The following is a 461,373-nucleotide window of genomic DNA, read 5'->3' as shown; positions in this document are numbered from 1 at the left end:
CATTTTCATCATATTCAACGGTCACCTGTGACTTAGCATCTGGACGCAGATAGGCAATCTCTCCTGATTTGCGCAATTCCGCCAATCGACGGACTAGCTTGTGACTGAGCGAGATAGGCAGCGGCATGAGTTCTGGCGTTTCATCCACAGCAAAGCCAAACATAAGCCCTTGGTCGCCAGCACCAATCAAGTCCAATGGATCTTGGTCCGCATTCCCACGAACCTCCAAAGCTTCATTGACTCCCTGAGCAATATCTGGTGACTGCTCTACCAAAGACGGATGCACACCGACTGTCTCGGCTGAAAATCCATACTCTGTATTGGTGTAGCCAATCTCTGCAATGGTATCACGAACCAAACGGTTAATGTCTACATAAGCTGTAGTTGAAATCTCACCAAAAACATGAACCGAGCCCGTATAAACTGCTGTTTCAGCAGCCACATGGGCATCTGGATCCTGACTCAAGACAGCATCCAAAATAGCATCGGAAATTTGGTCTGCAATCTTATCGGGATGTCCCTCCGATACAGACTCAGACGTGAAAAGTTTACGTTCTGACATAGAAATGTCCCCCCTTAAAAAATATTAAACAAATAAACAAACTCCAAAATGATGAAAATCTTGTCACCTGCGAGTTACGACGCGAAAGAAATAAAAACAATACCTTTTTATTTCTGAGGCTAGTAAGACGCATAGGTTGACCGCAGAATAGCGGCAACCGTAGAATGACGTGCGACTTTTGGAGCCGTCATTGTTTGCGAGTTACAAAGTACTGATAGAAGTTTCCTACCACCTTATCGGGACTATATAACTTTCTCATTATACCACTTTTCGCTAAAAAATTCAGAATTTTTTTAATAGAAAAAGTTATAGTCAGAAACTATAGCTATATTCAATGATAAACTAAGGGCAGCTTGCTAATAGCTCTTCTACTTCCGCCTTACCAATATCATCACCAGCTTGGTCAAAAAGTCTGATAGCAGCCGCAAAGTTGGATTTTGCTGCTTGTAGATTTCCCAAAGCTTGAGCAATTTCACCCAAGCCTCGGCAACTACATGCATGATTTACCACATCATCTGACTCCATAGAATAGATATGTGACTTTTGCATAAAATCCTGAGCTTGAGCCAATCGGCCTAATTTAAGATTTAGATAGCCTAGCTCATAGAGATTAACTGATTGACGATAATGGTCATCTGGGAAATACTTCGCTAGGAAAGCAGCTTCTTTTTCAATCCACTCTAAAGCTTGACAAAAATCTCCCGCAGATCTAGCAACATAAGCTAGCTGATGATAAGCGATATGCTCATTTTCTCTATCACTTCCTTTCTGAGCCTGAATCAGATAAGCCTCTAAATTTGCAAAAGCATTCTGATAATCCTGCCTTTCTACAGCTAGATAGGCCCGTAAATTTCAGCGGCTAAAGGAATCTTTTTCCAGCTGCTGCTCTAGTTCTTCGGCCTTATTTAACTGTCCTTCAAAGAAATACTGCCAAGCGGCTGCCAATTTATCATTCATCTGCCTTCTCCTTTTACCTCCAGAACTTCTCGCCTAAACCAAATCCGTCTGAGCGATGGCCTTCTTGACATCATCCAGCGGCAAATGAACCAATTCCACCTCTTTCTCCTTGTAGAGATACTGAGCATAGTCATCTATCCGATATTGGTTGATGTAGACCACCCGTTTGCAGCCGACCTGAAGCAGTTGCTTGGTACAATTGAGGCAGGGAAAATGGGTCACATAAGCCGTAAAGCCCTTGGGAATCCCCCGCTCAGCTCCTTGCAAGATGGCATTGACCTCAGCATGCAAGGTCCGTACGCAGTGACCGTCAATAACCAAACACTCGTGGTCAATACAGTGCTCAGTCCCTGAAACCGAGCCATTGTAACCAGTTGAAATAACCTTATTGTCCTTGACCAAGACAGCGCCAACCTTGGCCCGCTTGCAGGTTGAGCGATTAGCGATTAAGAGAGCCTGAGCCGCAAAATACTGATCCCAAGCTAAACGATTCTCTGACATAATTTCTCCATTCTACTGATTTTTTTCACATAAGTATCTGTTTTTTCTATTATATCGCAAATCCCTATTTTTAACTAGCTTTACCATGAAAGCTGTCTTATCAGTAACAAGCCTTTATCTATACTATAAGTGGCATGGCAGGCCATTTCTCTCTTCATACTTTTTTTCATTAAGAGTTATCGAAAAAGAACCAAGGAAATCCTCAGTTCTTATTTTAATTATTTACCAAGCTTAGCTTTAGCTGCATCTGCAAGAGCTGTGAAAGCTGCTGCATCGTTAACAGCCAAGTCGGCCAACATTTTACGGTTCACTTCAATCTCAGCCAATTTCAAACCATGCATTAATTGTGAGTATGAAAGTCCATTCAAACGAGCTGCCGCATTGATACGAGTGATCCAAAGTTTGCGGAAATCACGTTTTTTCTGACGACGGTCACGGTATGCATAGTAGTAAGAGTTCATTACTTGCTCTTTTGCAGTACGGAACAAGATATGTTTTGCTCCATAGTAACCTTTAGCTAATTTTAAAATACGTTTACGGCGTTTGCGTGATACAACGCCACCTTTAACACGTGCCATTTATATTTCCTCCAATATTTCCTAGATAATCGTTACAGTAGCTCTTATTTCAGACCTGTAAGCATTGCTTTGATACGCTTGAAATCTCCTGCATGCACCATTCCTGCTTTGCGAAGATGACGGCGTTGTTTCTTAGTCTTTCCGTGGAAACGGTGAGAAGTGTAAGCACGGAAACGTTTCAAGCCACCAGAACCTGTACGTTTGAAACGTTTAGCTGATGCGCGGTGTGTTTTTTGTTTTGGCATAATGTTTTCTCCTTTTTCTATCTTTCTGACAATCTATTTTTTGTCAGGAATTGGCGCCATCTGCATGAACATCTGACGTCCATCCATCTTAGGCTTTTGCTCAATGATAGCAACATCCTGAGTCGCTTCAGCAAAATCTGCTAAAACTTTAGCCCCGATTTCTTTGTGGGTAATCATCCGGCCTTTGAAACGGATAGATACCTTTATTTTATTTCCTTTTTCAAGGAACTTGCGTGCGTTGCGAAGTTTAGTGTCAAAGTCTCCCTTGTCGATGGTTGGACTAAGACGGACTTCCTTCACAGTAACAACACTTTGTTTCTTGCGTTGTTCTTTTTGTTTTTTCTGGTACTCAAATTTGAACTTACCGTAGTCCATAATTTTTGCAACAGGTGGTTTAGCTTGTGGCTGAATCAGGACCAAATCGACATTTGCTTCATCCGCAAGAGACTGCGCTTCGCTTAGCGGTTTAATACCTAATTGTTCGCCGTCAAGACCGATCAAGCGAACTTCACGCACACGAATTTCATCATTGATGAATAAGTCTTGTTTTGCTATGGTTTTCACCTCTTTTTTTATTTTTAGAGAAAAACAAGTGCGGACCTGCTAACGCAAACCCGCACTACACGATAGTATTTCATTACTGAAATTGAATCCTGTAGAGCCAGACAACGTTAGTCGCAAGGCGAGAAGCTCTCACTTCTGCTTTTCTCAACTCTACTATCATATCAAGTTTCATTTTATTTGTCAATGATTTTTTTCGCTTTTTCTTTGATAAATGCAACAACTTCAGAAATACCAACGCCCGTGGTATCAAAATGTACGGCATCTTCTGCCGGCTTCAGTGGCGAAACCTCGCGGTGACTATCCTTATAATCCCGCTCTGCAATTTCTTCTTTCAGTTTCTCCAAGTCAGCAGGAATGCCTTTAGATAGATTTTCCTTGTAACGGCGCTCAGCTCTTTCATCAACCGAAGCTACCAGATAAATCTTGAGCTCAGCCTGAGGCAAGACAACTGTTCCAATATCACGGCCATCCATGACAATCCCTCCCTGAGCTGCAATTTGCTGCTGCAAGGCCACCAGTTTCTCACGGACTTGAGGAATGGCAGATACCCAGGAAACATTATTGGTAACTTCATTTTCCCGAATTGGGTGAGTCACATCCACGTCGCCGACAAAGACTAGCTGCTCACCATCTTCCGCTCGACCAAAACTGACCGAATGATTATTGAGCAACTCGACAATTTCACTAGCATCCGCTTCTGTCAGTTGATGCCGCAGAGCCAGATAGGTTGCAGCCCGATACATGGCTCCTGTATCTAAATAAGTATAGCCAAAATCCTTGGCAATAATCTTGGCAACGGTCGATTTTCCACTGGAAGCTGGACCATCAATCGCAATTTGAATCTGTTTCATGCTTGGCTCCTACTCAATCTTCACAACATCACCTGGATTGGCATACCAAGATCCAGTTGACATATGAGAAGGGTTAAGCTGTTCCAGCTTGGCAATGGAAATACCTGCACGCGCCGCAATGGATGCCTCACCTTCACCAGGTTGGACAGTCAGAGTTCCCTCAGATGATTCTGTAGTATTAGCCTCTGTCTGCTCTGTTGCTGAAGAGGACGCTTCACTGCTGGAACTTGCTGCTGAAGTGCCGTAGAAACCTTCCATTTGGGTCTGTCTATTACTTCCTCCAGTAGACAGATAGGTCAAGAAGCACACCACCGCAACCACTAAAATACAGAAAATAATGGTTAATATGGTCAACAAGCGGTCTGCATTCAAAGCGCTAAACTTCTTAGTTCGTTTCAACTTATCTTCTCCGTTATCGTATACATCTTCTTCCCATGGTTCTTTTTCCATGACTTCCTCCTTGAGTTTTTCTTAAAATCTTATTACAATATGGGTATGAAAGTAACACTCATTCCCGAACGGTGCATTGCCTGTGGGCTTTGTCAAACCTACTCAGATCTTTTTGACTATCATGACAATGGCATCGTCAAATTTTACCAGGACGACCAGCTCCTAGAAAAGGAAATCGCTGAGGATCCCGATGTCGTGGAAGCCATCAAAAACTGCCCAACCCGAGCTCTTTTGAAAGACTAGGATTTTTTGGTCTGACTGCCATAGTAAGCTTCAAAATAGTCAATATGGGTAAAATTATCTACTAATTCTACCTCACCCTTAAAATGCTCATTAAGGGCCAGGGCATTGACAAAATATTTCTTAGGCCACTTGCGCATACAAAAACTCCGGCTACGGCTCTGACCTTTAAAATATAAGGTAATTGACGTCTTAGTCACTTCGACTTTTTCAATATCTGAAATCTTGACCTTTATCGGAGTAAAGGGATTGGCTGTGATGATTCGCAAGGTTCCATCGCCATAAATGGTAAAATAACGATGAACCCCCATTCCCAGCAAAACCATGAACAAGAAGAAAGAAAACAGAACAAGAGTCGGCACTCGTGAGCTTTCATACATCAAAGCCAGGCCAACAAAAATCGGAATGACCGATAAAGACCAATATATTATCAGGATAGCTACATCTGGCTGCCAGTGATAGCGAACCTTACCGAAAATCTTTATCATGCTCACACCCCCATATTACTAGTTTAGCATAAATTAAGAAAAAATAGAACAGGTAGACTTGCCTATTCTATTTTTTTATTTATGATTTTGCTGTCTTAAAGAAGCTATCAGACAAGTAGCCCTTTCCTTTGACCATATCATACTCAATCAGTTTCAAGTCATCTGCTATTTCTTGTGCTTCTTCGTCCAATTCCTTTTTATCCACGCTAGCCTTATGCAAGACTTCTGTCAGTAAAGCATAGTAAGGTGATACTTTGGAATTTGTCTGCTCCAGTAAGAGAGCGGAGAAATCACTAGAATTGACTCTTGGATAATCGAGTTTAGGAGTTTCATAATTGCTCCAAACGAAATAATCTGTCAGATATTGGCTTTCTGGATCTTCTTTAAAGGCTGACTGAGGATAGAGACTTGGCAGATGATCGCCATAAAAGACGACTGTTACTTTTTTATCTACCTTTGAAAGCTTCTCAAGAAAATCCTTGGTCGCCTGATCTGTATGGTAAAGCATTCTGACATAGCTAGAAAGAGATTCGTTCCCTTCCTTGCTAAAGTCAGGATAGCTGGCAGACATGTAGACAGGATTGGGCTCACTCCAAGGCATGTGGTTCTGCATGGTCATGACAGAGAAAAACTGTCCCTGCTTGCCATTCAAATGCTCCAAGACTTGATTATAAGTCGTTTGATCGCTGTAATTACCACCTATATTATCACCTTTCAGGCCTTTGGTACCATAGTGAATAAAGGTATCAAATCCCAAATCTTGGTAAATGACATTTCTTGCATAATTGCTAGGAGAAGCCAGATGGATTACTGTCCGATTCTTAGATGAATAAGCATCGCTAATGGAAGGGAATCTATTCATCTTCGGGACAATCTCAGTATAGAGAACCGAAATAGATGGAGACAGATTATAAAAAGGCAAACCAGTCAGGGTCTGAAATTCCATGTTGGCTGTTCCTCCACCATAACCATCTGACTTCATAAGTCCACTGGTGGTGCGAGTTTTAACTTCCTGAATATAAGGAATTGGATTCTCAGACATAGTAACGCCGTCAACCCGAGCAGGGTCAGAAAAACTTTCACTTAGGAGATAAATGACTGTTTGATCTTCGATTTTATTCTGGCGTTCTTTGTTAATAGCTTCCGCAACATTCTTATACTTTTTTTCTATCTCTTGAATCTTTTCCTTAGAATAGCCACGCGGTTCGATCATGGTTGTATCCGACATCTGTGAAAACCAGACAAAGGAAAGGGAGCGCAGCTGTGAATTGACAGTATTTCCCATCCAAGTCAGGTCATGGTAATTATTCAAGACCGAAATAACTGGAATATTCTCTACTATTTTGCCATTTTTTTTAGTGGCAAATATATCCATGACTCCCAAGAAAAAGACCAGGGGCAGGACTAGCAAGAGGAGCTGGTATTTAAGAACAGTAATGAGCTTTCCTGGCAAGATTTTCTTGCGCAAATACCAATAGAGAGCGCCTAGAGCAACTAGTCCCAAGATAGCATAAAATCCATAATTCCCTCCAAGAAAATCAAAGAGGGTCTTAGGATTTCTCAGCCAGACCATATCGCTAGGCAAAATTGGCTCTTGGCGATACTGGAATTTCAGACTGCTAGCTATGGTGGCAATCACCACTAAGGCTGTTATCAGCATGGTTGGCAGGAGAAAATGATTGAAAATTAGGTAAAGAGCCATAAAAATCATGAAAAAGACAATGATTTGAAAGAGACTGGCTCCAGTGAAAAGGTACTGATCCAAAACAATCACATCTCCTCGGATACTATTTTGGATAGTATAGTTAAATATAAGGGCAAATGATGCACTTAGCACCAAAGCAACAGAAACACTGGCCTTATTCTGAGCGAGATCGCGCAATCCCTTAACAGCTAGAAAGCTTGGAAAAGAAAGCAGGATAAAGATAAGTGCGATAAGGCAGAGGAAAGTTAGCATAAAGTTCTGCGTTATTTCCAACCTGCCTTCCTCAAGGAAATTCACTAAATAGCTTTGGTGATGCAGCAATTCCGGCATCTTATTGTCCATCAAAGCAAGAAATAGGAAGAGCTGAGATAGAAAAAGATTTTCCAGCACCTCTCTGTTTTTCTTAGTAACTTGCAGGAACTTACCTGGGAAGCGTTTTTTAAGCTTTGGAAAATGAATAAAACTATAAGCAAATAAGAAAATCAAAAGCAAGCCAGGTAGGGAGTTAAACTGCCAAAAATGATTGCTAAACACTCGATCTGCTTTGAACTCAAAATCATTGACATGCTGCGTTACTGTCAGTAAGTAAGAAAATCCTGTATAGAGAGCGTAAATAATAGCTGACCATATAAAGAATCTTTTGCTGAAGAGCTGAGACAAAAGCTTGCCCAAGCCAAACAAAAGAGGGAGCAGCATCAGAAAGGCCAGCCACAAGGCTGGATAATTCCGCAAATCTTCGCCTTCCTCCAATAGTAAGACTGTTGTAACAGCGACTGTATCTAAAAGTAAAAAACTAATTAGCAGGTATGAGAACTGCTTATAGTGTTTGAGTAAAAATTTCATTTTTCTTTCTGGTAAATAGTTATATTCTCTAGCGAGATTTTTGTGAATTAAGAATCTCACTTTTTCTTTAAAAGATTGAACAAACGATTTCGTATCTTTTGAGATAAATTTTTCTGACTTAATTTTTCTTTTTGCTCGGTCAACTCTTCCCTTTTCCTCTGCAAGTCCAGTAAAGAGGGGAGGGAAGATAAGGGCATAATCTTGAAGTCATAATGACTGTCCCAAGCTAGATAAACCAATAAATGCTCTAAAACATCAGAAAACTCCTGCTCAGAGGATGGCAAACTTTCTAAGCTCTTCATCTGGAACACACTAGCCCAAGCAGAATATTTGAACCATAAGAAGCCGCCATAGACTCTCGTCAGAGAAGGGGCAGTTATAAAGTCAAAAGACTTATGTAAACCAGCTTCCTGCCAGACAGCAGATAGCCTTGGACGCGGCGGCTCTGACTCAAACAAGCCATCTCTGACTAGGCGCGGCAAATCCGGAATAACCAGACCTACAGCAGACTCCTGCGCTAGCGCTTCTATACTTGCATCCGCATAATCCACCATCATATTTATCAAATCAGAGCGCATAGCTTGGTCAAAAACAGTCTGATTCTCCACCAATCTATGAGTAGATAGATGGCCGATATAAGCATATTTTTGCAGAATTTCATTCTGCTCTAGCATGGCAAGCAAGGGATGCGATTTCTGACTTAGGACAAGCTGAACTTTATTGTCCAGATGAGCCAGCGCTGTCTGCAGCTGTTTCAGCACTTCTGGCTGATCTGTTGTCACTAAGTACTGGTACTGAGACGATAGAGAGAATAGCTTGTTCTGATACTGCTGAAAAATAGAAAAATCCGTTACATGGATATGCAGGAGGACAGGCTGATCTGTCCGATAGTTCGAAGTTGCCTGAGACAAATACTTATCCTCTAGCAAACAAGGAAGGTCTGGACCAAAATGATAGAACAGGTGTTCCCTAATCAGGGAAGTCGGATAGGATGAGTTGGTTTCAAGATCTTCCAGCAAATACCTAGCCAAAAAAGGATTACCCGTGAGAGCCTTGACCTTTAGAAAAGGAAGCTTCGCTTCCAGAATCTTAAGTGGCTTATAGTAGGAAAAGTCTGGATGAACCAATTCTCCTGCTTCTTCCTGACGGGTATCAAGGAGAGCTTGATAACTGAATCCCGCCTCTACAAAGCGCTTGGTAAACTGGGTCTCGTAATGGTCTATCACATCTTGAACGTCAGTAAAATCTTCTACCTGAGACCAAAATTCATAGAAAACCTTGTCTTTAAGAACTGACTGCTTAAAGGTGACAAAGTAGCTCTGCAGGTGTTCTTCAAAATACTTAGTCTTGCGGAAATTAGTCATTCCCCAAAAATCGACTTGCGAATCCGCTTCAAAGCGCTTATAAATCGGCTCTAAATCCCATAGCGGACCAAAGCAAGTGTCGTTCATGAGAGTCAGAGAATCTGAGTTCTGCAAAGTGTCAAAACCCAGCCAGTCCATACCGTCACGCCAAGCCGCAAAGTCAAAGCCTCGGTTGTCTCGCTCAAGCAAGTCAGAAATGCCCAAGTCTTCTCTCAGCCGGCATTTGTCCTCATTGCTCAAAGGACTATTTGAAATAAAAATAATCTTAGAAAAAAGCGGCTTTAGCTGCTCCAATTGATAGAAGACATGACCGCTTATATGATTGCATTTATTGAAATGAACATAGAGTAATATTCGTTCCATGAAAATACCTTATTCTTTATGATTGAGAAATCTTCCAACTGCCATTACGCTGGATTAAGCCAGTGGCAGAATCCTTAGCAGAGACATCGTCATCCTTAATATCCTGACGATTGACTAAGATAACTGGGTTGTTCTGAGAGTCTGCAAAGGCTAAAATTTGTTCTTCTTGATCCCTCACCGAAACCTGCAGTTTTAACTTAGCGTTATTTATCTGTGACACATGACACTTGTAAGTCAAGCACTTCTGTCCAGGTCCTTCTGTTGGCTGATCCATGGAATTATCATTGTAAAGCCAGATAGTTCGATCGATATCTGTCAGAGAAAAGGAAACATAGGTCGGTAGGTCTTGATTTACCCGATAAGAAATTTCAAATTCAATCTCTTGTTCAGGTGAAATCTGAGGCGAATGCAAGAGCTTAACCTTCAAATCAGAAACTGCTGCATTCTCAACCTGGAATCCTTCATTCATGGCTTTTGTTTCAGTCGCATTGTCCAGACTGTACTGGTTGGCCACATCATCAGGATTACCGATAGCCTTGACCAAGCCATTTTCAATCAAGACAGCCTTATTACAATACTTTTTAACAGCTCCCATGTCATGGGTCACCAGAATGGTCGTCTTGCCCGACTCCTTACGATCTTTGAAGTAGTCATTACACTTACGCTGAAAGGCTTCGTCTCCAACAGCCAAGACCTCATCCAAAATCAGAATATCACCCTGAGCCTTGATGGCCACAGAAAAGGCCAGACGCACTTGCATACCGCTGGAGTAGTTCTTGAGCTTTTGGTTCATAAACTCGCCCAGCTCAGCAAACTCCACGATATCATCGTACATGGCATCTACTTCTTCTGTTGAGAATCCCAGCATGGCACCATTCATATAGACATTTTCGCGGCCAGTTAGTTCTGGATTAAAACCGACACCCAGCTCAATAAAAGAAACCAACTTACCGTCAATAGTTACCTTGCCCTTCTCCGGAATATAAATCTCAGAGATAATTTTCAGAAGGGTGGACTTACCAGAGCCATTGCGGCCGACAATTCCGTAGAAGTCCCCTTTTTCAACTTCAAAGGAAATATCTTTCAAAACATGCTGTTCTTTGTAGCCTTTGATCCCCTTAAAACGATTGACTAAACTGGTTCTCAAACTCTGAGTAGCCTCAGTAGGCAATCGAAAGAATTTACTTACATGGTCGACTTTTACTGCAATATTATTTGACATTATAAAATCTCCGCAAATCTCTTAGCATTTTTATTAAAGAAGAACAAACCTAGAGCCAATATCACAAAAGGAATCAAGTAGGGAATGAGGGCGATTAGTTTGTTATTCACGATGTCCCAGCCTCTGACATTGACAGGAGAAACGATGAAATGGCGCATGTCCTGCAGCATCTGGGCAATCGGATTGAGCATCATAATTTTAGCGACAAAAATGTTTTTACCTTTCAAAAGGAAGTTCAGAGAGTAGATAATGGGGCTGGCGTACATTCCAGCTTGAAGAGCCACTTCCCAAATCGGTCCAATATCGCGATACTTTACAAACAAGGAAGACAGCATGAGGGCGCAGCCCATTGCCAAGACCAATACCTCCAGAAAAAGAGGAATAATCACCAGCGTATGCAAGCCGAATTTCACCTGATTAATCAAGGCGAAGAGGAAAACAACGACCAGATTAATCAGAAAATTGATAGCTGCTCCAAGAACTGATGAAAAGACGATGGTATGCTTAGGAAAGTTTAATTTACGAAGCAAATCTCCCCGAGACACGATGGAAAGCATGCCCATGTTGGTGGCTTCGGTAAAGAAAGACCAGAAAACCATCCCCAGCAAAAGCCCTACTGTATAGTGGGGTGTCCCATCATCAAAGCGCAAAAAGCGGACAAAGACCAGATACATGATAGTAAACATCATCAATGGCTTCAAAATCGACCAGAGATAGCCGACCAAGGACCCTTGATAACGCAACTTAAAATCCGTCTTGATTAATTCTTTCAAAAGAATACGATTTTTTTTACTAAAAAAATCCATGAATATTACTCCTTATAAGCAAACTTTGTGAGAATGAGGCTCGTAAAAACAAGGGTATGGAAAGTGCGGTTTTTACGGTAGCCATACTGACGAATCCTGCGCCAGCGCTCCTTAAAAGGCACCTCCATAATAGTCACAAAGTTCTCAATTAACTCTCTATTTTCAGCAGTCAGCGGCAGTACCAGCAAATTTCTGGCCTGGGTCTGACTGTCTTTTATCAACTTCCAATATTTGGCAAAAAGAACATGGGGACGAACCCAGTTTTTTAAGCGTTTTTTGAGCGTTCGAGCTCCTAGCACATTATTCGAATGCTGGCGATAGAGCTCACCTGGCTTGTCAATATAGACTAGATTGCCAAAAGCCGCAGCCAGCAAGCCCAGATACCAATCGTGCATGAGCAGTTCATGCTCTTCCTTCCCAGTCCAAAGTTGGGCCAAGGCGCGATTTATCATAGAAACACCGCCCGTCACCGTATTCTCTGTCAACTCTTGGACCAGTTCTGTATTAGCGTGATCCGACTGAGTGCGAATCATACTTTCGTGAACAACTTGTAGCTCTTGATCCACGACTTTCAAGTCAGTATAAACCAGCAAGGGCTGACTGCTATCATATTTGTCTGCCTCAGCTAACTGAATGGCAATCTTGTCTGGCAGCCAAACGTCATCTTGGTCGCTAAAGAGATAGAAATCCGAATCTTGGTATTGAAGCAGGCTATGAAAACTCTGAATGACACCCAGATTTTGTGGATTTTCCCGATTGATAAAGGAAATGCGGTCATCCTTGCGACAAAAGTCTTCGATGACAGCCCGCGTTCCATCTGTAGAGCCATCATCACGAATCAGCAGCTGCCAGTCTCTATATGTCTGCTCTTGAATACTCTTAATCTGCTCGGCCAGAAACCGTTCCCCATTATAGGTGGACAAAAGAATGGTCACTATCATGATAAAAATAAATCCTCGTATTCACCCACAATTTTTTCCCATGTGTAGTTTTCTTTCATATTTTCTTTGGCGGCTTGACCTAGCTCCGTAAACTCTGTTTGAGCATCTACTCGGTCAATCAGCTGGGCCAGCTGGCCGGGTTCTTTTTTCCAGTACAGAGCCGTTTCTTTTGCTACCTTCCGATTGAAGTCCACATCCAGCACCAGATTGGCATCTGTCTGAGCCAGTGCTTCCAAGAGTCCCGGATTGGTACCGCCAACCTCGTGGCCATGTATGTATGCAAAAGCATGATTTCGGATATATTTGAGCAGATTCTGATCATAGACCGTTCCAACAAATTTAATGCGAGAATCACGGTCAAAGCCCGTTTTCTGCTTGAGTTCTTCAAAATAGGGATTTCCCTCATGATTGCAGATAATCATCAAGTCACGTTGGGTTTTGGATTTCATGAACTCTTGAATGATGGTTTCATAGTTGTTCTCCGGAACGAAGCGTCCGACAATGAGGTAATAGTCTTTTTCCTTACTGGCCCACTTTTCAAAGAAGACCCTGACCTTGCCTTCGTTTTCCGTCAGATTGGACATATAAACGTCGGTTCCATAAGCGATACAGGTCGTTTTAGACCAAGGATAAGCTTTTTGAATATAGCTTTCGATGCCTTGATTGTCCGCTATAACCAAGTCTGCATGCTTGGTCATGACCTTCTCAGAATACTTGAGATAGGCTTGGACTGGCTTAGACCACTTGGCCCGCTTCCACTCCAACCCGTCAGGATTGATAAAGAATTTACCGCCTGCCTGATGAATACGACGAGCAAAGGGAAGGATAAAAGCACCAATCGTATTTCCAAGAATGTAAAAAATTGGCTGCTCAATCTGCTCTTTCTTAGCAAACTTGAGGGCGTAGGAGACAGCCATCATATCATAGGCAATTACTCGGGCAGGACCAAGCTTAGGTGGCTTGACTGTAAAGCAGTCTACTCCCTTGTAGTCAAAATGATGAAAAGCTTCATCATCTGATAAGCAAGCCACATGATACTGGATTTGAGAAGAGATTTGATTCTCTGTCAATTTTTCGACAAAGGTTTCAAATCCTCCATATTTGGCAGGAAGTCCCCGACTCCCGATGATGAAGACATGTTTCATGATTTCCCTCAATTCAAGATTTTACAATCCATTCTATTATACCACTTTCTAGTGTGTTTGTATAATACAAAAAGGACAGGTAGAGCCGCGGCTGCACTTGTCCTTTTCTTTCTTTAACCTCTTCTGCCAGAAAGCAACTTATTTTTCACTTTTCGTAAGAAAGAGCCTGCTGGTTGAGAAGGTAAATTTGTATCCAATAAGCACTTGACATGACGCAAAGAGTTAGACTTGTATATTTCAGTGTTTTCAATCTTATCCAATAAGGTCTGGTAAACACTCTGAACTGTGTATCGCTCTTGGATTTTACCAAGATTGGCCACCGCCTGATCTTTTAATCTCTCAAAGTTTGCCAAGGCAATGTTTATCTTATCAGCCAACTCCTCGATATTGCCAGATGAATACAGCTGACCTTCTTCAAAGATTTCATAGGCGGATAGATGACCAGGATTGTCCGACAATATGGTCGGAAGGCCATTCATAATCGCTTCAATATAGACTAAGCCAAAGGTTTCCATTGCAGACGGAAATACCGCAAGATCTGCTTCCATCACCTCTGCCCAAGGATTGTCCTTGTGTCCCAGGAAGCTAATATTTTTGACATGGTGTTCGGAGATATAGGTATCGCATCTTTTTTTGTACTCATCATCCCAGGAACCGATAAAAACCAAGGCCGGTTTTGGCTGAGATAGCTGGTTATATGCTTTTATCAATTCTAATTGATTCTTACGCTCTGTCAAACGTCCAACTGACACAATACGCCTTTCGGCTCCATCCTTTTCTCCTGTGTCAGTAGGCTGAATTTTCGTAAAAGGGGCAAAAGACAAGACTTTTCTATTTGGCAGCAGCTCCTGTAACTGTCTTTGCAAGGCTCCTCTAACTGCAAATATTTCCTGCGAATAATCACTGATAAAATCTAGCTTTTCCTTATAGTAACCAAACTCTCCGTCAGGAAATTCATGAATCAGCCAGAAATGCGGAACATTCTCGCAGGCCGCTGCCACTGCACCTTGAAACATATTGACCGTGTTAGTAATAACCAAATCAATCTTTCGCTCCGTTAATATCTTTCTGAGCGCTGAGGTATTATCCTGATAAGACCGAGCTCTAGACTCAGGACTGTCCGGCAGGCCACCAGGCGCATCCTCCCACCACCATTTAACTGACGGCAAGGCTATAGTCTCAATAGCCAAGGCTGCCAAGCTGGATATATAGTCCTGCTGAACTGCTACATGATAATCCGGAATCGCATTGATAACCTGATGGCCCGTCTGGACCAAGTATTCCATCAAATTGACAATAGAGATTTCAGCTCCATTATCCAGCGTTCCAGTCGGCGAAATGAATAATATCTTTTTTTTCATAGCTTATCCTAATACATTCCAATAAAAGGGCACCATCAAGTAGAGGGAAACTAAGAAGTTAGCTACCAGAGTCCCAACCATCATTCGATTCACCACTCTGTCTTTAATGTCCAAGGTTCCTAGATTAGCAACAGTTGGTAGTAGTAAAATCAGGAAGGGTGTAAAATAACGTCCCTGAGCACCAACCGATATCATGGCCCCTTTACCTAAGACGATGGGCGTCCACTGCAGATACATAATTGACACAACAGCAATCACTTGAACCAGAAACAGATAACGCGACATGACTGTGTAGCCCTTGGTCATAAAATCTTTCTGCGACTGCAAGAAGATGATAGCTAAGACAGCCACATCGATAAAAATCAGCCATAGAGGCAGTTGAATGGTGAAATTGCCCAAAAAGCCAAACATACCAATTGTCAAAATCGTATTCAAGTCGCCATTGACACTTTGCTTAAAGAGCGTATTCAATAAGACTTGGCCATAGTGCAAGAGCCCACCCTGATTGCGAAAGGCTAGATGCAGGGCAAGAAAGAAAGTAGCAAAGCCAAGCACATAAAAGATAATGCGATAACGAGCTACAAAAGCTTTGGTTGCAAAAAAAGGCTTGTTCAGAACCGCAAGGAATCCTTCAAATTCAAAGTCAACAAAAGGCAGTAAGCCTAATAAAAGAACATTATTCGGCTTGGTGACAAAGAGGCCTATAGAAATCACCAAAAGCTCCAGTACATTTCTATTAGTGAATTTCTTATGATAGGCAATATTGGTCAAAAAGCCAACCGCCAACATAATTTCCAGGTAGTTCATCACATCGTAAGAGAGAGAAGCTGCCTGCTGGACCATAATAGGCAAAAGAGATAGGAAAAGCAGAGCTTTTTTGCCATATTTGAAGTATTTAATCAGCAGATAAACCCCGATGATATAGGCCAAGGCATTAAAGAGCCGCCCCATCATCACGATGAAGCCTACTGACGGATAAAGCATGCTTCCCAAGGTCATACCTAGGAGCTGAGGCAGGAAAGAGATAGCCTTGAGATTAAAGCCAAAGGTAAACTCTTCTTGCGCCAGATCTATCTTCTCTGAGAACAACTGCTTGTACTCTGCCGGCGAGACATTCGGAGTGGATGGGATTTTGTCCATCCATTTATATGTTCGATTGGTCGGTTTATGGAAGATTTCCCATGTCATACGAGCGTGATTGGTCTCATCAGGCACCCGATTAATCGGCTGTGCAATCATAAAAGTCAAAACAAAGATACTTGCCAATAATAAGAAAATATTCTCGACTTTTACTTCTTTATTTCTTTTCAAAATAAGTCACCATTTCATCTTTTTTATCTAAACTGCAATTTTCTATTACAAAAGCGTAGGCGTTCTCCGCTAGTTCTCTACGTAAATCCGCAGAAAGAATCAGGCTTTCCAGCTTTTCTTTCCATTCACTATCTTTAGCCAAAAGACCCGTCTGACCGTCAATCATCATGTCTGCAAAGGCCCCGATATGACTGGCAATCGTTGGTACCTTGACTAGAGCTGCTTCTATCCACTTGATTTCTGACTTAGCCCGATTAAAGACTGAGTCAACCAACGGAGCCAGATTAATATCAACCTGACTAATCAACTGAGGCAAGGCCTTCCAGTCCACATACTCATGGACGACAATACGCTGCGTATATTGTTTCATATCCTGCGGGATATCCAAGTGGCCTACAATATGAAGCTCCACGGTTGGGTAATTGTCCAGCACTTCTTTGATAGCCGGCTTGATGAGCTCAAAATTTTCATTGTGGCTGATGGAGCCAGAGAAATAACCGATTTTGATTTTGTCATCTGCAGCAAAATCTTCCTTCATGAACTGCGAGCTGACGGCAATCAATTCGCTGGACGCCAGATTACGATTCAGCAGGACGGAGTCCTTGTATTTGAGCAATTCCTCTTTTAACTGATTAGTGGAGGTAATCGCCCCATCACAAGCCGCCAGCATTTTCCCATAATTCTTCACTCCAGCATCGTAATTCCCCTTTTCCTTCTCAGATAAGCCTTGGGTATAACTCAGCTGGTCCGTATAAAGGGTATCAAATACCAAATCATCAATATCAAAATAGACTGGCTTATGCTCCTCCCGAGCCAAATCACATAAAAGCTGGAGCTGAGCAGACCAAGGAGCGCGGTAGATAATGATGTGGCTAGCATACTGGGCCTGAGCCAGACTAAATTCAGACGCATTAACCACTTTCACAGCAAAGCCATTCTTTCTAAGCTGCTCTGCCTTATTGAGCACACGGTAGCGCGTACACTGCGGAATGATGTTCTCTACACCGTCAATGATGAGAATATATTGATCACGAGGCACATCTTTGAATTTTTGAACTATATTCTCAAGAATTTCTACTGGATAATCTGTCTTCTCCCGAACATAGTCCAATACATCAGGAACCTCTGACTCTCTTTCCAGACCTTGCCATAAAAACTGCTGATCATCATAATTCTTCAAAGAAGTATACTTAATCAGAGGACTGCCCGCCTTTAACATCCTTAATGGATGAATGTACATGGCCGAATCCTGATTTTCGTGAACCAAGGCATCGTAGCGATAGCCCAAGTCAGCAAAGTACTTGGTAAAAGTCGTTTCATGCTTTCCGATAGCCTCTTCCCTTGAATCCGTATCAGTCAGCACTTGCCAATAGTCGTAGAATTCTTCGGACTGAAGCAGCAAAGGCTCAATCACCAAAAAATAAGACTGTAGGTGATTGGGAATGTAGCCATAGCGGTTAAAACCAGTGATATCTTCCTGGGTCTCACCATAGGAAATTCCCCAAAAGTCCAGATTTCTGCCAGCCATAGTTTGAAAGACAGCCGCCAAATCACTCATAGGTCCGATATTGGTGTCATTGACGAGCATCAGCTGAGAGCAATGCTGCAGCGTTTCCTTTCCTAAGGAAAGAATGCCTTCACGAAAAGCTGCCGTATCATAGCCACTATTATCCCGCACCAAGACTTGCCCATACTGCTCCAAGATTTCTGTATCTTCTGCTGCCAGACCGCCATTCACGACGATGAGAGTCTTATCAGCCAAAGCTGCTAACTTTTCTAAAAAGATAGTCTTATACTGCTGCAAGCGTGGCTCGGATTCAAAAATGACATAGACTAAGACTTTTTCGCCGCTTGAAACTGAAGCTAAAGCTTTTGCTCGTTGAGAATTCCGCAGCCTTTGATAGTAATAAACCTTAGGAGACTTAGCGTTACGTTTTAGACGAACCAGCTGTTTCTTAATCCGACTTAAAACAGCTTTGATACTGAGAGGATTCTTGATTATCTGAGCCAGACGTTTCAATGGCGTAATCATGCCATTCCCCAGTCGATAGGAAATAGAGCGGCGAATACGAAACTGCTCCTGAATAGCCTCATCTCGCTGTTCTTTTATCGTTCTCAGTCTGGATTTCAAGGAGTCTAGATTTTTATGTAACTGCCGCTGATCCTCCTGCAGTTCAAGAACATAGTCGTTCACTTTATCCATATGCTGAATCAACTCATCCAAACGACCTTCTAGTGTAAATATATTCTTGCCCAGAGCTTGGTAAATATCATCTGGTATCTGTCTCACATACTTACGCAGGATTTTCAGATACATTTCGTAATGATATCTCGTAGAATCCCGTTTAGAGATTGATTCCTTATCAAAGACCCGGTAATTCAGCTTTGTTTTTGCATCATAAACTGGTTTCGCGCCTTGATTGATAATTAAGTTTAAAAGAAAATCATAGTCCTCCAGTTTTTCACGATTCAGCGCTTCATCATAATAAATACCATCAGCTACCGAACGACGAATGAGGGAACAGTTGGAAATATAATTCTCCGTTAAGAAAGCTAGCTTGTCATAGGGCCGTGATTTAAGGTAAAACTCCTTTTTATCAGGGTCATACAAATCACCATAGACAATATCTGCCTCCTCTTGCACCATGCTTGTGTAGAAACTCTCAATATAGTCCGAATCCAGAAAATCGTCACTATCCACAAAAATAAAATAAGTGCCTTGAATTTGCTGCAAAGCCTTGTTTCTTGTCTTAACGACTCCCATATTTTCATGACTTTCAAACCGCGTTGGAAAAGGGGAAGCCGCCAAGACAGCCTCTATGATTTCAGCAGAATGGTCAGAGGAGCCATCATCCAATACCAGTAACTCAATATTTCGATAGGTCTGAGCAAAAATACTGCGCAAACACTGTTCAATGTAATCTTGATGGTTGTAACAAGTTACAACAACAGATATTAAATCTTTCATATACTTTCCTTGTAAATAACTCTATTAGTTTGAGTTAGCGTCTTGACTCTTCATGTATGCTTTATTTATCAGATTAGCCACCCACTTGGGCCAGAAAAGCTGATACATGAACAAGTCCTCTTTGGTTCGAGTGTTATCTGAAATAGTCTTGGTTGTTTCAGACTCTCCATGAATCCGGTGGCACATAAGCTTCTCGGAAATATAAGCAAAGCGACCCTTATAGGCGCTAATCTTGTACCAAGCATACCAATCCAGACTCACGCGCATTTCCTCATCAAATCGAAAATCGCTTAATGCCTCTAAGTTGTAAGTCACCGCCGGACAGGAAATGGGATTGCCAAAAGCCAGGACCCGATTTCTCCAAAAACGGTTGGCCGGCATCAGATTCAAGGTTTTAAGCATGAGAGTCTTGATTTTCAGATTGGTATTAGCCGGAATTTTGACTCCATTTTTCTCTTCAAAGTAGTCTGTATAGGCAATGAGAATATCCTTCGACTGCTCTATTTTTTGCATCACTGCTTCTAGATAAGTTGGCTCATAGTAGTCATCCTGGTGGGCAATGGTAGCATAAGAAGTCTCTACAAAGGAAAGGGCATTGTTCCAGTCCTTACCGATACCTCCGCCTTCTTTCGTATAAAAAGGAATACCGTACTTCTGGCACAATTGCTTGATTGAATCCAGCGGTGTTGAGCTATAGCAGATAATTTTTGAAGGCAAGGTTTGAGCATGCAAAGACAGGATACAATCTTCCAAAAATTCACTTTCGCCAAAGGCACAAATCACCCAGGTATGGTTATTTTTCATCTTTTTCACTCTCTAACTTAGACATTCTTTGCTTCATGATGGACAGTTCTTGCACCAACTGCTTGATTTGCTCCTTTTGCTTTGAAATAGAAATAGTATGTAAAAAAACAATAACCAGCAGGAAAAAGATGGCCAAGGACATGACAAAGTTTGAGGTCAGTTCAAAGCCTAACAATTTAGCAATCGAAACTGGAATCCAATCAAAAATAGAGATAACAATCAGTACAAAGCCAATAATAATCCACATAAAGGCTTGCTCAAACAAAATATTGTTTTGATTGATATTCCGAAAGACAAAATACAGGAATAGAACTGAAGCCACTAGCATAACAATAGACAAAATGGACATTATTCACTCTCTTTCATAAAAGCAGCAATCAAAATCGAAGAGCAAACTTCAATCATATAGCGAATGGACTTAATCGGAGTAATCGAAGAGACTCCTCCTGCACGTTCAAACATATTGGCTGGTGCTTCCACCACTTTATATTTCCGCTTCAAGATATGGACGATTGATTCCGGCTCAGGGTACTTGATAGGATAGCGCGCAGCGAATTGTCGAATAATGTCTCGATTAGCCAAACGATAGCCTGATGTGGTATCCAAAATCCTTGTACCAGTTGTTAATTTAATAAAAGCTGAAATAATGGTAATACCAAAACGCCGCATAAAAGTCGTCTGAAACTCCGAAGCCTTGTCACCGATAAAACGAGAACCAACAACCAAATCCGCCTGCTGTCGACGAATAGGCTCCAGCAAAGCACCAAGCGACTCAATATCATGCTGACCATCTCCATCAAACTGTACGGCCACATCATAATCCTTCTCAAGAGCATACTTATAGCCCGTCTGAACAGCTCCGCCAATCCCCAAGTTCATCACCAAATGGATAGCATTCAGATGATGACTATCCAAAATCTCTTTGGTTCTGTCAATTGACCCATCATTGATAACTACGTAGTCTAAGTCAAAATCAACTTTCTTCCGATATTCTACAATGCTCATAACTGTATTTAAAATACTTTCTTCCTCATTATAAGCAGGAATTATCATTAAAACTTTCAATTATCTTTCTTCCCTTTACAATAAATTTTAGCAAATAATGGAACTAACCTTAACTTCTCTAAGCTCAAAAAAACAATAAGTGAAATTTTAGTCTGAAACCTTTCGCCCTGAACCTTCTTAGACAACGGAGAGATAGTACTGATGAGTTTATTCTCTTTTAACCATTCCTTAATCCTAATATACTGATGAATAAACTCCTGATCTGATGAGGATCTCCCAGAAAAAAGCAAATACCAAACATAATATCTTTTCAAATAGTATACTACTAGCTCAGATGGCTTACCCAGCTCTAATATTTTTGAAAAAAGAACTAAAATATCAATTTTAGGAGAAAAACCTCTCTGAGAAGTGTTAGAAATACTCTGATTATTGTAATACCAATTATATCCTTTATAGTCTAATAATCCTATTTTATCTGTTGTCTTATAGGCAGCTAGGTTAAAAACGATATCTTCTCCTATACCATAGTCAAAAAATTCTAGATTGTTCGTTTTCAAGAACTCCGTGCGGTAAACTTTGGCCCAAGGAGCCATTATAATATACTTGGACCACTCTGACTGCTGTATATCTTGACTAAAGATAATCTGATTATCCTTATTAACACGTTTGTACCCACCAATAACCAAGTCTAGCTTTTTCTCATGGATAGCCTGATAAAAAGTTTCAATGTAATCACTATCAACAAAATCATCATTATCCATGAACATAGTATATTCTCCCTCAGCTAGAAGAATCCCCTTATTTCTAGTTACTGCAACTCCTTCATTTTGTTTGTCAATTACTCTTACAAAACTATACTTCAATTCATATTCTTTTAAAATATTTAAAGAGTTATCTTTCGAACCATCATTCAGAAGAATAATTTCAAAATTCTTAAATGATTGATTCAAAAGAGAATCTACACAGCGTTTAATCCCGTCTTGTGCATTATAAACTGGAATAATAACTGAAATAGCTGGTTTAGACATATTTTTCCTTTCATAACTAATCCACTCTATTTATAAAACTTCAATAAAACAGGAAATAGTTTTATTGAAAATTTTATCCCCAATAAATTGGCTAATAGACCTGTTAATTTAAATGCTCGGTTCTCTATACATTTTGCATACTGGAGCAAATACTTATACTGATAAAGCAACTCTTTAATTTTAAAATTATCAATGTATTGATTTACATAAGGTAATATAGAGATATATGAGATTGCAAAATAGATATTTAAAGCTTTTTGAATTTCAACTGAATAGTTCTTCAAGTCAGAAAGTCCCGTCCTGATTCCTTCAAGAGTATCTTGAACATTTTTTTCTTTCACGACATTAGTCAAACTTCCTTTGCGGTTCTGTCGATACATGTATTGAGTACTATTAAGAATTGAAAATTTCTTTGTCATTTTTAAGATCCGAGAACAATATAAACTATCCTCAGATACCATTCCCTCTGGAAATTTCAGGCCGTTTTGAAATAATTTTTTCGATACACACTTATTCCAATTTGGACCATTAAATATTCCAAAGCAAGTAGCTTTTAAAATATTTTCCTCAAACATAGATATAGGGAAATCTAAAATTCTATCATCATAAAAATAACTGTAGCCAAAAACGATAACATCATCAATACATTCTGTAGTTATTTCATCAAGTTGATTCAAAAAGTGCTGATCACTCCAAAAGTCATCACCATCTAAAAACAATAAGTACTCTCCCCGAGCAGACTCAATACCTGTATTTCTTGCTTTTGAAGCTCCGCCATTTGTTTGATTTAACACCCTTACTTTATTGGTATTCTCCACAGACAATTTGTCAGCGACTATTGCAGTAGCGTCAGTTGACCCATCATTTATGATCAAAATTTCATAATCTTTAAATTCTTGAATTAAGACACTCTTAACACATTTTTCTAAATAATCCGCTACATTATAGGCAGGTATAATAATTGAAAATTTCATATGTTCCTTATTTTTTCCTTCTCAAAAAAGTATATGGATTCGTCATAAAATAAATAATCAGCGAGACACTCAACCAAGCAATCATAGAGATAAGGAAAGACAACGAGGCTCCAAAAATTCCGTATTGGGATACTAGTGGTTCAGCTGTAAGAATGGATACAAGATACCCCGCTAAGAATGAAATGACTAAATAATGATGTTTTCTAAAAACAGTTAAAATATTATCACAGACTGTAGAAAATGTACTAGCAATACCACCTAACAAAAGAATGACGAAACTAATTTGATATTGATCCAATCTTGTCCCATAAATGATATTTAAAATAGGTATGGCAGCAATCGCCCCACCAAGACAAATCAAAACACTTGTTCCCCATAAAATCTTAAACAAGTTATTTTTATACGTAATAAAATGAGAAATTTTTTTCTCTTCCTTGAAAATTGCTAGTTGTGTAACCATAGGACGTAAAAAAACAATCATTAGATTCATTGCAAAAATTGGAGTGAATAGAATACTAAAGTCTCTCTGTACTCCCGCTTCAATCAATCCCCTATTAAAAATATCGTTTAATGCATACTTAGGTTGGTTATAGATTGAAACTAATAAAAAAGCATTTATAAATAAAGGTAAGCAGTCCTTTAAAATACTATAAATATCTTTTAGCTTTACTGTAGAGATATTAATACGATGAAACAACTTAGATTTCGGAAAATCAAAAAAAAGAACTACTATGAAAGAGATGATTGTTTGAAAAACAATAGATAAAAGAAGATTTTTAGAAAATAATAACAGAACAGCGAATATTATTGTTGAAATTATATTTCTAAAAAATAATGATTGACCAGCTATATCTAATCGTTCTTTCTGCTGAAACAAACCTTGAAATACATCAGACAGTGCTTCACTAACTCTGAAAAAAGATACCCAAAATATAATCCAAAAATTTTCATGAGTAGAAAAATTTAAAATTAAATAACCTAATAAAATTAATATCATTAAAATATTAGTTAGAAATCTAGTAGTCAAATATGCATCAAAAGAATATTTTTCTTTAATATCTGTTGCTTGAAAATCTCGAACTTGAAACCCCGCAACAATAACTAGTAAATTCGCAATTGCATAAGAAAAACTATATAAGTCAGCTGACTCACTAGATAAAGTACGAGTCACTATAAATAATAAAATAACAGATACAGCTGCTGAAGACAGGCTACCAAGAATATTCCAAAAGAAAATCTTTTGTGGCGATACCACTTTCAATATAATCAAACTCTCTTTCATTATAAATAAAACTTTATCCAATTATACCATAAATTCCTTTAAAAAAAGTAACCTTAGGGTACTAGATACTTATTTCTTCCCCCAACCTAACATCAAGCTTATATACACTTCTTCCCTTCCCGTCTCCTAAATCATCTTCAAGGTGCTTCTGCAAAATCAAGCTATCTACTCCGGAGATTACCGACTGCTTTCTATTCTTCCTTATTTTTAAAAACAATTACAATATATACTAAAAAACCCCATTTTCACGGGGTTTAGTGTCTGACTATAATTGTTATCTGGGAACGGAATCGAATTAAGCTTCGATTTCTGTAACCATACCTGAACCAACGGTACGTCCACCTTCACGGATAGAGAAAGTAGTACCTTGTTCAACGGCGATTGGGTGGATCAACTCAACGTCGATTGTTACGTTATCACCAGGCATTACCATTTCAGTACCTGCTGGAAGTTCGATTGAACCTGTAACGTCAGTTGTACGGAAGTAGAACTGTGGACGGTAGTTGTTGAAGAATGGAGTGTGACGTCCGCCTTCTTCTTTAGTAAGGATATAAACTTCACCCTTGAATTTAGTGTGTGGGTTGATTGAACCTGGTTTAGCGATAACTTGTCCACGTTCGATTTCATCACGTTGGATACCACGGAGAAGCACACCTACGTTGTCCCCTGCAAGACCTTCGTCAAGCTGTTTACGGAACATTTCAACACCAGTAACAACTGCTTTTTGGATTTCTTCTTTGATACCAACGATTTCGATTTCGTCGTTGACTTTAACGATACCACGGTCGATACGTCCTGAAGCAACTGTACCACGACCAGTGATAGAGAATACGTCTTCGACTGGAAGAAGCAATGGCTTGTCTGTATCGCGTTCTGGTTCTGGGATGTACTCATCAACAGTGTCCATCAATTCCATGATGATGTCTTCAAATTTAGAGTCACCTTCAAGAGCTTTAAGAGCTGAACCTTGGATAACTGGAAGATCGTCACCTGGGAAATCGTATTCTGACAAGAGGTCACGGATTTCCATTTCAACCAATTCAAGCAATTCTTCATCGTCAACCAAGTCAACTTTGTTCATGAAGACGATCAAGTGCTTAACACCAACCTGACGTGAAAGCAAGATGTGCTCACGAGTTTGTGGCATTGGTCCGTCAGTTGAAGCTACTACAAGGATAGCTCCGTCCATTTGAGCGGCACCAGTGATCATGTTTTTAACGTAGTCCGCGTGTCCTGGAGCGTCAATGTGAGCGTAGTGACGCTTAGCAGTTTCATACTCAACGTGCGCAGTGTTGATGGTGATTCCGCGTTCGCGTTCTTCTGGAGCAGCATCGATAGACGCATAGTCTTTAGGTTGGTTAACTGCTGAAGGCAAGCGACGTGCCAATACAGTTGTGATAGCTGCAGTCAAAGTAGTTTTACCGTGGTCAACGTGTCCGATAGTACCAATGTTAACGTGTGGTTTACTACGATCGTATTTTTCTTTTGCCATTTGAGTAAAAGCCTCCAATAAAATATATTTTATAGATAGACAGTAGGCAATACAGTCTAACTTTCCTTACTATTTTATCAAATTTAAATGAAAATGCAAGTCTTTTAGCATTTTTTTGTGAATTATTCCTTGTCTGATTTATAGTAAGGTTAATACAAAGAAAAGCGGTTGAACTGTCACAAGTATAACGAATTAAGAAGCTCTTTGGTTGCAAAAATAGAAAAACCGGAAAAATTCCGATTTTCTCTTTGTATTAGCCAGAGTTTCTCAGACCAGTCGCAATACCGTTGATAGTAATGTGAATCAGCTTTTCTTGATCTGGTGTAAGCTGGCCATTTCGCTGACGCTTGATTAGCTCTAGCTGGATATAGTTCAAAACATTGAAATAAGGCATGCGGTAGTCCAAGCTGTCTCTTAGATAAGTGTTTTCTGCTAGGAGCTCATCATGACCTTCAATCTCTAAAATGACATCCTTAGTCAACTGCCACTCATCCAAGATAATATTGAAAATATCACGCACATTCTGATCTTCGCAAAGCTGCGCATACTCAAAAGCGATATTCATATTTGACTTAGACAGAACCATATCTACATTTGACAAGAGTGACTTGAAGAAAGGCCATCTCTTATACATAAATTGCAGAAAGGCTAAGTTATTTTCTGGGTCTTCATCAATGAATTCTTTAAAGCTAGACCCAACACCATACCATCCTGGGAACATAACTCGACTTTGAGACCATGAGAAGACCCATGGAATAGCTCTGAGGCCGCCGATTTCAGTGATGGTTTTACGGGCAGCTGGACGAGAACCGATATTAAAGCTAGAGATAGCCTTGATCGGACTGGATTCGAAGAAGTAATCGTAAAAACGCTCGTCGCCAAAGACCAAATCACGGTAAATCTGATAACTGCGATTAACTACTTGGTCCATGATCCGCTCATATTTATCAGACGTATGACTATCGCTCTTCTTATGAGTTACCATACGGTTAATGGCAGCAGACACCAGCATTTCCAAGTTATAGTAGGCTGCATCTTTGTTTCCATATTTATTGCCAATGACTTCCCCTTGCTCGGTCAGACGGATCCGGTCATTGATACTGCGAAGTGGCTGAGAAGTGATGGCTTCGTAGGTTGGGCCGCCACCACGTCCCACTGTACCTCCACGGCCATGGAAGAAGGTGATTTTCACGCCAAATTGATCACCGATAGCTGTCAACTGCTGCTGAGCCTTATAGAGAGTCCAGCAAGAAGAAAGGTAGCCACCGTCCTTATTACTGTCTGAATAGCCCAGCATGATTTCTTGATAATTGTCTTTAGAGGCTATCCACTTCTGTGCAATCGGAAGAGACAGGTATTTCTCCATGGTATCGCAGGAATTGTCCAAGTCCTCAATGGTCTCAAAGAGCGGAACAATCTGAACACGAGCACCATTTTCATCAATCAGCCCCACTTCCTTGAGCATAATGGCCAACTCAAGTAAATCTGATACACTGGTCGAGTGAGAGATAATATTCTGCTTAATCACTTCCTCACCAATAGCATCTTTTAGCTGACGAGCTGTTTTGAAAATCTCCAGTTCTTTTTGCAGGAGTTCGGATTTAGGCTCATGGGTAGCTGATAAAATACGAGGATCTTCAAGCAGCTGTTTGAGGAGAACCTGGCATTTTTCTTCTTCCGACAGACTGCTATAATCCTGAACAATATTAGCCGAAGCCAAGAGTTCAGCCACACAGGCTTCATGAACGCTGGAATCCTGCCGCATATCAATGCTGGCCAAGAAGAAGCCAAAAACATCAACCGCTTGAAGAAGTTCAGTCAAGTCGCCACTTACCAAGGCTTCCCCATGATGTTCGATAAGAGAATCATAAATGACCTGCAAGTCTTCTTTAAATTCCTGAGCTGTTTTGTAAGAAGGTGTCTCCTCCTTCTTTAGCTCAGTCAGGGTCTCGCTGATACGAGACTGGATATAATTAGGGATGATTTCTCTTCCTTTATTGCTGACAGAAAGGTTGGCCTTTGCAGACAATCTTTCCTCAGCTCGGTCAGTCAATCGCTGACCGTCAGTTGAAAAGTTGCCTTCTTTAAGGTAAAGCAAGGTCTGAATCAACTTAGACTGGATATAGTGGAAAGCTCGACGGTAAGGCTCGTTTTCCCGATAAACAGACTTGTCTGTAGACAGAGCTGCCATTTCTGCTACTGCCTGGCTAGTTTCTGATAGGTTGGTCGAGAGCGAGAAGGTGCGATAGAGTGTATAAACCTTGTCAATATAATAGTTGAGGATGACTTCACTCTGGAGGGTGGCTGATAGTTTCAAGGTTTCTGCTGTTACAAAAGGATTGCCATCCCGGTCACCGCCAATCCACATTCCCATGGTAATAGGCTTAGGATTATCCAGCTTGATACCTCGCTCTTCTGCCAAGCGTCTGTATTCAACCATAAAGTTGGTGATAGCTTGCAGGAAAGAGCTGTTATAGTACTCCATGACGTTGGTAATCTCATTGGTTACTTTCAGCTTCTTCTCACGGATCATATCTGTCTGCATCATAAGCTCAATATAGCGGCGGAGATTTCCTAGCCACTTCTTCTCGTTGACGAGGCCAGCCTTAACATCACGATGCTGGCGCAGTAGACTATGGATATGATTGGTTAAGTCTAGAATGGTCTTGCGCTGAACCTGAGTCGGGTGAGCTGTCAGTACTGGCACAACATTCAGGTTTTCCAGAATTTCCTGAGCATTTTCCCGCGTTGAAATCAGGTCAATGGTTGTTGACAGCTTCCCAAGATAATCTTGATTAATATTGTTATGATGATTGATTTCATAAGCCAGGTCAACGTCTTCTGAGATATTAATCAAGAGCGGCAAAATAGAGAAATAGCGGGAGATATAGACCATTTCATCTGTTGTTAGTTCTTCTACAATTGCTTTTAACTCATGATATTTGGAGTTGACAGCCAGCTCTTCCATGAGGGAGATTTTTTCAAAGGTCTCAGGGCTGAGAAGATTCCGAGTAATATCGGCAAGTAAGTCTGTCAAAATAGCGACTTCTTCTCGAATTACTTCTTTATTGCTGTAGCTTTCTAATTTATTAAATGACATAATCTGCACCTTTCATTTTTGCAACAACTGTTCACACGAACTGCGATTAAACTTCCTCAGACCGGCCTTGCGCCTCCGCTTCCATTTGCTCATACAGGGCATCACGGCGCTCGTTGGCATCAATATTGAGTACCAAGGCGATGGCTACTGACAAGACCAGAAGACTGTTCCCTCCTTGCGATAGGAAGGGGAAGGTTACTCCTGTAGAAGGAATGAGACCTGAAATTCCACCGATATTGATGAAGGTCTGCATGAGTATCATACCGCCAATTCCCAAAGCCATCATGGAGTTAAATGGATTCTTGGCCCGAATCCCTACCAAGATAATTCTCAGAATCAGGAAAAAGAGTAAGGCCAGAATCAGACTGGCACCAAAGAAACCAAACTCTTCTATCACGATAGAAAATACAAAGTCCGTATGAGCTTCTGGCAAATAGCCACGCTTTTCAATAGAGTTACCCAAGCCTAGACCAAACCAGCCGCCATTACTCATAGCATAGTAGGAATTAGCCAATTGGTGGCCTGAACCAGACAGATCCTTGAAGGGATTGAAGAAAGCGCTGAAACGCTTAGCCACATACCCAAAGACTGGAATCTTGGCCACGCGCTCAACCCCAATCAACCAAATGCTAGCTAGAACCAAGCCGGAAACACTAACAATGGCTCCCAGCATCGTAGAAAACCATCGATAGCCAATCCCGCTAACAGCTATCATTATCACGACGGTCAAAAATAGAATAGTTGCATTTCCAAGGTCTGGCATAATAGCTACAATCCCAATCAGAATAGCCACCATGGTCCGCCAGTCGTTAAAGGCTTTAGGAAACCAATGGTTGTGAGTCAGGGCTTGATAGTCATAGACCTTTATCTCCTCCTGCCTCTTTGTGAAGCGAAAAGCTAGATACCAGACCAGAATAATCTTCAAATACTCAGCAGGCTGAATACTGAAAGCTCCAATCTTGAGCCAACCATGAGCGCCGTTGATCGTCCCTGTTATAAAACGAGATAAAAGCAAGAGGATAATCTCAGCAAAGATAACTATAGTCAGGATACTTCCTTTTTTTAAGAAACCCAAGCGGATTCTATATAGGAGCGCAATTATAAAGAGACTTATTATCCAAAAAATCCCCTGATTCAAGACCATCCCAAAACCATTTCCTCCGGCCTGAATCAAGGTAGGGCTCGTCGTTGAATAGACCACAATCAATCCCAAAACAGATAAAATCAAATAGGGAATCAAGATGGAATAATTCAACAAGTGCTTCTTGTCAATTTTCATATTTCACCATTAAATTTCTAAAAATTCAATTCTCATTATACCACCTTTTTGATTGAAAAAAAAGCATTAGTGCAGAGACTAGAATAATATGACCTTGCTTTCTCTCCTTTGCATGAAAATGTGTTAAGATAGAGGTCAGATAAAGGAGGAGAACATGACAGACATTTATGATATCGAAATCCAAAAACAAGACGGAAGTCCGCAAAAAATGAGTGATTATAAAGGAAAGATTCTGCTGATTGTCAATACAGCGACCGGCTGCGGCTTCACTCCTCAGTATCAAGAACTGCAGGAACTCTATGAGCGCTATCAGAAAGACGGATTTGAAATCCTGGATTTCCCCTGCAATCAGTTTGGCCAGCAGGCCCCTGGAGACGCTGCAGAAATCAACAGCTTTTGCAGCTTCAACTACGGAACGACCTTTCCTCGATTTGCTAAGATTGATGTCAACGGTCCTCATACCGCTCCTCTCTTTGACTGGCTCAAAAAAGAAAAGGGCGGTCTTCTGGGCGAAAACATCAAGTGGAATTTCACAAAGTTTCTGATCAACCGAGATGGCAAAGTTGTCAAACGCTTCTCCCCACAAACTTCTCCTCAAAAGATTGAAGAGTTCATTCAAAAGCTATTATAAAAGGTAAGAAAAAGCAAAACGATTTAGCCAAAGGCAACTCATCTTCCACAGCCTGACTAACCTCTTTAAAAAAACAAGGCATTTTGAACTTTCAAAACGTCTTGTTTTTGCTTTATAATATTTCAATTATATTACATTTTATTCATTTTCCAGCAATTCTGGGGATATTTTTTGCTTTTTTATTTGTTTTAAGTTAAAATAAACCAGTATGAGGAAGAGGATTAAACCGCTTGCAATCCTAATTTTCTTTGCTTCTTTTATCGCTTTTATTTTGATAAGCAAGCAAATTACTGACTCTCAGGAAAAGCAAGCACAGGCAAAAATTTCACAAACTAAACAAACTCCAAGTTCCTCAAAAAAAGAGGAAACATCTGACGATTCGTCCTTGGATGAAGAGTTTATTTCCAGACCAATCATTGACATTTCTGGCTGGCAGCTGCCAAGTGAGATTAATTACGACTTACTCGCACAGAATGTTTCGGGAGTCATTGTCCGTGTTCATAGTGGAGCGCAGGCAAAAAAAGAAAACGCAGCAACCCATCTGAATGGTCTGGACAAGTCTTATGAAAGACATATCAAAGAATTTCAAAAGCGCAACATCCCTGTTGCTGTCTATGCCTACGTGGCCGCTAATAGCAAAAAGGAAATGGAAAAAGAAGCTGAAAGTTTCTACAAGGCTTCTGCCAAGTACCATCCAACCTATTATTGGCTAGACGTCGAAGAAAAGACCATGTCTGACATGAATGCTGGAGTTGAAGCTTTCCGAGCCAAGCTAGAGTCACTTGGTGTTAAAAATATTGGTATCTATATTGGAACTTATTTTATGGAGGAACACAGTATCTCTACTGATAAGTTCACAGCAATTTGGATTCCGACTTATGGTAATGACGACGGCTACTACAATGCCGCACCAAATACTGAACTAGATTACGACTTGCATCAGTACACATCACAAGGTCAGCTGACTGGTTTCTCTCATTATCTTGATTTGAACCAGCTGTCAACCTTGAAAGACCAGACAGCTACTTATCAAAAGCTATTTACAGTTCCTAAAGAAAGCCAATAGCTCAGAGCGACAGCTCAAGTCTCAAAGACTGCTGTCGTTTTTTATTGTCACAAAATAGGAAATTTTCAGCCGTTTCCTCTTAATAAAGACTATATTTTATGATATAATGATTTGATAAATGAAATTAGAAAAGGAAAATACAATGATTTCTTGGTTGAATAGAATTTTCAAAGGAATGGTCATTGCACTTGGCTTTATTTTGCCGGGAGTTTCAGGCGGTGTTTTAGCAGCTATCCTAGGTATTTACGAGCGCCTGATTCATTTTTTAGCACATTTAAAGGAAAACTTCGTCGAAAACGTTCTCTATTTCATACCAGTTGGAATCGGAATGATTTTAGGCATAGCTGCCTTCTCCTATCCTGTCAATCTGCTGCTGGACAACTACAAAGTGATTGTCCTTTGGGGATTTGCCGGAGCTATCATCGGAACTGTTCCCAGCCTTATTAAAGAGTCTGTCGCTAAAAGTGAGCGTGATCGGATTGATATTCTCGTTTTCTGGGTCAGCCTCATCCTTTCAGGAATCTTTCTTTATTCCTTAAATGGGATGATCGGCACCTTGCCAGCTAACTTTCTCTCTTTTGTCTTGGCAGGAGCCTTGATTGCGCTGGGCATTTTAATTCCTGGACTCAGTCCGTCCAACCTTCTCCTGATTTTAGGTCTCTATGCCCCTATGCTGAACGGCTTCCGCAAACTGGATCTCTTGGGCACCTTTCTTCCTATCGGAATCGGAGGCGCCTTGGCTCTGATTCTCTTCTCTAAGCTGATGGATTATATTTTGAAAAACTACTACTCTCGTGTCTATCACTTTATCATTGGCATCGTCCTATCCAGTACACTTCTCATTCTAGTGCCTCAAGCAGGAAACAGCGAAAGCATTAGCTATAATGGAGTTTCTATATTGACACTTGTCCTTGCAGCCTTTTTCTTCGGTCTGGGAACCTGGCTGGGACTCTGGATGTCACAATTAGAAGAGAGATATACTAATGGCTAAAAAACAAAAATCAAAAAAACACTGGTCGAGCAAATTTTAAGCAAGGCTAAGATTGAACATCGAGGTCTACAGCTAAATGCCTTAGCAGAACAGCCAGTCGATGGTTTGGACCGTTCGCAGATTTATAAAACCTTGGCCTTGACAGGAGACAAGACTGGCACACTGATTGGTATCCTGCCAATCACAGAGCATCTGTCCGAAAAGAAAATGGCCAAGATTTCCGGCAATAAAAAAGTCAGCATGATTCCCCAGAAAGACTTGGAAAAGACAACGGGCTATATCCACGGAGCCAATAATCCTGTCGGTATCCGGCAAAAGCATAGCTTTCCAATCTATATCGACCAGTCAGCTCTAGAGCGAGATAGTATCATCGTGTCTGCTGGCGAAGTCGGCCGCAGTATTGAAATCAGGGCTCAAGATTTGGCGGATTTTGTTCAAGCTGACTTTGCAGATCTCAAGGAAAATCCTAGCTCATAATTCTTCAATACTGCACCTAATATTCTCAATAAACCCTAATAAGAAAGAAACAATCCACCACTATGAAATTATACTTTGTCCGACACGGAAGAACGGAATGGAATCAGGAAGGCCGATTCCAGGGAGCTAGCGGTGATTCGCCACTGCTGCCAACCGCCGTTGAAGAACTGCATAGCCTAGGAAAACATCTGGCTCAGACACAATTTGGTAAGATTTACAGCAGCGATCTCCCTCGTGCCGTTCGCTCTGCTGAGATTATTCAAGAAGAAAGCCAGTTTCCGACTGAAATTGTATCAGTACCTGAACTGCGAGAATGGCAGTTAGGAAAACTAGAAGGCGCAAAAATTTCTACCATAGAAGCCATCTATCCGCACCAGATGATTGCCTTCCGCCACAATCTCTCACAATTTAATCATACTTTTTTTGACGCTGAGTCGGTCTACCATACGACCCACCGGACCATTTCCTTTATCAAGACCTTAAAGGGCAAGGACTATGAACAAGTGCTCATTGTCGGACATGGTGCTAATTTAACCGCTAGCATTCGGACTATGCTGGGCTATGACACACCTCTCCTGCGCAAGAATGGCGGTCTGACCAATGCTAGTATCACCATCCTTGAAACAGAAGACTTTGAGAATTTTGAGCTGATCACTTGGAATAATACGGATTACTTAGTTGAAAAGGCAGAAAATTAAAGCTGGATTCCTAGCTTTTTTTCTTACTTTATAGCCAAATATAGATGAATTTCCCTATCTTTGTGATAAAATAGGTAGGAAAACTTTTGGAGGAAAAACATGACTACTGAACATATCGAGGAATTAAACGACCAGCAGATTATCCGCCGTGAAAAAATGGCTGCGCTGGCTGAGCAGGGAATTGACCCTTTTGGCAAACGCTTTGAGCGAACTGCTAACTCTGCTCAACTGAAAGAAAAATACAACGATAAAGATAAAGAAGAATTAAACGAACTCAATGAAACAGCTATTATCGCTGGCCGTCTCATGACCAAGCGCGGCAAAGGAAAAGTTGGCTTTGCCCACATCCAAGACCGTGAAGGCCAAATCCAGATTTATGTGCGTAAGGATGCTGTTGGTGAAGAAAATTATGAAATCTTCAAAAAGGCTGACTTAGGAGATTTCCTCGGTATCGAAGGTGAGATTATGCGGACGGATATGGAGAGCTTTCTATCAAGGCGACCCACCTTACTCATTTGTCTAAGGCTCTGCGTCCCCTACCTGAAAAATTCCACGGCTTGACAGATGTCGAAACCATCTACCGTAAACGTTATTTGGATTTGATTTCCAACCGCGAAAGCTTTGAACGCTTTGTAACTCGCTCAAAAATCATCTCAGAAATCCGCCGTTACTTGGATGGACAAGGCTTCCTTGAAGTAGAAACTCCTGTTCTCCACAACGAAGCAGGCGGTGCTGCTGCCCGTCCATTTATCACCCACCACAATGCCCAAAACATTGATATGGTGCTTCGGATTGCAACCGAGCTTCACCTTAAACGTCTCATCGTCGGTGGTATGGAGCGAGTTTATGAAATTGGCCGTATCTTCCGTAACGAAGGAATGGATGCGACTCACAATCCAGAGTTCACTTCCATCGAGGTTTACCAAGCCTATGCAGACTTCCAAGACATCATGGACTTGACTGAAGGCATTATCCAACATGCAGCTGTCTCTGTAAATGGAGATGGACCGGTCAACTACCAAGGAACTGAAATCAAGATTAACGAACCATTTAAACGGGTTCACATGGTTGACGCCATCAAGGAAATTACTGGTGTGGACTTCTGGCAAGATATGAGTTTTGAAGAAGCTGCTGCCTTAGCCAAGGAAAAGAAAGTTCCGCTTGAAAAGCACTTCACCGAAGTTGGCCATGTTATCAATGCTTTCTTTGAAGAATTTGTGGAAGAAACCTTGATTCAGCCAACCTTTGTCTACGGTCATCCCGTTGCAGTATCACCTCTGGCTAAGAAAAATCCAGAAGACCCACGCTTCACAGACCGTTTCGAGCTCTTCATCATGACCAAAGAATATGCCAATGCCTTCACCGAGTTGAACGATCCAATCGATCAGCTATCTCGTTTTGAAGCCCAGGCCAAAGCCAAAGAACTGGGCGATGACGAAGCAACTGGCATCGACTATGACTTTGTCGAAGCACTGGAATACGGTATGCCACCAACTGGAGGTCTGGGAATCGGTATCGACCGTCTGGTTATGTTGTTGACCGATGTGACCACTATTCGCGACGTTCTGCTCTTCCCAACGATGAAATAATCTGTATTTTATACAATATTAAGAAAACAAATCCTGCTGGAATTCCAGTGGGATTTTTTACATCACAAAAAAGCCTGGTTCTCCAGACTTTTATTTATGTTATTCATATCTCAGTGCTTCAATTGGATCCAGTTTAGAGGCTTTATTGGCCGGCAAGATTCCGAAGAGAACACCGATGGTTGCTGAAAAGAGAAGGCTGACGATGCTGACTGGTAGGGATACCGTTACTGGTGTTCCTTCCAGCATTTGACTCATGGCTGAGCCTAGCACAGACGCAAGTCCTGCAGCTAGAAGCAGGCCAATCAAACCACCAATCAGTGTCAAAATCATAGACTCAATCAAAAATTGCATCAAAATATTGCCACGTGTCGCTCCCAGAGCCTTCCGAAGTCCGATTTCACGAGTCCGCTCAGTGACCGATACCAGCATGATATTCATAACGCCAATACCACCAACAAAGAGTGAGATTCCGGCGATGGCACCGATAACTCCTGTCATGGCACCATAAATATTTTGCACTTCCTGATACAGGGCACTATCATCTGTCACTTGATATTCTCCCTGTTGGAGACCAGCAATTTCTGTTAATTTCTTGGCAACCTTAGGACCAAGTTCTGGAACCAAGCTAGTATCATTCACTCGAAGAACAATCTCTGAAATTTCATCGACTCCAAAGTTGGCAGCTATGAGAGTATTAGTTGTAATGGCATTACCACCATAGACCTGCATGGAGCCAGATGCAGCAGCAGTTTCAGGATCTCTATAAACCCCAATCACCCGATAGTTACTGGCACCCACTGTCACAATTTTATTGATTGCCTCTTCAGCGGAAGAAAAGAGGTTCGCAGCCAGATCTTCGTCCAGCAGCACTACACTGGCAAAGCCTTGATAGTCTTGCTGCCTCAAAGCACGACCAGCAATGATTTTGTATTTTTTCACCTGAATATAGGTCATGTTTGCACCGACAAAGTTGACGCGCTCAGCCTGCTTATTTTCGTAGCTAAAGGTTTCCATAGCTGAGTTGGTCACATAGTAGCCGTCCACTCCCTTGATATGGGTCAATTCCTTAACCCAGGCTTCCTGGGCCTTGGGTGGTTCCACCACTTCTTCGCTTTCATCTTCCACATTTACTGAATAGAGGTCAGCCGTTTGTGTGTAGGAGCCATCCTTGCTCTTTTTAGGAGAAAAGACGAGACGCATGTTTTTCTGACTTTTGGTAAAACTCTCATTGACCCGTCGGGTAATGGAATCTCCTAAGGCCATGATAACCACAACCGAAGCCACTCCGATAATAATCCCAATCATGGTCAGGAAAGACCGCATCTTGTGTCCAAGAATGGAGCCAATGGCAAATTTCCAGTTTTGCATTAGACTAGTCCTCCTTCCTTAGCGCTATCAGATGAGATGACACCGTCACGAATGACGATCTGTCGTTTGGCATAGGCAGCAATCTCAGGCTCGTGGGTTACCATGATAATGGTTTTCCCTTCTCGATTGAGCTCAGTTAAGAGCTCCATAATCTGCTCGCCAGTCTTGGTATCCAGGGCCCCCGTCGGTTCGTCAGCCAGAATCAGCGAAGGATTATTGACCAAAGCACGCGCAATGGCTACCCGCTGCTTCTGTCCTCCAGAAAGCTCTGAAGGCAGATGATGCATCCGCGTGTCCAGCTCCACCTTGGTCAGAAACTGCTCGGCCAAGGACTTGCGTTTAGACTGACCGACACCTGCATAAATCAAGGGCAACTCCACATTTTGCAAGGCATTAAGCTTAGACAAGAGAAAGAACTGCTGGAAGACAAAGCCGATTTGCTTATTTCGGACCTTGGCCAGCTTCTTATCACCTAGCTTAGCTACTTCTTCGCTTCCCAGATGGTATTCACCAGTGGTCGGACGATCCAGCATCCCAATGATATTCATCAGAGTAGACTTACCAGATCCAGACGGTCCCATGATGGCAACAAACTCGCCCTCTTCAACCTCCAGACTGATGTCTTTTAATACCTGCAGTTCCTGGTCTCCATTGCGATAGCTCTTATTAATATTTTTTAACTCAATTAGCTTCTTCATAAGATTTCACCTCTTGACCGTCTTTCAAGCTATCTGTCGGGTTGATGATAACTTTACTATCCTTTGTCAAACCAGATGAGATTTCTTGATTTTCAGCATCAGCATTTCCGAGCGTCACTTCTGTCTTCTTGGCAACTCCTTTTTCCAGGACCCAAACATAGTTCTTGTCTCCGTCCATTACCACACTGCTGACTGGCACAATGAGTCCCTGAGTATTATTTTTAACTTCAATATTGACAGAGAATCCTTGCTTGAGCTCACCAATCTCGCTGGTAATGTCAATTGTAAATGGATATTTAGAACCTGAAGCTGTTCCGCTGCCACCAGTTCCAGATGTCTGAGCTGCTGCCTGCTGGCCGTCTTTCGGATAGTTGGAAATGTAGCTGATTTTACCAGTCCATTTCTTGTCTGGGTAAACCTTTGATGTAATGGTCACTTCTTGGCCGACAGACAAGTTAGCCAAATTGTATTCGGATAATTCACCCTTAATCTGCAGATTACCATTGCTGACGATATGAACCAAGGTTTGAGTGGCACCTGTTGTTGATTTTGAAACATCGCGGTTGACTTCTACGACCGTACCATCTGCTGTGCTGGTCACTGTCAAGGCATTGAGAGTAGCTTGAGCTTTATTCATATTATCAACTGCATCAGCTCGAGCATCGCGCAGGTCAGCTGCCTGAGACTCCACAGAACGCTGAGCCTGAGCTTCAGACGCCCCATCTGCTTCTTCGTCGCCAGTCGTATTTACAGTCACACCGTTGGTTTGCAAGTCATGCAATTGACGATCGGCTTTGCTAACCGCCCGAGCAGCTGCATCATAAGCTGCCTGAGCCTCTGCGCTTTTATAAGTTACCAACGCTTGACCGGCAGTCACTTGGTCACCGACATTGACCAGTACATTTTCCAAGTCACCCTTAGTGCTGTCATAGTAGATGTACTGCTCGTTGCTGGCTGTGACATTTCCTGTCAGTAAGACTGAAGAAGCCACTGAGCCTTCCTTGGCCTTTTGAACCAGCGGAGTCGTATCGACAGGCATCTCAGAAGGATTCCCTCCGTTTAGAAACATGAAGAGAATTGCTCCTGCAACAACTGCAATCGTAGCTCCAATAATGCTAAATAATTGCCATTTCTTTAACTTTTTCATCTTTTTTCCTCCTCTTGATGAAAACGATTATCTTTTGTTATATTATATCACAAGGCTATCATAATTCTTCTAAAAAAAAATTACAGTTTTTCACAAATGGTGCTATTTTATCTCAGATAGTCACTCCGCTCAAATCCGTAGCAGATTTTTGCATTCACCTGCTAAAAAAGGTACAATTAAATCATATAATAGAAGGAGATTCTAACAAGATGAAAGAATTTGATATGATTGCTATTGGCGGTGGCAGCGGGGGAATTGCTACCATGAATCGGGCCGGCGAATACGGTGCCAAGGTTGCCGTTATTGAAGAAAAGAAACTGGGTGGCACCTGTGTCAATGTCGGCTGTGTCCCAAAGAAGATTATGTGGTACGGAGCCCAAATAGCTGAAGCTATCCATCATTATGGACCAGACTACGGATTTACCTCTGATAATCATGCTTTTGATTTTGCTACTCTTCGGAAAAATCGCGAAGCTTATATTGACCGAGCACGTTCATCTTACGATGGTAGCTTCAAGCGTAATGGTGTCGAGCTGATCGAAGGCCGTGCCCGTTTTGTGGATGCAAATACTGTCCAAGTCAACGGTGAGCTTATTCGCGCCAAGCATATTGTCATCGCAACGGGTGCTCATGCTGCTATTCCAAATATCCCTGGCGCAGGCTACGGAGAGAATTCCGATGATGTCTTTGCTTGGGAAGAGTTACCTGAATCTGTTGCCATTGTCGGAGCAGGCTATATAGCAGTTGAGCTAGCCGGAGTGCTCCATGCTCTGGGAGTTGAAACAGATCTTTTTGTCCGTAAGGACCGACCACTGCGCAACTTCGACAGCTATCTGATTGACGGTCTGCTCCAAGAAATGGAGAACTCTGGACTACAGCTTCATACCCATAAGATTCCGCAAAAGCTGGAAAAACTTCCTGATGGTCAGCTCAAGCTCTATTTTGAAGATGGCAGCAGCCACACAGCCCAGCATGTTATTTGGGCTATCGGCCGTAAGCCAAATGTTCAAGACCTCAATCTGGAAGCAACTGGCGTCACTCTCAATGAACGCGGCTTCATCGCTGTAGATGAGTACCAAAACACTGTGGTTCCAGGCATCTATGCTCTAGGCGATGTAACAGGTGAAAAAGAATTAACTCCTGTTGCTATCAAGGCTGGACGAACTCTGTCTGAGCGTCTTTTCAATGGTAAAACAAATGCTAAAATGGACTACTCAACTATTCCAACTGTCGTCTTCTCCCATCCCGCTATTGGGACAGTCGGCCTGACTGAGGTTGAGGCTATCAAGACTTACGGAGCAGAAAATATTCACGTTTACACATCAAGCTTCACATCCATGTATTCAGCTGTTACCCAGCACCGCCAACAAGCCAAGTTCAAGCTCATCACTGCCGGTGAGGATGAAAAGGTCGTTGGCCTGCATGGCATTGGTTACGGAGTAGACGAGATGATTCAAGGCTTTGCTGTTGCTGTCAAGATGGGCGCTACCAAAGCTGACTTTGATGCTACAGTTGCTATTCACCCAACTGGCTCCGAAGAGTTCGTGACTATGCGATAAAAATTCAAAATCAGAAGAGGTTTGGTATTCCAGCCTCTTTATGACTTCTGCTACCATTTTATAATAAAGATGATGACCGTTCCATAACCTAATCTTTCATTTTACAGACAATTCTTACATTTTTGTAAGATTGTAAATTTTAGCTATTTCAGATTCATTTGACATTTCCTTCAAATATCAGTCTAATGAAAGAAAGTCAGATTTTTTTCAGACCATAGACTACTGCATCACTATTTTAAAAGGTAAATTGCCAAATGCCCATCAAGAGATTCCAAAGATTATGAAAAGCGATCTATTTATTAGTTATTATATGAGACGAGAGGCTAGGACAAAAGTCCTAGCCTCTCAATTGTCTTTGGATTGTCGAGCAAGACGCAGTGGTTGAGTGGGCTCTACTACGCTGATTTCATCAGCTTTTACAGCCCTACTCAACTGTGCGGAGGTGGGACGACGAAATCGAATTCTAACGAATTACCGATTTCTGTCCCACTCTCTTTTTCATTATGGTAAAATAGCTACAGCCCTCACTGGTGAACCGCTGGCTTGATGCCAGTTGGGAAAGCTAATCGAGATGAGAGCACCTTTAGCCGGCAATTGATCCAGATTGGTCATAACTTCTAACTGATAAATGTCCTGCTCCAAAAGATAGTATTCATTGAGCAGTCCATGCTCCGCCGTGGGGATACCCGCATCAGTGTCAAACGTCTCATGACCCACAGCTTTGACACCACGCTCCTTTATTAGAAACTCAAGAGCATCTTGTCCCCACCCAGGAGTATGCTGAATCTCCTGAGCATCCAGATTGCGCATGGCAGATTGACTTGGCCAACGCTTGGACCAGTCTGAGCGAAAGGCAACAAAGGTTCCTGGATCAATTTGTCCGTGCTCCGCTTCAAAGTCCAAAATATCCTGCTTGCCCAGAATAAAATCTGGATTCTCTTCTACTGCTTTTGATTTGTCAATAACCACCAAAGGCAGGAAAAGATCTTTTAGCTCAATCTCTTCCAACCAGCGACCACCCTCCACAAAGTGAATCGGAGCATCAATATGAGTCCCGTACTGGCCAACTACAGAAAACTGCTGAACATGAAAACCGTCTTTCAAAGTGAAAATATCCTTTTTCTCCAAGGCAGGCAGAGCTGGAAAATGCGGACTGTCTTCCTTAATCTGATGGGACAAGTTGACCCACTTTTTCGCCTGTAGTTCCTGATAAATTTTTAGTAAATCTGTCATATGCTTCTCCAATCTAGTCTATCTTGCTTTGGAAAGATGTTGATTACGCACCCACACCTCTAGCAAAAAATCTTATTTACTTTTGCATTATTATATCAATCAAAGTGTGCTGCTGCAATTCTTTATAGCTCTTTTAGATAATCCTTTTTTATTGATAATAGTATAGTTTGAAGCTATAGCTAATTTTTCTAATGAAACCTATTCAAACATTGAAAATTTTGATATGATAGTACAAAGCAATCCAGAAACGAGGAAAACAGATGAGTAAAACGAAAAAGCTTCTTGCAGCCTTAGGCATCCTTTTCTTTAATATTTTTGGCCTCATCGCCTTCATCGTCTTGCTTATCAGAAGCAAGAAACGAAAATAAAAATCTGTCTGAATAATTGTCTCGTCCGATTAAGAAGGGCTTGACTTTTTTTTATTTAGCTTTTAAAATAGTTACCATAAAAATAAAAAGAGGTTTACTGTTTATGAACAAGAACAAAGCTTTTCTTCTTGCCCTCCCAGCTATCGGAGCTGCCTTCCTAGCCGTCCTATCCCAATTAACTATTTCCATTGGCCCCGTTCCCATCACGCTGCAGACTTTTGCTGTCGGTTTGATTGCAACGATTTTCAAACCTCGCGAAGCGGTTTTGTCAGTCTTTATTTATCTGCTTCTGGGAGCTATTGGCCTGCCGGTCTTTGCTGGAGGAAGTGGTGGTTTTCAGGCTCTCTTTGGTCCAAGCGCCGGATATCTCTGGTTCTACTTACTCTTTGCACTTGTGACATCCAGTCTGACCCATAAGGACAGTCCTTTCTATATGATTTTTATAGCCAATGTATTGGGTGACGCTCTCGTCTTTGTCGGCGGTATCCTAGGACTGCATTTCTTAGGAGGACTTGATTTCTCTAAATCAATCGCGGTTGGCCTTACTCCTTTTATCCTGCCAGACTTGCTAAAAATTGTTGCCATCACCATTATCAGTATCCCTATTTTTAAGAGTCTGAAATTCCATTCCTACTTTTCAGAGAAATAGAAAAAACTGATAGAGCTTTCTCTGTCAGTTTTTAAATGCATCCACGAGAATTTGAAATTCTTCATTAGAAAGTGTAATTCCCTTGCCCATCTTGCTGTGGTCTGGGCTCCAAGTCCGAATATCATACTTAGCTGGTGCTCCGTTAAAGCTAACTCGGTTGAGTTCCTTGGTCCAGCCCTTGTCATTTTCAGACAGGACCAGAAGTTTTTCTTCGATTTCGAATGTAAATTCAGCCATATTTCACCTCTTGTTTTATTTTCCAACTAATAATTCGTAAAAGAATTTACAATTTAGGGAATTTTGTTATATAATATATTGTAACAAGTTATGGAGATTTTAGCTATGAAAAAATATCTCGAAATGATTTTACAAAGAGCCAACGAATTTATCAGTGGCAAAAAGAATGAGCAAGGACCAGAGGACAGCGGCCGCATTCTGCGTACCATTGAACTAGCTCTGAGAAAACAATCTGGTGTCCACGTTATCTTTCTGGATAAAAGCTTCACCGGCGATATTGTCAAATACGATCGCGAGCGCCTGCAGCTGATTATCAAGAATTTCAAGAAAAGTATGACCACTATTATCCGCGTGCAGGACATCAAGCGAATCAGTCTCGTACCCAATAATATCCGTGAAGCCCAAAAGAAAGACATTCGCATCACCAACCGTCGTTTCAAAAGATAACTCTTCCATCCAGCTGGGTGGAAGAGTTATTTGTTTGTCTGAAAATAAATCGATCGATGCTTCTTGCATCCTGGATTAAAAGGATGAGTACAGATAGGACAGGCATCCTCACAGCCAAAATACTGAGAAATAGTCAGCTCCGTCCTGCAATGGCCGCAAAGAACCATTCGATCTTCAGACCGGCTCATGGGATAGCCCAGAAAAGCATGGTCTTCGTAGCGGTCATGGCAGAGAAAGCAAGGATAGTATTTCTGACAAGCAAAGCACTTAAGGGCTATGATATCTCTCTCACTGTGATAATGCTGGCAGCGAGTCTCCTCATCAAGAATATCTCCGTAAACCTGAATCATGCTATTTCCTCTCTGAAAACCTCTATTCATAAAAATGGCTTTTAGATTAAAAAGCCACCTATGAAAATAAGATTAAGCTCGGACGGTCACGCTAGTGCCATCTTCCTTATAAAGATTAATCAAACCTTCCTTGCGAGCCCTCACCATATCGCCAGCCTCTACGGGCTGCTCCAAGTGAATGGTCAGGAGTTCCATCGGATTAGGAGCCCGATCAATTTTGTTCCCATCAGCATCTCGAAGGTCTGTGATAAAGGTTTCAAAATGACGGAAGCCTGGTCCGTAAAATTCAACCTGATCTCCTTCATGGATAACATTTCGCTGACGAATAGTCGCTGTCTGACTGTCTGCGTCATAGGCTACTACTTCTGCTACAAATTTGTATTCTGGAATCTTGCGTCGCGCTCCAAACAGCTGCTCATTCTCAGTTGGAGTATGATAGTAGAATCCTGTGGCCAATTCTCGTTGAGCAACTTTCCACATCTCATCGACCAAATCCTGCTTGATAGCTTCGAACTTTTCAGGACTTTCTAGATAAGCGTTCACTGCTGCTTTATAGCAGTTAGTCACCGTAGAAACGTAATGAATAGACTTCATCCGTCCCTCAATCTTCAAGCTATCCACTCCATTTTCAATCATGTCTGGTATGCGGTCAATCATGGACATATCAACTGCGGACATGGAAAATTCTTCTGGAACTTCCCCCTTCAAGCTCTTACGTTCTTGACCAAAAGGCATGTCGTAGAGATCATATTTCCAACGGCAGGATTGCGAGCAGCCTCCACGATTGGCATCGCGCATACTCATGTGATTGGATAACGTACAGCGGCCGGAGTAGGAAATACACATGGCTCCATGAACAAAGGCTTCTATTTCAACGTCAGTCCGTCGGCGAATTTCAGCCAGCTCAGCCATAGAAACTTCGCGAGCTAGGACAACACGAGTCAATCCTAGATTTTTCCAGAATTCCAGCGTTTCATAGTTGGTCGCACTAGCCTGAGTTGACAGGTGGATTTCCAGACCAGGTGCTTCTGATGCTGCAATAGCAATCAAAGCCGGATCTGAAACAATGACAGCCGCAATCCTGATATCCCGCAAACGGCGGAACCACTCACCAGCTCCCTCTTCATTGCCCTCGTGCATGACCATATTGGCCGCGACATAGACCTTAGCCCCATAACGAGCCGCAAACTGAACCCCTTCTTCCATCTGTTCAAAGGTAAAGTTCCCAGCCCGACTGCGCAGACCATAGGCCTGTCCGCCAATAAAAACAGCATCTGCTCCATATCGAACAGCTACTTTTAGCTTTTCCAAAGTACCAGCAGGTGATAACACCTCTGGTCGTTTCATCTTTCTTGCCATCATTTTCTCCTATTTGCAATATAAAAGTGTTGATGTCTAATCCTTATTATTTTATAGTAATTTGCCCCTAAAAGCAAGGTTCTTTGAATTATTTTCACAATTCTAATTTTTAGATTATTCGAATTAATTCAAAAAACCAAACATCTATTTTTTATCCTAATTTATCAATGTTATTTTTGTTCTCAAAAAAGAACTCCTAAAAGGAGTCCCAGCCTCGATATTTATTTTACCATATCGGGATCATAGTCATAAAATCCTGTATCGAGAAAACGATTTTTCGGATGCAGTTTGTGAATCATTTCATCCAGCACAAAGGCTTGATTTGAGCTAAACTTGCCTGCTTCAATCAAATCCCTTGCCTCTACAAAAATCTTAGCAATCTCAACAAAGTTATGACCAGGTGTGTAGAGACCTTCTAGCTTCCAGTGGCAGAATCCATGGTCAACCAACTCTATTAGCTTGGTTATCAAATCCAAGTCATTATTGGCAAAAATATGAGTACCATGATTGTCCTCAAAAATCGAGTAATGGCTCTGCGGGTCACTAGGTTCCGCCAAAAAGAGATCCCGCTCCCGCGTCTTTTCATCATCGATATGAGTAAAGTTGTAGTAATTTTGCAAGAGAGGACGCTTGGAGTGATGGATAACACTGGCCCCGTAAACCAAGACTTCAGCAGGAATTTCCAAAATCTCTGGCATCTTAAAAAGCTCAGCAGAAGGAATCTCACGCGCCAAGACAGCTTCTGACACACCAGCGTTCTTAGCCCAAAAGTTAATCTGACGGCTGCTGGTAACCATGGTCGAAGCGTCGTAAATGGTTTTTAATTTGTAGCCATCGCGTTGCAACACATAGAAAACACCAGCGTCTCCAACGGTAATATAATCTGCCCCAATTTCCTGGAGGAAATCAAGATAGGGCTTGATCTTATCCATCATTTCTTGATGCATGAGAGCATTCACCGCAACGGTTAACTCTTTTCCTGATTGATGAACTAATTCAGAAATTCGAGTTAATTCGTCTAAACTAAAATTATGAGGTAAACGAAGGCCATAATTTTTCTCGCCAACATAAATTCGATCGACATTTGCCTCCAAAAGTTCCTCAACTTGCTCTATACTTTCAGCTGTTGCTGTAATAATTATCTTTTTCATAAAACCATTATAGCAAAAAAATATAAAGGAGTGGTTTTTCATTCGAATTTATTCGTTTTGTAATGTTTTTGTAATATTTTGACCTGCAAAAAAATGGTAGAATTAGAGGGTACTGTAAGGAGAGAGAATTATGCACGTAAGAAAATACCAACAATATGATGACCCAACTGACTACTACTACCAAGAAATTGAATCTGAACAAACACCACTCTATCAAGAGTACTTGCCTGAAGCGGAAACATCACCAAGATTAAGCGAACTCTTTTTCTTCTTGAATATTGCTGTTTTCTGTGTCTTGACAGTTTTGTTTAGCTTTATATTTTTGAGCTTGAAAATGAATACATTTATGTCCTTCGCTTTGGCCATCGCTTCCAGCTTGATTAGCATCCAGTCTTATCGCTTGTTCGCAAAGAAACGCCAAACTAGCAAATAAACCAACCTTGTGATTCTACGATTTTAAAATATAAGAAAAAACCGAAGATGCCTTATGTCCTCGGTTTTTTCATTCTAGCAAACAAAGAAGCCTGGCAATTTTGCTAGGCTTCTTTGTTTTATTTCTCTTCTTGATTATCAGTTTCAGCAGTCTTTTCTTCTTGACCTTCTGTCGCTTCTGCTCCGAAGTCAATGATGATTTCTTCTGAAGGTTCCTCTTCTTCCTCTTGGAAGATTACAGGCTCTTCCTCTGCAAAGTTGCTTTCTTCTTTATCAAATTTTTCTTTGATTTCGTTAAACTTATCTTGTGAGTAGTCTACGACTGATTTTGTCGTTTCTTTGACAGATTCGATGACTGTTTCAGTTGTAATCTCGCCTTTCTCAACCTTTTCTTTGGTTTGTTGAATAGCACTGACAGCTTGATTTGAAAAGTCTTTAGCAGACTGAACCACAGATTCATGGATATCGTCAGGATTTTCTTGGTAATCCTTAACAAACTCCCGAACCTTGTCTGTCGTTTCCTTTCCTTTCTTACTGGTCAGGAAATAGGCAGCAGCAGCACCCGTAATGGCACCCAATAACAGTGATGAAAATTTTCCCATGGTAAACCTTCTTTCTTATTTTTTAAACAATTTTGAAGCAAAACGCAAAGCAGATAAGCCAGCTGTAGTTTTGACGGTTCCCTTACCAGCAGACACCGCTTTTTTACTCAGCGTACGCGCTTGAACGTTTAAATCTGAAACGGACTCAGACAGGTCCGCAACAGCTGTAAACAAAGGATCAATGGTTGCGACTTTTTGATTGATGTCGTCAGTTAAGACATTGACCTTGGCCAGTAAATCATTGGTTTGGTGAAGGGTCACATTGACATCAGAAGTCAAGACCTTGATGGTATTTTCTGTTTCATCTAGCATCTTACCAGCTTTCTCGCCCAGATTTTTGACAGTAATCGTCAAGTAAATCACGAAGATAATGAGGGCTATCGCCAGTAAAGCATAAGCAATTTCAATTATCATATTTCTCTCCTTTCATTGCAGACATCTCTTACAAGAGTCAGCGGCTCTAAGCATTTCTTATTCTTGATAATAAGGGGCTTGCTTTTTTCTTTGGTAAATGATGATGCCAATTCCGACAAAAATAAGAATCAGCGACAGCCATTGGGAAACACGCAGACCAGCAAACATGAGACTGTCCGTCCGCATACCCTCAATAATCATCCGGCCAAATCCATACCAGATTAGATAGAAGGCGGCGATTTCTCCCTGCCTCAGCAACTTAGGCCGACGGCGGAGAACAATAATCAAGATAAAACCAAGTAGGTTCCATAGAGATTCATAGAGGAAAGTTGGCTGTCTGTAACTGCCTTCGATATACATATTCTCACGAATAAAGCTAGGCAGATAGTCCAAACTCTTAACTGCCGCACCATAGGCCTCATGGTTGGCAAAATTTCCCCAGCGCCCAATACTCTGGGCAATCATGACACTTGGTGCTGCAATATCTAGAAAATCAACTGGATGAATCAGCCTTCTCCGACAGAAAAAGTAGAGAACGATAGCACCAGCTATCAGCCCACCATAAATAGCAATACCTGCTATTCCGCCATTCCAAAAATCAATGATTTTTATCAGATTCTTACCGTAATAATCCCATTCGAAGGCAACGTAATAAAGTCGGGCACCCACGATGGCTACGGGAAAAGCCACTAGGATAAAATCCAAAATATCATCAGGAATAATCTTTCGACGCGGAGCCTCTTTCATGGCAAGATAGACAGCCAAGACTAAGCCTGTGACAATACAGATGGCATACCAGCGAATACTGATAGGTCCAAGTTGAATAGCTACTGGATCAATCATGTTTCACCTCATTTCGTCTAATTAAATCAGTGAGGCGTTCTTCAAAGATCTTGGTAGCATCATAGCCCATTTCCTTAGCCCTATATTTCATTGCTGCAGCCTCAATCACAACCGAGATATTTCGACCAGTTTTCACAGGAATCCGAATACGCGGAATTCTGACACCGGCAACTTCTAGCTCTTCTGTATCATTGCCCAGACGGTCAAAGGTCTTATGGACATCAAAGTTTTCCAGATAGACAGCTATTTGAACCTGAGAAGAATCTTTGACAGCAATAGCTCCGTATAGGCTCATGACATCAATGATACCAACACCACGAATTTCCAATAAGTGGCGCAGGATTTCAGCCGGCTCTCCCCAAAGTGTCATTTCATCCTTGGCATAGATATCCACTCGGTCATCCGCAACCAACCGATGGCCACGCTTAACCAACTCAAGCCCTGTTTCACTTTTACCGATTCCGCTGTCCCCTTGGATGAGAACCCCCATGCCATAGATATCCATCAGAACACCATGAACACTGGTTCTCTCAGCCAGCCGAGAATCAAGGTAGCTGGAAATTTTTCCAGACAAGCGACTGGTAGAGGTTTTGCTTCTAAGAATAGCAATCTGCTTCTCATCAGCAGCACTAATCATTTCTTCAGGAATCTCTAAATTCCGAGCAATGATAATCACCGGCGTCTCAGGCTGGAACATTTTCAGCAGCACCTGATGGCGGTTATGAGAGCTCATCTTCATCAGATAAGACCACTCTTTCATCCCAATCAGCTGTATCCGATCAGGTTTATAAAAATCAAAATATCCTGTCAGTTCAAGTCCTGGCCGAGAAATATCTGAAGTCTTTATTTCCTTCTCCAGTAAAACGTTATCTCCGTACTCCTGAGACAGGCGGGATATTTTTAAGAGGTCTTTGACCTTTACCGACATTGTCTTCTCCCTTCAAATTTGTCTTCCTCTATTATAGCAAATTTTTACCTCAAAAGAACCCTTAAGATTAATTTTAGGTCGAAAAAATATTTTGATTTAAATCAACTTTTTAGTAAAAATAGAAAAACAGCCAGAACATCAATCAATCAGGCTGCTGAGAATTTTCTTTTGGTTCTTAAAACAAGGATGGTTTTCTACAAAGGCCGAGACCTCTTTCAGAGGCAACCAGACATGAGCATCTGTTTCACCTACCTGATAGCGGACTTGACTCTTATCGCCAGACACAAGCACTTCATAATAGTCGAAATGGCACTGATCTTTGACAGAGCACACCTGCTCCAAAAGCCTGATGCTATCAGGAACCAGGCCAGTTTCCTCCTTTAACTCACGCAGGGCGGCTGTCTGACTATCCTCTCCTGCCAGCACACTGCCTCCCGCTCCGAACTCATAGTAGCCAGGATAAAGACTTTTATTTGCTGACCGTCGCATAAAGAGAATATCGCCATCCTGATGGCGAACCAAGACATTGACACAGAGATGAAACTGTCCTTCAGGAATTTTTTCTCCTCGAACCAGGAGATGAGGGAGTTGATTTCGATTTAAGTCATAAGCATTCCAAACTTCTGTCATATTTCCTCCTTGGATGAATTACTAATATTTTGGTGGAGTTTTTAAGTATAGATTTATCTGGTTTTCTAGCCTGCTTTTTTTTGAGAGTTTATCTAAAAGAAGCAAGCAGAAAATTAATCACGGCATAGAAATGTCTTACTAAAACATTCCCTACGTCAAGTAAAAAATCGGGAGTGCATCCCGAAATTTTCTATCTTATTAAGAATTACCAAAACCAGCCGTCTTTATCGTCTTTGATAGCTTCCGCTTCTTTTCGTTTGCGTGGGCCAGTTCCATACATTTCCTCTTCTATATCTTCTTTATAGGGCATAACCATAGCCAGCAGGATATAGATGAGAATTCCCAAGCCGAAATTGACCACAGTAAAGATAATAAAGAGGAAGCGCACTAGGCTCAGATCAAAATCAAATTTATCAGACAGACCGGACAAGACACCGGAAATCAGCCGATTTTTTTTCAACTTATAGAATTTCACGTTCATGATAGAGACCTCAATAATCATATTTACTTTATTCTACCATAATTTATGCGAAAACAATCGGGCCAAAGGCTGATTATAGTTTAGAAAATTCATTCTTTTAAAAAAGAGAGTGGGACAGAAATCGGTAATTCGTTAGAATTCGATTTCGTCGTCCCACCTCCGCACAGTTGAGTAGGGCTGTAAAAGCTGATGAAATCAGCGTAGTAGAGCCCACTCAACCACTGCGTCTTGCTCGACAATCCAAAGACAATTGAGAGGCTAGGACTTTTGTCCCAGCCTCTTGCTGGTTTATCAAGCGTTCTCCGACAAACGGAGCTTGCCCATACAGCGTCCGCACCGGTATTTTTGAAGATTGACTCTGCGTCTGCGACGGATAAGTGCTCCGCAGCTCAGGCATTCATAGATGAGAAAGGTTTGCGAATCTGACAATGAGGGGGCGTAACGCAGACCATCAACTCGCTTGAGCAGGTCTTTAAAATCTCTATCCCCATGACGGTAATCTTTGCCCTGATAATAGAGGTGATAGTGAGCTAACTCATGGCGGACAATTTTTCGAAAGGTCTCCAGCCCAAAAGTTTCATAGATTTTTGGGTTGAAATCCAGATGTCCGTCTTTAGGAAAGAAGCGTCCCCCTGTAGTGCGGAGACGCTTGTTCCAATAAGCTTGGTGGCGGAATTCCCAGCCAAAATCCTCAAGCGAAACCCGCTTGACGTAATCAGTTAGATTCATTTGGTGCTATCAGAGAGAGGTTAACCTTCTCCCGCTCCACATCCAGTTTGTCTACCCAGACTGTGACTAAATCGCCAACAGATAGGACCTGACTAGGATGCTTGATATAGTCTGTGCTCAGCTTGGAGATATGAATAAGACCGTCTTCGTGGATACCGATATCCACAAAGGCTCCGAAATCAACGACATTGCGGACGACCCCTTCCAGCTTTTGACCGATGCGCAGATCCTTGATATCCAAGACATCTTGCCGCAGAACTGGTGCGTCAAAGGAATCTCGCAAATCTCTGCCAGGCTTGAGCAAATCAGCAATAATATCTTTGAGGGTTTCTTCTCCCAAGCCTAACTCTGCAGCCAAACTAGCAGTCTGCACTGCTTTTAATTTGGCTTGGGCTGCTTCATCCAAACTGCTAATTTCAAGACGCTTAAAGAGCTCCTCCACTGCCTTATAAGACTCTGGGTGAACACCTGTATTGTCTAGCAGGTTATCACTTTCAGGAATACGCAGGAAGCCGGCCGCCTGTTCAAAAGCCTTTGCGCCTAGACGCGGCACTTTCTTGATAGCCTCGCGAGACCGAATCAAGCCTCCCGTTTCCCGGTACTTGACAATATTTTCTGAGATAGTTTTATTAAGACCAGCTACATGGGCCAGCAGAGCAGGACTGGCGGTGTTGATATTGACCCCGACTTGGTTAACCACGGTATCAACGACAAAGTCCAGACTTTCAGACAGCTTTTTCTGGCTGACATCATGCTGGTACTGACCAACTCCGATGGACTTAGGATCAATCTTAACCAGCTCTGCCAAAGGATCTTGCAGACGGCGAGCAATGGAAATAGCTGAGCGCTTTTCAACAGTCAAATCTGGAAACTCATGACGAGCCAGTTCACTAGCAGAGTAGACAGATGCTCCGCTCTCATTGACGATAACATAGCTGACATTTGGATGGGATTTCAAAACTTCAGCTACAAAGGCTTCGCTTTCTCGACTGGCCGTTCCGTTTCCGATGGCGATGATTTCCACGCCAAACTGCTCAATCAGCTCTGACAGTTCCTTCTTAGCAGCTTCAATCTGAGCTGGCTTTGCTGGTGGAACGGGATAGATGACATGAGTCGTCAGCATCTTGCCTGTCGCATCAACAACAGCCAGCTTGGCTCCTGTCCGAAAGGCTGGGTCAAAGCCCAGTACTACGCGACCTTTGAGAGGAGCAATTAGGAGGAGCTGGCGGAGGTTATCTGAGAAGAGCTGAATCGCACCATCCTCAGCAGCCTCAGTCAGCTCGGTCCGAATACGGCGCTCCATAGCTGGAATGATTTTCTTTTTAACCGCTTGCTGAACTGCTTCAATAATATAGGCATTTTTCACCTTGAAGCGTACTTCAAAGAAGCGCAGAATTTTCTCAAGATTGTGCTCAAAACCCACCTTGAGAATACCTAGCTTCTCACCACGGTTAAGAGCCAAGGTGCGGTAGCCTTGCATGGTCGCTACTTTTTCTGAAAAATCATAATAAATCTGGAAGACCTGCTTTTCATCCAAATCCCCGTCTTTGAGACTGGATACGATAGAAGAATTGGTCTGCATCTCATGGTAGGTCCAAGCCCGCAGCTTGGTATCTTCAGAAATTGCTTCAGTCAGAATATCCACTGCTCCAGCTAGAGCATCCTCTGCTGCCGGAAAGGCTTCACTAGTAAGTTTCTCAGCTTCTTCCAGCAGATTAGCCGCATCCTGTAGGATTAAGCGGGCCAAAGGAAAGAGACCTGCTTCACGGGCAATAGTTGCCTTGGTACGGCGCTTCTCCTTGTAAGGAAGATAAAGTTCTTCCACATCTGCTAGCTTTTCAGCAGCCTCAATCTCAGAGCGCAGCGCATCCGTAAGTTTGCCCTGCTCCTCAATCTTAGCTAAAACCGTTGCTTTACGCTCTGCCAAAGCAGTCATGCTCTTATCTAAGTCAATGATTGCCTTAATCTCTACCTCATCCAGATTTCCTGTCATTTCCTTACGGTAACGAGCAATAAAAGGAATTGTATTTCCTTCAGCAGTCAGATCTAGGACCTGTGATACTTGGCTTTCTTTAAGGCCCAATTTCTGGGCAATTTTTTCAATATTTATATTTTCCATAACAATCCTATTATATCACAAGTGCTTTGAAAGATAGGCAGTTTTAGAACTATTTAGTAATATTTGTACAAAAAAATTTAGGGTAAATCAGCGACAAAGAGTCTCCTATGTTTCAAAATTTCATTTTTTGATAATTGGTAGTATAATAGAATTATTATTTTAGAAATGAGGTGCCTTTATGGCTGTTAAATTTACTAGATCAGACGATTTGGATAAGATGTTCGAGGAGTTTGCGACCCTGCCCAAGATTGAAAAGGTAGAGTTCCCTGAGGAAGACAAGAAAAAATCTAAAAATGAGAAGGATAAGAAAGAATGAGCTTCTTCTCTCAGCTGCCGGCCAGTGTCCTGCAAGCAGGCGCCATCTTTCTCTCCATTATCATTGAGGCCCTGCCTTTTGTCTTGATTGGAAGTATTATTTCTGGCTTTATCGAGGTTTATGTCACGCCAGACAAGGTTTATCGTTTCCTGCCCAAGAACAAATGGGCCCGGATTTTCTTTGGAAGCTTGATTGGTTTTGTCTTCCCCTCTTGCGAGTGCGGAATTGTTCCCATTATAAATCGGTTTCTTGAAAAGAAAGTTCCCAGTTACACGGCTGTGCCTTTTCTGGTAACGGCTCCAGTCATCAACCCTATCGTACTCTTTGCGACCTACTCAGCCTTCGGTAATTCCTTCCGAATGGCTCTGCTTCGTACTTTAGGTTCTATGGTCGTGGCTATTCTTTTAGGGATTTTTCTGGGCTTCTTTGCAGATAGCAATATTCAAAAAGAAAATCGCAAAGCAGTCCATGAGCATGACTTTTCACATCTCAGCAAAGGACAAAAGCTATTTCAGGTATTTGTGCAAGCCATTGACGAATTTTTCGATACAGGCCGCTATCTGGTCTTTGGCTGTCTCTTTGCCAGCCTGGTCCAAGTCTATGTGCCAACCAGAATCCTGACCTCTATCAGCTCGACACCAGCTGTTGCTATTCTTCTCCTCATGCTGCTGTCCTTCCTGCTCTCACTTTGCAGTGAAGCTGATGCTTTCATCGGGAGCTCCTTGATTTCTAGCTTCGGCTTATCGCCAGTCTTAGCTTTCTTGGTCATTGGGCCTATGCTAGATGTCAAGAATCTGCTGATGATGAAAAACTACTTTAAGACACGCTTTATCTGGCAATTTATCAGCCTGGTTACCGTCGTCGTCTTTCTTTACTCTTGGCTTGTGGGGGTGGTGCTATGATTCGTTTTCTAATATTAGTCGGCTACTTTGAGCTTACCATGTATCTGCAGCTGACGGGCAAGCTTAATCAATATATCAATCTCCACTATTCCTATCTGGCATACTTGTCTATGATTCTGTCTTTTGTCTTGGCAGTTGTGCAGCTTATCATCTGGATGAAGAAGATGGAGGTTCACAGTCATTTAAGTACTCGCTGGGCCAAGTTAGGCAGCGTGCTGCTCCTTGTCATTCCGCTTTTTGTAGGAATTTTCTTTCCAACTGTAACCTTGGATTCGACAACAGTTTCAGCTAAAGGATTTCATTTCCCGCTGGCTGAGGGAACTTCAACTGCTATTCAGCAGGACGAAGGCACAACCAGCCAATACCTAAAGCCGGATACCAGCACCTACTTTACCAAAGGGGCTTACGAAAAAGAAATGCGGGCAGCCGCTAAGAAATATGTTAAGCAAGATACCATTCAGGTCACAACTGAGAACTACATGGAGGTCATGGAGGTCATCTATGATTATCCCGACGAGTTTGTGGGCAAGACGCTGGAGTTCACCGGCTTTGTCTACAATGACCCCAGCGATCAGAAGAGTCAATTTCTCTTTCGCTTTGGTATTATCCATTGTATCGCCGACTCAGGTGTCTATGGCCTCTTGACGACTGGAAATACCCAGCATTTCGAGAATAACACCTGGATTCATGCCAAGGGAAAAATTACCATGCACTACCATAAAAGTCTGGGACAAAGCCTTCCAACTCTAGAAGTTGAAAGCTTTGGTAAGGTAGAAAAACCAGAAAATCCTTACGTTTATCGGGTATTTGAATAAAGAAAACGAGGCTAGCACAATTGTGTCTTAGCCTCATTTTTTATATTTGAATATGTTTCAAGCAGCGGTCAATTTCTTTCCATTTGTCTCCCTTTTCAGAAAGCGAATTTCTGAATACAATCTTTAGAAAAATTGTGATAAAATAGAGACATCATTTAGAAAATAGGTATCAGGATGTCTTCAAAAGTTATTGTAACAATTTTCGGAGCCAGCGGTGACTTGGCCAAAAGAAAACTCTATCCATCCCTCTTCAGGCTCTATAAATCTGGCAATCTTTCCAAGCATTTTGCAGTTATTGGAACAGCCCGCCGGCCTTGGAGCAAGGAGTATTTTGAGTCTGTCGTTGTCGAAGCAATCGCTGATTTAGCTGACAGTCCAGAGCAAGCCCAAGAGTTTGCCAGTCACTTCTACTATCAAAGTCATGATGTGCAGGATACCGAGCACTACATTGAGCTGCGCAAGCTTCAAAACCGACTCAATGAGCAGTACCAAGCCGAGCACAATAAACTCTTCTTCCTGTCCATGGCTCCGCAATTTTTCGGCACCATTGCCAAACACCTCAAGTCTGAAAACATCGTAGATGGCAAAGGATTTGAACGTCTGATTGTCGAAAAACCTTTCGGGACAGATTTGGCAACTGCCAGCCAACTTAACGAAGAACTCTTGGCTGCCTTTGATGAAGAGCAGATTTTCCGTATTGACCATTACCTAGGCAAGGAAATGATTCAGAGCATCTTCGCTATCCGCTTTGCAAATCTTCTCTTTGAAAACATCTGGAATCGTGACTACATTGACAATGTCCAGATTACCTTTGCAGAAAAGCTAGGTGTTGAAGAACGCGGCGGTTACTATGACCAGTCCGGTGCTCTGCGGGACATGGTTCAAAATCATACTCTGCAGCTGCTCTCCCTCTTAGCTATGGATAAGCCGAAAAGCTTCAGTAAAGAGGACATTCGGGCAGAGAAAGTCAAAGTTTTTGAGCGCTTGGTAAAGCCGAATAAAGAAGACCTAAAACGCTTCTTTATCCGCGGTCAGTATAAGTCTGGCACGGTCAGAGGTAAGAAATACATCTCCTACCGGAGCGAACCTAATGTTAATCCTGACTCCATGACCGAGACCTTTGCTTCAGGAGCTTTCTTCGTAAATAGCAATCGTTTCCGTGATGTTCCATTTTTCTTCCGAACTGGTAAACGTCTCACTGAAAAAGGCACTCTTGTTAATATTGTCTTCAAGCAGATGGAGTCTATCTTTGGTGAGGAATTAGCACCAAATGTTCTGACCATTCATATCCAGCCGACTGAGGGCTTCTCACTTAGCATGAATGGCAAAGAGGTCGGCGAGCGCTTCAGCTTAGCTCCTCTCTCTCTAGACTATCGAACAGACGCAACAGCTAGCGGTGCTTCCCTTGATCCTTACGAAAAATTAATTTTTGACGTCCTTAACAATGACTCAACTAACTTCAGCCACTGGGATGAAGTCCGCTCCAGTTGGGAGCTGATTGATCAGATTGAAGAGCTCTGGCATAGCAATGAAGTGCCTCTCCATGAGTATCCTGTCGGTTCTATGGGACCAGATGCTTCCTTTGAACTCCTTAGAGAATTTGGAGCTGACTGGCAGTGGTCTCCAAAAAAATAAGATTTAAAAAATATTCATAAAAAACCAGTACTCGTACTGGTTTCAGACCGTAGACAAACATTCCAAATAGTGTTTGTCTTTTTCTGTTTGTCAGGCTAAAATTTCATCTTTTGATTTCATCTTTTGATAGCATAATGGTCATTTGAACAAAATAAAAAGGCTTCCCCACCCTCATTTTTACTAGTTTTTTGAGATTCAAACACGCCAAAGTAAGCCCAACCTTATCTTCCATCTTGGACTTGCCTTTCTCTCTTGTATAACGGAGGTTGTGGTATTCTTTAGCTGTCCCAAAGAGCCGCTCAATGGTTTCTTTGCGCTTCTTATAGAGCTCCTTCATCCCTCTTTGGTGTCGAATCTCTTCACAACATTCAAGCGCATCTTTCCATACATGTCTTGTGATGACTTTCTGCTGATTCTGGCTCTGGGTACAAACAGATAATAGGGGACAGGCGACACATACTGTTGAATCACTCTTATACTCACGGTAGCCTGCTCGGGTCGTCGTGCGATAGGTTAACACTTGGTTCTCTGGACAGAGGTAACAGTCATAATAGGAATCATAAACAAAATCATTGGGCCTTAAGTTCCCTTTTACACCCTTGGGGCGGGTATAAGGGAAGACAGGGGTAATCTCTCTGTCTAACAAAAATTTTGCAATACTTGGGGTTTTATAACCTGCATCTGCGATGAGATAGGTTGGATGAAAAGGCTCAATCTTGGCAAAAAGGGCAGGGAAAGCCTGACTATCATGAACATTTCCTGCTTCAACCGTATAAGCCAAGGCCCAACCATGCTTATCACACGCTACTTGGGCAGAATAGGCAAAGACTTCCTTGTGTTCCCCCTTGTGGAACCAACCACTCTCAGGATCTGTCCTTGAGATTTTCTTTTCCTTAGCCTCGCTTTCTTTTGCGGGCTTTAAGGGCTTTTTTTCGTGTTTTCTCCTATCTAAATCAATCTCAACTTCCAATTGCTCACTCATAAATGTAGCTTGTTGGGCAACCATTTCCTTATGATACTTGTGGCTGTTGGCTGCCGCTTTAATATGGGTTCCATCCACAAATATCTCAGAAGGATCAATCAAACCAGCACATAAAGCTTGATGGAGTACGTGTGAAAATATCTCAGTAATCAGTGCTTTATCTTGAAAACGACGGCTGTAATTCTTTCCATATGTGGTAAAATGAGGCACCTTGTCATCCAAGCTTAGTCCAAGAAACCAACGATAAGCTACGTTTACTTCTATGTCTTTAATGGTTTGGCGCATGGAGCGAATGCCATAAAAACATTGAATCAAAGGAATTTTGACCAACATGACGGGATCTAGACTGGGACGACCCTGATCTGGGCTATAGGTTTCTTCAACCAAGTCATAGATAAAGTCAAAATCAACCTCCGCTTCCAATTGGCGAAGAAAGTGATCTTCTGGGACCAATTCGTCTATCGTATAGAAGCCATATTGGCAGCGATTATAATCAGATTTTTCTTTGTGAAACATAGGGAGCACCTCACAACTGTTCTTACCTCTATTATACGACTTTACAAAAAGAAAAGCCCTTAGAAACTTCTGTTCTTAGGACTTTGTCTTCAATCTGAAACCAGTACTCGTACTGGTTTTTTGTTTTATACTAAGCCTTCAAGCAGGCCTTTCATAAAGTTCTCTGAGTTGAACTCACCGATATCATCAATCTTTTCTCCAAAGCCAATCAGCTTGACCGGAATATCCAATTCCTGACGAATAGCTAACACAACCCCGCCTCTAGCTGTTCCATCAATCTTCGTCAGTACAATTCCTGTGACTGGGGTGATTTTAGAAAATTCCTTGGCCTGAACTAGAGCATTCTGACCAGTTGAAGCATCGAGAGCTAGGAAAGTTTCATGCGGTGCTTCTGGATCCACCCGTTTAATAATACGGCCAATTTTCTCCAGCTCTGCCATGAGGTTGTCCTTATTTTGCAGGCGGCCAGCCGTGTCAATCATAAGAACATCAACCTGCTCCGCCTGAGCACGCTCCATTCCGTCATATACCACGCTGGCAGGATCGCTCTTCTCAGGCCCCGTCACTACAGGAACACCCACGCGTCGACCCCATTCAGCCAACTGAGCCACCGCTCCAGCTCGGAATGTATCTGCTGCTACCAACATGACTTTCTTGCCTTGTTGTTTGTACTTATAGGCTAGTTTACCGATAGAGGTGGTCTTACCGACTCCGTTGACCCCAACAAAGAGCATGACAGTCAGACCGTTTTGGAAATTGATTTTTTCATTAAAGTGGCCATCTTTCTCATAAATGTCCACCAATTTTTCAATAATCAGCTGGCGCAGAGCAGCTGGTTTTTTAGCATTTTCCAGACGGGCCTCATAGCGTAGTTCCTCAGTCAGACTGGAAGCCACTTGAACCCCTACATCACTAGTAATGAGCAGCTCTTCCAAGTCTTCGAAGAACTCTTCATCTACTGAGCGGAAATTAGCAAAGAAGGCATTGAGCCGTGCTCCAAATCCTGTCCGAGTCTTCTTTAGGCTGCGGTCATATTTTTCCTGAGTGGATTCCTCTTGAGGAAGTTCAGCAGGCTCTTCTGTAGCTGCTGCTTCTGATTCTTCAGCAATATCAGCTTCTTGGTTGACCTGTTCTGATTCTGTTAGTGGCACAGCTTCTGTTGCTGGTTCAATCTCATTATTTGAATCAGTTGCCACCTCGTCATAAGAAGCAGCTTCATGTTCAGTATGAGATGATGCTTCATCCGAAAGATCCGCTTGTTCAACAAGTTCTTCTACCGTTTCGTCACTGCTTTCAGACTGGTGCTCTTCTAGAGTTTCTTCAGTCTGAGTTGCTCCTTGAGCCACTTCTTGATTTTCTGCAATAATTTCTTTTTCATGCTCTGGCTCCTTGCTTTCTTCTTGGATAGCTTGAGATGCAAGCTCTTCTGTTACTAACTGCTCTTCAACATCGGCCAAACTATCTTTTGTATCCGAAATTTGGTCATCAAGTTGCTGCTCGTCCTGATAGGGCTGAACAGCTTCCGCTTCAAGATTTTCTCCTGCTTCTGGAACAGGCGCTGTTTCTTCTTCAAGCTCGCCAATGTTTTCCAATGCTTCCTTGACAACTTCTTCAATCGGCGGTTCTTGTTTTTTTCGGCCGAAAAGGCGGTCAAATAATCCCATCGGCTAATCCTCCTTTAGTACATACTCTTCAATAGCCCAAGCCACTGCATTCTCATCATTGGTCATAGGTGTCACCACATTGGCTGCTTCTTTGACGATGGCTACTGCATTCTGCATGGCCACTCCCAAACCAGCCCACTCAATCATAGACAGATCGTTGGCTTCATCACCACAGGCCATGACCTGACTTCTCTCAATGCCTAAATGGGCAATCAGTTTCTCCAGGCCATTAGCCTTATGGACATTTTTAGGGGACCACTCCAGCAGCATTTCTCTAGATTTGAAAATCTCATAGCGCTCAAATAATTCTGGTGAGATTTGCTCAATAGCCGCATCCAGTGGTTCTTGAGCATAAGCGGTGACACATTTATTATAAGTCTGCTGGCTGGACAAATCACTGAAATCAATAGACTCAAAAGTTAGAGCAGGATTGAACTGAGCATAAAGCGAGTCTTGATCGGACTGAATCTGATAGACAAGTCCTTCGCAGATAGCATCAAGAGGGATATGGAGCTTGTCTGTCTCCTCGTAAATCCGAGCTACATCATCATAAGAAAAGACTGTTTTATTGAGGATTTCTCCAGTATTGCGCTGAACGAGACCGCCATTAAAAGTAATGGTGTACTCATCCTCTCGACCGTCTGTTCCCAGCTCATGGAGGAAAAAGTCCATGGCCTTAAGGGGGCGGCCAGTAGTCAGAACTACCTTAACTCCCTTATCCTGAGCTTCTTTTAGAGCTGCTAAATTGCGGTCAGAAATCTTCTTGTCTGAATTCAGAAGAGTTCCATCCAAGTCCAGAGCAATCAGTTTTATATCTGCCATTATAATCCCTCCATGTAAGTGATAACCGACTGAGCATCATGGTGACCGATGACTTCCTTGGCCACTTCCAGAATCTCAGGGCGAGCATTTTCAGTCGCAATCGGATAGCCAGCCACCTGCATCATGTGCAAATCATTGAGATTATCACCAAAAACCATAACCTGAGAAAGATCTATGTCAAGCTTCTTGGCCAGCTCGACAATGGCAACACCCTTATCCACATAATCCAGAACGATGTCAATGGACTTATAGCCAGTCGTCATAGCTTTTACACCCTCGATATTCTCATTGACCCAAGCTTCACCAGCTGCGACTTGGTCCTCAGCAAAATTGGTCGTAAACTTGAAAATATCATCGTCAATATCAGCCAAGCTAGCTACTTTTTGAATGTTTTCATTATAATGAGCACTGAAAGAAAGATAGGTCGGATCCACAGTCTCCAAGACATAACAGGCGCGTTTGCCCGTCAAAAGCAACTCATTGACATTGACATAGGGAGATTCCTGTAGCTTATCAAAAACCTTGAGATAAAAATCCCGTGGCATGGTTGCTTCATAGAGATCCTCGCCATGAAACTCAACTAAACTACCGTTTTCAGCAATAAAAATAATCTCATTGCGTACTTCCTCAAACAGCTTTTCCAGCGACAAGAGGCCGCGCCCGCTGGCTACAGCAAAATACATGCCTTTTTCTTTGAAGCGAGTCAAAACTTGCTTGAGACGGTCCATATCAAACTGACCTTTACTGTCTAAAAAGGTGCCATCCATATCCGTTGCTACTAATTTTATCCTCATTTTACATACTTTCTAAATCTTTTAACTTGACCGAGACAATCTTGGAAACACCAGACTCCTGCATGGTAACGCCATAAATAGAGTCTGCAGCTGACATGGTTCCCTTACGGTGAGTGACCACGATGAACTGGCTGTCCTTGTCAAAGCGATTGAGATAATCCCCAAAGCGTTTAACATTGGCCTCGTCCAGCGCTGCTTCCACCTCGTCCAAGATGACAAAAGGAATGGTCTTAACGCGGATGATAGAGAAGAGCAGAGCCAAAGCTGACAAGGCCTTCTCGCCACCGCTCATCAGATTAAGCGACTGGATCTTCTTGCCCGGTGGCTGCACGGAGATTTCTACACCAGCCGTCAGCAAGTCACCCTCCGTCAATATCAGGTCTGCCGAACCGCCGCCAAACATCTGGCGGAAAGTCACCTTGAAGCTTTCACGAATAGCTTCAAAGGTTGATTTAAAGCGTTCCTTGACTTCGTCATTCATCTCTTCAATCGTCTCTAAGAGCAAATTTTTGGCTGATAAGACATCGTCTCGCTGCTCGTTGAGGAAGTTCAGACGGTTGCTGACTTCTTCAAACTGCTCAACTGCTTCCAGATTGACTGGGCCTAAAGCTCGAATGGCTTTTTCCAAATCCTTCACCTGGCTTTCAGCAGCTGGCAAACTTTCTAACGGACGAGCCTGCCTGCTTGCTTCTTCGAAACTCATCTGAAAGTCATCTGTCAGATTGCTTGCCAGACGGCGCATGACATCCATGAGCTTATCCTTTTCTGCCTCTGCTTTAGCCTGCCGGCGAATCAATTCTTCATTTTGATGGCGGGCTTGCTCCAAACGACTGGCAATATCGTCAGACTGACCTTCTAGATCTTCAAGCTCAAATTTCAGACGAATCAGTCTTTGATCCAGCTCAATCTTTTCTTGCTTGGCGGTCTCTAATTGCTCTTCCAGAATCGTAATATCCACCTTCTGCAGGCTGGACTGCTCCTTTTGCTCCATCAAAAGCTCCAAGGTTGCCTGCTCTTTTTCAAGGCTAGCTTTTTCCTCGGACAGTCGTTCCAAGTCATTCTTTTCAAAGCGTTGGTTGGAGGTCAACTCTGTCCGCTGGAGTTTGAGTTCAGCCAGACGAGAGGAAAGCTTTTCAAAGCGAGCCTGAACTGCATCTTTGTTCGACTTAACCTGCTCTATTTCTGCAGTGATGTCCGTTTTTTCTTGCTCAATCTCAGTCAAGCGGGTCTGCAGTCGGTCTTTCTCTTCTGAAATATCCAAAGCAGATTGACCAGCTAACTCCTGTTCCTGTAGATTTTTCAGACTTGTGAGCTCTTCTACGCGCTTGGTCAACTGTTCATAGGCCAGATTAGCCTTTTGCTCAGCCAAGCGAGCCTGCTCACCGTCTGTCTTGATTTGTTCCAATACCTGCTTAGCCTGACTCAGTTGGTTTTGCAGAATTTGCACTGCTTCTTCCTGCTCTTTCAAGCTGACATTTTTCTGCTTAATCTCCTCAAGCAAAGCATCTAGCTCCGGTTTGATAAAGATAGTATTGTTATTGCGGTTGGCACCACCAGCATAAGAACCACCAGTCCGAAGCTCTGTTCCATCCAAAGTCACCATACGAACCTGATAGCGTACTTGGCGAGCTGCTGCTCGGGCATGCTCCACTGTATCAAAAATAGCGGTCGTTCCCAGCAGATTTTGAAAAATGCTGTCTAACGATGACTCGTAGCTGACCAAGGAAGAAGCCAGTCCCAGAAAACCAGCACTTTTTTCAATCGTAGCACGGTTATGGTCAGGCAGCTGACGCGGCTTAATGGTTGTTAAAGGCAGGAAGGTTGCCCGACCAGCCCGATTTTTCTTCAGAAATTCGATAGCCCGAGTCGCAGCAGCCTCATCTTCCACGATGATATTCTGACTGCTGGCTCCTAGCGCAATTTCCAGCGCAGTCTGATAGTGGGGGTCGAAGCTAAGTTTTTCACTGACTGCTCCTACAATACCACCCAGTCGACCTGCTTCCTGCAGCACACTCTTGACCCCTGCATAGAAATTACTGTGATTTTTGAGAATGGCTTCCAAACTATTGGAACGTGCCTGCTTGTTTTTGAGGTCGTCCAAAAGCTCAAACATCTTAGTCTGCTGATGCTTATAGTCAGCCTCTAGCTTCTCTACTAACTGGATCTGACTCTGGTAGTCTGCTAGTAGATTCTTGAGGGCTTGGCGAGCAATTTCCAACTCCTCCAAACCAGCTTGCTCCTGAGTCTGACTAGCCTCCAAATCTGCTTGCAATTTAGCATAGTCTGCCTTCTTGCTCTCAGCCAATTTAAGCTCGCTAGCCAGCTGGCTCTCCAGAGAAGTCAAGTCATTAGAAAGATTTGCCTCTTCCTGCATGAGCTTGACATACTGCTCACGCAGATGTTCAATCAGCTGGTCCGGATCATCTGAAAAGTCTGCTAATTCTGCTTCCAAAGCAGCGATAGACTGCTCATTGTCACTCAGTTTGGCAGCTATTTGGCTCAATTCTGCTTGCTTGGCTTCTATGTTGCTTTCTATCTGAGCCAGTTTTTCTGACAGAGTGGCCAAACGTTCTTCATTTTCCCGACGGCTCGTCGCTGCTTGGCTGGACTCCAACTTAGAAAGATCAATCTGACGCTCCAAATCACTGATTAAGCGGGTCAATTCCAGCAAACTAGCCTGATCATCAGACAAAGTTTGATTGAGCTCATGGCGCTTGGCCTTCAAGGTTTGATTTTCATCTTCCAGCTCATCGCGCTTGCTGTAGTAGGCTGCTAGCTCCTGCTGGATATTCGTTAAATCTTCTTCAGCCTTGGTCAGTCTTTCCTTGTTAGCTGTCAGCTGAGCGACCAAAACATCCAAGTAAAGCTCTCGGCGCTGGCCATCCAGACTCAAGAAGCGCTTAGCAGTTTCAGCCTGCTTCTCCAAGGGCTTGACCTGGCTCTCCAGCTCGTAGATAATGTCTTCCAGACGGTCCAGATTATCCTGGGTCTGACTAAGCTTGCTTTCCGTTTCTTTGCGGCGTGTCTTATACTTAAGCACTCCAGCCGCTTCTTCAAAAATTGCCCGGCGTTCCTCCGGCTTGCTGTTGAAGATTTCTTCTACTTTCCCTTGGGAAATGATGGAGAAGGAATCTCGTCCCAGTCCAGTATCCATGAAAAGATCATGGACATCGCGCAGACGGACTTTTTTGCCATCAATCTTATACTCACTGTCACCGCTGCGGTAAATGTGACGCTCCACCCGAATCTCATTGGCAGCATCCTTGATAAATTGATCACTGTTGTCCAGAACCACTACCACTGATGCATAATTAAGTGGCTTGCGGGTTTCTGTTCCCGCAAAAATCACATCGGGCATCTTGCCGCCCCGCAGACTTTTCACACTGGACTCTCCCAAGGCCCAGCGCAGGCTCTCCGTAATATTGGATTTGCCGGAACCATTTGGCCCAACAACCGCTGTCACTCCCTGATCAAAGACAACTTTAGTCTTATCAGCAAATGACTTAAAGCCCTGAATTTCAATTTCCTTTAAAAACATGAAGAACTTTCCTTTTCAAATGCGTTTTTAGCAGCTTCCTGCTCGGCCAGCTTTTTAGAACGCCCCTGGCCTTGACCGGACTTGCGGCCATTGATGAGAACAGCTACCTCGAAATTTTTGGAATGAGCCGGCCCTGTTTCAGAGACGACCTGATAGGCAATTTCCACATCGCCATTAATCTGCAGCAACTCCTGCAGCTTGGTCTTATAGTCCGTCACCCGCTCAAAATCTCCCGCTTCCACCTTGGGAATCATGACTTGATAGAGAAAGCTTTTGACTGCTTCCACACCCTTATCCAAGAGCAAGGCGCCTAAAAAGGCCTCGAACAAATCACCTAAAATCGTATCCCGATTCCGGCCGCCAGACTTCTCCTCACCGCGTCCCAGCTTGATAAAATGATCAAACTGACAATCACGGGCAAAGCCTGCCAAGCTCTCTTCTCTAACAATCATGGAACGCAGCTTGGACAGGTCGCCCTCTGGTCTCTTAGGATATTTGGTATAAAGATACTCCGAAATAATCAGTTGCAGAACAGCGTCTCCTAAAAATTCCAATCGTTCATTGTGTGAAATTTTTAAGAGGCGGTGCTCATTGGCATAGCTCGTATGGGTAAAAGCTGTTTCCAACAAGGTCTCATCAGAGAAGACCAAGTCAAACTGCTCCAGCAATGCTTTTTTCAAATTTTCCATTACTATTTTACATCATGCTGACTTCAGTCAGATAAGCAGCATGATGCCTTTTCCTTTCCAAAGATATACAGTCTCTATTATAACAAAAAACAGGCGCAAACGCACCTGCTGACAGCGATTTCTATTCCTTATCCGGAATTACTTTAAACAAATAATAGGTGATAAAAACAGTCAGACCAAACAGTCCAATCTTAACCCAAATAATAGGCGCTAGCAAAATGGAAATCCCCATCAAGATATAGATGGAAACGATAATCTTTTTCTTACGTTCCTTAGCAATCGTCCCTGTCTCTCGAAAATCTGCCACATAGGTCTGGTACATCTTTGTATGATAGAGCCAATTTTCAAAACGCTTGGAACTGCGCGAAAAGCAGGCAATGGACAAGAGAAGAAATGGCGTAGTCGGCAGGAGAGGCAGAAAAATCCCCAAAACTCCCAACCCTAAAGATAATAGACCTACCACAAAGTAAATTGGCCGCATACAAGCTCCTTTGCAAAATAAAACCGTTGTTTTTTAAATATTTAATGGATACCGCACTAGAGCCAGAAAACCAAACCTTTCGGTCTAGTGTTTAAATACTCGTCAAAGGCGTTGCGGTATCAGGCGAGGTATCATAGACTTGAAAGTCGTGACCAACTGCCATGTCGGCTTGAGCCAGTTGATTGACCATGGTCATATGAGCCAATTCCTTGATATTATTTTCCTTACTGAGATGTCCCAGATAGATTCGCTTGGTGCGATTGCCCAAAGTCCGAATCATGGTCTCTGCTCCATCTTCATTGGACAGGTGGCCCATATCCGACAAAATCCGCTGCTTGAGACTCCAAGGATAGGCACCGCTGCGAAGAATTTCAATATCATGGTTGCTCTCAATCAGGTACCCGTCAGCATTTTCGATAATTCCAGCCATCCGGTCACTGACATAGCCCGTATCCGTCAGCATGACAAAACTCTTGTCATCCTTCATAAAGCGGTAAAATTGTGGACAGGCTGCGTCATGACTGACACCAAAGCTCTCCACATCCAAGTCTCCAAAGGTCTTGGTCTTGCCTAACTCAAAGATATGCTTTTGACTAGCATCCAGCTTGCCCAAGTCCTTTTCCATAGCCTTCCAAGTGGCCTCATTGGCATAAATGTCCAAATGATACTTACGAGCCAGAACGCCGACACCATGAATGTGATCCTTGTGCTCATGGGTCACTAAAATGGCATCCAAATCCTCAGGCTTGCGCCCAATTTCGCCCAGCAAGCTAGTAATTTTCTTGCCTGATAAGCCAGCGTCAACCAGAATCCGCTTTTGATCTGTTTCCAGATAGAAACAGTTACCGCTTGATCCTGACGCCAGAATACTGTATTGAAATCCTTTAGTCATGTTTACTTTCTATATATCTTCATTATCCCAGTCGTCATCGCGGACGCCATCATTCTCATAAGGCAAGACAATGGTAAAGGTTGATCCCACACCATACTCACTCTTAGCCCAGATAAAGCCCTGATGTTGCTTGATAATTTCCTTGGCAATAGCCAGTCCCAGACCCGTTCCGCCCTGAGCACGGCTGCGCGCCTTGTCCACTCGATAAAAGCGGTCAAAAATCTTAGGCAGGTCCTGCTTGGGAATTCCCAGACCTTCATCCGCAATCGAGAGAATCAACTGCTCATCTGTTGTCTTGATGGAAACAGTAATGGTTCCACCATCCGGTGAATACTTGATGGCATTGTTCATGATATTATCAATGACCTGGGTCAACTTATCTGTATCAATCTCCACCCAAATCGGTGTTATAGGATAATCACGGATAATCTCGTATTTCTTGGTCTCGTCTTGATTTTTTATCTTGTCAAAGCGATTGAGGATAAAGGTGATAAAGGCTGTGAAATTCGTCAGCTCTACTTCCAAATGACTGGTCTCGTTGTCAATTCGGGACAGACTGAGCAGGTCCGTCACCATCCGCATCATGCGGTTGGTTTCATTGAGTGATACCTTGACAAAGTCCGGTGCTACTGGCTCAGACAAAGCTCCCTCATCTAGGGCTTCCAGATAGGACTTGACACTGGTCAACGGAGTCCGCAGCTCATGACTGACATTGGATACAAAGAGGCGACGTTCCCGCTCTTCCTTGTCTTGTTCTGTTGTATCATGCAGGACAGCCACCAAACCTGAAATAAAGCCCGACTCCCGTCTTACCAAGGCAAAGCGAACCCGCAAGCTCAAGTACTCACCATTTTCATCCTGAGAATCTATCGTCAGCTCAGGAACATTGGTAATCAGGTCACGCAAATCATACTCGTCTGAAATCGAAAGCAGATCCAAAATACTCATATTTTGGACCTCATCTCTCTTAACTCCCAACTGCTTGGTAGCCATATCGTTGATAGTGATAATCTGCCCCCGGCGGTTGGTCGCAAGCACGCCATCTGTCATATAGGACAGGATACTGGAAAGGCGTTTTGTTTCTTGCTCAAGGTTTTCATGCGTCAGTCGAATGACCTCTGAAAGATCATTGATACTGTTGGTCATATCTGTGATTTCCGGACTTCCCTGCATGTCCAGCACTTCAGAATAGTCACCTGCAATCAAATCTTTAACCTTTTGATTAAGCTGTACAAGCTTTTGGTTATCACGGCGATTTTCCAATAAAAGCAGGGCAACAACTACAATGAAGCCGATAATAATGATTGCAAAGACAAAATCCGCAGAAACCACAAATTGTTTAATTGATTCAATCATTATTTCTCATATAGTAGCCAACTCCGCGGCGAGTCAAGATATACTCAGGCCGGCTTGGCGTATCTTCAATCTTTTCACGCAGGCGGCGGATAGTCACATCCACTGTACGGACATCACCAAAATAGTCATAGCCCCATACTGTTTCCAGCAAGTGCTCACGTGTCATCACCTGACCGATATGTGTCGCCAAATGGTGAAGCAACTCAAACTCGCGGTGGGTCAGCTCCAGCTCCTTGCCATGCTTCTTAGCTACAAAAGCATCTGGCAAAATCTGCAGTTCCCCAATGGTCAGCTCGTTCGGACCACTTTCTTCTACTTGATTTTCAACAACAAGGTCAGCCCGACGAAGAAGTGCCTTGACACGCGCCTGCAGCTCACGATTTGAGAAAGGCTTAGTCACATAGTCATCTGCACCGATTTCAAGACCGATAACCTTGTCAAACTCACTGTCCTTAGCAGACAATACAATAATCGGAACATTGCTGGTCTTACGAATAGTCCTAGCAACTTCCAGTCCGTCCACTTCTGGCAGCATCAAGTCCAGAATCAAGATGTCTGGCTGTTCTGCTTCAAACATTTCCAAGGCTTCCTTACCATCAAAAGCAGTCAAAACCTCATAGCCTTCCTTGGCCATATTAAACTTAATAATATCTGAGATTGGCTTCTCATCATCTACAACTAATATTTTCTTCATATATTCACCTTAACATAAGATTGGGATTGAATCAACTCCATGATAGAAAAGTTGTGACATAGTCAGCTAAGTCGTCCTGCATCAAAACGTGCAAAAGGCAATCTAGTTTGCCTAGCTAGACTCCCAATCCAATTTTATTCATTTATCTAGTCTTATTATACCAAAGTTTTCTTAAAAAACACTAATTCAAGCCATTTTTATTCCACATTTGTAGAAAATGGACGATTCTCATCTAAAAAATTTTTCTCTGAACGAAAATAGTCATTTTTATTCAATTTGACAGTTTATTTATTCTGTGGTAAAATCTATGTTATATTATCTAACACGAAGGAGAAAGATATGGCTTTAGTTGAATTTAAAAATGTCGAAAAGTATTACGGAGATTACCATGCTCTGCGCAATATCAATCTCAGTTTTGAAAAAGGGCAAGTGGTTGTACTGCTGGGACCATCTGGTTCAGGAAAATCTACTCTTATCCGTACAATCAACGCTTTAGAAGGCATTGATCAGGGAAGCTTGATCGTCAATGGCCACGAGGTCGCGAACACTGCTGCCAAAGATCTGGTCAACTTACGTAAAGAAGTCGGAATGGTCTTTCAACATTTTAATCTTTACCCCCACAAAACGGTGTTAGAAAATGTTACCATGGCGCCTATTAAAGTTCTAGGAATGGATAAACAAGAAGCTAACAAAATCGCTCAAAAATATCTAGAATTTGTCAACATGTGGGACAAGAAAGACTCCTACCCAGGCATGCTATCTGGTGGACAAAAGCAAAGGATTGCCATTGCCCGAGGTTTAGCCATGCATCCTGAGCTCCTGCTCTTTGATGAACCGACTTCTGCCCTGGATCCTGAGACAATCGGGGATGTTCTGGCTGTTATGCAAAAACTAGCCAAAGACGGCATGAATATGATTGTGGTCACACACGAAATGGGCTTTGCCCGTGAGGTAGCTGACCGCATTATCTTCATGGCAGACGGTGAGGTGCTGGTGGATACTACTGATGTTGATGCTTTCTTTGACAATCCTACCGAACCTCGTGCTAAGCAGTTTCTCAGTAAAATTATCAACCATGAGAGCGATAATGTGCTTTCTTAGAAAGGAGAAGATCTATGAAACTAAAGAAAATAATCATCAGCCTACTCATACTCCTTCTGACTCTAGGCTTGATTCACGCCGCTCCTGCACAAGCCGATTCCAGTACCAGCCAACAGGTCAAGGACATCCAGAAACGCGGAGTCCTTAATGTCGGTGTCAAGCAGGATGTACCTAACTTTGGTTACCTCAATCCTGATAGCAATACATATAGCGGTCTAGAAATCGATATTGCAAAAAAGATTGCTAAGGAACTAGGCGTCAAAATCAACTACGTCCCAGTTACCGCACAAACACGCGGACCACTTCTGGACAATGGGCAAGTTGATATGGTAATTGCGACCTTTACCATCACAGATGAGCGTAAGGAAATCTATAATTTCACAACCCCTTACTACACAGATGCTTCTGGTTTTTTGGTTAATAAATCCAGCAAAATTACAGATGTCAAGGACTTGAATAATAAGACTATCGGCGTCGTCCAAGGTTCTATTACCCAAACCTTGTTGGAAGAAATCGCTCAAGAGAAAAAACTCAACTTCAAATATGTGGAGTTAGGCTCCTACCCTGAACTTGCTGTTTCCTTGCAGGCTCACCGTATTGATGCCATTTCTGTTGACAAGTCCATCCTGACCGGCTATGTAAGCTCCAAATCAAACATTCTGGATTACAGCTTCAAAAAAGCCGATTACGGTGTGGTAACAAAAAAATCCAATACTCAATTGAATGACTATGTAGATGGCCTAATCTCTAAATGGAAGGAAAACGGCAGTCTTCAGAAACTTTATGACAAATATAATTTAAAACCATCTGCTTCAACAGATGATTAAAAAGGAGATCCCATGAGTTTTAGTATTTCTTCTTGGCAGGCCTACTTTGCGGACTTTGGCAAGTTTTTCCAAGGATTTCTCTTTACCTTAGCCATTTCTATCGGTGCTCTGACCTTGGCTCTTCTACTAGGGATTTTCTTCGGAGCTATCAGCACAGGTAAGCATAAAGTTCTACGTGGTCTAGCTCGTGTTTTTGTTGAGTTTTATCAGAACACACCACTCTTAGTGCAATTTGTGATTATCTTTTACGGTCTTCCGCTAGTCAGCAATTACACCATCATGCCCTCAATCTATTGGACTGCGGTGCTCTGTGTGGGACTCTACCACGGTGCTTATATCGCCGAAGTCATCCGCTCAGGTATCCAGTCTATTCCTCGCGGGCAGACCGAAGCTGCACTATCTCAGGGCTTTACCTATGTAGAAACCATGCGATACATTATCCTGCCCCAAGCTTTTCGGATTATCCTGCCACCGCTAATCAATCAAATTGTCAATCTGATAAAAAATACATCTACCGTCGCTATTATCTCTGGTGTGGATCTGATGTTCGTGACCAAGTCTTGGTCTGCCCTGAATTCCAACTACATCCCAGCCTTTGCCGGAGCAGCTCTGCTCTACTTCCTCCTTTGCTTCCCAATTGCTAGCTGGGGACGTAGGGTAGAGGAAGCCAATAAACAAGCTTACAGCATCTAAGGAGGTCTCTATGGAAAACATTTTAAAAGTCTTAACCGCAAACAACCTCCTCTTTATCCTTAAGGGGCTCTGGCTGACGCTGCAAATTTCTTTCATTTCCATTGTCCTATCAACCATTTTTGGAACTATTCTAGCAGTCATGAGAAACGGAAAAAATAAACTGCTCAAGCTAATTGCCAGCATTTATATCGAATTTGTCCGTAATGTACCCAATCTGCTCTGGATTTTCACCATCTTTTTAGTCTTTCAGATTAAGTCAACGCCAGCCGGTATCATCAGCTTCACCGTCTTTACTTCTGCTGCTTTGGCAGAAATTATCCGGGGCGGCCTCAATGCCATCGATCCAGGCCAGACTGAAGCTGGCTTATCTCAAGGATTTACTCAGTTTCAGATTTTGCGTTATATCATCCTACCTCAGGCTATTCGAAAAATGCTGCCAGCAATCATTTCTCAGTTTGTTACAGTGATAAAGGATACCAGCCTGCTCTATTCTGTTATTGCGCTCCAAGAACTCTTTGGTTCTGCTCAAATTCTAATGGGACGCTATTTTGAAGCTGAACAGGTCTTCGCACTCTACCTATTAGTAGCAGCCATCTATTTCCTGATTAACTTCGCCATTTCCAGCTTCTCGCGCAAGCTATCTCAACGCTGGGCTCAAGCTGCAGAATAAGTAGCTCAGATACAGACCTACTGTGCAAAAGTTGAGTTTTTCCAACTCAGCTTTTTTATTTTTAATATTTGTGGTAGAATAATATCAAAGGATAGATAAGGAGAACGATATGAAAAAACTAACATGGCTTTTCATCACTGTCTTAACACTAATCTTTCTCAGCGCCTGCGGTCAGCACGCTAGCTTCCAAGGAAAATGGAAGGCTCAGAAAGCAAACGGAGAGGACATTGACATTGTCTTCAATGACAAAACAGGCAAACTAGGCGATAAAGAATTTCACTATAAGATAGACGATTCGGGCTATCAAGATAACACTAAATATTACAGTATCACTGTCAGCGATACCTATCACTACACCATCCTTTTCCCAGATGATGATATGAAAATAGCTACTCTTATAGAACCTGAAGACCCATCAAGTGATCCTCTCTATGGGGAAATGCTCTATGCCATGAACCGAAATGAGTATCCTGATTTTGATGATTATGTGGATAAATACTTGAATTAAGATCAAATTTGCTAACATAATTAGTAAAGAAATTTTTACTTACAGATAGAAAATAATTAAGAGTTTGGGACAAAAAGATTTCAATTTTTAAAAATCTTAATTATTAAGCCCTTCAAATCTATAATTAAATGCGAAAAGCGAACAAAGCAGAATTCTGATTACCAGAAAACTAGTTTTGTTCGCTTTTTATATTTGAGGCTGGACTTTTGTCCCAGACTCTTAATCGTTATCCAATGAATTCTACTCTTCAACACGTGATTTGCTGGCAATGTCTGCTAAGATCTGCTCTACAAATTCGTCTACTGGTATTGTATGTGTTTCTTTTTGACCATAGCGGCGTACATTAACAGTGCCATCTTCTACTTCCTTGTCACCAACGATGAGCTGATAAGGAATTTTGCTAGTTTGCGAAGCACGAATCTTGTACTGCATCTTTTCATTGCGCTCATCCACATCAGCACGCACACCCTTGTCGCGCAGCTTTTTAGCCACTTGCCAAGCATAGTCAATATGGGCTTCGTTAGAAACAGGAATCAAGGTCACTTGATGCGGAGCCAGCCAAGTCGGGAAGGCACCCTTATAATTTTCAATCAAGATGGCTGTGAAGCGCTCCATGGTTGAGATAACTCCACGGTGAATCATAACTGGGCGATGCTCTTCACCGTCAGCTCCGACATACTTGAGGTCAAAACGCTCTGGCAAGAGGAAGTCCAGCTGGATAGTTGACAGAGTTTCTTCATTTCCTAGGGCTGTTTTAACCTGGATATCAAGTTTCGGACCGTAGAAGGCTGCTTCTCCTTCTGCTTCAAAGTAGTCCACACCCATTTCGTCCAAGGCTGCTCGCAGCATGGTTTGGGCATTTTCCCACATCTCATCGTTATCAAAATACTTATGCGTATCCTGAGGGTCTCGAAGAGACAGACGGAAACGATATTCTGTCAAGTTGAAGTCGGCGTAAACGTCGATAATCAACTGCAGCGCACGCTGAAATTCTTCTTGAATCTGTTCTGGCGTTACAAAAAGGTGACCATCATTCAAGGACATTTCACGTACACGTTGAAGACCAGTTAGGGCACCAGATTTCTCATAACGGTGCATCATGCCAATCTCAGCAATACGGATTGGCAGTTCACGGTAAGAATGAACATGGTGTTTGTAGACCTGGATGTGGTGAGGGCAGTTCATGGGACGAAGAACAAACTCTTCTCCATCACCCATATCCATGGTTGGGAACATATCCTCTTGGTAGTGCTCCCAGTGGCCAGAGGTCTTATAGAGCTCCACAGAAGCCAAAGGCGGAGTGTAAACGTGTTGGTAGCCTGAAGCCAACTCTTTGTCAACGATGTAGCGCTCCAACTCACGACGGACAGTCGCACCATTTGGCAGCCAGAAAGGCAAACCTTGACCCACTTCTTGAGAAATCATGAATAGATCCAGCTCTTTCCCTAACTTACGGTGGTCACGTTCTTTGGCTTCTTCCCGCATTTGCAGATATTTCTTCAGGTCTTTCTTGTCAAACCAAGCGGTACCATAGACCCGCTGCATCATAGCATTGTCGCTGTTCCCGCGCCAGTATGCACCGGCTACGTTCAAGAGGTGGAAGATTTGGATACGACCTGTAGATGGAACGTGAGGCCCACGGCAGAGATCCACGTATTCACCCTGACGGTAGATGGTCAAACCGCCCTCATCTTCTGAGTGCTCTTCAATCAATTCCAACTTGTATGGATCGTTTTTGAAAATTTCACGCGCCTCATCTTTAGTCACTTCCTCACGGATAGATGGGAAGTTTTCTTTGACGATTTTCTTCATTTCTTCTTCGATACGAGGCAGGTCTTCATTTGAAATTTGCCCTGTTTCATTGTCCGTATCGTAGTAGAAACCATCCTGAATGGCAGGACCAACACCCAAGTGAATATCTGGGAAAAGGCGGCGAGCTGCTTGCGCAAACAAGTGAGCCGCAGAGTGACGCAGGATATCTAAAGCATCTTCGTGTTCAGGTGTCACGATTTCAATGGCACCATCTTTCGTGATGGCACGAGTCGTATCAATCAATTTGCCGTTGAATTTACCAGCCAAAGCTTTTTTAGCTAGGGAATTGCTGATAGATTGAGCAATTTCAAAAGTTGTCACGCCAGATTCGAATTCACACACAGCGCCATCTGGGAAAGTAATCTTAATCATGAGTTTTCTCCTTATCTATCATCCAAATATTTTAAGAATCTATTCTTTTATTGTAATAGTTTGTTTCTAGAATCTTTTGTAGCTCAGTTTTATGCCAGCCTGCACCAATCATTACCTTATTAACATTAAATTCAAAACTCTGTTTATCATTCATCGAAAATTTAAGTTTATATCCTATGAACAAGCGCTTCTTAAATTGATATGCTTTGATATCTTCTGCTGAAAATTCTCCTACAACCTCTCCTAATTTCCCCATAGGGGTAATAGAAATGATGTATATTCCTGTCTCGGTAAAAACAATTAAAAAGTAGGCATTTGCAGTGCCTCCCAAGCGCTGAGTTCCATAAACCGCATGCAGCGACTCAGCTATGCTAGAATCTAAGCCATGTTTCATTAAATAAGCCTTAATTTCTTCAAATTTGAATCCCATACAGATCTCCTTTATTCATTTTATTTTTTTAATATTGTAGCAAAGGAAAAGTCCTCTCTCGCCACCCCAAAAGTAACAAAAGAAAAATGAAAACAAAAAAACGACATCCAAAAAGGACGTCGCAACGTGGTTCCACCTTCATTTATGCAAGTCAAAAGACTTACACCTCGAATCGGCTCTAACGTAGCCACCGTTTTATGTTTGCATAAAAGCTAATAGAGTAGTCCCAACTGCATCCTCTACGCGATTTCCAGCTCCACGCGCTCTCTAAAAGATTTCCTGCAGGTGATTTGTCTCTAGAAAACATTATAGCACGATTGGAGAAATTTGCAAGAGCTATTGACCATCAAAACGAGAAAAACGATTGAGAGCCTCTTGACTCAAAGTGGCTGCTTGACGTTTTTTACGGTGTTGCTCTGCCAAAAGCATTCCTCCCAAAGAAAGGAATAACAAGACATGAATATCCCTAGCATTATAAAGCGTTGAAGTGATTGGATTATAAATCTCGTCTCCTGAGTAAAAAAGTCCGTCAAAAAAATTTTTGAATAGGTAATAATAATGGACACCAGGAATCAAAAGAAGAAAAGGCAGTGAAAAGCCTTGCATCCGAGTATTTATATAAACAATCACTGCAGCAACCAAGGGCAGCAGTAAAAGATAATACAAAATATTAAGGTTTGAAAGCCAGTTCAAAACACTTTCTACACTTTCTGTATTGTCTATAAGATATCTCCAAAGCTCTTGCCAAATCCAATCTGAAGCAATGAAAATGCCATAGAACAAAAGCAGCCAAGGAAACTGTTTGAGATATTTTTTCATAAGATTTCTCCTCTATTTCTAAACAGAACCTTGCATAAATAGCTATTGACACAATGATACAAGGCATGTTTCTATTCTAATAATTTAGTAATATTCCTGATTTTTTTCACTTGCTTACTCGAAGCTTTGAGGATACGAACGGATCCATTGATTGGAAGAGAGATGACCTTGCCAGGCAGATAGGCCACTGTCTTGGCCAGACGCTTGGCAGCACTTTCCTCTGGGCTAAGCTCGTTATGGAAGTCCTTGGAAATGGTTAAATCCAGATAAAACTCATAGACTCTGCGACCAAAATTCTCCGCTGAAATCTCGTAGAGCTTGTCTGCTAGCTTCTGCTCATCCATATCAGGTGTCGCAATAATCGCCTCTAAAATAGCGCCTGATAAATCACGCTCTTGGTAATAAAGGGTTCCAAAAATCTTGTCACTGATAACATTATCCAGATAAGGATTTCCATGGGCAATAATCGGTGTGCCGCTGGCTAAGCTTTCCAGATATGTCAGACCTTGAGTCTCACTGGTTGACGCAGAGATAAAGAAATCCGCAGCTTTATAGTAAAGGGCCGTATCACTAGGAGCAATCATCCCTGTAAAGATGACAGCTTCTTCAATCTGAAGCTTGGCAACCAGTTCTTTCAAGTCTTCCGCATAAGGACCGTCGCCGACAATAACTAGCTTGACTTTGTCATTTTCTTCAAGGACGGCAGGCATCGCCTCGACGATAGCCTGGATATTCTTTTCATAAGAAATACGGGACAGACTGAGCAGCATAATCTCATCTTCAGCCAGTCCTAGCTTGAAACGCAGCTTCTTGATATCCTCACGCGAAATTTCTGGCCGCTCAAACTTCGCCAGCTCAATCCCTGTCGGAATTACCCGTTTTTCTGCTTCGATTTTATAATTAACCAAAAGGTCATAAACAATCTCACTAGGGCAGATAACCCCATCCAAATCACTCATGAAGCCACGGACGATGTACTTGACCATACTAGGACGGATAACCATCCCCTTGGCAATATAGTGCACATAATCTTCATACTGGGTGTGATAGGTATGTACTACCGGAATCCGCAGCTCTTTGGCAATCCAAATCCCCAGCAGCCCTAGTGAAAACTCAGTCTGGGTATGGATAATATCCAGCTGGTACTGGCGGGCAATTTCTAAGGCGTGAGAAAATCCTCGGTAAGCCACTCTTCGGTCCTTAAAGGCAAAGAAAGGTACGCTGGGAATCCGAATAATCTGCCAATCTTCATAACGATTGACATCCTTGTCCGTCGTCGTAAAAATAAATACCGTGTGACCTAATTTTTCCAGCTCCGTCTTCAAAGTCCGAATACTGGTTGCAACCCCAGAGACCTGAGGAAAGTAGGTATCTGTAAAAAGACCAATACGCATCTTACATCTCCAAAACTGTTTGATAAGCCTCAACTAACTGACCTGAAACATCGTCAATGGCTCGGCTTTTAGCCACTTGATAGCCTGCTTCACGCTTATCCACCTTTTTATCCAAGATATTTCTCAGAGACTGGACAAACTCGTCTACGTTATGACAGAGCTCGGCTGAACGCTCATCCACCCAGCCCTGATAGACCGGAATATCACGCAGCACAACATTCTGCTCACTGGCCAAGGCTTCCAGGACAACAATTCCTTCAGTTTCCTCATAGGACGGGAAAAAGAAGGCATCTGCTCCAGACATGGCTCCCTGAAATATCGCTCCCTTAAAATAGCCGGGAAATTCAACATTATCAGGATGGTCAAAGAGAACCAGACGACGAATCTTTCGCGGAATCAGCCAGAGATTGATAGAGCCCAGCCAGATAAAGCGCACATCTGGCATCCTGCGGGCAACCTCTACAAAGTCCTCAATCCCCTTGCGGCGGAAATAAAGGCCAGCACAGACAACCACCTTCTGCCCTTCTTCAATCTTAAAATATTTTTAAAAACTTCTTCCTTGCGAGCATCTTTCTTATACTTAGGCAGGTCAATACCGTTTGACACAGCCACCATAGGCGTAGTGACTCCATAAGACTGGATCAGCTGCTTGGAATACTCAGATGGCGTGATAATGAAATCCGCCTTTTTATACATGTGCGTCAGATATTTACCAAAAAGCGGAGCAAAGAGATTGGATCCAATAAAGGAATTTTCAAAGTCCTCCTTGGTCGAATGCCCATGCATAATCACTTTTTTATTGCCCCTCTTGGCAGCATGCAGAAGAAGCAAGCTACGGGGACCATAGGTATTGATGTGGACCACATCATAATCTCCTAAAACGTCCGTCGTATAAGGAATCCCAGCCAAATCCAAGGCATGCATCTGATGCTGGAGGGCTCGGCCGATTCCTGATTTCTCCAAAACGGACTTTCCTTCAAGATACAGTAATACTTTCATACTTCCTATTATACCGAAAATCAAATAAAAAGGAAAACCACAAGGGCAAATGAGGTAAAAAATCCATCCAAAGCCTGATAGGCTTAGAAAAGTACCCCTAGCTAAATGGAAACACAAAAAAGAGGCTGGGACAAAAGTCCTAGCCTCTCAATTGTCTTTGGATTGTCGAGCAAGACGCAGTGGTTGAGTGGGCTCTACTACGCTGATTTCATCAGCTTTTACAGCCCTACTCAACTGTGCGGAGGTGGGACGACGAAATCGAATTCTAACGAATTACCGATTTCTGTCCCACTCTCCTCGCTTCATAGTCATGAAACTCTCTTAAAGCAGTCATTGACTTAGTCTCTTCGCTCGCTTTTCAAGCTCAGAGAAGTTCCTAATCAGACTTGCAGATCACCGCTTATTTCCGAGTTGATTTACGCTCGCTAATGCTGTGAGCTAGGAGAACTTCGCGTTCTTCCAATTCTTCCTTATGCATAATCTTAGTCAGCATGCGCATACTGATAGCGCCGATGTCATAGAGGGGCTGACCGATTGTGGAAAGGTTAGGACGAGTGAAACGAGCTACTTGCGAATCATCACTGGTAATGATTTCAAAATCTTCTGGAACCTTGATGCCTTGATCAGACAGACCATTTAAGAGGCCTGCTGCCAGTTCATCTCCTGTGACAAAAGCTGCAGTTGCTTTGGAAGCAATGACACGCTCTGCCAAGTGGTAGCCATCATCATAAGAATATTTAGATTCAAAAACCAAGCCTTCGCTGTATGAAAGCTTCTTGTTCTTCAAGCCATCTTTATAGCCTGATAGACGGATTTTCCCGTTGATATCATCTACAAGCGGTCCGCTGACAAAGGCAATTTTCTTATTGCGTTTAGCCAGTAATTCTACAGCATCAACCGTTGCTTGTTTGTAGTCAATATTGACGCTCGGAAGCTGATGCTCCACATCGACAGTACCCGCCAAAACGACCGGTGTACGCGAACGAGAAAACTCTGAGCGAATTTTCTCCGTCAGATGATAGCCCATGAAAATAATGCCATCCACCTGTTTAGAAAAGAGGGTATTGACAACGGAGACTTCCTTATCATCGTCCTCATCACTGTTAGCCAAGACAATATTGTATTTATACATTTCAGCAATATCATCAATCCCTTTTGCCAGGGTTGAGAAATAGCTATTGGTAATATTTGGAATGACAACGCCGACGGTTGTAGTCTTCTTGCTGGCTAGGCCACGTGCTACTGCATTTGGACGATAGTCAAGACGATCAATGACCTCTAAAACTTTTTTACGTGTGTTTTCTTTGACGTTCTTGTTTCCATTCACTACCCGACTGACTGTCGCCATCGAAACTCCCGCTTCACGGGCGACATCATAAATGGTTACTGTGTCGTCTGTGTTCATATAGTTTCCTTTCTTCTATTGAAAATATCGTTTTCACTTTCCTACATTCACCATTTTATCACTTCTTGTAAACACTTTCAAGTATTTTGATAAGTTTTTGAAAAGTCTTGCTTTTTTTGACATTTTTTGCCAAAATAGAGGCATAGAAAGAAGGTTGTGACCATGACAAAAATCCAACAAATCACCCACTATCTCGAGAATGAGAAGCTAGATGCTGCTGTCCTGTCTGATCCTGTCACTATCAATTATCTGACTGGTTTCTACAGCGACCCGCATGAGCGGCAGATGTTTTTGTTTGTCTATCCTGACCATGAACCCCTGCTCTTCGTACCAGCTCTAGAAGTTGAGCGGGCTTCAGGAGCTGTTCCCTTTTCAGTCCTTGGCTATATGGACTCCGAAAATCCTTGGCAGAAGATTAAAGCTGCCCTGCCGGCTCACTCCTTCAAGACTGTCGCTCTTGAGTTTGATAACTTGATTTTGACCAAATATCATGGATTGAAAACTGTCTTTGATAGCGCAGAATTTGCCAACCTGACTCCTTACGTCAACCGCTTGCGCCTGATTAAGTCTGCCGATGAAATCCAGAAAATGCTGGTAGCTGGGCAATATGCTGACAAGGCTGTTAATATTGGTTTTGACAATATCTCACTGGACAATACTGAAACAGATATCATCGCTCAGATTGACTTTGCCATCAAGCGAGAAGGTTATGAGATGAGCTTTGAAACCATGGTGCTGACGGGAAATAATGCAGCTAATCCGCACGGAATTCCCGGTGCCAATAAAGTCGAAAATAACGCCCTCCTGCTCTTTGACCTGGGCTGCATGGTTAATGGCTATGCCAGCGATATGACACGGACCGTTGCTGTTGGCCAGCCGGACCAGTTCAAAAAAAATATCTACCATCTGACTTTAGAAGCCCAACAAGCTGCTCTTGATTTTATCAAGCCAGGTGTCACAGCTCATGAAGTAGACCGTGCTGCTCGGCAAGTCATCGAAAAAGCGGGCTATGGTGAGTATTTCAACCACCGTCTCGGCCATGGTATCGGTATGGATGTTCACGAATTTCCATCTATTATGGAGGGCAACGACATGGTCATTGAAGAAGGCATGTGCTTCTCTGTTGAGCCTGGTATCTACATCCCTGGCAAGGTCGGTGTCCGCATCGAAGACTGCGGCCATGTCACTAAGAATGGTTTTGAACTCTTCACCGAAACTAGCAAGGACTTGCTGTATTTTGAATAGAATTTTATAAGCCTATATTATGTCTTGAATGATTATTAGGCTTGGCAAAAGCCATCTGACCATTTTAGCTATCATTGTTGGAGGCTTTCAGGCATCACTTTTTGATTAATGAGAAAATTGAATAAAGTGACCGCTTCTCACTCTTCTTTAGCTCAAATAGGTTTTGAATATCGTTATAGCGCTCTTAGTCCTTACGCATTTATAATTTCAAAAAACGATAGAAAAGTTTCTGTCGTTTTTTCTTGTTTCCTAGTAATTATACTAAGTCATTTAGATTCACCCACTTTTTCTCCAATGAAGTCGTTTCTAGAGACATTCCGAAAAACTCAATTACTCAGCTCTAACCATTTTTTACACCAGCAAGATGTTTTCATCACTGAAAAGATAAAGCATCATCAAACCTTGTCATATCAGAGGTTTTTATCCCTTCTTGCCCTTCTGATTTAAAAATGTTATAATTTTTTATGAAAAATTGTCTAAAAATTCTAATCTTTGCTGTTAAGGAGGTCTGGATGCTCTTCAAAAGGTCAGAAAATCACGGATTTTCTCGCTATATCTGCCTGCTCTTGCTTCTCATCATTTTTCTGGCTTTCTCTCTCTTTTTAGCTGTTTCTTTGGGATCAGTTACTATTGACATACAAGATACTTACCAGATTATTTTCAGTAAGCTCGGATTTTCCCTTGGCACAGGCAAACTATCGCCGTCTACAATCGCTATTGTTTGGAACATGCGGGTTCCAAGAGTGATCTTGGGAATCCTAGCTGGTGCTGGGCTGTCTGTCTGTGGCAGCGTCATGCAATCTACTGTCAATAATCCCATCGCAGAGCCTTATATCCTAGGAATTTCAGCGGGTGCAACCTTCGGAGCCACACTGAGCATTATCTTAGGGCTCAAATCCATTACTGGCACAGGTGCCTTTATAGGAGCCATTCTGGCATCGGCAGTGGTCCTTTTTATCGCATCCATGCAGGGAAAAATGACGACAAGCAGTCTGATTTTATCAGGAACAGTTGTAAATGCCCTTTTTATCGCCTTTTCTAACTTTATCATTTCTGTCGGTGCTAATGCTGACAGCCTTATGACAATCAAGTTCTGGACCATGGGCTCACTAGCCGGAACTTCTTGGTCAGATCTTGCCTTGCCGGCTCTTGTTGTTGGTCTCTCCTTTTTGTTTTTCTGTTCCCAGTATCGTATTTTCAATACTATGATGATGGGGGACGAAGCAGCTTTGACACTGGGGGTGCCTCTGCGTTTTTACTGGTTCCTTTATATCACAGTTGTCGCAGTCATGACAGCGGTACTGGTTGCCTGCTGCGGCATTATCGGCTTCGTTGGACTAATCACTCCGCACATTGCTCGAAGATTAGTCGGTACCAACTACAAAAGGCTCTTTCCTATTGCTACCCTGCTCGGCTCTCTCTTTCTTGTCTGGGCAGATGTTTTAGCTCGAATTTTGGTCAAAAATGCCGAGCTGCCGATTGGAATCTTCACCGCTTTGGTCGGTGCACCCTTCTTTATCTACATTGTAGCCAAAAGCCGAAAGGAGGTAAGCAGCTGATATGGATCTAACTTGCCAAAATATCCACTATACTGTCGGCCAAAAAGAAATCTTAAGAGGGATTTCACTCACGGTCGAGGGAAATCAGTTTCACACCATTTTAGGGCCCAACGGAAGCGGCAAAACTAGTCTGCTCAAAACCATCTACCGCCAAATCAAACCTAACAGCGGGGATATTTATCTAAACGGTAGGCCACTTGAACAGGTCAGCATAAAAAAAGCAGCCCAGAAAATAGCCGTTGTAACTCAGTTTAACCATCTTCAGTTTGACTGCACCGTCCAAGAAATCGTCATGCTGGGCAGGACGCCACATCTGTCCCTTTTTCAAAAAGAGAGCGAAAAAGACTATGCCCTTGTCCGTCATGCCTTGAGACAGGTGGACATGCTAGACAAGGGAGAGCGAACCTATCTATCCCTGTCTGGTGGAGAGAAGCAAAGAGTCCTGCTGGCACGCGCTTTGGCCCAGCAGCCAAGCCTACTGCTCTTAGACGAGCCGACCAATCATCTGGATATCAAATACCAGCTGGATATGCTGCGTATCGTCAAAGACCTGAACATCAATGTTTTGGCTGTTTTACACGATATCCAACTGGCTTGTCGGTATTCAGACTATTTGTACCTCATGAAAGGAGGTGAGATTGCATACCAAGGTGCTCCAAAGGAGGCCATCACCCATGATTCACTGCAAGCCGTTTACGGTATTCAGAGCAAAGTAATCTGGACCAAGGATCGACAGGCCATGATTCAGTATCTATAAGAGCCTGCTCTCAGCTTTATCTATACAAGCTCCAAGCCCAAGAAAGGAAGGCAATATGAAAAAAACACTCAGTATCTTACTCGTCGCAACTGCTGCACTGACAATGGCAGCCTGCAATTCTTCATCTCAGGAGAGCACGAAAGAAAGCTCAACTTCACAATCTTCCTCCAAAACAGAAAGCGCGAAAAAGAGCACAGCAGAGACAAAATATCCAGTGACAATCAAAACTTACGATGCCGAAGGCAAGGAGATTGATCAGGTCTTTGAAAAGGCACCGGAAAAAGTCATCACCAACAACCTTTCGACGACCGAAATCTTGATTGAACTAGGATTGAAAGACAAGATCGCCGGTATGCTCAATCCAGACAACGATGTCACAGATAAATACAAGGCTGATATTGCCACCATTCCGCAAGTCGGCGACAAGAAAACCGTATCACAGGAAACTGTGCTATCCTATGAGCCAGATGCTCTTCTTGGCCGAAACATGATGTTTTCCGAGAAGTCTCTGGGGACAGTCAGTGCCTGGAATGAAAACAAAATCCCTGTCTATACACAGAAGGCTTCCCTGTCCAATACCAAGCAAGACCTAGGCAATATTGTTGAAGATGTTAAGAATATAGGAACCATTTTTAATGTCCAAGACAAGGCCAATCAGTATGCTGACCAGCTGCAGGCAAGAATTGACAGTGTCAAGAAAACCAATAAGGCTAGTCAAGGGAAAAGAAAAAAGCGCTCATCATGTGTGCCTACAACGATGAGACTTTCGGTGCCTATAAATCTGCCCTGCAAGAGAGTCTGCTCAACCAGCTCGGCTATACCAATGTAGCGACTGGAACCTCTGACCTAACCTTGGAAAATCTGGTCTCTATGGATCCAGAAGTCATCATCTACGTAACCAGCGACCGCAACAAGGCCTTGGATGAGCAAGCAGTTGAACTAATGAAAGCCAATCCAGTTCTAGAAGATGTCCCAGCTGTCAAAAATCAGAAAATCATGACCATCTCCTATGATGAGTTCATGGATTATGGACCTGCTGTAATCGACTCACTCGAGAAAATCAATGACTTTGTCAATAAATAAGATCTTTGTCTGGGAGGGTATCACTGTCAATATTGCCCTACCCCAAGATTATGACGGATCACGACCTTATCCAGCAATCTTGCTAAATGATGGACAGATAAACTACCTAAGCAGGCTTTCTCCATCGGTAATCTTGATCGGACTGATATCGAACAACAGGCTGGACGATTATACACCCTGGAAAGCCAATGCTCTAAAGCCTGACAATCCCGATTTTGGCGGCAGAGCGGATAGCTACCATCAGAAACTATTCAACGGTATATTAGCGGAAATCAGACAGCACTACCTACTGGATGACAAGAGAATTGCCTATGGTGGCTACTCTCTCGGTGGACTAGCGGCTGTTTACAGTCTCTATAGCGGTTGCAAGATCCCCTGTGTTTTTTCTATCTGCGGTTCCTTTTGGTACCCAGGTTTTACCAACTATTGCCGGTCTCAGGAGTTAAAAAACAAGGACTGTCTAGTCTATTTGCAGAATGGAAAGACTGAAGGCGCGAATCATTCAAACCGACTTTCCAACGCTCCTTTTTATGCTGCAGAAATTCATCGCTTGACTCAGAAAGAAATCCTTACCACTTGCTCCGTCTTTGATCCTTACGGTCATCATGAAGCTCTCAAAGAGCGCTATGCGGCCTTTGCCGACTGGCTGACCACACAATGGCATCTCGACTAATAAAAAACCCCTTTGTCACTTACAGCAGCTGACAAAGGGGTTTTTAGTTTATTAATGCAAGCAAAAGACTCTCACCAGTAAAATGGTAAAAATCTTGAGTAGAAAGATTTATTGAGTCTTCTCCCCCGCTTCTAGTTTCAACAGAAAGGCTTTTTTATCAAGGCCTCCAGCATAGCCGGTCAGCTTGCCATCACTCCCGACAATCCGGTGGCAGGGAATCAGAAGGGAAATGGGATTATGGCCGATGGCACCACCGACTGCTCTGGCCGATCCAATCTTACCGTACTCGGCTTGTAATTCTCGTAGAATGTCTGAATAAGTAGCCGTTTGTCCATAGGGAATCTTCTGCAACACTGTCAAAACCTTGCTTCTAAACTCAGTCACTTGAGGTGCCAATGGAATTTCATCTGTCGCGGGATTTTCTCCCTTGAAATAAGCATCCAGCCAAGCAGCAACATGCTGGCTAACTTCTGTCTCCTCCTGCTGCGCTTGCTCCAAATCGTAGCCTGCCCCAAAATATTTCTGACCCTCTAGCCAAAGTCCCAACAAGGCATTTGCGTCTGTCAAGATGAGAATCCGGCCAATCGGTGATGCATAATAAGTCTTGTACATATTTTTTCTTTCTTCGATTTTCTTAATATGCCTTATTATACCACTCTTGTCTTAACTTTAGCCACAATCCCATCTGGGTCTGTGACTTCTAGCTCTTGGGAGCTAATCCATCGGACTGACGCCTGCAAGTCCAGAGCGTTTTCATAAATAGCTACTAGGTCTTCTTTCCCTTGAACTTGCGCTTCAAAATAGGCTAGTCCCATTTGCTTAGGTTGGCGATGATTCAAGTGAGAACCTCCCCATTCATTAACTGCTAAATGGTGATGGTAGTTTCCTGATGCCAGCCAGCTAGCAGAAGGTAAAGAAAATTTATCCTCCAAGCTTAGAAGCTTTTGGTAAAAATGACTGGCTACTCTGCTATTTTTCACAGACAGATGGACATGGCCCATACGAGTGCCTTCAGCAATACTAAACGGCTGGACTTCCTGACCCAGTTCATAGATTTCTTGAGCCGCTAGAGCTTCCGTCACTCCGATAATGCGACCGTCTTCCCGAATATCCCAATCAGCCTGAGGCTTGTCCCGATAAAGCTCAATGCCGTTGCCTTCTGGATCCTCCAGATAAATAGCTTCACTGTAACCGTGATCCGCCCCTCCAACCATAGGAACTTTACTTTCTGATAAATGCTTCAGGATATCTGCTAAGGCTTGACGGCTTGGAAGCAAAAGTGCCAAATGATAAAGACCGTAAGCCGACTTAACGGACTGTCGGTCATTAGTCGCTAAAAGCCTCACCAACACTTGTCCGTCCCTGCCCAAAGCCACCTCTCCGTCCTGCTCTTCCAAAAGTTCCAGGCCTAAAACGTGCTGATAAAAATCTCTTTGTCTCGCTAAGTCAGCTACATAAAGTGCCACCTCTCCTAGATAAATCTTGCTTTGATATTCAAAAGTCATATACTTTCTCCTCTCTTAAATTTTAAATGTTAGCAGGTTTCCCGCCTAATCTTTTTTTATTTCTCCAAAATAGAGATAAGTTTCTTGATGCGGATGCCTGCCTTTCCATTTGCTCCGAAAGATTATTTTAAATTGTAATTATTTTCGTTACATCTATAAGTATAGCACGTTTTGATGTAATGTCAAGGATTACATCTCAGAAAATTCTTAACAAAAAAAACAATCTGCTCACTAGGAAACAGATTGTTCTTTAATTTCTTTTTCGGTCGCTGCGACGACCTCGTCAAGCCTAGTCTGAGCCAATTCAGCTTCCATGGCTGCCTGAATAGCCGCCAAGCGGTCGTCTAAGACATTGTGAATGTTCTTACCGATAGGACAGTCTGGATTGGGCTTGTCATGAAAACTAAAGAGCTGGCCGCTCTTGCCCAGACACTCAACCGCACTGTAGACATCCAACAGACTAATATCTTTCAAATCTTTGGCAATCTCTGCTCCTCCAGTCCCACGAGCAACGGTAATCATCCCGGCATTCTTGAGCTGGGACAGGGTCTTGCGGATAATAACTGGGTTGACGCCGACACTGCCAGCAAGGATATCACTTGTCAGTTTTTGTTTTTTTCCCTCCAAAGCCAAGACAATCAGCATATGAGTGGCAATGGTAAAACGGCTAGAAATCTGCATTTTTTCTCCTTCCTCATCATTTTCTCTCACTATTATATCTCAAAAATGGTGTAACTTCAAGAGTTACGACTGGACTTTAAGAAAGCTTCAATATCTTCTGCATAGCCTTCCCGCTCACTGATTTCCCGCAGCAGGTCGTGGTTGTGGGTATGGTGGATACCATTGACCAAACTCTCCCGATAAATCTCATAGTAAGGCAAGTGGAGCTCCCGAGCCAATCGCAGTTCCTGCTCCACATCGTAGACCACGCGCCGTAGGTCGACATCAGCCAGACCCGTCTCATCTATCTCTAAAATGGCATACTGGGCTCGCAAGTCCTGACGCAAAGCTGAATCTAGAAAGAATGGCTGACCAATAGAGCCGGGATTGATAATCAGCTGGCCCTTAGTCCCATAACGAAGAAACTGCTGGTGAATATGACCATAAACAGCGACAGCGCAATCATTCCCTTCAAAAAGGCGGTCGAAATCACTTTGCTCGCCAATATGAATCAGCTCCCGACCCCAGTTCTTATCAGGCAGATGGTGGCTAACCGCAATCTTCAATCCCTCTACTTCTGTCAAGAGCTGCAGAGGAAGTTCCTGCATACGGTCAATCTCTTCTGGACGGATTTCCTCTAGGACAAAATGGCAGAGCCGGGTCAGGTAGAGATGGCTGGGACGTGTCAAGTCTAACTTTTGATGCAGGGCATGCCAGAGGCTGTCCTCCCAATTCCCTCTGACCTGGAGGCTGATGTGCAGCTGCTCCATCCTATCTAAGATATTTCTGCGGCCGGTTCCTGGCAGGAGCAAGTCCCCCAAAAACCAATAATCTGTCACCTGCTGGCTTTTCGCATCCGCCAGTACCGCTTCCAAGGCTGTGCTATTCCCATGCACATCGGATAATAAGGCAATTTTTCGTGTCATCGTGTGTCTTTCTCTTTCTTTACAATATTATATCAAAGTTCAAAAAAACTTCCACTCACCAAATGAGTGAAAGTTTTGAAATGTTTTTTTAATTAATCAACAGATTTGAGGGCTTCCAGCATATCCACCCGTCTGAGACGGTAGTTGACAAAGAAGCCAAGTAAGGTCAAAATAAGAGTCACTGCTGTTAGAGGAAACAGATAGACGGAGAGACTTACTTGAGCATTTAAGCTAATAATGCTAGGCGCAACCTTCTCAATCAAAAAACGATGCAAGAAGAAACCACCTAGAAGCCCAACTGCCATCCCAATCACTGAAAGAATAATGGTCTCTCGATAGATATAGAGAGTCACTTCCTTATTATGGAAGCCCAGAACCTTGATAGTGGACAGCTCGCGAATCCGCTCAGCCACATTGATATTGGTCAGATTGTAGAGAATGACAACTGCTAGAAGAACGGAGATTACCACCAAAATAAGCATCGTGTTATTAAGAGAATCAGCTAGAACGTTGAACTGCTTCACCATGCTAGCATTTTGTGAGACACTCTTGACAGACTTGAGGCTCATAAATTTATTGGCCATATTGACAATATTTTTACTGGAAGAATCCTTGAGCTGCACTAGATAAGTATTTTTCTCAGGTTTTTCCCCATAAATCTTCTGATAGTCAGTCGCCTTCATAAAGGCAAAATGCCCAAAATGATTCTCATTGACTGCTGCGAGCTTGACAGGCTTGCCACCCAACTCTATACTACCACCAGGGCTGACTCCAGCTATGCGAGCCAATTTATCCGAAACGACTACACCATCTTTGAGGGTCAGCTCCTGCTGGTTGTTGGGACTTTCCAGAGAAATAAAAGGTTCAAAATTTTCTTTGTCCGTGACCATCAAAGTGACTGTTTCTGTCTCTTTTCTTCCTTTGTATTTCTCTGACAAGGTTTCACTGTGGATTTCCTGATAGGCAGCAATCGAGTCATCCGCCAGCATCTTTTTGAGCTTGTCCTGCTCAGCCTGATTTTCCCCAGGATTAACAGCGACAATCAAGTCGTATCGCAGAATCTCCTCAAACTGACGTTTGGGAATACCACCGATAGAAGATTGGAGCCCTAGGCCAGCAAAGAGTAGGGCAACAGAACCCGCCACACCAAAGATGGTCATAAACATCCGCTGCTTATAGCGAAAGATATTGCGAGCTGTGACTTTCTGAGTAAAGCTAAGACGTCGCCAGATAAGGGATAGTCTTTCCAAAAAGATCTTAGAGCCTTTGACCGGTGGCTTGGGCAAAAGCAAGTAAGCTGCTTCTTCTGTCAGCTCCCGTCTTGCCACTAAATAAGCAGGGAGAACACTGGATATAAGGGAAAGCCCAAGGGCAAGTAAACTATAGGAAATATAAAAATAAGCATGAGGGGCAGAAAGCACCATGCCTCTGGTAATAATAGAAGAAATCACTCCTGACAAGAAATAATGTCCCAGCAGAATCCCTATGAGGGTACCGAGACTCCCCGCCACCAAACCGTAAAGAGCAAACTTGCGAATGATGTCACGGCTATGATAGCCTAGAGCCTTAAAGACACCTGCATTTGTTCGCTCCTCGTCGACAAAACGCGTCATGGTGGTAAAGGTTACCATCGCTGCCACCAGATAGAGCACCACCGGGAAGATATTACCAATCGACGCAATACTATTCATGGAGTTTGTATACATATGATAGCCATTCCCACCTGGCAGGGACTTGCGGTCATAGCTATGATAGGCCGGCTCTTTCAAACGACTCAGGTCTGCCTTAGCCTCAGCTATCTTGTCCTTGTTAGTTGATAAGTCTTTCTCTGCCTGTGCTAGCTGAGATTTTTTCTGATTGAGCTGGGACTCAGCTTCCTGAATCTGCTGCTGGTTCTGGCTAATCTGAGCAGGGGCTAGGATAGAAGCGGCTTGAGCTACTGCTAGCTGGCTTTTTTGTTGATCCAGCTGATTTTGAGCTTGCTCTAATTGCTTTTTCCCTTGGGTCAGCTCACGCTCAGCCTGACTAATCTTATCTTCGCCCTTCTGAATGGTACTTTTGGCATTCGTCTCTAATCGCTTAAACCGGGCCGATCCATTATCCGCTAGGCTCTTGTCCAAAGCTGTCTGGTGCTGTTCCAAACGCTCCTGATAGCTTGTAGAGAAAGGAGCCAGATTTTCTAAATCATGATAGCGCAGGCGGGCAATACTGTAAACATCTGTATCAAAGGCCTTGGGGCTGACTACAGCATAGGCCGATAAAGCCCCGCTGCCACTAGTCGCATTGCCCAAATTTCTATCAGACCAGAGCTCTGCCGAGTTGACAAAGCCCACGACCTTATAGGTCTTGTTTTTCAGAACTGACGGCCTGCCTGCTTTTTCGGTCAGATCAATCTCCTGACCAAGCTTATATTTCTTAGACCAAAAGCTAGCTAAGGCAATTTCTTGCTCATTTTTAGGAAGACGGCCTGAGGTCACTTGAAAGTTTGAAATATTCTTGGTATCCGAGAATACTCGGAGAGCCTCCTCGTCTACGGTGACATCTGTCATATAGCCAAACTCGACATCAGCTCCCTTAATAGCTTCCAGCTCTTTCTGATCCGCCTTATCCAAACCATAGTCCGCCATAACAGCCAAGTCCATGGTTCGTTGCTCTTTCAAGTAATCTGTTGCTGCTCTGCGCATATTGGGTGGAGCGACCTTAAGTCCCACGAGAGCTAAAGAGCCCAGCATCATGAGGATTAAAATAGATAGGAAACGTCCTTTAGAGCTAGTGAAGGAGCGCAGAATATCTTTCCAATAAATCTTTCTCTTCATATTAATACTCCAATGTACTTATGTCCTGAGGCGATTCATTGACCGTAACACTTTTGACTTTCGCATCGTGCATGCGGATGACCCGGTCAGCAATGGGGGCCAAGGCAGCATTGTGGGTCACGATAATCACCGTCGCTCCTTGATTGCGGGACATATCCTGTAAGATTTGCAGCACTTGCTTACCAGTATTGTAGTCCAAAGCTCCTGTCGGTTCATCGCAGAGCAAAATTTTGGGATTCTTAGCTACAGCTCGAGCGATGGACACTCGCTGTTGCTCCCCGCCCGATAGCTGAGCAGGAAAGTTATTGAGGCGTTTTTCCAGTCCCACTGCGGTCAGAGCTGCCACTGGATCTTGAGCGTCCTTGACAATCTCAGAAGCCAATTCGACATTTTCCTTAGCCGTCAGATTGGGCACCAGATTGTAAAACTGAAAGACAAAGCCCACGTCATTGCGGCGATAGTCCGTCAGCTGGTGGGAATTGTAGTCAGCAATATTCTGGCCATCTATCAGGATATCTCCCTCATCATTGGTATCCATACCTCCAAGGATATTAAGTACCGTAGACTTACCGGCACCTGAAGCACCCAAAATAATGACCAGTTCCCCCTTTTCAATCTCAAAAGAAATATCGTGATTGGCGACTATTTCCGTATCCCCCATCTGATAACGTTTAAAGCTATGTTTCATTTCAATATATGCCATATCGCTTCTCTCCTTTTCAAACCTCATCTCCTTAAATCGACAAGGTGTTGATTCTAAATCACAAATATTATATAATGAGCTTAGACAAAAAGCAATAACCAAAAATCAACAAAGTGTTGATTTAGGAAAAAGGTAAAAAAAAATGATTCAGAAACGAAAAACTAGCACCAAGGAAGATATCAAGGAAGCTTTGATCCAGCTGCTTTCAGAAGAAAAATTCGAGAACATCTCCATCAGTAAGCTCTGCAAACGGGCTGGGATTAACCGAGGCACCTTCTACCTCCACTACGAGGACAAGTATCAGATGATTGACAGCATCAAAAGCGAAATTATTTCCCAACTTTCTAGCTATAGTCTTTTTGAAGAAGAAGGCGACTATTCCAAAAGGCTCATGATAGCAAAATTTCATATACTGCGTGCTAATGAGCGTCTGATCAATGCCCTGACCAGAAGTCATTATATTGACTTTCGAGAGGCTATTCGGGAGTACATAACCACTATCATTCTGAGTGACAAGCAAGAGACTGCTACCCAGCGTTTTTTAGAGGAGAACTTTCAGATTCCTCCGAAATATGCACTGGAAATCTTCCTATCCAGTGTTGAGGGGATTATTTCTCTTTGGATAGCCGGTGGTGCTCAAGAAGAACCCGAAGAAATCACGGACATGATTTTGACTACTTATAACTATGATTATTTGAGATAAGGGCTCTAGCTTGAAGGCTGACTAGACAAAAGTCATTTTTTCCACTAAGAAAGGCCGAACATATTGCTCGACCTTCTTTTTATATTCCATTAGTTTTTCTTTGTTTTCTTCAAAAGGAAGAAGACTCCTGCTAGGATAATCAAGCCTGCAAGACCCATGATGGTGACTTGCTCACCTGTTGATGGCAAGTCTTTTTTCTTGGCCTTGACGGACTGCTCATTTCGATACTGCACTTGGTAAACAGAGAAATGATTGGTCGTGAAGCTGATAGTCTGATTTTGATTAACCGTTACATCAAATTTCTCAACCTGCTTGCCATTTTCATCCAAAGCATAGACGGCATCCACTGGCAGGTCTTTGCGGACTGGGATTGTCACAAGGGTTGGACTGACCTGATGTACCGGCTGACCATTCGGATCGGTCAAGCTAATGTCATAAGTATCTGTCGGCTGAATCTTGCTTTCCAGTTTTTTCACTGACAGCTGGAGACCGGCCTTGACCAAGTCAGCATTTTTCAAGCGAATGCCAGTTGCAACATCCACCAAGCTGTCATCTTCTACATTGACTTCCGTCCGTGTATCAGAACTGCTAGAAGTTGCTGAAGAGGAAGAACTGGATGAGCTTTGAGATGAAGAAGAACTGCTAGAATCTTTGTTGGAGCTGGAAGGAGTAGTTTTTGCTGCTTCCTTGATTTTAGCTTCCATTTCAGCTTCTAGCTCTTTCATTTCCTTAAAGACTTGCGCTGCTCGAGCCTGTGTTTCTTCTGTAACTTTTGCTGAAGAGTCTGGCAGAGCTGCATTGGCTGCATCCAGAGCATTTTGTTCCTCAATAAAGCGGGCTTCCAAAGCCTTCCATCTGTCTTGAACAGAAGTACCAAAGAGGTCCTGATGCTTGGCTGCCATATCGTAGATATGAGATGCTACCCAGTACCAAGAGTCTGGACTGTAGCTAGTTGTGTTGACCTTATAAGCATCGTAAGTATCTGTGATATTACCATTATAAGGCAGGTAAGGTGAGAAGCGCGGACTGCCTACTGCCAGCCACATAGTGCCTCCGCCCATATTGGCTGGAACGCCGTCTTTGAGCTGGAAGATATGAGCTTCCATGACATTTGGATTGCCCAACGGATATTTGTAAACAGGATCTGTCGTACCGCGTTGTGGCAGCCCCTTACCATCTAGCTCCATTTGGTCCAGCGGTTTGAACTGAGTGCCCTCAAAGCGATTGCGCTGCATAGCCATAACATCTGCTACACTGATCTTTCTGTCTGTGGAGTGCATGAGATCAAAGTAAGAGTCGTTATAAGACACGGCCGCATTTGGATCTAGACTGGTGATACCTGCCCAGGCACGTGAACGATCTGCCTCTGCCATCGGTGGATTGTAGGACTGAGAAATATGGAATTTGCCGTCAATTTCTTTATAAGAATTTGCTTGCTTGGCTACATCCTGAACACCTTTTGAAGCAATGACATTTTCCGTATCATCAAAATCAACACTGCCTAAGAAGAAAGTGTTAGGAAAGACTGCATACTTGTCATCTGGGAATTTAATGGCAACATATTGGTGGCCAGATAGGATTTCCATATACCAGACACCTGTCTTATCAGCAATGGTGATAATATTCCCCTCTGCTGCTCCCTGCTCTCTGACAATCTGCGCCATCAGCTCCACTCCCTGACGGGCTGTCTGAACGTGGGGCAGAACGACAGTTGTCAGGATAGACTCAGCCAAGCCATTTTCTACATACGGGTCCACCTTTTGAATGGCATCATTGGCCTTGGCAGAAACTGTCGCAGAAATCGAAACACCGTACTCATTGAAGCCAACCTCGTCAAAAATACCTTGGGATGGGGTCACATCTGATACCGAAGTATACTTGTAGCTTTCTGCCGGCAGGGTCCATTCAAAGCCGTTGGTTTCATCGATCAGCTTGGCACCACTCGCATTTGTCTTTCTCGGATGAACCAGAAAGACCTTATTGTGATTGGGCTCCAAGTCCTCTGTCCGACCGTAAAGCGTCGTACCGTCTGCAGTCAGGTCTTTCCCGACGATAAATCCTGTGCAGGCTTCAACCACTTGGAAAGGAAAGAGAAAAATGGTCGAGAGAGCTAGCAAGGAACGAAACAATATTTTCTTCATAAAAATATCTCCTTTGTTTTTTGTAAAAAAATTACAAAATTAAATACTATATTCAGTATAGCCTTTTACACCAGGTTTTGCAAGCGATTACAAATCCTTATTTTATATATTTCCTGAAAATTATTTAAATTTCAGATTGAAGAAAAAGTCCATTTTGGACAATTTGTTCAATCTTTTTCTTTTACTAGAGAAAATAATAAAACTCTTAAAAATAGCATTAAATCAGCATTCCTAAGAGTTTTCACTATTTGACAACCAACCTTGATAAGGGCATTTTTTAATTATCGATAGGGTTTGTCTACGTTCTGAAAGCCAGATAAAATCTGACTTTAAAGACACGTGGCTGCGGAGGCACAACCCGCAGCCGCGCAAGTGTCGCAGGAAAGAATGGATTGGAGAAAAAGAACGAACTTCTCTCCTATTACCAAACTGGTTGTGCTTCATAGCTTAGATTATTTTACCGTCTTCTCTAGACAAGCAATCTTACCATACGCTGACCCGCTTATCTGGAGCCAGATACATGGCATCGCCTTCTTTGATTTCTGGATAAGTTTCATAGAAGGCCTCTACATTTTTAAGTTGCTGGTTGACCCGCAGCTCAGCAGGAGCATGGACATCTACCTTCAGGAGAAGTTGGTTAAATTGCAGACTAGCCTTGCTTCTCCAGATATTGGCATAGTTTTCAAAGTAATTCTTCAAGTCTGCATCTGGATATTTCTTTTTAACGACTTCTAGACTAGCTGAAAGTCCACCCGCATCGGCTACATTTTCTGTTACCGTAAGCTTGCTATTGACCTTGCCGCCGTAGATTTCAATACCATCCCACTGCTTGGTAACAGCTTCAATTTTCTTGTCAAAAGCTTTCTTATCTGCTTCTGTCCACCAATTGTTCAAATTCCCCTCTTCATCAAAGTTTGCACCGTTTGAGTCGAAGGACGCTCAAATCAAGATTAATCAAACCAGCATAGAGGCAGTTATAGATGGTTTTAAAAGCTACCATTGGCTTTTGTTCAAGCTGATAGCGACCACAAATCTGTTCAGGCGACCAGGAGGATTTTAAACCGTTCTCAATTTCCTTTTTCAACTTTGGTGTCAAACGAGACTTCCGACCTTTTTGCTTAGCTCTGTGATCGTACTGTTCCTGCGCTAAGGCTGCGGAATAACCATTTTGGCATCGTCTTAACTCTCTTGAAATGGTAGACTTATGGACGCCAAGTTTACTTGCAATTTGGCAAGGTTTCAAAGCTAATTTCAAGTAGGTTTCTATCTTTATTCGGTCGGTTATGGTAAGATGGGAGTAGCTCATAGTTTTTTCCTCGGGTTCTGTTTGTGTAGTTACTTACAGTTTACACCAAGGAAACGCTATGAGTTTTTTTGTTGCACTATATTTTACAATTTATCTTTTAAAAAAAAGACTGGGACAAAAATGCCTCAGTCTAGCTTTATTATGCACAAAAAATATTGAGGCTGAGACATTTTAAATTGTCACCCAGACCTTTTAAACTTGAACCTCAAAATAAGTGAGCCAAGCTAAATTTCCAAAATTAACTTCTATCCTACCACCATCTACTGAATCTTTTTAGCTAGCATAGTCGCAAAGCGCAGCTGAATTCGATTGCCGTTTTCATCACGGCGGTGGAGGTGACCAGGATTTTCATTGTACTTAACCAGCTCCCAGTCTTTATAATAGTCAGCAAGCTCGCCTTCCTTAAAAGTAAAAGGAAAGGGAACAGAGCATGGGAAGTCCTCTGTATCCATGGCACAGACGATGAGATTGTAGCCACCAAGCGCTGTGTGCTCTTGCATATTTCGGATAATATCCGGAATCCGCTCCGCCTGCAAGAACATCAGGACAACGGTGGAAACAATCAAATCATAAGTCTGAGTCAGACTAGCTGAGTTGATGTCGTAGCTACCCACTGGCAGATCTAAATCCTCCTGCTCCACAATGCTACGTAAGATCTCCAATGCCAGCTCATTCTGATCTACGGCCGTTACTTCAAAGCCCTGCTTGGCCAGAAAAAGAGCATTGCGACCTTGACCACAGCCTAGGTCTAAAGCCCGCCCTGGTCGGACTGTCTGCACGGCTTCCAAAACCTCTGAGTGCACTGGATTGCTGCCGTATTTCTTAGGGAAATAATCCTCAGGTCGGCAGTAAAATTCCAAATACCACTCCAAATCATCCGTCAGGGCTTCGACCCGATGCCAAGCTTGGGGCTGGGCAAAAGGATTGTCCTGACCAGCTTCAAAGATGTGCTCAGCCAGCTCCTCACCTTCCTCTGACATCTCGATAAACTTAAGTCGTCCCTTAAGAACCGTGATTTTTCCCCAAGTGCCCTCTTTGGTATTGTGCTTTCTCTTTACTGTCTCTGGCATCGTCTCTGCCGTCCACAGCGGCATGAGTTTATAGGCTAGCAATTCTTCTGTCATAAAAAATCCTTTCTCTGAAAGCCAAGCTCCGAATAATCTAACTGTCTTTATCATACTCGAAAAGGATAAACTTGACAAGTGTTAAATTGGACGGCCTTCCCTGCAAAAAGAAAGAACTGGTCCATCAACCAGTTCTTTCTCACATAGGAAGTCTACTATTCTTCTTTTTTCTTGCTAACTTGCTTGTAGCCAAAGAAGCCTAATACAGCAACTAGCAGCATATCTTTGATCGTTCAATTCAAAAAATATGAGAACATCAAGAAAAAATATATCACTGTTTCCCTTATCGGTCCGCGCTCAGTAACCAAAATCAAAGTGTGCTCCTTCAGATAATATACTGCCGAAGATAGAAAATAAACCGTCTACCAACATTCTAATCATTCAGATGATAAAGATTTTTGGCTTTTTCAATATCATAATATTGGTCAAATTCTTCTTTGGAACTGAACGCATGTTCTTGACCATCTGTAGACAATTCTTTGGGTATCTTAGAGTCTCTATAAAGATTATAATCGTTTGGCAAAAACTTTGAATAAACTGATGCAATTCTATCAACGGTATCAAAACTATTTTCATTTGTCAAAATGACAACTTGAGAATTCTCTTTCTCTAATATGTTCATAGCATTTTTATCTTTGCTAATAGGTGTACCTCCCATTTCCTCTGGTTTGATTGTAAAATGGAACCCAACTACATCACTTTTTATTCCAAAGTCAGATATATTACTAAGTTTTATAGTAGAATAGGGAAACTTTATATTTTCAATAGCTTTTACTTCTTCAATTTTTCTTGTTTGAAGATTTAAAAATACTTTTTTCGTTTTTTCATGGTTTTCCAAGGGTCTAATGTACAGCGCCAGCAAATCTTTTGCTTTGTAAGAGTAAACCGGACCAATATCATTCGAAATATAACCTTTTTTATATTCGTCCACTGTAGCCAGTAAGTCAATTTCAGGTTCTTCTTCTAGTTTATTCCCTTCTACCTTGTAAATTGATAAAGTCCAATAAGCATCCTTCCCAACCGATTCATGGATAGCCGAAGGGTGCTCTGGTAATTTCATATTATCCCTGAGAATATAGTTTTGAGAGGTGGGATTGCGCCATTCAGTGAATAATTGCTTATTATACTTGCGTAATTCTGCTTCCTCTGACTGGTCTACATCCCAATGTACTATGGCTCCTTTGCCATCCGCAATAATTTGATAAGAGTCTATTTTCGCTTTTCCAGTGTAATACTGGTAGCCTGTATATTTCTCCGCCAGATACCATTGATATAGGAACAATCCTCCCCCTAGCAATCCGATGATAGATACAAGTATCAGAAAACGAGTCAAGTATTTTCTATTTGTCTTTTTGATGTTTTTCTACTTACTCCACTATGTACTTTATTTTAAAATATAAACTTTGAGGAAAATCAATTATTCTAAAACCCTCATCCCTCCCATTATAGCATAATTCTCAAGTCAAAGTTGAAACCTAAAAAAAGACCGGTCGCCCAGTCTTTCATCTTGTATTAAAGTTCTTCATCTGTCTAGCGATGTCGCGGTTTTGCTCGCGGCGTTTGATGGACTCGCGCTTGTCATAGTCGTGCTTCCCTTTGGCTAAGCCCAGGAGCAGCTTGGCATAGCCGTCCTTGAGATAGACCTTGAGCGGCACCAGCGTCATTCCGGTTCCCTTGGTCTCCTGCTCCAGCTTTTGGATCTGCTTCTTATGGAGCAGTAGCTTTCTGCGGCGCTCAGGCTCTTGATTCCAGATATTGCCCTCTTCATAAGGCGCGATATGGACATTGCTGAGCCAGGCCTCACCGTTCTTGATCTGGGCAAAGCCGTCTTTGAGATTGATGCGGGCAGCCCGGACGCTCTTAATCTCCGTCCCCGTCAGCACCATGCCCGCCTCGATGGTATCTACGATGGTGTAGTCGTGTCTGGCCTTTTTATTTTGCGCGACGACCTTTCCTTCTCCCTTTGCCATGCTTGGCTCCTTTCTTGACTAGTTCCTTGTAAAATGCCTTCTGGCTCTTGCCTTTCTTGGACTTCTCATCTTTCTTATCTCTGTAGCCTTTTTCTTTAGAAGAATGGCTGCGCTTGTCATCCTCACGACGTCTCTTTCTGCCTGACCTGCCTCTGCCACTCTTGCTAGTCTTTTCTACCAGGTCAAATTCACTAGGCAGGTATTCAAAGTCTATCTCGCCCGTAGCCTTATCCGCTCGGACCAGCTTGATGCGAATCTGCTGACCGACCTTAAAGACCACGCCGGACTTTTCTCCTTGCAGGGTCATCGTCCGCTCATTGTAGCTGTAAAACTCTGGCAGGTTGGTGACATGAATCAAGCCTTCGACCGTATTGGGCAGTTCAACGAAAAGTCCAAACTTGACCACGCTTGAAACTACGCCGTCAAACTCTTCCCCAACAAATTCTTCCATGTACTCAGCCTTCTTCATGGCTTCGACTTCCCGCTCGGCTTCGATAGCCCGACGCTCTCGGCTGGAAGACTGACTAGCAATCTCTGGAATCACTTGCTCAAAATGCTCTGCTATTTCCTTAGACTGGCCATAATCCCGCACCATCCGGTGAACCAGAAGGTCAGGATAGCGGCGAATCGGACTGGTGAAATGCGTATAAAACTCCGCTGCCAGACCATAGTGGCCGTGATTGTGCTCAGAGTAGCGAGCCTGCTGCATGGAGCGCAAAAGCATCATGGACAGGACATCCTCATAAGGCTGGTCTTTGACCGCCTCCATAATATCTTGCAGGGCCTGCTGACTCATAGAGCTAGCCGTCCCGTATATCCGAATCCCAAAGCTAGAGGCGTAGTCGATAAACTTCTGCACCTTCTCCGCCTTAGGCTCCTCGTGGATCCGATAGATAAAGGGCAGATTTAACTTAGCAAAATGCTCAGCCACCGTCTCATTGGCCACCAGCATAAAGGACTCAATCATGCGCTCGGCAATTCCCCGCTGACGCAGAACAATATCCACCGGCCGACCTTCCTTGTTGACCATGATTTTGGCTTCATTGGTGTCAAAGTTAAGAGCACCTCGCTTAAATCGCATGCTTTCCAGAATCTCATGCAGCTGGACCATACTGTCAATACTAGGTACAATGGCCTTGAACTGCTCAGCTTTTTCCTCATCTCCTGCGATGATGTCGTTGACATCACTATAGGTCATGCGAAAGGTCGTCTTGATGACAGTCTGAGTGATAGTATGCTTGACCACGCGCCCCTTGGCATCAATCTCCATGATAGCCGACTGGGTCAGCCGATCCACATTGGGATTGAGGGAGCAGATACCGTTGGACAGGCGCTCTGGCAGCATAGGCACCACGCGGTCGGTCACATAGACAGAGGTTGCCCGATTAAGGGCTTCCTTGTCCAGCTCAGAGCCTTCTTTGACATAGTAGGACACATCTGCGATATGGACGCCCAGCTCAAAGTTGCCATTTTTTAGGCGCTTGATATGGACCGCATCGTCCAAGTCCTTGGCATCCGCTCCATCGATGGTAAAGGTAATCTCATCACGCAGGTCCAAGCGCCCTTTCAAATCACTCTCAGTCGGTGCATCTGGAACTCGCTCGGCTTCTTCCAAGACCTTTTCTGGAAATTCAGAGACAATGTCCATCGACTCCAGCACTTCCAGTACATCAATACCAGGGTCGTTGACATGGCCGACCACATCAACCAGACTGGCCACGAAGAAATCGTGTTTCTTGGTTGGATATTTGTCAATAGCGACCTTGAGTACCTCTGTACCATCCAGAACTAAGGCCGGTTTTTTGACATAAATAGGCTGGCTTATTTTCTGATTTTTCGAGCGAATATAGCCCGCATACTTTGGCTTTTCTTCATCCAGAACCAGCTGGCCAACTGCTGACGTCAGGCTATGCTCCAAAATATCAATAATCTTAGCCTCAGCTGATGTTCCCTTGATCCGATCTGCCACCTTGGTGATGACTACTTCCACTGTATCGCCATCAATGGCATGATTGACATCATTGCGGCCGACAAAGAGGTCATCCTCTTCCTCATTCAGGGTGACAAAGCCAAAGCCATTCTTGTGGGCATGAAAAACACCCTTGAGCGTCAGACGCTCCTGCTTTTTCTTCTCATAAAGCTCAATCCGCCCCTTGTCATCAAAGCGAATTTGATGCTTTCTTTCCATCTGGGAGATGGTCTTGACCAAGCTACTAAAGTCCTTGGAAGACTCTTTCCCCAAAGCAGCCGCCAGCTCATCTACGCTAGCCTGCTGCCTGTCTTTTAAATATTCAATGATTTCTGATTTCATATTCCTCTTCTCTTGATGAGTTCATTCTTCATCCTTGCTAAATCTCTTTAAAACTTAAAAAATAGGCCAAGACGAAGTCATAGCCCATTTTATTTACTAGATAATACTGCTAATACCAATGCAATCAGTAGCCAGAAGAAAATCATAATTCCCGTCATACGCTGCATCACAGCTTCAAAACCGCGTGCCTTAGGACGTTCAAACAAATCATTGGCACTGGCATCAAAGACGTTGCTAGACTGATTTTTGGTTGGCTGCATGAAAATTGCAATGACAATAATAGCTGATAAAATGACTAAAATGGTTAATAATAGGTTGTACATAAATAAAAACTCCTTAAAATCCTATCTATTTTATCATAAAATCTACTTGGATTCAAGATGTAAAGTAACTTTTCTTTCCTTAGGACAGTACTTTAAGACCTCAATTTTTTCCGGATGCGTTTTCGTATTTTTGCTGGTCAGATAGTTCTGACTGCCGCAGCTGGAACATTTTAAATTTATTTTAACGCGCACTAGATATCCTTCTTCTTAAATAAATTTCGAAAACTAAAGAGATTGGCCAGCATACTGACGGCGACTAGCCCTGCTGTTGCATAAAAGACTGAATGATAGCCATAGGCTGCCGCAATGACCGAGCCAGACATAGGCCCGACCACCCCGCCCAGATAAAAGAAAATCTGATTATAGCTGAAAATCCTAGAGATTCCAAATTTGGGTGTTATCTTACTTAGCAGAGCATTGACTCCTGGTATCAGCGCCCCTGTTCCTAGGCCAAATAAAAAGCGATAAAAGCCCAGCTGCATAGGGGAGCCAGCATTGGCACAGAGCAAATAAATCAGGATTGAATAGAACTGTGCCAGCACTAGAAGCCGGTGATTGCCGATACGGTCTCCTAAACGCCCCAGAATGCTGGAGCTCATCATGCTGGAAAGTCCCATGCTAGAAACGATGAGACCCGAAACAAAGATCAGATTGTCCTTTTGCCCCAGTTCTCTGACATAGAGGGCAAGGATAGGGCTGATAGATTGAGCTGCAAACTGGATAACAAAGCTGGTCAGAAAGAGATTAATCAACATCTTAGGATACCTGAGTTGGCGCAGCAATTCCTTAAAGCCTACCTCTTCTTGTCGGGTCACCGGCACAAAATCCTCCCGAATCAAATAAAAGGTCATCAAGGCTGCCACCAGAAAGAAGCCGCCAATCAGGAGAAAGACATTGCGAATACCGAACATCTCCGCAATCAGACCTCCAATAAATGGCCCCATAAGATTACCCGCAACGACACCTGTCGAGAGAGTTCCCAGAGCATAACCAGTTTTTTCCTTGGGAGCCTGACTGGCAATCAGAGCTGTACTATTGGGAACATAACCAGCGAAAACACCGTTTAGAAAGCGTAGGAGCAAGAGCCAGAAAATATTGGGTACAAAAGCAATACCGCCCATCGTGAAAACCATGGCAGTAGCTGCACGTATCATCATAGGCTTGCGGCCATATCGGTCCGCTAGACTTCCCCAAACAGGAGAGAGCAGTGCCGCTGAGATTGCAGAGAGAGAAATCCCTAGCCCAGCGTAATACTCCACCTCATGACCTCTGGCACCTAGCTGCTCCACGAAAAGTGGCATAAAAGGCGTCACCAGAGAAATGCTGGCACCAGTCAGGAAGTTCCCAAACCAAGCGACTTTCAGGTTATGTTTCCAGTTTACTTGTGACGTGATAAATCATCTTCTTTCTAATTTCTGCAAAGCATCGTGAATCTGCTGTCGAGTTTCCTCAAGCGAGCCATTATTATCAATCAGCACGTCTGACCTTTTTCGTTTTTCTCGGAGAGATAGCTGAGCTACTATGCGTTTTTCTGCCTCTTCTTGACTAAGAGCGTTTCGAGTCATAAGGCGACTGAGCTGAGTTTCCTTCGTCACGTCCACCAGCCAGATTTGGTCAAACCAGTCTTCATATTGTAACTCAAATAAGAGAGGGATGTCCATAAAAAAGATAGACTCAGTTTCTGCCAACAAATCTCGCTTGCCAGCCAATTCCTCGCGGATAATCTGGTTTTGTATTTGACTGGACTGAGCCAAGAGTTCGGGATCCCAAAAATCATAGCTCCCAGCTTGGGCCGGTCCAAGCGGCCATCTTCCTGTAAGATAGCTGAGCCAAAAGTAGATAAAAGAGCTTGATAAAGCCGTTCCCCCGGCTCTTGTAGCTCATGCACTACCTGATCCGCATCGATAACCTGATAGCCCTGCTGCCTCAAAAACTCTGTCACAGTTGACTTACCCGAGGCAATACCGCCAGTGATACCGATAATTCTTGCCATGACAGCTACCTCGCTTTCTGACAATGAGGACAGAGATGTGTACCTCGTCCACCCAGCTTAATTTTCTCAATCGGGCTGCCGCATCTAGCACAGGGTTGACCGGTCTTTCCATAGACCTGCAGAAAATCCTGCATCGTGCCGTCTTCACCCAAAGCATTTCGATAGGTCCGAATGGTCGATCCTCTCTTTTCAATCCCAAGCTGCAAAACTTCTATAATCTGCTCACGCAGTCGCTTCACTTGAGCAGGCTTCAGACTAGCTGCTGGCCTTGCCGGATGAATCCGCGCCCGCCAAAGGGCCTCATCTACATAGATATTGCCCAGACCAACGACCAAGGTCTGCTCTAGCAAATAGGGTTTGATGGGCTTCTTGGAACGACTCAAAGCTGCTGCAAAAGGCGACAAAAGAAAGTCCGCCTCTGTCGGCTCAGGACCAAGCTTTCTGACAGCAAAATAAGCCTCCAGCTGATCCTTTCTCAACAGTTCCATGGTCCCAAACTTGCGGACATCCTCATAAACAAGCGTCCCACCATCCGTCATCTCGAAAAAGACATGAGCATGCTTGCGCTCAGGCACCGCATCAGGATAAAAAAGATACTTACCTTCCATTCGCAGATGGGAAACCAGCACTCCGCCTGTCAGGTAAAAGAGCAAATACTTGCCCCGACGCCCAATCCTTTCAATGGTCTGACCTGGCAAGTCATGGACAAAACTATCCACTCCCGTACCAATCATCTTGGCATAGCGGACCTGCACTTGATCAATCGTCTTGCCAACAACCAGACGCTCCAAACCGCGCCGAACCGTTTCCACTTCAGGTAATTCAGGCATGAAATCTTTATCCTTTCTTATCCAAATGTAACATGTAATGCACCGTTCGACTTATTTCTTCAAATCCCGCACTCTTGTGAAAAGCTTGACTGACTGCATTGTCTATATCACAATCTGAAGCTAGCTGAGATGCTCCTTTTTTTGTCGCCCACGACTGAGCAAAGTCAAGAAGCTGAGTAGCGATACCATGTCTTTGAAAAACAGGTGCTACCGCTATGCCTTCAATATATGCGACAGGAAGTTGCTCTGCTCCTTCCACATACTCCGAACGCATAGATAAGCTGATCCAAGCAACGGCTTCTCCCTCTAAATAGTATAAAAATTCATTAGGAAATTTTCCTTCAGAAAATGCTGCTAGTAATTTCTTTTTCTCTGTTTTCCAAACTAAATGAGCAAAGTAAGCCCAATCAGCTAGATGAGATTTTTCGACCGCTCGAATTTCCACTACCATTACCTTTTTCAATCTTCTCTTTCTAACAAGCGGCGAGCATAGATTGCCTGACCTGAATGCATAGCAGCATCGTCGATGATTGATACTAAGCGATTCCCACGCTTAACTGCTGGGGACCAATTCTCATCGACAACATCATCCAGACTATCTTCATTTACCTTTGATAAATAAGCAATTGCTGTCGCAACCGCATCAGACAGATAATCTTTAAGAAAATCAATATCTGTCACCACAACTTTATGCGCTTCTTGAGGAGTATGGTGCCAATCTTCCGTATCATCTGGCAAATCCAAGGCAAACTTTTTCTTCCAACCTTTAGAAAACCAAACTGGCTCGGTCTTTGCTAAATCAGCAATCTGAAAATCCAGCTCCCGCGCCGTATGCCAAGTCACAGACTTAATGGACGGAACTGTATTTGCAACCGGAAAAGCATTTACTTCTTCCACAGATAAATTATCCAGCACCGATAAAAAACGCTCCTCGACTCGTTCCACGTTTTCTACTAAAAGATTTACAAATTCCATTGCCCTGCCTCCTTAAAAAATTAAACTAATCACTGATTATGGCAATCTCAACTCAATGTCCCATCGCAAAGTTGTCATCAAAATACTCAGCTAACATTAGGCGATGCTTACTACTCACAGATTCTAATTTCTCAATTTCTTCCTTAGAAAAGAAACTCAGGCGTAGAGTTTCCTCATTGTGAAAATTGGAAATATCAACATTCTCCAATGCCTGAAATTCATACAGAAAGACAACCGTCTGCACTTTGTCGCCATTAGGGTAAGATTCATCAAAATTAGTATAAACATTCAGCAAGCGCTTGGCTTCAACAGAAATGCCTGTCTCTTCGTAAAACTCACGCACGGCTGCTTGCAGAGAAGTTTCCCCGAGCTCCATAGCTCCACCAGGAATCGCCCATGTTTTCTTATCACCTCGCAACTGCAGAAGCACTCGATCCTCTTCGTCTGCCAGAATTCCACCAGCAAAATTCAGAATAACCTTATCATGCCCCACCTTGGAGCGAATATAGGAAATATAGTCCATATCAAAATCCTTTCAATTTCTCTGGGAAGGCAGCGTTTTGAAAGAAATAGCGCAGTAGCTGAATATGCGTATCCACATCACTAAAAAGCCAAGCATGCCCTTTGCCAGAATAATAGGCGCATTCAGACTTAGCATTTTTATGTGCCAACTTGGAGTGCCAGTCATGAATAGTTTCGGCTTCTTTCCCACCTGAGATAAAGAAAGCAGGATTGGAAAGATTTATATAAACTATAAATCTGATCTCCTTATCCTTCGTCATCAAGAGATAAAATCTCCAAATACATATCCAATCTTTCATTGATATATTTGGCAAATAAATCCTCCATTGCCGATAAACTTCCTTTTGAATGAAAGTCATCAAATGCTTGGTAATAGGACAATCTATCCGTAAATTTTATATCAATCGGTGGATAGCCCGCCTTCATCAACTCCAAATTCACCAAGAGCCTACCTGTTCGGCCATTGCCGTCAATAAACGGATGGATACTCTCAAAGGCAATATGAAACTGAGCTAGTTTGGTCACCATATTTTCCTGACTTGCAGCATAGTCCACTAGGAGCTTCTCCATCAATGGAGCAATCATGTAAGGCTGAGCCGGTTCATTAGCTGCTCCCATGATGCGCACCGGGACTCTGCGATAAATGCCTCGGTCATTTTTTTTATCCGCTAATACTAGATAATGAATATCCTTTATCATCTGTTCTGACAAAGACTGGTTCTTCTCAACAAGCCTTTGAACAAACTGAAAAGCCTCCTGATGACCGATTGCCTCCATATGATCTTTTAAAGGCTTTTGGTCAATAGTCAATCCACGCAGGACCAAATCTGTCTCACGCAAGGTCAGAGTATTGCCCTCAATAGCATTTGAGTTATAGGTATATTCGACTGTGAACTCTTCATTCAGCCGCTCCAACTCTCCATCCGTCAAAGGGCGGAGTTTTGATAACTGCTTCATCTTTTCATCAATCAAAGGCAAGAGACTCTCTGCTTTCTTATAACGGCCATCCGCTGGCTTTCTGGCATCTGAGGGAATCCTCCACAAACGCCCTTCTTGAACAGCACCTGGAATCTTTCCCTGACTGCACAGAGACCGAACCCGACGATCAGAAATTCCCCAGAGATCAGCCGCCTGCCTCACTGTCATATACATGAGCACTCCTCACTTTCTCCCTCTATTATACCATAGTCCGGAACAATATGAGGATTAACGGAACAATGTTTGCAGATTAACGGAAGGATAGCAAATATTTAATAACGTAATATCAACAATTTTCTATCTTGCTGCTAGTTTGTAGTAAAAAGAGATAACAAAATGTTATGCTCTCTTTCACCGCTATTTCAAACATTATTTTTCCAAGCTTGCTTAGAAAACCTCAATACTCCTTCTTATTATAGCCAAAGTCCGCCAAGTCCAGCTTCTTGTCCCGCCAGTTTTTCTTGACCTTGACCCAGGTTTCTAGGAAGACTTTGTCCCCCAGCATGATCTCAATATCGCGCCTAGCCATAGATCCGATTTTCTTCAGCATGGATCCACCTTTACCAATGATAATGCCTTTTTGGCTGTCTCGCTCCACCATGATGGTCGCTCGAATATGGACCTTGTCTGTCTCCTCGTCTCGCTTCATGCTATCAACGACCACTGCGACTGAGTGGGGAATTTCCTCCCGCGTCAGCATCAAAACCTTCTCCCGAATCATTTCTGACACCAGAAAACGCTCCGGATGGTCGGTAATCTGGTCTTCTGGGAAATACTGGAAGCCTTCCTCCAAATTCTCACTGAGGATGTCAACCAGACGGGAAACATTATTACCCTGCAGGGCTGAGATCGGCACGATTTCTTTGAAGTCCATCTGCTGACGGAAATCATCAATTTGCGCTAAAAGCTGATTCGGATGGACTTTATCAATCTTATTAACCACCAAAATAACTGGCACCTTAGCCGCTTTCAAGCGCTCGATAATCATGTCATCGCCCTTGCCACGCGGCTCATCAGCCGGCACCATAAAGAGGACAGTATCCACCTCACGCAGGGTACTGTAGGCCGCTTCTACCATGAAATCGCCTAAAGCCGTCTTGGGCTTGTGGATTCCCGGCGTGTCGATAAAGACAATCTGCTCCTTATCCGTCGTGTAAATCCCCATAATTTTATTGCGTGTGGTTTGAGCCTTATCGCTCATGATGGCAATTTTTTGCCCCATAACATGATTCAAAAAGGTTGATTTCCCAACATTAGGACGTCCTAAAATAGCTACAAAGCCTGATTTAAAAGTCATTATTTCACCTCTATTATTTCCATAAAAACAGCAGAAAATCGGCAGTCTCCCCGATTTTCAAATCTTTAAAAAATCCAATCCCAAATCTTTGGAACAAAAATAATCAGTCCTGTCACAACGGCAAAGCCAGACACGACCAGAACAGCTCCAGCTGCCATATCCTTGGCATTCTTGGCCCGCATAGAAAAGTGGTAATCGCTGGCCAAATCCACAACATTTTCAATGGCAGAATTGACAATCTCAAAGGCAATGACCAGAAAAATGCTCAAAAAGAGAAAGAGCCATTCTATCGCGGACAAGTCAAAAATCAGTCCCGCAACTATCACTGCCAGAGCCGAAAGGACATGCTTGCGCAGATTGCGCTCCTCTTTAAAGGCTGTAAAAATACCGGTTAAAGCAAATTCCAGACTCGAGACCACATCCCGATTTTTCCATTTGCGTTTGTTATTTCCTTGTGAGTCCATAAGCAGTTAAAATTTCTTCCTGTAAACCAAACATTTCTGCTTCTTCTTCCGGCGTATAGTGATCATAGCCGTTGATATGCAGAAAACCATGCACTGCCAAAAAGCCCATCTCCCGCTCAAAGCTGTGGCCGTATTCTTTAGCCTGCTCACGCGCCTTGTCCACTGAAATGAACAGCTCACCGATATAGGCGTCAAAATCTTCCAGCATCTCAGCTAGCTCAGGGTGGTCCAGCAAATCCTCCTCGTCAACAGCGATGTCCAGCTCAGGCTTATACTCCAAGCTAATCACATCCGTCGGCCGATCCGTATCTCTATATTCCAAGTTGAGTTCATGACTGCGCTCGTTACTGACAAAAGTCACAGCCATTTCCTTCTTTTCCTTGCCCGTTTTCTGGGCAGCAAACTCCAAAATTTCCTGAGTCTGTTTAAGAATCTCTTCCGAAACCTGACCCGTTTCGTCTACCATTTCGATATACATATCTTACCCGCTTTGCTAGTATTACCTTATTATATCATATTTTGACTCACTTTAGGGAGCCGAGGCCAGGGTTTTGGAAAATAGCAGAGCAGATTTGTCAACCTCTCACCGCAAAGACAAAAGCAGCTATTTTTATTTTGTCCCTCCCCGAAACTTTGCTTTTCACTATTTGCTATCATTGACAAAAAGAAAAGGCTGGGAAAACCCAACCTTGTCCTACAAGATGCTAATTGCCGGGATCGAACCGGCGACCTCATCCTTACCATGGATGCGCTCTGCCAACTGAGCTAAATCAGCGTACCTATCTAATATATCATGTAGATAGGTGCTTGTCAATATCCTTTCTCATTTTTTTGCAAAATAATCTTCCCTAGTCAGATAGTAATGGATCCGCGTCACAATGCGTCCTTTCTCATGCTTGTCTAGTGATGCGTAAGGCTCTTCGTGGGAATATTTCATACCAGACTTGACCATAACCCTGCCAGATGCTGGATTGTCCACATCGTGCAGCGCCACAAGTTTGTTCATCTCAATTTCCTCAAAAGCCATCTTGATTACTGCGCGATTGGCCTCTGTCGTGTAGCCCTGATTCCAGTATTTTTTATTGATTACATAGCCGATAGCCGCTGTTTTCAAATCCAGCCTGATCTTATGCAGGTCAATCGTCCCGATGAATTTGCCATTTTCTTTCACTTCTATCCCCCAGCGCCCCAGAGGATTGGCCAGATAAAAGAGAGCGATATTATTGCGTGTTCCTTCCAGGCTTTTATTTGTCTCAAAAGTATAGCGAGTATTTTCCTCATCCGAAGCATACTCAAACATCGCCGAGGCATCGTCCAAGGTCACCGGACGCAGAATCAGCCGTTCAGTTTCCAGCCTGGCATGATGAGCCAGTTTGACATAGATATTTTCCATCAGGACCTCCTAGATTTTCTTAACAGAATAGCACAATTCACTGATGAAAGCAAACCACTCTGATTTTTTCTTGATTTTTGAAGCGTTTTCCTATACAATAAAAACATCTTAAAAAAGGAGCATATTTTTTATGTTAATCGGTATTCCAAAAGAAATCAAAAACAATGAAAATCGTGTCGCTCTGACACCAGCTGGTGTTCATAGTCTCGTTGGCAAAGGCCATGAAGTTCTGATTGAGACAAACGCAGGTCTGGGATCTGGCTTTGCCGATGCAGACTACGAAAAGCAAGGTGCAAAAATCGTCCCTACTGCTGCAGAAGCTTGGGCAGCCGAGCTAGTAGTCAAGGTCAAAGAACCTCTTGCAGCTGAATATGGCTTCCTCCGTGATGACCTCTTGCTCTTTACCTACCTGCATATGGCTGCCGCCCCTGAGCTAGCAGATGCTATGACAAGCGCCAAGACAACTGGTCTGGCCTACGAAACTGTCCGCGATCAAGATGGACAACTGCCACTCTTGGTGCCTATGAGTGAGGTAGCTGGCCGGATGGCGGTCCAAATCGGTGCCCACTTCCTGACTAAGCGTGAAGGTGGATCTGGCGTACTTCTCGGTGGTGTACCGGGCGTTCCGAAAGGGAAAGTTACCATCATCGGTGGCGGTGTCGTAGGAACTCATGCCGCTCGTATCGCTCTAGGATTGGGTGCGCAAGTGACTATTCTGGATATCAGCGCTAAGCGTCTGTCTGTCCTAGAAGATGTCTTTGGCCATCAAATCCAGACCCTCATGTCTAATCCTTTCAATATCGAAGCTAGCGTTCGAGAGGCAGATGTCGTGATCGGTGCTGTCCTCATTCCAGGTGCGAAGGCTCCAAAACTGGTGACAGACGATATGGTTAAGCAAATGCGTCCAGGCTCTGTCATTGTAGACGTAGCCGTTGACCAAGGCGGTGTCATTGAAACAGCCGACCGTGTAACGACTCATACCGAGCCTGTCTATGAAAAACACGGTGTCCTCCACTATGCAGTTGCTAATATCCCTGGGGCCGTAGCCCGTACTTCTACCATCGCCCTGACCAATGTCACTCTTCCTTATGTGGAGGCTTTAGCAGGGAAAGGCTTCAAACAAGCCATTGCAGATGACCAAGGTCTGCGCCAAGGTGTCACAACCTACCAAGGTCACATCACCAGCCAGCCAGTTGCAGAAGGCCTCAACAAGGACTACACTTCTATTGAAGAACTCGTTTAGTTGATTATTTCAACTTTAAAATCAATCCCAAAAAAGAGAGTGGGACAGAAATCGGTAATTCGTTAGAATTCGATTTCGTCGTCCTACCTCCGCACAGTTGAGTAGGGCTGTAAAAGCTGATGAAATCAGCGTAATAGAGCCCACTCAACCACTGCGTCTTGCTCGACAATCCAAAGACAATTGAGAGGCTAGGACTTTTGTCCCAGCCTCTTTTCGTATGTTATTAGATAAAAATCAAAGCTTTCTTTAGTAATACCCCTTTAGCTCTTCTTGATTTTCTTTGAAAAATTCCTCTAGCCATTCCATACCATAGGCATGACTAAAACCTTCTAAAAGAACAGAAAAATCAAGCGTATCAAAGCCCAATTTCCTCAAGTCCTCAAAGGTATTGAATGGGGAATGAAAATCTTTGTATTTGATAATAGCTCCGATGTCTTTCAAATCCTGTTCCCTAATGCTGATCATTTTCATTCCTAAAACATATTCAATCGGAACCATTAAAACCGTTAAATGACTAAAAGTATATAAGGTCTCACATAACTCAGGCGCTGGTTGCTTGTTCATGTTCGCTACATTATTATTAAGCCAAAGTTCTTCATGAGTATTGAGATTAAATTGTCGTCCAACTTTCGCAATAATCTCGTTGATTTTTTGGTTTTCTTGGTAAAAAGCATCTATATCTTGTGTTGCTCGCAAGACATGATGTTCCAAGACATAGCCCCAACACAAATAATAGTCAAAGTAAGGTTGGCTTGGGCTAATTCTTGATTTAAGGCTTCAAAAACTGGTTTCATCTTATCCATGCTTATATCTCTCCATCAGCTCTTGAACATTTGTTAACTTAGCAGGTTTGTTTAAAGAAACTACATACTCATGCGTGGGAGTGTGTTCTTGTAGAGCATATTTCAGACTAACCTTTTGAAAATCTGTCAACTCTTTTGAAGCCAACAAACGTTCCACATCTTTGTCAGTCAAATAAGAACTATCTTCAAAAATAACCTTTCTAAGGTAACGAAACCAATGACTGGCGTTAAACCTTGATTGCCTAGAAGCATTAATCATATAATCATACCAATCCATCTTCTACCTCTTTTTAAAATTCTATCTTTCCAGATAATCACTTTTATTCATTTTATAAGCCTTAAAAATTCTATATAATATCTGGCGTAAACTGATATTTAGTTCTCAGATTCCAATTCTGCTGGCTCAGTTGTAGCCTCTTTAATAGGAGCTGGTTCATAAGCTCGGATAATCTCCGCCACCACTGGATGACGAACGACATCCTTAGCTGAGAAATGCACAAAGTCAATCTGGGAGATATTCTTCAATTTCTCCTGAGCGTCAATGAGACCCGACTTAACATTGCGAGGCAGGTCGACCTGACTGATGTCTCCATTGACAATCATCTTGGACTGGAAGCCCAGCCGTGTCAGAAACATCTTCATCTGCATGATGGTGGTGTTCTGAGCTTCGTCTAGTATCACAAAGGCATCATCCAGCGTCCGCCCCCGCATATAGGCTAAGGGTGCAATCTCAATGATTTCTCGCTCCATGAGGCGCGTCGTCTGGTCCTTACCCAAAATCTGATACAAGGCATCATAGACCGGACGCAGATATGGATCCACCTTTTCCTTAAGGTCTCCCGGCAGAAAGCCCAAACTTTCACCAGCTTCTACCGCTGGCCTTGTCAGGATAATTCGTTTGACCTGCCCACGCTTGAGAGCTGTCACGGCCAAGGTCACCGCCAGAAAGGTCTTCCCTGTTCCAGCTGGCCCGATACCAAAGACAATATCATGATTTTTAACACTGTCCACATAGATTTTTTGACCAAGTGTCTTGACGCGAATCGGCTTGCCATAGCTGTCTTTGATGATTTCTTCTTCATAAAGAGCTACAAACTTATCAATTTCATTATTTTTGACCATGGTAATAGCTGTCACAACATCGGGTGTACCAATTGTCATGCCACGATTGACCAAGACCAAGAGAGCCTGGATGACCTGTCGAGTCTCCTCGCAGGCAGCCCCCGTACCCAAAATCTGCACAATCTCGGTTCGGGCATGGATGGTGACCTTCAATTCCTGCTCCATCAAGCGCAGATGGCGTTCATTAGAACCAAAGAGATGAAAGGCATCATCTGGATGGCCTAGTTTCAATTCTACTGAATGTTCCTGCAAACAAAGAACCTCTCTATTTTATTTTTTTGAATGAATTATCTTTATTATATCAAAGCAAGCAGAAAATGACTATTCCCAGCAATTATCTGCTTAATGAGCCTGATACTCTTCCCAAATCGCATCAAACTCACCCAAGTTAAAGGAAAAATTTGCATGCTCCTCCAGAAAACGGCTGACCTCATCGAAATCATCCGTATGCTTGGGAAAAGCCGTATCCTGAAAAGCTAAGTCCGCCAAAATAGCCTTGGGCTCCTTACTCTTAGGATTGCGCTCTGTCATCAGCCAGCTGTAAAAAGATTTTCTCATAGGTTCCTTTCATTTCTTTAAGATTGTATCCTTCCAAGCATCAGCTCTAGATATGTGATTCTTTATCCTCACACCAACTCCGTTCCAGTCTGGTCCTGCTTAATTTTACCAGCTTTCATCAGCCCACCCAGGGCTTTTTTAAACTGGCCTTTGGAAATGCCAAAGGTAGCCTTGATGTCGTCTGGTGAAGATTTATCGTTCAAGGTCATGAAGCCACCGTTGCTCTCCAGATAGGTCAGAATCATCTGGGCATCGTTTTCCAGCATTTCAAAGGAACGAGGCTTGAGGGAGAGGTTAAGCGTGCGGTCTACTTCACGGAAGCCAATCACCCGTGCATCCAAGATCTGACCGAGACGAGGCTCTGCATAGCGCTCACTGGGATGAATAAAGCCCAGCATATTATTCTCCGGCAGGTAGACAAAAGTGCCAGAAAGCTTGAGCCGATAAACGATGGCCGGCCAGTTTTGATTTTGCATGTTATTGAAGGCAGGACGAGCCAAGCGTTGGAAATCCTCCTGATAGGCCAACTGGCCCCAGATGCGGTCTTTCTTGTCCGCATCTAGACGGATATAAAGGCGGTCGCCCTTTTTGGGCCAGAGTTCCTTGATCTCTGGCAAGATGTCTAGTGATACGACGATTTGCTTATCTGGCAGACCGGTATCGACAAAGACGCCTAGATCCTTGCGAACCTCCGTTACTGTTCCCCAGCCAAACTGCTCTTGGGTAGCCGTGACTTCAAGAGTTGTCAGGCGAAGCTTCTGCTTCATATCGCTGTAGGCAAAGCCTTTGACAGACTGCCCCAGCTCATGCGCCCCCTCTTCCTTAGATAGAGCGTAAACCTGACCGTCCTTTTGAACAAAGTAAAAGCGATCATTTTCATCCGTGATGATACCCACGATGAAGCTGGCAAGATTTGTATTCATATAGACCTATTTTCTACCTTGCTTCTTCAAACCGGGCAAGGATTTTTGATGTTAAAACAACTCAGTCAGCCAAAGCCAACTGAGTTTTGATTCTGATAAAAATGTTAAACTTCTAAAAGTTCTTTTTCTTTATTTGCTGTCATCTCATCGATATGTTTGACAGCATCGTCCGTTACTTTTTGAATATCCTTTTCCAAGGTCTTCAATTCGTCTTCAGTGATTTCTTTGGCTTTTTCCTGCTTTTTAGCTTCATCCATAGCATCGCGGCGGATGTTACGGATAGCAACTTTAGCATTTTCACCAACCCTTTTCACTTCTTTAGCCAAATCACGGCGAGTTTCCTCTGTCAGGGCTGGAATGACCAGACGAATCACAGAGCCATCGCTGGCTGGCGTAATCCCGAGGTCAGAAGCATTAAGCGCACGCTCAATGTCCTTGATAGAAGACTTGTCAAAAGGTGTCACCAAAAGAACACGCGCTTCCGGAATCGTAATCGAAGCGATCTGGTTGAGCGGAGTTTCTACTCCATAGTACTCCACATGGATGCGGTCCAAAAGGCTGGCATTGGCGCGGCCTGCACGGATGCTGCCAAATTCACGAGCCAAACTTTGGTGCGAGTGGGTCATTCTTTCTTTTGCTTTTTCTACAATTGCATTTGCCATGAGTTTCTAATCTCCGTTCTTATAAATTATTTGATACTGTTGTTCCTATTTGCTCACCGATAACAACGCGTTTGATATTGCCCGGCTCATTCATATTAAAGACAACCAAGTCAATATCATTGTCCATAGACAGGGTCGAAGCCGTTGAGTCCATAATCCGCAGTCCCTTGCTGATAACATCGCGGTGAGTCAGCTCATCAAACTTAACAGCGGTCTTGTCCTTCTTAGGATCGGCATTGTAAACACCATCCACGCCATTTTTAGCCATGAGAATCGCATCTGCTTCAATCTCTGCTGATCGCAAGGCAGCGGTTGTATCGGTTGAAAAATAAGGAGAACCAATACCTGCACCGAAAATCACGATACGGCCTTTTTCCAGATGACGAAGGGCTCGACCTCGGATGTAAGGCTCAGCTACTTGCTGCATAGCAATCGCTGTCTGCACGCGCGTGTCAACACCTACCTGCTGCAGCGAATCCGCCATTACCAGCGCATTCATGACAGTGCCCAACATACCAGTATAGTCGGCCTGCACGCGGTCCATGCCCGCTTCTGCTGCCGGCTCACCCCGCCAAAGGTTTCCGCCTCCGATAACCAGAGCAATCTGAACACCCAAATCGTGAACTTCTTTGATTTCTTCCGCCATCTTCTGAACGGTTTGAATATCAATACCAACGCCTTTTTCACCGGCAAGAGCTTCACCCGACAACTTAATCAAAATACGCTTATACTTAGGTTCTACCATTTTTTTACTCCTTATTTTATCTGTACTATTTTACCACATTTTGTGATTTTTATATAGTTAAATCACCGAAATTTTTCTTTTTTCCTTTTTGTAAAATAGCAGAGCAGACAAGCTCATTTCACAAAAAAACCAGTCCCATCATCAGATAGGACTGGGAATAAATACTTCAATTATCTTTTGCAAAATCTACTCACTGCTTGAGCGACTGTTTCCTTTCCCGCTTAGCTAAGAGCGGCAGGATAACACCCAGACTGATCAAAACAATTGGCGTCAGGATATTTGTCAATAGAGAAAATTGCCAGCCAGCTGGGTCTTTGGCAAAGTCTACTTTCGGAACCATCCCTAAGATGCAGGCAAAGGCAGTAAAGAGGAAGCACCAAGCTCCGATAGCAAAGCCAACTTTGGGATTTTTTGTAAACTTATACTCGGCATCCTTGTACTTCTTCCAGGCCTTGTTCAACATCATGTAGGCCAGGAATACCCAGAGATAACGCATAGGCATCACGATGGAGTTGAGATTGGTCATCCATTTGACCAGGCCATCAATTTCTTTGATTCCAAAGATAGGCAGAATAATCAAAAAGCTAACCAAAATCCCTGTCAGGATGTAACCGTTAATGAGGACTCCTTTTGATGTCCGCTTGCGCAGCCAGCTTGGGACAAACTCTTCATCAGCATTATTGAGCATGATTTGCAGAGGCGCGTCAATAGAGAAAGCCAGTGCAGCAATCTGTCCAACCATGTTGGTCAGGGCATAGATGACTACTAGAACATTTCCCACTCCCCAGTAATTGCCCAACTTTTGGAAGGCTTGGTAAGCGCCGTTTCGCATCAGGTCTTCAGGAATATTGCTGCCATCAAAAAGCATGCCCATAGCCAGAGAGCCTAGGATAGCAGAGGCACCAACCATGACAGCCATAACAATCATCCCCTTTGGAAATTCCTTGGCTGGATTGCGTGTTTGATTAACGTAAGGCGAGATTTTCTCAGCCCCGCCGACCGCAAAGACTAAGAGGGAGATAGTCGTGAAATAAGAAAAATCAAAGTTGGGAATATAGGTGCTGAGCTTATCCATATTAGCCGTCGCAAACTGCATATCCGGCTTGATAAAAGGCGCCCCAACCGCTAAGAGGACGAAGAGGAAAGACATAATCAGCATGGCACTTCCTGCCAAGCCCCCAATCACCTTGAGCGTGGACAGCCCCTTGGTAGACAAGTAGAGAAAGGCACCGAAAATCAGCAAGCTAAGAATAACAATCCAGTGAATATCAAGACTGCTCAAAAAGTCTCCATTTCCCTGAATAGCCCAGCCCAGCGGAATCAAAACTCCCTGTGGCTTTTGAGCCAGATAAGGAATATGCACCACCCAGTAAGTCCAGGCCGCAAAATAAGCCAGCCGCTTGGTAGAGGTTTTCTCCACCCAGTCACTGACACCGCCTCCACTCTCCTTGAAAGTCGAGCCTAGCTGCCCCACAATGAGGGCATAGGGAATAAAGTAAATAGCAAGGATAAGAATCCAAGAAACAATTACCGAAATGCCCTGCTGGGAATAGTTATTAACCACATTGCCCAGACCCCAGACCATATTAAAAGCAATCAGAGATACCATCAGCCAGGTTAGCTGGTTCTGATCCTTTTTCATGACATCGTCTCCTTTTGTTATAAAATAAATTGATTCGATATTATTATAACATGTTTCTATGAGTTTGTAATCGCTATCATCAATTTTATTTCAAAAAAAGAACTACCCTGAGGCAGTTCAATTAATTCTTAAAGTGAGTTTGCATCAACCTTGATACCAACACCTTGTGTAGTAGTGATAGTCAGGTTGGTTACATAAGTACCTTTAGCAGTAGCTGGTTTCGCTTTTTGGATTGTGTCGTTGAAAGCTTTGAAGTTTTCAACCAACTTGTCAGCTTCAAATGAAACTTTACCAATGATAGCTTGTACATTACCTGCACGGTCTGCACGGTAAGTAATCTTACCACCTTTAGACTCTTCAACTGCTTTTGCAACGTCCATTGTTACAGTACCAGTCTTAGGGTTTGGCATCAAGTTACGAGGTCCAAGGACACGTCCAAGGCGACCTACAAGAGCCATCATGTCAGGTGTAGCGATTACTACGTCAAAGTCCAACCAACCGTCGTTGATTTTTGCAACGAGGTCATCTTCACCAACGAAGTCTGCGCCAGCAGCTTTCGCTTCTTCTGCTTTAGCACCACGTGCGAAAACAAGAACGCGTGAAGTTTTACCAGTTCCGTTTGGCAATACCATTGCGCCACGGATTTGTTGGTCAGCTTTTTTAACATCAATGTTCAAGTTGTAAGCAACTTCTACAGTTGCATCGAATTTTGCAAAGTTAGTTTCTTTTGCAAGTGCTACAGCTTCTTCTACGCTGTATGCTTTTGTGCTGTCGATTTTTTCAAGAGCAGCACGAAGTTGTTTGCTTTTTTTAGCCATTTTATCTTTCTCCTTGTAAGTGGTTCAATCGATTTTCATCTCCCACGTCACTCGTCAATCTGATCAAGTGTAGTGCGGGCAAATGGGATGTAAGTTATTGATTAGTCAACAACAGTGAATCCCATAGAACGAGCAGTACCTTCAATCATACGCATTGCAGACTCGATGTTTGCAGCGTTCAAATCTGGCATCTTAGTTTCAGCAATTTCTTGTACTTGCGCACGAGTAACTGTTGCAACTTTCGTTTTGTTTGGCTCACCAGAACCTTTTTCAACACCTGCAGCTTTCTTCAAAAGAACAGCAGCTGGCGGAGTCTTAGTCACGAAAGTGAATGATTTGTCTTCGTATACTGAGATAACAACTGGAATGATCATACCAGCTTGATCAGCTGTACGAGCGTTGAACTCCTTAGTGAATCCCATGATGTTGATACCGGCTTGACCAAGCGCAGGACCAACTGGTGGAGCTGGAGTAGCTTTACCAGCAGGGATTTGCAATTTTACAAGTTTTTCGACTTTTTTAGCCATTTTTAAATCCTCCTTTGTGGTTTTGGCGGTAAATAAAGATTTTTACCTCCCACAAGTATGCTTTTCGCATACCTTTCTATTATACACTAAACTTTGTTAAATGCAAGGAATTTTATCTTCTTTTTTGAATTTTTTGTGGTAAAATAATCTTATGACACTATTAAAGATTTCTTCGATTTTATTTATCTTTTTAACTTTGATTTTAACCACTATTACAGTACGAGTTTTTCAATTAAGAAAATACGGTTTGAACTTTGCGGACTTGGCTTTTCCGCTTTTTGTTGTGGAATTTTATATCATTTCAGACAAGGCCTACTACCATAGCTTGTTGCCCCAGCTGACCCTAGCTCTCTCAGTTCTCGCTATCGCCATCACCACCTATTTTCTCAAGAAAAAACGAAGCTTCTACTATCCTAAGTTCTTTAAGTTCTTCTGGCGGGCTGGATTTCTTTTGACCTTCTTCATGTACCTAGCCATGGTCATCGGACTCTTTTTCTAACAATGTAAAACAAAACCCATCGGTTAATTAGATAGCCGATGGGTTTTTCATATGCGGGACTTACAAGTCGTTCTTTTACTGAGAAAAAGGGACCTTCCGATGCTCCTAGTCTTATTCGTGAATCTCCAAAGGCAGGCCATCCGGATCAAAGAAGAAAGCCATCTTACGACCGTCGAAGTCGTCATAGCGCAGCTCGGTATGAGGAATCTCCAAACGGTCAAATTCCTCCAGCGTTTCTTCGACATTTGTCACTCGGAAGGCCAGATGCCGCAGGCCAGTATGCTCTGGAGCAGGCAAGGCTGGTCTCTTGGGTGCTTCTTCCTTGATAAAAATTTCCAGAGTCAGATTTCCCTTGCGGACATTAAAGAGAATATCCTGTTTGTCTGGTCGGTGGTGCTCATCCAGCTGCTCAAAGCCCAGCTTGTCCACATAAAACTCCCTGGTCTTAGCATAATCATGACCAATGATGGCTATATGGTGAATGCTATCTAGTTTCATACCTTCTTTTCCTTTCCTTGAAATTAAGTAGAGAAAATCTGCCGGCTAACTGCTAGCAGATTTATTTTTATCAAATGATTATCTTGCTAGCAAACTAGTGAAATTAGAATCAATTAGTCTGCAAAACCTTTCTCGGCTTGGTTCCTTCGGCTGGTCCGATAACGCCTGCTGCTTCGAGTTCTTCCATAAGACGAGTGGCCCGATTAAAGCCGACCGAGAGTCGCCGCTGAATCATAGAAGCGCTGGCTTTCTGAGTCTCGATAACCAAGGCCCTGGCTTCTTCAAAGAGGGGATCACCTTCATCTTCGCCCCCGCCAGTATCCAAATCACTTTCAGACACTTCACCAGGATCAAAGCTATCGTCATAATCAACTTCAGCTTGATTCTTGACAAAGGCTACGATTCGCTCCACATCTTCATCCGAGATAAAGGAGCCCTGCAGACGAACCGGGTGGTTTTCATCAATAGGCTTAAAGAGCATATCCCCACGTCCCAAGAGTTTTTCCGCCCCATTTTCATCCAGAATGGTCCGACTGTCTGTCCCGCTGGACACAGCAAAGGCGATCCGAGAGGGTACATTGGCTTTGATCAGACCCGAGATAACATCTACTGATGGCCGCTGGGTAGCCAGAATCATGTGAATCCCAGCCGCACGCGCTTTTTGTCCCAGACGAATAATGGCGTCTTCCACTTCCTTGCTGGCCACCATCATAAGGTCAGCCAGCTCGTCCACGATGACGACGATTAAAGGCAGGAGAACCTGCTTGTATTCTGACTGGGCATTGTACTCGGCTACTTTAGCATTGTAGCCGGCAATATTACGGGCACCAACCTTGGAGAAGAGTTCATAGCGGTTTTCCATCTCGTCTACAACCTTCTGGAGGGCACGGCTGGCCTTGCGAGGATTGGTTACAACTGGGATAAGCAAGTGGGGAATGTCATTATAAACAGACAGCTCCACCATCTTAGGATCCACCATCATAAACTTGACTTCATCCGGTCTGGCCTTCATGAGAATGCTGGCGATAATGCCGTTGACAGCCACAGATTTACCAGAGCCAGTAGAGCCCGCTACCAAGAGATGGGGCATCTTAGCCAAGTCAAAGGAGCGGACAGATCCGTTGACAGCCTTACCAAGGGGATTTCTAGGAGCTTACTAGCATCCGTCTTGGACTGATCCCAAAGTTCTCGGAAGGTCACGGTCGCAACTTCAGAGTTGGGCACTTCAATCCCGACAAGGGATTTTCCAGGAATCGGCGCTTCAATCCGCACATCCTTAGCAGCTAGAGCTAGAGCCAAGTCATCAGCCAGATTGGAAATCCGATTGACCCGAACACCAACAGCTGGCTTGACCTCGTACTTGGTGACAGATGGTCCGATTTCAGCCCGCTCAACAGCAGCCTTGATGCCAAAACTAGCAAAGGTTTCTTCCAAAATCTTAATATTGTCTCGGACAATGCGTTTTTCTTTGGACTGGTTTTTAGGCTTATCAGGCGCAAAGAGGTTGATGGTCGGTAGCTTATAGTCTAGACTTTCCTTGGCGGTGAAGTCCACTTCAACATCTACGTCTGCTTCCTCCGTCTCTTCTTCGTGACCAAAGTCCAGAGGTTCATGAGGGTCATATGCTCCCAGCTCCTCAGAGTCTGCCTCGTCAAAGTCCATAGCCGTATCTGACAAGTCTTCGTCATCTAAAATCTCTCCTGTTTCAGGATCGACTTCAGCTTCTTCTTGCTCTACTTCAATGGCTTGCATAGCTACCTGTGCAGCTTTTTCTTCCTGCTCCAGGAAACGGAGCTGACGCTTTTCTTCCTGCTTCTCTCTCCAATTTTGAAAGGCTGCCATAGCCTTTTCTGAAATGTCATAGATAGACCAAGGGCTCATAAGCAGACCACCCAAAAGAATGAGTAGCAGGCCGAAGAAATAAGAACCGATATTTGAAAAAAGGAAAGAGATAGGTGCGTATAAGAGAGAGCCTAGCAGGCCGCCACCCGCGAAGGAGCTGACCTTAAAGGCTGTCAGATCAGTCAAGACCCTGCCTAGAGTTGTGGATAAGACAGCAGCCCCTTCTAGCTTCAACACACTGACAAAATAAGCTTGGAAGATTAACTCCAGCCCCAAAAAGAGGCTGATAAATCCTGAAACCGTCCCTTCGTGCTTGTGCAGCCACTTGAAAAAAAAGAGATAGCTAAGGCTGGCCAGAATAGCCAGATAAGCTAAGCTTCCCACCAAGAGGCGAATCATATTATAAATGGTGACCCCAAAGGCGCCCAGCTTAATTGCTGCAAGCAAAAGAATAAGAGCCAATACAAAGGTGGCAATCATTCTCTTTATTGCTTTTTGTCTTTCTAATTCTGCTTTTGTCGGCCGACGAGTTGTCCGGCCTTTTTTCGTGTTTTTCTTAGTTGCCATAACCCTTATTATACCATATTTGAGCCTTAGATGAGAAATCTTTTATCTAAATCAGAAGCAAAAAACTTATTTATCCACGCAAAAAGAACTGGGCTAACCAGTTCTCGTTTCACTATCACGTAATTTCTTATTATGCCTCTGGCATAACCGCCCAAGCAATCAAGTAAGCCAAGACACCTGTACCTGCCACACAGACCAAAAGAATCCAAATAACACGAACCAAGGTTGGATCTAAATCAAAGTAGTTTGCGATACCAGCACATACACCAGCGATTTTCTTGTTTTTGACATCTCTTGTCAGTCTTTTCTCCATGGAAAACACTCCTTATTATTTTTAGTCTATTTATTTTACCATATTCTTTCATGTTGCACAAGGCCGCCTACTATTAAACTTCTTCTGTATTTAAAACTTAATCTTATCAAGATAAATGTGTTCTCTCTACCATTCTCTTGGCAAGTCCAAGCAAAACTCTTGTTCTTGTGTTAGAATAAAAGGAAATTCTAATCAGTTTACAGTAAAAATATAGGAGGAGGAAGATCATGCGAGCCGGAGTCATTCTTTTCAATCCCCAATCTAAGCAGACACTGCTCATCCACCGCTGGAAAAATGGAGAAGAGTATTTTGTGATACCGGGTGGCGGAGCCGAGTCAGGTGAGACTGCAGTCCAAGCAGCTCAGCGAGAAATTCAGGAAGAGCTGGGTTGGATCTTGTCTGAGGAGCAGCTGCAGCCAGCTTTTACTTTCAGAAATGGCCACCGCTTAGAAATCTATTTTCGCGCCACTATCAGCCATACATCAACGCCAATGATTCAGGGCGAGGAAGCCCTTCGCAGTCATGCCAAGAACATCTATCAACCTGAATGGTTAGACATAGAAGCAATTCCCGACCTGAACTTACGTCCAGCAGGGCTTAAAAACCTGCTTCTGGATTGCCTGACACAAGAGGGTTTGAAAACTAGCCTAATTGTAGTAAAATATCAGTAGTTTACAATTTAATGCGAGAAAGGTTTTATATGAAAAAAATTCTTCTTATCAGCCTCTTATCAGGACTTGTCTTGGCCGGCTGCTCTGGTAAAGACAAGAAAGAGGAGACTACTAGCTCCTCCGACCCATCCAGCAGTTCCTCATTAGTGAGCTCTAGCTCTGACTCGGAGGAAACCAGCAAACTCCGTGAGCAATACAAGGATGCCATGACCAACGAAAATGCCAACTTCCCGCAGCTGTCTACAGAAGTTGCTGAAGATGAAGCGGAGGTCAAGTTGGTAACGACTGAAGGCGATATCCGCATCAAGCTCTTTCCAAAACAAGCCCCGCTGGCCGTTGAAAACTTCCTAACCATGCCAAAGAAGGCTATTATGACGGCATTACATTCCACCGCGTTATCAATGAATTTATGATTCAGACTGGAGACCCTAAAGGTGACGGCACTGGGGGTGAGTCTATCTGGAAGGGCAAAGACAAGTCCAAAGACTCTGGAAACGGCTTTAAAAATGAGTATTCTCCATATCTTTATAATATTCGTGGCGCCCTATCCATGGCCAATGCAGGCCCTGATACCAATGGCAGTCAGTTCTTTATCAACCAAAGCAAGAAAGACCTGTCTAGCCAAATGTCTACGGATTCTTTCCCTGCCAAAATCATTGAAGCCTATAAAAACGGTGGAAATCCTAATTTAGATGGTGGAGCTTATACCGTATTTGGCCAAGTGCTCGAAGGAATGGATGTGGTCGACAAAATCGCTGCCGCAGAAACAGACGATAATGACAAGCCTAAAAAAGATATCAAGATTGAAAGAATCGAGATTATCAAGGACTATGACTTCAGCAAATAAGCTTGCTGCCCAACCAACAAAGGAGGGAAATCAATATGATTATCTGGGGATATAAAGGTTATCAGAAAAACTTAGGACAGACCCAAAGCAATATCGAGTGTGCCAATTGCCACAACGTCGCACCTTGGGACATTATTGAAACTGGCCGAAAGTTTACACTTTATTGGATTCCTACCTTTCCATATGGAAAAAAATTCTACCTCACCTGCCCTGTCTGCCAGCATGGCAAACAGATTGAGAAGCAGGAAATCGAGCAGTTTTTGAATTATTAGTAACAGAAAGAGACAATTCTCAATGAACCGTCTCTTTTCTTTTATTAAATTTTATCAAGTCAACTGGTTAAAATCCCAAATTTGGTCCATCCAGCCTTCATAGAAATCAGGCTCGTGGCAGACCATGAGGATGCTGCCCTTGTATTCTTTCAGAGCTCGTTTGAGCTCTTCCTTGGCATCTACGTCCAGGTGGTTGGTTGGCTCGTCCAGCACCAGAACATTATTTTCTCGGTTCATGAGGAGGCAAAGGCGGACCTTGGCCTGCTCTCCACCTGAAAGGACCTGGATCTGGCTCTCGATGTGCTTGGAAGTCAGACCACATCTAGCTAAAGCAGCTCGGACTTCTGCTTGGTTAAGGGCCGGAAAGGCGTTCCAGACTGCTTCCAGCGGTGTCTGACGATTGCCGCCTTCAACTTCCTGCTCGAAATAGCCCAGCTCTAGATAGTCCCCACGCTCGACCTGACCTGCAATAGGCGGGATAATCCCCAGCAAACTCTTGAGCAGGGTTGTTTTTCCAATCCCATTTGCCCCGATGATAGCCACCTTCTGATTGCGTTCAAAGGTCAGATTAAGGGGCTGGGTCAGAGGGCGGTCGTAACCAATCTGCAAATCCTTGGCTTGGAAGATAAAACGGCCAGATGTGCGGGCAGGCTTGAAGTCAAAGAAAGGCTTTGGCTTCTCACTTTGTAGTTCAATAATGTCCATCTTATCCAGCTTTTTCTGGCGGGACATAGCCATATTACGGGTCGCCACGCGGGCTTTATTACGAACAACAAAGTCCTTGAGGTCCGCAATTTCTTTCTGCTGGCGCTCGTAGGCCGCTTCCAGCTGAGATTTTTTCATCTCATAGACTTCCTGGAACTGATAGTAGTCGCCAGAATAACGAGTCAAGTGCTGATTTTCCACATGGTAGACGATATTGATGACGTCATTCAGGAAAGGAATATCATGCGAGATTAGAACAAAGGCATTTTCATAGTTCTGAAGGTAACGCTTGAGCCAGTCAATGTGCTCCGCATCCAGATAGTTGGTTGGCTCGTCCAAGAGCAGGATATCTGGTTTTTCCAAAAGCAACTTAGCCAAGAGAACCTTGGTCCGCTGTCCACCAGATAGCTCTGTCACATCACTCTCCATACCGTAGTCCATAACACCTAGAGCCCGTGCGACCTCGTCAATCTTGGCATCCAGAGTATAGAAATCTCGGCTCTCCAAGCGGTCCTGCAGCTCACCCACTTCTTCCATTAGGACATCAACATCGGCTCCTTCCTCAGCCATGCTCATATAGATTTCATTGATACGAGCCTCTGTCTTGAAAAGCTCGTCAAAGGCCGTACGCAAGACATCACGGACAGACTGGCCTTGCTCCAGCACAGCATGCTGGTCCAGATAGCCAGCCGTCACATACTTGGACCACTCAACCTTACCTTCGTCCGGCAGCATTTTACCCGTCACAATGCTCATAAAGGTTGATTTCCCCTCACCATTGGCACCGACCAGGCCGATATGCTCACCCTTGAGCAGGCGGAAGGATACATCCTCAAAAATAGCCCGGTCTCCGAAACCGTGGCTGAGATTTTTTACTTCTAAGATACTCATTTTTTCTCCTCTGTCGTTGATTGCAGTTCCTTGATTATACCATCAAAAGGGATTTTTTGGCAAGACAGAAGAAAAGGAAAAGCGAGCCACTTAAGTCTCGCTTGCTTGTTCTCAATTCGCATGATGCGTATGCTTGGTAATCCATTGGGTCAGTTTGATTTTCAGCCAAAAGCCATAAATACCAAAGGTAACAATGGTCAGGAGCCACCACTTAATCCAATTTCCAAAAAGCTGCATGGCAGTACCGTCAAAGTAAAGACGATGCCCATCAATAACTGTATGTTTTATCTTCCAATTATACAGAATACACATACCCCAAGGTGCACAAATTCCCAGCGTAAATACTGTAATCAAGGTAGCTAAAATCACATGACCGATGTAAGAAAAGAGACCACCATCAAAATAAGACTCCTTGTACATACTATCTCCCCCTTTAAACCAACTCTTTCAGAAATTGAATCAGGGTTTCTGCAGAGCGTTTACCAGCTTCAAGAATAAATTCATCAAATGTGACATTAGCATCATGACTTGCCGTATCGCTCATGGCGCGAATAACCATAAAAGGCAGGCCGATCGAATGTGTGGCTTGAGCAATAGCTGCGCCTTCCATCTCCACAGCCAAGACATCTGGAAAATGCTCCTTAATGCGATCAATCTTATCTTGACCAGCAACAAAGCTGTCACCTGTCGCAATCAAACCTACTCTTGCATTTTGATGGGTTTTTTCCAAAATTTTCTTCATTTCAGCAACCAGATAGCGGCTCGCTTCAAAATAGAGCGGCTGCCGTGCCATCTGACCGTAATCATAGCCGAAGGCTGTTACGTCCACATCATGGTAGACCAGACGATCTGCGACCACCACGTCGCCGATAGCCAGACCTTCTGCCACTGCTCCAGCTGAGCCTGTGTTAATCACGGCTGTAACCTTGAAGTCATTGACCAAAACAGCCACACTCATAGCGGACATAACCTTGCCAATCCCGCTTTCGACCAAGACCACTTCATGGTAGCCAATAGATCCCGTATGATAGACATGACCTAAACGCAGGTGCTTCTTTGGATTTTCTAAATGCTCCAGCAAAATCTTCAGCTCTTCAGGCATAGCCGCAATAATTCCAATTTTCATATAATACCTCAAATCATCTGATGAAAAAGAAGCTTAGACAGGCTAGGCTTCCTTTTAAGTGCAATAGAGCTGGTTTTTAAGGCCACCAAATAATAGCAGCAATCAAACCAATCAAGAGGATGACCACCCAAAGGAGAATCTTATTGAGTTTGGCTTGAAAGAGGCTCCGCTTTTGGTTTTCAATCCGACGGCTCTTAGTCACGGTCGGATCTACCTCAATGTGCAGAGTCTCATCCGTAAACTCCTCTTGGTTTTGAGCAGTCTGATAGCCAAAACGACTGTGATTCTGCTGTAATCGAGCTTCTTCATAACCAAAGCGGTTTTGAGGGCTTTGATAACCAAACTGAGTATCCTGATGGCTGGACTGCTGCGAGCTAAAGGAGCTTCTGCCAGTTGAAAGAATCTTGGTTTCCTCGTCATCCATGAGAGGCGGCCCCGAAATATCCTCACCGCGGTTGGCCCGCTCAATGATTTCATCTGTTAATAAAGCTTTTCCCATTGATCTACGTTCCTATTTATTCAGATTTTTTTGTTCCCAGTACTGAAGGGCCATGATGGTCTTGGCATCGCAGATGTCACCGTTTTGCAGCAACTGATGTGCCTCCTCCAGACTGACTTCAAAAAGTTCCAATGTTTCATCCTCGTCTTGGGGACGAGGGTTTTCGACCTTTGTCAAATGGCTGGCGCTGTAGAGCTTAATTTTCTCATTGCAAAAACCGATGGCAGAGTAGAAATCATAGACCAACTCCAGCTGTCCAGTGTAGCCTGTTTCTTCTTCTAATTCTCGGAGGGCAGCCGCTTGGGGATCTGCATTCTCTCCTAGCTCAAGCTTGCCAGCTGGAATCTCGTAAGAAGTCGCTTCAATCGCCTTGCGGTACTGCTTGACTAAAATCATCTTGTTTTCCGGAGTGATAGCAATTACAGCCACCGCTCCATTATGAAAAATCAAATCCCGTTGGGCTTGACCTTTACCCTCTGGCAACTCTACCTGGTCCTGAACCACTTTAAAAATCGGTCCCTGATAAATCTCTGTCCGTTGGACGGTTTTTTCTTCAAATTCCATGACTGAACCTACTTATTTTGAGGATGATGAGGAAGACGCTTAGCGTAATCTTCCTTGTTAATCTGACGGCCGCGTCCCAAAGCAATAGCATCTGCTGGTACGTCCTTTGTAATAGTAGACCCCGCACCGACCAGTGAGTTGTCACCTAGCTCAACTGGGGCAATAATGGTCGAGTTGGAACCAACAAAGACATTGTCACCAATGATAGTCTTGTACTTCTTTTGACCATCATAATTAACCGTAATCGTACCTGCACCAAAGTTGACATTAGCACCAACTTCAGAGTTTCCAATGTAGGTCAAATGACCAGCCTTGGTATTTTCGCCAATTGACGATCCTTTAACTTCTACAAAGTTGCCGACATGGACATCCTTGGCCAGACTAGAACCTGGACGAATGTGAGCGTAAGGTCCGACCGTCACTCCATCTGCAACACTTGACTCCTCAATCATAGAGTTGGTGATCACAGTCCGCTCTCCAATGACAGAGTCCACGATGTAGGTACCATTGGTCAGGATAGTCTCTGCCCCAATCTTGGTCTGACCTTTCAGAGTCACATTTGCTTCAACCTGAACCTCAGGCGCAATTTCTACATCCACATCGATATAGGTCGCATGAGGATTGACAAAGCTGACACCGTTAACCATATGCTGCTGGTTAATCCGGCGGCGCATGACACTCTCAGCTGTCGCCAAAGCTACGCGGTCATTAACCCCCAGACTCTCATCAAAGTCTTTCAGCGTATAAGCGCCGACTTTTTCACCATTCTCGCGGAAAATGCCGATCACATCTGTGATATAGTATTCGCCTTGGGCATTATTGGTATTGATGTTTTTGAGGGCTTCAAAGAGACGGGCGTTGTCAAAGACGTAAGTTCCCGTATTGATTTCCTTGATTTGCTGCTCAAAGTCAGAAGCATCCTTCTGCTCAACAATTTTCAAGACTTCGTCGTGCTGATTGCGAACGATACGGCCATAGCCGAAAGGATTGTCCGCTTCTGCTGTCAGGATAGTCGCAACATTCTTGTGGTTGATATGAAAGTCAATCAGATTTTTCAGGCTTTCTCCTGTAATCAGGGGAGTGTCACCAGCAATGACCAGCGTCTGACCCGTCAAATTTTCCAAAACAGGCTCGGCCATCATAACGGCATGACCAGTTCCCAACTGCTCAGTCTGACGGACAAAGTCAGTCTGACCTGCCAAGACTTGCTCGACCAGCTCTGCCTTGTGGCCAACAACTGTCACGGTCTTCTCTGGATCAATAGCATTGACACTGCGGAAAACATGTTCCAGCATGGAAATTCCTGCAACCTTGTGCAACACTTTTGGCAAATCTGACTTCATGCGAGTACCTTTACCCGCAGCCAAAATAATCGCGTAATTTGTCATCAATTATCTCTTTTCTGTAGGATATCACCTTTATTATATCACTAAAAGGTAATTTTTAAAAATTAAAATCAAGATACCAGAGAAAATGCTACAATAAAAACCATTCGCACAAAAAAATCAGCCTTTAAACAGCTGATTTTGCTTCTTTTTCTTTGATTTTCTTTGGAAGATGAACTTTAGCCTTGCCATAGTCCTTGAAGACAGCACGCTGCTTGAAGTAAATTAATTCTCCATCCAATGCTGTGTCTTCGTCTAAATCCATAGTCATATCAATAGAGCGGATAGTCCGAGTCTTAGGGTCAACCACAAAGGCAACCTTACACTTCTCAATATCGATGGTCGTATCATAATGCTCATCATTATAAGCATAGTAGAAGGCATCGATAAGGTCATAGGCCAAATCACCTTCTGCTGTCACTGAAAACTCATAGCCGCCGTCCACTTTTTTCTTAGTTAGTTCTGACTCATTATCTACCATGACCTGCAGCAAAGCCTTAAAGGAGGACATCCCCGAATAACCATTGATATGTTTCCGGGAGTCGGTGTCATCAATGGTCTCAAAGCCATCTTTTTCTTCCAAGTACATCCGATCTTCGCTGAAATAATGGGTCAGTTCTTGATCATCATAGGTTTCATAAAGCTTGGCTAAATAAGGTGATTCTGAAACGGTCAGCTGCTTAACGGTTTCGGCTTTTCTTTTTTTGTAGCCTTCTAGATAGGTTGACTCAGACAGCCGATCCATGTAGAAACTATCATGATCGAATTTTTTCAAGGATGCATCCACTACAGCAGACAGCTTAAAGCGGGACTCGATTGCTTCTGCTATGCCTCCAGGCTTAAAGTAAGTATAGAGAAAGGTTCCGCCAATCAGTACGAAGCAGACACAGCCGTAAATGATAAAAAAATGAACCTTCTTCAAAATCAATCCTCCTAGAAGCCTTCTGTCGTTTTATAGCTTTTATTATAAGCTTTTTTAGACCTATTTTCAATCTTTTTTCAGAAACGGTCTTTGAAAGACTGTAGAGGAGAAATGCTAATTGGTTTTTCAAACTCTCAAAGTCATTGCCAAATGTATCAACAAGGCAAGTAGCCGCTGCTTTTTGAATACTTAGCATCTCAACCCTCTTTCTCATTTTCGGCCAACTGCTGGCGAAGCTTGGTAAACCAGTCCAACTGAAAGCGGGCCGAATCCAGCCCAAATTCGAGCGTCTTCATTTCAAAATAGCCAATCTGGGAAATACTTTCAGCCAAATCAGCCGCCTGACTGGTCTCTATCAGCTCTGTAGCCAGGTGGCTGTTCTGCTCTAGATAGGCTTTTACCTTTCCCTGCTCCTCTGTATAACGAATCGCGTCTTTGACAGCTTCAAACTCTTGGACTTCAACTTCCAGTCCCTCAATGGTCAAATCCAGCATCTGAAGCTGCTCTTTCTTAGGAAGATAACCCATAAAGAGGAATTTCCCCAAGTCCATATTCTTGTTCTTGCTCATGTCTATAGGCGTTTTAAGCCACTCCAAAAACAAGATTCGTCCCGAAGCGGTAATGGCATATTCCTTCTTCATTTTTCCTTTTTCTACATACTCCGAATAAGTCACCGCCCCTTGCTGGGACAGTTTTTTTAAGGCTGCTTGGATACTTCCTAGACTGTCGCTGCACATAGAACTGAAATTTTGCCGCATCACCTGACGAATTTCATAAACTGTAAAATGCTTAATCATGAGTAAGCCTAAAATTAATTTGTCCATTTCTCCTCCGAATCACGATTTTATATACCTAATAGTAACATTTTTGCTTCAATTTATCAAGGATAAACAAAAAGCCTATTCAAAAATAGACTTAAGCTTGATCCAACGGATAGACCTTACGAAATTCTTCTAGGACGACACCCGTTTCTTGGGAAAATTCCAAACCGGCTTCCGCCAGACACTCTGTGAAAAATGTCTGATGGACTTGCTGCCAGTAGGCCAAGGATTTGTCTCCTTCTCCTTCCTTAAAGGCGTGTTCGGCTGAAACCTCATTAAAAGGCAGCACAGAGACTTTGGTGATTTCGATGATACAGACGGCTCTGTCACGACTGTCCAGTATGACATCGAAAGTTCCTACTTGAGGTAGAGGCTCATTTTCAAGCTTATAGAGCTCATAGGCCGAAGCCGTCGCTGTCTTTTCACCACGAAGCACCAAATCAGCCAGTTGGTCTGCCAAGGTACCGAAGGCCCAGGCGTTAATCTCGTCGCCAATTTCTGGATTAATTTTCTTGTATGCCTGCCACATTTCTTTTGGGGTCATCATTTCTCCTGTCTTTCTAAAATGATAATTATGGTTTATAAACATCTTCCTACAAAACTATATCTTTATCAAAATCCATAAAATCATCATGCTCATAATAGTAAATCAGAGCCTGTAAACACTCTTGATCAGTCGCTTTTGCTTTCTGCTCCATGACTGACAAGAGAACATCCGCAAAATCTTCACCGTAATAAATCAGCTCCAGTTCTTGCTCCCTTACCTGTCTAGGATAAACATCCTTATCTTCCACTACTTGAGGATAATCAGCAAGCAAGTAGCTGTCCTGAAAATTCAGTTCTCCATCTTCCCTAGCATACAAACAGAAATCATCATCTAGCTCTTCCGATTTTACAGCCTCCATGATATCTTTTAAGAAATAGGTTTGGTTTTTCTTCATTGGTCAAAAGTCCCTTTCCATTCATAAGCCGGATAAGCTCCTAGGCACTGATAGCCCAAGCTTTCTGCGACCTTCTTGGAGGCTTCATTGTGCGCATCCCATAGAGGAAAGAGTGAGCGTTTTTGAGCTTCTAAAATCATCTGGGCGCCCAAGATTTTGGCCAAGCCCTGCCTTTGGTAGGCTGGCTTGGTAGCAATTTCAATCTCAAGGGCTCCATAATAGACCAATCCTGTCGATACAGCAGCGATGATTTCCTTATCTGAATAGAGTAAAAAACCAAAGCCACCCGCCGCTTGAAAATGGTCAAAATCGGAAAAATCACCCTGCAAATCCTGAGACCAGGCTTCCTCAGCCAAACGCTCATAACTCATCACATCAATCGGACAAAGGTAGTAATTTGCAGGTAGCCTGCTCTGCCATTTCTCCAAAGCCTCTGTGTCAAAGGCAACCCTGTCCGCAAAAGCATAGCGAGTGAATCGGTGCAGCTCACTCTGACCATCCAGAAACTCTTGCCAACCGGGCTCCTCGGAGATAAAGACCTTGTCAGCTAAACTATATTTTTTGCTAAATTCCTGCCACAAATTCGGCTCCACCTGACCAGCAGGAAAGATGAAATTTCCTAGTTGGTAAAGGCAGGATGTCTCAGGCGCGTTCATACAGAACTGCCCTAGACCAGCATCCAAGCCGTAAAGTACCATATTTTTGGTCCAGGTTTGGAAAAAGTTATTAGCTTTTTCATAGTTCGCATTCTTCATTCACTTACTTCAAACTCCAGCCGCCGTCAATTTTGAGAATCTCGCCCTGCATAGCAGCTGCCTTGCCACTGGCTAGAAAGAGGCTGACGTCTGCCACTTCCTGAGGATCCAGCCAGCGCTTGATCGGCGTTTCCTCAGCAACCCAGTCTGCCAGTCCGCCTGGCTCAAAATCGGCGGCAGTCATGGCTGTCTTGACTGCGCCCGGCGCTAGGCCAAACACTTGGATATTTTTATCCGCATAATCTAAGGCTATCTGCTTGGTCAGGCCAGCCAGAGCATGCTTAGAGGCTGTATAGGCAGCACCGCCGCCGCCAGCCAGAAAACTAGCAATCGAGCACATATTAATGATGATACCAGACTTTTTCTCCAGCATTTTCTGCAGGTAAAAGCGAGTGATTTTCATAGTCGCAGTCAGATTGAGCGCAAAAATCTGCTCCCAGTCCTCGTCACTTGTCTCGTGCAGGGGACGATAATTGTCCAAGATACCTGCTGTATTGCAGAGAATATCCACCTCGGGCAAGCTGGTGAAGAGAGGTGCCAAATCACCAGTCAAATCCAGCTTAATAAAACGAAGCTCATTGAGAAAACCAGGATTTTCATCCTTGTCCACCCCGTAGACCCGGTAGCCATTTTCCAAAAAGGCCAGAGCCTGAGCTCGGCCGATGCCAGAGCTAGCTCCCGTCACCAGTACTGTCTTAGTCATTCACTTCCACCCAATCTGTCGCAAGGACATCACAAGGAGTCGGACTCCACATGGAGAAGCCCTCACCTTCGCCTGAAACATTGATGAGGAAATAAGGTGTCACTTCAAGAGCCACCCCATTCTGCTCAATCGTATCAAAGAGCTGGACGTAGTTTTCTGCCCCACCCCAGCCTGTACGCACATATTTTTTCTTGGCCTTAAGGCCTGGTAAAATTTCTTCAAATGTCATGGTTTGCTCCTTTTGTTTATTGATAATCATTGACAAATTCCCTACTAGCCTTCAGCAGTCATAAGTATATTGGACGACTTTTGCTTGATTGTCAAAGCCAGTCTTTTGGTAAAAGGCCAGAGCATCTTCATTATCCTCCAGCTCTGTATCGACAAAAACATCCTGTATCCGATATTTTTTGCATAATCAAACAGTTTATCAATCAAACTTTTGCCAATTCCTTGCCGCTGGAAACTAGTCGCGACGCCCAAATCATAGATAAAGATGCTGGACTTTTTAGTCTGATATCTCGGCAAAACATAGGCTGTCAGACCGCCAGCAATTTTATCTTCTGCCTTTGCGACAAGCACTAAAAATTGAGGATTTTCTAGCAGATTGGCAAGATACGAGGGATACGGAAACTCCGACTCTTCCCAGTTAAAGACTTCTTGAAAGATCTCTAACAAAGCTTGAAATTCTTCCGCACTTTCTACAAAACGAATTTCACAATTGCTAGCTCTTCTGCTGCTTTCTTTTTTCATGGTAAACTGCCTACTCACTTTTCTAGGGATAATGAGTGATTGAGCTTATATGTCTCTTTGTCTGGCTGCGATATTGACTAGACCTTCTTCTCCATCTCCACAAAGAGATGAATATCGCCATTGCTTTCTTGCGGAATGCGCCTCACCACTTCAAAGCCCATGTTGAGATAGAGCTGCTGGGCTCGGTGATTGAAGTCAGCAACGGATAGCCTTAGGGTTTGTGGTGCAAAATTTTCCATGATAAAGTCCAAAATTTCCTGCAAAAATGCAGCGCCCTGACCTTTTCCACAGTGCTCCGGCTTCATCCCCAAACCAAGCTCCAAAGTTCGCTCCCCTTTCTGCTCCAAGCAGAAAAATCCATAGAGTTCCCCTTCACTCAGTACTTGATAATAACGGTCCCCACGCGCTTCAGGAGAAACCATTTCTTCATAATCCTCTAGGTCATTTTTCATGTCATAAAAATCATAAGGCGTCTCGTAATGCCAGTCGTTAGCAATTTCTATAGCATGCTGCTGGTTTAGTGGTTCAATCATCATCTACTCCTCCTTTCTCTAAAACTCCCAATAAAATCGTTTCTGGTCTGCTTTTTCGCTGCAGCCGAGGCTGCGATAAAATTCATGGGCTGAAGACCGTGAAATACCTGAATTAATCCGAATCCCTGTGTAGCCTGCTGCTTTTGCCTCTTCACGCAAAGCTTGCATCAGCGCTCTGCCATGTCCCCGCCCTTGAAAATCCTGAGCGACAGCCAAAGCCAAGAGATTGAGTAAGGACGGGAAATAGAGACAGTCGTAGCTAGCCGCATGAGCGTAACCTATGACCTGACCGCCTTCTTCAGCTACCAAAATTAAATGCTGGTCATTCTCTAGCAGCCTCTTCAGTTGAGACTCCGTCGCTTCCCTATCGAAGTCATAGCCCAGACACTCAGCATTGAGCCGCTGAATGGCTGCGACATCTCTTAGTTTTACTTTACGAATCATCTGTCACCTCGTTCTTCTCTTTATTATAGCAGAAAAGCAGTCTCTTTGACTGCTTTCAATGAACTATTCTCCCATCTGTCCCTTCAACCAAGGCTCCGCCTCTTTTAAAGGCTGGTCTGTTAGGACATCGGGCTGAATGGCCTCATTCTCATAAAGCTTGCCCGTGCGATCTAGGATACTCGAGGTAGTCAAGAGCAAAACCGCTCCATCATATAGTTGATAATAATTATTTCCCGTAGTATAGCTTGCCGTTGGCTGACTAAATATTTTAACGTTTTCCAGTCCCTTAAAAGCTAAAACAGTCATCTCTCCTGAGCTACCTGTCTTCCCATTGGTAAGGACAGCTATTGGCACTTTCTTTGCTTTCTCATCAGTCTGCTCCAGACCAAGCTGCTTAAGAATATCTGACCGAGAAACCGGGCTCTTACTTCCATTTTTATAAACGAATTGGAAGAGGTCTTCATCAGGCAAAAGAGAGGACAGTCCAGCAATCATCGGATACATATTCCCGCCGGTATTGTCTCTCAAATCCACAAGAACCGCCTGATAGTCATCCTTTTTAAGAGCTGCTGAAAGTTTGTTGGCATAAGCTTTCGCTGCCTGTGCATCACCAGTGAAAGCAGGAACTTTTAAATAGAGAACTCCCTCTCGATTCTGCACTTCAGGCTGATTTTTGCTTTCTGGACTATTTTCGGGATTATCCTGTGGACTTAAAAAATAAGAATGCTTCCCGCCAGCCTCTTTGGTTAATTTTTCCAAAACGGGATAGGTGTCTTGATAAGTATTGGCAGATTCAAGCTTCTCTAAAGCTTTCTTCTTCTCATTTTCCCAATTTTTGTCCGTATAAAGACCGAAATCAAGCTTTTTCACAACCGAGCGAGCGTAGTCCTGCGGACTAGGTGGGAAAAGAAAAATGCCATAGTCCGGACCAAAGTAAGCCAGAAAACCTATTAAAAGAGCAAGCAAAACCAGTACTGTCCCTAAGCAACCTAAAAGGACTTTTTTCATAATTGCACAACCTTTCTTGTGAGGATTTCTGAGCCGATTATAGCAAAATAGAGACACGTTTTCCATGTCTCTACCTTACATTTATCATCGTCAATCTTACATTTTTGTAAGATTATTTTAATCTACAGAAGCTTATTTCCATCTCTCACTCTTGGAGAATGCAATCATCAAACCAGACCCTGCCAGAACTGCCAGAATAACAAGACAGATATTTTTCAGTGGGTAGAGCCAATCTTTATTTTCCTCATGCCAAGTTGTCTTCCAAAGCCGAACATACTCAGCATGCATATCTTCAGGCTGGTTCAGCTGAATATTGATCACAATCGCCAGTAAAATTAGGGCGATAAAAGCAAGGGCAAAGAGCCAGATTTTCTTCTTTTGGGTTAGCTTAAGGTTCTTCATTATTTTCTCCTTTTACTTTCTTTTTAATAGCAATACTCTATCCCTACTTCTCTTTTACAGATATTTCTGAGTTCCTATAGCCATAAAAGGCGTAGATGAGACTTCCCAGCGCTAGGGCAATGCCAAAGGCCTGCCAGGTTTCCTTGGTATATTGAGTCATAAAGGACAGGCAGATGATAATGGACAAGATCGGTGTCAGAGGTACTAGAGGTGTTTTGAATTCTCCAGCTTTAGGCATTCCTTGATCTTTCCGCAATTTCAAGACAGCGAGTGCCAATAAAATCAGATAGGCCAAGGTACAGATATTGAGGAAAGAAGCGATACTAGCCAAGGGGAAGATACCGGCACAAACAGCTGAGGCAATCCCTACTAAAATTGTTGCATTCTTTGGCACCCGACTGGTCTCTGTCAATTTTTTGAAAGAGCGAGGCAAGAGACCATCACGCGCAATACTGTAAATCATCCGCGACAAGGCGTAGGTCATGGAGATGCAGACAGTAATCAGAGTCAAAATAGCGACAACAGAGATATAGTTAGCTGCCCATCCAAGTCCGACGCTGCGCAGGGCAAAGGCCACCGCATCTGAGACATCCAGCTTGCTATAGTGGACAATCCCAGTCAAGACCAAGGTCACCAAAATATAGAGAATGGTCACGATGCTCAAGGATAAGACAATCCCGCGAGGAACATTTTTGGGGCTCTTTGATTTCATCTACCGCCATGGAAATGGACTCAAAGCCCAGAAAGGCAAAGAACATAAGTGAAGCCCCGGCCATGATGCCGACCTTACCGCCATAAATTTCTCCGAAGCCAAAAGGTGCAAAGTTAGACCAATTTTCAGGTTTGATGAAGAAAAATCCTGCAATGATAAAGAGTGCCAAGGCTGAGAATTTCAAGACCACCAAGGCTGAGTTGAAGCGCAGGGCTGCCTTTGAGTTCAAAAGGACAACCCCTGTAACAAAGACCAAAACCAGAATAGGCAGCAAGTCCACGTAAGTACCTGCTTTTGGATTGAAGGTGCCATTCAGAGCTGTCGGCAGCTGGATACCAAAGCCACTCAGCAGCCCCTTCAGATAAGAGCCCCAGCCAGAGGCAACACCTGAGATAGCTGTCATGAACTCCATGATGATCAGCCAACCAGCCAGCCAAGCAGGAAATTCTCCCAGAACCGCATAAATATAACTATAGGCTCCGCCATTGGCCGGAATCCGTGAGGCAAACTCAGCGTAAAAAAGGGCCGAAATACTCACACAAAGGGCTGAAATGACAATCGAAACGGTCAGAGCAGGCCCGGCATATTTGGCCGCTCCGATTCCTGTAATGGTGAAAATTCCAGTTCCTACCATTGCTCCAATACCAAGCAAAATCAAATCAGGAAGTTTCAAGTGACGGCGCATGCCCGTTCTATCCTTACTGGCATCTTTTTTTCTAAAAATATTCATCTATTTTTACTCTCCTAATTGCATTAACGCTCTATTTTATCATATTTACACGCTTTTAGGAATCTTTCTCAGAAATTTTCCGAGAAAAGAAAGAGGCTGGGACAAAAGTCCAACCTCAAATATAAAAAGCGAACAAAACTAGTTTTCTGGTAATCAGAATTCTGCTTTGTTCGCTTTTTTTATCTAATCTATCGATTTTAAAAATTTATAATAAAGAATTCCTAAAATCAAAATCTTTTTGTCTCAGCCTAAGTCTTTAAAATAGATGAAAGGTATATGAATGTCTCTGCTATTACATAGCCACAATTTTGCGATAGCTGCGAGAAGTAATGAGAAAGACACCAACATATACTGCAATAAACAGAGCGCAGACACCTAGAGTCACCACTAACATAAGACTTGCGTTGAGCACGCCCAACATCTGTAAAATGAGACTGAGCATGTGATAGGCAAAAGCCAAATGAAGGAAGGCAAAGATTAGGGGTAGGAAGAAGACAATCAAAATCTGCCTACGAATTGTTTGCTTAATTTGTTTTTCATCCAATCCAACCTTTTGTAAAATAACAAAGCCTTCTCGATCTTCATAACCTTCAGAAACCTGCTTGTAGTAGATAATAAGAACGGTTCCAAGCATAAAAACGATTGATAGGAAAATTCCAATAAAGAACATACCGCCTAGCATTCCCTTTATTTCTTGCTTATCAAAGGCTGTCACCGAACCATAAACAGCTTGATTTTCAGGTAAAGTGGCATTAAAACTGCTTAGCTTTTCTTGGTATGATTCTCTGAGGTTTATCTGTTCTTCTTTTGGTAGCTTGAGATTTAATCCCCCATAATAGTTAACATTGACAGCGTAATCGTTCATCAATGAAGAAAAGATTTGACTCGGATTTTTAGCCACCATATAGATTCTTTCAGGCACCATCATATTCATCGGATCGGGTAGATTACCGAAAACGAAATCTTCTTTTAATTTTCTCTTGATTTTTAAATTTTTTCCAGCTATCTGTAAATCTTTTTTGCTATCTAGTTCCAATCCTTGCTCAAATATGGCTATTTCATCATCTTTAAGCTGAAGACTTTGACCTGTCATTTCTTGGTAATCACTCTCAGAAATGGCCAAAATATAAAGATTTGGAACGAAGGGTTTCTGTTCCTTAGAATAAATATCTAGCCGATTACCAGCTCGTCCGCTAACCCCTATCGTATAATACCGGTAAACAACTTTTTTATTAACCTGCAGTTGCTGCTCTTGAACAAACTCTGTCAAAGCTTGTTCCAGAAGCTCACCTGTTACTTCTTTTCCTTGGATACTGATATCATGCGGAAACATGGCACTCTGCATATAATCACCACCAGCATAAATGTTGGCTCCACCAGATAAGGTAACCAAAACCATTGTCGACAAAATAGAAATCGTCGCTAAACCGATTGCATTTTTCTTCATTCGAAAAATTAGATTAGATACCGAAATCATGTTATCAGGCTGATAATAAAACGTCTTCTTCTTTTTCAAAAATTGTAAGAAAACAGTTGTTCCTGCATTGAAAAGCAGATAAGTCCCTAGAATAACAAAAAGTACGGCTACGAAGAAAATGATTATGGCTGCCACCGGATCAGATACACCTAAAGCAAGATAATATCCAAAAACGAGAGAAGATATACCAATAATAGTTTGCAAGAGTAAAAAGCGACTCTTTTTCTCCCCACTATTTTTTTCCTTGACTAATTGCAGAGCATCAAACTTTCTTAAGTAAAAGCCATTTTTAATTAGCAAACAGAAAAATACAAAAGCATAGAAAATGATAATCAATACCAATACAAAAGGTTGAAATGTTGAAACCAAAACTACCTTGGTCCCCATAAGCTTGAGCAAAAAAGCATAAATCAGCTGGTCAAAGAGAACACCTATAGTCAGTCCCAAGCTTACAGCCACTAGCCCGAAAATCAGAAGCTCAATAAAGGTCATAACAAAGAGATGGCGTTTATTGAGCCCCAACATGCCGTAAAGCCCCAGCTCCTTGGAACGATTCTTCATGACAAATTGATTGGCATAAAAGACAATAATTCCAGCTGTGATGTTCACAATAACGACCCCTAGGACCAAAACGAAAATAACAGAGCTGGCACCTGACATTTTGGATAGATTGGGATTAAAAGCCAAGGAGTTGAAAATATAAGAAATGGCTACAGCCACACAGGTAGCCAGTGCAAAAGGATAATAGAGGCGGCGGTTCTTAATCAGATTGGATACCGCCAATTTTGCTGCTAATCGAAACACTAGTCCTTCACCTCACTTGCCATAACTGTCAGAGTATCAGAAATCTCTTGAAACATCTGCCGCTCGGTCTTGTCGCCACGGAAGATTTGGTTGTAGAGAATCCCATCCTTGATAAAGAGCACCCGCTTGGCGCGGCTAGCCGCTGCTGTTGAGTGAGTCACCATGAGAATAGTTTGACCGCGGGCATTGATGTCATCAAAAACATCCAGCAGGGCTGCTGAAGACTTGGAATCCAAGGCTCCCGTCGGCTCATCCGCCAGCAGAATCTCAGGGTCTGTGATGATGGCCCGAGCCACTGCAACCCGCTGCTTCTGGCCACCGGAAATCTCATAAGGAAACTTCTCTTGCAGCTTGTTAATCCCCAGCTCATTGCAGGTCGTAACCAGCTTTTGCATCATTTCGGTAATGGGACGGCGAGAGAGAACCAGAGGCAGGAGAATATTATCCTTGACCGACAGGGTATCCAACAGATTGAAGTCCTGAAAGACAAAGCCTAATTTTTCCCGACGGAAGCTGGAAGCCTGGCTGTTTTTGATGGTTGCTGTGTCAGTTCCGTTGAGAAAGACACGGCCCTCAGTCGGCTTGTCCAACATGGCTAAGATGTTGAGCAGGGTGGATTTCCCGGAGCCTGACTCCCCCATGATGGCGACATATTCGCCTCTTTCTACCGTAAAGTGAATGTCCTTCAGTGCCTCTACTTGACTACCCTGAAAGCGGGTTTTATAAATCTTTTTCACGTGTTGTACGTCTAATAATGTCATACTCGAACCTCTTCTTTATTTAACTTGATACTACTATCATACCGGAAAGACAGACAAGTTTCCATAACCTAATCTTTCATTTTGCCCGCCAATCTTACATTTTTGTCATCTTGTGCTCCAAGTCGGATAAAGAGAAAAGTCAACTGACCTTTCTCTTATCCTTGAATACTGGAATCTCTCAGTGACTGTACTGCAGCCAGAAATAATATTGACTGGAAGCACAGCCTAGGCGAGTCTTCTCGATTTCTTCCTTGGAAATCTTTTGAGCTTTAGGTTTACTTTGGCGATGGTTAAAAAGATTGATTTTCATAGTGGGCCTCCTTCTTGAAATCTGATTTTTAGTTTGGAAGATAGTTATCTTCTTTTTCTTTACACTTATAGGATACCGAATTCCCAAGCTAGCTGCCATAAGATAACCTTTCATTTTAGCCTTTAAACTTACATTTTTGTCACTTAGAAAAAATAGTTTTCGATTGCCCTTAAACCGCGTCAATAGCCATAAATTCACCGATGTATATCGGCTTCTTTCATCAAGAGCATAAAAAACCGGAATTTGTTTCCGGTTTTCAGACTGAAGACAAAGTCCTGAAAAGGCAACACTTTTCTATACAAAATTTATAAAGTGTTTTTTGTTAAGAGCTGATTCGCTTAGCGATTGGGGTTTGGTAGTTAAGACTGCTGCTACATGTAGAAAAGCAAAGATGAGAGGTAGGAAGAAAACAGTCAAGATCTGCTTGCGAATGGTACTTCTAGTCTGCTTTTCATCTAAACCAACTTTTTGTAAGATAATAAAGCCATCACGGTCTTCATAGCCTTCAGAGATTTGCTTGTAGTAAATCACGAGAACAGCTCCTAGGAGGAAGATAACGGAGAGGAAGACACCGATGAAGAGCAAAGTTCCAGTAAGTTCTTGATAGCTCTTTTCTGCGCTGTAACGGTCACTAGCCATTGCGAAGCTACCATCTTGTGCTTGTTCCTGATCCAAAGTGTCCCTCAACCCCAGCTGGACTTGCTCGACAAACTTTTACTGTCCTTAGTCTCTGAAGTAACTCCAATGTAGTAGTAATGATCCACATCAAGATTAACCTCTTTGCTATCATTGACCACCATATAGAGACCCTGTTCCATGGCCACATCGTTTGGATTAGGGATTTCCCCATGCGTGAAATTCGACGATAAAAGCTGCTTAATCTTCCAGTCCTTACCATTTACTCGGAGAGGCTTGTCCTTATTTAAGGAAATATTTTTCCCATAGACAAGAGTTTCATCGTCTGCCAAGTCTATCTTTTCCCCTGTCATTTTTTCATAATCCTGACGATTGATGACTGTAATCGTGCCTACAGACTTGGTCAAGATACTTGTATCCGACTCCAGCTCGCTTTGCATTGGAACTGTCACATCATTACCAGCTAATTTCATGATGAAGGCTGATTGGTAGAGATAGTTAGTATAGCTTGGCTTCCTCAGACCAGTGTCCTGAGCGACTTGCTGGACCTTGGCCAACAGAGCCTCCTTCTGATCAGTCGATTTCGGCAAGACGATGCTGACATTATAATCCTTCGGATGCAAGGTAGTAATATAATCCTGACCCCCAACATAGATATTGATTGTACCAACCAGAGTCACTAAGAGCATAGTAGATAGAATGGAGATAGTTGCCAATCCTGCTGCATTTTTGCGCATCCGCGAGATGAGATTGGAAACAGAAATGAAATTCTGCGTTTTGTAGTAGTAGCCTTTGCGCTTTTTGAGAAATTGCAATAGTGTAATCGAACCTGCATTAAAAAGCAGATAAGTTGCTAGGATAACCATGATCACAGCTATAAAGAAATTGCCGATAGCAGCGACAGGTTTGGTAACGGTCAAAGCCATGTAATAAGCTACACTCATGAGCAGGAGCCCCAGCAAGGTCTGCAGAAAAAGGAAGCGTCCCTTCTTCTCACCAGCTTTCTTTTCTTTCATTAGATTAAGAGAGCTATAGCGTAGAAGACGCGTAGAGTTGAGCAACAAAATCACCGCAAAAGCGACACCCAGACTAGCTAGAGTCATCCAGACATTCTGCCATTGGAAGGTCGAGGCAAGAACTGCCGGCATTCCCATCAATTTCAAAAGGACTGCGTAGAGCATTTTATCTAAAGCTAGGCCAGACAAGATACCCAGACCAACTGTAGCTAGATAAAAGACACAGAGTTCAAAGAAGGTCATGACTAGCAGATGCTTTTTCTCCATGCCCAGCAAACTATAGACTCCCAACTCTCGGGAGCGGTTCTTCATAACGAAGCTATTAGCATAGGTGATGAGGATAAGGACGGCAATCTGAATGACATAGATACCAAACTGCAAGGTCATGCGAGCTGCTGTACCACCATAAGAGCTCTCCATATTAGGGCTATGAGCCAGTGAGACAAAACTATACAAAATCGCTGTTGCCAGTACCGTCGCAAAAGCAAATGGATAATACAAACTGCGATTTTTAACCAGATTGGACAAAGCTAGTTTACTCGTTAGTTTGAACATAATTGCCCACCTCACTTGCCATAACTGTCAGAGTATCGGAAATCTCTTGGAACATCTGCCGCTCGGTCTTGTCACCGCGGAAGATTTGATTATAGAGAATCCCATCCTTGATAAAGAGCACCCGCTTGGCGCGGCTAGCCGCTGATGTTGAGTGAGTCACCATGAGAATAGTTTGACCGCGGGCATTGATATCGTCAAAGACATCCAGCAGGGCTGCTGAAGACTTGGAATCCAAGGCTCCCGTCGGCTCATCCGCCAGCAAAATCTCAGGTTCTGTGATGATGGCCCGAGCCACTGCAACTCTCTGCTTCTGACCACCGGAAATCTCATAAGGAAACTTCTCTTGGAGTTTGTTAATCCCCAGCTCATTGCAGGTCGTAACCAGCTTTTGCATCATTTCGGTAATGGGACGGCGAGAGAGGACCAGAGGCAGGAGAATATTATCCTTGACTGACAGGGTATCCAGCAGGTTGAAATCCTGAAAGACAAAGCCTAATTTCTCCCGGCGGAAGCTGGAAGCCTGGCTGTTTTTGATGGTTGCCGTGTCAGTTCCGTTGAGAAAGACGCGGCCCTCAGTCGGCTTGTCCAGCATAGCTAAGATGTTGAGCAGGGTGGATTTCCCAGAGCCCGACTCCCCCATGATGGCGACATATTCGCCTTTTTCTACTGTAAAGTGAATGTCTTTCAAGGCCTCTACTTGGCTGCCCTGAAAGCGGGTTTTATAAATTTTTTTCACGTGCTGTACGTCTAATAATGTCATCTTGTTTCCTTTCTGTTTAGCAGGCACCTATCAACGCCCTGCTTTTAGCAGTATTTATAAACTGCTTCCTAATTGATAATTCTATTCTATCTCAATTCCAATCGCTCAGCCATAACCTAAGCTTACATTTTAAAGTGCAATCTTACACTTTTGTAAGATGAGATGAGCTTTATTTTACCCAAAAGGCGATCAAGGCAATTAGCCAAAGGTGGGCTGGATAGAATATATAGAAGAAATATTTGCTCCATTTGCTGCTAGATCCTCGCTCACCATTGTAGAAGTGCAAGAGAGGAAGAACAGTGATAAAGAGCCAGTCTGAATTATAGAGCAACATAGAAAGAGTGTCCTGCAAGGTTGGATAAATTTGAATACTCATGGCAAAGAGAATTCCCGCCCAAACTACATAGGACAAGTTTCTGAAAAAGACTTGATTTCTAAAAAGGTAGGTCAAGAGCATGAAAGGAAGCAGAGCCATGCCGCCTTCGCTAAAGAGAAGCCCAGCCAGCAAGACTAATACTCCTGCTGTCAGCCGCAAACCACGCTTCCCATCCTTAGTAGCTCCGCCATTGTCAGAAAAGCCAAAGAAAAGACTCAGCATGAGGACACCGCAGGCCAAGGTCAGGAAGATATTGTGAGTGAGGTAAATGCCCTTCTCCTGAAAGAGGAGCGTCAGGATACAGTTTCCTGTCTGCATCAGGGCTGCCCAAAAGAAGAGCCTCATATTGTAAGCCAGGCGGTTGCGAGTGTGGAGAAAACCTTCCACTGCCATGAAGGCAAATGCTACTCCGACACAGCGGGTTAGGGCATGCAAGACGCCATCCCAGTCGTCCGGCACCAGCCCCGGTATCTGACTGATATGGTCAAAAACCATAAGAAATGCCATGAAGAGCTTCAACTGAAAAGCATTTATACCTTTTGATTTCATTTTTCTGTCTCCTTCTTATTTCTTGACTCTATGATAATAAAAAAGAAAGGCTGGTACCATAACCTAACCTTTCATTTGCTAGTTTTATTCTTACAATTTTGTCACTTTTAAAAATCATGCAGGAGCATCCGTCAAAAATAGCACAAAACCTAGTGGCTTTTATGCACACTTTCAGCTGTCTGCAACTGTTCTAAAAAGGCTTTGACTGCTTGTCTGTCTGCTTCCGTTCCAGAGCCCTCAATATTACGAATGTGGCGGAGGCCATACTGCTCCACTATCTTATCCGTTGCCCCGCAAAAGGTCCGCGGATAACGCTTCTGATTGCCATTGATGACAAAGCCTTTGATTAGATGTCTGTACTTTCTGATGAAGCGCTTGGTCGTCCACGGAATCTGCCCTGCTCCGCTATTTCTGCTGACTAAAATACAGGGTTCCTCCAGCTTTTTCCAGACTGACTGGCTAGGCATTCCCAGACTTTTAGCAAACTTTTTGCCCAAACCAGTCAGACTATCATAAACCACTACTAACAACTTTCTTCCTCCTACTCAAAGATCAATTTCTTCTCAGGAAAGGCGATGGAAACCGTCGTTCCCTGACCAACTTGAGAGTCTATAGCAATCTTGTGTCCCAGCTGGTCAGCAATTTTCTTGGACAGGTAAAGACCTAAGCCTGATGACTGCTGGGTCAGACGACCGTTGTAGCCTGAGAAACCGCGCTCAAAAACCCGCAGCAAATCAGCATTTTGAATGCCCAGACCTGTGTCCTTGATGTAGAGACTGCCCTCTTGAAAATAAATCTCTATGCTGCCTTCTTTGGTGTATTTAAGACTATTGGACAGGACCTGCTCCAAAATCACTACAAACCACTTTTTATCAGTGACAATCGTGTGGTCTAGGTCATGAAGATTGAGGCTGAGTCCTTGCTGAATAAAGAAAAGAGCATATTTCTTGACAATTTCCCTGACCAAATCAGCCAAATTTTCCTGCTTCAGAACTAGATCGTCATGGAAGCTTTCCAGACGGAGGTACTGGAGCACCAGATGAACATAGGATTCAATCTTGAAGAGTTCCTGCTCCAACTGAGACTTGGCTTCCTTATCCTTCAAATCTCCAATCAAAAGTGAACTGGCAGCAATGGGTGTCTTGACTTGATGAACCCAAAGAGTATAGTAGTCCAGCAAATCATTGTATTTCTCCTGCTCAACCAAGAGCTGATTCTTCTGTTCGTACTCCAGCTCCTCCACTCTTTCCTGCAAGAGCTTTTCTAGAGGAGTCTGAGCCTGAGCAGCGACCTGCAGCTTCTGGCTGCGATAGCCCTTAAAGGACGTCCAAGCATCTGCTCCGATAAACAAGAAAGACAAAAGAGCTAACAAGAGCGCGACATATTCCAGCAGACTGCGGTAATCATCAAAGACAAAGGCAAAGAGCAGAATAAAGCCTAGCAGCAGAATCAGCAGAGCTAGAAAAAATCGCCGCGAATAAAGGTAAGACTTAAAAAAGAAAAATTTATCCTGTGTGTCCATTGATGAGACCGTATCCTATTCCTTTTTTGGTTTCGATGAAATTCTTCAGTCCGTGCTCTTCAAGCTTTTTACGCAGGCGAGCGACATTGACTGATAGGGTATTGTCATCGATGAAAAAGTCGCTGTTCCAGAGTTCCTTCATCAGATCATCACGTGCCACAATACCATCCGAATGCTCGAAGAGAACCCGCAAAATCTGAAATTCGTTCTTGGTCAAGGTCACCACTTTCCCATCAAAAACCAGATCTGTCGACTTAAGATTGAGAATGACACCTTGGTGCTCTAGGAGACTCTGGTCGTTTCCGAACTCATAGGAACGGCGCAGCAAGCCCTGAACCTTAGCCAGAAAGACATTGTTGTCAAAAGGCTTGGTCACATAGTCATCTGCCCCCATATTGATAGCCATGACAATGTCCATGGACTGATCGCGGGAAGACAAAAACATGATGGGCACTGTTGAAATCTTGCGGATTTCCTGACACCAATGATAGCCGTTAAACAAGGGCAAGCCGATATCCATCAGCACCAGATGCGGCTCCTCTCGGACGAAGATAGTCAGCACATCCATAAAGTCCTCGACTGCCACTACCTGAAAGCCCCATTGTTCCAGCATTTTTTTATCATTTGGCGGATGACTGGATCATCTTCTACTAGTAAAATCTTATGCATCTTTCCCTCCTGATTTCTTGCTAGTTACATTATACCAAAAAAGTCGCATGCTTGTTTATCATCCTCAGTCTGAGGTAGGATTTTTCTGGAAAAGATAAAATCTCTTAGAAAAATATGCTATACTAACTAGTAGAAATTGGAGACGAAATATGAGCAATATTCTTACTTACCTAGAAGAAGCCCAGCATGACAGCATTTATGATCGACCATTTAATGAGTTGGATCTGCTGATTCTGACTGAGCTAACCTACTTACCTTTTGATGACTTGGTTCATGAGGATATGTCCTCCTACTGCGACTGCCGACTGCTAGACTTAGCCACCAAAGTGCCTCGCGACCTCTCCATGATGGTCAGCAAAAACCGTCTGAAACTCTTAAATTTGGCCGCAACCTCTACCCGCTTTAAAAATCTAAAACTGATGGGCTATGTCAATGACGTTGATCAAGATATCCAGAAGCAATTCGCTGCCTTGATTTTCAAAGTCAAGCCTGATACCTATGTCCTAGTCTTTCGCGGAACGGACGACTCCATCGTCGGCTGGAAGGAAGACTTCCACATGACCTATATGGATCAGATCCCTGCTCAGAAAATGGCCGCCCGCTACCTGCAGAAAGCCTTAGAAAATCTGCCCGGTAACTTTATCCTAACCGGCCATTCCAAAGGAGGAAATCTAGCTTCTTATGCAGCCAGTCAGATGGAAGCATCGCTTCAAGACCGTATTGAAGCCATCTACAGCTATGACTCTCCCGGTCTCAATCACTCTGTCACCGAAAGCGATGGCTATCAGACTGTGGTTGAAAGGATGAAACGCTACCTGCCTCAGAACTCCATCGTCGGCATGATGCTGGAAACACCTAAGGAAGCTAGAATTGTCAAAAGCAGTGCCATCGGCGGCTTTGCCCAGCACGATACCTTTTCGTGGAAAATCAAGGGAGACTCTTTCCTATTGCTGGATACACTAGATGCAGAGAGCCTGCAGATAGACAAAACGTTTAAAAATTGGGTGAGCACTGTTTCAGATGAAGAACTTAAAGACTTTTTCGACCTCTTTTTCGGACTGATTTTGGATGCTGGCATCCAGTCTGTCAACGAACTGTCCAATGTTGAAAACTTTAACAAAGTCCTTGATATCCTAAAAAATGCTCAATCTCTAACAGACCAAGAACGTGACATGCTGCTGCGCTTGTCCAAGCTACTACTGGATATGCGTGTCCAAAGCTGGAAGGACGATATAAACTTGCCTAAGCCTACTGCCATTGGTAAGAATATCCGAGAAAACCTATCACGCTGGAGCAAGCAGTTGCCTTTTGGCCAGTCTGAGACTGACAAAAAGGAAGACACTGCCGCAGAGGTTCAAGAGTAAAATCACAAATCTCTTCTATAGCTTGGCTAACGGAAGATTTGACCTATCCAAACCAAAAACTAAACAAGCTCTTATCTTGACAGCTTGTTTTTTCTTTGTTAGAATGTAACAAACATATTTACAGCTAAGTAGTGATAAAAATCAGAAAGGAATCCATCATGAAATCTATCAAAGGAATCGCCCTTATTACTGTTAGCATAATCCTGACCATCTATGCTTGGGCTTCAGCTGGAATGATCAACTTTATTGTACCCGGTCTGGCCTTGACTACCCTTTCGCTGACCTTTTTACTTGCGACTCGGAACGCACTTTTGGAAAAATGGTTCCACGGCATCGAAAAAATGTACACTTACCACAAGTTTACAGCTATCTTTTCTGTCGTTCTTCTTGCTCTCCACAATGTTGCTATGGGTGGCAGTCTCTGGGGCTCTCATCTCGCAGCCCAGCTTGGGAACGTCGGCATCTATCTATTTGTCAGCATTGTTCTGGTGGCCTATCTTGGCAAGCACATCAAATATGAAGCTTGGCGCTGGATTCACCGCTTTGTTTATTTGGCCTATATCTTTGGTCTCTTCCACGCTTATATGCTGATGGGCGGTCAACTCCTAACACCGACCTTACTAGGTTTCGTAGTCGGATTCTACGCTATCATAGGTTTAGCTTCTGGTTTTTACATCATCTTCCTCTATCAAAGTTTGGCCTTTCGTCATCTGGGAAAAATCATGCAGGTCAAACGACTGAACCACGATACCGTGGAGTTGAAGATCCAACTCAGTCAAAAACTAGATTATCAGTATGGGCAGTTTGCCTTCGTCAAGATTTTCCAAGAAGGATTTGAAAAAGCGCCGCATCCCTTCTCTATCTCTGGCGGTCATGACAATATCGTCTACTTTACTATCAAGAACTCTGGAGACCACACTAAGAAACTTTATGACAAGATCCAAGAGGGAACCAAGGTCACCATTGACCGAGCTTATGGTCACATGATTCTTGACCAGGGGCAGGAAAAGCAGATCTGGATTGCTGGTGGGATTGGCATTACGCCCTTCATTTCCTATATCCGTGAAAATCCTAATCTGAATCGTCCAGTCAGCTTCTACTACGCTTATACTGGAGCAGAAAATGCTGTTTACCTAGACCTCCTCAAAGACTACGCGGCCAAGAATCCGCAGTTTGACCTTCATTTGGTCGATAGCAAGGTCTCTGGCTATTTGGACTTCAAGAATTATCCTCTGGACAACCAAACCACCGTTTTCATGTGCGGACCTGTCAAGATGATGGATAAACTAGCCAATGAATTTAAAAAGACCAATCCAAAAGCAGATCTGGTCTATGAAGGTTTTAAGTTTAAATAAAGAAACCAAAAAGAGGAGTTCAATCCTCTTTTCAGACCGTAGACAAACATTCCAAATAGTGTTTGTCTTTTTCTGTTTGTCAGGCTAAAATTTCATCTTTTGATTTCATCTTTTGATAGCATAATGGTCATTTGAACAAAATAAAAAGGCTTCCCCACCCTCATTTTTACTAGTTTTTTGAGATTCAAACACGCCAAAGTAAGCCCAACCTTATCTTCCATCTTGGACTTGCCTTTCTCTCTTGTATAACGGAGGTTGTGGTATTCTTTAGCTGTCCCAAAGAGCCGCTCAATGGTTTCTTTGCGCTTCTTATAGAGCTCCTTCATCCCTCTTTGGTGTCGAATCTCTTCACAACATTCAAGCGCATCTTTCCATACATGTCTTGTGATGACTTTCTGCTGATTCTGGCTCTGGGTACAAACAGATAATAGGGGACAGGCGACACATACTGTTGAATCACTCTTATACTCACGGTAGCCTGCTCGGGTCGTCGTGCGATAGGTTAACACTTGGTTCTCTGGACAGAGGTAACAGTCATAATAGGAATCATAAACAAAATCATTGGGCCTTAAGTTCCCTTTTACACCCTTGGGGCGGGTATAAGGGAAGACAGGGGTAATCTCTCTGTCTAACAAAATTTTGCAATACTTGGGGTTTTATAACCTGCATCTGCGATGAGATAGGTTGGATGAAAAGGCTCAATCTTGGCAAAAAGGGCAGGGAAAGCCTGACTATCATGAACATTTCCTGCTTCAACCGTATAAGCCAAGGCCCAACCATGCTTATCACACGCTACTTGGGCAGAATAGGCAAAGACTTCCTTGTGTTCCCCTTGTGGAACCAACCACTCTCAGGATCTGTCCTTGAGATTTTCTTTTCCTTAGCCTCGCTTTCTTTTGCGGGCTTTAAGGGCTTTTTTTCGTGTTTTCTCCTATCTAAATCAATCTCAACTTCCAATTGCTCACTCATAAATGTAGCTTGTTGGGCAACCATTTCCTTATGATACTTGTGGCTGTTGGCTGCCGCTTTAATATGGGTTCCATCCACAAATATCTCAGAAGGATCAATCAAACCAGCACATAAAGCTTGATGGAGTACGTGTGAAAATATCTCAGTAATCAGTGCTTTATCTTGAAAACGACGGCTGTAATTCTTTCCATATGTGGTAAAATGAGGCACCTTGTCATCCAAGCTTAGTCCAAGAAACCAACGATAAGCTACGTTTACTTCTATGTCTTTAATGGTTTGGCGCATGGAGCGAATGCCATAAAAACATTGAATCAAAGGAATTTTGACCAACATGACGGGATCTAGACTGGGACGACCCTGATCTGGGCTATAGGTTTCTTCAACCAAGTCATAGATAAAGTCAAAATCAACCTCCGCTTCCAATTGGCGAAGAAAGTGATCTTCTGGGACCAATTCGTCTATCGTATAGAAGCCATATTGGCAGCGATTATAATCAGATTTTTCTTTGTGAAACATAGGGAGCACCTCACAACTGTTCTTACCTCTATTATACGACTTTACAAAAAGAAAAGCCCTTAGAAACTTCTGTTCTTAGGACTTTGTCTTCAATCTGAAAAGAGGAGTTCAATCCTCTTTTTTAGTCTATTTGGATTCAACAAATTTTGAAAAAGATAAAATTTCTATCACTCAATATCCAAAAATAAACTGTTTAAACTACAAGAATAGATGGAAAAGATTGATACAAATCAAAACAAGGGAGAAAATAGAAAATCCGATAAACAAATATTTAAAATACTTTTCATTGCTGATGCAGCGCTCAACATACGCTTCTTCAGGATTCTTAGGATTATAGTAAACCGTCATATTTGATCCAATCGGAAATATCTTTCTCAAGTCTAGACTCCTATCCGACCCATAAACATAGTCACTTGAAAAAACATCTTTTTGGATTTTTCCTGAAGATGCAGGGATAAACTGTTTATGCTCAAGTCTTTTTCGATAGGATTTTCCGCGGACAGTATATTCTACAAGGGGCAAGGCTACCTGAGGTGGCTCTCCGTGGCGACTATAGATGGAACTGTTATACCCTACTACTTTGCCTGATATTAAAGATGTAGATTTACTTCTAATAGAAATTTCTTTTCGATAGTGAAGATAGAGTGGAAAAACAATGACTAGCCAGAGTAGCCCAAGCACCACAATCATAATCATAGGATTCATTACTATTTCCTTCGTTGCTTTGATATTCAGTATATATTGTATCAAAATTTTCATCTATACCAAAGACTCTATAGAATATCCTTTTGGTCTCAAAAAATTATTGTTTTTCGATATATTTTTCTTGAAATACAATAAAAAATAGATTATAATAAGAATAAAAGGAAAAGGAAATCTACTGCCGGCTGATTTTCGATAGAGGTAAGCATCATGAAAAAGATTGAATTAAAAAATAACTCTTTGCTCAAAGATATTGTTACTCTATTAAACCTTATCATAGTGGGTTATGCTGCTATTTTGGTGTTTCTTACTATCCTAAGTGTGATTTCTTACACCGGTCTTTCCGACAGGTTGGGAATAAAGCTCAATGTTCAATTTATGCCCTCAGTTGATTTTTCAAATTGGTGGAGTATTCTAGCCTTTGTTATAAATCTTCTCACAGCCTCTTTGACTATTTATCTCATCTATCTTGCTCGTAATTTCATCAAAAATTTGATTGGTGGAAAGATTTTTGATTCATCAAACACGCAACTAGCTGATAAGGCATGGAAAGTCTTTCTGGCTCTGACCTTTCTTTCCGTTAAGGTTGCTGCATCAGGCAATCCCATCGCTCTCCCCTTCTCTTTTAACGCCAGTATGAGCTTTACACCTCTCTTAGGTGCTCTGATTATTTGGCTGATGATGAAAATTCTGGAAAAGGGGATTGATATAGCTGAAGAAAATGAATTTACCATCTAGGGGGCTGCTATCATGATTATCGTTAATCTTGATGTCCAGCTGGCCAAGAAAAAGATGAAACTGGGAGAACTAGCCGATATCATCGGTATCACCAACGCTAATCTTTCCATTCTCAAAACGGGCAAGGCCAAGGCTATACGCTTTAGCACTCTCAATGCTATCTGTCAGGCCCTTGATTGCCAGCCTGGAGACATCCTAGAATTTACAGATGATGAAGAATAAAAAACTCCCGTCTTAGCCGATTTCATTTAGCTAAGGATGGGAGTTTTACTTTTCTATTCAATCATTTGTGTTTCGGCTAGTTTCTTATACCAGTGAGCGGATTTCTTAGGATAGCGTTCCTGTGTTTCAAAGTCTACGTAGAATAAGCCGTAGCGTTTTTCATAACCGTTAGACCAAGAAAAGACATCCATCAGAGACCAGATAAAGTAGCCCTTGACATTAGCCCCGTCCGCAATCGCATCGGACAAAACTTCCAGATGCTGCTTGACGTAATCAATCCGAGCATCGTCGTAAACTGTATTGTCCACAAATTCATCTTTATAACCCAGACCATTTTCTGTGATATAAATCTTCTTGTAGTTTGGATAATCTTTCTTAATCCGCATGATCTGATCATAAAGACCTTGCGGGTAGATAATCCAATCCCAATCAGTTTTTGGTATATGGGTTGGAGATTCTCTGCGCCCTACACCCTTAATCTGGTACTTAGAGCTTCCCTTTTCGCCTTTTCCGTTATGGATAATTTCTGTTTCACCGTCAAAGTCGCGCATCCAATCACTCATATAGTAGTTGATGCCGAGGAAGTCATTGAGGTCTTTAGCTGCTTCTAAAGCCACAAAGTCTTCATCTCGCAGATCCAGCTGACCACCATTGACCTTAAGGATATGATTCACTCCTGCCAGAGTTACATCTGAATAGTGCCCTAGATAAGTCGCATCTAGGATAAACTTGTTATGGATAATATCTTCCAACTCTGCTGCTCTGACATCTGCTGGATTTTCTGGATTGTAAGGATATTTTGTCGGAAGTGCATGAACGACACCAATTTCACCCTTGTAGCCCTTGTCCTTATAAAGCTTAACGGCACGAGCATGGGAGACCATCATGTTGTGATGGGATTGGAAAACCTTGGCCAAGTCATACTGAATCCCCGGCGGGAATTTGCCGACCAAGTACTGGCCATCACCAATAGGGCCAATTTCGTTGAAAGTTGTCCAATAGCGAACTTCTGGAAATTCTTCAAAACAGAAGGCCGCATAGTCCACAAAGTGCTCAATATTTTCCCGATTGAGGAAATCGCCATTTGAATGAAGAGCCTCTGGTGTATCAAAGTGGTGAAGGGTCACAAAAGGTTCTACATGACGCTTGTGGCATTCTGCGAAAAGATTATGGTAAAATTCCACACCTTTTGGATTGACCTCGCCATAGCCTGTAGGGAAAATCCGTGACCAAGCAATGGAAATCCGAATCCCATTAACACCATACTCTTCAGCTAATTTTAGATCCACAGGGTATTTGTGGTAAAAGTCGCTGGCAGGTTCTGCCGTATACCAGTAGTTATCCTCTAGGTATTTATCCCAGGCAACAGATCCTTTTCCATCTGTGTGGGTTGCTCCTCAGCTTGATAGGCTGCTGTTGCACCACCGAAAATAAATTTTTAGGTAATGTTTTCACCTTTTCTACCTCGTTAAACATTTATCATTTTATCTCTCTAGTTTTAGATAGTTCTTTAAACCAATATGCGCTCTTCTTTGGATAGCGTTCCTGCGTGTTAAAGTTCACATAGAAAAGACCATATCGTTTGTTATAGCCATTTGCCCAAGAAAAGACATCCATAAGTGACCATAAGAAATATCCCTTAACATTAGCACCATCTTGAATTGCATCACAAATTGCTTCTAAATGCCCTCTAATATAATCAATTCTGGGTTGATCATCAATAAAACCATCTTCAAATTTATCCTTGTAACCCATACCATTTTCGGTGATATAAAGTTTTTTATAATTTGGATAATCTTTGATAATACGCATGATTTGGTCATACAATCCTTTTGGATAAATCAACCAATCCCAGTCTGTACGAGGAATATCTATATCGAATTTGTATTGGCCGATACCTTTAAAAGCATAGATAGAAGTCCCTTTTTTTCCCGTACCATTTAAGTTAATGTTGTTTTCACCTTCATAGTATTGAACAAAGGTGCTTTGGTAATAGTTAATCCCCAAGAAATCATTGAGTTCAGCTGCTTGACGCAATACTTCTACATCGCCATCATAGACAGTGTAAGACATGTTATTTTGTTCCAAGATTCCGTTAATAGTTTCTTCTGTTTCTGGAGAGAGAACACCAAGAAATGTACGATCCAGCAAGAATTTGTTTGATATGGTATCATCTTTACGAACTGCTTCTTGGTCTTTTGGATCTTCTGAATTATAAGGATAACGAGTCTCTAAAATGTGAATAATCCCAATTTCCCCTTCCGCATTCATCTCTTTAAATGCCAAAATTGCACGCGCATGGGCAACCATCATATTGTGCATCTGCTGCACCATTTTATCTGTTTGAAATCGCTCGTTAGGAGGAAATTTCGCCAGTAGATACTGACCTGCAGCAACAGACAATATTTCATTGAAGGTAATCCAGTATTTAACTTCCGAACTATACTCCTTAAAACAGAATTTTGCGTATTCAAGGAAATGGTCAATATTATCTCTATTTAAGAAATCACCATGATTAAATAGAACTTCTGGAGTATCAAAATGATGCAACGTCACGAATGGTTCCACATTGTGCTTACGACATTCTGCAATTAAGTCATGATAAAATTTCACACCGAGCGGATTAACTTCCCCATATCCATTTGGAAAAATACGAGACCAAGCAATGGAAATCCGAATACCATTCACACCAAATTTCTCAGATAATTCCAAGTCAATTGGGTACTTGTGATAGAAATCGCTGGCAGGATCACTTGAAAAACGCCCTTCCTTAACAAGAAAAGTGTCCCAAGCAACACGACCTTTGCCATCAATATCAGTTGCTCCTTCTGCCTGATAGGCAGCTGTTGCTCCACCAAAAATAAAATCTGCAGGCAATACCTTAGACATTTGTAACCTCTTTCATTCTATTTAGCAAATAAAGGGAAAGACGAGGGAATCTTCCTTGCGAATGACCACTCCATCATTTCCCTATTACATTATTCTTCAAATTGGCTCATAACATACTCTAAAGAACCTTTAGGATCACGTGTTAAATTGATATATTCCATACCTTCTGTTTTCGTCAACTTAATACCTAAACGGTCGGTATCCTTTTTGATATCTTCATAATTGGAAGCAACTTGCGGAGCTAAAACGACAAGATCGTAATCTTTTAGAATATCCTGATGAGCACCGTAAGCTCCTGCTGCAGAATTAATATCTATATTATATTTTTTAGCGGCCTTATTTAAAGCATTCGATAAAAGTCCTGAAGTACCACCACCTGCACAAAGGACGAGAACTTTTTTACTGAAATCTTTATTTTTACTGATTTTTGAATCAAAAGAACCTACAACTTCATCGCTTTCAGCTTCTGCTTTAGACTCTACAATCGCCTCAGAAGTTTTTACTTCTTCGACTTTTTTACCTTCCAATTCAGCATCAACCTTTGCTTCATTTTCAAGAATTTGATTATCATAAACCTTGAAGAATGGATAGTAAACCAAAACGTCAACTACAATCAAGACAATTGCGAGTACAAAGGCAAGAGGTAGCAAACCTGTACCAAGAATCAAACCAATTGGTCCTGGTGTCGTCCAAGGAAGAACGTAAGAAAAACTATTCATTCCAAGCACTTCAACAAAGAATTTGAAAATCCACACATTCAAAATAGGGGTCAGGATAAATGGAACGAAGAAGACAGGATTCAGCACCAGAGGAGCACCGAATAAGATTGGTTCATTCACACCAAAGAATGTTGGAACTGCCGCCGCTCGACCAATTGCTTTATTTTGCTTTGATTTAGCCATAAACCAGAACATAAATGGTACGACTAAGGTTGCACCAGTACCACCCATAGTGGCTACAAAGTATTGCAAGCCAGGTGTGATAATATGCGTTGCGTGTTCTCCTGCTTTGAGAAGAGCCACATTATTATCAATATTAAGTAATGCAATGGCTGAAATAGCTGGCTCAACAATTGATGGACCATGGATACCAATGAACCAGAACATTGCCATAGCACCATAGATAATAGCAATTCCAAGATAGCCATCTGCTGCCGTAAACAATGGTTGGAATAAGGTGATGATTCCTTGTGCAAAGTTCATATGGAAGAAGTGACGAATTAATAAATCAACTCCGTAAGTGACAAAGACGGATACTCCCAAAGGGAATAAATCTGTAAAGGCTTGCGAGATATTTGGCGGAACTTCTTCTGGCATACGAATTTTGATATCATTTTTTATAAAGAAATGATACACATGAACTGTTATAATTGCAGCGACAAAGGCTGATAAGAGTCCAGATGTTCCCATGTGACTACTTGAAAAGCCACCATCAATTGGGTCCGCTGACAAGAGCAAAAATCCGATAATCGCTGTAATGAGACTAGCTATATTATTGATTTGACGGGTTGCTGGCAAATCACGATTGAAATTATCCGCTAAATTCTTTGCAGTAGTACCTGCAACAATCAACCCAATAATCCCCATTGAATAATTATAAGGTTTGACAATCATTGCCTCTATATCTTTTGGCCAATAGAATCCCCAAATATTAGGAACATAAGCAATCAGCATAAAGATACTGGCAAAAATAATGATAGGCATTCCTGCAATAAAACCATCTTTAATAGCGCGGAGATATTTATTCCGTGAAACTTTTTCAAAGAATGGTTTCATTTTTTCAATTTGTTTTACCAATTCATTCATTGTTGTTCTCCTATAATTTTATTTATTCTTATAAATATTGATCAAATGATGAATTAAATCCTTCAGAAGAACTGTTGTCATCAAATGGTCTTGTCCATGTATCATGATGATACCAAGCTCGATATTTTCACCAGAAGCTTCCTTAGCTAACATATCCGTCTGCTTATTGTGTGCTTCAGCCAAAATCTTGTTTGCATCTTCCACAAGCTTATCAGCTACTTCAAAATCCCCAGTCTCTGCAGCTTTCAAAGCTTCTAGGAGCTTGGAGCGAGCGTCACCAGCGTAGGCCACAATTTCAAAACCAAGCAATGTTACTTCTTCTCTATTCATGAGAGATCCTCCTTGTATTCTTATGTAAAATATTATTATTATTTTCTATTATAAAAGACGTTGAATATGCAGCACCAGGTAGACCCGTTCGCTGCGGTAGAGATCAATTCCCGTCTTCTGGGCAATGATTTGGTAAATATCGCTTCCGACCTGATAGGCTTGAGGGTAGGTCATCTGGATCTGACTCTCCATTTCCAGTAAGGAAACATTGTCATCACGGCTTCGGTTCAGATAGTCTAAAAAGTAGTTCAGGTGAATCATAAAACGGTCATAAAAGTTGCTGTTTTCTGCACTTCTTTTAATGCCATTTTTCTTCAGCTCTGTCTCAACAGCAGCCAGAATATCTTTTCGCCTGCCCAAGTGGCTTTGCCCCTCAGGATTGGTCTCCCCTTCGGCATTGATAAAGTGATAGGCAATCCGATTAACCTCGTCGCCAGGGAAATTATCCAACAACCGCTCGCGGTATATAACTACCGCTTCCTGAGCAATCTGATAAGGGACAGGGTATTTGTCCGAAGCATCCGGCAGATCGCTCTCCTTGTACCGCCCCTGCTGCACAGCCTGATAAGAACAGTAGATGTGATCCGTCAGAGTGACATAGATATACTCCTGGACAGGATAATCATACTTCTTAGAAAGGGTGTCAATTACATCATAAGTCACTGTGATAAAGTCCAGCGGAACATCTTTGAGCAAGGCCACAAAGTTTTCTTTAGACTCCTCCGTTCGTAGGCGAAAGATTTTCTCAATCTTACTTTCCAGAACGATGTCACCCTTCTTTTTATTAAAAGCTATGCCACTGCCAATCAGAACAACCTCTTCACCATTTTCATGTTTGGCTAGAGCAACATTGTTGTTCATAGGATGTATGATTCGATACATATCTCCTCCTCTTCATTTTCTAGGGTTCTGGCAAAACAAAAAGACCACAAACAAACCGAGGCTATATCTTCCCTCAATTTATTTGCGGTCACGCCTAATCCAACTTAGTAACGCTCACCCTATTCAATTTCTGATTTCATTATAGCATATCAGCATCAGAATGTAAACCCTTACTTTATTTATTTTTTAAACAAATTTTAGGCTCTTTCTTTCCAAGAGGTAGCTGTTTTTTGAAGAACCTTGTTGAGCTCATCAATATTTTCAAATCCAGTTGTACGAAGCCACTTGCGAGCTGCTTCTTCACCTTGCTCAATGTAATCTTTGACACTGCCAGCCCAAGTCGCACGTCCGCAAAGAACGCCGTTGAAGTTAGCACCTGACTCATGAGCAAACACAAGTGTTTCTTGGAAAAGTTTCGCTGATACACCCGCACTCAAGTAGATGTATGGCAGGTTAGTTGCCTCATCTTGTTCCTTGAAGAAGGCAGCTGCTTGTTCTTTAGTATGCACCACTTCATCATCGCCAAAGCCTTCAACGTATTTAACATTGACTGGAACTTCCACTTTTAAGACATCAATATTGAAACGTGGATCTGAGAAGACCTTCATGGCACCGATAACCTTGTGAGGTTTCACTTTAGCATATTCAGCGCTGGAAGAATCCGCAATCTTTTCATCGTAAGCCAAGATTTCAAGGAAGAAAGGAATGTCTTCAGCCACACACTCAGAACCCACACGCTCGATATAAGCCTGCTTTTGCTGGTTGAGTTCTTCAGAGCTGTCTACATCATAGTAAAGGAGGAATTTCACCGCATCCGCACCTTGTTCTTTGATGCGTTTTGCTGACCAAACATCCAGACAGTCTGGTAGGCGCTTGGTACTAGAAGTATCATAGCCTGTCTTTTCATAGGCCAATAGCAAGCCAGCATTCTTGTCCAAAGCCTTAGTAGCAGGCAGTCCATACTCAGGATCCAGCAGCATAGATGAAGCATAAGGAGTCAGCTCTTCTGCAACCAAAACTTTCAGTTCTTCCATTTGAGCTACTGTTGGTTCTGCTTTCTGGTGTTGAGCCATGAGACGTTTCAAAGCACCGCGTTGGTCAAATGCCAAGGCAGAAATGATGCCATTCTCATCAGAAAGTTTTTCCATGTACTTGCGTTTTTGTTCTGTTAATACCATTCTTTATACCTCTTTTACTGTGATTTGATCGTATAGGCCGTCGTAGTTTTCAACATTGACATGACCGGTCATTTTTTCCTGGGCATTGAGCATGCCGAGAACATTTGCCTTTTTGAGTAGGGAGACATCGTCTGCTTGATGACTCAAAGCTGAAGAAATCCCCGCAACAGTTGAGTCGCCAGAGCCAACTGGATTGACCACTTGGATTTTAGGAATATCTACTTTATAGAATGTATTCCAATGTTTGGCAAAAGCTCCATCTGCACCGAGTGATACGATGATCCACTCGATTCCCTCAAAGAGCGGTTCTGAAAGGACAGCTTTTAACTCATCCAAATCTTTTGAAATTTCGCGACCCAATAACTGAGAAAGTTCTTCGTTATTAGGCTTGATAGCAGTTGGCTTCACATCTGATTTAAGTACAGCTTCCAGAGATGCTCCAGAGCAATCCAGCACCACCTTATTGCCAGCTTGATTAGCAATTTCAATCAGCTGGATATAGTATTCTGTCGGCAAGCCCGCTGGCAAACTGCCCGAGATACTGACAACATCTGCCTCAGCCATCAAAGACCGGAAGTGTTCTTGGAAATCCCTCGCCTCATCAGCTGTAATAGTCGGACCGGCTTCCAGGATTTCTGTTTGCTTGCCTTCGTGCAAGACAGCAATGCAATTTCTCGTATCTCCCGAAATATTATAAAATAATGGCTGCACAGCTTGATGAAGATTCTGCAAGAGAAATTCCCCATTAGTCCCACCAATCAGTCCCGTCGCAGCGACATTGTCTCCAATTTCCGCCAAGACCCTGGTGACGTTGAGCCCCTTGCCGCCTGCTGTCTTACTGACTTCTGCAACACGATTAACAGTATCTATTTTCAATTCTTCTAAAGGATAGGAAATATCGATAGAAGGATTCATGGTCACTGTAAGAATCATCTAGCTACCTCACTAATCGTGGTACTCTCCACGATCCCATTTTTCAAGAAATTCTGTAAAGAAATTATCATCTGCCTGATGAGCATTGTGGCTTTCTACATGCTCAATCTTAGCAATCAACTTCTTGTTTTCTTCGGTTGGTTTATATTCCGCATGAATGAAAGCTTCGATGATGTCACACATGAGGAGCTCACCAGTGATTTTTCCGCCAAAACCAATAACATTTGCGTTGAGCTCTTCCTTAGCATAGAGAGCCGAGGTCATATCGCGCACTAAAGCTGAACGAATACCAGGAACTTTATTTACAGCGTTGTTAATACCGACACCTGTACCACAGATACAAACACCAAGATCAGCTTGTCCACTAACGACTGCCTCCCCTACTTTTTTACCAAAGATTGGATAGTGTGTCCGTGTATGGTCATAAGTACCAAAATCAAGAACTTCATAGCCTTTTGATTTTAGAAAATCTGAGACTGCCATTTTTTCATTAGTAACGATATGGTCACATCCAATTGCAATTTTCATTTGATTTCTCCTTTTCTTAGCACATCTTGTTGAGCATGTCGACCCGGATTTGGTGGCGGCCGCCGTCGTATTTCCCGTTGACAAAGCCTTTGGCAATGTTCTTAGCCAAGCCTTCACCAACAATTTCAGCTCCCATCGTAATCATACGAGAGTTGTTGTGGCCACGAGTCATATAGGCAGAGCGTTCATCTGAGACTTCTGCCGCAACCATGCCTTTGATTTTGGTCGCTACCATGAATGGACCAGCCCCATAAGCATCGATGACAATCCAAGATTTTCCTCTTGCTTATTCACCTCAGCTGCAACTGCAAGGGTCACATCAACAAAATCCTGACCTTCTTTCGTCACATCCACCACTTCAAAGTTTTCTCCGATGAGAAAATCCTTGACCACATCTTTCAGCTTGCTTCCAGCAGCATCTGCTCCAATAATAATTGCCATGAGCATTCTCCTTTGTTTGATTTCTTGCACAGAATATTGTTTATAAAAAACACTGTCTGTTTCCTATAATCATACTATACTCCTTTAAAAGTCATTTGTCAACACATTTTTGTTTGTTTTAATCAAAATATTTTTGAGGATGATTAAAATAAACAAAAAAAGCTCCAAAAGAGCTTTCTGATAATTTTTTTATTCATTTGATAAATTGCAAGAATAAGTGCAACACTTACTCTAACTCATCCTCTAGAGCTTCACAAGCGGTTCTGTAAGCTAAACATTTTCGTGGTCGGTGATTGATCTCATATAAAGCCTTGTGCAAAGCTTCATCAGAGATAGCGGCTAAATCTGTTTTCTTGGGGAAATATTCTCTTAGTAAGCCATTTGCGTTCTCATTGCTTCCTCTCTGCCAGGATGAATAGGCGTCCGCAAAGAAAAAGGAAATTCCCAAATTCTCTACCAGAGGATAGCAGGCAAACTCTTTTCCCCTGTCTGAAGTGAAGGTTTTAAGAGCCTCTTTTGGAAATAGCTTACAAAGTTGCTTGATGGCTGAAAACATGGCTTTGGCAGTTCTGTCTGGTATCTTGAAAGCTAAGTAAAAGCGCGTTTTTCGCTCCAGAAAAGTAGCTAGACACCCCTTGCTTTGGCCTCTGGAAGACACCACAGTATCGAGCTCCCAGTGACCAAAAGTTTTACGATTCCTGACCTCTTTAGGACGTTTGGCAATCGACGTGCCAATCCTAAATGTCCCACGTGTTTCTTTGGGTTGTCGAGTCTTTCCTTTACGACGAAGGACGCTCAAATCCAGATCAATCAAACCAGCATAGAGCCAGTTATAGATGGTTTTAAAAGCTACCATTGGCTTTTGTTCAAGCTGATAGCGGCCACAAATCTGTTCAGGCGACCAGGAGGATTTTAAACCGTTCTCAATATCCTTTTTCAACTTTGGTGTCAAACGAGACTTCCGACCTTTTTGCTTGGCCTTGCAGTCGTACTGCTCCTGTGCTAAGGCTACAGAATAACCATTTTGGCATCGTCTTAACTCTCTGGAAATAGTAGACTTATGGACGCCAAGTTTACTTGCGATTTGGCAAGGCTTCAAAGCTAATTTCAAGTAGGTTTCTATCTTTATTCGGTCGGTTATGGTAAGATGGGAGTAGCTCATAGTTTTTTCCTCGGGTTCTGTTTGTGTGGTTACTTACAGTTTACACCAATGAAATGCTATGAGTTTTTTTGTTGCACTATATTTTACAATTTATCATTTAAAATAAACTAGGAAATAACCTTGGTATAAATTTCCAGCTCTTCCTGAGCATTTTCAGACATCTGGTCTGTAATAACAGCTGTAATATCTGCCAAAGGACAGATAGAGGTGAAATCTTCCTTGCCAATCTTAGAAGAATCAATCAGTAGGTAGGTCTCTGTCGAGCGCTCCAAAGCTAGCTTCTGAGTATAGGCCTCTTCAAAAGAAGAAGTCATAATCTGCCCATTTTTGATACCATTGCCGCTGAAAAACATCTTAGTAAAGTACATTTTATCCATGATTGCATTGGTCATCTCGCCAACAAAGGCTTGAGTCGCTTCCCGCATCTCCCCACCAAGTAGAAAGACTTTGAAGGTATCCGACTTCTTCTTCAAAAGATCATGAAAGATCGGCAGGCAGTTGGTAATCACGCGCAAATTCTGATTGGTGATTTCCTCAGCCAGTACTTCCACAGAAGTCCCCGGTCCAAGAAAAATAGTATCGCCATCTTCAATCAGCTCCACAGCCTTCTTGGCAACAGCCCGCTTGGCTTCGATATTCTGATAAAGCTTCTCTTCATGAGGGATTTCTCTGTACTTGAGGTGCTGATTACTTTTAGCCCCACCGTGAACACGAGTCAGCAGCCCCTTGCTTTCCAGCTCAATCAAGTCCCGCCGAACCGTCATATCTGAGACCTTCATACTATCTACAATCTCAGCAACCGTCACTGTCCCAGCTCGATCCACCAGCTTAACTATTTCGTCTTGTCTCTGATTTTTACCCATACTTTAGCCTCTCTACACATTAGTTTTGTTTATTATAACTCATTTTTCTGTTTTTTTCCATATTATTTGTTTGTTTTAAACAAAAAGAGATATAAAAATCCCCCAACAGACTCTTGCTGGGGGATTGTCATTAGAGCAAAGATTGCTATCCAATCAAACTTCCATTTGGGACTTTTTCGTCCACAGTAAGGAGAGTCAGTTGGTCACCATGCTCGGCTGATAGAATCATGCCTTGGCTGATGCGGCCCATCATTTTGCGCGTTTTGAGATTGGCTACGATTTGGACTTTCTTACCGACTAGTTCTTGCTCGTTTGGATAGTATTTGGCAATACCAGAGAGGATTTGGCGGTCTTCACCGTCTCCAGCATCCAAGCGGAACTGGAGCAACTTGTCAGAACCTTCAACCTTAGAAACTTCTTTGACTTCTGCGACACGGATTTCCACCTTATCAAAGTCGTCAAACTTGATTTCCTTTCGGTTGAGTTTGAGCTCGACTTCTTCTGGATTCCATTCTTTTTCAAGCGCAGGTTTGTTGCCTTCCATTTGGTCTTTGATATAGGCAATTTCTTCTTCCATATCGAGACGCGGGAAGATTGGTGTTCCTTTTTCTACAACTGTCAGACCTGCTGGGAGCTGGTCAATTGCTAGATTTTCCAGAGACGTTGCTTGAGGCAAGCCAAGTTGGCTGAGAACAGCCTTGCTGGTTTCCATCATGAAAGGCTCAATCATATGAGCTACAACACGGAGGCTAGCTGCCAAGTGACTCATAACTGCTGCCAGTTCTTTGACCTTAGCTTCATCCTTAGCCAGAACCCAAGGAGCTGTTTCATCGATATATTTATTGGTGCGGGAGATGAGCGTCCAGACTGCTTCCAGAGCACGTGGGTAGTCAACTGCATCCATGTGTTTGTAGTAGTCAGCGATGGATTCAGATGCCACCTGAGCCAGAGCTCCGTCAAAATCCGTCACATTTTCTTCGTAGGCTGGTACCTGACCGTCAAAGTACTTGTTAATCATAGAAACCGTACGGTTGAGGAGATTTCCAAGGTCATTGGCCAATTCATAGTTGATACGACCTACATAGTCCTCAGGTGTGAATGTTCCATCAGATCCAACCGGAAGACTGCGCATGAGGTAATAACGCAGGGCATCCAGACCATAACGTTCTACCAGCATTTCCGGATAGACTACATTACCCTTAGACTTGGACATCTTGCCATCCTTCATGACAAACCAACCGTGAGCAATCAAGCGGTCGGGCAGCTTAATATCCAGCATCATGAGCAGAATTGGCCAGTAGATAGAGTGGAAACGCAGAATGTCCTTACCCACCATGTGGAAGACTGTTCCATTCCAGAATTTATCGTAGTTAGCATGATCATCCTGACCGTAGCCAAGAGCCGTCGCATAGTTAAGCAGAGCATCAATCCAGACATAGATAACGTGTTTAGGATTAGATGGCACAGGCACGCCCCAAGTAAAGGTTGTCCGAGATACCGCTAAATCTTCCAGGCCCGGCTCAATGAAGTTTTTCAGCATTTCATTAAGACGTCCGTCCGGCGTGATAAAGTCAGGATGTGATTTGAAAAATTCTACCAAGCGGTCTTGGTACTTGCTAAGGCGCAGGAAGTAAGACTCTTCTGATACCCACTCCACTTCATGTCCAGATGACGCAATTCCGCCAGTCACTTTCCCATTTTCATCACGGAAGACTTCTGCCAGCTGGCTTTCAGTGAAAAATTCCTCATCAGATACAGAATACCAGCCTGAATATTCACCCAAGTAAATATCATCTTGGGCTAAGAGACGTTCAAAGACATCGGCTACAACCTTTTCATGGTAGTCATCGGTCGTCCGGATAAATTTATCGTAAGAAATATCCAGCAGTTTCCAGAGTTCCTTGACCCCAACTGCCATGCCATCGACATAAGCCTGAGGACTGATGCCAGCCTCCTCAGCTTTAGCCTGAATCTTCTGTCCATGCTCGTCAAGACCAGTCAGATAGAAAACATCGTAGCCCATGAGACGCTTGTAGCGAGCTAGAACATCACAGGCAATGGTCGTATAGGCAGAACCGATGTGGAGCTTACCGCTCGGATAGTAAATAGGGGTTGTAATATAAAACGATTGTTTTTCAGTCATTTTTTAATCCTTTCAAGGCTAATGAAACCTTTTTTAATAGCACTTCATTATATCATATTTTGTTAAGTTTGCGAAAAGACATTCATTAACAGTCAAATCAATTAAAAAACCTAGAAAATATTCTAGGTTTAATAGGTTACAACATTCAAGTTGCCACTCTCATACTCAGCGATGAAGACATTAGAAATATCAGTATATCCGTCTTTAGCCAGTCTCTCCACCAGCCACTCTTCTGTTTTATCAATAGACTCCAGAATATCAATTTGGACAACACCATCTGTGATAAGGGGATATTTAGGATTCTCTTCACCAGCCTGTACAATAATCAGCTGGCCGTTTTGTTCTATAACCGCCCGTTTGACCTGCTTGAGCTGGAAAATACCTTGGCTGCGCAGCTTCAAAGCCACATCTGCTGCTGAAAGACCAACAGAACGGCAGGCTTCGGGAATCAATTTCCCATGCTGAATCAACGTTGTCGGCTTGCCATCAATCAAATGCTTAACCGCACGGACATTGTTATTGAGCCACTTTAGGATCAAGACCAAGATAGTCCACATGATGAGAATGACTGCATACTGAAGAATATTAATGGAGCTATTATAAATCACCCCACCGATAATGCCACCAAGGACATAGTTTTGAATCTGGTCGATCGCTGAATTGGGCGCCAAATTGCCTTTTCCCGTCACATTAATAACAAAAACCAGTGAGAAAAGTCCCAGTGCTAGCTTAATTAGGATTTCAAGAAAATTCAATGTCATTTTTCAACCTCCACTATTTCGATATCTGTCGTCTTATGCAAATCAATTTTTTCAAGCAAATATTTATCCGGCTCACTTCCGCTCATAGCCCGATAAAAGTTCTTTCCTACTTTCAAAATCGCTCCATCAGTTGCGGCTGAAGTATTGACATAAACTTCCGACTTATCCACACCCAAGTCTTCTGAAATGACCTCAATAAAATGCAGAGAGGTTTGAAACTGGTTGTTAGAGTCTTGGTCAGTCTGAAAATTGCTAATGCCAATCAAGACCATAGCCACCAAGGCCAAAACAGAGATGATGGCTAGTTCCCGGAATTTTGAATCACGCTTATTGCGATAGGCCTTAAAAGCAAAAAATCCTGTCACAAGCAGCAGCAAGACAGAAAGCGCAACTGTCACCCAGTTTTGCTGGCTAATCTGACTCAAAACATAATCATAAGAATAGAATTTCATGGTTTCTTCCCTCTATTTTTCTAGGATAATTATAGAAAAATTTTCATTATTTTTCAAGCTTTCTTACAATCACTTTGCTATAAATCAGTTCTAAATTTTGTTATAATAAACTCAGAAAATTTTACTAGAAAAGGAAATTTTATGAAACTCATCTCTTGGAACATTGACTCTCTCAACGCTGCATTGACCAGTGATTCTGCCCGCGCTCAGCTCTCTCAAGCAGTCCTTCAAACCTTGCAAGCGGAAAATGCAGATATTATCGCCATTCAGGAAACAAAACTGTCTGCGACAGGTCCGACAAAAAAACACTTGGAGATTTTGACAAATCTTTTCCCAGACTACGAAAACACTTGGCGCTCCTCACAAGAGCCGGCCCGCAAAGGCTATGCAGGAACCATGTTCCTCTACAAAAAAGAACTGACGCCAACCGTAACCTTCCCTGAAATCGGCGCTCCGTCAACCATGGATGTCGAAGGCCGCATCATTACGCTGGAATTTGACGGTTTCTTTGTCACTCAAGTTTATACGCCCAATGCTGGCGATGGACTCAAACGCTTGGATGATCGTCAAGTCTGGGATGCCAAATACGCTGAATACTTGGCAAGACTAGATGAACAAAAACCAGTCCTCGCTACTGGCGACTACAATGTGGCCCACAAGGAAATCGACTTGGCCAATCCAGCCAGCAACCGCCGTTCACCAGGCTTTACTGACGAAGAACGCGCTGGCTTCACCAACCTGCTAGCTAAAGGATTTACCGATACCTTCCGCCACTTGCACGGCGATATCCCTAACCAATACACCTGGTGGGCGCAGCGCAGCAAGACTTCTAAAATCAACAACACAGGCTGGAGAATCGACTACTGGCTGACCAGCAACCGTGTGGCTGACAAAGTGACCAAGTCTGATATGATTGACTCCGGTGCGCGCCAAGACCACACACCCATTGTCATGGAGATTGAACTCTAAGGAGAAAACGAATGGACTATCAAGCTGTCATTCCTGAATTTGTGGTATCTGACATCGAAAAATCACGCCACTTCTACTGCAACTTGCTGGGATTCTCTGTCCAATACGAGCGTCCAGAGGAGAAATTTCTCTTCCTCTCGCTTGAAGACTGCCAACTTATGCTAGAAGAAGGCAGCGCAGAAGAATTAGCCCAACTAACTTATCCCTTCGGACGTGGTATCAATATTTCCTTTGGCATCGAGGATGTTTCTCAGCTCCACCAAAAACTGCTGGAAGCTGACTATCCCATCCATCGTCCGCTGACAAAAAGAGAATTTCGAGTGGGAGATAGTTTTATTTATCCCCATGAATTTGCGATTTTGGATCCAGATGGTTATTTTTTAAGATTTAGTGAATAAGAAAAAGGAGGCTGCTGGCCCCTTTTTCAGTAGGTAAATATAAATTGACAGACCTGTAAATCCAGTGGCAAAAACCTTTGCTAAATCCCATGAAATCAACATGTCAAAGAATTTTGATAGTCATTTTTTGTATAATTAAGTAGAATGAAATCAGAAAGCGAGGAAATCTTATGCAAGTCGGAAAGCAAATCCAGCACTATCGTAAAGAGAAAAATTTATCTCAAGACGATTTAGCTGAAATAATCTTTGTCAGCCGTCAATCCATTTCCAACTGGGAACGCGGCGCAACCTATCCTGATATTCAAAATCTGCTCTTACTGAGCAAGGTCTTTGAAGTGTCATTGGACAAACTAGTAAAAGGAGATTTGGAAACCATGAAACAAATTATTCACGACCAAGAATTTATGCGCTATCAAAAAGATGTAGCGGTTTTTGCCATTTTACTAATTGGCAGTCCTATAATAATGATTCCACTAATTCTTTATTTGGATTGGTACGGTATCGCTATTAGTTGCTTGATTTTTGCTATCACTATGTTCTATGCCCTACGCATTGAGAAATTCAAGAAAAAGCATAATCTTCGTACCTATCGACAGATTGTCGCCTATGATCAAGGACGCAGCCTGAGCGAGATTGAAGAAGCCGAAGAAAGAGGTAAAGCTCCCTACCAAACAATCATTCTTGCCGTTCTATTTAGCCTTGGAATTAACGCTATTGCTCTGCTATTTTACTGGATCTTACTTACTTTCTTCCCTATCAAATAAAAGCGAAGTCATCAGACCTCGCTTTTTAAATGTCTTTAAAGTTATAGAGTTGCGGATAGTGATCGCACTCGGGATTTTTAGGATGACAGATGGCACGGCCAAAGTAAATCATAGCCTGATGAGCTGGCAACCAACGTTCCGGTGGAAGGACATCCATAACTCGCTTTTCTACTTCTAGTGGCGTTGCTGACTTTTTTACAATATCATGGTGCTTGCAAATGCGCTCCACATGAGTATCGACAGCAAAGGCTGGAATACCAAAGCCCACACTCATGACTACATTGGCCGTTTTGCGACCAACACCAGCTAGACTTTCCAATTCTGCCCGCGTTTGTGGTACTTGGCCGTCAAAGTCATCCAAAAGCTGCTGGGAACATTTCTTCAAAAACTTGGCCTTGTTGCGATAAAGACCCAGACGGGAGATGTATTTAGCAATGTCTGCTTCACCAGCCGCAGCCATGTCTTGAGGACTTGGATAGGCTTCAAATAAAGCCGGTGTTGCCTTATTGACCGCAGCATCTGTCGTCTGAGCCGACAGCATGACCGCTACCAAAAGCTCAAAGTGATTGCGAAAATCCAGACTGGGCTTGGCATCAGGAAAGAGGGCAATAATCTCTTCAATGACATGTCGAGCTCGTTTTTTTGATAAAACCATGATTCTTCTTTCTAAGATTGAGATAGATTTATTATATCATGAAAAGCTTTTTAATGTCATTAAGAGCTTCTTCTGCCACGCTTCCTAACCCAAATTCAATCATACAATCTACTTGAACCACATTCCCTAAAAGAAAAATCATGACATCTTGTATATTCTTTCCTAAATATTTCTCTTTTCAATGCAGATTTCCTGTTGATGGGACTAAAAATATTTTTATCTCAATTTTATCACTGTGCAATATCGGACCAAAAAGAAATTTGGGGTAAATCAGATAAATTTGTCTCTCTGCTTATTGCAATTCCATGAAAATAATCTGTTAAACTTTTAGAATAATAAATTATATCGGAACCAACAATTGAAAATACTGGCGAAATCGGAGTATTACATGACGCAATATACCTATGACCAGAAATAGGAAATAATGTTGGAGAATTTATTAAACGACTTCGTATTTCTCTTTTCATAAGTTCTAAATCGCTAGGAGCTTCTCCCCAATTATCACTCCAATCAACATATTCTATTTCTTCTGCTATATTTTCTTTGATTATTTGTATGTAATTGCTCAGCATTTTAACATTCTGAGGTGAAAAGTCACTCCAATCATACCAGTTTTCAGGAAGTTCCTCCATATTTCCAAAAACTTTTTTAAATTCGTCAGGTAAATAAATTCTATAAGTTTGTTCTATCTTTCTAAACGTTCTATCATTAAATTTTTTTGACATTATATTCTCCTTATTTTATTCTTGTGAAAGTTTGATAGTGATCTTGAGTATACCAAACAGAACCATCCTCACCTATAACAATTCTTTCGGGTCCTCTTGGTATTCCTTTTTGATATGGATGAACATCGTACTCCTTATATTTAGTTCCATCTGGAAGAAATTCTTCACCATTTAAAGGTTTATTTTTGTAAAGTTTTCCACCTTTAAATCCATCTGGCGGATTCCCCTTATTGCTTTCAATCTGTGAAATAGTATCTTCAACATATTGAGGAATTTTATTAGCATCTTTAATATCTTCTACTTTATCTACTACTTTAGCAGTATCAGTTACCTTATCCACTGCCTTTGCCGTTTCCGTAGTCTTATCCACTGCCTTGGCTGCATCTGCTACATCATCTATCTTATCGACTACTTTTGCCACATCGCCAACAGTATCAACTGCTTTGGCGACTTTACCTGCCCCCTTAGCAATTGGGATGAGATTCATGAGTGTCCAAACACCAGCTTCAAAGCGATTAGCATTCTCACCTGTAACAGGATCTTTCCCGTCTATCAGTCGTTTAATATCATAAATTCCAGTAAATTCACCTAGTAAATTTTTACCAAATTCTTCCGTTCTTTTCCATACTTCTGCATTCCTAACTTGCTTTTCCTCATCTGTCAAAATTGGGGCTGTCCCTACTGCATTTTTATAATCATAGGCAGCTATAAGTTTATTAATAGAGTCTGAATCTCCTTGATTCGCTCGTTCAATCAACCTTTGCAATTCCTCTAGACTTTGAGATTTTTTAGATAGATTAGTAGCTTTATTTCTGACTCCCCAAGAGCTTTGAATATTTTGGGACCAATCTGTTGGTGCAGAATGAAAGCTACCATTGAACCCCTTAAAATCTGCACCTATCATCGTTAATCCTTGCATCACAGACGAATACATATTCTCAGCTCCAGACAATAGAGTTGCTGAACCCGCTGCAAAATTTCTGAGCTTAGTCAATTTTTCCTGATAACTATCTCTTAATGTTTGAGCCGACTGCAGATTCTGCTTTATTTCTTGCAAACCAGCGACAGAATCTTTTAATCCAAGTTTTTTTACCTCAGAAATAATTGCATTATAATTTTCAATAATTCCATCTTGAGCAGTGATTTGCGCTTCAAGTGTTGCTTCATCTAAGTCCTCTTCTCCAACATCTGAACGGTAGGTAGTTGGCAGACTACTTGTTCCAGATGATAACTCTTCCGAGAACATAATGCGCTTTTCAATAAAGGAATAAGAACATTTCCAGCATAAGCTTTGGCTCCGCTATAAGCGGTTCCTTGCAGATTATTTGCACCTATAAAAACTTCCAAGGCTGCAATAACAGAAAGATAGGCCGTCGTTCTACTTGTTACTACGCTAGAAGCTGTCGTTGCTTGGGTATCCGAAGAACCCAAACTCATTTTAATACCCATAATTTTTCCTCCTGGACTTCTCTTCCTCCAGATGTATTAACCTATGCTCTCGCTCTAGATTTTTTAGTTTTTCTTCAAAAGCTGTTTCTTCTTTCTGCAGTAGCTTCTTATTTTTCTCAATTATGCTTACCAATAAGTCAGATGTATGCTGCAGTTGTTCCAAGGTAGTTTGGCGATTAATTTCATCTTTATAGGATAGATTATAATATAGAAGTTCATTTAGAAGTAATGTTGAATTAGAATATCTTGTATCGATTTCCAGTTCAAGGTTTGTTATTTTCTTTTTTTATCTTGTATATCAAATATCTTTTCCTGAACAATTATTTTTTCATCACGTACTTGTTCCCAAGTTCTTTTACTGTCCTTCTTATCATTCATGCCCCGCCTCCAATATTTTGTTCAAGGGAGTTTTTAATGAATTTTCTGGTGAAGAAGGTTGTATTTGAGGACCATAACCTCTCATTCTAAGATTCACTCCATTTTCAAATAATTTACTCAAATCAGAATCTTTAGCATCAAATTCTTGTGCAAGACTATGAACCAAGTATACAAATTCACCAATTTTTGTACTAATACTTTGAGCGATAACCGCCTCATTGGTTAATAAATTCCCTGCAGTGGTATTCCCTTGATAACTACTAGTGCTATCTTTTGTAACTTGGCCAGATATTAAAATACTATTTCCTCCTGCAACAATCCGTCCAGCTATATTAGCTGCAGTTTGCAACTCACTTTGTATATTCCCCATCTCTTTTTTTATCCTTTCATTGAATATTTATTCAAATTGCTTTTGTTTATTGGAATTGAAACAAAAAATGTAATTTTTGATACTTAAGAGCAACATCTATCATATCAGTCCAAAAATAAAAATTTTTAACCACTTTTTTATCAAGCCTTATCTTCTCACAACCCCAACTCTTCATAAGCCTTCCTGTAGCCAATCTGCAAAATCTGGTTATCTCGAACTAAGAGCGGTCGTTTAATCAGCATCCCGTCTGTCGATAATAAATCAGCAGCTTCCTGGGCTGTCATATGTGGAACTTTTTCTTTGAGCCCTAGCTCACGGTATTTGAGACCGCTAGTATTGAAAAAAGCCTTGAGCTCAAAGTCCGAGTTCTGGATCCAGTCTAGGAGTTGGTCCCGGCTAGGTGTATTTTGGACAATATCCACCGCTTCAAAGTCCACTCCTAATTGATTGAGCTCAGCCTTGGCCTTACGGCAGGTAGAGCATTTGGGGTATTCGATAAATTGTAACATTGTTTTTCCTCCGTCCCTATGATAGCCCAGCTAGCTCCTTCTTGTCAAGCCGAGACTCATTAGAAAAAGCCGACAAGCGAAAGGCTTATCGGCTGGTACAGACGCATTCAATAAAGAAACACCTCTATTTTTCGATTATTTTTTAATTAAACGCACGCGCACAATATTGTCGCTATTCTCAAATTTATCAACCAAGTCCTGAATCTTGCTTTCATCCGACTCATCCAGATCCAGCAAAGTATAGGCATAATCGCCTTTGGAACGATTGATGATATTGTCAATATTGATATTCAAATCACTGACCGCTGTTGAAATCCGAGCCACAATATTCGGTACATTTTTGTTAATCAGAGTAATCCGATAAGGCGCTGAGAGAGCCTGACGGACATTAGGGAAATTCACAGAGTTGATAATTTCCCCCGTTTCCATGAAGCGGCGGATAGTTTTCCCAGCCATAATAGCACAGTTCAGCTCAGCTTCCTCTGTCGAGCCACCCAAATGCGGAAAGACTGTAATCTGCGGATGACGGAGTAGTTCTTCTACACCAAAGTCTGTGATATAGCGCTTGATAACACCTGTTTCCAAGGCATCAAAGAGGGCAGCATTGTCCACCAGCTCTCCACGGGCAAAGTTGATAAGGGTTGTTCCCTTTTGCATGAGACCAAAAGCCTCCTGATCGAAAGTAGCGCGTGTATCCTCAGTCAGGGGCACGTGGATAGTGATATAATCACTCTTCTCAAAGATTTCCTTAATATCCGCTACCCGTTTGACATGACTAGAGATATTCCAAGCTGTTTCAATGGATACATAAGGATCGTAGCCTAGGACGTTCATCCCCAGACGATAGGCATCATTGGCAATACGACCGCCGATAGCTCCCAGACCAATGACTCCCAAAGTCTTCTCTGAAATCTCTGTCCCAGCAAACTGTTTCTTACCAGCTTCTACTTGCTTGGGAACATCATCTCCAGAAAGGCCGTTAGCCCAACTGTTAGCTGCGATATAGTCACGGGCAGACAGAAGAATGGAAGCCAAGACCGCTTCTTTCACCGCATTGGCATTAGCTCCTGGCGTGTTGAAGACCACAATTCCCTGAGCTGTTGCCTGGTCGACCGGAATATTATTGGTTCCTGCTCCGGCCCGCGCAATGGCTTTGAGCTTGCTCGGAAATTCCTGTCCATGCAGGTTTTGACTACGGAGGATATAAGCATCTGGATTGTCAGACTTGTCTCCGTCAATCTGAAAAGCATTGCCCAGCTCCTTAAGCCCGATTTGATTGATATTGTTAAAGGTTTTGACACTAAAGACCATAGATTCCCTCCCTTAAGAATTCTCTTCTTCAAATTTCTGCATAAAGGCAATCAAGTCCTTGACTCCTTGGAGCGGAAAGGCATTGTAGAGACTAGCTCTCATACCGCCTACACTGCGGTGCCCCTTGATATTCTTGAATCCCTCTGCTGCGGCCTCTTTGTTAAACTTGGCATCCAGCTCTGGAGTTGGTGATACAAAGGGAATATTGGCGACTGAGCGTTGCTCCTTATAACGGACTGGACTGCGGTAAAAATCAGACTGCTCAATGAAGTCGTACAAAAGGCCTGATTTTTCACGGTTGAGCTTTTCCATTTCTGCTACGCCACCCAGCTCCTTGACCCACTCAAAGACCAGCTTGGCCATATAGATGGCAAAAGTCGGTGGTGTATTGTAAAGAGAGCCATTGTCTGACTGAATGCGGTAATCTAACATACTAGATAGAACTGGCTCATCATCCAGCAAGTCTTCTCGGATAATGACAACTGTCACGCCGGCAGGTCCGATATTCTTCTGAGCCCCAGCATAAATCAAACCAAAATCCTCTACTCGGTACTGAGCAGCAAGGATATTAGAAGACATGTCCGCCACAATCGGTACGCCATTTGTTGCAGGCAGATCATAAATAGCCGTTCCTTCGATAGTATTATTGGTTGTCAGATGCACATAAGCCGCCTGCGGATCAATCTCCTTTTCATCAAAAGAAGGAATTTCTGTGTAATTTAAATCCTCTGACGAAGCCAAGAGAATAGGCTCAAAAGGAATAAACTTAGACAGTTTGACTGCTTCAGTGTAAGCTTTCTTTCCCCAAGATCCAGCCACTAGGTAATAGGCCTTTCCACCTTGAGTTAGATTAAGGGGAATCATACTAAACTGGGTAGAAGCCCCACCCTGCAGGAAGAGCACGCGGTAATTGTCTGGAATATCCATGAGCTCACGCAGCAAGCTCTCAGCTTCTTTGATAATATCGTCAAATTCCTTGGATCGGTGGGACAGCTCCATCACACTCATGCCACTTTGGGCATAGTCTAAAAACTCAGCCTGAGCTTTTTTCAAGACTTCCTTGGGCAATACTGCCGGTCCAGCAGAAAAATTGTAAATCGTCATATCCTACCTCCAAAATTTATTTTGTATATCATATCACAAAGTTTAGAAAATATCTATTTTATTTTAGAAATCAAGCACTTTTTTAGCCAATTCCCGAACATTGTTGAAATATAGATAAGCAAAACCAACTGTCTAATCCAGATAACAAAAAAAATCCTGATTTTAAGTCAGGATTAAATAGTCTTACTAAAAAGCTGAGTTGCGCTTTTTCCAATTCTAAAAGAGACAACTGGTTGTATTGAGAAATTTCTGAGAGTCTATCAATCCATATTTCCATGATAAACCGCATAGAGCTCGCTCTTGTTCCTGCCGTATCTCTTGGCGACGTTCTTGATGGCATGATTTTTTTTGCTGCCGGCTTCAACTAAAAGATCAATTTCAGCTAGGATCTGCTCTTGAGATATTTCTTGTTGAGCATCTTCTGCCGCCCCAGCTACAATCAAGAGACACTCTCCTTTAGGCGGATGTTCAGCCGTATAAGCCAACAATTCTGAAATCTGCCCTCGCTGATACTCTTCGTGAATCTTAGTCAGCTCGCGCACCAAGACGACTTGGCGGTCACCATAAACTGGCAGCATGTTTTCCAGCGTAGCCCGAACCCGATGAGGGGATTCGTAGAAAATTTGGGTCTCAGGATAGGATTTTTTGCTAGTGAAAAATTCCTTCTGCTGGCCAGCCTTTCTAGGTAGAAAACCATAGAAAATATGCGGTTGTGGAGCCAATCCGCTGGCAATCAAGGCTGTTATTCCAGCACTAGGACCAGGAATCGGCACTACAGTAATTCCAGCTTCTAGCGCTGCCTGAACCAAATCATGTCCAGGATCAGAAATACTGGGCAGACCAGCATCCGAAACCTGGGCTATATCATTTCCTCTTTGAAGCATGTCCAAGAGAACTGGGATTTTCTCCTTGGCATTGTGCTCGTGAAAGCTGATTTGTTTAGTCTCAATCCCAAAATGCTTAAGCAGCAGGCCGGTGTTTCTCGTATCTTCAGCCGCAATCCTATCGACCTCTTTCAAAGTATTGACCATACGGATACTCATATCATCCAGATTGCCAATAGGAGTCGCAACCAGATAAAGCTTGCCGTAGGCAGTTTCTCCCTTAAAACTTTTTTGAACCTGCATCACTACTCCCTAAATAACAATTCATCACAGAACATGCACTCTGCGTCATTCTCCCGGCGCTGGCCATAGAAATCCGTACAGACATGAAAGCCGTCATAGTAAAGCTTGCGCAGATTATCTCGGTTTTTCTTGGTCTTGGTCGGAGCTTCCTTCTCCACCTCTCCCAAGCGCTCCCTCAGCTTGTCATTTTCCAGATGCAGAGCAATATTTTCCTCTACCACACTCTTGAGATTTTTCTTGACAGCTTCCACCTCAGCAAGGGTCACTAAAAGCGTCTGTGAAAAATCATCTAAGGCGTCAAATAAGTCTTTTTTATCCATTTTATACTCCTGTGCTGCCTCTTTTTACTTTCCCTTCAAAGTCATATATTCTAAAGCGTTTTGAAAAGATACATTGGCCCGCCACATCTTCCGAGCCAGCAAAAGCTGCTCCAAGGCCTGTCGACCGTTTTCTGTTGCTATGTCCTTATAAAATAACACTTCCAAGAGCTTGAAGACCTGTTCCTGCTTCTCCTTATCATCAGCCAGCTTTGCCAGACGTGAAACTTGCAGAAAAGCCTGACCGGAGCGATTTTGAAAATCCTTGACAAAGCGCTCGCATTCACTGACTAATTCAAAAAGGCGTTATTATGTGCCAAGCTTTCCGCTTCTGACTGAGTCTGACTATAGGCAGCTATCAGCTCCGCTCGACTTTTAATCAAGCCATCCTGCTCCAAGCTGTGCTGCAGAGCAGTTGTATTTTTCAAGAAATGATAAACCTGAGTCCGACTTCGAATCGTCGGCAGAATCAGCTGTTCATCAGCAGTCAGGAGAAAGATATAAATCTCGCTCTGTGGTTCCTCAATGACTTTGAGCAAGGAATTGGCTGCATTAACATGCATCCGATCCGCATTGCAGATAATGAAAACCTGCCGACTGCCTTCCAGACCACTCTGAGAGAAGTTTCGGACCAGCTCCCGAACTCGGTCAGTTTTGATAATGTTATTAGCTGGTCGCACCACCGTTACATCAGAAAAATCTTCTTCTGCAATCAAACGGCAGGAACGACAAGACTGGCAAGGCCAGACGCCCTGCTTATTCTCGCAAAAGAGACTCTGGGACAGGATTTGGGCCATTTCAAAACTGCCAAAAGCTCCGGTAAACAAGTAGGCGTGACTAAGCCGTCCCTGTTCCAAAATATGCTGAAACTGCTCAAACAAGCTGGGCTGGCTTTGCTGTAAATCTTTTATCTTCATGACAGATTCCCAAATCGTTCCTGAATGATGGTCAAACTATCAGCCACTACCTTATCCAAAGATTGGCTGGCATCTACCTTGACAAAGCGCTCGGGTTCCTTATCAAGAATCGCCAAATAGCCCTGCCGAACCCGCTGATGCAAGTCCAAACCTTCCAGATCAAGCCGATTCACCTCTCGACTTTCGTTCTTAGCAATCCGCGCCAGCCCTTCTTCCACATCAATATCAAAATAGAGAGTCAAATCAGGCTTGAGTCCATCTGTCGCAAACTGATTGAGCCATTCAATATCAGATACATCCAGCCCTCGGCCGTAGCCTTGATAGGCCACCGAACTATCGATAAAACGGTCCATCAAGACGATTTTCCCTTGCGCCAAAGCTGGTAAAACCCGCTCAGTCAAGTGCTGGCGGCGGCTGGCAATGTACAGCAAGAGCTCAGTCTTTGCATCCATAGCCGTGTGGCTAGGTTTCAAAATCACTTCGCGAATAGCCTCCGCAATCTGGACACCGCCCGGCTCCCGTGTCGTAATCAGACCAGTGCCATAATTTTTCAAAAAAGGAAGCAAGGCTTCCAACACACTCGACTTTCCAGCCCCTTCCGGACCTTCCAGCGAAATCAAAATACCATTTTTCATCTTTACCTTTAATCTCTAACTTCTAATTTTTTAATCTTTATAAGAAAATGCAGATGCGAATTACTCTCAAGCTTGATATAAACTACTTTTCAGAGTTCGTCCACATTGCTGAGCAGCCTGATAAGAGCCGACTCCGTCAACTCATTATTTTCATCCCGCTCTTTTTTATCTATTGTTTATTTTACCAAAAAAAAAGCTAAAATCCCATCATAAAAAAACTTTAAATATTTTTTCAAAGTGTTTTACAAAGGCTAAATTTTTGGTAAAATATATTCAGAAGAAATTTCTGGAAAGAGATTTAGGAGGATTTTATGTTTAAATTAAAAAACGTACTGGCCATCATTTTTGGGGCTGGAATTTTTTCTTTTGCGATTCATTATTTGGTCATTCCCTTTCATTTATATGAGGGCGGAGCAACAGGTCTGACCTTGATTACTTACTATCTATTTAAAATCCCTGTCTCGACGACCAACCTAGTGATTAACATTCCTCTCTTTATTATTGCATGGAAGCTACTGGGTTCGCGAACTCTCTACCTTAGCATTCTAGGGACTTTCTCTGTGTCTGCTTGGCTCAAGATTTTTGAAATCTTACCTGCTTCCAAACACCTGCAAGACTATTTTATCTCAGCTCTGGACGGCGATGTCTTACTAGCCGGTCTTGGAACAGGGATTGTTATGGGAATCGGACTAGGCACCATCTTTAATGCTGGTGGAACAACTGGCGGTACCGACATTGTAGCCCGCATCTTCAATAAATACACCGGCATTTCCATAGGCAGACTCATGCTGACGGTTGACTTTGTAGTCATTACCTTGGTTCTCCTAGTCTTCAAAGACTTACGTATGGTATCTTACACCTTGATGTTTGTCTTTATCACCTCCCGCGTTATTGACCTGATTGCAGAAGGAGGTTTTGCTGGTAAGGGATTCCTTATTGTTACCAGTAAGCCCACTGAGCTAGCTGAAGCTATCAATGACAAGCTGGATCGTGGAGTGACCTACCTCAAGGGGCAAGGCTTCTATAGCAAGCAGGATCTGCAAATTGTCTACTGTGTTGTTTCCCGTAATGAAATGCAGCAAATGAAGAAACTCATCAACCAAGTCGATCCATTTGCCTTTACTACTATTACCGAAGCCCATGAGATCTTGGGCGAAGGCTTCACTTTAGATGCCAACAAACAACCTATTGTACGTTAAAAACCTCATCTAACGATGAGGCTTCAGATTGAAGACAAAGTCCTAAGAACAGAAGTTTCTAAGGGCTTTTCTTTTTGTAAAGTCGTATAATAGAGGTAAGAACAGTTGTGAGGTGCTCCCTATGTTTCACAAAGAAAAATCTGATTATAATCGCTGCCAATATGGCTTCTATACGATAGACGAATTGGTCCCAGAAGATCACTTTCTTCGCCAATTGGAAGCGGAGGTTGATTTTGACTTTATCTATGACTTGGTTGAAGAAACCTATAGCCCAGATCAGGGTCGTCCCAGTCTAGATCCCGTCATGTTGGTCAAAATTCCTTTGATTCAATGTTTTTATGGCATTCGCTCCATGCGCCAAACCATTAAAGACATAGAAGTAAACGTAGCTTATCGTTGGTTTCTTGGACTAAGCTTGGATGACAAGGTGCCTCATTTTACCACATATGGAAAGAATTACAGCCGTCGTTTTCAAGATAAAGCACTGATTACTGAGATATTTTCACACGTACTCCATCAAGCTTTATGTGCTGGTTTGATTGATCCTTCTGAGATATTTGTGGATGGAACCCATATTAAAGCGGCAGCCAACAGCCACAAGTATCATAAGGAAATGGTTGCCCAACAAGCTACATTTATGAGTGAGCAATTGGAAGTTGAGATTGATTTAGATAGGAGAAAACACGAAAAAAAGCCCTTAAAGCCCGCAAAAGAAAGCGAGGCTAAGGAAAAGAAAATCTCAAGGACAGATCCTGAGAGTGGTTGGTTCCACAAGGGGGAACACAAGGAAGTCTTTGCCTATTCTGCCCAAGTAGCGTGTGATAAGCATGGTTGGGCCTTGGCTTATACGGTTGAAGCAGGAAATGTTCATGATAGTCAGGCTTTCCCTGCCCTTTTTGCCAAGATTGAGCCTTTTCATCCAACCTATCTCATCGCAGATGCAGGTTATAAAACCCCAAGTATTGCAAAATTTTTGTTAGACAGAGAGATTACCCCTGTCTTCCCTTATACCCGCCCCAAGGGTGTAAAAGGGAACTTAAGGCCCAATGATTTTGTTTATGATTCCTATTATGACTGTTACCTCTGTCCAGAGAACCAAGTGTTAACCTATCGCACGACGACCCGAGCAGGCTACCGTGAGTATAAGAGTGATTCAACAGTATGTGTCGCCTGTCCCCTATTATCTGTTTGTACCCAGAGCCAGAATCAGCAGAAAGTCATCACAAGACATGTATGGAAAGATGCGCTTGAATGTTGTGAAGAGATTCGACACCAAAGAGGGATGAAGGAGCTCTATAAGAAGCGCAAAGAAACCATTGAGCGGCTCTTTGGGACAGCTAAAGAATACCACAACCTCCGTTATACAAGAGAGAAAGGCAAGTCCAAGATGGAAGATAAGGTTGGGCTTACTTTGGCGTGTTTGAATCTCAAAAAACTAGTAAAAATGAGGGTGGGGAAGCCTTTTTATTTTGTTCAAATGACCATTATGCTATCAAAAGATGAAATCAAAAGATGAAATTTTAGCCTGACAAACAGAAAAAGACAAACACTATTTGGAATGTTTGTCTACGGTCTGAAACCTCATCTAACGATGAGGCTTTTTTATGTTATTTATAAAGCTTTTGCAGCAGTATGTGTAATCTCAGCCAGCTTAATAGCATGCTCTTCAAATTTTTTCTTGAGGAGCTCCATGTCTATATCACCAGCTAACTGTACTTCAATGACAACTTTGCCATCCTTGCGTGGGATATTGACTGTATTGGAGATGTTGAGATTTTCTTCCACCAAAAGACGGATAATCTGCTCAAGAACCCCCACCTTATTCTCAGTGACAAAACGCAGCCGAACTCCCTCTTCGCCATAGCCAGATACTTCCAAGAAAGCCTTGAAAATATCACGATCCGTGATAACTCCGTAAAGCTGTTCATTGTCCACAACAGGCAGGATGCCAATCTTATTTTTCAGCATCAGATAGGTCGCATCTTCCAGACTGGCAAACTGAGAAATCGTGATCACATCACGAATCATAACATCACCAACCTTGGTTTTGTTGAGAAGATAGTTCATCTCATAAATGGACAGGCTCGTTGCCTTAGATGGACTAGCTTCTGCAATCGTTCCCTCTGTAACTAGCCCTACCAATTGGTCATTCTCAATTACCGGCAGACGGTGGAGCTTCTGCTCACGCATCATATCTGCCGCATGAGCAATTGTTGTATCTGGGCTGATATAAACCACCTTACGCGTCATAAAATCTTTAACTGCCATAAGAGTTCCCCCTTCTTCCTATCCGTATTTCTTATACTCATTATACTTTATTTTGCAGCTGATTTCAAACGCTTCCAAGTTCTTTGCCTAAGTTTTCAAAATTTAGAAAAATCCTACGATTGGAAAAATTGAAGATAGGAAATGCCTAGCTAAACTATTTTAAGCATCTAAGAGAAAAAAGTACAATGGACCTCATCGAGCGAAAACTCGCTCTCGTGAGTTCCCATCTGCAACCTGAAACAATCCACTGAGTATATTGACGAAAACCTTGTTTTCTTTAGCTGCAACTTAAAAAGGTCCAAGGGACCTTTTCAAAATGTTAAGTTACTTCCATAACTTTCTATCCACAACCTAAAAATGTCTCCCAGACATTTTGAAGAAAACTCGCTACCGCGAGTTCCTATCTGCAACCTGAAACAATCCACCGGCCATCTTGACGAAAACCTTGTTTTCTTTAGCTGCAACTTAAAAAGGTCCACTGGACCTTTTTAACCACCTAGATAAGCTTTGCGGACTTCGTCAGAAGCGAGGAGTTCTTGTCCAGTTCCGGACAGAACGATTTTACCTGTTTCAAGGACATAACCGCGGTCAGCGATAGAGAGAGCCTTGTTTGCATTTTGCTCAATCAAAAGAACTGTAGTTCCTTGTCGCTGAATATCTTGGATAATATCGAAGATTTCCTGGATAAAGATCGGCGCCAAGCCCATAGAAGGTTCATCCAAGAGCAAAAGCTTAGGCGTAGACATCAAAGCACGTCCCATAGCCAGCATCTGCTGCTCACCTCCTGAAAGGGTTGCAGCATCTTGGTTTTTACGCTCTTCCAAGCGTGGAAAACGAGAGAAGACCTTTTTGAGATTGGCTTGATTTTCTTCGCGGTTTGTTTTGAGGAAGGCTCCCATTTCCAAATTTTCCAAAACGGTCAAACCTGGAAAGACATGACGGCCTTCTGGTACTTGCGAAAGTCCAGCTGCTACGATTTTTTGAGCAGGAACTTTTTGAATTTCATTGCCTACAAATTCAATTTTACCAGCACTTGGACGAACCAAGCCTGAAATAGTCCGGAGAATAGTCGTTTTCCCAGCGCCATTGGCACCAATCAGGGAAACGACTTCTCCTTCGTTTACTTCAAAGCTGACATCACGGACAGCCTGAATCATGCCATAATGGACAGAGAGATTCTCAACTTTAAGCATGGACATTAGGCTTCACCTCCTAGATAAGCTTCAATAACGCGTTTGTCATTCTTAATTTCATCAGGTGTTCCGTGCGCAATCAAGCGGCCGTACTCCAGCACATAGATTCGCTCAGTGACTTCCATTACCAGACTCATGTCATGCTCAATCAGCATGATGGTAATGTTAAATTCGTTTTTAATCCGTCGAATCAATGCAGTCAGCTCTGCTGTCTCCTGAGGGTTCATCCCTGCAGCCGGCTCATCCAAGAAAAGAATCTTGGGCTCTGTTGCCAAGGCCCGAACAATCTCCAAGCGGCGCTGCTGACCATAAGCTAGGTTCTTAGCCAAGGTTTCTGCTTCCTTGTCCAAGTCAAAAATTTTCAGCAACTCCAAAGCCTTGTCTTTGAGTTCTTCTTCGTTTTTGTAGTAGGCTGGCAGGCGGAAGAAAGAAGCTAACACATGAGCCTTATGATGATTACCAAAGGCAATCAAAACATTATCCAAAACACTAAGGTCCTTAAAGAGCCGGATGTTCTGGAAGGTCCGCCCTAGACCTAAAGCAGCAATCTTATAAGGAACCTTACCATTTAGCAAGTGACCATCCAGTGTCACTGTCCCTTCGCTCGGCTCATAAACGCCCGTTAAGAGATTGAAAAGAGTCGTTTTTCCTGCACCATTAGGGCCAATCAGACCAACCAGCTCGCCCTCGTTGAGTTCCAAGGTCACATCGCTGACAGCAGTCAGACCGCCAAAATTTTTAGTTAGATTTTTTACATCAAGAAGCGCCATTATTCTTTGACCTCCTTATTCTTTTTGAAGAGCTTAGACAGACTGAGCTCCCAAGTTCCTAAAAGTCCACCTGGACGGAAAATCATGACCAAGATTAAAGCCAAAGAATAGACAATCATCCGAATGCTTGATACATCCTGCAGCAGCATATTGAGAATGCCCAATACTACTGCAGCTACAATGGTTCCAGTCATAGAGCCTAGACCACCAAAAACGACAATAATCAAGATATTGATAGTGTTGGTAAAGGAATAGTCCTTAGGAACAACTGAACCAACGAAGCCAGCTTGAAGAGAGCCAGCAATAGAAGCCGTGATAGCTCCCAAGACAAAGGCTGTCACTTTGATTCTAGTAGTATTAACCCCAACAGACTCGGCAGCAATCTCATCCTCACGGACAGACAGAGTACTGCGGCCAATAGGACTGCGCAGGAAATTCAAGGTCAAAATAGTTGTGATAACAACAAAGACATAGACCATCTGCCAAGAAGTAAAGGGCGGAATGGATAGGATACCAGCTGCGCCATTAGTCAAAGTACCGCCATTAATGATCAGAATCCGGATAATCTCTGAGACACCAAGAGTCGCAATCGCAAGATAGTCGCCTTTAAGACGAAGCGTTGGCAAACCAACTGCCAAAGCCACAATACCAGCAATGACAGCTCCCGCCAGCATAGCAATAAAGAAAGCTCCATAAGTTGGCGATTTAGAGCCAATAATTGCTACAGCGTAGGCACCGATAGCCATAAAGCCAGCATGCCCAAGAGAGAATTGACCCGAGAATCCGACGATGAGATTGAGCCCCACAGCCAAAATAATATTAATTCCGATCTGCTCTAAAATTTGAATGTAAAAAGCATTGAGAACACCGGCACTAACCAATACTGTCATCAGCAGGTAGCCAATTAAGACAAGGCCAAGCCAGAAAATATTTACCTTTAAATTCTTTTTCATACCTTACACCTTCTCTTTCACATTTTTGCCAAGGATACCAGCTGGACGAATCAGAAGAATGACAATCAAAATCGCATAGACAATGGCATCGCGGAAATCAGATAATCCAAGCGCTGTCGCAAAAGTTTCCAAAAGACCAATAACAAAGCCACCAAGCGCTGCACCAGGAATGATTCCAATACCACCAAGAACGGCCGCTACAAAGGACTTAATACCTGGAGTCATCCCCATCAAAGGCTCTAATGAATTATAGTAGAGGGCAATTAGGACGCCAGCAGCTCCTGCAAGAGCTGATCCTAAAGCAAAGGTGAAGCTGATTGTCCGATTGACATTGATTCCCATCAGCTGAGCAGCATCACTGTCTACAGACACAGCACGCATAGCCTTACCCATTTTTGTCTTCTGCACGATGAACTGCAGAGCTACCATGAGGAAAATCGAAATTCCCAAAATCAGCAACTGAATATTTGAGATAGAAATCGGTCCTAAGTTAAAGCGTACTGTCTTTATAACCTGCGGGAAGGAACGGGTATTGGCACCGACAAAGAAAATCATACCATTCTGGAGGAGAAAGGAAACTCCAATGGCTGTAATCAAAGCCGCAATCCGAGTCGAATTTCGCAGAGGACGATAGGCTAAAAACTCAATAACCACCCCGAGAATCGCTGTCCCAATCATGGCTAAAATGAGAGAAAGGAAGAAATTAAACTTCAGGATATTAATCAAGTAATAACCCATAAAGGCACCAATCATATAGATATCGCCATGGGCAAAGTTAATCAGCTTAATAATCCCATAAACCATGGTATAACCCAAAGCCAGAAGCGCATAAACACCACCCAGGATTAGACCGTTGACTAATTGTTGGAGCATTAGACACCACTCTTTCTATAATAAAATAAGGAATGGGATAAAAATCATCAGACCAGGTCGTGATTGAGTCATCCCACTCCCAAAATACGAATAATAGTTGATTGAGAAACGAAGAAGAATAGATTATAAAACAATACTCTTTCAACCCATAGATTCATAAAGCAAGAAATCATCTACTAATTTCGTTCAAACAACTAAAAATAGAAAACAAGTCAAAGACTGGGATAGCCCCAGCCTCATAACTCTTATTCCGCTTTAACTGTTTCTACAGTATCTACCTGACCGTCTTTCAAGCCAATCATCAAAGCTGTTTTCACTGGATTGTGATCTTTATCAATAGTGATTGAACCAGTCACTCCATCGAAATCTTTAAGCTTAGCCAAGTTGTCTTTGATATCTACAGAAGTTTTAGCACCTTTGGCTGCTTCTGCTGCCATATAAACAGAGTCATATGCCAGAGCTGCAAACATAGATGGCTCTTCTTTGTACTTAGCTTTGTATGCTTCAACAAACTTCTTAGCTTTTTCTGACATTTCACCAGAAGTTGTAAAGCCAGATACATAGTAAACATTTGTAGCTGCAGCAGGAGTTGCTTGCTCAACGAACTTAGCATCACCAAAGCCATCAGGTCCAACGATTGTTTGGTCAATACCCAAACCACGCGCTTGATTGACAATTTTACCAGCTTCCGTGTAGTAACCTAGAACAACCAGAGCATCAAATTCTTTGCCCTTAATCTTTGTCAAAGCAGCTTGGAAGTCTGTATCCTTGGATTGGAACGTTTCTGTTGCTACAATCTCACCCTTGAATTCCTTCTTGAAGGCATCCGCCATTCCTTTAGCGTAATCACTAGATTGGTCGTAGTAAAGAACGACTTTCTTAGCTTTCAAGTTGTCAGTGACATACTCAGAAATGATTTTACCTTGGTAGCTATCAATAAAGGTAGCACGGAAAAGATAATCTTGCTTGTTGGTCAGGTCATCCTGTGTCGCACTTGGTGTAATGATTGGTACACCCGCTTTAGCAGCATTTGCAGTAGCTGAAGCTGTAGCTCCAGAAGTCGCAGGGCCAATGATTGCATTTACCTTGCTTTGGGTAACCAAGCTAGTGGTGACGGTCGATGCTTCAGCTGTTTCTGACTTGTTATCCTTATCAATAACTTCAATCTTCTTGCCATCCACACCGCCAGCAGCGTTGATTTCATCAACTGCCAGCTGAGCACCACGTTGTTCAGCTGTACCGTAGGCTGCTACTTCACCTGATTCTTCAAAGTTAAAACCAAATTTAATTGTATCTCCAATTTCTGTACCAGTTGCTGTTGAGTTGTTGTTAGATACTTCTCCACAAGCTGCGAGAAGGGCCGCACTAGCAAAAGCTACTAAGGATAGTGCAAATTTTTTCTTCATTAGGAAATCTCCTTAAGTGAGTTATTTGATGATATAGTAAGAATATATCGAATTATCTGACAATTGTCAACCCTTTATAAAAATTTTATCAAATGATAACGTTTTCTTGTTCTCTATAGAGGCTTCCAACAAAGTTTTGATCTAGTTCTTTTATGTGAGAAATCCGAACTTGCTTAACATAGCGCTCCTTGGGCAGATTCTCCTGTAAGTTCTGGGCTTCCTCTTGCTTGACATAGAGATGCAGATAGCGATGCTTCTTAGAATGATAAATAATATCCCCAAAGTTAGCCAGCTTTTTGGCATCTCGATTATAGTAAAGATAGACAATCAAGCCCACTCTTTCTTCTCTCTCTATCATAAAGCTCCTTTCCGGTTCATGTAGTTCTTAGATGATTATAGCAAAGATAGGGCAAAAAAACTAGCCCTCAAAAGCTTTATGATTAGCTTAAAACACCTGAACTTGCAAACTTATCAGATTCAAAACAGCAAAAAAGGAGCCTCTTTTGGCTCCTACTATGTTAGTTCAGGTTGCTATTTTCCATGATTTCGTCAATAAAGCCGTATTCCAAGGTTTCTTGAGCACTCATCCAGTAGTCGCGTTCTGCATCCTTGTGGATTTGCTCAACAGACTTACCAGAGTTTTCAGCCAAGATTTTTTCCAAGGTATTACGAGTTCTAAGCAAGTGCTCAGCTACAATGGCCATATCTGTTTGCTGGGTACCACTTCCAGCTCCTCCCATTGGCTGGTGAATCAGATATTCTGCATTTGGAAGCATGAAGCGTTTGCCTTTGGCACCACTGGAAGCAATGACCGTTCCCATGCTGGCAGCTACACCCATAACAATGGTCTGAACATCAGACTTGATGAAGTTCATAGTATCCACAATAGCAAGACCTGCTGAAACAGATCCACCCGGCGTATTTACATAGAGATAAATATCTTTAGTATTGTCCTGTGCATCCAAGAAAAGGAGCTGGGCAATGATTGAATTAGCCATATTATCCTCTACTGGACCAGTCAGCATGATAATCCGATCTTTTAATAGCCGAGAATAAATGTCATAGGAGCGCTCCCCTCGGCTGGTTTGTTCAATAACTACAGGAATCATAGTTTTCTCTCTTTCTCTTTTTAAAATTTTCTATCAAACTAGGGAATAGAATTTCAAATTACGTGACTATTATATCCTTTTGGTCAAAAAAGGTCAAATAGAAACTTTTACTTAGTTCCGAAAAGACGATCTCCTGCATCTCCCAGCCCTGGTACGATATAGCCATGGTCATTGAGGTGGTCATCCAGAGCAGCTGTGAAAATATCAACATCTGGGTGAGCTTCCTGCAAGGCTTTTACTCCTTCAGGTGCAGAAACTAAACATACAAAAGTAATGTGGCTAGCACCACGTTTCTTGAGAGAATCCACCGCCAAGATCGCAGAACCACCCGTAGCTAGCATTGGATCTACAACAAAAATCTGACGTTGGTCAATATCTTCTGGAAGCTTGACCAGATATTCAACCGGCTTCAAGGTTTCCTCATCACGGTACATTCCGATATGGCCGACCTTAGCTGCTGGAACCAAGCTCAGAAGTCCATCTACCATGCCAATACCAGCTCGCAGGATTGGAACAATAGCTAATTTCTTCCCAGCAATCTGCTTTTGAATGGTTTTCGTAATCGGTGTTTCAATTTCGACATCTTCAAGTGGCAAATCGCGCAAAACTTCATATCCCATGAGCATTGCGATTTCATCTACTAATTCACGAAAAGCCTTGGTAGACGTATCTGTGCGACGCAAGATAGACAATTTATGCTGAATTAGTGGATGAGCGATAACTTCAAGTTTTCCCATGATTGGATTTCCTTCTTTCAATTTATTCTTCTTATTATATCAAAAAAAGAGTGAAAAGGCTTGCCATAAGCAAACCTTTTCAACGATTTTCTACACTTTACTTCCGTAGACTATAACACATGATATAAAGGTATTTGAGAATAAATCAAAAATATTTTTGATTTATTTTGGCAATACCTCTGCAATACGGGAGCAGATTTCTTCAACCATCGTCTCCGGAGCAGCAACATTTAGGCGGGCATGACCTTTACCTTCTGGGCCAAAATCACTTCCCCGATTCAGGATGACTTTAGCCTCTTCTCGCAGCAGCTGGAAGAGTTGGTCATCTGTCAGGCCATAATCTGAAAAGTCCAGCCAAATCAGATAAGTTCCTTGAGGCTTCATGACCCGCAGGCGCGGCGCTTCCTTGGCAAAATAATCAACCACAAAATTCACATTCTTCTCCAGAACTTCCTTGAGCTCCATCAACCAAGACCAACCGTAACGGTAGGCTGCTTCTGTCGTTAAAAAACCAAGGCCAGGAATTTCATGCTGGTTGTTGGCCAACTGGCGCTTTTTAAATCGTTGCCGCAAGCTAGGATTCTCAATCACAGCATAGGAATTTTTAGTCCCAGCAATATTAAAAGTCTTAGTTGCACTGGCTAAAATCAAGCTAAAGTCCTTAAAGTCAGGCGAAACAGTATTGAAAGACTGATGTTCATGGCCAAACAGCGTCAAATCTTGGTGGATTTCGTCTGAGACCAGGATAACGCCGTACTTTTGGCAGAGGCGGCCAATTTTCTCTAACACTTCCCGTTCCCAAACTCGACCTCCGGGATTGTGCGGATTGCAAAGAACATAAATCTTGACTTCATTATCTGCAATGTCACGCTCCAACTGTTCAAAGTCAATCTGAAAAAGTCCGTCTTTCTCTATCAAAGAATTGGTAATAAGCTGACGATTATTGAGTTTAACACTGCGGGCAAAAGGCGGATAAACTGGAGTGTTGATGAGAACGGCATCACCTTCCTCTGTAAAGGCTTGAATAGCTGTCGAAATAGCAGGAACAACCCCTTCAATAAATACCAAGGCTTCCCGATCAAAGGTATAGTCGTGCTCATCCCTCTCCCAATCTAGAACGGCATTGATTAGCTCTTCACTAGCATAGGTATAGCCATAGACTAACTGATTAGCGTAATCATGAACAGCTTGCTGGATTTCAGGCAGGACTTCAAAATCCATATCTGCAATCCATGCTGGCAGGACTTCTTTGTCCTTCTCCACTTCTTTCCATTTATAAGTATGATGCCCTACACGACAGGGGGCTTTTTCAAAATTATATCTTCCCATATTATTCATTCTCCAAGGCTGCGCGTAAATCGTCTACCAAATCTCGACTATCCTCAATTCCAATTGACAGGCGCAGCAAATCATCAGTTAAGCCATAAGAATGACGCACCTCTACCGGAATGTCTGCATGAGTCTGGGTCGTCGGATAGGTAATCAGGCTCTCCACCCCACCCAAACTTTCCGCAAAGGTAAAGACTTTCAGGCTATTTAAGAGATGAGGAATCTTCCCTTCGTCCACAACTTTAAAGGAAATCATACCACCCTTACCTGGATAGAGAACCTCTTTTACCGCAGGAGATTGCTTCAGAAAAGCGACTACTTCTTGTGCATTCTGAGTAGAACGCTCCATGCGGAGTGCTAATGTCTTGAGGCCGCGCAAAAGCAGATAGCTGTCAAAAGGAGACAGAACTGGCCCAGTTGTATTGAGGTTATAGAATAGCTTGTCATAAATAGCAGCGTCATTGGTCATGATAGCTCCAGCCAAGACATCATTGTGCCCGCCTAGATACTTGGTCGCAGAGTGTAGAACAATATCTGCTCCATCCTCCAGTGGTCTTTGATAAATGGGACTGTAGAAGGTATTGTCCACAATGACAGCTGCTCCTCGCTCGTGAGCCGCTTGGGAAATGCGGGCAATGTCAAACTCTACCATAAGAGGATTTGTCGGTGTCTCGATATAGACAATATCTATATCCTCTGTCAGTTCGTTCAGCAGTTCTTCTTCTGTATTGGCATAGGTAAAGTCAAAGCGTCCTTCCGCTTCAGCCTGGGCAAACCAACGGAAAGAGCCTCCATAGAGATCCCGAACAGCTAAAACCTTACTGCCGACTGGAAAGGCACTAAAGGCCAGCACAATAGCCGACATACCAGAACTAGTTGCTAGGGCATAGTCTGCGCTTTCGATAGCAGCCAGAGTCTCTTCCAAGCTAACCCGTGTTGGATTCTTGGTTCGAGTATAGTCATAACCTGTTGACTGGCCAAACTCAGGGTGCTGGTAGGTCGTTGAAAAATGCAAGGGTGTTGTTAAGGCACCGGTTGCTTCATCTGTTTTAACCCCAGCCTGAGCCAGTAGTGTATTTAATTTTACGTCCTTACTCATATTAACCTTCCAATCCTTCGCTAATACTTCATCCTCTATTGTAACATCTTTTGAAAACATTTATCTTTTTTCTTTTCAAGAGCTAGCTATAGTTTGAAACTATAATGTTGATGTTTTAGAAAAACAAAGCTAAAAATTAAAAAGCCCTGCGGCTTTTTAATAGATATGAAAGCGTCGGCGCAGACTGGCTGCTTTTGAACCGATAAAGCGATCCATAAGGCGAACTTTGAGCGCCAGACCGCCATAGACAGCGAGGCCAATGCCCCCAATCAGAGCTATATAGACAAAGCTGGAAATCCGTCCGCTAGGATGGAGAAAGAGGCCAATGAGCAGTTCTGCTACCAAGACAAAGATAGTCATCAGAACCGTCAGAATCACTGACAGGAGACTTCGTTTAAAGAGGTTCTTAGGATTCAGACCAGTTACCTTGCGAATTTCCTGATACATGAGCAGGATTGGGATAATCAGACCAATTGTCGTCGCAAGAAGAGGTCCATAAGCTTTGAAAATATAAATCAATGGCACTTGCAGCACCAACTTCACTCCTACTCCATAGAGGAAGTAAATAATAGCTTTTCGATTTTGGAAGAGGGCCTGAATCATCGGAGCCAACACCGTATATAGACTGAGGATAATGGTCTGCAGCATAGCAAAGATGAAAAGGCCTAGTGCTAAGCTATCTGGCGTGCCATAGAAAACGGTGTAAAGTGGCTCCGCCACCAAAACAGCACCAATAGTTGCCGGCAGGATAAAGAAAATCAGCATGCTAAGATTATCCTGCACTAAGCGGGCAGCCGAGCGAAAATCACCTTTGACATAGTTCTCGGTCAAGAGAGGAATCCCCACACCACCAATAGAGGTCGCCACAGCAATTAAAATCATGGTGACTTTATTAGGATTGGCTGAGAAATAGGCGAATTGAACCAGAAGCTCTGACTTGTTGTACTTACTGTTCCAGCCCATGACATTGATAAAGGTAGATTGGTCAATAATCTGAAAAAGCTGAATAGCAGAGCCCGTGATAATGAAAGGAATGGCTTCACGAATGGTATCCCAGAGCAGGGCACGGCCATTAATCTCTGTAGCATTCGATGGCTTATGAAGGATGGAAGTCAGCATTCCTGTCTTCCAAAGATAGAAGGCCAAGACAGCCATACTAGCCAGCATACCGATAAAAGCGGCAAAAGTTGATTGGGTAACCGCTTCTACATAGTTGCCAGAACCGATTTTCATGATGAAAAAGGCTGTCAGCAACATCCAAATCACCCGAATGACCTGCTCCGCAATCTGACTGATGGCATAAGGCTTGAGATTGTTAAAACCTTGGAAAAAACCTCGGATAACGCTCATCGATGGGAATATCAAAACAGCCCAGGACAGACTCTGCATAACAGGCACCAAGTCTGAACCACCACCGGACATAGAAGCGAAAACTGGTGAGAGCAGGTACATGATGACTGCAAAGATGGCTCCCAAAAGCAACATAAACTTGAGAAACTCTCGAATCAGAGTAAAACTGTGCTCTTCCTTGTCAATGGTATTGTACTTAGCTACCTGCTTGGCTACGGCCACTGGCACGCCGGCTGTCGAAATCAGTAAAAACCAAGCATAGATATTGTAGCCCATAGTAAAAAGGCCGTTGGCCTCAGCGCCGTGCTTGCCCATCCAGATATACCAAGGAATGATATAGATGGCACCCAGAAGACGACTGATAAAATTGCTGGCAGTTAACCAGGCAGTTCCCCGCAGCATCTGTTGCTGCTGGCTTGTTGTTTCTTGGCTCATAGAAAACCTCTTCTATTTATTCTTCTTTTATTATAAACTTTTCCTTGCCTCTTGTAAAACCCAGCCATAAGGTTTACAATAGATTTATGATTAAAATTGAAACCGTATTAGATATTTTAAAAAAAGACCATAATTTTCGGGATATTGTCAAAGACGGAGAATACTTCTTCTCCTACAGCGGCTTAACTTTCGATAGTATCAGCTATGACAGCAGGGAAGCGGATGCCTCTACCCTCTTTTTTGTCAAGGGTGAGGCTTTTAAGAAAGAATTTCTAGAAAAAGCCGTCACAGCTGGCCTACGCTTTTATATCAGCGAGACAGACTTTCAAGTGGGCATTCCGGTCCTCTTGGTCAACGATGTCAAGCAGGCCATGAGTCTCTTAGCCATGGAATTTTACGACCATCCTGAGAAAAAGCTCAAACTGCTGGCCTTTACAGGCACCAAGGGCAAGACCACTACAGCTTATTTTGCCTATCAAATCCTTTCCCAAAGTCATCATCCTGCCCTGCTTTCGACTATGAACACCACTTTGGATGGCGAGACTTTCTTCAAGTCAACTCTGACTACACCAGAGAGTCTGGATCTCATTAAAATGATGGCCCAAGCCCTTGCTAATAATCGGACTCATCTCATCATGGAAGTTTCCAGTCAGGCTTATCTCAAGAAAAGGGTCTATGGCCTAACCTTTGATGTCGGTGTCTTTCTCAATATCAGCCCCGACCATATCGGTCCAATCGAGCATCCCACCTTTGAAGATTACTTCTACAACAAGCGGCTCTTGATGGACAATAGCCGAGCAGTTATTGTGAATAGCGGCATGGACCATTTCCAAATCGTGAAAGAGCAAGTCGCTTCTATGGAACACGATTTCTATGGAACAGGCTCTAACAACACTATCACGGATTCTCAGGCTTTCAGCTTTGAAGCTGCTGGTAAATTAACTGGCCACTATGATATCCAGCTCATCGGCCGCTTCAATCAGGAAAATGCAGTAGCGGCTGGTCTTGCCTGTCTGCGTCTGGGTGCTAGCCTCGAAGACATCAAAAAAGGAATTGCCGCAACCCAAGTCCCAGGCCGTATGGAAGTTCTGACTCAGAAAAATGGCGCCAAGGTCTTCGTTGACTACGCTCACAATGGCGTCAGCCTGAGCAACCTAATATCTGTGGTAGAGGAACACCAGAAAGGCAAGATTATTCTCCTTTTGGGTGCTACTGGCAACAAGGGTGAAAGCCGCCGCAAAGACTTCGGTCTCCTACTTAATCAGCATCCTGAGCTGACCGTTATCCTAACCGCGGACGACCCCAACTATGAAGATCCCCTAGCCATTGCGGAGGAAATCGCATCCTATATCTCCTATCCAGTGGAAAAAATAGCGGACCGTGAAGAAGCCATCAAAAAAGCTCTCAGTCTGACAGATCAAGAGGGAGATGCCGTCATTCTAGCTGGCAAAGGAGCGGATGCTTACCAAATCGTAGAAGGAGAAAAAGTAGCCTATCCAGGAGACTATGCCCTTGCTGAAAAGTATTTATAAGAGAGGCTGGGACAAAAAGATTTCAATTTTTAAAAATCTTAATTATTAAGCCCTTCAAATCTATAATTAAATACGAAAAGCGAACAAAGCAGAATTCTGATTACCAGAAAACTAGTTTTGTTCGCTTTTTATATTTGAGGTTGGACTTTTGTCCCAGCCTCATTGTCGTTTTGTAAAAATTAACGCCATTTAATCAGGACATACATCAAGCTGGAGCCAAACATATCCGCCAAAGCGTGCACGAGAAAGAAAGGCAGGAGGTTCTTGACCTTGTACTTGTAAAGGAAATAGTAAAAGAGACCGTACACCACTCCGATAACCAAAGCCCAAAGCATGCCCTGATAGGTGTGGAAAGAAATCCGAATGATAGTAGAGTAGGCCAAAGCCCACCACTTATACTTATCCTTAACAGAGGTCATAAGACCCAGAAAGAAGAATTCTTCATAGAAGCCATTGAGAAGTCCATAGAGAATAGCCATAGGTGTCAGTTCAGCAAATTTCCGAAAAATTTCTAGCAAGTCTACATAAGACCAGAGAGTTGGATCAAAATAATTATACTCACCGCTCAATGTCGTTACAATGTCACCAAAGAACCCTACCACTACAAAAATAAGAGGAGTCCAAAGGAGAACCGACCAGCTCATACGGATGGGGAGCTGCTTAAAGTCAAAGCGCCGAAGCAATAGATAAAGAATGGTCAAGACAAGCATCAGTAGCTGAAAATTGAAATTGCTAGAAAAAGCCGCTCCCTCACTGGCTGTATTGGTCACCGTTTCAGTCGCTCCTGTGCTGGAAGCTGGTCCAAAGCTAGATAGATAAAGCTCCGTTGAGCGGTAAATAAACTGCCCAAACATAAGCAGGGTAATCACAGCAATATCAAACCACTTCAGCTCTTTCAAAGGCTTGGAGGGGCGTAAGTGCATCAATAGTTTCATCATCTTTCCTTTCAGCGCCTGTACATTCATATCATCATTGCAGGTTCTTTTTTATATTTCTATCTTAGCATGAAAAGCTTAAATTTTTATTATTTACAATTTTATAAAACTCTTTTATTGCTGTTTACTGCTACCTGTTTCGTTTTTCATTTACAAACAGAAGGTGAAAAAAATTTTCATCTCTACTTGGAAAGGAAAAAGAGAGTTAAATTTTAACTCTCTTCTCACTATTCTTATTTATCCAAGCTGTTTTTGATACCTTCAACGGCACCTTCTACAGCTTCTTTAGCATCTTCAGCAACTTCTTTAGCTTTAGCAACTGTTTTTTCTACAAAGCCTTCTGCTTCTGTCTTGTTATCTCCTGTAACTTTGCCCACGCCTTCTTTAACAGCGCCTTTAGCTTGATCGAATTTATTTTCTAGTGACATATGATTGCCTCCATTCTTTTTTTACAGTATCTGATACCGTTTACAGTAGTATAAGTTTTTTCTTTTCAAAGGTCAACTATTCTGCTCATTCTATGGGAAAATCAGCACAGCTGGAAAATCAATCTCTCCTTATCAAAGCTGGCCTGCAACTCATACTTGCCTGCTTCGTTTTGCCGGATATAACCCAAGATTACTAGGCTATCGACAAAAATGTCCCGCCGCTTCTGCATGAGCTCATCCTTGCGGACATACTTGAGGAGAAAAGTCGTCATATACTTTAGTGCATACTCGGGATTGACATCGCCGAAGACAGCATAGAGGGGCTTTTGTGCCTCAGACAGCGGATATTGGCGTTGCATCTTGTAAAAATAATTAGCCAAGGTCAGCTTATCCCGCTGAAAATCTGTCTCTTCCAGCAAGAGCGCCGCATTGGTCTGATTGGAAAGCTGGGTCTCAAAGCGCAGCTCCAACAGTTCCTGATAGAGAGGGCTGTCATCACGGATAAAGACTTCCTGGTCCAATTGCAAATCTTCCAAACTTTCCACAAGAGGCAGCGTTAAGTAATATCGCTTGTTTTCTCGCTTTATGTAGCCAGCCTTGATATACTCTTCTATTGAGCGGTCAATATTGGCCACGCCCTCAAACTCTCTCTTAATCTCCCGCAGAATCACTGTCTCATGCTGGTCTAAATAATCAATCAGCTCCTGAAAAAAGGGCTGGCGCGTCAAACGGCTGTGATTGATGATTTTAATCATGAAGTTCTCCTTTGTAGATGAGTTTTCTTGACTGAGCCAACTGACTAGGATTCGTCCCAGGCTGACCTAGGGGAACCGCTAAGCCCAAATCCCAATAATATTCCTGCCAAAAATCAGAAATTAGATTTTCCTCATCACCAAACTGCATGGGAATCGTATCAAAAATCGGCAAAATTTCCGCAATATACTCCGAGCAGTAAAAACTATCGGACTGAGGATAAAAGCTGAAATTGTATGGCTTTCCTAGATGTAATTTGGCCCTTTTAAAGACAGCTTCTGCTTCAATAGCTGGATAGCGATATACGTTATAATCATCCTCATCCTGCCAAAAATCAGATAAGTTTTGATTGATAACGCCCTTCTCCTGAGTTGCATGATAAATCTCACCATTAAAAAAGATGGCCACGTGGCTGTATGAACCAGTCGCTGCTCGAATGGCTGTAGCAATTTCTGAAGATCCGACTGTAAAAATCAAATCTCCATCTTGTAAATCTTGAATCTTCATTTCTCTCGCCTATCAAAAAAGGAGCCGAAACTCCTTTTTAGTATGAGGGGAATAGCCCCCATCTAGTAACCTATTTCGTCAAATGAGCTCTTTAAGCATTAAAACTTGCTGTCAGTTGAGGTACCACTTGCTTCTTACGAGAAACAGCGCCCGCAAGGAAAGCACGGTTGTTTTCAAGAGCAAAGTTAAAGGCTGCTTCGACCTTGTCCATATTGCTGCCAATAGCCAGAATCTCTGAGTCTGAGTTGATAATGTCTGTAATCATCAAGACGAAGTCAGAGTAGCCATTTTCAGCGTTTGCTTTTTCAATAGCTGCTTCGATTTCTGCCTGACGCTCCAAAACTTCAGCAATATCAACAGTGTTAACTTGTGCTACACGGACATTGTTTCCGTTCAATTCAAAGGTTTTAGCATCGATATCAATCAATTCTTCAGCAGACTTGCTAGCCAAATTAGTTCCGGCCTTGAGCATAGCCAAACCATACTCTTCCAAGTTGACACCAGCCAGCTCAGCCAATTCTGGTGCAATGGCCTTGTCAGTCGGATGAGTCGTTGGTGACTTAAGTAAGAGAGTATCAGAGATCAAACCTGACAGCAGTAGTCCTGCAATTTCTTTTGGAACTGCTACGCCGTGCTCCTTGAACATGCGGTAAACAATAGATGAAGCAGATCCCACTGGCTCCAAGCGCATGTAAAGGGGACTAGCTGTTTCAAAGTTGCCTACACGGTGGTGGTCCACCACGCCATATACTTCAACTTCAGCGATATCTGCCACGGACTGCTGGAATTCATTGTGGTCTGTCAGGATAACTTGCTCAGCTCCCTCTGCCTTTGCAGATGTAATCACACGCGGTGCAGCCACGCCAAAGTAATCCAAAACAAAGGCTGTTTCTTCATTAGGCTCACCCAGAGCAACAACTTCTGTATCCAAGCCATAAGCTTCACGAGCCAAGTAAGCAAAAGCGTAAGATGAACCAATGGCATCTGAGTCAGGATTTTGGTGACCGAAAACTAAAATTTTAGACATGATAAACCTCTTCTTTTATATAATGTTTATTGCATTTATTTTACCACAATTACAGGCATTTCACAAAAGCAGAAGGGCATTTTCTTAAGAAAAATGGACTGGTTAGCTCACCAGCCCAGTAATTCATACTCAAAGTAGATTAGCTATTATGCACCCGATTCATATACTCTGTATAAGATTCAGTCTGCATGAGTTCCTTGGCATTCTTGACCCGATCGGCTGTTGGAGGCTTAACACCTTCCAGCTTGTAAGGGATGCCCAGCTCCCGCCATTTGAATTCTCCCATGGTATGGTAAGGTAGAATTTCAAACTTATCAACATTCTTCAGCGTCTTTACAAATTTACCCAGTTCAATCAGGTCATCATCACGGTCAGTCAGTCCCGGAACCAAGACGTGGCGGATCCAGACTGGCTTTCCAATGTCAGATAGGTACTTGGCACAAGCCAAGATATTCTTGTTAGTCTGGCTGGTCACGATTTTGTGCTGTTCTTCGTTAATCTCTTTGATATCTAGCAAAACTAAATCCGTCACAGCCATGAGCTTGTCAAATTTTTTCAGGTAGCGAGGCGTATTCCTAAAAGGCAGGGCACAGGTATCCAAGGTACAGTGGATGCCCAGCTCCTTAGCCTTGGTAAAGAGGGCAATCAGAAAATCAATCTGCAGCAAGGCTTCTCCTCCGCTGACAGTGATTCCGCCTTTATTGCCCCAGAAACCCTTGTAACGGAGAGCTTCTTGTAAAACATCATCCACTGTCCGCAGCTGAGATTTGTTGGTCTCCATCTCCCATGTGTCCGGATTATGGCAATACTGGCAGCGCATATGGCAGCCCTGCAAAAAGACAATAAAACGGATGCCCGGTCCATCAACAGCTCCAAAACTTTCGGTGGAGTGGACCATGCCCGTTACCTTTCCATAATCAACTGCTTCTTCAATTTTCTCTTCAACCATCATGCAACCTCTTAACTCTGAAAACGTTTTATAACTAACTACATTATAACATGATTAAAGCAAAAATAGACTTAATTTGCCTATTTTTTAGAAAACAAACTGTTTTTCAGTTTCATTTTCAGTGTTTTACAACAGATGAAACTTTAGGGCGAAAGCAGTAAGCAAAAAAATCAGGGCAGAATCTTTATTCCACCCCAATTTCACTTTTTAAATTGATTTTAGTTAATTTCTACTTCTCTTTTTGAGAGTAAAAGCAAACATTAGCAAGGTCAATCCCAAAACTGCCCAGCCACTGTTATTTTGGCCAGTCTGCGGGAGTCCCTTCTTCTTGCTGCCAACAGTCTGACCTTGTCCAGTTTGATTGGACGATGGAGGATTGGTCTGAGACGGAGCTCCTTGCTCTACTGCTACAGAAGATTGTCCAGTTGATTGAGACGGCTGGGAGCTGTCAGATGACGAAGCTGTGACATCCTTAGAAAAGTCCAGCTGCACCACTACTGGATCATGGTCTGAAGCTCTGCCATGTTCCTCCATGAAGGAGGCATTGATATGGACAGGCGCAAAGACTGCCTTGCCTGCCAGGTTCTTCGAAATGAAAATATTGTCCAAGCTTTGGTTGCTGCCACGGTAGAAATAGGAATAACGGTCAGCCGCATCATGCTCCTGCATAAGATTAATCAGTTCATTACCCGCCAGTGCTTTAGCCGTTTCGGAAAATTCAAAATCATTGAAATCACCAGTCAGCACAAACTTAAGGTTAGGATTTTGTCTCAGCCCTTCTTGAACAAAGCTATTTAAAATTTTCGCCTGCTCAATTCGGGCTGCCTGCGTATGCTGAACTGCTGGCTGAGCGGAACCATAAACGGCATCATCCCAATCTTGGACTTCAAATGATTGGCGATAACGACGATATGCTGGCCCTTAAATTCAAACTCAGCTGCCAAGGATTTACGAACCTTGGTAAAGGCTGGATTTGTTGGAGCAATCCGAGCAGGATTCTTAACCAAATGGCCACCGGAAAAGCTAGCTGCTTCGTCACTCGTACCGGCTTCTTTTTCGACTAACTTCACCCGATTTGGATCGTAGAGAAAGGCCACTCGGATATTAGAGCCAGGCTTGCCGCCATCTTGACCGTCAAGTGGAGCAACTTCGGTGTACTTGTAAGTTTTTCCGCCCAGTTCTTTGATGCGGCTCGCTAGTTTCTCGCCGCTTTTGACACCGCTGGTCGTCCCGTCATTGACACTGCCATTCTCATCTTGAACCTCGATGAGCGTGATGATATCTGGACTGTGGATTTCATTGATTAAGGAATTAGCGATTCTAGTCACTTTTTCCTCAGGTGTTTCACCTTTTTTAGCATTAGCAGAAAAATTCTCGATATTGTAGGAAGCAATAGTCAGCTTGTCCTCGCTTGGATAGATAGGAGAGACCTGTCTCTGCAAGCCACCGTCCACCAAATCAGGCAGCTGAGTCGGCTCCAACTTGTAAATCTTACCACGATAGGTCACGACTCCAACCACATCACCATTGAAATAATCCTTGGCCTTGGCAATGAATTTATTGCCAACATATACTGGAATGGTTGCGGTATTTTGGGCGTTTGGACGAAGATTGAGCCCTCCGATATTGTTTAATGGTAAAGCCTGATAACCTTCTGGCAAGACATAAACATCACCTCGGTACTGAGGTCCCAGAATATGCGGTTTCTTCACCGTCGTCAACATTCCTTCCAAACTTTCCCAGTAGTCCAAAGCTTCACTTTGAGGCTGATAGTTATTAATATCGTTATCGACCGTATCCTGAGGCATATTAGCCACGATGTCAACTGGATCAGGTAAGTCAACTTTCCCTTCCTTGGTCACCTTGGAAGCGACCAGCATAGTGACTGTCAAACTACCACTGGGCTTGTTGAAAGTTTGCCCCTGACGAACGCTGAGCTCTTCCATATAACCTTCTTTGACACGACCTTCAAGACTAAGTTTGTCACCGACATCGACTTTTTCTTTAGAAACAACATAAAGAGCATCAGAAGTCCTGCTATTTCCATCAGGAGTCACGTCTTGAACATAAAAACCATAGCGGTCTGTTTTCGTCACAACTACATTGGAAACTTGGACTTCCTTGTTCTCATAGGGAGAGACTTGTGATTCTCCCTGAATAGTTCCTACATTTGGAACAACTTCTGGTCCGCTAGTCGCAGCTTGTGCTGCAGCAGGGGCTTGGTCTGCCTTTTCCACTGTCTCTGTAGAAGCTGGCCTTGACTCTCCCGATTCTGCAGATGGACTCTCCGTTTGACTGGCAACCGACGCATCGCTTACAGGTGGATTCTCTGTAAGAGCTGCCGCATCTGAAGTCGACGAACTTACTGCTTCTTCTGCTCCGACCAGTTGGACAGAAAAAAGCAGGGACAGAAAAGCAGCTAGCAAGACCACTGTAGGAAAGAGCTGCCTGTAAGAAACTTGTTTTTTCATGAATTTCTCCTTTTCTGTATAAATGTATATTATCCTATTTAATTTTTATTATAAAGAAAAGAATCAAATTTTGCAAAGGCTTTCTTAAAATTCTGTATTAGTTTCTCTTACTTCAGAAAAATACTTGCCTAGACTGGCCCAACACATAAAAAAGAATCTGGAATTTTTTCCAGATTCTTTCAGATTGAAGACAAACACCATTTGGAATGTTTGTCTTTGGTCTGAGAGAGCCGAAGCTCTCGAAAATTATTTTTAAATATTTTATAAAGTGTTAAGAAAACTTTTTTCTATTTTCAAATTACTATCTTCCAGTTTTTTAAGAAATTAATAGATTGGGATTTTTTCTAAGTTCTGGAATAGAATACACTCTACCATTTTTGAAATACTTATATGGTGTAGTATTAACGGTGACTACGCCTATTTCTACGGTATCAAATTGACCAAACTCTTTCTGAAACAACAATTTATTTGATAAAATCGTAGATTTTAATTTATTTAATTTTGCAAACTCTTTATATATCTGTGAATTAACTATACTTTTACATTGTTTTACATTTCTGGCAAGTCCATAATTTTTTAAATCATAAGTATATAAAGTATTATTGTAAATAAAAACTAAATCCAACTCCTCAATTAAGGAATTATTTTTTACTAATGCCTTAATCCCATCAATCTTTGACTGATTAAGGTAATAATTTATTTTACAATCCCTATCGTAGCTTTCTGCAATTTTTTTAAACTCCGGTAGTAATCTTTCATCAAAATTTTTTCGTATTAGTGTTGTCCATGTCTTCCCATTCTTCTTATTAAGAATATCACTTCTCAATATTCGATAAGGAAAATATTTAGCTGATTCTAAAAATGAAAACGTTGGAAGAATATCTATCTCTGAAAACTCAAGCACTGGTGCTCTAAATAGTCTCATATTCGGTTCCCCAATGATACTGTTTATGGGCATACTCTCGTAGAAACTCTTATTATTTAAAGTTAGATTTTCAATCACTAATTTAGAGTCATCAGTCGAAAGAGATTGATTCATTGAGAAATCGCTAATAATGAGATTTTTTTCACATAAACTTAAATAAATATTTTCAAGTTTTAAGGCTCTATTCTCATCAGGCTGTGAGAGATAATTATTTAAAATATTTGGCGATATATTTTTTACTTGTTGTAAATATTTCAAAATTACCTCAATTTTTTTATCGCCAATGATAAGTTCTTCGTCTCGTGTATCAACGATATAGTTTGTAAAGTTTTCAAGAATTCTATTTGGTAGAGAAATACCTTTTTCCTTTGAAAATGAAATCTCATCACGCTCGTCCTTATTAACAAAAGGTAACAAATCAATATACGAATCCAGAAGTATCTTCGCAAAGAATAGTTCAAATAGGCTACATAAGCCAGTATAGTTTATTTCTACTTTACGAGAGTTTTGACGATATTCCTGTTCTCCAGTTAAAAGCAGTCGATTAAGTATATGTTCTAACGTAGACTTTAATTCACCTAAAAAGACACGCGGATCAAAAAATATATATGACTTTATCGAATTAAAAGAAACTATCAGTTCATCTATTCCATCAGGTACTGTCGCCTTATAATCGGTATTTAAATATATAGTAATTTTACTTAAAACACTTGCCAACAATGTTAAATTAAGCAATAAACTTTCTTTTCGATACAATACCAATTCTTCCTGAATTTTTCTGTCTAACTCTTCATTGATATATTCAATAACTTGCTTAATACCTGAATTTGTTAACGTAAATGTCGAAGGTATATCTAAATCTAAAAAATGTAATTCATCTAGAATTTGACCAATGAGCTGCATTCCTCTGCTCTGTAATGAATCTCTCTTGAATTTTCTATATTTTTCTGGAAGTAGACATCCAGTATTTTCAGTTGCTGAAGCAGCGAAATACGTAATTAAGAATTTATACAGTTCGTGTTCTTCATCAATAATCCTACTGCAATTTTTTAATTCATGAATTAGCAACTGTAAATCTGGTTGATAATATGGTAACTTTTTCACTGTAAAACTTCCTCCGTAATTTTTCTTTTAGCATAAAATTTCTTGTGACTGTTTTAGAAATATTTCAAACTTTCCTAAATTACATTTCTTAAAGTAAAGTTACTTATAAAAACGGTCCTATTTCTGATAAATAAAAGCGAGACAAACCACTTCCCTTTTATCTTCTTAAAATCGTTTATCCTTCAATAATTTCCAATAATGAAGCCCTATTTTTTTCATCTTAGACCTCCTATAAAAATATTTCTATATTAATTGTAACATTTTAGAAAGCGTTTTACACAATTGAGACTTTAGAACTCTTGACTGATATTTCCATGAGCCACCAGACCGTCCATCGCATCACGCAGGATGTGGCTGAGAAGATAGCTCAAAGTAGCTCTGCTTTGTCAGAAACGTTAAGGAAACCCAAAGTCCTCTACATCGAGGGAGATGGGGTTTGAATTGGCAGTCAAGAGAAACATAAGCATTTAGAGTTCAAGTAATTTCTCTACTTTTGCTAAATCCTGCTCATTCATACTAGATAGGGTATGTATCAGGGACTTGAATCGGTCACTAGAGCGTTGCGGTTTCTTGGTGTCAAAAATTTTTCTAAACATAAGATCTCCTTTCATTGAAAAAAACAGCCCCATAAGGGCTGCTCAGATTGAAGACAAAGCCCTTAGAAACTTCTGTTCTTTGGACTTTGTCTTCAATCTGAAAGAATCTGAAAGTCCTTTCCAGATTCTTTTAGAATGATTTATTCCTCCACCAAGATAGCCAGGGTTTCGTATGGCTGCAGGGTCAGCACATGTTCAACCTGATTCTTGCCGTAATTGGACAGGAGGACCTGACCATTTTGATAATCCGGCAGGATGTCCACAGTAATCGGATCAGCATAGAAGTTGTTAAGGACTAAAAGTTTTTGTCCTTGCCACTCCCGCTCAAAGGCATAGACCTGAGGACTGTCCTCATAAGCTGGCTGATAGCTGCCCTCTGCGATGATAGGCAGTTCCTTACGCAGGGCAATCAATTTCTGATAAAAGGTAAAAATCGGGCCCTTGATTTCATTTTCCACATTGATAAGAGGATAGGATTTGCCCGCCTTCAGCCATGGAGTTCCTGTTGTAAAACCTGCATTGACTGAATCATCCCACTGCATAGGCGTCCGAGAATTATCACGAGATTTGGCCTTGATAATCCTGAAGGCTGCTTCTGGCGATTGACCTTCAGCAAGCAGAGTCTGGTAAGCATTGAGAGACTCGACATCCACATAATCTTCCATGGAGTCATAGTCAGGATCCACCATGCCAATCTCCTCACCCATGTAGATATAAGGCGTCCCGCGCGAAAGGTGAATACTGGCTGCCAACATGGTCGCTCCTTCATTGCGGAAATTCTCTACATCGACAAAGCGGTTGAGAGCTCGCGGCTGATCATGGTTGTTCCAGAAAAGGGCTGACCAGCCTTCATGATTGCTCATTTCCTTGCCCCAAGTATGGAAGAGGCGTTTTAACTCTTCAAAGTCAAAGGCCTTAAGCGTCCATTTCTGTCCAGCTTCATAGTCCACCTTGAGATGATGGAAATTAAAGGCCATAGATAGCTCCTGCCTGTCTGGTGCGGTGTAAAGGATACAGTTTTCAATCGTCGTAGCGCTCATTTCGCCAACCGTCATAAAGGAATCGTCCTGACCAAAGGTTGCTTCGTTCATCATACGCAGATAGTCATGCACGATTGGCTTATCGGTATAGGCTGGCTTGCCCTCCTGCTCTGGACAGTCCGTCAGCACTTCATCTTTTCCGATGACATTGATGACATCAAAGCGGAAGCCCTTGACTCCTTTATCCCGCCAAAAATTCACCACTTTAAAGAGCTCTTGACGAACATTGGGGTTGCGCCAGTTAAGATCTGCTTGAGTCACATCATAAAGATGCAGATAATATTTGCCCGTATCGCCAAATGGCGCCCAGGCACTGCCGCCAAACTTGGACAGCCAGTCCGTCAGCTCATCCCGCAGGATAAAGAAGTCCTGATAGTAGGAATCCCCAGCCAGCGCCTTTTGGAACCACTCATGCTCAATCGAGCAATGATTGAGAACCATGTCTAGCATAAAGTCAATACCATGCTGCTGGCCAACCTTGACCATCTCTTCAAAATCTGCCATATCACCAAAGATAGGGTCTACCGCAGTATAGTCAGAAATATCATAACCATTGTCGCGTTGCGGACTCGGATAGAATGGATTGAGCCAGATCATATCCACTCCCAGCTCTTTCAGGTAAGGAAGTTTTTCAATAATCCCGCGAAAATCTCCCAAACCGTTGCCAGTCGTGTCTTTAAAAGATTTTGGATAAATTTGGTAGACAACCTTTGTTTTATCAAGTGTCATATTTTCTCCTTTTTTGAGAAAAGGGACAGATTTTAAAGAACCGTCCCTTTCTATAGTCATTTCATTTTTCTTTAAAGTGGCTTAGCGTTCATCAACTGACTTCCTCGCTCAACTGCCCGAGGAAGTTGTTCAATCTCCTCTACCTGATAACTGTCTGAGTTTGTAATGATGACTGGTGTTTCCGTTACATAGCCCGCTTTCTTGATCATGTCTATATCAAAGGAAATGAGTTTGTCGCCAACCTTGACCTTATCTCCCTGAGACACATAACCTTCAAAGCCTTTGCCTTCCAGATTGACAGTGTCCATTCCGATATGCATCAGGATTTCAACCCCTTCATCTGACAAGATGCCAATTGCATGCTTGGTTGGGAAGAAGACTGTTACTGTACCATTGACTGGTGAAACCAACTCACCTTGGCTAGGAACAATGACAACTCCACGCCCCATCAAACCTTGTGCAAAGACAGGATCTGTTGCCTGACTCAATTCTTTGACTTCTCCTGCCAAGGGACTAGTAATCGTTACAGGAGCTGATAAATCAGCTGCTTGCACCTCTGGAGATGACTCGGTTTTGGATGGCCCAGCAAATTCTGCCTCTTCCTGAGCTGCAAACTCTGCCTGCAATTCTGGATCTTCCTCTGTCTTCGTTAAGAAGCCTGTCTTGTGGAAAAAGAAAGTCAGGAACATTGGTACAAGAATTGCTACAAGCATAACTCCTGCAAATGGAATCATATATTTTGCTTGGATAGAAAGGATACCTGGTAAACCACCAATACCAATAGCATTTGCCGTTATATTAAAGGTTACAGAAAGCAGACCCGCAATAGACGAACCAATCATTCCCGCAACAAATGGATAAACGTACTTGACATTGACCCCGAAGAGAGCAGGCTCAGTAACACCAAGGTAAGCTGAAATGGTAGCAGGCAGGGAAATTTGCGCTTCCCGCTCATCATGGCGTTTCATAAGGTAATAAGCAAATACAGCTGAACCTTGAGCGATATTGGACAGAGCAATCATTGGCCAAAGAGCAGTACCACCAGCATCAGCTACCAACTGAGTATCAATGGCATTGGTCATATGGTGAAGACCAGTAATCACAAACGGAGCATAAAGAGCACCAAATACTGCGCCAAAGAGCCATTTAACTGGACCAGTTAAACCTGCAAGAACAACTGTTGAAAGCCCCTGACCGATTGTCCAACCGATAGGACCCAAGACAGTATGAGCCAGAATCAGAGCTGGAATCAATGATAAGAATGGCACAAAAATCATAGACACTACTTCTGGAATATGTTTACGCCAAAAGATTTCCAGATAAGATAGAGATAAACCTGCTAAAAGGGCTGGAATAACCTGAGCTTGGTAACCAACACGATTGATAGTGAAGAAACCGAAATCCCAAACCCAGTCCTTAGCGATTTCAGCTGCTGGTGTCGATGCTACTAAATAAGCATTGAGCAATTGTGGGGACACCAAACAGATTCCCAAGACAATCCCAAGAATTTGGCTAGTTCCCATTTTACGAGAAACAGACCAAGTGATTCCAACTGGCAGGAATTGGAAAATTGCTTCTCCTGGAAGCCACAAGAAATGGTTTATTCCAGACCAGAATTTGGATACCTCTGTGATTGTTTTCCCATCCAACATAGACCAATGCACGCCCTCAAGGACATTGCGGAAGCCAAGGATTAACCCTCCGACAATCAAAGCTGGAATAATCGGGGTAAAAATTTCCGCCAGAGTGGCCATAACCCGCTGAAGGGGATTTTGATTTCTCTTAGCAGCAGACTTTGCTGCTTCTTTTGATACTCCCTCAATACCTGAAACAGCAGTGAAGTCATTGTAAAAGATTGGCACATCATTTCCAATGATGACTTGGAATTGCCCAGCATTTGTGAATGTTCCCTTGACCACCGGGATTGCCTCAATAGCCTTGACGTTGGCCTTTTTATCGTCGACAAGTACAAAGCGCATCCGCGTTGCGCAGTGGCTAACTGCTGTGACATTCTCTTTGCCGCCGATTGCATCTAGCAGATCTTTGGCTTCCTTCTCAAATTTTCCCATTTGACTACTGGCTGAATGAGAATCCAGCACTCTCCTTATATTTTTTTTACGAGTCGGTTTTTCAACAAGCTCTTACAAATTATTGTAATCGATTTCAAAGATGTAGGCAAGTTGTTTGTTGAAAAAATCCCTCATTTTTGATAAAATTTTCTAGGTTGTATGCAAAAAAGAAAACAAGTGGGGTTTATGATGAAGAAATACAAACAATTATTCAAACAGATTGAGAAAGATATTTTAGACGAGCGTTATGCTGTCGGAGATTTCTTGCCCAGCGAACATCAGCTGACAGAAGACTACCAGGTTAGCCGCGATACAGTCCGCAAGGCTCTGGCGCTGCTGCAGGAAGAAGGATTGATTGAAAAAGTTCGCGGACAGGGTTCCAAAGTCATCAAGCAGGAACAGTTTGACTTTCCTGTGTCTAAGCTGACCAGCTATCAAGAAGTAGTCAAGCAGAATAATATGCAGTCCAAAACCAATGTTGTCAGCTTGGAAAAGATTACCGTAGATCAGAAACTATCCGACATCACCGGCTTCCCTCCCTACCGACTGGTTTGGCGAGTCGTCCGTCAGCGTGTTGTAGACCAAGTCGCCTCGGTCTTAGATATTGACTATTTAGACAAGGGTATCGTCCCCCACTTGACAAGGGAAATCGCTGAGCAGTCCATTTATGCCTATTTGGAAAATGACTTAAAACTCAACATTGCCTATGCCAAGAAGGAATTTACCATTGACCACGCCAATGACCGAGACAAGATTCTCATGGACCTAGGCAAGGAGCAGCAGGTCGTCTCTGTCAAGTCTCAGGTCTATCTGGCAGACGGCCGCCAGTTTCAATATACCGAGAGCCGTCACAAGCTAGACAAATTTCGCTTTGTGGATTTTGCTAAGCGTCAGAAAGAATAAACTTGAGTCCCATCTAGACCACAAAACCACCTCTGCCTTCCAGCTGGCAGAGGTGGTTTCTTTTATGAGTAATCTAAGGCTGCCTTGTTTTGGAGCGACAAAGAGCCTCAAAATTTCTTTTTACTTGTTTTAGGAGATTTATATGAAAAAATTAGTTAAGGGCTTCTGCTGCTTTTTAAACGTTACTGATTCTTATTACTTCCTTTCCTACTTTTGCGCCTGTGAGAATGTCAATATTTGCTTATCATATAGGGTAACTTTAGATGTCATTGGACTGTCCTCATTTCTATTTTGATGGTATTAGTATAATCCCAGAAACTTAAGACAGACTTATAAAAAACTTGAAGTAAACTTAAAAGGCTAACATTAAATATCACTTTTTATACTGCATTGATCTATGGCATTTTTACAGTCTATATTTGAGAATTCTCGGCTTTCCTTCTTTTATAATATTCCTCCTCCAATCGTTCTATGTCTTTCCGATATTTAGCGGTTATTTCTTCCCTCTCTTCACTAAGTTCGTCAAAAAATTTTCTGAAAGACAAATCAAATTGATCCATATTGTCATTCATCTTACTAACTGCTCGACATATCTCATCAGTTGATTGATTTCTAGAATAGTAAAGCAATTGTTCACTCAATAAATCCGTCTTTCTCCGAGCATCTAATTTCATAGAATCCAGTGCTTCTTCAACTTGCTCTATTTTCTTTAATTCTTGCTTATATTTCTCTTCTAGTTTGAATATCTGTTCCATAGCCGACCTCATTTAATAGGGTTTTGCAGATTTGGTTGTGGAATACTTGTTAGATAATTTGTCGCAGCTGTCGCAGCCTTCCCCGAAAATCCACCCTTTAGACTGTTATTGAGAGTAGCAGTAGCAAAATCAGACATCTGTAGCTTTTGCTCAGCCAACCAAGCAGCTAAAAGGCTAGACTGCGCTGTAACCTTAGATTTCTCCGATTGAATCAGAGCATTGATCATCTCCCGTTCTTGAGCCTTCATTAGTTCAACAAGATTATTATTCGCTGTTAATTCTATTCTTCTGAGATTTACCATAGTTCCTCCTACTTACTACTAAACTGTATGCTTCCTTGACGATCTACTTCTTCGAGTCTATCAGCTGCTTGGCGTATATTAGAACCAAAAATATCCAATTTTTGTTTGTAAGAAGCCGCCTCACTTAGCGTTGCTTCTTCAACCCCACTATCCCAACAAGTCTCCAATGTAAATTGAGACAAGAGCGATTCCAACTCGTCATCCGATAAATAGATTCTGCTACCATAAGCTATCAATCGGAGTGATGTCACCATGTTTTCAATATTTTGCTTATATTCGCTCAATTTTTGCTTGATTAACTCTTCAAATTCTGCTCCTTGCTGTTCAGCTAAATCCGCAACTGCAGTCACAAGATCTTTTCGTAGATAAACCAGCTGGCTCCCACTAACGCTTGAAAAACCAGACTGAGCCGTAGAAATTGTTTCAATCGCACGATTAATAGTCAATAAACGCTTATATCTAGCCTCAGATATAAACTCACCGTATATCTTTTTATACTCTTTAACATAGTATTCTTCATCGTGTTTGTCCCAGAAAGGTGACTGTTCCGCTTTAATTTTAGCTGCTTTACGCACCTGCTTCTCCGTCATACCAACAAAGAATTCACCTTTTTTTGCATACCAGTCTAAATCCAGCATATTGCCAATCTTGGGCGGAAACTTTTCATAGTATTCGCGAATGAAGTAAGCTTCATCGTGTTTGTCCCAGATAGGTGTTCGCTCAGCTTTGATTTTAGCAGCTGCACGCACCTGCTCTGGGGTCATCCCTGATACAAACTCTCCTTCCTTAGCATACTTTTCTGTATCCAGTTTATTGCCAATAATATAGAATTTTGCTGGGTTATGATCTTCTGCAGGCGAATGCAGTCCTTGCGTTCCCTCACGGGAAATGATATTAGCATATGGAATCCGCCCACCATTGCTATCCATTATGGTCGTATCTTTTGTATTAGCATCATAGGTGGTGACATGTCGATTGATATAAGATAAATCACTGGCAGTAAAATTCCCCTTATCAAGAGCAGCTTGAGCTCCCCAGTCTGTAAAATTGACAACCATAGGGACGTTATGTTCCGCTGCTATCTTGACAACTGGACTCGCTGACTGACTAAAACCACTCATGGCATAAATTCTGACCAGCTGGTTTAGCTTCTTGTCACCTACTTCTGTAATCTTCTGGACACGCTGATAAAAAGCTTCAATATCCTCATATTGAGCTGTCATCCCATCTCCGTAGGCACCTCCTCCAAAGGCATTGTAAGTTGAAGCCCAATGGTCTGGACTGAGAGGGTTGGCAAAAACTGGCTGAGTCCCTGCGACTGTTACAATAGTCTGTGAAACAATAGGCTCTCCATTAGCATCCAAGGGGGCTACTGCAATAGCCTGAGTGACTCCCTCCATTCGGTCGATGATTTGAAATTTCTGACCGGTATCAGGATTTTCTATAAACTTTTTTGATGGGTGTGTAGCATTATATTTAGTATCTTTTTGAAGAACCTGAATATCCCTATGTGTTATTTCCATTTATCCAAATCTCTTTCATCAATTCTTCTAATTTCCAAATTATAGACAATCTCAGCTTTGGGACTACCTAAGCTATTTTTTTCTACACCTTTTAGATGTCCCTCACTAGAAAAAGCTTCCATCGATTCATCTGTTGTCTCGTGGTCTACCCATTTCAAATTTTCAGGTAGCGGTTGCCCCCAAATAACACTATTGTGTCTTCTTTTATCATCTCTTAGATTAATAATTTCCGAGCCATCATTAACATTAAAATCCAAATCAGTTCCAAATACCATACTATAATCCACAAGAACCTTCTCAACAAAACCATCATTTCTGAGATAGACTTTATTTCCATAACTATCATAAACTACTGGAACTACACGGCCTTGTAAAAAACTTTCTCCCTTTCCACCAGTAATAAAAATGGGAGAAAATTCGATTTTACTGATACCGCTATAATGCTCCTTTAGATAAGTCGCGATTTGTTCCTCATAAAGCTGAAAACCGTGCCGGTAGAGATTATCCACTTTCATTCGATCCATATAAAACTTACCTCCTATTACTAGTAGAAAAAAACAAAGCAAAGATAAAAGAATAGATTTTGTTCGTTTAGACATATAAACCTCCTTTTCTTTATATATTAATTTTACCACAAAAAGAGATGAACAAATGACAAGAACTCAATTAATCATATGGAAAATTCTTCGTATGTATCTTTTCCTAAATAAATTAGTGCGTTACTGCCATTCGAAAGTCTCTCTTCCCTGTATTCATCTAATTTCCAAATTATAGACAATCTCAGCTTTGGGACTGCCTTGACTATTTTTTTCTACTCCCTTTAGAAGTCCTTCATTCACATAGGCCGTCATAACTTCATCCATGATATCATCCTTCTTTAACTTTAATTATGGAGGCAGGTGCTGATACTGATCAGCTTGTATATATTCTTTATCATCATTTAACAAATGAATAAACTCGGAACCACCGTACGCAAAATCTAATTCAAGACCGGAAAATGTTCCATAACGAGGTACTCCAATATCTAGAGGTCTGCCATTTTGAAGATAGGCTTTATTGCCATAATTATCATAAATCACAGGTATAACCCGAGAATGAACAAAGCTTTCTCCCTTTCCTCCACTAATAAAAATCGGAGAAAATTCGATTTTACTGATACCGCTATAATGCTCCTTTAGATAAGTCGCGATTTGTTCTTCATAGAGCTGAAAACCATGCCGATATAGATTATCCACTTTCATTCGATCCATATAAAATTTACCTCCTATCACAAGCACAAAAAGGCAAATCAGTGATAAAAGAATAGATTTCACGCGTTTCATCATACAAAATACCATGTCTTTCTATATATAGTTTACCATAAAACTAGAGCCTTTTCCGCAATTTTACTATTGAATCATCTCTACCTCAATGACACAAACCTCCTTATTGGGATAATCAAAAACAGACCTTCTTTATAAGAAAGCCTGTTTGATTTACAAAGAGTCAACTATTTATTAGCTTCCTCATCGATTTCCACTTGTTCTGAAATTTCAACCTTAACCTTCGTAACACGGCCATTTTTAACCTTGTCATTGGTCAAAATGAGTTGCTTATTCTGACTTTCGACTTCGTAGCTAATGCGTTCTTTCGGATCTGGAATAGTCCCTACACAAGTCAAGTAATAACCAGCTATCGTATCCACATCGTCGCTTTCAATTTCGACTTCAAAGTATTCATTAAAGTCATTGAGGGTCATGGTTCCTAAGACAATGTAGGTGTTCTCGCCGATTTCATGGACTTCGATTTCAGCCTTGTCAGTCTCATCATCTATCTCACCGACAATCTCCTCCAAGAGGTCTTCCAGTGTAACCAGACCAGCCATTCCGCCATACTCATCCAAGAGAATCGCCATTTGATTTTGCGTGTTGCGAAGCTCCTTGAGCAAATCATCGACAAACATGGTTTCCGGTACAAAGAGTGGTTCCTGCAGAATCTTACGCAGAACGATATTGTCAAAACCATTGATGAATCCTTCATTGAGCAGTCGCTTGGTATGAATCAGACCGATGACATTGTCCTTATCCCCATCATAGACAGGAATCCGCGAAAAGCTCTGCTTGAGAATGCTTTCGATGATTTCCTTGGTATCGTCCTGAATGTCCACCATAAAAGCATCCGTCCGCGGCACCATCAGTTCACGAGCCATCAGCTCATCCAGAGAGAAAATCCCCTGTAGCATCTCAATCTCATCTGCATCCAAGGTCTCCTCACTCTTGGTCAGCATATATTCAATCTCGTCCCGGGTCATCTTTTCGTCTGCATCATCAAACTTCATCGGCGTTATCCGACTCAGCAGGTTGGTTGATGCTGACAGCAACCAGACGAAAGGGCTGACAATCTTGCCAAGAAAGATAATGACCGGTGCAGCCCGCACAGCTAGATTATCTTTAAGGTTCATGGCAATGCGCTTAGGATAAAGCTCACCCAAAACAATGGAAATATAGGTCAGCAGCACCAGAGCCAAGAAAGTTCCGATAGCACGTGCTGTTTCGGAATTTCCCATCCAAGAAGAGAAAAGCTTTCCCAGATTATCCGCAAAGCTGGCCCCAGACAGGATATTGATAACCGTAATCCCAACCTGAATAGTTGATAAGAAATTATTAGGGCTTTCCAGGACAGCCAAAAGGCGGCTATACTTGAGGTCGCCTTCTTCAGCCTTTTGCTCCACACGCGCCCGATTGAGCGATACCATTGCCATCTCAGCAGCTGAGAAAAAGGCATTTAACAAAGTCAATATAAACAGTAGTAAGGCTTGCCATAACATATTCTGACTGCCAGGGTCTTCCATTGATTCTTTCTCCTCGAAATGTATAAGTAAATCTGATTATATCATATTTTTAAATTTAGTGCACAGGAAATGAAAATAAGACGGAAAGCCTTCCTTCCGTCTTATTTCTAGTCTCGAGACTCTGGAATCAATCGATTCCGAAACTCATCCTTATTTATTAATAATCCCAAACTCTTCGTTCTTCTTCTGCTGTTGGGCTTCCTTGTGATTGTCATAGAGGTTGGCCAGGAATTTGGCGATTTCTTTGAGGATAGAATAGGTCGGGATTGCCACAATCATCCCTAGCACGCCATAGATATTGCTGGATAAGAGCAAGAGCACCATGATAGTAATAGGATGGACCTTCATCACACCGCCAACGATACGGGGATAGAGGATATTGCCATCTACCTGCTGGATAATCAGCATGTAAATCAAGGCCGCCACCATCTTCTGAGGATCCGTAAAGGCATAAGTAATGACCATGGGAATCAAGCCAATGCTCGGTCCTACATAGGGAATCAGATTAGCTAGACTGGAGAAAATAGCAAAGACCAAAGCGTACTTGAGTCCAATGACACTATAGCCAATATAGGCCAGAGCACCAATAATCAGGGCATCAATTGAAATTCCGCTGATATAGCGGGCAACAGTAGCATTGAGATTGGTCAGCAAGCTAGAGATATTGAGCTTATCGCGCTTGAGGACTGTCCGCTCCAGCATGGGTAGGAGCTTATGGCCGTCCATGAGGAAGTAAACCAAAAAAATAGGCGTCATAATCAAAATCATCAGCGTATTGACAACTGCTGACAGCACACTGCCTAGACTGTTGGTGACACTGTTGAGGATATTTTGCAGAATGTCCACATAAGACAGGTTGAGCTGCTGGATGGTGGACTGGATATTCAGATTTCGAAAGAGCGGATTTTTAGATAATTGATTGACAAAACTTTGAATTTCCCAATAAAGGCCTTGTGTGGAATTAATCAAGCTGCTCAGCTGATTAATCAAAATCGGCAAGAGGTAAATAACGCCCAAAGCAATCAAGCCAAACAAAAGACTGAGCGTAATCAGAATCCCAATCATCCGGTTGATTTTGAGCTTGTCCTGGAGAAATTTCACCAGTGGATTCGTAATATAGTAAAGAAATCCTCCCACAAGAAAGGGAATCAAGATTGTATTCACAACGCTAACAATCGGGGTTATCATATCACCCATCTGGCGCCAGATAAAGAAGATAATCGTTAGCAAAAGGACCTCACTGGTCCAAAACATCAGCTTACTTTTATGAAACATTTGACTCCTCCTATCAGTTATTTTACCATAAATTTTGTTATAATAAAGGAGATTTAACGAAAGAAAGAATAAAAATGGAAAAGATTATCAAACTGGAAAATGTAAGCTTGGCTAAACAAGGCCGAACCATCTTAAAAGATCTCAACTGGCAGGTGAAAAAGGGGGAGAATTGGGCTATTCTCGGTCTCAACGGTTCTGGAAAGTCTACTCTCCTGCGCCTGCTCATGGCTGAACATTGGAAGACCCAGGGTAAGGTAACAGTTCTCGGTACTGAATTTGGTGCCGGCGACATTCCTCAGCTGCGAACGAAGATTGGAGTAGTCGGCTCCTTCATTGCTGAACGCCTGCCTAGCCGTCTCACAGCCGAAGAAATCGTCCTAACAGGCAAGTATAAAAGCAGTATTCTCTATGCTCCTTACGGGCAAACTGAGCTGAATCAAGCTAGGGAAATGCTGGCTTCCATTGGCGGGCAAGAATTGATTGGCCGAAGCTACGCCAGTCTGTCTCAAGGGAAAAGCAGCTCTTGCTGATTGCGCGTAGTCTCATGGAAAAGCCAGAACTGCTTATCTTAGACGAAGCGACCAGCGGTCTGGATCTCTTTGCCCGCGAGCGCCTGCTGGATCAAATTGGTAAGATTACAGAGATGAATCAGGCTCCAACCATCCTCTATGTCACCCACCATGTAGAGGAAATCACTGCTGCTATGGATCATGTCCTGCTCCTAAAAGAAGGCCAAATCATAGCCCAAGGTCCTAAAAAAGAAATTTTTCAAAAAGAGGTCATGGACCGCTTCTATCCCCAACCAGTCGAGCTGATTGAGCTAGGAGAAGACCACTATTTCATCAAGGTGGAGGTTAGTTCCTCATGAAGCAATTTTCTAATACCATCTTCAACCTGGGCTATTTTCTGATTCTGACCATGACTGCGATTGCCTTGCTTTTCCTGTCTGGGCAGATTCTGCTGTCCCATACTTACATCCCTTTGAGGATTGCTGAGGGGGTCCAATTCGTCAGTAATCCTTGGTATTTCTACCCTATTCTCCTGCTTTTTCTCCTCAGCCTCTTTTTAATCCGGCCCCTGTTGGAAAAGGTTCAGACCAAGCATCTTTTTTGGATCCTGTCCCTCATCTTTATAGCAGCAGCGATTTTTCTGATAACGGCCTACGATGGCCGCATCCGAGCTGACGCCAAGCACGTTTTCAATGCAGCGCTAGCCTTTAACCGAGGAGATTACAGCTCACTGACAACAATCGGAAGCTACATGTACCGAAATCCCCATCAGTTAGGACTGATGACTCTGGAGCGACTTTATGCTTTTATTTCTCCAACGACTCAGTTTGCCTTTAGCATGAATGTCGTCTGGACTCTACTCAGTCATTTCTTGATTTATAAGATTACAGCTCTCCTAAATGCCAGAGAAATCATCCAGAAATACACGATTCTGCTGACTTTTCTCTTTCTACCACAGCTCTTTTTCGTTCTCTTTGTCTATGGTACCATTCCTGGGCTCTTCTTCTGTCTGCTCAGTCTCTATGCTTTTATCAAGCTGGACCAGAAAGGAAACTTACTCTATGCTTTGCTGGGAGCTGCCAGCATCAGTCTAGCCTGCCTCCTGCGCAACAACTACATTATCTTTGCCATTATGCTGATCGGCGTCTGCTTCCTGTCCATTTTTTATAAATGGTCTTGGAAGAAACCGTTAGCCATCATTCTGATTTTAGCCGGCATCGTTCTTTCAAACAAGGGACTGACGGCCTACTATGAACAGCTGATTGGGAGTGAGATTGGTGTTGGTACCCCAAAAATCGCCTATATCACTATGGGCCTGCGAGATGATCCTAATCGGCAGACCTTGGGAGGCTGGTACGATGCCTACAATACCAAGATTCTCAAGCGCAACAAGTACGATGAAAATTTGGCTACAGAAATGGCCACTCGGGATTTGAAGGATATTTTGATTCACTTCAGTAAGCATCCTGCTTATGCGCTGAAATTCTTCTACGAAAAGGTCAAGTCGACCTGGACTGAGCCGACTTTTCAGTCTATCTGGACTGGGCCTCAGATTGAGCGCCAGCAATACATGAAACCAACTATTCTGCGCAGTATTTATGAGGAAAGAAAGGGTTATCAGATTGTTAATTTCCTGCTCTTAACCCTACTAGCCAGCATCTATCTTCTCTCCTGTTTCTTTATCCTGCATAAATTTTTCGTCGCCGAGGAAAAGCTGACGCCTTTTGACCTCTATCCCTTCATCTTTCTCTTGGGGGGCGGCCTCTTCCACTTCTTCTGGGAAACCAAGAGCCAGTATGTCTATATCTATGTCCTCCTTCTCATCCCTTCCGCCGCTCAATCCTTAGTCGATCTGAGCGATTGGTGGAAGAACAAAGGAAAAGGGAAATCAATAGACCAGCTTGAGAAAAACCTATAAAACTTGAACACTTGATAAGAATTTCTTATAATATTTATAGGAACATTAAGTGAAACAAAGTTGAATTTGTAATTAAAATTTTTTGTATTTTGCGAAGGGAGAATAGCGATTTATGTTTTCCATATTAGGTGCAGTATTATTTGGAGTTATAGCAATTATGACAGTTCTTGTTGCTTGCGGTCTGCCTTTGGGCGAATATACAATGGGTGGACAACATAAAATCTTACCTAAGAAATTTAGACTTGCGGCAGTCATTTCGGTGGCTATCCAAATTTTTGCCATGATCATTATTTTGCAAGCTGGAGGTTTACTTCCCTTGTGGCTGTCTTTTAATGTGACTAAATATATTTGTTTCTTCTTTGCCGCTTACCTATCCTTGAATACGATTATGAACATGATTTCAAAAAGTAAGAAAGAAAAATATGTAATGACTCCGATTTCACTTATAGCCGGAGTATGTTTTTGGATAACAGCAATTCAGATGTAGCGTGTGAAATGAGGATCATCTACAGTGCATCAAATTAGAATTTGGGAATAACATCTCTATACATGATTACCAATGAGATTATTGTGCTATCCTGAATACAGGAGTCGCAAAAATGAATAGAAGAATTTTTAAAGCAGTAAATCGCAATGGTTTACTGCTTTTTTGCTTATTTTTCCAAATAAAATCGTCAGTAAATTAAAAAGGCACTTGACCAAACGCTTCCTGAGGCGTTTAGCCAAGCACTTCTCTCAATTTCTCAATCATGACCAAGAAAGGCGGGTTGTTAATCTGGTTGATGGTCTTGTAGAGGGCAACGGTGAAGTCCTGCTGGGGCAGCTGACTGACGAAGTCTAGCACCGCATCTTTTTCAACTTCGCCGCCTTCATGCCCATAGTAAATCATGATAGCTGCTCGGCCCCCTTTTTCTAATCCCCGGCAGACCTTTTCCAGAGCTTCCAGCGTCGTAGTGGGTCGGGTAATGACAGACTTGTCCGCTGAAGGAAGGTAGCCCAGATTAAAAATAGCGGCCTTGAAATGATCTGTGTACTGGTCCAAGGTCTCGTGCCCGGCCAAGATTAGCTGGGCATTGTCCAAGCCAGCTTCTGCCAAGCGCTGGCGGGTCTTTTCCACAGCCTGCTCCTGAATGTCAAAAGCATAGACTTGCTTGGCCAACTTAGCCAGAAAGAGGGTGTCATGTCCATTGCCCATGGTAGCGTCCACAGCGACATCTTCCTTGGTCACGACTTCTGCCAAAAAGGCATGGGCCATCTGTAAGGGTCTTAACATACGAATCTCTGCTCCTTTGCTTTACAGCCTTGTTTGCTGCCACGACGGCGCATTTCTGTCTCAATGGCATTAAGAACTTCCCATTTATTGAGGCTCCACATGGGGCCAATCAACATATCCCGCGGAGCATCGCCCGTGATACGGTGGATGACGATATGCTCAGGGATAATCTCCAACTGGTCGCAGATGATGGAGACATACTCCTCCTGACTGAGCAGCTGCAATCGCCCCTCATGGTAATCCCGCTGCATGCGGGTATTGGTCATCAAGTGAAGCAAGTGGAGCTTAATCCCCTGAATATCATTGTCCGTCACACAGCGGCGGACATTCTCTAGCATCATCTCATGTGTCTCACCCGGCAGTCCGTTAATCAAGTGAGAGACAATCTCCGCCTTGGGAGCTAGCCTACGGACTCGCTGGACCGTCTCCACATAGAGCTCATAAGAATGGGCACGATTGATGAGGTCCGAGGTTTCCTCATAGGTAGTCTGAAGGCCCAGCTCCACAGTCACATGCATGCGCTCGGACAGGTCAGCCAAGTAGGCGATGGTCTCATCAGGCAAACAGTCGGGCCGAGTCCCGATATTGAGTCCAACGACCCCTGGCTCGTTAATAGCCTGCTCATAGCGTTCACGGATTACTTCAAGCTTCTCATGGGTATTGGTGAAGTTCTGGAAATAGACCAGATACTTGCGAACATCTGGCCACTTGCGGTGCATAAAGTCAATTTCCTTATAGAATTGCTCGCGAATGGGCGCATCAGGCGCCACAATGGCATCGCCAGAACCCGAAACGGTACAGAAAGTACAGCCTCCATGCGCTACCGTACCATCCCGATTGGGACAGTCAAAACCCGCATCAATAGGCACCTTAAAAGTCTTTTCTCCAAAAAGTTTTCGATAATAATCATTCAAAGAATTGTAAGATTTCATACCTTTCATTCTACCACAAAAAGGGGCATAGAAACAAAAATTCCCTCTTTCACAAAGAAAGAAGGAAATCACCGTTCCCACAAATAGACTTTCAAATCCACACAGCCATTAGCCTTCAAGTCCACTCCCTCCGCCCAGAGCAAGTGTCTCTGGTCTTCCCAGCCAGGTGCGAGGCGCCCTGCTGCATTGACTACCCGATGGCAAGGATGCTTGCTGCCATAAAGTTCCGATTGACTGAGAATCTTTCCCACCAAGCGGGCGTTTTTAGGCCGTCCAATCAAACGAGCAATCTGACCATAGGTTGCCACGCACCCAGAGGGAATGCTATCTACTACTACCAAAACAGCATCTATGATTTCTTGATTCAAATTGGACATTCTGACCTCCTAATCTTGTTTGTTCCTATCTTAAAGAAAGGGATTTTATTTGTCAAGACAAAAAGGCCAGCAAAGCCAACCTTTCGCATCTATATTTATTTCTGCTTTCCCTTGAAACGCCACTGAAAGCGCAGCTTGTCATAAAAGGGAAATTCGATATTGAGAATAGCAAAGCCCAGCAAGGCCCCTCCGATAACATCTGTCGGATAGTGCACGCCCAGATAGACTCTGGATGCCATAACAGTGAAGATATAGACCAGAAGCAGGCCTTGTACCAAGCGCTTGATTTTTTGGTTTTGAATCCGTTGCTGAGCGATAATAATCAAGGTCCCTAGAACAATGGCTGCCGCCATGGAATGTCCGCTCGGGAAAGAATAACCACTCTCTTCGACCAAATGCGAAAGACTCGGTCGGTTTCTGTGGTAAACGAGTTTAATCAGCTTAATCAAAATCCCATGTAAGACCAGATTTCCCGCTAGCAAGGCAGCTTCTAGCTTCCATTTTTTATAAAGGAAAAACAGGACAAGAGCTGAAACCCAGATGATAATCCCCATCGGATCAATCATACGGGTCACTAGTTTGAAAAATGTCGTCAAAGCTGCAGGTAAATCACCCCGCAACCAGGTCTGAATCGGGGTATCAAAATTAGTCAGCTGGTCAGGATAAAATTTGACCATATAACCGAGTATAACGAAAAGTAAAAGGGCAAAAGTACCCTTTGTTAGATATGATTGTTTATTTTTCATAGCGTTTTAGAACGGGCTGCAAGAGTTTGTAAATTAGCCAAAAGACGACAGCCCAGATTACTCCTTCTAATAGGTTAAAAGGGACAATCATGGTCAGCAGGTACTTGGAAAGACCAAATGCTTTATTAATATCAAAACCAGCAAACCTCGCATAGAGAGGCACTGCATAGATGACATTTAAAACGATCATAGTGATCGTAAGACCAAGCGTTGCTGCCAAGGAGGCCTTCACATAGCTAGTTAATCCCTTCCTTTTTTTCCATAAGAGTGCAAAAGCAGAAACAAATACAGCTACTGCCAATATATTCATGGGGAGACCGATAAGAGTGCCTATACCATGATTATTCAAAGCTAGCTTTAAGACAGAGCGAATCAAGAGAACTGCCATAGAGCTTTTGAAATCCAAGACCACCAAAGCCAGTAAAATCGGAATAATTGAAAAATCCAACTTTAGAAACTCGGTTATCAAGGGAATCTCATAAAGCATGAGTAGAAATGATAGAGCAGATAAAACTGCTACAATCGCCAACTTACGAGTATTTGTCATCACAGGTTCCTCCAATTTATAAAAATTAGAGAAGCCGGAAAGGCCACTGAAAAAAGCTTGTCAGCTAATGATTATTTAGTATAAGGCTCAGCCCTTAAATAAAGATTAAACGGCAAGATTGCTTCACTGCCTCTCGTCTTCTCCCATCCAGACTATACTGTCGGTTGTGGAATCTCACCACATCAGCTTGCGCTCGCGGACTTGATTTGGCATTGAGAAAAAACATTTTCCAGCCAAAAGTTACCGCCGGTCGGGAATCTCACCCTGCCCTGAAGACATCATTATCATAACAAAAAAAGCCTGCCAGAGCAAGCAATTTGATTGATGTAATTAAAAATGTTTCAACAATAATATTCTATCTATTAGAAAAAATTACTGCTTAGATACATTCATTCCGCTACTTCAGCTTGTCCGCTTCATACTCATGTACCAAATCTAAGCCAGCAAAATTCTGCTGACGCAGGGCTTCATAGACAATCATGCAGACCGCATTGGAGACATTGAGGCTGCGGACATGCTGATCGTTCATAGGAATACGCAGGGCCTTTTCTGGATGGCGACGCATAAATTCCTCTGGCAACCCCTTGTCCTCACGACCAAACATAAAATAGTGCGAACCTTCTGCTGCAAAATTTTCCTCAGAATAGACCTTCTCTGCAAACTTAGAAATCAGATACAGACTACCGTCCATCTGCTCCATAAAATCGTCTAAACTCTCATAATAGGTGATATCCAGCTTATCCCAATAGTCCAATCCCGCCCGCTTCATCTTGCGGTCATCAATGGGAAAACCCATGGGTTTGATGATGTGAAGCGGCGAATTAGTCGCGGCGCAAGTACGGGCAATATTGCCGGTATTCTGCGGAATCTGAGGCTCAAAAAGAACGATATGATTTTTCATAATAAGAATATTTTTCCTAGTATTTTTCTTTAGATAAAAAAATAGCCACACTGCCCGGAGTCAAGCTCAGCAAACAGCGTGGTTAAGGCTTCATTAACTTACATCACAACAGGTTTGAGGTAAACCAATGAAGGTACTCATTTAGTATAACACTTTCAGCCTACAAGTCAATAAAAACGGCTCAAAAAATTCTAGTTTTTTTAAAATTTTCATAGGAAGATATCATTTTAGTGAAAAAATATTCGGAATTCTATAAATAACTAGACTATTCTGTATTTTATAGATGAAATTTAAATGAAAAAAGAGTATGATAGATACATACTTTGGAGGAATCTAAACTTATGAAAATTATCGTTGTTGGCGGCGGGAAGGTCGGAACGGCCCTCTGTCGCTCCTTAGTGGCTGAAAAACATGATGTTATCCTGATTGAGCAGGATGAGGCTGTTCTCAACCAGATTACCAAACGCTATGATATTATCGGTATTTCTGGCAATGGAGCCAACTTCAAAATCCTAGAGCAGGCGGATGTTAGCCACTGTGACATTTTCATCTCTATGACCGAGCATGATGAGGTCAACATGGTTTCAGCGGTTCTAGCAAAGCGGATGGGGGCTAAGGAAACTATCGTCCGAGTGCGCAATCCTGAGTATTCCAACCCTTACTTTAAGGAGAAGAACATCCTGGGCTTCTCGCTGGTGGTCAATCCTGAGCTCCTAACTGCTCGCTATATTGCTAACATCATTGACTTTCCTAATGCCCTGTCAGTAGAGCATTTTGCCAATGGGCGGGTGGCACTGATGGAGTTCAAACTCAAGGAAGACAGCAATCTCTGCCAGATGAATATTTCCCAGTTCCGTAAGAAATTTGGAAATATCATTGTCTGTGCTATTGAGAGAAAAGGGCACTTGGAAATTCCTGATGGCGACTTCACTTTGGAGGCCGGGGACAAGATCTATGTAACAGGTAACCGCCTAGACATCGTTCAATTCCACAATATGGTACGCCCTAGAGTGGTTAAGAGCTTGATGATTATCGGGGCAGGCAAGATTGCTTATTACCTGCTCAATATTCTCAAAAACAGTAAAATCGAGCTCAAAATCATTGAATCCAACCGTGAGCGAGCAAACTTTTTCAGTCAGGAATTTCCTGATCTCTATGTCGTCCATGGTGATGGTACTGCCAAGGACATCCTGCTGGAGGAACGCGCTAATAACTTTGATGCCATCGCTACCCTGACCGGTGTGGATGAGGAAAATATCATCACTTCCATGTTCCTTAATAATCTAGGTGTACAGAAAAACATCACCAAGATTAACCGGACTAGTTTGTTGGAAATCATTGATAACCAAGATTTTGCCAGCATCGTGACGCCTAAAGGTATCGCTGTTGATACCATTATGCACTTTATCCGCGGTCGCTACAATGCTCAATTCTCTAACCTAGAAGCTCTGCACCATGTAGCCAATGGCCAAATTGAGACCCTGCAATTCCAAATCAAGGAAGAAAACAAAATGACTGGTATTCCTCTGTCTCAGCTTCATCTGAAGAAAGATGTCCTGATTGCGGCCATTATCCGTCAAGGCAAAGCCATCTTCCCTACCGGTGATGACGACCTGCAAGTCGGAGATAAGATTATCGTTACCACTCTGCTGCAAAATATCACGCAGATTTACGATCTGTTAGCGAGGTAAGCCCATGAATAGATCTATGATTCGCTACCTGCTGGCAAAATTACTGCTGATTGAGGCGGCACTGCTGATTGTGCCCATTATCGTAGCTCTAATCTACGGTGAGCCTTTAAAGGTCTTTCTCTCTATCGGGGCAACCATGGCCATCCTGCTAGTTTTAGGTGGAATAGGCTCTTATTTCAAGCCCAAGGACCTGCATATCTACGCCAAGGAAGGGGTCCTAATTGTAGCCCTTTGCTGGATTCTCTGGTCCTTCTTCGGAGCCCTGCCCTTTGTTTTTTCCGGGCAGATTCCAGACCTTATTGATGCTTTCTTTGAGATCAGCTCTGGCTTTACAACCACGGGAGCGACTATCCTTAACGATGTCGGCGTTCTCTCCCATTCGCTGCTCTTCTGGCGCAGCTTTACTCACTTAATCGGAGGGATGGGAGTGCTGGTCTTTGCCTTAGCTATTATGGACAATGCTAAAAATGGTCACTTGGAGGTCATGAAAGCAGAAGTTCCGGGCCCAGTCTTTGGCAAGGTCGTGTCTAAGCTCAAGAGTACGGCTCAGATTCTTTACATCATCTATCTGGCTCTCTTTGCTATCTTTGCTCTGCTTTATTTCCTAGCGGGCATGCCCCTCTTTGATAGTCTCGTCATTGCCATGGGAACTGCTGGCACAGGAGGATTCACCGTTTATAATGACGGTATCGCCCACTATAACAGCTCGCTGATTACTTATCTAGTCAGCTTTGGAGTTTTAGCTTTCGGGGTCAACTTCAATCTCTACTATTACTTGCTGATTCGTAAGTTTAAAGCTTGCTTTGAAGATGAGGAGCTCAAGGGCTATCTCTGGATTGTCTTTCTTTCCACAGCCTTGATTGCCTTTAATGTCTTCCATCTCTATCAAGGCTTTGCCAAGAGCGTGGAGATTTCCTTCTTCCAGGTAGCCAATGTCATCACAACAACTGGATTTGGCTATGGCGATACAGTCAAATGGCCGCTCTTTTCTCAAGTTATCCTGCTCCTGCTCATGTGTATCGGGGGCTCAGCTGGATCAACAGCTGGGGGATTTAAGGTCATTCGGGGGATTATCATGTCCCGCATTGCTAAAAATCAGATTCTATCTACCTTATCACCTAATCGCGTCCTGACCTTGCATGTCAATGGTGCGGTCATTGACAAGGATACTCAGCATAAGGTACTGAAATACTTAGCCGTTTATATCTTGATTACTCTAGCTCTCATTTTCATTGTCAGCTTGGATAATAATAATTTCATGACGGTTGTCAGCGGGGTTCTCTCTTGCTTCAACAATATCGGCCCCATGATTGGGACGACAGATAATTTTTCTATCTTTAGTCCTTTTTCCAAACTGTTGCTGGCCTTTGCTATGATTGGCGGTCGCTTGGAAATCTACCCGATTCTCCTGCTCTTCCTGCCTAAGACTTGGTCTAGAAGATAGGAAATATTCGGAGAATATAGATATATATAAAGAGGCTGGGACAAAAGTCCTAGCCTCTCAATTGTCTTTGGATTGTCGAGCAAGACGCAGTGGTTGAGTGGGCTCTATTACGCTGATTTCATCAGCTTTTACAGCCCTACTCAACTGTGCGGAGGTGGGACGACGAAATCGAATTCTAACGAATTACCGATTTCTGTCCCACTCTCTTTTTCTTGAATAATTTCTTCTCAAACTGAAATGGTCTGGTACAGGATCCTCTCCCGACTGAGACCAGGGATGACAGCGGAGAATGCGCGCCAAGCCCATTAGGACACCTTTGGCTCCATGCTTCTGGATAGCTTCTATCATATAGTTAGAGCAGGTGGGCCGAAAGCGGCAAGATGGAGGGAAAGCAGGCGATATGAAGCGTTGATAAAAGCGGACAGGAGCAATAAGCAGTTTCTTTATCATTTCTTGGTCTTGGTTACAGCCAGTGTATGCAGCTGGCTGACTTCTTTCTTACTGAGCTTACGATACTCACCAGGCTTAAGGCCAGTTAAGTCCAAATGACCAAAGCGAGTCCGTGAAAGCTTATCTACTTGCAATCCGACCGCTTGGAACATCTTCTTGACCTGATGGTTACGGCCTTCGTGGATGGTCAGCTGAACGACCGAGCGATTTTTCGCCGGATCAACCTTGATAATCTCATAAACCGCTGGCTTAGTTTTGCGTCCTTCAATCTCAACACCTCGAGTCAGAGGACGAAGAACTTCTTTATTGGCCAATCCTTTGACACGCGCCACATAGACCTTATCAATCTCATTGCGGGGATGAATCATCTCGTCGGTAAAGTCTCCATCATTGGTCAGAATGAGAATGCCAGAAGTATCCCAGTCCAAACGACCGACCGGATAAATCCGCTCCTTGACCTTAGGCAAGAGCTCCACGACCGTCTTACGACCCTTGTCGTCACTGACAGAGGAAATGACCCCGCGCGGCTTATTGAGGAGGTAATAAACCTTCTCTTCGTTGTAGATAGGTTGGCCTTCTACTTCCACACGATCGCCAGACTTAACGTTCGTCGCCAGCTCACGTACCACTTGGCCGTTTATACTGACCTTCCCTTGCTTGATGAGCTCTTCTGCCTTACGGCGGCTGGCTATCCCAGCTTGAGCGATGTATTTATTGATTCTCATCGATATCTGTCCTTTCAATAAAGAGCTGGCTTTCTTCAGCAACTAGCTCTGTTTCTTCGACAATCGGCAACTCATCTAGGTGATTAATTCCCATATAGTCTAAGAAATAATCCGTTGTCACATAGAGATTTGGCCGGCCAATGACCTCTTTTTTGCCATCCTCTCGAACCAGTTCAAAAGCCAAGAGCTTAGCCAAAGCACCGCTGGAATTAACCCCGCGGATGTCATCTATTTCCACCCTTGTAATCGGCTGTTTATAGGCAATGATAGACAAGGTCTCCAGCGCTGCCCGCGACAGACTTTGATTGATCGGAGCCCTCGAATAGGCCCGCAGAATCTCAGCAAACTCTGGCTTTGTGACCAGCTTGTATGTCTTTGAGGTTTCCAGCAGGGTCAGGCTAGAGTCTGGATTTGCTTCATATTGCTCAGCCAGCTTCTCCAAACTCTGAATGACACCGGTCGGCGGCAAAGAAAGGATTTCTGCCAATTGATGAACCTTGAGTCCATCTTCTCCCGCCACAAAAAGCAGGGCTTCAATCTCTGCTAACTTACTCATTTCCTCTTCCTACTAAATAAATATTTCCAAAATTTTCTTCCTGAATGACTTGCACTTCCTGCACCTTGACCAATTCCAAGGTCGCCAGAAAGAGAGTAATAACTTCATTCATGTCCTTGGTCTCTGCAAAAATCTCCTGCAGAGCCAGACGGCTCTTACCAGCACAACGCTGGCGCACCACTTCCATCATGTCCTCAATCTTATACTCGTCTCGCACAATGGTTGTATGGCTCTTAGAAAACTCCTCTTGCTTCTTGGCGATAACCTTGGAAAAAGCCAAGAAAAGATCTATCGTTGACTTGTCATGTAGGAGCTCAGCGTCTTCATAAACCAGCTCCAGCTTGGGCTTAGAGTAATAAAGAGCTCGGTCATCATGCTGGAGCGACATTTTCTCACCCAAAAGCTTGAACCTGCGGTATTCCTCAATCTGGCTCAAGAGGTCTTGCTCTAAATCATCTTCCAGCTCAGCATTATCCGCCACCTTAGGTAGAAGCTTGCGGCTCTTAATCAGCATGAGCTGGCTTGCCATGACCATGTACTCGCCCGTCACTTCCAGCTTCATGGCCTGCAAGGTGGCCACATAAGCCAGATACTGCTCGATAACCTCCGTAATGGGCACATCATAAATATCCACCTGGTACTTAGATACAAGGTGGAGCAGCAGGTCCAACGGGCCTTCAAAATCTTTTAGTTTGATATCCATTTTTATCTATATTTTTCTAGTGTAATCATGGTTTTCAAGCCCAAATCTTGGGCAATATCATAGAGGCCAATTCCCTTCTCCCGCTGGCGCAAAATAAACTGTTCACGCAGGCTTTGGGCGGATAGACTGGCTTGTCCCTGCTCAATCAAGAAGGCCTCTAGCTGACGGAAGCCCCATTGGCGAGAATAGGATTTGCCGTTTTTCTCAAATAAATATGTCCCTGTCAGATAGTCTTCCAGCTCGCCCGTCAAGCTCTCAGGAATCTTGATGACCCGCTTCTGACCGGCCTTTTCAATCTTCAAAACCTGAAAGTCAAGATTGACATCTGCCACTCTGACCTGCAGAATCTCACTGGGCAGCAAGCCCATTTCCAAGATAAGCAGAGCCATCAGCCGCCCCCTGGGAACGCTTGATTCCTGCCAAAAAGCAGACAGGTCCAGCAGTTCATTTTCCTGCTCCTTTGATATGGAAACCTTGGGCAGGACCAAGCGGTGAAACTCCTCAATAAGCTGCTGCTGATAAAGGAAGTAGAGAAATTGATTGACTGCTGAGAGCTTCCTCTTCTGAACAGCTGCCTTAAAATCCTTGATAGAGGCCTGATAAATCCGCAGATTAGTCTCGGTAATCCGGCCATGTACTTCCTCGATAAACTGCTCCAAATCATAAGAATAGGCAATTTTAGAATTTTCTGAGATGTTTTTTTGATTTAAAAACGGTCTAATGTATTCTTTCATTTTTTGCGAATTTCGTACTTTTTGCTAAAGCCGTGCAACAAGGAATTGACAGCTTTCAAAATGGACTTTCTAGTAATAATTCCGTAAAAATGCTGATCCTTGCCCACAACCGGCAGGAATGACTCGTCGACCAGCTTATGAAGTACATCTGATACAGTATAATCTGGCCCAACTGTCAAGTCGTCCATTTTGGTCATGTGGACGATGTCTGTCATCATGAATTCCTCTTCTGGCAGATCATGGCGCATGCGATAGGACATGATGTCGGTCAGGGAAATCGTACCAACAAACTTTTTACCTGCTGTCACGACTGGTACACGTGAGTATGTCATCTGGCTCAATAGTAGGATAGCATGATCCACATTGTGGGTGTCAATCATAACCGCCAGATTTTCCCCAGGCGTCAAAAAAGTTTCTTCATGTTGCAGCAGATAGTCTTCAAATTCCTTAGCAATCATCGGCTAAACTCCTTGGACAAGCTTGGATAAAGTTCATGATTTCGCGTATAGAAATCAACTTTAAAGCGGTCATCATCAATCTCTACCTTAGCGTAGAGGCGTTCGTTGATTAGGCCGCGTGGCTGGCTGATGGAGCCCGGATTCAGAAAGAGCGTTTTGCCCTCCATTCGAGCATCTGGGATATGCAGGTGACCATAAAGGCAGATGTCTGCATTAACCTCTTGCGCCCACAAATCCAGCTTTTGAAAAGAAAAGTTGATATGGAAGAGATGCCCGTGAGTCTGGGCAATAATGGTCCCCGCCAAATCTGTCACCAATCGTTCTGGATAGCCGTCGTAAAAGTCCATATTCCCTGCAACAACCTGAATCCCTTGCCATACCTCATCATCAGAAGGAAGCTCAGAGTCTCCGTTATGGAAAATCGCATCTACCTTTCCAATATAATGATTCCTAATCTCTTCTACAATAGCACGGTCGCCATGAGAATCACTCATGACTATAATGGTTTGCTTTGCCATGCTGGAAATACCTCCACTAATTTCTTAACTGCTTGAGCCCGATGAGATTGCGCATTCTTTTCTTCCATCGTCAGCTCGGCAGACGTTTTTCCTGTTTCTCCCACTAAGAACAAAGGATCATAGCCAAAGCCATTTTCCCCTTTTGGCTCATGGGCAATGTAGCCCGACCAATCCGCTTCAACTACCAGTGACTCCCTGTCAGGACTGGCCACCACTAGGGTCGTATGAAAATGGGCAGAGCGATCCTTGATATCAAACACCATAGCTAACTCATGCAGGAGCTTGATGTTGTTTTCATCATCTGTCGCGCCTACTCCAGCGAAGCGAGCCGACCAGACGCCAGGCAAGCCGCCTAAAACATCGACCTGCAGACCTGAGTCGTCAGCTAGCACCATTTTACCGGTCAGCTTACTGATTGTCTCTGCCTTGAGCCGCGCATTTTCCTCAAAGGTAGTTCCTGTCTCTTCCACATCTGGCAAATCAGGATAATCATTGAGATTTTCAACCTTATAGCCCAACTTATCAAAGAGTTTGCGAAACTCTGCTGTCTTTCCTTCGTTGCGAGTCGCAATCAAAATGGTGTCTCCGACAGCCATCTCGGACTCCTGCCCCTGACCAAAAAAGTCGGTCATCTTAACCCCATCCTTGGACAGGAAGAAGACCTTGCGCAGCAAGTCCTTTTCTGTAATTAGAATAGCTCCCTTATGACTAGTCGCCTTAAAATCCCGCTCCTGGCGGTCGTTAATCATATTGAGGACAAACTGGATATAGGACATGGGCGATCCGTATTTGACCACAACTGTGGTAAAAGCGTTGTATTCTTCGTCCAAATCCCGCTTAAGCAACTCACTCAACTCTGCATCAATATGCTCTAAGAGCCTATATGGGATGTCGTTGAAATGATAGCCAGCCTTGCGAAAGCGGGTCCATTCTCCGATATACCAATTGTTCTCGTCAATGTATTCATAAATTTTATTTGTCATAAACTTACATGCTCCACATTCACTTTCAGGCCCAGCCAGCTTTCTGCAATTTCCGAAAAGCTCTTGGCATTAGCAGTTGTGTAAAATTGGTGATTGAGCTCCTGTTTTTCCCGGCTGCGGTTGATTTCAAAGTAATTAAGCAGGACAGAAATATCCCGTACGCACTCAGCCCCGCTGTCAATCAGCTTCACATTTGGTCCCATCCTATTTTGAATAATAGGCCGGAGCAAGGGATAGTGGGTGCAGCCCAAGACAAGGGTATCTACCCGGCTAACCAGAGGCTGCAGGGTTTCATAGACCACTTTTTTGGTAAGACTGGAATGAAGTTCATTGGACTCTACCAAAGGTACAAACTTAGGGCAGGCCAAACTTTCCACCTGCATCTCCGGCGAGAGCGCTTCAATCTTCTGACGATAAATATCAGAAGAAACAGTCATTGGCGTTCCAATAACACCGATGCGGCCGCTGGCAGTTGACTTAATAGCTGCACTAGCCCCCGGCAGAATCACGCCCAGTACTGGAATATCCAGCTTTTCCTTCACTTCTTCCCAGACAACGGCAGTCGCAGTATTGCAGGCAATGACAATCATCTTAACATCCTTGGTCAGGAGGAAGTTGACCAACTGCCAGGTATAAGCGCGAATCTGCTCAGCAGGCCTAGGTCCGTAAGGAGCCCGCGCTGAATCTCCGATATAAATGACCTCTTCGTGGGGAGCTGCCGCATGAGCTCACGGACTACAGTCAAACCGCCCACTCCTGAGTCTAAAAAACCGATTGGTCGATTATCCATAAGGTCTTCTTTCTAAAACAAGGGACTGGAAGCCGATTCCAAATCCCCATTTTTTTATAGATTTTGTCTACTGGTATGAAAAGCCAGTCACTAGAAAATTATTTTTTCTTTTTGCTCTTAGCAAGCGCAGCTTTCTGCTGGCTGATAATTTGACGATAGACTTGCTGCACTTTCGCTTCATTGGGCCGTTGACCGCTAGCGCTCAGCAAGGTCCGAACTGCTTCTACATTCAAACGCGGATTTTCTGCAAATTCCTTCTCTACCTGCCGACGAAGCAGATACATACCCAAAATCACGCCTAAAGCAAATGCTGCCATAATCAAGAAAATTGCTAAAACTAAATTCATATCGAGAACTCCTCTATTTCCATTTTTACATTGCTCTTCATTATATCAAATTTTCTCTATTTTTCAAAATCAAAGCCATATAGTGTCGCAAAATAATCTTCTGGTTTTTCAGCCCGACGAATCATGCGAACATTGCCATCTTGTTCCAAGAGAATTTCGCTGGAGCGGAGCTTGGCATTGTACTGATAACCCATAGAGAAACCATGAGCACCCGTATCGTGAATCACCAGTGTATCGCCAATTTGGCTGACAGGCAGCGAGCGATTAATGGCGAATTTGTCGTTATTCTCACAAAGACTGCCGACAACATCCACAACCTCTGTCTCACCCTCGGGTCGATCCATATTGGTAATGTGGTGATAAGAACCGTACATGGCAGGACGCAACAGATTGACCGCAGAGGCATCCACTCCCAGATAGGTTCGGTAGGTCTGCTTCTTATGGGTAACTTTAGTGACAAGTAGGCCATAAGGCGCCAGCATGAAGCGGCCCAGCTCCGTATAAATCTTTACCTGTCCTAGACCAGCAGGTGTCAGAATAGCTTCATAGGCCTGACGAACTCCTTGACCGATGACCGCAATGTCATTTTCCTCGCCTTCAGGCTGATAATTAATGCCGACTCCACCAGAGAGATTGATAAAGTCCAACTCAACTCCTGTCTCAGCCACTACTTCCACAGCCAGCTCAAAAAGCTGACGGGCCAGTTCGGGGTAGTAGTCATTGCTGACAGTATTAGAGGCCAAGAGGGCATGAATCCCAAACTTCTCAGCTCCCAACTCCTTGAGCTCTTTGAAAGCTTGAATCAGCTGGTCCTTGGTCATACCAAACTTGGCTTCTTCAGGATTATCCATGATGCTGGTTCCCAGCTCAAAGACACCGCCAGGGTTGTAACGACAGGAAATGACCTTGGGAATACCAGCGGCTTCCTTTAGAAAAGCTACATCTTCATAGGCATCCAGATTGACAGTCGCTCCAAGGTCACGCGCAAACTGAAATTCCTCGGCCGGTGTGTTATTGGACGAAAACATGATATCCTGTCCAGCAAAGCCCAGCTTTTGGCTCATGAGCAGCTCGACATAGCTGGCACAGTCCACCCCGCAGCCTTCTTCTTTGAGGATTTTTAAAATAGCAGGATTGGGAGTGGCCTTGACGGCAAAATACTCTTTAAAGCCTGGATTCCAAGAAAAGGCCTCATGCAGGGCACGCGCTCTTTCCCGAATCCCCTTCTCATCATAAAGATGGAAAGGTGTTGGAAACTGCGCCGTAATCTCAGCTAGCTTTTCACGACTGACAAAAGGAGTTTTCATACTATTCTCACTTTCTATTTGCTGGATTTATTATACCATAAATCCATAGGAGAAACAAAAAGCACTGGAGCAAACGTCCAATGCTTAAGTCATATTTAACTTAGTTATTTGTTTCTTCCAAAAATACGCAGCAAGCTGAGGAAGAGATTAATGAAGTCCAGATACAGATGCAGAGCCAGAGAAATTGCCCAGCCATTTCCTGGATTGCCATTGGTTTGCTCATAGACATAGCGGATCTTCTGATTGTCCCAAGCGATGAGTCCTGAGAAAATAAGGACGCCAACGATACTGATAATAAAGTCCAAGCCACTGCTTCCCAAGAAGATATTGAGGATGCTGGCAGCGATAATACCAATCAAACCAGCCATACAAGCTTTCCCTATTCCAGATAGATCCTTTTTAGTCACCTTGCCGATAAAGCCCATAGCAAAGAACATAACGGTCGTTGTTACAAAGGCTAAGAGAACGGTTGACTGAAGATACAGCGCCATGATAATACTTAAGGTAAAGCCATTGATGGCTGAGTAGCCTAAAAACATTGGCAGCGCTGCTGGACTGTTGCTCCGAGCTGCCCCATAAGCTACCAAAACAAGGATAAACTCAACTGCAATAGCCGCATAGAAAATCCAAGTGGAGCCTGTCAGAACAGAGGTAATAATGTCCTGAAAGAGGGTCAGCATCGAGAGAGATACGATTGCTGAGATTCCGATACCGACGCCAACAATAGAATAAATCTTAGCATAGAAAGAATTAATATCTGATTGATCTTGAATAATAGAATGATTCATAGTTACTCCTTTTATAATAAAACATTTACGGTTTCAGCATCTTTCGATGAAAGAGCTTGCGATTACCACCCTTGCGTCTCCAAGGTGCCGTCGCTTCTTTGACGGCCCAATACTTGTCCACCATGGTCACAACGAATGATTCTTTGTAGCGAGGCGGTGCCAAGGTCAGGCCCCACATATGCTTGATGATAATGTCCTCTTCGACTTTATTGAGCTTGGTAATCTTACGAGCATTGCGAACTGCCAGCCTCGGATGAACCCAAGCATGACTCTTCTTAAACTTGGTTACACGCCAATCATAGTAGAATAAGTCATGAAGCAGGGCACCGCGTGCTGTGCTGCGGGCATTCCAGCCAAATTTTTTGGCAATTCTGTAACTAGTATAACTTACATTGATGGAATGTTCAAGTCTATTGGAATGAATATGATGGGGAATTTCTTTCAGGCGCTGCACACTGGGCTTTTCAATCAAGTGCCCAACATAGGCCATAAATTCCTCGTCCTTTTTGTAAAGCATAGAATCACCTCCCTTGCCAACTATTATATCTCTTTTTCTGATTTTTAGCTTAAATGAAAGATTAAAATACCAGCAGCGACAGCAACATTGAGACTTTCTGCCTGTCCCTTCATGGAAATATGGACCAGAAGATCAGCTGCTGCCGTCATTTCTGGACTAATCCCCTGCCCCTCATTGCCCATGACTAGGGCAAAGCTCTTTTTGCTACCCACCTTTCTGTAATCGATAGATGTTGACGACAAGGTCGACGCCAGAATTGGCAGACTGGAAGACTGAGCCAGCCGAATAAAATCCGCTGTATCCAACCGATAAACTGGCATGTGAAAATGGCTCCCCTGCATAGAGCGCAACGTTTTTAGGTTATAGATATCTGCTGACAAACGAGAGATGAAAACCCCGTCAAACCCAGCTGCATCCGCAGTCCGAATGATAGTGCCGACATTACCTGGATCCTGAACGTCCTCCAAGAAAAGATAGCGTCCACTTAACTCCGCAGGTATTTCTTCCCTTTCAAAAGCCACTTCCGCGACAATGCCCTGTGGCGTCTTACTATCAGCCAAATCTGCTAAAATCTCTGGACTGACAAAGATTACCTGAGAAAAATCAGCTAATCGCTCTGCGTATTCCGCTAAAGCAAAAATCCGAATCAGCTCTGCCCCGCTGCTGACAGCTTCCTCAAATAAATGCCAGCCCTCAATCAAATAAGAGTCCTTGCGGTATTTTTTGTTATGAAGTTTTTTAGCTTTTTTTACCACATTATTGGCTTTTGAGGTTATAATATTCATAAGAACATTATACCACAATTTAGCAGACTTGCACTCATACTGAGGGCTTAAATCCCCTCGGTCCGCTCACTAAAGGAGGACACCATGCAGAAAGTAAAAATGATAGCCCAAGGACGGGTACAAGGGGTTGGTTTCCGCTGGGGAGTCTATTCTCTAGCGCTGGAAATCGGAGGTATTACTGGCCGGGTCTGGAACAACGATGACGGTACTGTTGGCATTCTGGCTCAAGCTGATGACCCAGCTCTGATGGCCAAATTTATCCAGGAAATCCGCAAAGGACCGACACCTTTTTCTAAAGTCAGTTATTTAGATGTGACCATGGCTAATTTCGACTCCTATCCTGACTTTAAAATTTCAAATTAGGTCTGCAGAACTATTGTATATTTTGCAAAAAAACAGTAGAATAGATAGGTATTATTATTTTTTAGAAACAAAGGATATGAATTCGTGAAACATTTCAAACGCTTTTTATTCTCTGGTATGGGACTGGCTGCGCTTCTTTTCCTGTCTGGCTGTGTGGGCCGCGACAAGGCTGGCAATCCTTCTGGTCTGATCTGGGACGTGATTGGTCAGCCTATGGCGGATGGCATTCATTTTTTCGCCAAGAATTTAGGCCTGGGTTATGGTCTGGCGATTATCATCGTTACGCTCATCGTGCGGATTATCATTCTGCCGCTGGGAATCTATCAGTCTTGGAAGGCGACGCTTCAGTCTGAAAAGATGAACTACTTTAAGCCGATTTTTGCCCCAATCCAAGAGCGAATCAAAAATGCTGAGACTCAGGAAGAGAAAATACAGGCTCAGCAAGAACTGATGGCTGCTCAAAAAGAAAATGGACTCAGCATATTTGGCGGTATAGGTTGTCTGCCTCTGCTCATCCAAATGCCTTTCTTCTCAGCCCTCTTCTTTGCAGCCCAGTATACTCTAGGAGTTGCAGGCAGCTCCTTCCTCTGGATTAACGATTTAGGCAAAAGCGATTGGGCTTTGACCGCCATTGTCGGTGTCCTCTACTATATCCAGTCAGTGCTCTCTCTGCATGGTATTGAAGATGAAACTCAAAGAAACAGCATGAAACAGGCTTCTTATATGAGCCCTATCATGATTGTTGGTTTCTCATTCTTCTCACCTGCCGCAGTTACTCTCTACTGGGTAGTCGGTGGATTTATCCAAATCATCCAGCAATTTATCATCAACTATATCATTCGACCTCGCCTGAAAAAACAGGTAGCAGAGGAATTTGAAAAAAATCCTCCTAAAGGTTTGAAAAAAGCTAGCCGGGCTAAAGATGTTACTCCAAAAGCTCAGCCGGCTATTGAGCAAAAGAACAAAAAGAAAAAGAACCGCAATGCTGGTAAGCAACGGTCAAGATAAACAAAAATTCTTCTAGTATTAGCTAGGAGAATTTTTTTAATCTCGAGTAAGAATCGGCGTAACCGATACAAAAAACTCAGCAAACAAAGCAATAACTGATGAACGAGGTGACTCTATCACAATAAAACGGTAAAGCCAATCAAGCCTTTCTTATATGAAACCCCAATTCTGCCCTTGAAAATCCGAACCAGACTTTCTGCCATGGATAGGCCAATTCCGTAGCCAGGCTGCTTCTGATTGTGCGATTCGTCCTCGCGATAGAAACGGTCAAAGAAACGACTGTAATCAACATTTTTGCCGTCCGCGTAACTATTGGCTACCGTCAGACGAGCTCGTTTCCCCCGCTTAGCCTTGGTCAGGGTGACAAAAATTTGCCCATCTTCATCACAATACTTGCAGGCATTGTCAATCAGGATACTAACCAATTCATAAAGTTCATCTTCAGTTGCCATAACATGGATATCTTCCTGCAGCTTGATCTCGTACTTCTTGCCTGCCTTCTCGACGACAGACCTGAAGTTTCCTGCTACTTTTTTGACAACTTCTGAGAAATTCACATCTACCAAGGTAACATCTGGCTGCTCTTCCAGACGGGCCAGAACGACCATTTGATTGATTAGATTACTGAGACGCTTGACCTGGTCCTTGGTGCTTTCTATCCATTCATTTTCGCCAGTCATCAGCTCTTGCAGCTCCGTATTGGCTGAGATGATTGCCAATGGTGTCTTCAGTTCATGTCCCGCATTGGTAATGAAACGCTTTTGGTTTTCATAGTTTTTGATATAGGGACGGATGGCAAAGTTGGAAAATCCAGACACGACTAAGACAAAGAAAATAAAGCTATAGAAGCTTAACTGGATAGACAGCCAGAAAAAGTCATTGCGGCTTTCGAGATAATTAGTCGAATCTAAGACCACCAGTAAATAGCGCTTGGTCTTGGAATCCTGCGTTATCTGGTAGGAATAAAACTGACTGCCTACCTTAAAAACCCCATTGCTGCGGCTGTCCTTAATCACTTTGTTAGCGTAGCTGAGCGCCTGCTCCTTAGATAGATTGGAAAGATTGTCCAAGTTAGAGGAGTAAACTGTTTTGTCTTCGTTATAGACCACGCTAAAATAGCGGTATTGGAAGATCGTGTCAATGGTGATACGGTCGTTTTGCAAGCCCTCTGCAGTTTCTTCTACGCTGGGAAAATCTCCATTATTGGCAGATAGAATATTGAGAACGGCTTGGATTTCTCCGTTGGTCTGCAGAAAGCGAACGGAGTTTAAGACAGCAATCATGGTCAGCAAAATACAGACAATAGCCGCCGAAGCCAGCAGAATGAACCGAATTTTAAGCTTCCGAAACATGGCCATCTCCTTCTAGCGGCACCAGAGTGAAACTGCCGCCTTCCTCACCCAAGATAGCAAGATCAGCATGAACAGCCTTCAGCTTCTGACGCAAATAGGAAATATAAATCCAGACGAAGCCTTCGTCCAAATCCTCATCCTCGTCTTTGGACCAAACATGGCGGAAGATTTCCTGAGTAGAAAGACTCTTCTGGGCATTAAGCATGAGAAATTCCATCATTCTAGATTCCTTACCGGCTAGGCGGATGGAGTTGGAGCTAATAAGCTCGTGTTCTCCGACATTGAGACTCGTTTGGCCAATCTGCAGCAAATTGGGGGTGAACGTCGCTACTCGTCTGGACATAGACCGCAGGCGAGCTAGAAGCTCTTTCAGAGAGAAGGGCTTGGTCAGATAATCATCTGCACCGGCATCCAGCCCTGTGACCTTGTCATCCACCTCTGACATAGCTGTCAGCATGATGACATGGGTCGTATTGCCGGTTTGGCGGATTTCTTTCAATGCTTCAATGCCTGTCTTGACCGGCATCATGATATCCAAAATCATCAAATCATAAGCATTTTCCTTGGCCAAGTCAACAGCCTCCTGCCCATCAAAAGCGGTATCGACCTGATAGCCTTCATGGGTCATAGCTGTTTCCAAGACACGGGACAGCTGCTGCTCATCTTCTGCTAATAAAATCTTCATCATCTCACTCACTTTCTCGAATCAAATTGCGGATGGTCTGCATGGTCACATCACAGGAAGCCAACTCATCTGCACAGCGTTTCAGCTCGCGGACAATCCGCTTGCTGTCTTTAATCTCATGCTTGTACTTCATCTGATGCTCTAAGCTGGCCCAAGAATCCATAGCAATGGTCCGAAGCTGGATTTCTACAAAATAATGGCCCGGAGTCTGTCCCAAACAGTCCTCATAAGGAGTCTCCACCTCTAATATCAAGTGGTAAGAACGATACCCATTAGGCTTGGCTGCTCGGATATAGTCCTTTTCCAGAACAATCTCACAGCCCTCCAGCTGACGAAGCACCTCAATCGTCTGATAGATGTCCTCGATAAAACCGCAAACAATCCGAATCCCAATCGCATCACGAATTTCTTTCAGGGCAGACTCTGGCGCCCTAGGCAGATTCTTGCGTTGACATTTCTCTTCCATACTGGCTGCCTGCTTTACCCGTGCATTAAAATGCTCAAAAAGCTTCTGCCCTGTTTCCTGCTTGACTCGATCATTAGCCTCTTGAATACGCTGACTAAGATTATCTAAAATCTTGGGCAGGTAGACACCATATTTCCCATAAATATCTTGCTCTTGCATACAGTTCTCCTACTTTTCTAGCTTATTCTCATTATAGCATAACCATCTGTCTTTTCGCTATTTTTTCCCTGCTCTTCTTATCTAGCCTACACTCTCTGTCTTAAAAGAAACGAAAAAAAAGAACCAGTCTTCTAACCAGTTCCTTTTGGTGTTTATTAAACGGTTTTTTCAACCTTGAGAATTTTAACGTCGTAGCTGCCAACCGGTGTTTCGACTGTTGCAGTATCGCCTATTTTCTTGCCAATCAAAGCTTGTCCAATCGGGCTTTCATTAGATATCTTGCCTGCGAATGCATCTGCACCAGCAGAACCAACGATAATGTAAACTTCCTCTTCGCTTTCGCCTACTTCTTGGATGGTAACTGTTTTTCCGATAGCTACCTCGTCCTTGGCTACAGCGTCACTGTTTACAATCTCAGCGTAGCGGATCTTGGTTTCCAGACTAGAAATCTGACCTTCCACAAAAGCCTGTTCGTCCTTAGCAGCTTCGTATTCACTGTTTTCTGACAAATCGCCGTATGAGCGGGCAATCTTGATACGTTCTACCACTTCTGGACGACGCACCAATTTCAATTCTTCTAATTCTTTTTCTAGTTTTTCCTTTTCCTCTAGGGTCATAGGATAAGTTTTTTCAGCCATTTTTTCTCTTTTCTTTTATTTTCTTTTATTTTAAAACTAAAACAAGAGGCTGAGACAAGTCTGTATCAGTCCCTTTTTTATATAGCAGGACTAAGAAAGCTAGAACTAGCTGCGCTAGCTTTCTATCGTCTGCAATAACAGCATTTTAATCAGTGCTGCTGGATTGAGTGAGCTTGCTGTTGACATGCTCCTCAACATTTTTAGCGTGTTCTTCATAAGTATTGGCGAAGTAAACAGCGCCTGTTTCAACATTTGCCACAAAGTAGAGGTAGTCCGTCTTACTTGGATTAATGGTAGCTTCCAGAGCTGACAGGCTTGGACTAGCAACTGGCCCAGGCATAAGCCCTTCTTTTTTATAGACATTGAAAGGCGAGTCAATATTGGTATCAATCTCGGCGTCCTCTTTCAAAGTCGTTTTCTTTCCTAGCTTGCCTTGAGCATAAAGGATAGCGATATTACTCTGAAGCGGCATCGCTTGATTGAGACGATTATAAAAGACGCTGGCAATATCTTTGCGGTCCTGGTCTGTTGAACCTTCTTTTTCCACCAGAGAAGCAAGTGTCAGAACTTCATTAACCGTTAGGTTCTTCGCTTCGATAGTAGAGTAATAAGAAGACAGATTGGTATTCATAGCGCCCAACATCTGGTCAATCAAGCTTTCCAGATCCGCATCCTCACCATAGTTATAAGTGGCAGGGAAGAGATAACCTTCTAAGCGATACTTGACTCCGCTGTCCTTGCTTGGCAATGTGCCCAGCAGCTGTGGATATTTAGCCACCATCTTGGAAATGAAAGCTTCGTCCTGCACCTTAGCTAGGAAATCGTCCTTGCTAAAAGGTGTCTTACTAGTCTTTTTAGAAGTTGCAGCTGCATTAACCGTTACAGCCTCTGCAATCTGCTCCAGTGTATAGCCTTCAGGAATAGTAACCTTACCAACAACTGGTGGTTGCGGTGTATCTGTTCCACCTTCCTGAAGCTGCCGAGCAATGGTATCTAGGTCCATGCTCTTCTGGAGATTGTAATAGCCAGACTGATAATTGTTAAAGCTTTTAATCTTGGAATAGAGACTAAAAACTTGGGCATTTTTAATCAGCCCCTTTTTCTCAAGGATTTCTCCAATCTGCTTAGAGCTTGAGCCTTCTGGTACTTCAACCGTCACATACTCTGTTGCGTTTGCATCAATAGGTTTAAGAGCTGAAGATACATAAGTATAGCCGACAACTCCTGTGACCACAAGTCCCAGCAGGACAATCAGCAGAACAGTTGTCATAATCCTGCGGGCTAATGTGTTTTGACGTTTTTTCTTGACCGTATTGTTGGCCCGATTAGCCCGAGATAAGACCTCATTAGGTTTCTTATCTTCCTCATCCACTCGGCCATAGACCTGAGGGTGAGCCTTTTCATTCTCTGCAACCTTGTAGGAAACATCTACCGAAGCCGGTCTAGCTTCAAAGTCCTCCGCAGCTGCTGTTTCTTTTGCAGAAGCAGAGTCCGCTTCTGACTGGCTAGTTGAAGAGGGAGTTTGTTCTTCCTTTTCTCCAGCTAAGTCTTTCAAAATCTGCTCTTTAAAGCTCAGATTCTTCTCTTTGTCTTGTGATTTTTCAGTCAAAAATTTGACCTCCTTCATCATAATCCCTAACATTATATCTTAAAAGTCAGATAAATGCAATAAGAGTAGGATTTTCTAGCTTATTATTGGTTTTTTTGCAGTTTGAGTCTAGGATTTTCCCAGACCATGTCAAACCAAGTAGCGCCTGCGTAAGTTGATTTTGACAAACCTTCATTTACAAAGTCATGCTTCTCGTAGTAAGCGGTGAGATAGTCGTGACAGGTCAGATTGATGCCGTGGCGTTCATCTGCTATAGCAATTTCTTTCATGGCTTCCAGTAGCTTGCGGCCAACCCCCATCCCCTGAGCATCCTTAGAGATAGAAAGGCTGGTCAGAGAGATAAAGCCACCGTCCAGATGACCATAATCTTCAATCTCCTCTGTAAAGGAAATATCATTTAAATAACGTTCTGGACGGACAGGTCCCTCCAGATAGCCCAGAACCTTACCATCCTTTTCTGCTACCAAAAAAGTCGAAGATAGGGTTTGGATATGTGCTGCTAGACTTTCGCGGCTAACAGCCTCTTCTGGACTGAAATTTTCCAATTCGATAGCATAAATGGCATCTAAGTCAGCCAATTGAGCTTGACGGATAATCATCACTTCTCCTTAAAATTGGGATTTTCCCACACCATATCAGACCAAACAGCCCCGCCATGAGTTGAGTCAGAAATCCCTTCGTGGACGAAACCATTCATCTCATAATAAGGTATCAGCTCATCATGACAGGTTAGGCTAATGCCCTGTCGATTTTGCTGAACAGCTGTCTCCTTGAGAGCTGCAAGCAACAAGGTTCCGACCCCCTGCCTCTGAAAATCAGGATGGACGGACAGACTTTGGACAGCAATGAAGCCACCTTCTGGAGGATTAGCACCCACCTTGCTAAAGAGGTCATCTGTCAAATATCGCACCTGAACAGCTGGTCCAACAATATAGCCTGCAAGCTGACCATGCAGCTCTGTTAGCAAAAAAGTATCAGCAATCTGCTCAATCCGCTCTTTGAGAACTTCTGAACTGGCTGCTTCTTCTGCTGGAAAATTCAGCTGCTCAATTGCAAAAATTTCTTCCCAGTCGCTCAAGTCAGCCTGTCTGATTCGAATCGGTGCTTCCATCAAGTCTCCTCCTACTGAACGTTGCTTGTCAGATTGGACAGGAGACGTTCAAAGGAATATTCATAGGTCTGGATGTCTCCAGCTCCCATAAAGACATAAACAGCATTATCGTGGTCAAGAAGCGGAGAAACATTATCCACGTCAATGACCTTGGCCCGCTTCACAATCTTTTCAGCCAAATCTTCAACCTTAACATCGCCATTGTCCACCTCACGCGCAGATCCGTAAATTTGAGCTAAATAGACTGAGTCAGCCTGATTGAGGGCTTCCGCAAATTCGTCCAAGAGAGCAATGGTCCGAGTGAAGGTGTGCGGCTGGAAGATTGCCACGATTTCCTTGCTTGGATACTTCTGACGAGCTGCATCCAGAGTTGCGATAATTTCCGTTGGATGGTGAGCAAAGTCATCAATGATAACTGTTTCGTTGACAATTTTCTCTGTAAAGCGGCGCTTAACTCCGCCAAAAGTCTTGAGATGTTCCCGAACTAGATTCAAATCAAGACCTGCCGTATACAAGAGGCCGATTACTGCTGTCGCATTCATAATGTTGTGACGGCCAAAGCTTGGAATCTGGAACTCACCCAGCTCTTGCCCGCGGAAAGAAACTTTAAAGCCTGATCCGCTGGTAGAACGCAAGAGGTCGTGAGCGACAAAGTCATTGCCCTCTTCCTTGAAGCCATAGTAGTAAATCGGGGCATTGGACGTAATCCGGCGCAATTGCTCATCTTCTCCATAAATGAAGAGTCCTTTGGTAATCTGCTTAGCATAGTCATTGAAAGCGTTAAAGACATCTTCCAGGCTCGTGAAATAATCCGGATGGTCAAAGTCGATATTGGTAATGATCGAATATTCCGGATGATAAGGCATGAAATGACGCTCGTACTCGTCTGACTCAAAGACAAAGTACTTGGCATTGGCAGATCCGCGACCTGTACCATCCCCAATTAGATAGCTAGTATCCGTGATATTGGAGAGAACATGGGAGAGAATACCCGTTGTAGAGGTCTTCCCGTGGGCACCAGCCACTCCCAAGCTGACAAAGTCACGCATAAAGCCACCTAAAAATTCATGGTAGCGTTTATAGCCAATTCCGTTTGCGTCTGCATAGGCAATTTCTACATTGTTATCTGGACGAAAGGCATTGCCAGCAATGATTTCGAAGTCTGGCTGGATATTCTTTTCATCAAAAGGCAGGATGGAAATGCCAGCCTGCTCCAAACCGCGCTGAGTGAAATAATATTTATCAACGTCACTGCCCTGAACCTTATGGCCCATCTGGTGCAGCATCAAAGCCAAAGCGCTCATACCAGAGCCCTTAATCCCGATAAAATGATAGATTTTCGTCATGATTACTCCTTAAGATACAGGGCCATAAAAGCAAGTCAAAAGAGGAAAATCTCCGCAGACCCTAATCAGATCGCAGGGATTTTCTTTATGTACAAGCTTTTGGGCACCATCAAAACACCAAAGAAGCCGGACCAATCAATAAGTCCCAGCTTCTAACATCGGTCTTCTTCAACCGATGATGGATGTTATATGCAGATAAATTTTACATTTACATAATCAACTAGCAATTTCCTTTATACATCAGAAAACTGCAGGCAGAAAAGTCTCAAGCAAGCCAGCTTTAATCGCTGTCCAAGCCTGTCAAGTTCAGCTCTTGAGCCTTGGAATGCTTCAACTGCTCCTCCTTAGCTCTATCCTGATTATAGATCTGACTGGTTTTTAAAAAATCATAATTGTTCTTCTTAGGCTTTTCTTCCGACTCCTTTGGCTGAGGGCTATACTCAGGCTGAATATCCGCCAAAATATAGTTATCCTGCTGAAGCCTGTCGCCAAACTTCGTAAACTCGCCCGATGTATTCTTTTGAAAAGGGGCTGTTGGCTTAGGTCTTTCCGCATTGGAAGCTGTTGGAAGCTTTCTGCTGCGGACCTTAGTCGGAAGGTCGCTGGTCAGATAAGGAGCTGAACGCTTCTTTTTCAAATCTGCCCGAGCTTCCTCGCGTGCCTGCTCAGCATAACGAATGGCCGGATCTTTCTTATCAATCGGCTTTTTAAAATCCTTGAAAGCAGATTGCTTTTGCAGCGGTCTTCTGATAGCCTGGCTGGCAGCGATGGGAGCATGCCTGCTGGAGTCCACAATCGGCATCCATTCCAAATAATTACGGTCTGTATAGTCTCCGGTAATGTTGCTAATGAGATCCAGTTCATCATAAAGATTCATATGCGGCATTTCCGTCAGCATGATTTCATCATCTGACACCAGAGGAAATTGTTTATCAGTCATATCTTTTTCCTTTCAACCCTTCATTATTATAAACTATTCAGGCTATTTTTCAAGCTATTCTGCTGAAATTCCCAGAATTTCTCGAATTTCCTCCACAGAGAGACTGGATTTGGCTTCTGCTCCGTCAAGAATAGTCGAAACCAGATTGCGCTTGCTCTCCTGCAGCTCCTGTATCTTCTCCTCAATCGTGCCCCGTGTAATCATCCGATAGACTTCGACATTGCGCTCCTGACCGATACGGTGGGCACGGCCGATGGCCTGGGCCTCAACCGCTGGATTCCACCAGAGGTCGACCAAGATAACTGTGTCTGCACCAGTCAGATTGAGACCGACACCTCCAGCCTTGAGGGAGATTAGAAAGGCTGAACGCTGGCCCTCATTGAAGGCTGTTGTCATGTCCTGACGCTCCTTGGCCGGAGTAGAGCCAGTAATCTTAAAGGACTCCATGCCCATCTTGTCCAGCTCACTCTCGATAATATCCAGCATACCACGAAATTGTGAAAATATGAGGACACGACGATTACCATCTTGTATCTGTTCAAGTAATTCCCGCAAACTTTCCAGCTTACCGCTCTCGCCCTCGTAATCTTCCATAAACAGCTTCGGAGTGTCACAGATCTGGCGGAGGCGCATCAGTCCTGACAGAATCTCTATCTTGCTGCGGTTGATTTCATCTTCTGTCGCATGGACGATTCTGTCCTGCATCTGCTTGAGCAGAGCCAGATAGATAGTCTTCTGACTATCTGCCAATTCATTGCGATAAGCAACTTCAATCAAATCAGGCAATTCCTGCAGCACATCTTCTTTCTTGCGCCGCATGACAAATGGCTTGATATAACGGGCGACTTTCTCAGCCGGCAGTTTTAAAAATTCCTTTTTGCTTGGCAAAAGTCCTGGCATGACAATTTGGAAAATAGACCAAAGTTCTCCCAGATTATTCTCAATCGGCGTCCCAGAAAGGGCGTAGGTATGCTCCACTTCAAAATCCCGCAAATACTGGGCAATCTTGGTCTGGTCATTTTTCATCACCTGAGCCTCATCCAAAATCAAATACTGGAAGTGATTGTCCTGGTATTCTTCTACATCCTGCCTGAAAGAAGCATAGCTAGTAATGGTAATCTGATGCTTCTCCGCAATCAGCTCATCACGAACATTTTTCAGACCATACACCACCGCCACATCCAGATGCGGAGCAAATTTAGCAAACTCATCGCTCCAGTTGTAAATCAAGCTGGATGGCGCCAAGATTAAGACTTTCTTAGAGTCATCTATACGCGAACTCAGAAAAGAAATCGTCTGCAGGGTCTTCCCTAGTCCCATATCGTCAGCCAGAATTCCACCAAATCCATACTTATCCAACATAGATAACCACTTGACACCCGTCTCTTGGTAATCCCGAAGGTCAGCCTTGACTTGCAGCTTGGGAAGAGAGAATTCCTCTGGGTGAGTCAGGTCAAAGGCCAGTTGCTGCACATCTTTTGAAAACTGTACCCTATCCTTGCCCTTGAAAAATTCATCCAACTGATAAGCCGCCAGACTGCTGGTCTGAATGAAGCCATTTTTTGTTCGCTTGCTCCGCAGCTGCTGCAAAGTCCGACTCATCTCCTTGGTCTCCTCATCGAAAATCAAGACTTGCCCAGACTTACTGATAAAGAAGTCCTGCTCCTTAAAGAGCGAATCAAGCACTGCGTCTATCTCTGACTGCTCAATGCCGGCAAAATCAAAACCAACATCCAAGAGACCGCCCTTCATCTTGACAGAGATCCTTGGACTTTCTGTCTGTGCCAGCGCCTCTAACTCTTCTGTCATGCTGACATGGCCCAAAGCCTCAAAGTTGGGAATGACTTCTGAGAAGAAATGATAAATTTCTTCTGGCTTCAGAGGCGGTCGCTGACTGTAAAAGTCTGCCACAAAACCTGCCTGCAGCATTTGCTTAAAGACTTGCTGCTCATGCTCAAAATTACCCGCAAAAGGGAGACGTTCCAAGTCTTTGCGAGTGGTCACTTTCCTGTCTCCATAGTCAAAGACAGTGTCCAAAATCAGACGCTTGTCAGGACCGATGTCAAAGTCAAACTTGGCTGTAAAGTCATGAATCATCATACTTTCAGGTGCTTCTACCCGGCCAACCTTTTTAAATTCAGACAAACTGGAAGCCAGCTTTGTTCTCTCTGACAAGTCGAATTGCAGGCGCTTCAACCGATCATGCTCTATAGGCAGCTCCCGTAAAGCCTTCATCAGTCTAATCTGCTGAGGATTTAGCTGGTAGAAAGTATCTCCATAAAAGATAAACTGGCCATCATAAAGCATCTTATAATTCTTCTCAGCAATGACTAGCTCAAAATGCTCTTCATGCTCTTCCACTTGGAAAGTATAAACTTCTGCCTCTTCATGTAAATCTTGGAAAAAGACTTCACTGTAATCGTAAAGGCTGTACTCTAAGCGGAAAGAAGACAGATTCATCAGGAAGATAACTCCCTCTTCAAAGATGCTGGCTGGGAAGAAAAGATTGCGCCCAGCATTTGGGAAAACCAAAGAGGAATCTTGCCCCTGATAGTCGAGAACTAGCCCCTGCAGGAAAACGAGCAAATCTTGACTGGCTTCATCAAAATCCTCCAAATGAATAGCCTCATAGTAACTCTTACCAATCTGATAATGCCCGCCCTTTTCCAAGGTCCGAAGGAAGGAAAGAACATCTCGGACAACATAAGAGCGTTCGTCCGGCAAGCGACTGATCCGGAGACTCCAGAGAAACTGTCCTGTATAAGAATCTTCTTGACCAGTAGCTGAAAGCTCATAACGAACCTGTTGATCGGATTTCTCCGGCAAGACCTTATCCAAGAACAAGCTTCCGAAAGAAACCAGCTCTTGGGTCTCCTGACTGGTCAACTCCTCTTCTTCCATACTCTTTAGCACATCTTTTCCCGATGGGGCATTTTTCAGATAATACTCCAAGGCTGCCAGATGGGCACAATATTTTTTCTTCTGGAAAAAGTCACAATAACAAAAGATGACATCATCATCCAAGCTATAGCGCAAATTACACTCGTCTACACGAGCATATAAAAGAGAATCACTGACCTCAAGGATTACTACCTTATTGTTTTCAACCAGAGCAATTCCTTCTGTCCGAATCTTACCAGGAATTAATTTTGCCATAATTACCACCTTACATTTATCTCACCATTATACCATACTTTCGACATAAAAAAGAAAAGCAAGCTCTTATGCTTACTTTCATTTTTACATATAAACGTATGTTTGTCAAATTGCTGTTTTCCAACTCCTACTTGCGCTTCCTTGCAATCAAGTGAATCGGAGTTCCTTCAAAGACAAAGGCCTTGCGGATTTGATTTTCCAAGAAACGCAGGTAAGAGAAGTGCATGAGTTCTTCTTCATTGACAAAAATGACAAAGGTCGGAGGTTTAGTTGCTACCTGAGTCGCATAAAAAATCTTGAGGCGTTTGCCCTTGTCGGTCGGTGTCGGATTAATCGCGATGGCATCCATGATAACATCATTGAGCACCGCTGATGGTATACGGGTATTCTGACTCTGACTGATTTGCTTAATCATGTCTGGCAGCTTATGGAGACGCTGCTTGGTCAGGGCAGAAACAAAGATAATCGGGGCATAAGACAAGTACTGGAACTGGTCACGGATATCTTCTTCCCAGTCTTTCATGGTATGGTTATCTTTTTCCAGAGTATCCCACTTATTAACAACGATAACAATACCTTTTCCTGCTTCATGGGCAAAGCCAGCGATTCGCTTGTCGTACTCACGAATTCCTTCCTCTGCATTCAGCACCATGAGAACGACATCTGAGCGATCGATCGCCCTCATGGCCCGCATGACAGAGTATTTTTCCGTATTTTCATAGACCTTGCCTGACTTGCGCATACCAGCCGTGTCGATCATGGTAAATTCCTGACCTTCACTGTCTGTAAAGACCGTATCAATAGCGTCACGCGTTGTACCAGCCACTGGACTAGCAATGACTCGGTCTTCCCCCAAGATTGCATTGATCAAGCTAGATTTGCCGACATTAGGACGGCCAATCAAGCTAAACTTAATCATATCAGGATTTTCAGCTACTTCTTCATTTGGCAGGTTTTCAACAATAGCGTCAAGAACATCCCCTGTACCAATCCCGTGGACTGAGGAAACTGGGAATGGATCACCCAAGCCCAGCGCATAGAAATCAAAAATCTCATTGCGCATTTCAGGATTGTCGACCTTATTGACCGCTAAAATAATCGGCTTATGGGTCTTGTAGAGCATGCGAGCCACATACTCGTCCGCATCCGTAATACCTTCCTTGCCAGACACGACAAAAACGATGACATCCGCTTCATCCATGGCAATCTCAGCCTGGTGCTTGATTTGCTCCATAAAAGGCGCGTCAACATCGTCAATTCCGCCCGTATCAATAATACTAAACTTACGGTTGAGCCAGCTTGCTGTCGCATAGATTCGGTCGCGGGTCACCCCTTCAACATCTTCCACAATGGAAATCCGCTCACCGGCAATCCGATTGAAGAGCGTTGACTTGCCGACATTAGGCCGGCCGACAATGGCAATAGTTGGTAAGGCCATGTTTTTCCTCTTTCATTCTTTAGGACAGAGCCAAACTCCGCCCTATTTTTCTAATTTCTTTTCTTTGAATAGTTGGTCGATAGCTTGATTAGGCTCTTGACCAAATTGGGCAGCTAGGCGCTGACTCCAAGTTTCCTTAGCTCGCTCGCCAGCATATTCAGTCTGTACGCGGTCATAAGCTTGAATAGTGGAACGATCCTGCTCACGATATTCTTCCTCAAAGACCACTGCTTCATAAGGCAGACGTGGCTTGACTACATGGTTCTGGTTGGGAGTTCCCAGAGCAATCCCAAAGACTGGATAAGTGTAGTCCGGTAGCTTAAAAAGCTCTGCTATTTGACTGGCAGCATATCGAACCAGTCCAATGATTACTCCACCATAACCCAAACTTTCAGCTGCTAACAGGGTATTTTGTCCAGCTAAAGCAGCATCTACTGAGCTAATCAGGAGATTCTCCGTTCCCTCAGGATAAAAGTCTTCCGTATACATGTGAACGCCCTTTTGGGCACGATTGAGGTCGCCAACAAAAAGCAGGAAGGCTGAAGACTGCCGAATGGCTTCTTGGGGCACCAAGTCAAAGAGGGCTTCTTTTTTCTCTTTGCTTCGCACCACAATGATCGAATAGGACTGGAAATTCTTCCAGCTGGACGCAGCCCGCCCAGCATCAATGATAGCACGTAATTCCTTATCCGAAATCTGCTCCTCTGTAAAGCGGCGAACAGACGTGTGAGCATTCATCAAGTTAATCGTTTCATTCATCGGCGGTTCTCTCCTTCTAGGCGCACCTCCTGAGCCAGAAACTTAATCCGCTCCATAACCCGCTTGGCCTGCCATGTCTCATCGCCATTCTTAGAGCTGGCAAAGTGACGCTCCAAATCTGCAAACTTAAAGTTAGAAGTAAAGAAAGTTGGCAGATTTTCCTGCATACGGTGTTGGAGAATGACCTGCAAAATCTCATCGCGCATCCAAGGGCTAGACTGCTCTGCACCGATATCATCCAAGATCAGCACTTGAGCTGTCTTGACCTGATCAATCTTCTCCTTGACCAAGCCAGAGCTGATCGCATTCTTAACATCTAAAACAAAGCTTGGATAATGGAGCAGTGTCGTTGAAACACTGCGTTTTTCTGACAAATCATGCGCCAGAGCAGCCATCATATAACTCTTACCGACCCCAAAATCGCCGTAGAGATAAACAGCCTTCTGATAATTCGGGAACTCAGCAACGAAGTTGGTCAACAGTTCAAAAGCTTTGTAGCGGCCATCATCGTCCAGATCCACCTGAGCCAGACTAGCCTCCTTGAGACTGGCTGGTAGGCTGATAAGATTGAGACGGCTTCTAATGGCCTCCTGTCTCTCCTGCTCAATCAACTCAGGCGTCTCTTCATAGGCAACATCCGCATAGCCTTCATTTTTCACCAAGATTGGCTTATAACCCTTGGCAATATAGGTCTCATCCCCCAGCAAAAAGCGGTTGCGCTCCGTAATATACTGGTTAAACTTGGAGACACTACGCTGAATCTCAGCTTGGGTCAGCTTTTCCTGCTGGATAAAGGCTGCCACATCTGGATCGGCCATAATCTGCTTGACCAGCTCCTGATAGTCAAACTGCCACACCCTATTCATATGAGGCATATTCTTTCCTATTTTCTCCATTTATTCGCCTCCTCCTTCAAGTTTGGCTAAGAGTCGACGTTTCTGCTCTTCTAGCTCGGCCTGCCTCTCTGCGCTCGTTTCATTTTTATAATCTGGCTGACTCCAGTCAGGTACGTTGCTTTTATGAGTTTTATTATTTCCTTTAAATTCCCCTTGCTTTTGAGATTTTATTTCCTTAGACAAAAATTCCACCGCATCTTCAGCTTGATTTAGTCCTCTATATGAATAATCATTCACCAATGCTTTAAAAAGATTAGCTTTTAGATTACTAGTATCCGTATATCTATTAAAATAATCAAACAGAGCTACATTTATTACTTCATCCAGCAAGCCAAGATTTTTAGCGTATTTTAATACTTCCTTTTCAGACCCAGTTATACCCGAATACTTACTCTCTTTAAATTCAGCCAGCACATCAATTGGAGTTTTAGATTTTGCTACTGAAATTAGAGATTTCTCCGAATCAGAAAATATCACTTTACTCGAATTTTGTGTTCTGCTCTTAAAAAAGTTCTTAATTCTTTTTATAGAAATAACATCATCAACAGCTGTTTCTTTAGCAACTTGATACACGTCAAACCAAGATTTTTTATATTTTTCAGAAATGTTATAGAGAGCAATTATACTGTCATCCTTATTCTCGAACCTCAGTAAATCTCTAGCCATCAGTCGTTCAAAATGTTCTATTTCAAAATCATTCTGTGGGCGATTCGTAATAAAATTTTCTCCTGAATCATCAAAAACATCTGAAAAGTTTTTTGATATTTTTTTCTCATGAATTAAATTTACTTTTTCAAAGTTCGAAACACAGGTTTCACCTATTTTTTTTTCAAGTAACGTTCTATATACATTATGCTTTAAAAAATCTTGAGTAGATAGCGGCGGATATAATACAATCCCAAAAATTTGTTGATTTTGAGAATCTTTTTGCTCATAAATTTCAATAAGCTTCATAGCTGACAACAAATCAAAACTATCTTGTAAAGTATTAAAACCAAAATTCAAATGATTAAGTATTTCACTAAATTGATGTGGTTTACTACCGTTATCCCATATAGCAACAAGAAATTGGTAAACAGAAGAAGAGCCCATACCGATGATAGGCAAGTAACACCTAATCAAATCACCAATATTCAAATTTACAAAATAATTTTTAATAAAGTAAAATTTATCATTTGGTTTCATTTATTTGTCCTTTTTCTTCTTGGACCCCTTGGTAATCTGCTTGAGCAGGCTTTCCAGCTCGCCCACATCCTTGAAACTCCGGTAAACACTGGCGAAACGAACGTAGGTGATTTCATCCAGCTCAGCTAGTTCATCCATGACTAAGGATCCAATATATTCACTATTGATTTCATTGTCGCTCTGACTGCGGACCTTTTGCTCGATTCGGTTGACAATCTCCTCTATTTCGTCACTAGATACTGGCCGTTTTTGAGCGGATCGAATAATACCGTTAAAAATCTTATCTCGAGAAAATTGCTCACGTGTCCCGTCCTTTTTGACAACCACTAGGGTTCTCTCTTCGACGCGCTCGTAGGTCGTGAAACGATGCTGACATTCCTCACACTCACGGCGGCGGCGGATTGTATTTCCATCTTCTGCCTGTCTGCTATCAACTACACTTGATTTATTTCCACCACATTTCGGACAACGCATACCATTTCCTCCTAGAATCCTAATACTTCATTATAACACGTTTTCAAGAATAACAAAAGACAGCGGTTTGATGTAATAACAATTGAGAAAATCTTTTTTTGTAAGTTATTTTGATAGAAATTAGACAATTAATAGCAATCTGTTATTCTTTTTCTATATAAATTTTTATACAATAGATTTGGAAACGCTATCATTATACATAAAGGAGATTTTTATGATATTAATAAATAAGAAAATCGTCGCCTACTTTTGCATCTTGCTAGCTTACGCATCTCTTGCTGCTTGCTCTTCAGACACAGATAATACAGAAGCTCTTCCTAGTCTCTCGTCATCTTCTTCAAGTATCAGCTCATCAAGTAGTAGTTCATCTACACAAAATAATTCAGCCAAAATAGATAAAGCAGAAAAAGCTAAGACTGAACAAGAAGAAAAAGAAGCTGCTGAAAAAGCTGAAAAGGAAAGAATAGCACAAGAAGAAGCTCAAAAAGCTGCGGAAGTTCAAAGGCAACAAGAAGAAGCTGCCGCTGAGGCTCAAAAGCAACAAGAGGAAGCAGATGCTCAAGTAGCTCAAGAACAGCCTCAAGCTAATGTTTATTACAAAAATTGCTCCGAAGCAAGAGCAGCTGGTGCTGCACCCGTTTACCAAGGACAACCTGGATATGGTCGTCACCTTGATAGAGATGGTGATGGTATCGGATGTGAGAAATAATTAAAAGAGTTTGGGACAAAAAGATTTCAATTTTTAAAAATCTTAATTATTAAGCCCTTCAAATCTATAATTAAATGCGAAAAGCGAACAAAGCAGAATTCTGATTACCAGAAAACTAGTTTTGTTCGCTTTTTATATTTGAGGTTGGACTTTTGTCCCAGCCTCTTTTAATTATACTAACATGTCACTTGCACTTCTAAACCAAAGTGGTCACTGACAACAGGTGTTGCTTTCCCGTCAAAAACGACAGCGGAGCGCTCAACGTCCATCCCTTGGCTAGTGAAAACATAGTCTATCTTCAGAGCATGCTTATTGTCGTCCCAGCCTGCAATAGTCCCTTCTACTGTTGCCTCTCCGCTAGCTTCTTTTGCAGCGGTATGACTATCCTGCAGCTTCAGGGGACTGGCTAAGATGGTCTGGTAGCCTTGCTGGCCAACCGGGTTGTTGAAATCACCCATGAGGACCAGAGGACTTTCTGCTTTTAGCAGCTCTGCTTCAAGCTTAGCCCATTCCCCCTGAAATCCTTTATCCCACCAAGACAAATGGCAGGAGGCAATTGTCAGCAATTGACCTTCTACCTCAGTCTCGGCTAGCAAGACCTTGCGGGTATGGTAATCCGTAGGATCATTAGCCTCTGATACCAGAACTTCTCTAGGAGCCATAGGATTTCTAGATAGGATTGCCACTCCTTCATTGTAAATATCAAACCCAATATGATTATAGGCCCAGGACCAATGATAGTCCAGTCCTGCCTCAGCCAACTTTTCTACCAGACATAGAGCAAAGTTGTCTTGATGAATCGCAATCGCTCCTTCAACCGCCTGATAGAAAGGAGCCTGAACAACCTGTTCAGACTCCGTTAATTGATTGACTTCCTGCAGGCAAATGACATCATATTTTTCTTGAAGAATGCGTTCTGCAAGCTGATTAAGCTTAGTTTCTTGCTCTTCTTCCATCCAACTATGAGTATTTAATGTCAGGAATTTTGCCATGATTTCTCTTTTCTATATTACAATTCAACCTTAGCAACAACTGTCTTAGCAGATGCTTGACCAAGTTTTTCTACTGTCACAGACTTGATAGCTGCTGCATTTGTGAAGACTACGATTGTTGAAGTTTCACGTCCTGCTTCTTTGATTGCTTCCAAGTCAGCCGTTACTAGAAGATCTCCAGCTGCAACTTTTTGACCTTCTGAAACATGAACTTCGAATGGTTTACCTTCAAGGCTAACAGTTTCCAAACCAATATGTACTAAGACTTCCAGGCCGTTATCTGTCACAAGACCGATAGCATGCTTGCTAGGGAAGACGCTAGTTACTGTACCAGCAACTGGTGAATAAATCTTACCATTTTCTGGCTCAACTGCAAATCCGTCACCCATCATTTTTTGTGAGAAGACCGGATCTTTAACATCTGCTAAGTCAATGACTTGACCGTCCGCAACAGTTTCAACTTCCTCAGTCACACCTTTGTAAGAAACTTCGGCAGCCGCTGATTCTGCTTTTTGGCTAGGAAGTGTTTCAGGAATCACTTCACCAGAGTCCAGCAAGTCTTGAATATCAGATTTAAGAACGTCGGCTTTTGGTCCGTAGATAGCTTGAACGCCTTGGCCTTTCATAACCAATCCCATAGCGCCTTCAGCTTTCCACTGCTCTTCTGTTCCAACTTTTTCAGCATCTTTGACAGTCACACGCAGACGAGTCATACATGCATCTACATCAACGATGTTAGCACGGCCGCCAAGAAGATTGATAACATTTACCGCTTGAGAAGCAGCAGCAACTTTACCGCCAGTTGACTCTGATGAAGAAGCTTCATCTGAACCTTCTGCTGTTTCATAGTTACCGTTACGTCCTGGAGTTGCGTAGTTGAACTTCTTGATCATAAAGTTAGAAATGAAGTACATCACAACACCAAAGAGAATCGTTACCCAAATGAAGTTGATGATATCCATCCCCAAGCCAGCATTGATTGCCATTGGTGTACGGGTCAAGAATTCGATAGAACCGAATGAGTGTACGCGAAGGTTGACGATATCAGCCATTGCAAAAGCAGCACCCTGAACAACTGAGTAGACCAAGTAAAGTGGAGTTGCAACAAACATGAACATGTACTCGATTGGCTCAGTAACCCCTGTCAAGAAGGTTGCCAGAGCAGTCGCAATCATCATACCTTTGTATTTGTGCTTTTTATCAGCATCCACATTGTGATAGATAGCTGCTGCTACCCCCATAAGGATACCGAAGGAACCAATCATCTGACCAACTTTGAAGCGAGCTGGGTGAACAGTCACAAGCAAGTGCTTATAAGTATCAGGATCAGCTGTTTTCGTACCAACCAAGTCAGTTACCCAAGCCAACCAAAGTGGATCTTGACCAGCTACCGTTGTTCCCGCACCAGAACCAACAATAACGTGGTAAACACCACCTAGCTCTGTGTAGTTCATTGGGATGGTCAACATGTGGTGCAAACCAAATGGAAGCAAGAGACGTTCCAAAGTACCATAGATAAATGGTGCCAAAACTGGCGCAGTATCTTGTGAGTTAGCAATCCAAATACCAAAGCTGTTGATACCTGATTGAACAACTGGCCATACAAATGACAAAATAATTGCTACGATAGCTGAACGCAAGATAACAACGAAAGGTACAAAACGCTTACCATTGAAGAATGACAAGGCATCTGGCAATTTACGGAAGTTATAGTATTTGTTGTAAGCTGTTGCTCCAACAAAACCTGCGATAATTCCGACAAAGACACCCATATTCAGAGCTGGTGACTCCAGAACACTGATGAAATAATCAGAAACCTTAATAGATGCGCCAAACATTGTTTTAACTACAGCTGTTTTATCTGAGAGCATATCGCTGGTAACACCAAACATGACACCAGTAATACGGTTAATCAGGATAAAGGACAGACCAGCTGCAAAGGCACCGCCAGCGCGTTCTTTTGCCCAGCTTCCACCGATAGCCAAAGCAAAGAGGATATGCAGGTTACCAATAACACCCCAACCAATCTGCTCTAAAACACCACCGATAGTGACTAAAACACCTAGATTTGGATTAATCATCGGGATAGACTTACCGATACTAATCATCAGTCCTGCTGCCGGCATAACAGCAACGACCACCATCAAAGCTTTACCGAATTTTTGCCAAAATTCAAAGCTAAAAATGTTCTTGAATGAATCTTTCATCATTCAGACCTCCTTATATTTTTTGCAAACAAGTCCGTTTTTGTGAAATCGTTTGCATTTCGATACATCTATTATAGCACGATTTTTTATTTTGTAAAGGCTTTTATAAAAATATTTTCTCTTTTTTTGCATCCCAAAGGCTGAAATTTCTCTTTACCAGCCATATTCTTGCTATATTTTAACGAAAACGATTGCATAAAACAACCAGAAAGTCCGCATTATTTCTTCTATCAATCCTGTAACAAGCGCAAAAAAACTCCGTCTCCTAAAGAGAACAGAGTCTTTAATTTTCTATTCTTGCATGGCATAACCAACACCGCGAACAGTTTTGATATAGCTTGGTTGCCCCTCCACATCAATTTTACTGCGCAGATAACGAATATAAACATCTACAACGTTGGTCTCGGTTGCACTCTCGTACTTCCAGACACGCTCCAGCAGTTGCTCACGGCTCATGACCTTATTGCTGCCCATCAGGGTTACCAGCAGATCGTACTCCCGCCGTGTCAGTGCAATGACTTCCTCACCGCGGTAAACCGTATGATTTTTAATATCCACTCGCAGATTGCGGTAAGAGGTCGGAATTTTCAAGAGGCTGCAGTGCTGGTCGATAAAGTCGCGCCCGCGGAAAATGATGGAGACGCGCTCCACTAAATCACTGATAATGAAAGGCTTGACCACGTAGGAAACAGCAAAATGTTGGATTGCTTCCTGCTGCTCTGCAATCTCTTCGCGACTAGCCAGAACGATAATGACGGACGCTGGCTTAATCAAGCTCAGCTGTTTAGCAAAGTCGCTGGCTGTCATATCTTGAAGATCATAGTTGAGCAAGAGCAAGTCATAATCCACATCTTTAGCCAGAGCCAGTCCCTCTTGACCAGTCTCAGCTAAATCTACAAGAAAGCCTTCCTTTTGCAGTTCCAAACTCACAAATCGGGCAAGATTTTTTTCATTTTCTACTAGTAAAATTCGCTTTGCCATAGGCCTATCCTATTTTTCGTCGTACCAAGAATAGTGGTAGGTACCTTCTTTATCTTTACGGTTATATGTATGAGCACCAAAGTAATCACGCTGAGCCTGAATTAGATTAGCTGGCAGATTTTCCGCACGATAGCTATCAAAGTAAGCAATAGCACTAGAGAAAGTTGGCACTGGTACTCCTGCTTGCACAGCCAAGCTGACAACATCACGCACTGCCTGCTGATACTTAGCCGTAATGTCCATGAAGTATTCATCCAATAGTAGGTTAGCTAGGTCAGCATCACGGCCATAAGCATCTGTAATCTTTTGCAAGAAACGAGCACGGATGATACAGCCAGCACGCCAGATAGAAGCAATTTCACCGAACGGCAGGTTCCAGTTGTTTTCCTTAGAAGCTACACGCAATTGAGCAAAACCTTGAGCATAAGACATAATTTTTGAGAAATAAAGAGCCTGACGGATCTTTTCAATCAACTCTGCCTTGTCTCCTTCAAAGCTGAAAGCAGCTGGTTTTGGCAATACCTTGCTAGCTGCCACACGCTCATCTTTGTAGGTCGAAATGTAACGCGCAAAGACTGACTCAGTAATCAAGGGCAGCGGAACACCTAAATCCAGAGAAGATTGACTAGTCCACTTACCTGTTCCCTTATTGCCAGCCGCATCCAGAATGTAGTCAACGATTGGACCATCTTGACCTTCATCGTCCTTGCGTGTCAAGATATCCGCTGTAATCTCAATCAGATAGCTGTCTAGCTCGCCTTTGTTCCACTCCGTAAAGATGTCTGCCATTTCACTAGCTGAAAGCCCCAGCAAGTGCTGCATCAGGTCATAACTCTCAGCGATTAGCTGCATATCTCCATATTCAATCCCGTTATGGACCATTTTTACATAGTGACCAGCACCATCAGGACCGATATAGGTCACACATGGTGCACCGTCTTCAGGAGCTTTAGCAGAGATTTCTTCCAAGACATCCGCTACCAACTCATAAGCTTCTTTTTGACCACCCGGCATAATAGACGGTCCTTCCAATGCGCCCTTTTCACCACCGGAAACACCTGTACCGATGAAGTTGATACCAGAGTTAGCCAACTCTTCATTGCGGCGAATGGTATCCTTGTAGAAAGTATTCCCACCGTCAATCAGGATATCTCCCTTATCCAAGTGAGGAAGCAGCGCCTGAATAGTCGCATCTGTACCAGGGCCAGCTTGAACCATCAGCATAATCCGACGTGGCTTTTCGATAGAGTTCACAAAAGACTCCACATCATAGCTTGGCACAAAGTTTTTCTCAGGATGAGAGGCAATGACGTCCTCCGTCTTGTTTGCTGAGCGGTTATAAATGGCAACTGTATAGCCACGAGATTCGATATTTAGGGCAAGGTTACGGCCCATAACAGCCATACCAACAACACCAAAATTTGCTTTAGTCATTATGTTCTCCTATAGTTTGTTTGTCTTATTTTATCATTTTTAAGACTTAAAAGAAAGTATTAAGTCGGTGAAGGATGAAAGAGGGAGGGATAGACAAACCAAGCACAGATTAACTGAACTTGGTTGTGGAGATTTACTTTAAAGCTAGATAGTTGTTTTTTTTTAAACGTAGGTTCAATTCTGCCCTTTAAATTGATAGAGTTCTCATTGCTTCGCTACCATGAATATTCATAACCACAAAATCTTCATCATCAACCTTAGCAATGATGTGATAAGACTCTATATGAAAGAATAATCATTGCTATCAATAATAGTATGAAATAAGGACTATTGAAAAGTAAAACTCTGTGAAAGGAAAATTGCATAAACATCTGAGAGAATATTATTGCAAATAAAGTTTTCTAATCTCATATTCTCTGAGTATGACTTAAACAATCCAATAAGAAATCATTGATAAATGTTATCTTTCATTTATCGTTATCTATTTCCTTTATAATTTCTAATATTTCTTCCTGCTCATCTATAGAAAATTCACAATGTAATTCTTGGTTTTCTATTACATCCAACATAAGCTTTTTCTTTTCAGAAAGTCTAGAATAAACTTTATAATCTATAGTATTTCTACATCCTTCTTGTCCATCCATAAAAAGATAAAAATAGTTTGTTTCCTGACCTTCTTTCAAGCCTAAACGATGAATCCTATCCCTTGATTGAAGCATATGAGTTAGATTAAATGAGAATTCATAGTAAATGGCATCATGAGCAATCATATGTAATGAAATTGATTCCGCTAATGTATGCGGATTGGTAATCAAAACATCATAACGACCAGCTTGAAAATCTATTATAATCCGTTCTCTCTCCTCTGATGGTATACTGCCATAGATTACTGCTACTCTTGCACCCAATTCCTGTATTTTATCATGCAATTTATTTATGGTATCAATAAAAATACACCAAATAATATGAGGTTTATTCTTTGTTAAAAGAGAGTCTGATTGAGAAATACATCTATCAAACTTAGACGAATTTTCTAATGATTTTATTAAATCCAGCTCATAATTCGTATAGTTTGGAAGCTCGTCAGTATAATTTATTAATTGCTGTTCTTCATCAACACCATAATCGCCATATATTTCTTTAGTAATCTTTTCTATTAAAAGGGTAGGATTAGAAGAAAGTTGGATTAATCTAATATAGAGTTTAAATGGTTGATGACCATACTTTTTCCACAAAATATCAATAATTAACTGCTCCGTATCGTTGGCTGTCACTCTAATTAATTGATCCTCGTTTTCCTTTGGAACTAATAATTGATTCTTTGTTACTCTCCAAAAGAATGGTGATAACTTTTCATTTATTTCCTGTGATTCAGTAGGAGATAAATGACTAAGTTCTGATTGAGAAAATCCAAAATACTGTTTATATTCAAAATTATAAAGTATATGTAAAAAATTCCAAATATCCTGATATGAGTTTGGGATTGGTGTTCCCGTTAAAACAAGTCTATAAGTAGATTTACATGACAATTCTATTGCAACCTTGGCTCGTTCTGATCCTATTCTTTTTATTTTATGTACTTCGTCAAAAACTAACAATGTTTCCTCATCAATTATATTTGATAGAGCTTCCTTATGTTTTATAAGCGATTCATAATTAATTAATACAAGACTATAATTATCAGTATTTTTATACATCATTTCACTGACAAAATCGGATGCATGTATATCTAAAACTCTCAGACTCCTTTTATTTCCAAACACATTTCTAAACTCTTCTTTCCATGATAAAAAGGAATTTTTTGGACCTATAACAACAATCCTTTTTGCTTTATTTATTTGTGGACTAGAAAGATAGGCAAAGGAACCGTACACCATTGACGTTTTACCTGCGCCTGGAACAGAAAAATTAGCAGCCCTTTTCATACAAACCTGATAGAAACTTAACCAATATTGAATATCATATAACTCTCTATCTACTTCTTGATTTACGATATTTTTGAAAACGTCAAATTCCTGCTTAAACATCTCATCTTTGTTTTTGAGTGCAAGTCCAAGTTTTTTCATTTCTTCAATTTGAAACTTATTACTTTGGATATACATGTATACCGAATCATCTATTATTATTTGGGTATCTGTTCGTTTTCCATATCGTTTAAGGAGCTTAATGATTTCTTCAATATCTGTATAATTTAAATCTGTTTTAAATGTTGTTAATGAAGCATTAAGAAAATATTTTTTGGATAACTGATTTATAGAACGCTGATTAAAATCTATCTTTTGCTTGATTAGATTATTTTGAAATTTTAGGTCATTATTGAAATACAATATCAACGCTTCGTTTTTAAGCATATTTTTATTTAAAATAATTTTTCCTTTACTATAACTAATTAATCTTAATCTAACAATCTCATTAATTGACTTTACAAAAATATAACCATCATCATTTTCACCATCCCACAATTTATTAAATTCTTTTAGCTTTGTTCTAAGTTGCTGTTCTGACTGAGTCCAACTATCTAAAACTGTGATTTCCTCGTAATTTTTTGCAAACGCTGCTTCTGACTCATTCAACGATCCGGTAAAAAACACCATATTATCTAAATCATCTAGAAACATCCCATATTTTGCATGAAATAAGCCAGAATGGGTAAATCCTATTTTTATTTCTACTAGTCCAATTTCTATTAAATAAGCTAAATTAGAAATATTAATTTTTAGAGAAACGTCTGAGTCATCATAATTAAAGTTTTTGAACAAATCGCTTGTCAATTTAGACTTATTAAAATATCCCAATCTGATTGCTTCATAATCTTGCTCAGATATTTCATGAGAAATTATGAAACGCATTTTTCCGTTATTAAGCAATAAATTTTGAATTCCTTTTGTATAGTATGCCAAAGATTTGCTGCTAAAATATCCACTAACTCTGTTATATAGAACAGCTTCCTTTAAGACCAAATTATAAAATGATTCAGGAATATTATCATCTTTAGTAGAGTAAAAGGTTTTAAATTCTAAATCTGAAAATGTCATATGTTTTTTAACTCTTCAACAAAATTAGCAACTTGAACTAGTAATTCATGAAATTCTTGTTTTGAATTTTTTTCCAAGCGATTCAATGAATCCAAATCAATTTCTCTTAAAATTTTAAAACTTTTGTTTAAAATTTCGAAAGGTTGATTCTTAGCGTTCTGTATTTTTTTCCGCTCTACCATTCCCTCAGTTAATTCTGAAACTTTACTTCGTATTTGGATATCTAAACTAACTGTTTCCTTGTTATAATTCTCAGAAAACGATTTAACTGCATCGTCTAAAATTTCTGTCTCATCGATTTCGTCTAACAATTCTGTACCTAGTTGCTTGTCTTCTATAACTGGTCTTAAATCACGAATTTTTCTAGATATGTCACCATTTAACGACATTATATTAAGAAATAAAAATTCTTGAATATCATCCTTGGATTCCACATCAATCCTATTACTCTTCAAAATCTTATGTATTTCACGAATTGGGCCATCAATTTTCTGATCACGAGCTATGTGAAACCTTAAAGGTCTCTTAATGAAATCAAGATAATCAATCATTAGTTTCGAAATTTCAATATCCTCCTTAATTTTACTTAAAGAAATTTGTGTTTCACGACTATATTCCTCAGGAGTAAAAACACCATCGTCTTCAATTAAATCTCTATAAATATCAACCAACCTATCTATAGGATTGTAATCAACACGTGCTTCAATAGCATGTTGTAAATTTAATTCTAAACGCTTTATATCTTTTTCATTATATTTTTTGCTATCTAGAATAACTGCTTCCAAATAATTAAACTCTGCTCCAGCCCCTTCCTAGAAAGTTGGCGTAAAGATGTAAAACGCCTGTTCCCATCTAGCACTATTCCATTAGATAAGACAACTGCTGGCTCTGTCTGCGACATAATTCTTATATTCGCTTTGGTCTTTTTTAAAGCATCGCTATTACTTTTCTCAATATATGTTTCGATAATATTATTAAATTGTTCTACATCTTCTGGGAACTCATTTCCTTCGTCTAAATATTGAGAAACATAAGTTGCAATTCTTCCGTTCTTCTTATTATATACAAGATGTTTGATTGGAATCCGATATACTTCAAATATTTTTTTTTCGCCTTGTAATGAAAGTTTTTTTGTAGCGATTGCATCACCCAAGTCATAATCTAATAAATTCATCTGCCAAATACCTCTTCTAAAAAATCTTCTTTATTTATATAAATTTTGTTTAACTTATCAGAATAATATGCTCCACATTCAACTAATCTAAGCCGAACATTGTATTCATCCAAATTGATTCCGTATTTCTTATTTAAATCATCCGTAAAATCTTCAATATTCGCTGAACCTAATTGTAGTAAGGAATCAACTAAAAAATCATTTAAATTTCTCTTTACATCTCCTTTGAAGTAAATATTAGGAAAACCAATGCTAACAGGTTTAGTTTTATTAGAAATATTAATAAGTCGATCCAAAGATATTAACTCTATTCCATCATCTAATAGAGAAAATTCTATACCATCATTTAATAAAGATATTATAGAGAAATAAGAATTAGAGGGTACCAAAATTTCGATTTCTTTTATAAAACTTTTAAGTTTCTCTAATTCAAATCCTCTCTGAATCATGAATTCAACGTTAATGTAAGTATTTTCTGAAATCTTTAATATCTTTAATTTCTTTTCAAGGTTGTATATCGTGCTATAATAATCTACTGTTTTTTTAAAAGAGATTTCATCTGCATGAAAAACTTTTTGAGATAAAATTAATGTAGTTAACGCATCTTTAGCACCTCTGTACTTTGAACTTATTACTAACTCTCCCCTAAGTATAAAACCTAGTGAAAAAATTAACGATTGCGATACTTCCTGTAACCCACTGTATTTTTTTATTATAGATATAAAATCTTGTTTTGAATATATATATCTATTCAAATACGGAAGAATATTAGAAGCTATCTCATTATAATTAGACTTATCCACATGAATTTTACCATCTAGAATATATTTTCTTAATTTAGAGGATATAAACGATGATAATGAACCCTTATGCAAACCAAATTTTTGATTCATATCAATACAAAATTCCTCTAAAGATATTCCTTCATAAGTAGACATATTATCGACTATATAGTCTTTTTTATCTTTTTCTCCTGCTATAAATTCTGGATTACGACCTAGATGTATGTTTTCAGTCAATATATTATATTTTTTACATATATTGTGCAATTCTGATCCAGATAGAATATCAAATCGTTCCATCACACCTGGATTAGTTTCAAAAATGTAATTCATACTATATGCACCATCGTCTAGGTTTTCAAAAAGAGAAAGTAATTCCTGTTTTTCGTGTTCTTTTATTTCTAAAGGATGGTACCTATAACCCTTCCCTAGAGAAAAAACAATGTGCTGATATCTATTCAACTGACTTTCAAGAGCCCTTTCACTTTTGGGTAAAATCTGTGGAAAATCATTAGCTTCCTCTTTGATAAGATAGAATAATTCATCAGTCTTAAAATATAACTGGAGATTTTTATACCTTCGTAAAATATCTATAATATAATTCTCTCTAGTTAATTTTAATACTCTCCCGTTAGAAGCAAATTTGTTACGTTTTTTTAAAATATATCTCTTTACTTCATCAGAATAATTCCCTTTTAAGATTTCATCGAGAATATCTTCCTCTCCTTTCGTGTATAGGAGTCCCATTAAATTATATAGTCTGGAATCTGATTCTGATATAGTGCTGAATATATCTTCAGATACATCAAATCTCTGATATAAATCTTTAAATTTTTCAACTTCATAAATTTTAGGTATTCTTTTTAAAGACCTATTAATTTTCTGTCTCACTCTTTCCCGAGTAATTCCAACTGAATTCCCAATTTCTTCAAGAGTCTTTCCGTCTAGTCTTTCTTTTAAAAAATTAATATCTTTAAAAGAAGATTGAAAAAAAGAGTCAATTGATATTAGCTTTTCTTCGATTCCACTTTTATAACTCCTTTCTTTCAAATAAAATTCCATGTCCAATCCATATACCTTAATAATTTCTTCACTAAAAGTAAGATTTTCAATAAATAAGCACCATGCATCATCTACTTGACTTTTGAAAATTAATTGCATATCTTCAAGTTGTTTTATTATTGAGGCCTGAAGACCTAAAAAATCCAGTTCAGAATTTCTGATTTTAAATTTTTCAAGAAAAATAGTAAACGTCTTCCATTTTAAAATTTCGTTTTTTATATTAAAGTTAAACAATAATTCAGAATATTTATCTATTTGAACAGTAGCCTTAACAGAAGCAGATTTTAAACCCATTTCCATCCAATTATTATTTTTCAACATTATAACCAGTTCATCAATTGAGTCAGTCATATGATAAATTTTACTAAACACTATTTTAGCGCCTACTGAGTACAACATTCTAATGTCATCAAAAATATTTGGATTTTTGTTAATTTCTAAAATACAATCACTTAAATACAAATTTATTTTTTCGATTTTATTTTTACTTATCTTATTAAACAGTCCATGATTGTTTCTTACAAAAAAATCAATTAACTCGACCCTCTTACCACACAGTGTTTTTGCAATTCGATTACTTAAGCCAAATTTGCATAAGAAATAAATTGATATTGTTTTATTAGCTTCTTCTTCCATGTAATCTCCCCGCTAGAAAATATTAATTATCATTATTGACCATAAATTATTACGCTAACAGCGTATAACGACAAAAGTTGACTCAGAGGAATTAGCTCCTTTAATTCTGCTAATTCTGTATTGGATACATCTATGCTCTTATCTTCATATTTTTGTAAATAATCCATAATAATATTAGATATACTTTTTACAATATAGTATGGATGTGTGCAATCCTCATCATCAAATCCATATTTCTTGTTTTTTTCGTTTAAGTCATTATTAGAAATTTGCTTAATTATTAAACTATTATTTATTTTTTCAACAATTTCTTTATGATTTAGAACTAATAACTCTTTTGCTTCTAGCTGATTTTTTCTTGAAACAATAATACTTTTAAATCCTTTACCAGTACCAGCATGTGCTACAACCCCCCAGTTACCGATTTCTCCATTAATTTTATTAGTCAAATCGACTGTCATGTTCCCTGACTTAATTGGAAATTGTCTAAACAAGGCTTTTTCATTTCGTGTTGGAGGATTATTAAATTCTTTTATTTCTTTATTATCTAAATATTTAAATTGATTGATATCTTTATCTATAAGCTTAGCCGTTAATTTTGGAAATTTTATTAATTCTAAAATTTTCATAGCCAAAGCATAGGATAGTTGAACACAAACCGCATTGCCTACCTGTCTCCACTTTGTAGATTCATCACCAAAAAATTGATAATCTAAAGGATACCCCATAATACAGGCTGCTTCTCTTATGGTTGGCAAGCGATACTCACCATCACCTTTTCTATCATAACCAGATTTATATAAAATAGCTTCTCTGGTACTAGCTGATTGTGTTGCCATAATTGTACGACTCGGCTTATCCATGTTTTCAGGAAACGACATTTTACCCATATAAGGATGTCTCTGTTTTAAATCCCGAGCTTTCTGCCATTGTACTTGATAGACACCTGTATCATAAAAATGATCTTTAAAATCCTCAAACTTAACAGATTCATTTGGATAATTTGGATCTGTTATAAATTCTACAGGCGATTGATCTAATGGATCTGGAAAATTTCTAAATAATTTATTTAAAGTAACTTTCTCTTTAGCAACCCTATCAGGAAATGGAAATTCACCAGTCTTAGTTATTTCCCCGCTGACGAACCTACGTCTTGCCTGTGCTGCACCATAATCATCTGCATGTAAAACCCCACCGTTATATTTAGACTTGATGGCAATGGATTTTGGATTTAACCCCTGAGAAACGGCCCAACTTACCAAATCCAAGTCCTCAAAAGTATACTCCTCTTGGACATAGTTTTGAGAATTTGGAACATTTTCCATTAACCATGCTTTTAGTTTAGAATTCTTTTGAAATTTCTTTACAGCAATTACCTTAAAAAAAGTATTAATCAGATGGATACCCAAATCTTTGTTAGCATTCCCACCTTGATTAGAAAGAGAAAATAATTGACATGGGGGACTACCAATGATAATATCCGAATCTGGCAACTTATTGATTTCATCAATATCTTCAAAATCAAGTACGCTCTTAACTTTATCGTTTAGCCCATGGTTAAAATTATGAGTCGTGATTGCTGGTTGCCAAACATCAATTCCCATAATAACATCATAGCCCGCTCTACGAAATCCTTCTGAAAAACCACCTGCTCCACAGAAAAAATCAATCACGGTTAATCTCTTTTTTTTCTTCTTACTTTTCACAATTCTACCTATTATCTTACATTATTTTTTGTTTGCCCCCATTATACCAAAAAAACACAGTTTTTGCACTGTGTTTTCGTCATATTCATATAATGAATTTGAGGTTTTAAACCAACTTCCTCATCTCCTCAATCCGCCCTACTGTCGCATCATACTTGGCTTGGTAGTCGGCTTGTTTGTCGCGTTCTTTTTGGACGATTTCTGGTTTGGCGTTGGCTACGAAGCGCTCGTTAGAGAGTTTCTTGCCGACCATATCCAGTTCTTTTTGCCACTTGGCTAGTTCTTTTTCGAGACGAGCCAGCTCTTCCTCGATATTGAGGAGGTCTGCCAGCGGCAGATAGATTTCTGCTCCTGTGATGATGCTAGACATAACCAGCTCTGGCACAGCAAGGTCTGCTGCAATTTCCAGATGCTCAGGATTGGTGAAACGCTTGATGTAGTTGACATTATCCTTGAAGAAGGTTTCCAGCGCGCTGTCTGTCGTCTTAATCAAGATAGTAATCGGCTTGCTTGGCGCCACATTGACCTCAGCTCTGCTATTACGCACCGAACGGATTAGATCTTTGAGGGCTTCCACGCCAGCTGCTGCCTCGGCATTTTCAAACTCTGGACGAACCACTGGATAAGCCGCTATCACAATGGTGCCTTCTGAGATTTGTCCAAAGATTTCCTCGGTCACGAAAGGCATGATTGGGTGAAGCAGGCGCAGGATTTGGTCTAGCGTGTAAAGGAGGACAGAGCGAGTGATGACTTTCTCGTCGTCATTGTCGCTGTAAAGCACTTCCTTGGTCAGCTCCACATACCAGTCGGCAAATTCATCCCAGATAAAGTTGTAGAGGATGTGACCAGCCACGCCAAACTCAAACTTATCAAAGTTCTCAGTCACCTTGCCAATAGTTTCATTGAGGTTGTGGAGGATCCAGCGGTCAGTGACATTACCTGCCTGACCAGACGCCACCTGAGCGACATTCTCACGCGCCGCATCCAGCGTCAAACCTTCATTGTTCATGAGGATGTAGCGGGAAATGTTCCAGATCTTGTTGATGAAGTTCCAAGAGGCATCCATTTTCTCGTAAGAGAAGCGCACGTCTTGTCCTGGGGCAGAACCGTTTGAGAGGAACCAACGAAGGGCATCAGCACCGTATTTCTCAATAACATCCATCGGGTCAATCCCGTTCCCGAGAGATTTAGACATCTTGCGTCCTTGCTCGTCACGAATGAGACCGTGGATAAGGACATTTTGGAATGGTTGGCGTCCTGTGAATTCCAAGGATTGGAAGATCATACGAGACACCCAGAAGAAGATGATGTCGTAACCGGTAACCAAGGTTGAAGTTGGGAAGTAACGTTTGAAGTCTTCTGAGTCGACATCAGGCCAGCCCATAGTTGAGAACGGCCAAAGGGCAGAACTGAACCAAGTGTCCAAGACGTCTTCGTCCTGAGTCCATCCGTCGCCTTCTGGAGCTTCTTCACCGACGTACATTTCACCCTCAGCATTGTACCAAGCAGGGATTTGGTGACCCCACCAGAGCTGACGAGAGATAACCCAGTCGTGAACATTTTCCATCCATTGGAGGAAGGTGTCGTTGAAACGAGGTGGGTAGAATTCTACCTTGTCCTCTGTTGCTTGGTTGGCAATAGCATTCTTAGCCAATTGGTCCATCTTGACGAACCACTGAGTAGATAGACGCGGCTCAACCATAACGCCAGTCCGCTCTGAGTGACCAACGCTGTGGACACGTTTTTCGATTTTAACGAGGGCACCGATTTCTTCCAGTTTCTTGACAACCGCTTTGCGAGCTTCAAAACGGTCCATACCCGCAAATTCAAAGGCCAAGTCATTCATGGTTCCGTCGTCGTTCATAACGTTAACTTGTGGCAAGTTATGGCGTTGACCAACCAAGAAATCGTTTGGATCGTGGGCAGGTGTGATTTTCACGACACCTGTACCAAACTCAGGATCTGCATGTTCATCCGCCACGATTGGGATTAATTTATTGGCAATCGGCAGAATAACGTTTTGTCCGATCAAATCCTTGTAGCGTGAGTCTTCTGGATTGACCGCAACCGCAACATCCCCAAACATAGTCTCAGGACGAGTGGTCGCTACTTCAAGGGCGCGTGAACCGTCTTCCAGCATGTAGTTCATGTGGTAGAAGGCACCTTCCACGTCCTTGTGAATCACCTCGATATCAGACAGAGCTGTGCGAGCTGCGGGGTCCCAGTTGATGATAAACTCACCACGGTAGATCCAGCCTTTCTTGTAAAGTTCGACAAAAACCTTGCGAACAGCTTTTGACAGTCCCTCATCCAGAGTAAAACGCTCACGAGAATAGTCTACAGAGAGCCCCATCTTGCCCCATTGTTCCTTGATGGTCGTCGCATATTCGTCTTTCCATTCCCAGACCTTCTCGAGGAATTTCTCACGACCGAGGTCATAACGGGAAACGCCTTGCTCCCGCAAGCGCTCCTCGACCTTAGCTTGAGTCGCAATTCCCGCATGGTCCATCCCAGGAAGCCAAAGCGTGTCAAAACCTTGCATGCGTTTTTGACGGATGATGATATCTTGCAAAGTTGTATCCCAAGCGTGACCAAGGTGAAGTTTCCCAGTTACGTTTGGTGGTGGAATAACGATCGAATAAGGCTTAGCCTTTTGATCTCCTGAAGGCTTGAAAACATCAGCCTCAAGCCATTTTTGATAACGACCAGCCTCAACCTCGGCTGGATTGTATTTAGGTGGAAGTTCTTTAGACATGTGTGTTCTCCTTTAATTTAGCATTCTCAAAACTAGTTTAGAAATCCGTTTTTTGTTCTTCAAAAAGCAATAAAATTGTATTGGGTGCTGGAATTTATTAGGTTGATTTTTATTAACTAATTTCTTTTTTAACTTTCTACGTTTCTTTTCCAGTGATTCTAAATTTATTTTTCTGTTATCAAAACTATAAACTTTGGATTCTAAGCGTATTATCTCATTATTAAGCCTACTAGCTTTATTATTGATTGTGGAAGGTTTTTTTAGAAATCGTTCTATAGCTTCCACATAATCATCTTCTACTCTAATTGTTACCAATGACAAATAATGAAACATGTAGATATAAATTCCTAAAAAAGTAGTGATAGCAATTGGAGGATTTTTTAGAAAATCCGTATAGTTAATACCTACTCCCCAATTTATAAAAAATGGTGTAGCAAAAAATATAATATATAACCATTTCTTTTCTGCATCATTTTTAGATGGATTTATTTTTAAACCATCAATAACAAGACCTTGTAATATGATGAGAAATATTGACAAAGTTAGTCCTCCTAGAGCTATCTGAGACCACAGATTTTTCACTAAATTCTGAGCTGCTAAGTAAAACAAGTAGAGAGAGAAGGCGCCTGAAAATATTTGCATTATACGGAACAATATAATTGAATAGTGAAATTTAGCCTCTTGCTTTTTCCTTTCCCAATCAAATTTTAATAGTAATTCTAAAAAGTAAATGGTGTCCTCATATTTACCATCTGCGATACTATCCCAGATATGACCATCTTTCATAAAATAAAATTTTGTGTTTTTTATTTCTAGATTGTAACCATAGGGATTGATTTGGCTTTTTAATCTTGCCAGAACACTTTCATGATTTGAGGTATCTTGAAGCTCTTCAATAATATTTTCAATTTTCTTCCTCCACTCAGATCGTTCTCTAGTAATATAATCGAGCTGATTTCTTTTACTATTATTAACAAACACTAAAATAGCACTTAATATCGCTCCTAAGCCTACACTAGAGAACAGAGTAATAATCTGGTTTGTTTCCAATTTTTCTCACCTCACTTTCGAAAATCAATAAATACTAACCGTCACAACGTTTTCCTTGGACATCTTTGTGGTATAGAATGCGTTCTTTGAGAACAAAGCCGAGTTTTTCTACTACTCTTTGAATTTGAAAATTACAATCAAAACAAGATTCCCTCATTCATTCAAAAAGCGATTAATTCGCTTTTTTAAACTTTATACCATTTTCCTTTAACTTCTTAACAGTGACAGGGCCGATTCCTTTTAAAGCTAGGACTTCTTTTTCTGTCCAATCTTTGAAATCAGCTGATGTACAGATTCCATTATTTACGAAAATACGAGCATAATCCATTCGAATATCGTTCATTTCTGGTTCTGCCATAAAAGCAAACAAGGCAGTTAGCTCAATAAAGCCTTCTTCTAGTCCATAAGGAAAGGCAAAGTGCTCCTTGTCATCCAATTTTTTCGCTTCATTTGTCAAAAACTGCGTTACAATGATGTTTCTTTCTAAAAAATCAAAAAGTGGATAGAGACTCGCCATCAGTGACTCATTTGTGTTTGGGTAGTAATATTCTTGCTCCTCTATATCAAACACTTGAAAATACCAGTCTTCTTCAGCAAAGAAGGCAATCGCTTCAGCGTTAATCTCAGCTAACTTTGCAAATAATTTTCTCGCTTCCTCTAGTTTTCCTCGCAAGAAAGCAGCAATAATAGCATGTACCAATATAGTATCATCGTATTTCCCTTTATTCCGTTCGTCTTGATAAAAGCGCTCAACCTTTATCTCCTGACCGGTCATATGATATAAGGAAAGCATACAGAAAACAAAGTTGGGCGGAAAACGATCTGGTCGCTTACTCAAGTACAGATTAACTAATTCCAAGGCCTTATAGTAACATCCCTCCGCCATGTAATACTCAATCAGAAACATAAGAGCAGTTAGAACAGGCCGTGCTTCAAAATAATTCCAATTATTATAGCCCTTGATTTTCCATTTTTCTAATACCAGAGTTTCAAATTCTAAAACTTTTTCAAAGGACGGCAAATCAAAGTCTTCAACCTCTGATACAAATAGATGAAACTCCGCTGCAAAATAATCTGGATTGAGCTTTAACACTTGTTTCAACAGTTTATTTCTCTTTTGTTTATTTCTAGTATGCATCGCTTCTCTAAATAAAGCATGATCCTGATGCCAATCAAAAGTTCCTGTTCTTAATTGGTAATTAATTTCCTGAATATTCGGATAGTCACCATACTCATCAGCATATTGCATAATTGCTGTGTGTTGCTCATCAAAGTTTTGAATTCTACGCCGCTCAACTAAGATTGGTTTGTGGGCCAATGCTTCTGTCAACGCAGCCTCTTCTTCAGAAATGACTTTGATTGCCAATTTCTGCTGACGTCTTAATTCTTTTTTACGATTTTTCTTTTTAGCCATCTTTTCTCTCCTCCAACTCACTCTTCAGCAATCCATACCTCAAATCATCACAGCGATTGCCTTGAACATCTTTACGGTCTCGGATGCGAGCTTCAAGGGTAAAACCAAGTTTCTCAGCAACTCGTTGACTTTGCAGGTTATATCCAAAGCAAGACAATTCAATTTTATGTAGGTTCAATTCTTTAAAAGCCACATCAATCAAGGCTCGCGCCGCTTCTGGCACATAGCCTCGACCCCAATAGTCTGGGTGCAAGGTATAGCCGAGCTCAAGAACATCATCTTCGTGACGGTGATTGAAGTCAACAGAACCAATGACTTTATCCGTCCCTTTGACGACAATTCCATAGCCTGCTGGGAGATTTTCCTTTTGATTACGCTCAGGCAGAATATGCTCCAGATAATAAATCTCATCTTCCAAGGTCTTGACGGGCGGAAAGCCTGCTGGGTAGGCGACCTCCGGCAGACTTGCGTAGGCATGGATATCTTCGGCATCCGCCACGGTGCGGACTCGCAAGACTAGCCGTTCTGTTTCTAATCGATCTGGTAATCGTGCTTGCTCCATCTTCCTACATCGCTTTCTATAAAAAATCGCCCCTGTCATCTACATGACAGGGACGAATGTGTTTATCCGCGGTACCACCCAATTTCGGGCAGATGCCCGCAACTCTCGTCTTTGAAGTAAATACAAAGACACTTTTATTTCAATTTTTCATCTCATCAGCAACCAGCTTTGACACATTTGTGGACTTCTCAGCACCGCCACTTTCTGTAAAATGCTTGACTCAAAACACCTCTGATGAACCTATTCTATCACCTTTCCAGCGAAAAATCAATAATTTCTCTCACCCAAAAGTCCGTCTGGCAGGTCATGAAATCCCTTGCCTGCCTGATAGTTGGCGAATTTCCCCATAAGAAACTGATAGGCGTCTAAACGACTTTCATAGCGAATAGCCGCTTCCTTAGCTCGCTCGTCCTGGTCCGCTTCATAGACTGCCTGACTCTCCTTGAGGGCCATCTCGTTAATCATGACCTGGGTCTTGACCCAAGCTTCAAACTCCTGTAAAAATTCCTGTTCGTAACTCATTTTTCTCACTTTCTAACTGCAAATACCTAGTCCAAATCTCGGTAAAAATCACTATCAATGTCACGGAAGGGCTGAATGTCCTGCACATACTCAAGCACTCCCTGAAACTCACCGAACTCATCCCGCACCGCCGCATAGGTCACATGGACAAACTTGCCCCGTGATTCCGACTTGAACCACATCTCAAACTTATCCCGCTCTCGCTCGCGCAGATCCTTGAAAATCCGCCGCACCTTATCCAAAAACTTGGGCGGGTGACAGAGCTCGACATTGCGCCCTATCTGGGACGGCGTCCGCTTGAAAATCATCTCGTCCGCCGGCACGCTGTCATTATAATACTGGAAAATATCCTCCTTATTGACAAAGGTAATCTCCATGGGCAGATGGTCCAAAATCAGATTGGCCTCCGCCACTGACAGATAGCCATGGCCAAAAGTCTGCTGGGCCTCACGATTAAAGGCTGGCTCTTTCTTTTCCTTAGGCTTAAAGGAAATAGTGACCTGACCATCCGGCGTATCAATAACCTGCTCAAATCTGCCATCACTAGTCTGCTTTGTAGTGGCTGGCGCTTCGCTTGCTTCATCAGCAGCATTTCCAGCTTCCTCCTCCGAGAATGAGTGTCGCGCAGGAATCCATTTCTCCGTTGGCTTGATGATAGCATAACCATAAGCATCACTTTCATCAGCAATCTTGAGCCAATCATCCTGAGTAAAGGACTCGAGGAGTATCATGAGAAGGATAGACTCTTCCTTAAAAATCATAGCTTCAAACTCAGTAGCAAAAGTCTCAAACTTGTCCTTGACCTCCTCAATCGAAGTATCAGGCAGCTGCTCTGCAGCAGTCTTAGCCTCTTGGAAAAGGTCTCGAATCTGGTCATCTACCCCCCACATGACCTTGGGCGGCGAATCGTGGCCGTAGCTCTCCATGATGGGAAACATGAGCTCTTCCTTGCGCTGATAGTGGATGTCAAACTGCCCCACCAAACCCAGCTGACGCTGGAGTCCCTTGCGGATTTCTGGAAGAAGGTCCTCATCTTCTGTACTTTCATAGGTGGATAGGAGCCTGCGAACCCGCATGAGGGCAGCCCGAAGCGCTAGATTTTCCTGCTTGAAGACCTGAACAGGATGGCCTGGATGGTCGGTATCAGCCACCTCCACATCCTGAATAGCTCCTTTAAAGAGGTTGGCATGGACATTGCAGAGAGACATGACATCTTCAAAGGTCACTCCCGTATCCGAGTTCATCAGCTCATGCTCCATCAGGCTGATTTCGATAGCAGACACACCAGCAAAATGCTTGTTGAAAAGCTCCTGAACAGATTCTGCCGAAGCTCCATTATGTAGGTCCAGCAAGATAGACTTGAGGACTTCAATGCGTTCAGTAGTCATACCTAAATCCCCACCACTTCATAGCCATTTAATTCCAGAGTTTGCTTGATTTTATTCAGGTCAATGCCGTTCATGGCAGCTCCTTTTTTGATAGAAACCACGCGCCCTACTGTATTGCGCATGACAGGATTGGCCAGAGGCTTAAAGCCCAACTCGACCAAAACATCCAAAACCTCGGGCTGCTTCTCAATCACTTCTGCCACTGGGATAGACAAATCAATCACATTATCCATAGCTGCTCCCTCATCGTTATTTTTCTACAATTATACCATAAAAAAGCTATCAGACCCAAAGCAAAAAAGTGTGATAATTTGCTCTTCTTACGCTTGTTCAAAAGAAATGGAATAGCGAATTAAGATAGACATGATGATAGACTTCTGCCTTCCATTATTGCCTTAGACAACGATAAGAAAAAATAAAGCACATTGCTTCGTCTTTTTTCCCTTTTGTGATAAGCTAAGAATAGTGAATTGAGAGGGTTTTCGTATGTATCTTGCAGACTTAATGGAAAAGAGTGAAGCGGGGCAGTTTATTGTCCTGTCTTATTTACAGCAGCATTCTACATCCAGTTTGAAGGCCGTCATGTCAGAAACAGGCTTCTCGAAAGCAACCTTGACCAAGTACATTAGCCTGATTAACGACAAGGCTGTAGGCCATCATGCAACCTTATCCATCCAGCTTCAGGACGAAACGCTCAGTCTGTCCATCGGACCTAATACCAAGGGACGGGACATTCGCAGACTCTTTTTGGGCAATGCCGTCAAATACCAGATTTTAAACTACTTGCTCTATCATCAGCAGTTTTTAGCCCATCAATTAGCTCAGGAACTGATGATCAGTGAAGCAACCCTCGGCCGCCATATATCTGGTCTAAATCAGATTTTATCAGAGTTTGATATTTCTATCCAAAATGGCCGCTTAAAAGGGCCTGAACACCAGATCCGCTATTTTTATTTCTGCCTCTTTCGCAAAGTCTGGTCCAGCCAAGATTGGGAAAAAGAACTTCAAAAATCAGAAAGAAGGCAGGAAGTTGCCGTCTTAGAAGAACTCTGCGGAGCCCAACTCTCTCAAGGTCAGCGATTGGACTTGGCTCTTTGGGCACATATCACCCAACAGCGCCTAAGAGTCAATGCCTGTCAATTTCAAAACATTGAACAGAAAATGCAGGGCTATTTTGAAAACATCTTCTACCAACGCTTGCATCGTCGGACAAATGATTTCTTTGCCGGTCAGCACATCACCCTGAGCCAGGAAGACGGGGAAATGATGATTTTCTTTTCATTTCTGCTCTCCCATCGGATTTTACCCCTGCACACCATGGAGTATATACTGGGCTTTGGAGGTGAAATTGCCAGTCTGATTACGCAACTCATTCAAGAGATGAAGTCTCAGGACTTGCTAGGTGACTATATTGAAGACCAAGTGACCTACGAACTCAGTCAGCTCTGCGCCCGCGTCTTTCTTTTCCGAGGCTATCTCTTGCAAGACAAATACAAGCATGATCTGGAATTGCGCCATCCTTACTTATGGAGCGAATACGATTATCGACAAGTGGCAGACACTATTTTTAGCAAACTTCCTATTTTCCAGCAGGGAACATCTCTGGATAAAAAAGTTTTGTGGGAATGGCTCCAGCTGATGGAGTACATTGCTGAAAACGACGGTCAAGTCATCAAGATAGGCATGGACTTGACAGATAGCTTTATCGTTGTTTCCAGGATGACGGCCATTTTAAGACGGTATTTAGAGTACAATCGTTTTATTACGATTGAATCCTACGACCTTACCAGAAATTATGACCTCATCATCACCAACAATCCTATTCATCAGACCCAGCAGGTTCCTATCTATTATTTAAAAAATGACTTGGATTTGGAAGATTTAGCTCAAATCCGTCACATGATATTTCATTAAGAAACTTGGAGAAATCCAGGTTTCTTTGTGATTTTCGCACAATCTCCTCATATTTTTTTAAAATTTAAAAAAAGTTGATAAAAAAGAAAGCGTTTTATTTTATATACTAGTTACTGTAGAGGAAACATCCTCAAGATTTTTACCAGGAGGACAGTTCATGTCACAAGAAAAATACATCATGGCCATCGACCAAGGAACTACTAGTTCACGCGCCATCATCTTTAACAAAAAAGGAGAAAAAGTTAGCTCCAGTCAAAAAGAATTTACTCAGATTTTCCCTCAAGCTGGATGGGTTGAGCACAATGCCAATGAAATTTGGAACTCAGTGCAGTCCGTTATCGCAGGTGCCTTCATCGAAAGTGGAGTCAAACCTAACCAAATCGAAGCTATCGGAATCACCAACCAGCGTGAAACAACTGTCGTCTGGGATAAGAATACAGGTCTTCCTATCTACAATGCTATCGTTTGGCAATCTCGTCAGACAGCTCCTCTGGCTGAACAGCTGAAAAGCCAAGGCTATGTGGAGAAATTCCATGAAAAGACTGGTTTGATTATTGACGCTTACTTCTCTGCTACCAAGGTTCGCTGGATTTTGGATCATGTAGAGGGTGCACAAGAAAGAGCTGAAAAGGGTGAATTGCTCTTTGGTACCATTGATACCTGGCTGGTTTGGAAATTGACTGACGGCGCGGCTCACGTGACCGACTACTCAAATGCAGCCCGTACAATGCTCTATAACATCAAGGATCTTAAATGGGATGATGAGATTTTGGAAATCCTTAACATTCCAAAGGCTATGCTTCCAGAAGTTCGTTCTAACTCAGAAATTTATGGTAAGACTGCTCCATTCCATTTCTACGGCGGAGAAGTTCCAATTTCTGGTATGGCTGGTGACCAGCAGGCGGCTCTCTTTGGACAGTTAGCTTTTGAGCCTGGTATGGTTAAGAATACTTATGGAACAGGTTCTTTCATCATCATGAACACTGGTGAAGAGATGCAGTTGTCTCAAAACAACCTCTTGACAACCATTGGCTACGGTATCAACGGCAAAGTTTACTATGCCTTAGAAGGTTCTATCTTCATTGCCGGAAGTGCTATTCAGTGGCTACGCGACGGTCTTCGGATGGTTGAAAATTCACCAGAATCTGAAAAATATGCCCTGGCTTCTCACAACAATGACGAAGTCTATGTCGTACCTGCCTTTACAGGTCTGGGCGCTCCCTACTGGGATCAAAATGCCCGTGGATCTGTCTTTGGCTTGACCCGCGGAACCAGCAAGGAAGACTTTATCAAGGCTACTCTGCAATCCATCGCTTACCAAGTACGAGATATCATTGATACCATGCAGGTGGATGCCAAGACTGCTATTCAAGTCCTCAAAGTCGACGGCGGTGCTGCTATGAACAACTTCCTCATGCAGTTCCAAGCTGACATTTTGGGAATCGATATTGCCCGTGCTAAAAACTTAGAAACAACTGCTCTTGGTGCAGCCTTCTTGGCAGGATTGTCAGTAGGCTACTGGAAAGACTTAGATGAACTCCGCACTCTCAATGAAACTGGAGAACTCTTTGAACCATCTATGAATGAATCCCGCAAGGAACAACTCTACAAAGGATGGAAAAAAGCCGTTAAGGCAACTCAAGTCTTTGCAGAAATCGACGACTAATACTGATTCTTATTTTAATAATCAAGTCAGTAGAAGCACGAAACGACTAAGTTAGAAAGTGTGTAATTATGGAATTTTCAAAGAAAACACGTGAATTATCGATAAAAAAAATGCAGGAACGCACCTTGGATCTCTTGATTATCGGTGGTGGGATTACCGGTGCTGGGGTAGCCTTGCAAGCAGCAGCTAGTGGACTGGAGACTGGTCTGATTGAAATGCAGGACTTTGCAGAAGGGACTTCTAGCCGTTCGACTAAGCTGGTTCATGGTGGACTTCGTTACCTCAAGCAATTCGACGTAGAGGTGGTCTCAGATACAGTTTCTGAACGTGCTGTGGTACAGCAAATTGCCCCTCATATTCCAAAACCAGATCCTATGCTCCTTCCCGTCTACGAAGAAGCGGGTGCTACTTTCAGCCTCTTCCGTCTCAAAGTAGCTATGGACCTCTACGACCTCTTGGCTGGTGTTAACAACACTCCTGCTGCCAACAAGGTCTTGAGCAAGGAAGAAGTGCTAGAACGGGAACCTGAACTCAAGAAAGAAGGCCTGGTCGGCGGCGGTGTCTATCTTGACTTCCGCAACAACGACGCTCGCCTCGTAATTGAAAATATCAAACGCGCCAACCAAGACGGTGCCCTGATTGCCAACCACGTTAAGGCAGAAGGCTTCCTCTTTGATGAATCTGGAAAGATTACAGGCGTTGTTGCGCGTGACCTCTTGACGGATGAAGTCTTTGAAATCAAGGCTCGCCTAGTTATCAACACAACTGGACCTTGGAGCGACAAGGTGCGCAATCTGTCAAATGATGGTGAGCAATACTCACAAATGCGTCCAACTAAGGGAGTTCACTTGGTAGTTGACTCTAGCAAGATCAAAGTTTCTCAGCCAGTCTACTTTGATACAGGCTTGGGAGACGGCCGGATGGTTTTTGTTCTTCCACGTGAAAATAAAACCTACTTTGGTACGACAGATACTGACTACACTGGTGACCTAGAGCATCCAAAGGTAACCCAAGAAGATGTGGATTACCTCTTGGGTATTGTCAATAATCGCTTCCCAGAAGCCAACATCACAATTGACGACATCGAAAGCAGCTGGGCAGGCCTGCGTCCTCTGATTGCAGGAAACAGCGCTTCTGACTACAACGGCGGAAACAACGGTACCATTAGCGACGAAAGCTTCAATGCACTGATTGCGACTGTTGAAAGCTATCTAGCCAAAGAAAAATCCCGTGAGGATGTTGAAGCGGCTGTTACGCAACTCGAAAGCAGCACTTCTGAAAAACACTTGGATCCATCTGCTGTGTCCCGCGGTTCCAGTCTGGAACGTGATAACAATGGCCTTTTGACCCTTGCTGGCGGTAAGATTACGGACTTCCGTAAGATGGCTGAGGGAGCCATGGAGCATGTCCTTGAAATCCTCAAAGCAGAATTCGACCGCAGCTTCAAGCTCATCAACTCGAAGACCTATCCTGTTTCAGGCGGAGAGCTCAATCCAGCAAATGTGGATTCCGAAATCGAAGCTTTTGCTCAACTTGGTGTCTCACGTGGTTTAGATGGTAAAGAAGCCTTCTATCTTGCAAACCTTTACGGCTCCAATGCTCCGAAAGTCTTTGCCCTCGCTCACAGTATCGAACAAGCACCAGGTCTTAGCCTAGCGGATACCTTGTCGCTGCATTATGCTATGCGTAATGAATTAGCACTCAGCCCAGTTGACTTCTTGCTTCGCCGGACAAATCACATGCTCTTTATGCGGGATGGTTTAGACGCTATTGTAGAGCCTGTTCTGGATGAAATGGGACGGTTCTACGACTGGTCAGAAGCAGAAAAAACATCTTATCGAAACGATGTTCAAGCTGCCCTTGCAAATAACGATTTAGAAGAATTAAAAAAATAGAAAATACGAGAAGAGGCGGTAGGCAAAACAACTGTCTGCCACCCCTTCTTTTAAATGGAGTAACATAAATGATGAAAGAAATATTTGGCGAATTTTTAGGAACACTGCTCTTGCTCCTTTTGGGAAATGGTGTAGTCGCAGGTGTGGTTCTTCCCAAAACTAAGAGTCACAATTCAGGTTGGATTGTGATTACCATGGGATGGGGGATTGCCGTTGCCATAGCTGCTTTTGTATCCGGCAACCTTGGCCCAGCCCATCTGAACCCTGCCCTAACTATCGGAGTAGCTCTGAAAGGTGATTTGCCTTGGGCATCTGTTCTTCCTTACATCCTCGCTCAGTTTGCAGGTGCTATGGTCGGACAATTCCTTGTCTTCCTACAGTTCAAACCTCACTATCTAGCTGAAGAAAATCCGGCTAACGTCCTGGGTACATTCAGCACAGGCCCGGCTATCAAAGATACCTTCTCTAACCTGATTAGCGAGATCCTTGGAACCTTTGTCCTTGTGCTGACTATCTTCGCTCTTGGACTTTATAAACTGCAAGCAGGCATTGGCACTTTTGCAGTCGGAACACTCATTGTCGGAATTGGTCTCTCACTTGGTGGAACAACTGGCTATGCCCTCAACCCAGCTCGTGACTTAGGACCTCGCATCATGCACAGTCTTCTTCCTATTCCCAAAAAAGGAGATGGCGATTGGAGCTATGCTTGGATTCCAGTTGTCGGACCAATCATTGGAGCCGTCCTTGCAGTCCTAGTCTTTGGTTTATTCTAATATAACTGATTACCATTAGAGAACACTTGACGAGTGTTCTCTTTTTGTGACTAATTGAGGTGGAGACTAACCTTCCTAGCTTATGCTTAAGATAAAACCATTGCAATTTTGATAAAAGAAAAGACTTAGTTCTGTATCACAGAAAACTAAGTCCTTTTTAGAATGATTTTATCAACTCTAGCGAGCCGTTTCCGATTAACTCAAACGAGAGCTATTTCTCTTGGACAATTTCACCACAGCTTCGGTCCGAGCAGTATGCGGAAACATATCAACCGACTGGATATAGTGCACATCATAGACCTGGCTGAGCTTGACCAAATCGCGAGCCAGAGTTGAGACATTGCAGGAAACGTAGACCATCTTCTCAGGTGCATAACGAACAATCGTCTCCAGCAGCTTATCGTCCAGACCTGTTCGCGGCGGATCGACAATCAAGGCATCCGCCCGATAGCCTTCAGCATACCAGCGAGGAATAATCTCCTCTGCCGTTCCAGTCTCGTAGAGAGTATTGGCAAAGCCCATCCTTTTTGCATTGCGCTTGGCGTCTTCAATGGCCTCAGGGATGATGTCCATGCCCCTCAGAGATTTGACCCTTTTAGCAAAGGCAAAGCCAATGGTTCCCACTCCGCAATAAGCATCAATCAAATGGTCTTCTTCCGTTACATCCAGCGCCTTAATTGCCTCCCCGTAGAGCACCTCTGTCTGTTCAGGGTTGAGCTGATAGAAAGCTCGAGGCGATAGGGAGAACTCATAGTCCAGCACTCCCTCTTGGATAGCCGCCTCGCCCCAGATAATCTCTGTCTTATCCCCATAAATCTCACTAGACTTGCTCGTATGATAATTGACTGCTACTGTCTCCAGCTCTGGAAATTCAGCCACTAGGTCTTGAACGACTGGAGAAAAATCCAGCTTACGCCCCGTCACAAAAATCATCTGCACCTGACCCGTCTTTCTAGCCCTGCGAATCATGACAGTTCTCACTCCAGTAGTCTTTCGTTCATCATAAATAGGAAGCCTGTATTTACCTAAAAGCCGAGCCACCTTATTTATGATCTGTTGCGTCACCTTGTCCTGAACCAGACAGTTTTTCAGCGAGACCAGATAGTGGGAATTCTGGGCATAGAGCCCCGCCTTGACCTCATCCTTAAACTTCCGAGTCTGAAACTGCAGCTTGGCTCGATAATAGAGCGGCTCCTGCATACCAATGGTCGGCCGAATCTCATAGTTTTCATAACCAGCTGGCGCAAACTTTTTCAAGGCCTGACGCAGCAAATCTTCCTTAAACGCCAACTGCTTATCATAATGGAGGTGCATAATTTGACAGCCCCCGCAGCTATCATAAATCTCACAAGGCGCTTCCACCCGAAATTTCGACCGCTTGTTGATGGTCAAGAGCTTGGCCTCGATGAAATTACGCTGAACTCTGGTCACCTGACAGTAGACTTCCTCGCCTTTCAAAGCCCCAGGCACAAAGACCAGCGTTTTCTTATAAAATCCAATCCCTTCCCCATTAATCCCCATTTTCTTAATTTTCAAAGGGATTCTTTGCTTCACTTTCACATTCATGATTCTATTATACCACGCTGCCTCGCATTAGTTGAGAATATGGTACAATAAAAGTATGAAAGCAGAAAAAATATCCCTTCCACTAGCCCATTACCCTAAGCAAATACGAACTTATCTAGAGGGAGCCAACTTTTACGACAGCTCCTCACATTCTGGAGCCAGCGTTTTCTATGTTGATACAGGCTATTATTTGAAAATCGACCAAAAAGGGCAGTTAGCCCAAGAAGCCACACTTGCCAAATGGTTTGAGAAGCAAGGCCTCGGCGTACCTGTCATTTACTATCTGACGGCAGATAAAGATTACCTGCTGACTAAAGAAGCCGAGGGTAAGGACGCCCTAGCCTTTCTCCAACAGCCAGAAGAACTTTGCCAAACAATGGCTGCTGCACTAAAAAAACTTCACAGCATCCAACCCCAGCATTTCCCAATCCAGCATCGCCTCCAACTCTATAAAGGGCAAGCAGAGGAAAATTATCGGAAAGGCTGCTTTTATCAAAAAGCCTTACTGCCTCAATTTCATATCCAAAACCGAGAGGAAGCCTACCAGCTTATCCAAGAACAGGGAAAACTACTGACGGCGGATACCTTGATTCATGGAGATGCCTGCTTGCCTAATTTCATTCTGAAAGACGCTTCAACCTTCTCCTGCTTTATTGACCTTGGCCTCGCCGGCCTTAGCGACCGCCACATTGACCTTTTCTGGGCAATCTGGTCTCTTACTTATAATTTATCTGACCCTCAATACGCAGAGCTCTTTCTTGACTACTATGGCAGGAAGGATGTTGATACAGACAAACTGCGCTTGATAGCTGCATTTGAAGCATTTGGCTAAAAGAAAGGATTCTACCAAAATCTCTTATGAAAATCACAAAAATCGAAAAGAAAAAAAGACTCTACCTCTTGGAGTTGGACGACAGTGAAAAGCTCTATATCACAGAAGACACCATCGTTCGCTTCATGCTATCTAAAGGAATGGAAATCACAGAACAAGAGCTATTAGAAATTCAAGACTATGCCCAATTCTCCTACGGAAAAAATCTAGCCCTCTACCATCTCTCCTTCAAGCAAAGAACTGCCAAGGAAGTTAAAGACTACTTAACACAGCACGACATCCAACCAGAAATCATCAGCCAGGTCTTGGACAATCTAAAAAAGGATAATTGGATTAATGATAGAAAATATGCTAACTCTTTTATCCAATCCAACCTTCTCACTAGTGACAAAGGCGCTTTTGTTCTCAAGCAAAAACTCAGTCAAAAAGGGATTTCTAGCACTATCATAGAAGAAGAATTGAACCAGTTTGATTTTACTGAACTAACAGACAAGGTTGCCGAAAAGCTGCTCAAAAAGAACCAAGGAAAACTGCCCAGCAAGGCCTTACAAGATAAAATTCTCCAATCCCTGATAAACAAAGGTTTTTCATACAGCCAAGCCAAAACCGCCTATCAGCATTTGAAAATCGAAGAAGACCAAGAAAACCAGCAAGAACTGCTCTATAAAGAGCTAGACAAGCAATACCGCAAGTACTCAAAAAAGTACGATGGCTACGACCTAAAACAACGTTTAATCCAAGCTCTAGCCCGCAAAGGTTATGATTTCTCCGACATTGCCAGCGCCCTGAGAGAATATCTTTAAGATTTCCAATGAAAACTTATGCATTTCTATGAAAATATGTTACAATATAGAAGATGAACTTATAAATTGTAGAAAGTTGGTAAGTTATGAAACTTCCAAAAGAAGGCGACTTTATTACAATTCAAAGTTATAAGCATGATGGGAATCTTCACCGCACCTGGCGAGATACCATGGTACTAAAGACAACAGAAAACGCCATTATTGGCGTTAATGACCACACACTGGTAACAGAAAGTGATGGTCGACGTTGGGTAACACGTGAACCAGCCATTGTCTATTTTCATAAAAAATACTGGTTTAATATCATTGCCATGATTCGAGACAATGGAACTTCATATTACTGCAACCTAGCCAGTCCTTACTATCTGGATAATGAAGCTCTAAAATACATTGACTATGATTTAGACGTCAAAGTCTTTGCTGATGGTGAAAAACGCCTCTTGGATGTAGAAGAATATGAACGCCACAAAAAACAGATGCACTATTCTGATGATTTGGATTTCATTCTCAAAGAAAATGTCAAAATCCTAGTTGATTGGATTAACAACGGAAGAGGTCCATTTTCAGATGCTTATGTCAATATTTGGTACAAACGTTATGTTGAACTAAAGAATCGATAAAGTTGTCAAAGAGCGCAAGCTCTTTTTCTTTTGTCCAATTCGGCCTCACCAGAGGTCAAATTCTTGCAATCTCAAGCATTTTCGGGTATCATATAAGAAAATCCAGACTGTAAGAAAGGAGTCTCCCATGGCATTTACAAATACTCTCGGACGATATGCCAGCTTTGGCATCATGACGAGCCTCCCTGAAGAAATTATAGACTCATTCTGGTACGTTATTGATAACAATCTCAAAGGAGTCTTTGAACTTCGCCCAGTCCTCAAGTTCGAAATCATCAATAGCCAAGGAAGAGTATCTCTTCGCTTCTCACAAAAGAACTTCAACACCATTATTTCATTTGACTTAAACTATCAATTTGACCCTTTCTTTCCCAGAAAAGTCTACATAGTTGATAACAAGGGCAAAGAAACCATTATGCTATCTGACGAATACTCTTTGATGTAGTAAATCAAACTCAGCACATATAAAAACCTCTGAAAGCAACAAACAATGCTATCAGAGGTTTTTATCTTTAGTATTGTTCATCTCAAATGAAAAGTACATTTCAGAAGCTTGATACCTCCTAAACTCCCAGAACACTAGTCTTTAAAATCAAACTAAACCTGGTTAAGTAATCAAATCCCTTGCTTTCTAATAGGACTATACAAAGATACAGAAGCAGAAGCTTTAAAAAATTGTATTGCTTATTAACTCCGACTATAAGTAAGGAGTCTTAATAACAACATATGCTAGCTAAGTCATAGATACTGAAAACACAGTTTTCTTGAAAAACAAAAAAGATAGATCAGTATATCTATCTTCTATGTTATCTAGTCGGGAAGACAGGATTCGAACCTGCGACACCTTGGTCCCAAACCAAGTACTCTACCAAGCTGAGCTACTTCCCGGTGTTTAAACAATCTAAAAACGGAGCCCCAAGACTTCGCTTCCAAATGCACCCTAGAGGAGTCGAACCTCTAACCGCCTGATTCGTAGTCAGGTACTCTATCCAGTTGAGCTAAGGGTGCTCATCTTCTTCTACTGCCTCTTACAAGTCTATGCCGAGGACCGGAATCGAACCGGTACGATCGTTACCAATCGCAGGATTTTAAGTCCTGTGCGTCTGCCAGTTCCGCCACCCCGGCCGCCTCAAGCGAACGACGGGATTCGAACCCGCGACCCCCACCTTGGCAAGGTGATGTTCTACCACTGAACTACGTTCGCATCCTATTCAAAAATGCCGGCTACATGACTTGAACACGCGACCCTCTGATTACAAATCAGATGCTCTACCAACTGAGCTAAGCCGGCTCATTATTATCTTATATGCGGGTTAAGGGACTTGAACCCCCACGCCCTAAAGCGCCAGATCCTAAATCTGGTGCGTCTGCCAATTCCGCCAAACCCGCTCTTATGACCCGTACTGGGCTCGAACCAGTGACCCTTTGATTAAAAGTCAAATGCTCTACCAACTGAGCTAACGAGTCTCTTGCTTTTCTTGAAATCTTCTTGACTTCAACGGTCCCGACGGGAATCGAACCCGCGATCTTCGCCGTGACAGGGCGACGTGATAACCGCTACACTACGGGACCTATTCTTTTCAGAATATGGGAGTTAACGGGATCGAACCGCTGACCCTCTGCTTGTAAGGCAGATGCTCTCCCAGCTGAGCTAAACTCCCAAAGGGTGGAGTCTAGCTCAGCCAACAGTGAGAAACTTCGTTTCTCTCATCCGCCGATTGTAATTTCGATTTCCTCTCAATTACAACTAAGCTAAACTCCCTTCGCTAAGCGACTTCCATATCTCACAGGGGGCAACCCCCAACTACTTCCGGCGTTCTAGGGCTTAACTGCTGTGTTCGGCATGGGTACAGGTGTATCTCCTAGGCTATCGTCACTTAACTATTGAATTAACTTTCCTGTCCTCTCAGACAAGCCTTGTCAACTCAAAATTGAATACAATATCAAATCTCACAATTTTCTAAACCATTCGCTGCACTCTGATGAAGTTCTTATTTCTAGGATAAGTCCTCGAGCGATTAGTATTGGTCCGCTCCATTGCTCACACAACTTCCACTCCCAACCTATCAACCTGATCTTCTCTCAGGGCTCTTACTAACTTGCGTTATGGGAAATCTCATCTTGAGGTGGGTTTCACACTTAGATGCTTTCAGCGTTTATCCCTTCCCTACATAGCTACCCAGCGATGCTCTTGGCAGAACAACTGGTACACCAGCGGTAAGTCCACTCTGGTCCTCTCGTACTAGGAGCAGATCCTCTCAAATTTCCTACGCCCGCGACGGATAGGGACCGAACTGTCTCACGACGTTCTGAACCCAGCTCGCGTGCCGCTTTAATGGGCGAACAGCCCAACCCTTGGGACCGACTACAGCCCCAGGATGCGACGAGCCGACATCGAGGTGCCAAACCTCCCCGTCGATGTGAACTCTTGGGGAGATAAGCCTGTTATCCCCAGGGTAGCTTTTATCCGTTGAGCGATGGCCCTTCCATTCGGAACCACCGGATCACTAAGCCCGACTTTCGTCCCTGCTCGAGTTGTAGCTCTCGCAGTCAAGCTCCCTTATACCTTTACACTCTGCGACTGATTTCCAACCAGTCTGAGGGAACCTTTGGGCGCCTCCGTTACCTTTTAGGAGGCGACCGCCCCAGTCAAACTGCCCGTCAGACACTGTCTCCGTAGATGATTAACCTACCGGGTTAGAGTGGCCATAACACAAGGGTAGTATCCCAACAACGCCTCCATCGAAACTGGCGTCCCGATCTCGTAGGCTCCTACCTATCCTGTACATGTGGCACAGACACTCAATATCAAACTGCAGTAAAGCTCCATGGGGTCTTTCCGTCCTGTCGCGGGTAACCTGCATCTTCACAGGTACTAAAATTTCACCGAGTCTCTCGTTGAGACAGTGCCCAAATCATTACGCCTTTCGTGCGGGTCGGAACTTACCCGACAAGGAATTTCGCTACCTTAGGACCGTTATAGTTACGGCCGCCGTTTACTGGGGCTTCAATTCATACCTTCGCGTTACCGCTAAGCACTCCTCTTAACCTTCCAGCACCGGGCAGGCGTCACCCCCTATACATCATCTTACGATTTAGCAGAGAGCTGTGTTTTTGATAAACAGTTGCTTGGGCCTATTCACTGCGGCTGACTTCAGTCAGCACCCCTTCTCCCGAAGTTACGGGGTCATTTTGCCGAGTTCCTTAACGAGAGTTCTCTCGCTCACCTGAGGCTACTCGCCTCGACTACCTGTGTCGGTTTGCGGTACGGGTAGAGTATGATACAACGCTAGAAGCTTTTCTTGGCAGTGTGACATCACTCACTCGCTACTAAACTTCGCTCCCCATCACAGCTCAACGTTAGAGGTATAAGCATTTGACTCATACCACGCCTCACTGCTTAGACGTACATCCATTCGTACGCACGAGTTAGCCTACTGCGTCCCTCCATCACTTCATACTCTAGTACAGGAATCTCAACCTGTTGGCCATCGGATACACCTTTCGGTCTCTCCTTAGGTCCCGACTAACCCAGGGCGGACGAGCCTTCCCCTGGAAACCTTAGTCTTACGGTGGACAGGATTCTCACCTGTCTTGCGCTACTCATACCGGCATTCTCACTTCTATGCGTTCCAGCGCTCCTCACGGTACACCTTCACCACACATAGAACGCTCTCCTACCATACCTATAAAAGGTATCCACAGCTTCGGTAAATTGTTTTAGCCCCGGTACATTTTCGGCGCAGGGTCACTCGACTAGTGAGCTATTACGCACTCTTTGAATGAATAGCTGCTTCTAAGCTAACATCCTAGTTGTCTGTGCAACCCCACATCCTTTTCCACTTAACAATTATTTTGGGACCTTAGCTGGTGGTCTGGGCTGTTTCCCTTTCGACTACGGATCTTAGCACTCGCAGTCTGACTGCCGACCATAATTCATTGGCATTCGGAGTTTATCTGAGATTGGTAATCCGGGATGGACCCCTCACCCAAACAGTGCTCTACCTCCAAGAATCTTTATGTCGACGCTAGCCCTAAAGCTATTTCGGAGAGAACCAGCTATCTCCAAGTTCGTTTGGAATTTCTCCGCTACCCACAAGTCATCCAAGCACTTTTCAACGTGCCCTGGTTCGGTCCTCCAGTGCGTTTTACCGCACCTTCAACCTGCTCATGGGTAGGTCACATGGTTTCGGGTCTACATCATGATACTAAGGCGCCCTATTCAGACTCGGTTTCCCTACGGCTCCGTCTCTTCAACTTAACCTCGCATCATAACGTAACTCGCCGGTTCATTCTACAAAAGGCACGCTCTCACCCATGAACGGGCTCGAACTTGTTGTAGGCACACGGTTTCAGGTTCTATTTCACTCCCCTCCCGGGGTGCTTTTCACCTTTCCCTCACGGTACTGGTTCACTATCGGTCACTAGGGAGTATTTAGGGTTGGGAGATGGTCCTCCCAGATTCCGACGGGATTTCACGTGTCCCGCCGTACTCAGGATACTGCTAGGTACAGAATCTATTTAAAATACGAGGCTCTTACTCTCTCTGGCCAACTTTCCCAAGTCATTCTTCTATAAATTCTGAGTCCACAGCGCAGTCCTACAACCCCGAAGAGTAAACTCTTCGGTTTGCCCTCCTGCCTCTTCGCTCGCCGCTACTAAGGCAATCGCTTTTGCTTTCTCTTCCTGCAGCTACTTAGATGTTTCAGTTCACTGCGTCTTCCTCCTCATTTCCTTAACAGAAATGGGTAACAGGCATCAACCTGTTGGGTTCCCCCATTCGGACACCCCCGGATCGAAGCTTACTTACAGCTCCCCGAGGCATTTCGTCGTTTGTCACGTCCTTCTTCGGCTCCTAGTGCCAAGGCATCCACCGTGCGCCCTTACTAACTTAACCTTATTTTTGACCTTTCAGTCTTAAACTCATTAATATTCACAGCGTTTTCGGTTTATTTTCTTGTTACTATTTGATATCAGTATTCAATTTTCAATGGACAAGTAGGATAGCTATCAACCAAAGTTGAATTCCAGACTAACTTCTTAGGAAAAAAGACTAACTTCCTTGTGTTCATCGAACACAATGTCAGTTCTCTATTTTTCTACAGAAGTTCCCGCAAGCGGAACGTCTTCCATATCCTAATGGAGCCTAGCGGAATCGAACCGCTGACCTCCTGCGTGCAAAGCAGGCGCTCTCCCAGCTGAGCTAAGGCCCCACATAGCCCTCTCAAAACTAAACAAGACCCAAGTGCATTCCGTGTGTCCTTACGGACTCCTTAGAAAGGAGGTGATCCAGCCGCACCTTCCGATACGGCTACCTTGTTACGACTTCACCCCAATCATCTATCCCACCTTAGGCGGCTGGCTCCTTACGGTTACCTCACCGACTTCGGGTGTTACAAACTCTCGTGGTGTGACGGGCGGTGTGTACAAGGCCCGGGAACGTATTCACCGCGGCGTGCTGATCCGCGATTACTAGCGATTCCGACTTCATGTAGGCGAGTTGCAGCCTACAATCCGAACTGAGACTGGCTTTCAGAGATTAGCTTGCCGTCACCGGCTTGCGACTCGTTGTACCAGCCATTGTAGCACGTGTGTAGCCCAGGTCATAAGGGGCATGATGATTTGACGTCATCCCCACCTTCCTCCGGTTTATTACCGGCAGTCTCGCTAGAGTGCCCAACTCAATGATGGCAACTAACAATAGGGGTTGCGCTCGTTGCGGGACTTAACCCAACATCTCACGACACGAGCTGACGACAACCATGCACCACCTGTCACCTCTGTCCCGAAGGAAAACTCTATCTCTAGAGCGGTCAGAGGGATGTCAAGACCTGGTAAGGTTCTTCGCGTTGCTTCGAATTAAACCACATGCTCCACCGCTTGTGCGGGCCCCCGTCAATTCCTTTGAGTTTCAACCTTGCGGTCGTACTCCCCAGGCGGAGTGCTTAATGCGTTAGCTGCGGCACTAAGCCCCGGAAAGGGCCTAACACCTAGCACTCATCGTTTACGGCGTGGACTACCAGGGTATCTAATCCTGTTTGCTCCCCACGCTTTCGAGCCTCAGCGTCAGTTACAGACCAGAGAGCCGCTTTCGCCACCGGTGTTCCTCCATATATCTACGCATTTCACCGCTACACATGGAATTCCACTCTCCCCTTCTGCACTCAAGTTAAACAGTTTCCAAAGCATACTATGGTTAAGCCACAGCCTTTAACTTCAGACTTATCTAACCGCCTGCGCTCGCTTTACGCCCAATAAATCCGGACAACGCTCGGGACCTACGTATTACCGCGGCTGCTGGCACGTAGTTAGCCGTCCCTTTCTGGTAAGATACCGTCACAGTGTGAACTTTCCACTCTCACACCCGTTCTTCTCTTACAACAGAGCTTTACGATCCGAAAACCTTCTTCACTCACGCGGCGTTGCTCGGTCAGGGTTCCCCCCATTGCCGAAGATTCCCTACTGCTGCCTCCCGTAGGAGTCTGGGCCGTGTCTCAGTCCCAGTGTGGCCGATCACCCTCTCAGGTCGGCTATGTATCGTCGCCTTGGTGAGCCGTTACCTCACCAACTAGCTAATACAACGCAGGTCCATCTGGTAGTGATGCATTTGCATCTTTCAATCAATTATCATGCGATATTCAATATCATGCGGTATTAGCTATCGTTTCCAATAGTTATCCCCCGCTACCAGGCAGGTTACCTACGCGTTACTCACCCGTTCGCAACTCATCCAAGAAGAGCAAGCTCCTCTCTTCAGCGTTCTACTTGCATGTATTAGGCACGCCGCCAGCGTTCGTCCTGAGCCAGGATCAAACTCTCATTAAAAAGTTTGAGTTCGCACTCATTACTGTCCACTGACAGATTTATTTTCTCGTTTTTGACAGGTTACATATCTCTATGTCACCCTGCACTTGGTTCGTCTTGTTCAGTTTTCAAAGGGCTTTGTCTTTCGCGACAACTATATTAGTATATCACCTATACCACCAACCTGTCAAGACCTTTTTTACATTTTTTTGAAGTTTATTTTTTCAACTGTAAATATAAAGTTAATTTCTTTATGCGTAAGGTGCTTGTTCTATGTCAACTGACAGTTTAACTTTCTATAAAATTAAAAAGGTTGAGAAACTTGCTCTCAACCTTCTTTTCTTATTTATTTGACTTCTAACAGTCCAATATCTCCATCCTCACGACGGTATATAACATTTGTGCTACTGTCCTCTGCATCGGAATAGATAAAGAAATCATGCCCCAATAAATCCATCTGCAGAATCGCTTCTTCCAAGTCCATCGGCTTCAAATCGATATGTTTTGAACGGACAACTTTTGACGGAACTTCTTCTGCTTCTTCAGCAAAGGAATCTGTGAAAAGCTGGCTTGTAGCAACTTTATTGCGATTCTTTCTTTCAATCTTGGTCTTATTTTTGCGGATTTGGCGCTCAATCTTATCTGTGACCAAATCAATTGATCCATACATGTCCTGAGAGATATCTTCTGCACGAAGAGTGATGGAGCCTAGCGGAATTGTCACTTCCACTTTCGCAGTCTTTTCACGGTAAACCTTGAGGTTCACACGCGCATCAAGTTCTTGCTCTGCTTGGAAATACTTCTCAATCTTCTCAAGTTTAGAAACTACGTAGTCACGGAGAGCATCTGTTACTTCTAGGTTTTCACCACGGATACTATATTTAAGCATATAAGTACCTTCTTTCTAAACATAAATGTTTTATTTATAATATCATTATAACGCTTTCATCCTTTTTTTGCAAATTTTTTCTTATCTTGCGATTGAAAATGACAATACTTCTTTCACACCGGCTTCCAATAAGATTTGCCTGGCTAATTGCAAGGTTTTTCCAGTCGTATAGATATCATCAACCAGCAAAATTTTATCTGGCAAATCAACTCCATTCTTAATTTTAAAAGCCTGCTGCGTCTGCAGACGCTCCTCACGAGTCTTGCTAGACTGGGCTATGGTGTCTTTTTTCTCTAAGAGATTTCTATATGCTACTTTTCCTGCATCTAAAATCCCCTGCACTTGATTAAATCCTCGAACTTGAAATTTTTCGACACTGACTGGAATCGGAACGATGGTATGCTCTCTAAACATTCTGACTGCTTTTCTAGCTGCTTTTGCAAATACAAAGCGCAATGCATAGTCTCCCTGAAACTTATATTGACTGAAATAAGCCTTCATTGCTTGATTATAAGTAAATATTGACTGGTGCTGGACTAGATTCCCTTCTTTCTCCCACTTTTTGCAATCTGTGCATAAATCTGATTTACCGTCGCGAAAACAGCGAGGGCAATGCTCTTCAGATATGCTTTCAAAATTTTGATAACAAGTGGAGCAGCAGCTTGGTCCTTCTTCTTTTAATAGAAAAAGTCGTAAAAAACTACTTTTGTCCTCAATTTGCCCTTTGCATAAAAGACACTCTGTCATAATCCCGCCTCCTTATTCATATCTCTCATTTCCCGAATTGCCTTTTCCATAGCAAGGGTAGTCCCATCATGAAAAAATAGCAACTGTCCCGTCGGTCTATCCATACTACGGCCAACTCGGCCTGAAATCTGAACCAGAGCACTACGACTGAATAGGCGATGATTGGCTTCCAAGACAAAGACATCTACGCCAGGAAAAGTCACCCCACGCTCTAAGATAGTCGTTGTCACCAAAATAGTGATCTCCTTGCGACGAAACTGTTCAACAATCTCCAGACGATTTTCTGTTGTGGAGGCGACAAAAGCTAGCTTTTCATCCGGCAGAGCAATCTGCAGAGCCTGAGCAAAATCCTCTCCTCTTTGAATTTCTGCAGCAAATATCAAGAGAGGAAATTGAGTCTCCCTCTGTTTTTGTATATAGTTCAAAAGTTTAGGTGCTATTTTCTTCTTCTGAAGATACTTTTGAAAATCAGATAACCAAACTTTCTGAGGGATAGTCAAGGGATTACCATGAAATCTTCTGGGAAGACTTAGGCGTTTCAGCTCACCTTTTTGAACTCTTTTGTCCAGTTCATCTGTTGAAGTGGCTGTCAGAAAAATAGTTGTAGCATCCTCTTTCACAGAACGTTCTACAGCGTGATACAGCATGAGATTATCCACATAAGGAAAGGCGTCTACCTCATCCACAATCAGCAAATCAAAAGCCTGATAAAATTTCAAGAGTTGGTGAGTGGTAGCAATCACCAAGGGACTGCGTAAATAAGCTTCTGACTCCCCATGCAGAAGGGTTATTTCACAAGAAAAATCTTCTTTAAGGCGTCGATAAAGCTCTAAACAAACATCAATCCGCGGACTGGCCAAACAAACAGAACCACCTCTATCAATAACTCTTGCAAGCACTTGGTAAATCATTTCTGTTTTTCCAGCGCCAGTAACAGCATGCACTAACGTATTCTGTCTTTTCTCTAGCGCATCAAGTAAGCCTTTGGAGACTTTCCCCTGAAACTCTGTCAGTTGTCCCTGCCATTTAAGCACCTGATTTTTAGGAAAATCCTCTTGAGGAAAATAGTAGAGTTTTTGGTCACTCCGTACCCGACCCAAGATTAAGCATTCTCTACAATAATAAACTCCAATAGGTAGCTGATTTTCTCGTTCAATCAAGCTGTTGCAGCGTCCACAGAGGAGCTTGCCTTTTTCTTCTTGGATACTGGGAATTGCTTTTGCTTTTGCTCGCAAGCTAGGCTCTAACTGATTTTCTGTAAATATTCGTCCTAAACAATCTTGTAACTCTAACATACTTATATATTCGTAATTTTTTGGCAAAATTCATCTTTTTTTGTAAAATATAGTTATGGAATTTAAGACAATTAAAGAAGATGGCCTGGTTCAAGAGGAAATTAAAAAATCCCGCTTTATCTGCCATGTGAAAAGAGTTTACTCCGAGGAAGAGGCTCGCGCTTTTATAGCTACTATAAAAAAAGAACATTACAAGGCTACCCATAACTGCTCTGCCTTTATCATTGGAGAAAAGAGCGATATTAAGCGGACCAGTGATGATGGGGAGCCCAGCGGAACAGCCGGAGTCCCTATGCTGGGAGTCTTAGAGAAGCACGACTTGACCAATCTTTGCGTTGTGGTTACTCGCTATTTTGGCGGTATTAAACTAGGAGCTGGCGGTCTGATTCGAGCTTATGCCGGCAGTGTTGCTCTGGCTATTAAGGAGATTGGACTGGTTGAAATAAAAGAACAGGCTGGCCTGCGCCTAAAACTGTCTTACAGCCAATATCAGGATTTTGCGAATTTTCTCAAGGCAGAAAATCTTGCTGAATACGATACTGAATTTACTGATACTGTCTCCACTCTTCTTTTCGTTGACAAAGGTGAAGGAGAACTGCTCAAAGATAAACTGACTGAGTTTTTTAAGGGCAAATTGGAGATGGTGGATCAAGGACTGCGCCAAGTAGAAGTCCCCTTGACGTTTTGACATAAAGAAAAGCTATGGCTCTCATAGCTTTTTTATATTTTACAAAGCGCTTGTTTCATTTTATACTAATTCTATTAAATTATATTGAGGTATGTATCCTATGTCACGTATTTATCAAAATATTACAGAATTAATTGGGCAAACTCCCATTGTCAAATTGAACAACTTGGTTCCAGAAGGAGCCGCTGAGGTTTATGTGAAGTTAGAAGCTTTCAATCCTGGCTCTTCTGTTAAAGATCGGATTGCTCTCAGCATGATTGAGGCGGCTGAACGCGATGGCCTTATCAAGCCTGGCGATACTATCGTTGAAGCAACCAGCGGAAATACCGGTATTGGTCTTTCTTGGGTCGGTGCAGCCAAAGGCTACAAGGTTGTCATCGTTATGCCAGAGACCATGAGTGTGGAGCGTCGCAAGATTATTCAAGCCTATGGGGCAGAGCTAGTTTTGACTCCGGGTAGCGAGGGAATGAAAGGTGCTATTGCAAAAGCACAAGAAATCGCCCAAGAACGAAATGGCTGGCTGCCGCTGCAGTTTAACAACCCGGCCAATCCAGAGGTTCACGAACGAACAACAGGAGCAGAAATCATCGCTGCTTTCGGTGAAACTGGACTGGATGCCTTTGTTGGCGGTGTCGGAACTGGTGGAACTATTTCCGGTGTATCTCACGCCCTCAAAAAAGTTAATCCGAACATCCAAACCTACGCAGTTGAAGCAGACGAATCTGCTATCCTTTCTGGTGAGAAGCCAGGTCCTCACAAAATCCAAGGACTTTCAGCTGGATTCATTCCAGAGACCTTAGATACAGCAGCCTATGATGGGATTGTCCGCGTAACTTCTGATCAAGCACTGGAATTCGGACGCTATATTGGCGGTCAGGAAGGCTTCTTAGTGGGGATTTCATCTGCTGCTGCTATTTTCGCAGCTATTGAAGTAGCGAAAAAACTAGGAGCTGGCAAGAAAGTCCTTGCTCTGGCACCTGATAACGGCGAACGCTACCTGTCTACCGCTCTCTATGAATTTGATGCTTAGTATTTTTTTGAAAAACATGTCCATTTCAACTTAGCAGTCGGCTATGAATTGAATAGCAATTCTATCCAAGCAAAATATCCTGTTCTCTTATGGAACAGGATATTTTTTAAACCTTTTCTTCTTTTAAGAATTTTTTTGCCTCTTTGATCCAGATAGGCAGCTGTCTGCCTAAAGGCTCAAAACCAATTTTACAGCGGTCGTTTGAAAAGCGGTGGCGTCTAGGAAGGCGGTGCTTTTCTTCTTCTAGGGTCCGCATGGATAGACTGGACTTCCCAGAAAATTCATCATAGTCCACAACCTGTACCAAGACTTGCTGGCCAATCTTTACGCTATCATGGATATTTTCAATATAACCCGGACGAATTTCTGAAATATGAATCAGGCCAATCGTTCCGTTTTCTAGCTCAACAAAAGCTCCATAAGGCTGAATCCCAGTGATTTTGCCTTTTAATTTATCACCGATTTTCATCAGTCTTCTACCTCAATTGTCTCAATCACAACATCTTCCACCGGCTTGTCCATCGCACCCGTCTCAACAGCTGCAATCTTGTCCAAAACTTGATAGGAGGCTTCATCAGCCAGCTGACCAAAGACAGTGTGGCGCCGATCCAAATGCGGTGTTCCTCCCTGGCTGGCATAGACTTCAGCGATAGCTTCAGGCCAGCCGCCGCGGCTCAATTCCTTAGCTGAATAAGGAAGATCTTTATTTTGAACAATGAAGAATTGACTGCCGTTAGTATTCGGCCCAGCATTTGCCATGGAAAGAGCCCCACGAATATTGTATAACTCAGGTGAAAACTCATCTTCAAATTTCTCGCCATAGATAGACTGACCGCCCATACCGGTACCAGTAGGATCACCACCCTGAATCATAAAGTCCTGAATAATGCGGTGGAAAATCACACCGTCATAGTATCCTTCTTTAGCAAGTCCAATAAAGTTAGCAACTGTTTTTGGTGCCTGTTCTGGAAACAGCTGAATTTTCATGTTCCCATGATTAGTCTTGATAGTCGCTTTTGGACCTTCTGCTGCTGCAAGTTCTACTTGCGGAAAATGTAATTCTTTTTCTACCATACCTAACTCCTCTAAAGCGGCAAAAATACCGTCTTCTTCTACTGTTTTTGTAATATAATCTGCTCTTTTTCGCAGTTCCTCATGGGAAACGCCCATGGCAATGCCAATTCCTGCATAGTCAAACAATTCTAAATCATTGAGTCCGTCGCCAAAAACCATGACATTTTCAGGTTTCAAGCCCAGATGTTCGACAACCTTGGAAACTCCGGCTGCCTTGGAACCTTCTGTCGGTACAACATCTGACGAATGAGGATGCCAGCGAACCAAACGCAGATGCTCCGCTAACGCCTCTGGCAGCTGCAGGCTATCTCCTCTATCTTCAAAGGTCCAAAGCTGATAAATATCCTTGTCTAAATGAAAGTCTGGATTTACAGGCAAATCTGGATAAACCACATCAATGGCCTCTGAAATCAGAGAATTTCGATTGGACAAGGCTGCTCCATGGCTGCCGACCAGACCATAGTCAATCCCTTCCTCCTGAGCCCAAGCAATATAGGATGTCACTCTATCGGATGGGATAACCGTCTGAGAAATCACCTTTCCTTTGCTGTCTTCGACATAGGCTCCGTTCAGAGTAACGAAAAAGTCTGGCTGCAAAGCTCTCAGCTCCGGCACGACACCAAACATTCCTCGTCCAGACGCAATACCCGTCAAAATCCCTTTGTCCTTCAACTGCTTGAAAACTGTCTGGATAGAGTCTGGGATAAAACCTGTATCCTTGACCCGCAGGGTATCATCTATATCGAAAAAGACAATTTTTATCTTTTTTGCCTTATACTTTAATTTTGCGTCCATATCTCCCCTTGTCCAATCTTAATCTTTTCTATTATACCATTAAAAGTCTTCTTGTGGGACAAGATGGTGCTGAAAAGCATAAACAACTGCCTGAGTACGGTCGCTCACTTCCAGTTTAGACAGGATGTTTGAGACATGAGTCTTGACCGTTTTGAGGGAAATAAAAAGCTCATCTGCAATCCGTTGATTCTCATAACCCTTGGCTAACAGCCCTAAAATATCACGCTCACGAGCGGTCAAATCCTCATGGAGCTCGATATGGTTACGATGATACTCCACTTTCTTACTGACCTCTGTTTCAATGGCAAATTCTCCCTTGGCCACTTTTTTGACAGCACGGAGAATTTCTTCAGCGCTAGAAGTCTTGAGCATGTATCCATGAGCGCCTGCATCCAGAACAGGATAGATTTTTTCATTATCCAGATAAGAAGTCAAAATCAGAATCTTTGCTTCCGGCCACTCCTTTAAAATGGCCAGTGTCGCTTCAATCCCATTCATCTCAGGCATGACGATATCCATGATAATCACATCCGGACGACTTGCCAAAGCCTGCTCAACTCCTTCTTTACCATTGACTGCTTCAGATACTTCTGCTATATCATCTTGCAGTTCCAGATAACTTTTCAATCCCAATCTGACCATCTGGTGGTCATCCACTAACAATATCTTCATGATCTTCTCCTTCTAGTAAAGGTATCGTGATTTCAATAGAAAGGCCTTTTCTGGGGGCTGTCAAAAGCTTAAAAGTGCCCGCCATATCCCGTACACGGTCTTCCATATTTTTCAAGCCGTAGCTGAGTTCATCCTGAGCCAGCGGATCAAAACCAACGCCATTATCAGATACCTTGATTTTAAGTTCATTAGGTGCCTGATAGAGGTAAATATCCAGCCGACTGGCTTGAGCATGCCGCAGTGTGTTGTTGATAATTTCCTGCATGATTCTGAAGACATGCTCCTCCATCTGTTTGGGTAGATGCCCAACCTGATGATTGAAGTGAACATCAATATCGCTTTTATCAGTCAGCTCCTTGATAATTACATCCATACCTTCGACCAGAGTCTTATTTTCCAACTCTGTAGGTCGCAGGTGGAGCAGGAGAATCCGCAAATCCTTCTGGGCTGTATCCAGAATATCTGCAATCCCCTTGAGCTGCTTTTGCAGTTTTTGTCCATCGAGCCGTTCTACATTTCCAGCCACTCCTGAAAGAATCATATGGCTGCAAATAATTCCTGACTGACAGTATCGTGCAAATCACGCGCAATCCGCCGCCGTTCTTTTTCGATAATTTTCTCTTCTGTCTGCAGGGTTTGATTTTCAGACTTTTGGAGATTCTCTGTCAGACGGTGCAGCCTTCTCTCGAGCTGATGTAAAGAGCGATCCAGCTCGGGTTGGTCTGTCGGCTCCAGCCTCCGTCCATCTAGCAAATGCCGAAGATTTTTTTGCACATGGGCTACCGACAGATATTGTATCAAGCGGGCCGCAATCACAATCAGAATGGTCAGTGATAAACCGATAATCACAACAAAGAACACAAAAGACTGCAACAGCTCCAAATCATTAAAGAGCTCCTGCCAAGTGAAATCAAAAATATTAAAAATATAATGAAAGATAATAAATAAGACAAAGAAAGTATAGAGGAGAATGAGAAAATAATTTGATTTCTTCACTTTCTGACAACCTCCACATTTCCTAAGAAGCTGACGAGGACTATCTTCACTGTCTTATTGGCTCGTTTATAGTCTGGTGTCGTCAGCGAAATGGTTTCGTTACGCAGCTTGCGAGATGGATGATGCAGAAAGTTCAGCTCCCCGTAAAGAGTATTGATTTGCAGCTGAATTTCCACATCCAGTGGCACAATAATCTTGGTATCGCCAAACCCCTTTCGAATGACAATGACATTATCATGGTTGACCAAAATCACGTCTTCCAAATGAATGGTGTCTTTCCCAACGATACGCAAAAGATTGATATCGTGGAATTGGCAGCTGTCCTTAGAAAAATGCTGCAGGTCCCCCAACCAGCGATTTTTTTCACTCTGAATTTCCACATCTTCTTCGTAAACGAGATGGGTTTCTTGATTTTCCTTATAGATATAAGGGTAGGCCACAATCATCCCATAAACAAGCGCAAATAAAAGGGCAGCAATGACGTAGGGATTGAGCATAATAATGAAAAACAGCATAATCATGGAAGCAACCAGCAGAAAATTCCCTTTTTGCTTGCCGAAGTAATAATAGAGCAGCAGCAAAAAAAGGACCAAGATAATGACAACTCGTGAAAAATCAGCTGCCAACATGGTAACCAATGCCATGGATAATAAGACTATTTCAACAAAGACAAATAATTGAACCTTCCACATAGCCGTTTCCTTTCTCTACTTTCCTATTTTAACAAAATTAAACCAAAAATCCTCCGTCCAAGGCATGAAATGGGGAAATTTGTCCAGCAAAAAAGAAAAAAACATTCCTTTCAAGCCAGAAAGCTTAAAAGGAATAGTCTTTTATCATTGATGTTCTGAAGAACTAGAACTACTAGAATGACTTTCATCATCAGACGATGAACTGCTCTTTGAACTGCTAGATGAGGATGACGAGCTAGATGATGATGGTGTCGTTGCTTCAGTCACATAAAGAGTGATTTTTTCATTAGACTTGAGGTCAATTGTCTGACCTGCCGCTGGTGACTGGGAAGTTACCAAGTCTGCCTGAGTCGAAGTGACCGAACGGTCAACAACTCGCTCAATTCGAGACGAAGAAATTCCCATTTGAATCAAGTAAGAACGTGCATTAGCGTAGGTGTACTGCATGCTGCCAAAGTCAGGCATGGCCACACTAGTCACTGCTTTCGCCACTGTCAGCTTGATCTTATGATTAGAAGTCAAATCATAGGTCGAACCAGCTGCCGGAGACTGGCGAATGACCTGACCTGGCTCGTACTCGTCCGATTCCTCCTCAACAATCTCAATCAATTTCTCAGAAACATTATAGTTTGTTTTCAGATTTTCAACTACGGCTGATTTTGCCTGACCGACATAATCTTCCATGACAAAGGTCTTGGGTCCCTTGGAGATAATCAGGTCAATCTTGCTGCCTTCGCGGCGCTGACTGTTGGCCTGTGGATCAGTTTTAATGACTTTGCCGGATTCGACATTGTCGCTGTATTCTTCCTTTTCCTCTCCGACAACCAGCTTCTTAGCTTCAATAGCGGAGCGAGCCTCTGCTACAGTCTGGCCAGAAACATCTGGCACGCTGGTGTTGGACGGGCTGTTATAGAGAAGGACGACAAAGGCGGCCAAAACCAATAGGATAGCAAAGAAAAGAACCTTGTAACGCGTTCTCAAACGGCGTTTCTTTGGAGCTTTCTTAACCGCATCAGATGTCTCTTCCTTAATTTCATCCGCTTCCGTTTTAGCCGGAGTTGGCTTAACAGGTGGAACTGCTGGCTGAGGTACAGGTGAGATTTTTGGCAAGGTCTTGGTGTCTGCTTTCGCTACATCATCAAAGACTAATTTCTTTTCATTACGGCGCTCATAGGATAAGCTGCTGGACAAATCAACATACATCTCTGCAACCGACTGATAGCGATCCGTCAGTTTTTTGGCTGTTGCCTTAATGACGACATTTTCCAAGGCCTGAGGCACATTAGGATTTTCAGAAATGATGGATGGCAGCGGCTTTTGGAAATGCTGCAGGGCAATCGTAACGGCACTATCCCCATCATAAGGGATATGACCAGTCAGCATCTCATAAAAAATAATCCCCATCGCATAAATATCACTCTGAACAGTTGCTTTAGAGCCACGTGCCTGCTCAGGCGATAGATAATGAACTGAGCCTAGCATTGAGTTAGTCTGAGTCAGACTTGTCTCCGCAAAGGCCACCGCAATCCCAAAGTCTGTTACCTTGGCATTGCCATCTGGGGTCAAGAGGACATTTTGTGGTTTCAGGTCACGATGGACAATACCGCGTGTATGCGCCAAGCGCATCGCCAGCAAGATTTGTCCCATGATTCTGACTGCTTCTTCATTTGAAATCGGAGAATTCTCTTTGATATAGCGCTTGAGGTCAAGACCTGCCACGTATTCCATAGCCAGATACTGCTGGCCGTCTTCTTCTCCAATATCAGTAATCCGAACGATGTGCGGATGGTCCAAGTCAGCCATCGCCTTGGCTTCCCGCTGGAAGCGTGCAACAGCAATAGGATCTGTCTGGTAATTGGTCCTAAGAACCTTTACCGCAACTTCCTCACCATCCAAAATCAAGTCCTTGGCCAGATAGACATCTGCCATGCCTCCGCGGCCAATCTGCTTGATGATTTTATATCGCCCGGCAAAGATTTTGCCGATTTGAATCATGCCTTATCCTCCTTGTCAAAGCGAACCAGAGCAACTGTGATGTTATCCAGTCCTCCAGCATTGTTGGCAAAGCGAATTAAGGTTTGTGTTTTTTCAGACAGGCTGATGTCGCTGGTGACAATGTCACAAATTTCACTGTCTGAAATCATATTAGTCAGACCATCACTGTTGAGCAGAAGGTAGTCACCATCTTCCAAGGTAATCATGCCATAGTCAGGCTGTACTTCGTCTTTTTGACCAATAGACTGGGTAATGATATTCTTCTGCGGATGACGCTCTGCTTCTTCTGGAGTAATCTGTCCAGCTTTCAATAAAGCATTAACAAGCGAGTGATCATTAGTCAGCTGGCGGTATTCATCACCGCGGATCAAGCCAATGCGAGAATCGCCGATATGGGCATAGATGGCTTGATTATCAATGATAGCCAAGGCTTCCAAAGTCGTGCCCATGCCCTTGTATTCTTCATCTTGACCAAATTGATGAATGCGCTGATTTTCCTCTTCCAAATGCTCCGCAAACCATTCACGTACTTGATTCACCGAATCAATCTGTGTATCAACCCAGGCAGCTCCTAAGTCTGTCACAGCCATTTCGCTGGCAATGTTTCCAGCTCTGTGACCGCCCATACCATCTGCCAAGATGATCAGGGTCTTGCCCGCCCGATTCACAAAAAGATTGGCATAATCTTGGTTATTTGTACGCTTTTGACCAACATCTGTTAATAATGAAATTTCCATACTGTCAGTTTCCTCCTCTTATTCCGATATCTTCCTAAATTGACTGATAAAAAATCCGTCGCTTTCATATAATTCCGGCGTAATCAAGATACAGCCGTCTTTGACGATATCTTTTCTTTCATGATCTAATAAGACTTGCTCAAAATTCGGATGACTGGCCAAAAATTTTTCGACAACCTCAAAATTCTCTTTGGCCATAATCGTGCAAGTACTATAAGCTATTATACCACCTTTACGTAGACTTTGACAAACGCTGTCTAGTATATCTAGCTGAATTTTTTGTAAATTCTCAAAATCTGCATTTTCTTTATTATATTTTATATCTGGTTTGCGGCGAATTAAGCCAATACCAGAGCAAGGAGCGTCCACCAGGATTTTATCGAAAGCATCTGGGCCAAAAGTCTCAAATACCTTGGTTGCGTCTAGCTTTTTAGTAGTGATTTTATCTGCCAAGCCCAGCCGTTTTGCATTTTCTTCTACGAGCTCTAACTTATGATCGTAGAGGTCCAAGGCTGTAATGTGGCCGCTCGTCAGATAGGAAGCCATGTGGACAGTCTTGCCCCCCGGTGCACTGCAGGCATCCAGAATCTGCTCCTCTCCTTCGATGGCCAGAGCAGGAGCCACAAGCTGGCTAGACTCATCCTGAATCGTAATCGTTCCGCTTTCAAAAAGGTGATGCCCAGCAAAATGCCCCTGTTTCTTAACCAAGGCTGACGGAGATAAGAGCGAGTCCTCAGCCCCTAAAAGCTGGCGAAGCTCTGCCTTGCGCGACATATCTGTCACGCGAATACTAGCCTTACTGCGGACAAAGAGACTGGCAAAGATAGCTAGGGCTCTTTCTTCGCCATACTCTTCTATCAGGTCTTTGACCAGCCAGACCGGCAGAGAATACTGGATCGAATAGCGCTTGTTTTTGCGCTTGATCGTTTTAAAATCAGCTACACCCTCACGCTCAATCCTGCGTAACAAGGCATTGACAAATTTCTCGCTGCCGCGCTTACGGATTTTCGCAATTTCAACAGCCTCATGAACAGCTGCATGCTGAGGGATTTTATCCAGATAGAGCATCTGGTACAGACTGAGCATAAGCAGAATGTAGAGCCAGTTATTTAATTTGTCCCTATCCTCAATCAGGTTAGAAAGATACCACTCCAGAGTGATTTTCCGAGCAACTGTGCCGTAAACCAGCTCTGTTACCAGACCTTTATCTGCTTGACTCAGTAGGCTTTGACTCAGAGCTCGGTTTATGGCGATATTGGAATAGGCTCCTTCTTCAAAAACTTCTTCCAAAATTTCCAAGGCCTGCCAACGGGCCGTTTTTTGCTTACTTTCCAAAAGTATCTCCTATAGACAGGCTGCGGCCCAGTCCATTCAAAAAATCAACGATAGCCATCTTGGGTTTACCAGCAGGCTGAACTGTCTTCAGCGAGAGAGCTCCCTGACCAGCTGCGACCACAAGCTCTTTTTTACTAATAGACAATATCTGTCCAGGCTGACCGCTGCCAGCCGTCATATCTGCTTCGTAAATCTTAAAGCGTTGCCCCTGCAGCAAGGTATGAGCTACCGGCCAAGGATACATGCCACGAATTTGATTGAAAATTTGGCGGTTTGTTTTGCTCCAGTCTACCCGCTCTTCTTCTGGGCTGATATTCGGTGAGAAAGTGACCTGGCTAGGATCCTGCGGCTGAGGTGTAATCTGCCCTGCCCTATAAGCTGGCAGCACATCCAACAACAAATCTCGACCGATAAACGCCAATTTCTCAAAGAGAGTTCCGACATTGTCAGTCTCTTCAATCGGCGTCGCCTTGCTGGCTATCATGTCTCCGGCATCCATTTCCTTGACCATTTCCATAATCGTAACACCCGCTTGCTCATCTCCATTGATCAGAGCATAATGGATAGGTGCCCCACCTCGGTATTTAGGTAGCAAAGAGGCATGAACATTCACCGCAAAGTCAACACTGTCCAGCAAACGGCTAGGCAAAAACTGCCCAAAAGCAGCTGTGACAATACCATCTGCTTCTAAGTTCATCAACTCCTCTATATCCGAGCTTTGTGCCAGCTTTTCCGGTTGATAAACCGGCAGCTTGTATTCTAAGGCCAATTCTTTTACTGGAGTCATGCGTATCTCTCTTTTACGGCCGACGGCACGGTCCGGCTGCGTCACCACGGCTAACACTTGGTATTGACCGCTGTCCAGCAGCCCTTTTAAGACAGTCGCTGAGAAGTCCGGTGTTCCCATAAATATTATTTTCATCATTTTTAACTATTGATTCCTTCTTTGTTCCTTCCCTTATTATATCAGAAGTCGCCTGCAACTACCTTAATCTCGGCTAAAAAGCTTTACATAAAATTTTGTGGTTCATTATCAATTGTCAGGCGTAAATCTTTATTGTCCCGATTCTGTGTCCAGTCCAAGACTTGATTTAGCGTCGCATGCAGCTTGTCCTCAAAGCGATATTTGAGCAGAATCTGATAATGATAGAGATTGTGGGTGCGGGCAATGGGCTTCGGCGTTGGACCTAGGATTTGCACTTTTTCTGACAGACCGCTCCGCAGAATATCCATGACCTCATAGGCTTTTCGAACTGCTGTCCCTTCATCCTTGTGGGACAGAGTCAAGCCGACTGTATAGTAATAAGGCGGATAGCCCAGCTGCCGGCGGATTCCCATTTCATAAGCATAAAAACCCTCGTAATCCTGCTGCTTGGCAAACTCAATAGCATAATGGTTAGGATTATAGGACTGGATAAAGACTTGACCAGCCTTTTCTGCCCTACCAGCCCGACCTGCCACCTGAGTCAATAGCTGGAAGGTTCGCTCAGAAGAGCGAAAGTCCGGCAGATTGAGAGCTGTGTCTGCATTGAGAACACCAACCAGCGTCACGTTTGGAAAATCCAGTCCCTTGGCTATCATCTGGGTTCCTAAGAGAATATCTGCCTGCCCCTGGCCAAAGCTTTCTAAAATGGCTTCATGGCTGCCTTTCTTACGGGTCGTATCTACATCCATCCTCAAAATGCGAGCCTGTGGAAAGAGCTGAACCAACTCATCATAAGCTTTCTGCGTCCCAGTCCCATAATAGCGAATGCTGCGGCTGGCACAGTTAGGGCAAGACTGAGGAATATTCTTAGTAAAACCACAGTAGTGGCAGTTCATGGTCTTGGTGTCCATATGCAGAGTCAGAGAAATATCACAGTTAGGGCAGCTATCAACGGTCCCACATTCCCGACACATGACAAAGCTGGAATAACCCCGCCTGTTGAGCATGAGAACCGTTTGTTCCCCCTTATCCAGACGATCTTGAATAGCCTCTAGCAGGACCGGGGTGAAATTACTGGCCTCATGCTGCCCGATATAATCCCGAAAATCCACCACTTCCACTTGAGGAATCTGCGCCAGCGGATTTGCGCGCTTGCTGAGCAGCTGAAAATCATAGACACCACGACTTGCTCGAGCACGGCTCTCCAAACTCGGAGTCGCCGAACCCAGCACTAAAACAGCTTGATTGTACTGAGCTCGCAGGAGAGCCACCTCTCTGGCATGATAGCGAGGATTGGAATCCTGCTTGTAGGAGGATTCATGCTCTTCATCAATGATGATGGCTCCAATATTTGTCAAGGGAGCAAAAATAGCTGAACGTGCGCCGACAACAACCTGGGCAGCTCCTCGCTCCACCTTGCGCCATTCATCATATTTCTCACCATCAGACAGACCTGAATGCAAAATTGCAACTTGGTCGCCAAATCTAGAAATAAAGCGGTCAGTAACCTGCGGAGTCAGAGAAATCTCTGGAACCAGCATGATAGCGGTCTTGCCCTGGTCCAGTGCCTCTGCGATGACCTGTAGGTAAACTTCGGTCTTCCCACTGCCTGTGATCCCTTCTAAGAGGACTGGCCGAGAATGACTCTGACCAATTTTCTGAGTGATTGCCACAACCGCTGCGGCCTGTTCATCGTTTAAGGTCAGACTTTGCTGCTGCCGCTCCTTTTGGAAATAAGCAGCAGAACGGCTGATTTCTCTATCTTCTATGCTAATTAGATTTTCTTTGATAAAGTAATTAATAATATCGCGCGAAAAGTTTTCTCGCAAATCAGCCAAGAGACGGCTATCTTTCTGCTCTAGCAAGACTTCTTTTAATTCTTGTTTTTTCTTAGCCTTTCGGGGAAGATCATGATTTTGCAGAGTAGTATGATTGACCTGATACCATTTCTCAGTCTTAATATGCTTCTTGTCCGTCGCCTGATACTCCAGTCGAATGCGGCCAGTCTGGGTCAGTCGCATCAGCTTGGCCTGACTTTTCTTGTCCAAATCAGAAAAGCGAAGGCTGTCTTCCTGACCAAATATAGCTGAGCGCTCCTCATCATTCAGTAAGTCTGTCGGATAGAGTAGTTTATCATAGCTGGAGTTGAGAAGACTAGGCAGCATGGCCTTTAAAAGGGTAATCTTATAAGAAAAGACTGACTTGCGCAGCTCATCCGCCAGCCAGAGCTGTTCCTGGTTTAGCACTGGCCTGAAATCAAGAACTTCCGCAATTTCCTTCAGCTCTTCTTGGTCTCCCGTCTCATCAAAGCCGACCACAATCCCCTGAATCAGGCGATTTCCCTGCCCAAAAGGGACATGGACCCGCATGCCAGCTGCCAGCATCCCTGAAAACTCTTCTGGAATAGCATAGCTATAGGGCTTGTCCGTCTGCATCAGAGGAACATCCACAATAATCTTTGCTAGCTTCACATTCTCACCCCACTTTCTTAAGCATCATTACAGAAAAAATAAGATTGAGCATCCCCAACCTTAAATCTTCTCACCTTCTTCTTTTTCTTTAGCGATTTGCTCTTTAATCTTGCGTTCTTCTTCTTCTTTACGCCGGCGCTCTTCTTCTGCCCGACGGCGAACTGCCTCGCGCTTGCCTTCTGGATCTGGATGGATAACGACATTGCCGGATTCAATTTCTTCCAAAGCACGAAGAGTGGATTTGACAGACTTGAATTCCTGCGTAGCGGGAGCTCCAGCTTCAAGCTCATGAGCGCGCTTAGCCCCTAAAATAACCAAGGAGTATTTTGACGGAACCTTGTCCAGTAAAGTGTCAATAGACGGTTTTAACATCATAATTTTCTACCTAATTTCTAACTTTCTATCGAATAATCGTTTCATTTTTTGGAAGCATGTCCTGATAACGGCCGATAACACGGTCTACTCGGAAATGCTCTGCTTCAATCACGCGCTTGACACGGTCGGCAGCCAGCGACACCTGATCATTGACAATGGCATAATCATACTCACGCATAAGGGCAATTTCTTCTTTGGCCTTTTCAATGCGCTGAGCGATAATCTCCGCACTGTCTGTCCCACGACCAACCAAGCGATCTTTAAGTTCTTCTAAGTCTGGAGGAGTCAAAAAAATAAAGACGGCATCTGGAACTTTTTTCTTGACTTGCAAAGCTCCCTGAACCTCAATCTCTAGAAAGACATCAATACCTTTATCCAGCGTTTCATTGACATAAGTCAGAGGCGTCCCGTAGTAGTTCCCTACATACTCTGCATACTCCAGCATCTGTCCCTGACGAATCAGCTCTTCAAACTCCTCTCGAGTACGGAAGAAATAGTCAACTCCATCCACTTCGCCTGGACGCTGCGGACGAGTCGTCATGGATACCGAGTACTGGAATTGGTTATCAGTGCTTTCAAAAATTTCTCGTCTAACAGTCCCTTTTCCTACACCAGAGGGGCCAGAAAAGACGATTAGTAAGCCTCGTTCCGTCATCATGTCTCCTTCACAGTCTTTCTATCTAGTGTAACAAAATTAGGCTGATATTTCAAGAGGATAGGAAGAAATGTATGTGTCTAGAGTTTTGAGAAAATAGAAAAAATAAGCAAGCAATCATACGGAAAACAAAATAGACCAGCAGATAATTCAAGAAAAAAGCAATCTGTTACCAGACTGCATTTTTTCTTTATTTTGCGTAGTCAACGGCTCGCATCTCACGGATAACCGTCACCTTGATATTGCCTGGATATTCCAAGTTGTTTTCGATTTTTTCACGAACATCGTGCGCCAAAATCGTAATCTTGTCATCCTTAATCTTGTCCGGCTGAACCATAATCCGGATTTCCCGGCCGGCTTGTAAAGCAAAGCTGTTCTTGACACCCTTGAAGCTATTAGCGATCTCTTCCAAATCTTGGAGACGCTTGATATAGCTTTCCAGAGATTCACTACGCGCACCTGGCCGAGCGGCACTAAGAGCGTCTGCTGCAGCTACGATAACAGCAATGACACTTTCTGCTTCCACATCTCCGTGGTGGCTAGCAATCGTATTAACAACGATTGGATGCTCCTTGTACTTACGAGCCAGTTCTGTCCCGATTTCCACGTGGCTGCCTTCAACCTCACGGTCGATAGACTTGCCAATATCATGGAGGAATCCAGCACGGCGAGCTAAATTGGCATTTTCACCAAGCTCACCAGCAATAATACCGGAAAGCTTGGCAACCTCAATAGAGTGCCGAAGGACGTTCTGGCCATAAGAAGTACGGAACTGCAAGCGACCCATGATTTTCATCAAATCAGGATGTAGGTTAGGAGCTCCGATTTCATAAGCTGCGGCTTCCCCGTACTCACGAATGCGATTGTCAATTTCCAGACGGTTCTTCTCAACCAACTCCTCGATGCGGGCTGGATGAATGCGACCATCTTTCAAGAGTGCTTCCATAGTCATACGAGCAATCTCGCGGCGAATCGGATCAAAACCTGAGAGAGTAACGACTTCAGGCGTATCATCAATGATGACATCAATACCAGTCAGACTTTCAAAAGTCCGAATATTGCGACCTTCCCGACCAATAATCCGCCCCTTCATACTGTCATCTGGCAGATGCACCGTTGAGTTGGTTTGCTCAGCAACATAATCACCAGCAATACGCTGCATGGCTTGGACCAAGATATTCTTGGCAACCTTGTCAGACCGCTCTTTGATATCTTGCTCCGCATCCCGAATCCTAGTCGCAATCTCTTTAGAAAGCTTGTCTTCGGTCTGCGTCAAAATAATATCACGCGCTTCTGTCTGCGATAGCGAAGCAACTCGCTCCAGCTCTGCTGCCTTCTGCTTTTCAAGTTCCGCTACTTGTTCTTCACGCGCATCAATGTGTTTAGATTTATCTGAGAGACTTTGTTCTTTTTGCTCCAAAGCCTTTTCTTTGTTGCTTAAATTATCATCTTTGCGGTCAAGGGTAGAAGCGCGCTCTGTCAAGCGGCTTTCGATTTGTTTCAACTCTTGACGTTCAGACTTAAATTCTGCATCAACTTGTTCACGATATTTTCTGGCTTCTTCTTTTGCCTCCAAAAGTGCTTCTTTTTTAAGCGAACTTGTTTCCCGCTTGGCTTCTTTGATAATCAAATCAGCTTCGCGTTCAGCTTGTCCGCGTAAATTGGTTGCTTCTTGTTCAGCATTTAAAAGAGTAAGCTCTGCAGCTTCTTTAGATGATTTCATCTTAGCCGAGACACTTACATATCCAATCACTAAACCAATGATGGCAGCAAAAACAGACATAATTATAGGAAATAGGTCCATGTTTTTACTCCAAATCTATTTAATTGTTGAATTCAAAATTCCATACTATTCTATCACAAATCTAAAAAATTCACAAACCTATTTTTTGAAATTCAAGAAAGCTTTTGTCCAATTTTCACCGTCAAAATCATCAAAGTTTGTAGAAGCCTGTGCACCAAAACTTTTTCAAACCATAAGCAAGATTGTTCAAATTTTTCATTTTTCTAAAACTTAAACTTTATTCCCAAATAAAATTTTTTTATGCTATAATCAGAGAAGAAAATGTGTATATGAGACAGGCTTTTTCTTCACTAACAAGACAAACCTATGGCTTGATATCACTAGAAAAACCTTCTCGCACTCGCTACATTGTAAAGGAGAAACCATGTCTAAAGAAGTTATCGTTGAAAGCTTTGAGCTGGATCACACCATTGTCAAAGCGCCTTACGTCCGCCTCATCGGAGAGGAAACCGGTCCTAAAGGCGATATCATTTCCAATTTTGATATCCGTTTGGTTCAGCCTAATGAAGATTCAATCCCGACAGCCGGCCTGCATACCATCGAGCATTTGCTGGCCATGCTGATCCGCAAGCGCATTGATGGTATGATTGACTGCTCACCTTTTGGCTGCCGCACCGGTTTTCATATGATTATGTGGGGCCAACACAGTACCAACCAGATTGCTCAGGTCATCAAATCCTGTCTGGAAGAAATCGCTGAGTCAACTAGCTGGGAAGATGTCCCTGGAACAACCATTGAATCCTGCGGAAACTACAAGGATCACAGCCTTTTCTCAGCCAAAGAATGGGCTAAACTTATTCTCAGCCAAGGGATTTCTGATGATGCCTTTGAACGCCATGTGATTTAAAAAGAGTTTGGGACAAAAAGATTTCAATTTTTAAAAATCTTAATTATTAAGCCCTTCAAATCTATAATTAAATGCGAAAAGCGAACAAAGCAGAATTCTGATTACCAGAAAACTAGTTTTGTTCGCTTTTTATATTTGAGGTTGGACTTTTGTCCCAAACTCTTTTTGTGCATGTATAATGAAATCCATCAACAAACTAGAAAGCCAGCTGCTGAAGAAATATTAACAGATAACTAGAAATCAAGCGAGTCAGCATAACCCGGTCCATTTCCGACGAAGTATCCCGTTTTACAGTTGATACTGAAGAGATAGGTGCCGTCGGGTTTAAAGAGGTTATAGTAGCCGTTTCCTTTGATAATATTGACGCGTTCCAGGATATAGTTATCTCCAGAAATATAGCCACGCTCACGAGAAGTTTGCAAAATCCTCTCCAAAACGCCAGGATTGAATGTCCAAGCCGGATTGTTGACGTCATCAATAGCTGCTTGGTTATAAGGGACACGACTGAGGTCTCTCTGCAGATTTACTCCAGTGCTTGGGAGACCATAGCCAGAGTAAGAGTTAGAAGCCCCTGAACCAGAAGCAGATGCACTTGAACCGCCGCTTGTACCCGCACCAGTGCCTCCCTGATCAGTAGCAGGAGCTGGAGTTGGCACCTGTTGGCTACGTCCTTGGGCAATTGCTGCCTTTAGAACTTCATCTAGCTTAGCATTGCCGCTTGATACATCTGAGAAGGTCGCATTTGTATTAGCCTTGGCTTCCTTGTTCAAGACGCCGTCAGTGATCGCTCCGCCGTCAAACTGCGAATTGACACTTTGGATAGCCGAAATCTGCTTGACTAAGGAATCATACTTGCTCTTGGCTGCATCATAGTCTTTGCTGCCTTTTAGGTTTTCAAGTAAGGTTTTTAACTTTTCCAAGTCACCAAATTTACTGTTTTTGATAGCTGTCTGATTGCTATCTGTGAAAAATGAAGCATACTCATCATTAAAGGACTTCAGATCCTTGGCAGTATTATCAGAGCTAGAGGAAGACGAACTCTTTTTGCTGGACTGCGATGTTGAAGAGCTGGAGCTTGTAACGGTCTTGTGACCCCAATTATGTCCCAGAGCAAAGTAGAACCCTGTTCCCGCTACAGCAATCCCTAAAAGTCCTAAAACTGGATAAAGGAAAGCTTTTTTCTTGTAGAAAGGTGTCTTAGGAACCTGTAATTCCTTCTCATCAAGCGGCTCCGGAATAGGACCGTAAGATGTCTTTTGAACGGGGGCAGCAGGAACCGCATCTTCCTGCTCTGAGCGTTGACTGCGAGATCCTAAGGGGTTTGGAGCTACTTCTGGCTCACTTGCAGTCTCAGTGGCTGTCGACTGAGCTGTTGGAATCTCCTGTTCACTTTCAACCTCTTGCCGTCTTTCTTTGATGAAGTCGGTCAAATCGGAAGAGGCTTGCTCAGCCTGAGCCGTTTCCTGCTCCTGCAGCTTTCTGATTTTCTGGGTTTCAAATTTTCCTGCTTCGATTTCCTGACGGTGCTGCTTGATATACTTATCCAGCACATTGTCGCTTTCATTCACACCGGCTTCCAGCTCCTCTTTCTTACGAGTGGCTTGGCCGACTGTCATTTCCTTGGCCTCTTCAAAATCAAGGACCGACTCTTTCTTTTCTTCTTCCGGTGAGTAGTTTTCTTCTTTCGTCACGGCAAATCCTTTCTAATCTAACTGACGTTTGACCCGCTGGCCAAAATACTGATACAAATCAACTTTTAAAGTACCATTATAAAGTTTGCGTTTTTTATCGGCCTGACTGCCGTATTTGCTTTCAAAAGCTTCATCGCTAGTCAGGATAAACTTGCTCCAGGTCTTGAGCGGAGCAAAGGTTTCTCCCATCTCCTGATAAAGCCGAGTCACAGCCTCATCATCTAGGAGGCGCTCCCCGTATGGCGGATTAGAGATAATCACACCATTGATCTTATCTGTATGCAAATCTTGCAGACGCATCTGCTTAAACTGAATCTGCTCTGCAACTCCTGCTTGCTCAGCGTTTTTTCGAGCTAGCTCTACCATGCGGCCATCGATATCCGAGCCAGCAATATCCAGCTGGATGGTCTGATTAATCTGACTGAGTGCAGTCGAGCGAGCCTGGGCTACCAGGTCTTTATCCACCCAATTCCAGTCTTCAAAGGCAAAGGAACGATGGAGTCCTGGCGCTATCTTCATCCCAATCATGGCTGCCTCGATACAAAAAGTACCAGAGCCGCAAGTTGGGTCAATCAAAGGCTTATCTGGATACCAATTGGACAGGAGTAAAATAGCCGCTGCCATATTCTCCTTAATCGGTGCACCGCCCTTATCTGCCCGATAGCCACGTTTGAAGAGGCTAGAGCCTGTTGTATCAATCATGACTGTCGCTACATCTTTTAGAATAGAAACCTCTATCCTAAACTCAGCTCCATTTTCCTGCAGGGGCACCCCTTCCGAACGTGCATAATGCTTCTGCAGCTTCTTGACAATTGCCTTTTTAGAAATAGCCTGAACACTAGGCTCATTGTGAAGTTTTGACTTGACGCATTTAGCCTTGGCAATAGGAAATTTAGCTCCCAGCGGTAGATAATTCTCCCAATCCAGAGCAAAAACTCCCTGAAAAAGCTCTTCAAAAGTCTTAGCTGGAAAACTGCCAACTAGAATCTTAATCCGATCGGCCGCGCGCAGCCAGAGATTGGTTTGAATAATCGTACTGACATCACCCTCGAAGCGAACCCGGCCATTTTCGACCTGACAATCAAGTCCCAGCTCTCTGATTTCACGGCCGACGACAGCTTCAAGTCCTGCCGCTGCGGTCGCAATTAAATTAAATTTTTCTTTCATCTCGGCTTTTAAATGGATTCCAATCTATACAAACAAAGGGAGTGAGACAAAAATCGTGATTTCGTCACATCGATTTTCCTCACTCTCCCTTTTTAAATTTTGGGCTGAGAAGGTTTCGCTGCCATTTGTCAGCTAGCTCATTACTTGAAACGTCCATCAGACAAATGAAGCAACAGCTAGTTGAACTTGGCAGAGAATAGAGCGCTCAGCCACTCTCTTGCTATTCTATTATAAAATTTAAAGAGGACAGGACTTGACGTCCCAGCCTCAGCCTATATGCAATTTTCTGTAAGCCATGTTTTGTTCCGGAAATGACTAGGTACCATTTCCTTCGATAATCATCTGTCTACTGTTTCCAGTCAGAGTGCTATGTTCGCTTCCACGCACTCCATGCCCCGACCAAAGTTTGGGTTGCTAGCTTGAGGGGTTTACCGCGTTCCACTTCTTATGTTTCCAGAAGAACTACGTCACTGTGGCACTTTCAGACCTAATCAGACATATCCAAAGACTTAGCCCTTTCAGTCGCCGTAACGGAAAAATCCGTCCCTAGGCTTATTTCTTCGCCTAGCACAAACACTACCGGCATCACAGCCAGTGCTAGCATGGACTTTCCTCATGAAAATCTAAAATTTCCACGCGATTATCCAAAAATTGCACTGTTCTAAAAGAACTATTATTCACGATCCAGAATTTGTTTACCGAATACTTCCTTTTCGAGACGGTTCAAGCGCTTCAAGATATCAAAGTTAGTCGCAGAAGTCATCTGTGGGAAGCTTTCCACAGTCGACTGAGTCGCTTGTGTTGATTGGACAGGCTGAGTCGGCTGAACTGGTGCTTTTTCAACCGGCTTCGCAGCCAACTCTTCCTTGAGACGGCGATTTTCCTCACGCAGCTCCTTTACCAAGGCTGCATAAGTCTCATAATCCTTGATAATATCGTCCAAAAACTCATCCACTTCGGACTTACTATAGCCACGTACTTCACGTTTAAAATCCTGATCAAAAATATCTTTTGCTGTAAAAATAATACTTGCCATCTTCTCTCTCCAATCTAGTTTGTCATATTCAATTATAAACAAAATGCACTATAAAAATCAAGATTTATCATCTAATTTTCCGAAAAATTTTCGGCCACTTCATTCAGGTCATCAAATGTTAATTTTTTGATAAAATACTGTTCTTGTTTTTTCATTTCTTGGTAAAGATATTTCAGTTTTGTCTCCTGTTCTTCATCGTAAAAGAGGTAGGCTCCGTCCGTATTTTGAATGATAAATTGATTGTAATCACGAAACTGACTAGGATTTTGGTAGGTCGGATAAGCATACTTGACGAAATCCGCCTGCTTAAAAGCAGCTAATTGGGCTTGATTGGCTTTGTTCCAATTTTCACCTTGATTCTCAAAGAGAAAGATGGTTGCTATCTGAAACTCATAGTCCTTTTTTAAGTCGTTGGCCAGCTCCAAGACCCAAGACTCAAAGCCCAGATTGCCCATAAAAACCAGCCAGTCCACTCCATCTTCCAAAAAACGGATTAAGTCCCTTTTAGCGGCTTCTTTTATGATGTTTATTCTCATATCTTTTTCCGTCGAAATGCCGATTTCAAAGGCTTTGTAGCCTGTTATTAGTAGACTGGTCATTTATTCTCCCTTAAAAAAGTTTTTTGTGGTATAATAGAGTGATGCTATTGTACCAATAAGGAGTTTTATGGTCAACTATCCGCATAAGCTAAAGGCAAAAAGCAGTATCAATAGGCCGGTTTCCGGCATGACTAACTTTGCCAATCGTGGGATGTCTTTTGAAAAGATGATCAACGAATCCAACAACTACTATCTTAGCAGAGGACTCGCTGTCATCCATAAAAAGCCCACCCCCATTCAGATTGTCAAGGTTGATTATCCGCATCGTAGCCGAGCCAAGATTGTAGAGGCTTACTTTCGGCAAGCTTCCACAACAGACTATTCTGGTGTCTACAAAGGCCATTATATTGACTTTGAAGCCAAGGAAACCCGACAGAAAAAATCGATGCCCATGAAAAATTTTCATTCGCATCAGATTGAGCATATGGAGGCAGTCCTTGAGCAAAAGGGCATCTGCTTTGTCTTACTGCATTTTTCCAGCTTAAGGGAGACTTACCTGCTTCCCGCTTCTTATTTAATTGAGTTTTACAAGATCGACAAGGGAGGGAAGTCCCTGCCCTTAAGCTATATTCAAGAACATGGTTATCCGATTGAAATGCAGCAGCTTCCCAGCATCCCTTATCTTGAAATTATCGAACAAAAACTACTAGGTGGTATTATAAATGAATAAACAAACTCTTATGCAGGCTTTGAAATATCTTGCAAGTGCGCTTATAACCCTGCTTATGATTGGATTCGTGATTGGCTGTTTGGTATTTACCTACTATGCGGTCAAGGCTCCCAAGCTTTCTGAAAAAGACCTGGTCGCGACCACATCCAGTAAGATTTTTGACAGCAATAACAATTTGATTGCGGACCTAGGCGCTGAAAAGCGGGTCAATGCTGAAACAAGTGAAATACCTACGGATTTGGTTAACGCCATTGTCGCCATTGAAGACCATCGCTTCTTCAATCACCGCGGAGTGGACTTTATTCGGATTGCAGGCGCCCTTATCAGTAACATCCGTGGCGGGGGCCGTCAAGGGGGATCAACTCTGACCCAGCAGTTGATTAAGTTGTCCTATTTCTCAACTTCTTCTTCGGACGCGACCCTTTCACGAAAAATCCAAGAAGCTTGGCTGGCTGTTCAACTCGAGCGGAAAGCGACCAAGCAGCAAATCTTGACCTATTATGTCAATAAAGTCTACATGTCTAACAGTAACTACGGTATGCAGACAGCAGCCCGAAGCTACTATGGCAAGGATCTAAAAGATTTGAGCTTACACCAAACGGCTCTGCTGGCTGGTATGCCTCAGGCACCGAATCAATATGACCCCTACACCCATCCTGAGGCTGCAACCAATCGCCGTAATCTGGTACTTCGTGAGATGCACGACCTCAAATACATCACAGATGAACAGTATGAGCAAGCCAAAAATACACCTGTAACCGATGGACTTCAAAGTCTGAAAGCCTCTACTAGCTACCCAGCTTACATGGATAACTATATCAAAGAAGCAATTGAACAGGTTGAAGAAGAAACTGGTTACAATGTCCTGACAACTGGTATGGAAGTCTATACAAACGTCAACACAGAGGCTCAACAGAAACTCTGGGATATTTACAATACTGAAGACTATGTAGCTTATCCAGATGATGAAATGCAGGTTGCCTCCACAGTTATGGATGTCCAAACTGGTAAGGTCATTGCCCAGCTTGGGGCCGTCACCAGTCTACCAACGTATCCTTTGGTACCAACCAAGCTGTTGAAACCAATAGGGACTGGGGTTCAACTATGAAACCAATCACCGCTTATGCTCCAGCTCTTGAAAATGAAGTCTATACTTCGACTGCTGCTCCTATCACAGATGCTCCATATAACTTCCCGTATTCCAGCACTCCGGTCTACAACTGGGATAAGAAATACTATGGCGGGATGACGATTCAGTACGCTATCCAAGAATCCCGGAACGTTCCTGCCGTTAAAACACTGGAAGCCGTTGGTCTGGATGAGTCTCTCAAGTTCCTGAATGGTATTGGGATTAACTATCCTGAAATGTTCTATGTTAATGCCTTTTCAAGTAATACCAGCAAATCCGGCAACGAGTACGGAGCCAGCAGTGAAAAAATGGCTGCTGCCTATGCTGCTTTTGCCAATGGCGGTACTTATTACAAACCTCAGTATGTCAATCGCGTCGTCTTCAGTGACGGAACGGAGAAGACTTTCTCCAACAATGGTTCCAAGGCTATGAAGGAAACGACAGCCTACATGATGACCGATATGATGAAAACAGTCTTGCAGTCTGGTACAGGTACAAACGCTGCTATTTCTGGGGTTTATCAGGCCGGTAAGACCGGAACCTCCAACTATGCTGACGACGAATTAGCCAAGCTGACCAAGCCTTACTACTACTCTAGCATTGTCACGCCAGATGAACTCTTCGTTGGTTACACGCCTAAGTATTCCATGGCTGTTTGGACTGGCTACTCTAACCGCCTGACACCAATCCTTGATGACGGGGTTAAGGTTGCAACAGATGTCTACCGGGAAATGATGCTTTACCTAGCTCAAGATGGCTCCGCTTCAGAAGATTGGGAAATGCCAGATGGTCTCTACCGCAGTGGCTCTTATGTCTACCTCAACAGTGGTACTGGCTATAACCGTTACTACAATAACCAGCAGTACTATAACTATTCTAGCTATAGCAGTTACAGTACAGAAGCTAGCTCTGACACATCAGCTTCCAGTGAGCATTCTGGTGATTCAAACAATAGCTCTTCTAGCCACAATGACTCATCTTCCGGTGACGGTGGAAATGACTAGAGAGACGAAGATTAGAATACAAATTAAAAGAGTAAGAATGAAAAATTCCTACTCTTTTCTTATTCTCTCATCAAAGCTTACTTTGCCAAAGCCCCCATGGGATCCCAAGGATCTAGGACAAGAGGTTCTACTTCATATGCTGCTAATTCTGCAGCTGTCAGAAATTCTTTACGAACAACGATTTGATAGGTATATTCGTCCATCCAAGCGTCAGAGGCTACGAAATAGCCCTTGTTACCAACCTTTTCACCCCAGGAGTTTTCGACCTTCCATTTCTTAGCCTTGCCATTTTCATCCAAGTCTACCCCAGTCAAGACCATGGCGTGGGTCATGAGGCTTTCGCTATAGTCCAAGCGACCAGCCTTATCCTGAGTTAGTCGAATATCCATGCTGGCAGTGAAATCGTGCATCCCTTCTGCCATAACACCTTCCTTACGATTGCTAGACTGACCAACATCCGAGCCAAACCAAACGGTCTCGCCAGCCTGCATCTGAGCGATAGCCAGCTCTTTTAGTCGATCCATTTCAACATTCAAATAACGGACTGGCTTGCTACCAACGACATTACCCAGCATCTCAACTGTATAGGACTGACCATAAGGCTTGTCTGCAGTCGGCGCATTGATGATAGAGACATAGTCATCTAGCTTGAGATCAACATATTTTTTGAAGAAAGCTTGTGGTGTCAATCCGTTCTCACTATGAAAATTGTTATCCTTATCCCGATAAGAGAAGTCGAATTGGCGAGGCGGTAAACCTATATTCATAGCTAGGAAGTTAAAGACTTCTTGGAGGAGCTCTTCTTTCTTAGCCTGAAGTTCTGCCAAGTCTGCTCCTTCTACCACCAATTCTCGCAAAATCTGTGCATCCTGACGCAAGAGCTTATTGAGAATCTGATTGAGCTCGCGACTATTGCTAGACGAGATTGACTCTGGATAGACTGACTTAGGCACGACGCCGTATTTCTCAAAGAGGGAAACAACCATATCCCATTGACCCCCATCCTGCTGAGGCGTATCTAAGAGAAACTTGACCTTACGGCTAGTCAATTCTTGGTCAGCGGTTGCCAGCACCTGCTCCAAGAACCAGTTGGATTTTTCATATTTATCCCAAAAGAAAGTGTGGGCCTGAGATAGCTCAAAATCTTCCAATTGGAAACCAGCAATCATTTTGTGGCGGAAGGTATTAAGAGCTGCAAACATCCAACAGCGTCCTGAAGCTTTCTGGTCACTGACCTTATCCTTCGTGAGATCCAGTGAAAAGACAGGTGTGTTTTCCACGGCAGCGCTTCGCTTCTCTAAGGAAGCCAAAAGGCCATTGTGACTGATGGCATTTTCCATTGCTGCAAACTTGGGATTGGCCTCATAAGCAGCGTACAGCTTATCTGTAAAATCTTGTTCTAACGAATGCATAGAATCCTCCTTGTCATTATACATCTATTATAGAACTTTAAAAAAGGAGTGCAAGTAAAAAGACTAGACAAACATACTAAGATTAGTAGTGAGAAAATCTCTGACGGGAGAGAGTACTCACTACTTTTTCTTTATGTTAAAGTAGAGGTGTCTTGTAAAGTCGTAGGGCTCTTTGGCGCTAGACGTCGCTTGACAAACTGGCAAGACACCTGTTTTAGGTGGAATTTGATCAAAGTATGTGGGACGCTAGACGTCGCGTATTGAAAATAAAATCACTAAAACACGGAATTATTCAAGACAAAAGAGGTAATATCATGCGTACAGTATTTGGGATTGATGTGAGTAAGGCAAGTTCTGAGGTGGCAATTTTAGTCAACGGTGAGAAGATTCATGGATACACTATGCTCAATGACGCCATTGGCTTCAATCGTCTTTTGAATGACTTGAAAACTGTTCATAATCCTGAGATTATATTTGAAGCTACTGGTGTCTATTCTCGGCGTCTTCGAGTCTTTCTTGAGGAATACGGCTACGCTTATACACAGCTGAATCCTCTGGAAGCTAAGAAGCAACTGGACAATCTGCGAGTTCGTAAAACAGATAAAATTGACGCTGAAAAGTTGGCTCATTCTCAATTTATACTCAATCGTAAACCAACTTATGCGCAGGAAGAAGTTTATCAACACCTGCGTGATTTAAGCCGTTTCTATCAAAATCTTACAGAAGACATTGTTAGAGCTAAAAACCGTCTACACAAGGTCTTACAAGTCACCTTTCCTGAATTGGAAAATCTATTATCCACACCAACTGGAGAGCAATATTGGAACTTAGTGATGGCTTTTCCATGCAACGAGTTTGTATTAAGCCTATCTCAAAGTAACTTGTGTGAGATTATCCGTCAATCTACCTCCAAACGCATCTCTGAAAAGCGTATTGCTTACTTGACTGATAAACTTATAAAACTCGCTAAACAATCTTTTTGTGCGGTCAAGAAAACCTCTCCAATGCTTGAAGAGGTTCGTTACTATGCTCAAGAATTGCTTCGTCTTTCTGAGCACAGACAGGTTGTCTTAGACGACATGGTAGCTCTAGCTCAGCCTTTATCAGAGTATGACATCTTACGATCAATTCCTGGCATCGCAGAAACCACAGCGACATCTATCATTGGCGAATTGGGAGATATTCGTCGCTTTCAGTCTACCAATCAAATCAACGCTTTTATTGGCATTGACCTGAGACACTATGAATCTGGGAACTTTCTTGCCAAGGAACACATCACTAAACGAGGTAATCCCTATGCCAGAAAAATCTTGTTCAAGTGCATTCACAACATCGCTTCAGCTAGTCATACCAATCCCTGCCATATCGCTAACTTTTATGAGAAACGAAAAAGACAATCGACAACAGCTTCAACTAAGCCACATACGATTGCCTCTATACATCGTCTCATTCGAACAATGTATTACCTCATTACGCATAACAAACTTTACGATTACTCTTTGACCCAAAATCGATAAGGCTGTATATGCCGTATTATTGTAACACCTTGTTTCAAAAAATACCAGACGAGGTGTTTTTTTAGAATGCCCATATATAGATCAAAAAGTGGTAAAAATAAGACAGTAAACTCAGAATAGCTACTATCTTATCTTTTTTTACTTAAAGCCCTTGATATACTTGACAAATGGTAGAAAAGAGCCCCTTATTTTTTCAACTCTTCAATTAATTCTTGAATATCTTCTCTAGCCTCTTTAATAGGAAAGAGAACATACACATGATTCATCTTTTCGCGTTCAATATATCGGTGTGTGATTCCTTCTTTAAGAAGCTTTTCATGTAACAATCGATTATCCGGATAAAAGATATCATGCGTCCCAATATAAATACTAATTCTTCCTAATCCAGATAAATCTCCAAATAGTGGACTCACTAGCGGTTGTTTCAACTCTTCTCCTGCCCAAAACTTTGCCACTTCCTGAATCCCACTCTGTTTAAGGAATGGGTCAAATGGTTCATACAATGCAATCTCAGAATTATCCGTTGCAATATCCACCCAAGGAGAAAACAGAACGATTTCCTTTGGCTGTGGTAACGAAAGTTCTTTTAAGTATATAGCAAATCCTAAGGAAAGCCCTCCCCCTGCAGAATCCCCCATGAAAATGATAGAATTCGGATTTGTATTTTCTTCTAAAATCCTGCGATATAACTTCTCTAACTTCTCATACGTCTCACGGTATTGATGCTTTGGAGTCTTAGGATAAATTGGGAACACCACTTTCGCATCTATCGCCTGTGCGATTTTATGCACCAAGGTAAAATGCATCTTCATCGGTTGCAGTACATACGCTCCACCATGTGTAAAGAAAATTACTTTTTGGTTAGTATCTTTCTTTTCATTCCATACAAACACTTGCATGCCATCTACATCTTTTTCTTGGACATCTACTTTAATGTATTTCTTTGGATTTGCGATGGGAACGTCATTTCCCTTGGCCATTTTATTAAACGCTTGTTCAAATTTAGCCGGTTCATCTTTTGAGTAAGTCAGCGGTTTAAAAAATAAAAAGAGTAATCTTTCAAGTAGATAGCTTGAAAAAGAGCGTCTTTCCACTTTTCTAACATAACCCATCCAGCACATAATCAATATAACAAAAATTCCTAGTCCTATAAATAATCCATTCATCTTACTTCCCTACTTTCTTGAAAAAATGAGCTAAAAATGCCCTCTTTATTGTATCATTACTGATTAATATAAGCAAGTAGGCCGTCAAACAATTGTTTTGTTTCAGGCGAGTATGCTGAGAGTTCTCCAACTGTCATTCCTACTGCTAATTTAAACATTGGTGAGTCCAACGTTTCCGGTGCGAACTGTTGTAAAAACGGTTCTATAATTTTTAGGGTTGATGGAAATTTTCCACCAACCCTATTTTAGTGTATACAAAAAGGCCAACATCCATTATATTAAAAGCTCCTAAACCTAATACGAAAGGATGATGACCATATGAACAATATACTAGAAGCTACGCTACAAATCAAAGATAAAAACATTATTTGGAATGATAAAGTTCAAGAAAAGATATTTAAAAAGAGAAAATCTTTATTTTATTCAGCTACATATACGCATAAGCCAGAATTTTGTGCTGTTTGTGGGTGTGTTAGCCAAAATAATAATATCGTTAAAAACGGTACGAAAACGTCTCGTATCACTCTCTGTTCTGTTTCAGGCCTACCGGCCTACTTAAATCTACGCAAGCAGAGATTTCTCTGCAGAGAATGTGGTTCTTCATTTACCGCAGATACTAGTCGAATCGTAGAAAAGAGCCGAAAGTCCTAGCCTTTTTCTAAATCAGATCTTAGGATTCCATAAACGGAAAAATCTTTGACTTGTCCTTTATGAAATACAGCTTGACGGAAAGTCCCTTCGTAGCTCATGCCAGCTTTGGCCATGACACGCCCAGAAGCTGGATTGGCTGTTACAAATTTTGCTGTGACACGATTGAAACCTGCACCTTGCAAGAGATAGATTAAAACAGCTTTCAAAGCTTCTGTCATCAACCCTTGCTCCCAATAGTCTTTACTTAAAATATAACCGACCTCGCAAGCATTGACTGCCTCATCTCTATCTACCACACTAATATCACCAATCACTTGTTCAGGTTTTTCCTTCAGGCAGATGGCCCACTTGTAATAATCCATGTTTTGATAGTTCTCAACCCAGCGAGCAATGGATTGTTGGGTGACTTCAGGACTCTCGTGAGCATCCCAGGTCACATGCAGCAAATTATCCGGACGAGAAGCCCAGTTGTCATACATAGCTTGTGCATCCGATTCCAGAAAAGGTCTTAGCAAAAGACGTTTGGTTTCAATGGACTGTGTACCTATCTTTTTCATAGCTTCCTCGTTTCTTGGCTCAGACTAAAAAGTTTCGATAGAGATTTTCACTTCCAAAATTCGTCAAAAATCGTAATTGGCAAATGCCGTTTGTGCTGGCCTTTATGCCACCAAGACTCGATAGTTTCTTGAGCTTGAGCTGAAACGGACTTGCCTTCGAGATAATCGTCAATTTCATTGTAGGTCACGCCCAGAGCGACTTCATCCGCAATCCCAGGTTTTTCCTCTTCCAAGTCAGCCGTCGGCACCTTTTCATAGAGAGCCGGATCCGCTCCTAAGGCGGCCAAAAGCTGCTTGCCTTGACGCTTATTGAGACGGTAAAGCGGTAAGATATCTGCTCCGCCATCCCCAAACTTGGTGAAAAAGGCCGTGACATTTTCTGCTGCATGATCCGTCCCAATGACAGCCCCACTGTATGAACCAGCCAAAGCATACTGGGCAATCATACGGCTGCGGGCCTTGATATTGCCCTTGTTAAAATCAGAGACTTTGGCACCCGTTGCCTCCACAGCCTTTGTCATGGCATCAGCCGATTCCTTGATATTGACTGTTAGACTGACATCAGGCCGGATAAAAGCCAGAGCTTTTTGCGCATCATCTTCATCTGCCTGGACACCGTAAGGCAGGCGGACAGCGATAAAGCGATAGCCATCATCTCCAGTCTCAGCCCGCATTTCTTCTACAGCCAGCTGAGCTAAGCGGCCAGCCAAGGTTGAATCCTGACCACCAGAAATTCCCAGAACATAGCTTTTCAAAAAAGGATGCTTTCTTAGATAAGCCTTGAGAAAGTCGACCGACTTGCGGATTTCTTCCTCCGGATTTATGACTGGTTTGACGCCCAATTGAGCGATGATTTCTTCTTGTAAGCTCATTTTTCTGCTCCTGTCTGGTAGGCTTTCTTGCGCATCTGGTCAATCAAATCCATCTTATCCTGCCAAATATCTCTAGCCAGGTCAACTGGATAATCCTGTGGATTGAGAACCCGCTTGTACTCATCCCAGAGTTTATCAAATTCCTTACGGGCATAGGCTTGAATTTCGGTCAGACTTGGCTGATCATAGACTAAATTACCTTCTTGGAAAATATCGACCAAAAGTGGTACGGCATCAAAATTTTTGACCGTTTTATTGATGTAGGTATAGGTCGGATGGAACATTTCCAGCTCTTCCAAGTCATTGACATCAAGGCCAGCATAGGTAATGTAGTCTCCCTCGGACTTCCCTTTTTCGCGACTGGTAATGCGCCAAACCTGCTTCTTACCTGGGGTCGAAACTTTTTCGGCATTATTGGACAGCTTGATGGTATTGCGCAATTCTCCATTCTCATCTTCAATAGCAACAATCTTATAAACTGCTCCTAAAGCCGGCTGGTCGTATGCTGTAATAAGCTTGGTTCCCACGCCCCAGACATCAATCTTAGCCTTTTGCATTTTCAAGTTAAGAATAGTATTTTCATCCAGATCATTGGACGCATAAATCTTAGCATCAGGGAAGCCTGCTTCATCTAATTGCTGCCGAACTTTCTTAGAAATATAGGCAAGGTCTCCCGAATCAATGCGGACACCCAGAAACTTAATCTTGTCTCCTAGCTCACGCGCCACCCGAATGGCTGCCGGAACACCTAGACGCAATGTATCGTAGGTATCTACTAGGAAAACACAGTTACGATGAGTCTCAGCGTAGGCTTTAAAGGCATCATAATCATTTCCATAGACTTGAACGAGAGCATGGGCATGGGTTCCCAAGACTGGAATATCAAAGAGCTTGCCAGCCCGAACATTACTGGTTCCGTTAGCTCCGCCAATCACCGCAGCCCTGGTCCCCCAAATAGCAGCATCCATTTCCTGGGCCCGGCGCGTACCGAACTCCATCAGAGGTTCATCTTCGATGACAGAGCGGATACGCGCTGCCTTGGTGGCAATCAGCGTCTGAAAATTAACGATATTGAGAATAGCAGTCTCAACCAGCTGACACTGAGCCAATGGACCTTCCACCTGCACGATTGGCTCATTGGCAAAAACCAAATCACCTTCCTGAACAGACCTTACGGTCAGGCTCATCTTGAGATTCCGCAAATAATCCAGAAACTCTCCGTGATAGCCCAAGGATTGCAAATAATCTAAATCACTCTGGCTGAATGTCAGATTATTGAGATAGGAAATAATTCTTTCCAAGCCCGCAAAGACCGCGTAGCCGTTATTAAAAGGATTTTTACGGAAAAAAACTTCAAAAACTGCATGCTTGTTGTGAATATTTTGCTGGAAATAAACCTGCATCATGTTGATTTGGTACAAATCAGTGTGCAGAGTTAAACTATCATCTGGGTACATCTTCTTGCTCCTTTACGCTAGATACCTTTTATTATATCATAATTCCAAAAAAGCTAAGCAAATCCTGTCAACTCACTTGAATAGACACACTTGCTTAGCTTATATTTTTATGCTTGCTCTGTAAGGTATTTGTAGGCTTCCTGACTGGCAATGGCACCATCACCAACAGCCGTTGTAATCTGGCGCAGGTCTTTCTGACGAACATCACCAACAGCGTAAATACCGGCTACTGACGTTTTCATCTGATGGTCTGTCAGAATCCAGCCAGCCTCATCAGTGATACCCAAGTCCGCAGCAAATTCACTAACCGGATCCAGGCCGACATAGATAAAGATGCCACCAAAATCTGCTTGGCTAGTTTCACCTGTCTTGACATTCTTGAAGGTTACGCCAGTCACTTTACGCTCATCGCCATGGATGCTTTCCACCACAGAATCCCAGACAAAGCGAATCTTTTCGTTGGCAAAGGCACGATCCTGCAGCACTTTTTGTGCTCGCAGCTCATCACGACGGTGAACAATGGTCACACTTTTTGCAAAGCGCGTCAGGAAAATAGCTTCCTCTACCGCTGAGTCACCACCACCGACAACCAGCAAATCTTCATCACGGAAGAAGGCACCATCACAGACCGCACAGTAGGAAACCCCGCGGCTGTTATAGTCTTCCTCGCCAGGAACCCCCAGATGACGATGATTGGCACCAGAAGCAATGATGACCGTTTTAGCTTCAAAACGCTCATCTTCTGTGACGATTTCCTTGAAATCGCCCCGATCTTCAATTTTTTCTACTAGGCCAAAGAGATGTTCTACCCCTAAATTCTCAAGAGGCTCAAACATTTTCTCTGCTAGTTCTGGACCGCTGATATTGGCATAGCCTGGGTAGTTTTCAATGTCAGCAGTATTGTTCATCTGACCACCAGGAATACCACGCTCCAACAGGGCAACTTTTAGGTTGCTGCGGGCTGCATAAAGGGCAGCTGTCATGCCGGCAGGCCCAGCTCCAATAATAATTGTATCGTACATAACTCTTCTTTCTCCTTGTTGTAACTAGAATTATTCTAACAACTTTTCTACAGTTTTACAAGCATTTAAGCTTTTAGGACAATGAGCAGGCCCAGCGTCGCAAAAGACAGGACTGGAATCGTCATAATGACAATCAAAAGGACATCGTACAGATGACTCTGGCGCTCCTTAGCCGTCTTGTCCTTGCGGCGAATCATCCGCAGTCCAATCCATAAACCCGCAATGATCCCTACACCGACTGCAGTATAAAGCAAGCTCTCAATATAAAGTGCAAATATTTGATCTAACATGTCAACTCCTCAAAGGTCAATCAGCCTTATTCTACAAAAATAAGAACAAATCCAAACCTAACCGTTAGCATAAAACACCAACTAGATAAGAAAACCTGCTCCACTGCACGCTAAGACTGAAAACAAACTCAGCTGGTCTAGCCAACTGAGCCTTCACTGTCTCTATTATATCAAATATAGGTCCGTTTGTAACTAGCAAAAAATTCCTTGGTTCTTTCTTCTTTTGGATGATGGATAATCTCATCTGGTGTCCCAGACTCTATGATTTTTCCCTTGTCCAAAAAGAGCACCCTGTCGGCCACCTGAGCGACAAAGGACATATCATGACTGACCAGGATCATGGTCTGGCCAGACTTGGCTGCATCAGCGATTGATTTTTCTACTTCTCCGACCAACTCGGGATCCAAAGCTGAGGTTGGCTCGTCTAGCAAAAGAACATCTGGATTCATAGCCAAAGCCCTTGCCAAAGCCACCCGTTGCTTCTGACCGCCTGACAGATGTCTAGGATAGTGATTTTCTCGGTCTGACAAGCCAACCTTTGCTAATTCTTCCTTGGCTATCTTGGTCGCTTCTTGGTCTGACAGTTTCTTAACTACCAGCAGACCTTCCTTGACATTTTCTAGAGCAGTCCGGCGGGAAAAGAGGTTAAACTGCTGAAAGACCATGGCTAGCTTGCGGCGCAGCAGCAAGATCTCATCTTTGGAAATCCTTGAAAAATCCACTTTGAAGCCGTCGATGGTGATTTTTCCGCTGTCTGGCTGTTCCAGATAGTTGAGGCTGCGGAGAAAGGTTGACTTCCCAGCACCAGAAGAGCCAATCAAAGCTACCACTTCGCCTTTTTGAATGTCCAAACTGAGATCATCCAGAACCTTTTGACCTGAAAAAGTCTTACTTAAATGTGAAATATTAATCATCAGATTCCTTCTCCTTCTGCTTGCTGAAGCGATTCAAATTTATCCGGCTGCTTGATATCCATCATCTTTTCGATCCAGCGGCCAAGTTGCTCAATGAGAATATTGACTGCCCAATAAATCAGCGACACCGAGATAAAACGCTCAAAGTAACGGTAGTCTGCCCCTGCGATAGCCTGCGCCTTGGCAAAAATTTCCACTACACCGGCACTAAAGGCCAGAGAAGTCCCTTGGTCAAGCCAATCAGGGAATTAATCAGACTCGGAGTCGCTACCACTGCTGCATTTGGGATAATGACACGCATATAAACCTGCTTGTTGGTCATCCCTAGACTGCGAGCAGCCTCAATCTCCCCCGGATCTACGGACAATATTGCTGCCCGGATGGTCTCACTGGCATAAGCCGCTTCGTTGAAAGCAAAGGCAACAATCGCAAAGACAGACGCTGGAATATCATTGATATTAAAGTTTGTGTCATACTGCTGATTGATGGCCTTGAGCAACAAAGGAATCCCAAAATAGGTCAGCATGAGCTGGACCAGCAGAGGCGTTCCTCTCAGAAAACTGACAAAGAAAGCCTGAATCGGATACAGGACTTTAACCCGATTAATCTTGACGACAGCAAAAACCATGGCAAGCAGAATACCAAAGACTGCACCACCCACCGTCAAAAGAAGGGTGATTGGCAGATTTTGCAAAATGCCCGGAATGGCCTCAAAAACAGCCCTTAAACTAAATAATTTACCATCTGGAATGATCTTGAGAAACTCCTCATACCAACCAGTTGTCAGAAGATAAGTTGTAACCGCCATTATTACTTCCTTTTCTTGATAATAAAATATTTTAACACAAATCTGGAACAAAACAAAGAATTTGCTCCACTTTGACTAGCGAGCTACGGCTTTTTGACAGTTAAAATATGAGCAGTCTGTGCAAATATTCTGTAGCCAAATACCAAATAGACCGCACTAAACCCAATATAAATAGGCTAGTTTCACTAGTCTATCATATCTATCTCACAAAGACTAATATATTTTTCTTATCACAGCGATAAGAAAAGTATATCACTAAAAGGTTTGGCGCTTAGCCTTACGCTCTGCCCGGCCACGTGCACGATTCTCTGCTCGCTTAGTCTTGCGGCGCTTCTCGTTCACCGCCCACTGGATTTTTTTCTTGTAGCCTGGTTTGATTTTTTTCTTTTTCTTCTTGACCAGCCCTAGCATTTCCGTATCCAGCTTCTCCCGGCTCTTTTCCCGATTGGCCCGACGGTCTCGGTCGTAGGTATCCTGGAACTCGCCATCTTTTATCATCTTGGGAATGAACTTAATCCCCATCTTTTCCAACTCCCGAATATCTGAGTCGTCGCTCGGCTGGTAGAGGGTAATGGCTGTGCCAGGAAGACCATTGCGGCCGGTCCGGCCTACCCGATGGACAAAGAAAGACAAGTCCTGAGGAATGGCATCATTGATAACATGACTGACACCTTCGATATCAATCCCCCGTGCGGCCAAGTCAGTAGCGACAATGTACTCAAAATCCAGATTCTTAACCTGATTCATGATACGCTTGCGCTCCCGCGGAGCAATATCGCCATGAATTTTAGCAACTTTGAGCCCTTGAGCTGTCAGATAGCTATGCAGTTCATCTGCCCTCGTCTTGGTATTAACGAAAATCATAGCCAGATAAGGCTGCAGGAGCTGACTGATCTGATAAATCTGGGCATTTTTATCTCGTCCCTTGGTTGACAAGAGCCAGTTTTCAATGGTGTCCGCAATGACCGTCTTGGTCTTAATCTGCTCAATCACTGGATTAGACAGGTATTTTTTCAAAAAAGGCTGAAGCTTCTGTGGAATAGTCGCTGAAAAAACAAGAAACTGCAGGTCTTTTGGCAGCCGGCCTGCAATCTTATCAACTGTCGCCAAAAAGCCCATGTCCAGTGTCATATCTGCCTCGTCAACGACAAAGGTCTTGGCTTTGTGAATGGCCAAGTCGCCAGACTCTACCAAGTCATAAATCCGCCCCGGCGTTCCGATGACCATATGAGGCTGACTGGACTCTAACTTCCCAATCTGACGAGCCTTGTCAGTCCCACCGACATAATTGGCCACCCGAATCTCTTTTTCAGAAAAGCTAGCTAACTGCCGAGCCGCCTGATAAATCTGGGCTGCCAGCTCCCGACTTGGAGCTGTAATAACAGCCTGCACGCTGTCTGCTTCCTCATCCAGCATTTGAAAGATCGGCAGCAAAAACGTGTGGGTCTTACCAGAGCCTGTCTTGGACTCGCCAACCAAATCCCGACCTGACAATACCACAGGAATCAGCTTTTCTTGGACTGGAGTCGCTTCAACGAAGTTCAAATCCCTAAGCGCTTCCTGAATATAATCTTTAAACTTAAATTCTGTAAATTTCATCTTGTCCTCTATTCTATTATCCTAACTATTATACCAAAAAAATAACCATCCTGCTTACCCTCAAATCTAAGAAACAGAAGAGTCTGGGACAAAAGTCCAGCCTCAAATATAAAAAGCGAACAAAACGAGTTTTCTGGTAATCAGAATTCTTCTTTGTTCGCTTTTCGCATTTAATTATAGATTTGAAGGGCTTAATAATTAAGATTTTTAAAAATTGGAATCTTTTTGTCCCAAACTTCTTGCTATAAATATAGGATAGCTAGGGTCAAAATACTGCCCATGATACCGATTCCCCAGAAGAAGAAATCGACCTTCCACTCACTCCACTCCTTGCCGTGACCAGTTAGGCCTCCCAGCTCAAAGTGGTGATGAATCGGAGTCATCCGGAAAATCCGCTTGCCGCCAGTCAACTTGAAATAGGTCACCTGCATCATGACAGAGGTCGTCTCAAACACATAGACAATACCAATCAAGAGCAGGGTCCACTCTTGGTGAAGGGAAATGGAGATAGCAGCCAGCATACCGCCCAAAGCCAAGCTTCCCACATCCCCCATGAAGATTTCAGCGGGCTTGTGATTGAAAACAAAGAAGCCTAGCAAGCCGCCAATCATACTAATGATGACAATCAGAATATCAAAACGCTTCTGCTCAACAGCAATCACAGCATAGGCCACCAAGCTAATGACTACAGAAATGCTGGCCAAACCATCAATTCCATCCGTCAGATTGACAGCATTGGAGAAGCCAATCAGCCAAAAAAGGACGAAAAAGATGTAAAGGAAGCCCAGCTGGACAGGAACGGTAAAGACATTTAGATGGTCACCTGCCCCGTGCTGATTATAGAAGAAGTAAAAGACAACTCCGCCGACCAGCTGCAGAAACAATTTCTGCTTGGGATTTAGACCCTCGTTGATCTTACGAAACACCTTGAGGAAGTCATCCAAAAAGCCGACAACACCATACAGAACCAAGATAAAAAGAATCATGATGAGGCCGTTGGACAGCTGATGCGAAAACAGACCGATAACAAAGCTGACCAGAACGGATGTCAAGAGAAAGACTGTGCCACCCATGGTTGGTGTTCCGGCCTTGGCCTGATGCTGCTTGACATCTTCGTGCATCTGTTGGCCTGTGATACGAGCCTTATGGTAAAAACGAATAAAGGCAGGAATGCCGATGATAGTTAGGATAAACGTTACGATTCCTGCAATAAGAGCAATAAGCATATTAGTCTCCCATTGTGATTGTTATTTTCTTGAGATTTTTCAGCGAAGTATTGGTCTTCTCGCTCTGCTTGACGACCTTGGAGCCCTCTCCTTTGAAAGTGACTTCAATGTCCTGCCACTTGGCAAAACGTTCGACATTTGCCTTGGTCCAGCCGTACATATCAGGCAGACTTTCTAAATCATCTGACAAGATCAAAACCTGCTGGTTGGCCTTAAGATTTTCGCCCTCTTTGACAGATACTTTTTTAATCTTGCTACCTGTTCCCAGTACAATTGGCTGGACTAGGTTGCGGCGCAATTCATCTGCCAGACCGCCAGGACTGATTTGATTTTTCAGACCTAGTTGCTTGGTCAGTTTCTCTACGGATGGCATTTTATAGCTGGTTTCTTCAGTGACTGTTTCAAGAGCCGGAGTCGCTTCCGTGGTCAGATTAAGACTGTCTTTGAGAGCGACAGCTTCTTCCAAGACCGGATTGACCACTTCCTGCCAGAATATAGGCTGGAATTTTTCCTCAGGCTGCTGAACGGTCACATACATGATAAATTCAGGATTTTCTGCCGGCGTCATGGCAACGACTGAATAGATATAATCGTTCTCGCCCTCTAGATATCCATTTTCAGAAGCGATCTGAGCGGTCCCTGATTTGACGGCGACATTCTGATCAGCCACTTGAATGACGGGTTCTCCACCAACATTCAGGGTTCCTTTGTAGGGGTCTGTTCCGACTTGAACCATATAATCTCGAGTGGTTTGAGCAGCTTTTTCTGAGACAGGATTTCCGATAATTTCTGTCGCTGTCTTACGAGCTGTATTGGTTTTAGGATCATGGATAGCATTGATAAACTTAGGCTGTACCATAACACCATCATTGGCTATGGCTGAGAAGGCCCGCAGCATCTGCACCTGAGTGACACCAATCCCTTGACCGAAAGAACTCATGGCAATCGTAACATAGTTATCACCAGGGAGCGAACCATAGGTTTCATTGCCCATCCCAAAGCGGGTCGGCAGACCAAACTTAAACTTACTCAAGTAGTCTAGCCACCTGTCATTGCCCATCTTCTGCTCCAGAATGGTCATACCAACGTTACTGGAATAGGTAAATCCTTGAGCAAAGGTCAGCGTTTCCCCTTCCGAAATCCCCATGTTGACATTCCAGTCCCGAATGGTCGCATCCATGACCTTATACTCTCTGCTGTCATAGGTATCGTTAGGATTAAAACTACCATTATCAATAGCTGAAGCCAGAGTCATGACCTTCATGGTAGATCCAGGCTCGTACTGACCTTGATAGAGCATGGTATTCCATGTGCCCAGATTTTCCTCATTCAAGCCTTCCTTGGTATCTGCATTATAGGTCGGCCGTTGAGAGGTGGCTAGGATTTCGCCGGTCTTGGCACTGACCAAGGTTGCATTGACAAACTTACCTTTGACCTTTTCTTGGAAAGCATTCATCCGCGTTTCCAGATAGGTTTGCAAATCAGCTGACAGCGTTGTATAGACATCCTTGCCATCCTCTGCCTGTACAGAGACCTTTTCTGATCCAGGAACAACATTACCGTTTCGGTCTTTTTCGTAGGTCACAACCCCATTCTGACCAGCAAGAATCCTATCCAGTGCCTGCTCCATGCCAGAAGTCCCTTTCAGCGTCTTATTGCCTTCCTTATCCTCCTGCAATTGGGCAAGACCGATAAACTGGGAGGCAAACACACCGTTATTATAACTGCGGTTAGGACTGGTAGTAAAGTCAATCCCTTCAATACCAGCAGCTTCAAAGGCTTCACGCATGGCATTCATATTACTGTAGGTAATGTCATTACCCTGTGCCCCGAAGGAAACTTGCTTGAGATTTTTCTGCGACAGCTGGGTTTTGACGTAGTCCTTATCCAACTCTAGGTATTGATTGAAAATTTCTGCCACCTTATCATACTGGGATTCTTCCACATAGAGAATCTTGCCGGTAGCTGACTTGTAACTCTTATCAATAATGGCATAGACATTATAAGTCGTGGCATCCTCAGCAATAGGAACACCATTTCGGTCATAAATTGTTCCCCGCCGGGCAGCGACTGTAACCGTCTTTTGATGGACTACTTCTGCACCCTTTGATAGATTAACACCGAACTTCTGGTCCGTCCCGATAATAATGGCAAAATTAATCAAGAAAACGAAAAAGAGAAAGATAGCTAAGATGCTCATGCTCTTTCCCACTTGCCGCCGATTGTATTCAGGGGTTTGCCTATTTTTCAGGGCATATTTTTTAATTTTTTCAAAAATTCTATTCTTCATCCGTTGAACTCACTGTTTTACGATTTCCCTTCTGGAGTTTCATATCCTGAGAGCTAGCTAACTGAGACAGTCTTTCATAGCGGGTCAGTTCATTGACTTCCTGCTTGATGTCGGCTAGTTCTGTCTGCTCCGCTTCAATCTGGGTATTGACTTCCGTCAAATCCCGATCTACCTGCAATAGCTTGGTCTGCATAAAGACGATGCTGACCGCTAAAATAATGGCAGTCAAAACGATAGAGCCGTAAAAGGCCTTCTCAACTCGGGAAAATTTTCGCATCTGATCTTGAAGCGGATTTGGTCTTTTTTCTGACATTTCTTCCTCACTTGTGTATCTTACGGGCCACGCGCAGCTTGGCGGAATGAGCCCGGTTATTGCTTTCTAATTCTTCTTTGCTTGGTAAAATTGGTTTGCGGCTGACCAGCTCCAGCTTAGGCTGCAGTTCATCTGGGATGAAGGGCAAGCCCTTGGGAACATCCACTGTTGACGCCTCCTTGAAAAGCTGCTTGGTCAGACGGTCTTCCAGCGAATGAAAAGTAATGACTGCAATCCGTCCGTCCACCGCCAGCAAATCAATTGCTTGCTGAATAGACTCATCCGCCGCTCCCAGTTCATCATTGACCTCAATCCGAATGGCCTGAAAGATCTGCTTGGCTGGATGGCCTTTCTTCTTCAGCTCCTTAGCTGGCTTAGCCGACTTGATAATTTCAGCCAGTTCTGTCGTTGTTTCAATAGGCTTGACCCTTCTAGCCTGCTCAATCTTGCGAGCAATCTGCTTAGAAAACTTATCTTCGCCGTATTTAAAAAAGATTCGTACTAAATCCTGATAGCTATAATGATTGACAACCTCAAAAGCTGTCAAGGCTGCATCGCGGTTCATGCGCATATCCAAAGGCGCATCCTGTTTATAGGAAAAACCACGCTCACGCTGATCCAGCTGAGGGCTGGAAACGCCTAAATCATAACAAATCCCATCAATTTCTTCCACACCGGCCTCTTGCAAACGGCTCTTGAGGTGGCGGAAATTGTCCTTGATAAAGGTCACCATCCCCCGCTCTACATAAGGAGCCAAGCGCTTTTTAGCATTGTCAATAGCCATCTGGTCCTGATCAAAGGCATAGAGATGCCCCTCATCCCCGAGCTGACTCAAAAGATATTCGCTGTGACCAGCACCTCCAAGAGTCGCATCGACATAGATGCCGTCAGGCTTAACAGCCAGCTGGTCAACCGTTTCATGAAGAAGAACAGTAATGTGATGAAATTCGTTTGTCATATCTTACTTATTATATCACATTCAAAAGCAAAAAAAAATTTAAAAGAAAAAGTAAGCGGATGAAATCCTTTTTAAAATTTTTGTCAGATATACTTGACACTTTTTCCAAAAAGTATTATACTAACATAAAATAAAAGTCAAATATAACTGACAAACATACTGGAAGTTATCAGTTATAGTATTAGAAAGGAAGGGTGTAATGAATCGTGTCAAAGAATTTCGAAAAGAAAAAAAGATGTCTCAGCTAGAGTTGGCAAAGTCTATCGGGGTATCGCGGCAAACTATCAATATGATTGAAAACAACAAATACAACCCTACTCTCGAGCTCTGTATCAACCTGGCTAGAGCGCTAGATACTGACCTCAACGCCCTCTTTTGGGAACCCCAGCTGACAGATGAAGATTCAAATGACTAAGAGTTTTTCCCTGCAACAACATTCATACCTAAAGAAAGGAAACAAACATGAAAAAAGAAAGATTCTCAGACAAAATGATCAAACGATTTTACGGCATTACCGGACCTTTGGACGAGCAAAAACGCCAGCAGGCTGAGCACTTAGGAAATATAGGCTTTATTTGGCTTTTCTTGATTTTGCAAGTTGGTAATTTCCTAGCTTTCATGCTAGCCGATATCTATCCAGGCTTAGATGCTCGAATTTACCCCATTATTATAGAGCTTCTTACCTTTATAATAGCTGGTATCATTTACTTCAGGTCTGAGAAAGAACACCTGGCAGATTTGGATTTGGAACTCATGAGTGAAAAAGAAAGGCGCAAGCTTCAATATCCTGGTCTTAAGATTACTCTCTTCGTTGGGTTGACTTTCCATCCTATCTTTAGCCTTGTAGAGGCAGTCACTCTCAAGCAAGACTTTTTCACTCTCTTTTTACAAGCTGATCGAATCCTGAAATCAGCCTTGGTCGCTAGCATTTTAGGTGTTTTTATCAGCTTTTACTTCAAATCACGCAAACACCATACTGAACAGAGCGAATAATCCCTTGACTTAAGCTAGAAAGGACACAAACATGAAAAAAGAAAGATTCTCAGACAAGATGATCAAACGATTTTACGGCATTACTGGACCTTTGGACGAGCAAAAGCGCCAACAGGCTGAGCATCTAGGAAATATAGGCTTTATCTGGCTTTTCTTTATCCTGATTTTTGGCAATGCCATCGCCTTTCCCTTAGCCTTTCGCTGGCCCAAAATTATCGCTCTTGCCTATCCTATCCTGCTTGAAATCCTTATCCTCGGCTTCTGTGTCTATATAATTATCCAAGCACGGCGCAAAGGAATTGATGACCTAGAGCTAGGACTTCAGGATGAAAAAGAAGAAAAAGCTATGAAACATGCTGGCCTCAAAGCAGGCTTCTCTTATTGGCTGCTCTTTTACCCTCTCTTCGGCATCATGATAGCTGTCATGGAAAAGAAAGATATCCTACAAGTTTTGCTTCAGCCAAAACTTATTATAACCGGATTGGCTGCTGGTCTTGGATTTGGATTGATTATGCATTTCATTGCCAAAGGAAAGATTCGTCAAGCACAAAAAAAGGAGGAAGAAGACCTATGAGACTCAATCTCAAAGAAAAAATGGAACTAGGCATTCTGTCCCTCATTATTGCCATCGCTGCTTATTTCTTTTTCCGTATCACGGAGCCTTGGATTTTCTGGCTGGATGTAGCCATCATCCTTAGTTGCATCAATGTAGCCCTCCGAATTTTGAAAAAACGTAAACAAGAATAAAAGAACCCCTCGACAGGAACTTTCTAGCTTCCTAGCGAGGGATTTTTTATATTTACTTAAGACTCTGGATCATCCAGACTGCGGCCATGAAGACCTTTCTCGCGCTGAACTTGACGCAATTTTTCAGGCGTCACGTCATTTCCAGCCTCGTCAACAATCTTGATGCCTTCGATGTGGTGCCGAACAGAGCGACGGTAGCCTTCGATGTACTCTTCACGAAGCTTGGCCTGCTCTACCTTTTCTTCACCAGTCAGACCGACTGTTTTTTTCTTTTTAGCCAGTTCATTAATACGGGCAATTTTTTTAGGATCCATGATTCTACCTCTCTCTTACCTTTTATTTGGTATTAATCTGATTAAACTGGGCCAGCTGTCCCGCCTTAGCCGTCAAAGAAGCTAGAAGAGCTAGACGGTTGTTACGCACAGCCTCATCTTCTGCCATAACCATGGTATGGTCAAAGAAAGCGTCGATAACTGGACTGAGGGCAAAAAGTTGATCCAGATTAGCAGCTAAGTCAGATGTCAGCTCTACTGCTTCAATGGCCGCAGCCAAGTCTTTTTCTTCTTGATTTTCAAAGAGTGCTGGATTGACAGCTGTCTGCCCTTGGGCTTTCTCAGCTAGATTGAAGACCCGAGATAGGCTTTCCACCGCTGACTTGAAGTTATCTTCCTGAGCTTTTTCTGCTAGAAGCGCAGCTGTTTCTACCAAATCGCGTACAACGAAATGAGTGCTTTGAAGAACAGCTGTCACGATATCTTTCGGAATGCCGCGATCCATCATTTTCTCAACACGGGCACGGAAGAAGTCCAGCACGGCCTCTTGATTGTCATAACTTAGACTATCAAACTTCAGTCTGTATAGTCGACCAAGAAGCTGAGCCAAGTCAATGTTCCAGCCAAACTTGTCCAAGATACGCACAACTCCCTGAGTCGCACGGCGCAGTGCATATGGGTCATTGGAACCGCTTGGAATCAAGCCAACTGAGAAGAAGGACAGAATGGTGTCCAGCTTATCAGCCAGAGCCAAGACTGCTCCGACCTTGGTGTCAGGTAATTCGCCATCGGCTGAAGTCGGCATATAGTGCTCCCGAATGGCAGCTGCCACCGCAGCATTCTCACCAGCCAGAAGAGCATACTTTTCACCCATGATCCCTTGCAGCTCATCAAATTCACCAACCATGCCAGTCAGCAGGTCAAACTTATAAATAGCCGCTGCACGAGCCAAGTCAGCTGTCTCATCAGCATCCAATCCTGCCTCTTGTGCCAAGAGAGCAGCAATCTTGCCAGTCCGCTCCATGTGCTCTGCCAGAGAACCAATCTTTTCGTGGAAGGTCACATTGTTCAGCTTTTCAACCAAGTCAGCAATAGCCAGCTTTTGGTCTTCCCGCCAGAAGAATTCCCCATCTTCCAGACGAGCCACCAAGACTTTCTCATTTCCCTTGATGACATTTTCCAGATGCTCTGCATTTCCGTTGCGGACTGAGATGAAGTGCGGTAAAAGTTTGCCTTCAGCATCGCGCACAACAAAGTAACGCTGGTGCTCTTTCATGGAAGTTACCAAGACTTCCTCAGGCACCTCTAGATATTTGGCATCAAAATTACCTAGGAAAGCAGTTGGATATTCTACCAGATTCAACACTTCATTGAGCAAGTCTTCGTCAATCTCGATAGAAACCCCGTGCTCCTCTTCAAGTGCTCGAATCTGCTCGACAATCATATCTCCCCGCTCAAGAGGACTAGCAATGACAAACTGAGCCCGTAGGTCATTTTCATAAGAATCCGCTGAAGCAATCTCCGTTTCTTGACCCAAGAAGCGGTGTCCTCGGCTAGTACGGCCGCTCTTGATATCCAAGAAATCCAAGTCAAAGGCCTGCTCATCTAAGAGTACAGTTAAGGTATGGACCGGACGGATGTATTCAAAGGTGTTGTTGGCCCAGTGCATGCTGACAGGGAAGGTCAGAGCTTGCAGAACCTCTGTCACTGCTGGGATGATTTCCTCCACAGGGCGGCCGATTTCTTCCTTGGTCACATAGACATATTCTTCCCCCTTAATTTCGCGGAAAGTAATGTCCTCAACCGTCAAGCCCTTACCACGGACAAAGCCTTCTGCAGCCTTGGTAAAGTTCCCATCTGCATCCAGAGCAATTTTCTTAGAAGGGCCTTTGAAATCTTCGGTCAAGTCGGACTGCTTGTCTGCCAAGCCAACCACGCGCACCGCCAAACGACGCGGTGTGGAGAACATTTCAATTTTCTCAAAAGTCAGACGATGGTCTGTCAGGAAGGCTCCCATCTTGTCGCGCAACTGTTTCATGCTCGGTGTCACGACATAGGCCGGCATTTCCTCCAAGCCTAATTCAACTAATAAATTTTTTACCATGATTATTCTCCCTCCTCTGCCAAGAGTTTCTCGCGAGTCTCAGCATCCAAAAGCGGATAGCCCAGACGCTTGCGCTCAGCCACAAAGGTCTTAGCCACGACACGGGCAAGATTACGAATGCGGGCAATATAGCCAGCCCGCTCTGTCACAGATACAGCGCCACGCGCATCCAAGAGGTTAAAGGTATGCGAGCATTTGAGAACATAGTCATAGGCCGGATGCACCAGATGCTCGTCCAGACAGCGCTTAGCTTCTGCTTCAAACTTCTCAAAATTCCCCAAGAGCAAGTCTTGATCGCTGACCTCAAAGCTATACTTGGAATGCTCATACTCAGGATGCGTGAAAATTTCGCCGTACTTAACGCCATCAGCCCACTCAATATCATAGACAGAGTCCACTTCTTGGATATAAGAAGCCAGACGCTCCAGACCATAAGTCACCTCAGCAGTCACCGGCTGAGTTGGCAGACCTCCGACCTGCTGGAAGTAAGTGAACTGAGTGATTTCCATACCATCCAGCCAGACTTCCCAGCCCAGACCAGCCGATCCAGTTGACGGGTTTTCCCAGTTATCCTCGACAAAGCGGATGTCATGCTCCAGCGGATTGATGCCCAAGAGCTCTAAAGACTGCAAGTAAAGTTCTTGGATATTGCTTGGAGAAGGCTTCATGACCACCTGAAATTGATGGTGCTGGTAAAGACGGTTCGGATTTTCCCCATAACGACCATCTGCCGGCCGGCGAGACGGCTCTACATAGGCCGCATTCCAAGGCTCTGGCCCAATAGCCCGAAGGAAGGTATAGGGGCTCATGGTTCCCGCCCCCTTCTCATTATCATAAGCCTGCATGAGCATACAGCCCTGGTCATTCCAGAATTGCTGTAAAGTCAAGATAATTTCTTGAAATGTTAATTTCTTAGACATTTGTTACTCCTTTAGTTTCTTGAGATTCTTGCGAAGCGTTCAAAAGGGAACGATTATTTCCCTTTTGAAAAGCTAGCACATCGCCTAGACAAACCGCCCCTAGCGGTTGTCGTCAGTCAATCGAACCCTTAGGTTCGCAATTGACTTTGGCGAGGTGAAATGTTAATTTTTTAGACATTTTTTACTCCTTTAGTTTGTTTATATCTCTTTGTCTATTATTTTCTGCTGTATGAACCAATCCAACAAGGGAAGTGTTTTATCTGTATTTTCCCAACGATGATAAGAATTAAAGACCGCTTGCACACTGCCTAGATTTTCTACTAACTTGTCAACTGTCAAAAAACTGCGCCAGTATTCGTAAAAAATACTAGCATAATTCCCTTGATAAGTCGAAGTACCGAAATCATTCAATGAGTGCCAACCGTGCTTTTTCTGAAAGAGCTTTACGAGAGACTGATTACATGCTTTTTCTGCTTGAAATTCCTCATCTGTAAAGAAATACTTGCGACTAATATACTCAGCCATACCTTCTTCAAACCAGATATAGGCACCGTATACATCAAAGTCATCTAAAAAATGCTCTGACCAATGAGCCAACTCATGGCCTACAATCTGCAAGAGGGAATTTCCTGACAAAGACTTATAGTGGCTTTCTATTGCTCGAGTTTGGTGAGAGGTCTTGTAATTCTCCAACTGAAGGAGATACAATTCTTTCCAAATCGGCAACTCGGGAGTCATAACCATCCGCTTATCATTTGTATAAGCCGGCACAGGATTTTCACGAATGATCTGCGTAGCAGAATCAAAATCGGACCAAATGATGGCTTGTGGCAAGTCATAAACCGCAAACTCGTCTTTTAAAAAAGCCAGATAATCCTGCAACTTTGCGGCATTCTTTGCAACGAAATCTCGAAAAGCTACTAATTGATTCTCATCTTTTACAAGATAAAGGTTCTCCATGGATCTCCTTTCTTTCGAACAATAGACTCAGTACGCAAAAGAACCACATCCGACACTCCTAGGCTCTTCAACCTAGGGGCGTCAAGACGCGGTTCCACCCTAATTTATTACTTCATTACTTTTGAAATGATAACCGAAAGCGCCATCTGCACTGCTTCCCTATCCGGCTCACACTATCCCGAACTCGCTAAAAAGTAGACAATGAGAATTCTTTCTAAAAAAGATTATATCAGAAAATAGACCTAATGTAAAATACTTATCAAAAAAGTACCCTAGACTAAAAATGAATGCAAGCCTTACCAAGCTGATTGAAACAATTAAATGAAATATCATTCCTTTTCTGCAATCAAGTAAACACCCTGCCACTCTTCCATTACAGCATTTCCTATCGCCAAAGCAAAGTCTGCATAAGAAATGGATTTACTGAGAAAAAAGTCTTCTTTTTGAGCCGAACTGTAGCGGTTATAACTGCCAGTTCTTGCCCCTTCAGCAACATAAACTGGCGGAGGAATCAAATAGGTCCAAGTGTGGTTAAAAAATGACTTTTCCAAATAGTCTCTAAGCCTAGCATGAGCAATTCCTCTAGGCAGAGTTTGTCTTGGAAAATATTCATTCTCCCAAAAACGCTGATTTGCTTCTAATTTTAGAGCCCCTGCGCCTCCAACCGTAACAAGATGAGTTTTCCTTGATGGATTAAAGGCCTGATGGATCCGTTGATCCAGTTGAATTAAAGAATTCTCTGATATATCTCCCCGTAAACGAATGGCTTGAACAACTATGTCACTGTCAGTAAGAGCCTCACGTAAACTGCAGACGTCATCAATATCAATCACTACTGTCTCTATGGCTGCATTTATCTTGGGCAGTCTTTCTTTATCTTTTTGACTTCTTAAGCCAGCAATTAACTGAATAGATTTGTATTTGGACAATTCTTTTATAACAAAGTTTCCTGTCCTGCCAGTTGCTCCTAATACCAGTACTCTCTTCATACTACTGTTCTCCTTTAATATCCAAAGTAAATGCAACAAGCATACTGAACAACAATAATAAAGCTAAAGTCAAAAAGGTTGCTTTTGCTCCCAGTACAGTCAATAACTGAACACCTGCAATCGGTCCAAAACTAGCACCTAAGAACAAAATAAAGGTGTAAAAAGAGACAGCGATTCCAGCTTGATTCTGTCCAAACCTTCCCACTAAAATAATTAAAGTGGGAACAATGATTGAAATTCCTGCTACAAATAAAAGACTCATTATAATCAATACATTGAGATATGGACAAAAAGCAATAATAAAAAGGGATACAAGCGAAAACAGCAAAGAAAGGATGAGTAAACATTTTATATCAAATTTTCTAGCTAATTTATCCGCAAAAGGAGCAAATAACATGCCAATCATACCTAAAGCTCTTATCTTAAAAATATTATCTTTACTTAAATGAAATGTATGAACTGAATAACCCTCTAAAACGGTGTAAAAAGCTACAAATGCAAATAATAAAGTCAGAGCAATCAGATAAAGCTTGATTAAATTCTTTTTCCTTAATACCTCCCAATAATGTCTAAACAATTGAGAAAATAGAATTCCTTTACTTTGGTTAGAAACAGGTGAAGCATAGCTATATAAGATTAGGGCTGTTAGCAAATAAATTATTCCAAATGTACAAAAGACAGCCTGCCAGTTCAACAACCGACTAATGTAAGCACTCATAATTTGCCCGACAATTGCCGAAATCAAAAAACTGGCACTGACAAGGCCTACAACTGTCCCTTTAATCTCTTTTGAAAATTTTTCGGAAATATAAACAACAGCTACAGGGGCAAAGCTAGATGCGGCTATGCCCTGCATGATCCGTCCCATAATTAACCAAGACAACTGATTGCCAAAAGGAATGATAAGAGTAATAACTGATAATAAGATCAACCCTCCAACCATAATTCTTTTTCTGCCAAATCGATCAGATAAAACACCAACTAAGAGACAGCTTAAAGCATAGGCAAAAGAAAAACTTGTTCCCAACCAAGCTGTCTGTTCTGCACTAACATGAAACTGCTGAGTAAAAGCAGACATTAAAGGAATCGTTATGTAATTACTGGCGACAACTATAAGGCCACACCAAAATAATAGAATGGCTAAACTTATTTCATTTATTTTGAATTGATTTTCTTTCATTTCCAATCCCTCCCCGAAACAAATAAACATTTTATGTAGAAAAACTACATCTATTGTAATATAAATACATATTAAAGTCAAGAAAAATTGTAGTTCTACTCTCAATATTGTAAAATAGAGGTATCAACAAAACTTAAAAGGACTTGTTTTATGGAAAAAAGAAACGAAGATTATTCGGCATTATTAGATGTCAAACTCCTAAAAAAATTAGTTGTCGGTATCGGTGAGGTTTCTAAAATCACTGGTATCCCTATTCGAAAAATCCGTTATTGGGAAGAAAAAGGAATCATCCACTCTCAAAACAAGAAAGGGGGAACAACCAGAAGATATGATTATATGAATATCAAAAAAATACTTTTAATTCAAGAAATGCTAGAAGAAGGTTTCACCTTAGAAGCTTCTGTTAAAAAAGTTGAAAAACGTCTGTCTACTTTGAATGATATGTTCAAAAATTTATCCAATCATTTGGAAGACAGGCCATTGAATTCTGAAGACAAATAAAAAAGAGTGGAACACTTTGGTTCCAGTCTTTCAAAATATAGAAAAATTTTGGGATAGAAGATAATAATTATGAACTCTTAGAATTGCCGATATAACAGTATTCTAAGAGTCTTTATTTTGCCAATAACCACCTGTCTAACGGGTGGTTTGGACGAGGGCTATAAGCCCACATCACCAGAACTTGGGACAAAAGTTCTTTAGCTTCCAAAAAAAGAGTTTGGGACAAAAAGATTTCAATTTTTAAAAATCTTAATTATTAAGCCCTTCAAATCTATAATTAAATGCGAAAAGCGAACAAAGCAGAATTCTGATTACCAGAAAACTAGTTTTGTTCGCTTTTTATATTTAAGGCTGGACTTTTATCCCAGACTCTTTTGCATGGTTGTGATAGTCTTGGTAAAATAGAATTACCCAATAAACCATTTAGAAAGGCTATCTCATGCATATTCACTATAACACAAATCAAACAACTTTACCACTAGAAATCAGTTCTTTCTTGCCACAAGACCATCTCGTCTTTACCATTGAAAAAGTGGTGAATTCCTTGGAGGATTGTCACTTCCATGCCTTCTATCAAGCCTTCGGTCGCCCGTCTTATCACCCTAAAATGCTTGTATCTACTCTTCTATTTGCCTATTCACAAGGGATTTTCTCTGGACGAAAAATCGAAAAAATGATGATTGAAAACATTGCCATGCAGTACTTAACAGGACAGTTGCTTGTCAGTTACCGCACCATCAATCGCTTTCGAGTCGTTGCGGGGATGGAAGACCTCATTCGTGATCTTTTCATTGACCTCAATCTTCGTTTGAAATTAGAAGAGTTAGTAACTTTAGATTGTCTGTTTATTGATGGGACTAAGATTGAAGCCAACGCCAACAAGTATAGTTTCGTATGGAAAAAGGCCACAGACAAGTTTTCCGTCAAACTTCAAGAACAGATACAGGTCTATTTCCAAGAAGAAATCACACCCCTTATCCATCAAGCGATTGTGCTGGATGAAAAAGAATCGATTACTTCAGAACAGTTGACCGAGTTCGCTCAAGTCCTTGAAGAAGAATTGGCAAAACTGAGCCAAGACATTGAAGAGGTACCCGTTAAAGGAAAGGATAAACGGAAAACCCAAGGTCGGAAACTCAAGAAAGTCCTGCGTAAAGTAAAGGATGACTTTTCAGTGCGTGCTGAGAAATATGAGAATTATCAAGAAACTTTTAATGGTTGTAACAGCTTTTCCAAAACCGATCCAGATGCCACTTTTATGCGGATGAAGGAGGATCATATGAGAAATGGTCAACTCAAACCTGGCTACAACCTACAAATCGCTACGAAAAATCAGTTCGTCCTACACTATGATATCTATCCAAATCCAACAGATACCAGAACGCTGTTGCCTTTTTTAGAAAGCTATCCACATGACTTGAAGACAGTTGTCGCCGATGCTGGATATGGAAGTGAAGAGAACCTCCTTCGTTTAGATGAAAAGGAGGTCAACCATCTGATTAAATATGCCATGTTTGATAAGGAACAGAAGAAAGGGTATAAACAGTCGGCTAGAAACTTAGCGAATTGGCACTATGATGACAAGGAGGATAGCTACACACATCCTGATGGCTGGTGCTATCGTTTTCATCATATCAAACATCAGAAAACACAGATGGACTTTCAACAGGAAATCAAGGTTTACTACGCTGATGAACCTGAATCAGCCCCTCAAAAGGGACTGTATATCAACGAACGTTATCAAGACTTGAAAGCTAAAGAATGCCAAGCGCTTTTATCTCCCGAAGGTAGACAGATTTTCGCTCAACGTAAGATTGATGTGGAACCTGTCTTTGGGCAGATAAAGGCTTGTTTGGGTTACAAGAGATGTAACCTAAGAGGCAGACGGCAGGTTAAAATTGACATGGGATTGGTGCTCATGGCTAATAACCTCCTAAAATACAATAAGAGAAGGAGTCAAAATTAAAAAGCTAGAGGTCCGCAATTGGGAATCTCTAGCTTTTTTGTGGCTGAGAACTATTTTGTCTCAGGTTCTTTTAACTCACTTGAAAACCAATTAGACTTGTTTAGGTTTTTTCGGTCTCACAACTCTTGGCTTTCTGCCATCAAGTTTTCTCTTGGCTGCTCTGAGATTGGCGATGGCTTCTTTGACATCTTCCTGGCTGGCACCTGGATTAGCCAAAACTTCCTTAGCCTGTGCATAAGCCTCTAGATAAGCCGCCTTCACCGCATCAGTCGCATAGATAAACTTATTGCTGATGGCTTGGTAATGCACTTCATCATCGACTAGCTTCTTGAGATTAGTAAAGTTCGTCGCCTTGCCATCTAGCTTCTTCTCTGCTGTAGTCAGCTGAGCTAGGGCAGTATCAATTTGCTCCTGGGTCACCTTGTCCTGCACCAAGAGCAGGGCCACTGCTTGGAAGGCCTTGTCATAAGCGCGACGAGTTCTATCCTTAGCATTGGCATAAGCACCTGTCTTAGTGGTAGCTGCATAAGCCTCCACAGCTGCTTTAACCGCAGCAAGGTCAGAGTCCTTGCCGTCTAGATTAGCAGATGCTGTTTCTAGTTTTGCTCTTACGGCATCAACTTGCGCTTGAGTAAGTTTACTTGTCAAAGCTTCCTTGGCTGCCTGATATGCTTGGTCGTAGGCTGTGCGCTTCGCTGCAGAAGCATTGTAATACTGAGCAGTGCCGACCAGACTAGACTGCTGATTGACAGCCGCCAGCAAGCCTGACTTGACGATAACTCCCAGCTTGAGCAGGTTATTCTTGCCCTCTTTGACCTCAACAGTCGGCTCAGTTTCCCAGAGCTCGTAGCCAGTCGGTAGGTTGACAAAGACAGAGTAGAATCCAGCTGCTACAGATCTTCCAAAGGCATGCTTGCCAAACAGTTCTGCTGGAAGCGTATAGGCATCGCCATTGTTATTCTTGAGAACCACTTGAGTATTCTTCGGAACAGCTTGATCAAAGGCAACGCTGACCGGTGCAAAGACTAGCTTCTTGACTAGAAACTCAATCGTCTTAAAGCTATCTTGGGCTGTCAGCTCAAACTCCTGAGTCAGAGCGCTGTAGAAACGAAGCTCATCCTTATCATAAGTAAAGATCTCAGCTGTGTAGCGTCCAAACGGCAGAGCATTGATTTGCTTGCCCTTGTCCAGTTCGACATACTTGCCCTTGCTATCCCTGATTCGATAGACAAAGGTCGACGATACATCTTGATGCGTATTAACATCTACCAGAGCGACACGGATGCGCCCATCATTTTCAGCACTGACTAGTTCTGACAGAGCTATGGCATCACGGTTGCCCGCATAGTCCTCTACCACATAGAAAATCTTAGACTTGTCCACTCCTTTTGGCAAGGTGTAGCTGCCATCCGCATTGGCTGAGATGTAAACCCGACGCTCGTAATCACGCTCAATGCCAAAATCATCCACAGCTTTATAGGTCTCTTTCCCTTTTTCATCTGCTTGCAGATAGAAGACCTGTTCTCTCAAAATACCGCCGTTTCCAACATCTTTTGGCTTGCGAGCCGTAAAGGTTTCCGCACCATCCTTGGTACTGATATAGCCTGAGCTAATCAAAGGCTTCTGGGTATCGATCTGTAGCTTAAAGGTAATCTGCTGCTCTTTAGCACCTGGTACATCTGGTGTATAGCGAACCACATAGGTATAGAGGCCATCCTCCAGCTTCTCACCCTTGCTGTCACGACCATCCCAGTATGTATCTTCTAGTAGGTAGGACTTAGGATTGTCTGACTGACCACTATAATAGTTCTTGCGGCCTTCTTTAATCGTGCTGCTCTGCCAGATTGGGAAGCGATAGTCCTTATCATCTGCCGTATAGACACTAGCTGTCAGATTATTGATATTGCGATAGAGAACTGTCCGATACTGGATGCTGTCCTGATTGCCATCTCCATTAGGTGAGAAGGCCAGACGAATCTTGCCATCTGCTCCCAGCTGCAGCACATGCTTACCATCCGCATTTTCTGCAGTTCCCAGTACAATTGAGCTGCGAGCAGCTGTTCGACCGGTCGAATAGAGCTTGTCATTGGATTCCGTCACAAGCGAAGAGACATTGTCATCAGACAGGATACTCTTATCCTCTGGTACTGGGTAATAGAAGCCTGACTTGCCTTCTTGGACCAGATCATAGATTGGTCTTTCTACAGCTGGAAGATCTTGAAATTGCCCACGGAAGCCCATGAATGGCAGACTAACAACATCGCCGTCATCCGCTGGATCGACAAAACGGACAAAACCTTCTAGGAAATAGCCGTTCGGCATCTGTTTGATCAACTCTTCCGCAAACTTAGCAGTATTTACCTTGACCGTCACTTTCTGGCTGCTGTGAGCCTTGACAGTAACTTCTGGCCAGACCGTTTCGGTTAGTTTGCGCGGTGTCAGGGTAAAGTAGCCATCCTTGACTGCATCCGTGTTGGTATTGACAATCATCTTCAGCGTCCGGTCCTTATCAGTGATATTATGAACCGTAACATCAAAAGTGAAGCTGTCTTGGACATTGCCCAAGGAAACACTAGGATATTGGTTATCCCCTGTCACATAGAGGCCGGTAGAAATAGCCGCTGCCGTATCTACGATACCAGCACCCTGCTGACGCGGAGAGGTATAGGCACCTGTTTCCTTGTTGACATGCAGCTTAGCTGTTGACATAATGAGCGCTTTGACTAAATCTGCATTCTGGGCAGGCGTCAGTTCTGGATAGTGCTGAAGGAGATATTCCTTGACAAGAGCCGCTACACCAGCCACATGAGGCGTAGCCATACTGGTTCCCTTCATAGAGCCATAGGTATTGTCATTAAGTGAAGAGTAAATATCGCCACCTGGTGCTGTCACATCTGGCTTGAGCAAGCCATCTGTCGTTACACCCCAACTAGAGAAGTCAGACAGACTACCAGCTCCTGGATGCGGCCGATTGACCTTAAGACCATTAAAGACTACCTTGTAATTACCAGCTGCCAAAGCCTCTCCATATTCCTTACTGATAAAGGCTGATGGAACCTTTTTAGATTCACTGTCCAGGCTCATCGTTAGGTTAGCTCCGTCGACGTTATTATAGATCAGAGCACCAACAGCACCATGGCTGATGGCATTTCTAACCTTTTCAGCAAAGGTAAAGGAACCACGCTGGATAAGAGCCAGCTTCCCTGTCAAATCCTTACCAGCAAAGTCCTCTTCACGGCCAAGACCAACATGGACATACTCATATTCCTTGCCCTTTTCAAAGGTTGCATTTGTCTCACCCATGGAATAGCTGAAATGACCGTTCAAAAGCTTATCATTCTTTTCCAGACCACGCACTTCCATGACTTCCTCTGTCAGGACAGTATTATTGACAGAAGCGACTGAGATAGAGCTTTCTACTGTTGAAGGACTGCCAACTAGACCATAGTCTGGATTTTCAACCAGCGGTTTAGAGTATTCACTTCCGAAAGTGTTGTCATTACCCGCTGCAATGATCACACTCACCCCCTTGGCCCGAGCGCGCTCAATAGCCGCCTGCAGACTAGGGCTGACATCAACTGTAGACCCTGTTGCTGAGCCCAGACTCATATTGATGGTATCAGCTCCCAAAGCTACTGCATCATCAATGGCCTTAATATAGATAGCGTCGCTAGTTGTGCGCTGACGGTCAGAAAAGACCCGCATAAACATAACTTGTGCTTCTGGCGCAACACCGTAGACATACTCATCATTAGGAGCTTTCTTGTTGGGATTTCCCACTGAAATCCCTGTTACGTGCATACCATGCGAATAACTGTTCTTTTCTTTGATATTGTCATCACCGTCGATATAGTTATAGGCATAGACAACCTTGCTGTTGTACCACTTCCCGTAGTCAATACCAGCCTTCTTCTTAGCCTCTTCCAGAGCTGCCTCTGTCTGATACTTGGCCTTGGAAGGATCTGAAATTCGCAGAACTTCATGATGGACATCCAAGCCCGAGTCAATAATCGCTACTACTCGGCCTTGACCTTTATACCCCTGAGACCAAGTCTGAGGTACCTTGATAATCTCATTGGTGCTGATGCTGCTTGGCTTAGCATCGCGAGAAGTTGGTGACTCTGCTACTGAATCAGGATTAGCAGCAGGCTTTTCTGAGTTTTCGGCTGCCGGAGACTCTACAGTTGGGTTAGCCTGAACTGTTGACTTGGTCTCTGTGGCAGATGGCTGAGTTACCTTCTCAGCACTTGAAGAAGCCTCTTCTGATGAAGAAGTCGCTCCTTTCTCTACAGGAGTTGCAGATGCTTCCTTAGCCTCTGTCTTAGAAGGCTGACTAGCCTGATCTGTACTTGAAGTAGCCGATTCAGAAGAAGCTGGCGTTGCTTTCTCCACAGGGGCTTGAGTTGCCGGCTGACTCTCAGGTGTTACTGCTTGAGAAGCAGACTCAGTCGCTGATACCACAGCAGTAGTCGGCTGAACTTGCCCTGACGAACTAGTGGTCGCCTGCTCATCTGCCTGAGCCTGTCCCGCACCAAAAACCAGAGCAGTTCCCAACAGAACAGAAGCCAGACCGAACTTGTATTTACGGAGTGAAAAACGTTGTCTTTGCATAGAAGTCTCCTTACTTTATTTATAAACCATATTATAATAAAAATTTTCTGACAATTCATACACATATAACAAATGTAACAAAAATGTAATAATGACGAATGTTCTATCCAAAAACTGCTATATGATAAAGTTTCAAGCATCTATTTATTTGAAATATAGAATAAATACATATTAAAATCCGGAAATAAGAAAAAACCAATCAGAACTAGGTCAGAATGGACCAGTTTAATTGGTTTGTTATGGGATGTTTATTAGATATTATTTCTCAAACTCAGCCAAAAACTTCTCCAGTTCCTCCTGAGCTTCAGGCGTTGTGCCTCTGAGCTGGTCTCCTACAGTTAAAGCCTAAATTGGATAATTCTATTGTTTTCCAAAAAGAACTAAATTCTTTAAATCTAATTCTTGATCTTTCGTATTTTGTTAATGTATCCTCTTACTCTCTAAAAAATCAAAGGAAAAATTGTTCCAATTCAAATTTTTCAATTCCTGTTTTTTTATCAATATAACTCTTTAAGTGCTCATTAGCATATGTATTACCAAATTCATCAAAACCTATATTCTCAATTTGATTATTAGCTTTTAAAGATTGGTAAATATTTCTACTGATACCTAATCTTAATACTTCAATTTCCTTTTTATCAAAAGTGCCATACAAAAAATAATTAAACTGATTTTCTGTTATAATTTCAAACTCTTTGAGAGTGCTAAGCAATAACGTAATCTCGTGATTAATAAAATCTTCATCAGTTTGGATTTTAATTACAGCTAAGTTATATAAATAGTCCTCATCATACTTATGTGTACGTAAATCTACATATACTTTTTGCCCTTGATGTGCTTCTGTTTCATAATATGCAACTTCACCAAATTGACGTCCAACATAAACATAATAATTTAAATCTTTTCGACTGCTATTTCCCAGTATGTCTTCAGTCCAATATTTATATAGATCTTCAATTCTTTCATTCAAGCCATTAAAAGAAAATTCCAGAAACCTCCTATAATAATCAATTGTTGCATCGTATCTTAAACGTTTAACATTATTTCCTGGGTTAAACAGATTAGTATCAACTTCTAAACTAGAATTCAAAAAAATATTAGAAAGTAAAAAACTGTCAAAAAACACTTTCTTTATCTTATTTAAAATTAATTCGATCAAATTCTCTGTTCCAATAATCTTTTCTTCTTTCATCAAAATATTTTCCAGTTGCTGCAACCCGTCTGCAGTGTAATTCAAAATCTGTTGAGCACCTGCTTTAGTTAAACGGGTAAAAAAATCTGGATTATTATAATTTTCAATGACTTGATTTTCTAAACTTCTGATTTCTGTTACTTTTTCGGCATTCTTTGTTTTATTATATTCTTCTAATAGTGGATTTTTTACATCCTCTAAGTGGCGCCCTCTAAGTTGCTCTATCTTAGTCTTCAAGCTATTTTTAGTTCCTGAATATTGAGGATATTCTTCTATATCAACAAAATGAACAGGGATAAAAAGTCTTGAAAGGGAATCACCATCTTTAAAAATCTCATTTAATCGATTGACTCTCCCAATTAGATTATTCAAATCACTGATACTTTTAAAACCTGAAATATAAATTAAATTATCTATAGGTAAGTTCATTCCAGCCAAAACAACAGCATTAGCAACAAAATTTCGTAAAAAATCAGATTCTCTAATAAATTTCAAAAGATAATTTCTAATCAACAACGGCATGCGCCCATGCATATAAACAATTCCTTTTGAAAGATATTTTATGAGTTTAAATTTAGGGTGAATAATCGTTGCAAGCTCTCGTTGTAAATCCTCAATTTCATCAGGTATACTTTCCTCAGGTAATGCGGAATATAATTTTTCAGTATAATTCTCAATCATCCTAGGACGATATAAAAAGTGTAAATTTTTTCTAAAACTTATTGACACCTTTGTTATATAGTCAAACGAAGAAGGAACAATCTGAGCAGTTGGAATAAATTCATTAAAAAATAAATCATAAATATATTCTTCACAACTCCTGTTTAAATATCTTAATTTTAGTATCTTAAGATTTTTTTCAATTCTATAAGATTGTATTGCTCCTTGATTTCTCAGCGATAAATTTTTTGAATTTTGTATTGATGGAGATAGATAAATAATTTTCAATTCAGGTTTTCTCATTATAGATAGTTTTATAAACCGAGATAAGAGCAAACTCCGATTGGAAAATAAATTTGAAAAATTAAAATCAAGTAATTCGTGAGCCTCATCTATATAAATTAAGTCAAATACTATTCCTTCCTCAATAAGACGTAATCCACGTTCTTGAGTAACGATTGCTAAAACTCTAGCATCTTTCTCTGAATCATAATTTTGGTCATGTACAATAATTTTCCTATCCGAAATATTCCTCTTGGCTGCTCGAAACGTTTGATCAATCAAAGCCTTCGTTGGAACTATAATAGCAATAAAATTGCATTCATTATTCTTTTTTATATGCTGAAAGACTAGCTCGCTCTTTCCATATGAAGTTGGAGCTATAAATGATAATTGTTTAAAATTAGAGTCTAGTATTTCTTCAAATACCTTGTTTTGCTCATATGTTTTAACTTTATTTTCATCTACAAATTTTTCTATCTCCAAATCAGAGATAAGGTGATTAATTGTAAGCTCTTCATCTTTTATTAGCCCACTCTCTAAAATTGTTCTAGCAGTTGGATAATAACCATAATTTACAGAAAAATCGTATAAAGCCCTAAAGTCATTTGTTTTAAAACAGGTTACAGCAATAATCAAATAAGCATATTCTATTAATAGATATTTATCTTGGTCTATTGTTTCTTGATATTCTTCAATTAATAATAATGCCACAGAGAAAAGAAACTCGGCTTCATTAAATGACAAATCTGGTTTCTTATAAAGTAGATCAATTAGATGCTTAGAAACATATGTATTATTTTTAATTCTAGTCAGCAGACTTTTCCCACCCTCTAAGTTATTTGACATTTGCAATCTCCTTCATAATCTCTACAAAAAGATCTTGTTCACTTAGATTCATCGCCACAACCTTTTCATTTTTCACTTGATGCCCGACTAAATAATCGTCAATTTTTTTACTATCAATGATTCCAAAAGCTGTATTTTTATGAATTACAGTAGAACCAATAATTAAATTACATTCGGATAATTTTTTATAGTTTTCTCTAGTATATTCAATACTTAATTGTTCTAACTTATGAATTAGAGATTCCGAAGATTTAAAGGATTTAGCATGATTAGCAGCATTCTCCCAAGGGTCATTTTTAGTTTTCCCAGCTAACTGATCAGTTATTCCATCGTAAGCCCGTTTGATGGTTGTCTTGTGCGAGATATTATCTCCCTCTTGAGTAGACTTGCTTTCTACAAGCCATATTTCTTCATTTATTTGGTAAAGCCCATCAAATCCTTTTTTAGCTGAATTTTCTTCTAAATTTTTGTAGCAAAATTGTTGTTCAAAACCATTATCAATTAAAATACATATCAAAAAAAATTCTGCAGCAAAACCAGATATTATTCTTGAATCTTTCAGCGTACCATCATCACGAAAAAGATTATCATAAATCTTTTTAGCTATAATGTTAGGAGTGTAGGAACTGCTTCTTCCTTTTGAAATTTCTACAAGTTTATTTTTTATAAAATCTTTTTCACTTGGATTTAAAGAGTTAATTTCAGCAACGATAACTTCCACTTCATCTTCACTTAAACTTTTAACCTCTATTCCAGAAGTGGTAATGGAAGAAATTTTTTCAAAAATATTTTTTAACAGGGTCATTTTTAATCCTTTTATCATATCAAAGAGTTTTAATTTTTTACATCTATCATTATATCAACTCCTCCTCATTCTATAAAGTATTTATGCAAAAATCCAATATTTTTTTGTCGGCTTCCACCTTCACATTCCCTACCCAATGTCTATTAAACACAAAAAATCCCTAGAATTTACAATTCTAAGGGAGTATTCTTTATCCTGCTGCTTCTGGCGCTGGTTCAGTTTTAGTTTTCTTATTTGGACTGGCCAGGCGTCGCTTGCTGTCTCGGAGGATGTTGAGATCCTTGAGGAGTTTGGCAAAGTGGACTTTCTCTGGATAGGCTTCTGCGGAGGCTGCGGTATAGCGCATAAAGAGGTCATAAGTGCGGGAGATTTCCGTGCGCAGCTGCTTGGTCTTACCGACTTCCTTGCTGGACTTGGCTGCACGCGCTAGGGCTTCGGCCTTATCATAGTCTTCCTGTGCAGTCGTCACTGCGCTAATCACTGGTGAGAGTCCCAGCGTAGTTACTGCCGCATTGTAGGGCTCTTCCTTTAGGGTTTTGAGGAGACTCTTAATCTCAGCAGTTGCGACATCGTTATTATGCTTGGTGATATCCTTGTACTTAGTCAGGACTGGAGCCAGCGTCTCATGGGCTTCCTTGAACTTCGCTTCCTTTATCTTAGCAAATCCCCTATGTAGGGTAAAGAGTCCGACCAGAGCATTGTCCCGCTCCTTATCTACCTCCGCCAGACTTGTGGTTTGTTTCTTTTCCACGCTAGCTAGCTGTTTCTGGAATTCTTCTAGCTTGCTCGCAAAGGGCTCCAAGTGCGTACCATACATATCTTCGTCCTTATTTGCCTTGACAAATTCCGTGATGATTTGACAAGAATCCGTCATCAAACTTTCAAACTCACGGTGAGTAAAGTTGCTATAGGTCAGGGGACGAATGGTGTAGTTAGTAGTCATAATAAAACCTCTCCATTAATTTGATGAACTAAGTATAGCACGTAGCAATAAATCTTTTGCAAGGCCGCCCTGAAATGTCATTTTTTATCCCTGAAATAACACTTTTTCAAAATCAAATACCTAAAATATCCCCACCCGATAATTTCTTCAACTTCAGATAGGGATTATTTCTCTTTAAAAATGAATTATCAAGGCATTTCACGCTTAGAATACTTTGAAATTTTAACAAAAGCTAATATTCGAACTTTAGAATGGTTTAATATTTTAGCAAATTACATCAAGTGATAGTTAGAAAGCATGAAATTTTTTACAAAATGGACTATTCGAAACCTAGTTTATCTAAATATTTTAGTAAACACTCGTATTCAGCCTTTAGATTGATTGGATATTTAGCCACAGATGACTCTTTGAGTTTTTAATGATTATCTTTCTCCCCTATCTCTCCACTCTCAAGGGATCGAAGTTCTCCTCAATCAGTTGGGTGTAATTTCCAATTCTTGGGTCTTCTTCATCTAACTCCCCTATCTTAGTATTTCGTTGGATATTGGCCTCATTTTATACCTCTCATTATAGCACAGAAGCAGTTTGTTTTATAGTTTCTTCTGGCGGTAGAGATAAAAATCCCCAGCTCTTTTCAAACTGGGGATAGCTTTATATTTTTAATTCATACACTTCCTGCCAACCGGCTGGTCCTAATATCCGCTGGGGCTGTTTGCTAAAACCGGTTTCTCGGTAGAGATAGGAGGCGACTTGATTTCTCTCATTGACACCTAGGATAATACTTTTATACATAGGCAGATGTTCTCTTATGAAATCAGGCAAGAGCTTCAGCGTCTGACTACCGTATCCTCGCATCCGAAAGTCTTCATCCGTTGAAAAGCTACGAAGGAGCAGGCTATCTGGCTGACCGCCATAAGTAAACTTCTTTTCTCCAGCATCCAAAATCAGAAAGGTTACGATTTGATGTTCTGCAAAGCCCAAGATAGCATAACGATTTCCCAAGTCAGCGACAGCCTGGCTCGGATGATTGGTAAATCTCAAGTCGGTTAAATGGTAAGACTGCAAGGCTTCTCTGTCTGAACTTCGATAGAATCGGATTTTCATCTAAAAATCCATTTCATCAGGATTTGGTGCGCTACCCGCCAGGCCACTGATATTTTTGAGGACTTCTAAGTCTGCTGTATCTAGCTCGATGTCAAAGCAGTCTAGATTGCTGGCAATCCGGCTCGGAGTGACCGACTTAGGCAGGGGCAGGAAGCCTTCCTGCAAGCTCCAAGCTAAAGCGACTTGGGCAATGGTCTTGCCATACTTGTCTGCCACAGCCTGCACGGCTGGATTTTGGAAGAGCTCACCTTGGCCAAATGGTCCCCAAGCTTCCAGTAAAATCTCATGCTCACGGCAGAAGTTCACCGCCTCTGTCTGATAGACACCTGGAGCCAGGCGGATTTGATTGACAGCAGGAGTCATGCGAGCTGTCTCAAGCAAGGATTCTAAGTGATGAGGCAGGAAATTGCTGACGCCAATCGATCGAATCTTTCCGAAATTATAGAGGTCTTCCATAGCCCGCCAGACTTCGGCATTGCGCTTTTTCCAAGCATCGTTTTCCCTCAGGGGTTTGGGATTCGGCCAGTGAATGAGATAGAGGTCTAGATAATCCAGTCCCAACCGCTCCATTGAGGCAGCAAAGGCCTCTTGAGCCTCCTCATAAGTATGAATGTCATTCCAAAGCTTAGTCGTGATAAAGAGCTCCTCCCGCGGAATGCCGCTATCCTTGATCGCCCGTCCGACACTCTCTTCGTTCTTATAGATGGCTGCCGTATCAATGTGACGATAGCCTGCCTTGAGAGCGGCTAATGTTGCCTGATAAGCTTCTTCGCCATCCTGAGCCTTCCAAGTACCGAAGCCCAGTACCGGAATGCCAACACCATTGTTCAAAAGATATTCTCTCATCTCATGTCTCCTTTACAAGTTCCATCTACTGCCTTCAGCAAGGCAGCTGCTACAGTATTCACAAGAGCAGAACTGCTCACTTCTTTTCCTTTTTCTTCAATATTGGCTTAGGTTTGAAGATATTTTCCTTGGTCGGCTCCATCCCTTTACTGAAAAAGCTATAGATAATGAAAGCAACTCCTGCGACAAGGATCAAGATTCGTCCAAAGATCAGTCCCGCCAACAGCAAAACAAGGCCCATTATCAAAAATTTCGCATCAATTCGTTTCATAGCCTACTCCTGTTTACATTATAGTCTCATTATATCACTCCTAAGAAAGCAATTCAAATCTAGGAGAAGGCTATCAAGTAGCTTGCCAATCAAAAAGAACAGGTTTTCCTGCTCTTTCAGAAAAATATAAGGAGACTAATTTAAAATACCTGCGGTTCTCATACATGGAAACGTTCTTGACCATCAAGGTAAGTAGCTACCAGCTCTAAATCTTTATCTAAAACGATAAAGTCAGCATCGTAGCCTTCCTTGATCTGTCCGCAGACATCATCAATATGGACTGATTTTGCTGGAATTAGGCTAGCCATCATGACCGCCTGATGAGGATTGGCAATGCCCCATTTGACCACATTTTTCAATCCGTCCTTGAGCTTGAGGATGGATCCAGCTAGATTGCCCGTTGACTTGAGCCGAGCTGTTCCTTCGGCCACAACCACTGGAAATTCTCCCAACATGTAGTCACCATCTTCAAGACCTCCAGCTGTCATACAGTCAGTAATGAGGGCAATATTTTCATGTCCCTTCTGCTTGAGCAAGATATCACAGGCCTTAGGATCCACATGGTGGCCGTCACAAATCAGCTCCGCATAGGTGTGGGGCAACTCATACATGGCACCAACCATGCCCAGCTCCCGGTGGGTCAATCCCCGCATACCATTATAAGCATGCACCCAGACACTGGCACCCGCTTCGACCGCAGTTTTGGCTTCATCATAGGTTGCGTTAGAATGCCCCAAAGCAACGGTCACACCTTCATCAGTCAGCGTACGGACAAATTCCTCTACGCCTTCACGCTCTGGTGCGAGAGCAATCTTATTAAGCAAGCCATTTGCAGCTTTCTGCCAAGCACGAAACTCATCCATGCTAGGATCTTTCATATAGGCTGGATTTTGAGCACCTTTATACTTCTCGGTGAAGTAAGGCCCCTCAAAATAGAGACCGCGAATCTTAGCTCCGCTAGCTTCTTGATAGCGTGCACCGATATTTTCAGTAACCGCTAAGAGCCGCTCATAGGACGAGGTCAGCGTTGTAGGTAAAAAGCTGGTCACACCGGTAGTCAAGAGACCCTCACTCATGGTATGAAGAGTTCCTTCGATGTTATTGTCCATTACATCAATACCGCCGAAGCCATGAATATGAGTGTCCACTAGACCTGGTGCAATCGAGTAGCCACTGTAGTCTATGACTTCTGCATCCTGCGGAACAGACTGCACCAGCTTGCCAAACTTGCCGTCAATCAGCTCTAAATAACCGCCCTGACGGATTCCTTGAGGATAGAAAAATTGATCTGCTTTAATATATGTAGGCATAAGACTGCCTCCCTTGTTCTTGACTTCTGTATTCTCTGCCATTCAAAGCGGAATTCTGTGATAGAGCTAGTATCTTTCTATAGCTGCTTTCTAACTCCCACTTTTGAATCTCTGAGTTTTCTTGACTATATTATAACTCTTTCTTTTTCATTTGTAAATGGTATATACCTATTTTTGCGAAAAATTGTTATATTAAATTAAAAAAACAGAAAACCCAGCCATGACAGCTGAGTTTCTGCTTTATTTTTTATCTAAATCGCGCAGCATCTGGTCGATTTTATTGCCATACTCGATGGATTCGTCCTTGACAAAGGTCAAATCTGGAATCTTGTACATCTTCAGATTGTGACCCAGTTCTCGCTTGATGGTACCGGTCGCTTTTTCCAGACCGGTCTGAGCTTTTTGATTATCAGAGGCCAGATTGCTCATAATCGTGTAGTAGACCTTGGCCATGGATAGATCGCCCAGCATTTGGACATCGGTAATGGTTACTCCCTGCACCCGCGGGTCACGAACTTTCTTCTGCAAGATTTCATTGACTTCGCGCTTGATTTCCATGCCGACACGGTCTGTACGAAAATTGTTTGCCATGAGATTTCCTTTCTAATTTTTCTCTTCTGCAATAATTTCTTCTAAACTCTTTGTGAAAAAAGATGTGGGACTAAAAATACAGACTTCCACCAACAATGATTTCACTGCGAGTTTTTAACCTACTTCTTATCTTATTTCTTAATTTCTTCCATGATGTAGGCTTCAATCGTATCATCTACTTGAATGTCATTGTAACCATCAATCATGAGTCCACCTTCGCGGCCGTTAGTAACTTCCTTAACATCATCCTTGAAGTGCTTGAGGCTGGCAAGCTCTCCATCGTAAATCACGACGCCATCACGGATAACGCGAACCTTGGAATCACGGGTCACTTTACCGTTGATAACCATAAATCCACCGATAGTACCAACCTTGGAAACCTTGAAGGTCTCGCGGATAAGAGCTTCCCCGATGATTTTTTCTTCGTATTCTGGATCCAGCATTCCCTTCATGGCATCTTCCATTTCTTCGATAACCTTGTAGATAATGCTGTGGAGACGGATTTCGACATCGTCAGCTTCTGCCTGCTGGCGAGCTTGAGATGTAGGACGAACGTTAAATCCGATGATGAAAGCATTTGAAGCTTCTGCCAGTGTTACGTCGGACTCATTGATAGCACCAACCGCTGAGTGGACGATGGTAATCTTAACGCCTTCCACCTCAATCTTTTGCAGGGAAGCAGACAGAGCTTCTACAGAACCTTGTACATCAGCCTTGATGATAACATTAACAGACTTAACTTCACCAGCTTTGAGGGTATCAAAGAGATTTTCCAGACTGACGCGATGAGTAGCTTGACGCTGCTTGAGAAGGGCACGTTTGGCACGTTCTTCACCGGCTGCGCGCGCAGCTTTTTCATCTTCATAGACCGCAAAGTGGTCACCAGCCATCGGAGTTTCATTGAGACCAGTGATAGAAACCGGTGTAGATGGTCCTGCTACCTTAACACGACGGCCCAGGTCATTGGTCATAGCCCGAACCCGACCGAAGGTATTACCAACAACGATTGGATCCTGCACATTCAGAGTTCCCTGCTGAACCAGAAGGGTTGCGACAGCACCTTTTCCTTTATCCAGACGGGCTTCGATAACTGTACCAATCGCTCGAACAGTCGGATCTGCCTTGAGCTCTTGAATTTCAGCCACTAGGAGGACTGTTTCCAGCAAGCTGTCGATATTTTGATTGAATTTCGCTGAGATTTCGACAAATTCAGAATCTCCGCCCCAAGCTGTTGACATGACACCATGCTCAGCCAATTCACCAATCACGCGCTCAGGATTCGCTCCTGGCTTATCAATCTTGTTGATAGCTACGATGATTGGGACATCAGCCGCCTTGGAGTGGTTGATAGCTTCGATCGTTTGCGGCATAACACCGTCATCAGCAGCAACGACCAGGATAGTGATATCCGTAACAGAGGCACCGCGGGCCCGCATAGAAGTAAAGGCCGCGTGTCCAGGCGTATCCAAGAAAGTAATCTTCTTGCCGCTTTCCTCAATCTGGTAAGCACCGATGTGCTGAGTAATACCACCCGCTTCACCTGTTGCTACGCGAGAGTTACGCAGGGTATCCAAGAGGGTTGTTTTACCATGGTCAACGTGTCCCATGATGGTGACAACTGGCGGACGCTCTACCAAGGCATCTTGGTTGATATAACCTTCTTCTACGAAGAAGCGCTCAATATCAGCTGTGTCAACTTCCACCTTCTTCTTAGCTTCAATACCGTAGTCCACCATGAGGAGCTCAATAGTATCGCCGTCAAGAGATTGGTTTTGCGTTGCCATTACGCCCATCATAAAGAGTTTCTTGACAATTTCAGCTGGCTCGCGCTTGATGCGTTTTGCAATTTCTGCAACGGTCATTCCGTCTGTATATTCAAATTCAGTTGGCAACTCATGGAACTTACGTTCTGTAACAGGTTTTGGTGCCTGGTTATTGTTGCCCTTTCCTTTTTTGTTTTTCTTGTTTTTATTCCAATTACTATTTCTTTGATTTCTCACTTGATTTTGACTGCTTCGATTCTTTTGTTGTTTTCTTGGACCTTCTTCTTCGCGATCAAAATCATCGCGCTTCTTATCTGGTCGAGCTTGCTTCTTACGACGCGTATCCACAGCGGCTGGAGCTGGGCTTGGATTCGCTGCTGGTGCAGACGGAGCTGGTGCAGGCTGAACTGTTGCAGGTGCTTCTGCCTTAGGCTGCTCCTTGCGGCGATTTTGCCGTTCCATAACTTCTTTAGCTTCTTGTGCTTGCTTAAAGCGTTCCTCGCTGGAGCGAGCGTATTCAGCATTCTGCTCTGCTTTCAAAGCTGCTGCCCGAGCCTTAAAGTCAATCTTTGGTCCTTGAGGCTGTTGGCGGTTTTGACCGTTAAATCCTTGATGATTCTGACCATTGCGGCGGCCATCTTGACCACGATTATCGCGACGGTCATTTGGACGATTGCCTCTATCTCGGTCGTTGCGGTTTCCGCGATTCTTATTTCGATTATCGCGGTCCTCACGCTTACCTTGCTCTTTGTTTTGTGGTTTGCGATTGCCTTGCTGCTTCCGACGCTCTGCTTCTTCCTTGGCTCTCGCTTCACGCTCTGCCTTAAAGTTTCGGCTTTGCGGGCGCTTGACTGGTGCTGCCGTTTCTGCTTTCGCTTCTGGCTTAGCTGCTGCTTTTGCTTCTGGCTGTTCTGCCTTGACTGGCGCAGCCTCTCTGGCAGGAGTTTTTTGCGGTGAAGGCTGAGCTGCTGCAGGCTTTTCTGCAGGAGCTTGAGGTGCGGCTGCTTTCTTGAAGCTGGATTTGATTCGCTCACTAGCGTCAGCTTCTACGCTGGATGAATGACTTTTGACATCCAGACCTAGCTCCTTAGCACGAGCCACTACCTCCTTGCTTTCTTTTCCCAGTTCTTTGGCGATTTCATACAATCTTACTTTAGACAAATCTTGTCCTCCTCTTCTATTACATAAGAGACCTCATTTTCTTTGTAAAACCAGCATCTGTCACGGCAAGCACTTTTCTGGCCTTGCCAATGGCAGAGCTTAATTCCAGTGTTGAAAACACGGTTGATACTTCTACTTGGTAGTAACGACTTTTATCAGTGATTTTCTTGCTGAGATTAGGAGCTGCATCCTGGGCCAAAAAGACCAGATGTGCTTTTCCCTCCTGTATAGCTTTGACGGTCAGCTCCTCACCAGAAATGATGCGGCCGGCCCGCTGAGCCAGTCCCAGCATATTTGCAAGTTTCTCTTTATTCAAGACCTAACTCTCTTCTTTTAACCTTGTGATCGACATAAGCGATTAACTCATCATAGAAAGCCTCATCCACTTCCATATTAAAGCTGCGGTTAAAGACCCGCTTCTTCTTGGCTTGAAGAGCTTCCTGATTATCCAGCTTGATATAAGCTCCACGGCCGTTGGCCTTGCCTGTCGGGTCGATAAAGACTTGACCTTCCTTGTTCTTGACAATCCGCAATAAATCGCGCTTGTCAATCACTTCGTTGGACACCACTGATTTTCTTAAAGGGATTTTTCTTGTTTTTGCCATTCCAGCCCCCTTAATCTAGTTCTTCAGCTTCGCTTTCTAAACCAGCTGTTTCCAGTACAGTTTCCTCTGCAGCTGCGTCAAAGTCTGTTGCTGAAAATTCTGTCTCTAGAACATCTGCATCCGCAAGAATTTCTTCTGCTTCCTGAGCAAATCCGCCCAATTCATTGGCTGCTTCCATTTCTTCAAACTCAGTGGCAGACTTGATATCAATTCTAAAGCCTGTCAAATGAGCTGCCAAGCGTACGTTCTGTCCGCGACGGCCGATAGCCAGAGAAAGCTTGCTGTCCGGTACGACAACCAAGGCTCGCTTGTTATCTTCTTGATTAAAGATAACTTGGTCAACCTCTGCTGGAGCAATAGCGTTGTAGATAAATTCAGCTGGATCTGCTACCCACTCGATGACGTCGATATTTTCTTCAGTCGGTACCATACGACCGCTCTTGGGATCATATTTGGCAGGATGGAACTTGCTAGTAATTTTCTTGATATTGGCCCCACCGCGTCCGACGATTGTACCGATGGCATCCACATTAGGATTGTGACTGCGAACCGCTACCTTGGTCCGATCGCCTGCTTCCCGTGACACGCTCATGATTTCCACAGTTCCGTCATAAACTTCTGGGATTTCCTGCTCCATCAAGCGCTTGATCATTTCTGGATGGCTGCGGCTTACAAAGACATTGACACCGCGAGGATTGTCTTCTACTTTGTAGACAAAGACTTCGATACGATCGTGAGAGGCAAAGACCTCACCAGGAATCTGGTCTTGCTTCGATAGTTGCGCTTCAATGCTGCCAAGATTGACATAGATAAAGCGATTGTCAAAGCGCTCCACCGTCCCGCTCATGATTTCATTTTCATGCTCTTTATAGGTGTTGTAAGTGATTGCTCGGGTCTGCTTGCGCATCTTTTCCATGATGGTTTGCTTGGCAGACTGAGCAGCAACTCGGCCAAATTCAGCTGGCGCTTCTTCAAACTTGATCTTATCTCCCAATTCATAGGCTGAACTGATAGCCAAGGCATCTTTGAGACTGATTTCCAAACGGCTGTCAAAGACCTCGTCCACGACTTCGCGAACAGTATAGACACGGAAATCTCCTGACTTTTCGTCAAACTCAATGGCTGCGCTGTCTGCCTGACCATAGCGACGACGATAGGCTGAGCGGAGTGACTCGGTCACCGCGTCAATGATATCTTCTTTCTTGATTCCTTTGTCTTCTTCCAAAATGCGGAAGGCCTCTAGCATTTCTTTACTCATTTTCATATGACTTTTGCCGAAACAAAAGTGTTCCTTTCTTTTCTATATTGCTTCTGCGGCTAAAACTTAACGGCTAATCTGGCTTTGGAAACCAGACTGTAGGGAATTTCGACTTCTTTTCTGCGAGTCTTGTCCAGATATTCCATGTGCAGAACATCCTCTTCAAAGCTCAGCAAGGTGCCTTCAAAGACTTTCTGCTTGTCAACAGCCTTATAGAGACTGACATGGATATAGCTGCCGACTGCATTGGCTAGCTGTTCCTTGGTCTTGAGTGGGCGCTCCAAGCCAGGACTGGTCACTTCCAGAAAATACTGTTCCGGGAAGGGATCTGGTTTGATTTGATCCAAGAGCGGACTAATAATATCCGTCAAATCCGCTGTATCATTGACCGTAATGCCCTCAGGCTTATCTACAAAGACACTGAGAACATAGTCCCCGCCCATCTTTCCGTACTCAATATCGACTAATTCATAAGGAGCCAAAATGGCCGGTTCAATAACCTCCCTCACCAATTCAACAATCGTTGCGATATGACGACACCTCCTCACAGATAAGAGGCGAAGATATTTCCTCGCCTCTCTTTCCTTATTCATTACTAGTATTATAGCACGACAAGTCCCAAAATGCAAGGGAAATGTGCCTTGCAAGCTTTTAAAGACCGAATGCCACTTAAAACACTCTTATTTTTAAGTAAAATTTTTTCCCAATAAAAAGGCTTCAAGGAAGTATTCCTCGAAGACTCTTTCTTATTCAAATGCTGCTTCCACCCGATAGATGACTTGTCCCTTGTTAGCAAATTTCTGCTCATACTCAGTCAGGACATTATCCTCGAAGTCGCTGGCATGCAAATCTAACCACACGCCCTTTAACTTCATACCATACTGAGAAAAGCTTACTAGGCTATACTCAAAAAGACCGCGGTTATCCGTTTTGAAGTGGATTTCTCCATTTTCCGGCAAAATCTGCTGATAGGTCGCCAGAAAGGACTGATAGGTCAGACGACGCTTTTCATGACGTTTCTTGGGCCAAGGATCCGAGAAGTTTAGATAGAGGCGGTCAATCTCGCCCTCTTCAAAATAATCAGTCAGATCCGAACCATCCACCCAGAGCAGCTTGATATTGGGCACATCCGTTGCTAGCACCTTGTCCAAGGCATAGCTGAGGACCGATTTCTGAATATCAATCCCGATGTAGTTGATCTCAGGATTGGCCTTGGCCATACCGGACACAAAAGCTCCTTTACCGCTGCCAACCTCTACATGAATGGGATAATCATTGCCAAAAATCTCCTGCCATCTGCCCTTGGCGTCTGCCGGATTCAAAATCACATACTGGGGATGCGCCTCCAGCAGTTCCGTCGCTCCCTTACGATTCCTTACTCTCATTGTCCTCTTCCGTATTTGGAACGGAAGTTTCGTAATGCGTAAATCTCCCGGTTCACATTTTCTAAATCATTGTTTTCATAGTATTTGGCAATCTGCATCAGATAAGAATACTGTCCAAACCAGTATAGCTTATTAAAAACAGTCTGATTATACTTATAACCATAGGCGCTCAACCACTCTTGCCAACCTGAATCAGGCACATAATGGCTTAAAATATGTGCTACATCCATCATCCTGTCTGTCAGGCGCACAGAATCCCAATCCACCAAGTAAATAAGCCCGCTGTCGGTCTCTACCCAGTTGCTATGGCGCACATCTCCGTGAACGATGGTCGCGTAGTCCTCACGAAAGGCCGGGACTGTCTGGCGTAGGTCGCGGATAACTGATTGCAGATATTGATTATTCCTCAAAGCAAGCGGCACTTGATTGAGCCAAGCATTCAGCAAATCAGTCGGCGTTTCCAAAGTATAGCCCAGCTTGGTCAGCTGCGTCATCAATGGGCGCGAGCGATGCAGCCGAGTCAAAATATTGATTACCTGCTTTTTGGACATATCATTTGGGGTCAGAATAGTGCCTGAAAGCCACTCCTGCCCGCTCATAACATTGCCGTCCGGCATCCGGCGGCTCCACAAAAGCTGCGGTGCGATTTGTTCTCGAGCTAAGCCTGCTAAGATAGGGGTTGTATTCATCTTGACGAAAACGCGCCCCCCGTCCGGATAAGTCCCCATATAGGCCTTTCCGCTCTTACCAGCTATCGGTGTCAGGGTCAGCTCGTTATCAACCAAGTCCATGTTTCCCCTCCGTAAAAAGTTTCTTTATCATTTTACTAGTTTTACCTCTTTTAGTCAACCAATCTCCGTAACTTAAACGGCAGATAGAACAGATAGAGCAGGGCAGTCGTTCCCAGCATGGCCAGCACTGCTGTCTTGTCTTGGAAAAATAGCAGAGCAGTCAGCACTTGAGCCAAGAGAACGCTGATGCCAATCGAAGTGATAATTTGTCTTGCTCCCTTCAGCTTTTCCCCTCTTTCTATCGGAAAAAGCTGGGTCAAAAACTGATAGTCAAAAGCTTCGTACAAGGCTGTTAGCTGGAAGAGTAAGAGATAATTGAACAAGACCGCAAAAGCTGCAGCAATCCAAGCTTGACTGACAAAAACCAAGGCCAAAAGAGCCAAAAAGAGCAGTCTCAAGGTCAGAGCAAAGAAGTCTCCATTTCGCAAGTAAGAGCGCAAAAAGAGATTCTGCCAGGTCTTGCTATGCTGCTTGCCCACAAGTCTCGTCAAACCATCCAGATAAGCCCGGCGCTTGACACTGTTTGAAATGCCTTTAACATTGGTAAAGAGAGCAAAGAAGCGCAGAATCGTCTGCTTTCGGGCTGCTTCATAAGCCACCAGCGCCTGCCAATCTAGGCCATTTTCAGTAAAGAACTTCTTGGCCTTAGCCTGAAACAAAAACCATTTCAAGACTAGCATAAGGAGACAGTAGAGCCCGAAGCCCCAAACAGGCAATCCCAGAGCCAGAAAAAGCGGAGCTAACAGCAGCAATAGCCCAGTCTGTAAGACTGCGTACAATAGACAGGAACGTAGAATCTGTCCTTTGATAAAAGCTCTGACTTCTGCTTCTCTGACCAAGAGAAAGAGAGCATCTGGCTTTTCCAGATAGGTCGCAATCCGTCCAAAAGGCAGGATAAAGACCGACAGAATAACCAGACTAGCAATAATGGGTAGGTGATTAGTCGGAAAATGTCGCAAAAGCTGACTGTACTGAACACCTAAAAATCCCATAAAAATTAGCAGAAAGAGCACGAAATGGTCATTAAAAACATAGCGCAGGTATTTCAAACACTGCTGACGAAAATCCTGCTTTCGTTTGGCAAATAATTCTTTCATAGCGCCGCCTCTTCTGTCAGGGCTAGATAGACGTCATTCAGACTAGCATCCGGCATTTGAAATTGAGCCCGCAACTCAGTCAAGCTACCCTTGGCCCGCACCTGCCCCTTGTGTAAAATGACAAAACTGTCGCACATCTTCTCGGCAGAATCCAGGACATGGGTGCTCATCAGAATCGACTTGCCCTTTTTCTTTTCCTCATCCAAGAGCTGGATAAGGTCTGCAATAGCTACCGGATCCAGACCCAGAAAAGGCTCATCCACAATAAAAAGGCTGGGATCAACTACAAAAGCACAGATAATCATCACTTTTTGCTTCATCCCTTTTGAAAAGTGAACAGGGAACCAATCCAGTTTTTCCTTGAGTCGGAACATTTCCAGCAGCTTATCCACGCGCTTAAAAGCCGTCTCCTGCTCAATGTCGTATGCCATAGCTACCGTCTCAATGTGCTCGCGCAGGGTCAATTCTTCGTAGAGACTAGGCGTTTCCGGAATAAAACCGATCTTCTTGCGGTAATCGCTGGGATTGGTCCGCAGCTCCAGTCCATCAATCTGAATCTGCCCCTTATAAGGGGTCAGAAGACCAATAATCTCATTGATAGTCGTGGATTTGCCCGCACCATTGAGACCAATCAGACCAACCAGCTGGCCATTGCCCACTTCAAAGCTGACATCCTTTAAAACCGGGATATTAACATAGCCGCCCGTAAGCTCTTTGATTTCTAACATATTTTCTCCGAATTCTGGTATAATGGTTCTTATATTATAACAAAATCTAGCGAATAGAGGTACCATTTATGGCTGATTGTATTTTTTGTAAAATTATTGCTGGAGAAATCCCTTCTTCAAAAGTCTATGAAGACGAGAAGGTCCTTGCTTTTCTAGATATTTCCCAGGTAACACCAGGTCATACCTTGGTTGTCCCTAAAGAGCATTTCCGAAATGTGCTGGACATGGATGCTGACAGTACTAGCCAGCTCTTCGCTCGCGTTCCAGACATTGCTCGAAAGGTCATGAAAGCCACAGGTGCAGCCGGTATGAATATCATCAACAACAACGAAGAAATTGCTGGACAGACTGTCTTTCATACCCATGTGCATTTAGCACCGCGCTATAGTGATGCAGATGACCTCAAAATTACTTTCGCAGCCCACGAACCAGACTTTCCAGCTCTGGCCGAATTAGCTGAGAAGATTGCGCAAGCTTAAGGAGGGAATATGAAACTGTCAAATATTTTCCTATTTATCGGTGCCGCAGCAGCCAGTTACAAACTTGTTGAAAACCGTCAAAAAATCCAAGAAGAAATCATTGAAACAACAGATAGTCTAGACAAAGTAAAGGACAGTCTAGCCAATATTCAACGAAATATTGCCATCATTCAAGAGCAAAAAGAGCAAGTCAAAGACATGGCCCAAGATCTTACTTATAAATATAAAGTCCTTGAAAACCAAGCACAAGTGCAGATCCAGCAAGTCAAAGACATCTGGGCAAAGTACGAGTCTTGATAGAGTAAAGGTGGGTGATAGGGGAACAAAAATTCCAATCAGCCGCCGCATCAAGAGCTTTCCGTTATAACCAAAAGAGACCGAGACATTTTGTCCCAGCCTCTTTTTATATTTAACTTTTTTACTCTGTAGCCTCATTGACTATCGGCTGACTTTGTGGGGTGCTGACACTGACATCTGCTGCTGGGGCGGAGGAAGCCGCTGGAGCAACTGGAGTCGTATTTGTAGTTCCAACTGTTGTATCTGTCGTTGGATAAGAGTAATTCTCATAGCCATTATTATAAGTTGGCTGACTATACGGAGTCTCATAGTTGTTGTTGCTTTCTGTGCCGCTAGATGCACTGCTACTATTGCTACTTCTTAGACTGTTGCCGCCCATAATATCTTCATAGAGAACAGCATTGGTCTTCAGACTCTTAACTGTGTCCAAGCCCAGAGACTTGCGGATTAGATTCTGCATACTCAGCAAATGCTCTGACGTCACCAGCTGATAGCTTCCACCGTCAGGCAAGGTTGCATCTTCTCCACGCAGCTGCTCAGACTTAATGTTCTTAAAGGCATCCTGATAGCCTAGCAGTTGGGGAATGCTTTTTGAATCAAGCGCGATATTGGTCTGCATATTGCTGCTGACAGCTTTTAAAATAGCCTGATAATGGCTGACACTGTTGAGACTGAGAACTTTTTCAACCACTTTCTTAATTACTTCACGTTGACGCTTTTGGCGGCCATAGTCACCCTCTGGATCCTGATAACGCATGCGAGCATAGACCAAAGCCTGATCACCATTGATGGTTTGCTTGCCAGGTTCCACCTTAGCAGTATACTCAGGCTCATTATCCTCAATAGAAATTGGGAAGTCAAAGGTATTATTGACCTCAATACCACCTACTGCGTCTACTAACTGAACCAAGCCCTGCATATTGATCATCACATAGCGGTCAATGTGGATATTCATCAAGCCCTCAATAGTCGAAATGGCTAACTCTGCTCCGCCTGTTGCATAGGCTGCATTCAGCTTGGCTTCAACTGTCTGACCGTTCTCATCAATCTGAGTCAGAATATCACGTTCCAAACTCATCATGACTGTTTTCTTGGTCTTTGGATTGACACTCAGGAGAATCATGGTATCGCTGTTCCCGACCCAAGTATCCTCGCGGGAGCCGCTCCCTGTATCTACACCCATCAGCAAGATGGTCATAGGCTTAGTCGCAGAAATGACATCTGTCTCATTTCCCAAGCCCTTATAAGTCTTGGACAGTTCATCAGTTGACTGACCATAGATCGTCCAAGCATAAGTACCGATACCAGCCGTCGTTACGACAAGGAGGCTGAGAAACATCATTATAATTTTTTTAAACATATCTTTTTTTAGTCTATCAGTTTACCCATCAGGAAAACATCAAGAAATATCCCTTCTTTTAAATAGGCTCCTCTTTTTTGTAAGCCTTCAATTTCAAATCCTAAATCTTTATAGAGGTGAACCGCTCGTTCATTTCTAACCTGAACGCTCAATTCTAAACGTCTAATATCCTGAGAATCTTCTGCCCAAGTCAGTGCCTCTTCTAGCAGTATGCGTCCCAGTCCTTGATTCCAGAAAGCTTTCTTCACTACAACAAAGACTTGACCAATATGGCGAATTCGCTCATGGAAATCAGCTGTGATGCTGACTAGGCCAGCAATTTCACCATTTAAAAGCCCCAACAGATAAAGCTGATTACTAGAAGCAGCCTGATGCTCAATGAATGAAGCCATCTCCTCTTGATTCATCAAGATTCCAGCCTCATCCAGCGTCATATAATCTGACTCAGACCCAACCTGATTGAGGAAGGCAATCAGCTCAGAAGCATCTGTTTTTTCCGCTTCACGTAAGCATAATTCATATTCAGTCATTCTGCAGTCCCTCAATTAGCTCTTGAGCTCGCTTTCCTTTGGCTTCAAAAACCAATTCACGCCCGTCTTCCTTTTTTAAGAGGCTTAATTTGAGATAGTCTTCAGGCAGATTTTCTCCCAGCAGCTCTCCCCATTCAATGACTGTCACACCTTCCCCGAAGAGAAAGTCATCCAAATCAATGGAGTCTGGATCGTCTCCGATGCGGTAGACATCCAAATGATAGAGTGGCAAGCGCCCCTCGTATTCCCGAACAATGGTATAGGTTGGACTTTTAATCATCTGACTGATACCCAAACCTAGAGCCAGACCCTTGGTAAAGGTTGTCTTTCCTGCTCCTAAATCTCCCGTTAAAACCAGTACGTCCCCTGCCTGAAGCAATGTGCCCAGACGCTGACCCCACTGGATTAATTCTTCCTCATTATGACTAAACATTCTCTTATTATACCAGAAAAAATTTTTTTCTGCTTAATTTTGCAAAAGAAAAATCAGCCAGGAAAAGCTGATTTTTTTATACCAAAAACGTATCCTATACAAAGGGTACTAAAATCAAGGAAATCCAGCAATGTTTAGGCCTAATTTAAAGCCAGATTTACGAAATTCAAAATAAATAGAAGATCCAAAATCCAAATCATAGAATGCACATCCTTGGCTTGACCTTTGAAGACTTTGACCAAGGTGTAAGTAATAAATCCAGCTGCTATCCCATGAGTGATAGAATAGGCAAATCCCATAAAAATAGAAGTAAAGAAAGCTGGAATGGCTTCTGCCATATCATCCCAATGGATATTTTTCAGACTAGCCAGCATCATAATCCCAACAATAATCAGAATCGGTGCAGTTGCAGCGTTGGGAACAATGGCTAAAAGCGGGCTAAAGAAACTTGACACCGCAAAGCAGATAGCTACGACTAAGGCGGTCAGACCTGTTCGGCCGCCAGCTCCGATACCAGCTGCAGACTCCACATAAGTCGTCACGTTAGAGGTTCCAGCAATAGCTCCGATAGAGGTTCCAATGAGGTCCGAATAAAGAGCCTTATCCAGACCTTCTGATTCATGGTTTTCCCCAGAAGTCGCTACAATCCCGACCTTTTCACCTGTACCGATTAAGGTTCCAATGGTATCAAAAATATCTGTCAAGGAGAAAGCCAGAATGGCCATACATGTCTGAGGCCAGCGGGCTGAATCTGCTAAAAGGGCACCCAGACCTTTCGGACCTACTGCCACCCCAAAAATCTGTCCCAATTCACTAACAGCAGTGCCAATGTTATTCTGCCCAAAGTCAATAGCTGACAAATCAACCAATCCAACCAGAATAGCTACAACTGTCGTTACCAGAATAGATAGGATAACACCACCCTTGATATTTTTCACGATAAAGAAGATTGTGATGGCCAAACCGACCAAGGCTACGATGACCGCTGGATTGTTAAAATCTACCAGACCGGGAGTTGCTGCCGAATTAGCCGTAATAGCCGCTGCGGCCTTATCTGCTCCCTTGCCAGCTACTGTATAATTGCCTGGATCGATTGAAAACTTGAGTAAGCCAGCATTTTTAATACCTACATAGGCCAGAAAGACCCCGATCCCTGCTGAAATAGCTGCTCGCAAAGAACCCGGAATGGACTCGATAATCATCTTACGTATCTTGGTCAAAGTGATAATGAGCGAAATAATCCCGCAGATAAAGACCATAGCCAAGGCTTCCTGCCAAGTGTAGCCCAAGGCAAAGACGACCGTAAAAGTGAAAAAGGCATTCAACCCCATGCCCGGTGCCTGCGCATAAGGCAAATTGGCAAAGAAAGCCATCATCAAGGTACCCGCAACAGCACCGATAATCGTAGCTAGGAAAACACCCTGCTTAGGCATACCTGTCTGAGCCAACATGGCCGGATTGACAAATAAAATATAGGACATGGCAAAGAAAGTCGTCAGACCAGCCAAAACTTCTGTCCGGACATCTGTCCCTTTTTCGGTCAGTTTGAAAAATTTATCCATTTTTCAACAAATCTCCTTTTGAGTAAAATTTCTAATATCTAGTTCAATAACAAATAAAAACAGATTTAATTCTATTTATTTACGAACGATGATTTAAATTATAATAAAAAACATTCACTTTTTCAAGATGAATGTCTCGCTTTCTTATTTTTTATTATCTCTCATCAGAAATACCAAACTCATAAACTGCAAAAAGGTAAAACCAAGAATAAATGGCAGACGATCAGGCTGTAAAGTTTGCAAGAGCTTCTGTAGAACCAGCTGAGGATGAAGCAATAAATCCCAGCTATTGAGACGATCGTAACGCCCTATGTAGATAGCCAGACTAGACACAGCCGACAGAGCGGCCGTCAGCAATAGATCCAAATACCAGTTAAGCTTCCAGCCTTCCTTGATGACATACCAGCTCTCCATACCACAGAAAATTCCGAATAAAATACTGGAAACAAAAGCTAAAAAGAGCAGGAAAACACTTGGCTTACTCAGAACATCTGTCACCCAAGTCATATGAATCAAATCAGTAATCATATAGAAAGTGTTGGGGAAGAAAAGCAACCACAAGAGGAAAAGAAGAGGATATACCCACTTCTGCTTCTTGAATAAAAATGTCAAGACGGCTGCATCATAGCTGATTAAGGCCAAGGTCATATTCCAGATGAGATAGGTCGGACCGCCATTTAGAGATTGGATATAGATAAAAAAGGTAATCATCAGAAAAAGAGCATGAATCATGATCGGTTTACGCATACGAAAAGCTCCTCCTTGGTGTGTCATAATTGTGACGGATTAGAGCACCATTATAACATAAGTCGTGTTATTTACACTGAATTCTGTTATAATAGTCTGTATTATCACTGAAAAGAGATTCACATGACAAAAAAAGTAATCGCTGTGGACTTGGACGGAACCTTGCTGGACTCTAATAGCAATCTGTCTGATTTCACCAAAGAAACCATCAAAAAAATTTCCCAAAAGGGCCACAAGGTTATTATCACAACAGGCCGGCCCTACCGTATGGCTTTGAAATATTATAAAGAATTAGAGCTCAATACGCCCATGATTAACTTCAATGGATCTCTGACTCACATTCCAGAAAAGAAATGGGATTTTGAAAAATCGCTGACGCTGGATAAGTCCTTTCTGCTGGATATGGTTAAGCGCAAGGATGAGATTGAAGCGGATTTCATTGCTGGCGAATACCGCAATAAGTTCTACATCACCAATCCCAACGAGGAAATCGCTGATCCCAAGCTCTTTGGCATCGATGCTTTCAAACCAGAAAACCAGTTTCAAGCTAATCTAGTAACGGAGAATCCTAACGCCATTCTCCTGCAGACGCGAGCAGCAGATAAATATGCTCTGGCAGAGGAAATGAATGCTTTTTACCAGCATGAACTTTCTATCAACTCTTGGGGCGGCCCACTCAACATCCTCGAGTGTGCTCCCAAAGGGGTCAATAAGGCCTTTGCCCTTCAGTACCTACTTAATATTCTCAATGTAGACCGTAAAAATCTGATTGCCTTTGGCGATGAGCAAAATGATACTGAGATGCTGTCCTTTGCTGGCACTGGCTATGCCATGAAAAATGCGAATACTGACCTTCTTCCATACGCTGACCAGCAGTTATCTTTGACCAATGACCAAGATGGCGTCGCCCACGAGCTCAACAAACTCTTTTTATAAAAGTAGACAATTAGACAAACTCTGTTCGGGAGTTTGTCTTTTATTTTTTTCTTCCCTCAAACTCCGTTAGTTGCAAAAAGCTTCAAAAATAGGACCTTATCAGCCATGTCAGGATATTAGAGTGAATCCACGCTTGGTTTTGTAGGCGTTTGCCGTTTGTTTGAGTTTGTGATATAATTAACATAATCAAAAACTAAATAACAGGAGGAAACTACTTATGAAAGCAGTTGTTGTAAATCCAGAGGGAACTAATGTCCAACTCGTTGAAAATAAAGAAATGCGTCCGCTTGAAACAGGGGAAGCTCTCGTTGATATCGAATATTGCGGTGTCTGCCACACGGACCTGCACGTTGCTCACGGCGATTTTGGCAAGGTACCGGGGCGTGTTCTTGGCCACGAAGGTATCGGTATTGTCAAAGAAATCGCACCAGATGTAAAAAGTCTCAAAGTCGGAGACCGCGTCAGTGTCGCTTGGTTCTTTGAAGGCTGCGGCGCTTGTGAATACTGTACAACTGGCCGCGAAACCCTTTGCCGTACAGTAAAAAATGCTGGCTATTCAGTTGATGGTGGGATGGCAGAGCAATGTATCGTAACAGCTGACTACGCTGTCAAAGTCCCTGAAGGACTCGATCCTGCCCAAGCTTCTTCTATCACTTGTGCCGGTGTAACCACCTACAAGGCTATCAAAGAAGCCCAGCTGCAACCAGGCCAATGGACAGTTATCTTTGGAGCAGGTGGATTGGGTAACCTAGCGGTTCAATATGCTAAGAAGGTCTTTAATGCCCATGTCGTCGCTGTTGATATCAACAATGATAAGCTAGCTTTAGCCAAAGAAGTTGGTGCTGATATCGTCATCAACGGCCATGAAGTTGAAGATGTCGCTGCTCTCATCCAAGAAAAAACTGGTGGTGCGCATTCTGCCGTAGTAACAGCCGTTTCTAAAGTTGCCTTCAACCAATCTGTTGATTCTGTTCGTGCTGGCGGTCGGGTAGTTGCCGTTGGATTGCCATCTGAAATGATGGACCTCAGCATTGTCAAAACCGTTTTAGATGGTATCCAAGTCATCGGTTCCCTCGTTGGTACTCGCAAGGACTTGGAAGAAGCCTTCCAGTTTGGTGCTGAAGGATTAGTGGTTCCCGTCGTTCAAAAACGCCCTGTTTCAGATGCTGTGGATGTCTTTGACGAAATGGAAGCAGGTACCATTCAGGGACGTATGGTACTTGACTTCACACACTAATGCTTTAAAGCATGTCAGTCCCAACATTTACCAAACTCTTGGGAACTTATGATGGATAGACTTAATATTATTTAGGAACTTTTGCCATTATAGAGAGAGACTAAAGACATAAGATGCGATTTTTTGTCTTTGGTCCTCCCCTTTCTTTTTTGATAAATAAACACTTTCTCAAACAAAATTCTCTTCTGTCATTTCAAAAGTCTCTTTCATATTATTTCAATGTTTTTCATATATTAATCTGTTGTATTTTCTGTTTTCCTAATTTATTAAAACATTTCTATAGCTAAGGTTTGCTTATACCTATATTTATCAGGGTTTCAGCAAATACTGACATTTTTGAAAGAAAAAGTCGTTTTTAGGAACAAACGCTTGCATTTTTCATGAAAACGTTTTATAATAAACTTGCCTTAAAGTTTTCTTAAAACTTAAGCCAAACATTTTATAAGGAGGAATGTCAATAATGAGTATCGGAATCATTATTGCTAGCCACGGTGAATTTGCTGCTGGTATTCATCAATCAGGTTCAATGATTTTCGGTGAGCAGGAAAAAGTACAAGTTGTAACTTTCATGCCCAACGAAGGACCAGATGATCTCTATGCAAAGTTCAATGACGCTGTGGCTTCGTTTGATGCGGACGATGAAGTGTTGGTCTTGGCTGACCTTTGGAGTGGCTCTCCATTCAACCAAGCTAGCCGTGTCATGGGTGAAAATCCAGACCGCAAGTTCGCTATCATTACAGGCTTGAACCTGCCTATGCTGATTCAAGCTTATACAGAAAGGATGATGGATGCCAATGCCGGCGTTGATGCTGTTGTTGCTAACATCATCAAAGAAGCCAAGGAAGGAGTCAAAGCTCTGCCTGAAGAGCTGAATCCTGCTGCTGAAGAAGCAAATGCTCCTGCTGCAGCTGCTCCAGTTGCCCAAGCAGCGATCCCTGAAGGGACTGTAATCGGTGACGGCAAGCTCAAAATCAACCTTGCCCGGATCGACACACGCTTGCTGCACGGTCAGGTAGCAACAGCTTGGACGCCAGATTCAAAAGCAGACCGCATTATCGTTGCTTCTGACTCAGTGGCTCAGGACGAACTTCGTAAAGAATTGATTAAGCAAGCTGCACCAGGTAATGTCAAAGCCAATGTTGTGCCAATCGACAAATTGATTGCTGTTTCAAAAGACCCTCGCTTTGGCAACACTCATGCCTTGATTCTGTTTGAAACTCCTCAAGACGCCCTTCGTGCTGTTGAAGGCGGTGTGCCAATCAAGACCCTTAATGTCGGTTCTATGGCTCACTCAACTGGTAAAACAATGGTCAACAACGTACTGTCAATGGATAAGGAAGACGTTGCCACTTATGAAAAGCTTCGTGACCTTGGCGTTGAATTCGACGTACGTAAAGTACCAAATGACTCTAAAAAAGATTTGTTTGATTTGATTAAGAAAGCCAACGTGCAGTAGAATCAAACGTTTTGCTTTTATTAATTTACGAAAGGATTTAGAACATGTCTATTATTTCTATGGTTTTAGTAGTCTTTGTTGCCTTCTTAGCTGGCCTAGAAGGTATCTTGGACCAATTCCAATTCCACCAACCTCTGGTTGCTTGTACCTTGATTGGACTGGTAACTGGTAATTTGGCAGCCGGTGTTATGCTTGGTGGCTCTCTCCAGCTGATCGCTCTTGGCTGGGCTAATATCGGAGCTGCTGTAGCACCTGATGCTGCCCTCGCTTCTGTTGCCGCTGCTATCATCATGGTACTGGGTGGAGACTTCTCAAGCAAAGGAATCGCTGTAGCACAAGGTGTTGCTATTCCACTTGCTGTTGCTGGTCTCTTCTTGACTATGATTGTCCGTACTTTGTCAGTCGGTTTGGTTCACGGTGCAGATGCTGCTGCGAAAAAAGGCGACATCAAAGGCGTTGAACGCGCTCACTTTATCGCTCTCTTCATGCAAGGAGCACGTATTGCTATCCCTGCAGCACTTCTTTTGATGATTCCTGCTGAGTCCGTTAAAGCTGCTCTTGAAGCTATGCCAGCTTGGCTATCAGAAGGGATGCAAATCGGTGGTGGTATGGTCGTAGCCGTTGGTTATGCCATGGTTATCAACATGATGGCAACTCGTGAAGTATGGCCATTCTTCGCTATTGGTTTCGCTTTAGCTGCTGTCAGCGAACTCACTCTGATTGCCCTTGGTGCAATTGGTGTCGCTATCGCCCTCATCTACCTTGCCCTGTCTAAAAAAGGCGGAAATGGTGGCGGCGGAGCAACAGCTTCATCTAACGATCCAATCGGCGACATCCTAGAAGACTACTAAGAAAGGAGACACACTATCATGACAGAATTAAACACTGTAAAACCTGATGAGTCAGGAAAATTGACTCTTTCAAAGGCTGACCGTCAAAAAGTTTGGTGGCGTTCTACTTTCTTGCAAGGTTCTTGGAACTACGAACGTATGCAAAACTTGGGTTGGGCTTATTCACTGATTCCAGCTATTAAGAAACTTTATACTAAAAAAGAAGATCAAGCTGCTGCTCTTGAGCGTCACTTGGAATTCTTCAACACTCACCCATATGTTGCAGCTCCAATCATCGGAGTTACACTTGCGCTTGAAGAAGAAAAAGCAAATGGTGCAGCAATTGACGATGCAGCTATCCAAGGGGTTAAAATCGGTATGATGGGACCTCTGGCTGGTATCGGAGACCCTGTCTTCTGGTTCACAGTTCGTCCTATCCTTGGAGCACTTGGTGCATCTCTTGCTTTGACTGGAAATATCATTGGTCCACTTATCTTCTTCTTAGCTTGGAATGCTATCCGGATGGCTTTCCTCTGGTACACACAAGAATTGGGCTACAAGGCTGGTTCTGAAATCACTAAAGACATGTCTGGTGGTATCCTCCAAGACATTACCAAAGGTGCCTCAATTCTAGGTATGTTTATCTTGGCTGTTCTGGTTCAGCGTTGGGTATCTATTGAGTTTGTCTTTAACGTTTCATCTGTTAAGCTAGATGATAAAGCATATATCCATTGGGACAAATTGCCTAGTGGCTATAAGGGTATCCAAGAAGCCTTCGCTCAAGTAGGTCAAGGACTATCTCAAACCCCCGAAAAAGTTACAACTTTCCAACAAAACTTGGATTCCTTGATTCCTGGTTTGATGGGACTACTTCTAACTTTCGCTTGTATGTGGTTGCTTAAGAAGAAAGTATCCCCTATCACTATCATCATCGCCCTCTTCGTAGTTGGTGTACTAGCTCACGTTGCTGGTTTGATGTAATCAAAAAGAAGGTTTCGACCTTCTTTTTATTGTGGTATAATAGCTATATTATTTAAAAGGGAGTTACTCTATGGCACAGTCACAAAACAAAACAGTTGAGTTTAATACCACTGGCGTTTCCTATCTTGGATTAGGCGGTAAGGTTGGAAAATTTTTAATCGGCGAGACAGCTCTGGAGTTTTACGCTGATGCCAATGTAGAAGATTATATTCAGCTGCCTTGGACAAGCATCACAGCTATCGGCGCTAATGTTTCTGGCAAAAAAGTCAGCCGCCACTTTGAAATCTGGACCGACAAAGGAAAATTTCTTTTTGCTTCCAAAGACTCTGGTAAGATTCTCAAAATCGCGCGGGAGCATATTGGCAATGACAAGGTCGTTAGATTGCCGACCTTGATGCAAAAAATTGCTGGAATCTTTAAGAAGAAAAAACAGGGTTGAAAAAGTTTCAACCTTATTTTTTATATTTTCTGCTAAGACAAAGACTGCTTGTATCAGCAAAATGGAGCTAGCACAAAAAATCGGAAAGTGAAACAATCTGAGAATGCACTATTTCCCCCTTGAAATGATAGGATGGGGTAAGCTAACATTATCAATGCAAGACCGCATCATTAGATTTTAAAAAGTATAAACATCAGCTAAATTTTTCTCGAAAGTCCATGTCTTGACACCTTCAACATCACGGGCATCTAGCTGCTTAAATCCGTTCTTTTTGTAAAAACGACAGTTACTTTCTGTATGAGTAATCAAAGTAAGCCGCTGGCATTTCTCTTCTTTGGCAAGTTGCTCAAGTCCCTTTGAGATAAAAAGACCGCCAACTCCCTGTCCTTGATAATCAGGCAGCACACCCATCAGTTCAAGATATAGAGTTGAAATAGCCCTTTTCTTAGCTTCTTTACTCCCCTCCCCAAAGACTTTTTGAAAGGCTAAAAGCTGGGGAATATATTGCCACATCCTCCATGCTCCTGCCCGCAAAAAGGAAAGCATACCGACAGGATGATTACCGAGCTTATGAATAGTAGCGACCGCCATAAGACGCCCGTCCACTTCAGCAAGTAGGCAAATATGATGACGCATTGCCGCCTTAACCATAACTACATGCAATCTATTTAGAAAATCAATATAAGACTGGCTGCTGCTAAAAAGAGGACGGAATTTTTCTCTGTAGACCTCATGCTCAGCAAAAGCAGCAGTTGAAACCGAGACCGCAGCAGCAAGATCCCTTTCATCTGCTCTTCTAAAACGAATCATGATAGCTACCTCTTCAAATCTTTTCTGCTAATTTTTCTAAAAATGCCTGCCGTTTTTCAGCTGTAGACTGAGAAATATTCCCGAAATTCAACCAACGGCGCTGTCTAGCACCGATAGACTTAAAGGTATGGCCCAACATGGCTTTCTTGACGACATCACCACAGAAATACTTAAGATAGAAAGTCGGTGCTGCTGAAGTAGTAACAGCCAATACCTCTTTAATATTGGTCAGACAACCAACTAACTGGCGAGTTTTCGTCTCCTCGTAAATCTTATTTTTCAAAAAGACCTTATCTTCAAAGCCCTTGACAATAGCTGGCATATCCGCCCACCAGATAGGAAAAAGCATGATAAGGCGGTCACAGGATGCAAGAGCTTCCTGATATTTTAAAACCAATGGGTCTAGTGCCTGCCCTTTATTAAAAAGCGCTAGCTCTTCCTTGGTATAAACAGGGTTAAAACCATCCTCATAGAGATCAATCAGTTCATAGGTCTGACCTTTCTTCTTCAATAAGTCCTGAACCTGCTCTAAAATAGCATGGTTAAAGCTTTTATCATAGGGATGTGCATAAACAATGAGATTTTTAATCATGTTTGTATCCTCCTAGTAAATCATTGAACATTGAGCGATAGACTTCCTCATCAAAAGGCTCCAAACCTTTGGCAATAAAATGGCCATAGCCTGTGATGAAAGTGTCCAGCTTGAGCAAGAGAATCTTTTTCTCTTTCTGACTCTCAATAGGCAGCCTATCCAGATAATCCACTGTCTTGTTCCCGATTTCCAGAAGCTCACCTTTCCGGTAAGCCTCTATCGCCACAGGACTGAAAAAGAGAAAATCCATCATCCGACTGTTGGACTCATATTCCGAAAAAAGAAAGAGTCCTATCTGCCAAATGCAATCCAAAGGATCAGATACTCCGTCTAGATACTGCTCCTCTAAACGTCTAAGCTGGCTCTGGTTTTCCAAAAGACAGACCTGATAGTAAAGATCCTCCTTGTTTTCAAAAGCCTTGTAAAAAGCACCAGTCGTAACCCCAGCAAAGATGCCAGTTTCCTCAGGGGGATATTCTGATAGCCATATTCTCTGATAAGCTGGCTTGCCTTCTCAATCATACGGTCGCGCGTTGTTTGTTTTACCATAAGAACTCCTTTAGATAACTATGTTACCTTTATCTAAAGATAACATAGTTATCTTTTTCTGTCAAGATTTTTCCTATCCTGGGATTTACATTTTCCGGAAAATCCTGTATAATAGTCGAAACGGATAAGTACTATTGGGCACTTTTCAGAAAGTCTGCGGCGGCTGTGAGCAGATAAGGAGAAAATAGGAAATTCTACCGTTAGTTTAAAAATGAATAATTAAGCAAGTGCACTTTTGTGAAGTTGGATGGAACCGCGGCTCTGCCGCTCCAACAGTTTCATAAAGTGCTTTTTATTTTTGGAGGTACTTATGTTAGATTTAAAACGCATCCGAACGGACTTTGATTCTGTCGCTGAAAAATTAGCTACGCGAGGTGTTGACGCTGCTACCCTTAACCAAATGAAAACCATCGACAAAGAACGTCGAGATTTGTTAGTCAAGGTCGAAGAACTCAAGGCAGAGCGCAATACTGTTTCTGCTGAAATTGCCCAAGCTAAACGCAACAAAGAAAATGCAGATGACAAGATTTCTGCCATGCAAAAACTCTCTGCTGAAGTCAAGCACTTAGACGCAACCTTGGCTGAGCTAGACGCTAAGTTGACCGAGTTCACCACCACACTGCCTAATATTCCGCACGAAAGTGTTCCTGTCGGAGCAGACGAAGACGAAAACGTTGAAGTTCGTCGCTGGGTACACCGCGCCAATTTGACTTTGAAGCCAAGGCTCACTGGGATTTGGGTGAGGATTTGGACATCTTAGACTGGGAGCGTGGGGCAAAAGTTACTGGTGCTCGCTTCCTCTTCTATAAGGGCTTAGGAGCTCGATTAGAGCGTGCTATCTACAACTTCATGCTGGATGAGCATGGCAAAGAAGGCTACACAGAAGTCATCACTCCTTACATGGTCAACCACGATTCTATGTTTGGAACTGGGCAATATCCTAAGTTCAAAGAAGATACTTTCGAACTAGCTGATACTAACTTCGTTCTGATTCCGACTGCTGAAGTTCCGCTGACCAACTACTATCGAGACGAAATTCTAGACGGCAAAGAATTGCCAATCTACTTCACAGCTATGAGTCCGTCATTCCGCTCCGAAGCTGGCTCTGCTGGTCGTGACACGCGCGGTCTCATCCGTCTGCACCAGTTCCACAAGGTTGAAATGGTGAAATTTGCCAAGCCAGAAGAATCTTATCAAGAGCTGGAAAAGATGACTGCCAACGCTGAAAACATCCTGCAAAAGCTGAATTTACCTTACCGCGTTGTAGCACTCTGTACTGGGGATATGGGCTTCTCAGCTGCTAAGACCTACGACTTGGAAGTTTGGATTCCTGCTCAGAACACCTACCGTGAAATCTCTAGCTGCTCTAACACAGAAGATTTCCAAGCTCGTCGAGCTCAAATCCGCTACCGTGACGAAGCAGATGGCAAGGTCAAACTTCTTCATACTCTCAACGGTTCTGGACTGGCTGTCGGACGCACAGTAGCAGCTATCTTAGAAAATTACCAAAACGAAGATGGCTCTGTGACTATCCCAGAGGTTCTGCGTCCGTACATGGGTGGATTAGAAGTTATTGCGCCAAAATAAAAATCATATTATCCTGATACTTTGCCTGTATCAATAGGTCTAAGTTCAGACTTATTTTGCTAAAATTAAAAAAATCCGAGATAAACTCAGAGAAAATCAAAAACAGAGTTTCAAAGAGTGTCATCTCGGATTTTTTGTTATCTTTCTGGCTCGCAATGAGACTATATAGTAAAAACAAACATAGAGGACGATTACGAAAGCCAGCAGGGCTTCTACATGACTTAGCCAAACAAGCCAAACCCAACCTAGATAATCAAGTCCCAGTTTCAGTGCAAAAGCTGTATTGACAAGAGGAAAGGTCAAGGCTGACCAGCTAAGCTGAGGCCCCAGTCGGAAAATACGAGGTGAAAGCCATAGGACTAAGAGATAAAAGCCTTGCGATAAGAGGAGCAGCAAGGCAACAAACCAACCTTCTGCATCAGAACCAGCCAAACGGATATAACTTCCCAACAGGAGCGAGAAAGGTGCACAGTAAATGGCCCACTGCGGCTTTAAAGCATCAGGCAGGCTTTGTGACCGCCTAACCTTGTAAAACAAGGGATAGAGAATCAAGCTCAGTAGCAGAGCAAAAAACCAAGCTAAATAGCCCAAAAACGGCTGATGAACGACACCCTGAGTCAAGCTTGCCATGGCTAATCCAACATATAGGACCGTCCAGCTCGGGGTCAAAGATAATCCCTCGGCCTTAAGAACATACTTCCAAGTAAAGATAGCTATCAGAAAAATATGCAGCAGCAAGGCCAAGTACCAAAGCAGCTGACCCACCCAAAATAAGCCAACCTTGCTTAGGTAAGAAGCTAAGAGCATACTGGCCATAGGATAAGTCGCAAAGCTCGATAAGAAAGGTGGCTTTTGCAAATCTTGCCGATAGTCCGAAAATGATAGTACTAAAGCCAGTGTCAGATAAAGCCAAAGTATCAAAGCTAGACCATTCAAGAAGTGGAAAAAGATAGAATGGTAGTTCAGTAAAAGATTACCTAGACCAAATAGGCCAAGAATCAACCCAGATAAGAGAATGGGCGGTCGTTTGCTGTTCACGAAGCAACTCCTTTATAGTAATGTCTTAAAGCCCCTTTTCAATGACAATCAAACGTTTGTTTGCTATCATTTCTATGAAACTTCTAAAATATGCCGTAGCTGGACTGCACTCGGTGAGACAATGGGAAGAAAAGCTCCTTCGTTCCAACGGCGGATAAAGCCAGAAGTCGAATTACTCAAATATCCTCTGCCCCCACTAGCCTGCAGCTCCAAGAGCAGACTTTGGGCTACCACATCAACTATATCAATTCGCAGTTGGAAGAGCTCCTTAGGACGCTCAACGAAATAACTAGGCTGGAGAAGACCTCTATAGAGCTGATCCTGGATTGCAGTCAGAGCAGCCACTTGCTCCTCCCATTCCTTTCTCAAAATAGAGCGGACTGACAGATTAGCTTCGACCTCCGCCAGCGATTTCTCCGCTAGGCCAAGAGCCAGACCAAACTGATAACCGAGAAAAGCTGGGCGATTTTCTGCCAAAAAATCCAGGGCATCTTGTGCAAGAATCCATTCCTCTTGCAAAGGCACATGGTTAAAGGTCAGGGCAGCTGTATTTCCTCCTTGTAAAGATACAAACTCTAAATCCGCTGAACGGGAGAAATTCTCTGCGTCAGACGGGACAGCCAGAACCAACGGCTGGTGGCTCCCGTCTTCGAAACCAGCAACAAATATGCTGAGGAAGCGATCCGCGCGAGCATTGGTTACCCAAGGCAGACGCCCCTTCAGATAAAGCTGCCCGTCTTCCTCCACAATAGAGACATTTAGCTCTTCTAGGTCCGACAGGAATTTAACGGCATTAGACAGTGCTGTCGCACCTGCATATTCTCCTGACAGAAGCCCTTCCAAATAGTGGTCTCTAAAGTAGGGATTAGCAGACTTTAAGACGTTATCAATAAAGGTTCTTTGCCCCCAAGAGATAAAGGAAGCGGTCAAGGAATGGTGAGCCAGCTCCTTGAGCACTTCAATCACATCCGTATCATTGCCACCTCGGCCTCCCAGCTCTTCTGGAACGCCAACCCGAAAGGCTCCTTCAGCAGCGATACGCTCAATCAATTGATTGCCTGCTGCACAGGATTCTTTGTCAATTTGGTCAGCGTGGTCATCCAACCAGTTGATAAACTCTTCTGAAAAAAATGTCATTTGCCACCTCCTCAAAGACTAGGCATAAGGTTGCAATTCCGGATTAATTGGCGTGTTGGCCAGATTATTGGCATAATTGCAGAGGGTCGCAAGGCTGACACCTAGAACTACATCCAGAGCATTCTCATGCGTATAGCCCGCTTCTAGGAAGTCTGCCAAAGCCTCGTCTCCGACCCGTCCCTTAGTATTAATGACAGCAATGGTAAATTTAGCAAGCGTATCTAGCTTGGGATCTGTATCAATCGGAGTACGATTGCGCAGAGCCTCCAAAAGATCATCATTCATTTGAATCTGCTTGATTGAAAAAGCTGTATGACCCGCTACACAGAAAGCACAGCCATTAGTAACTGCAGCCGTTATCTGCACTACTTCACGCTCAGTCGGTGTCAGGCTGTTACGGCGATTGATAGCTCCAACCGTCCGATAAGTTTCCAAAGCCGTTGGCGCATTGGCCAAAAGACCGATAAGATTGGGAATGTAGCCACCGTTATCTTTTTGAACAGTTTCCAGGACTTCTTTTACCTCAGCTGGTGCGGACTCAATCGTGTGGATAGTAAATTCTGACATATGAAACCTCATTTCTTTTAATTAAAGACTATCTTAACATAGGACCAATGGCTTGTATAATATATATTTTATATAAGTCCTATAAATAGAATATAATGCGATTTTTCAAACTAAAATATATTACCCTCGTAAGGTGGCTCCACATCCATTCCAAACAAGAATCCGAAACGAGAAAAAGAAGCCTTTTGGCTTCGATTTTTTAATATTTCCTGAATCTCTGGTAGCGATTTTCCAGTAATTGCTCCAAGGACAGCTGAGACAGACTATCCAACTCAGCAACGATTTCTTCTTTCACTGCAGCCAGTAATTCATGGTTGTTAAAGCCTCTTTCAGGAATGACCTTATCTACCACTTCCATCTGCAAGAGCTCGTGTGAAGTAATTTTCATCAGCTCAGCCGCTTCCATAGCGCGGCTGCCGTCTTTCCAGAGGATAGAAGCAAAGCCTTCTGGACTAAGAACTGCATACATAGAGTTTTCCAGCATCCAGACCTTATCTGCTACAGCCAAAGCCAAGGCTCCGCCTGAGCCACCTTCACCAATGATGATGGCAATAATCGGCACTTTGAGATTGCTCATTTCCATCAAATTGCGGGCAATAGCTTCCCCTTGACCACGCTCCTCAGCACCGACACCAGGATAAGCACCTGCCGTATTGATGAAGGTTACCACAGGACGGCCAAATTTTTCCGCCTGTTTCATGAGACGTAGGGCCTTACGGTAGCCTTCCGGATGCGGCTGTCCAAAGTTTCGGCGCAAATTATCCTGCAAATTGCGACCTTTTTGAATACCGACCACAGTTACAGGCTGACCGTTTAGCGTCCCGATACCGCCAATGACCGCACCGTCATCTCGAAAAGAGCGATCTCCATGCAGCTCAACGAAGTTATCAAAAATTCCTTGTGCAAAATCCAGCGCAGTCAAACGAGCCTGATCACGCGCTTCTTTAATAATTCGAGTGATTTTTGTCATGCTTGACCTCCATGAAATGCTAATAAGGTAGCAAGTGTATCTCTCATGTCACCACGCTTGACGATGGCATCCACAAAACCATGCTCCATGAGAAATTCAGCCTTTTGAAAATCATCTGGCAGCTTCTCACGAACTGTGGACTCAATAACCCGACGCCCTGCAAATCCGACCAGAGCCTGTGTTTCAGCCAGAATAATATCACCTTCCATGGCAAAAGAGGCGGTGACACCACCAGTTGTCGGATCTGTCAAGACAGTCAAATAGAAGAGGCCTGCAGCAGAGTGACGCTGAACAGCCGCAGAGACCTTAGCCATCTGCATCAAGCTCATAATGCCCTCTTGCATCCGGGCACCGCCAGAAGCCGTAAACAGAACGACTGGCAATTTATGCTCTGTCGCATACTCAAAGAGGCGGGTAATCTTTTCACCCACTACTGTCCCCATAGAAGCCATGATAAAGTTCGAATCCATGATACCAAGAGCCGTTTTATGCCTCTTGATACTAGCCGTCCCAGTCAGAACTGCCTCATCTAAGCCTGTCTTCTCGCGGGTAAGAGCCAACTTCTCCTGATAGTTAGGGAAGTTCAGAGGATCCTTGGTTTCAATTCCAGTGAACATCTCCTCAAAACTGTTCTCATCCACGGTTAGATTTAAGCGCTCATGAGCAGAAATACGGAAATTATAGCCACAGTTAGGACACACACTGTCATTTCCAAGATCTTTTTGGTAAATGGTATGCTTACAACCTGGGCATTTCGAAAAGAGTTCGTCTGGTACCTCAGGCTTTGCTTGAGGCTTTTCCCGACTCGCTCGATTAGGATTGATACGGATATATTTATCCTTCTTTGAAAACAAAGCCATCGTTTACGTCTTCTCCTTTTCAAGATTTTATACTCAGGCACATCAAACAGCAAGAGCCACTGTCTTTCGAGTTTACAGAGCAGCTCTTACATGTCGCTTCTATTGTTTCTCTTGATAAGCCGGAAGGAACTTCTCCATGAGAAAAGCTGTGTCATAATCACCAGCAATTACATTAGGATCTGAGATTAAGTCCAGTTGGAAGCCGCTGTTGGTTACAACACCGTCAATTTCGAGTTCATAGAGTGCACGTTGCATCTTCATCAGAGCATCGAAGCGATTTTCCCCATGAACAATTATCTTCGCAATCATGCTATCGTAGTAAGGGGGGATGGTGTAGCCAGGATAGACGGCTGAATCCACACGCAGCCCCACTCCACCGCTCGGTAGATAAACATTTGAAATCTTACCAGGACTCGGCGCAAAGTTAAAGGCTGGATTTTCAGCATTGATCCGACACTCAATTGCATGCCCTCGGATTTCAACATCATCCTGACTGAAAGACAGCTCTTGACCGTTTGCAATCTTGATTTGCTCTTTTACAATATCCACACCAGTGACAAACTCGGTGACTGGATGCTCAACCTGCACCCGAGTGTTCATCTCCATAAAGTAGAATTCACCCTTGGCTTCATCGAGAAGAAACTCAATTGTACCGGCATTTTCATAGCCGACAGACTGAGCAGCCCGAACAGCTGCTTCACCAATCTGCTGACGTAGGGTTTTCCCAATCGCTACAGATGGACTTTCTTCCAGCACTTTCTGATTATTACGCTGCAAAGAGCAATCCCGCTCGCCCAAGTGGACCACATGCCCCTGCTGATCTGCCAAAATCTGCACTTCAATATGACGCGCTGGATAGATGACTCGCTCCATATACATGGCACCATTACCAAAGGCTGCTTTTGCTTCGCTAGAAGCAGACTCAAAGGCCGCTACTAAATCCTCAGCCTTTTCAACCTTACGAATACCCTTGCCGCCGCCGCCAGCAGAAGCTTTAAGCATGACTGGATAGCCTATCTTTTCAGCGACTTCCAAGGCTTCTTCAGAGGTATGAACCTCTCCATCAGAACCTGGGATGACCGGCACTTTCGCCTTAATCATCTGAGCCCGAGCATTAATCTTGTCCCCCATCAAGTCCATAACAGCACCTGAAGGTCCAATAAACTTAATGCCAACTTCTTCGCACATGGTCGCAAATTTGGAGTTTTCGCTCAAAAAACCAAAACCAGGATGAATGGCTTCTGCACCTGTCAGAACAGCAGCAGACAGGACTGCATTCATATTCAGATAAGAATCAGTGGACTTGGCTGGACCGATGCAGACGGCCTCATCAGCCAGTAAGGTATGGAGTGCTTCCTTGTCAGCCGTTGAATAGACGGCTACCGTATCAATTCCCAACTCGCGGGCTGCACGAATAATTCTGACCGCAATTTCCCCACGGTTAGCAATTAAAATTTTACGAAACATGGTGAAAGCTCCTTTTATCTACTGGCCAATCGCAAAGGTCAAAGTACCGCTGGCTGCAAGTTTTCCGTCAACTTCTGCTTTCGCCTCTACAACCGCAATCGTTCCGCGGCGCTTGACAAACTTAGCTGTCATAATCAGCTGGTCACCTGGTACAACTTGCTTCTTGAACTTAACCTTGTCCATGCCAGCATAGAAGACCAGTTTGCCCTTATTTTCTTCTTTAGACAATTCCAGCACTCCAGCCGTTTGAGCCAGAGCTTCCATGATTAAGACACCTGGCATAACCGGGTATTGAGGAAAATGTCCGTTAAAGAATGGTTCATTGACTGTCACATTCTTCAGAGCGACAATCTCATCTTCACTAACTTCCAAAACGCGGTCTACCAAAAGCATCGGATAGCGGTGCGGAAGTGCTTCTTTTATTGCATTGATATCAATCATTTGATGCGTACCAGCCCTTTCCCAAATTCAACCATTTCTTCATTCTCAACTAGAATTTCTGTAACCAGACCATCTTTAGGTGCTGGAACTTCATTCATGACCTTCATCGCTTCAATAATCATCAGGGTTTGACCTTTTTTAACTTGGTCTCCAACAGATACAAACGGCGGCTTGTCTGGACCAGCTGCTAAGTAAGCCACACCAACCAAAGGACTTTCCACAACATCACCTTCAGCAGCAGGTGCCGGAGCTTCTGAAACTGTTTCTGGCTCTGCAGGCGGAGCTGCTTGAGGAGTTGGCTCAATCACAGGCGCACTCGCAGCCTGCAAAGGTGCAGCAATTGGAGCTGCACTGGCTGTTGGAACTGGAGCCTGACCTTCATTCTTACTAAAAGTCAGCTCATCGCTCTGATTTTTGTAAGAAAACTCACGCAGACTAGACTGGTCAAACTGCGCCATTAAATCTTTAATTTCGTTGATATTCATAGGTTTTTAAGCCTCCCAGCGTTTAAAGGCAAGAACGGCATTGTGGCCGCCAAAGCCAAATGTATTAGAAATCGCATAAGGGATTTCCTGTTCCTTACCTTGACCGTAAATAACGTTGGCTTCAATATAGTCTGGCAGCTCTGTTGTACCAGCTGTTTTTGGCACATAGCTATGACGCATTGCTTCAATCGTTGCAATAGCCTCAACTGCGCCCGCCGCTCCGAGCAGGTGTCCTGTAAAGGATTTAGTTGAAGACACCGCTACATCTTTACCAAAGACAGAAACAATGGCTCCGCTTTCGCCTTTTTCGTTAGCAGGGGTTGATGTACCGTGAGCATTGACATAAGCTACATCTTTCGGCTCAATTTCAGCTTCTTCAACCGCTTGTTTGATCGCCTTGATAGCTCCCAAACCTTCTGGATGCGGAGAAGTCATATGGTAAGCGTCACAAGTATGACCGTATCCTACCACCTCAGCCAAGATAGTAGCTCCGCGTTTCTCAGCATGTTCCAAACTTTCCAGAACCAGCATACCAGAACCTTCACCCATGACAAAGCCATTGCGGTCCTTGTCAAAAGGAATAGAAGCGCGCTTAGGATCTTCTGTCGTAGAAAGAGCTGTCAGAGCTTGGAAACCAGCAATCGCAAATGGTGTAATAGACGCCTCTGAACCACCAACCAGCATCACATCTTGATAACCGAATTTAATTGAGCGGAAAGCTTCACCAATCGCATCATTTGCTGAGGCACAGGCCGTATTGACAGACTTACAGATACCATTGGCACCAAAGCGCATCGCTACATTTCCTGCACCCATATTTGGCAAAGCTTTTGGCAAGGTCAAAGGTTTGATACGTTTAGGACCTTTTTCATGCAAGCGAACAACCTGTTCTTCAATTTCCTGAATCCCTCCGATACCTGAAGCCACAATGACACCAAAGCGATCCTTATCCAAGGCATCTACATCCAAGTGAGCATTGTTGACCGCTTCTTGAGAAGCATAAAGCGCATAAAGAGTGTAATTATCATAACGGTTGGTATCCTTTTTGACAAAATATTTATCAAAAGGGAAATTCTGAATTTCCGCCGCATTGTGAACACTATATTCACTATGATCAAATTTAGTAATTGGACCGATTCCAATGTTGCCTTCTTTTAAATTATTCCAGAATTCTTCTGGAGTATTCCCGATAGGTGAAGTTAAGCCGTATCCTGTTACAACAACTCGATTAAGTTTCATATTGAGCTCCTTTATTTAGATGAATCAACTGATTTTCTACTCATCATTATTCAAAAAACTGTGACTTACTGCATAGTAAAGCCGCCATCAATCGTAAGGACTTGTCCCGTCAAGTATTCTTGGCTAGCCAAGAAGAGAGCAACATCTGCTACTTCTTCTGGAGTACCAAAACGCTTCATTGGAATGAGTGCCAGAGACGCCGCCTTTACTTTTTCTGGAAGTACATCTGTCATATCAGATGCAATAAAGCCAGGGGCAATGCAGTTGACACGGATATTACGCGCTGCTACTTCACGCGCAACTGATTTAGAAAAACCAATCAGACCGGCCTTGGACGCTGCATAGTTAGCCTGACCGACGTTCCCTGCCAGACCAACGACACTTGACAGACTGATGATAGCACCTTGACGAGCTTTTGTCATCGGTTTCAGGACTGATTGCGTCATATTGAATGCCCCAGTAAGATTCACTTTCAGCACCCGCTCAAAATCTTCTTCCGTCATTTTCAGCATGAGCTTATCACGTGTAATACCAGCGTTATTGATCAGTACATCAACAGATCCCAAGGCTGCAACAGCTTCTTCTACCATTCGCTGGGCATCTTCAGCTTTGGAAACATCTCCAATAACAGTTACAACTTTCCCAGAATAGCCGGCAAATCCAGCCAAAACATCATCAGAAATCTCCGCTAGTCCGTTTAAGACGATATTGGCACCGACACTAGCAAATTTATGCGCAATTGCCAATCCAATTCCGCGAGCGGACCCAGTAATTAATACATTCTTGTTTTGTAATTCCATGATGATTCCTCATTATTTTTCTAGAAGAGCATTTAAACTTTCCACATCTTCAACTTGGCGGACATCCGCAGACTTATCAATTTTCTTAATAAAACCAGACAGAACTTTGCCAGGACCAATTTCGATAAACTCAGTCACACCAGCTTCCTGCATTTTAGCAATGCTGTCATAGAAACGCACTGGCTCCATTACCTGACGAGTCAAAAGCTCTCTGACTCTCTCTTTTTCCATCACAGTTGCTTCTGTATTTCCAACTAATGGCCGCACAAAATCTGAAAACTCAACTGTTTCCAAGACTTCTGCTAATCGCTCGCTGGCTGGCTTTAAAAGCGCCGTATGGAAAGGTCCGGATACATTGAGTGGGATTAAGCGCTTGACACCGGCATCTTTCAAAAGCTCCACAGCCTTGTCCACTGCTGCCACTTCTCCTCCGATAACGATTTGACTAGGCGTATTATAGTTGGCTGGTGAGACTACACCAATAGCACTTGCTTCTTGACAGACCGCTTCAATGAGAGAAACCTCAGTATTTAAAACTGCGACCATTTTCCCAGAACCAGCTGGAGCTGCCTCTTCCATAAAGCTGCCACGCTTAGCAACCAAGGCCACCGCCGTCTTGAAATCAAGGGCGCCCGCAGCCACCAAGGCAGAATATTCTCCAAGAGAGAGACCAGCTACCATGTCAGGCTCTACTCCCTTATCAGCTAAGAGTCGATAAATAGCTACTGAAGTCGTTAAAATAGCCGGTTGCGTATAGCGAGTTTGATTGAGCTTTTCCTCATCCTGATCGATCAAAGCTCGGACATCATAGCCTAGAACTTGGCTAGCCTCATCAAAAGTTGACCGCACAAGCTCATACTGATCATAAAGCTCGCGCCCCATTCCAAGGTACTGCGCTCCCTGACCGGCAAAGAGAAAGGCTCTTTTAGTCATTTCTAGTTACTCCTGCCCAACGTTTTGCTTCCTGCTGAATCTTCTCAGCAGCACCGTAGTAGATATCTTTGAGGATTTCTTCGACTGTTTCTTCCTTACTGATTAAACCAGCAATTTGACCAGACATGACGGAACCATTTTCCACATCTCCGCGAACAACCGCATTGGCCAAAGCACCAGCTCCAAGATTTTCAAAAACAGTCAAATCTGGATTTTCTTGCTTGAAGGCTTCTTTTTCTGCCTTTTCGAAATCACGCGTCAACTTATTCTTAATAGCACGAACCGCATGACCGAAATGCTGGGCAGAGATAGTTGTATCAATATCACGAGCCTTCAAAATCATATCCTTGTAGTTCTGATGGGCATTGGATTCCTTAGCGACGACAAAGCGAGTTCCGACCTGAACGGCCTCGGCTCCCAGCATAAATCCAGCTGCAGCCCCAGAACCGTCCGCAATACCACCGGCAGCAATAACCGGAATGCTGACTGCTTCTGCAACCTGACGAACCAAGGACATGGTAGTCAATTTTCCAATGTGACCACCGGCTTCCATACCTTCTGCGATGACTGCATCCGCACCGATTTTTTCCATCCGCTTAGCCAAGGCCACGCTTGGAACAACAGGGATAACTGTAATCCCCGCTTCATGGAAACGAGCCATGTGCTTGCTTGGATTACCCGCACCAGTCGTTACTACTTTTACACCCTCTTCAATAACGAGATCCACAATGTCGTCTGCAAAAGGAGAAAGGAGCATGATGTTAACTCCGAAAGGACGGTCCGTCAAAGACTTAATCTTGTCAATATTAGCCTTTACCACTTCCTTGGGCGCATTTCCGCCACCGATGATACCAAGACCGCCAGCTTTTGAAACTGCGCCAGCCAAGTCACCGTCAGCAACCCAGGCCATCCCGCCTTGGAAAATAGGATAATCAATATTCAATAATTCTGTAATACGTGTTTGCATAATACCTTCCTTTTATCATTGCTTAAGTAATAGCTTGATCTCAAACTATCACATGCTAGATGTATTTTCTTTACTTTGACAGTCAAACTATTACCTAAACAAGAGAGAATATCTTTCGATACTCTCAGTTACTTGCTTATTTAGTTTTTTCTTCTACATAAGCAACCAAATCACCAACTGTGTTCAAACCTTCTTCAGTTTCGATTTGGATGTCAAATGCATCTTCAATTTCTGAAATCACTTGGAACAAGTCCAATGAATCTGCTTCAAGATCATCGAAAGTTGACTCAAGAGTAACTTCTGATGGCTCTTTGCCAAGTTCTTCAACGATAATTTCTTGTACTTTTTCAAATACTGCCATGGATAGACTCCTTTAAAAATAAAATATTTTTTATCATGTGTTTCCACTTGATTAACTAAATTGTAACAATAAGCGTGCCCCATGTCAAACCTCCACCGAAACCTGACATCAAAATTGTCTGATTTCCGTTCAGTTTGATTAGTCCTTGCTCGACACACTCAGATAATAAAATCGGGATGCTAGCTGCACTAGTATTGCCATATTCCATCATATTAGCTGGAAGTTTCTCCCGCGCAACACCAAGCTTCTTAGCCATTTTATCCAAAATACGGATATTGGCCTGATGCAGCAACAGAAAATCCAAATCTTCCGCTGAAAGCTGACTGCTTTCGATGGTTTCTTTGATAGAACGAGCAACATCACGAATAGCAAAGTCGAAAATAGCTCTACCGTCCATTGTCAGATAAGGCTGATTCTCACCTTTTTCAGAAAAAGGTGAAGCCAAACCGATTTTTCCGCTGGTCAGACTATCTCCGCGAGATCCGTCAGTAAACTGACTTTCTGCCAAAAAATACTGTTCTGAAGCACTTTCCAACAATACACCGCCAGCACCATCTCCAAAGAGAACAGCCGTTGAACGATCCGACCAATCTACCGTCTTAGAAAGGGTCTCACTACCTATGATTAGACCTTTTTGATAACGACCTGAAGAAATTAATTTTTCTCCAGTCGATAAGGCGAAGATAAAGCCACTGCAGGCCGCCGTCAGATCAAAGGCAAATGCATTCTTGGCCCCAATATTTGCCTGTACTCTCGCAGCAGTTGAAGGCATTAAAGAATCCGGCGTAATGGTTGCAACAATGATAAAGTCTAGGTCTTGAGCAGAAATCCCTGATTTTTGCAGCAAATTCTCTGCTACTTTTGTAGCTAAATCACTGGTCGTCTCATCTGACGATAAATGGCGTTTTTTAATCCCAGTTCGACTTGAAATCCACTCATCACTGGTATCCATAATCTCTGCTAAATCATCATTGCTGACAACCTGACGGGGAGCATAATGAGCCACTTGGCTAATCTTAGCATAGTTCATTATTTCAAATCCTCTAGGAAACTATATAAATTTTGCAGGCCCTTTTGCATCACTTGTCTCTCTTCTGGACTCATCCCATCCACTACCTGCATGACCATGCGGTTGTGGAATCGCTTGTGAAGACGATACAAAAGCCGCCCATTCTTTGTCAAATTCAGATGCACCACACGACGGTCAACTTCCGACCGACGCCGCTCAATATAACCCTTACGCTCCAGATTATTCAAACTAGTCGTAACAGTTCCCAAAGTAACCATCAATTCTCGTGATATATCACTTGGAGTAGCATTTGGGGTTGTGCCGATGACATCTATTGTATGCATTTCCTTAATGGAGACATCGTTGAAGCGACTGCTTCTTAGGCTCGATTCTTCAATAACCAAGACATTATTGAAAATAGACGTTAAGTAATCATTTACTAACTGAAAATTCAAAACCAGACCTCCTTAAGAAAATACTTTGACAATCAAATTTTATCAGATAGAAAAACAATTTGCAAGCTTTTTTGAAAATTAATTTGATTTTCAAATATTTTCGTAAACAACTTGCAAAATAAGCAACCTTGAACCTATACATTATTTACCAGTGAAGTTTGGACGACGTTTCTCAGAATAAGCCCGAACACCTTCTTTGAAATCCTCTGTGAAAGCCAGCGATTTCTGCAATTCTAACTCTAGTTCTGCATACTCAGACCAGCCGCTGAACAAACTCTTCCAGACCATTTCTTTCATGGCTCTGTAAGAATTAAGAGAACCGCGTTTGAGCTTCTTCAGCAACTGTTCCGTTGTTTTTTCCAATTTCTCTGCTTCACAGACTTTATAAAGCAAGCCATAATCCAGAGCTTTCTCTGCAGTCAGAGCTTCACCAGTCATAACCAGGTGGGTCGCACGAGTCACCCCGATAGCACGAGCCAGTAAGAAAAGACCGCCAGCATCTGGCGCCAGACCAACACCGACAAAGGCCTGAATGAAACGTGATTTTTCAGTCGCAATACAGAAATCTGCTGCAACGACCATATTGGCAGCCGCACCAGCAACAGGACCATCAACACTCATGATGACAGGCTTAGGAAGACGTTTCATAGCAAAAGAAATATCATTAACCAATTCAGCGATTTTCACCAAGGATTGGACATCATCATCACTGACTGCTCTCTGCATCTCAGCCAAGTCTCCACCCACTGAAAAAACCTTTCCATTCGCTTTGATAACTAAAAATTTGACGGACTCATCCTTTGCAGCAAGTTCAATAGCCTCTATAATTTCCTCACACATAGGAATATTAAAGCCATTTGAAACTTCAGGACGATTGAAAGTAATCGTTGCTACTTCATCTGCTACATGATAGAGAATTCCATTAAATGTCATTTCAGCTCCATTCCCGACCCGATCTCAAATCAGCCGTTTTGTTTTATTCTTAAATAATTTGATATTCAAATTATACACAACTTATATTTTATCATAAAATATAAAAGAAAGGAAATAAAAAATGGGTAAAAATAAATTAGCGGTCAATTAGCGTTCTGATTTAAACGGTATTAGTGATAATTTGGGCAAAAGTAGTATAAAAACGACGTTTGAATAATTTTCAGAATTTTGTTATAATTTTTAAAATAAGATAGGAGAGCCTATGAAAGTTGTAAAATTTGGCGGAAGTTCACTGGCTTCTGCAATTCAATTAGAAAAAGTATTGAACATTATCAAATCTGACCCTGAACGTCGTTTTGTTGTGGTATCAGCACCAGGAAAACGCCATGATGACGATATCAAAGTAACCGATGCCCTGATTAAATACTACCGAGAATATATTGCAGGAAATGATGTCACACCTAACCAACAGTGGATTATCAATCGCTATGCAGATATGGTGGCAGAATTAGGTTTGAAACCAAAAGTTCTGGAAAAAATTTCCAAAAGCATTACAAGCCTTGCAACTTTGCCAATTGAAGATAACGCATTTCTTTATGATACTTTTCTTGCTGCAGGGGAAAATAACAATGCCAAATTAATTGCAGCTTATTTCAGTCAAAATGGCGTTCCAGCTCGCTACGTTCATCCGAGAGAAGCGGGACTCCTTGTTTCCAGTGAGCCAGGTAATGCTCGCATTCTCCCTTCCAGCTATGATAAAATTGAAGAACTCAACAATTCTGACGAAGTTCTAGTTATCCCAGGTTTCTTTGGTGTTACTCAAGATGGCCAAATTTGTACTTTCTCCCGTGGTGGTTCTGATATTACAGGTTCTATCATTGCTGCGGGAGTCAAAGCAGATGTTTATGAGAACTTTACTGATGTTGACGGAATCTTTGCCGCCCATCCTGGCATCGTTCACAAACCACATTCCATTCCTGAGCTAACCTATCGGGAAATGCGTGAATTGGCCTACGCTGGCTTTACAGTTCTCCATGATGAAGCTCTGCTTCCAGCTTACCGCGGCAAAATCCCGCTGGTTATTAAAAATACCAACAATCCAGAACATCCAGGTACTCAAATTGTTCATAAACACAGTAAGGATCACTTACCGGTCGTTGGAATTGCTGGAGATGCAGGCTTTGTCAGCATTAACATGTCCAAGTACCTGATGAACAGAGAAATTGGCTTTGGTAGGCGCGTCCTTCAAATTCTAGAAGATTTGAATATTGGTTGGGAGCATATGCCTACAGGAATTGACGACCTCTCCATTATCTTACGTGAGCGCGAATTAACTCCTATCAAAGAGGAAGAGATCCTTCGACAACTTGTCCAAAAAGCAGAGGTTGATCATGCAGAAATTGAACACGACCTTTCTATTATCATGATTGTTGGTGAAAAAATGAAAAGTCATATTGGTGTAACAGCTACTGCAACCAAAGCTCTTTCAGAAAACAATATCAACATTCAAATGATGTCCCAAGGCTCAAGCGAAGTATCCATCATGTTTGTTGTGGAAAAAAATCAAGAAAAAGCGGCCATCCGCGCTTTATACAGAGCCTTCTTTGAAGTCAATACAGAATCATAAATGCAAACCTCAGAAGCATTTTTATCATACAATCACTCGATAATCGAAAAAGGCAGAAGTTAGTTACGCACTAACTTCTGCCTTTTTGATTTAAGTGCTAAATACTGTCATTTAATTCACAGACTATCTGAAAAACAATAGCTTTTAACACTACTACTCACAATCATAGAATTATCTCCCATTGTAAATAATACCAAAAAGTACAAAAAAAGAGGTAAAACCTCTTTGAAACTCCGCCAGTAGGACTCGAACCTACGACATCATGATTAACAGTCATGCGCTACTACCAACTGAGCTATGGCGGATAAAGGCTAAGCGACTTCCATATCTCACAGGGGGCAACCCCCAACTACTTCCGGCGTTCTAGGGCTTAACTACTGTGTTCGGCATGGGTACAGGTGTATCTCCTAGGCTATCGTCACTTAACTATTGAATTAACTTCCCTGTCCTCTCAGACAAGACTTGTCAACTCAAAATTGAATACAATATCAAATCTCACAATTCTCTAAACCATTCGCTGCACTCTGATGAAGCTCTTATTCTAGGATAAGTCCTCGAGCGATTAGTATTGGTCCGCTCCATTGCTCACACAACTTCCACTCCCAACCTATCAACCTGATCTTCTCTCAGGGCTCTTACTAACTTGCGTTATGGGAAATCTCATCTTGAGGTGGGTTTCACACTTAGATGCTTTCAGCGTTTATCCCTTCCCTACATAGCTACCCAGCGATGCTCTTGGCAGAACAACTGGTACACCAGCGGTAAGTCCACTCTGGTCCTCTCGTACTAGGAGCAGATCCTCTCAAATTTCCTACGCCCGCGACGGATAGGGACCGAACTGTCTCACGACGTTCTGAACCCAGCTCGCGTGCCGCTTTAATGGGCGAACAGCCCAACCCTTGGGACCGACTACAGCCCCAGGATGCGACGAGCCGACATCGAGGTGCCAAACCTCCCCGTCGATGTGAACTCTTGGGGGAGATAAGCCTGTTATCCCCAGGGTAGCTTTTATCCGTTGAGCGATGGCCCTTCCATACGGAACCACCGGATCACTAAGCCCGACTTTCGTCCCTGCTCGAGTTGTAGCTCTCGCAGTCAAGCTCCCTTATACCTTTACACTCTGCGACTGATTTCCAACCAGTCTGAGGGAACCTTTGGGCGCCTCCGTTACCTTTTAGGAGGCGACCGCCCCAGTCAAACTGCCCGTCAGACACTGTCTCCGTAGATGATTAACCTACCGGGTTAGAGTGGCCATAACACAAGGGTAGTATCCCAACAACGCCTCCATCGAAACTGGCGTCCCGATCTCGTAGGCTCCTACCTATCCTGTACATGTGGCACAGACACTCAATATCAAACTGCAGTAAAGCTCCATGGGGTCTTTCCGTCCTGTCGCGGGTAACCTGCATCTTCACAGGTACTAAAATTTCACCGAGTCTCTCGTTGAGACAGTGCCCAAATCATTACGCCTTTCGTGCGGGTCGGAACTTACCCGACAAGGAATTTCGCTACCTTAGGACCGTTATAGTTACGGCCGCCGTTTACTGGGGCTTCAATTCATACCTTCGCGTTACCGCTAAGCACTCCTCTTAACCTTCCAGCACCGGGCAGGCGTCACCCCCTATACATCATCTTACGATTTAGCAGAGAGCTGTGTTTTTGATAAACAGTTGCTTGGGCCTATTCACTGCGGCTGACTTCAGTCAGCACCCCTTCTCCCGAAGTTACGGGGTCATTTTGCCGAGTTCCTTAACGAGAGTTCTCTCGCTCACCTGAGGCTACTCGCCTCGACTACCTGTGTCGGTTTGCGGTACGGGTAGAGTATGATACAACGCTAGAAGCTTTTCTTGGCAGTGTGACATCACTCACTCGCTACTAAACTTCGCTCCCCATCACAGCTCAACGTTAGAGGTATAAGCATTTGACTCATACCACGCCTCACTGCTTAGACGTACATCCATTCGTACGCACGAGTTAGCCTACTGCGTCCCTCCATCACTTCATACTCTAGTACAGGAATCTCAACCTGTTGGCCATCGGATACACCTTTCGGTCTCTCCTTAGGTCCCGACTAACCCAGGGCGGACGAGCCTTCCCCTGGAAACCTTAGTCTTACGGTGGACAGGATTCTCACCTGTCTTGCGCTACTCATACCGGCATTCTCACTTCTATGCGTTCCAGCGCTCCTCACGGTACACCTTCACCACACATAGAACGCTCTCCTACCATACCTATAAAAGGTATCCACAGCTTCGGTAAATTGTTTTAGCCCCGGTACATTTTCGGCGCAGGGTCACTCGACTAGTGAGCTATTACGCACTCTTTGAATGAATAGCTGCTTCTAAGCTAACATCCTAGTTGTCTGTGCAACCCCACATCCTTTTCCACTTAACAATTATTTTGGGACCTTAGCTGGTGGTCTGGGCTGTTTCCCTTTCGACTACGGATCTTAGCACTCGCAGTCTGACTGCCGACCATAATTCATTGGCATTCGGAGTTTATCTGAGATTGGTAATCCGGGATGGACCCCTCACCCAAACAGTGCTCTACCTCCAAGAATCTTTATGTCGACGCTAGCCCTAAAGCTATTTCGGAGAGAACCAGCTATCTCCAAGTTCGTTTGGAATTTCTCCGCTACCCACAAGTCATCCAAGCACTTTTCAACGTGCCCTGGTTCGGTCCTCCAGTGCGTTTTACCGCACCTTCAACCTGCTCATGGGTAGGTCACATGGTTTCGGGTCTACATCATGATACTAAGGCGCCCTATTCAGACTCGGTTTCCCTACGGCTCCGTCTCTTCAACTTAACCTCGCATCATAACGTAACTCGCCGGTTCATTCTACAAAAGGCACGCTCTCACCCATGAACGGGCTCGAACTTGTTGTAGGCACACGGTTTCAGGTTCTATTTCACTCCCCTCCCGGGGTGCTTTTCACCTTTCCCTCACGGTACTGGTTCACTATCGGTCACTAGGGAGTATTTAGGGTTGGGAGATGGTCCTCCCAGATTCCGACGGGATTTCACGTGTCCCGCCGTACTCAGGATACTGCTAGGTACAGAATCTATTTAAAATACGAGGCTCTTACTCTCTCTGGCCAACTTTCCCAAGTCATTCTTCTATAAATTCTGAGTCCACAGCGCAGTCCTACAACCCCGAAGAGTAAACTCTTCGGTTTGCCCTCCTGCCTCTTCGCTCGCCGCTACTAAGGCAATCGCTTTTGCTTTCTCTTCCTGCAGCTACTTAGATGTTTCAGTTCACTGCGTCTTCCTCCTCATTTCCTTAACAGAAATGGGTAACAGGCATCAACCTGTTGGGTTCCCCCATTCGGACACCCCCGGATCGAAGCTTACTTACAGCTCCCCGAGGCATTTCGTCGTTTGTCACGTCCTTCTTCGGCTCCTAGTGCCAAGGCATCCACCGTGCGCCCTTACTAACTTAACCTTATTTTTGACCTTTCAGTCTTAAACTCATTAATATTCACAGCGTTTTCGGTTTATTTTCTTGTTACTATTTGATATCAGTATTCAATTTTCAATGGACAAGTTCTTTATCTAGTCAAACTAGATAATGGAGCCTAGCGGGATCGAACCGCTGACCTCCTGCGTGCAAAGCAGGCGCTCTCCCAGCTGAGCTAAGGCCCCACATAGCCCTCTCAAAACTAAACAAGACCCAAGTGCATTCCGTGTGTCCTTACGGACTCCTTAGAAAGGAGGTGATCCAGCCGCACCTTCCGATACGGCTACCTTGTTACGACTTCACCCCAATCATCTATCCCACCTTAGGCGGCTGGCTCCTTACGGTTACCTCACCGACTTCGGGTGTTACAAACTCTCGTGGTGTGACGGGCGGTGTGTACAAGGCCCGGGAACGTATTCACCGCGGCGTGCTGATCCGCGATTACTAGCGATTCCGACTTCATGTAGGCGAGTTGCAGCCTACAATCCGAACTGAGACTGGCTTTCAGAGATTAGCTTGCCGTCACCGGCTTGCGACTCGTTGTACCAGCCATTGTAGCACGTGTGTAGCCCAGGTCATAAGGGGCATGATGATTTGACGTCATCCCCACCTTCCTCCGGTTTATTACCGGCAGTCTCGCTAGAGTGCCCAACTCAATGATGGCAACTAACAATAGGGGTTGCGCTCGTTGCGGGACTTAACCCAACATCTCACGACACGAGCTGACGACAACCATGCACCACCTGTCACCTCTGTCCCGAAGGAAAACTCTATCTCTAGAGCGGTCAGAGGGATGTCAAGACCTGGTAAGGTTCTTCGCGTTGCTTCGAATTAAACCACATGCTCCACCGCTTGTGCGGGCCCCCGTCAATTCCTTTGAGTTTCAACCTTGCGGTCGTACTCCCCAGGCGGAGTGCTTAATGCGTTAGCTGCGGCACTAAGCCCCGGAAAGGGCCTAACACCTAGCACTCATCGTTTACGGCGTGGACTACCAGGGTATCTAATCCTGTTTGCTCCCCACGCTTTCGAGCCTCAGCGTCAGTTACAGACCAGAGAGCCGCTTTCGCCACCGGTGTTCCTCCATATATCTACGCATTTCACCGCTACACATGGAATTCCACTCTCCCCTTCTGCACTCAAGTTAAACAGTTTCCAAAGCATACTATGGTTAAGCCACAGCCTTTAACTTCAGACTTATCTAACCGCCTGCGCTCGCTTTACGCCCAATAAATCCGGACAACGCTCGGGACCTACGTATTACCGCGGCTGCTGGCACGTAGTTAGCCGTCCCTTTCTGGTAAGATACCGTCACAGTGTGAACTTTCCACTCTCACACCCGTTCTTCTCTTACAACAGAGCTTTACGATCCGAAAACCTTCTTCACTCACGCGGCGTTGCTCGGTCAGGGTTCCCCCCATTGCCGAAGATTCCCTACTGCTGCCTCCCGTAGGAGTCTGGGCCGTGTCTCAGTCCCAGTGTGGCCGATCACCCTCTCAGGTCGGCTATGTATCGTCGCCTTGGTGAGCCGTTACCTCACCAACTAGCTAATACAACGCAGGTCCATCTGGTAGTGATGCAATTGCACCTTTCAATCAATTATCATGCGATATTCAATTTCATGCGGTATTAGCTATCGTTTCCAATAGTTATCCCCGCTACCAGGCAGGTTACCTACGCGTTACTCACCCGTTCGCAACTCATCCAAGAAGAGCAAGCTCCTCTCTTCAGCGTTCTACTTGCATGTATTAGGCACGCCGCCAGCGTTCGTCCTGAGCCAGGATCAAACTCTCATTAAAAAGTTTGAGTTCGCACTCATTACTGTCCACTGACAGATTTATTTTCGTTCTTTTGACAGGTTACATATCTCTATGTCACCCTGCACTTGGTTCGTCTTGTTCAGTTTTCAAAGGGCTTTGTCTTTCGCGACAACTATATTAGTATATCACCTATACCACCACCCTGTCAATACCTTTTCCCAATTTTTTTAAAAAATTATTGTTTTTAAATTAGTGGTTGATATTACATACCTTTGTGGCTGGTCAATTGACTTGCATTCTATATCTTTTTTAATGAGCAAAAAAATGCCCTTTCGGACATTTTTTCTATTCTTGTTCTTGTTTATACTTTTCGAGTTCAGCTTTATTAGCCCAGACATAATGTCCTGGACGAATCTCTGCCATTTCTGGTTTATCAACAGAATAATCGTGCTGTTCAGGATCATAGACCTTCAACACTTTCTTGCGTTCTAAGATTGGGTCCGGGATTGGAACAGCCGAGAGCAAGGATTGTGTGTAAGGATGGACTGGATGGTTGAACAACTCCTCTGTCTCAGCCACTTCTACAATGACACCTTTGTAAATTACGGCGATACGATCAGAAATGAAACGAACTACCGAAAGGTCATGGGCAATAAAGAGATATGTCAAGCCTAATTCTTTTTGGAATTTTTTCAATAGATTCAGAACCTGAGCTCGAACAGACACGTCCAAGGCAGAGATGGGCTCATCTGCAATTACGAAATCTGGTTGCATGACCAAGGCACGTGCAATCCCAATCCGCTGACGCTGTCCACCAGAGAATTCATGAGGATAGCGAGTTAAATGCTCAGCCAACAAGCCGACTTCATTGATGATATCTTTAACTTTTCTTTGACGATCTTCTTCATTATCAAATAAATGGTAATTGTAGAGACCCTCAGAGAGGATGTAATCAACAGTCGCACGCTCATTTAGGCTGGCAGCTGGGTCTTGAAAAATCATCTGAATCTTGCGAATCAAATCCGCTTCTTCAGCTTTCGATTTTTTTCCGTTAATCTTTTTACCTTCATAGAAGATATCGCCTGCACTGGTATCATTGAGACCGATGATAGCTCGACCGATAGTAGTTTTACCAGAACCTGATTCTCCTACTAGAGAGAAAGTTTCCCCCTTATTGATGAAGAAATTCGCATTTTTTACGGCTACAAATTTCTTACTTCCTTCACCGAAGGAAATTTCTAAATCTTTAATTTCAACTAATTTTTCAGTCATTTCCTTCCTCCTAAGCTTCTAATTGATTGAAGCCCATTTTTGAACGAATTTTTTCATGTAGATTTTCGATAATCTCTGGTTTATTAACCTTAGGTGCGTCTTCGTGGAGCAACCAGGTCTTAGCCCAATGAGTTTCTGACACATTGAAAGCCGGCGCTGCTTCTTCAAAGTCAATTGACATAGCATAGTCAGACCGCAAAGCAAAGGCATCTCCTTTGATTGGCGAATAAAGGGACGGTGGAGTACCAGGAATTGAGTAGAGCGCACCATTTGCATCAGCTAACTGAGGCAAGCTGGATAGCAAGCTCCATGTGTAAGGATGTTTTGGCTCGTAGAAAATTTCTTCAACTGTACCGTATTCGATAATCTCACCGGCATACATGACCGCGACCTTATCCGCAATACTAGCCACAACACCAAGGTCGTGTGTAATAAAGATGGTTGTGAAATGATATTCTTGCTGCAGCGATTTGAGCAAGTCAATAATCTGTGCTTGAATGGTTACGTCAAGGGCCGTTGTCGGCTCATCACAGATAAGAATATCAGGACGGCATGCCAAGGCAATAGCAATAACAATCCGCTGACGCATCCCACCTGAGTATTGGAAAGGATATTCTTCGAAACGTTTTTCCGCGTCCGGAATCCCGACCTTACTCATGTAGTCAATAGCCATTTTTTTAGCTTCTTTGGCTGACTTTCCTTGGTGCTTGATAATGACTTCTGTAATCTGGCTTCCAATAGTATTAATCGGATCCAAACTAGTCATAGGGTCTTGGAAAATAGTCGCAATTTTTGCACCACGAATCGGCTCCCAATCCTTGTTGGTGCGAAGAGTCGTCAAATCTTTGCCGCGGTAATCAATGGTTCCTTGAGCTACACGGCCATTTTCTTCTAACATACCAGTAAAGGTCTTGGTCAATACAGACTTACCTGAACCAGATTCACCAACAATAGCCAGCACTTCTCCTTCAATCAAGTCCAATGAGACACCGCGAATGGCGGTTAAGACTCGATCGCGAACATCGAATTCCACGACAATATCGCGAGCAGTCAATATTACATTTTCATTCTTTGTCATATTTACTCCTATCTATGTGTACGTGGATCGCTGGCGTCGGCTAAGTTTTGACCAACTACGAAGAAGGTTAAGGATACCAAAATCAGAGTTGTAAGTGGAATCCAAAAGAGGTAGGCATTGGTCGTCACGTTTTGAGAATAATCTGAGATCAAGCGTCCCAAACTTGGAACTGTTACAGGAAGCCCTAGGCCAAAGAAGGACAGAAAGGCTTCGTAAGAGATAAAGCTTGGTAGCATCTGTGAAGTGGTGGTCACGATAACAGATACCAACTGCGGCATAATGTTCTTCGTTACAATCTTGAGAGTCGGTGTACCAAGGGTACGAGAGGCAAGGTTGTACTCCAAATCCCGATAGCGCATAATCTGCACACGGATAGTGTAAGCAATACCGACCCAACCAGTAATCGTCATGGCAAAAATCAGATTCCAGAAACCAGCACCGATAGAGTAAGTCAAGACGATGACAATCAAGAGGGCTGGGATATTTGAAATGATATTGTAGACTTCCATCATGAAGCGGTCAACTGTTTTGGAAATTCCCCAGATACCGCCGATGATAACTCCAATAGCCAGATTAATAACTGTCGCAATAATCGAAATAAGAATAGAGTTACGAGCACCAAACCAAACACCATCAAAGAGAGACTTACCATTACTATCTGTCCCAAACCAGTATTGAGCATTTGGCTTGATATAACGCATGCTAAAGTCATTTACCTTACTCACATCATTAAAGTCGAAGTCTGAAAACATAGGATAAATGAAACTCATGAGAACAATGGCTATCAGAATGCCTAGCATCACAATCGTTGATTTCTTCTTAAGGAATTGACGCATAACTGAGCGCCAATATGAATAAGCCGGTGCATCAATCGTTTCAGAGGCAAAATCGTCACGTTTGACAAATTGGAATTTACTTTTATCAATTGTAGCCATTATTTACCTCCTTTAGATGTTAATTTAATACGTGGGTCAAGTACTGTCATCAAGATATCACCTAATAAGAGGGCGAAGATTGAAAGACATGTAAAAATAAATACGAGACCGACTACCATGGAGTTATTAGATGCTTTAACGGAGTCAATCAACATTTTCCCCATACCCGGAAAGGCAAAGACTGTTTCTGTCAGGGTAGCACCTGCAATGACACCAACGATAGAAGCTGGAATACTAGATACCAATGGTACCATAGCATTTTTGAAAATATGTTTGTTAGAAATTTCTTTTTCAGAAAGACCTTTGGCACGCGCAAAACGAACAAAGTCTTGAGACTGAAGGTCAATCATATACCGGCGTATCCAAACCGCCGTCCAAGGAGCACTCAAAAGCCCTAGAATAACAGCCGGAAGGACATAAGAACGCCAATCTCCTGCACCCAAGATTGGGAAGGAATCTGGAAGACCAACGGCAGACCCCGCCAAACGGACAATGTAGACCAAGGCGATGGTTGGCAGTGACATCATAAAGGTCAAGCCAGCTGTAGAAATACTGTCAAACCATGTATTCTTAAGTCGAGCCATGTAGGACCCAAGAGGAATAGCAATCAGATAAGACAGGGCCACACCAATCAAACCAATAATGGCTGAGCTGGTAATCATGGACGGATTTTGATAGTTGCTTTGAGTCTCTGTATAGGCATCTCCCTGACCAAACTTAGCAATGTCCTGTGAATCGGCTTTGCTTGGCGTCTTATAGGTACGAGAGTAAATGTTAACAGACGATGTCTTTTTGCCTGTTGGAAATTGAACTTCAGAAGACTTAGTTTGTCCTTGTCCTTGCGTAATAACCTGCAGAACAGGGATATTAGCATAGGTCGGATAAGAATAACCTAAATTAAAGGTAATAAAGTTCTGGTGAACAAATGGGAACTGACCATTAAAGTAAAGCAGATACTTATGCTTGGTACCAGAACCCACAAGAGACCAGCCAATAGAAGGATCATTTTCAAACCGGATATAACGCTCTAGGTTTGGATTTTCCTCATCTTGAATAACATTTGGATGGTCAATTTGAATCAAATTAGCATAGAACTCAAAGACACGCTCATAAACAGGCACTTCACGTACAGCATAGAATTCTCCGCTCAGTGGGAATTTCTGCAATTTCCAGCCATTGCCAAGTTTATCAATATACTTCTGATAAATCTTCTTGTTTGCTTCTGTAGCTTCTGTTGTAACAGAGGAATCTTCCTTGCTGGCCTTCTCCTGCAGTTCCTTAGTATCATAATAGTCAATGTAACCCATCCGCTCAAAGATGGTGTTTTCATAGTTAGCTTTTTTATCTTTATTGGTCGCTATTTTATTATAGTTAGGATCCTGCTTGAAAATCAACCTTCTTGGCACCATAGTATAGATAATGGTATAGGTCAAGGTCGTTACCAAGAAAATCGACACAAGTGAGCGTAAAATACGCATAAAAATATATTTTTTCATTTATCGTTTCCTTTAAATTTCAAAAGAACTTTCTCTCGTTATTAGAGAAAGTTCTAGTGAACGATTTATTCTACATGACTTTCGAGATCTTTTTGTGCTTTCGCATTTGACTCTTCTTTTTCTTTCAGCCATTTCTTACGAGCTGCTTCGTAGTCTTTCTTCGTTACTACTTCATTTTGAACTTTAATACGTTTGAAGTAAGTAGAACCTGTCTTATTACCAGTTTGGGCATAAGCACCTGAGAATGGCTCGATACGTGAGATAAATGGTGCTGCACCAGGATTTGCCATCAATGGAACAACAAGAGAGTTGTCTGTCAACCAAGCCTGAGCTGCTGCATATTTTTCGTAGCGAGTGACAATATCTGAAGTTTCTTTACCAGCTTCATTTACCAAGCGGTCAAATTCATCTAAACCAACTTGCTTAGCGGCAGCATTGTCTGTTCCCTCAAAACCAAGGTAAGTCTTTGTAGTTTCAGTTGATGTAGTTTTCAAAATATCCAAATAAGTTGATGGATCTTGATAGTCAGGGTTCCAACCAACAGCTGTTGAGATATCCCAGTCTTCGCCAGCAGCATTTGGCGCATAGTAAGTAATGTTATAAAGATCATCTTCTGACATTTGTTGGATATCTACAACAACATTCTCAGCTCCCAAAGTCTTTTCAACAGATTGCTTAAGTGATTGCGCACGGTTAACCATTGGCTTAGAAGTCTGAGCAACTGGCAGATCCAGATGGATTGGGAATTCTACTCCCTCAGCCTGTAGGGCTGCTTTTGCTTTTGCAAACTCTGCTTTTGCCTTCTCAGCATTAAAGAGACCATCTTGACCGTCCTCAAGTTGAACACCTTTCCACTCTTCACCCAAGGCTGCAACTTTTTCTTCTACAACGTCACCAAAAGATTTTTCACCGACTTGAACAAATGTAGGTGGTACATAAGTATTACGTACAGCATAAGGAGCACCCTCTTCACCATTGATTTGTGCTGAGTATGATGTACGGTCGATGGCAAAGTTCAAGGCTTGACGGAAGTCTTTGTTAAGAATCGCTTTCTTAGTAGAAGACTTTTGAGCATCTGTTGTTTTGCTTGTATGGTTGTAGCTTTGGCGGTCGATATTGACACCCATAACGGCTACACCGGCACTTGGTGATGTGAAGAAAATGTAATCCTTGAAATCTTTTTCGATACCAGCAAAGTTTGAGCTTGTAGGGTAGAGACGTGCTAATGTTAAAGCACCATCTTTGAAGTTACGAGCAAGAGCATCTTGGTCTTGCCCATCAAAGTAAGACAACTTGATTGTATCGATGTGGACATTTTCCTTGTCCCAGTAGTTTTCATTCTTTTGGTACTCTACAGCAGATTTAGCTGTGATAGATTTCATCAAGAATGGTCCATTGTAAAGGATAGAAGTTGGATCAGTAGATTGACCGAATTTATCCCCTTGTTTCTTAAGGAATTCTGCATTGATTGGCCACAGGACTTGTGAAGTTGTTTTTGAATTCCAATATGGCTCAGGTTGGTTAAGAGTATATTGGAGGGTATGATCGTCAACTGCTTTAACTCCAACAGTAGAGAAATCAGTTGTTTTACCATTTACATAGTCATCCAAACCTTTTACAGATTGTTGCACAAGGTAAAGGGCTTCAGATTTTTTATCAGCAGCATGCTTAAGACCAGTCACAAAGTCCTGAGCTGTCACATCGCCATATTCTTCACCTTCTGAAGTATACCATTTGGCATCTTTACGGATTTTGTAGGTGTAAGTCAAGCCGTCTTTAGAGACAGTCCAAGACTCTGCTATTGATGGTACAAAATTACCATATTGGTCATTTTCCAACAAACCATCCACGCCATTTGTCACAAAATCAGCTGTCGAAGCTTTACCAGATGTCACATAATCCAATGTTTCTGGGTCAGCAGTATAGACATAGTTGTAAGATGTTGAAGTGTTGTTCCCTTTTGATGAACTAGAACAAGCAACCAAAAGACCTACTGAAAGAAGACTAACTCCAGCTAAAGCCAATACTTTGCTTTTTTTCATGCGATTTCTCCATTTTTGTTTTTTAGGTTTACTTAGAATTATAGCACAAGAAATAAAAAAAGTAAACTAAATTTTCTGAATATTGAGGTAGCTCTCAACTCCCTAACATGTCTATGTAGCAGGTTTTCTCATTTGTTTATGTTCTAATAATGGACTCCCCCCTCTTTAACACCCGTCCAAAAGAACAAGAAAAATCCCACTGTTACTACAATGGGATTTTCTTGCTTTATTTGATATGTTCTGCGAGTTCTTCTTGAGCTTTTTTGTTGGATTCTTCCTTTTCTTTTGCCCATTTTTCACGAGCCTTTTCATATTCTTTAGTCGTTATTGGTTTATCTTGGATTTCAACATATTTAAAGCTGTATTCACCCTTGTTTCCAGTCCAAGCAAATGGTCCTGAGAACGGAACAACCTTACGGACACTTGGTGTTGTACCAGATGACCATGCCGGCATCAACAGGGCACTGTCTGTCAGCCAAGCCTGAGCTGCAGCATACTTTTCGTAACGTTTGTTAATATCCTCGTTTTCTGAAGCAGCGTCTTCCAAGAGCTTGTCATATTCTTCAAAGCCAGCCTCTTTAGCTGCTGCATTATCTGTTCCAGGGTCAAAACCAAAGTAACTATCAACATTTTCACCTGCCTTAGAACCAGTGATGTCCAGATAGGAAGATGGATCATCATAGTCGGGACTCCAGCCAAGATTATTATTCAAATCCCAGTCTTCTTGAGAAGCTGAGGTTGCAAAGTAGGTGATGTTATTCAGCTCATCATCTGTCATCTGCTGAATGTCAATTACCACATTGTCAGAGCCAAGATTGGATTCAATAGACTGCTTCAGTGACTGAACACTCTTAACACCATTGGTATCTGCTGAGCTGACCGGAATATCCAGATGAATAGGGAATTCTACTCCTTCTGCCTGCAGCGCTTCCTTAGCTTTAGCAAATTCTGCCTTGGCTTTTTCTGGATTATAAAGGCCATCCTGAGCGTCGTCTAATTTAATTCCCTTCCACTCATCTCCGTAGCTAGCTAGATTTTCTTCTACAATACTGCCGAACTCTTTACCATTGGCTTGTACAAAGGTTGGCGGAACAAAGGTATTACGAAGCTGCTTGTCTGCTGCTTCTTCGCCATTGGTTTGTGCAGAATAGGCAGTACGGTCAAAGGCAAAAAGCAGAGCCTGACGGAAATCTTTATTGAGGAGTGCCCTCTTGGTAGAAGATTTCTGTGCATCCGTTGTCTTAGAAGTATGCTCGTAAGACTGACGGTCGATATTAGTTGTGACAACGAAGGTTCCTGAACCTTGAGGAGTGTAGACGATATTATCGCCATACTGTTTCTTCACACTGGCAAAGTTGGAGCTATTTGGGAAAAGACGAGCAATGGTGTAGTTGCCATCAGAAAAGCCACGCACCAGAGATTCTGTATCTTGACCATCGTAGTAAGAGAATTTGACAGTATCAATTTTTACCTTGTCCTTATCCCAATAGTTTGGATTTTTCTCTAAGCTAATTTGAGATTTTGAAGTGATAGATTTCAGGATAAACGGACCGTTATAGAGGACACTGGTTGGATCTGTCCCCTGAGCAAACTTGTCACCTTTTGATTTCAGAAATTCTTCGTTAATGGGGAAAAGAATCCCCATTGTTGTCTTAGAATTCCAGAAACTTTCTGGCTGATTGAGAGTGTATTGAACAGTAGAATCATCCACCGCCTTGACACCCACTTGAGAGAAATCAGTTATTTTACCATTGACATAATCGTCCAAGCCTTTAATGGATTTTTGAACGATATAGAGACCATCAGACTTGCTGTCTGCGGCATGCTTCAGACTGGTCACAAAGTCCTTAGCAGTCACATCTGCATACTCTTCACCATCAGAAGTATACCATTTCACTCCCTCACGAAGCTTATAAGTATAGGTTAGACCATCTTTTGAAACGGTCCAATCTTCCGCTAGAGAAGGCACTAAGTTACCATACTTATCGCTTTCTAGCAAACCATCCACTACATTAGCCATAATCTCATTGGTTGCCCGTTTATTGGACACAGTGTAATCCAACGTATCTGGATCTGCGGTATAAACATAGCTATAGTTTTTCCCAGATGAACTGGAGCCCCCAAACGAACATGCAGCCAAAATTCCTGCAGAGAGAATGACAAGCCCAGCAGCTGCAGCTAACTTAGATGTTTTCATAAACTTCCTCCAGTTTTCATTAAGATTACTTTCATTATAGCACTTCTGCGACAGGATGTAAACGCTTCAATGCACTAGAGAGTCATATAAAAAAGAGACTGGGACAAAATGTCTCAGCCTCGCTTTATCGTATTCACAAACTTTTGATTCCAAACTGTTTATAAAGAGTCAAAAGTTCGCGGTTTAGAACCTTATTTGATGTGTTTTTCTAGCTCTTCTTGGGCTTTTTTATTGGATGCTTCCTTTTCTTTTTCCCATTTCTTAAGAGCTGCTTCATAGTCTTTGGCTGTCACAATATCATTTTGGAGTTCCATGTTCTTAAAGACATAGACATCTCCTTTGATTCCGACATAAGAGTAAGACTTGGTAAATGGCACGACCTTCTGAACAACTGGTGAACCACCTGCAGAAACACTAGGAATAACAATGGAGCTATCTGTCAACCAAGCTTGAGCTGCTGCGTATTTGGTATAACGAGCGTCGGTATCTTGTTTTTCCTTATCTGCCTCATCCAATAACTCTTTGTATTCGTTCAAGCCGACTTTATTTGCAACATCCGCATTTTTGCCTTTTTCTATACCAATATTATCTGTAGCATCACCTGTTTCTGGATTGAAAATATTCAGATAAGTTGATGGATCTTGGTAGTCTGCTGACCAGCCAGACATGTTGAGGTCGTAGTCTTTCTGAGCTGCTGTTTCTGCAAAGTAGGCAGAGTTATCAAAGTCATCTGTTGACATTTGCTGAACATCGATGACAACATTTTCTTGACCAAGCGCTGCTTCGACAGACTGTTTGAAAGAGTTGGTCCGCTGTACTAAGACTTTGTCAGTCTGATCCACAGGAACATCAATATGGATTGGGAATTCTACACCTTCTGCTTGTAAGGTCTCTTTAGCCTTAGCAAACTCTACCTTAGCCTTGTCAGCATTGTAGATGCTGTCTTGGGCATCTGTCAGCTTAACCCCATTCCACTCATCTCCATAAGATGCGAGTTGACTCTCTACTACATCAGAGAAGTCCTTACCGTCCACCTGCACAAAGCTAGGAGGAACAAGCAAGCTACGGATGAGCTTCGTCGCCCCTTCTTCACCATTCATCTGAGCTCCAAAAGATGTCCTGTTAAAGGCAAAGTTAATCGCCTGACGGAAGTCTTTGTTCTGGATAGCGGCTGTAGTCGATGTCTTCTGAGCATCTGTGGTCTTAGACGAATGATTATAAGCCTTACGATTCAGATTGAAGCTAAAGAAATAGCTGGTTGAGTTCTGTGGTGTGTAGATAATATAATCTTTGTATTGCTTTTCTATAGAAGCATAGTTAGAGCTCGTAGGATAAAGCCGTGCTTGAGAATAGGCGCCGTCTGAGAAGTTGCGGATCAAGGATTCCTGATCTGAACCATCAAAATAAGTCAGTTTCACATTGTCAATCTTGACATTGTCCTTATCCCAGTAGTTTTGGTTTTTAGCATATTCAATGACAGACTTAGAAGTGAATGCTTTCAGAACATAAGGTCCATTATAAAGAATGGAAGAAGGTTTTACGGTACCAAAATCTTTGCCTTGTGACTTCAAGAAATCCTCATTGATTGGAAACAGAATCCCCATGGTTGTCTTAGAGTTCCAGTAGCTTTCTGGCTGGTTGAGCGTGTATTCGACCGTGTGGTCATCAACTGCTTTTACTCCAACTGTTGAGAAGTCTTTAGACTCTCCTTTGACATAGGCATCCAAGCCTTTAATGGAATTTTGGACGATAGGAAGAGCTTCAGAATTTTCATCTGCCGCGTGCTTCAAACCTGCTACAAAGTCTTGTGCTTTAACCTCTGCATATTCTTCACCATCTGATGTGTACCACTTAGCATCTTTACGGAGCTTGTAAGTATAAGTCAGACCATCCTTTGAAACAGTCCAGTCTTCTGCAATAGATGGAACCAGATTGCCGTATTCATCATTTTCTAAAAGGCCGTCCACCAAGTTTGCAATAACATCGGAAGTGGTAGCTCGATTTGAATTGACATAGTCCAAAGTATCAGGATCACTCGAATAGACATAAGAGTAGGTATTGCTTGCACTGGAATTTCCACAAGCAGCTAAGATTAGCGCCGAAATAGCCGTCAGACCAGTAACGGCCAACCATTTAGATTTTTTCATGAGCATTCTCCTTCTCAATTTATATTGTATTATTATACAATATTTTTTTATAAAAACAAACGCTTTATGTAAAAAAATAATAATTTTCTATTTTTCGGCTTGTATGTCTGTATTATTTCAAATATTTTTCTATTTTGTGAGATTTTTTCGAAAGATGTTTTTATAAAAAATCTTTTAAAAGAGATTGCTCTACTTTTCTTTACATTTATTTTGTAATCTTTTATTATCCTTGATTTGTAAAAGAAAAGAGAATTTTATGATACAATGGTTATATCTTGTTTTAGGGGAAAGAAATGAAACGATTATTCCTATGTTTACTAGTTCTGGTCGGACTGACCGCCAGTAAGGTTGCAGCAGATGATTACAACATTGCTGCTAAAAGTGCAATAGCTGTGGATGCTACTTCCGGAAAGATTCTCTACGAAAAAGATGCTAATACTCCAATCGAAGTCGGCTCTATCACCAACCTTTTGACCGTCTATCTGGTCTATGAAGCCATTGACAGAGGAGACCTGACTGCCGATACCTATGTTGATATTTCAGACTACGCCTACAATCTGACAGCTAATCCAAATATCAGTAATGTCCCTTTGGAAGCCAGACGTTACAAAGTCAAGGACTTGATTTCCGCCTCCTTGATGTCCAGCGCCAACAGTGCCACGATTGCCTTGGCTGAGAAGGTTGGGGGCAGCGAAGAAAATTTCGTCCAAATGATGAAAGCCAAGCTCAAAGAATGGGGAATTAAAGATGCTACTATTGTGAACTCCACAGGGCTGAATACGCTGCTTCTAGAATACGCATCTGAAGAAACTGACTATACTGCCCCAGCTAACACATCTAAAAAAAGCAAAGACACTGAAAACAAATTCAGCGCCTACGACTTGGCTGTTATCAGCCGGCATCTGATTATGGACTTCCCTCAAGTGACAGAGATCACGTCTAAGTCTACAGCCAAAATTGCGGGGACAAGTCTTGAAAACTATAACTTCATGCTGGAAAACCAGTCCAACTTCCGCTCAGGTGTGGACGGACTCAAAGCCGGCAGTTCGGAGAAGGGAGGCTCTTCCTTTGTTGCAACGACTACTGAAAATGGCATCCGCATGATTACTGTTGTGCTGGACGTTGAGCAAACTGACGGCGACCCCTACGCACGCTTTGTAGCCACAGCTTCTTTGATGAACTATGTTTTGCAAAACTTCACCCAAACGACCATTGTGGCCGAGGGGAAGCCTACAATAAAAGCCATTCAACCGTTATTGACGGCAAACAAAAGACTGTTCCAGCCGTTGCCAGCAAGGACTTTACTATCATTGAGCGCATCGCCAATCAGGCTGAGCACAAAGTGGAATTCTCCACCAACGAAAAAGGCTTCCAAGCTCCACTGAAAAAAAATACTGAGCTTGGCACCCTGACCTATACCGACCCTGAGCCAATCGGCCAAGGCTATCTGGAAAACAAAGCTCCTTCTGTCACAATGGTGGCAGGCCAAGAGGTGGAAAAAAGCATCTTCTTCAAGGTCTGGTGGAATGACTTCGTCCGCTATGTCAACGAGAAACTATAAAGAAAAGCCGCGAATCAAATGATGCGCGGTTGTTTTGTATGTTTTGTAAATGTTGGACTAGAACTAGCAAACATCTTCGAATATTAACTCGCAATGCGGTTCTTCAAGCAGTGATTTAAAGTTTTACCCAACCGATCCTTCCATTTCATAACTGATCAAGCGGTTAAGCTCAACAGCATATTCCATAGGCAGTTCTTTGGTGAATGGCTCGACAAAGCCCATGACAATCATTTCCGTCGCCTCGGATTCGGACAAGCCACGGCTCATGAGATAGTAGAGCTGCTCTTCTGAAATCTTAGAAACCTTGGCTTCATGCTCCAGAGCCACTTGAGAGTTATGGATTTCATTAAAGGGAATGGTATCTGACGCCGAAATATCGTCCATAATAATCGTATCACACTCAATATGGCTGACGGATTTCTGTGAATTCTTTCCAAAGGTCACTTGACCACGGTAATCCACTTTACCTCCGCCTTTAGCAATAGACTTAGACACGATAGATGAGCTGGTATGCGGAGCATTGTGAATCATCTTAGCCCCTGTATCTTGGTGCTGATTGGTATTGGCAAAGGCAATGGACAACATTGTTCCACGCGCTCCAGGCCCATCCAGATAGACAGACGGATACTTCATAGTCGTTTTCGCACCAAGGTTCCCGTCAATCCACTCAACCGTCGCATCTTTCATGGCCCGCGCCCGCTTGGTCACGAGGTTGTATACATTATCAGACCAGTTTTGAATAGTGGTGTAGCGCATATAGGCACCATCAAGGGCAAAAATTTCGACAATCGCGGCATGCAAGCTATTGCTGGAATAAGTCGGAGCTGTACATCCTTCTACATAATGGACACTTGCACCCTCGTCAACGATAATCAATGTCCGTTCAAACTGACCAGAATTTTCATTGTTAATCCGGAAATAAGTCTGCAAAGGAACATCTACCTTGACACCTTTTGGCACATAGATGAAGGTACCACCAGACCAGACTGCGGAGTTGAGCGCTGCTAGCTTGTTATCTGTTGGAGGAACCAACTTAGCAAAATACTGCTTGAAAAGCTCTGGGTATTCCTTGAGAGCTGAGTCGGTATCCGTAAAGACAATGCCTAGCTTTTGGAACTCTTCCTTCATATTATGGTAGACTACTTCGGACTCATACTGGGCAGCTGCACCAGCCAGATAGGCTCGCTCTGCTTCTGGAATCCCAATCCGCTCAAAGGTTTCCTTAATCTTCTCAGGCACTTCATCCCAGCTTCTAGCTGGCTTATCAGAGGCCTTTTGGTAATAAATCAAGTCATCAAAATTAATTTCTGACAAATCCGGCCCCCAAGTCTGCATAGGCATCTTCTTGAAAGCCTCGTAGGATTTGAGGCGGAAATCCAGCATCCATTCTGGTTCATCCTTGGCTGCAGAAAGCTCACGAATGACCGCTTCATTTAGCCTTTTCCTGTCGAGATAACAGGTTCAACATCGTCATGGAAACCAAACTTGTACTCACCGAGATCAATCGGTTTTGGTTCTACTCTTTCTTCTGACATAATTTCCTTTCACATTCTTACTTTTTATCTTCTTCAATCGCTCGCTTGAGGGCATTCCAACCCAAGGTCGCACACTTAATCCGCTGCGGGAATTTAGCAACGCCTGCCAAAAAGGCTCCATCTCCCAATTCTTTCTGGCGACTGTCTTCTTGGCCCTGAACCATCTGAGAGAAGACCTCTGCTAATTCCAGTGCCTGCTCTTTTGTCTTGCCCAGGACCGCATCTGTCATCATGCTGGCTGAAGCTGTTGAAATGGTACAGCCAGAATTTACAAAGGCAATATCCTCTATCTGATTTTCAGCATTAAACTTCACAGACAGGCTGATAACATCGCCACAGGTCGGGTTATTGAGAACTACCTGCTCCACATCTTCCAGTTTCCCATGATGATGGGGGTGAGCCGAGTGATCGGTCACAACCGCCTTGTAAAGACTGTCTAACTTAGAAAGTGCCATTGAAAAACTCCTTTGTCTTTTCTAAAGCATCTACCAGCTTGTCGCAATCCGCATAGGTATTGTAGATATAAAAGCTGGCCCGCACAGTCGCTGGCACCTGCAGATAGGTGAGCAGGGGCTGAGCACAATGGTGACCCGCCCGAACAGCCACTCCTTCGTAGTCTAGAGCCGTCGCGACATCATGCGGATGGAGACCGACCAGGTTAAAGGCAATCACGCCCGAGCGCTGGGCTAAATCCTGAGAGCCATAAATGGTCAACCCTTCTACTGCCTGCAGCTTAGGAAATACATAGACAATCAGGTCCTGCTCATGCTGAGCAATGGCATCCATACCCAAGTCTTCCAAATAATCAATGGCTGCCGCAAGACCGATTGCTCCTGCCATATTTGGCGTTCCGGCCTCAAACTTCCAAGGAAGCTCCTTCCAGGTCGCTTCCTGCTCATAGACAAAATCAATCATTTCGCCGCCGAACTCGACTGGCGACATCTGCACTAGCAATTCTTCCTTGCCATAGAGAACCCCTATGCCGGTAGGTCCGGCCATCTTATGCCCTGAAAAGGCGAAGAAGTCTACATCCAAATCCTGCACATCAATCTTCATGTGCGGAATGGATTGAGCCCCATCCACCACCAAAAACGCTCCTTGCTGATGAGCCAGCTGGGCAATCTCCTTGATGGGATTGATGACACCGAGGACATTAGAAGCATGAGCCAGAGAGACAAACTTGGTCCGCTCATTGAGCTTGGCACGGAAATCTTCCATATCCAGAGCACCATCCTTGAGATAGACATAGACCAACTTGGCTCCAGTCTTCCTACATGCTTCCTGCCAGGGAATGACATTGGAATGGTGCTCCATGATAGAAATCATCACTTCGTCACCAGGCTGCAGCCGTTCAGCCGCAAACTGAGCTACCCAGTTAAGCCCCGTCGTAGTTCCTCGTGTAAAGAGAATTTCTCTGCTAGAAGCCGCATTGATAAAAGAGCGAACTCTTTCTCTGGCTGCTTCATAGGCTGCTGTCGCCCGCTCGGCTAGCGTATGCACACCGCGGTGGACATTGGCATTGTCTCTAAGATAGTATTCCTCAATGGCATCTAGCACCTGCTTGGGTTTCTGGGTTGTCGCCGCATTGTCCAAATAAACCAAAGGCTCATCATTGACAATTTGGTCCAAAATGGGAAAATCTTGCTTGATTACTTCTGCATTAAATCCAGACATGAAGACTCCTATCTACTTATATGGGACAAGGCCCAGCTTTTTATCTTTTTGCGAGAATAATATCGATATTTTCAATCATTTCATCACGGACTTCCTTAACAGGGATTTCCACAATCACTGAGCCCAAGAAGCCGCGCACGACCAAGCGCTCTGCTGTCGCCTTATCAAGACCCCGACTCATGAGGTAGTACATATCTTCTGGATCTACCTGACCGATAGAAGCAGCGTGACCAGCCGTCACATCGTTCTCATCAATCAAAAGGATGGGATTAGCATCTGAGCGCGCTTGGTCAGACAGCATGAGAACCCGGCTTTCCTGCTGGGCATCTGCTCCCTTAGCACCTTTGATAATATGGCCAATACCATTGAAGGTCAGGGTCCCTTTTTCCAGGATAACCCCGTGCTGCAGGATATTTCCGATAGAGTTGCAGCCATAGTTAGTTACGCGGGTGTCAATTCCCTGAACCTGCTTACCGCTGGAAAGAGCCACCACCTTCATATCCGCATGGCTGCCCTTGCCATAGAGGTCGCTATCAAAGTCAGCTACGACATTGCCTTCGTTCATAACGCCGATAGCCCAGTCAATCATGGCATCGTTGTCCAGCTTACCGCGACGGCTGATATAAGCTGTTACATTTTCGCCCAAGCGGTCAATAGCTGAAAACTTAATCTGAGCTCCAGCCTGAGCAATAACTTCGACGGTGATATTGGCTGTTACCGGAACAGACCCTTCACCATAAGTCTCCAGACGTTCCAAGTAGTTAACCTTGGAATGCTTGCCTGCGATAATCAAAATATGCTTGTTAAAAGGAACATCGCTTTCGCTGTCCTGATAAAAAATTCCTTCAATCGGCTGGTCAATCTCAACATTGTCCGGCACATAAAGAACCGCTCCGCTATTGAAATAAGCCGTATGGTAGGCTGCCAATTTATCCTCGTCATACTTGACTGCGGACATAAAATGTTTCTCTATCAGCTCTGGAATTTCTTCCAAAGCTGTGTGGAAATCAGTGAAAAGCACACCTTGGGCTGCCAAGTCAGCCGGCAATTGCTCCAGAACAGCCTGAGTTCCCAACTGAACAAGCTTGAGATTGTCGTCTAGAGCTGTAAAGTCTGGAACACTTGTCAATGGCTCGCTCTCTGAAATACGGCCGTCACCCAGATTCCAGCGATGAAATTTAACCCGCTCAATACGCGGCAATTCTAACTGGTCAATCTTATCAAAGGCCTGCTGGCGCAGTTGAAAGAGCCAGTCTGGCTCTGCATGTAGCTGTGAAAATTCTTGAATCAATTCTTTAGTCATGTCATTCTCCTATCTTTTATCAAAGTCAAAAGAATGTTTGACTAGGCTTCTTCAGTATAGGTGAAGCCCAACTCTTCAGCCAGCTTGGCATAGCCTTCTTTCTCCAAGCGGACTGCCAATTCGGGTCCGCCAGAAAGAACGACTTTACCATCCATCATGACATGAACCACATCTGGAGTGATATAGTTGAGCAGGCGTTGGTAGTGGGTGATAATCATAGCACCAAAGCCTTCACCGCGCATAGCATTAACCCCTTTGGACACGACCTTAAGAGCATCGATATCAAGACCTGAGTCAATCTCATCCAAGAGCGCAAAAGTCGGCTCTAGCATGAGCAACTGCAGAATTTCATTGCGCTTCTTTTCACCACCGGAGAAACCTTCATTAAGGTAACGCTCAGCCATTTCTTCTTTCATGTTGAGCAGTTCCATCTTTTCATCCAGCTTCATGATAAAGTCACGGACAGAGATTTTTTCCTCGTCTTCCTTGCCAGCATTCATGGCAGCACGGAGAAACTCCGCATTGGTAATTCCAGGAATTTCACTAGGGTACTGCATAGCCAGGAAGAGTCCCATACGAGCCCGCTCATCGACTTCTAGCTCTAGCACATTGACTCCATCAAAAAGGACCTCTCCTTGAGTCACTTCGTAGTTAGGATTGCCCATGATGGCTGCAGACAAGGTAGACTTCCCTGTTCCATTCGGGCCCATAATAGCTGCAACCTCTCCTGTTTTCAGAGTGAGATTCACCCCTTTGAGAATTTTTTTCCCTTCGATTTCAACATGAAGATCTTTGATTTCTAAGACAGACATTTCTTTTTCCTTTCTTTGCTTAGCTGATTTACACACTTTAGTATACCAAAAAAAAGCCCAAAAGGCTTTTATTTTGTTTAGAGCTATTCTTATTTATTCCTCTTTTGACGCCATTTCCGCCGAACTTCCTCTCGGTAGGAGGAATTCCCAATAAAGCGGAGAATATTGAGCAAAGGAGTACGATTAGGCCCCAAAACTCCGACCAGCTCAGCAAAGAGCTCAACACCCAGAAGTAAGCCAATCATCAAGAGCACGCCACCAATTCGACTGGAAACATTCAACAAGAGAGAAATCATGGCAAAGACCAGCGAAATTCCGTAGATAACCAGCACCGTTCCTCGGTGAGTCAATCCCAGAGACAAGAGCCTATGGTGGAGATGGTGCTTGTCAGGCGTGTAGAATTTCTGACCAGACAGAGTACGGCGGATAATCGCCAGAAAAGTATCCGTAATCGGCACCCCTAGGATAATCATAGGAGTCACCACCGCAACAGCCGTCGCATTTTTCAATCCTTGCAAGGACAGAACAGCAATCATAAAGCCGATGAAAAGGGCCCCCGTATCACCAAGATAGATGATAGCTGGGTGGTAATTGTAAGGGAAAAAACCTGCAATTGACAAGACCAAGACGAAAATAGTCAGGGTCAGAAAGAGATTATGCTGGGGCAAAAAGAAATAAGAAACAATCCCCATCGTCACCAAGGAGATGATGGACACCCCACTCACCAGACCATCCAAACCGTCAATCAAATTAACTGCATTAGTGATAGAAATAATCCACACCACTGTCAAAATATAGGACAGCCAAGGCTCAAAATGAAGGAAAGGTCCGCCAAAAGGAATCTTAAAATCATCCAATCGGAAATCTGTCAACCACCAGATTAGACTGGCTGCTAGAACAATTCCACCCATTTTCAGCATAGGCGACAGCTCTTTGATATCATCGACCAGCCCTGTAAAGGCAATAATCAAACCACCTAGTACAACCGGCCAAACATAATCAAAATAGGTCTGGCCAAAAAAATCTACAGCAACAATCTGCGGCATCAAGAGCAGAGTAGAAATAGAAAAGGCCGCTACAATCGCCAGCCCGCCACTGCTAGGCATGGGCTTTTTATTGATGCGGCGAGCATTGGGATAATCTACCGCACCAATCTTAAAGGCTAAGAGCCGAACCAAGGGCGTCAGAATCACCCCGATATAAAAAAAGTTCCCAGCAATACCAAGATAAACTTTAAAGGAAAAGTAATCATAGGCATTCAACCTTCTGCAGGCCGGAGACCGCATCTGTCACCAAAAGCAGATGACCGTGCTCCTGCAGCACTGCCCGAGTGATATCTGAATCATCTGCGAATTCACGCATTTTGGCCAAGAGCCAAGCAGGATAGCGCTCCGGGAAGCCCTCAACATCCACCAAAATCGTCAAATAATAAGCCGAATCATACTTATAAAGCTCTGATAAGTCAATCTTATAGTCCACCGTCTGGGCAAAGGCCGCAGCAGCCTTAATATCTTCAAATCGCAGGATGTAGTAAATATAACGCTCTGCATTTTCTGCTGACTGCTCATCAGCCACTTCTTGAGAAAGCTGCTCCCCTTCCTCTGCTTCAGCTGTTTCCAAAGATTGGACTGCTTCTATGTCTTCCTTACTCTTTTCAAAAATGCTCTTTTCCAATGTCTTGAGGAATTCATCTGGAGACATATGAGACAGCTCATCCATATCTGGCAGATCTGCCAAATCCTCAAAACTCAGATTCTTATCCAATTTAGACTTGGTAACAAAAACATCCACCTTATCCGGCTTAGGAGTCACACGAAAACTCAGCATGCCGCTGTCCAAAAAATTATCTGGCATTTCCAACTCATCTAAGATGGTATAGAAAAACTCTTCTGTCTTTTCTTGGGGACCAAGAAATCGGCCATTTCCATGCCACGCTCTTCCAAATCTTCTAGCTGAATCGTGATTTTTATGGTCGAATCACTAATCTGTTTCATTTCCATATCTCTACCTCATACACTTCTAGTCCTACTATTATACTAAAAAATCCCCCGTATTTCAAAAAATAGCTAGTATTGGTCTGAAAATGGAAGTTGTTGGAAAGAAAAGATTCCTTACAAGAAAAAGAGTTTGGGACAAAAAGATTTCAATTTTTAAAAATCTTAATTATTAAGCCCTTCAAATCTATAATTAAATGCGAAAAGCGAACAAAGCAGAATTCTGATTACCAGAAAACTAGTTTTGTTCGCTTTTTATATTTGAGGTTGGACTTTTGTCCCAGCCTCTATTATTTCACTACATGAGATAGTCAGGGAAACATTAAACTTGCCTCTTTTATCCCATCAAAGCTTTGATTGCAGCATAAACCAGAAGCACACCGCCTAGGCCAATTCGGTATTTCCCAAAAATTGTAAAGTCATGCTTTTTGACATAGTCTGTCAGGAAACGAATCACGACTAGACTGACACTGAAGGCCACCCCCATGGCAACTAAGAGCAAGAAGATTTGCTCAAATCCCAGACTGTTCCCATTCTTGATAAACTTAAGAATTTTCCAGCCACTAGCGCCAAACATGATGGGAATCCCCAGATAGAAAGTGAACTCTGTCACGACAGAACGACTGACACCATTCAAGAGACCGCCGACAATGGTGGCGCCAGAACGGCTAGTCCCAGGAAAGAGAGCTAGAATCTGAAAGAGACCAATCTGCAAGGCTGTCTTGTACGGAAGCTTCGCCAAATCTGTCACAGCAGGCTCCTCTTGTTCGCGTCTTTCCAGATAGATAAAGGCTGCCCCATAAACAATCAACATCACTGACACAGAGACCAGATTGTAGAAATGTGCTTCAAACCAATCATCCAAGAATAAGCCGATAACAGCAGCCGGCAAGGCTGCCACGACCACCTTGGCCCAAAGCTGCCAGGTCTTTTGAACCTGACGTGCTGACTTGCCTGATTTAAAAGGATTGAGCTTGTCAAAATAGATGACGACAACCGCCAAAATAGCTCCCAGCTGGATAACGACATTAAACATCTCTATAAAGGCTGGACTTTGATTTTTAAACTGGATAAAATCTTGAATCAAAATCAAGTGACCTGTACTGGAAATCGGCAGCCATTCTGTGATTCCTTCGATGATTCCATAAATAATAGCGATGAAAATTTCAATGATAAACATAGAATACTCCTATAAAAAGGGTCTACTCAAGGAAAGTCACAGTTAAATTCCCAAAGAGTATCAGGTTTTATTATATCACAATTTCAAGGCCAGGAAAAGCCAGTACTGAGACTTTTTCGGCTAGGAGGGAGTTTATCTATTAGAAAGCTCCACCGCCTCCGCCGCCTCCGCCGCCAGAGAACCCACCACCTGAACTACCGCCAGATGAGACAGAGAAATTGCTGGCTGTGGAGGCTACATGACCGTAGTTTGAGAAGCTGTGCATACTGCTATAGAAGGCATAGTGCAGGTTGGCCTGAACATAGCTATCCATAGATGGATTTTCCAAGTGAATCTGACGCAGAGCCATGACACGGCTGACACGATCTGCATAGCCAAAGAGGGTCGCATAGACCAAGAGACGGTTCCACAGGATAATACCTTCGATTTCTGTATTGTCCAGATGGGCAATATCTCGCAGCATATTAGAAAAACTTCGCCACAGATAGAAGTCGTGCGCGCCTTCGTCATTCAGGACGCCATCTCGCCAATAAAGCTGTGCCTTACCAGCAAAAATCAAAATCAAGATAAGACTCACCAGCGCCAAAGGAATATAATACCAGATAAAGCCGCCAAAAGCGCCTAAGTAGACAAATAAAAATCCAAGAGAAAACAGCAAAGCAGCACTAGCTAGAATAATGGCAGTAATCAGCAATCTCTTTTCCTGAACTTTAAGAGGCCGGTAGTGACCAAAGAGACTCAAACGCTTGCCTTCAGAGCGCACTTCTTTAGATAAGGAGCGCAAACTGTTAGTAAATAAGGACTTGATATTGCTACCGATGTTACGGATATAGGACTCATCCGCAGAAGACTTGTGCTTATAAATATCTTCTGAAATTTGATAGGCTGAAAAGAGATCTTTCACCCTGGCCTGGGATTGCTTGTTAAAAGCCATGCCCAGAAAACGTCTCTCAAAGTCCGCTAACCCATCATAGGTCGCTATTTGCAGAACAGGATTTTCAGCATCTCCCTGCAGGAGGAGATTGCCCCTATCCAGCAGGTCTAATAAAGTCGCCTGAACCATGTTTTCAAAGTTCAGCACAGCCTTGCCGCCCCTAGTTGGGTTGACATCTTCCATGTCTACTGCGTAAATATTTTCCGCCAAGACAAGAGGAGCCAAGTCCTGAGGAGCCTCATATAGACGGGCATTCTTGGGATAAGACTGCTTAGGCTTGATCTTCTGGGCAAAGACAAAATAAAGAATAACCGCTACAAGGATGGCACATAAGAGCAGCAAGGGCATATAAATCTCTCCTAGCTGCCGATAAAAGACCGTCCTGCGGGCAATCTTTTCTTCTTGAGCTTTAAAGGTTGGCAAGTAGTCGCTCTCGTCTTCATTCTCTGATACCAGAGAGACCGCTTGTCGATCCCAATAACCGTGGAGCTCAACATTATCGCCCGAGCCAATTCCATTGATTTTGACCAGATAGTCGGTGCCATCCTTATCCACGAAAGGCTGGGTACCAAAGTAGCCACTATGAGCAAAGAGTTCGCTCTTATCTGGATTGCTCAAGCCAGAAACCGTCAAAACGACCTCTCCTATCCCCTGGTCCCAGTCGCTGATAGGAGTCCAGTTGAGCTCAGCAATATCCCTGTGAAGAAAAAGGAGATTTCTCAACTGCCAGGTCACAGTGACAACAACTCTGTCACCATCGTTTCCTGAATTATAGATTTTGACTTCATAGCCGTCGCCTAAGTCTTTGACTTGGGGATTAATATCCAGATCTGGCTCACCATTTGTCATAATCGAGACCGCTGGATTTCCATCAATGGCAAAACCCTTGGGCATCTTGCCAGCCGAGCCCAGCGAAACAATCTGACCATTATAGTCGTCATTAAACTTGTAGGTCACTTTCTCTGTGTAGGTAGCTGTATTGTCCTCACGCAAGGCCAGATCGCCTTGATAGGATTCAATATCATAGTCAAGAGCCGAGACAACCCGACCAAAACAAAGGCAGGAAAATAAAACTAACAGAAGATAAAAATATCGCTTCATATTCAACCTCTCTTTACAGATACTTTGCTCTATTATATCATTTTTATCAAGTAAGGGCTTACTAGGATTGAAAAGAGCCGCAATTTTCGATAGAATAGGAAGAACTATTATTAGATAAGCAGGAGAAACCCATGAAGAAATTATTACTCACTCTATTTACAGCCCTCCTGGTCACCTTAGGAACGGTCCAAATTATCCAGGCCGATGATTATCTGAGAATCGGTATGGAGGCAGCCTACGCTCCCTTCAACTGGACTCAGGATGATGATTCCAACGGTGCTGTAAAAATCGAAGGCACCAACCAATATGCCAACGGATACGATGTGCAGATTGCCAAAAAAATTGCTCAAGAGATGGGCAAGGAACCTCTGGTTGTCAAGACTTCTTGGAACGGCTTAATTCCTGCTCTGACCTCTGGCAAGATTGATATGATTATTGCTGGTATGAGTCCGACTGCCGAGCGGAAAAAGGAAATCGCCTTTTCCAACAGTTACTACACCAGCGAGCCAGTTCTCCTAGTTCGTAAAGATGGAAAATATGCATCCGCTAAGACTCTAGAAGACTTCAAAGACGCTAAAATCACCTCCCAGCAAGGAGTTTACCTCTACAATCTCATTGACCAGCTGCCTGGCGCCAAAAAAGAAACAGCTATGGGCGATTTTGCTCAGATGCGCCAAGCCTTGGAATCTGGAGTTATTGATGGCTATATCTCTGAGCGGCCAGAAGCCTTAACTGCAGAAGCTGCCAACTCCAACTTCAAAATGATTCAATTTGAGAAAGGTTTTGAAGTCGGTGAAGAGGATGCTTCCATTGCCATTGGGATGCGCAAGGATGACGACCGTATCGAGCAGGTCAATAGTGCTATCGCTAAGATTACTACTAATGACCAAGTCAAGCTGATGGATGAGATGATTCAGAAACAGCCTGTTGATACGGATAGTGAAACAGCTGATGAATCATTCTTCAGCCAAGTTACTAAGATTCTTGCTGAGAACTGGCCTCAATTCCTACGCGGAGCTGGTTTGACTCTACTCATTTCGATTACAGGGACCATCACAGGTCTCATCATCGGACTGCTGATTGGCGTTTATCGGACGGCACCGGCTTCTAAGAATAAATTATTAGCATCACTGCAAAAAATCTTCGGCTGGTTCTTAAATGTCTATATTGAGATTTTCCGCGGAACTCCAATGATTGTTCAGTCCATGGTTATCTACTACGGAACTGCTCAGGCATTCGGAATTTCTATTGACCGGACTATCGCTGCCATTTTTATCGTCTCCATCAATACGGGAGCTTATATGAGCGAGATTGTCCGCGGCGGTATCTTTGCTGTTGATAAGGGGCAATTCGAGGCCGCGACGGCACTGGGTATGACACATGGCCAAACCATGCGCAAGATTGTTCTGCCTCAGGTCGTCCGCAATATTCTGCCCGCAACTGGTAACGAATTTGTCATCAACATCAAGGATACATCCGTGTTGAACGTTATCTCAGTAGTTGAGCTTTATTTCTCCGGAAATACCATCGCTACCCAGACCTACCAATATTTCCAAACCTTTACCATCATCGCTGTAATCTACTTTGTCCTGACATTCAGCGTGACACGCATCCTGCGCTATGTTGAAAAACGCTTCGACACAGACAACTACACGACAGGTGCCAATCAAATGCAGACAGGAGAAGTGAAATCATGACAGAAACCATTTTAGAAATTAAAAACCTCAAAAAGTCCTACGGTGAAAACGAAGTCCTCAAGGACATCTCCCTCACCGTTCATAAGGGAGAAGTGATTTCCATCATTGGCAGCTCTGGCAGCGGAAAGTCAACCTTCCTGCGCTCCATTAACCTTCTGGAAACACCAACCGGCGGACAGATTTTCTACCGCGGCAAGAATGTCTTGGCGGAGAACTATGACCTGACCCATTACCGTGAAAAGCTAGGCATGGTCTTTCAGTCTTTCAATCTCTTTGAAAATCTTAATGTCCTGGAAAATACCATCGTCGCTCAGACAACGGTCCTGAAAAAAGAAAGATCAGAAGCCGAGAAAATTGCCAAAGAAAACCTCAACAAGGTTGGAATGGGCGAGCAGTACTGGCAGGCCAAGCCTAAGCAACTCTCAGGCGGTCAGAAGCAGCGAGTCGCTATTGCCCGCGCCCTCTCTATGAATCCTGATGCTATCCTCTTTGACGAGCCTACTTCAGCTCTCGACCCTGAAATGGTTGGTGAAGTTCTGAAGATCATGAAAGAACTGGCTCAGGAAGGGCTAACAATGATTGTCGTGACCCACGAAATGGAATTTGCCCGTGATGTCTCCAGCCGTGTCATCTTTATGGACAAGGGCGTCATTGCTGAATCTGGCAGCCCGCAGGATATCTTCACCAATCCAAAAGAAGAAAGAACCAAAGAATTCTTGCAACGTTTCCTCAGCTAAATTACTTCTATTTTCAAAAGCAAAAAGGAATCTGGGACTAAATCCAGATTCCTTTTTTTATTTAATGAGCAATATAGTTGCACGATTTTGAAGTTTAGTCTTCAAATTTTTCATGGTTTTTGTCGTAGAAATCAATCAAGCCAAGAGCTGTTTCAAAAGAGATATTTTTCACTTTTGCACGTCCTTGAGCAAGAGCAATGATAGACATTTCACGTGCGTTTGTTTCTTTACTAATACGGTAACCGGTGATCTTCTTATCACGTACCCAACTAACAACAGATTCTACTTTCTCGAAATTAGATTTAGCCATTTCTTACTCCTCTCTATTCTAGCTACATCAACTACTATAATTGTTTTTATACAGTTTGTCAACTTAAACAAACCAAATTCGAACAAATTAAATAATTCTGAATTTTCTTTACTTAGCTTTGAGGGCTGAAAGTATCTGAGTCCGAATACTTTCGACTCCTTCTGGATTTGCTGGAAGGAAGATGGTATTATTACCCGAACTATCTGCAAAATTATTCAGTGTATCCAGGTACTGGTTGGTCAAAAGAATAGACATAATCTGCTCTTCTGTCAACTCAATATTGGCTCCCTTCAATTCCTTGATAGAGTCTGCCAAACCATCCACAATGGCCTTCCGCTGCTCGGCAATACCAACCCCGTGGAGACGGTCTTTCTCGGCCTCCGCAGAGGCAGCCGTCACAATCTTAATCTTATCCGCTTCAGCCAATTCCTGAGCAGCCACACGCTTGCGTTGCGCCGCATTGATTTCGTTCATGGACTGTTTAACTTCAGCGTCCGGCTCAACCTTGGTAATCAGAGTTTTGACAATGATATAGCCATAGGTCGACATTTCTTCTGCCACTTGCTTTTGGACTTCTAGGGCAATTTCGTCCTTCTTTTCAAAGAGCTCATCCAAGGTCAGTTTTGGAACGGAAGAACGAAGGGCATCTTCAATATAGGACTTAATCTGTGCTTCAGGACGCATAAGTTTGTAATAAGCGTCAATTACGTTGTTCTCATTTACACGATACTGGGTCGCAACATTCATGGTTACGAAAACATTATCCTGCGTCTTAGTCTCAACGATAATCTCGCTCTGCAGCAAACGCAGCTGAACGCGAGCCGCTATCTTGTCAATCCCTAAAGGAAGACGGAAATTGATACCGCTGCTGCTAGTTTTGTGATAGCGTCCAAAACGCTCAATGATTGCCACAGATTGCTGACGAACCACATAGACTGCACTAAGCATCAAGAATACAAAGATTATGATCAATATGATAAAGAAAAATGGAATAAAAAACATGTTCAAGCCTCCTTGATTCACTATAGTATATTCTAACATATTTAATTTGTAGTTTCAAACGAAAGCATACAAATTAGGCTAAAATATCTTTAGAATTAGACAAGCATATTGTAGAGTGTTTCATTTCCGTTCAGATTGATAAAGGAGGGATCGAACTGCTCAACACGGTTAATCAAAGAAGCATAATCATGCTTATCTGCCAGAGCTATACCAATGAGAACCGGACCCGTTCCCTTGCTTGCCCGTTTGATATATTCAAAACGAGTGATGTCGTCATTAGGCCCTAAAATATCATTCACAAACTCACGCAGGGCACCAGGACGCTGCGGGAAGTTAACTACGAAATAGTGCTTGATACCATCATAAATAAGCGCTCGCTCTTCCATCTCTGGCATGCGGTTGATGTCATTATTCCCACCTGAGATAATGCAGCAGATAGTCTTCCCCTTGATAAACTCGCTCAGGACTTCCAAAGCTGCGACACTGGCAGCACCAGCTGGCTCTGCGACAATCCCTTGCTTAGAGTATAGGTCAATGATGGTCTCTGAAATAAGCCCTTCGTCTACACCGATAAGATTTTGAACATTCTTTTGTGTGACCTCATAGGTTGATGCACCGACTTTCTGGACTGCGATACCGTCCGCAAATTTATCGATTTCTTTAAGCTTGACTGGACCACCTGCTTCAAAGGCTGCTTTCATACTGCGGGCACCGTTGGCTTCCACACCAATAACTTCAATAGTTGGCTGACTTTCTTTGATATAGGTTGAGACTCCTGATATCAGGCCGCCGCCGCCAACTGGTACCAAAACTGCGTCAAAAGTAATAGCTTCTCTCTTAGCCTCATCTAAGATTTCATAGGCTACAGTCCCTTGACCTGCTTGGACATCTTCATTATCAAAAGGATCGATAAAGGTGCGGTTTTCAGATTTAGTATAGTCAAGCGCTGCCTTGGCCGAAGCATCAAAGGTATCTCCAACCAGCTTGATGTCTACAAACTCACCGCCAAAGAAGCGAACCTGACCAATCTTCTGCTGAGGGGTCGTGATTGGCATAAAAATGGTTGCTGGAATTTTCATTTCCTTACATGTATAGGCCACTCCTTGGGCGTGATTGCCCGCAGAAGCACAGACAACCCCACGCTGGCGCTCCTCTTCGCTAAGTTGAGAAATAGCGTAATAAGCCCCGCGGAGTTTAAAAGAGCGCACCCGCTGCATATTTTCTTTCTTCAGGTAAATTTTAGCCTGATACTTCTCTGACAAATAGTGATCGTAGTCAAGCGGTGTATTGACAACCACATCTTTTAACACTTTATGAGCATGCGTGATATCTTTTGCTCTGAGCATGTTTCTTCCTTCCCTGTCTTTCCAGTTTATTCTCTATCAAGCAAAACAAGGGGCTGGGAATTCGCATTCCAACCCCTAATGTCTTATCTGCTCTTTATCTTAATTATAAATCTTGAAGGCATCGTCGTCGTTTTTACCAACGAATGGCATTGCTTTACGCAATTCTGCACCGACTTTTTCAATCTCCAGATTAGCAGCTTGCTCACGGAAAGCAGTGAGTTTCGGACGGCCAGCTTTATAGTCGTCAACGAAGTCGTTGGCAAATTTACCGTTTTGGATATCAGCCAAGACCGCCTTCATGTTTTCTTTGACTTGCTCAGTAATCACGCGCGGACCAGATACATAGTCACCATATTCAGCTGTATTTGAGATAGATTGACGCATCTTCTTGAAGCCACCTTCATAGATCAAGTCTACAATCAGTTTCATTTCGTGCAGCACTTCAAAGTAAGCCAATTCTGGTGCATAACCTGCTTCAGTCAGAACTTCAAATCCTGCTTCGATCAGGGCAGTCAAACCACCACAAAGCACAGCTTGTTCACCAAAGAGATCTTCTTCTGTTTCTTCTTTATAAGTTGTTTCAAGAAGTCCAACACGAGCTGAACCAACACCTTTACACCAGTCCATTGCGATATCTTTGGCATTTCCAGTAGCGTCTTGATAAACAGCATAGAGAGCTGGCACACCAAAACCTTCTTCAAAAGTACGGCGAACCAAGTGACCAGGGCCTTTCGGTGCACACATAAAGACATCTACATCGGCAGGAACTTTGATAAATTCAAAATGGATGTTGAAACCATGAGCAAAACCAACAGCATTGCCAGCTTCCAGATTTGGAGCGATTTCTGCTTCATAGAGATCTTGTTGGATTTCATCCGGAGCCAAAATCATGATGACATCAGCCAATTTAGCAGCTTCTGCTACTGTATAAGTATCAAAGCCATCTTCTTTAGCCTTGTCAAATGACTTACCAGGTCGAACACCGATAATCACGTCGTGACCTGTATCACGCAAGTTTTGCGCATGGGCATGACCTTGTGAACCATAGCCGATTACGGCAATTTTCTTACCGTCAAGTGCTGCTACTTTTACATCTTTTTCGTATTCCATTGTTACTGCCATAAGTTTTACTCTCTTTTCTATTTTTATTGCCTATTAGGCGGTTTTAACAAATTAAATGTTTGATTTAATCTCGGGTAAAGCCTGTTGCTCCAGTCCGAGCAATATTTTTAATACCATATGGGCGGATGACCCGAAGCAGAGCCTCGCTCTTCTCCGCATCACCAGTCATCTGAACGGTAATAGAGCTAGGTGCTACATCCACAACTGTCGCCCGGAATGGCTGGATAATAGACAGAATCTCTGCCCGCTTATCAGCTGGAGCCGAGACCTTAACCAGAATCACTTCACGCTCCAAGTGAGGGCGGTCCGTGATATCTCGAACCCGAATCACATCAATCTGACGATTGAGCTGCTTGATAATCTGCTCGACCTCTGCCAATGAAGCCACATCAATGATGATGGTGATACGGGATACTTCCGGATTTTCCGTCGTTCCGACTGAGATACTCTCAATATTAACCTGACGTCTAGAAAGAACACCCGTGAAACGATTCAGGACACCCGAACGGTTTTGGAGTTTAGCTGTCAACATTCTACGCATGGAACTTCACCCCCAACATCTCATGATTGCTCTTGCCAGCCGGCACCATCGGAAGAACGTGCTCCTTGCGAGAGATATCTACCTCGATAAACATTGGTATATCTTCCTTCAGGACTTCCAAATCCTGAACAATGGTATCCGGATTGTCAAATTTATAGGCTTTAACACCATAGGCCTGAGCCATGAGCTGGAAATCTGGCAAAGTATCAAAGACTGACTCAGAGGTACGACCATCATAGAAAGCTTCCTGCCACTGGCGCACCATGCCTAATGAATGATTATTGAGCATGATGACCTTAATCGGAATCTTATAGATATTGAGAATAGCCATCTCTTGGTTGGTCATCTGATAACCACCGTCTCCGACAAAGAGCACGACTTCCTTATCCGGATTGGCAATCTTGGCCCCAATCGCTGCAGGCACACCGAAGCCCATGGTTCCCAGACCGCCAGATGTTACCAGTTGGCGCTCGCTTTTATAAGGATAATATTGGGCTGTCCACATTTGATGCTGGCCGACGTCTGTTACGACGATGGCATCACCCTCGGTCAGCTCGCCCACACGCTCAATAACAGCCTGAGGCTGGACAACACGTTCTTTTTTATCATACGAGCGGACCCGCTCCTTGTCCCGGGTTACTTTTTCAATCCACTGACTGGTATTGTTATGCACTTGCTCTTCATTGAGCAGCATCTGCAGGGCTTTCTTCGCATCCCCTACGATAGGGATGTCTACACTGATAATCTTTCCAATTTCTGCTGGATCGATATCAATATGTGCTACTTTAGCGTTCTTAGCAAAGGTTTTCGGATTACCGGTCAGACGGTCATCAAAGCGGCAGCCGATACTAATCATAAAGTCAGCCTCAGTCATGGCAATATTGGCCGCAAAAGAACCGTGCATTCCACCCATACCTAAGAACAAAGGATGGTCTGTCGCAATGGTTCCCTGACCCAACAAGGTAGTGACTACTGGAATCTGATACCGCTCCGCCAAAGCAACCAGCTCTGCTGCTGCCCCGGCATAACTAATACCGCCTCCTGAAAGAAGGACCGGCTTTTTAGCCTTAGAAATCTGCTTGATAATCTTCTTAATCTGCAATTCATTAGGCTCAATAGTCGGCTGATAGCTCGGTAGATGCAACTTGCTGTCATAGATAAAGTCAGTTTCCAGAGCTGAGACATCCTTAGGCAAATCAATAACGACCGGTCCAGGACGACCTGTCGTCGCAATGTGAATAGCTTCTGTAATGATGCGCGGAATTTCCGCCGTCTCCCGAACCTGGTAATTGTACTTTGTAATAGGGGTCGTAATGCCGACAATATCTGCTTCCTGAAAGGCATCTTTACCGATTCCAGCCTTGGCCACCTGACCAGTAAAGACTAAAAGGGGTACGCTATCACTCATGGCATCAGCAATTCCGGTAATGGCATTGGTAGCTCCCGGACCGCTGGTCACAACTGCCACTCCGATTTTCCCAGTAGACTTAGCATAGCCTTCTGCTTCGTGAACACAGCCTTGCTCATGACGACCTAGAATGTGGCGGATGCCTTCAAAACTATAAATAGCATCATAAAGCGGCAGCACAGCTCCGCCAGGATAGCCAAAAATCGTATCAACACCAAGACTCTTCAAGGTTTCCAAAACAAGCTCCGAACCTGTCTTAGGAGTTTCTAATTTGATTTTCTCCATTCTTCCCCTTTCATTTATTTACAATTTTCTAAAAATTCAAAAAGCTTTCTACTATGATAACATTTTTGAAAAAAATTGCAAGCCGCTAGTTAATTTTTTTCTTGATTTTTTATCTAAATCCGAATGTTTTTCAAACAAAAGATAAAAAGCCAGAACTATATCTATAGTACTGACCTTTCATTATAATTATTAGCTCTCAAATGTTCCGTTTATGGGAAAGCTACCACTCCTCATCTTTTCTACAAAACTGAGTATGCTATCTATAACCAGCCTTTCTCTTGCCCGATTCGGACGGCTTCTGTTCGGTTTTCAGCATCTAGCTTGGTCAAAATGGTAGACATATAGTTACGAACCGTTCCATTTGACAGGAAGAGTTTTTCAGCAATTTCTTTATTGGACAGGCCAGCCGCTGCTGCTTGTAGGACTAGCCTCTCCTGCTGAGAGAGAGGGTTCCTGCTGGTCATCAGTACCTCCATCAATTCCGGCGAATATTCCTTTTGCCCATCTAGAACGGTGTGGATGGTCTTCATTAAATCCGCAATGCTGCGCTCTTTGAGCACATAAGCATCTACATCCGCCTTAACAGCTCGCTCAAAGTAACCCGGTCGCTTGAAGGTTGTGACGATGATGACCTTGATGTTTGGTTGATTGGCCTTGACCCATTCGAGAACGTCTAGGCCAGTCTGGTTAGGCATTTCCACGTCCAAAATAGCCACATCAACAGCTTCTGACCTGAGACAGTCAATGGCCTCCTGCCCATCCGCGGCCTGATAGACTTCTTTGACATCTGGCTGCAGTTGCAAGAGCTGAGCTAGAGCATCTCTCAGCATACTTTGATCTTCTGCTAACAAAAGTTTCATGCTTCCTTCCCTCCGTATGGCAATTCAATCCGAATCCATGTTGGATCTTGGCTGCTAAGAATCTCAATCCTTCCTGACAAGGCAGACAGTCGCTCTCGAATACTATGCAACTCTCGACCAGTCAGCTTTTGAAAACCACAACCATCATCCTGAATATCTAAAACAATTTTTTCATCTTTCTTCACTAAAGAGAACCAGCTCTTTTTAGCTTGGGCATGCTTAATGATATTGGTCGCCGTCTCCAGCAAGATCATACTGATTGTTGACTGCTGACTCGGTGGGATACTGGCAACATTGAGTTGGTTATCTATCTCGACCTGGACACCGCTCATCTCCAGCATGGCTCGAATGGTCACCAATTCTTCATTCAGAGTTCGCTCCTTTAGATCGTTAATAATCCGCCGAACATCAGCCATGGACTTCTTACTAATTTCTTGCACTTCCTGCAGTTCTTTTGCTGCCTTGTCATAGGCTTCCATCTGCAAAAACTGCTGAGCCAGCTCCGCCTTAACACTGAGCATAGCAAAGGTATGTCCTAGACTATCATGTAAGTCTCGACCAATCCGATTGCGCTCATTTTCCGCCAGAAAAAGGTTCAGCTGGGCATTTTGCTTGACCTTTTCTTCCTTGATTCGCTCTGTCGTTTGAATCCGATGGAGACCAAAAGTCAAACCATCTGAAAAGAGAAAGGTTACAATAAAGAAGATCAGCTCTGCTGGACCAACATTGCCCATCAAATAATTAGTCAGAACAATAGCAGGCTGCAAGACGATAAAGGTCAAAAAACGCCAAGACTTAAAGGAGATATCACCCAGTTCGTAAATAAGAAGATTGGATAGATAAAAAATATACCAGGTAAAACCTGTATTTAGCCAGACAGAACCATAATATATGTAAGCAATCAAGAGCCACCAAGAAAAAAACTGGATAAGGCGATGGTTACTTAACAAGACCGCATAGTAAGCCACAACAAAAATAGCTGTCCAGAACAAGAGGAAAAGCGGGTATTCCCCGCTAATCACTCCCGCAACTGGAAAGATAATAAAGACCAGCGCAATATGAAACATATAGTGGACTTGTTTAAGTTTTTCCCACATGAATTTATTTTACCTCAATTCGCTTTTTGAGCTGCAGCACAAGAATGCTGACCAAAATCGTATAAATCAGAACAATCAAGGCTGCCTTACCATTAAACTGATGGTGTTCTAGATAAGAAGACACAACCTGCATCAGTTGATAACTTGGTGTCAACTTACCGATTGGCTGGAGCCATTTTGGAAACATAGTCAGAGGAAACCATAGACCGCCCAGAACAGCCAGTGCCATATAGACGATATTTCCCACAACAGACATGAGCTGAGCACTTGGCAAGAGACTGACCAATACACCCATAGCAATAAAGACCACACTTCCTACCAGAAGGATCACGGCAATAAGAAGCCAGTCTACCATTGGTAGATTAACCCCGCGAACAAAATGCCCAATCGAGAAGACTACGATGATAGAAAGCATAAAAGTCAACAGCGTACTGCAAAGCTTTGATATATAATATTTTACCATAGAAATCGGCGAGTGCTGAATCATTTTTTGCCAATTATTATTTTTATCAGATTGCAAAGTGCTTGGAATGCTAAAGAAGGCACTAGACATGATACTAAAAACAGTCATTGAGAAGAGGTAGCCTTGAAGCACAAGATCAGGCGTATCACTTCCAGACATCATTCCTGAGAAAATCAGGTAAAAGACGCTGGGCAAACCAATAGACAAGAGATAATAAGCAGCCTGCCGCTTCATTAAAATCAACTCAATCTTCATAAGACTTGCCATATTTTTCATGATTACTCTCCTATTCTTGTGTCGTTTCAAAAATACTATCCAAGAGGGTACGGTTACGTACTTCAATCTCTTCGATTGTACAGCCGTGTTCCTGCAGAACCTGCCAGACCTGTCCAGCATCTCTTGTAGCAAAAGATAAAGCCTTTTGCTTGATTTCTAAGTCAGTCACATTATCCAGCTTTTCCAGTACAGACTGATAAGTCAGCGGCAAGGTGAAGTGTTTTTCCTGCTCCTCACTGCGCATGGCATAAGGCGTCGTATCCCGAATCAGCTCACCCTTGTGCAGCACCAAAATCCGATCTGCCGTATGCTCGACTTCTTCGATATAGTGCGAAGAATAAACGATGGTCACTCCCTGCTGCTTGAGCTGATTAACAATTTCCCAGAAATGCTGCCGAGTGGAGGTGTCCATAGCTGAAGTCGGTTCGTCCAAGAACAGAATCTTAGGGCGGCCAATCAGACTCAGAACAAAAGAGAAGAGACGTTTTTGTCCACCAGACAGCTTGCTGGCCAACTGATTCTTTTGCTTGTCTGTAAATTGCAGCAAGTTATCAATTTCTTGATTGGACAGACTGTTTGGATAGATAGCTTGGAAGAACGTCAAGAGTTCCTTGACCTTCAAATCCTCTACCACTGTATTTTCCTGTGGTAAAATCGCTACCGACTGCTTGAGATGATTGTCAGTTGGTTTGAGCCCCTGAATCCTTGCCTGACCTGCTGTCAGAAACTTATCGCCCAGCAAACAGTCCATGAGAGTCGTTTTCCCTGCTCCGTTGGGACCAATCAAGGCTACACAGTCACCTTGGGAGATTTCAAAGGAAATATCCTTTAAAATCTCCTTACCGCGAATGCTTTTAGAAAGCTTCTTTACTTCAATCAGTTCCATTTTGCTCCTCCTTTGATTTGATAAACAGTATGTGCATCTTTTCTTTATTTTTCCAAAACCGGAAGAAGAACACAGACCAAATGCTTTTTGAATTCTTACAGCAACCTTTTATCATTTTGTTAACTATATTATAAGGCAAAGAAATTTTTCCTACTAGTTGATTTTGTCACCAGCTGACATGACAAATGTCACTATTCTGCTTTTAGAGCACAGAGCTCGCAAATTTTGGAATAATCAGATTATATCCCTTATGCATGAAGACACAAAAAAGTCGGCCACCCTCGTTGAGAGGGGCCGACTAGTTGTATGTCTGTTGCAATTTAGATAGAAACTGAACTTAAAGTAGCCTAAGCTAAAAACTTTTTCATTAAACTAGCTACCCAATTGTAAGATGAGAGACCAACCATTTTTAAATTTTAGCTCTGCCCTTCTTCTTTGAGACCGTTGAGCTTCAGACTCAGAATAAACATCTCAGGTGTGCTTTCCTTAATATCCTTAAGATCCAAATCTTGGAAGAGAGAATTCTTTTCTATCTCCTCAACATTAGCTTTCTGCAGGTCAATTTCAATTAAGGTCTGCAATTTCTTCTCTGCTGTAACTGAATAATCAATATTAACACCTTCCAGACTCTTAGCTGCTACAAAGTTTGGATCGGACTGGATCCCTTCCCGAATGATAGCCGTCATTTCCTCTGGAGTCAAAGTAGCTGAAGCTGCACTAGCGTCTTCTGGCAAGGAAGTGAGCAATTCCATCCGAAGATTCAAGATTTTCTTACCCTGATAGGTAATGGTATCTCGATGATGGATGCCCTCAATGTCTCCGACTAAAGTTTTAGAGACAATCTCTGTACTTTCAGAGGAAGAACTGGATGACTCGCTGGAGCTAGAGCTGGTTTTAGTCCGCCTAGAAGAAGCAGCTGATTCAGAAGAATGTCTAGGACGATGCTTGCTGAAGTTAGGAAACATGCAGCCTGTCAAGAGTACCGAAGCAGAAATAACAAGAATGAAAAATTTTTTCATAGTTCACCTTTTTTACTTTTTATTTGTTACAGTATAACATAATACCAGTTTCTTGTCTAAGTATTTTCCACAAAATGACAAAAGGCAACCTTTCGATTGCCTTTTTATGCTATTCAACACTAAAAATATATGGATAAACCGGCTGACTGCCCTGATGAATTTCTACTTCGACATCCTCGAATTGTTCCATCAAATCTTGAGCAAGACTGCTAGCCAACTCTTCGCTGCCGTCTTCACCGATATAGATAGAGACAATCTCGCTGTCTTCATTGAGCATTTTGCTGAACGTTTCTTTCAAAGCTGTCAGCATATCTGGATTAGAAACAACAATCTTACCATCCACCATACCGAGGTTGTCATTTTCATGAATTTCCAAGCCATCAATCGTCGTATCACGAACCGCAGTCGTCACGCTGCCGCTGACTACTTCTGCCAAGGCTGCAGTCATACGCTCTTGGTTTTCCTCGATAGTCTTGCTGCCATCAAAAGCTAAGAGACTGGTCAAACCTTGAGGGATTGTGCGAGTCTCAATCACGGCTGCAGGCTGTTCAATCACTTCTGCTGCTGATTGGGCTGCCATGAAGATGTTTTTATTATTTGGCAAGATAATAATATTACGAGCATTAACTTGCTCCACAGCCTTGATGAAGTCTTCTGTTGATGGATTCATGGTTTGCCCACCAGAGATGATGTAGTCAACTCCCTGAGCCTTAAAGATTTCAGCCAAGCCATCACCAGCCACTACAGCGATAATCGCAAATTCTTTTTCTTGAGCCGGCTTAGCTGAGCGTTCTTCCTTTTCAACTTGCGCTTCGTGCTGGTTGCGCATATTGTCAACCTTGACCTTGACCAAACTACCATACTTGAGACCTTCCTGCATAACCAGTCCTGGATCTTCAGTATGAACATGGACTTTGACGATTTCATCATCGTTGACTACCAACAGGGAATCTCCCAAATCGTTGAGGTAGTTACGGAATTCATCATAATCAAAGTCTTTTACATAGGTTGGCCCTGTCTTGAGAGCCACCATGATTTCTGTACAGTAGCCGTAAGTGATGTCTTCTGTTGCCACATGGCCAGCTACAGACTTATGATGCTCAGCGTTGATCATCTCAGACATGGTCGCAGGTGTCGCCACAAAGTCCTCAGAAGCGATATATTCGCCTGTAAGAGCAGACAAGAAGCCTTCGTAGATAAAGACCAGCCCTTGACCGCCAGAGTCCACAACACCAACTTCTTTCAGAACCGGCAGCATATCCGGTGTCTTAGCCAGAGCAGACTTGGCTCCTTCAAGAGCCGCTTTCATAACTTCTACAGCATCATTAGTGACTTCAGCTTTCTTCTTAGCTCCGATAGCCGCACCGCGGGAAACAGTCAAAATCGTTCCCTCAACCGGCTTCATAACAGCTTTGTAAGCCACTTCTACACCAGACTGAAAGGCCAGAGCTAGATCTTCACCAGTCAGCTCTTCCAGCTCCTTCACACTTTGAGAAAAACCGCGGAAAAGCTGGGAAGTGATAACTCCTGAGTTACCACGCGCGCCCATCAAAAGACCTTTCGCAAAGATACCTGCCGCTTCTCCAACTGTTGAAGCAGACTTATCTGACACTTCCTTGGCACCATTTTCAATGGTCATGCCCATGTTGGTCCCTGTATCTCCGTCTGGAACCGGGAAGACATTCAAAGAGTTTACATATTCAGCCTGTTTATTTAAGCGAGTAGATGCTGCCTGCACCATTTCTTGAAATAAACTAGTAGTAATATTTGCCACGATTATTCTCCTACGACTTTAATATTTTGGATATAAACATTCACTGCATGAGCAGTAATTCCGAGCTTGTTTTCCAAACTGAATTTAACACGCTCTTGGATGTTTTTGGAAACTTCGCTGATTTTGACTCCATAGCTTAAGACAGTGTAGACATCAACTGCGATATCACCTTCATCAGTCGCTTTCACAACCACGCCCTTAGCATAGTTTTCTTTTCCTAAAAGGGCTTGAAAATTATCCTTGATTGCATTTTTGCTGGCCATGCCAACTACACCAAAAATTTCAGTCGCTGCACCACCGACGATTGTCGCAATCACATCATCAGTCAGCTCAATTTGACCATCTTTTGTATTAATTTTCACAGTCATAATTTGTACCTCAAAAGTATTTTATAGTTTATTCTACCATATTTTATACAGGGTGTAAAAGAGGAAGGGTCTAAATCAACTGTCTAGGCGGAAATTTCCAAGCAAAAAAAGATGGAAACTTTCCATCCTTTTTAATTAAGATTAAACGCGTTCAACTTTACCTGATTTAAGGGCACGAGCTGAAGCCCAAACTTTTTTAGGTTTACCGTCAATCAAAACAGTAACTTTTTGAAGATTTGGTTTAACAGCGCGCTTTGTTTGGTTCATCGCGTGAGAGCGGTTGTTTCCTGATACAGTCTTACGACCAGTAAAGTAACATACTTTAGCCATTATCGTGTTTCCTCCTATTAGATCTAATATTACGGATGTGCTAGCACCACATACCTTCCTATATTACCAAAAAACTTGACGTTTGACAAGTACATTTCTCCAAACTTTCGAAATTAATCCGTTTTCCTAAACATAGCTAATCTTCAAAGAGCCGAAAGCCACGTTCCCTTTGACATAGAGAGTTTTTCTCTTTTCATTAACATTGCGGGGATTGTAGACAGAGCCAAAGGCATTATCTACATCCAGCTCTACACGCCAGTCACTGGGCACATAAAGCATCACACTGCCAAAAGACAGATCCACTTCAAAAGTTGCTGAGTCGCCTTCGATCCTTGCATTATCAAAGTAAACCGATGCACTGCCAAAAGCACAGTCTAGCTTTTCGTAGGTGAAGTTATCTGAGTTGATATAGCGAGTGCCGCTTCCAAAAGCAATATCGTCTTTTGAGGAAGAAGAGGCAGTTGAGAAGATACGCCCCTTAAAAATGCGCTGGGGCTTGAAAATCATATTGAGACCAATACAAGCCAGAATACCACCCAAAACCAAGGTTCCTGTTGAAATGGCTAAAAAGTGGTAAACGGCATTAGCAATAATCAACGCAATAACTGCCATGATAAGCCCAGTGCCAAAGTCTCTTTCTAAGAAATTTTCCAAGGCAAAATAGGCAAACATTGCAACTACTAACATGGGCCAAATATTAAAATTGAAGGCAGGAATCCCAAAATTCCCCTGCAGAAGGACCCAAGCTGCCAAGACTAGAAAGCCGATTCCAAAAATTGTTTTTTTCATAATCATTACCTCACTTCACTTAACTTTTCTTTTACTAACTGATAATAATGCCTAGACACATGCACCTGTTTATGGGTATTGTAAAATTGGACGGTGCTCGTTCCTGAAAAGGACTTGTCCAAAGCATAGATAGCCTTGATATTGGCAATGGTGGACTTTGAAATCCGACAGAAATAACGGGGCAGAATCTCTTCTAACTCATAGAGTTTTAGCTTGACCTCATAAGCATCATTGCGGGCATGGGCAAAGATCTTGCTGCCGTCCGTCTCGAAAAAGAGAATGTCCGCTATATCAAGAAAGTACTCACTGCTTTCCTTATAGAAAAGAATGGACGGAGTCGCCGTTTCTTCCAGAGCTTCCTGGATAAGCTGAATCCGCTCATCCAGCCGCGAAACTTTTATCACCATTTCTGTTTCATCCAAACTCTGATCTAATTCTATCCGAATGTTCATAGGCTCTCCTTTCCATCTGCTTATCTTTATTATAACAAGAAACTCCCGAGAAACAAGGCCTTTTCAGTAAGTGGTCAATTTTGACCGGTAAGTGGTTTGCAAGAGATGATAGAAAACATACCTGTCCTATACAAGTAAAAAAATCTAGTAAGAACAAAGAAAAAAGAAGCCTTTAAGCTTCCAAATTAAGATGCCGATTGCAGGGATCGAACCTGTGACCTACGCGTTACGAGTGCGTTGCTCTACCAACTGAGCTAAATCGGCTCTTATTCCCTTTCATTTTAGCATCTTGAGTTATTTTGTCAAGAGAAAATTTCACAACCTCTTAATCCAAATCAAACAAGGGTTGCTCTTATCCCAAAGTTCAGGAAAGATTTCTAACTTTTTAAAGCCCTGAGCCTGATAGAAAGCGTTCGTTTTGTCGTAAGTAGAATAATGACCTGGTGCTACCGTTTTGACTTGCAGGTAGGATGCTTTTTGACGAGCAGTACTTTCCAAAGCTCCTAGAAGGTGACTGCCAATTCCCGCTCTATGATAGCATTTCTTAACAGCCAAGCAGTCAATCTCAGCACAATCTTCACTAGAGTAGGATAAGCTGATAAAGCCCGTCAAATCGCTCTCCTGATAGGCAGCCCAAACTTGCAAATCCGCGGCTCCTTCAATGTAAGCTTGTGTGCTTTCAGGTATTCCAAACCACTCTGGTAAATCCCTTAAAACTTCAGCGACTACCATCATCTTTTGTTTTTCTTCCTTCACTTCTTCAATTACTAGCATATCAAGCTCCTTTCTTGATTTAATTTTTAACTCTAATCCTATTTCCCCCTTAAGAACCCGCACTTTCGTAGGCGTCTAAGCCCTTGTCCCATAGTTTCAAGGAAATGACAAAGAAGATAAGAGAAATCAGAATCAAACCACCGATATTAAAGAGCCCGTCTTTGTCCTGCAAGAAATAGCTAGCAGGATAGTAGGCCGTAAAGGCGAAAGGCACGATAAAACTAATCAACCAACGAAGAAGCGAATTGTAAATGGAAATCGGATACTTAGCAAAGTCATTGAACATATAGAAAATGTAAATCATAGCACCTGACTGCTTGGTCCAAAAAGCGATACTGGCAGTCGCGATTTTTAAAGAAGTATAAATCAAGGTCGCAAAAGGAATACAGACTAGGAAGAGCAAGAATTTAGGAAAGGTCCAAGCAATGCTAGTCACTGTTGTTCCCAGTAGGATGCCACCGACCAAGAGTTCTCCCAAGGCATCAATCTGAAAGGTCTCAACGAGGATATGAAAGAGAGGATTGATAGGCCGAGTCAGGTATTTGTCAAACTCTCCTTTTCGCACCAAGCGTTGCCCCAGTGCCCAGAGATTGTCAAAAAAGAGATGGTCTAAGCCCTTGGGAATCAAGGAAAAACCATAGATAAAGGCAATTTCTTGAAAGGTCCATCCTTCTAGCGATGGAATGTGTTGAAAGAGTACATTGAGAAACAAGAGGTTCAAGCCTTGAGTCAGGAAAACACCTAAAACACCAACCACAAAATCGACCTTGTACTCCATGATTTGCTTGATGTATTGTCTGATAAAAATCAGATGCATGCGTTGATATTTTTTTCATATTAACCTCCCTGAATGGTGATAAATGACTGGACTCGTTTCCAAATCAACTGAGACAAGCCCACCATCACTAAGAGCCAGAAAAACTGCAAAACGAGTGCTTGAAGAATCTGACTGGCATCGAATTTCCCAACAATGATCATGACTGGAGTATAAATCAAGGATGAAAAAGGCAAAAAGGACAGAATATCTGAAACGATTTTAGGAAAGAAGGTCAAGGGAATCAAACTCCCAGACATAAAGTCAATCAGAGAATTCTTAAGCAGATTAGAGCCCCATAAATTTTTAAACACAAAGGCTGAAAATCCAAAGCAGATATTAAAGAAAAAGTTGATCAGGTAGGCTAGGATTAAGCTAAAGAGATAAAGGATGGTTAATCCCAGCACTTCTACAACCCCTTGCCTAGATAAAATTTTCATCAATACGATGACACTTAAAAATGGCAGTCCAACAGAGATAAAAATAAACCACTTGGATCCAAGTTCCGTAAAGAGGTAAGAAGCCGCAAAATGCACTGGTCTCAACAAACGCATGATAATGGAACCATCCTTGACCTCCTCACCAATCATAAAGGAAGAATCCGACCTAGTCAGAAGATTAGTCACAAAACTCATGATGATGTAGAGGGTGATATCTGCCATACTGAAACCCTGAATCAAAGACTCTTGCGAGGAATCAAAGACAGCCTTCCAGAGATAAAATTCCACAAAAGCACCCATGACATCGCCAATCCGATAAAGAAGAAAGTTGACTCGATAGGTAATCAACTCCTGAATCCCTGCATTGATAAAGGGTTTATAACGTCTCCACAATTTGACCATCTTAGAGCTCCTTTCGGTAGAAGCGACGGATAATATCCTCAATATCCGTATCCACCATCTTCAAATCGCGAATCTCAAAATCAGACAAGGTTTGCTTGATAATATCAGCTGACTGATAGCGGGAACTATCGTATTGAATGTTGAGGATATTTCCTTGTCTATCAATGGTCATATCAGGCAAACCTGCATAGTGAGAGACAAGCTGGCTTTGACCTGGTAGCAGTTCAAAGGAAAGAGTCTTCATCTTGCCAAAGGTTTCTTTAAGCTGGCTCACCGTTCCATCAAAAATCTCCTGCCCCTTATCAATCATAAAAATCCGATCACAAAGTTGCTCAATATCACTCAGGTCATGAGTGGTCAAGAGAATGGTTGTTTCTTCCTCTTGGTTAATCTGCGTGATTGCCCGGCGAATATTATCCTTGACCGAAACATCCAAACCAATGGTCGGCTCATCTAAAAAGAGAACCTTGGGATTGTGGAGCAAGGAAGCCGCAATGTCCGCCCGCATCCGTTGCCCCAGTGAAAGAGTCCGCACGGGATCTTTGATAAATTCCTTCAAATCCAAGACTTCATTCAAAAAGTCCATGCGCTTATGGAAAAGCGAGTCAGGCACATCATAAATCTCCTTCAAGACAGTATAGGTCTCTTGCAGGGCCAAATCCCACCATAGCTGGGTTCGTTGTCCGAAGACTACTCCAATATCTTTGACATAGTCTTGGCGATTATCCTGCGGAACCTTGCCATTAATCCGACAAAATCCTGATGTCGGTTTCAAAATCCCTGTCAGCATTTTAATGGTTGTCGACTTTCCAGCACCATTGGCCCCGATAAATCCTAAAATCTGCCCTTTTGGAACCTCAAAGGTCAAATCCTTGACCGCTTCAAAGGTCTGCTTTTCGGGATGAATAAAGGAGCGCAATGCTCCTTTCAATCCTGGTTCCTTAACTGTTTTTACAAAATTTTTCTGAAGATGTTCCACTTCTATCATTGCCATACTTTCTCAATATCCTATCATTAATTCATGTTACAAACCATTTCCCTACCAAACTAAGGAAAATAGAATCTTATCTCTTCACTATACTACCACTTTTACTTCCAAACGAACATAGGTAATTCAAAAATAATTATCATATTTTATCACACACAAAAAAACCCACCCAATGGGCAGGTTTCATCTGTATTATTCAGCTAGACTAAGCTTTACCTTCTGAACCGAATACGTCGATACGTTCTTCAACTGATGCTTGGATAGCTTTTACACCGTCAGCCAAGAATTTACGTGGGTCGAAGAGTTTCTTCTTGTCGTATTCTGCTTCGTTTGCTTCGTAGTCACGAGCGAATGCACGAGTTGCGTTAGCGAAAGCGATTTGGCATTCAGTGTTAACGTTAACTTTGGCAACACCAAGTTTGATAGCTGCTTGGATTTGGTCATCAGGAATACCTGAACCACCGTGTAATACGATTGGGAAGCCTGGAAGAGCTTCTGTCAATTTCTTCAAGTGGTCAAGGTCAAGACCTTCCCAGTTTGCTGGGTATGGGCCGTGGATGTTACCGATACCTGCAGCCAAGAAGTCGATTCCAGTTTCAACCATTGCTTTAGCGTCTTCGATTGGAGCCAATTCACCTTTACCGATGATACCGTCTTCTTCACCACCAATAGTACCAACTTCAGCTTCTACTGAGATACCTTTAGCGTGTGCTTTTTCAACAACTTCCTTAGCCAATTTAAGGTTTTCTTCTACTGGAAGGTGTGAACCATCAAACATGATAGAAGTGTAACCAACTTCGATACACTCAAGTGCATCTTCGTAGTGACCATGGTCCAAGTGAATCGCAACTGGTACAGTGATGCCCATTGATTCTACAAGGTTAGCGATCAAGTTGCGAGCAACTTTGTAGCCACCCATGTATTTAGCAGCACCCATTGAAGTTTGGATAAGCACTGGTGCTTTCTTAGCTTCTGCCGCACGCAGGATAGCTTGAGTCCACTCAAGGTTGTTTGTGTTGAATCCACCAACTGCGTAACCATTGTCACGAGCTGCTTGGACAAATTTTTCTGCTGAAACGATTGCCATTCTTATCAGGCCTCCTCTTATTTTTTGTGGTTAAACCACTTACATTGTTTATTTTATCACTTTTTCACTAAAATTGCTAGTTTTTCCTGAAATTTTAAAGAATTGCAGGGAGACACTCAGCCTTTTTAAGCGTCTCTATTGCAAAAAGAAAAAGCTGGCCAAAGCCAGCTTACTTGATGCGGAGAGAGGGACTTGAACCCTCACGACCTAAAGCGGTCACAGGATCCTTAGTCCTGCGCGTCTGCCAATTCCGCCATCCCCGCGATTGAGTACCTTACTAGTATAACAGGACAGCTAAGGCTTGTCAAGAAAATTTTTGACTTTATTTCAAAAAATCAACTTTCTACTCAATCAGTAAAATTGGGAAAACTAAACGAAAATAAAGCTAAGGCAGGAACACAGAAAACTCAGTGCTGCTGAGTCGCAACAAAGACAGCCACCGTTTGGTCGGGATCGTATTTTTCAAAGTCAATAGTGTAGTCCCGATGAAGCTCACCTGTTTCTTCTGCCTGCCAAATCCTCTGCCAAGCATGAAGAACCGCTTGAGGATCCTCCTTATCCGCTTCAAACACTTGATAGGTCTGCTCGGATGTATTAAAATCATAGACTTCCCCATCTGTCAAACGGCAGATAGAGAGACTGTAGTCTCCTTTGTAATCACTGGCATAGTCATGATAAACAGCATAAACCGGTTCGCCTTGGGCAAAAGCTTCTTTCACAGCTTCCTCTTGTTCCTGCCAGAGTGTTTGGATTTTTTCTATACAATGCTCATCTTGAAAATTATTAGTACGAATACTAGCTAAAATGTTTAGAAACATCTTCTTCCCTCCTTTTATTTTTCATTATAACATTTCTCTAGAAAAGTCGCTTAGGCCAGACAAAGCAAGTCTATCTTTCCTGGCTCTTTTCTACCGCTGCTGTGACAAAAGCCCTATAAAGACCTTCAGGTCGGTTCGGACGGCTAGAAAGCTCTGGGTGGTACTGACAAGCAACGAAGAATTTGTTTTCTGGGATTTCCACTATTTCGACCAAGCGATTGTCCGGTGAAATTCCTGAAAATACAAATCCGGCTGCCTCAAACTGCTTGCGGAAAGCATTGTTGAACTCATAACGATGACGGTGACGGCGCTGCACGACTTCTTGATGGTCGTAAGCTGCTGCTGCCTTAGAGCCAGACTTAAGCTTAGAAGGATAGAGCCCCAGCCTCAGCGTTCCACCCAAGTCTTCGACATCAATCTGATCACGCATGAGATCAATGATCGGATATGGTGTGTCTGGATTGAGCTCCGCTGAGTTAGCATCTGCCAATCCCAGGACGTGACGGGCGAATTCGACACAGGTTAGCTGCATGCCCAAGCAAATCCCCAACATAGGCACATCCTGCTCACGCGCATAGCGGATTGCCTGAATCTTCCCCTCAGTTCCTCTCTGACCAAAGCCCCCCGGAACAATAATCCCATCCGCACTTCCAAGAAGCTCTGCTGCATTTTCGGCCGTTACCTGATTCGCATCAATCCAGTTAATCTTAACCTCCGCATCATTGGCATAGCCGGCATGTTTGAGAGCTTCGACAACTGAAATATAGGCATCTGGCAACTCGACATACTTGCCGACCAGAGCAATCTGAACCTGCTTTTCCAGACTCATCACTTTCTCTACCATAGCTGACCATTCAGTCATATCCGCTGCCGGCACATCTAGCTTCAGATGGTCACAGACGATTTGGTCCATCTTTTGCGCCTGCAAATTGAGAGGAATTTGGTAGAGATGCTCTACATCCAACGACTCAATAACCGCCTCCGGCGCCACATCACAGAATTGAGCCAGCTTATTTTTGATATTTTGCCCAGCCGGCTCTTCTGTACGGATAACCAGCATATTAGGCTGAATTCCCAGACCGCGCAACTCTTTGACAGAATGCTGAGTCGGCTTGGTCTTCATTTCTCCAGCTGCCTTGAGATAGGGCAGGAGGGTCGTATGGATATACATGACATTGTCTGCTCCGACATCAGCCTTCATCTGGCGTAAAGCTTCTAAGAAAGGAAGAGACTCGATATCGCCCACTGTACCTCCGACCTCGGTGATAATCACATCCGAGTCCGTCGTCCGTGCTGCTCGCTTGATCTTGTCCTTGAGAGCATCCGTAATATGCGGAATGACTTGGACCGTCGCCCCCAGATACTCGCCTTTACGTTCCTTACGCAGGACTTCGCTATAGATTTTACCAGTGGTGACATTGGAGTATTTATTGAGATTAATGTCAATGAAACGCTCGTAGTGCCCCAGATCCAGATCCGTCTCGGCTCCATCATCTGTGACAAACACCTCTCCATGCTGGTAAGGGCTCATGGTGCCGGGATCAATGTTGATATAAGGGTCAAATTTCTGAATCGTAACCTTGAGACCGCGATTCTTCAAAAGTCGGCCCAGACTAGCTGCCACAATCCCTTTTCCGATAGAAGATACTACACCGCCAGTGACAAAAATATATTTAGTTGACATACGTGCTCCTTTTCATAAACAATTCATTCCAGCAACCACGTCGTTGCTGGAAACTTATCTAGAGGAGGTTTTTCCATAATCTGTCTGAAAAAGAAAAATAGCTCCCTGGAAACAGGAAGCTCTGACCTCTAAAAGAGGTGCCCGAACAGTATGATATCGCAAACCTAAAAAATTGTCAAATATTTTCAGTCGATTTTCATCCATTCTCACCAATACTGATAACATGTGTTTCAAATTCCACATCGGGCATGCACTCTGCTAAATCGTGACGGATTCGCTCCAAGGCTTCCAGACGCATTTCGACAGAGGTGTTGGCATTTCCCTGAATAATGAAAATGGCGTCCTTGGTGTCCTCATCAAACTTATAATACTCGCTGTCGCGAACATCCAGCCAAGCCAAAATGCCTTTGGCATCCCGATAGACATAGTCCGTCTTGGCAACATGCTTCTCCTTGGACAAAATAGGCAAAAAGACATCTTCCTTTTGGCTTACGGTGAATTCTATCTGGCCATCAATTTTATCAAAATCATGCCCACCAATAGCCAGTAGAGAATGCAGGGCTTCGACATTATAAATATCAATAATGCTATTAATATGAGGGAGCGAGCCTCGATGCTGGATATTGCGAATCAGAGCAGGAACCGTCGGAGGATTTTTCTTGACACTGCGACCTACGCGCTGGAGTATTTCTATATAACCTTGAACCACTGGCGACTCAAGCACCTCATCCAAGTCGCAGGCTAAAGCCCAGTCTTCCATTTCCTTTTTCTTTTTTAGAAATGAGGGAGACAGTTTTGCATGAGGATTAACATTCTTGGCAATCCCGATAACGACACTTTTTATGCCTAGTTCACCCAGACTCTTATCAATGACAAATTTCATAGCAGCATACCTCCATCTTTTCTTTATTAAATTTTATTAGTATTCTACACCTTCCGAACTTATATTTCAAGGAATATTAAAAGAAACAAAGGATTTCGTCCCTTGTTTCTTTTGGTTGATTTATTCTTCCTCTTCGGTCTCCGTGTCTTCGTCAGAGTAGTCGTCATCTTCTTCGTTGAGTTCGACTTCTTCACCTAGATCATCTGGAGCGATTTCGTTGATTTCAGCATCATAAGCTTCCACTTCGTTCTTCTCATCGTCTGGATTTTCCTCATCGTATGAGAGAGCTGGATCTGCTTCGTAGCCATCCTCATCTTCTGGATCGTCATCGCTGTAGTCAATGGCATCCTCGTCGCCATCCATAAAGGCATTAACGCGTTTCTTCTTGCGTTTTTTAGGTGCGTCGTCCTCATCAGTCTCTTCCAAGGCGATGATTTCTTCATCCACTTCGTCAATAGCATACCATGAACGCAGGCCCCATTTATTATCCCCCAGCGGAATAAAGCTGCCGTCTACATTGAGTTCTGTGTAGAATAAAGGCAGAGCATCACGAATCTCACTATTTGATTTTTCCAGATAGTTTTGAATTTCATTGACCAGATCATTAAAATACATCTCATGGTCGCGGCCGCGGGCTTCCAAAATGGCACGCGCCACTTCAATCATAGAAAGCTCACTTTTTTCCTGTCCAGCAAATACTTCTAATTCCAAAGTTGATCTCCTTTAAGATTAAGTAAAGGCTTGTCGCCCTCTTGCAATTTTTCGCTACTTTCTATTGTACGATAAATTTCTATTTTCGTCAAAAGAAAATCCAGGAAAAATCACGGAACAAGTACAAAAAGAAACTAGTGCATCTGTACACTAGTTTCAAATGATCTCATTTTGAATGTTGAAGCTTATTTCACTTTCGCAGTACTTGTAATCACTTCAACAGCTTTCTTGATAGCAATGTCGTGTTTCAGCATATCTTCTGACAGCAATTGACGAACACGTTCTACTTCCATGTTATAGTCTGTAGCCAATGAAGTTACTTCTGCTTCGATTTCTTCTGCGCTAGCTTCAAAACCTTCTGCCTTAGCAACAGCTTCTACGACAAGGTTTGTCTTAGTGCGTGACTCAGCATCTGCTTCGTATTGCTTGTGCAGGTCTTCCTGACTAGTACCAGTGATTTGGAAGTACATGTCAGGTGAGATTCCTTGGCGCTGCATATTGCCCAAGAATTCATTAACAGCGCGATGTACTTCTTCGTGGACCATTTCTGCTGGCAAGTCAACGATTTCAGCGTTTGCTACTGCTTGATCAATAGCTGCTGCTTCTACCGCATCGTTATAAGCTGTTTCCTTAGCTTCTGCCAATTCTTTGCGGTACTTTTCTTTCAGCTCGTCAAGTGTTTCAACTTCTTCGTCGATATCTTTTGCAAGTTCATCGTCCAAAGCTGGAACTTCTTTTTCTTTAACTTCGTGAATAGTTGTCACAAACTTAGCTTCCTTGCCTGCCAAGTCTTCTGCTTGATAGTCTTCTGGGAAGGTTACAACAACATCCACTGTTTCACCTGCACTGTGGCCAACCAACTGCTCTTCAAATCCTGGGATGAATTGACCGCTGCCCAATCCAAGTGAGAAGTTGTCACCTTTACCGCCGTCAAATTCAACGCCGTCAACAGATCCAACAAAGTCAATCACAACTGTATCACCATCTGCTGCTGGACCTTCTTTGAGAACCAACTCAGCCAAGTTGTTGCGCTCACGCTCAATGCGTTCATCTACTTCAGCGTCAGTCACTTCTTTAGTAGCTTCAACAGTTACTTCCAAGTCTTTGTAAGCACCCAGCTTAACTTCTGGCTTAGTGACTACTTCAGCTTTGATGACCCAGTCTTGACCTTTTTCCATAGATTCGACATCAAACTGAGGCTGAGCAACTACTTCGATACCTGCTTCTTTGACAGCCGCTTCGTATGCTTCTGGAAGAAGAGCGTTCAAAGCATCTTGGTAGAGGGCTTCTTCACCAAAACGTTGGTTGAAGATAGCACGTGGAAGGCGACCTTTACGGAAACCTGGTACAGCAATATCTTTTTTTACTGAGTTAAATACACGGTCCAAGGCAAGCTTGATTTTCTCTTGACTGATGCTAAAAGTCAAAAGGCCGCGATTTGTTTCTTTGTTTTCAAATGATACAGACATTCTGTCATTTCTCCTTAAAATTTATTGAATACAACCCATTATAGCATAATTAGAGTTTTTTTCAAAATTATTTTTCCTTTTATCCCTTCCTGATTTTATCCTCTATATAGGCCGCTCTGGCGCCGCCAATTAGCTTGGGACGGCTGGCTAAAGCCGTGACATGGGCAGCACCCAACTCCTTGAGAATCGGTCGGATAGGAATCTGCACGTGCTTGACATGCATGCCGATGGCAGTATCGCCAATGTCCAGCCCCGCCTGAGCAACGATAAACTCCACCTCGACAGGATCCTTCATGTATTGGAAAGCAGCTAGCTGACCGCTGCCTCCAGCATGAAGAGTAGGCAGAACATTGACAATTTCCAAATCCTTCTTGTTCGCCAAGGCTCTTTCGACTACGAGGGCGCGATTGAGATGTTCACATCCCTGAACTGCAAGAAAGATACCTTTCTCTTCTAAGATATCCAATATGGTTTTGACAATGACCTGTCCAACTTCCAGACTGGAATTCTGACCAATATGGCCGCCGACAACCTCACTAGAGGATAGACCCAGAACAAAAATATCTCCCTCGACCAAGGCAGCCTTGTCCAAAACATCTAGAACAATCTGACGAGTTTCCGCTCCAATCTTAGCTAAGTCCATTTCCCACCTCACTTATTTCACTGTGACTGTCTTTTTCAAACTCTCCGGGAAAGCTTTGTAAAGGGCAAAACCGACTGCTAAACCAAATGCATTCTGCATAAAATTGCCCAAGATTCCAGCTAGGCCTGCTCCGACACCATTCATGATACTGTCAAAGAGGGCGTAGCCACCGACCATAGCCACTGCGGCCAAGACCAGCCCAAGGTAGCGTTTCTTGCCCTCAAAGCCAGCAAAGAAACCTTGAAGCCCGTGGCAAATCAGACTGAAAATCATCCACTGAGGATAGCCGGCAATCATATCAACCAAAAAGCCTGAAAGTCCTCCAACAATAGCCGCTTCCTTGCGGCCAAAGTAGAAGGCTGTAAAATAAATCCCTGCATCCAATAGTGTCAAAAATCCTGTCGGAGTTGGGATTTTCATAAAATTCCCCAAAACCACAGATAGAGCTGTGATGAAAGCTAAGAACACTAATTTTTTAACTTGATTATTTCTCATACTGAACTACCCCATATTGATCTGAGCGCTGAATCGCTCGGTAAACAAAATCTTTAGAAAATTGAACTGCTGCAAGTGGAGACTTGCCAAGAAGCAGCTGACTGGCAATGCTGGAAGCAAATGTACAGCCCGCTCCGGTATTGTTGCTGGCCAGCACTGGCGATTCCATGACCTCAAAATCTCGGCCGTCATAGTAAACATCCACCGCCCGCTCCTTGCTCAAGCGATTGCCGCCCTTAATCACCACATGCTTGGCTCCCAAATCATAGAGCTCCTTGGCTGCAGCCTGCATATCCTCTAGAGTTTTGATTTCTTTTTGGGTCAATAGCTGAGCTTCTGCCAGATTTGGTGTGATGATGCTGACATAAGGGAAAAACTTGATGATTTCTTCTCTCAGCGCACTGACCTCCAAATCATGATTTTCCTTGCAGACCAGAACAGGATCCAGCACTACTGGTATGTCCGCATGCTGCTTGACAAAAGCCAAAGCCTGCTCTGCTATTTCCAGATTGGGTAAAAGTCCTATCTTAATAGCAGAAAAAGGAACATCCTTGAGACTGGCTAGCTGCTGGGCAAAAACCTCTTCCTCAACTGGAATAACCTCAACCCCCTTGTCGGTCATCGCCGTCAGGCAAGTCACAGCTACGAAACCATGCAGGCCATTGACTGTATAGGTAGCCAGATCGGCATGCAGTCCGCCACCGCTGAAAATATCATTGCCCGAAAGGGCTAAAATCAACTTATTCTTCATAACGAATCTCCTTTAGATAAAGGCCGTTTGGACCGGCTGTTGGCCCCGCCAGATGACGGTCTTTCTCCGCTAATATCCTCTGAATCTGCTCTACTGGCATACGCTTGTTGCCAATCTTGAGCAGAGTACCGACCATATTGCGAATCTGTTTGTAAAGAAAGCCATTGCCCGAAAAAGTAAAGACCAGAAAATTACGTTCTGCATCATAGTCAACCTTGGCCTCGGTAATGGTCCGAATCTTGTCTTCCACACTGGTCCCCGAAGCCGTAAATCCAGTAAAATCATGCGTCCCCTCCAGCTGAGTAATCGCTTCTTCTATCAGACTCAGCTCCAAAGGATATGGATAATGCGTGGCATAATGGCGCATCATGGGATTTTTGGGCCGGCCGATATCAACTAGAAACTCATAGGTCTTGCTGTGCTTATTGTAGCGAGAGTGAAAATCATCCGATACCCGCTCCACACTGATAAAATCAATATCTTCAGGCGTCTGGGTGTCCAAGGCAAAACGCAATTTCTCTTCATCCCGTTCCTCCGGTAAATCAAAATGCAGCACCTGGCCCAGAGCATGAACACCGCTGTCTGTCCGACCCGCTCCATGAATCACCACAGGATGGCCTTTATTGATACGGGTCAGGGTCTTTTCAATCTCTTCCTGAACACTTCTGGCATGGGGCTGTCGCTGAAAGCCAGCAAAGCCATAACCATCATAGGAAATAATCGCTTTATATCGTGTCATGTGTTTATTTTAGCAGGAAAAAAAGCCCCCAGCAAGCCCTAAAAGCAAGAACTGTCTGGGGACAGATTTTTCTGAAAATACTGTATAAGAATTAGAGATAATCTGCACTTTGACTTGCCATTATGCAACAAAACAACCCATCTGAATCAGACTGTCAGTGACGACACAAACAGAGCAAATTCAAATGGGTTGTTGATTACATATTGCTAAAGATCATTATTTGCAGTGATATAAACTACAAATCTGACACTTTGACTTAGGAACCCCAAATGGAGTTTTCATCCATGAAGCTATTGGTGTTCTTGAGCAACTGCGTAAAGACAGCATACTTGAAGTCCTTGGTTGCGCGTTCATCGACACGAGCCTTCTTCAGATCCTTGTCAACAGCTTCTGCAAAGCCAGCTTTCAACTCTTCATAAGTAGTATAGACTTTTCCATTGACAGTCACTGGCTTAATACCTGAGGTTTGTGCTTTATCCACAACTTTTCTGAAGTAAGCTTTCTTGAAGGCTTCCATGGTTTCAAATTTGCCTTCAGAAATTTGCTTGATGATAAAGTTGTCGCTCAAACCAGTCACACCTTGCTCATTGGCTGTCTTACGGTGTTTATTAGAAGCATAGCTTATGAAGCCTTTTTCATAGCCATAGTAACCCCAGATTCTGAAGGTATTATGCTTGAACATCAAGGCGCCTGGCGCTCCAGTATTGTTTTGACCGCCGCCATAGATGCCCGTCATAAAGTCAATAGCAATGTAACTAGAGTCATAGTCAGCAGGGTTATAAGTTCGATTGTCAACCGCACGGTTAGACAGCAAACCTTGATCGACCAAATCATCTACAGATGAGACAGACATATTCGCTTTCTCCTCTGCTGTTAACTCTCTCACGACATCATATTGAGTTCGAGCATCTACAACCTTCGGTTCAACCTTCTTGAACCATTTAGCTGCGGCTTCATTTCCTTTAGCCACAACCGCTTGACCTTCAAGGTAATCCAGCAGCATGAGGGTATCATTATATCCCTTCATGTAATGGTCGATGTCTGCTCGGTTCTTGAAGAGACTTGGCGAGCTATTGAAAATGAGAC

General features: G+C 43.0%; 422 protein-coding genes, 15 tRNA genes, 6 rRNA genes, 1 other RNA gene, 44 pseudogenes and 1 riboswitch (2 of these 489 running past the window's edge). Of the genes and pseudogenes, 93 read left to right on the top strand and 395 right to left on the bottom strand.

Going from position 1 to position 461,373, the window contains the following annotated elements; genetic code table 11:
- Positions 1 to 562, bottom strand: partial view of a methionine adenosyltransferase gene (locus FFV08_04620; protein QLB51996.1) — the start only. 629 nt of this gene lie to the left of the window's left edge; 562 of the gene's 1,191 nt are visible here — the first part of the coding sequence; its start codon is at positions 560 to 562; its stop codon lies beyond the left edge, outside the window.
- Between the two features lie 32 nt (positions 563 to 594).
- On the opposite strand from FFV08_04620, the pseudogene FFV08_04615 reads away from it, so the two are divergent.
- Positions 595 to 859: pseudogene (locus FFV08_04615) on the top strand (hypothetical protein).
- Between the two features lie 45 nt (positions 860 to 904).
- Here FFV08_04615 and FFV08_04610 read toward each other — a convergent pair.
- The 7 genes and pseudogenes from FFV08_04610 to FFV08_04580 form a co-directional block, all read right to left on the bottom strand.
- Positions 905 to 1,519: pseudogene (locus FFV08_04610) on the bottom strand (tetratricopeptide repeat protein).
- A 33-nt stretch (positions 1,520 to 1,552) separates the two neighbouring features.
- A complete protein-coding gene (locus FFV08_04605; protein QLB51995.1) occupies positions 1,553 to 2,020 on the bottom strand; it encodes a deoxycytidylate deaminase in 468 nt (155 codons plus the stop codon).
- A 218-nt stretch (positions 2,021 to 2,238) separates the two neighbouring features.
- Positions 2,239 to 2,598: a 50S ribosomal protein L20 gene (rplT, locus tag FFV08_04600; GenBank protein QLB51994.1), complete on the bottom strand. Its 360-nt coding sequence runs from the start codon at positions 2,596 to 2,598 to the stop codon at positions 2,239 to 2,241.
- A gap of 44 nt (positions 2,599 to 2,642) precedes the next feature.
- Positions 2,643 to 2,843 carry a 50S ribosomal protein L35 gene (rpmI, locus tag FFV08_04595; protein QLB51993.1) on the bottom strand — a complete coding sequence of 67 codons (201 nt, stop codon included), beginning with the start codon at positions 2,841 to 2,843 and terminating at the stop codon, positions 2,643 to 2,645.
- A gap of 33 nt (positions 2,844 to 2,876) precedes the next feature.
- The gene (gene infC / locus FFV08_04590; protein QLB51992.1) at positions 2,877 to 3,407 is read right to left on the bottom strand and encodes a translation initiation factor IF-3; all 531 of its coding nucleotides are present in this window, start codon (positions 3,405 to 3,407) and stop codon (positions 2,877 to 2,879) included.
- Between the two features lie 173 nt (positions 3,408 to 3,580).
- On the bottom strand, positions 3,581 to 4,258 hold the full coding sequence (locus FFV08_04585; GenBank protein QLB51991.1) for a (d)CMP kinase: 678 nt from the start codon (positions 4,256 to 4,258) through the stop codon (positions 3,581 to 3,583).
- Positions 4,259 to 4,267: 9 nt separating this feature from the next.
- The gene (locus FFV08_04580; protein QLB51990.1) at positions 4,268 to 4,708 is read right to left on the bottom strand and encodes a LysM peptidoglycan-binding domain-containing protein; all 441 of its coding nucleotides are present in this window, start codon (positions 4,706 to 4,708) and stop codon (positions 4,268 to 4,270) included.
- Between the two features lie 39 nt (positions 4,709 to 4,747).
- On the opposite strand from FFV08_04580, the gene FFV08_04575 reads away from it, so the two are divergent.
- On the top strand, positions 4,748 to 4,951 hold the full coding sequence (locus tag FFV08_04575) for a ferredoxin (GenBank protein ID QLB51989.1): 204 nt from the start codon (positions 4,748 to 4,750) through the stop codon (positions 4,949 to 4,951).
- On the opposite strand, the gene FFV08_04570 is transcribed toward FFV08_04575, so the two are convergent.
- From FFV08_04570 to FFV08_04480, 19 genes are all read right to left on the bottom strand, one after another.
- Positions 4,948 to 5,436, bottom strand: coding sequence for an EbsA protein (locus FFV08_04570; protein ID QLB51988.1), 489 nt, complete (start codon positions 5,434 to 5,436; stop codon positions 4,948 to 4,950). The two genes, FFV08_04575 and FFV08_04570, sit on opposite strands and share 4 nt — an antisense overlap.
- A 79-nt stretch (positions 5,437 to 5,515) precedes the next feature.
- Positions 5,516 to 8,044: an LTA synthase family protein gene (locus FFV08_04565; protein ID QLB51987.1), complete on the bottom strand. Its 2,529-nt coding sequence runs from the start codon at positions 8,042 to 8,044 to the stop codon at positions 5,516 to 5,518.
- Positions 8,041 to 9,711: a lipopolysaccharide biosynthesis protein gene (locus FFV08_04560; protein ID QLB51986.1), complete on the bottom strand. Its 1,671-nt coding sequence runs from the start codon at positions 9,709 to 9,711 to the stop codon at positions 8,041 to 8,043. Before FFV08_04560 ends, FFV08_04565 begins: the two co-directional genes overlap by 4 nt.
- Positions 9,712 to 9,727: 16 nt before the next feature.
- Complete coding sequence (locus tag FFV08_04555; GenBank protein QLB51985.1) at positions 9,728 to 10,933, bottom strand: ABC transporter ATP-binding protein; 1,206 nt, start codon at positions 10,931 to 10,933, stop codon at positions 9,728 to 9,730.
- Positions 10,933 to 11,739: an ABC transporter permease gene (locus FFV08_04550; protein QLB51984.1), complete on the bottom strand. Its 807-nt coding sequence runs from the start codon at positions 11,737 to 11,739 to the stop codon at positions 10,933 to 10,935. The genes FFV08_04555 and FFV08_04550 overlap by 1 nt, the downstream gene beginning before the upstream one ends.
- Before the next feature lie 5 nt (positions 11,740 to 11,744).
- Positions 11,745 to 12,680, bottom strand: a complete 936-nt coding sequence (locus FFV08_04545; protein QLB51983.1) for a glycosyltransferase family 2 protein — start codon at positions 12,678 to 12,680, stop codon at positions 11,745 to 11,747.
- Positions 12,677 to 13,825 (bottom strand): glycosyltransferase family 1 protein, encoded by a 1,149-nt coding sequence (locus FFV08_04540; GenBank protein QLB51982.1) that lies wholly within the window; start codon positions 13,823 to 13,825, stop codon positions 12,677 to 12,679. Before FFV08_04540 ends, FFV08_04545 begins: the two co-directional genes overlap by 4 nt.
- Before the next feature lie 113 nt (positions 13,826 to 13,938).
- Positions 13,939 to 15,186 (bottom strand): glycosyltransferase family 4 protein, encoded by a 1,248-nt coding sequence (locus FFV08_04535; protein QLB51981.1) that lies wholly within the window; start codon positions 15,184 to 15,186, stop codon positions 13,939 to 13,941.
- A gap of 3 nt (positions 15,187 to 15,189) precedes the next feature.
- On the bottom strand, positions 15,190 to 16,497 hold the full coding sequence (locus tag FFV08_04530) for a DUF2142 domain-containing protein (protein ID QLB51980.1): 1,308 nt from the start codon (positions 16,495 to 16,497) through the stop codon (positions 15,190 to 15,192).
- Positions 16,484 to 19,465 (bottom strand): glycosyltransferase, encoded by a 2,982-nt coding sequence (locus tag FFV08_04525; GenBank protein ID QLB51979.1) that lies wholly within the window; start codon positions 19,463 to 19,465, stop codon positions 16,484 to 16,486. The genes FFV08_04530 and FFV08_04525 overlap by 14 nt, the downstream gene beginning before the upstream one ends.
- 24 nt (positions 19,466 to 19,489) lie before the next feature.
- A complete protein-coding gene (locus tag FFV08_04520; GenBank protein QLB51978.1) occupies positions 19,490 to 20,269 on the bottom strand; it encodes a glycosyltransferase in 780 nt (259 codons plus the stop codon).
- On the bottom strand, positions 20,259 to 20,618 hold the full coding sequence (locus FFV08_04515; protein ID QLB51977.1) for a DUF2304 domain-containing protein: 360 nt from the start codon (positions 20,616 to 20,618) through the stop codon (positions 20,259 to 20,261). The genes FFV08_04520 and FFV08_04515 overlap by 11 nt, the downstream gene beginning before the upstream one ends.
- Positions 20,618 to 21,322 carry a glycosyltransferase family 2 protein gene (locus FFV08_04510; GenBank protein QLB53269.1) on the bottom strand — a complete coding sequence of 235 codons (705 nt, stop codon included), beginning with the start codon at positions 21,320 to 21,322 and terminating at the stop codon, positions 20,618 to 20,620. Before FFV08_04510 ends, FFV08_04515 begins: the two co-directional genes overlap by 1 nt.
- An 8-nt stretch (positions 21,323 to 21,330) precedes the next feature.
- Entirely contained in the window at positions 21,331 to 22,302 is a 972-nt protein-coding gene (locus FFV08_04505) for a glycosyltransferase (GenBank protein ID QLB51976.1), read from the bottom strand.
- Positions 22,303 to 22,328: 26 nt separating this feature from the next.
- A complete protein-coding gene (locus FFV08_04500; GenBank protein QLB51975.1) occupies positions 22,329 to 23,276 on the bottom strand; it encodes a glycosyltransferase family 2 protein in 948 nt (315 codons plus the stop codon).
- Positions 23,277 to 23,283: 7 nt separating this feature from the next.
- Positions 23,284 to 24,558: a lipopolysaccharide biosynthesis protein gene (locus tag FFV08_04495; GenBank protein ID QLB53268.1), complete on the bottom strand. Its 1,275-nt coding sequence runs from the start codon at positions 24,556 to 24,558 to the stop codon at positions 23,284 to 23,286.
- Between the two features lie 295 nt (positions 24,559 to 24,853).
- The gene (tuf, locus tag FFV08_04490) at positions 24,854 to 26,050 is read right to left on the bottom strand and encodes an elongation factor Tu (GenBank protein QLB51974.1); all 1,197 of its coding nucleotides are present in this window, start codon (positions 26,048 to 26,050) and stop codon (positions 24,854 to 24,856) included.
- A gap of 253 nt (positions 26,051 to 26,303) precedes the next feature.
- Entirely contained in the window at positions 26,304 to 29,150 is a 2,847-nt protein-coding gene (locus FFV08_04485; GenBank protein QLB51973.1) for a phosphoenolpyruvate carboxylase, read from the bottom strand.
- 46 nt (positions 29,151 to 29,196) lie between these two features.
- The gene (locus FFV08_04480; GenBank protein QLB51972.1) at positions 29,197 to 30,429 is read right to left on the bottom strand and encodes an FtsW/RodA/SpoVE family cell cycle protein; all 1,233 of its coding nucleotides are present in this window, start codon (positions 30,427 to 30,429) and stop codon (positions 29,197 to 29,199) included.
- Between the two features lie 154 nt (positions 30,430 to 30,583).
- Between FFV08_04480 and FFV08_04475 the strand changes: the two genes are divergently transcribed.
- The 6 genes and pseudogenes from FFV08_04475 to lysS all read left to right on the top strand — a co-directional run bounded on the left by FFV08_04475 (position 30,584) and on the right by lysS (position 35,881).
- Positions 30,584 to 31,060: a glutathione peroxidase gene (locus tag FFV08_04475; GenBank protein QLB51971.1), complete on the top strand. Its 477-nt coding sequence runs from the start codon at positions 30,584 to 30,586 to the stop codon at positions 31,058 to 31,060.
- Between the two features lie 208 nt (positions 31,061 to 31,268).
- Positions 31,269 to 32,126, top strand: coding sequence for a glycosyl hydrolase family 25 (locus FFV08_04470; GenBank protein ID QLB51970.1), 858 nt, complete (start codon positions 31,269 to 31,271; stop codon positions 32,124 to 32,126).
- Positions 32,127 to 32,244: 118 nt separating this feature from the next.
- Positions 32,245 to 33,117: a DUF368 domain-containing protein gene (locus FFV08_04465; GenBank protein ID QLB51969.1), complete on the top strand. Its 873-nt coding sequence runs from the start codon at positions 32,245 to 32,247 to the stop codon at positions 33,115 to 33,117.
- Positions 33,118 to 33,126: 9 nt separating this feature from the next.
- Positions 33,127 to 33,594, top strand: a complete 468-nt coding sequence (locus tag FFV08_04460) for an aminoacyl-tRNA deacylase (protein ID QLB51968.1) — start codon at positions 33,127 to 33,129, stop codon at positions 33,592 to 33,594.
- Positions 33,595 to 33,656: 62 nt separating this feature from the next.
- Complete coding sequence (locus FFV08_04455) at positions 33,657 to 34,292, top strand: histidine phosphatase family protein (GenBank protein ID QLB51967.1); 636 nt, start codon at positions 33,657 to 33,659, stop codon at positions 34,290 to 34,292.
- A 99-nt stretch (positions 34,293 to 34,391) separates the two neighbouring features.
- Positions 34,392 to 35,881 (top strand): annotated as a pseudogene (gene lysS, locus FFV08_04450) (lysine--tRNA ligase).
- Positions 35,882 to 35,980: 99 nt separating this feature from the next.
- Here lysS and FFV08_04445 read toward each other — a convergent pair.
- From FFV08_04445 to FFV08_04435, 3 genes are read right to left on the bottom strand one after another with little or no spacing between them, the layout of a single operon-like run.
- Positions 35,981 to 37,249, bottom strand: a complete 1,269-nt coding sequence (locus tag FFV08_04445; protein ID QLB51966.1) for an ABC transporter permease — start codon at positions 37,247 to 37,249, stop codon at positions 35,981 to 35,983.
- Entirely contained in the window at positions 37,249 to 37,947 is a 699-nt protein-coding gene (locus FFV08_04440) for an ABC transporter ATP-binding protein (GenBank protein ID QLB51965.1), read from the bottom strand. Before FFV08_04440 ends, FFV08_04445 begins: the two co-directional genes overlap by 1 nt.
- On the bottom strand, positions 37,931 to 39,094 hold the full coding sequence (locus tag FFV08_04435) for an efflux RND transporter periplasmic adaptor subunit (protein ID QLB51964.1): 1,164 nt from the start codon (positions 39,092 to 39,094) through the stop codon (positions 37,931 to 37,933). Before FFV08_04435 ends, FFV08_04440 begins: the two co-directional genes overlap by 17 nt.
- Positions 39,095 to 39,111: 17 nt before the next feature.
- Between FFV08_04435 and gorA the strand changes: the two genes are divergently transcribed.
- Positions 39,112 to 40,653: a glutathione-disulfide reductase gene (gorA, locus tag FFV08_04430; protein QLB51963.1), complete on the top strand. Its 1,542-nt coding sequence runs from the start codon at positions 39,112 to 39,114 to the stop codon at positions 40,651 to 40,653.
- Positions 40,654 to 41,081: 428 nt separating this feature from the next.
- Here gorA and FFV08_04425 read toward each other — a convergent pair.
- Positions 41,082 to 41,156, bottom strand: a pseudogene (locus tag FFV08_04425) (NUDIX hydrolase).
- A complete protein-coding gene (locus FFV08_04420; protein ID QLB51962.1) occupies positions 41,155 to 41,886 on the bottom strand; it encodes a cyclase family protein in 732 nt (243 codons plus the stop codon). Before FFV08_04420 ends, FFV08_04425 begins: the two are co-directional and overlap by 2 nt.
- A gap of 471 nt (positions 41,887 to 42,357) precedes the next feature.
- Here FFV08_04420 and FFV08_04415 point away from each other — a divergent pair, with 471 nt between their 5' ends.
- Positions 42,358 to 42,903, top strand: a complete 546-nt coding sequence (locus tag FFV08_04415) for a biotin transporter BioY (protein QLB51961.1) — start codon at positions 42,358 to 42,360, stop codon at positions 42,901 to 42,903.
- A gap of 24 nt (positions 42,904 to 42,927) precedes the next feature.
- Here the strand turns inward: FFV08_04415 and FFV08_04410 are convergent, their stop codons facing one another.
- A complete protein-coding gene (locus FFV08_04410) occupies positions 42,928 to 43,140 on the bottom strand; it encodes a hypothetical protein (protein QLB51960.1) in 213 nt (70 codons plus the stop codon).
- 90 nt (positions 43,141 to 43,230) lie between these two features.
- Between FFV08_04410 and FFV08_04405 the strand changes: the two genes are divergently transcribed.
- Positions 43,231 to 43,587, top strand: coding sequence for a hypothetical protein (locus tag FFV08_04405; GenBank protein QLB51959.1), 357 nt, complete (start codon positions 43,231 to 43,233; stop codon positions 43,585 to 43,587).
- Between the two features lie 26 nt (positions 43,588 to 43,613).
- Here the strand turns inward: FFV08_04405 and FFV08_04400 are convergent, their stop codons facing one another.
- The 3 genes from FFV08_04400 to FFV08_04390 all read right to left on the bottom strand — a co-directional run bounded on the left by FFV08_04400 (position 43,614) and on the right by FFV08_04390 (position 46,489).
- A complete protein-coding gene (locus FFV08_04400; protein QLB51958.1) occupies positions 43,614 to 43,967 on the bottom strand; it encodes a hypothetical protein in 354 nt (117 codons plus the stop codon).
- Between the two features lie 42 nt (positions 43,968 to 44,009).
- Positions 44,010 to 45,296, bottom strand: a complete 1,287-nt coding sequence (locus FFV08_04395) for a U32 family peptidase (protein ID QLB51957.1) — start codon at positions 45,294 to 45,296, stop codon at positions 44,010 to 44,012.
- 221 nt (positions 45,297 to 45,517) lie between these two features.
- On the bottom strand, positions 45,518 to 46,489 hold the full coding sequence (locus tag FFV08_04390) for a U32 family peptidase (GenBank protein QLB51956.1): 972 nt from the start codon (positions 46,487 to 46,489) through the stop codon (positions 45,518 to 45,520).
- An 88-nt stretch (positions 46,490 to 46,577) separates the two neighbouring features.
- Between FFV08_04390 and FFV08_04385 the strand changes: the two genes are divergently transcribed.
- Positions 46,578 to 46,880 (top strand): DUF3270 family protein, encoded by a 303-nt coding sequence (locus FFV08_04385; protein ID QLB51955.1) that lies wholly within the window; start codon positions 46,578 to 46,580, stop codon positions 46,878 to 46,880.
- 118 nt (positions 46,881 to 46,998) lie between these two features.
- Here the strand turns inward: FFV08_04385 and FFV08_04380 are convergent, their stop codons facing one another.
- The 6 genes from FFV08_04380 to FFV08_04355 form a co-directional block, all read right to left on the bottom strand.
- On the bottom strand, positions 46,999 to 47,481 hold the full coding sequence (locus FFV08_04380; protein ID QLB51954.1) for a YtxH domain-containing protein: 483 nt from the start codon (positions 47,479 to 47,481) through the stop codon (positions 46,999 to 47,001).
- 15 nt (positions 47,482 to 47,496) lie between these two features.
- Entirely contained in the window at positions 47,497 to 47,895 is a 399-nt protein-coding gene (locus tag FFV08_04375; GenBank protein QLB51953.1) for a DUF948 domain-containing protein, read from the bottom strand.
- Between the two features lie 57 nt (positions 47,896 to 47,952).
- Positions 47,953 to 48,738: a prolipoprotein diacylglyceryl transferase gene (locus tag FFV08_04370; protein ID QLB51952.1), complete on the bottom strand. Its 786-nt coding sequence runs from the start codon at positions 48,736 to 48,738 to the stop codon at positions 47,953 to 47,955.
- Positions 48,731 to 49,666 (bottom strand): HPr kinase/phosphorylase, encoded by a 936-nt coding sequence (locus tag FFV08_04365; GenBank protein QLB51951.1) that lies wholly within the window; start codon positions 49,664 to 49,666, stop codon positions 48,731 to 48,733. Before FFV08_04365 ends, FFV08_04370 begins: the two co-directional genes overlap by 8 nt.
- A gap of 138 nt (positions 49,667 to 49,804) precedes the next feature.
- Positions 49,805 to 50,296 (bottom strand): NUDIX domain-containing protein, encoded by a 492-nt coding sequence (locus FFV08_04360; protein QLB51950.1) that lies wholly within the window; start codon positions 50,294 to 50,296, stop codon positions 49,805 to 49,807.
- 205 nt (positions 50,297 to 50,501) lie between these two features.
- Positions 50,502 to 50,798: a PspC domain-containing protein gene (locus FFV08_04355; protein ID QLB51949.1), complete on the bottom strand. Its 297-nt coding sequence runs from the start codon at positions 50,796 to 50,798 to the stop codon at positions 50,502 to 50,504.
- 78 nt (positions 50,799 to 50,876) lie between these two features.
- On the opposite strand from FFV08_04355, the pseudogene FFV08_04350 reads away from it, so the two are divergent.
- Positions 50,877 to 50,948: pseudogene (locus tag FFV08_04350) on the top strand (NUDIX hydrolase).
- Positions 50,949 to 51,068: 120 nt separating this feature from the next.
- Here the strand turns inward: FFV08_04350 and FFV08_04345 are convergent.
- Positions 51,069 to 51,506, bottom strand: coding sequence for a SprT family protein (locus tag FFV08_04345; protein QLB51948.1), 438 nt, complete (start codon positions 51,504 to 51,506; stop codon positions 51,069 to 51,071).
- Entirely contained in the window at positions 51,493 to 53,625 is a 2,133-nt protein-coding gene (locus tag FFV08_04340; GenBank protein QLB51947.1) for an RNA-binding transcriptional accessory protein, read from the bottom strand. Before FFV08_04340 ends, FFV08_04345 begins: the two co-directional genes overlap by 14 nt.
- Positions 53,626 to 53,803: 178 nt before the next feature.
- Here FFV08_04340 and FFV08_04335 point away from each other — a divergent pair, with 178 nt between their 5' ends.
- From FFV08_04335 to FFV08_04320, 4 genes are all read left to right on the top strand, one after another.
- Entirely contained in the window at positions 53,804 to 53,941 is a 138-nt protein-coding gene (locus FFV08_04335; GenBank protein ID QLB51946.1) for a hypothetical protein, read from the top strand.
- Entirely contained in the window at positions 53,938 to 54,843 is a 906-nt protein-coding gene (locus FFV08_04330) for a permease (protein QLB51945.1), read from the top strand. Before FFV08_04335 ends, FFV08_04330 begins: the two co-directional genes overlap by 4 nt.
- Positions 54,840 to 55,658, top strand: a complete 819-nt coding sequence (locus FFV08_04325; GenBank protein QLB51944.1) for a TIGR03943 family protein — start codon at positions 54,840 to 54,842, stop codon at positions 55,656 to 55,658. The genes FFV08_04330 and FFV08_04325 overlap by 4 nt, the downstream gene beginning before the upstream one ends.
- 174 nt (positions 55,659 to 55,832) lie before the next feature.
- Positions 55,833 to 57,293 carry a glucose-6-phosphate dehydrogenase gene (locus FFV08_04320; GenBank protein QLB51943.1) on the top strand — a complete coding sequence of 487 codons (1,461 nt, stop codon included), beginning with the start codon at positions 55,833 to 55,835 and terminating at the stop codon, positions 57,291 to 57,293.
- A gap of 103 nt (positions 57,294 to 57,396) precedes the next feature.
- On the opposite strand, the gene FFV08_04315 is transcribed toward FFV08_04320, so the two are convergent.
- From FFV08_04315 to FFV08_04270, 10 genes are all read right to left on the bottom strand, one after another.
- Complete coding sequence (locus FFV08_04315) at positions 57,397 to 58,791, bottom strand: IS1182 family transposase (protein ID QLB51942.1); 1,395 nt, start codon at positions 58,789 to 58,791, stop codon at positions 57,397 to 57,399.
- Between the two features lie 125 nt (positions 58,792 to 58,916).
- The gene (gene ftsY, locus FFV08_04310; protein QLB51941.1) at positions 58,917 to 60,455 is read right to left on the bottom strand and encodes a signal recognition particle-docking protein FtsY; all 1,539 of its coding nucleotides are present in this window, start codon (positions 60,453 to 60,455) and stop codon (positions 58,917 to 58,919) included.
- A 3-nt stretch (positions 60,456 to 60,458) separates the two neighbouring features.
- Positions 60,459 to 61,277: an HAD family phosphatase gene (locus FFV08_04305; GenBank protein ID QLB51940.1), complete on the bottom strand. Its 819-nt coding sequence runs from the start codon at positions 61,275 to 61,277 to the stop codon at positions 60,459 to 60,461.
- On the bottom strand, positions 61,277 to 62,071 hold the full coding sequence (locus FFV08_04300) for an HAD family phosphatase (protein QLB51939.1): 795 nt from the start codon (positions 62,069 to 62,071) through the stop codon (positions 61,277 to 61,279). The genes FFV08_04305 and FFV08_04300 overlap by 1 nt, the downstream gene beginning before the upstream one ends.
- Before the next feature lies 1 nt (position 62,072).
- Positions 62,073 to 65,609: a chromosome segregation protein SMC gene (smc, locus tag FFV08_04295; protein QLB51938.1), complete on the bottom strand. Its 3,537-nt coding sequence runs from the start codon at positions 65,607 to 65,609 to the stop codon at positions 62,073 to 62,075.
- On the bottom strand, positions 65,600 to 66,298 hold the full coding sequence (locus FFV08_04290; GenBank protein ID QLB51937.1) for a ribonuclease III: 699 nt from the start codon (positions 66,296 to 66,298) through the stop codon (positions 65,600 to 65,602). Before FFV08_04290 ends, smc begins: the two co-directional genes overlap by 10 nt.
- Before the next feature lie 121 nt (positions 66,299 to 66,419).
- Positions 66,420 to 66,779, bottom strand: coding sequence for a DUF454 domain-containing protein (locus FFV08_04285; protein ID QLB51936.1), 360 nt, complete (start codon positions 66,777 to 66,779; stop codon positions 66,420 to 66,422).
- Positions 66,780 to 66,870: 91 nt separating this feature from the next.
- Complete coding sequence (locus FFV08_04280; GenBank protein QLB51935.1) at positions 66,871 to 67,671, bottom strand: MBL fold metallo-hydrolase; 801 nt, start codon at positions 67,669 to 67,671, stop codon at positions 66,871 to 66,873.
- 9 nt (positions 67,672 to 67,680) lie between these two features.
- The gene (gene vicK / locus FFV08_04275) at positions 67,681 to 69,027 is read right to left on the bottom strand and encodes a cell wall metabolism sensor histidine kinase VicK (protein QLB51934.1); all 1,347 of its coding nucleotides are present in this window, start codon (positions 69,025 to 69,027) and stop codon (positions 67,681 to 67,683) included.
- On the bottom strand, positions 69,020 to 69,721 hold the full coding sequence (locus FFV08_04270; protein ID QLB51933.1) for a response regulator transcription factor: 702 nt from the start codon (positions 69,719 to 69,721) through the stop codon (positions 69,020 to 69,022). Before FFV08_04270 ends, vicK begins: the two co-directional genes overlap by 8 nt.
- Positions 69,722 to 70,060: 339 nt before the next feature.
- Here FFV08_04270 and FFV08_04265 point away from each other — a divergent pair, with 339 nt between their 5' ends.
- From FFV08_04265 to FFV08_04245, 5 genes are all read left to right on the top strand, one after another.
- A complete protein-coding gene (locus FFV08_04265; GenBank protein QLB51932.1) occupies positions 70,061 to 70,822 on the top strand; it encodes an amino acid ABC transporter ATP-binding protein in 762 nt (253 codons plus the stop codon).
- 14 nt (positions 70,823 to 70,836) lie between these two features.
- Positions 70,837 to 71,649: a transporter substrate-binding domain-containing protein gene (locus FFV08_04260; protein QLB51931.1), complete on the top strand. Its 813-nt coding sequence runs from the start codon at positions 70,837 to 70,839 to the stop codon at positions 71,647 to 71,649.
- A 12-nt stretch (positions 71,650 to 71,661) separates the two neighbouring features.
- Positions 71,662 to 72,342: an amino acid ABC transporter permease gene (locus FFV08_04255; protein QLB51930.1), complete on the top strand. Its 681-nt coding sequence runs from the start codon at positions 71,662 to 71,664 to the stop codon at positions 72,340 to 72,342.
- 10 nt (positions 72,343 to 72,352) lie between these two features.
- Positions 72,353 to 73,012 (top strand): amino acid ABC transporter permease, encoded by a 660-nt coding sequence (locus FFV08_04250; GenBank protein ID QLB51929.1) that lies wholly within the window; start codon positions 72,353 to 72,355, stop codon positions 73,010 to 73,012.
- A gap of 109 nt (positions 73,013 to 73,121) precedes the next feature.
- Positions 73,122 to 73,520, top strand: coding sequence for a hypothetical protein (locus FFV08_04245; protein ID QLB51928.1), 399 nt, complete (start codon positions 73,122 to 73,124; stop codon positions 73,518 to 73,520).
- A gap of 240 nt (positions 73,521 to 73,760) precedes the next feature.
- Here the strand turns inward: FFV08_04245 and thrS are convergent, their stop codons facing one another.
- The 7 genes and pseudogenes from thrS to ccpA form a co-directional block, all read right to left on the bottom strand.
- Positions 73,761 to 75,704 (bottom strand): threonine--tRNA ligase, encoded by a 1,944-nt coding sequence (gene thrS / locus FFV08_04240; GenBank protein QLB51927.1) that lies wholly within the window; start codon positions 75,702 to 75,704, stop codon positions 73,761 to 73,763.
- Between the two features lie 31 nt (positions 75,705 to 75,735).
- The gene (locus tag FFV08_04235; protein ID QLB51926.1) at positions 75,736 to 76,134 is read right to left on the bottom strand and encodes a hypothetical protein; all 399 of its coding nucleotides are present in this window, start codon (positions 76,132 to 76,134) and stop codon (positions 75,736 to 75,738) included.
- A gap of 336 nt (positions 76,135 to 76,470) precedes the next feature.
- Positions 76,471 to 76,953, bottom strand: coding sequence for a hypothetical protein (locus tag FFV08_04230; GenBank protein QLB51925.1), 483 nt, complete (start codon positions 76,951 to 76,953; stop codon positions 76,471 to 76,473).
- 71 nt (positions 76,954 to 77,024) lie between these two features.
- Entirely contained in the window at positions 77,025 to 78,347 is a 1,323-nt protein-coding gene (locus FFV08_04225; GenBank protein QLB51924.1) for a glycosyltransferase family 4 protein, read from the bottom strand.
- Between the two features lies 1 nt (position 78,348).
- Positions 78,349 to 79,346 (bottom strand): annotated as a pseudogene (locus tag FFV08_04220) (glycosyltransferase).
- A gap of 230 nt (positions 79,347 to 79,576) precedes the next feature.
- Positions 79,577 to 79,642: pseudogene (locus FFV08_04215) on the bottom strand (NUDIX hydrolase).
- A 104-nt stretch (positions 79,643 to 79,746) separates the two neighbouring features.
- Positions 79,747 to 80,751: a catabolite control protein A gene (gene ccpA, locus FFV08_04210; protein QLB51923.1), complete on the bottom strand. Its 1,005-nt coding sequence runs from the start codon at positions 80,749 to 80,751 to the stop codon at positions 79,747 to 79,749.
- A gap of 162 nt (positions 80,752 to 80,913) precedes the next feature.
- Here ccpA and FFV08_04205 point away from each other — a divergent pair, with 162 nt between their 5' ends.
- The 5 genes and pseudogenes from FFV08_04205 (at position 80,914) to FFV08_04185 (ending at position 86,068) form a co-directional block, all read left to right on the top strand.
- Positions 80,914 to 81,996, top strand: coding sequence for an aminopeptidase P family protein (locus FFV08_04205; GenBank protein QLB51922.1), 1,083 nt, complete (start codon positions 80,914 to 80,916; stop codon positions 81,994 to 81,996).
- A gap of 512 nt (positions 81,997 to 82,508) precedes the next feature.
- Complete coding sequence (locus tag FFV08_04200) at positions 82,509 to 83,555, top strand: iron ABC transporter permease (GenBank protein QLB51921.1); 1,047 nt, start codon at positions 82,509 to 82,511, stop codon at positions 83,553 to 83,555.
- A gap of 1 nt (position 83,556) precedes the next feature.
- Positions 83,557 to 84,312, top strand: a complete 756-nt coding sequence (locus FFV08_04195) for an ABC transporter ATP-binding protein (protein ID QLB51920.1) — start codon at positions 83,557 to 83,559, stop codon at positions 84,310 to 84,312.
- Positions 84,313 to 84,367: 55 nt separating this feature from the next.
- A pseudogene (locus FFV08_04190) lies at positions 84,368 to 85,395 on the top strand (metal ABC transporter substrate-binding protein).
- Complete coding sequence (locus FFV08_04185; GenBank protein QLB51919.1) at positions 85,376 to 86,068, top strand: alpha/beta hydrolase; 693 nt, start codon at positions 85,376 to 85,378, stop codon at positions 86,066 to 86,068. The pseudogene FFV08_04190 and the gene FFV08_04185 overlap by 20 nt, the downstream one beginning before the upstream one ends.
- Positions 86,069 to 86,176: 108 nt before the next feature.
- Here the strand turns inward: FFV08_04185 and FFV08_04180 are convergent, their stop codons facing one another.
- The 6 genes from FFV08_04180 to FFV08_04155 form a co-directional block, all read right to left on the bottom strand.
- The gene (locus FFV08_04180) at positions 86,177 to 86,680 is read right to left on the bottom strand and encodes a methylated-DNA--[protein]-cysteine S-methyltransferase (GenBank protein ID QLB51918.1); all 504 of its coding nucleotides are present in this window, start codon (positions 86,678 to 86,680) and stop codon (positions 86,177 to 86,179) included.
- A 35-nt stretch (positions 86,681 to 86,715) separates the two neighbouring features.
- On the bottom strand, positions 86,716 to 87,573 hold the full coding sequence (locus FFV08_04175) for a VOC family protein (protein QLB51917.1): 858 nt from the start codon (positions 87,571 to 87,573) through the stop codon (positions 86,716 to 86,718).
- Between the two features lie 231 nt (positions 87,574 to 87,804).
- Positions 87,805 to 88,254 carry an Rrf2 family transcriptional regulator gene (locus tag FFV08_04170; protein ID QLB51916.1) on the bottom strand — a complete coding sequence of 150 codons (450 nt, stop codon included), beginning with the start codon at positions 88,252 to 88,254 and terminating at the stop codon, positions 87,805 to 87,807.
- Between the two features lie 56 nt (positions 88,255 to 88,310).
- Positions 88,311 to 89,159, bottom strand: a complete 849-nt coding sequence (locus FFV08_04165; protein QLB51915.1) for a metallophosphoesterase family protein — start codon at positions 89,157 to 89,159, stop codon at positions 88,311 to 88,313.
- Positions 89,160 to 89,251: 92 nt separating this feature from the next.
- Positions 89,252 to 91,975: an FtsX-like permease family protein gene (locus FFV08_04160; protein QLB51914.1), complete on the bottom strand. Its 2,724-nt coding sequence runs from the start codon at positions 91,973 to 91,975 to the stop codon at positions 89,252 to 89,254.
- Between the two features lies 1 nt (position 91,976).
- Positions 91,977 to 92,678, bottom strand: coding sequence for an ABC transporter ATP-binding protein (locus FFV08_04155; protein QLB51913.1), 702 nt, complete (start codon positions 92,676 to 92,678; stop codon positions 91,977 to 91,979).
- Between the two features lie 142 nt (positions 92,679 to 92,820).
- Here FFV08_04155 and FFV08_04150 point away from each other — a divergent pair, with 142 nt between their 5' ends.
- Positions 92,821 to 93,381 carry a TetR/AcrR family transcriptional regulator gene (locus FFV08_04150; protein ID QLB51912.1) on the top strand — a complete coding sequence of 187 codons (561 nt, stop codon included), beginning with the start codon at positions 92,821 to 92,823 and terminating at the stop codon, positions 93,379 to 93,381.
- A gap of 89 nt (positions 93,382 to 93,470) precedes the next feature.
- Here the strand turns inward: FFV08_04150 and FFV08_04145 are convergent, their stop codons facing one another.
- The 3 genes and pseudogenes from FFV08_04145 to FFV08_04135 form a co-directional block, all read right to left on the bottom strand.
- Complete coding sequence (locus FFV08_04145; protein QLB51911.1) at positions 93,471 to 95,522, bottom strand: C69 family dipeptidase; 2,052 nt, start codon at positions 95,520 to 95,522, stop codon at positions 93,471 to 93,473.
- Positions 95,523 to 96,005: 483 nt separating this feature from the next.
- Positions 96,006 to 96,458: pseudogene (locus FFV08_04140) on the bottom strand (M13 family peptidase).
- A pseudogene (locus FFV08_04135) lies at positions 96,451 to 96,828 on the bottom strand (IS30 family transposase). The pseudogenes FFV08_04140 and FFV08_04135 overlap by 8 nt, the downstream one beginning before the upstream one ends.
- A 21-nt stretch (positions 96,829 to 96,849) precedes the next feature.
- Between FFV08_04135 and FFV08_04130 the strand changes: the two are divergent.
- Positions 96,850 to 96,922: pseudogene (locus FFV08_04130) on the top strand (hypothetical protein).
- Positions 96,923 to 97,088: 166 nt separating this feature from the next.
- Here the strand turns inward: FFV08_04130 and tehB are convergent.
- The 19 genes and pseudogenes from tehB to FFV08_04035 all read right to left on the bottom strand — a co-directional run bounded on the left by tehB (position 97,089) and on the right by FFV08_04035 (position 111,008).
- Entirely contained in the window at positions 97,089 to 97,952 is an 864-nt protein-coding gene (gene tehB / locus FFV08_04125) for an SAM-dependent methyltransferase TehB (GenBank protein ID QLB51910.1), read from the bottom strand.
- Between the two features lie 373 nt (positions 97,953 to 98,325).
- A complete protein-coding gene (locus tag FFV08_04120) occupies positions 98,326 to 99,309 on the bottom strand; it encodes a hypothetical protein (protein ID QLB51909.1) in 984 nt (327 codons plus the stop codon).
- 145 nt (positions 99,310 to 99,454) lie between these two features.
- A complete protein-coding gene (gene smpB, locus FFV08_04115; protein QLB51908.1) occupies positions 99,455 to 99,922 on the bottom strand; it encodes an SsrA-binding protein SmpB in 468 nt (155 codons plus the stop codon).
- The gene (gene rnr / locus FFV08_04110) at positions 99,885 to 102,233 is read right to left on the bottom strand and encodes a ribonuclease R (protein QLB51907.1); all 2,349 of its coding nucleotides are present in this window, start codon (positions 102,231 to 102,233) and stop codon (positions 99,885 to 99,887) included. Before rnr ends, smpB begins: the two co-directional genes overlap by 38 nt.
- 89 nt (positions 102,234 to 102,322) lie before the next feature.
- On the bottom strand, positions 102,323 to 102,556 hold the full coding sequence (gene secG / locus FFV08_04105; GenBank protein ID QLB51906.1) for a preprotein translocase subunit SecG: 234 nt from the start codon (positions 102,554 to 102,556) through the stop codon (positions 102,323 to 102,325).
- A gap of 42 nt (positions 102,557 to 102,598) precedes the next feature.
- The gene (gene rpmG, locus FFV08_04100; GenBank protein ID QLB51905.1) at positions 102,599 to 102,748 is read right to left on the bottom strand and encodes a 50S ribosomal protein L33; all 150 of its coding nucleotides are present in this window, start codon (positions 102,746 to 102,748) and stop codon (positions 102,599 to 102,601) included.
- Entirely contained in the window at positions 102,748 to 103,869 is a 1,122-nt protein-coding gene (locus FFV08_04095; protein ID QLB51904.1) for a multidrug efflux MFS transporter, read from the bottom strand. Before FFV08_04095 ends, rpmG begins: the two co-directional genes overlap by 1 nt.
- Positions 103,870 to 103,953: 84 nt before the next feature.
- Positions 103,954 to 104,549 (bottom strand): annotated as a pseudogene (locus FFV08_04090) (dephospho-CoA kinase).
- A gap of 5 nt (positions 104,550 to 104,554) precedes the next feature.
- Positions 104,555 to 105,379 carry a DNA-formamidopyrimidine glycosylase gene (gene mutM, locus FFV08_04085; protein ID QLB51903.1) on the bottom strand — a complete coding sequence of 275 codons (825 nt, stop codon included), beginning with the start codon at positions 105,377 to 105,379 and terminating at the stop codon, positions 104,555 to 104,557.
- 7 nt (positions 105,380 to 105,386) lie between these two features.
- Entirely contained in the window at positions 105,387 to 105,830 is a 444-nt protein-coding gene (locus FFV08_04080; protein QLB53267.1) for a GNAT family N-acetyltransferase, read from the bottom strand.
- 8 nt (positions 105,831 to 105,838) lie between these two features.
- The gene (locus FFV08_04075; protein QLB51902.1) at positions 105,839 to 106,354 is read right to left on the bottom strand and encodes a DUF664 domain-containing protein; all 516 of its coding nucleotides are present in this window, start codon (positions 106,352 to 106,354) and stop codon (positions 105,839 to 105,841) included.
- Between the two features lie 52 nt (positions 106,355 to 106,406).
- A complete protein-coding gene (locus tag FFV08_04070) occupies positions 106,407 to 106,877 on the bottom strand; it encodes an NUDIX domain-containing protein (protein ID QLB51901.1) in 471 nt (156 codons plus the stop codon).
- Position 106,878: 1 nt separating this feature from the next.
- Positions 106,879 to 107,136: a hypothetical protein gene (locus FFV08_04065; GenBank protein ID QLB51900.1), complete on the bottom strand. Its 258-nt coding sequence runs from the start codon at positions 107,134 to 107,136 to the stop codon at positions 106,879 to 106,881.
- A complete protein-coding gene (locus tag FFV08_04060; protein QLB51899.1) occupies positions 107,123 to 108,028 on the bottom strand; it encodes a Fic family protein in 906 nt (301 codons plus the stop codon). The genes FFV08_04065 and FFV08_04060 overlap by 14 nt, the downstream gene beginning before the upstream one ends.
- A gap of 223 nt (positions 108,029 to 108,251) precedes the next feature.
- Positions 108,252 to 109,151, bottom strand: coding sequence for a GTPase Era (locus tag FFV08_04055; GenBank protein QLB51898.1), 900 nt, complete (start codon positions 109,149 to 109,151; stop codon positions 108,252 to 108,254).
- Between the two features lie 65 nt (positions 109,152 to 109,216).
- Entirely contained in the window at positions 109,217 to 109,615 is a 399-nt protein-coding gene (locus tag FFV08_04050; protein QLB51897.1) for a diacylglycerol kinase, read from the bottom strand.
- Positions 109,596 to 110,093, bottom strand: coding sequence for an rRNA maturation RNase YbeY (ybeY, locus tag FFV08_04045; GenBank protein ID QLB51896.1), 498 nt, complete (start codon positions 110,091 to 110,093; stop codon positions 109,596 to 109,598). Before ybeY ends, FFV08_04050 begins: the two co-directional genes overlap by 20 nt.
- Before the next feature lie 224 nt (positions 110,094 to 110,317).
- Positions 110,318 to 110,390, bottom strand: a tRNA-Thr gene (locus FFV08_04040).
- Positions 110,391 to 110,438: 48 nt separating this feature from the next.
- Positions 110,439 to 111,008: a GNAT family N-acetyltransferase gene (locus FFV08_04035; protein QLB51895.1), complete on the bottom strand. Its 570-nt coding sequence runs from the start codon at positions 111,006 to 111,008 to the stop codon at positions 110,439 to 110,441.
- Positions 111,009 to 111,138: 130 nt separating this feature from the next.
- Here FFV08_04035 and ald point away from each other — a divergent pair, with 130 nt between their 5' ends.
- Entirely contained in the window at positions 111,139 to 112,251 is a 1,113-nt protein-coding gene (ald, locus tag FFV08_04030; protein ID QLB51894.1) for an alanine dehydrogenase, read from the top strand.
- Positions 112,252 to 112,280: 29 nt separating this feature from the next.
- A pseudogene (locus tag FFV08_04025) lies at positions 112,281 to 112,352 on the top strand (NUDIX hydrolase).
- A gap of 145 nt (positions 112,353 to 112,497) precedes the next feature.
- On the opposite strand, the pseudogene FFV08_04020 reads toward FFV08_04025, so the two are convergent.
- The 10 genes and pseudogenes from FFV08_04020 to rplK all read right to left on the bottom strand — a co-directional run bounded on the left by FFV08_04020 (position 112,498) and on the right by rplK (position 120,051).
- A pseudogene (locus FFV08_04020) lies at positions 112,498 to 113,054 on the bottom strand (potassium transporter peripheral membrane component).
- Entirely contained in the window at positions 113,047 to 113,331 is a 285-nt protein-coding gene (locus FFV08_04015; protein ID QLB51893.1) for a hypothetical protein, read from the bottom strand. The pseudogene FFV08_04020 and the gene FFV08_04015 overlap by 8 nt, the downstream one beginning before the upstream one ends.
- Before the next feature lie 98 nt (positions 113,332 to 113,429).
- Positions 113,430 to 114,428 (bottom strand): phosphate starvation-inducible protein PhoH, encoded by a 999-nt coding sequence (gene phoH / locus FFV08_04010; protein QLB51892.1) that lies wholly within the window; start codon positions 114,426 to 114,428, stop codon positions 113,430 to 113,432.
- A gap of 90 nt (positions 114,429 to 114,518) precedes the next feature.
- Complete coding sequence (locus FFV08_04005; protein QLB51891.1) at positions 114,519 to 114,734, bottom strand: YozE family protein; 216 nt, start codon at positions 114,732 to 114,734, stop codon at positions 114,519 to 114,521.
- Between the two features lie 68 nt (positions 114,735 to 114,802).
- The gene (gene cvfB / locus FFV08_04000) at positions 114,803 to 115,657 is read right to left on the bottom strand and encodes an RNA-binding virulence regulatory protein CvfB (protein QLB51890.1); all 855 of its coding nucleotides are present in this window, start codon (positions 115,655 to 115,657) and stop codon (positions 114,803 to 114,805) included.
- 104 nt (positions 115,658 to 115,761) lie between these two features.
- Entirely contained in the window at positions 115,762 to 116,319 is a 558-nt protein-coding gene (locus tag FFV08_03995) for a ribosome recycling factor (GenBank protein QLB51889.1), read from the bottom strand.
- A gap of 19 nt (positions 116,320 to 116,338) precedes the next feature.
- The gene (locus FFV08_03990; protein ID QLB51888.1) at positions 116,339 to 117,064 is read right to left on the bottom strand and encodes a UMP kinase; all 726 of its coding nucleotides are present in this window, start codon (positions 117,062 to 117,064) and stop codon (positions 116,339 to 116,341) included.
- 190 nt (positions 117,065 to 117,254) lie between these two features.
- Entirely contained in the window at positions 117,255 to 118,706 is a 1,452-nt protein-coding gene (locus tag FFV08_03985) for an amino acid permease (protein QLB51887.1), read from the bottom strand.
- Positions 118,707 to 118,834: 128 nt separating this feature from the next.
- Entirely contained in the window at positions 118,835 to 119,524 is a 690-nt protein-coding gene (locus tag FFV08_03980; GenBank protein QLB51886.1) for a 50S ribosomal protein L1, read from the bottom strand.
- 101 nt (positions 119,525 to 119,625) lie between these two features.
- The gene (rplK, locus tag FFV08_03975; protein ID QLB51885.1) at positions 119,626 to 120,051 is read right to left on the bottom strand and encodes a 50S ribosomal protein L11; all 426 of its coding nucleotides are present in this window, start codon (positions 120,049 to 120,051) and stop codon (positions 119,626 to 119,628) included.
- A 151-nt stretch (positions 120,052 to 120,202) separates the two neighbouring features.
- Between rplK and FFV08_03970 the strand changes: the two genes are divergently transcribed.
- A complete protein-coding gene (locus tag FFV08_03970) occupies positions 120,203 to 120,550 on the top strand; it encodes a DUF3397 domain-containing protein (protein ID QLB51884.1) in 348 nt (115 codons plus the stop codon).
- 111 nt (positions 120,551 to 120,661) lie between these two features.
- Here FFV08_03970 and FFV08_03965 read toward each other — a convergent pair whose 3' ends face one another.
- From FFV08_03965 to FFV08_03955, 3 genes and pseudogenes are all read right to left on the bottom strand, one after another.
- The gene (locus FFV08_03965; GenBank protein ID QLB51883.1) at positions 120,662 to 121,048 is read right to left on the bottom strand and encodes a VOC family protein; all 387 of its coding nucleotides are present in this window, start codon (positions 121,046 to 121,048) and stop codon (positions 120,662 to 120,664) included.
- Between the two features lie 109 nt (positions 121,049 to 121,157).
- Positions 121,158 to 123,457 (bottom strand): annotated as a pseudogene (locus FFV08_03960) (DNA translocase FtsK).
- A gap of 130 nt (positions 123,458 to 123,587) precedes the next feature.
- Positions 123,588 to 123,770, bottom strand: coding sequence for a PspC domain-containing protein (locus tag FFV08_03955; GenBank protein QLB51882.1), 183 nt, complete (start codon positions 123,768 to 123,770; stop codon positions 123,588 to 123,590).
- A gap of 227 nt (positions 123,771 to 123,997) precedes the next feature.
- On the opposite strand from FFV08_03955, the gene FFV08_03950 reads away from it, so the two are divergent.
- The 3 genes and pseudogenes from FFV08_03950 to FFV08_03940 all read left to right on the top strand — a co-directional run bounded on the left by FFV08_03950 (position 123,998) and on the right by FFV08_03940 (position 125,560).
- Entirely contained in the window at positions 123,998 to 124,441 is a 444-nt protein-coding gene (locus tag FFV08_03950) for an NUDIX domain-containing protein (protein QLB51881.1), read from the top strand.
- 29 nt (positions 124,442 to 124,470) lie between these two features.
- Positions 124,471 to 125,288: pseudogene (locus tag FFV08_03945) on the top strand (peptidylprolyl isomerase).
- Positions 125,289 to 125,323: 35 nt separating this feature from the next.
- Entirely contained in the window at positions 125,324 to 125,560 is a 237-nt protein-coding gene (locus tag FFV08_03940; GenBank protein QLB51880.1) for a zinc-ribbon domain-containing protein, read from the top strand.
- Between the two features lie 54 nt (positions 125,561 to 125,614).
- Here the strand turns inward: FFV08_03940 and FFV08_03935 are convergent, their stop codons facing one another.
- From FFV08_03935 to FFV08_03795, 29 genes and pseudogenes are all read right to left on the bottom strand, one after another.
- Positions 125,615 to 127,156 carry an ABC-F family ATP-binding cassette domain-containing protein gene (locus FFV08_03935; protein QLB51879.1) on the bottom strand — a complete coding sequence of 514 codons (1,542 nt, stop codon included), beginning with the start codon at positions 127,154 to 127,156 and terminating at the stop codon, positions 125,615 to 125,617.
- Between the two features lie 111 nt (positions 127,157 to 127,267).
- The gene (locus tag FFV08_03930) at positions 127,268 to 127,576 is read right to left on the bottom strand and encodes a DUF898 family protein (GenBank protein QLB51878.1); all 309 of its coding nucleotides are present in this window, start codon (positions 127,574 to 127,576) and stop codon (positions 127,268 to 127,270) included.
- Between the two features lie 13 nt (positions 127,577 to 127,589).
- Entirely contained in the window at positions 127,590 to 128,282 is a 693-nt protein-coding gene (locus FFV08_03925; protein QLB51877.1) for a 5'-methylthioadenosine/adenosylhomocysteine nucleosidase, read from the bottom strand.
- Positions 128,283 to 128,358: 76 nt separating this feature from the next.
- A complete protein-coding gene (locus FFV08_03920; protein ID QLB51876.1) occupies positions 128,359 to 128,781 on the bottom strand; it encodes a hypothetical protein in 423 nt (140 codons plus the stop codon).
- A gap of 12 nt (positions 128,782 to 128,793) precedes the next feature.
- Positions 128,794 to 129,345, bottom strand: coding sequence for an NUDIX hydrolase (locus FFV08_03915; GenBank protein ID QLB51875.1), 552 nt, complete (start codon positions 129,343 to 129,345; stop codon positions 128,794 to 128,796).
- Between the two features lie 8 nt (positions 129,346 to 129,353).
- Entirely contained in the window at positions 129,354 to 130,733 is a 1,380-nt protein-coding gene (gene glmU, locus FFV08_03910; protein ID QLB51874.1) for a bifunctional UDP-N-acetylglucosamine diphosphorylase/glucosamine-1-phosphate N-acetyltransferase GlmU, read from the bottom strand.
- 124 nt (positions 130,734 to 130,857) lie between these two features.
- Entirely contained in the window at positions 130,858 to 131,652 is a 795-nt protein-coding gene (locus FFV08_03905; protein QLB51873.1) for a hypothetical protein, read from the bottom strand.
- A 73-nt stretch (positions 131,653 to 131,725) separates the two neighbouring features.
- Positions 131,726 to 131,866 (bottom strand): annotated as a pseudogene (locus tag FFV08_03900) (hypothetical protein).
- A complete protein-coding gene (locus tag FFV08_03895; GenBank protein QLB51872.1) occupies positions 131,850 to 132,476 on the bottom strand; it encodes a PadR family transcriptional regulator in 627 nt (208 codons plus the stop codon). Before FFV08_03895 ends, FFV08_03900 begins: the two are co-directional and overlap by 17 nt.
- A gap of 91 nt (positions 132,477 to 132,567) precedes the next feature.
- Positions 132,568 to 133,017, bottom strand: a complete 450-nt coding sequence (locus FFV08_03890; protein QLB51871.1) for an ASCH domain-containing protein — start codon at positions 133,015 to 133,017, stop codon at positions 132,568 to 132,570.
- 49 nt (positions 133,018 to 133,066) lie between these two features.
- Positions 133,067 to 133,414, bottom strand: a complete 348-nt coding sequence (locus tag FFV08_03885) for a hypothetical protein (GenBank protein ID QLB51870.1) — start codon at positions 133,412 to 133,414, stop codon at positions 133,067 to 133,069.
- Positions 133,411 to 134,169 carry a GNAT family N-acetyltransferase gene (locus FFV08_03880; GenBank protein QLB51869.1) on the bottom strand — a complete coding sequence of 253 codons (759 nt, stop codon included), beginning with the start codon at positions 134,167 to 134,169 and terminating at the stop codon, positions 133,411 to 133,413. The genes FFV08_03885 and FFV08_03880 overlap by 4 nt, the downstream gene beginning before the upstream one ends.
- A gap of 4 nt (positions 134,170 to 134,173) precedes the next feature.
- The gene (locus FFV08_03875; GenBank protein ID QLB51868.1) at positions 134,174 to 134,872 is read right to left on the bottom strand and encodes a 3-oxoacyl-ACP reductase; all 699 of its coding nucleotides are present in this window, start codon (positions 134,870 to 134,872) and stop codon (positions 134,174 to 134,176) included.
- A complete protein-coding gene (locus FFV08_03870; protein QLB51867.1) occupies positions 134,865 to 135,101 on the bottom strand; it encodes a DUF2829 domain-containing protein in 237 nt (78 codons plus the stop codon). Before FFV08_03870 ends, FFV08_03875 begins: the two co-directional genes overlap by 8 nt.
- Before the next feature lie 51 nt (positions 135,102 to 135,152).
- Positions 135,153 to 135,622 (bottom strand): annotated as a pseudogene (locus FFV08_03865) (GNAT family N-acetyltransferase).
- Between the two features lie 77 nt (positions 135,623 to 135,699).
- Entirely contained in the window at positions 135,700 to 136,158 is a 459-nt protein-coding gene (locus FFV08_03860; GenBank protein ID QLB51866.1) for a GNAT family N-acetyltransferase, read from the bottom strand.
- 15 nt (positions 136,159 to 136,173) lie between these two features.
- Positions 136,174 to 136,599 (bottom strand): GNAT family N-acetyltransferase, encoded by a 426-nt coding sequence (locus FFV08_03855; protein ID QLB51865.1) that lies wholly within the window; start codon positions 136,597 to 136,599, stop codon positions 136,174 to 136,176.
- 63 nt (positions 136,600 to 136,662) lie between these two features.
- Positions 136,663 to 137,673: a peptidase S41 gene (locus tag FFV08_03850; protein ID QLB51864.1), complete on the bottom strand. Its 1,011-nt coding sequence runs from the start codon at positions 137,671 to 137,673 to the stop codon at positions 136,663 to 136,665.
- Positions 137,674 to 137,739: 66 nt separating this feature from the next.
- Positions 137,740 to 138,009 (bottom strand): hypothetical protein, encoded by a 270-nt coding sequence (locus FFV08_03845; protein ID QLB51863.1) that lies wholly within the window; start codon positions 138,007 to 138,009, stop codon positions 137,740 to 137,742.
- Between the two features lie 43 nt (positions 138,010 to 138,052).
- Positions 138,053 to 139,451: pseudogene (locus FFV08_03840) on the bottom strand (amino acid permease).
- A gap of 292 nt (positions 139,452 to 139,743) precedes the next feature.
- Complete coding sequence (locus FFV08_03835) at positions 139,744 to 141,732, bottom strand: ABC transporter permease (protein ID QLB51862.1); 1,989 nt, start codon at positions 141,730 to 141,732, stop codon at positions 139,744 to 139,746.
- On the bottom strand, positions 141,732 to 142,493 hold the full coding sequence (locus FFV08_03830) for an ABC transporter ATP-binding protein (protein QLB51861.1): 762 nt from the start codon (positions 142,491 to 142,493) through the stop codon (positions 141,732 to 141,734). Before FFV08_03830 ends, FFV08_03835 begins: the two co-directional genes overlap by 1 nt.
- A 178-nt stretch (positions 142,494 to 142,671) precedes the next feature.
- Complete coding sequence (locus tag FFV08_03825; protein QLB51860.1) at positions 142,672 to 142,917, bottom strand: hypothetical protein; 246 nt, start codon at positions 142,915 to 142,917, stop codon at positions 142,672 to 142,674.
- Positions 142,918 to 143,166: 249 nt separating this feature from the next.
- A pseudogene (locus FFV08_03820) lies at positions 143,167 to 145,010 on the bottom strand (ABC transporter permease).
- Positions 144,991 to 145,770 (bottom strand): ABC transporter ATP-binding protein, encoded by a 780-nt coding sequence (locus FFV08_03815; GenBank protein ID QLB51859.1) that lies wholly within the window; start codon positions 145,768 to 145,770, stop codon positions 144,991 to 144,993. Before FFV08_03815 ends, FFV08_03820 begins: the two are co-directional and overlap by 20 nt.
- A 169-nt stretch (positions 145,771 to 145,939) precedes the next feature.
- Positions 145,940 to 146,695: a beta-carotene 15,15'-monooxygenase gene (locus tag FFV08_03810; GenBank protein QLB51858.1), complete on the bottom strand. Its 756-nt coding sequence runs from the start codon at positions 146,693 to 146,695 to the stop codon at positions 145,940 to 145,942.
- A 149-nt stretch (positions 146,696 to 146,844) separates the two neighbouring features.
- Positions 146,845 to 147,216, bottom strand: a complete 372-nt coding sequence (locus FFV08_03805) for an NrdI protein (protein ID QLB53266.1) — start codon at positions 147,214 to 147,216, stop codon at positions 146,845 to 146,847.
- Between the two features lie 20 nt (positions 147,217 to 147,236).
- Positions 147,237 to 148,217 (bottom strand): HAMP domain-containing histidine kinase, encoded by a 981-nt coding sequence (locus FFV08_03800; protein ID QLB51857.1) that lies wholly within the window; start codon positions 148,215 to 148,217, stop codon positions 147,237 to 147,239.
- A pseudogene (locus FFV08_03795) lies at positions 148,201 to 148,886 on the bottom strand (response regulator transcription factor). Before FFV08_03795 ends, FFV08_03800 begins: the two are co-directional and overlap by 17 nt.
- A 149-nt stretch (positions 148,887 to 149,035) precedes the next feature.
- On the opposite strand from FFV08_03795, the gene FFV08_03790 reads away from it, so the two are divergent.
- Both FFV08_03790 and FFV08_03785 read left to right on the top strand, forming a co-directional pair.
- Positions 149,036 to 150,250, top strand: coding sequence for a DUF2974 domain-containing protein (locus tag FFV08_03790; GenBank protein ID QLB51856.1), 1,215 nt, complete (start codon positions 149,036 to 149,038; stop codon positions 150,248 to 150,250).
- Between the two features lie 158 nt (positions 150,251 to 150,408).
- Positions 150,409 to 151,605, top strand: coding sequence for an oxidoreductase (locus tag FFV08_03785; protein ID QLB51855.1), 1,197 nt, complete (start codon positions 150,409 to 150,411; stop codon positions 151,603 to 151,605).
- Positions 151,606 to 151,697: 92 nt separating this feature from the next.
- On the opposite strand, the pseudogene FFV08_03780 reads toward FFV08_03785, so the two are convergent.
- Together FFV08_03780 and FFV08_03775 are read right to left on the bottom strand one after the other, a co-directional pair.
- Positions 151,698 to 153,090, bottom strand: a pseudogene (locus FFV08_03780) (IS1182 family transposase).
- 198 nt (positions 153,091 to 153,288) lie between these two features.
- Positions 153,289 to 153,795: a DUF3592 domain-containing protein gene (locus tag FFV08_03775; protein ID QLB51854.1), complete on the bottom strand. Its 507-nt coding sequence runs from the start codon at positions 153,793 to 153,795 to the stop codon at positions 153,289 to 153,291.
- Positions 153,796 to 154,002: 207 nt separating this feature from the next.
- On the opposite strand from FFV08_03775, the gene FFV08_03770 reads away from it, so the two are divergent.
- The gene (locus tag FFV08_03770) at positions 154,003 to 154,530 is read left to right on the top strand and encodes a DUF2975 domain-containing protein (GenBank protein ID QLB51853.1); all 528 of its coding nucleotides are present in this window, start codon (positions 154,003 to 154,005) and stop codon (positions 154,528 to 154,530) included.
- A gap of 12 nt (positions 154,531 to 154,542) precedes the next feature.
- Complete coding sequence (locus tag FFV08_03765; protein ID QLB51852.1) at positions 154,543 to 154,752, top strand: helix-turn-helix transcriptional regulator; 210 nt, start codon at positions 154,543 to 154,545, stop codon at positions 154,750 to 154,752.
- A gap of 53 nt (positions 154,753 to 154,805) precedes the next feature.
- On the opposite strand, the pseudogene lacG (FFV08_03760) reads toward FFV08_03765, so the two are convergent.
- The 11 genes and pseudogenes from lacG (FFV08_03760) to FFV08_03710 all read right to left on the bottom strand — a co-directional run bounded on the left by lacG (FFV08_03760) (position 154,806) and on the right by FFV08_03710 (position 164,900).
- Positions 154,806 to 156,184 (bottom strand): annotated as a pseudogene (lacG, locus tag FFV08_03760) (6-phospho-beta-galactosidase).
- A 47-nt stretch (positions 156,185 to 156,231) separates the two neighbouring features.
- On the bottom strand, positions 156,232 to 157,641 hold the full coding sequence (lacG, locus tag FFV08_03755) for a 6-phospho-beta-galactosidase (GenBank protein ID QLB51851.1): 1,410 nt from the start codon (positions 157,639 to 157,641) through the stop codon (positions 156,232 to 156,234).
- An 89-nt stretch (positions 157,642 to 157,730) separates the two neighbouring features.
- On the bottom strand, positions 157,731 to 159,446 hold the full coding sequence (locus FFV08_03750) for a PTS lactose transporter subunit IIBC (GenBank protein ID QLB51850.1): 1,716 nt from the start codon (positions 159,444 to 159,446) through the stop codon (positions 157,731 to 157,733).
- An 18-nt stretch (positions 159,447 to 159,464) separates the two neighbouring features.
- Entirely contained in the window at positions 159,465 to 159,776 is a 312-nt protein-coding gene (locus tag FFV08_03745) for a PTS lactose/cellobiose transporter subunit IIA (protein QLB51849.1), read from the bottom strand.
- Positions 159,777 to 159,824: 48 nt separating this feature from the next.
- Positions 159,825 to 160,658 (bottom strand): transcription antiterminator, encoded by an 834-nt coding sequence (locus FFV08_03740; GenBank protein QLB51848.1) that lies wholly within the window; start codon positions 160,656 to 160,658, stop codon positions 159,825 to 159,827.
- A 197-nt stretch (positions 160,659 to 160,855) separates the two neighbouring features.
- The gene (gene lacD / locus FFV08_03735; protein ID QLB51847.1) at positions 160,856 to 161,836 is read right to left on the bottom strand and encodes a tagatose-bisphosphate aldolase; all 981 of its coding nucleotides are present in this window, start codon (positions 161,834 to 161,836) and stop codon (positions 160,856 to 160,858) included.
- A 3-nt stretch (positions 161,837 to 161,839) separates the two neighbouring features.
- Positions 161,840 to 162,769 (bottom strand): tagatose-6-phosphate kinase, encoded by a 930-nt coding sequence (locus FFV08_03730; GenBank protein ID QLB51846.1) that lies wholly within the window; start codon positions 162,767 to 162,769, stop codon positions 161,840 to 161,842.
- A 12-nt stretch (positions 162,770 to 162,781) separates the two neighbouring features.
- Positions 162,782 to 163,297, bottom strand: a complete 516-nt coding sequence (gene lacB, locus FFV08_03725; protein ID QLB51845.1) for a galactose-6-phosphate isomerase subunit LacB — start codon at positions 163,295 to 163,297, stop codon at positions 162,782 to 162,784.
- Between the two features lie 16 nt (positions 163,298 to 163,313).
- Positions 163,314 to 163,738: pseudogene (gene lacA / locus FFV08_03720) on the bottom strand (galactose-6-phosphate isomerase subunit LacA).
- A gap of 84 nt (positions 163,739 to 163,822) precedes the next feature.
- Positions 163,823 to 163,935: pseudogene (locus tag FFV08_03715) on the bottom strand (hypothetical protein).
- A gap of 29 nt (positions 163,936 to 163,964) precedes the next feature.
- On the bottom strand, positions 163,965 to 164,900 hold the full coding sequence (locus FFV08_03710) for an IS30 family transposase (GenBank protein QLB51844.1): 936 nt from the start codon (positions 164,898 to 164,900) through the stop codon (positions 163,965 to 163,967).
- 21 nt (positions 164,901 to 164,921) lie between these two features.
- Here FFV08_03710 and FFV08_03705 point away from each other — a divergent pair.
- Positions 164,922 to 165,006: pseudogene (locus tag FFV08_03705) on the top strand (hypothetical protein).
- Position 165,007: 1 nt separating this feature from the next.
- Here the strand turns inward: FFV08_03705 and FFV08_03700 are convergent.
- The 4 genes from FFV08_03700 to FFV08_03685 form a co-directional block, all read right to left on the bottom strand.
- On the bottom strand, positions 165,008 to 165,763 hold the full coding sequence (locus tag FFV08_03700) for a DeoR/GlpR transcriptional regulator (protein ID QLB51843.1): 756 nt from the start codon (positions 165,761 to 165,763) through the stop codon (positions 165,008 to 165,010).
- A gap of 145 nt (positions 165,764 to 165,908) precedes the next feature.
- Positions 165,909 to 167,906: a methionine--tRNA ligase gene (metG, locus tag FFV08_03695; GenBank protein QLB51842.1), complete on the bottom strand. Its 1,998-nt coding sequence runs from the start codon at positions 167,904 to 167,906 to the stop codon at positions 165,909 to 165,911.
- A 128-nt stretch (positions 167,907 to 168,034) separates the two neighbouring features.
- The gene (locus FFV08_03690) at positions 168,035 to 168,667 is read right to left on the bottom strand and encodes a DUF421 domain-containing protein (GenBank protein QLB51841.1); all 633 of its coding nucleotides are present in this window, start codon (positions 168,665 to 168,667) and stop codon (positions 168,035 to 168,037) included.
- Positions 168,664 to 169,119, bottom strand: coding sequence for a DUF3290 domain-containing protein (locus tag FFV08_03685; GenBank protein ID QLB51840.1), 456 nt, complete (start codon positions 169,117 to 169,119; stop codon positions 168,664 to 168,666). The genes FFV08_03690 and FFV08_03685 overlap by 4 nt, the downstream gene beginning before the upstream one ends.
- Positions 169,120 to 169,260: 141 nt before the next feature.
- On the opposite strand from FFV08_03685, the gene xth reads away from it, so the two are divergent.
- Positions 169,261 to 170,088, top strand: coding sequence for an exodeoxyribonuclease III (gene xth / locus FFV08_03680; protein QLB51839.1), 828 nt, complete (start codon positions 169,261 to 169,263; stop codon positions 170,086 to 170,088).
- Positions 170,089 to 170,099: 11 nt separating this feature from the next.
- A complete protein-coding gene (locus FFV08_03675; protein ID QLB51838.1) occupies positions 170,100 to 170,486 on the top strand; it encodes a VOC family protein in 387 nt (128 codons plus the stop codon).
- Here the strand turns inward: FFV08_03675 and FFV08_03670 are convergent.
- Both FFV08_03670 and FFV08_03665 read right to left on the bottom strand, forming a co-directional pair.
- Positions 170,462 to 170,588: pseudogene (locus FFV08_03670) on the bottom strand (hypothetical protein). The gene FFV08_03675 and the pseudogene FFV08_03670 overlap by 25 nt on opposite strands.
- Positions 170,582 to 170,683, bottom strand: coding sequence for a hypothetical protein (locus FFV08_03665; protein QLB51837.1), 102 nt, complete (start codon positions 170,681 to 170,683; stop codon positions 170,582 to 170,584). Before FFV08_03665 ends, FFV08_03670 begins: the two are co-directional and overlap by 7 nt.
- On the opposite strand from FFV08_03665, the gene FFV08_03660 reads away from it, so the two are divergent.
- On the top strand, positions 170,657 to 171,250 hold the full coding sequence (locus tag FFV08_03660) for a helix-turn-helix transcriptional regulator (protein ID QLB51836.1): 594 nt from the start codon (positions 170,657 to 170,659) through the stop codon (positions 171,248 to 171,250). The genes FFV08_03665 and FFV08_03660 overlap by 27 nt on opposite strands.
- A gap of 25 nt (positions 171,251 to 171,275) precedes the next feature.
- On the opposite strand, the gene nth is transcribed toward FFV08_03660, so the two are convergent.
- The 12 genes and pseudogenes from nth to FFV08_03600 all read right to left on the bottom strand — a co-directional run bounded on the left by nth (position 171,276) and on the right by FFV08_03600 (position 180,747).
- Complete coding sequence (gene nth, locus FFV08_03655; GenBank protein QLB51835.1) at positions 171,276 to 171,905, bottom strand: endonuclease III; 630 nt, start codon at positions 171,903 to 171,905, stop codon at positions 171,276 to 171,278.
- A gap of 230 nt (positions 171,906 to 172,135) precedes the next feature.
- Positions 172,136 to 172,630, bottom strand: a complete 495-nt coding sequence (locus FFV08_03650; protein QLB51834.1) for a hypothetical protein — start codon at positions 172,628 to 172,630, stop codon at positions 172,136 to 172,138.
- 10 nt (positions 172,631 to 172,640) lie between these two features.
- Entirely contained in the window at positions 172,641 to 173,876 is a 1,236-nt protein-coding gene (locus FFV08_03645) for a hypothetical protein (protein QLB51833.1), read from the bottom strand.
- Positions 173,798 to 174,079 carry a hypothetical protein gene (locus FFV08_03640; GenBank protein ID QLB51832.1) on the bottom strand — a complete coding sequence of 94 codons (282 nt, stop codon included), beginning with the start codon at positions 174,077 to 174,079 and terminating at the stop codon, positions 173,798 to 173,800. The genes FFV08_03645 and FFV08_03640 overlap by 79 nt, the downstream gene beginning before the upstream one ends.
- 370 nt (positions 174,080 to 174,449) lie before the next feature.
- Positions 174,450 to 174,827, bottom strand: a complete 378-nt coding sequence (locus FFV08_03635) for a TIGR04197 family type VII secretion effector (protein ID QLB51831.1) — start codon at positions 174,825 to 174,827, stop codon at positions 174,450 to 174,452.
- A 155-nt stretch (positions 174,828 to 174,982) separates the two neighbouring features.
- Positions 174,983 to 175,336, bottom strand: a complete 354-nt coding sequence (locus FFV08_03630; GenBank protein ID QLB51830.1) for an arsenate reductase family protein — start codon at positions 175,334 to 175,336, stop codon at positions 174,983 to 174,985.
- Positions 175,337 to 175,471: 135 nt separating this feature from the next.
- On the bottom strand, positions 175,472 to 176,647 hold the full coding sequence (locus FFV08_03625) for a phosphoglycerate dehydrogenase (protein ID QLB51829.1): 1,176 nt from the start codon (positions 176,645 to 176,647) through the stop codon (positions 175,472 to 175,474).
- A gap of 12 nt (positions 176,648 to 176,659) precedes the next feature.
- A complete protein-coding gene (gene serC, locus FFV08_03620) occupies positions 176,660 to 177,751 on the bottom strand; it encodes a 3-phosphoserine/phosphohydroxythreonine transaminase (GenBank protein QLB51828.1) in 1,092 nt (363 codons plus the stop codon).
- Between the two features lie 260 nt (positions 177,752 to 178,011).
- The gene (gene rsmI / locus FFV08_03615) at positions 178,012 to 178,878 is read right to left on the bottom strand and encodes a 16S rRNA (cytidine(1402)-2'-O)-methyltransferase (protein QLB51827.1); all 867 of its coding nucleotides are present in this window, start codon (positions 178,876 to 178,878) and stop codon (positions 178,012 to 178,014) included.
- Positions 178,879 to 178,880: 2 nt separating this feature from the next.
- A complete protein-coding gene (yabA, locus tag FFV08_03610; GenBank protein QLB51826.1) occupies positions 178,881 to 179,198 on the bottom strand; it encodes a DNA replication initiation control protein YabA in 318 nt (105 codons plus the stop codon).
- Positions 179,199 to 179,222: 24 nt separating this feature from the next.
- A pseudogene (locus FFV08_03605) lies at positions 179,223 to 180,112 on the bottom strand (DNA polymerase III subunit delta').
- Complete coding sequence (locus FFV08_03600; protein ID QLB51825.1) at positions 180,109 to 180,747, bottom strand: dTMP kinase; 639 nt, start codon at positions 180,745 to 180,747, stop codon at positions 180,109 to 180,111. Before FFV08_03600 ends, FFV08_03605 begins: the two are co-directional and overlap by 4 nt.
- Positions 180,748 to 180,794: 47 nt before the next feature.
- On the opposite strand from FFV08_03600, the gene FFV08_03595 reads away from it, so the two are divergent.
- From FFV08_03595 to FFV08_03585, 3 genes are all read left to right on the top strand, one after another.
- Entirely contained in the window at positions 180,795 to 180,947 is a 153-nt protein-coding gene (locus FFV08_03595; GenBank protein ID QLB51824.1) for an MFS transporter, read from the top strand.
- A 111-nt stretch (positions 180,948 to 181,058) separates the two neighbouring features.
- Positions 181,059 to 181,946: a YitT family protein gene (locus FFV08_03590; protein ID QLB51823.1), complete on the top strand. Its 888-nt coding sequence runs from the start codon at positions 181,059 to 181,061 to the stop codon at positions 181,944 to 181,946.
- 121 nt (positions 181,947 to 182,067) lie between these two features.
- The gene (locus tag FFV08_03585) at positions 182,068 to 183,462 is read left to right on the top strand and encodes an IS1182 family transposase (protein ID QLB51822.1); all 1,395 of its coding nucleotides are present in this window, start codon (positions 182,068 to 182,070) and stop codon (positions 183,460 to 183,462) included.
- Between the two features lie 95 nt (positions 183,463 to 183,557).
- Here FFV08_03585 and FFV08_03580 read toward each other — a convergent pair whose 3' ends face one another.
- From FFV08_03580 to FFV08_03540, 9 genes are all read right to left on the bottom strand, one after another.
- Complete coding sequence (locus FFV08_03580; GenBank protein ID QLB51821.1) at positions 183,558 to 184,214, bottom strand: CBS domain-containing protein; 657 nt, start codon at positions 184,212 to 184,214, stop codon at positions 183,558 to 183,560.
- A gap of 488 nt (positions 184,215 to 184,702) precedes the next feature.
- Complete coding sequence (locus FFV08_03575) at positions 184,703 to 185,413, bottom strand: ABC transporter ATP-binding protein (GenBank protein ID QLB51820.1); 711 nt, start codon at positions 185,411 to 185,413, stop codon at positions 184,703 to 184,705.
- Positions 185,413 to 186,177, bottom strand: coding sequence for an ABC transporter ATP-binding protein (locus FFV08_03570; GenBank protein QLB51819.1), 765 nt, complete (start codon positions 186,175 to 186,177; stop codon positions 185,413 to 185,415). Before FFV08_03570 ends, FFV08_03575 begins: the two co-directional genes overlap by 1 nt.
- Positions 186,177 to 187,130 (bottom strand): branched-chain amino acid ABC transporter permease, encoded by a 954-nt coding sequence (locus tag FFV08_03565; protein ID QLB51818.1) that lies wholly within the window; start codon positions 187,128 to 187,130, stop codon positions 186,177 to 186,179. Before FFV08_03565 ends, FFV08_03570 begins: the two co-directional genes overlap by 1 nt.
- A gap of 3 nt (positions 187,131 to 187,133) precedes the next feature.
- Positions 187,134 to 188,003 (bottom strand): branched-chain amino acid ABC transporter permease, encoded by an 870-nt coding sequence (locus FFV08_03560; GenBank protein ID QLB51817.1) that lies wholly within the window; start codon positions 188,001 to 188,003, stop codon positions 187,134 to 187,136.
- Positions 188,004 to 188,248: 245 nt separating this feature from the next.
- On the bottom strand, positions 188,249 to 189,409 hold the full coding sequence (locus FFV08_03555) for an ABC transporter substrate-binding protein (protein QLB51816.1): 1,161 nt from the start codon (positions 189,407 to 189,409) through the stop codon (positions 188,249 to 188,251).
- An 88-nt stretch (positions 189,410 to 189,497) separates the two neighbouring features.
- Positions 189,498 to 189,767, bottom strand: coding sequence for a DUF2129 domain-containing protein (locus FFV08_03550; protein QLB51815.1), 270 nt, complete (start codon positions 189,765 to 189,767; stop codon positions 189,498 to 189,500).
- A 160-nt stretch (positions 189,768 to 189,927) separates the two neighbouring features.
- Positions 189,928 to 190,518 (bottom strand): ATP-dependent Clp protease proteolytic subunit, encoded by a 591-nt coding sequence (locus FFV08_03545; protein QLB51814.1) that lies wholly within the window; start codon positions 190,516 to 190,518, stop codon positions 189,928 to 189,930.
- Positions 190,519 to 190,625: 107 nt separating this feature from the next.
- The gene (locus tag FFV08_03540; GenBank protein QLB51813.1) at positions 190,626 to 191,255 is read right to left on the bottom strand and encodes a uracil phosphoribosyltransferase; all 630 of its coding nucleotides are present in this window, start codon (positions 191,253 to 191,255) and stop codon (positions 190,626 to 190,628) included.
- Here FFV08_03540 and FFV08_03535 point away from each other — a divergent pair.
- Entirely contained in the window at positions 191,254 to 191,364 is a 111-nt protein-coding gene (locus FFV08_03535; GenBank protein ID QLB51812.1) for a hypothetical protein, read from the top strand. The genes FFV08_03540 and FFV08_03535 overlap by 2 nt on opposite strands.
- Positions 191,365 to 191,417: 53 nt before the next feature.
- Here FFV08_03535 and FFV08_03530 read toward each other — a convergent pair whose 3' ends face one another.
- The 3 genes from FFV08_03530 to FFV08_03520 all read right to left on the bottom strand — a co-directional run bounded on the left by FFV08_03530 (position 191,418) and on the right by FFV08_03520 (position 195,468).
- Positions 191,418 to 192,584, bottom strand: coding sequence for a pyridoxal phosphate-dependent aminotransferase (locus FFV08_03530; protein ID QLB51811.1), 1,167 nt, complete (start codon positions 192,582 to 192,584; stop codon positions 191,418 to 191,420).
- A gap of 1 nt (position 192,585) precedes the next feature.
- Positions 192,586 to 193,743 (bottom strand): cystathionine gamma-synthase, encoded by a 1,158-nt coding sequence (locus FFV08_03525; GenBank protein QLB51810.1) that lies wholly within the window; start codon positions 193,741 to 193,743, stop codon positions 192,586 to 192,588.
- Positions 193,744 to 193,839: 96 nt separating this feature from the next.
- Positions 193,840 to 195,468 carry a polysaccharide biosynthesis protein gene (locus FFV08_03520; GenBank protein ID QLB51809.1) on the bottom strand — a complete coding sequence of 543 codons (1,629 nt, stop codon included), beginning with the start codon at positions 195,466 to 195,468 and terminating at the stop codon, positions 193,840 to 193,842.
- 86 nt (positions 195,469 to 195,554) lie between these two features.
- On the opposite strand from FFV08_03520, the gene FFV08_03515 reads away from it, so the two are divergent.
- On the top strand, positions 195,555 to 197,000 hold the full coding sequence (locus tag FFV08_03515) for a UDP-N-acetylmuramoyl-L-alanyl-D-glutamate--L-lysine ligase (GenBank protein QLB51808.1): 1,446 nt from the start codon (positions 195,555 to 195,557) through the stop codon (positions 196,998 to 197,000).
- Between the two features lie 179 nt (positions 197,001 to 197,179).
- On the opposite strand, the gene FFV08_03510 is transcribed toward FFV08_03515, so the two are convergent.
- The 10 genes and pseudogenes from FFV08_03510 to treB form a co-directional block, all read right to left on the bottom strand.
- Complete coding sequence (locus tag FFV08_03510; protein ID QLB51807.1) at positions 197,180 to 197,965, bottom strand: CPBP family intramembrane metalloprotease; 786 nt, start codon at positions 197,963 to 197,965, stop codon at positions 197,180 to 197,182.
- A gap of 203 nt (positions 197,966 to 198,168) precedes the next feature.
- Positions 198,169 to 198,363, bottom strand: a complete 195-nt coding sequence (locus FFV08_03505) for a CsbD family protein (GenBank protein QLB51806.1) — start codon at positions 198,361 to 198,363, stop codon at positions 198,169 to 198,171.
- A gap of 101 nt (positions 198,364 to 198,464) precedes the next feature.
- On the bottom strand, positions 198,465 to 199,118 hold the full coding sequence (locus FFV08_03500) for a DUF1803 domain-containing protein (protein QLB51805.1): 654 nt from the start codon (positions 199,116 to 199,118) through the stop codon (positions 198,465 to 198,467).
- Complete coding sequence (locus FFV08_03495) at positions 199,111 to 199,623, bottom strand: UDP-N-acetylmuramoylalanyl-D-glutamate--2,6-diaminopimelate ligase (GenBank protein ID QLB51804.1); 513 nt, start codon at positions 199,621 to 199,623, stop codon at positions 199,111 to 199,113. Before FFV08_03495 ends, FFV08_03500 begins: the two co-directional genes overlap by 8 nt.
- Positions 199,624 to 199,714: 91 nt before the next feature.
- Complete coding sequence (locus tag FFV08_03490; protein QLB51803.1) at positions 199,715 to 200,650, bottom strand: manganese-dependent inorganic pyrophosphatase; 936 nt, start codon at positions 200,648 to 200,650, stop codon at positions 199,715 to 199,717.
- Between the two features lie 139 nt (positions 200,651 to 200,789).
- Positions 200,790 to 201,599, bottom strand: coding sequence for a pyruvate formate lyase-activating protein (gene pflA / locus FFV08_03485; protein ID QLB53265.1), 810 nt, complete (start codon positions 201,597 to 201,599; stop codon positions 200,790 to 200,792).
- Positions 201,600 to 201,821: 222 nt separating this feature from the next.
- Positions 201,822 to 204,070 (bottom strand): annotated as a pseudogene (locus tag FFV08_03480) (LPXTG cell wall anchor domain-containing protein).
- 316 nt (positions 204,071 to 204,386) lie between these two features.
- Positions 204,387 to 206,099 (bottom strand): hypothetical protein, encoded by a 1,713-nt coding sequence (locus tag FFV08_03475; GenBank protein QLB51802.1) that lies wholly within the window; start codon positions 206,097 to 206,099, stop codon positions 204,387 to 204,389.
- Between the two features lie 736 nt (positions 206,100 to 206,835).
- Positions 206,836 to 208,524: an alpha,alpha-phosphotrehalase gene (treC, locus tag FFV08_03470; GenBank protein QLB51801.1), complete on the bottom strand. Its 1,689-nt coding sequence runs from the start codon at positions 208,522 to 208,524 to the stop codon at positions 206,836 to 206,838.
- Positions 208,525 to 208,535: 11 nt separating this feature from the next.
- Positions 208,536 to 210,572 (bottom strand): PTS trehalose transporter subunit IIBC, encoded by a 2,037-nt coding sequence (gene treB, locus FFV08_03465; protein ID QLB51800.1) that lies wholly within the window; start codon positions 210,570 to 210,572, stop codon positions 208,536 to 208,538.
- A 147-nt stretch (positions 210,573 to 210,719) separates the two neighbouring features.
- Between treB and treR the strand changes: the two genes are divergently transcribed.
- On the top strand, positions 210,720 to 211,436 hold the full coding sequence (gene treR / locus FFV08_03460) for a trehalose operon repressor (protein QLB51799.1): 717 nt from the start codon (positions 210,720 to 210,722) through the stop codon (positions 211,434 to 211,436).
- Between the two features lie 413 nt (positions 211,437 to 211,849).
- On the opposite strand, the gene FFV08_03455 is transcribed toward treR, so the two are convergent.
- From FFV08_03455 to FFV08_03425, 7 genes and pseudogenes are all read right to left on the bottom strand, one after another.
- Positions 211,850 to 212,203, bottom strand: coding sequence for a hypothetical protein (locus FFV08_03455; GenBank protein QLB51798.1), 354 nt, complete (start codon positions 212,201 to 212,203; stop codon positions 211,850 to 211,852).
- Entirely contained in the window at positions 212,200 to 212,493 is a 294-nt protein-coding gene (locus FFV08_03450; GenBank protein QLB51797.1) for a hypothetical protein, read from the bottom strand. The genes FFV08_03455 and FFV08_03450 overlap by 4 nt, the downstream gene beginning before the upstream one ends.
- A gap of 8 nt (positions 212,494 to 212,501) precedes the next feature.
- Positions 212,502 to 214,016 carry a hypothetical protein gene (locus tag FFV08_03445; GenBank protein ID QLB51796.1) on the bottom strand — a complete coding sequence of 505 codons (1,515 nt, stop codon included), beginning with the start codon at positions 214,014 to 214,016 and terminating at the stop codon, positions 212,502 to 212,504.
- Positions 214,007 to 214,615, bottom strand: coding sequence for a hypothetical protein (locus tag FFV08_03440; GenBank protein QLB51795.1), 609 nt, complete (start codon positions 214,613 to 214,615; stop codon positions 214,007 to 214,009). The genes FFV08_03445 and FFV08_03440 overlap by 10 nt, the downstream gene beginning before the upstream one ends.
- Before the next feature lie 153 nt (positions 214,616 to 214,768).
- A pseudogene (locus FFV08_03435) lies at positions 214,769 to 215,353 on the bottom strand (hypothetical protein).
- A gap of 152 nt (positions 215,354 to 215,505) precedes the next feature.
- Positions 215,506 to 216,846, bottom strand: a complete 1,341-nt coding sequence (locus FFV08_03430) for an HlyC/CorC family transporter (protein QLB51794.1) — start codon at positions 216,844 to 216,846, stop codon at positions 215,506 to 215,508.
- A gap of 150 nt (positions 216,847 to 216,996) precedes the next feature.
- Positions 216,997 to 218,121: an AI-2E family transporter gene (locus tag FFV08_03425; protein ID QLB51793.1), complete on the bottom strand. Its 1,125-nt coding sequence runs from the start codon at positions 218,119 to 218,121 to the stop codon at positions 216,997 to 216,999.
- Between the two features lie 74 nt (positions 218,122 to 218,195).
- Here FFV08_03425 and FFV08_03420 point away from each other — a divergent pair.
- From FFV08_03420 to FFV08_03410, 3 genes and pseudogenes are all read left to right on the top strand, one after another.
- A pseudogene (locus FFV08_03420) lies at positions 218,196 to 218,989 on the top strand (ABC transporter ATP-binding protein).
- Complete coding sequence (locus FFV08_03415) at positions 218,986 to 220,548, top strand: beta-carotene 15,15'-monooxygenase (protein QLB51792.1); 1,563 nt, start codon at positions 218,986 to 218,988, stop codon at positions 220,546 to 220,548. Before FFV08_03420 ends, FFV08_03415 begins: the two are co-directional and overlap by 4 nt.
- Positions 220,549 to 220,660: 112 nt before the next feature.
- Positions 220,661 to 221,035, top strand: a complete 375-nt coding sequence (locus tag FFV08_03410) for a hypothetical protein (GenBank protein QLB51791.1) — start codon at positions 220,661 to 220,663, stop codon at positions 221,033 to 221,035.
- A gap of 231 nt (positions 221,036 to 221,266) precedes the next feature.
- Here the strand turns inward: FFV08_03410 and FFV08_03405 are convergent, their stop codons facing one another.
- The 6 genes from FFV08_03405 to FFV08_03380 all read right to left on the bottom strand — a co-directional run bounded on the left by FFV08_03405 (position 221,267) and on the right by FFV08_03380 (position 225,375).
- Positions 221,267 to 221,821, bottom strand: a complete 555-nt coding sequence (locus FFV08_03405; protein ID QLB51790.1) for a methyltransferase domain-containing protein — start codon at positions 221,819 to 221,821, stop codon at positions 221,267 to 221,269.
- Positions 221,815 to 222,762 (bottom strand): TIGR01212 family radical SAM protein, encoded by a 948-nt coding sequence (locus tag FFV08_03400; GenBank protein QLB51789.1) that lies wholly within the window; start codon positions 222,760 to 222,762, stop codon positions 221,815 to 221,817. The genes FFV08_03405 and FFV08_03400 overlap by 7 nt, the downstream gene beginning before the upstream one ends.
- A 59-nt stretch (positions 222,763 to 222,821) precedes the next feature.
- Complete coding sequence (locus FFV08_03395; protein ID QLB51788.1) at positions 222,822 to 223,130, bottom strand: cysteine methyltransferase; 309 nt, start codon at positions 223,128 to 223,130, stop codon at positions 222,822 to 222,824.
- A gap of 95 nt (positions 223,131 to 223,225) precedes the next feature.
- Positions 223,226 to 223,876: a phosphatase PAP2 family protein gene (locus FFV08_03390; protein ID QLB51787.1), complete on the bottom strand. Its 651-nt coding sequence runs from the start codon at positions 223,874 to 223,876 to the stop codon at positions 223,226 to 223,228.
- Positions 223,866 to 224,423, bottom strand: coding sequence for an ECF transporter S component (locus FFV08_03385; GenBank protein QLB53264.1), 558 nt, complete (start codon positions 224,421 to 224,423; stop codon positions 223,866 to 223,868). The genes FFV08_03390 and FFV08_03385 overlap by 11 nt, the downstream gene beginning before the upstream one ends.
- 131 nt (positions 224,424 to 224,554) lie before the next feature.
- Positions 224,555 to 224,704: riboswitch (FMN riboswitch) on the bottom strand.
- A 116-nt stretch (positions 224,705 to 224,820) separates the two neighbouring features.
- Entirely contained in the window at positions 224,821 to 225,375 is a 555-nt protein-coding gene (locus FFV08_03380; protein ID QLB51786.1) for a tRNA (cytidine(34)-2'-O)-methyltransferase, read from the bottom strand.
- A 290-nt stretch (positions 225,376 to 225,665) separates the two neighbouring features.
- On the opposite strand from FFV08_03380, the gene trkA reads away from it, so the two are divergent.
- Together trkA and FFV08_03370 are read left to right on the top strand one after the other, a co-directional pair.
- Positions 225,666 to 227,015 (top strand): Trk system potassium transporter TrkA, encoded by a 1,350-nt coding sequence (gene trkA, locus FFV08_03375; protein QLB51785.1) that lies wholly within the window; start codon positions 225,666 to 225,668, stop codon positions 227,013 to 227,015.
- Between the two features lie 4 nt (positions 227,016 to 227,019).
- Entirely contained in the window at positions 227,020 to 228,459 is a 1,440-nt protein-coding gene (locus FFV08_03370; protein ID QLB51784.1) for a TrkH family potassium uptake protein, read from the top strand.
- Between the two features lie 183 nt (positions 228,460 to 228,642).
- On the opposite strand, the gene yidD is transcribed toward FFV08_03370, so the two are convergent.
- The 14 genes and pseudogenes from yidD to FFV08_03300 form a co-directional block, all read right to left on the bottom strand.
- The gene (gene yidD / locus FFV08_03365; protein QLB53263.1) at positions 228,643 to 228,906 is read right to left on the bottom strand and encodes a membrane protein insertion efficiency factor YidD; all 264 of its coding nucleotides are present in this window, start codon (positions 228,904 to 228,906) and stop codon (positions 228,643 to 228,645) included.
- Positions 228,906 to 229,634, bottom strand: a complete 729-nt coding sequence (locus FFV08_03360) for an rRNA pseudouridine synthase (GenBank protein QLB51783.1) — start codon at positions 229,632 to 229,634, stop codon at positions 228,906 to 228,908. Before FFV08_03360 ends, yidD begins: the two co-directional genes overlap by 1 nt.
- Entirely contained in the window at positions 229,621 to 230,190 is a 570-nt protein-coding gene (locus tag FFV08_03355) for a segregation/condensation protein B (GenBank protein ID QLB51782.1), read from the bottom strand. The genes FFV08_03360 and FFV08_03355 overlap by 14 nt, the downstream gene beginning before the upstream one ends.
- Positions 230,183 to 230,893 (bottom strand): segregation/condensation protein A, encoded by a 711-nt coding sequence (locus FFV08_03350; GenBank protein ID QLB51781.1) that lies wholly within the window; start codon positions 230,891 to 230,893, stop codon positions 230,183 to 230,185. Before FFV08_03350 ends, FFV08_03355 begins: the two co-directional genes overlap by 8 nt.
- 2 nt (positions 230,894 to 230,895) lie before the next feature.
- Positions 230,896 to 231,627, bottom strand: coding sequence for a site-specific tyrosine recombinase XerD (gene xerD, locus FFV08_03345; GenBank protein ID QLB51780.1), 732 nt, complete (start codon positions 231,625 to 231,627; stop codon positions 230,896 to 230,898).
- Entirely contained in the window at positions 231,624 to 232,085 is a 462-nt protein-coding gene (locus FFV08_03340; GenBank protein QLB51779.1) for a CBS domain-containing protein, read from the bottom strand. Before FFV08_03340 ends, xerD begins: the two co-directional genes overlap by 4 nt.
- Positions 232,082 to 232,603: a metallophosphoesterase gene (locus FFV08_03335; protein ID QLB51778.1), complete on the bottom strand. Its 522-nt coding sequence runs from the start codon at positions 232,601 to 232,603 to the stop codon at positions 232,082 to 232,084. Before FFV08_03335 ends, FFV08_03340 begins: the two co-directional genes overlap by 4 nt.
- Entirely contained in the window at positions 232,582 to 233,586 is a 1,005-nt protein-coding gene (locus tag FFV08_03330; GenBank protein QLB51777.1) for a nucleoside-triphosphate diphosphatase, read from the bottom strand. Before FFV08_03330 ends, FFV08_03335 begins: the two co-directional genes overlap by 22 nt.
- Positions 233,583 to 234,376: pseudogene (racE, locus tag FFV08_03325) on the bottom strand (glutamate racemase). The gene FFV08_03330 and the pseudogene racE overlap by 4 nt, the downstream one beginning before the upstream one ends.
- 98 nt (positions 234,377 to 234,474) lie before the next feature.
- Complete coding sequence (locus FFV08_03320; protein QLB51776.1) at positions 234,475 to 234,723, bottom strand: YneF family protein; 249 nt, start codon at positions 234,721 to 234,723, stop codon at positions 234,475 to 234,477.
- Between the two features lie 56 nt (positions 234,724 to 234,779).
- Entirely contained in the window at positions 234,780 to 236,030 is a 1,251-nt protein-coding gene (locus tag FFV08_03315) for a diaminopimelate decarboxylase (protein QLB51775.1), read from the bottom strand.
- A gap of 104 nt (positions 236,031 to 236,134) precedes the next feature.
- A complete protein-coding gene (locus tag FFV08_03310) occupies positions 236,135 to 236,818 on the bottom strand; it encodes a Bax inhibitor-1/YccA family protein (protein ID QLB51774.1) in 684 nt (227 codons plus the stop codon).
- Between the two features lie 25 nt (positions 236,819 to 236,843).
- Complete coding sequence (locus FFV08_03305) at positions 236,844 to 237,335, bottom strand: HAD family hydrolase (protein QLB51773.1); 492 nt, start codon at positions 237,333 to 237,335, stop codon at positions 236,844 to 236,846.
- 44 nt (positions 237,336 to 237,379) lie between these two features.
- Positions 237,380 to 238,120 (bottom strand): RNA methyltransferase, encoded by a 741-nt coding sequence (locus tag FFV08_03300; GenBank protein ID QLB51772.1) that lies wholly within the window; start codon positions 238,118 to 238,120, stop codon positions 237,380 to 237,382.
- 84 nt (positions 238,121 to 238,204) lie between these two features.
- Between FFV08_03300 and FFV08_03295 the strand changes: the two genes are divergently transcribed.
- Together FFV08_03295 and yidC are read left to right on the top strand one after the other, a co-directional pair.
- Complete coding sequence (locus FFV08_03295; GenBank protein QLB51771.1) at positions 238,205 to 238,483, top strand: acylphosphatase; 279 nt, start codon at positions 238,205 to 238,207, stop codon at positions 238,481 to 238,483.
- Between the two features lie 84 nt (positions 238,484 to 238,567).
- Positions 238,568 to 239,491 (top strand): membrane protein insertase YidC, encoded by a 924-nt coding sequence (gene yidC / locus FFV08_03290; GenBank protein QLB51770.1) that lies wholly within the window; start codon positions 238,568 to 238,570, stop codon positions 239,489 to 239,491.
- Positions 239,492 to 239,607: 116 nt separating this feature from the next.
- Here the strand turns inward: yidC and FFV08_03285 are convergent, their stop codons facing one another.
- The 15 genes from FFV08_03285 to nrdR all read right to left on the bottom strand — a co-directional run bounded on the left by FFV08_03285 (position 239,608) and on the right by nrdR (position 255,705).
- Positions 239,608 to 240,843 (bottom strand): HAMP domain-containing histidine kinase, encoded by a 1,236-nt coding sequence (locus tag FFV08_03285; GenBank protein QLB51769.1) that lies wholly within the window; start codon positions 240,841 to 240,843, stop codon positions 239,608 to 239,610.
- Positions 240,827 to 241,531 carry a response regulator transcription factor gene (locus tag FFV08_03280; GenBank protein QLB51768.1) on the bottom strand — a complete coding sequence of 235 codons (705 nt, stop codon included), beginning with the start codon at positions 241,529 to 241,531 and terminating at the stop codon, positions 240,827 to 240,829. Before FFV08_03280 ends, FFV08_03285 begins: the two co-directional genes overlap by 17 nt.
- Position 241,532: 1 nt before the next feature.
- Entirely contained in the window at positions 241,533 to 242,153 is a 621-nt protein-coding gene (locus FFV08_03275) for a GTP pyrophosphokinase family protein (GenBank protein QLB51767.1), read from the bottom strand.
- A 155-nt stretch (positions 242,154 to 242,308) separates the two neighbouring features.
- Complete coding sequence (gene greA / locus FFV08_03270; GenBank protein ID QLB51766.1) at positions 242,309 to 242,791, bottom strand: transcription elongation factor GreA; 483 nt, start codon at positions 242,789 to 242,791, stop codon at positions 242,309 to 242,311.
- Between the two features lie 145 nt (positions 242,792 to 242,936).
- A complete protein-coding gene (mltG, locus tag FFV08_03265; GenBank protein QLB51765.1) occupies positions 242,937 to 244,433 on the bottom strand; it encodes an endolytic transglycosylase MltG in 1,497 nt (498 codons plus the stop codon).
- A gap of 50 nt (positions 244,434 to 244,483) precedes the next feature.
- Positions 244,484 to 244,999: a GNAT family N-acetyltransferase gene (locus FFV08_03260; protein QLB51764.1), complete on the bottom strand. Its 516-nt coding sequence runs from the start codon at positions 244,997 to 244,999 to the stop codon at positions 244,484 to 244,486.
- Positions 244,999 to 245,511, bottom strand: coding sequence for a GNAT family N-acetyltransferase (locus FFV08_03255; protein QLB51763.1), 513 nt, complete (start codon positions 245,509 to 245,511; stop codon positions 244,999 to 245,001). The genes FFV08_03260 and FFV08_03255 overlap by 1 nt, the downstream gene beginning before the upstream one ends.
- 11 nt (positions 245,512 to 245,522) lie before the next feature.
- On the bottom strand, positions 245,523 to 246,857 hold the full coding sequence (locus tag FFV08_03250) for a UDP-N-acetylmuramate--L-alanine ligase (protein ID QLB51762.1): 1,335 nt from the start codon (positions 246,855 to 246,857) through the stop codon (positions 245,523 to 245,525).
- A gap of 280 nt (positions 246,858 to 247,137) precedes the next feature.
- Positions 247,138 to 247,797, bottom strand: coding sequence for a cystathionine gamma-synthase (locus tag FFV08_03245; protein ID QLB51761.1), 660 nt, complete (start codon positions 247,795 to 247,797; stop codon positions 247,138 to 247,140).
- Between the two features lie 54 nt (positions 247,798 to 247,851).
- Complete coding sequence (locus FFV08_03240; protein ID QLB51760.1) at positions 247,852 to 250,953, bottom strand: ATP-dependent helicase; 3,102 nt, start codon at positions 250,951 to 250,953, stop codon at positions 247,852 to 247,854.
- Between the two features lie 127 nt (positions 250,954 to 251,080).
- On the bottom strand, positions 251,081 to 252,391 hold the full coding sequence (locus FFV08_03235) for a ribosome biogenesis GTPase Der (GenBank protein ID QLB51759.1): 1,311 nt from the start codon (positions 252,389 to 252,391) through the stop codon (positions 251,081 to 251,083).
- A 42-nt stretch (positions 252,392 to 252,433) separates the two neighbouring features.
- Positions 252,434 to 253,150 (bottom strand): NADPH-dependent oxidoreductase, encoded by a 717-nt coding sequence (locus FFV08_03230; GenBank protein QLB51758.1) that lies wholly within the window; start codon positions 253,148 to 253,150, stop codon positions 252,434 to 252,436.
- On the bottom strand, positions 253,147 to 254,046 hold the full coding sequence (gene dnaI / locus FFV08_03225) for a primosomal protein DnaI (protein QLB51757.1): 900 nt from the start codon (positions 254,044 to 254,046) through the stop codon (positions 253,147 to 253,149). The genes FFV08_03230 and dnaI overlap by 4 nt, the downstream gene beginning before the upstream one ends.
- The gene (locus tag FFV08_03220; protein ID QLB51756.1) at positions 254,047 to 255,231 is read right to left on the bottom strand and encodes a helicase DnaB; all 1,185 of its coding nucleotides are present in this window, start codon (positions 255,229 to 255,231) and stop codon (positions 254,047 to 254,049) included.
- Positions 255,232 to 255,705, bottom strand: coding sequence for a transcriptional repressor NrdR (nrdR, locus tag FFV08_03215; protein QLB51755.1), 474 nt, complete (start codon positions 255,703 to 255,705; stop codon positions 255,232 to 255,234).
- Positions 255,706 to 255,919: 214 nt separating this feature from the next.
- Here nrdR and FFV08_03210 point away from each other — a divergent pair, with 214 nt between their 5' ends.
- Complete coding sequence (locus tag FFV08_03210; GenBank protein QLB51754.1) at positions 255,920 to 256,414, top strand: excalibur calcium-binding domain-containing protein; 495 nt, start codon at positions 255,920 to 255,922, stop codon at positions 256,412 to 256,414.
- A gap of 176 nt (positions 256,415 to 256,590) precedes the next feature.
- Here the strand turns inward: FFV08_03210 and FFV08_03205 are convergent, their stop codons facing one another.
- The 16 genes from FFV08_03205 to FFV08_03130 form a co-directional block, all read right to left on the bottom strand.
- Positions 256,591 to 257,406: a hydrolase gene (locus FFV08_03205; protein ID QLB51753.1), complete on the bottom strand. Its 816-nt coding sequence runs from the start codon at positions 257,404 to 257,406 to the stop codon at positions 256,591 to 256,593.
- A gap of 17 nt (positions 257,407 to 257,423) precedes the next feature.
- The gene (locus FFV08_03200; GenBank protein ID QLB51752.1) at positions 257,424 to 259,616 is read right to left on the bottom strand and encodes a PTS glucose/maltose transporter subunit IIBCA; all 2,193 of its coding nucleotides are present in this window, start codon (positions 259,614 to 259,616) and stop codon (positions 257,424 to 257,426) included.
- A gap of 288 nt (positions 259,617 to 259,904) precedes the next feature.
- The gene (locus tag FFV08_03195; protein QLB51751.1) at positions 259,905 to 260,594 is read right to left on the bottom strand and encodes a response regulator transcription factor; all 690 of its coding nucleotides are present in this window, start codon (positions 260,592 to 260,594) and stop codon (positions 259,905 to 259,907) included.
- Between the two features lie 9 nt (positions 260,595 to 260,603).
- Entirely contained in the window at positions 260,604 to 262,028 is a 1,425-nt protein-coding gene (gene gndA, locus FFV08_03190; GenBank protein QLB51750.1) for an NADP-dependent phosphogluconate dehydrogenase, read from the bottom strand.
- 467 nt (positions 262,029 to 262,495) lie between these two features.
- The gene (locus tag FFV08_03185) at positions 262,496 to 265,063 is read right to left on the bottom strand and encodes a DNA/RNA helicase (protein QLB51749.1); all 2,568 of its coding nucleotides are present in this window, start codon (positions 265,061 to 265,063) and stop codon (positions 262,496 to 262,498) included.
- Positions 265,060 to 265,848 (bottom strand): hypothetical protein, encoded by a 789-nt coding sequence (locus tag FFV08_03180; GenBank protein ID QLB51748.1) that lies wholly within the window; start codon positions 265,846 to 265,848, stop codon positions 265,060 to 265,062. The genes FFV08_03185 and FFV08_03180 overlap by 4 nt, the downstream gene beginning before the upstream one ends.
- Positions 265,830 to 266,237: a hypothetical protein gene (locus tag FFV08_03175; GenBank protein ID QLB51747.1), complete on the bottom strand. Its 408-nt coding sequence runs from the start codon at positions 266,235 to 266,237 to the stop codon at positions 265,830 to 265,832. The genes FFV08_03180 and FFV08_03175 overlap by 19 nt, the downstream gene beginning before the upstream one ends.
- Positions 266,234 to 268,717 carry a hypothetical protein gene (locus FFV08_03170; protein QLB51746.1) on the bottom strand — a complete coding sequence of 828 codons (2,484 nt, stop codon included), beginning with the start codon at positions 268,715 to 268,717 and terminating at the stop codon, positions 266,234 to 266,236. The genes FFV08_03175 and FFV08_03170 overlap by 4 nt, the downstream gene beginning before the upstream one ends.
- Before the next feature lie 32 nt (positions 268,718 to 268,749).
- Entirely contained in the window at positions 268,750 to 270,435 is a 1,686-nt protein-coding gene (locus FFV08_03165; protein ID QLB51745.1) for a DNA cytosine methyltransferase, read from the bottom strand.
- Positions 270,436 to 270,529: 94 nt separating this feature from the next.
- Positions 270,530 to 273,178, bottom strand: a complete 2,649-nt coding sequence (locus FFV08_03160) for a valine--tRNA ligase (protein QLB51744.1) — start codon at positions 273,176 to 273,178, stop codon at positions 270,530 to 270,532.
- A gap of 12 nt (positions 273,179 to 273,190) precedes the next feature.
- Positions 273,191 to 274,228, bottom strand: coding sequence for a hypothetical protein (locus FFV08_03155; protein QLB51743.1), 1,038 nt, complete (start codon positions 274,226 to 274,228; stop codon positions 273,191 to 273,193).
- A gap of 172 nt (positions 274,229 to 274,400) precedes the next feature.
- Complete coding sequence (locus tag FFV08_03150; protein ID QLB51742.1) at positions 274,401 to 275,642, bottom strand: hypothetical protein; 1,242 nt, start codon at positions 275,640 to 275,642, stop codon at positions 274,401 to 274,403.
- On the bottom strand, positions 275,635 to 276,204 hold the full coding sequence (locus FFV08_03145; protein QLB51741.1) for a GNAT family N-acetyltransferase: 570 nt from the start codon (positions 276,202 to 276,204) through the stop codon (positions 275,635 to 275,637). The genes FFV08_03150 and FFV08_03145 overlap by 8 nt, the downstream gene beginning before the upstream one ends.
- 267 nt (positions 276,205 to 276,471) lie before the next feature.
- A complete protein-coding gene (locus FFV08_03140; GenBank protein QLB51740.1) occupies positions 276,472 to 276,726 on the bottom strand; it encodes a DUF1912 family protein in 255 nt (84 codons plus the stop codon).
- Between the two features lie 26 nt (positions 276,727 to 276,752).
- Positions 276,753 to 278,114: a DUF438 domain-containing protein gene (locus FFV08_03135; protein QLB51739.1), complete on the bottom strand. Its 1,362-nt coding sequence runs from the start codon at positions 278,112 to 278,114 to the stop codon at positions 276,753 to 276,755.
- Between the two features lie 2 nt (positions 278,115 to 278,116).
- Positions 278,117 to 278,347: a DUF1858 domain-containing protein gene (locus FFV08_03130; GenBank protein ID QLB51738.1), complete on the bottom strand. Its 231-nt coding sequence runs from the start codon at positions 278,345 to 278,347 to the stop codon at positions 278,117 to 278,119.
- A gap of 253 nt (positions 278,348 to 278,600) precedes the next feature.
- Between FFV08_03130 and FFV08_03125 the strand changes: the two genes are divergently transcribed.
- The 4 genes from FFV08_03125 (at position 278,601) to FFV08_03110 (ending at position 284,362) form a co-directional block, all read left to right on the top strand.
- A complete protein-coding gene (locus tag FFV08_03125; protein ID QLB51737.1) occupies positions 278,601 to 280,028 on the top strand; it encodes a hypothetical protein in 1,428 nt (475 codons plus the stop codon).
- 157 nt (positions 280,029 to 280,185) lie between these two features.
- Positions 280,186 to 281,694, top strand: a complete 1,509-nt coding sequence (gene glpK, locus FFV08_03120) for a glycerol kinase GlpK (protein ID QLB51736.1) — start codon at positions 280,186 to 280,188, stop codon at positions 281,692 to 281,694.
- A 68-nt stretch (positions 281,695 to 281,762) separates the two neighbouring features.
- Positions 281,763 to 283,589, top strand: coding sequence for a type 1 glycerol-3-phosphate oxidase (glpO, locus tag FFV08_03115; GenBank protein QLB51735.1), 1,827 nt, complete (start codon positions 281,763 to 281,765; stop codon positions 283,587 to 283,589).
- Positions 283,590 to 283,657: 68 nt separating this feature from the next.
- Entirely contained in the window at positions 283,658 to 284,362 is a 705-nt protein-coding gene (locus tag FFV08_03110; GenBank protein QLB51734.1) for an aquaporin family protein, read from the top strand.
- A 195-nt stretch (positions 284,363 to 284,557) separates the two neighbouring features.
- On the opposite strand, the gene rlmD is transcribed toward FFV08_03110, so the two are convergent.
- Positions 284,558 to 285,928 (bottom strand): 23S rRNA (uracil(1939)-C(5))-methyltransferase RlmD, encoded by a 1,371-nt coding sequence (rlmD, locus tag FFV08_03105; GenBank protein ID QLB51733.1) that lies wholly within the window; start codon positions 285,926 to 285,928, stop codon positions 284,558 to 284,560.
- 55 nt (positions 285,929 to 285,983) lie between these two features.
- Here rlmD and FFV08_03100 point away from each other — a divergent pair, with 55 nt between their 5' ends.
- The 4 genes from FFV08_03100 to FFV08_03085 all read left to right on the top strand — a co-directional run bounded on the left by FFV08_03100 (position 285,984) and on the right by FFV08_03085 (position 288,628).
- The gene (locus FFV08_03100; GenBank protein QLB51732.1) at positions 285,984 to 286,760 is read left to right on the top strand and encodes an aminoglycoside 3'-phosphotransferase; all 777 of its coding nucleotides are present in this window, start codon (positions 285,984 to 285,986) and stop codon (positions 286,758 to 286,760) included.
- 26 nt (positions 286,761 to 286,786) lie between these two features.
- The gene (gene recX / locus FFV08_03095; protein QLB51731.1) at positions 286,787 to 287,563 is read left to right on the top strand and encodes a recombination regulator RecX; all 777 of its coding nucleotides are present in this window, start codon (positions 286,787 to 286,789) and stop codon (positions 287,561 to 287,563) included.
- 86 nt (positions 287,564 to 287,649) lie between these two features.
- Positions 287,650 to 288,183 carry a DUF402 domain-containing protein gene (locus tag FFV08_03090; protein ID QLB51730.1) on the top strand — a complete coding sequence of 178 codons (534 nt, stop codon included), beginning with the start codon at positions 287,650 to 287,652 and terminating at the stop codon, positions 288,181 to 288,183.
- 127 nt (positions 288,184 to 288,310) lie between these two features.
- Positions 288,311 to 288,628 (top strand): hypothetical protein, encoded by a 318-nt coding sequence (locus FFV08_03085; GenBank protein QLB51729.1) that lies wholly within the window; start codon positions 288,311 to 288,313, stop codon positions 288,626 to 288,628.
- 366 nt (positions 288,629 to 288,994) lie between these two features.
- Here FFV08_03085 and FFV08_03080 read toward each other — a convergent pair.
- The 16 genes from FFV08_03080 to FFV08_03005 form a co-directional block, all read right to left on the bottom strand.
- Positions 288,995 to 289,071, bottom strand: a tRNA-Pro gene (locus FFV08_03080).
- Positions 289,072 to 289,117: 46 nt separating this feature from the next.
- A tRNA-Arg gene (locus FFV08_03075) sits at positions 289,118 to 289,191 on the bottom strand.
- 31 nt (positions 289,192 to 289,222) lie between these two features.
- A tRNA-Leu gene (locus tag FFV08_03070) sits at positions 289,223 to 289,308 on the bottom strand.
- A gap of 7 nt (positions 289,309 to 289,315) precedes the next feature.
- Positions 289,316 to 289,387 (bottom strand) — tRNA-Gly (locus FFV08_03065).
- 14 nt (positions 289,388 to 289,401) lie between these two features.
- Positions 289,402 to 289,474, bottom strand: a tRNA-Thr gene (locus FFV08_03060).
- A 16-nt stretch (positions 289,475 to 289,490) separates the two neighbouring features.
- A tRNA-Leu gene (locus tag FFV08_03055) sits at positions 289,491 to 289,572 on the bottom strand.
- A 5-nt stretch (positions 289,573 to 289,577) separates the two neighbouring features.
- Positions 289,578 to 289,650, bottom strand: a tRNA-Lys gene (locus tag FFV08_03050).
- A gap of 32 nt (positions 289,651 to 289,682) precedes the next feature.
- Positions 289,683 to 289,755 (bottom strand) — tRNA-Asp (locus tag FFV08_03045).
- A 16-nt stretch (positions 289,756 to 289,771) separates the two neighbouring features.
- Positions 289,772 to 289,844, bottom strand: a tRNA-Val gene (locus FFV08_03040).
- A 104-nt stretch (positions 289,845 to 289,948) separates the two neighbouring features.
- Positions 289,949 to 290,064 (bottom strand): 5S ribosomal RNA (gene rrf / locus FFV08_03035).
- 116 nt (positions 290,065 to 290,180) lie between these two features.
- Positions 290,181 to 293,081: ribosomal RNA gene (locus FFV08_03030) — 23S ribosomal RNA — on the bottom strand.
- A 242-nt stretch (positions 293,082 to 293,323) separates the two neighbouring features.
- Positions 293,324 to 293,396: transfer RNA gene (locus FFV08_03025), tRNA-Ala, on the bottom strand.
- Positions 293,397 to 293,453: 57 nt separating this feature from the next.
- Positions 293,454 to 295,007: ribosomal RNA gene (locus FFV08_03020) — 16S ribosomal RNA — on the bottom strand.
- Together the 16S, 23S and 5S rRNA genes with 10 tRNA genes alongside form the textbook arrangement of a ribosomal RNA operon.
- A 326-nt stretch (positions 295,008 to 295,333) precedes the next feature.
- Positions 295,334 to 295,876: a ribosome-associated translation inhibitor RaiA gene (raiA, locus tag FFV08_03015; protein QLB51728.1), complete on the bottom strand. Its 543-nt coding sequence runs from the start codon at positions 295,874 to 295,876 to the stop codon at positions 295,334 to 295,336.
- A gap of 81 nt (positions 295,877 to 295,957) precedes the next feature.
- Positions 295,958 to 296,623: a ComF family protein gene (locus tag FFV08_03010; GenBank protein ID QLB51727.1), complete on the bottom strand. Its 666-nt coding sequence runs from the start codon at positions 296,621 to 296,623 to the stop codon at positions 295,958 to 295,960.
- Positions 296,620 to 297,918 (bottom strand): DEAD/DEAH box helicase, encoded by a 1,299-nt coding sequence (locus FFV08_03005; GenBank protein ID QLB51726.1) that lies wholly within the window; start codon positions 297,916 to 297,918, stop codon positions 296,620 to 296,622. Before FFV08_03005 ends, FFV08_03010 begins: the two co-directional genes overlap by 4 nt.
- Before the next feature lie 55 nt (positions 297,919 to 297,973).
- On the opposite strand from FFV08_03005, the gene FFV08_03000 reads away from it, so the two are divergent.
- Positions 297,974 to 298,606 carry a YigZ family protein gene (locus FFV08_03000; protein ID QLB51725.1) on the top strand — a complete coding sequence of 211 codons (633 nt, stop codon included), beginning with the start codon at positions 297,974 to 297,976 and terminating at the stop codon, positions 298,604 to 298,606.
- A gap of 100 nt (positions 298,607 to 298,706) precedes the next feature.
- A complete protein-coding gene (cysK, locus tag FFV08_02995) occupies positions 298,707 to 299,636 on the top strand; it encodes a cysteine synthase A (protein ID QLB51724.1) in 930 nt (309 codons plus the stop codon).
- Between the two features lie 106 nt (positions 299,637 to 299,742).
- Here the strand turns inward: cysK and FFV08_02990 are convergent, their stop codons facing one another.
- From FFV08_02990 to FFV08_02930, 13 genes and pseudogenes are all read right to left on the bottom strand, one after another.
- Positions 299,743 to 300,105 carry a S1 RNA-binding domain-containing protein gene (locus FFV08_02990; GenBank protein ID QLB51723.1) on the bottom strand — a complete coding sequence of 121 codons (363 nt, stop codon included), beginning with the start codon at positions 300,103 to 300,105 and terminating at the stop codon, positions 299,743 to 299,745.
- Positions 300,105 to 301,505, bottom strand: coding sequence for a bifunctional Cof-type HAD-IIB family hydrolase/peptidylprolyl isomerase (locus FFV08_02985; GenBank protein ID QLB51722.1), 1,401 nt, complete (start codon positions 301,503 to 301,505; stop codon positions 300,105 to 300,107). The genes FFV08_02990 and FFV08_02985 overlap by 1 nt, the downstream gene beginning before the upstream one ends.
- A gap of 39 nt (positions 301,506 to 301,544) precedes the next feature.
- On the bottom strand, positions 301,545 to 302,177 hold the full coding sequence (locus FFV08_02980; protein QLB51721.1) for a response regulator transcription factor: 633 nt from the start codon (positions 302,175 to 302,177) through the stop codon (positions 301,545 to 301,547).
- Positions 302,155 to 303,173: pseudogene (locus FFV08_02975) on the bottom strand (sensor histidine kinase). Before FFV08_02975 ends, FFV08_02980 begins: the two are co-directional and overlap by 23 nt.
- Complete coding sequence (locus tag FFV08_02970) at positions 303,170 to 303,865, bottom strand: transporter (protein ID QLB51720.1); 696 nt, start codon at positions 303,863 to 303,865, stop codon at positions 303,170 to 303,172. Before FFV08_02970 ends, FFV08_02975 begins: the two are co-directional and overlap by 4 nt.
- A gap of 144 nt (positions 303,866 to 304,009) precedes the next feature.
- The gene (gene pknB / locus FFV08_02965) at positions 304,010 to 305,860 is read right to left on the bottom strand and encodes a Stk1 family PASTA domain-containing Ser/Thr kinase (GenBank protein ID QLB51719.1); all 1,851 of its coding nucleotides are present in this window, start codon (positions 305,858 to 305,860) and stop codon (positions 304,010 to 304,012) included.
- Positions 305,857 to 306,597, bottom strand: coding sequence for a Stp1/IreP family PP2C-type Ser/Thr phosphatase (locus FFV08_02960; GenBank protein QLB51718.1), 741 nt, complete (start codon positions 306,595 to 306,597; stop codon positions 305,857 to 305,859). The genes pknB and FFV08_02960 overlap by 4 nt, the downstream gene beginning before the upstream one ends.
- A gap of 18 nt (positions 306,598 to 306,615) precedes the next feature.
- Positions 306,616 to 307,932: a 16S rRNA (cytosine(967)-C(5))-methyltransferase RsmB gene (gene rsmB, locus FFV08_02955; GenBank protein ID QLB51717.1), complete on the bottom strand. Its 1,317-nt coding sequence runs from the start codon at positions 307,930 to 307,932 to the stop codon at positions 306,616 to 306,618.
- Positions 307,922 to 308,857, bottom strand: a complete 936-nt coding sequence (locus tag FFV08_02950; protein QLB51716.1) for a methionyl-tRNA formyltransferase — start codon at positions 308,855 to 308,857, stop codon at positions 307,922 to 307,924. The genes rsmB and FFV08_02950 overlap by 11 nt, the downstream gene beginning before the upstream one ends.
- 83 nt (positions 308,858 to 308,940) lie before the next feature.
- Positions 308,941 to 311,328 carry a primosomal protein N' gene (locus FFV08_02945; GenBank protein ID QLB51715.1) on the bottom strand — a complete coding sequence of 796 codons (2,388 nt, stop codon included), beginning with the start codon at positions 311,326 to 311,328 and terminating at the stop codon, positions 308,941 to 308,943.
- A gap of 60 nt (positions 311,329 to 311,388) precedes the next feature.
- Positions 311,389 to 311,703, bottom strand: coding sequence for a DNA-directed RNA polymerase subunit omega (locus tag FFV08_02940; GenBank protein QLB51714.1), 315 nt, complete (start codon positions 311,701 to 311,703; stop codon positions 311,389 to 311,391).
- 25 nt (positions 311,704 to 311,728) lie between these two features.
- Entirely contained in the window at positions 311,729 to 312,361 is a 633-nt protein-coding gene (locus tag FFV08_02935; protein QLB51713.1) for a guanylate kinase, read from the bottom strand.
- A gap of 187 nt (positions 312,362 to 312,548) precedes the next feature.
- Complete coding sequence (locus tag FFV08_02930; protein QLB51712.1) at positions 312,549 to 314,162, bottom strand: ribonuclease Y; 1,614 nt, start codon at positions 314,160 to 314,162, stop codon at positions 312,549 to 312,551.
- Here FFV08_02930 and FFV08_02925 point away from each other — a divergent pair.
- Together FFV08_02925 and FFV08_02920 are read left to right on the top strand one after the other, a co-directional pair.
- Entirely contained in the window at positions 314,161 to 314,376 is a 216-nt protein-coding gene (locus tag FFV08_02925) for a hypothetical protein (protein QLB51711.1), read from the top strand. The genes FFV08_02930 and FFV08_02925 overlap by 2 nt on opposite strands.
- Before the next feature lie 150 nt (positions 314,377 to 314,526).
- A complete protein-coding gene (locus tag FFV08_02920) occupies positions 314,527 to 315,009 on the top strand; it encodes an S-ribosylhomocysteine lyase (GenBank protein ID QLB51710.1) in 483 nt (160 codons plus the stop codon).
- Between the two features lie 233 nt (positions 315,010 to 315,242).
- Here the strand turns inward: FFV08_02920 and FFV08_02915 are convergent, their stop codons facing one another.
- The 6 genes and pseudogenes from FFV08_02915 to FFV08_02890 form a co-directional block, all read right to left on the bottom strand.
- Positions 315,243 to 316,700, bottom strand: a complete 1,458-nt coding sequence (locus FFV08_02915; protein ID QLB51709.1) for a Holliday junction resolvase — start codon at positions 316,698 to 316,700, stop codon at positions 315,243 to 315,245.
- A gap of 12 nt (positions 316,701 to 316,712) precedes the next feature.
- Complete coding sequence (locus FFV08_02910) at positions 316,713 to 317,867, bottom strand: class I SAM-dependent RNA methyltransferase (protein QLB51708.1); 1,155 nt, start codon at positions 317,865 to 317,867, stop codon at positions 316,713 to 316,715.
- 24 nt (positions 317,868 to 317,891) lie between these two features.
- Positions 317,892 to 318,024, bottom strand: a pseudogene (locus FFV08_02905) (hypothetical protein).
- A gap of 127 nt (positions 318,025 to 318,151) precedes the next feature.
- An RNA gene (rnpB, locus tag FFV08_02900) (RNase P RNA component class B) lies at positions 318,152 to 318,519 on the bottom strand.
- A gap of 21 nt (positions 318,520 to 318,540) precedes the next feature.
- A complete protein-coding gene (gene gpsB / locus FFV08_02895; GenBank protein QLB51707.1) occupies positions 318,541 to 318,903 on the bottom strand; it encodes a cell division regulator GpsB in 363 nt (120 codons plus the stop codon).
- Between the two features lie 71 nt (positions 318,904 to 318,974).
- Positions 318,975 to 319,502 (bottom strand): DUF1273 domain-containing protein, encoded by a 528-nt coding sequence (locus tag FFV08_02890; protein QLB51706.1) that lies wholly within the window; start codon positions 319,500 to 319,502, stop codon positions 318,975 to 318,977.
- A 67-nt stretch (positions 319,503 to 319,569) separates the two neighbouring features.
- Here FFV08_02890 and recU point away from each other — a divergent pair, with 67 nt between their 5' ends.
- A complete protein-coding gene (recU, locus tag FFV08_02885; protein ID QLB51705.1) occupies positions 319,570 to 320,172 on the top strand; it encodes a Holliday junction resolvase RecU in 603 nt (200 codons plus the stop codon).
- Positions 320,165 to 322,305 (top strand): annotated as a pseudogene (locus FFV08_02880) (PBP1A family penicillin-binding protein). The gene recU and the pseudogene FFV08_02880 overlap by 8 nt, the downstream one beginning before the upstream one ends.
- A gap of 77 nt (positions 322,306 to 322,382) precedes the next feature.
- On the opposite strand, the gene pepC reads toward FFV08_02880, so the two are convergent.
- Positions 322,383 to 323,717: an aminopeptidase C gene (gene pepC, locus FFV08_02875; GenBank protein ID QLB51704.1), complete on the bottom strand. Its 1,335-nt coding sequence runs from the start codon at positions 323,715 to 323,717 to the stop codon at positions 322,383 to 322,385.
- Positions 323,718 to 324,031: 314 nt separating this feature from the next.
- On the opposite strand from pepC, the gene FFV08_02870 reads away from it, so the two are divergent.
- On the top strand, positions 324,032 to 325,234 hold the full coding sequence (locus FFV08_02870; protein QLB51703.1) for an IS110 family transposase: 1,203 nt from the start codon (positions 324,032 to 324,034) through the stop codon (positions 325,232 to 325,234).
- 185 nt (positions 325,235 to 325,419) lie between these two features.
- Here FFV08_02870 and FFV08_02865 read toward each other — a convergent pair whose 3' ends face one another.
- On the bottom strand, positions 325,420 to 326,400 hold the full coding sequence (locus FFV08_02865) for an alpha/beta hydrolase (protein QLB51702.1): 981 nt from the start codon (positions 326,398 to 326,400) through the stop codon (positions 325,420 to 325,422).
- A gap of 318 nt (positions 326,401 to 326,718) precedes the next feature.
- Between FFV08_02865 and FFV08_02860 the strand changes: the two are divergent.
- Positions 326,719 to 327,036 (top strand): annotated as a pseudogene (locus FFV08_02860) (transposase family protein).
- An 11-nt stretch (positions 327,037 to 327,047) separates the two neighbouring features.
- On the opposite strand, the gene FFV08_02855 reads toward FFV08_02860, so the two are convergent.
- From FFV08_02855 to rsmH, 12 genes and pseudogenes are all read right to left on the bottom strand, one after another.
- Positions 327,048 to 327,608, bottom strand: a complete 561-nt coding sequence (locus FFV08_02855; GenBank protein QLB51701.1) for a GNAT family N-acetyltransferase — start codon at positions 327,606 to 327,608, stop codon at positions 327,048 to 327,050.
- Between the two features lie 47 nt (positions 327,609 to 327,655).
- Positions 327,656 to 328,480, bottom strand: coding sequence for an ammonia-dependent NAD(+) synthetase (gene nadE / locus FFV08_02850; GenBank protein QLB51700.1), 825 nt, complete (start codon positions 328,478 to 328,480; stop codon positions 327,656 to 327,658).
- Positions 328,477 to 329,937, bottom strand: a complete 1,461-nt coding sequence (locus FFV08_02845) for a nicotinate phosphoribosyltransferase (protein QLB51699.1) — start codon at positions 329,935 to 329,937, stop codon at positions 328,477 to 328,479. Before FFV08_02845 ends, nadE begins: the two co-directional genes overlap by 4 nt.
- Positions 329,938 to 330,044: 107 nt before the next feature.
- A complete protein-coding gene (trxB, locus tag FFV08_02840; GenBank protein ID QLB51698.1) occupies positions 330,045 to 330,959 on the bottom strand; it encodes a thioredoxin-disulfide reductase in 915 nt (304 codons plus the stop codon).
- Between the two features lie 65 nt (positions 330,960 to 331,024).
- On the bottom strand, positions 331,025 to 331,249 hold the full coding sequence (locus FFV08_02835) for a DUF4059 family protein (protein ID QLB51697.1): 225 nt from the start codon (positions 331,247 to 331,249) through the stop codon (positions 331,025 to 331,027).
- Between the two features lie 170 nt (positions 331,250 to 331,419).
- Positions 331,420 to 332,163: an amino acid ABC transporter ATP-binding protein gene (locus tag FFV08_02830; GenBank protein ID QLB51696.1), complete on the bottom strand. Its 744-nt coding sequence runs from the start codon at positions 332,161 to 332,163 to the stop codon at positions 331,420 to 331,422.
- A pseudogene (locus tag FFV08_02825) lies at positions 332,163 to 332,971 on the bottom strand (amino acid ABC transporter permease). Before FFV08_02825 ends, FFV08_02830 begins: the two are co-directional and overlap by 1 nt.
- 255 nt (positions 332,972 to 333,226) lie before the next feature.
- Positions 333,227 to 334,570, bottom strand: coding sequence for a DEAD/DEAH box helicase (locus FFV08_02820; GenBank protein QLB51695.1), 1,344 nt, complete (start codon positions 334,568 to 334,570; stop codon positions 333,227 to 333,229).
- 242 nt (positions 334,571 to 334,812) lie between these two features.
- Positions 334,813 to 335,796, bottom strand: a complete 984-nt coding sequence (locus FFV08_02815) for a phospho-N-acetylmuramoyl-pentapeptide-transferase (protein ID QLB51694.1) — start codon at positions 335,794 to 335,796, stop codon at positions 334,813 to 334,815.
- A gap of 1 nt (position 335,797) precedes the next feature.
- Positions 335,798 to 338,086 carry a penicillin-binding protein gene (locus FFV08_02810; GenBank protein ID QLB51693.1) on the bottom strand — a complete coding sequence of 763 codons (2,289 nt, stop codon included), beginning with the start codon at positions 338,084 to 338,086 and terminating at the stop codon, positions 335,798 to 335,800.
- Complete coding sequence (gene ftsL / locus FFV08_02805; GenBank protein ID QLB51692.1) at positions 338,076 to 338,399, bottom strand: cell division protein FtsL; 324 nt, start codon at positions 338,397 to 338,399, stop codon at positions 338,076 to 338,078. Before ftsL ends, FFV08_02810 begins: the two co-directional genes overlap by 11 nt.
- A 7-nt stretch (positions 338,400 to 338,406) precedes the next feature.
- Positions 338,407 to 339,357, bottom strand: a complete 951-nt coding sequence (rsmH, locus tag FFV08_02800) for a 16S rRNA (cytosine(1402)-N(4))-methyltransferase RsmH (GenBank protein QLB51691.1) — start codon at positions 339,355 to 339,357, stop codon at positions 338,407 to 338,409.
- Positions 339,358 to 339,556: 199 nt separating this feature from the next.
- Here rsmH and FFV08_02795 point away from each other — a divergent pair, with 199 nt between their 5' ends.
- The 4 genes from FFV08_02795 to FFV08_02780 are packed head-to-tail and all read left to right on the top strand — an operon-like array spanning position 339,557 to position 341,097.
- Complete coding sequence (locus FFV08_02795; GenBank protein QLB51690.1) at positions 339,557 to 339,772, top strand: helix-turn-helix transcriptional regulator; 216 nt, start codon at positions 339,557 to 339,559, stop codon at positions 339,770 to 339,772.
- Between the two features lie 47 nt (positions 339,773 to 339,819).
- A complete protein-coding gene (locus tag FFV08_02790; protein QLB51689.1) occupies positions 339,820 to 340,350 on the top strand; it encodes a DUF3278 domain-containing protein in 531 nt (176 codons plus the stop codon).
- Positions 340,351 to 340,381: 31 nt separating this feature from the next.
- Positions 340,382 to 340,924 (top strand): DUF3278 domain-containing protein, encoded by a 543-nt coding sequence (locus FFV08_02785; GenBank protein QLB51688.1) that lies wholly within the window; start codon positions 340,382 to 340,384, stop codon positions 340,922 to 340,924.
- A complete protein-coding gene (locus FFV08_02780) occupies positions 340,921 to 341,097 on the top strand; it encodes a hypothetical protein (GenBank protein ID QLB51687.1) in 177 nt (58 codons plus the stop codon). Before FFV08_02785 ends, FFV08_02780 begins: the two co-directional genes overlap by 4 nt.
- A 56-nt stretch (positions 341,098 to 341,153) precedes the next feature.
- Here the strand turns inward: FFV08_02780 and FFV08_02775 are convergent, their stop codons facing one another.
- The 6 genes from FFV08_02775 to FFV08_02750 all read right to left on the bottom strand — a co-directional run bounded on the left by FFV08_02775 (position 341,154) and on the right by FFV08_02750 (position 347,522).
- Positions 341,154 to 341,411 carry a DUF896 family protein gene (locus FFV08_02775; GenBank protein QLB51686.1) on the bottom strand — a complete coding sequence of 86 codons (258 nt, stop codon included), beginning with the start codon at positions 341,409 to 341,411 and terminating at the stop codon, positions 341,154 to 341,156.
- Between the two features lie 22 nt (positions 341,412 to 341,433).
- Entirely contained in the window at positions 341,434 to 343,473 is a 2,040-nt protein-coding gene (locus FFV08_02770) for a glycine--tRNA ligase subunit beta (GenBank protein ID QLB51685.1), read from the bottom strand.
- A gap of 2 nt (positions 343,474 to 343,475) precedes the next feature.
- Positions 343,476 to 344,393 (bottom strand): glycine--tRNA ligase subunit alpha, encoded by a 918-nt coding sequence (gene glyQ, locus FFV08_02765; protein QLB51684.1) that lies wholly within the window; start codon positions 344,391 to 344,393, stop codon positions 343,476 to 343,478.
- Positions 344,394 to 344,591: 198 nt separating this feature from the next.
- Positions 344,592 to 345,353 (bottom strand): elongation factor Tu, encoded by a 762-nt coding sequence (locus FFV08_02760; GenBank protein QLB51683.1) that lies wholly within the window; start codon positions 345,351 to 345,353, stop codon positions 344,592 to 344,594.
- Positions 345,354 to 345,682: 329 nt separating this feature from the next.
- Positions 345,683 to 346,342: a saccharopine dehydrogenase gene (locus FFV08_02755; GenBank protein QLB51682.1), complete on the bottom strand. Its 660-nt coding sequence runs from the start codon at positions 346,340 to 346,342 to the stop codon at positions 345,683 to 345,685.
- 1 nt (position 346,343) lies between these two features.
- On the bottom strand, positions 346,344 to 347,522 hold the full coding sequence (locus tag FFV08_02750) for an MFS transporter (GenBank protein ID QLB51681.1): 1,179 nt from the start codon (positions 347,520 to 347,522) through the stop codon (positions 346,344 to 346,346).
- A gap of 150 nt (positions 347,523 to 347,672) precedes the next feature.
- On the opposite strand from FFV08_02750, the gene FFV08_02745 reads away from it, so the two are divergent.
- Both FFV08_02745 and FFV08_02740 read left to right on the top strand, forming a co-directional pair.
- Positions 347,673 to 348,023 carry a MerR family transcriptional regulator gene (locus FFV08_02745; GenBank protein ID QLB51680.1) on the top strand — a complete coding sequence of 117 codons (351 nt, stop codon included), beginning with the start codon at positions 347,673 to 347,675 and terminating at the stop codon, positions 348,021 to 348,023.
- Between the two features lie 439 nt (positions 348,024 to 348,462).
- Positions 348,463 to 349,989: an IS1182 family transposase gene (locus tag FFV08_02740; GenBank protein ID QLB51679.1), complete on the top strand. Its 1,527-nt coding sequence runs from the start codon at positions 348,463 to 348,465 to the stop codon at positions 349,987 to 349,989.
- 90 nt (positions 349,990 to 350,079) lie between these two features.
- On the opposite strand, the gene FFV08_02735 is transcribed toward FFV08_02740, so the two are convergent.
- The 18 genes from FFV08_02735 to FFV08_02650 form a co-directional block, all read right to left on the bottom strand.
- Positions 350,080 to 354,600 carry a YSIRK-type signal peptide-containing protein gene (locus tag FFV08_02735; GenBank protein ID QLB51678.1) on the bottom strand — a complete coding sequence of 1,507 codons (4,521 nt, stop codon included), beginning with the start codon at positions 354,598 to 354,600 and terminating at the stop codon, positions 350,080 to 350,082.
- A gap of 448 nt (positions 354,601 to 355,048) precedes the next feature.
- Positions 355,049 to 357,580 (bottom strand): DEAD/DEAH box helicase, encoded by a 2,532-nt coding sequence (locus FFV08_02730; protein QLB51677.1) that lies wholly within the window; start codon positions 357,578 to 357,580, stop codon positions 355,049 to 355,051.
- Positions 357,570 to 358,403, bottom strand: coding sequence for a hypothetical protein (locus tag FFV08_02725; protein QLB51676.1), 834 nt, complete (start codon positions 358,401 to 358,403; stop codon positions 357,570 to 357,572). The genes FFV08_02730 and FFV08_02725 overlap by 11 nt, the downstream gene beginning before the upstream one ends.
- Positions 358,404 to 358,575: 172 nt before the next feature.
- Positions 358,576 to 359,328 carry a hypothetical protein gene (locus FFV08_02720; GenBank protein QLB51675.1) on the bottom strand — a complete coding sequence of 251 codons (753 nt, stop codon included), beginning with the start codon at positions 359,326 to 359,328 and terminating at the stop codon, positions 358,576 to 358,578.
- A 651-nt stretch (positions 359,329 to 359,979) separates the two neighbouring features.
- Positions 359,980 to 360,432, bottom strand: coding sequence for a GNAT family N-acetyltransferase (locus FFV08_02715; protein QLB51674.1), 453 nt, complete (start codon positions 360,430 to 360,432; stop codon positions 359,980 to 359,982).
- On the bottom strand, positions 360,433 to 361,278 hold the full coding sequence (locus tag FFV08_02710; protein ID QLB51673.1) for an aldo/keto reductase: 846 nt from the start codon (positions 361,276 to 361,278) through the stop codon (positions 360,433 to 360,435). It lies immediately after the preceding gene.
- A 76-nt stretch (positions 361,279 to 361,354) separates the two neighbouring features.
- Positions 361,355 to 361,549: a hypothetical protein gene (locus FFV08_02705; GenBank protein QLB51672.1), complete on the bottom strand. Its 195-nt coding sequence runs from the start codon at positions 361,547 to 361,549 to the stop codon at positions 361,355 to 361,357.
- A 158-nt stretch (positions 361,550 to 361,707) separates the two neighbouring features.
- Positions 361,708 to 362,859 carry an N-acetylglucosamine-6-phosphate deacetylase gene (nagA, locus tag FFV08_02700; protein ID QLB51671.1) on the bottom strand — a complete coding sequence of 384 codons (1,152 nt, stop codon included), beginning with the start codon at positions 362,857 to 362,859 and terminating at the stop codon, positions 361,708 to 361,710.
- A 240-nt stretch (positions 362,860 to 363,099) separates the two neighbouring features.
- Complete coding sequence (rbfA, locus tag FFV08_02695) at positions 363,100 to 363,450, bottom strand: 30S ribosome-binding factor RbfA (protein ID QLB51670.1); 351 nt, start codon at positions 363,448 to 363,450, stop codon at positions 363,100 to 363,102.
- Between the two features lie 131 nt (positions 363,451 to 363,581).
- Positions 363,582 to 366,374, bottom strand: a complete 2,793-nt coding sequence (gene infB, locus FFV08_02690; GenBank protein ID QLB51669.1) for a translation initiation factor IF-2 — start codon at positions 366,372 to 366,374, stop codon at positions 363,582 to 363,584.
- A gap of 19 nt (positions 366,375 to 366,393) precedes the next feature.
- Positions 366,394 to 366,690, bottom strand: coding sequence for a YlxQ-related RNA-binding protein (locus tag FFV08_02685; GenBank protein ID QLB51668.1), 297 nt, complete (start codon positions 366,688 to 366,690; stop codon positions 366,394 to 366,396).
- Complete coding sequence (locus tag FFV08_02680; GenBank protein ID QLB51667.1) at positions 366,683 to 366,979, bottom strand: YlxR family protein; 297 nt, start codon at positions 366,977 to 366,979, stop codon at positions 366,683 to 366,685. The genes FFV08_02685 and FFV08_02680 overlap by 8 nt, the downstream gene beginning before the upstream one ends.
- A gap of 10 nt (positions 366,980 to 366,989) precedes the next feature.
- Positions 366,990 to 368,243 carry a transcription termination/antitermination protein NusA gene (gene nusA, locus FFV08_02675; protein ID QLB51666.1) on the bottom strand — a complete coding sequence of 418 codons (1,254 nt, stop codon included), beginning with the start codon at positions 368,241 to 368,243 and terminating at the stop codon, positions 366,990 to 366,992.
- A gap of 53 nt (positions 368,244 to 368,296) precedes the next feature.
- On the bottom strand, positions 368,297 to 368,830 hold the full coding sequence (gene rimP, locus FFV08_02670) for a ribosome maturation factor RimP (GenBank protein QLB51665.1): 534 nt from the start codon (positions 368,828 to 368,830) through the stop codon (positions 368,297 to 368,299).
- A 153-nt stretch (positions 368,831 to 368,983) separates the two neighbouring features.
- Positions 368,984 to 369,622 carry a tRNA (guanosine(46)-N7)-methyltransferase TrmB gene (gene trmB / locus FFV08_02665; GenBank protein QLB51664.1) on the bottom strand — a complete coding sequence of 213 codons (639 nt, stop codon included), beginning with the start codon at positions 369,620 to 369,622 and terminating at the stop codon, positions 368,984 to 368,986.
- The gene (locus FFV08_02660) at positions 369,619 to 370,413 is read right to left on the bottom strand and encodes a phosphotransferase family protein (GenBank protein ID QLB51663.1); all 795 of its coding nucleotides are present in this window, start codon (positions 370,411 to 370,413) and stop codon (positions 369,619 to 369,621) included. The genes trmB and FFV08_02660 overlap by 4 nt, the downstream gene beginning before the upstream one ends.
- Positions 370,414 to 370,463: 50 nt before the next feature.
- On the bottom strand, positions 370,464 to 371,510 hold the full coding sequence (locus tag FFV08_02655) for a multidrug ABC transporter permease (GenBank protein QLB51662.1): 1,047 nt from the start codon (positions 371,508 to 371,510) through the stop codon (positions 370,464 to 370,466).
- Positions 371,507 to 372,304 carry an ABC transporter ATP-binding protein gene (locus FFV08_02650; GenBank protein QLB51661.1) on the bottom strand — a complete coding sequence of 266 codons (798 nt, stop codon included), beginning with the start codon at positions 372,302 to 372,304 and terminating at the stop codon, positions 371,507 to 371,509. The genes FFV08_02655 and FFV08_02650 overlap by 4 nt, the downstream gene beginning before the upstream one ends.
- A 2-nt stretch (positions 372,305 to 372,306) precedes the next feature.
- Between FFV08_02650 and FFV08_02645 the strand changes: the two genes are divergently transcribed.
- The gene (locus FFV08_02645; GenBank protein ID QLB51660.1) at positions 372,307 to 372,717 is read left to right on the top strand and encodes an HIT family protein; all 411 of its coding nucleotides are present in this window, start codon (positions 372,307 to 372,309) and stop codon (positions 372,715 to 372,717) included.
- Positions 372,718 to 372,726: 9 nt separating this feature from the next.
- On the top strand, positions 372,727 to 373,014 hold the full coding sequence (locus FFV08_02640; GenBank protein QLB51659.1) for a hypothetical protein: 288 nt from the start codon (positions 372,727 to 372,729) through the stop codon (positions 373,012 to 373,014).
- Between the two features lie 121 nt (positions 373,015 to 373,135).
- On the opposite strand, the gene FFV08_02635 is transcribed toward FFV08_02640, so the two are convergent.
- From FFV08_02635 to FFV08_02615, 5 genes are all read right to left on the bottom strand, one after another.
- Positions 373,136 to 374,374, bottom strand: a complete 1,239-nt coding sequence (locus tag FFV08_02635) for a LytR family transcriptional regulator (protein ID QLB51658.1) — start codon at positions 374,372 to 374,374, stop codon at positions 373,136 to 373,138.
- 8 nt (positions 374,375 to 374,382) lie between these two features.
- Positions 374,383 to 374,904 carry a GNAT family N-acetyltransferase gene (locus FFV08_02630; GenBank protein ID QLB51657.1) on the bottom strand — a complete coding sequence of 174 codons (522 nt, stop codon included), beginning with the start codon at positions 374,902 to 374,904 and terminating at the stop codon, positions 374,383 to 374,385.
- On the bottom strand, positions 374,897 to 375,337 hold the full coding sequence (tsaE, locus tag FFV08_02625) for a tRNA (adenosine(37)-N6)-threonylcarbamoyltransferase complex ATPase subunit type 1 TsaE (protein QLB51656.1): 441 nt from the start codon (positions 375,335 to 375,337) through the stop codon (positions 374,897 to 374,899). Before tsaE ends, FFV08_02630 begins: the two co-directional genes overlap by 8 nt.
- Positions 375,338 to 375,477: 140 nt before the next feature.
- Entirely contained in the window at positions 375,478 to 376,899 is a 1,422-nt protein-coding gene (locus FFV08_02620) for an NCS2 family permease (protein ID QLB51655.1), read from the bottom strand.
- Positions 376,900 to 377,043: 144 nt separating this feature from the next.
- Positions 377,044 to 377,673, bottom strand: a complete 630-nt coding sequence (locus FFV08_02615; GenBank protein QLB51654.1) for a DUF1361 domain-containing protein — start codon at positions 377,671 to 377,673, stop codon at positions 377,044 to 377,046.
- 96 nt (positions 377,674 to 377,769) lie between these two features.
- Here FFV08_02615 and FFV08_02610 point away from each other — a divergent pair, with 96 nt between their 5' ends.
- The 6 genes from FFV08_02610 (at position 377,770) to FFV08_02585 (ending at position 383,525) form a co-directional block, all read left to right on the top strand.
- Positions 377,770 to 378,582, top strand: a complete 813-nt coding sequence (locus FFV08_02610) for an HAD family phosphatase (GenBank protein ID QLB51653.1) — start codon at positions 377,770 to 377,772, stop codon at positions 378,580 to 378,582.
- Between the two features lie 217 nt (positions 378,583 to 378,799).
- Positions 378,800 to 379,819 carry an alcohol dehydrogenase AdhP gene (gene adhP, locus FFV08_02605; protein ID QLB51652.1) on the top strand — a complete coding sequence of 340 codons (1,020 nt, stop codon included), beginning with the start codon at positions 378,800 to 378,802 and terminating at the stop codon, positions 379,817 to 379,819.
- Positions 379,820 to 380,270: 451 nt separating this feature from the next.
- A complete protein-coding gene (gene manX, locus FFV08_02600) occupies positions 380,271 to 381,275 on the top strand; it encodes a PTS mannose transporter subunit IIAB (GenBank protein ID QLB51651.1) in 1,005 nt (334 codons plus the stop codon).
- Positions 381,276 to 381,319: 44 nt separating this feature from the next.
- Positions 381,320 to 382,126: a PTS mannose/fructose/sorbose transporter subunit IIC gene (locus FFV08_02595; protein ID QLB51650.1), complete on the top strand. Its 807-nt coding sequence runs from the start codon at positions 381,320 to 381,322 to the stop codon at positions 382,124 to 382,126.
- A gap of 18 nt (positions 382,127 to 382,144) precedes the next feature.
- Complete coding sequence (locus tag FFV08_02590) at positions 382,145 to 383,086, top strand: PTS mannose/fructose/sorbose transporter family subunit IID (protein ID QLB51649.1); 942 nt, start codon at positions 382,145 to 382,147, stop codon at positions 383,084 to 383,086.
- A 70-nt stretch (positions 383,087 to 383,156) separates the two neighbouring features.
- Positions 383,157 to 383,525, top strand: a complete 369-nt coding sequence (locus FFV08_02585) for a DUF956 family protein (GenBank protein QLB51648.1) — start codon at positions 383,157 to 383,159, stop codon at positions 383,523 to 383,525.
- Here the strand turns inward: FFV08_02585 and FFV08_02580 are convergent.
- From FFV08_02580 to FFV08_02565, 4 genes and pseudogenes are all read right to left on the bottom strand, one after another.
- Positions 383,484 to 383,696, bottom strand: a pseudogene (locus FFV08_02580) (hypothetical protein). The gene FFV08_02585 and the pseudogene FFV08_02580 overlap by 42 nt on opposite strands.
- 6 nt (positions 383,697 to 383,702) lie before the next feature.
- Entirely contained in the window at positions 383,703 to 384,335 is a 633-nt protein-coding gene (locus tag FFV08_02575; protein ID QLB51647.1) for a GNAT family N-acetyltransferase, read from the bottom strand.
- Positions 384,336 to 384,348: 13 nt separating this feature from the next.
- Positions 384,349 to 384,927, bottom strand: coding sequence for an NAD(P)H-dependent oxidoreductase (locus tag FFV08_02570; GenBank protein QLB51646.1), 579 nt, complete (start codon positions 384,925 to 384,927; stop codon positions 384,349 to 384,351).
- Positions 384,920 to 385,476: pseudogene (locus FFV08_02565) on the bottom strand (TetR/AcrR family transcriptional regulator). The gene FFV08_02570 and the pseudogene FFV08_02565 overlap by 8 nt, the downstream one beginning before the upstream one ends.
- 310 nt (positions 385,477 to 385,786) lie before the next feature.
- On the opposite strand from FFV08_02565, the pseudogene serS reads away from it, so the two are divergent.
- Together serS and FFV08_02555 are read left to right on the top strand one after the other, a co-directional pair.
- Positions 385,787 to 387,063 (top strand): annotated as a pseudogene (gene serS, locus FFV08_02560) (serine--tRNA ligase).
- Between the two features lie 64 nt (positions 387,064 to 387,127).
- Complete coding sequence (locus FFV08_02555; GenBank protein ID QLB53262.1) at positions 387,128 to 387,232, top strand: hypothetical protein; 105 nt, start codon at positions 387,128 to 387,130, stop codon at positions 387,230 to 387,232.
- Here FFV08_02555 and FFV08_02550 read toward each other — a convergent pair.
- From FFV08_02550 to FFV08_02475, 16 genes are all read right to left on the bottom strand, one after another.
- Positions 387,184 to 388,101, bottom strand: coding sequence for a TDT family transporter (locus FFV08_02550; GenBank protein QLB51645.1), 918 nt, complete (start codon positions 388,099 to 388,101; stop codon positions 387,184 to 387,186). The two genes, FFV08_02555 and FFV08_02550, sit on opposite strands and share 49 nt — an antisense overlap.
- A 72-nt stretch (positions 388,102 to 388,173) precedes the next feature.
- On the bottom strand, positions 388,174 to 389,238 hold the full coding sequence (locus FFV08_02545; protein ID QLB51644.1) for an acyl-CoA dehydrogenase: 1,065 nt from the start codon (positions 389,236 to 389,238) through the stop codon (positions 388,174 to 388,176).
- Positions 389,239 to 389,256: 18 nt separating this feature from the next.
- Positions 389,257 to 389,805 carry a carboxymuconolactone decarboxylase family protein gene (locus FFV08_02540; protein QLB51643.1) on the bottom strand — a complete coding sequence of 183 codons (549 nt, stop codon included), beginning with the start codon at positions 389,803 to 389,805 and terminating at the stop codon, positions 389,257 to 389,259.
- A gap of 199 nt (positions 389,806 to 390,004) precedes the next feature.
- Positions 390,005 to 390,775 carry an acetyl-CoA carboxylase carboxyl transferase subunit alpha gene (locus tag FFV08_02535; GenBank protein ID QLB51642.1) on the bottom strand — a complete coding sequence of 257 codons (771 nt, stop codon included), beginning with the start codon at positions 390,773 to 390,775 and terminating at the stop codon, positions 390,005 to 390,007.
- Positions 390,772 to 391,635, bottom strand: a complete 864-nt coding sequence (locus FFV08_02530; protein ID QLB51641.1) for an acetyl-CoA carboxylase carboxyltransferase subunit beta — start codon at positions 391,633 to 391,635, stop codon at positions 390,772 to 390,774. The genes FFV08_02535 and FFV08_02530 overlap by 4 nt, the downstream gene beginning before the upstream one ends.
- 99 nt (positions 391,636 to 391,734) lie before the next feature.
- On the bottom strand, positions 391,735 to 393,102 hold the full coding sequence (locus tag FFV08_02525) for an acetyl-CoA carboxylase biotin carboxylase subunit (protein QLB51640.1): 1,368 nt from the start codon (positions 393,100 to 393,102) through the stop codon (positions 391,735 to 391,737).
- A gap of 18 nt (positions 393,103 to 393,120) precedes the next feature.
- Complete coding sequence (gene fabZ / locus FFV08_02520) at positions 393,121 to 393,543, bottom strand: 3-hydroxyacyl-ACP dehydratase FabZ (GenBank protein QLB51639.1); 423 nt, start codon at positions 393,541 to 393,543, stop codon at positions 393,121 to 393,123.
- A complete protein-coding gene (locus FFV08_02515) occupies positions 393,540 to 394,028 on the bottom strand; it encodes an acetyl-CoA carboxylase biotin carboxyl carrier protein (GenBank protein QLB51638.1) in 489 nt (162 codons plus the stop codon). Before FFV08_02515 ends, fabZ begins: the two co-directional genes overlap by 4 nt.
- A 6-nt stretch (positions 394,029 to 394,034) precedes the next feature.
- A complete protein-coding gene (gene fabF / locus FFV08_02510) occupies positions 394,035 to 395,267 on the bottom strand; it encodes a beta-ketoacyl-ACP synthase II (protein QLB51637.1) in 1,233 nt (410 codons plus the stop codon).
- A 65-nt stretch (positions 395,268 to 395,332) separates the two neighbouring features.
- Complete coding sequence (gene fabG / locus FFV08_02505; GenBank protein QLB51636.1) at positions 395,333 to 396,067, bottom strand: 3-oxoacyl-[acyl-carrier-protein] reductase; 735 nt, start codon at positions 396,065 to 396,067, stop codon at positions 395,333 to 395,335.
- A 12-nt stretch (positions 396,068 to 396,079) separates the two neighbouring features.
- A complete protein-coding gene (fabD, locus tag FFV08_02500) occupies positions 396,080 to 397,000 on the bottom strand; it encodes an ACP S-malonyltransferase (protein QLB51635.1) in 921 nt (306 codons plus the stop codon).
- Positions 396,993 to 397,967 carry an enoyl-[acyl-carrier-protein] reductase FabK gene (gene fabK, locus FFV08_02495; GenBank protein ID QLB51634.1) on the bottom strand — a complete coding sequence of 325 codons (975 nt, stop codon included), beginning with the start codon at positions 397,965 to 397,967 and terminating at the stop codon, positions 396,993 to 396,995. The genes fabD and fabK overlap by 8 nt, the downstream gene beginning before the upstream one ends.
- Positions 397,968 to 398,103: 136 nt before the next feature.
- Positions 398,104 to 398,328, bottom strand: coding sequence for an acyl carrier protein (locus FFV08_02490; protein ID QLB51633.1), 225 nt, complete (start codon positions 398,326 to 398,328; stop codon positions 398,104 to 398,106).
- 55 nt (positions 398,329 to 398,383) lie between these two features.
- Positions 398,384 to 399,358, bottom strand: a complete 975-nt coding sequence (locus tag FFV08_02485) for a ketoacyl-ACP synthase III (GenBank protein ID QLB51632.1) — start codon at positions 399,356 to 399,358, stop codon at positions 398,384 to 398,386.
- Positions 399,358 to 399,792, bottom strand: coding sequence for a MarR family transcriptional regulator (locus FFV08_02480; GenBank protein QLB51631.1), 435 nt, complete (start codon positions 399,790 to 399,792; stop codon positions 399,358 to 399,360). The genes FFV08_02485 and FFV08_02480 overlap by 1 nt, the downstream gene beginning before the upstream one ends.
- Positions 399,793 to 399,933: 141 nt before the next feature.
- Entirely contained in the window at positions 399,934 to 400,725 is a 792-nt protein-coding gene (locus FFV08_02475; GenBank protein ID QLB51630.1) for an enoyl-CoA hydratase, read from the bottom strand.
- 262 nt (positions 400,726 to 400,987) lie between these two features.
- Here FFV08_02475 and FFV08_02470 point away from each other — a divergent pair, with 262 nt between their 5' ends.
- Positions 400,988 to 402,352 (top strand): aspartate kinase, encoded by a 1,365-nt coding sequence (locus tag FFV08_02470; protein ID QLB51629.1) that lies wholly within the window; start codon positions 400,988 to 400,990, stop codon positions 402,350 to 402,352.
- A gap of 231 nt (positions 402,353 to 402,583) precedes the next feature.
- Here the strand turns inward: FFV08_02470 and FFV08_02465 are convergent.
- From FFV08_02465 to FFV08_02410, 12 genes are all read right to left on the bottom strand, one after another.
- Positions 402,584 to 402,657: transfer RNA gene (locus FFV08_02465), tRNA-Asn, on the bottom strand.
- A 5-nt stretch (positions 402,658 to 402,662) separates the two neighbouring features.
- Positions 402,663 to 402,778, bottom strand: a 5S ribosomal RNA gene (rrf, locus tag FFV08_02460).
- Positions 402,779 to 402,893: 115 nt separating this feature from the next.
- A 23S ribosomal RNA gene (locus FFV08_02455) occupies positions 402,894 to 405,795 on the bottom strand.
- A gap of 126 nt (positions 405,796 to 405,921) precedes the next feature.
- Positions 405,922 to 405,994 (bottom strand) — tRNA-Ala (locus FFV08_02450).
- Positions 405,995 to 406,051: 57 nt separating this feature from the next.
- A 16S ribosomal RNA gene (locus FFV08_02445) occupies positions 406,052 to 407,604 on the bottom strand.
- 307 nt (positions 407,605 to 407,911) lie between these two features.
- Positions 407,912 to 408,838, bottom strand: coding sequence for an ABC transporter ATP-binding protein (locus tag FFV08_02440; GenBank protein ID QLB51628.1), 927 nt, complete (start codon positions 408,836 to 408,838; stop codon positions 407,912 to 407,914).
- A gap of 10 nt (positions 408,839 to 408,848) precedes the next feature.
- Positions 408,849 to 409,916: an ABC transporter ATP-binding protein gene (locus FFV08_02435; GenBank protein ID QLB51627.1), complete on the bottom strand. Its 1,068-nt coding sequence runs from the start codon at positions 409,914 to 409,916 to the stop codon at positions 408,849 to 408,851.
- A gap of 8 nt (positions 409,917 to 409,924) precedes the next feature.
- Positions 409,925 to 410,851: an ABC transporter permease gene (locus tag FFV08_02430; protein ID QLB51626.1), complete on the bottom strand. Its 927-nt coding sequence runs from the start codon at positions 410,849 to 410,851 to the stop codon at positions 409,925 to 409,927.
- Positions 410,851 to 412,347: an ABC transporter permease gene (locus FFV08_02425; GenBank protein ID QLB51625.1), complete on the bottom strand. Its 1,497-nt coding sequence runs from the start codon at positions 412,345 to 412,347 to the stop codon at positions 410,851 to 410,853. The genes FFV08_02430 and FFV08_02425 overlap by 1 nt, the downstream gene beginning before the upstream one ends.
- A gap of 65 nt (positions 412,348 to 412,412) precedes the next feature.
- A complete protein-coding gene (locus FFV08_02420) occupies positions 412,413 to 414,389 on the bottom strand; it encodes a peptide ABC transporter substrate-binding protein (GenBank protein QLB51624.1) in 1,977 nt (658 codons plus the stop codon).
- Between the two features lie 226 nt (positions 414,390 to 414,615).
- Entirely contained in the window at positions 414,616 to 416,586 is a 1,971-nt protein-coding gene (locus FFV08_02415) for a peptide ABC transporter substrate-binding protein (protein ID QLB51623.1), read from the bottom strand.
- 191 nt (positions 416,587 to 416,777) lie between these two features.
- On the bottom strand, positions 416,778 to 418,739 hold the full coding sequence (locus FFV08_02410; GenBank protein QLB51622.1) for a peptide ABC transporter substrate-binding protein: 1,962 nt from the start codon (positions 418,737 to 418,739) through the stop codon (positions 416,778 to 416,780).
- Positions 418,740 to 419,026: 287 nt separating this feature from the next.
- Between FFV08_02410 and FFV08_02405 the strand changes: the two are divergent.
- Positions 419,027 to 420,294, top strand: a pseudogene (locus tag FFV08_02405) (D-alanyl-D-alanine carboxypeptidase).
- A gap of 123 nt (positions 420,295 to 420,417) precedes the next feature.
- Here FFV08_02405 and sufB read toward each other — a convergent pair.
- The 9 genes and pseudogenes from sufB to FFV08_02360 all read right to left on the bottom strand — a co-directional run bounded on the left by sufB (position 420,418) and on the right by FFV08_02360 (position 430,827).
- Positions 420,418 to 421,829 (bottom strand): annotated as a pseudogene (gene sufB / locus FFV08_02400) (Fe-S cluster assembly protein SufB).
- A 17-nt stretch (positions 421,830 to 421,846) separates the two neighbouring features.
- The gene (locus FFV08_02395) at positions 421,847 to 422,284 is read right to left on the bottom strand and encodes an SUF system NifU family Fe-S cluster assembly protein (GenBank protein QLB51621.1); all 438 of its coding nucleotides are present in this window, start codon (positions 422,282 to 422,284) and stop codon (positions 421,847 to 421,849) included.
- A complete protein-coding gene (locus FFV08_02390) occupies positions 422,271 to 423,503 on the bottom strand; it encodes a cysteine desulfurase (protein QLB51620.1) in 1,233 nt (410 codons plus the stop codon). Before FFV08_02390 ends, FFV08_02395 begins: the two co-directional genes overlap by 14 nt.
- A 40-nt stretch (positions 423,504 to 423,543) precedes the next feature.
- On the bottom strand, positions 423,544 to 424,806 hold the full coding sequence (gene sufD / locus FFV08_02385; GenBank protein QLB51619.1) for a Fe-S cluster assembly protein SufD: 1,263 nt from the start codon (positions 424,804 to 424,806) through the stop codon (positions 423,544 to 423,546).
- A 41-nt stretch (positions 424,807 to 424,847) separates the two neighbouring features.
- A complete protein-coding gene (sufC, locus tag FFV08_02380; GenBank protein ID QLB51618.1) occupies positions 424,848 to 425,618 on the bottom strand; it encodes a Fe-S cluster assembly ATPase SufC in 771 nt (256 codons plus the stop codon).
- 89 nt (positions 425,619 to 425,707) lie between these two features.
- Positions 425,708 to 426,876: pseudogene (locus tag FFV08_02375) on the bottom strand (undecaprenyl/decaprenyl-phosphate alpha-N-acetylglucosaminyl 1-phosphate transferase).
- A pseudogene (gene mecA, locus FFV08_02370) lies at positions 426,867 to 427,618 on the bottom strand (adaptor protein MecA). The pseudogenes FFV08_02375 and mecA overlap by 10 nt, the downstream one beginning before the upstream one ends.
- Before the next feature lie 331 nt (positions 427,619 to 427,949).
- Entirely contained in the window at positions 427,950 to 428,792 is an 843-nt protein-coding gene (locus tag FFV08_02365; GenBank protein ID QLB51617.1) for an undecaprenyl-diphosphate phosphatase, read from the bottom strand.
- A gap of 139 nt (positions 428,793 to 428,931) precedes the next feature.
- Complete coding sequence (locus FFV08_02360; protein QLB51616.1) at positions 428,932 to 430,827, bottom strand: DUF2207 domain-containing protein; 1,896 nt, start codon at positions 430,825 to 430,827, stop codon at positions 428,932 to 428,934.
- Between the two features lie 131 nt (positions 430,828 to 430,958).
- Here FFV08_02360 and FFV08_02355 point away from each other — a divergent pair, with 131 nt between their 5' ends.
- Complete coding sequence (locus FFV08_02355) at positions 430,959 to 432,524, top strand: ABC transporter substrate-binding protein/permease (protein QLB51615.1); 1,566 nt, start codon at positions 430,959 to 430,961, stop codon at positions 432,522 to 432,524.
- Entirely contained in the window at positions 432,521 to 433,261 is a 741-nt protein-coding gene (locus tag FFV08_02350; protein QLB51614.1) for an amino acid ABC transporter ATP-binding protein, read from the top strand. Before FFV08_02355 ends, FFV08_02350 begins: the two co-directional genes overlap by 4 nt.
- A 94-nt stretch (positions 433,262 to 433,355) precedes the next feature.
- Here FFV08_02350 and FFV08_02345 read toward each other — a convergent pair whose 3' ends face one another.
- The 33 genes from FFV08_02345 to FFV08_02185 form a co-directional block, all read right to left on the bottom strand.
- Entirely contained in the window at positions 433,356 to 433,571 is a 216-nt protein-coding gene (locus FFV08_02345; GenBank protein ID QLB51613.1) for a hypothetical protein, read from the bottom strand.
- 108 nt (positions 433,572 to 433,679) lie between these two features.
- The gene (locus FFV08_02340) at positions 433,680 to 434,612 is read right to left on the bottom strand and encodes an SPFH domain-containing protein (protein ID QLB51612.1); all 933 of its coding nucleotides are present in this window, start codon (positions 434,610 to 434,612) and stop codon (positions 433,680 to 433,682) included.
- A 56-nt stretch (positions 434,613 to 434,668) separates the two neighbouring features.
- The gene (ilvA, locus tag FFV08_02335) at positions 434,669 to 435,919 is read right to left on the bottom strand and encodes a threonine ammonia-lyase IlvA (protein ID QLB51611.1); all 1,251 of its coding nucleotides are present in this window, start codon (positions 435,917 to 435,919) and stop codon (positions 434,669 to 434,671) included.
- A 99-nt stretch (positions 435,920 to 436,018) separates the two neighbouring features.
- Positions 436,019 to 437,041, bottom strand: a complete 1,023-nt coding sequence (ilvC, locus tag FFV08_02330; protein ID QLB51610.1) for a ketol-acid reductoisomerase — start codon at positions 437,039 to 437,041, stop codon at positions 436,019 to 436,021.
- A gap of 64 nt (positions 437,042 to 437,105) precedes the next feature.
- Positions 437,106 to 437,582 carry an acetolactate synthase small subunit gene (gene ilvN, locus FFV08_02325; protein ID QLB51609.1) on the bottom strand — a complete coding sequence of 159 codons (477 nt, stop codon included), beginning with the start codon at positions 437,580 to 437,582 and terminating at the stop codon, positions 437,106 to 437,108.
- Positions 437,575 to 439,275: an acetolactate synthase large subunit gene (locus FFV08_02320; GenBank protein QLB51608.1), complete on the bottom strand. Its 1,701-nt coding sequence runs from the start codon at positions 439,273 to 439,275 to the stop codon at positions 437,575 to 437,577. Before FFV08_02320 ends, ilvN begins: the two co-directional genes overlap by 8 nt.
- Before the next feature lie 260 nt (positions 439,276 to 439,535).
- Positions 439,536 to 440,135: a response regulator transcription factor gene (locus tag FFV08_02315; protein ID QLB51607.1), complete on the bottom strand. Its 600-nt coding sequence runs from the start codon at positions 440,133 to 440,135 to the stop codon at positions 439,536 to 439,538.
- Entirely contained in the window at positions 440,132 to 441,232 is a 1,101-nt protein-coding gene (locus FFV08_02310; GenBank protein QLB51606.1) for a sensor histidine kinase, read from the bottom strand. The genes FFV08_02315 and FFV08_02310 overlap by 4 nt, the downstream gene beginning before the upstream one ends.
- A 4-nt stretch (positions 441,233 to 441,236) precedes the next feature.
- Positions 441,237 to 441,971, bottom strand: coding sequence for an ABC transporter permease (locus tag FFV08_02305; GenBank protein ID QLB51605.1), 735 nt, complete (start codon positions 441,969 to 441,971; stop codon positions 441,237 to 441,239).
- 10 nt (positions 441,972 to 441,981) lie between these two features.
- On the bottom strand, positions 441,982 to 442,857 hold the full coding sequence (locus tag FFV08_02300; GenBank protein QLB51604.1) for an ABC transporter ATP-binding protein: 876 nt from the start codon (positions 442,855 to 442,857) through the stop codon (positions 441,982 to 441,984).
- A gap of 416 nt (positions 442,858 to 443,273) precedes the next feature.
- Positions 443,274 to 443,876, bottom strand: coding sequence for a hypothetical protein (locus FFV08_02295; GenBank protein QLB51603.1), 603 nt, complete (start codon positions 443,874 to 443,876; stop codon positions 443,274 to 443,276).
- 109 nt (positions 443,877 to 443,985) lie between these two features.
- On the bottom strand, positions 443,986 to 445,650 hold the full coding sequence (locus tag FFV08_02290; protein QLB51602.1) for a DAK2 domain-containing protein: 1,665 nt from the start codon (positions 445,648 to 445,650) through the stop codon (positions 443,986 to 443,988).
- A gap of 2 nt (positions 445,651 to 445,652) precedes the next feature.
- A complete protein-coding gene (locus FFV08_02285; GenBank protein QLB51601.1) occupies positions 445,653 to 446,018 on the bottom strand; it encodes an Asp23/Gls24 family envelope stress response protein in 366 nt (121 codons plus the stop codon).
- A gap of 141 nt (positions 446,019 to 446,159) precedes the next feature.
- Positions 446,160 to 446,348 carry a 50S ribosomal protein L28 gene (locus FFV08_02280; GenBank protein ID QLB51600.1) on the bottom strand — a complete coding sequence of 63 codons (189 nt, stop codon included), beginning with the start codon at positions 446,346 to 446,348 and terminating at the stop codon, positions 446,160 to 446,162.
- A gap of 126 nt (positions 446,349 to 446,474) precedes the next feature.
- Positions 446,475 to 447,137: a hypothetical protein gene (locus FFV08_02275; protein QLB51599.1), complete on the bottom strand. Its 663-nt coding sequence runs from the start codon at positions 447,135 to 447,137 to the stop codon at positions 446,475 to 446,477.
- 5 nt (positions 447,138 to 447,142) lie between these two features.
- Positions 447,143 to 447,589, bottom strand: coding sequence for a LytTR family transcriptional regulator (locus FFV08_02270; GenBank protein QLB51598.1), 447 nt, complete (start codon positions 447,587 to 447,589; stop codon positions 447,143 to 447,145).
- Positions 447,590 to 447,780: 191 nt separating this feature from the next.
- A tRNA-Thr gene (locus FFV08_02265) sits at positions 447,781 to 447,853 on the bottom strand.
- A 51-nt stretch (positions 447,854 to 447,904) separates the two neighbouring features.
- Positions 447,905 to 448,363: a GNAT family N-acetyltransferase gene (locus FFV08_02260; GenBank protein ID QLB51597.1), complete on the bottom strand. Its 459-nt coding sequence runs from the start codon at positions 448,361 to 448,363 to the stop codon at positions 447,905 to 447,907.
- A 49-nt stretch (positions 448,364 to 448,412) separates the two neighbouring features.
- A complete protein-coding gene (locus tag FFV08_02255; protein ID QLB51596.1) occupies positions 448,413 to 449,180 on the bottom strand; it encodes a multidrug ABC transporter permease in 768 nt (255 codons plus the stop codon).
- 20 nt (positions 449,181 to 449,200) lie between these two features.
- Positions 449,201 to 450,019, bottom strand: a complete 819-nt coding sequence (locus tag FFV08_02250; GenBank protein QLB51595.1) for an antibiotic ABC transporter permease — start codon at positions 450,017 to 450,019, stop codon at positions 449,201 to 449,203.
- 1 nt (position 450,020) lies between these two features.
- Positions 450,021 to 451,013, bottom strand: a complete 993-nt coding sequence (locus FFV08_02245; GenBank protein ID QLB51594.1) for an ATP-binding cassette domain-containing protein — start codon at positions 451,011 to 451,013, stop codon at positions 450,021 to 450,023.
- A 199-nt stretch (positions 451,014 to 451,212) separates the two neighbouring features.
- Positions 451,213 to 452,094: a fructose-bisphosphate aldolase gene (locus FFV08_02240; GenBank protein ID QLB51593.1), complete on the bottom strand. Its 882-nt coding sequence runs from the start codon at positions 452,092 to 452,094 to the stop codon at positions 451,213 to 451,215.
- Positions 452,095 to 452,268: 174 nt separating this feature from the next.
- A tRNA-Leu gene (locus FFV08_02235) sits at positions 452,269 to 452,357 on the bottom strand.
- 144 nt (positions 452,358 to 452,501) lie between these two features.
- Complete coding sequence (locus FFV08_02230) at positions 452,502 to 452,912, bottom strand: AraC family transcriptional regulator (protein ID QLB51592.1); 411 nt, start codon at positions 452,910 to 452,912, stop codon at positions 452,502 to 452,504.
- 70 nt (positions 452,913 to 452,982) lie between these two features.
- Positions 452,983 to 454,596: a CTP synthase gene (locus tag FFV08_02225; protein QLB51591.1), complete on the bottom strand. Its 1,614-nt coding sequence runs from the start codon at positions 454,594 to 454,596 to the stop codon at positions 452,983 to 452,985.
- Positions 454,597 to 454,792: 196 nt separating this feature from the next.
- Positions 454,793 to 455,479, bottom strand: coding sequence for a hypothetical protein (locus FFV08_02220; GenBank protein QLB51590.1), 687 nt, complete (start codon positions 455,477 to 455,479; stop codon positions 454,793 to 454,795).
- A 120-nt stretch (positions 455,480 to 455,599) separates the two neighbouring features.
- A complete protein-coding gene (locus tag FFV08_02215) occupies positions 455,600 to 456,190 on the bottom strand; it encodes a DNA-directed RNA polymerase subunit delta (GenBank protein QLB51589.1) in 591 nt (196 codons plus the stop codon).
- Positions 456,191 to 456,375: 185 nt separating this feature from the next.
- The gene (locus FFV08_02210) at positions 456,376 to 457,659 is read right to left on the bottom strand and encodes a trigger factor (protein ID QLB51588.1); all 1,284 of its coding nucleotides are present in this window, start codon (positions 457,657 to 457,659) and stop codon (positions 456,376 to 456,378) included.
- A gap of 79 nt (positions 457,660 to 457,738) precedes the next feature.
- Positions 457,739 to 458,302: a TIGR01440 family protein gene (locus FFV08_02205; GenBank protein ID QLB51587.1), complete on the bottom strand. Its 564-nt coding sequence runs from the start codon at positions 458,300 to 458,302 to the stop codon at positions 457,739 to 457,741.
- A 12-nt stretch (positions 458,303 to 458,314) separates the two neighbouring features.
- Positions 458,315 to 458,797, bottom strand: a complete 483-nt coding sequence (locus tag FFV08_02200; protein ID QLB51586.1) for an ECF transporter S component — start codon at positions 458,795 to 458,797, stop codon at positions 458,315 to 458,317.
- Positions 458,787 to 459,548: a bifunctional hydroxymethylpyrimidine kinase/phosphomethylpyrimidine kinase gene (locus FFV08_02195; protein ID QLB51585.1), complete on the bottom strand. Its 762-nt coding sequence runs from the start codon at positions 459,546 to 459,548 to the stop codon at positions 458,787 to 458,789. Before FFV08_02195 ends, FFV08_02200 begins: the two co-directional genes overlap by 11 nt.
- Complete coding sequence (gene truA, locus FFV08_02190) at positions 459,538 to 460,287, bottom strand: tRNA pseudouridine(38-40) synthase TruA (protein ID QLB51584.1); 750 nt, start codon at positions 460,285 to 460,287, stop codon at positions 459,538 to 459,540. Before truA ends, FFV08_02195 begins: the two co-directional genes overlap by 11 nt.
- A gap of 256 nt (positions 460,288 to 460,543) precedes the next feature.
- Positions 460,544 to 461,373: the final stretch of a YSIRK-type signal peptide-containing protein gene (locus FFV08_02185; GenBank protein ID QLB51583.1), read on the bottom strand. The gene runs 4,984 nt beyond the window's last position; the window shows 830 of its 5,814 coding nt (coding positions 4,985-5,814); its start codon lies beyond the right edge, outside the window — the gene reads right to left on this strand; the stop codon is at positions 460,544 to 460,546.

Source organism: Streptococcus sanguinis, from assembly GCA_013378335.1.
Taxonomy (GTDB): Bacteria; Bacillota; Bacilli; order Lactobacillales; family Streptococcaceae; genus Streptococcus; species Streptococcus sanguinis_I.
The sequence above is the reverse complement of the archived record's forward strand: the minus strand, read 5'-3'. Positions and strand labels throughout refer to the sequence as shown.

Coding starts and splice junctions, on each gene's coding strand:
- FFV08_04175 (QLB51917.1), bottom strand. CDS start 87,573: ATGACTTTTGAATATCAAAGCAAGATTTATCTAGGAGAGGTGGCACTT.
- FFV08_03815 (QLB51859.1), bottom strand. CDS start 145,770: ATGACATTATTAGACGTACAGCACGTGAAAAAAATTTATAAAACCCGC.
- FFV08_03130 (QLB51738.1), bottom strand. CDS start 278,347: ATGGATAATGTGATTGATTTGTCTATCCCAGTGGCAGAAGTGATTGAG.
- FFV08_02720 (QLB51675.1), bottom strand. CDS start 359,328: ATGACTACTAACTACACCATTCGTCCCCTGACCTATAGCAACTTTACT.
- FFV08_03545 (QLB51814.1), bottom strand. CDS start 190,518: ATGATTCCTGTAGTTATTGAACAAACCAGCCGAGGGGAGCGCTCCTAT.
- FFV08_02360 (QLB51616.1), bottom strand. CDS start 430,827: ATGAAGCGATATTTTTATCTTCTGTTAGTTTTATTTTCCTGCCTTTGT.
- FFV08_03585 (QLB51822.1), top strand. CDS start 182,068: ATGTTTCACAAAGAAAAATCTGATTATAATCGCTGCCAATATGGCTTC.
- FFV08_02830 (QLB51696.1), bottom strand. CDS start 332,163: ATGATTAATATTTCACATTTAAGTAAGACTTTTTCAGGTCAAAAGGTT.
- FFV08_02260 (QLB51597.1), bottom strand. CDS start 448,363: ATGCTAGTAATTGAAGAAGTGAAGGAAGAAAAACAAAAGATGATGGTA.
- FFV08_04235 (QLB51926.1), bottom strand. CDS start 76,134: ATGGGATTCAAATTTGAAGAAATTAAGGCTTATTTAATGAAACATGGC.
- FFV08_03925 (QLB51877.1), bottom strand. CDS start 128,282: ATGAAAATTGGAATTATTGCGGCTATGCCTGAAGAGCTGAAGATTTTG.
- FFV08_03555 (QLB51816.1), bottom strand. CDS start 189,409: ATGAAGAAAAAATTTGCACTATCCTTAGTAGCTTTTGCTAGTGCGGCC.
- FFV08_02200 (QLB51586.1), bottom strand. CDS start 458,797: ATGAGAAATAATCAAGTTAAAAAATTAGTGTTCTTAGCTTTCATCACA.
- FFV08_03630 (QLB51830.1), bottom strand. CDS start 175,336: ATGTTACAATTTATCGAATACCCCAAATGCTCTACCTGCCGTAAGGCC.
- FFV08_04390 (QLB51956.1), bottom strand. CDS start 46,489: ATGAAAAACCACTCCTTTATATTTTTTTGCTATAATGGTTTTATGAAA.
- FFV08_04420 (QLB51962.1), bottom strand. CDS start 41,886: ATGACAGATTTACTAAAAATTTATCAGGAACTACAGGCGAAAAAGTGG.
- FFV08_03600 (QLB51825.1), bottom strand. CDS start 180,747: ATGAAAAATGGTATTTTGATTTCGCTGGAAGGTCCGGAAGGGGCTGGA.
- FFV08_03355 (QLB51782.1), bottom strand. CDS start 230,190: ATGAGTAAGTTAGCAGAGATTGAAGCCCTGCTTTTTGTGGCGGGAGAA.
- FFV08_02660 (QLB51663.1), bottom strand. CDS start 370,413: ATGGACTTGGTTGATAACGAGCTGACCCTGACACCGATAGCTGGTAAG.
- FFV08_04445 (QLB51966.1), bottom strand. CDS start 37,249: ATGCAAAACTGGAAATTTGCCATTGGCTCCATTCTTGGACACAAGATG.
- FFV08_04385 (QLB51955.1), top strand. CDS start 46,578: ATGCACGTAAGAAAATACCAACAATATGATGACCCAACTGACTACTAC.
- FFV08_02780 (QLB51687.1), top strand. CDS start 340,921: ATGAGACTCAATCTCAAAGAAAAAATGGAACTAGGCATTCTGTCCCTC.
- FFV08_03690 (QLB51841.1), bottom strand. CDS start 168,667: ATGACATTGAATTTTCTTGAAATCCTAATTAAGCTAGCACTGGGACTT.
- fabD (QLB51635.1), bottom strand. CDS start 397,000: ATGACTAAAAGAGCCTTTCTCTTTGCCGGTCAGGGAGCGCAGTACCTT.
- FFV08_03370 (QLB51784.1), top strand. CDS start 227,020: ATGAATAGATCTATGATTCGCTACCTGCTGGCAAAATTACTGCTGATT.
- FFV08_03385 (QLB53264.1), bottom strand. CDS start 224,423: ATGACAAATACTCGTAAGTTGGCGATTGTAGCAGTTTTATCTGCTCTA.
- manX (QLB51651.1), top strand. CDS start 380,271: ATGTCAATAATGAGTATCGGAATCATTATTGCTAGCCACGGTGAATTT.
- FFV08_03360 (QLB51783.1), bottom strand. CDS start 229,634: ATGAGAATCAATAAATACATCGCTCAAGCTGGGATAGCCAGCCGCCGT.
- FFV08_04525 (QLB51979.1), bottom strand. CDS start 19,465: ATGAAAGATTTAATATCTGTTGTTGTAACTTGTTACAACCATCAAGAT.
- FFV08_03770 (QLB51853.1), top strand. CDS start 154,003: ATGAAAAAGATTGAATTAAAAAATAACTCTTTGCTCAAAGATATTGTT.
- FFV08_04145 (QLB51911.1), bottom strand. CDS start 95,522: ATGAAGAAAATATTGTTTCGTTCCTTGCTAGCTCTCTCGACCATTTTT.
- cvfB (QLB51890.1), bottom strand. CDS start 115,657: ATGAATACAAATCTTGCCAGCTTCATCGTGGGTATCATCACGGATGAA.
- FFV08_02250 (QLB51595.1), bottom strand. CDS start 450,019: ATGGTCAAATTGTGGAGACGTTATAAACCCTTTATCAATGCAGGGATT.
- pflA (QLB53265.1), bottom strand. CDS start 201,599: ATGGTTGAAGAGAAAATTGAAGAAGCAGTTGATTATGGAAAGGTAACG.
- FFV08_03205 (QLB51753.1), bottom strand. CDS start 257,406: ATGGCAAAATTCCTGACATTAAATACTCATAGTTGGATGGAAGAAGAG.
- FFV08_02755 (QLB51682.1), bottom strand. CDS start 346,342: ATGAAGAGAGTACTGGTATTAGGAGCAACTGGCAGGACAGGAAACTTT.
- FFV08_02245 (QLB51594.1), bottom strand. CDS start 451,013: ATGGCAATGATAGAAGTGGAACATCTTCAGAAAAATTTTGTAAAAACA.
- FFV08_04510 (QLB53269.1), bottom strand. CDS start 21,322: ATGATAATTCCTGCTTATAATGAGGAAGAAAGTATTTTAAATACAGTT.
- FFV08_03550 (QLB51815.1), bottom strand. CDS start 189,767: ATGATAGAGAGAGAAGAAAGAGTGGGCTTGATTGTCTATCTTTACTAT.
- FFV08_03280 (QLB51768.1), bottom strand. CDS start 241,531: ATGATGAAGATTTTATTAGCAGAAGATGAGCAGCAGCTGTCCCGTGTC.
- FFV08_02655 (QLB51662.1), bottom strand. CDS start 371,510: ATGAAAGAATTATTTGCCAAACGAAAGCAGGATTTTCGTCAGCAGTGT.
- FFV08_03940 (QLB51880.1), top strand. CDS start 125,324: ATGATTATCTGGGGATATAAAGGTTATCAGAAAAACTTAGGACAGACC.
- FFV08_04015 (QLB51893.1), bottom strand. CDS start 113,331: ATGGATTGGTATGATTATATGATTAATGCTTCTAGGCAATCAAGGTTT.
- FFV08_03890 (QLB51871.1), bottom strand. CDS start 133,017: ATGACCCCAAAAGAAATGTGGCAGGCATACAAGAAAATTAATCCAGAA.
- ftsL (QLB51692.1), bottom strand. CDS start 338,399: ATGTCAGAAAAAAGACCAAATCCGCTTCAAGATCAGATGCGAAAATTT.
- rsmH (QLB51691.1), bottom strand. CDS start 339,357: ATGACAAACGAATTTCATCACATTACTGTTCTTCTTCATGAAACGGTT.
- yabA (QLB51826.1), bottom strand. CDS start 179,198: ATGGATAAAAAAGACTTATTTGACGCCTTAGATGATTTTTCACAGACG.
- FFV08_02930 (QLB51712.1), bottom strand. CDS start 314,162: ATGGACCTATTTCCTATAATTATGTCTGTTTTTGCTGCCATCATTGGT.
- FFV08_03505 (QLB51806.1), bottom strand. CDS start 198,363: ATGTCACTAGAAAATAAATTCGATCAAGCTAAAGGCGCTGTTAAAGAA.
- FFV08_03830 (QLB51861.1), bottom strand. CDS start 142,493: ATGACATTATTAGACGTACAACACGTGAAAAAGATTTATAAAACCCGC.
- FFV08_03850 (QLB51864.1), bottom strand. CDS start 137,673: ATGGAAAACGTGTCTCTATTTTGCTATAATCGGCTCAGAAATCCTCAC.
- FFV08_04480 (QLB51972.1), bottom strand. CDS start 30,429: ATGAAAATTGACAAGAAGCACTTGTTGAATTATTCCATCTTGATTCCC.
- FFV08_04165 (QLB51915.1), bottom strand. CDS start 89,159: ATGACACGAAAAATTGCCTTATTATCCGATGTGCATGGGAATAGCACA.
- rpmI (QLB51993.1), bottom strand. CDS start 2,843: ATGCCAAAACAAAAAACACACCGCGCATCAGCTAAACGTTTCAAACGT.
- FFV08_03495 (QLB51804.1), bottom strand. CDS start 199,623: ATGAAGATTCAAGATTTACAAGATGGAGATTTGATTTTTACAGTCGGA.
- FFV08_03520 (QLB51809.1), bottom strand. CDS start 195,468: ATGAGCCAAGAAACAACAAGCCAGCAGCAACAGATGCTGCGGGGAACT.
- mutM (QLB51903.1), bottom strand. CDS start 105,379: ATGCCTGAATTACCTGAAGTGGAAACGGTTCGGCGCGGTTTGGAGCGT.
- sufC (QLB51618.1), bottom strand. CDS start 425,618: ATGTCTGTCTTAGAAATCAAAGATCTTCATGTTGAAATCGAAGGGAAA.
- FFV08_03220 (QLB51756.1), bottom strand. CDS start 255,231: ATGAAACCAAATGATAAATTTTACTTTATTAAAAATTATTTTGTAAAT.
- FFV08_02280 (QLB51600.1), bottom strand. CDS start 446,348: ATGGCTAAAGTATGTTACTTTACTGGTCGTAAGACTGTATCAGGAAAC.
- FFV08_04195 (QLB51920.1), top strand. CDS start 83,557: ATGGATCTAACTTGCCAAAATATCCACTATACTGTCGGCCAAAAAGAA.
- FFV08_04200 (QLB51921.1), top strand. CDS start 82,509: ATGCTCTTCAAAAGGTCAGAAAATCACGGATTTTCTCGCTATATCTGC.
- FFV08_02980 (QLB51721.1), bottom strand. CDS start 302,177: ATGAAGATATTGTTAGTGGATGACCACCAGATGGTCAGATTGGGATTG.
- FFV08_04405 (QLB51959.1), top strand. CDS start 43,231: ATGGAGATTTTAGCTATGAAAAAATATCTCGAAATGATTTTACAAAGA.
- FFV08_03160 (QLB51744.1), bottom strand. CDS start 273,178: ATGTCTAAAGAACTTCCACCTAAATACAATCCAGCCGAGGTTGAGGCT.
- FFV08_03440 (QLB51795.1), bottom strand. CDS start 214,615: ATGTCTAAACGAACAAAATCTATTCTTTTATCTTTGCTTTGTTTTTTT.
- FFV08_02540 (QLB51643.1), bottom strand. CDS start 389,805: ATGTCAGAATTTACTATCCACACGATTGAGTCCGCACCAGCTGAGGTA.
- FFV08_03455 (QLB51798.1), bottom strand. CDS start 212,203: ATGAGGTCGGCTATGGAACAGATATTCAAACTAGAAGAGAAATATAAG.
- ilvC (QLB51610.1), bottom strand. CDS start 437,041: ATGGCAGTAACAATGGAATACGAAAAAGATGTAAAAGTAGCAGCACTT.
- FFV08_03000 (QLB51725.1), top strand. CDS start 297,974: ATGGAATTTAAGACAATTAAAGAAGATGGCCTGGTTCAAGAGGAAATT.
- FFV08_02725 (QLB51676.1), bottom strand. CDS start 358,403: ATGATAAAAGGATTAAAAATGACCCTGTTAAAAAATATTTTTGAAAAA.
- FFV08_02420 (QLB51624.1), bottom strand. CDS start 414,389: ATGAAAAAAAGCAAAGTATTGGCTTTAGCTGGAGTTAGTCTTCTTTCA.
- rnr (QLB51907.1), bottom strand. CDS start 102,233: ATGAAATCAGAAATCATTGAATATTTAAAAGACAGGCAGCAGGCTAGC.
- FFV08_02320 (QLB51608.1), bottom strand. CDS start 439,275: ATGGAGAAAATCAAATTAGAAACTCCTAAGACAGGTTCGGAGCTTGTT.
- FFV08_03640 (QLB51832.1), bottom strand. CDS start 174,079: ATGGGTATTAAAATGAGTTTGGGTTCTTCGGATACCCAAGCAACGACA.
- FFV08_02620 (QLB51655.1), bottom strand. CDS start 376,899: ATGGATAAATTTTTCAAACTGACCGAAAAAGGGACAGATGTCCGGACA.
- FFV08_02195 (QLB51585.1), bottom strand. CDS start 459,548: ATGAAGAATAAGTTGATTTTAGCCCTTTCGGGCAATGATATTTTCAGC.
- FFV08_03500 (QLB51805.1), bottom strand. CDS start 199,118: ATGATTAAAATCATCAATCACAGCCGTTTGACGCGCCAGCCCTTTTTT.
- FFV08_03145 (QLB51741.1), bottom strand. CDS start 276,204: ATGGAGCAAGCACGATTACCAGATCGATTAGAAACAGAACGGCTAGTC.
- FFV08_02740 (QLB51679.1), top strand. CDS start 348,463: ATGCATATTCACTATAACACAAATCAAACAACTTTACCACTAGAAATC.
- FFV08_02610 (QLB51653.1), top strand. CDS start 377,770: ATGACAAAAAAAGTAATCGCTGTGGACTTGGACGGAACCTTGCTGGAC.
- ilvN (QLB51609.1), bottom strand. CDS start 437,582: ATGCGTAGAATGTTGACAGCTAAACTCCAAAACCGTTCGGGTGTCCTG.
- FFV08_03935 (QLB51879.1), bottom strand. CDS start 127,156: ATGAGTATCTTAGAAGTAAAAAATCTCAGCCACGGTTTCGGAGACCGG.
- smc (QLB51938.1), bottom strand. CDS start 65,609: ATGTTTTTAAAGGAAATTGAAATTCAGGGCTTTAAGTCATTTGCTGAT.
- FFV08_02640 (QLB51659.1), top strand. CDS start 372,727: ATGAAACTGTCAAATATTTTCCTATTTATCGGTGCCGCAGCAGCCAGT.
- ftsY (QLB51941.1), bottom strand. CDS start 60,455: ATGGGATTATTTGACCGCCTTTTCGGCCGAAAAAAACAAGAACCGCCG.
- FFV08_03970 (QLB51884.1), top strand. CDS start 120,203: ATGACACTATTAAAGATTTCTTCGATTTTATTTATCTTTTTAACTTTG.
- FFV08_02285 (QLB51601.1), bottom strand. CDS start 446,018: ATGACTGTGAAAATTAATACAAAAGATGGTCAAATTGAGCTGACTGAT.
- lacD (QLB51847.1), bottom strand. CDS start 161,836: ATGGTATTAACAGAACAAAAACGCAAGTACATGGAAAAACTTTCTGAT.
- vicK (QLB51934.1), bottom strand. CDS start 69,027: ATGATTGAATCAATTAAACAATTTGTGGTTTCTGCGGATTTTGTCTTT.
- FFV08_03875 (QLB51868.1), bottom strand. CDS start 134,872: ATGACTAAGACAGTACTGGTGACGGGAGCTAGCTCTGGCATCGGCCGA.
- FFV08_04280 (QLB51935.1), bottom strand. CDS start 67,671: ATGACTAAAGGATTTCAATACAGTATTCTGGCGTCAGGATCAAGCGGT.
- FFV08_02790 (QLB51689.1), top strand. CDS start 339,820: ATGAAAAAAGAAAGATTCTCAGACAAAATGATCAAACGATTTTACGGC.
- FFV08_03185 (QLB51749.1), bottom strand. CDS start 265,063: ATGACATTTTCAGATTTAGAATTTAAAACCTTTTACTCTACTAAAGAT.
- FFV08_03320 (QLB51776.1), bottom strand. CDS start 234,723: ATGAATTTAGTTTTAGCAATTTTCTTGATTATGGCAGCATTTGCTTTA.
- FFV08_03250 (QLB51762.1), bottom strand. CDS start 246,857: ATGACGAAAATCTATCATTTTATCGGGATTAAGGGCTCTGGTATGAGC.
- FFV08_03415 (QLB51792.1), top strand. CDS start 218,986: ATGAAGCAATTTTCTAATACCATCTTCAACCTGGGCTATTTTCTGATT.
- FFV08_03580 (QLB51821.1), bottom strand. CDS start 184,214: ATGGCAGTTAAAGATTTTATGACGCGTAAGGTGGTTTATATCAGCCCA.
- FFV08_03880 (QLB51869.1), bottom strand. CDS start 134,169: ATGAAGAATGCGAACTATGAAAAAGCTAATAACTTTTTCCAAACCTGG.
- FFV08_03785 (QLB51855.1), top strand. CDS start 150,409: ATGAAATCTATCAAAGGAATCGCCCTTATTACTGTTAGCATAATCCTG.
- FFV08_04360 (QLB51950.1), bottom strand. CDS start 50,296: ATGACAGAAGTTTGGAATGCTTATGACTTAAATCGAAATCAACTCCCT.
- FFV08_03110 (QLB51734.1), top strand. CDS start 283,658: ATGATGAAAGAAATATTTGGCGAATTTTTAGGAACACTGCTCTTGCTC.
- nrdR (QLB51755.1), bottom strand. CDS start 255,705: ATGCGTTGTCCGAAATGTGGTGGAAATAAATCAAGTGTAGTTGATAGC.
- FFV08_02425 (QLB51625.1), bottom strand. CDS start 412,347: ATGAAAAAATATATTTTTATGCGTATTTTACGCTCACTTGTGTCGATT.
- FFV08_02585 (QLB51648.1), top strand. CDS start 383,157: ATGGCACAGTCACAAAACAAAACAGTTGAGTTTAATACCACTGGCGTT.
- FFV08_02760 (QLB51683.1), bottom strand. CDS start 345,353: ATGGAGAACCTTTATCTTGTAAAAGATGAGAATCAATTAGTAGCTTTT.
- FFV08_04250 (QLB51929.1), top strand. CDS start 72,353: ATGGAAAACATTTTAAAAGTCTTAACCGCAAACAACCTCCTCTTTATC.
- fabF (QLB51637.1), bottom strand. CDS start 395,267: ATGAAACTTAATCGAGTTGTTGTAACAGGATACGGCTTAACTTCACCT.
- FFV08_02355 (QLB51615.1), top strand. CDS start 430,959: ATGAAGAAATTATTACTCACTCTATTTACAGCCCTCCTGGTCACCTTA.
- truA (QLB51584.1), bottom strand. CDS start 460,287: ATGACACGATATAAAGCGATTATTTCCTATGATGGTTATGGCTTTGCT.
- trxB (QLB51698.1), bottom strand. CDS start 330,959: ATGTACGATACAATTATTATTGGAGCTGGGCCTGCCGGCATGACAGCT.
- FFV08_04355 (QLB51949.1), bottom strand. CDS start 50,798: ATGATTATTGAGGTCTCTATCATGAACGTGAAATTCTATAAGTTGAAA.
- FFV08_04400 (QLB51958.1), bottom strand. CDS start 43,967: ATGAATAGAGGTTTTCAGAGAGGAAATAGCATGATTCAGGTTTACGGA.
- FFV08_04575 (QLB51989.1), top strand. CDS start 4,748: ATGGGTATGAAAGTAACACTCATTCCCGAACGGTGCATTGCCTGTGGG.
- FFV08_02430 (QLB51626.1), bottom strand. CDS start 410,851: ATGGCTACAATTGATAAAAGTAAATTCCAATTTGTCAAACGTGACGAT.
- FFV08_03175 (QLB51747.1), bottom strand. CDS start 266,237: ATGAATTTATTAGATTATGACTTGGGTGATGCAATCGCTACAAAAAAA.
- FFV08_03260 (QLB51764.1), bottom strand. CDS start 244,999: ATGATTATCCGTCAAGCTCAATTGGCTGACTTAGATGCCATTTATGCT.
- raiA (QLB51728.1), bottom strand. CDS start 295,876: ATGCTTAAATATAGTATCCGTGGTGAAAACCTAGAAGTAACAGATGCT.
- gpsB (QLB51707.1), bottom strand. CDS start 318,903: ATGGCAAGTATTATTTTTACAGCAAAAGATATTTTTGATCAGGATTTT.
- FFV08_02345 (QLB51613.1), bottom strand. CDS start 433,571: ATGGCTAAATCTAATTTCGAGAAAGTAGAATCTGTTGTTAGTTGGGTA.
- FFV08_03295 (QLB51771.1), top strand. CDS start 238,205: ATGCAGAAAGTAAAAATGATAGCCCAAGGACGGGTACAAGGGGTTGGT.
- FFV08_03985 (QLB51887.1), bottom strand. CDS start 118,706: ATGAAAAAGGATCAGAACCAGCTAACCTGGCTGATGGTATCTCTGATT.
- ybeY (QLB51896.1), bottom strand. CDS start 110,093: ATGTATATCGAAATGGTAGACGAAACGGGTCAGGTTTCGGAAGAGATT.
- FFV08_04325 (QLB51944.1), top strand. CDS start 54,840: ATGATTCGTTTTCTAATATTAGTCGGCTACTTTGAGCTTACCATGTAT.
- FFV08_03445 (QLB51796.1), bottom strand. CDS start 214,016: ATGGAAATAACACATAGGGATATTCAGGTTCTTCAAAAAGATACTAAA.
- FFV08_04205 (QLB51922.1), top strand. CDS start 80,914: ATGACAAAAATCCAACAAATCACCCACTATCTCGAGAATGAGAAGCTA.
- FFV08_02970 (QLB51720.1), bottom strand. CDS start 303,865: ATGTGGAAGGTTCAATTATTTGTCTTTGTTGAAATAGTCTTATTATCC.
- ilvA (QLB51611.1), bottom strand. CDS start 435,919: ATGCTCAGAGCAAAAGATATCACGCATGCTCATAAAGTGTTAAAAGAT.
- FFV08_03005 (QLB51726.1), bottom strand. CDS start 297,918: ATGTTAGAGTTACAAGATTGTTTAGGACGAATATTTACAGAAAATCAG.
- FFV08_02230 (QLB51592.1), bottom strand. CDS start 452,912: ATGTTTCTAAACATTTTAGCTAGTATTCGTACTAATAATTTTCAAGAT.
- FFV08_02855 (QLB51701.1), bottom strand. CDS start 327,608: ATGAAAAAGATAGGTACACAGTCCATTGAAACCAAACGTCTTTTGCTA.
- rimP (QLB51665.1), bottom strand. CDS start 368,830: ATGAATAAGGAAAGAGAGGCGAGGAAATATCTTCGCCTCTTATCTGTG.
- FFV08_02410 (QLB51622.1), bottom strand. CDS start 418,739: ATGCTCATGAAAAAATCTAAATGGTTGGCCGTTACTGGTCTGACGGCT.
- FFV08_04225 (QLB51924.1), bottom strand. CDS start 78,347: ATGCGTATTGGTCTTTTTACAGATACCTACTTTCCTCAGGTCTCTGGG.
- FFV08_03700 (QLB51843.1), bottom strand. CDS start 165,763: ATGGGTAAAAATCAGAGACAAGACGAAATAGTTAAGCTGGTGGATCGA.
- FFV08_03245 (QLB51761.1), bottom strand. CDS start 247,797: ATGACTGATAAACAATTTCCTCTGGTGTCAGATGATGAAATCATGCTG.
- adhP (QLB51652.1), top strand. CDS start 378,800: ATGAAAGCAGTTGTTGTAAATCCAGAGGGAACTAATGTCCAACTCGTT.
- rlmD (QLB51733.1), bottom strand. CDS start 285,928: ATGAATGTGAAAGTGAAGCAAAGAATCCCTTTGAAAATTAAGAAAATG.
- FFV08_04055 (QLB51898.1), bottom strand. CDS start 109,151: ATGACTTTTAAATCAGGCTTTGTAGCTATTTTAGGACGTCCTAATGTT.
- FFV08_02630 (QLB51657.1), bottom strand. CDS start 374,904: ATGACTGAATATGAATTATGCTTACGTGAAGCGGAAAAAACAGATGCT.
- FFV08_03200 (QLB51752.1), bottom strand. CDS start 259,616: ATGATGAAAGATTCATTCAAGAACATTTTTAGCTTTGAATTTTGGCAA.
- rplK (QLB51885.1), bottom strand. CDS start 120,051: ATGGCTAAAAAAGTCGAAAAACTTGTAAAATTGCAAATCCCTGCTGGT.
- FFV08_02745 (QLB51680.1), top strand. CDS start 347,673: ATGGAAAAAAGAAACGAAGATTATTCGGCATTATTAGATGTCAAACTC.
- FFV08_03965 (QLB51883.1), bottom strand. CDS start 121,048: ATGAAACTAGATAGCATTCACCATATAGCCATCATTGGTCATGATTAT.
- FFV08_03955 (QLB51882.1), bottom strand. CDS start 123,770: ATGGAGAAAAGACTGACAAGAGATGTCAAAAACAAGAAAATCGCTGGT.
- FFV08_03230 (QLB51758.1), bottom strand. CDS start 253,150: ATGAATGAAACGATTAACTTGATGAATGCTCACACGTCTGTTCGCCGC.
- FFV08_04065 (QLB51900.1), bottom strand. CDS start 107,136: ATGACGAAGGATAAGGAGATCAGATTTATAGTTTATATAAATCTTTCC.
- FFV08_03010 (QLB51727.1), bottom strand. CDS start 296,623: ATGACAGAGTGTCTTTTATGCAAAGGGCAAATTGAGGACAAAAGTAGT.
- FFV08_02310 (QLB51606.1), bottom strand. CDS start 441,232: ATGTGGGAAAAACTTAAACAAGTCCACTATATGTTTCATATTGCGCTG.
- FFV08_03315 (QLB51775.1), bottom strand. CDS start 236,030: ATGAAAACTCCTTTTGTCAGTCGTGAAAAGCTAGCTGAGATTACGGCG.
- FFV08_04605 (QLB51995.1), bottom strand. CDS start 2,020: ATGTCAGAGAATCGTTTAGCTTGGGATCAGTATTTTGCGGCTCAGGCT.
- dnaI (QLB51757.1), bottom strand. CDS start 254,046: ATGGAGAAAATAGGAAAGAATATGCCTCATATGAATAGGGTGTGGCAG.
- FFV08_04300 (QLB51939.1), bottom strand. CDS start 62,071: ATGAGGATAAAATTAGTAGCAACGGATATGGATGGCACCTTTTTAGAC.
- FFV08_02205 (QLB51587.1), bottom strand. CDS start 458,302: ATGGACTTAGCTAAGATTGGAGCGGAAACTCGTCAGATTGTTCTAGAT.
- FFV08_02340 (QLB51612.1), bottom strand. CDS start 434,612: ATGTTAGAATATACTATAGTGAATCAAGGAGGCTTGAACATGTTTTTT.
- FFV08_02485 (QLB51632.1), bottom strand. CDS start 399,358: ATGAACTATGCTAAGATTAGCCAAGTGGCTCATTATGCTCCCCGTCAG.
- fabK (QLB51634.1), bottom strand. CDS start 397,967: ATGCAAACACGTATTACAGAATTATTGAATATTGATTATCCTATTTTC.
- glmU (QLB51874.1), bottom strand. CDS start 130,733: ATGACAAATTACGCGATTATTTTGGCTGCGGGTAAAGGTACTCGCATG.
- FFV08_03100 (QLB51732.1), top strand. CDS start 285,984: ATGAAAGCAGAAAAAATATCCCTTCCACTAGCCCATTACCCTAAGCAA.
- recU (QLB51705.1), top strand. CDS start 319,570: ATGGTCAACTATCCGCATAAGCTAAAGGCAAAAAGCAGTATCAATAGG.
- gndA (QLB51750.1), bottom strand. CDS start 262,028: ATGACTAAAGCAAATTTTGGTGTTGTTGGTATGGCTGTTATGGGCCGT.
- FFV08_02680 (QLB51667.1), bottom strand. CDS start 366,979: ATGGCAAAAACAAGAAAAATCCCTTTAAGAAAATCAGTGGTGTCCAAC.
- FFV08_04560 (QLB51986.1), bottom strand. CDS start 9,711: ATGGAACGAATATTACTCTATGTTCATTTCAATAAATGCAATCATATA.
- FFV08_02865 (QLB51702.1), bottom strand. CDS start 326,400: ATGAATGGATTATTTATAGGACTAGGAATTTTTGTTATATTGATTATG.
- FFV08_03675 (QLB51838.1), top strand. CDS start 170,100: ATGGACTATCAAGCTGTCATTCCTGAATTTGTGGTATCTGACATCGAA.
- FFV08_02255 (QLB51596.1), bottom strand. CDS start 449,180: ATGCATCTGATTTTTATCAGACAATACATCAAGCAAATCATGGAGTAC.
- trkA (QLB51785.1), top strand. CDS start 225,666: ATGAAAATTATCGTTGTTGGCGGCGGGAAGGTCGGAACGGCCCTCTGT.
- FFV08_02435 (QLB51627.1), bottom strand. CDS start 409,916: ATGACAAAGAATGAAAATGTAATATTGACTGCTCGCGATATTGTCGTG.
- FFV08_03310 (QLB51774.1), bottom strand. CDS start 236,818: ATGAATCATTCTATTATTCAAGATCAATCAGATATTAATTCTTTCTAT.
- FFV08_02960 (QLB51718.1), bottom strand. CDS start 306,597: ATGGAAATTTCATTATTAACAGATGTTGGTCAAAAGCGTACAAATAAC.
- FFV08_03855 (QLB51865.1), bottom strand. CDS start 136,599: ATGATTCGTAAAGTAAAACTAAGAGATGTCGCAGCCATTCAGCGGCTC.
- trmB (QLB51664.1), bottom strand. CDS start 369,622: ATGAGAGTAAGGAATCGTAAGGGAGCGACGGAACTGCTGGAGGCGCAT.
- recX (QLB51731.1), top strand. CDS start 286,787: ATGAAAATCACAAAAATCGAAAAGAAAAAAAGACTCTACCTCTTGGAG.
- FFV08_03845 (QLB51863.1), bottom strand. CDS start 138,009: ATGAAGAACCTTAAGCTAACCCAAAAGAAGAAAATCTGGCTCTTTGCC.
- FFV08_04075 (QLB51902.1), bottom strand. CDS start 106,354: ATGGAATTTGTAAATCTTTTAGTAGAAAACGTGGAACGAGTCGAGGAG.
- FFV08_03885 (QLB51870.1), bottom strand. CDS start 133,414: ATGAAGAAAAACCAAACCTATTTCTTAAAAGATATCATGGAGGCTGTA.
- FFV08_02935 (QLB51713.1), bottom strand. CDS start 312,361: ATGATGACGGAACGAGGCTTACTAATCGTCTTTTCTGGCCCCTCTGGT.
- FFV08_02275 (QLB51599.1), bottom strand. CDS start 447,137: ATGAAAAAAACAATTTTTGGAATCGGCTTTCTAGTCTTGGCAGCTTGG.
- FFV08_02735 (QLB51678.1), bottom strand. CDS start 354,600: ATGCAAAGACAACGTTTTTCACTCCGTAAATACAAGTTCGGTCTGGCT.
- FFV08_03730 (QLB51846.1), bottom strand. CDS start 162,769: ATGATTCTTACAGTGACCATGAATCCTTCTATCGATATTTCCTATCCT.
- FFV08_02715 (QLB51674.1), bottom strand. CDS start 360,432: ATGAAAATCCGATTCTATCGAAGTTCAGACAGAGAAGCCTTGCAGTCT.
- FFV08_04285 (QLB51936.1), bottom strand. CDS start 66,779: ATGCGGCCAATTTACTTTGTGGTAGGTCTATTATCTTTAGGGTTGGGA.
- FFV08_03825 (QLB51860.1), bottom strand. CDS start 142,917: ATGAAAGGTTATCTTATGGCAGCTAGCTTGGGAATTCGGTATCCTATA.
- FFV08_02240 (QLB51593.1), bottom strand. CDS start 452,094: ATGGCAATCGTTTCAGCAGAAAAATTTGTCCAAGCAGCTCGTGACAAT.
- pknB (QLB51719.1), bottom strand. CDS start 305,860: ATGATTCAAATCGGCAAAATCTTTGCCGGGCGATATAAAATCATCAAG.
- FFV08_03635 (QLB51831.1), bottom strand. CDS start 174,827: ATGGGGAATATACAAAGTGAGTTGCAAACTGCAGCTAATATAGCTGGA.
- FFV08_03140 (QLB51740.1), bottom strand. CDS start 276,726: ATGAGTTACGAACAGGAATTTTTACAGGAGTTTGAAGCTTGGGTCAAG.
- FFV08_03765 (QLB51852.1), top strand. CDS start 154,543: ATGATTATCGTTAATCTTGATGTCCAGCTGGCCAAGAAAAAGATGAAA.
- FFV08_03800 (QLB51857.1), bottom strand. CDS start 148,217: ATGGACACACAGGATAAATTTTTCTTTTTTAAGTCTTACCTTTATTCG.
- FFV08_03135 (QLB51739.1), bottom strand. CDS start 278,114: ATGACTACTGAACGCATTGAAGTCCTCAAGTCTATCTTGCTGGACCTA.
- FFV08_04270 (QLB51933.1), bottom strand. CDS start 69,721: ATGAAGAAAATATTAGTTGTAGATGATGAGAAGCCAATCTCAGATATT.
- FFV08_03710 (QLB51844.1), bottom strand. CDS start 164,900: ATGAGCTACTCCCATCTTACCATAACCGACCGAATAAAGATAGAAACC.
- FFV08_02390 (QLB51620.1), bottom strand. CDS start 423,503: ATGTCTGGATTTAATGCAGAAGTAATCAAGCAAGATTTTCCCATTTTG.
- FFV08_03920 (QLB51876.1), bottom strand. CDS start 128,781: ATGGGAAAAGCTTTATTAACAGATGAAATCATTGAGCGGGCCAACCGC.
- FFV08_04580 (QLB51990.1), bottom strand. CDS start 4,708: ATGGAAAAAGAACCATGGGAAGAAGATGTATACGATAACGGAGAAGAT.
- FFV08_04495 (QLB53268.1), bottom strand. CDS start 24,558: ATGAAAGAGAGTTTGATTATATTGAAAGTGGTATCGCCACAAAAGATT.
- FFV08_02985 (QLB51722.1), bottom strand. CDS start 301,505: ATGGACGCAAAATTAAAGTATAAGGCAAAAAAGATAAAAATTGTCTTT.
- FFV08_02470 (QLB51629.1), top strand. CDS start 400,988: ATGAAAGTTGTAAAATTTGGCGGAAGTTCACTGGCTTCTGCAATTCAA.
- glpO (QLB51735.1), top strand. CDS start 281,763: ATGGAATTTTCAAAGAAAACACGTGAATTATCGATAAAAAAAATGCAG.
- FFV08_03565 (QLB51818.1), bottom strand. CDS start 187,130: ATGAAAAAGAATTTAAAGGTAAATATTTTCTGGCTTGGCCTTGTCTTA.
- FFV08_04330 (QLB51945.1), top strand. CDS start 53,938: ATGAGCTTCTTCTCTCAGCTGCCGGCCAGTGTCCTGCAAGCAGGCGCC.
- FFV08_03560 (QLB51817.1), bottom strand. CDS start 188,003: ATGCTCCAACAATTAGTCAACGGTCTAATCCTGGGTGGTGTTTATGCG.
- pepC (QLB51704.1), bottom strand. CDS start 323,717: ATGCATTCGTTAGAACAAGATTTTACAGATAAGCTGTACGCTGCTTAT.
- FFV08_04410 (QLB51960.1), bottom strand. CDS start 43,140: ATGGCTGAATTTACATTCGAAATCGAAGAAAAACTTCTGGTCCTGTCT.
- FFV08_02990 (QLB51723.1), bottom strand. CDS start 300,105: ATGAAAATCGGTGATAAATTAAAAGGCAAAATCACTGGGATTCAGCCT.
- FFV08_02810 (QLB51693.1), bottom strand. CDS start 338,086: ATGAAGAATAGAATTTTTGAAAAAATTAAAAAATATGCCCTGAAAAAT.
- FFV08_03595 (QLB51824.1), top strand. CDS start 180,795: ATGCAGATGCGAATTACTCTCAAGCTTGATATAAACTACTTTTCAGAG.
- FFV08_04505 (QLB51976.1), bottom strand. CDS start 22,302: ATGTCTAAACCAGCTATTTCAGTTATTATTCCAGTTTATAATGCACAA.
- FFV08_04395 (QLB51957.1), bottom strand. CDS start 45,296: ATGGCAAGAAAGATGAAACGACCAGAGGTGTTATCACCTGCTGGTACT.
- FFV08_02815 (QLB51694.1), bottom strand. CDS start 335,796: ATGCTTATTGCTCTTATTGCAGGAATCGTAACGTTTATCCTAACTATC.
- xerD (QLB51780.1), bottom strand. CDS start 231,627: ATGAAAGAATACATTAGACCGTTTTTAAATCAAAAAAACATCTCAGAA.
- FFV08_02295 (QLB51603.1), bottom strand. CDS start 443,876: ATGAAAAAATTTTTCATTCTTGTTATTTCTGCTTCGGTACTCTTGACA.
- FFV08_02365 (QLB51617.1), bottom strand. CDS start 428,792: ATGTTTATCATTGAAATTTTCATCGCTATTATTTATGGAATCATCGAA.
- FFV08_02535 (QLB51642.1), bottom strand. CDS start 390,775: ATGACAAAAATCACTCGAATTATTAAAGAAGCGCGTGATCAGGCTCGT.
- FFV08_04485 (QLB51973.1), bottom strand. CDS start 29,150: ATGTCATTTAATAAATTAGAAAGCTACAGCAATAAAGAAGTAATTCGA.
- FFV08_03430 (QLB51794.1), bottom strand. CDS start 216,846: ATGGAAGACCCTGGCAGTCAGAATATGTTATGGCAAGCCTTACTACTG.
- FFV08_02575 (QLB51647.1), bottom strand. CDS start 384,335: ATGATTCGTTTTAGAAGAGCAGATGAAAGGGATCTTGCTGCTGCGGTC.
- FFV08_03530 (QLB51811.1), bottom strand. CDS start 192,584: ATGGGAAGATATAATTTTGAAAAAGCCCCCTGTCGTGTAGGGCATCAT.
- FFV08_03400 (QLB51789.1), bottom strand. CDS start 222,762: ATGAAAGGTATGAAATCTTACAATTCTTTGAATGATTATTATCGAAAA.
- FFV08_04470 (QLB51970.1), top strand. CDS start 31,269: ATGAGGAAGAGGATTAAACCGCTTGCAATCCTAATTTTCTTTGCTTCT.
- FFV08_04035 (QLB51895.1), bottom strand. CDS start 111,008: ATGGAAAATATCTATGTCAAACTGGCTCATCATGCCAGGCTGGAAACT.
- FFV08_03305 (QLB51773.1), bottom strand. CDS start 237,335: ATGCTTTACAAAAAGGACGAGGAATTTATGGCCTATGTTGGGCACTTG.
- FFV08_04415 (QLB51961.1), top strand. CDS start 42,358: ATGAACAAGAACAAAGCTTTTCTTCTTGCCCTCCCAGCTATCGGAGCT.
- smpB (QLB51908.1), bottom strand. CDS start 99,922: ATGGCAAAGGGAGAAGGAAAGGTCGTCGCGCAAAATAAAAAGGCCAGA.
- FFV08_02515 (QLB51638.1), bottom strand. CDS start 394,028: ATGAATATCAACGAAATTAAAGATTTAATGGCGCAGTTTGACCAGTCT.
- FFV08_02305 (QLB51605.1), bottom strand. CDS start 441,971: ATGAAAAATATGGCAAGTCTTATGAAGATTGAGTTGATTTTAATGAAG.
- FFV08_03235 (QLB51759.1), bottom strand. CDS start 252,391: ATGGCCTTACCAACTATTGCCATTGTCGGCCGGCCTAATGTCGGCAAG.
- serC (QLB51828.1), bottom strand. CDS start 177,751: ATGACGATTTACAATTTTTCTGCTGGACCGGCAGTATTGCCCAAGGAA.
- fabZ (QLB51639.1), bottom strand. CDS start 393,543: ATGATTGATATCAATGCAATAAAAGAAGCACTTCCGCACCGCTATCCG.
- FFV08_04380 (QLB51954.1), bottom strand. CDS start 47,481: ATGGGAAAATTTTCATCACTGTTATTGGGTGCCATTACGGGTGCTGCT.
- FFV08_02890 (QLB51706.1), bottom strand. CDS start 319,502: ATGACCAGTCTACTAATAACAGGCTACAAAGCCTTTGAAATCGGCATT.
- rbfA (QLB51670.1), bottom strand. CDS start 363,450: ATGGCAAACAATTTTCGTACAGACCGTGTCGGCATGGAAATCAAGCGC.
- FFV08_04305 (QLB51940.1), bottom strand. CDS start 61,277: ATGGCAGATATAAAACTGATTGCTCTGGACTTGGATGGAACTCTTCTG.
- FFV08_04440 (QLB51965.1), bottom strand. CDS start 37,947: ATGAAGAAGCTAATTGAGTTAAAAAATATTAATAAGAGCTATCGCAAT.
- FFV08_02835 (QLB51697.1), bottom strand. CDS start 331,249: ATGTTAGATCAAATATTTGCACTTTATATTGAGAGCTTGCTTTATACT.
- FFV08_02225 (QLB51591.1), bottom strand. CDS start 454,596: ATGTCAACTAAATATATTTTTGTCACTGGCGGTGTAGTATCTTCTATC.
- secG (QLB51906.1), bottom strand. CDS start 102,556: ATGTACAACCTATTATTAACCATTTTAGTCATTTTATCAGCTATTATT.
- metG (QLB51842.1), bottom strand. CDS start 167,906: ATGACTGAAAAACAATCGTTTTATATTACAACCCCTATTTACTATCCG.
- FFV08_02820 (QLB51695.1), bottom strand. CDS start 334,570: ATGAAATTTACAGAATTTAAGTTTAAAGATTATATTCAGGAAGCGCTT.
- FFV08_02645 (QLB51660.1), top strand. CDS start 372,307: ATGGCTGATTGTATTTTTTGTAAAATTATTGCTGGAGAAATCCCTTCT.
- FFV08_02530 (QLB51641.1), bottom strand. CDS start 391,635: ATGGCTTTGTTTTCAAAGAAGGATAAATATATCCGTATCAATCCTAAT.
- FFV08_02950 (QLB51716.1), bottom strand. CDS start 308,857: ATGATGAAAATAATATTTATGGGAACACCGGACTTCTCAGCGACTGTC.
- FFV08_03085 (QLB51729.1), top strand. CDS start 288,311: ATGGCATTTACAAATACTCTCGGACGATATGCCAGCTTTGGCATCATG.
- rsmI (QLB51827.1), bottom strand. CDS start 178,878: ATGCAGGTTCAAAAAAGTTTTAAGGGAGAAACTGCCTACGGCAAGCTT.
- FFV08_04540 (QLB51982.1), bottom strand. CDS start 13,825: ATGAAACATGTCTTCATCATCGGGAGTCGGGGACTTCCTGCCAAATAT.
- FFV08_02750 (QLB51681.1), bottom strand. CDS start 347,522: ATGAAAGAAAATCAATTCAAAATAAATGAAATAAGTTTAGCCATTCTA.
- FFV08_04585 (QLB51991.1), bottom strand. CDS start 4,258: ATGAAACAGATTCAAATTGCGATTGATGGTCCAGCTTCCAGTGGAAAA.
- FFV08_04370 (QLB51952.1), bottom strand. CDS start 48,738: ATGATTGATCCAGTAGCTATTCAACTTGGACCTATCAGTATTCGCTGG.
- FFV08_04475 (QLB51971.1), top strand. CDS start 30,584: ATGACAGACATTTATGATATCGAAATCCAAAAACAAGACGGAAGTCCG.
- FFV08_02475 (QLB51630.1), bottom strand. CDS start 400,725: ATGACATTTAATGGAATTCTCTATCATGTAGCAGATGAAGTAGCAACG.
- FFV08_04255 (QLB51930.1), top strand. CDS start 71,662: ATGAGTTTTAGTATTTCTTCTTGGCAGGCCTACTTTGCGGACTTTGGC.
- lacB (QLB51845.1), bottom strand. CDS start 163,297: ATGAAAATTGCAATTGGATGTGACCATATCGTTACTAATGAAAAAATG.
- FFV08_02925 (QLB51711.1), top strand. CDS start 314,161: ATGTTTTTACTCCAAATCTATTTAATTGTTGAATTCAAAATTCCATAC.
- FFV08_02395 (QLB51621.1), bottom strand. CDS start 422,284: ATGGCACTTTCTAAGTTAGACAGTCTTTACAAGGCGGTTGTGACCGAT.
- FFV08_03980 (QLB51886.1), bottom strand. CDS start 119,524: ATGGCTAAAAAAAGCAAACAACTTCGTGCTGCTCTTGAAAAAATCGAC.
- FFV08_04455 (QLB51967.1), top strand. CDS start 33,657: ATGAAATTATACTTTGTCCGACACGGAAGAACGGAATGGAATCAGGAA.
- FFV08_04520 (QLB51978.1), bottom strand. CDS start 20,269: ATGAAAAATAACCATACCTGGGTGATTTGTGCCTTTGGCGAAAGTGAA.
- nadE (QLB51700.1), bottom strand. CDS start 328,480: ATGAGCTTACAAGAAGAAATCATCGCTCAATTGGGCGTCAAACCAGTC.
- FFV08_03125 (QLB51737.1), top strand. CDS start 278,601: ATGTATCTTGCAGACTTAATGGAAAAGAGTGAAGCGGGGCAGTTTATT.
- FFV08_04545 (QLB51983.1), bottom strand. CDS start 12,680: ATGATAGTGACCATTCTTTTGTCCACCTATAATGGGGAACGGTTTCTG.
- FFV08_03390 (QLB51787.1), bottom strand. CDS start 223,876: ATGAAAAATAAACAATCATATCTAACAAAGGGTACTTTTGCCCTTTTA.
- FFV08_02545 (QLB51644.1), bottom strand. CDS start 389,238: ATGACATTTTTTTCAGAAGAGTTTATCAACTGGTTGGATGACCACGCT.
- FFV08_02775 (QLB51686.1), bottom strand. CDS start 341,411: ATGGATCCTAAAAAAATTGCCCGTATTAATGAACTGGCTAAAAAGAAA.
- FFV08_03990 (QLB51888.1), bottom strand. CDS start 117,064: ATGGTAGAACCTAAGTATAAGCGTATTTTGATTAAGTTGTCGGGTGAA.
- FFV08_04435 (QLB51964.1), bottom strand. CDS start 39,094: ATGAAAAAGTTAAAGAAATGGCAATTATTTAGCATTATTGGAGCTACG.
- FFV08_03860 (QLB51866.1), bottom strand. CDS start 136,158: ATGATGATTGAACCACTAAACCAGCAGCATGCTATAGAAATTGCTAAC.
- FFV08_04340 (QLB51947.1), bottom strand. CDS start 53,625: ATGGAAAATATAAATATTGAAAAAATTGCCCAGAAATTGGGCCTTAAA.
- FFV08_04570 (QLB51988.1), bottom strand. CDS start 5,436: ATGATAAAGATTTTCGGTAAGGTTCGCTATCACTGGCAGCCAGATGTA.
- FFV08_03540 (QLB51813.1), bottom strand. CDS start 191,255: ATGGGAAAACTTGAAGTTATCGCTCATCCACTAATTCAGCATAAATTG.
- FFV08_03090 (QLB51730.1), top strand. CDS start 287,650: ATGAAACTTCCAAAAGAAGGCGACTTTATTACAATTCAAAGTTATAAG.
- ald (QLB51894.1), top strand. CDS start 111,139: ATGTTAATCGGTATTCCAAAAGAAATCAAAAACAATGAAAATCGTGTC.
- tsaE (QLB51656.1), bottom strand. CDS start 375,337: ATGTTTAGTCATAATGAGGAAGAATTAATCCAGTGGGGTCAGCGTCTG.
- FFV08_03930 (QLB51878.1), bottom strand. CDS start 127,576: ATGTACAAGGAGTCTTATTTTGATGGTGGTCTCTTTTCTTACATCGGT.
- FFV08_03275 (QLB51767.1), bottom strand. CDS start 242,153: ATGCAAGAGCAAGATATTTATGGGAAATATGGTGTCTACCTGCCCAAG.
- FFV08_03915 (QLB51875.1), bottom strand. CDS start 129,345: ATGGAATTTGAAGAAAAAACCGTCCAACGGACAGAGATTTATCAGGGA.
- FFV08_04050 (QLB51897.1), bottom strand. CDS start 109,615: ATGGACTCACAAGGAAATAACAAACGCAAATGGAAAAATCGGGATGTG.
- FFV08_03410 (QLB51791.1), top strand. CDS start 220,661: ATGTTTTCCATATTAGGTGCAGTATTATTTGGAGTTATAGCAATTATG.
- FFV08_02870 (QLB51703.1), top strand. CDS start 324,032: ATGCGTACAGTATTTGGGATTGATGTGAGTAAGGCAAGTTCTGAGGTG.
- FFV08_03300 (QLB51772.1), bottom strand. CDS start 238,120: ATGAATATTATAACCTCAAAAGCCAATAATGTGGTAAAAAAAGCTAAA.
- FFV08_03395 (QLB51788.1), bottom strand. CDS start 223,130: ATGTCCAATTTGAATCAAGAAATCATAGATGCTGTTTTGGTAGTAGTA.
- nusA (QLB51666.1), bottom strand. CDS start 368,243: ATGAAAATGAGTAAAGAAATGCTAGAGGCCTTCCGCATTTTGGAAGAA.
- fabG (QLB51636.1), bottom strand. CDS start 396,067: ATGGAATTACAAAACAAGAATGTATTAATTACTGGGTCCGCTCGCGGA.
- treC (QLB51801.1), bottom strand. CDS start 208,524: ATGACTATAGAAAGGGACGGTTCTTTAAAATCTGTCCCTTTTCTCAAA.
- FFV08_03350 (QLB51781.1), bottom strand. CDS start 230,893: ATGGATATCAAACTAAAAGATTTTGAAGGCCCGTTGGACCTGCTGCTC.
- FFV08_02730 (QLB51677.1), bottom strand. CDS start 357,580: ATGTCAAATAACTTAGAGGGTGGGAAAAGTCTGCTGACTAGAATTAAA.
- FFV08_02770 (QLB51685.1), bottom strand. CDS start 343,473: ATGGTAAAAAATTTATTAGTTGAATTAGGCTTGGAGGAAATGCCGGCC.
- nth (QLB51835.1), bottom strand. CDS start 171,905: ATGGTTTTATCAAAAAAACGAGCTCGACATGTCATTGAAGAGATTATT.
- FFV08_03685 (QLB51840.1), bottom strand. CDS start 169,119: ATGAAATTCTATTCTTATGATTATGTTTTGAGTCAGATTAGCCAGCAA.
- sufD (QLB51619.1), bottom strand. CDS start 424,806: ATGACTAAAGAATTGATTCAAGAATTTTCACAGCTACATGCAGAGCCA.
- FFV08_03995 (QLB51889.1), bottom strand. CDS start 116,319: ATGGCAAATGCAATTGTAGAAAAAGCAAAAGAAAGAATGACCCACTCG.
- FFV08_04260 (QLB51931.1), top strand. CDS start 70,837: ATGAAACTAAAGAAAATAATCATCAGCCTACTCATACTCCTTCTGACT.
- FFV08_03170 (QLB51746.1), bottom strand. CDS start 268,717: ATGGAAGAAGAAGCTAATAAAACAATATCAATTTATTTCTTATGCAAA.
- FFV08_02710 (QLB51673.1), bottom strand. CDS start 361,278: ATGAGAGAATATCTTTTGAACAATGGTGTTGGCATTCCGGTACTGGGC.
- FFV08_03255 (QLB51763.1), bottom strand. CDS start 245,511: ATGGAAGCACCGATTCGAATCAGACAGGCTGACTTGAGCGACTGGGAA.
- mltG (QLB51765.1), bottom strand. CDS start 244,433: ATGTTAGGGATTATGATGAAGGAGGTCAAATTTTTGACTGAAAAATCA.
- ccpA (QLB51923.1), bottom strand. CDS start 80,751: ATGAACACAGACGACACAGTAACCATTTATGATGTCGCCCGTGAAGCG.
- FFV08_04365 (QLB51951.1), bottom strand. CDS start 49,666: ATGTCGGTAAAGGTCAAAGACCTCTTAAAAATATCCCGCCTGTCTCAG.
- FFV08_02210 (QLB51588.1), bottom strand. CDS start 457,659: ATGTCTGTATCATTTGAAAACAAAGAAACAAATCGCGGCCTTTTGACT.
- treR (QLB51799.1), top strand. CDS start 210,720: ATGATGAAGAAATACAAACAATTATTCAAACAGATTGAGAAAGATATT.
- FFV08_02440 (QLB51628.1), bottom strand. CDS start 408,838: ATGACTGAAAAATTAGTTGAAATTAAAGATTTAGAAATTTCCTTCGGT.
- FFV08_04060 (QLB51899.1), bottom strand. CDS start 108,028: ATGTATATGACAGTGAGGCAGGCGGCTGATCTCTGGGGAATTTCTGAT.
- FFV08_04185 (QLB51919.1), top strand. CDS start 85,376: ATGACTTTGTCAATAAATAAGATCTTTGTCTGGGAGGGTATCACTGTC.
- FFV08_03650 (QLB51834.1), bottom strand. CDS start 172,630: ATGTCAAAAAAATTTAATGATAGAACGTTTAGAAAGATAGAACAAACT.
- FFV08_04555 (QLB51985.1), bottom strand. CDS start 10,933: ATGTCAAATAATATTGCAGTAAAAGTCGACCATGTAAGTAAATTCTTT.
- FFV08_04535 (QLB51981.1), bottom strand. CDS start 15,186: ATGAAAAAAAAGATATTATTCATTTCGCCGACTGGAACGCTGGATAAT.
- FFV08_03210 (QLB51754.1), top strand. CDS start 255,920: ATGATATTAATAAATAAGAAAATCGTCGCCTACTTTTGCATCTTGCTA.
- FFV08_04160 (QLB51914.1), bottom strand. CDS start 91,975: ATGAAGAGAAAGATTTATTGGAAAGATATTCTGCGCTCCTTCACTAGC.
- FFV08_03515 (QLB51808.1), top strand. CDS start 195,555: ATGATTAAAATTGAAACCGTATTAGATATTTTAAAAAAAGACCATAAT.
- FFV08_04155 (QLB51913.1), bottom strand. CDS start 92,678: ATGGCATATATTGAAATGAAACATAGCTTTAAACGTTATCAGATGGGG.
- FFV08_02615 (QLB51654.1), bottom strand. CDS start 377,673: ATGACACACCAAGGAGGAGCTTTTCGTATGCGTAAACCGATCATGATT.
- FFV08_03645 (QLB51833.1), bottom strand. CDS start 173,876: ATGTTCTCGGAAGAGTTATCATCTGGAACAAGTAGTCTGCCAACTACC.
- FFV08_03660 (QLB51836.1), top strand. CDS start 170,657: ATGCAAGTCGGAAAGCAAATCCAGCACTATCGTAAAGAGAAAAATTTA.
- FFV08_03330 (QLB51777.1), bottom strand. CDS start 233,586: ATGACAAATAAAATTTATGAATACATTGACGAGAACAATTGGTATATC.
- FFV08_03895 (QLB51872.1), bottom strand. CDS start 132,476: ATGGACAAATTAATTTTAGGCTTACTCATGATTAAGCATTTTACAGTT.
- FFV08_03625 (QLB51829.1), bottom strand. CDS start 176,647: ATGGTCTTTAGTGTCAAAACCTTTAACAATATCAATCAAATCGGGCTT.
- FFV08_03535 (QLB51812.1), top strand. CDS start 191,254: ATGATTGGATTTCCTTCTTTCAATTTATTCTTCTTATTATATCAAAAA.
- FFV08_04335 (QLB51946.1), top strand. CDS start 53,804: ATGGCTGTTAAATTTACTAGATCAGACGATTTGGATAAGATGTTCGAG.
- FFV08_03405 (QLB51790.1), bottom strand. CDS start 221,821: ATGTTAAGACCCTTACAGATGGCCCATGCCTTTTTGGCAGAAGTCGTG.
- FFV08_03490 (QLB51803.1), bottom strand. CDS start 200,650: ATGTCTAAAATTTTAGTTTTCGGTCACCAAAATCCTGACTCAGATGCC.
- FFV08_03775 (QLB51854.1), bottom strand. CDS start 153,795: ATGAATCCTATGATTATGATTGTGGTGCTTGGGCTACTCTGGCTAGTC.
- FFV08_02910 (QLB51708.1), bottom strand. CDS start 317,867: ATGAAAGAAAAATTTAATTTAATTGCGACCGCAGCGGCAGGACTTGAA.
- FFV08_04005 (QLB51891.1), bottom strand. CDS start 114,734: ATGAGAAAATCTTTTTACAGCTGGCTGATGACAGAGCGCAATCCTAAG.
- FFV08_04515 (QLB51977.1), bottom strand. CDS start 20,618: ATGTCCATTTTGTCTATTGTTATGCTAGTGGCTTCAGTTCTATTCCTG.
- FFV08_02595 (QLB51650.1), top strand. CDS start 381,320: ATGTCTATTATTTCTATGGTTTTAGTAGTCTTTGTTGCCTTCTTAGCT.
- FFV08_03950 (QLB51881.1), top strand. CDS start 123,998: ATGCGAGCCGGAGTCATTCTTTTCAATCCCCAATCTAAGCAGACACTG.
- FFV08_02785 (QLB51688.1), top strand. CDS start 340,382: ATGAAAAAAGAAAGATTCTCAGACAAGATGATCAAACGATTTTACGGC.
- FFV08_03870 (QLB51867.1), bottom strand. CDS start 135,101: ATGACATTTGAAGAAATTTTACCAGGCCTTAAGGCCAAGAAAAAATAT.
- FFV08_03740 (QLB51848.1), bottom strand. CDS start 160,658: ATGTATCGAATCATACATCCTATGAACAACAATGTTGCTCTAGCCAAA.
- FFV08_04465 (QLB51969.1), top strand. CDS start 32,245: ATGAAATTAGAAAAGGAAAATACAATGATTTCTTGGTTGAATAGAATT.
- tehB (QLB51910.1), bottom strand. CDS start 97,952: ATGACAGAAGAATTGCTAGCCTATAAACTCATGCCGCTGTGGACGGCA.
- FFV08_04345 (QLB51948.1), bottom strand. CDS start 51,506: ATGAATCTAACTGATTACGTCAAGCGGGTTTCGCTTGAGGATTTTGGC.
- FFV08_02415 (QLB51623.1), bottom strand. CDS start 416,586: ATGAAAACATCTAAGTTAGCTGCAGCTGCTGGGCTTGTCATTCTCTCT.
- FFV08_02650 (QLB51661.1), bottom strand. CDS start 372,304: ATGGTACCTCTATTCGCTAGATTTTGTTATAATATAAGAACCATTATA.
- FFV08_02525 (QLB51640.1), bottom strand. CDS start 393,102: ATGTTTCGTAAAATTTTAATTGCTAACCGTGGGGAAATTGCGGTCAGA.
- FFV08_02220 (QLB51590.1), bottom strand. CDS start 455,479: ATGAAATTTGTCATTGATAAGAGTCTGGGTGAACTAGGCATAAAAAGT.
- FFV08_04245 (QLB51928.1), top strand. CDS start 73,122: ATGAAAAAACTAACATGGCTTTTCATCACTGTCTTAACACTAATCTTT.
- FFV08_04315 (QLB51942.1), bottom strand. CDS start 58,791: ATGTTTCACAAAGAAAAATCTGATTATAATCGCTGCCAATATGGCTTC.
- FFV08_03750 (QLB51850.1), bottom strand. CDS start 159,446: ATGAATGAATTGGTAAAACAAATTGAAAAAATGAAACCATTCTTTGAA.
- FFV08_03810 (QLB51858.1), bottom strand. CDS start 146,695: ATGAAATCAAAAGGTATAAATGCTTTTCAGTTGAAGCTCTTCATGGCA.
- FFV08_03340 (QLB51779.1), bottom strand. CDS start 232,085: ATGATTGCTAAGGAATTTGAAGACTATCTGCTGCAACATGAAGAAACT.
- glpK (QLB51736.1), top strand. CDS start 280,186: ATGTCACAAGAAAAATACATCATGGCCATCGACCAAGGAACTACTAGT.
- greA (QLB51766.1), bottom strand. CDS start 242,791: ATGGCTGAAAAAACTTATCCTATGACCCTAGAGGAAAAGGAAAAACTA.
- FFV08_02490 (QLB51633.1), bottom strand. CDS start 398,328: ATGGCAGTATTTGAAAAAGTACAAGAAATTATCGTTGAAGAACTTGGC.
- cysK (QLB51724.1), top strand. CDS start 298,707: ATGTCACGTATTTATCAAAATATTACAGAATTAATTGGGCAAACTCCC.
- FFV08_02315 (QLB51607.1), bottom strand. CDS start 440,135: ATGAAACTTTTGTTAGCAGAAGATCAAAGTATGCTGAGAGATGCTCTA.
- FFV08_03335 (QLB51778.1), bottom strand. CDS start 232,603: ATGGCAAAGCAAACCATTATAGTCATGAGTGATTCTCATGGCGACCGT.
- FFV08_03525 (QLB51810.1), bottom strand. CDS start 193,743: ATGTTTTCAAAAGATGTTACAATAGAGGATGAAGTATTAGCGAAGGAT.
- FFV08_04290 (QLB51937.1), bottom strand. CDS start 66,298: ATGGAAAATTTGAAAAAAGCATTGCTGGAGCAGTTTGACTTGGTCTTC.
- FFV08_03590 (QLB51823.1), top strand. CDS start 181,059: ATGTTTAAATTAAAAAACGTACTGGCCATCATTTTTGGGGCTGGAATT.
- FFV08_04170 (QLB51916.1), bottom strand. CDS start 88,254: ATGCAGATTTCTAGCCGTTTTACCATTGCCACTCATATGCTGATTGTC.
- FFV08_04230 (QLB51925.1), bottom strand. CDS start 76,953: ATGAAAAAATATCTCAAACAGTTTCCTTGGCTGCTTTTGTTCTATGGC.
- FFV08_02590 (QLB51649.1), top strand. CDS start 382,145: ATGACAGAATTAAACACTGTAAAACCTGATGAGTCAGGAAAATTGACT.
- FFV08_03790 (QLB51856.1), top strand. CDS start 149,036: ATGAGCAATATTCTTACTTACCTAGAAGAAGCCCAGCATGACAGCATT.
- FFV08_02940 (QLB51714.1), bottom strand. CDS start 311,703: ATGATGTTAAAACCGTCTATTGACACTTTACTGGACAAGGTTCCGTCA.
- FFV08_04180 (QLB51918.1), bottom strand. CDS start 86,680: ATGTACAAGACTTATTATGCATCACCGATTGGCCGGATTCTCATCTTG.
- glyQ (QLB51684.1), bottom strand. CDS start 344,393: ATGTCTAAGAAATTAACATTTCAAGAAATTATCTTGACTTTACAGCAA.
- FFV08_04500 (QLB51975.1), bottom strand. CDS start 23,276: ATGAAATTTTCAATTATTATACCTGCCTATAATGTAGCGGATTATTTA.
- FFV08_03575 (QLB51820.1), bottom strand. CDS start 185,413: ATGTCCATGCTTAAAGTTGAGAATCTCTCTGTCCATTATGGCATGATT.
- FFV08_04320 (QLB51943.1), top strand. CDS start 55,833: ATGTCTTCAAAAGTTATTGTAACAATTTTCGGAGCCAGCGGTGACTTG.
- FFV08_02570 (QLB51646.1), bottom strand. CDS start 384,927: ATGATTAAAAATCTCATTGTTTATGCACATCCCTATGATAAAAGCTTT.
- tuf (QLB51974.1), bottom strand. CDS start 26,050: ATGGCAAAAGAAAAATACGATCGTAGTAAACCACACGTTAACATTGGT.
- FFV08_03285 (QLB51769.1), bottom strand. CDS start 240,843: ATGTTTCGGAAGCTTAAAATTCGGTTCATTCTGCTGGCTTCGGCGGCT.
- FFV08_03570 (QLB51819.1), bottom strand. CDS start 186,177: ATGGCGCTTCTTGATGTAAAAAATCTAACTAAAAATTTTGGCGGTCTG.
- FFV08_02705 (QLB51672.1), bottom strand. CDS start 361,549: ATGAAACGAATTGATGCGAAATTTTTGATAATGGGCCTTGTTTTGCTG.
- FFV08_04150 (QLB51912.1), top strand. CDS start 92,821: ATGATTCAGAAACGAAAAACTAGCACCAAGGAAGATATCAAGGAAGCT.
- rplT (QLB51994.1), bottom strand. CDS start 2,598: ATGGCACGTGTTAAAGGTGGCGTTGTATCACGCAAACGCCGTAAACGT.
- FFV08_03450 (QLB51797.1), bottom strand. CDS start 212,493: ATGGTAAATCTCAGAAGAATAGAATTAACAGCGAATAATAATCTTGTT.
- FFV08_04070 (QLB51901.1), bottom strand. CDS start 106,877: ATGGACTATATTTCCTATATTCGCTCCAAGGTGGGGCATGATAAGGTT.
- FFV08_02795 (QLB51690.1), top strand. CDS start 339,557: ATGAATCGTGTCAAAGAATTTCGAAAAGAAAAAAAGATGTCTCAGCTA.
- FFV08_02270 (QLB51598.1), bottom strand. CDS start 447,589: ATGAACATTCGGATAGAATTAGATCAGAGTTTGGATGAAACAGAAATG.
- nagA (QLB51671.1), bottom strand. CDS start 362,859: ATGCCTACATATATTAAAGCAGATCAATTTTTCTATCCTCAAGGAATC.
- FFV08_03510 (QLB51807.1), bottom strand. CDS start 197,965: ATGAATGTACAGGCGCTGAAAGGAAAGATGATGAAACTATTGATGCAC.
- FFV08_02300 (QLB51604.1), bottom strand. CDS start 442,857: ATGGAACTGATTGAAGTAAAGAAGCTTTCTAAAAGCATTCGCGGTAAG.
- FFV08_04265 (QLB51932.1), top strand. CDS start 70,061: ATGGCTTTAGTTGAATTTAAAAATGTCGAAAAGTATTACGGAGATTAC.
- FFV08_02635 (QLB51658.1), bottom strand. CDS start 374,374: ATGTTTAAAAAAATTATAATGATGTTTCTCAGCCTCCTTGTCGTAACG.
- FFV08_02920 (QLB51710.1), top strand. CDS start 314,527: ATGTCTAAAGAAGTTATCGTTGAAAGCTTTGAGCTGGATCACACCATT.
- FFV08_03150 (QLB51742.1), bottom strand. CDS start 275,642: ATGGCTAAAAAGAAAAATCGTAAAAAAGAATTAAGACGTCAGCAGAAA.
- FFV08_04375 (QLB51953.1), bottom strand. CDS start 47,895: ATGATAATTGAAATTGCTTATGCTTTACTGGCGATAGCCCTCATTATC.
- FFV08_04550 (QLB51984.1), bottom strand. CDS start 11,739: ATGGATTTTTTTAGTAAAAAAAATCGTATTCTTTTGAAAGAATTAATC.
- xth (QLB51839.1), top strand. CDS start 169,261: ATGAAACTCATCTCTTGGAACATTGACTCTCTCAACGCTGCATTGACC.
- thrS (QLB51927.1), bottom strand. CDS start 75,704: ATGATTAAGATTACTTTCCCAGATGGCGCTGTGTGTGAATTCGAATCT.
- FFV08_02350 (QLB51614.1), top strand. CDS start 432,521: ATGACAGAAACCATTTTAGAAATTAAAAACCTCAAAAAGTCCTACGGT.
- FFV08_03425 (QLB51793.1), bottom strand. CDS start 218,121: ATGTTTCATAAAAGTAAGCTGATGTTTTGGACCAGTGAGGTCCTTTTG.
- FFV08_04080 (QLB53267.1), bottom strand. CDS start 105,830: ATGGTAGTGGAAATTCGAGCGGTCGAAAAATCTCATCTAGCTGATTGG.
- gorA (QLB51963.1), top strand. CDS start 39,112: ATGAAAACGATTATCTTTTGTTATATTATATCACAAGGCTATCATAAT.
- FFV08_02845 (QLB51699.1), bottom strand. CDS start 329,937: ATGTACCCAGATGATAGTTTAACTCTGCACACTGATTTGTACCAAATC.
- FFV08_03745 (QLB51849.1), bottom strand. CDS start 159,776: ATGAATAGAGAAGAAGTAACATTGCTTGGTTTTGAAATTGTGGCCTAC.
- FFV08_03240 (QLB51760.1), bottom strand. CDS start 250,953: ATGGCAAAATTAATTCCTGGTAAGATTCGGACAGAAGGAATTGCTCTG.
- lacG (QLB51851.1), bottom strand. CDS start 157,641: ATGTCTAAGGTATTGCCTGCAGATTTTATTTTTGGTGGAGCAACAGCT.
- FFV08_03195 (QLB51751.1), bottom strand. CDS start 260,594: ATGGCAAAGCGAATTTTACTAGTAGAAAATGAAAAAAATCTTGCCCGA.